Origin of the sequence: Martinezella rhizogenes, assembly GCF_000799715.1 — a bacterium.
Taxonomy (GTDB): domain Bacteria; phylum Pseudomonadota; class Alphaproteobacteria; order Rhizobiales; family Rhizobiaceae; genus Rhizobium; species Rhizobium rhizogenes_C.
Genome location: NZ_JUHG01000011.1, coordinates 110507 through 569185 on the forward strand (window position 1 = coordinate 110507; position 458679 = coordinate 569185).

434 protein-coding genes, 9 tRNA genes, 2 pseudogenes and 2 riboswitches (2 of these 447 only partly in view) are annotated in these 458679 nt (G+C 59.8%); of the genes and pseudogenes, 224 read left to right on the forward strand and 221 right to left on the reverse strand.

All coding sequences use genetic code 11. The features are described 5' to 3' along the window. The 4 genes from secDF to EX00_RS04520 all read left to right on the forward strand — a co-directional run. A protein-coding gene (gene secDF / locus EX00_RS04505; RefSeq protein WP_047454586.1) for a protein translocase subunit SecDF crosses the window boundary here: on the forward strand, positions 1 to 684 show its 3' end. 1863 nt of this gene lie to the left of the window's left edge; the window shows 684 of its 2547 coding nt (coding positions 1864-2547); its start codon lies beyond the left edge, outside the window; it ends in the stop codon at positions 682 to 684. A 4-nt stretch (positions 685 to 688) separates the two neighbouring features. Then, positions 689 to 1075: an Mth938-like domain-containing protein gene (locus tag EX00_RS04510; RefSeq protein WP_047454588.1), complete on the forward strand. Its 387-nt coding sequence runs from the start codon at positions 689 to 691 to the stop codon at positions 1073 to 1075. 17 nt (positions 1076 to 1092) lie between these two features. After that, positions 1093 to 1953: a phytoene/squalene synthase family protein gene (locus tag EX00_RS04515; protein ID WP_047454590.1), complete on the forward strand. Its 861-nt coding sequence runs from the start codon at positions 1093 to 1095 to the stop codon at positions 1951 to 1953. 76 nt (positions 1954 to 2029) lie between these two features. After that, a complete protein-coding gene (locus tag EX00_RS04520; RefSeq protein ID WP_047454592.1) occupies positions 2030 to 2491 on the forward strand; it encodes a hypothetical protein in 462 nt (153 codons plus the stop codon). A gap of 7 nt (positions 2492 to 2498) precedes the next feature. Here the strand turns inward: EX00_RS04520 and trmFO are convergent, their stop codons facing one another. The 3 genes from trmFO to EX00_RS30965 all read right to left on the reverse strand — a co-directional run bounded on the left by trmFO (position 2499) and on the right by EX00_RS30965 (position 4653). Continuing rightward, on the reverse strand, positions 2499 to 3950 hold the full coding sequence (gene trmFO / locus EX00_RS04525; protein WP_047454594.1) for a methylenetetrahydrofolate--tRNA-(uracil(54)-C(5))-methyltransferase (FADH(2)-oxidizing) TrmFO: 1452 nt from the start codon (positions 3948 to 3950) through the stop codon (positions 2499 to 2501). 113 nt (positions 3951 to 4063) lie between these two features. Then, positions 4064 to 4207 (reverse strand): DUF1127 domain-containing protein, encoded by a 144-nt coding sequence (locus EX00_RS30960; protein ID WP_007690982.1) that lies wholly within the window; start codon positions 4205 to 4207, stop codon positions 4064 to 4066. Between the two features lie 299 nt (positions 4208 to 4506). Continuing rightward, the gene (locus EX00_RS30965; protein WP_007690983.1) at positions 4507 to 4653 is read right to left on the reverse strand and encodes a DUF1127 domain-containing protein; all 147 of its coding nucleotides are present in this window, start codon (positions 4651 to 4653) and stop codon (positions 4507 to 4509) included. A gap of 908 nt (positions 4654 to 5561) precedes the next feature. Between EX00_RS30965 and EX00_RS04530 the strand changes: the two genes are divergently transcribed. The 4 genes from EX00_RS04530 to tig all read left to right on the forward strand — a co-directional run bounded on the left by EX00_RS04530 (position 5562) and on the right by tig (position 9294). After that, positions 5562 to 6701, forward strand: a complete 1140-nt coding sequence (locus EX00_RS04530; RefSeq protein WP_047454596.1) for a DUF2157 domain-containing protein — start codon at positions 5562 to 5564, stop codon at positions 6699 to 6701. Beyond that, complete coding sequence (locus tag EX00_RS04535; RefSeq protein WP_047454598.1) at positions 6698 to 7306, forward strand: GDYXXLXY domain-containing protein; 609 nt, start codon at positions 6698 to 6700, stop codon at positions 7304 to 7306. Before EX00_RS04530 ends, EX00_RS04535 begins: the two co-directional genes overlap by 4 nt. A gap of 144 nt (positions 7307 to 7450) precedes the next feature. Next, positions 7451 to 7535 (forward strand) — tRNA-Leu (locus EX00_RS04540). Between the two features lie 274 nt (positions 7536 to 7809). After that, positions 7810 to 9294: a trigger factor gene (tig, locus tag EX00_RS04545; protein WP_047454600.1), complete on the forward strand. Its 1485-nt coding sequence runs from the start codon at positions 7810 to 7812 to the stop codon at positions 9292 to 9294. A 152-nt stretch (positions 9295 to 9446) separates the two neighbouring features. Here tig and EX00_RS04550 read toward each other — a convergent pair. The 7 genes and pseudogenes from EX00_RS04550 to phaC all read right to left on the reverse strand — a co-directional run bounded on the left by EX00_RS04550 (position 9447) and on the right by phaC (position 16610). Further along, positions 9447 to 9850: pseudogene (locus tag EX00_RS04550) on the reverse strand (endonuclease domain-containing protein). 86 nt (positions 9851 to 9936) lie between these two features. Then, positions 9937 to 11340 (reverse strand): Si-specific NAD(P)(+) transhydrogenase, encoded by a 1404-nt coding sequence (gene sthA / locus EX00_RS04555; protein ID WP_047454602.1) that lies wholly within the window; start codon positions 11338 to 11340, stop codon positions 9937 to 9939. Positions 11341 to 11450: 110 nt separating this feature from the next. After that, positions 11451 to 12047: a dual specificity protein phosphatase family protein gene (locus tag EX00_RS04560; RefSeq protein WP_047454604.1), complete on the reverse strand. Its 597-nt coding sequence runs from the start codon at positions 12045 to 12047 to the stop codon at positions 11451 to 11453. A 258-nt stretch (positions 12048 to 12305) separates the two neighbouring features. Then, positions 12306 to 13157, reverse strand: coding sequence for a RadC family protein (radC, locus tag EX00_RS04565; protein WP_047454606.1), 852 nt, complete (start codon positions 13155 to 13157; stop codon positions 12306 to 12308). Between the two features lie 3 nt (positions 13158 to 13160). After that, on the reverse strand, positions 13161 to 13997 hold the full coding sequence (map, locus tag EX00_RS04570) for a type I methionyl aminopeptidase (RefSeq protein ID WP_047454607.1): 837 nt from the start codon (positions 13995 to 13997) through the stop codon (positions 13161 to 13163). Positions 13998 to 13999: 2 nt separating this feature from the next. Beyond that, the gene (sfsA, locus tag EX00_RS04575; RefSeq protein WP_047454608.1) at positions 14000 to 14749 is read right to left on the reverse strand and encodes a DNA/RNA nuclease SfsA; all 750 of its coding nucleotides are present in this window, start codon (positions 14747 to 14749) and stop codon (positions 14000 to 14002) included. Between the two features lie 13 nt (positions 14750 to 14762). Beyond that, entirely contained in the window at positions 14763 to 16610 is a 1848-nt protein-coding gene (gene phaC / locus EX00_RS04580) for a class I poly(R)-hydroxyalkanoic acid synthase (RefSeq protein WP_047454610.1), read from the reverse strand. 159 nt (positions 16611 to 16769) lie between these two features. Between phaC and EX00_RS04585 the strand changes: the two genes are divergently transcribed. From EX00_RS04585 to recJ, 4 genes are all read left to right on the forward strand, one after another. Beyond that, positions 16770 to 17219, forward strand: a complete 450-nt coding sequence (locus EX00_RS04585; RefSeq protein ID WP_047454612.1) for a hypothetical protein — start codon at positions 16770 to 16772, stop codon at positions 17217 to 17219. A 222-nt stretch (positions 17220 to 17441) separates the two neighbouring features. Next, positions 17442 to 18662, forward strand: coding sequence for an LL-diaminopimelate aminotransferase (locus EX00_RS04590; RefSeq protein WP_047454614.1), 1221 nt, complete (start codon positions 17442 to 17444; stop codon positions 18660 to 18662). 58 nt (positions 18663 to 18720) lie between these two features. After that, positions 18721 to 20040 (forward strand): homoserine dehydrogenase, encoded by a 1320-nt coding sequence (locus EX00_RS04595; protein ID WP_047454616.1) that lies wholly within the window; start codon positions 18721 to 18723, stop codon positions 20038 to 20040. Positions 20041 to 20096: 56 nt separating this feature from the next. After that, complete coding sequence (gene recJ / locus EX00_RS04600) at positions 20097 to 21902, forward strand: single-stranded-DNA-specific exonuclease RecJ (protein ID WP_155294020.1); 1806 nt, start codon at positions 20097 to 20099, stop codon at positions 21900 to 21902. 59 nt (positions 21903 to 21961) lie between these two features. Here the strand turns inward: recJ and EX00_RS04605 are convergent. Together EX00_RS04605 and EX00_RS04610 are read right to left on the reverse strand one after the other, a co-directional pair. Then, positions 21962 to 22036 (reverse strand) — tRNA-Glu (locus EX00_RS04605). Positions 22037 to 22314: 278 nt separating this feature from the next. Continuing rightward, on the reverse strand, positions 22315 to 22620 hold the full coding sequence (locus EX00_RS04610; protein WP_047454619.1) for a helix-turn-helix domain-containing protein: 306 nt from the start codon (positions 22618 to 22620) through the stop codon (positions 22315 to 22317). A 519-nt stretch (positions 22621 to 23139) separates the two neighbouring features. Between EX00_RS04610 and EX00_RS04620 the strand changes: the two genes are divergently transcribed. Then, entirely contained in the window at positions 23140 to 23526 is a 387-nt protein-coding gene (locus EX00_RS04620; protein ID WP_047454622.1) for a hypothetical protein, read from the forward strand. Beyond that, entirely contained in the window at positions 23516 to 25510 is a 1995-nt protein-coding gene (locus EX00_RS04625; protein WP_052210676.1) for an AAA family ATPase, read from the forward strand. The genes EX00_RS04620 and EX00_RS04625 overlap by 11 nt, the downstream gene beginning before the upstream one ends. Positions 25511 to 25881: 371 nt before the next feature. Here EX00_RS04625 and EX00_RS04630 read toward each other — a convergent pair whose 3' ends face one another. Genes EX00_RS04630 through EX00_RS04655 form a run of 6 tightly spaced genes read right to left on the reverse strand, consistent with a single transcriptional unit; the run spans position 25882 to position 35997 of the window. Further along, a complete protein-coding gene (locus EX00_RS04630; RefSeq protein ID WP_047454624.1) occupies positions 25882 to 27939 on the reverse strand; it encodes a 3'-5' exonuclease in 2058 nt (685 codons plus the stop codon). A gap of 9 nt (positions 27940 to 27948) precedes the next feature. Beyond that, on the reverse strand, positions 27949 to 28281 hold the full coding sequence (locus EX00_RS04635; RefSeq protein WP_047454626.1) for a hypothetical protein: 333 nt from the start codon (positions 28279 to 28281) through the stop codon (positions 27949 to 27951). Positions 28282 to 28322: 41 nt separating this feature from the next. Then, positions 28323 to 29144 carry a hypothetical protein gene (locus EX00_RS04640; RefSeq protein WP_047454628.1) on the reverse strand — a complete coding sequence of 274 codons (822 nt, stop codon included), beginning with the start codon at positions 29142 to 29144 and terminating at the stop codon, positions 28323 to 28325. A gap of 2 nt (positions 29145 to 29146) precedes the next feature. After that, positions 29147 to 32077, reverse strand: a complete 2931-nt coding sequence (locus EX00_RS04645) for a site-specific DNA-methyltransferase (RefSeq protein ID WP_047454631.1) — start codon at positions 32075 to 32077, stop codon at positions 29147 to 29149. 4 nt (positions 32078 to 32081) lie between these two features. After that, positions 32082 to 33005, reverse strand: a complete 924-nt coding sequence (locus EX00_RS04650) for a hypothetical protein (RefSeq protein ID WP_047454632.1) — start codon at positions 33003 to 33005, stop codon at positions 32082 to 32084. Next, on the reverse strand, positions 32998 to 35997 hold the full coding sequence (locus tag EX00_RS04655) for a BPTD_3080 family restriction endonuclease (protein ID WP_047454634.1): 3000 nt from the start codon (positions 35995 to 35997) through the stop codon (positions 32998 to 33000). Before EX00_RS04655 ends, EX00_RS04650 begins: the two co-directional genes overlap by 8 nt. 227 nt (positions 35998 to 36224) lie before the next feature. Between EX00_RS04655 and EX00_RS04660 the strand changes: the two genes are divergently transcribed. Beyond that, complete coding sequence (locus EX00_RS04660) at positions 36225 to 36725, forward strand: hypothetical protein (RefSeq protein ID WP_234708974.1); 501 nt, start codon at positions 36225 to 36227, stop codon at positions 36723 to 36725. 246 nt (positions 36726 to 36971) lie between these two features. On the opposite strand, the gene EX00_RS04665 is transcribed toward EX00_RS04660, so the two are convergent. The 3 genes from EX00_RS04665 to EX00_RS04675 all read right to left on the reverse strand — a co-directional run bounded on the left by EX00_RS04665 (position 36972) and on the right by EX00_RS04675 (position 41833). Next, positions 36972 to 37448 (reverse strand): hypothetical protein, encoded by a 477-nt coding sequence (locus EX00_RS04665; RefSeq protein WP_047454636.1) that lies wholly within the window; start codon positions 37446 to 37448, stop codon positions 36972 to 36974. A gap of 64 nt (positions 37449 to 37512) precedes the next feature. Further along, on the reverse strand, positions 37513 to 38697 hold the full coding sequence (locus EX00_RS04670) for a DUF3644 domain-containing protein (RefSeq protein WP_047454638.1): 1185 nt from the start codon (positions 38695 to 38697) through the stop codon (positions 37513 to 37515). Positions 38698 to 38857: 160 nt separating this feature from the next. Then, complete coding sequence (locus EX00_RS04675; protein ID WP_047457441.1) at positions 38858 to 41833, reverse strand: TrlF family AAA-like ATPase; 2976 nt, start codon at positions 41831 to 41833, stop codon at positions 38858 to 38860. Between the two features lie 1221 nt (positions 41834 to 43054). Between EX00_RS04675 and EX00_RS32245 the strand changes: the two genes are divergently transcribed. Continuing rightward, the gene (locus tag EX00_RS32245) at positions 43055 to 43489 is read left to right on the forward strand and encodes a recombinase family protein (protein ID WP_052210677.1); all 435 of its coding nucleotides are present in this window, start codon (positions 43055 to 43057) and stop codon (positions 43487 to 43489) included. Positions 43490 to 43774: 285 nt separating this feature from the next. Further along, positions 43775 to 45325 (forward strand): recombinase family protein, encoded by a 1551-nt coding sequence (locus EX00_RS32250; protein WP_080761232.1) that lies wholly within the window; start codon positions 43775 to 43777, stop codon positions 45323 to 45325. Here the strand turns inward: EX00_RS32250 and EX00_RS04690 are convergent. From EX00_RS04690 to EX00_RS04705, 4 genes are all read right to left on the reverse strand, one after another. Further along, positions 45285 to 45359 (reverse strand) — tRNA-Glu (locus EX00_RS04690). The two genes, EX00_RS32250 and EX00_RS04690, sit on opposite strands and share 41 nt — an antisense overlap. 80 nt (positions 45360 to 45439) lie before the next feature. Further along, positions 45440 to 45514, reverse strand: a tRNA-Glu gene (locus tag EX00_RS04695). Positions 45515 to 45670: 156 nt separating this feature from the next. Further along, the gene (locus EX00_RS04700) at positions 45671 to 46480 is read right to left on the reverse strand and encodes a hypothetical protein (RefSeq protein ID WP_047454642.1); all 810 of its coding nucleotides are present in this window, start codon (positions 46478 to 46480) and stop codon (positions 45671 to 45673) included. A 209-nt stretch (positions 46481 to 46689) separates the two neighbouring features. Then, positions 46690 to 47130 (reverse strand): VOC family protein, encoded by a 441-nt coding sequence (locus tag EX00_RS04705; protein ID WP_047454644.1) that lies wholly within the window; start codon positions 47128 to 47130, stop codon positions 46690 to 46692. 195 nt (positions 47131 to 47325) lie between these two features. Between EX00_RS04705 and EX00_RS04710 the strand changes: the two genes are divergently transcribed. From EX00_RS04710 to EX00_RS04730, 5 genes are all read left to right on the forward strand, one after another. Further along, entirely contained in the window at positions 47326 to 47904 is a 579-nt protein-coding gene (locus EX00_RS04710; protein WP_047454646.1) for a cold-shock protein, read from the forward strand. Position 47905: 1 nt separating this feature from the next. Further along, positions 47906 to 48418, forward strand: a complete 513-nt coding sequence (locus EX00_RS04715; protein WP_047457445.1) for a DUF192 domain-containing protein — start codon at positions 47906 to 47908, stop codon at positions 48416 to 48418. Between the two features lie 125 nt (positions 48419 to 48543). Beyond that, positions 48544 to 48620 (forward strand) — tRNA-Pro (locus EX00_RS04720). 176 nt (positions 48621 to 48796) lie between these two features. Continuing rightward, entirely contained in the window at positions 48797 to 49102 is a 306-nt protein-coding gene (locus tag EX00_RS04725; RefSeq protein ID WP_047454648.1) for an ETC complex I subunit, read from the forward strand. 94 nt (positions 49103 to 49196) lie between these two features. Continuing rightward, a tRNA-Arg gene (locus EX00_RS04730) sits at positions 49197 to 49273 on the forward strand. 39 nt (positions 49274 to 49312) lie between these two features. On the opposite strand, the gene EX00_RS31410 is transcribed toward EX00_RS04730, so the two are convergent. Then, positions 49313 to 49474, reverse strand: coding sequence for a hypothetical protein (locus EX00_RS31410; RefSeq protein ID WP_155294021.1), 162 nt, complete (start codon positions 49472 to 49474; stop codon positions 49313 to 49315). A gap of 87 nt (positions 49475 to 49561) precedes the next feature. Then, positions 49562 to 50170 carry a LysE family translocator gene (locus EX00_RS04735; RefSeq protein WP_047454649.1) on the reverse strand — a complete coding sequence of 203 codons (609 nt, stop codon included), beginning with the start codon at positions 50168 to 50170 and terminating at the stop codon, positions 49562 to 49564. Positions 50171 to 50274: 104 nt separating this feature from the next. Between EX00_RS04735 and EX00_RS04740 the strand changes: the two genes are divergently transcribed. Beyond that, a complete protein-coding gene (locus EX00_RS04740; protein ID WP_202903693.1) occupies positions 50275 to 50742 on the forward strand; it encodes an Lrp/AsnC family transcriptional regulator in 468 nt (155 codons plus the stop codon). Between the two features lie 31 nt (positions 50743 to 50773). On the opposite strand, the gene EX00_RS04745 is transcribed toward EX00_RS04740, so the two are convergent. The 5 genes from EX00_RS04745 to EX00_RS04765 all read right to left on the reverse strand — a co-directional run bounded on the left by EX00_RS04745 (position 50774) and on the right by EX00_RS04765 (position 55425). Next, on the reverse strand, positions 50774 to 51013 hold the full coding sequence (locus EX00_RS04745) for a hypothetical protein (protein ID WP_007693372.1): 240 nt from the start codon (positions 51011 to 51013) through the stop codon (positions 50774 to 50776). Between the two features lie 151 nt (positions 51014 to 51164). Then, positions 51165 to 51938 carry an amino acid ABC transporter ATP-binding protein gene (locus tag EX00_RS04750; protein ID WP_007693375.1) on the reverse strand — a complete coding sequence of 258 codons (774 nt, stop codon included), beginning with the start codon at positions 51936 to 51938 and terminating at the stop codon, positions 51165 to 51167. Positions 51939 to 51956: 18 nt separating this feature from the next. Further along, a complete protein-coding gene (locus EX00_RS04755; RefSeq protein WP_047454657.1) occupies positions 51957 to 53111 on the reverse strand; it encodes an amino acid ABC transporter permease in 1155 nt (384 codons plus the stop codon). Position 53112: 1 nt separating this feature from the next. Further along, on the reverse strand, positions 53113 to 54303 hold the full coding sequence (locus EX00_RS04760; RefSeq protein WP_047454658.1) for an amino acid ABC transporter permease: 1191 nt from the start codon (positions 54301 to 54303) through the stop codon (positions 53113 to 53115). 96 nt (positions 54304 to 54399) lie between these two features. Next, entirely contained in the window at positions 54400 to 55425 is a 1026-nt protein-coding gene (locus tag EX00_RS04765) for an amino acid ABC transporter substrate-binding protein (protein WP_047454660.1), read from the reverse strand. A gap of 371 nt (positions 55426 to 55796) precedes the next feature. Between EX00_RS04765 and EX00_RS04770 the strand changes: the two genes are divergently transcribed. After that, the gene (locus tag EX00_RS04770; RefSeq protein ID WP_047454662.1) at positions 55797 to 56987 is read left to right on the forward strand and encodes a cystathionine beta-lyase; all 1191 of its coding nucleotides are present in this window, start codon (positions 55797 to 55799) and stop codon (positions 56985 to 56987) included. On the opposite strand, the gene EX00_RS04775 is transcribed toward EX00_RS04770, so the two are convergent. Both EX00_RS04775 and EX00_RS04780 read right to left on the reverse strand, forming a co-directional pair. Continuing rightward, a complete protein-coding gene (locus EX00_RS04775) occupies positions 56988 to 58151 on the reverse strand; it encodes an FAD-dependent monooxygenase (RefSeq protein ID WP_047454663.1) in 1164 nt (387 codons plus the stop codon). It lies immediately after the preceding gene. A 30-nt stretch (positions 58152 to 58181) separates the two neighbouring features. Continuing rightward, a complete protein-coding gene (locus tag EX00_RS04780; protein WP_047454665.1) occupies positions 58182 to 58427 on the reverse strand; it encodes a zinc-finger domain-containing protein in 246 nt (81 codons plus the stop codon). A 202-nt stretch (positions 58428 to 58629) separates the two neighbouring features. Between EX00_RS04780 and EX00_RS04785 the strand changes: the two genes are divergently transcribed. After that, entirely contained in the window at positions 58630 to 59415 is a 786-nt protein-coding gene (locus EX00_RS04785; RefSeq protein ID WP_047454667.1) for an alpha/beta fold hydrolase, read from the forward strand. Between the two features lie 6 nt (positions 59416 to 59421). On the opposite strand, the gene EX00_RS04790 is transcribed toward EX00_RS04785, so the two are convergent. Further along, positions 59422 to 60222, reverse strand: coding sequence for an enoyl-CoA hydratase-related protein (locus tag EX00_RS04790; protein WP_047454669.1), 801 nt, complete (start codon positions 60220 to 60222; stop codon positions 59422 to 59424). Positions 60223 to 60298: 76 nt separating this feature from the next. On the opposite strand from EX00_RS04790, the gene cysE reads away from it, so the two are divergent. From cysE to clpA, 5 genes are all read left to right on the forward strand, one after another. Beyond that, positions 60299 to 61162 (forward strand): serine O-acetyltransferase, encoded by an 864-nt coding sequence (gene cysE / locus EX00_RS04795; protein ID WP_047454672.1) that lies wholly within the window; start codon positions 60299 to 60301, stop codon positions 61160 to 61162. Positions 61163 to 61290: 128 nt separating this feature from the next. Beyond that, a complete protein-coding gene (locus tag EX00_RS04800; RefSeq protein WP_047454674.1) occupies positions 61291 to 61497 on the forward strand; it encodes a DUF3126 family protein in 207 nt (68 codons plus the stop codon). 382 nt (positions 61498 to 61879) lie between these two features. Continuing rightward, entirely contained in the window at positions 61880 to 62248 is a 369-nt protein-coding gene (locus EX00_RS04805; protein ID WP_047454676.1) for a phasin family protein, read from the forward strand. Positions 62249 to 62537: 289 nt separating this feature from the next. Continuing rightward, positions 62538 to 62891, forward strand: a complete 354-nt coding sequence (clpS, locus tag EX00_RS04810; RefSeq protein WP_047454677.1) for an ATP-dependent Clp protease adapter ClpS — start codon at positions 62538 to 62540, stop codon at positions 62889 to 62891. Positions 62892 to 62901: 10 nt separating this feature from the next. Continuing rightward, a complete protein-coding gene (clpA, locus tag EX00_RS04815; RefSeq protein WP_047454679.1) occupies positions 62902 to 65424 on the forward strand; it encodes an ATP-dependent Clp protease ATP-binding subunit ClpA in 2523 nt (840 codons plus the stop codon). A gap of 94 nt (positions 65425 to 65518) precedes the next feature. Here the strand turns inward: clpA and EX00_RS04820 are convergent, their stop codons facing one another. From EX00_RS04820 to EX00_RS04840, 5 genes are all read right to left on the reverse strand, one after another. Next, complete coding sequence (locus EX00_RS04820; RefSeq protein WP_047454681.1) at positions 65519 to 65809, reverse strand: Dabb family protein; 291 nt, start codon at positions 65807 to 65809, stop codon at positions 65519 to 65521. A 13-nt stretch (positions 65810 to 65822) separates the two neighbouring features. Next, on the reverse strand, positions 65823 to 66251 hold the full coding sequence (locus EX00_RS04825) for an HIT family protein (protein ID WP_047454683.1): 429 nt from the start codon (positions 66249 to 66251) through the stop codon (positions 65823 to 65825). Between the two features lie 93 nt (positions 66252 to 66344). Continuing rightward, the gene (locus EX00_RS04830) at positions 66345 to 67532 is read right to left on the reverse strand and encodes a GNAT family N-acetyltransferase (protein ID WP_047454685.1); all 1188 of its coding nucleotides are present in this window, start codon (positions 67530 to 67532) and stop codon (positions 66345 to 66347) included. Next, the gene (locus EX00_RS04835; RefSeq protein WP_047454687.1) at positions 67529 to 68260 is read right to left on the reverse strand and encodes a glycerophosphodiester phosphodiesterase; all 732 of its coding nucleotides are present in this window, start codon (positions 68258 to 68260) and stop codon (positions 67529 to 67531) included. Before EX00_RS04835 ends, EX00_RS04830 begins: the two co-directional genes overlap by 4 nt. Beyond that, positions 68260 to 68727, reverse strand: coding sequence for a RidA family protein (locus EX00_RS04840; RefSeq protein WP_047454689.1), 468 nt, complete (start codon positions 68725 to 68727; stop codon positions 68260 to 68262). The genes EX00_RS04835 and EX00_RS04840 overlap by 1 nt, the downstream gene beginning before the upstream one ends. A gap of 135 nt (positions 68728 to 68862) precedes the next feature. Between EX00_RS04840 and EX00_RS04845 the strand changes: the two genes are divergently transcribed. The 14 genes from EX00_RS04845 to lpxB all read left to right on the forward strand — a co-directional run bounded on the left by EX00_RS04845 (position 68863) and on the right by lpxB (position 83722). Next, the gene (locus EX00_RS04845; RefSeq protein ID WP_047454691.1) at positions 68863 to 69690 is read left to right on the forward strand and encodes a cell envelope integrity EipB family protein; all 828 of its coding nucleotides are present in this window, start codon (positions 68863 to 68865) and stop codon (positions 69688 to 69690) included. A gap of 201 nt (positions 69691 to 69891) precedes the next feature. After that, positions 69892 to 70662, forward strand: a complete 771-nt coding sequence (gene rpsB, locus EX00_RS04850) for a 30S ribosomal protein S2 (protein WP_047454692.1) — start codon at positions 69892 to 69894, stop codon at positions 70660 to 70662. Between the two features lie 273 nt (positions 70663 to 70935). Continuing rightward, positions 70936 to 71862, forward strand: coding sequence for a translation elongation factor Ts (gene tsf / locus EX00_RS04855; protein ID WP_047454694.1), 927 nt, complete (start codon positions 70936 to 70938; stop codon positions 71860 to 71862). Positions 71863 to 72013: 151 nt separating this feature from the next. Continuing rightward, positions 72014 to 72736 carry a UMP kinase gene (pyrH, locus tag EX00_RS04860; protein WP_047454696.1) on the forward strand — a complete coding sequence of 241 codons (723 nt, stop codon included), beginning with the start codon at positions 72014 to 72016 and terminating at the stop codon, positions 72734 to 72736. A gap of 53 nt (positions 72737 to 72789) precedes the next feature. Beyond that, complete coding sequence (gene frr, locus EX00_RS04865; protein WP_047454698.1) at positions 72790 to 73350, forward strand: ribosome recycling factor; 561 nt, start codon at positions 72790 to 72792, stop codon at positions 73348 to 73350. Positions 73351 to 73455: 105 nt separating this feature from the next. Then, positions 73456 to 74202 carry an isoprenyl transferase gene (locus tag EX00_RS04870; RefSeq protein ID WP_047454700.1) on the forward strand — a complete coding sequence of 249 codons (747 nt, stop codon included), beginning with the start codon at positions 73456 to 73458 and terminating at the stop codon, positions 74200 to 74202. Continuing rightward, positions 74202 to 75035 (forward strand): phosphatidate cytidylyltransferase, encoded by an 834-nt coding sequence (locus EX00_RS04875; RefSeq protein ID WP_047454702.1) that lies wholly within the window; start codon positions 74202 to 74204, stop codon positions 75033 to 75035. Before EX00_RS04870 ends, EX00_RS04875 begins: the two co-directional genes overlap by 1 nt. 24 nt (positions 75036 to 75059) lie before the next feature. Further along, the gene (gene rseP, locus EX00_RS32255; RefSeq protein WP_047454704.1) at positions 75060 to 76733 is read left to right on the forward strand and encodes an RIP metalloprotease RseP; all 1674 of its coding nucleotides are present in this window, start codon (positions 75060 to 75062) and stop codon (positions 76731 to 76733) included. 198 nt (positions 76734 to 76931) lie between these two features. After that, positions 76932 to 79265: an outer membrane protein assembly factor BamA gene (gene bamA / locus EX00_RS04885; RefSeq protein WP_047454707.1), complete on the forward strand. Its 2334-nt coding sequence runs from the start codon at positions 76932 to 76934 to the stop codon at positions 79263 to 79265. Positions 79266 to 79315: 50 nt separating this feature from the next. Beyond that, positions 79316 to 80383 carry a UDP-3-O-(3-hydroxymyristoyl)glucosamine N-acyltransferase gene (lpxD, locus tag EX00_RS04890; protein ID WP_047454709.1) on the forward strand — a complete coding sequence of 356 codons (1068 nt, stop codon included), beginning with the start codon at positions 79316 to 79318 and terminating at the stop codon, positions 80381 to 80383. Then, on the forward strand, positions 80376 to 80849 hold the full coding sequence (gene fabZ / locus EX00_RS04895) for a 3-hydroxyacyl-ACP dehydratase FabZ (protein WP_047454711.1): 474 nt from the start codon (positions 80376 to 80378) through the stop codon (positions 80847 to 80849). Before lpxD ends, fabZ begins: the two co-directional genes overlap by 8 nt. Beyond that, positions 80846 to 81661, forward strand: a complete 816-nt coding sequence (gene lpxA, locus EX00_RS04900) for an acyl-ACP--UDP-N-acetylglucosamine O-acyltransferase (protein WP_047454713.1) — start codon at positions 80846 to 80848, stop codon at positions 81659 to 81661. Before fabZ ends, lpxA begins: the two co-directional genes overlap by 4 nt. Position 81662: 1 nt before the next feature. After that, positions 81663 to 82544 carry an LpxI family protein gene (locus EX00_RS04905; protein WP_047454715.1) on the forward strand — a complete coding sequence of 294 codons (882 nt, stop codon included), beginning with the start codon at positions 81663 to 81665 and terminating at the stop codon, positions 82542 to 82544. Further along, positions 82541 to 83722, forward strand: a complete 1182-nt coding sequence (lpxB, locus tag EX00_RS04910) for a lipid-A-disaccharide synthase (RefSeq protein WP_047454717.1) — start codon at positions 82541 to 82543, stop codon at positions 83720 to 83722. Before EX00_RS04905 ends, lpxB begins: the two co-directional genes overlap by 4 nt. A 30-nt stretch (positions 83723 to 83752) precedes the next feature. Here lpxB and gltA read toward each other — a convergent pair whose 3' ends face one another. Then, the gene (gene gltA, locus EX00_RS04915) at positions 83753 to 85042 is read right to left on the reverse strand and encodes a citrate synthase (protein ID WP_047454719.1); all 1290 of its coding nucleotides are present in this window, start codon (positions 85040 to 85042) and stop codon (positions 83753 to 83755) included. 310 nt (positions 85043 to 85352) lie between these two features. Between gltA and EX00_RS04920 the strand changes: the two genes are divergently transcribed. Then, positions 85353 to 87788 carry a ComEC/Rec2 family competence protein gene (locus tag EX00_RS04920; RefSeq protein ID WP_202903694.1) on the forward strand — a complete coding sequence of 812 codons (2436 nt, stop codon included), beginning with the start codon at positions 85353 to 85355 and terminating at the stop codon, positions 87786 to 87788. On the opposite strand, the gene lexA is transcribed toward EX00_RS04920, so the two are convergent. Next, positions 87769 to 88491, reverse strand: a complete 723-nt coding sequence (gene lexA, locus EX00_RS04925; RefSeq protein ID WP_047454722.1) for a transcriptional repressor LexA — start codon at positions 88489 to 88491, stop codon at positions 87769 to 87771. The two genes, EX00_RS04920 and lexA, sit on opposite strands and share 20 nt — an antisense overlap. A gap of 394 nt (positions 88492 to 88885) precedes the next feature. Between lexA and EX00_RS04930 the strand changes: the two genes are divergently transcribed. The 14 genes from EX00_RS04930 to EX00_RS04995 all read left to right on the forward strand — a co-directional run bounded on the left by EX00_RS04930 (position 88886) and on the right by EX00_RS04995 (position 101534). After that, positions 88886 to 89773 (forward strand): VOC family protein, encoded by an 888-nt coding sequence (locus tag EX00_RS04930; RefSeq protein ID WP_047457447.1) that lies wholly within the window; start codon positions 88886 to 88888, stop codon positions 89771 to 89773. Further along, positions 89770 to 90609: a 3-deoxy-8-phosphooctulonate synthase gene (gene kdsA, locus EX00_RS04935; protein WP_047454724.1), complete on the forward strand. Its 840-nt coding sequence runs from the start codon at positions 89770 to 89772 to the stop codon at positions 90607 to 90609. Before EX00_RS04930 ends, kdsA begins: the two co-directional genes overlap by 4 nt. Before the next feature lie 149 nt (positions 90610 to 90758). Continuing rightward, a complete protein-coding gene (gene eno, locus EX00_RS04940) occupies positions 90759 to 92033 on the forward strand; it encodes a phosphopyruvate hydratase (RefSeq protein WP_047454727.1) in 1275 nt (424 codons plus the stop codon). A gap of 242 nt (positions 92034 to 92275) precedes the next feature. After that, entirely contained in the window at positions 92276 to 92587 is a 312-nt protein-coding gene (locus tag EX00_RS04945) for an FtsB family cell division protein (protein WP_047454728.1), read from the forward strand. A gap of 157 nt (positions 92588 to 92744) precedes the next feature. Next, entirely contained in the window at positions 92745 to 93788 is a 1044-nt protein-coding gene (pdhA, locus tag EX00_RS04950) for a pyruvate dehydrogenase (acetyl-transferring) E1 component subunit alpha (RefSeq protein ID WP_047454731.1), read from the forward strand. Between the two features lie 18 nt (positions 93789 to 93806). Next, positions 93807 to 95180 carry a pyruvate dehydrogenase complex E1 component subunit beta gene (locus tag EX00_RS04955; protein ID WP_047454733.1) on the forward strand — a complete coding sequence of 458 codons (1374 nt, stop codon included), beginning with the start codon at positions 93807 to 93809 and terminating at the stop codon, positions 95178 to 95180. 15 nt (positions 95181 to 95195) lie between these two features. After that, positions 95196 to 96521, forward strand: coding sequence for a pyruvate dehydrogenase complex dihydrolipoamide acetyltransferase (locus tag EX00_RS04960; protein WP_047454734.1), 1326 nt, complete (start codon positions 95196 to 95198; stop codon positions 96519 to 96521). A 25-nt stretch (positions 96522 to 96546) separates the two neighbouring features. Then, the gene (locus EX00_RS04965; protein ID WP_047454736.1) at positions 96547 to 97188 is read left to right on the forward strand and encodes an SGNH/GDSL hydrolase family protein; all 642 of its coding nucleotides are present in this window, start codon (positions 96547 to 96549) and stop codon (positions 97186 to 97188) included. 54 nt (positions 97189 to 97242) lie between these two features. Continuing rightward, positions 97243 to 98688 (forward strand): dihydrolipoyl dehydrogenase, encoded by a 1446-nt coding sequence (gene lpdA / locus EX00_RS04970; RefSeq protein WP_047454738.1) that lies wholly within the window; start codon positions 97243 to 97245, stop codon positions 98686 to 98688. Between the two features lie 55 nt (positions 98689 to 98743). Beyond that, positions 98744 to 99001, forward strand: a complete 258-nt coding sequence (locus EX00_RS04975; RefSeq protein ID WP_047454739.1) for a GlsB/YeaQ/YmgE family stress response membrane protein — start codon at positions 98744 to 98746, stop codon at positions 98999 to 99001. 74 nt (positions 99002 to 99075) lie between these two features. After that, positions 99076 to 99324, forward strand: coding sequence for a GlsB/YeaQ/YmgE family stress response membrane protein (locus EX00_RS04980; RefSeq protein ID WP_047454741.1), 249 nt, complete (start codon positions 99076 to 99078; stop codon positions 99322 to 99324). A gap of 36 nt (positions 99325 to 99360) precedes the next feature. After that, a complete protein-coding gene (lipA, locus tag EX00_RS04985) occupies positions 99361 to 100332 on the forward strand; it encodes a lipoyl synthase (RefSeq protein WP_047454742.1) in 972 nt (323 codons plus the stop codon). A 200-nt stretch (positions 100333 to 100532) separates the two neighbouring features. Continuing rightward, entirely contained in the window at positions 100533 to 101081 is a 549-nt protein-coding gene (locus tag EX00_RS04990) for a P-loop NTPase family protein (protein WP_080761233.1), read from the forward strand. Between the two features lie 9 nt (positions 101082 to 101090). Further along, a complete protein-coding gene (locus EX00_RS04995) occupies positions 101091 to 101534 on the forward strand; it encodes a type II toxin-antitoxin system RatA family toxin (protein WP_047457450.1) in 444 nt (147 codons plus the stop codon). Here EX00_RS04995 and EX00_RS05000 read toward each other — a convergent pair. Both EX00_RS05000 and EX00_RS05005 read right to left on the reverse strand, forming a co-directional pair. Next, positions 101525 to 102025: a CinA family protein gene (locus EX00_RS05000; protein ID WP_047454744.1), complete on the reverse strand. Its 501-nt coding sequence runs from the start codon at positions 102023 to 102025 to the stop codon at positions 101525 to 101527. The genes EX00_RS04995 and EX00_RS05000 overlap by 10 nt on opposite strands. After that, positions 102022 to 103242, reverse strand: coding sequence for a bifunctional 2-C-methyl-D-erythritol 4-phosphate cytidylyltransferase/2-C-methyl-D-erythritol 2,4-cyclodiphosphate synthase (locus EX00_RS05005; RefSeq protein ID WP_047454746.1), 1221 nt, complete (start codon positions 103240 to 103242; stop codon positions 102022 to 102024). The genes EX00_RS05000 and EX00_RS05005 overlap by 4 nt, the downstream gene beginning before the upstream one ends. Before the next feature lie 224 nt (positions 103243 to 103466). Between EX00_RS05005 and dusB the strand changes: the two genes are divergently transcribed. From dusB to hflX, 8 genes are all read left to right on the forward strand, one after another. Next, on the forward strand, positions 103467 to 104492 hold the full coding sequence (dusB, locus tag EX00_RS05010) for a tRNA dihydrouridine synthase DusB (protein ID WP_047454747.1): 1026 nt from the start codon (positions 103467 to 103469) through the stop codon (positions 104490 to 104492). Continuing rightward, entirely contained in the window at positions 104489 to 105646 is a 1158-nt protein-coding gene (locus EX00_RS05015) for a two-component system sensor histidine kinase NtrB (RefSeq protein ID WP_047454749.1), read from the forward strand. Before dusB ends, EX00_RS05015 begins: the two co-directional genes overlap by 4 nt. After that, positions 105643 to 107094, forward strand: coding sequence for a nitrogen regulation protein NR(I) (gene ntrC / locus EX00_RS05020; protein WP_047454751.1), 1452 nt, complete (start codon positions 105643 to 105645; stop codon positions 107092 to 107094). Before EX00_RS05015 ends, ntrC begins: the two co-directional genes overlap by 4 nt. Before the next feature lie 283 nt (positions 107095 to 107377). Next, a complete protein-coding gene (locus tag EX00_RS05025) occupies positions 107378 to 109651 on the forward strand; it encodes a sensor histidine kinase NtrY-like (protein ID WP_047454753.1) in 2274 nt (757 codons plus the stop codon). After that, positions 109641 to 111005: a nitrogen assimilation response regulator NtrX gene (gene ntrX / locus EX00_RS05030; protein ID WP_007693479.1), complete on the forward strand. Its 1365-nt coding sequence runs from the start codon at positions 109641 to 109643 to the stop codon at positions 111003 to 111005. Before EX00_RS05025 ends, ntrX begins: the two co-directional genes overlap by 11 nt. A gap of 73 nt (positions 111006 to 111078) precedes the next feature. Further along, positions 111079 to 111942 carry a D-amino-acid transaminase gene (locus EX00_RS05035; protein ID WP_047454756.1) on the forward strand — a complete coding sequence of 288 codons (864 nt, stop codon included), beginning with the start codon at positions 111079 to 111081 and terminating at the stop codon, positions 111940 to 111942. Positions 111943 to 112049: 107 nt separating this feature from the next. Further along, on the forward strand, positions 112050 to 112292 hold the full coding sequence (gene hfq / locus EX00_RS05040) for an RNA chaperone Hfq (protein WP_007693481.1): 243 nt from the start codon (positions 112050 to 112052) through the stop codon (positions 112290 to 112292). 78 nt (positions 112293 to 112370) lie between these two features. Next, the gene (gene hflX / locus EX00_RS05045; RefSeq protein WP_047454758.1) at positions 112371 to 113702 is read left to right on the forward strand and encodes a GTPase HflX; all 1332 of its coding nucleotides are present in this window, start codon (positions 112371 to 112373) and stop codon (positions 113700 to 113702) included. Between the two features lie 18 nt (positions 113703 to 113720). Here hflX and mazG read toward each other — a convergent pair whose 3' ends face one another. Both mazG and EX00_RS05055 read right to left on the reverse strand, forming a co-directional pair. Beyond that, positions 113721 to 114557 (reverse strand): nucleoside triphosphate pyrophosphohydrolase, encoded by an 837-nt coding sequence (gene mazG, locus EX00_RS05050; protein WP_047454760.1) that lies wholly within the window; start codon positions 114555 to 114557, stop codon positions 113721 to 113723. Between the two features lie 25 nt (positions 114558 to 114582). Continuing rightward, complete coding sequence (locus tag EX00_RS05055) at positions 114583 to 115170, reverse strand: deaminase (RefSeq protein WP_047454761.1); 588 nt, start codon at positions 115168 to 115170, stop codon at positions 114583 to 114585. 289 nt (positions 115171 to 115459) lie between these two features. On the opposite strand from EX00_RS05055, the gene cysG reads away from it, so the two are divergent. The 5 genes from cysG to EX00_RS05080 all read left to right on the forward strand — a co-directional run bounded on the left by cysG (position 115460) and on the right by EX00_RS05080 (position 120482). Continuing rightward, positions 115460 to 116902: a siroheme synthase CysG gene (gene cysG, locus EX00_RS05060; RefSeq protein WP_202903695.1), complete on the forward strand. Its 1443-nt coding sequence runs from the start codon at positions 115460 to 115462 to the stop codon at positions 116900 to 116902. Positions 116903 to 116906: 4 nt separating this feature from the next. Further along, complete coding sequence (locus EX00_RS05065; protein WP_007693487.1) at positions 116907 to 117221, forward strand: DUF2849 domain-containing protein; 315 nt, start codon at positions 116907 to 116909, stop codon at positions 117219 to 117221. Positions 117222 to 117228: 7 nt separating this feature from the next. After that, a complete protein-coding gene (locus EX00_RS05070; RefSeq protein WP_047454765.1) occupies positions 117229 to 118908 on the forward strand; it encodes a nitrite/sulfite reductase in 1680 nt (559 codons plus the stop codon). A gap of 10 nt (positions 118909 to 118918) precedes the next feature. Beyond that, a complete protein-coding gene (locus tag EX00_RS05075) occupies positions 118919 to 119431 on the forward strand; it encodes a DUF934 domain-containing protein (RefSeq protein WP_047454766.1) in 513 nt (170 codons plus the stop codon). Between the two features lie 238 nt (positions 119432 to 119669). Next, entirely contained in the window at positions 119670 to 120482 is an 813-nt protein-coding gene (locus tag EX00_RS05080) for a ferredoxin--NADP reductase (RefSeq protein WP_047454768.1), read from the forward strand. A gap of 55 nt (positions 120483 to 120537) precedes the next feature. On the opposite strand, the gene EX00_RS05085 is transcribed toward EX00_RS05080, so the two are convergent. From EX00_RS05085 to EX00_RS05095, 3 genes are all read right to left on the reverse strand, one after another. Then, a complete protein-coding gene (locus EX00_RS05085) occupies positions 120538 to 121152 on the reverse strand; it encodes a GntR family transcriptional regulator (protein ID WP_047454770.1) in 615 nt (204 codons plus the stop codon). A gap of 145 nt (positions 121153 to 121297) precedes the next feature. Beyond that, positions 121298 to 121504 carry a hypothetical protein gene (locus EX00_RS05090; protein WP_047454772.1) on the reverse strand — a complete coding sequence of 69 codons (207 nt, stop codon included), beginning with the start codon at positions 121502 to 121504 and terminating at the stop codon, positions 121298 to 121300. 165 nt (positions 121505 to 121669) lie between these two features. Beyond that, positions 121670 to 121918, reverse strand: coding sequence for a GlsB/YeaQ/YmgE family stress response membrane protein (locus tag EX00_RS05095; RefSeq protein ID WP_047454774.1), 249 nt, complete (start codon positions 121916 to 121918; stop codon positions 121670 to 121672). A gap of 372 nt (positions 121919 to 122290) precedes the next feature. Here EX00_RS05095 and EX00_RS05100 point away from each other — a divergent pair. Both EX00_RS05100 and EX00_RS05105 read left to right on the forward strand, forming a co-directional pair. Beyond that, positions 122291 to 122366, forward strand: a tRNA-Lys gene (locus EX00_RS05100). Between the two features lie 257 nt (positions 122367 to 122623). Continuing rightward, a complete protein-coding gene (locus tag EX00_RS05105) occupies positions 122624 to 122881 on the forward strand; it encodes a DUF982 domain-containing protein (protein ID WP_047454775.1) in 258 nt (85 codons plus the stop codon). 393 nt (positions 122882 to 123274) lie between these two features. Here EX00_RS05105 and EX00_RS05110 read toward each other — a convergent pair whose 3' ends face one another. After that, positions 123275 to 123691, reverse strand: coding sequence for a hypothetical protein (locus EX00_RS05110; protein WP_234708975.1), 417 nt, complete (start codon positions 123689 to 123691; stop codon positions 123275 to 123277). Between the two features lie 259 nt (positions 123692 to 123950). On the opposite strand from EX00_RS05110, the gene EX00_RS05115 reads away from it, so the two are divergent. Both EX00_RS05115 and EX00_RS05120 read left to right on the forward strand, forming a co-directional pair. Then, a complete protein-coding gene (locus tag EX00_RS05115; RefSeq protein WP_047454778.1) occupies positions 123951 to 124703 on the forward strand; it encodes a cytochrome c biogenesis CcdA family protein in 753 nt (250 codons plus the stop codon). A gap of 55 nt (positions 124704 to 124758) precedes the next feature. Next, positions 124759 to 125721, forward strand: coding sequence for an AEC family transporter (locus tag EX00_RS05120; RefSeq protein WP_047454780.1), 963 nt, complete (start codon positions 124759 to 124761; stop codon positions 125719 to 125721). Here the strand turns inward: EX00_RS05120 and EX00_RS05125 are convergent. Continuing rightward, complete coding sequence (locus EX00_RS05125; RefSeq protein ID WP_047454783.1) at positions 125698 to 126900, reverse strand: UbiH/UbiF family hydroxylase; 1203 nt, start codon at positions 126898 to 126900, stop codon at positions 125698 to 125700. The genes EX00_RS05120 and EX00_RS05125 overlap by 24 nt on opposite strands. 214 nt (positions 126901 to 127114) lie before the next feature. Here EX00_RS05125 and pcsA point away from each other — a divergent pair, with 214 nt between their 5' ends. From pcsA to EX00_RS05195, 14 genes are all read left to right on the forward strand, one after another. Continuing rightward, positions 127115 to 127840, forward strand: a complete 726-nt coding sequence (pcsA, locus tag EX00_RS05130; protein WP_047454785.1) for a phosphatidylcholine synthase — start codon at positions 127115 to 127117, stop codon at positions 127838 to 127840. Between the two features lie 12 nt (positions 127841 to 127852). After that, a complete protein-coding gene (locus EX00_RS05135) occupies positions 127853 to 128833 on the forward strand; it encodes a quinone oxidoreductase family protein (protein ID WP_047454787.1) in 981 nt (326 codons plus the stop codon). A gap of 40 nt (positions 128834 to 128873) precedes the next feature. Next, on the forward strand, positions 128874 to 130448 hold the full coding sequence (locus EX00_RS05140; protein WP_047454789.1) for an ABC transporter ATP-binding protein: 1575 nt from the start codon (positions 128874 to 128876) through the stop codon (positions 130446 to 130448). Continuing rightward, positions 130438 to 131532, forward strand: a complete 1095-nt coding sequence (locus EX00_RS05145) for an ABC transporter permease (RefSeq protein WP_047454793.1) — start codon at positions 130438 to 130440, stop codon at positions 131530 to 131532. The genes EX00_RS05140 and EX00_RS05145 overlap by 11 nt, the downstream gene beginning before the upstream one ends. Beyond that, the gene (locus EX00_RS05150) at positions 131529 to 132449 is read left to right on the forward strand and encodes an ABC transporter permease (protein WP_047454795.1); all 921 of its coding nucleotides are present in this window, start codon (positions 131529 to 131531) and stop codon (positions 132447 to 132449) included. Before EX00_RS05145 ends, EX00_RS05150 begins: the two co-directional genes overlap by 4 nt. Before the next feature lie 49 nt (positions 132450 to 132498). Next, complete coding sequence (locus EX00_RS05155; RefSeq protein WP_047454797.1) at positions 132499 to 133584, forward strand: BMP family ABC transporter substrate-binding protein; 1086 nt, start codon at positions 132499 to 132501, stop codon at positions 133582 to 133584. 147 nt (positions 133585 to 133731) lie between these two features. Continuing rightward, complete coding sequence (gene ytfQ, locus EX00_RS05160) at positions 133732 to 134694, forward strand: galactofuranose ABC transporter, galactofuranose-binding protein YtfQ (protein WP_047454799.1); 963 nt, start codon at positions 133732 to 133734, stop codon at positions 134692 to 134694. A gap of 128 nt (positions 134695 to 134822) precedes the next feature. Continuing rightward, positions 134823 to 136346, forward strand: a complete 1524-nt coding sequence (ytfR, locus tag EX00_RS05165) for a galactofuranose ABC transporter, ATP-binding protein YtfR (protein WP_047454801.1) — start codon at positions 134823 to 134825, stop codon at positions 136344 to 136346. Then, positions 136343 to 137371 (forward strand): ABC transporter permease, encoded by a 1029-nt coding sequence (locus EX00_RS05170; protein ID WP_047454803.1) that lies wholly within the window; start codon positions 136343 to 136345, stop codon positions 137369 to 137371. The genes ytfR and EX00_RS05170 overlap by 4 nt, the downstream gene beginning before the upstream one ends. After that, positions 137368 to 138336, forward strand: a complete 969-nt coding sequence (gene yjfF / locus EX00_RS05175; RefSeq protein WP_047454805.1) for a galactofuranose ABC transporter, permease protein YjfF — start codon at positions 137368 to 137370, stop codon at positions 138334 to 138336. The genes EX00_RS05170 and yjfF overlap by 4 nt, the downstream gene beginning before the upstream one ends. A 16-nt stretch (positions 138337 to 138352) precedes the next feature. Further along, positions 138353 to 139099, forward strand: coding sequence for a FadR/GntR family transcriptional regulator (locus EX00_RS05180; protein ID WP_047454807.1), 747 nt, complete (start codon positions 138353 to 138355; stop codon positions 139097 to 139099). Between the two features lie 100 nt (positions 139100 to 139199). Beyond that, a complete protein-coding gene (gene glmU, locus EX00_RS05185; protein WP_047457455.1) occupies positions 139200 to 140561 on the forward strand; it encodes a bifunctional UDP-N-acetylglucosamine diphosphorylase/glucosamine-1-phosphate N-acetyltransferase GlmU in 1362 nt (453 codons plus the stop codon). 117 nt (positions 140562 to 140678) lie between these two features. Then, entirely contained in the window at positions 140679 to 142505 is a 1827-nt protein-coding gene (gene glmS, locus EX00_RS05190; protein WP_047454808.1) for a glutamine--fructose-6-phosphate transaminase (isomerizing), read from the forward strand. Positions 142506 to 142682: 177 nt separating this feature from the next. Continuing rightward, a complete protein-coding gene (locus EX00_RS05195) occupies positions 142683 to 143384 on the forward strand; it encodes a DUF502 domain-containing protein (protein ID WP_047454811.1) in 702 nt (233 codons plus the stop codon). 23 nt (positions 143385 to 143407) lie between these two features. On the opposite strand, the gene EX00_RS31930 is transcribed toward EX00_RS05195, so the two are convergent. Together EX00_RS31930 and EX00_RS05200 are read right to left on the reverse strand one after the other, a co-directional pair. Next, positions 143408 to 143593 (reverse strand): YiiG family protein, encoded by a 186-nt coding sequence (locus tag EX00_RS31930; protein WP_234708976.1) that lies wholly within the window; start codon positions 143591 to 143593, stop codon positions 143408 to 143410. Further along, positions 143541 to 144374, reverse strand: coding sequence for a DUF3829 domain-containing protein (locus EX00_RS05200; protein WP_234708977.1), 834 nt, complete (start codon positions 144372 to 144374; stop codon positions 143541 to 143543). Before EX00_RS05200 ends, EX00_RS31930 begins: the two co-directional genes overlap by 53 nt. A 491-nt stretch (positions 144375 to 144865) precedes the next feature. Here EX00_RS05200 and EX00_RS05205 point away from each other — a divergent pair, with 491 nt between their 5' ends. Continuing rightward, a complete protein-coding gene (locus tag EX00_RS05205) occupies positions 144866 to 146344 on the forward strand; it encodes an esterase-like activity of phytase family protein (protein ID WP_155294043.1) in 1479 nt (492 codons plus the stop codon). Positions 146345 to 146388: 44 nt separating this feature from the next. Here the strand turns inward: EX00_RS05205 and recG are convergent, their stop codons facing one another. After that, on the reverse strand, positions 146389 to 148494 hold the full coding sequence (recG, locus tag EX00_RS05210) for an ATP-dependent DNA helicase RecG (RefSeq protein WP_047454815.1): 2106 nt from the start codon (positions 148492 to 148494) through the stop codon (positions 146389 to 146391). A 173-nt stretch (positions 148495 to 148667) separates the two neighbouring features. Here recG and EX00_RS05215 point away from each other — a divergent pair, with 173 nt between their 5' ends. Together EX00_RS05215 and mfd are read left to right on the forward strand one after the other, a co-directional pair. Further along, complete coding sequence (locus EX00_RS05215) at positions 148668 to 148982, forward strand: FAD assembly factor SdhE (RefSeq protein WP_047454817.1); 315 nt, start codon at positions 148668 to 148670, stop codon at positions 148980 to 148982. After that, complete coding sequence (mfd, locus tag EX00_RS05220; protein WP_047454819.1) at positions 148979 to 152479, forward strand: transcription-repair coupling factor; 3501 nt, start codon at positions 148979 to 148981, stop codon at positions 152477 to 152479. The genes EX00_RS05215 and mfd overlap by 4 nt, the downstream gene beginning before the upstream one ends. On the opposite strand, the gene EX00_RS05225 is transcribed toward mfd, so the two are convergent. The 4 genes from EX00_RS05225 to EX00_RS05240 all read right to left on the reverse strand — a co-directional run bounded on the left by EX00_RS05225 (position 152448) and on the right by EX00_RS05240 (position 157475). Further along, a complete protein-coding gene (locus tag EX00_RS05225) occupies positions 152448 to 153080 on the reverse strand; it encodes a GNAT family N-acetyltransferase (RefSeq protein ID WP_234708978.1) in 633 nt (210 codons plus the stop codon). The genes mfd and EX00_RS05225 overlap by 32 nt on opposite strands. Then, positions 153062 to 154603 carry an FAD-dependent monooxygenase gene (locus EX00_RS05230; RefSeq protein ID WP_047454822.1) on the reverse strand — a complete coding sequence of 514 codons (1542 nt, stop codon included), beginning with the start codon at positions 154601 to 154603 and terminating at the stop codon, positions 153062 to 153064. Before EX00_RS05230 ends, EX00_RS05225 begins: the two co-directional genes overlap by 19 nt. 281 nt (positions 154604 to 154884) lie before the next feature. Beyond that, positions 154885 to 155556, reverse strand: coding sequence for a DsbA family oxidoreductase (locus tag EX00_RS05235; protein WP_047454823.1), 672 nt, complete (start codon positions 155554 to 155556; stop codon positions 154885 to 154887). 110 nt (positions 155557 to 155666) lie between these two features. Continuing rightward, the gene (locus tag EX00_RS05240) at positions 155667 to 157475 is read right to left on the reverse strand and encodes an extracellular solute-binding protein (protein WP_052210678.1); all 1809 of its coding nucleotides are present in this window, start codon (positions 157473 to 157475) and stop codon (positions 155667 to 155669) included. A gap of 265 nt (positions 157476 to 157740) precedes the next feature. On the opposite strand from EX00_RS05240, the gene EX00_RS05245 reads away from it, so the two are divergent. Continuing rightward, entirely contained in the window at positions 157741 to 158397 is a 657-nt protein-coding gene (locus EX00_RS05245; protein ID WP_047454825.1) for an invasion associated locus B family protein, read from the forward strand. Between the two features lie 150 nt (positions 158398 to 158547). Here EX00_RS05245 and hspQ read toward each other — a convergent pair whose 3' ends face one another. The 3 genes from hspQ to EX00_RS05260 form a co-directional block, all read right to left on the reverse strand. Then, positions 158548 to 158877 (reverse strand): heat shock protein HspQ, encoded by a 330-nt coding sequence (gene hspQ / locus EX00_RS05250; protein WP_047454827.1) that lies wholly within the window; start codon positions 158875 to 158877, stop codon positions 158548 to 158550. A 234-nt stretch (positions 158878 to 159111) separates the two neighbouring features. Next, positions 159112 to 160521, reverse strand: coding sequence for a type I glutamate--ammonia ligase (gene glnA / locus EX00_RS05255; protein ID WP_047454830.1), 1410 nt, complete (start codon positions 160519 to 160521; stop codon positions 159112 to 159114). A gap of 61 nt (positions 160522 to 160582) precedes the next feature. Next, the gene (locus tag EX00_RS05260) at positions 160583 to 160921 is read right to left on the reverse strand and encodes a P-II family nitrogen regulator (RefSeq protein ID WP_003579240.1); all 339 of its coding nucleotides are present in this window, start codon (positions 160919 to 160921) and stop codon (positions 160583 to 160585) included. 153 nt (positions 160922 to 161074) lie between these two features. On the opposite strand from EX00_RS05260, the gene EX00_RS31415 reads away from it, so the two are divergent. Together EX00_RS31415 and EX00_RS05265 are read left to right on the forward strand one after the other, a co-directional pair. Continuing rightward, a complete protein-coding gene (locus EX00_RS31415; protein ID WP_155294022.1) occupies positions 161075 to 161311 on the forward strand; it encodes a hypothetical protein in 237 nt (78 codons plus the stop codon). Next, a complete protein-coding gene (locus EX00_RS05265; RefSeq protein WP_047457462.1) occupies positions 161271 to 162746 on the forward strand; it encodes a bifunctional ADP-dependent NAD(P)H-hydrate dehydratase/NAD(P)H-hydrate epimerase in 1476 nt (491 codons plus the stop codon). The genes EX00_RS31415 and EX00_RS05265 overlap by 41 nt, the downstream gene beginning before the upstream one ends. 6 nt (positions 162747 to 162752) lie before the next feature. Here the strand turns inward: EX00_RS05265 and EX00_RS05270 are convergent, their stop codons facing one another. Together EX00_RS05270 and uvrA are read right to left on the reverse strand one after the other, a co-directional pair. Continuing rightward, positions 162753 to 163559: a DUF72 domain-containing protein gene (locus EX00_RS05270; protein ID WP_047454836.1), complete on the reverse strand. Its 807-nt coding sequence runs from the start codon at positions 163557 to 163559 to the stop codon at positions 162753 to 162755. Positions 163560 to 163590: 31 nt separating this feature from the next. Then, the gene (gene uvrA, locus EX00_RS05275) at positions 163591 to 166512 is read right to left on the reverse strand and encodes an excinuclease ABC subunit UvrA (protein ID WP_047454838.1); all 2922 of its coding nucleotides are present in this window, start codon (positions 166510 to 166512) and stop codon (positions 163591 to 163593) included. A gap of 258 nt (positions 166513 to 166770) precedes the next feature. Between uvrA and EX00_RS05280 the strand changes: the two genes are divergently transcribed. Beyond that, positions 166771 to 167328, forward strand: coding sequence for a single-stranded DNA-binding protein (locus tag EX00_RS05280; protein ID WP_047454839.1), 558 nt, complete (start codon positions 166771 to 166773; stop codon positions 167326 to 167328). 67 nt (positions 167329 to 167395) lie between these two features. Here EX00_RS05280 and EX00_RS05285 read toward each other — a convergent pair whose 3' ends face one another. Next, a complete protein-coding gene (locus EX00_RS05285) occupies positions 167396 to 168028 on the reverse strand; it encodes a MarC family protein (RefSeq protein ID WP_047454841.1) in 633 nt (210 codons plus the stop codon). 227 nt (positions 168029 to 168255) lie between these two features. On the opposite strand from EX00_RS05285, the gene gyrA reads away from it, so the two are divergent. Beyond that, on the forward strand, positions 168256 to 171060 hold the full coding sequence (gene gyrA, locus EX00_RS05290; protein WP_047454843.1) for a DNA gyrase subunit A: 2805 nt from the start codon (positions 168256 to 168258) through the stop codon (positions 171058 to 171060). A 98-nt stretch (positions 171061 to 171158) separates the two neighbouring features. Here gyrA and EX00_RS05295 read toward each other — a convergent pair whose 3' ends face one another. The 5 genes from EX00_RS05295 to EX00_RS05305 all read right to left on the reverse strand — a co-directional run bounded on the left by EX00_RS05295 (position 171159) and on the right by EX00_RS05305 (position 173032). Beyond that, entirely contained in the window at positions 171159 to 171518 is a 360-nt protein-coding gene (locus tag EX00_RS05295) for a DoxX family protein (RefSeq protein WP_047454845.1), read from the reverse strand. Next, positions 171511 to 172155: a TetR/AcrR family transcriptional regulator gene (locus EX00_RS05300; RefSeq protein WP_047454847.1), complete on the reverse strand. Its 645-nt coding sequence runs from the start codon at positions 172153 to 172155 to the stop codon at positions 171511 to 171513. Before EX00_RS05300 ends, EX00_RS05295 begins: the two co-directional genes overlap by 8 nt. Before the next feature lie 228 nt (positions 172156 to 172383). Beyond that, positions 172384 to 172518 carry a hypothetical protein gene (locus tag EX00_RS32130; RefSeq protein WP_267884715.1) on the reverse strand — a complete coding sequence of 45 codons (135 nt, stop codon included), beginning with the start codon at positions 172516 to 172518 and terminating at the stop codon, positions 172384 to 172386. A gap of 41 nt (positions 172519 to 172559) precedes the next feature. Then, a complete protein-coding gene (locus EX00_RS31695) occupies positions 172560 to 172718 on the reverse strand; it encodes a hypothetical protein (RefSeq protein WP_007696021.1) in 159 nt (52 codons plus the stop codon). Positions 172719 to 172813: 95 nt separating this feature from the next. After that, entirely contained in the window at positions 172814 to 173032 is a 219-nt protein-coding gene (locus tag EX00_RS05305; protein ID WP_047454848.1) for a hypothetical protein, read from the reverse strand. A 201-nt stretch (positions 173033 to 173233) separates the two neighbouring features. On the opposite strand from EX00_RS05305, the gene coaD reads away from it, so the two are divergent. The 5 genes from coaD to tgt all read left to right on the forward strand — a co-directional run bounded on the left by coaD (position 173234) and on the right by tgt (position 177280). Continuing rightward, entirely contained in the window at positions 173234 to 173737 is a 504-nt protein-coding gene (gene coaD, locus EX00_RS05310) for a pantetheine-phosphate adenylyltransferase (RefSeq protein ID WP_047457465.1), read from the forward strand. Positions 173738 to 173774: 37 nt separating this feature from the next. After that, on the forward strand, positions 173775 to 174347 hold the full coding sequence (locus EX00_RS05315) for a peptidylprolyl isomerase (protein ID WP_047454850.1): 573 nt from the start codon (positions 173775 to 173777) through the stop codon (positions 174345 to 174347). 138 nt (positions 174348 to 174485) lie between these two features. Then, positions 174486 to 174986: a peptidylprolyl isomerase gene (locus EX00_RS05320; protein ID WP_047454852.1), complete on the forward strand. Its 501-nt coding sequence runs from the start codon at positions 174486 to 174488 to the stop codon at positions 174984 to 174986. 74 nt (positions 174987 to 175060) lie between these two features. Beyond that, a complete protein-coding gene (gene queA, locus EX00_RS05325; protein WP_047454854.1) occupies positions 175061 to 176143 on the forward strand; it encodes a tRNA preQ1(34) S-adenosylmethionine ribosyltransferase-isomerase QueA in 1083 nt (360 codons plus the stop codon). 6 nt (positions 176144 to 176149) lie between these two features. Next, a complete protein-coding gene (gene tgt, locus EX00_RS05330; protein ID WP_047454856.1) occupies positions 176150 to 177280 on the forward strand; it encodes a tRNA guanosine(34) transglycosylase Tgt in 1131 nt (376 codons plus the stop codon). Between the two features lie 35 nt (positions 177281 to 177315). Here tgt and EX00_RS05335 read toward each other — a convergent pair whose 3' ends face one another. Then, positions 177316 to 178011, reverse strand: coding sequence for a class I SAM-dependent methyltransferase (locus tag EX00_RS05335; RefSeq protein WP_047454858.1), 696 nt, complete (start codon positions 178009 to 178011; stop codon positions 177316 to 177318). A 366-nt stretch (positions 178012 to 178377) separates the two neighbouring features. On the opposite strand from EX00_RS05335, the gene EX00_RS05340 reads away from it, so the two are divergent. Continuing rightward, the gene (locus EX00_RS05340; protein WP_047457467.1) at positions 178378 to 178767 is read left to right on the forward strand and encodes a VOC family protein; all 390 of its coding nucleotides are present in this window, start codon (positions 178378 to 178380) and stop codon (positions 178765 to 178767) included. A gap of 293 nt (positions 178768 to 179060) precedes the next feature. Beyond that, the gene (locus tag EX00_RS05345) at positions 179061 to 179930 is read left to right on the forward strand and encodes a cell wall hydrolase (RefSeq protein ID WP_047454859.1); all 870 of its coding nucleotides are present in this window, start codon (positions 179061 to 179063) and stop codon (positions 179928 to 179930) included. Positions 179931 to 180015: 85 nt separating this feature from the next. Here the strand turns inward: EX00_RS05345 and EX00_RS05350 are convergent, their stop codons facing one another. From EX00_RS05350 to EX00_RS05365, 4 genes are all read right to left on the reverse strand, one after another. Then, on the reverse strand, positions 180016 to 180435 hold the full coding sequence (locus EX00_RS05350; RefSeq protein ID WP_047454861.1) for a DUF4864 domain-containing protein: 420 nt from the start codon (positions 180433 to 180435) through the stop codon (positions 180016 to 180018). 89 nt (positions 180436 to 180524) lie between these two features. Then, positions 180525 to 182426: an ABC transporter ATP-binding protein gene (locus EX00_RS05355; protein WP_047454863.1), complete on the reverse strand. Its 1902-nt coding sequence runs from the start codon at positions 182424 to 182426 to the stop codon at positions 180525 to 180527. Between the two features lie 2 nt (positions 182427 to 182428). Beyond that, positions 182429 to 184207, reverse strand: a complete 1779-nt coding sequence (locus EX00_RS05360; RefSeq protein WP_404944006.1) for an ABC transporter ATP-binding protein — start codon at positions 184205 to 184207, stop codon at positions 182429 to 182431. 266 nt (positions 184208 to 184473) lie between these two features. Next, positions 184474 to 185349, reverse strand: coding sequence for a LysR family transcriptional regulator (locus EX00_RS05365; RefSeq protein ID WP_080761206.1), 876 nt, complete (start codon positions 185347 to 185349; stop codon positions 184474 to 184476). Positions 185350 to 185479: 130 nt separating this feature from the next. Here EX00_RS05365 and EX00_RS05370 point away from each other — a divergent pair, with 130 nt between their 5' ends. Then, entirely contained in the window at positions 185480 to 185701 is a 222-nt protein-coding gene (locus tag EX00_RS05370) for a DUF1127 domain-containing protein (protein ID WP_047454871.1), read from the forward strand. Positions 185702 to 185716: 15 nt separating this feature from the next. On the opposite strand, the gene EX00_RS05375 is transcribed toward EX00_RS05370, so the two are convergent. Beyond that, the gene (locus EX00_RS05375; RefSeq protein ID WP_234708979.1) at positions 185717 to 186424 is read right to left on the reverse strand and encodes a polysaccharide deacetylase family protein; all 708 of its coding nucleotides are present in this window, start codon (positions 186422 to 186424) and stop codon (positions 185717 to 185719) included. 339 nt (positions 186425 to 186763) lie between these two features. Between EX00_RS05375 and EX00_RS05380 the strand changes: the two genes are divergently transcribed. Then, the gene (locus EX00_RS05380; RefSeq protein WP_047454872.1) at positions 186764 to 187189 is read left to right on the forward strand and encodes a hypothetical protein; all 426 of its coding nucleotides are present in this window, start codon (positions 186764 to 186766) and stop codon (positions 187187 to 187189) included. A gap of 100 nt (positions 187190 to 187289) precedes the next feature. Here EX00_RS05380 and EX00_RS05385 read toward each other — a convergent pair whose 3' ends face one another. Genes EX00_RS05385 through metG form a run of 4 tightly spaced genes read right to left on the reverse strand, consistent with a single transcriptional unit; the run spans position 187290 to position 190954 of the window. Continuing rightward, positions 187290 to 187781 (reverse strand): YbaK/EbsC family protein, encoded by a 492-nt coding sequence (locus tag EX00_RS05385; RefSeq protein ID WP_047454875.1) that lies wholly within the window; start codon positions 187779 to 187781, stop codon positions 187290 to 187292. Continuing rightward, the gene (locus EX00_RS05390; RefSeq protein WP_047454877.1) at positions 187778 to 188605 is read right to left on the reverse strand and encodes an MBL fold metallo-hydrolase; all 828 of its coding nucleotides are present in this window, start codon (positions 188603 to 188605) and stop codon (positions 187778 to 187780) included. The genes EX00_RS05385 and EX00_RS05390 overlap by 4 nt, the downstream gene beginning before the upstream one ends. A 4-nt stretch (positions 188606 to 188609) precedes the next feature. Further along, positions 188610 to 189392 carry a TatD family hydrolase gene (locus tag EX00_RS05395; protein WP_047454879.1) on the reverse strand — a complete coding sequence of 261 codons (783 nt, stop codon included), beginning with the start codon at positions 189390 to 189392 and terminating at the stop codon, positions 188610 to 188612. An 8-nt stretch (positions 189393 to 189400) separates the two neighbouring features. After that, positions 189401 to 190954: a methionine--tRNA ligase gene (gene metG, locus EX00_RS05400; RefSeq protein ID WP_047454880.1), complete on the reverse strand. Its 1554-nt coding sequence runs from the start codon at positions 190952 to 190954 to the stop codon at positions 189401 to 189403. Positions 190955 to 191202: 248 nt separating this feature from the next. On the opposite strand from metG, the gene EX00_RS05405 reads away from it, so the two are divergent. Next, positions 191203 to 192003, forward strand: a complete 801-nt coding sequence (locus tag EX00_RS05405; protein WP_047457472.1) for a sulfite exporter TauE/SafE family protein — start codon at positions 191203 to 191205, stop codon at positions 192001 to 192003. On the opposite strand, the gene EX00_RS05410 is transcribed toward EX00_RS05405, so the two are convergent. From EX00_RS05410 to EX00_RS05425, 4 genes are all read right to left on the reverse strand, one after another. Continuing rightward, on the reverse strand, positions 192000 to 193034 hold the full coding sequence (locus EX00_RS05410) for a DNA polymerase III subunit delta' (protein WP_047454882.1): 1035 nt from the start codon (positions 193032 to 193034) through the stop codon (positions 192000 to 192002). The genes EX00_RS05405 and EX00_RS05410 overlap by 4 nt on opposite strands. Beyond that, entirely contained in the window at positions 193031 to 193714 is a 684-nt protein-coding gene (gene tmk, locus EX00_RS05415) for a dTMP kinase (RefSeq protein ID WP_047454884.1), read from the reverse strand. Before tmk ends, EX00_RS05410 begins: the two co-directional genes overlap by 4 nt. A 151-nt stretch (positions 193715 to 193865) precedes the next feature. Next, positions 193866 to 195077 (reverse strand): D-alanyl-D-alanine carboxypeptidase family protein, encoded by a 1212-nt coding sequence (locus EX00_RS05420; RefSeq protein ID WP_047454887.1) that lies wholly within the window; start codon positions 195075 to 195077, stop codon positions 193866 to 193868. Positions 195078 to 195145: 68 nt separating this feature from the next. Continuing rightward, positions 195146 to 196312 (reverse strand): septal ring lytic transglycosylase RlpA family protein, encoded by a 1167-nt coding sequence (locus EX00_RS05425; protein ID WP_047454889.1) that lies wholly within the window; start codon positions 196310 to 196312, stop codon positions 195146 to 195148. A 413-nt stretch (positions 196313 to 196725) separates the two neighbouring features. On the opposite strand from EX00_RS05425, the gene EX00_RS05430 reads away from it, so the two are divergent. After that, on the forward strand, positions 196726 to 197019 hold the full coding sequence (locus EX00_RS05430; RefSeq protein WP_047454890.1) for a PsiF family protein: 294 nt from the start codon (positions 196726 to 196728) through the stop codon (positions 197017 to 197019). A 284-nt stretch (positions 197020 to 197303) separates the two neighbouring features. Then, positions 197304 to 198482 carry a CmlA/FloR family chloramphenicol efflux MFS transporter gene (cml, locus tag EX00_RS05435; RefSeq protein WP_047454891.1) on the forward strand — a complete coding sequence of 393 codons (1179 nt, stop codon included), beginning with the start codon at positions 197304 to 197306 and terminating at the stop codon, positions 198480 to 198482. Between the two features lie 542 nt (positions 198483 to 199024). Here the strand turns inward: cml and EX00_RS05445 are convergent. Beyond that, a tRNA-Ser gene (locus EX00_RS05445) sits at positions 199025 to 199114 on the reverse strand. A gap of 198 nt (positions 199115 to 199312) precedes the next feature. Here EX00_RS05445 and EX00_RS05450 point away from each other — a divergent pair. Continuing rightward, the gene (locus EX00_RS05450) at positions 199313 to 199915 is read left to right on the forward strand and encodes a DNA-3-methyladenine glycosylase (RefSeq protein WP_047454896.1); all 603 of its coding nucleotides are present in this window, start codon (positions 199313 to 199315) and stop codon (positions 199913 to 199915) included. A gap of 66 nt (positions 199916 to 199981) precedes the next feature. On the opposite strand, the gene EX00_RS05455 is transcribed toward EX00_RS05450, so the two are convergent. The 4 genes from EX00_RS05455 to EX00_RS05470 all read right to left on the reverse strand — a co-directional run bounded on the left by EX00_RS05455 (position 199982) and on the right by EX00_RS05470 (position 203728). Beyond that, entirely contained in the window at positions 199982 to 201523 is a 1542-nt protein-coding gene (locus EX00_RS05455) for a DHA2 family efflux MFS transporter permease subunit (protein WP_047454898.1), read from the reverse strand. Beyond that, complete coding sequence (locus tag EX00_RS05460; protein ID WP_047454901.1) at positions 201516 to 202739, reverse strand: HlyD family secretion protein; 1224 nt, start codon at positions 202737 to 202739, stop codon at positions 201516 to 201518. Before EX00_RS05460 ends, EX00_RS05455 begins: the two co-directional genes overlap by 8 nt. Continuing rightward, positions 202732 to 203196, reverse strand: coding sequence for a MarR family winged helix-turn-helix transcriptional regulator (locus tag EX00_RS05465; RefSeq protein WP_047454903.1), 465 nt, complete (start codon positions 203194 to 203196; stop codon positions 202732 to 202734). The genes EX00_RS05460 and EX00_RS05465 overlap by 8 nt, the downstream gene beginning before the upstream one ends. A 250-nt stretch (positions 203197 to 203446) precedes the next feature. Beyond that, positions 203447 to 203728 (reverse strand): DUF883 family protein, encoded by a 282-nt coding sequence (locus EX00_RS05470; protein ID WP_047454905.1) that lies wholly within the window; start codon positions 203726 to 203728, stop codon positions 203447 to 203449. 182 nt (positions 203729 to 203910) lie between these two features. Between EX00_RS05470 and EX00_RS05475 the strand changes: the two genes are divergently transcribed. From EX00_RS05475 to EX00_RS05495, 5 genes are read left to right on the forward strand one after another with little or no spacing between them, the layout of a single operon-like run. Then, the gene (locus tag EX00_RS05475) at positions 203911 to 205803 is read left to right on the forward strand and encodes a peptidylprolyl isomerase (RefSeq protein WP_047457473.1); all 1893 of its coding nucleotides are present in this window, start codon (positions 203911 to 203913) and stop codon (positions 205801 to 205803) included. Positions 205804 to 205828: 25 nt separating this feature from the next. Continuing rightward, positions 205829 to 206845, forward strand: a complete 1017-nt coding sequence (trpD, locus tag EX00_RS05480; protein ID WP_047454907.1) for an anthranilate phosphoribosyltransferase — start codon at positions 205829 to 205831, stop codon at positions 206843 to 206845. Positions 206846 to 206857: 12 nt separating this feature from the next. Beyond that, positions 206858 to 207673 carry an indole-3-glycerol phosphate synthase TrpC gene (trpC, locus tag EX00_RS05485; RefSeq protein ID WP_047454909.1) on the forward strand — a complete coding sequence of 272 codons (816 nt, stop codon included), beginning with the start codon at positions 206858 to 206860 and terminating at the stop codon, positions 207671 to 207673. 1 nt (position 207674) lies between these two features. Further along, positions 207675 to 208169: a cyclic pyranopterin monophosphate synthase MoaC gene (moaC, locus tag EX00_RS05490; RefSeq protein ID WP_047454911.1), complete on the forward strand. Its 495-nt coding sequence runs from the start codon at positions 207675 to 207677 to the stop codon at positions 208167 to 208169. 3 nt (positions 208170 to 208172) lie between these two features. Continuing rightward, positions 208173 to 209399 carry a molybdopterin molybdotransferase MoeA gene (locus tag EX00_RS05495; protein ID WP_047454913.1) on the forward strand — a complete coding sequence of 409 codons (1227 nt, stop codon included), beginning with the start codon at positions 208173 to 208175 and terminating at the stop codon, positions 209397 to 209399. A 66-nt stretch (positions 209400 to 209465) separates the two neighbouring features. Here the strand turns inward: EX00_RS05495 and gnd are convergent, their stop codons facing one another. Beyond that, entirely contained in the window at positions 209466 to 210491 is a 1026-nt protein-coding gene (gnd, locus tag EX00_RS05500; protein ID WP_047454915.1) for a phosphogluconate dehydrogenase (NAD(+)-dependent, decarboxylating), read from the reverse strand. A gap of 200 nt (positions 210492 to 210691) precedes the next feature. On the opposite strand from gnd, the gene EX00_RS05505 reads away from it, so the two are divergent. Beyond that, positions 210692 to 211069, forward strand: a complete 378-nt coding sequence (locus EX00_RS05505) for a VOC family protein (protein WP_047454917.1) — start codon at positions 210692 to 210694, stop codon at positions 211067 to 211069. Here EX00_RS05505 and EX00_RS05510 read toward each other — a convergent pair. Then, positions 211045 to 212178 (reverse strand): citrate synthase, encoded by a 1134-nt coding sequence (locus EX00_RS05510; protein ID WP_047454919.1) that lies wholly within the window; start codon positions 212176 to 212178, stop codon positions 211045 to 211047. The genes EX00_RS05505 and EX00_RS05510 overlap by 25 nt on opposite strands. An 84-nt stretch (positions 212179 to 212262) precedes the next feature. Here EX00_RS05510 and EX00_RS05515 point away from each other — a divergent pair, with 84 nt between their 5' ends. Beyond that, complete coding sequence (locus EX00_RS05515; protein WP_047454921.1) at positions 212263 to 213351, forward strand: citrate synthase/methylcitrate synthase; 1089 nt, start codon at positions 212263 to 212265, stop codon at positions 213349 to 213351. Between the two features lie 57 nt (positions 213352 to 213408). Here the strand turns inward: EX00_RS05515 and EX00_RS05520 are convergent, their stop codons facing one another. From EX00_RS05520 to EX00_RS05550, 7 genes are all read right to left on the reverse strand, one after another. Then, entirely contained in the window at positions 213409 to 215268 is a 1860-nt protein-coding gene (locus EX00_RS05520; RefSeq protein WP_047454922.1) for a CHASE2 domain-containing protein, read from the reverse strand. Positions 215269 to 215281: 13 nt separating this feature from the next. Next, positions 215282 to 215815, reverse strand: a complete 534-nt coding sequence (locus EX00_RS05525; protein WP_047454924.1) for a FecR domain-containing protein — start codon at positions 215813 to 215815, stop codon at positions 215282 to 215284. Positions 215816 to 215900: 85 nt separating this feature from the next. Then, positions 215901 to 216950, reverse strand: coding sequence for a HoxN/HupN/NixA family nickel/cobalt transporter (locus EX00_RS05530; protein ID WP_047454926.1), 1050 nt, complete (start codon positions 216948 to 216950; stop codon positions 215901 to 215903). A 151-nt stretch (positions 216951 to 217101) separates the two neighbouring features. Further along, positions 217102 to 218730, reverse strand: a complete 1629-nt coding sequence (locus tag EX00_RS05535) for a CTP synthase (protein ID WP_047454927.1) — start codon at positions 218728 to 218730, stop codon at positions 217102 to 217104. A gap of 141 nt (positions 218731 to 218871) precedes the next feature. Next, a complete protein-coding gene (secG, locus tag EX00_RS05540; RefSeq protein ID WP_047454929.1) occupies positions 218872 to 219369 on the reverse strand; it encodes a preprotein translocase subunit SecG in 498 nt (165 codons plus the stop codon). 119 nt (positions 219370 to 219488) lie between these two features. Then, entirely contained in the window at positions 219489 to 220259 is a 771-nt protein-coding gene (tpiA, locus tag EX00_RS05545; protein WP_047454931.1) for a triose-phosphate isomerase, read from the reverse strand. Between the two features lie 140 nt (positions 220260 to 220399). Continuing rightward, entirely contained in the window at positions 220400 to 221296 is an 897-nt protein-coding gene (locus EX00_RS05550; RefSeq protein WP_047454933.1) for a dienelactone hydrolase family protein, read from the reverse strand. 199 nt (positions 221297 to 221495) lie between these two features. Between EX00_RS05550 and parE the strand changes: the two genes are divergently transcribed. The 3 genes from parE (at position 221496) to EX00_RS05565 (ending at position 226162) form a co-directional block, all read left to right on the forward strand. Further along, positions 221496 to 223565 carry a DNA topoisomerase IV subunit B gene (gene parE / locus EX00_RS05555; RefSeq protein ID WP_047454935.1) on the forward strand — a complete coding sequence of 690 codons (2070 nt, stop codon included), beginning with the start codon at positions 221496 to 221498 and terminating at the stop codon, positions 223563 to 223565. Between the two features lie 144 nt (positions 223566 to 223709). After that, positions 223710 to 224843, forward strand: coding sequence for an esterase-like activity of phytase family protein (locus EX00_RS05560; protein WP_047454937.1), 1134 nt, complete (start codon positions 223710 to 223712; stop codon positions 224841 to 224843). A 140-nt stretch (positions 224844 to 224983) separates the two neighbouring features. After that, on the forward strand, positions 224984 to 226162 hold the full coding sequence (locus EX00_RS05565) for an AI-2E family transporter (RefSeq protein ID WP_047454939.1): 1179 nt from the start codon (positions 224984 to 224986) through the stop codon (positions 226160 to 226162). Positions 226163 to 226176: 14 nt separating this feature from the next. Here EX00_RS05565 and EX00_RS05570 read toward each other — a convergent pair whose 3' ends face one another. The 4 genes from EX00_RS05570 to EX00_RS05585 form a co-directional block, all read right to left on the reverse strand. Then, the gene (locus EX00_RS05570; RefSeq protein WP_202903703.1) at positions 226177 to 226575 is read right to left on the reverse strand and encodes a GNAT family N-acetyltransferase; all 399 of its coding nucleotides are present in this window, start codon (positions 226573 to 226575) and stop codon (positions 226177 to 226179) included. A gap of 93 nt (positions 226576 to 226668) precedes the next feature. Beyond that, positions 226669 to 227823, reverse strand: coding sequence for a DUF2336 domain-containing protein (locus EX00_RS05575; RefSeq protein ID WP_047457475.1), 1155 nt, complete (start codon positions 227821 to 227823; stop codon positions 226669 to 226671). A 103-nt stretch (positions 227824 to 227926) separates the two neighbouring features. Further along, positions 227927 to 228532: a flavin reductase family protein gene (locus EX00_RS05580; protein ID WP_047454943.1), complete on the reverse strand. Its 606-nt coding sequence runs from the start codon at positions 228530 to 228532 to the stop codon at positions 227927 to 227929. Next, the gene (locus tag EX00_RS05585) at positions 228532 to 229119 is read right to left on the reverse strand and encodes a nitroreductase family protein (protein ID WP_047454945.1); all 588 of its coding nucleotides are present in this window, start codon (positions 229117 to 229119) and stop codon (positions 228532 to 228534) included. The genes EX00_RS05580 and EX00_RS05585 overlap by 1 nt, the downstream gene beginning before the upstream one ends. 110 nt (positions 229120 to 229229) lie before the next feature. On the opposite strand from EX00_RS05585, the gene EX00_RS05590 reads away from it, so the two are divergent. Then, positions 229230 to 230354 (forward strand): hypothetical protein, encoded by a 1125-nt coding sequence (locus EX00_RS05590; protein WP_047454946.1) that lies wholly within the window; start codon positions 229230 to 229232, stop codon positions 230352 to 230354. A 20-nt stretch (positions 230355 to 230374) separates the two neighbouring features. On the opposite strand, the gene EX00_RS05595 is transcribed toward EX00_RS05590, so the two are convergent. The 5 genes from EX00_RS05595 to EX00_RS05615 all read right to left on the reverse strand — a co-directional run bounded on the left by EX00_RS05595 (position 230375) and on the right by EX00_RS05615 (position 235004). Continuing rightward, on the reverse strand, positions 230375 to 231214 hold the full coding sequence (locus tag EX00_RS05595) for a lysophospholipid acyltransferase family protein (protein WP_047457476.1): 840 nt from the start codon (positions 231212 to 231214) through the stop codon (positions 230375 to 230377). Between the two features lie 108 nt (positions 231215 to 231322). Then, positions 231323 to 233320 (reverse strand): threonine--tRNA ligase, encoded by a 1998-nt coding sequence (thrS, locus tag EX00_RS05600; protein ID WP_047454948.1) that lies wholly within the window; start codon positions 233318 to 233320, stop codon positions 231323 to 231325. A gap of 123 nt (positions 233321 to 233443) precedes the next feature. Next, the gene (locus EX00_RS05605; RefSeq protein WP_047454950.1) at positions 233444 to 233974 is read right to left on the reverse strand and encodes a DUF1697 domain-containing protein; all 531 of its coding nucleotides are present in this window, start codon (positions 233972 to 233974) and stop codon (positions 233444 to 233446) included. Positions 233975 to 233979: 5 nt separating this feature from the next. Beyond that, positions 233980 to 234423, reverse strand: coding sequence for a membrane protein insertion efficiency factor YidD (yidD, locus tag EX00_RS05610; RefSeq protein ID WP_047454953.1), 444 nt, complete (start codon positions 234421 to 234423; stop codon positions 233980 to 233982). Between the two features lie 128 nt (positions 234424 to 234551). After that, positions 234552 to 235004, reverse strand: a complete 453-nt coding sequence (locus EX00_RS05615) for an iron-sulfur cluster assembly scaffold protein (protein ID WP_047454955.1) — start codon at positions 235002 to 235004, stop codon at positions 234552 to 234554. A 293-nt stretch (positions 235005 to 235297) separates the two neighbouring features. Between EX00_RS05615 and folE the strand changes: the two genes are divergently transcribed. From folE to EX00_RS05630, 3 genes are all read left to right on the forward strand, one after another. Then, entirely contained in the window at positions 235298 to 235921 is a 624-nt protein-coding gene (folE, locus tag EX00_RS05620; protein WP_047454957.1) for a GTP cyclohydrolase I FolE, read from the forward strand. Positions 235922 to 235946: 25 nt separating this feature from the next. Next, the gene (gene hisI / locus EX00_RS05625; RefSeq protein WP_047454960.1) at positions 235947 to 236396 is read left to right on the forward strand and encodes a phosphoribosyl-AMP cyclohydrolase; all 450 of its coding nucleotides are present in this window, start codon (positions 235947 to 235949) and stop codon (positions 236394 to 236396) included. A 116-nt stretch (positions 236397 to 236512) separates the two neighbouring features. Continuing rightward, on the forward strand, positions 236513 to 237478 hold the full coding sequence (locus EX00_RS05630; RefSeq protein ID WP_047454961.1) for a patatin-like phospholipase family protein: 966 nt from the start codon (positions 236513 to 236515) through the stop codon (positions 237476 to 237478). 170 nt (positions 237479 to 237648) lie between these two features. Here the strand turns inward: EX00_RS05630 and EX00_RS05635 are convergent, their stop codons facing one another. Next, positions 237649 to 238083: a CBS domain-containing protein gene (locus tag EX00_RS05635; RefSeq protein WP_047454964.1), complete on the reverse strand. Its 435-nt coding sequence runs from the start codon at positions 238081 to 238083 to the stop codon at positions 237649 to 237651. A gap of 167 nt (positions 238084 to 238250) precedes the next feature. After that, entirely contained in the window at positions 238251 to 239021 is a 771-nt protein-coding gene (locus tag EX00_RS05640) for a rhomboid family intramembrane serine protease (protein WP_047454965.1), read from the reverse strand. Positions 239022 to 239234: 213 nt separating this feature from the next. Between EX00_RS05640 and EX00_RS05645 the strand changes: the two genes are divergently transcribed. From EX00_RS05645 to EX00_RS05675, 7 genes are all read left to right on the forward strand, one after another. Continuing rightward, positions 239235 to 239864: a PAS domain-containing protein gene (locus tag EX00_RS05645; RefSeq protein ID WP_047454967.1), complete on the forward strand. Its 630-nt coding sequence runs from the start codon at positions 239235 to 239237 to the stop codon at positions 239862 to 239864. Between the two features lie 118 nt (positions 239865 to 239982). Further along, positions 239983 to 240612: a PilZ domain-containing protein gene (locus EX00_RS05650; protein WP_047454969.1), complete on the forward strand. Its 630-nt coding sequence runs from the start codon at positions 239983 to 239985 to the stop codon at positions 240610 to 240612. A 72-nt stretch (positions 240613 to 240684) separates the two neighbouring features. Beyond that, positions 240685 to 241647 carry a prolyl aminopeptidase gene (pip, locus tag EX00_RS05655; RefSeq protein ID WP_047454971.1) on the forward strand — a complete coding sequence of 321 codons (963 nt, stop codon included), beginning with the start codon at positions 240685 to 240687 and terminating at the stop codon, positions 241645 to 241647. A 400-nt stretch (positions 241648 to 242047) separates the two neighbouring features. After that, positions 242048 to 242653: a transglutaminase-like cysteine peptidase gene (locus EX00_RS05660; RefSeq protein ID WP_047454973.1), complete on the forward strand. Its 606-nt coding sequence runs from the start codon at positions 242048 to 242050 to the stop codon at positions 242651 to 242653. 335 nt (positions 242654 to 242988) lie between these two features. Continuing rightward, positions 242989 to 243759 (forward strand): hypothetical protein, encoded by a 771-nt coding sequence (locus EX00_RS05665; RefSeq protein WP_234708980.1) that lies wholly within the window; start codon positions 242989 to 242991, stop codon positions 243757 to 243759. A gap of 117 nt (positions 243760 to 243876) precedes the next feature. Then, on the forward strand, positions 243877 to 245400 hold the full coding sequence (locus EX00_RS05670; protein ID WP_080761207.1) for a D-alanyl-D-alanine carboxypeptidase: 1524 nt from the start codon (positions 243877 to 243879) through the stop codon (positions 245398 to 245400). Between the two features lie 129 nt (positions 245401 to 245529). After that, positions 245530 to 245805, forward strand: coding sequence for a hypothetical protein (locus EX00_RS05675; RefSeq protein WP_047454978.1), 276 nt, complete (start codon positions 245530 to 245532; stop codon positions 245803 to 245805). Between the two features lie 9 nt (positions 245806 to 245814). On the opposite strand, the gene EX00_RS05680 is transcribed toward EX00_RS05675, so the two are convergent. After that, positions 245815 to 246249: a DUF1489 family protein gene (locus EX00_RS05680; protein WP_047454980.1), complete on the reverse strand. Its 435-nt coding sequence runs from the start codon at positions 246247 to 246249 to the stop codon at positions 245815 to 245817. Positions 246250 to 246308: 59 nt separating this feature from the next. Further along, complete coding sequence (locus EX00_RS05685) at positions 246309 to 247715, reverse strand: L-serine ammonia-lyase (RefSeq protein ID WP_047454982.1); 1407 nt, start codon at positions 247713 to 247715, stop codon at positions 246309 to 246311. Between the two features lie 199 nt (positions 247716 to 247914). Between EX00_RS05685 and EX00_RS05690 the strand changes: the two genes are divergently transcribed. From EX00_RS05690 to EX00_RS05700, 3 genes are all read left to right on the forward strand, one after another. Then, positions 247915 to 248607, forward strand: a complete 693-nt coding sequence (locus tag EX00_RS05690; RefSeq protein WP_007696172.1) for a DUF599 domain-containing protein — start codon at positions 247915 to 247917, stop codon at positions 248605 to 248607. Positions 248608 to 248675: 68 nt separating this feature from the next. Next, on the forward strand, positions 248676 to 249665 hold the full coding sequence (locus EX00_RS05695) for a heparan-alpha-glucosaminide N-acetyltransferase (RefSeq protein WP_047454987.1): 990 nt from the start codon (positions 248676 to 248678) through the stop codon (positions 249663 to 249665). A 12-nt stretch (positions 249666 to 249677) separates the two neighbouring features. After that, positions 249678 to 250151 carry a methyltransferase family protein gene (locus EX00_RS05700; protein ID WP_047454989.1) on the forward strand — a complete coding sequence of 158 codons (474 nt, stop codon included), beginning with the start codon at positions 249678 to 249680 and terminating at the stop codon, positions 250149 to 250151. Positions 250152 to 250156: 5 nt separating this feature from the next. On the opposite strand, the gene EX00_RS05705 is transcribed toward EX00_RS05700, so the two are convergent. Then, on the reverse strand, positions 250157 to 250543 hold the full coding sequence (locus tag EX00_RS05705; protein WP_047454991.1) for a MerR family transcriptional regulator: 387 nt from the start codon (positions 250541 to 250543) through the stop codon (positions 250157 to 250159). A gap of 92 nt (positions 250544 to 250635) precedes the next feature. Further along, entirely contained in the window at positions 250636 to 252054 is a 1419-nt protein-coding gene (gene mgtE / locus EX00_RS05710; protein ID WP_047454993.1) for a magnesium transporter, read from the reverse strand. Positions 252055 to 252251: 197 nt separating this feature from the next. Between mgtE and EX00_RS05715 the strand changes: the two genes are divergently transcribed. Further along, a complete protein-coding gene (locus EX00_RS05715; protein WP_047454995.1) occupies positions 252252 to 252746 on the forward strand; it encodes a peptide deformylase in 495 nt (164 codons plus the stop codon). Between the two features lie 65 nt (positions 252747 to 252811). On the opposite strand, the gene EX00_RS05720 is transcribed toward EX00_RS05715, so the two are convergent. Next, entirely contained in the window at positions 252812 to 253324 is a 513-nt protein-coding gene (locus EX00_RS05720) for a hypothetical protein (protein ID WP_047454997.1), read from the reverse strand. Positions 253325 to 253564: 240 nt separating this feature from the next. Then, a tRNA-Leu gene (locus EX00_RS05725) sits at positions 253565 to 253649 on the reverse strand. Positions 253650 to 253850: 201 nt separating this feature from the next. Here EX00_RS05725 and lipB point away from each other — a divergent pair. Then, positions 253851 to 254567 (forward strand): lipoyl(octanoyl) transferase LipB, encoded by a 717-nt coding sequence (gene lipB, locus EX00_RS05730; RefSeq protein WP_047454999.1) that lies wholly within the window; start codon positions 253851 to 253853, stop codon positions 254565 to 254567. On the opposite strand, the gene EX00_RS05735 is transcribed toward lipB, so the two are convergent. Then, on the reverse strand, positions 254564 to 254986 hold the full coding sequence (locus EX00_RS05735) for a helix-turn-helix domain-containing protein (protein ID WP_047455001.1): 423 nt from the start codon (positions 254984 to 254986) through the stop codon (positions 254564 to 254566). The two genes, lipB and EX00_RS05735, sit on opposite strands and share 4 nt — an antisense overlap. 225 nt (positions 254987 to 255211) lie before the next feature. Here EX00_RS05735 and EX00_RS05740 point away from each other — a divergent pair, with 225 nt between their 5' ends. The 6 genes from EX00_RS05740 to sugE all read left to right on the forward strand — a co-directional run bounded on the left by EX00_RS05740 (position 255212) and on the right by sugE (position 261286). After that, positions 255212 to 256147 carry a DMT family transporter gene (locus EX00_RS05740; RefSeq protein WP_047455003.1) on the forward strand — a complete coding sequence of 312 codons (936 nt, stop codon included), beginning with the start codon at positions 255212 to 255214 and terminating at the stop codon, positions 256145 to 256147. 81 nt (positions 256148 to 256228) lie between these two features. Beyond that, positions 256229 to 258238, forward strand: coding sequence for an acetyl-CoA carboxylase biotin carboxylase subunit (locus EX00_RS05745; protein ID WP_047455004.1), 2010 nt, complete (start codon positions 256229 to 256231; stop codon positions 258236 to 258238). A 101-nt stretch (positions 258239 to 258339) separates the two neighbouring features. Further along, positions 258340 to 259467 (forward strand): S-(hydroxymethyl)glutathione dehydrogenase/class III alcohol dehydrogenase, encoded by a 1128-nt coding sequence (locus EX00_RS05750; RefSeq protein WP_047455006.1) that lies wholly within the window; start codon positions 258340 to 258342, stop codon positions 259465 to 259467. Between the two features lie 71 nt (positions 259468 to 259538). Continuing rightward, positions 259539 to 260003 (forward strand): YaiI/YqxD family protein, encoded by a 465-nt coding sequence (locus EX00_RS05755; protein WP_047455008.1) that lies wholly within the window; start codon positions 259539 to 259541, stop codon positions 260001 to 260003. Then, positions 260000 to 260833 carry an S-formylglutathione hydrolase gene (fghA, locus tag EX00_RS05760; protein WP_047455010.1) on the forward strand — a complete coding sequence of 278 codons (834 nt, stop codon included), beginning with the start codon at positions 260000 to 260002 and terminating at the stop codon, positions 260831 to 260833. Before EX00_RS05755 ends, fghA begins: the two co-directional genes overlap by 4 nt. Before the next feature lie 138 nt (positions 260834 to 260971). Beyond that, positions 260972 to 261286 carry a quaternary ammonium compound efflux SMR transporter SugE gene (gene sugE / locus EX00_RS05765; protein WP_047455011.1) on the forward strand — a complete coding sequence of 105 codons (315 nt, stop codon included), beginning with the start codon at positions 260972 to 260974 and terminating at the stop codon, positions 261284 to 261286. A 160-nt stretch (positions 261287 to 261446) separates the two neighbouring features. On the opposite strand, the gene EX00_RS05770 is transcribed toward sugE, so the two are convergent. From EX00_RS05770 to EX00_RS05800, 7 genes are all read right to left on the reverse strand, one after another. Continuing rightward, complete coding sequence (locus EX00_RS05770) at positions 261447 to 261839, reverse strand: DoxX family protein (RefSeq protein ID WP_047455013.1); 393 nt, start codon at positions 261837 to 261839, stop codon at positions 261447 to 261449. 123 nt (positions 261840 to 261962) lie between these two features. Continuing rightward, positions 261963 to 263495 carry an acyl-CoA carboxylase subunit beta gene (locus tag EX00_RS05775; RefSeq protein ID WP_047455015.1) on the reverse strand — a complete coding sequence of 511 codons (1533 nt, stop codon included), beginning with the start codon at positions 263493 to 263495 and terminating at the stop codon, positions 261963 to 261965. A 62-nt stretch (positions 263496 to 263557) separates the two neighbouring features. After that, complete coding sequence (locus EX00_RS05780; protein ID WP_047455017.1) at positions 263558 to 264034, reverse strand: hypothetical protein; 477 nt, start codon at positions 264032 to 264034, stop codon at positions 263558 to 263560. Between the two features lie 70 nt (positions 264035 to 264104). Continuing rightward, complete coding sequence (locus EX00_RS05785; RefSeq protein ID WP_047455019.1) at positions 264105 to 264890, reverse strand: ATP12 family chaperone protein; 786 nt, start codon at positions 264888 to 264890, stop codon at positions 264105 to 264107. A 9-nt stretch (positions 264891 to 264899) separates the two neighbouring features. Next, the gene (locus tag EX00_RS05790; RefSeq protein ID WP_047455021.1) at positions 264900 to 265553 is read right to left on the reverse strand and encodes an HAD-IA family hydrolase; all 654 of its coding nucleotides are present in this window, start codon (positions 265551 to 265553) and stop codon (positions 264900 to 264902) included. Beyond that, positions 265550 to 266548, reverse strand: a complete 999-nt coding sequence (locus EX00_RS05795) for an RluA family pseudouridine synthase (RefSeq protein ID WP_047455023.1) — start codon at positions 266546 to 266548, stop codon at positions 265550 to 265552. Before EX00_RS05795 ends, EX00_RS05790 begins: the two co-directional genes overlap by 4 nt. A gap of 219 nt (positions 266549 to 266767) precedes the next feature. Next, positions 266768 to 267301 (reverse strand): copper chaperone PCu(A)C, encoded by a 534-nt coding sequence (locus tag EX00_RS05800; RefSeq protein WP_047455024.1) that lies wholly within the window; start codon positions 267299 to 267301, stop codon positions 266768 to 266770. A 182-nt stretch (positions 267302 to 267483) separates the two neighbouring features. Beyond that, positions 267484 to 267571: riboswitch (glycine riboswitch) on the forward strand. A 148-nt stretch (positions 267572 to 267719) separates the two neighbouring features. Here EX00_RS05800 and gcvT point away from each other — a divergent pair. From gcvT to EX00_RS05820, 4 genes are all read left to right on the forward strand, one after another. Next, positions 267720 to 268856 carry a glycine cleavage system aminomethyltransferase GcvT gene (gcvT, locus tag EX00_RS05805; RefSeq protein WP_047455026.1) on the forward strand — a complete coding sequence of 379 codons (1137 nt, stop codon included), beginning with the start codon at positions 267720 to 267722 and terminating at the stop codon, positions 268854 to 268856. 27 nt (positions 268857 to 268883) lie between these two features. Further along, entirely contained in the window at positions 268884 to 269246 is a 363-nt protein-coding gene (gcvH, locus tag EX00_RS05810) for a glycine cleavage system protein GcvH (RefSeq protein WP_047455028.1), read from the forward strand. After that, on the forward strand, positions 269246 to 272110 hold the full coding sequence (gcvP, locus tag EX00_RS05815) for an aminomethyl-transferring glycine dehydrogenase (RefSeq protein WP_047455029.1): 2865 nt from the start codon (positions 269246 to 269248) through the stop codon (positions 272108 to 272110). Before gcvH ends, gcvP begins: the two co-directional genes overlap by 1 nt. A 231-nt stretch (positions 272111 to 272341) precedes the next feature. Then, positions 272342 to 272608 carry an addiction module antidote protein gene (locus EX00_RS05820; RefSeq protein ID WP_047455032.1) on the forward strand — a complete coding sequence of 89 codons (267 nt, stop codon included), beginning with the start codon at positions 272342 to 272344 and terminating at the stop codon, positions 272606 to 272608. A gap of 28 nt (positions 272609 to 272636) precedes the next feature. On the opposite strand, the gene EX00_RS05825 is transcribed toward EX00_RS05820, so the two are convergent. From EX00_RS05825 to EX00_RS05865, 9 genes are all read right to left on the reverse strand, one after another. Further along, complete coding sequence (locus EX00_RS05825) at positions 272637 to 273329, reverse strand: ZIP family metal transporter (protein ID WP_047455034.1); 693 nt, start codon at positions 273327 to 273329, stop codon at positions 272637 to 272639. A 120-nt stretch (positions 273330 to 273449) separates the two neighbouring features. Further along, a complete protein-coding gene (gene sufA / locus EX00_RS05830) occupies positions 273450 to 273839 on the reverse strand; it encodes a Fe-S cluster assembly scaffold SufA (protein ID WP_047455036.1) in 390 nt (129 codons plus the stop codon). A 76-nt stretch (positions 273840 to 273915) separates the two neighbouring features. Beyond that, positions 273916 to 274296, reverse strand: coding sequence for an SUF system Fe-S cluster assembly protein (locus EX00_RS05835; protein WP_047455038.1), 381 nt, complete (start codon positions 274294 to 274296; stop codon positions 273916 to 273918). Between the two features lie 11 nt (positions 274297 to 274307). Beyond that, positions 274308 to 275549, reverse strand: a complete 1242-nt coding sequence (locus EX00_RS05840) for a cysteine desulfurase (RefSeq protein ID WP_047457481.1) — start codon at positions 275547 to 275549, stop codon at positions 274308 to 274310. 18 nt (positions 275550 to 275567) lie between these two features. Beyond that, complete coding sequence (gene sufD / locus EX00_RS05845; RefSeq protein ID WP_047455040.1) at positions 275568 to 276842, reverse strand: Fe-S cluster assembly protein SufD; 1275 nt, start codon at positions 276840 to 276842, stop codon at positions 275568 to 275570. A gap of 22 nt (positions 276843 to 276864) precedes the next feature. Next, positions 276865 to 277620 carry a Fe-S cluster assembly ATPase SufC gene (gene sufC / locus EX00_RS05850; RefSeq protein ID WP_047455042.1) on the reverse strand — a complete coding sequence of 252 codons (756 nt, stop codon included), beginning with the start codon at positions 277618 to 277620 and terminating at the stop codon, positions 276865 to 276867. A 65-nt stretch (positions 277621 to 277685) separates the two neighbouring features. Then, the gene (locus tag EX00_RS05855) at positions 277686 to 278054 is read right to left on the reverse strand and encodes a hypothetical protein (RefSeq protein ID WP_047455044.1); all 369 of its coding nucleotides are present in this window, start codon (positions 278052 to 278054) and stop codon (positions 277686 to 277688) included. Then, the gene (sufB, locus tag EX00_RS05860; protein WP_047455046.1) at positions 278054 to 279523 is read right to left on the reverse strand and encodes a Fe-S cluster assembly protein SufB; all 1470 of its coding nucleotides are present in this window, start codon (positions 279521 to 279523) and stop codon (positions 278054 to 278056) included. The genes EX00_RS05855 and sufB overlap by 1 nt, the downstream gene beginning before the upstream one ends. 147 nt (positions 279524 to 279670) lie before the next feature. Further along, positions 279671 to 280837, reverse strand: a complete 1167-nt coding sequence (locus tag EX00_RS05865) for a cysteine desulfurase family protein (RefSeq protein ID WP_047455047.1) — start codon at positions 280835 to 280837, stop codon at positions 279671 to 279673. 236 nt (positions 280838 to 281073) lie between these two features. On the opposite strand from EX00_RS05865, the gene EX00_RS05870 reads away from it, so the two are divergent. After that, positions 281074 to 281751, forward strand: a complete 678-nt coding sequence (locus EX00_RS05870) for an alpha/beta hydrolase (protein ID WP_047455049.1) — start codon at positions 281074 to 281076, stop codon at positions 281749 to 281751. Between the two features lie 12 nt (positions 281752 to 281763). On the opposite strand, the gene EX00_RS05875 is transcribed toward EX00_RS05870, so the two are convergent. Next, a complete protein-coding gene (locus EX00_RS05875) occupies positions 281764 to 282282 on the reverse strand; it encodes a GNAT family N-acetyltransferase (protein WP_047457483.1) in 519 nt (172 codons plus the stop codon). Between the two features lie 156 nt (positions 282283 to 282438). Between EX00_RS05875 and tyrS the strand changes: the two genes are divergently transcribed. Further along, positions 282439 to 283695 (forward strand): tyrosine--tRNA ligase, encoded by a 1257-nt coding sequence (gene tyrS / locus EX00_RS05880; protein WP_047455051.1) that lies wholly within the window; start codon positions 282439 to 282441, stop codon positions 283693 to 283695. Positions 283696 to 283774: 79 nt separating this feature from the next. On the opposite strand, the gene EX00_RS05885 is transcribed toward tyrS, so the two are convergent. Then, a complete protein-coding gene (locus tag EX00_RS05885; protein ID WP_047455054.1) occupies positions 283775 to 284179 on the reverse strand; it encodes a VOC family protein in 405 nt (134 codons plus the stop codon). A gap of 43 nt (positions 284180 to 284222) precedes the next feature. Continuing rightward, positions 284223 to 287642 (reverse strand): YhdP family protein, encoded by a 3420-nt coding sequence (locus EX00_RS05890; RefSeq protein ID WP_047455056.1) that lies wholly within the window; start codon positions 287640 to 287642, stop codon positions 284223 to 284225. A gap of 130 nt (positions 287643 to 287772) precedes the next feature. On the opposite strand from EX00_RS05890, the gene EX00_RS05895 reads away from it, so the two are divergent. The 6 genes and pseudogenes from EX00_RS05895 (at position 287773) to EX00_RS05915 (ending at position 292699) form a co-directional block, all read left to right on the forward strand. Continuing rightward, positions 287773 to 288255, forward strand: coding sequence for a peroxiredoxin (locus EX00_RS05895; RefSeq protein WP_047455058.1), 483 nt, complete (start codon positions 287773 to 287775; stop codon positions 288253 to 288255). Then, entirely contained in the window at positions 288255 to 289097 is an 843-nt protein-coding gene (locus tag EX00_RS05900) for a ferritin-like domain-containing protein (protein ID WP_047455060.1), read from the forward strand. The genes EX00_RS05895 and EX00_RS05900 overlap by 1 nt, the downstream gene beginning before the upstream one ends. Positions 289098 to 289214: 117 nt before the next feature. Further along, a pseudogene (locus EX00_RS32260) lies at positions 289215 to 289635 on the forward strand (M23 family peptidase); the annotation flags it as partial. 416 nt (positions 289636 to 290051) lie between these two features. Continuing rightward, positions 290052 to 290558, forward strand: coding sequence for a M23 family metallopeptidase (locus EX00_RS32265; protein ID WP_404944011.1), 507 nt, complete (start codon positions 290052 to 290054; stop codon positions 290556 to 290558). 183 nt (positions 290559 to 290741) lie between these two features. Further along, a complete protein-coding gene (locus EX00_RS05910; RefSeq protein WP_047455064.1) occupies positions 290742 to 292265 on the forward strand; it encodes a DEAD/DEAH box helicase in 1524 nt (507 codons plus the stop codon). A 14-nt stretch (positions 292266 to 292279) separates the two neighbouring features. After that, positions 292280 to 292699 (forward strand): NUDIX domain-containing protein, encoded by a 420-nt coding sequence (locus tag EX00_RS05915; protein WP_047455066.1) that lies wholly within the window; start codon positions 292280 to 292282, stop codon positions 292697 to 292699. Between the two features lie 6 nt (positions 292700 to 292705). Here the strand turns inward: EX00_RS05915 and EX00_RS05920 are convergent, their stop codons facing one another. The 7 genes from EX00_RS05920 to EX00_RS05950 all read right to left on the reverse strand — a co-directional run bounded on the left by EX00_RS05920 (position 292706) and on the right by EX00_RS05950 (position 298528). Next, entirely contained in the window at positions 292706 to 293026 is a 321-nt protein-coding gene (locus EX00_RS05920; RefSeq protein WP_047455068.1) for a TfoX/Sxy family protein, read from the reverse strand. Between the two features lie 3 nt (positions 293027 to 293029). Next, positions 293030 to 294664 (reverse strand): NTP transferase domain-containing protein, encoded by a 1635-nt coding sequence (locus EX00_RS05925; protein WP_047455070.1) that lies wholly within the window; start codon positions 294662 to 294664, stop codon positions 293030 to 293032. Further along, a complete protein-coding gene (locus tag EX00_RS05930) occupies positions 294661 to 295368 on the reverse strand; it encodes an XdhC family protein (protein ID WP_047455071.1) in 708 nt (235 codons plus the stop codon). Before EX00_RS05930 ends, EX00_RS05925 begins: the two co-directional genes overlap by 4 nt. After that, entirely contained in the window at positions 295368 to 295697 is a 330-nt protein-coding gene (locus EX00_RS05935) for an XdhC family protein (RefSeq protein ID WP_047455073.1), read from the reverse strand. Before EX00_RS05935 ends, EX00_RS05930 begins: the two co-directional genes overlap by 1 nt. A gap of 7 nt (positions 295698 to 295704) precedes the next feature. Beyond that, positions 295705 to 296952 carry a vWA domain-containing protein gene (locus tag EX00_RS05940; RefSeq protein ID WP_047455075.1) on the reverse strand — a complete coding sequence of 416 codons (1248 nt, stop codon included), beginning with the start codon at positions 296950 to 296952 and terminating at the stop codon, positions 295705 to 295707. A gap of 4 nt (positions 296953 to 296956) precedes the next feature. Continuing rightward, positions 296957 to 297886, reverse strand: a complete 930-nt coding sequence (locus EX00_RS05945) for an AAA family ATPase (protein WP_047455077.1) — start codon at positions 297884 to 297886, stop codon at positions 296957 to 296959. A 123-nt stretch (positions 297887 to 298009) separates the two neighbouring features. Beyond that, on the reverse strand, positions 298010 to 298528 hold the full coding sequence (locus EX00_RS05950; RefSeq protein WP_202903696.1) for a flavin reductase: 519 nt from the start codon (positions 298526 to 298528) through the stop codon (positions 298010 to 298012). A gap of 145 nt (positions 298529 to 298673) precedes the next feature. Here EX00_RS05950 and EX00_RS05955 point away from each other — a divergent pair, with 145 nt between their 5' ends. From EX00_RS05955 to purB, 4 genes are all read left to right on the forward strand, one after another. Further along, positions 298674 to 299756, forward strand: a complete 1083-nt coding sequence (locus EX00_RS05955; RefSeq protein ID WP_047455079.1) for a branched-chain amino acid ABC transporter substrate-binding protein — start codon at positions 298674 to 298676, stop codon at positions 299754 to 299756. Between the two features lie 93 nt (positions 299757 to 299849). Further along, positions 299850 to 300536, forward strand: coding sequence for a ribulose-phosphate 3-epimerase (gene rpe / locus EX00_RS05960; protein WP_047455081.1), 687 nt, complete (start codon positions 299850 to 299852; stop codon positions 300534 to 300536). Further along, positions 300523 to 301044 carry a hypothetical protein gene (locus EX00_RS05965; RefSeq protein ID WP_080761208.1) on the forward strand — a complete coding sequence of 174 codons (522 nt, stop codon included), beginning with the start codon at positions 300523 to 300525 and terminating at the stop codon, positions 301042 to 301044. The genes rpe and EX00_RS05965 overlap by 14 nt, the downstream gene beginning before the upstream one ends. Positions 301045 to 301146: 102 nt before the next feature. Continuing rightward, the gene (gene purB, locus EX00_RS05970; RefSeq protein ID WP_047455084.1) at positions 301147 to 302448 is read left to right on the forward strand and encodes an adenylosuccinate lyase; all 1302 of its coding nucleotides are present in this window, start codon (positions 301147 to 301149) and stop codon (positions 302446 to 302448) included. 12 nt (positions 302449 to 302460) lie between these two features. On the opposite strand, the gene EX00_RS05975 is transcribed toward purB, so the two are convergent. Continuing rightward, positions 302461 to 302931 (reverse strand): low affinity iron permease family protein, encoded by a 471-nt coding sequence (locus tag EX00_RS05975; protein WP_047455086.1) that lies wholly within the window; start codon positions 302929 to 302931, stop codon positions 302461 to 302463. Between the two features lie 118 nt (positions 302932 to 303049). Next, a complete protein-coding gene (locus tag EX00_RS05980; protein WP_047455088.1) occupies positions 303050 to 303856 on the reverse strand; it encodes a DUF2189 domain-containing protein in 807 nt (268 codons plus the stop codon). 172 nt (positions 303857 to 304028) lie between these two features. Here EX00_RS05980 and EX00_RS05985 point away from each other — a divergent pair, with 172 nt between their 5' ends. From EX00_RS05985 to EX00_RS06005, 5 genes are all read left to right on the forward strand, one after another. Further along, complete coding sequence (locus EX00_RS05985) at positions 304029 to 304583, forward strand: RBBP9/YdeN family alpha/beta hydrolase (RefSeq protein ID WP_047455090.1); 555 nt, start codon at positions 304029 to 304031, stop codon at positions 304581 to 304583. A 267-nt stretch (positions 304584 to 304850) separates the two neighbouring features. Further along, positions 304851 to 305615: a phosphoribosylaminoimidazolesuccinocarboxamide synthase gene (gene purC, locus EX00_RS05990; protein ID WP_007696300.1), complete on the forward strand. Its 765-nt coding sequence runs from the start codon at positions 304851 to 304853 to the stop codon at positions 305613 to 305615. An 18-nt stretch (positions 305616 to 305633) separates the two neighbouring features. Beyond that, a complete protein-coding gene (purS, locus tag EX00_RS05995; protein ID WP_007696302.1) occupies positions 305634 to 305876 on the forward strand; it encodes a phosphoribosylformylglycinamidine synthase subunit PurS in 243 nt (80 codons plus the stop codon). 103 nt (positions 305877 to 305979) lie between these two features. Continuing rightward, on the forward strand, positions 305980 to 306651 hold the full coding sequence (gene purQ / locus EX00_RS06000; RefSeq protein WP_047455092.1) for a phosphoribosylformylglycinamidine synthase subunit PurQ: 672 nt from the start codon (positions 305980 to 305982) through the stop codon (positions 306649 to 306651). A gap of 78 nt (positions 306652 to 306729) precedes the next feature. Next, positions 306730 to 307137: a hypothetical protein gene (locus tag EX00_RS06005; RefSeq protein WP_047455094.1), complete on the forward strand. Its 408-nt coding sequence runs from the start codon at positions 306730 to 306732 to the stop codon at positions 307135 to 307137. A gap of 71 nt (positions 307138 to 307208) precedes the next feature. Here the strand turns inward: EX00_RS06005 and EX00_RS06010 are convergent, their stop codons facing one another. Next, a complete protein-coding gene (locus EX00_RS06010; RefSeq protein WP_047457491.1) occupies positions 307209 to 308162 on the reverse strand; it encodes a threonine ammonia-lyase in 954 nt (317 codons plus the stop codon). Between the two features lie 22 nt (positions 308163 to 308184). After that, positions 308185 to 308265: riboswitch (ZMP/ZTP riboswitch) on the reverse strand. Positions 308266 to 308353: 88 nt separating this feature from the next. Further along, a complete protein-coding gene (locus EX00_RS06015) occupies positions 308354 to 308602 on the reverse strand; it encodes a DUF1127 domain-containing protein (RefSeq protein WP_047455096.1) in 249 nt (82 codons plus the stop codon). A gap of 103 nt (positions 308603 to 308705) precedes the next feature. Between EX00_RS06015 and EX00_RS06020 the strand changes: the two genes are divergently transcribed. The 4 genes from EX00_RS06020 (at position 308706) to EX00_RS06035 (ending at position 313488) form a co-directional block, all read left to right on the forward strand. After that, entirely contained in the window at positions 308706 to 310124 is a 1419-nt protein-coding gene (locus tag EX00_RS06020) for an aminotransferase-like domain-containing protein (protein WP_047455099.1), read from the forward strand. Between the two features lie 132 nt (positions 310125 to 310256). Continuing rightward, positions 310257 to 310850: an acyloxyacyl hydrolase gene (locus EX00_RS06025; protein WP_080761209.1), complete on the forward strand. Its 594-nt coding sequence runs from the start codon at positions 310257 to 310259 to the stop codon at positions 310848 to 310850. Positions 310851 to 311005: 155 nt separating this feature from the next. Beyond that, complete coding sequence (gene purL / locus EX00_RS06030) at positions 311006 to 313237, forward strand: phosphoribosylformylglycinamidine synthase subunit PurL (protein ID WP_047455102.1); 2232 nt, start codon at positions 311006 to 311008, stop codon at positions 313235 to 313237. A gap of 17 nt (positions 313238 to 313254) precedes the next feature. Then, positions 313255 to 313488 carry a BolA family protein gene (locus tag EX00_RS06035; protein ID WP_004108912.1) on the forward strand — a complete coding sequence of 78 codons (234 nt, stop codon included), beginning with the start codon at positions 313255 to 313257 and terminating at the stop codon, positions 313486 to 313488. On the opposite strand, the gene EX00_RS06040 is transcribed toward EX00_RS06035, so the two are convergent. Together EX00_RS06040 and EX00_RS06045 are read right to left on the reverse strand one after the other, a co-directional pair. Continuing rightward, positions 313474 to 314673 (reverse strand): hypothetical protein, encoded by a 1200-nt coding sequence (locus EX00_RS06040; RefSeq protein ID WP_047455107.1) that lies wholly within the window; start codon positions 314671 to 314673, stop codon positions 313474 to 313476. The genes EX00_RS06035 and EX00_RS06040 overlap by 15 nt on opposite strands. Positions 314674 to 314817: 144 nt before the next feature. After that, positions 314818 to 315126 carry a hypothetical protein gene (locus tag EX00_RS06045; RefSeq protein ID WP_047455109.1) on the reverse strand — a complete coding sequence of 103 codons (309 nt, stop codon included), beginning with the start codon at positions 315124 to 315126 and terminating at the stop codon, positions 314818 to 314820. A 374-nt stretch (positions 315127 to 315500) separates the two neighbouring features. Between EX00_RS06045 and grxD the strand changes: the two genes are divergently transcribed. From grxD to EX00_RS06060, 3 genes are all read left to right on the forward strand, one after another. Beyond that, positions 315501 to 315833, forward strand: a complete 333-nt coding sequence (gene grxD / locus EX00_RS06050) for a Grx4 family monothiol glutaredoxin (protein ID WP_047455111.1) — start codon at positions 315501 to 315503, stop codon at positions 315831 to 315833. A gap of 140 nt (positions 315834 to 315973) precedes the next feature. Further along, positions 315974 to 317206: a multidrug effflux MFS transporter gene (locus EX00_RS06055; protein ID WP_047455113.1), complete on the forward strand. Its 1233-nt coding sequence runs from the start codon at positions 315974 to 315976 to the stop codon at positions 317204 to 317206. A gap of 13 nt (positions 317207 to 317219) precedes the next feature. Then, positions 317220 to 318500, forward strand: coding sequence for a multidrug effflux MFS transporter (locus EX00_RS06060; protein WP_047455115.1), 1281 nt, complete (start codon positions 317220 to 317222; stop codon positions 318498 to 318500). Positions 318501 to 318526: 26 nt separating this feature from the next. Here the strand turns inward: EX00_RS06060 and EX00_RS06065 are convergent, their stop codons facing one another. The 6 genes from EX00_RS06065 to rpsD form a co-directional block, all read right to left on the reverse strand. Further along, entirely contained in the window at positions 318527 to 319447 is a 921-nt protein-coding gene (locus tag EX00_RS06065; RefSeq protein WP_047455118.1) for an adenylate/guanylate cyclase domain-containing protein, read from the reverse strand. Positions 319448 to 319540: 93 nt separating this feature from the next. Further along, positions 319541 to 320365 carry an inositol monophosphatase family protein gene (locus tag EX00_RS06070; RefSeq protein ID WP_047455120.1) on the reverse strand — a complete coding sequence of 275 codons (825 nt, stop codon included), beginning with the start codon at positions 320363 to 320365 and terminating at the stop codon, positions 319541 to 319543. Positions 320366 to 320382: 17 nt separating this feature from the next. Next, the gene (locus tag EX00_RS06075; protein WP_047455122.1) at positions 320383 to 321210 is read right to left on the reverse strand and encodes an inositol monophosphatase family protein; all 828 of its coding nucleotides are present in this window, start codon (positions 321208 to 321210) and stop codon (positions 320383 to 320385) included. Between the two features lie 90 nt (positions 321211 to 321300). Then, positions 321301 to 322170, reverse strand: coding sequence for a tRNA 2-thiocytidine(32) synthetase TtcA (ttcA, locus tag EX00_RS06080; protein ID WP_047455123.1), 870 nt, complete (start codon positions 322168 to 322170; stop codon positions 321301 to 321303). Positions 322171 to 322229: 59 nt separating this feature from the next. Continuing rightward, positions 322230 to 323159 carry a glutaminase gene (locus EX00_RS06085; RefSeq protein ID WP_047455125.1) on the reverse strand — a complete coding sequence of 310 codons (930 nt, stop codon included), beginning with the start codon at positions 323157 to 323159 and terminating at the stop codon, positions 322230 to 322232. Between the two features lie 71 nt (positions 323160 to 323230). After that, the gene (rpsD, locus tag EX00_RS06090; protein ID WP_047455127.1) at positions 323231 to 323848 is read right to left on the reverse strand and encodes a 30S ribosomal protein S4; all 618 of its coding nucleotides are present in this window, start codon (positions 323846 to 323848) and stop codon (positions 323231 to 323233) included. A gap of 282 nt (positions 323849 to 324130) precedes the next feature. Between rpsD and EX00_RS06095 the strand changes: the two genes are divergently transcribed. Together EX00_RS06095 and EX00_RS06100 are read left to right on the forward strand one after the other, a co-directional pair. Then, positions 324131 to 324358 (forward strand): hypothetical protein, encoded by a 228-nt coding sequence (locus tag EX00_RS06095; RefSeq protein WP_047455129.1) that lies wholly within the window; start codon positions 324131 to 324133, stop codon positions 324356 to 324358. Then, positions 324355 to 324795 carry a TA system VapC family ribonuclease toxin gene (locus tag EX00_RS06100; protein WP_047455131.1) on the forward strand — a complete coding sequence of 147 codons (441 nt, stop codon included), beginning with the start codon at positions 324355 to 324357 and terminating at the stop codon, positions 324793 to 324795. The genes EX00_RS06095 and EX00_RS06100 overlap by 4 nt, the downstream gene beginning before the upstream one ends. 6 nt (positions 324796 to 324801) lie before the next feature. Here the strand turns inward: EX00_RS06100 and EX00_RS06105 are convergent, their stop codons facing one another. From EX00_RS06105 to EX00_RS06130, 6 genes are all read right to left on the reverse strand, one after another. Continuing rightward, positions 324802 to 326319 (reverse strand): helicase HerA domain-containing protein, encoded by a 1518-nt coding sequence (locus EX00_RS06105; RefSeq protein WP_047455133.1) that lies wholly within the window; start codon positions 326317 to 326319, stop codon positions 324802 to 324804. A gap of 138 nt (positions 326320 to 326457) precedes the next feature. After that, a complete protein-coding gene (locus EX00_RS06110; RefSeq protein ID WP_047455135.1) occupies positions 326458 to 327603 on the reverse strand; it encodes an alpha-hydroxy acid oxidase in 1146 nt (381 codons plus the stop codon). Positions 327604 to 327683: 80 nt separating this feature from the next. After that, positions 327684 to 328148: a GNAT family N-acetyltransferase gene (locus EX00_RS06115; protein WP_047455137.1), complete on the reverse strand. Its 465-nt coding sequence runs from the start codon at positions 328146 to 328148 to the stop codon at positions 327684 to 327686. 4 nt (positions 328149 to 328152) lie between these two features. Beyond that, positions 328153 to 328953, reverse strand: coding sequence for a glutamate racemase (gene murI / locus EX00_RS06120; protein ID WP_047455139.1), 801 nt, complete (start codon positions 328951 to 328953; stop codon positions 328153 to 328155). Then, entirely contained in the window at positions 328934 to 329776 is an 843-nt protein-coding gene (locus EX00_RS06125) for an RNA methyltransferase (protein ID WP_047455141.1), read from the reverse strand. Before EX00_RS06125 ends, murI begins: the two co-directional genes overlap by 20 nt. A gap of 111 nt (positions 329777 to 329887) precedes the next feature. Beyond that, on the reverse strand, positions 329888 to 330469 hold the full coding sequence (locus tag EX00_RS06130) for a hypothetical protein (RefSeq protein WP_047455143.1): 582 nt from the start codon (positions 330467 to 330469) through the stop codon (positions 329888 to 329890). 232 nt (positions 330470 to 330701) lie between these two features. On the opposite strand from EX00_RS06130, the gene EX00_RS06135 reads away from it, so the two are divergent. Both EX00_RS06135 and EX00_RS06140 read left to right on the forward strand, forming a co-directional pair. Then, complete coding sequence (locus EX00_RS06135; protein ID WP_047455145.1) at positions 330702 to 331916, forward strand: NADP-dependent isocitrate dehydrogenase; 1215 nt, start codon at positions 330702 to 330704, stop codon at positions 331914 to 331916. A 119-nt stretch (positions 331917 to 332035) separates the two neighbouring features. Beyond that, complete coding sequence (locus EX00_RS06140) at positions 332036 to 332662, forward strand: glutathione S-transferase family protein (RefSeq protein WP_047455148.1); 627 nt, start codon at positions 332036 to 332038, stop codon at positions 332660 to 332662. Between the two features lie 132 nt (positions 332663 to 332794). On the opposite strand, the gene alaS is transcribed toward EX00_RS06140, so the two are convergent. Further along, a complete protein-coding gene (gene alaS, locus EX00_RS06145; RefSeq protein ID WP_047455150.1) occupies positions 332795 to 335455 on the reverse strand; it encodes an alanine--tRNA ligase in 2661 nt (886 codons plus the stop codon). A gap of 171 nt (positions 335456 to 335626) precedes the next feature. After that, a complete protein-coding gene (gene recA / locus EX00_RS06150) occupies positions 335627 to 336715 on the reverse strand; it encodes a recombinase RecA (RefSeq protein WP_047455151.1) in 1089 nt (362 codons plus the stop codon). Positions 336716 to 336954: 239 nt separating this feature from the next. On the opposite strand from recA, the gene EX00_RS06155 reads away from it, so the two are divergent. Genes EX00_RS06155 through EX00_RS31860 form a run of 3 tightly spaced genes read left to right on the forward strand, consistent with a single transcriptional unit; the run spans position 336955 to position 339030 of the window. Continuing rightward, on the forward strand, positions 336955 to 337899 hold the full coding sequence (locus tag EX00_RS06155) for a carbohydrate kinase family protein (protein WP_047455153.1): 945 nt from the start codon (positions 336955 to 336957) through the stop codon (positions 337897 to 337899). Between the two features lie 46 nt (positions 337900 to 337945). After that, complete coding sequence (locus EX00_RS06160) at positions 337946 to 338872, forward strand: pseudouridine-5'-phosphate glycosidase (RefSeq protein ID WP_047455155.1); 927 nt, start codon at positions 337946 to 337948, stop codon at positions 338870 to 338872. Positions 338873 to 338883: 11 nt separating this feature from the next. Beyond that, the gene (locus EX00_RS31860; RefSeq protein ID WP_155294024.1) at positions 338884 to 339030 is read left to right on the forward strand and encodes a hypothetical protein; all 147 of its coding nucleotides are present in this window, start codon (positions 338884 to 338886) and stop codon (positions 339028 to 339030) included. A gap of 27 nt (positions 339031 to 339057) precedes the next feature. Here the strand turns inward: EX00_RS31860 and cckA are convergent, their stop codons facing one another. Beyond that, on the reverse strand, positions 339058 to 341673 hold the full coding sequence (cckA, locus tag EX00_RS06165) for a cell cycle histidine kinase CckA (protein WP_047455157.1): 2616 nt from the start codon (positions 341671 to 341673) through the stop codon (positions 339058 to 339060). A gap of 290 nt (positions 341674 to 341963) precedes the next feature. Between cckA and EX00_RS06170 the strand changes: the two genes are divergently transcribed. Further along, entirely contained in the window at positions 341964 to 342824 is an 861-nt protein-coding gene (locus tag EX00_RS06170; protein ID WP_047455159.1) for a flagellar biosynthetic protein FliO, read from the forward strand. A 104-nt stretch (positions 342825 to 342928) separates the two neighbouring features. Here the strand turns inward: EX00_RS06170 and dksA are convergent, their stop codons facing one another. After that, the gene (gene dksA, locus EX00_RS06175) at positions 342929 to 343348 is read right to left on the reverse strand and encodes an RNA polymerase-binding protein DksA (RefSeq protein ID WP_047455160.1); all 420 of its coding nucleotides are present in this window, start codon (positions 343346 to 343348) and stop codon (positions 342929 to 342931) included. A gap of 280 nt (positions 343349 to 343628) precedes the next feature. Between dksA and EX00_RS06180 the strand changes: the two genes are divergently transcribed. The 4 genes from EX00_RS06180 (at position 343629) to EX00_RS06195 (ending at position 347471) form a co-directional block, all read left to right on the forward strand. Next, positions 343629 to 344120, forward strand: coding sequence for a SixA phosphatase family protein (locus EX00_RS06180; protein WP_047455162.1), 492 nt, complete (start codon positions 343629 to 343631; stop codon positions 344118 to 344120). Between the two features lie 126 nt (positions 344121 to 344246). Beyond that, positions 344247 to 345722: a YcjX family GTP-binding protein gene (locus EX00_RS06185; protein ID WP_047455164.1), complete on the forward strand. Its 1476-nt coding sequence runs from the start codon at positions 344247 to 344249 to the stop codon at positions 345720 to 345722. Then, positions 345719 to 346807, forward strand: a complete 1089-nt coding sequence (locus tag EX00_RS06190) for a YcjF family protein (protein WP_047455165.1) — start codon at positions 345719 to 345721, stop codon at positions 346805 to 346807. The genes EX00_RS06185 and EX00_RS06190 overlap by 4 nt, the downstream gene beginning before the upstream one ends. 112 nt (positions 346808 to 346919) lie before the next feature. Further along, entirely contained in the window at positions 346920 to 347471 is a 552-nt protein-coding gene (locus EX00_RS06195) for a hypothetical protein (protein WP_047455167.1), read from the forward strand. Positions 347472 to 347534: 63 nt separating this feature from the next. Here EX00_RS06195 and folK read toward each other — a convergent pair whose 3' ends face one another. The 3 genes from folK to folP are packed head-to-tail and all read right to left on the reverse strand — an operon-like array spanning position 347535 to position 349277. After that, a complete protein-coding gene (gene folK / locus EX00_RS06200) occupies positions 347535 to 348053 on the reverse strand; it encodes a 2-amino-4-hydroxy-6-hydroxymethyldihydropteridine diphosphokinase (protein ID WP_047455169.1) in 519 nt (172 codons plus the stop codon). Next, positions 348046 to 348408: a dihydroneopterin aldolase gene (folB, locus tag EX00_RS06205; protein WP_047455170.1), complete on the reverse strand. Its 363-nt coding sequence runs from the start codon at positions 348406 to 348408 to the stop codon at positions 348046 to 348048. Before folB ends, folK begins: the two co-directional genes overlap by 8 nt. A gap of 5 nt (positions 348409 to 348413) precedes the next feature. Then, complete coding sequence (folP, locus tag EX00_RS06210; RefSeq protein ID WP_047455172.1) at positions 348414 to 349277, reverse strand: dihydropteroate synthase; 864 nt, start codon at positions 349275 to 349277, stop codon at positions 348414 to 348416. Between the two features lie 102 nt (positions 349278 to 349379). Here folP and EX00_RS06215 point away from each other — a divergent pair, with 102 nt between their 5' ends. Then, complete coding sequence (locus EX00_RS06215) at positions 349380 to 350000, forward strand: DUF922 domain-containing Zn-dependent protease (protein WP_047455174.1); 621 nt, start codon at positions 349380 to 349382, stop codon at positions 349998 to 350000. A 374-nt stretch (positions 350001 to 350374) separates the two neighbouring features. Here the strand turns inward: EX00_RS06215 and EX00_RS06220 are convergent, their stop codons facing one another. Both EX00_RS06220 and EX00_RS06225 read right to left on the reverse strand, forming a co-directional pair. Next, complete coding sequence (locus tag EX00_RS06220; RefSeq protein WP_047455176.1) at positions 350375 to 350695, reverse strand: 2Fe-2S iron-sulfur cluster-binding protein; 321 nt, start codon at positions 350693 to 350695, stop codon at positions 350375 to 350377. Positions 350696 to 350844: 149 nt separating this feature from the next. Continuing rightward, positions 350845 to 351213, reverse strand: coding sequence for an Hpt domain-containing protein (locus tag EX00_RS06225; RefSeq protein WP_047455177.1), 369 nt, complete (start codon positions 351211 to 351213; stop codon positions 350845 to 350847). 497 nt (positions 351214 to 351710) lie between these two features. Here EX00_RS06225 and EX00_RS06230 point away from each other — a divergent pair, with 497 nt between their 5' ends. Further along, positions 351711 to 358400: an apolipoprotein A-IV repeat region-like domain-containing protein gene (locus EX00_RS06230; RefSeq protein ID WP_047455179.1), complete on the forward strand. Its 6690-nt coding sequence runs from the start codon at positions 351711 to 351713 to the stop codon at positions 358398 to 358400. A gap of 132 nt (positions 358401 to 358532) precedes the next feature. Here EX00_RS06230 and EX00_RS06235 read toward each other — a convergent pair whose 3' ends face one another. The 11 genes from EX00_RS06235 to EX00_RS06285 all read right to left on the reverse strand — a co-directional run bounded on the left by EX00_RS06235 (position 358533) and on the right by EX00_RS06285 (position 371909). Beyond that, the gene (locus tag EX00_RS06235; protein ID WP_047455181.1) at positions 358533 to 359414 is read right to left on the reverse strand and encodes an alpha/beta fold hydrolase; all 882 of its coding nucleotides are present in this window, start codon (positions 359412 to 359414) and stop codon (positions 358533 to 358535) included. Between the two features lie 233 nt (positions 359415 to 359647). Beyond that, positions 359648 to 359977 (reverse strand): RcnB family protein, encoded by a 330-nt coding sequence (locus EX00_RS06240; RefSeq protein ID WP_047455183.1) that lies wholly within the window; start codon positions 359975 to 359977, stop codon positions 359648 to 359650. Between the two features lie 222 nt (positions 359978 to 360199). Beyond that, positions 360200 to 361810 carry a glycoside hydrolase family 43 protein gene (locus EX00_RS06245; protein WP_047455185.1) on the reverse strand — a complete coding sequence of 537 codons (1611 nt, stop codon included), beginning with the start codon at positions 361808 to 361810 and terminating at the stop codon, positions 360200 to 360202. 105 nt (positions 361811 to 361915) lie between these two features. Next, on the reverse strand, positions 361916 to 362947 hold the full coding sequence (gene mgrA, locus EX00_RS06250; RefSeq protein ID WP_047455186.1) for an L-glyceraldehyde 3-phosphate reductase: 1032 nt from the start codon (positions 362945 to 362947) through the stop codon (positions 361916 to 361918). A 70-nt stretch (positions 362948 to 363017) separates the two neighbouring features. Beyond that, positions 363018 to 364151, reverse strand: a complete 1134-nt coding sequence (locus tag EX00_RS06255) for a Gfo/Idh/MocA family protein (RefSeq protein WP_047455188.1) — start codon at positions 364149 to 364151, stop codon at positions 363018 to 363020. An 11-nt stretch (positions 364152 to 364162) separates the two neighbouring features. Then, positions 364163 to 364924 carry a sugar phosphate isomerase/epimerase family protein gene (locus tag EX00_RS06260; RefSeq protein ID WP_047457496.1) on the reverse strand — a complete coding sequence of 254 codons (762 nt, stop codon included), beginning with the start codon at positions 364922 to 364924 and terminating at the stop codon, positions 364163 to 364165. 81 nt (positions 364925 to 365005) lie between these two features. After that, a complete protein-coding gene (locus EX00_RS06265) occupies positions 365006 to 367468 on the reverse strand; it encodes a beta-mannosidase (protein WP_047455190.1) in 2463 nt (820 codons plus the stop codon). A gap of 56 nt (positions 367469 to 367524) precedes the next feature. After that, positions 367525 to 368616, reverse strand: coding sequence for an ABC transporter ATP-binding protein (locus EX00_RS06270; RefSeq protein ID WP_047455192.1), 1092 nt, complete (start codon positions 368614 to 368616; stop codon positions 367525 to 367527). 3 nt (positions 368617 to 368619) lie between these two features. Continuing rightward, positions 368620 to 369504 (reverse strand): carbohydrate ABC transporter permease, encoded by an 885-nt coding sequence (locus EX00_RS06275; RefSeq protein ID WP_052210709.1) that lies wholly within the window; start codon positions 369502 to 369504, stop codon positions 368620 to 368622. A 49-nt stretch (positions 369505 to 369553) separates the two neighbouring features. After that, positions 369554 to 370459, reverse strand: a complete 906-nt coding sequence (locus EX00_RS06280; protein ID WP_047455196.1) for a carbohydrate ABC transporter permease — start codon at positions 370457 to 370459, stop codon at positions 369554 to 369556. 214 nt (positions 370460 to 370673) lie between these two features. Then, positions 370674 to 371909, reverse strand: coding sequence for an ABC transporter substrate-binding protein (locus EX00_RS06285; RefSeq protein ID WP_047455198.1), 1236 nt, complete (start codon positions 371907 to 371909; stop codon positions 370674 to 370676). A gap of 463 nt (positions 371910 to 372372) precedes the next feature. Here EX00_RS06285 and EX00_RS06290 point away from each other — a divergent pair, with 463 nt between their 5' ends. After that, positions 372373 to 373404, forward strand: a complete 1032-nt coding sequence (locus EX00_RS06290; protein WP_047455200.1) for a LacI family transcriptional regulator — start codon at positions 372373 to 372375, stop codon at positions 373402 to 373404. A 68-nt stretch (positions 373405 to 373472) separates the two neighbouring features. Here EX00_RS06290 and gndA read toward each other — a convergent pair whose 3' ends face one another. After that, on the reverse strand, positions 373473 to 374900 hold the full coding sequence (gndA, locus tag EX00_RS06295) for an NADP-dependent phosphogluconate dehydrogenase (RefSeq protein ID WP_047455202.1): 1428 nt from the start codon (positions 374898 to 374900) through the stop codon (positions 373473 to 373475). A gap of 301 nt (positions 374901 to 375201) precedes the next feature. Between gndA and EX00_RS06300 the strand changes: the two genes are divergently transcribed. Continuing rightward, positions 375202 to 375600, forward strand: coding sequence for a polyketide cyclase (locus EX00_RS06300; RefSeq protein ID WP_047455204.1), 399 nt, complete (start codon positions 375202 to 375204; stop codon positions 375598 to 375600). A gap of 7 nt (positions 375601 to 375607) precedes the next feature. On the opposite strand, the gene EX00_RS06305 is transcribed toward EX00_RS06300, so the two are convergent. The 7 genes from EX00_RS06305 to EX00_RS30740 all read right to left on the reverse strand — a co-directional run bounded on the left by EX00_RS06305 (position 375608) and on the right by EX00_RS30740 (position 382891). Continuing rightward, a complete protein-coding gene (locus EX00_RS06305) occupies positions 375608 to 376225 on the reverse strand; it encodes an ABC-type transport auxiliary lipoprotein family protein (protein WP_047455206.1) in 618 nt (205 codons plus the stop codon). Positions 376226 to 376263: 38 nt separating this feature from the next. Next, complete coding sequence (locus tag EX00_RS06310) at positions 376264 to 377634, reverse strand: MlaD family protein (RefSeq protein ID WP_047455208.1); 1371 nt, start codon at positions 377632 to 377634, stop codon at positions 376264 to 376266. Between the two features lie 8 nt (positions 377635 to 377642). Further along, on the reverse strand, positions 377643 to 378503 hold the full coding sequence (locus tag EX00_RS06315) for an ABC transporter ATP-binding protein (RefSeq protein ID WP_047455210.1): 861 nt from the start codon (positions 378501 to 378503) through the stop codon (positions 377643 to 377645). Positions 378504 to 378515: 12 nt separating this feature from the next. Continuing rightward, positions 378516 to 379676, reverse strand: a complete 1161-nt coding sequence (locus EX00_RS06320; protein WP_047455212.1) for an ABC transporter permease — start codon at positions 379674 to 379676, stop codon at positions 378516 to 378518. 157 nt (positions 379677 to 379833) lie between these two features. Next, on the reverse strand, positions 379834 to 381051 hold the full coding sequence (locus tag EX00_RS06325) for an MFS transporter (protein ID WP_047455214.1): 1218 nt from the start codon (positions 381049 to 381051) through the stop codon (positions 379834 to 379836). A 166-nt stretch (positions 381052 to 381217) separates the two neighbouring features. Further along, the gene (locus EX00_RS06330) at positions 381218 to 382042 is read right to left on the reverse strand and encodes a UDP-2,3-diacylglucosamine diphosphatase (RefSeq protein ID WP_047455216.1); all 825 of its coding nucleotides are present in this window, start codon (positions 382040 to 382042) and stop codon (positions 381218 to 381220) included. Between the two features lie 93 nt (positions 382043 to 382135). Beyond that, positions 382136 to 382891, reverse strand: a complete 756-nt coding sequence (locus tag EX00_RS30740) for a glycerophosphodiester phosphodiesterase (protein ID WP_052210679.1) — start codon at positions 382889 to 382891, stop codon at positions 382136 to 382138. Positions 382892 to 383119: 228 nt separating this feature from the next. On the opposite strand from EX00_RS30740, the gene EX00_RS06340 reads away from it, so the two are divergent. Together EX00_RS06340 and EX00_RS06345 are read left to right on the forward strand one after the other, a co-directional pair. Next, the gene (locus EX00_RS06340) at positions 383120 to 385432 is read left to right on the forward strand and encodes an NADP-dependent malic enzyme (RefSeq protein ID WP_047455218.1); all 2313 of its coding nucleotides are present in this window, start codon (positions 383120 to 383122) and stop codon (positions 385430 to 385432) included. A 167-nt stretch (positions 385433 to 385599) separates the two neighbouring features. Continuing rightward, a complete protein-coding gene (locus EX00_RS06345) occupies positions 385600 to 386358 on the forward strand; it encodes a hypothetical protein (RefSeq protein WP_047455220.1) in 759 nt (252 codons plus the stop codon). Here EX00_RS06345 and EX00_RS06350 read toward each other — a convergent pair. The 3 genes from EX00_RS06350 to EX00_RS06360 all read right to left on the reverse strand — a co-directional run bounded on the left by EX00_RS06350 (position 386318) and on the right by EX00_RS06360 (position 390806). Beyond that, entirely contained in the window at positions 386318 to 388102 is a 1785-nt protein-coding gene (locus EX00_RS06350; protein ID WP_047455222.1) for an ankyrin repeat domain-containing protein, read from the reverse strand. The genes EX00_RS06345 and EX00_RS06350 overlap by 41 nt on opposite strands. A gap of 166 nt (positions 388103 to 388268) precedes the next feature. Next, positions 388269 to 389096, reverse strand: coding sequence for a TolB family protein (locus tag EX00_RS06355; protein WP_047455224.1), 828 nt, complete (start codon positions 389094 to 389096; stop codon positions 388269 to 388271). Positions 389097 to 389126: 30 nt separating this feature from the next. Next, positions 389127 to 390806 (reverse strand): NAD+ synthase, encoded by a 1680-nt coding sequence (locus EX00_RS06360; protein ID WP_047455226.1) that lies wholly within the window; start codon positions 390804 to 390806, stop codon positions 389127 to 389129. Positions 390807 to 390995: 189 nt separating this feature from the next. On the opposite strand from EX00_RS06360, the gene EX00_RS06365 reads away from it, so the two are divergent. The 4 genes from EX00_RS06365 to EX00_RS30975 all read left to right on the forward strand — a co-directional run bounded on the left by EX00_RS06365 (position 390996) and on the right by EX00_RS30975 (position 394215). Next, entirely contained in the window at positions 390996 to 392924 is a 1929-nt protein-coding gene (locus EX00_RS06365) for an LTA synthase family protein (RefSeq protein ID WP_047455228.1), read from the forward strand. Between the two features lie 83 nt (positions 392925 to 393007). Continuing rightward, a complete protein-coding gene (locus EX00_RS06370) occupies positions 393008 to 393544 on the forward strand; it encodes a DUF1003 domain-containing protein (RefSeq protein WP_047455230.1) in 537 nt (178 codons plus the stop codon). Between the two features lie 81 nt (positions 393545 to 393625). Further along, on the forward strand, positions 393626 to 393889 hold the full coding sequence (locus EX00_RS06375) for a CopG family ribbon-helix-helix protein (protein ID WP_047455232.1): 264 nt from the start codon (positions 393626 to 393628) through the stop codon (positions 393887 to 393889). Between the two features lie 5 nt (positions 393890 to 393894). After that, on the forward strand, positions 393895 to 394215 hold the full coding sequence (locus EX00_RS30975; RefSeq protein ID WP_404944012.1) for a type II toxin-antitoxin system RelE/ParE family toxin: 321 nt from the start codon (positions 393895 to 393897) through the stop codon (positions 394213 to 394215). Between the two features lie 27 nt (positions 394216 to 394242). On the opposite strand, the gene EX00_RS06385 is transcribed toward EX00_RS30975, so the two are convergent. The 5 genes from EX00_RS06385 to rpiA all read right to left on the reverse strand — a co-directional run bounded on the left by EX00_RS06385 (position 394243) and on the right by rpiA (position 399210). Beyond that, entirely contained in the window at positions 394243 to 394668 is a 426-nt protein-coding gene (locus tag EX00_RS06385) for a GFA family protein (protein WP_047455237.1), read from the reverse strand. 161 nt (positions 394669 to 394829) lie between these two features. Continuing rightward, positions 394830 to 396203, reverse strand: coding sequence for a class II 3-deoxy-7-phosphoheptulonate synthase (locus EX00_RS06390; RefSeq protein WP_047455239.1), 1374 nt, complete (start codon positions 396201 to 396203; stop codon positions 394830 to 394832). 149 nt (positions 396204 to 396352) lie between these two features. Then, entirely contained in the window at positions 396353 to 397738 is a 1386-nt protein-coding gene (gor, locus tag EX00_RS06395) for a glutathione-disulfide reductase (RefSeq protein WP_047455241.1), read from the reverse strand. A gap of 184 nt (positions 397739 to 397922) precedes the next feature. After that, on the reverse strand, positions 397923 to 398495 hold the full coding sequence (locus EX00_RS06400) for a DUF2059 domain-containing protein (RefSeq protein WP_047455243.1): 573 nt from the start codon (positions 398493 to 398495) through the stop codon (positions 397923 to 397925). Between the two features lie 13 nt (positions 398496 to 398508). Further along, complete coding sequence (gene rpiA, locus EX00_RS06405; RefSeq protein WP_047455245.1) at positions 398509 to 399210, reverse strand: ribose-5-phosphate isomerase RpiA; 702 nt, start codon at positions 399208 to 399210, stop codon at positions 398509 to 398511. Between the two features lie 197 nt (positions 399211 to 399407). On the opposite strand from rpiA, the gene EX00_RS06410 reads away from it, so the two are divergent. Both EX00_RS06410 and EX00_RS30745 read left to right on the forward strand, forming a co-directional pair. After that, the gene (locus tag EX00_RS06410; protein ID WP_047455249.1) at positions 399408 to 400082 is read left to right on the forward strand and encodes an HAD family hydrolase; all 675 of its coding nucleotides are present in this window, start codon (positions 399408 to 399410) and stop codon (positions 400080 to 400082) included. A 209-nt stretch (positions 400083 to 400291) separates the two neighbouring features. Continuing rightward, the gene (locus EX00_RS30745; RefSeq protein WP_052210680.1) at positions 400292 to 401461 is read left to right on the forward strand and encodes a retroviral-like aspartic protease family protein; all 1170 of its coding nucleotides are present in this window, start codon (positions 400292 to 400294) and stop codon (positions 401459 to 401461) included. 104 nt (positions 401462 to 401565) lie between these two features. On the opposite strand, the gene EX00_RS06420 is transcribed toward EX00_RS30745, so the two are convergent. Further along, on the reverse strand, positions 401566 to 403467 hold the full coding sequence (locus EX00_RS06420) for a L,D-transpeptidase family protein (RefSeq protein WP_047455251.1): 1902 nt from the start codon (positions 403465 to 403467) through the stop codon (positions 401566 to 401568). 412 nt (positions 403468 to 403879) lie between these two features. Between EX00_RS06420 and fumC the strand changes: the two genes are divergently transcribed. From fumC to EX00_RS06435, 3 genes are all read left to right on the forward strand, one after another. Then, complete coding sequence (gene fumC, locus EX00_RS06425; protein ID WP_047455253.1) at positions 403880 to 405271, forward strand: class II fumarate hydratase; 1392 nt, start codon at positions 403880 to 403882, stop codon at positions 405269 to 405271. Positions 405272 to 405467: 196 nt separating this feature from the next. Next, the gene (locus EX00_RS06430) at positions 405468 to 407075 is read left to right on the forward strand and encodes a fumarate hydratase (protein ID WP_047455255.1); all 1608 of its coding nucleotides are present in this window, start codon (positions 405468 to 405470) and stop codon (positions 407073 to 407075) included. Positions 407076 to 407268: 193 nt separating this feature from the next. Then, a complete protein-coding gene (locus tag EX00_RS06435) occupies positions 407269 to 408336 on the forward strand; it encodes a GGDEF domain-containing protein (protein WP_047455257.1) in 1068 nt (355 codons plus the stop codon). A 54-nt stretch (positions 408337 to 408390) separates the two neighbouring features. Here the strand turns inward: EX00_RS06435 and EX00_RS06440 are convergent, their stop codons facing one another. Beyond that, positions 408391 to 408999 carry a pyridoxamine 5'-phosphate oxidase family protein gene (locus EX00_RS06440; protein WP_047455258.1) on the reverse strand — a complete coding sequence of 203 codons (609 nt, stop codon included), beginning with the start codon at positions 408997 to 408999 and terminating at the stop codon, positions 408391 to 408393. A 58-nt stretch (positions 409000 to 409057) separates the two neighbouring features. Then, positions 409058 to 410032, reverse strand: a complete 975-nt coding sequence (locus EX00_RS06445) for an alpha/beta hydrolase (RefSeq protein WP_047455260.1) — start codon at positions 410030 to 410032, stop codon at positions 409058 to 409060. Between the two features lie 46 nt (positions 410033 to 410078). On the opposite strand from EX00_RS06445, the gene EX00_RS06450 reads away from it, so the two are divergent. Next, complete coding sequence (locus EX00_RS06450; protein WP_047457504.1) at positions 410079 to 410564, forward strand: MarR family winged helix-turn-helix transcriptional regulator; 486 nt, start codon at positions 410079 to 410081, stop codon at positions 410562 to 410564. On the opposite strand, the gene EX00_RS06455 is transcribed toward EX00_RS06450, so the two are convergent. After that, positions 410558 to 411757 (reverse strand): low temperature requirement protein A, encoded by a 1200-nt coding sequence (locus EX00_RS06455; protein ID WP_047455262.1) that lies wholly within the window; start codon positions 411755 to 411757, stop codon positions 410558 to 410560. The two genes, EX00_RS06450 and EX00_RS06455, sit on opposite strands and share 7 nt — an antisense overlap. Positions 411758 to 411786: 29 nt before the next feature. After that, a complete protein-coding gene (locus EX00_RS06460; protein WP_047457507.1) occupies positions 411787 to 412161 on the reverse strand; it encodes a gamma-butyrobetaine hydroxylase family protein in 375 nt (124 codons plus the stop codon). A 134-nt stretch (positions 412162 to 412295) separates the two neighbouring features. Between EX00_RS06460 and moaA the strand changes: the two genes are divergently transcribed. Further along, on the forward strand, positions 412296 to 413345 hold the full coding sequence (gene moaA, locus EX00_RS06465; RefSeq protein ID WP_047457510.1) for a GTP 3',8-cyclase MoaA: 1050 nt from the start codon (positions 412296 to 412298) through the stop codon (positions 413343 to 413345). Between the two features lie 81 nt (positions 413346 to 413426). On the opposite strand, the gene EX00_RS06470 is transcribed toward moaA, so the two are convergent. Beyond that, entirely contained in the window at positions 413427 to 415976 is a 2550-nt protein-coding gene (locus EX00_RS06470) for a methyl-accepting chemotaxis protein (RefSeq protein WP_047455264.1), read from the reverse strand. 330 nt (positions 415977 to 416306) lie between these two features. Here EX00_RS06470 and EX00_RS06475 point away from each other — a divergent pair, with 330 nt between their 5' ends. The 3 genes from EX00_RS06475 to mobB are packed head-to-tail and all read left to right on the forward strand — an operon-like array spanning position 416307 to position 418406. Next, positions 416307 to 417218 carry a DMT family transporter gene (locus EX00_RS06475; RefSeq protein WP_047455266.1) on the forward strand — a complete coding sequence of 304 codons (912 nt, stop codon included), beginning with the start codon at positions 416307 to 416309 and terminating at the stop codon, positions 417216 to 417218. A gap of 10 nt (positions 417219 to 417228) precedes the next feature. Continuing rightward, complete coding sequence (gene mobA / locus EX00_RS06480) at positions 417229 to 417879, forward strand: molybdenum cofactor guanylyltransferase MobA (RefSeq protein WP_047457513.1); 651 nt, start codon at positions 417229 to 417231, stop codon at positions 417877 to 417879. After that, positions 417876 to 418406 carry a molybdopterin-guanine dinucleotide biosynthesis protein B gene (gene mobB / locus EX00_RS06485; RefSeq protein WP_047455268.1) on the forward strand — a complete coding sequence of 177 codons (531 nt, stop codon included), beginning with the start codon at positions 417876 to 417878 and terminating at the stop codon, positions 418404 to 418406. Before mobA ends, mobB begins: the two co-directional genes overlap by 4 nt. A gap of 51 nt (positions 418407 to 418457) precedes the next feature. On the opposite strand, the gene EX00_RS06490 is transcribed toward mobB, so the two are convergent. Next, the gene (locus EX00_RS06490; RefSeq protein WP_047455270.1) at positions 418458 to 420980 is read right to left on the reverse strand and encodes an OmpA family protein; all 2523 of its coding nucleotides are present in this window, start codon (positions 420978 to 420980) and stop codon (positions 418458 to 418460) included. Between the two features lie 375 nt (positions 420981 to 421355). Here EX00_RS06490 and EX00_RS06500 point away from each other — a divergent pair, with 375 nt between their 5' ends. From EX00_RS06500 to EX00_RS06525, 6 genes are all read left to right on the forward strand, one after another. After that, positions 421356 to 422138, forward strand: a complete 783-nt coding sequence (locus EX00_RS06500; protein WP_047455273.1) for an ABC transporter substrate-binding protein — start codon at positions 421356 to 421358, stop codon at positions 422136 to 422138. Positions 422139 to 422256: 118 nt separating this feature from the next. Then, positions 422257 to 423060, forward strand: a complete 804-nt coding sequence (locus EX00_RS06505; protein ID WP_047455275.1) for an ABC transporter permease — start codon at positions 422257 to 422259, stop codon at positions 423058 to 423060. Then, on the forward strand, positions 423057 to 423887 hold the full coding sequence (locus EX00_RS06510) for an ABC transporter permease (protein ID WP_047455277.1): 831 nt from the start codon (positions 423057 to 423059) through the stop codon (positions 423885 to 423887). Before EX00_RS06505 ends, EX00_RS06510 begins: the two co-directional genes overlap by 4 nt. 195 nt (positions 423888 to 424082) lie before the next feature. Continuing rightward, positions 424083 to 424349: an usg protein gene (locus EX00_RS06515; RefSeq protein ID WP_047455279.1), complete on the forward strand. Its 267-nt coding sequence runs from the start codon at positions 424083 to 424085 to the stop codon at positions 424347 to 424349. 97 nt (positions 424350 to 424446) lie between these two features. Further along, entirely contained in the window at positions 424447 to 425271 is an 825-nt protein-coding gene (locus EX00_RS06520) for a class I SAM-dependent methyltransferase (protein ID WP_047455281.1), read from the forward strand. Positions 425272 to 425395: 124 nt separating this feature from the next. Beyond that, a complete protein-coding gene (locus EX00_RS06525; protein WP_047455283.1) occupies positions 425396 to 426088 on the forward strand; it encodes a glutathione S-transferase family protein in 693 nt (230 codons plus the stop codon). Positions 426089 to 426150: 62 nt separating this feature from the next. Here EX00_RS06525 and EX00_RS06530 read toward each other — a convergent pair whose 3' ends face one another. From EX00_RS06530 to EX00_RS06545, 4 genes are all read right to left on the reverse strand, one after another. Then, positions 426151 to 426954 (reverse strand): ABC transporter ATP-binding protein, encoded by an 804-nt coding sequence (locus EX00_RS06530; RefSeq protein ID WP_047455285.1) that lies wholly within the window; start codon positions 426952 to 426954, stop codon positions 426151 to 426153. Positions 426955 to 426964: 10 nt separating this feature from the next. Then, on the reverse strand, positions 426965 to 427801 hold the full coding sequence (gene ssuC, locus EX00_RS06535) for an aliphatic sulfonate ABC transporter permease SsuC (protein WP_047455287.1): 837 nt from the start codon (positions 427799 to 427801) through the stop codon (positions 426965 to 426967). A gap of 24 nt (positions 427802 to 427825) precedes the next feature. Then, on the reverse strand, positions 427826 to 429001 hold the full coding sequence (gene ssuD, locus EX00_RS06540) for an FMNH2-dependent alkanesulfonate monooxygenase (RefSeq protein ID WP_047455289.1): 1176 nt from the start codon (positions 428999 to 429001) through the stop codon (positions 427826 to 427828). Between the two features lie 196 nt (positions 429002 to 429197). After that, entirely contained in the window at positions 429198 to 430166 is a 969-nt protein-coding gene (locus EX00_RS06545) for an aliphatic sulfonate ABC transporter substrate-binding protein (protein ID WP_047455291.1), read from the reverse strand. A 271-nt stretch (positions 430167 to 430437) separates the two neighbouring features. Here EX00_RS06545 and EX00_RS06550 point away from each other — a divergent pair, with 271 nt between their 5' ends. After that, entirely contained in the window at positions 430438 to 431310 is an 873-nt protein-coding gene (locus tag EX00_RS06550; protein ID WP_047455294.1) for an NAD(P)-dependent oxidoreductase, read from the forward strand. A 52-nt stretch (positions 431311 to 431362) separates the two neighbouring features. On the opposite strand, the gene EX00_RS06555 is transcribed toward EX00_RS06550, so the two are convergent. The 3 genes from EX00_RS06555 to EX00_RS06565 all read right to left on the reverse strand — a co-directional run bounded on the left by EX00_RS06555 (position 431363) and on the right by EX00_RS06565 (position 433122). Continuing rightward, entirely contained in the window at positions 431363 to 431851 is a 489-nt protein-coding gene (locus tag EX00_RS06555; RefSeq protein WP_007696539.1) for an Lrp/AsnC family transcriptional regulator, read from the reverse strand. 66 nt (positions 431852 to 431917) lie between these two features. Beyond that, positions 431918 to 432547 (reverse strand): uracil-DNA glycosylase family protein, encoded by a 630-nt coding sequence (locus EX00_RS06560; protein WP_404944013.1) that lies wholly within the window; start codon positions 432545 to 432547, stop codon positions 431918 to 431920. A gap of 2 nt (positions 432548 to 432549) precedes the next feature. Continuing rightward, positions 432550 to 433122 carry a thermonuclease family protein gene (locus EX00_RS06565; protein ID WP_047455300.1) on the reverse strand — a complete coding sequence of 191 codons (573 nt, stop codon included), beginning with the start codon at positions 433120 to 433122 and terminating at the stop codon, positions 432550 to 432552. A 122-nt stretch (positions 433123 to 433244) separates the two neighbouring features. Between EX00_RS06565 and EX00_RS06570 the strand changes: the two genes are divergently transcribed. Then, complete coding sequence (locus EX00_RS06570; protein ID WP_047455302.1) at positions 433245 to 434774, forward strand: sensor histidine kinase; 1530 nt, start codon at positions 433245 to 433247, stop codon at positions 434772 to 434774. 18 nt (positions 434775 to 434792) lie between these two features. Here EX00_RS06570 and EX00_RS06575 read toward each other — a convergent pair whose 3' ends face one another. Next, positions 434793 to 435185 (reverse strand): diacylglycerol kinase, encoded by a 393-nt coding sequence (locus EX00_RS06575; RefSeq protein WP_047455304.1) that lies wholly within the window; start codon positions 435183 to 435185, stop codon positions 434793 to 434795. 185 nt (positions 435186 to 435370) lie between these two features. Continuing rightward, entirely contained in the window at positions 435371 to 436387 is a 1017-nt protein-coding gene (gene cobT / locus EX00_RS06580; RefSeq protein ID WP_047455306.1) for a nicotinate-nucleotide--dimethylbenzimidazole phosphoribosyltransferase, read from the reverse strand. A 124-nt stretch (positions 436388 to 436511) separates the two neighbouring features. Between cobT and EX00_RS06585 the strand changes: the two genes are divergently transcribed. The 4 genes from EX00_RS06585 (at position 436512) to EX00_RS06600 (ending at position 439235) form a co-directional block, all read left to right on the forward strand. Further along, entirely contained in the window at positions 436512 to 437294 is a 783-nt protein-coding gene (locus tag EX00_RS06585) for an adenosylcobinamide-GDP ribazoletransferase (protein WP_047455309.1), read from the forward strand. 19 nt (positions 437295 to 437313) lie between these two features. Further along, entirely contained in the window at positions 437314 to 437535 is a 222-nt protein-coding gene (locus tag EX00_RS06590) for a DUF1289 domain-containing protein (RefSeq protein WP_047455310.1), read from the forward strand. Then, positions 437532 to 438233, forward strand: coding sequence for a TIGR02281 family clan AA aspartic protease (locus tag EX00_RS06595; RefSeq protein ID WP_047455312.1), 702 nt, complete (start codon positions 437532 to 437534; stop codon positions 438231 to 438233). Before EX00_RS06590 ends, EX00_RS06595 begins: the two co-directional genes overlap by 4 nt. A 96-nt stretch (positions 438234 to 438329) precedes the next feature. Beyond that, positions 438330 to 439235 (forward strand): DMT family transporter, encoded by a 906-nt coding sequence (locus EX00_RS06600; protein ID WP_047455314.1) that lies wholly within the window; start codon positions 438330 to 438332, stop codon positions 439233 to 439235. A 14-nt stretch (positions 439236 to 439249) separates the two neighbouring features. Here EX00_RS06600 and EX00_RS06605 read toward each other — a convergent pair whose 3' ends face one another. From EX00_RS06605 to EX00_RS06630, 6 genes are all read right to left on the reverse strand, one after another. Next, positions 439250 to 439774, reverse strand: a complete 525-nt coding sequence (locus tag EX00_RS06605) for a GNAT family N-acetyltransferase (RefSeq protein ID WP_047455316.1) — start codon at positions 439772 to 439774, stop codon at positions 439250 to 439252. 2 nt (positions 439775 to 439776) lie between these two features. Next, on the reverse strand, positions 439777 to 441108 hold the full coding sequence (locus EX00_RS06610) for a bifunctional folylpolyglutamate synthase/dihydrofolate synthase (protein WP_047455318.1): 1332 nt from the start codon (positions 441106 to 441108) through the stop codon (positions 439777 to 439779). Between the two features lie 174 nt (positions 441109 to 441282). Further along, positions 441283 to 442044, reverse strand: coding sequence for an ABC transporter permease (locus tag EX00_RS06615; protein WP_047455320.1), 762 nt, complete (start codon positions 442042 to 442044; stop codon positions 441283 to 441285). Further along, positions 442041 to 442967 (reverse strand): ABC transporter ATP-binding protein, encoded by a 927-nt coding sequence (locus EX00_RS06620; RefSeq protein WP_047455322.1) that lies wholly within the window; start codon positions 442965 to 442967, stop codon positions 442041 to 442043. The genes EX00_RS06615 and EX00_RS06620 overlap by 4 nt, the downstream gene beginning before the upstream one ends. Positions 442968 to 443359: 392 nt before the next feature. Further along, the gene (locus EX00_RS06625) at positions 443360 to 443614 is read right to left on the reverse strand and encodes a hypothetical protein (protein WP_047455325.1); all 255 of its coding nucleotides are present in this window, start codon (positions 443612 to 443614) and stop codon (positions 443360 to 443362) included. An 83-nt stretch (positions 443615 to 443697) separates the two neighbouring features. Next, positions 443698 to 444951: an extensin family protein gene (locus EX00_RS06630; protein WP_047455327.1), complete on the reverse strand. Its 1254-nt coding sequence runs from the start codon at positions 444949 to 444951 to the stop codon at positions 443698 to 443700. Between the two features lie 252 nt (positions 444952 to 445203). On the opposite strand from EX00_RS06630, the gene EX00_RS06635 reads away from it, so the two are divergent. The 5 genes from EX00_RS06635 to EX00_RS06655 all read left to right on the forward strand — a co-directional run bounded on the left by EX00_RS06635 (position 445204) and on the right by EX00_RS06655 (position 449682). Beyond that, entirely contained in the window at positions 445204 to 445593 is a 390-nt protein-coding gene (locus EX00_RS06635; protein WP_007696590.1) for an acyl-CoA thioesterase, read from the forward strand. 7 nt (positions 445594 to 445600) lie between these two features. Beyond that, positions 445601 to 446191, forward strand: a complete 591-nt coding sequence (locus EX00_RS06640) for a hypothetical protein (RefSeq protein WP_047457516.1) — start codon at positions 445601 to 445603, stop codon at positions 446189 to 446191. A 133-nt stretch (positions 446192 to 446324) separates the two neighbouring features. Further along, positions 446325 to 447917, forward strand: a complete 1593-nt coding sequence (locus tag EX00_RS06645; RefSeq protein ID WP_047455330.1) for an SEL1-like repeat protein — start codon at positions 446325 to 446327, stop codon at positions 447915 to 447917. A 93-nt stretch (positions 447918 to 448010) separates the two neighbouring features. Further along, a complete protein-coding gene (locus EX00_RS06650; RefSeq protein WP_047455332.1) occupies positions 448011 to 449192 on the forward strand; it encodes an SEL1-like repeat protein in 1182 nt (393 codons plus the stop codon). A gap of 91 nt (positions 449193 to 449283) precedes the next feature. Further along, positions 449284 to 449682, forward strand: a complete 399-nt coding sequence (locus EX00_RS06655) for a tetratricopeptide repeat protein (RefSeq protein WP_047455334.1) — start codon at positions 449284 to 449286, stop codon at positions 449680 to 449682. Positions 449683 to 449696: 14 nt separating this feature from the next. Here the strand turns inward: EX00_RS06655 and EX00_RS06660 are convergent, their stop codons facing one another. Then, the gene (locus EX00_RS06660; RefSeq protein WP_047455336.1) at positions 449697 to 450632 is read right to left on the reverse strand and encodes a phytanoyl-CoA dioxygenase family protein; all 936 of its coding nucleotides are present in this window, start codon (positions 450630 to 450632) and stop codon (positions 449697 to 449699) included. A 108-nt stretch (positions 450633 to 450740) separates the two neighbouring features. Continuing rightward, positions 450741 to 451094 carry a DMT family protein gene (locus tag EX00_RS06665; protein WP_047455338.1) on the reverse strand — a complete coding sequence of 118 codons (354 nt, stop codon included), beginning with the start codon at positions 451092 to 451094 and terminating at the stop codon, positions 450741 to 450743. Between the two features lie 254 nt (positions 451095 to 451348). Between EX00_RS06665 and EX00_RS06670 the strand changes: the two genes are divergently transcribed. Continuing rightward, entirely contained in the window at positions 451349 to 451861 is a 513-nt protein-coding gene (locus EX00_RS06670) for a hypothetical protein (protein WP_234708982.1), read from the forward strand. A gap of 157 nt (positions 451862 to 452018) precedes the next feature. Here the strand turns inward: EX00_RS06670 and EX00_RS06675 are convergent, their stop codons facing one another. Next, the gene (locus tag EX00_RS06675; protein WP_047455342.1) at positions 452019 to 453269 is read right to left on the reverse strand and encodes an MFS transporter; all 1251 of its coding nucleotides are present in this window, start codon (positions 453267 to 453269) and stop codon (positions 452019 to 452021) included. A gap of 284 nt (positions 453270 to 453553) precedes the next feature. On the opposite strand from EX00_RS06675, the gene uvrB reads away from it, so the two are divergent. The 3 genes from uvrB to EX00_RS06690 all read left to right on the forward strand — a co-directional run bounded on the left by uvrB (position 453554) and on the right by EX00_RS06690 (position 458200). Then, positions 453554 to 456439 carry an excinuclease ABC subunit UvrB gene (gene uvrB / locus EX00_RS06680; protein WP_047455344.1) on the forward strand — a complete coding sequence of 962 codons (2886 nt, stop codon included), beginning with the start codon at positions 453554 to 453556 and terminating at the stop codon, positions 456437 to 456439. A 103-nt stretch (positions 456440 to 456542) separates the two neighbouring features. Continuing rightward, a complete protein-coding gene (locus EX00_RS06685; protein ID WP_047455346.1) occupies positions 456543 to 456989 on the forward strand; it encodes an SRPBCC family protein in 447 nt (148 codons plus the stop codon). Between the two features lie 152 nt (positions 456990 to 457141). After that, the gene (locus EX00_RS06690) at positions 457142 to 458200 is read left to right on the forward strand and encodes an adenylate/guanylate cyclase domain-containing protein (protein WP_047455349.1); all 1059 of its coding nucleotides are present in this window, start codon (positions 457142 to 457144) and stop codon (positions 458198 to 458200) included. 98 nt (positions 458201 to 458298) lie between these two features. Here EX00_RS06690 and EX00_RS06695 read toward each other — a convergent pair whose 3' ends face one another. Continuing rightward, positions 458299 to 458679, reverse strand: partial view of a Swt1 family HEPN domain-containing protein gene (locus tag EX00_RS06695; RefSeq protein ID WP_202903697.1) — the 3' portion only. It continues 165 nt past the right edge of the window; 381 of the gene's 546 nt are visible here — the last part of the coding sequence; its start codon lies beyond the right edge, outside the window; its stop codon occupies positions 458299 to 458301.

Genomic DNA, 458679 nt, shown 5'->3' on the forward strand with positions numbered 1-458679 from the left:
GTCCATGCGCAGGAGGGCGGCGAGAATGCCGAGCAATCCGCCGTGACCCTCGTTCGTGATGAGCTGAGCAAGGATTACGACTTCTCCCGCGTTGAAGTGGTCGGCCCCTCGGTTTCCGGCGAGATCACCAGGACGGCTTCGCTTGCCGTTCTGGCGGCGCTGGCGGCGATTCTCATCTATATCTGGCTACGATTCGAATGGCAGTTTGCAGTCGGCGCGATTATCGCGACGCTGCATGATGTGATCCTGACGCTCGGCCTCTTTGTGCTGACAGGCATGGAATTCAACATGACCGGCATTGCGGCGCTCCTGACCATCGTCGGTTATTCGTTGAACGATACGGTTGTAGTCTATGATCGTATGCGCGAGAATCTGAGGCGTTACTCGCAGATGCCATTGCCGATCCTGATCGACGCCTCGATCAATCAGACATTGTCGCGCACGGTTCTGACATCCGCGACGACGTTGTTGGCGCTGCTTGCACTCTATATATTCGGCGGCGAGGTGATACGCTCCTTCACCTTCGTTTTGCTCTTCGGCGTCGCGGTCGGCACTTTTTCGTCGATCTATATTGCGGCGCCGGTCCTGATCGTTTTCAAGCTGCGCCCGGACAAGTTCCAGGCCGGCGGCGAAAGCAAGGGAGAGGCAGGGAGCGACATGCAATCAGGCAAACCAGCGGTGTGACAGAGTGGCAAAAGGTATAGAAATCCGAAGCGCGCATTTTCCCGGTCGCGCGCCGATCGACGCTTACGGCAATGGCGGTTTCCGTTTTGCGGACATGTCGCATCGCGGTTCGCTGCTTTGCTTGCCCTCCGGCATCTATGGTTGGGACATGACGATGGAGGATGCGCTGACGCCGGCGCATTTTCAGAGGGTGCTCGAAGAGGCCGCCCAGATCGAAGTGCTTCTGGTCGGCACCGGCACGGAGCTGCGTCCGCTGCCGGCGGAATTGAAAACGGCGCTGCGCGCCAGGCAGATTTCCTCCGATCCGATGAGCACGGGGGCGGCGGTGCGCACGTTCAATATCATGTTGGCCGAGTCGCGTGCCGTGGCCGCGGCGCTGATCGCCGTTTGACAAGAGATCGGCCAAGCATGACGACAGACGCTGCGCCCCGTAGCAACCAGGATATTTGCCTGGCGACGCTTCGCGACACCGATCGCGATCGCTATCTCGCCTGCCTTCTGGCGCCGGAGGACAAGCGCGGTGCTCTTGCAGCACTCTATGCCTTCAACGCCGAACTGGCGCGCATTCGCGATCTCGTTCACGAGCCGCTGCCGGGCGAGGTGCGCATGCAATATTGGCGCGATCTGCTCGAAGGGCAGGCGCATGGATCGAGTGCTGCCAATCCGGTTGCCGCTGAACTGCTCGCGACGATCGAACAATATCGCCTGCCAACACAGACGCTGATCGACATGATCGATGCGCGCATCTTCGATCTCTACGACGACCCGATGGAGACGCGCGGTACGTTGGAAGGCTATGCCGGTGAGACCGCTTCGGCGCTGATCCAGCTTGCAAGCCTGGTGTTGTCGCCGGAAGACGCTCGTCGTTCCGCCGATGCCGCCGGCCATGCCGGGGTGGCGCAGGCGATTGCCGGGTTGCTGTTGCTGATGCCGCTGCATCGTCGGCGCGGCCAGCTCTATCTGCCGCTGGAAATCCTGACCGCGACTGGTCTCGATCGCGACACGTTCCTCGCCGGCGAGGATAAGGCGCGGATATCGGCGGCTGTTGAGGCTTTCGCTGGCCTTGGGCGCGAGCATCTGGCGAAGGCAAGGGCCGCTGGCAGCATTTCGCCCGCGGTATTTCCAGCCTTTCTGCCGGCGGTTCTGGCCGAACCGGTGCTGAAGCGTGCGCAGAAGCTGGGTGCCAAAGTATTCGATCAATCCTTCCAGCCGCCGCAATGGCGCCGGCAGACGCGCATGGCGCTCGCCTCCATGACAAAGAAAATCTGAAATCGACCAAGTTCGCGCAAGTCTCGGGGTTTATGGAGATTGCCGAACTGCCGCCCGTATTCTTGGAGGAGCCGCCATGGGCATTATCGTCTGGTGCACACTCTTTGCGATCGTCATCTTCTTTGCCTTCTTTATAGCGCGCATGTCGTCGCGGAATAAGGAAGATGGTTTACATGATACCGGTCTTGCCATTCTTGAGTTCGGGCGCGCCTTTCCAACGGAAGCGATCCGGCAATTGCAGACGACGGCTAACGGTCAGGCAGTGTTCGTGCGCCTTCATGACGACAAGGCCGGCTTCATGCGCAGCCTGCGCAATCACTATAGCGTTCATCTGATCGAGCCGGGCAGGGCGCGCGCCAAGGACTCAGGGACCGGCCACGGCTTGACGATCGATTTCCTCGATGCCCCGCATCACAACGGCACCTTCGAATTCGCGACGTCGGCGGAGGCCGCCGAAGTTTCGCTCTGGCTGCTTGGCAATTATGTTGCTGGCGAAGATCTCAAGCCGCCGGCACTGATGCCGACGGCAAAGGCTTGAGAAGACTTTAGTCGCTCTCGACGACCGCAGGCGGTTGGAAGATTGGCGCCTGAACGCCGAGCCATGCAGCGCAATCCGCGAGCGCCCGCTTGGCGATCAGCTGCCGCTTCATGATCGTCTTGTCCTTGCCGCGGAAGCGTTTGACGCCCTCCGGCTTGACGATCGAACCCGGTTCCAACTCCGGGAACAGCCCGAAATTGATGTTCATCGGCTGGAAGGAGCGCTTGCCCGGCTCTTCGTCGGATACGATATGGCCGCCGGTGATATGGCTGAGCAGCGACCCCAGCGCCGTGGTGGCAGGCGGCACGGACGGTGCCTCGCCCTTGCGCTCGGCGGCGGCGAAGCGGCCGGCAAGCAGACCGATGCTGGCGCTCTCGACATAGCCCTCGCAGCCGGTGATCTGGCCAGCGAACCGCAGTCCTGGCCGTGATTTCAGCGTCAGGGAGCGATCGAGCAGCGTTGGCGAATTGATATAGGTGTTGCGGTGCAGACCGCCGAGGCGGGCAAATTCGGCATTCTCGAGACCCGGGATCAGCCGGAAGATCTCGGCCTGCGCGCCATATTTCAGCTTCGTCTGGAAACCGACCATGTTGTAGAGTGTGCCGAGTGCATTGTCCTGGCGCAACTGCACGACTGCATAGGCCTTGACGGTCGGATTATGGGCATTGGTCAGTCCCATCGGCTTCATCGGCCCGTGGCGCAGCGTCTCGCGCCCGCGCTCGGCCATGACCTCGATCGGCAGGCAGCCGTCGAAATAGGGCGTGCCTTCCCATTCCTTGAAACCGACGGCATCGCCGGCGATCAGTGCGTCGAGGAAGGCGCTGTATTGGGCTTGGTCCATCGGGCAGTTGATATAGTCCTTGCCCGTGCCGCCTGGCCCGACCTTGTCGTAACGAGACTGATACCAGCAAACGTCCATGTTGATGCTGTCGCGATAGACGATAGGCGCGATGGCGTCGAAAAAGGCAAGTGCATCCGCGCCGGTCTCGGCCTGAATGGCGCCGGCAAGGCCAGGTGCCGTCAACGGACCGGTGGCGATGATCGCCTGGTCCCATTCATTAGGCGGCAAGCCCTGGATTTCCTCGCGCACAATGGTGATCAGCGGATGGCTTTCGACTGTCTGCGTGACCGCCGCCGAAAACCCGTCGCGGTCCACCGCCAGCGCGCCGCCGGCCGGAACCTGGTGCTTGTCGGCGCAGGCCATGATCAGCGAGCCGGCCAGGCGCATTTCCGCATGGATGACGCCGACCGCGTTACTGGTCGCATCGTCGGAGCGGAAGGAGTTGGAGCACACGAGTTCCGCCAGATCGTCGGTCTTGTGCGCCTCGGTGCCGCGCACGCCGCGCATTTCATGCAGGATAACCGGTACGCCGGCGCTGGCGATCTGCCAGGCGGCTTCGGAGCCGGCAAGGCCGCCGCCGATGACATGGATGGGGGAAAAGGAGTTGGTCTTTGTCATGGGCGCGTCATTATCACGGGCTGGCCGATGATCCAATTGCTTTACGCAAGCCCCGGAATCAAAAACGGCGCCGAAAGGCGCCGTCTTGAGGCAGTCCGTTCAGTCCGTTGCGATTAACGGAAAGAACGGGAAGCGATGTTGCGGATTTCGTAGCGGCTAACGCCGATATCCGACAGGGTCTGGCTGGAAAGGTTGCCGAGTTCGTTCAGAGTGCGGCGGTAGCTGATCCAGTTCTTAGCAATGCGAATCGGGTTCATGGTCTTGTCCTCAAGTAGTCAGTTGCGAGCGGCGCGATTGCCGCCTCAGCGCTTGAGATACATATATACATAAGGACGCCGATTTTGCAGTGCGAATAAAAAGCATCTGCTATGCGTTTGTGCAATGTGACGCCTAAAAAGCCATCAGCGCCTAAATTTTATCCGACATGCGTGTGGCGAATGGCTTGGAAGCAGCCCGACAATTGTGCAGGTGCTAATAGTACGCAAAAAGAACGCCCGTCGCGGTGTCCGCAACGGGCGTTGTGAGGCTGTCGCGATCGGCGAAGCCAGTCCGGCGATTAGCGGCCGGTGGCTTCGCGAGCTACGCGATGGATGTCAGAGCGATCAATGCCGAGGTCGTGCAGTTCGCGGGTGCTCATGCGGCCGAGTTCGGTAACGGTCTGACGATACTTGCGCCAGTTATTGAAGGAGCGGGTCAGGTTCATCGTAAATCCCTTTCGAGGGTTTGGAGATCGGCGGTTCCGTGAATGGTTCCGGCTTCGATCTAATGGATTTAAATATATGCTGCGGCGCGAAAACTAAAAGAGCAAATGCTTCATGCCACCTATGCATAAAGCGCAATACTCGCAAGCATTCTGCCTAAGATGACGGCTTCTTTGTGTGCGCATCGCGGCTGCGTGATGGTAACGGGCGGCGCATATATTCAGCCAAATATAAGTACTTACGCCCGAGCTTCGGGCAATTGCCCAGATATCGTCCGCATCTTGCCACGGTTATTGGGCTCTTTCGAACTGCATTATGTCGAAAAGATCGCTGATGGCGGGCCGAAGAAAAATTTGGCCTCGCGCGGCCCTCGCGCCAACTTGTCTTGCGTCGCCGCGCTCAAAAATGGCGCGAAGACGAGAACTGATGATCTTCAGGGGACTAAACGATTTAATCGGGGTGAAACAATAACGCCCACCGCGGGAGGAGGATGCGGTGGGCGTCATTTGTGGTGATTGACGACTGGGAGGAGGAGTGTCGCCAATCTATCGGGGCGCACTGGGAGGAGGAGTGTGCGGCCCCGAATTCCATATGAGGAAATCATTCATCAGGCTCTTTCCAGCTTGCGCCGAAGCGGCGCGCCACTGCCGTCCTTTGATGCGATATCAATAGTATGACTTTTGAATTTTGTGCAACGCAATAATTTCATGGGAGGCATGTTAGTTGTGCATGTCTTATCGAGCTTTGCGACACCACCAAACATAATGGCGAATGGAGTCTTAATACTGCATGAATATGAGACGGCCTGCTGACAATTTTCGGGGGGCATGATGCGGGTGTGTGGTCTCGATTGCATTCCATTATGGGATGGGACACGTTGAGGTAAGGGAATCGCAGTCGGGAGCGCGCGATGTATCGGGGTAGGCTTGAGCGTGATCTGAAGATCTGGGTCGACAAGGGGCTGGTTGATGCGCCGGCGGCCTCGGCAATCCTCGGCGAATATGACAGCCGGCCCGCAAGCTTCAGCGCTGGTCGCGTGCTGACCGTGATGGCGGCGCTCTTGGTCGGTGCGGCGATCCTGCTTTTCGTCGCCTCGAATTGGGAAGAGATTCCAAGGATCGCTCGCCTGCTTGGCCTCGTCGCGTTGATCTGGGCCTTTTATCTTGGCGGCGCGTTTTTGTTGACGCGCGGACGCTCGATTGTCGCGACCGCATTGCTGATTCTCGGAACGATGACGTTCGGCGGCGCCATGTCGCTGGTCGGGCAGATGTACAATATATCCGGCGATGTGCTGACGATGATGATCGTCTGGTTCGCCGCCGCCGGTATTGCCGCGGCGCTGTTTCGTTCGTCTACACAGGTGGCTCTTGCTGGTTTTCTCGCCTGGGGCTTCTGCGGCTTCTATCTCTCGGATCACTCCGGTGAGTGGTACGGTGTCATGCCCTGGGTGCCGCCGATCATGGCGGCGATCATCATAGCTCTTGTGCGATACGTCGATGCGCCCCGGGCACGGCATCTCGCCTATCTCATGCTTGTCGGCTGGCTGACATGGCTTTTTGCGCAATATGAGAGCCTGCACGCTGCCATCCTGCTGGCCGCCGTCGGCCTGATTGTCTTCCTGGCGGTCAGCCTTCCGGTTTCGCCCCTGGCGCGGATCGCCCGGACGGCTGGCGCGGCACCTGCCTTCTATGCCTTCCTCGTGGGCGCCATCGGGCTGCTGGCGATCCATGGAGAGATTGCTGGCGGTTTTTTTGAGAATGACATCTGGGTTGAAAACAAGGCGCCGCTCGTCGTGCTCGCCGTCGTAACCTTGGCAAGCGCGGTCATCGCGATCATTCTGGGTGGTCGCGACAATGGTGCCCTGCGTTATCTCGCCTATTTCGTCTTTGCCTGCGAGATCCTCTATCTCGCCAATGAAACGGTCGGCTCGATCATCGGGACATCGGGCTTTTTCCTGATCAGCGGCGTGCTGGTCGCGATCGCCGCCTGGCTGGTCATCCGGCTGGAGCGGCGATTTTCCCATGATGACGGGCAGGGGGGCAAGGCATGACGTTGATCGCTGATAGAAACCCGGTCGGCGGCAGCTTCGCGCGCCGCATGTGGATCGCCGCGATCATCGTCGCTGCCCTGCAGACCGCCGTGCTCGGCTATATGGTTGGCGAGCGGGCCTGGGGCCTGAGGAGCGGCGTTGAGGTCCTGCTGAAAACAGCGCCTGTCGATCCGCGCGACCTGCTGCGCGGCGACTATGTGACGCTCAATTACGATATTTCCCGCGTGCCGGTATCGACCCTGGTCGGCGGCGCGCCGACGGAGAGTTTATCGGGGCAGGTGCTATCCGTGCGTCTGAAGAAACAGGACGACGGCTATTGGGGCATTGCCGAATCGTCTTTTGGCGCCCTGGAGTCGAAGCCGGATACGGTGGTGCTGAAAAGCATGCCCTTCGACTACTATTTCTCCTCTACACCTCAGGACATGATCTGGGCCAAATACGGCATCGAGCGCTATTATGTGCCCGAAGGCGATGGGCATGATATCGAGGATGCGCGCAACGAACACCGTGTCGCGATCGCCGCCCGCGTCGCAGCCAACGGCCAGGCCCACATCAGAAGCCTGCTTCTCGACGGCAAACCGCTGTATGAAGAGCCGCTTTATTGACCGGCTGGCACTATAAAACCGAACAACCTTCCCCGACGGTCGTGGAACCGTCATTTTTCCTTTGCGTGGTTTAAAACGGGTGTTATAGAGACGCCGCGCTCCGGAAGGCCCCATGAGCAGGCATTGCCATGCGGTTTTGGGAACGCGGGTATGGTGAAATTGGTAGACACGCCAGATTTAGGTTCTGGTGCCGCAAGGCGTGGGAGTTCAAGTCTCTCTACCCGCACCAAGGCTGCCTTGTGGACGGGAGAGGCTTATCGCCTGTCTCCTGGCCCGCTGTTGGTAGCGCCATTCTGCCTGGAACATCCCGTTTTCAAATTGAAAGCGGATAAGATGGTCTGGATTCAAAGAGGTAGAGCGGCCTTTGCGCGTTCGTTCGAACGCGCGCCGCTCTAGCAGAATGACAAGGAATTGCATCCAAGCCACGCTCGGGATTTTCCGGCGTCGTGCTCATCGTAACGAACGGCTGTCTGGGCACGGCCGCCATGAATGAAGGTAGGACAATGCAGGTTATCGAAACGCTCGCTGAAGGGCTGAAGCGCGAAATCAAGGTGGTCATCTCCGCCAAGGACATGGAAGGCCGCATGAACGAGCGCCTGGCCGAGGTCAAGGACAAGGTCCGTATCAACGGCTTCCGTCCGGGCAAGGTGCCTTTTACGCACCTGAAGAAGGTCTACGGCAAGTCGATCATGGCCGACCTCGTCAACGAGATCGTTCGCGACCAGCCGCCGGCAATTCTGACCGAGCGCGGCGAAAAGTCGGCAACGCAGCCGGAAGTCGCCATGACCGAAGACAAGGACGAGGCTGAAAAGATCCTCGCTGCTGAGGCCGATTTCGAATTCACGCTCTCCTACGAAGTCATCCCGGCGATCGAACTGAAGTCGGTCAAGGGCGTCAAGATCACGCGCGAAGTCGCCGAGATCGGCGAAGACGAAGTGACCGAGCAGATCCTGAAGATCGCTGAAAGCGCTCGCAGCTACGAGGAAAAGAAGGGCAAGGCCGCCGACGGCGACCGCGTCACCATCGACTACCTCGGCAAGGTTGACGGCGTAGCCTTCGACGGCGGCAAGGACGAAGATTCCCAGCTGGTCATCGGCTCCAACCGCTTCATCCCAGGCTTCGAAGAGCAGCTCGTCGGCGTCAAGGCTGGCGACGAGAAGACCATCACCGTGACGTTCCCGGCTGAATATCCGGCCAAGAACCTCGCGGGCAAGGAAGCCACCTTCGACATCACCGTCAAGGAAGTCGCAGCTCCGGGCGAAGTCGAAATCAACGACGAACTCGCTTCCAAGCTCGGCCTCGAATCGGCTGATCGCCTGAAGGAAATCGTCCGCGGCCAGATTGAAAGCCAGTACGGCTCGGTTACCCGCCAGAAGGTCAAGCGTCAGATCCTCGACCAGCTCGACGAAATGTACCAGTTCGACACGCCGCAGAAGCTGGTCGATGCTGAATTCGCCAGCATCTGGCGCCAGATCCAGACCGATCTCGCAGAATCGGGCAAGACCTTCGAAGACGAAGACACGACGGAAGAAAAGGCTCGCGAAGAATACCGCAAGCTGGCTGAACGCCGCGTCCGCCTCGGCCTCGTTCTCTCCGAAATCGGCGAAAAGGCCGGCGTCGAAGTCAGCGAAGACGAACTGCAGCGCGCGCTCTATGCTCAGCTCCAGCAGTTCCCGGGCCAGGAAAAGGAAATCCTGGACTTCTTCCGCAACACACCCGGCGCTTCCGCCAACCTGCGCGCGCCAATCTTCGAAGAAAAGGTCATCGACCACCTGCTGACCGAAGTCGACGTCACCGACAAGACCGTTTCCAAGGAAGCGCTGCTGGCTGACGACGAATCCGAAGACAAGCCGGCTGCAAAGAAGGCTGCTCCGAAGAAGAAGGCTGCCAAGGCCGACGCAACGGAAGCCGCTGAAGGCGAAGAAGCTGCCGCGCCGAAGAAGAAGGCTGCTCCGAAGAAGAAGGCCGCTGAAGACAGCGCCGAGTAATAACGCTTTTTTCAAGATTTTTAGAGGCCCTGCCGTTCGCGGCGGGGCCTTTTCTATTGGTGGAGGTTGGGTGAGGGCGGCACAGACTCCCTCTCCCCGCTTGCGGGGAGAGGGCTGGGGTGAGGGGCACGCGCTATCGGCTGGACAGAGAGTTATCGTTTGTTTCGTGCGGGAAAGAATCGCAGGTCAGGCGCTTCCACCGTGTCTGTGAGCCGGCCGTCGCAAATGGCAACGATGGTTTCAAGAACGGACGACATTGCTGTCAGGGCATCAACATTCCAGAAACGGACGACGGACCAGCCCTCGCCATTCATAAAAGCATCACGTCGAAGATCACGAGCATTTTTGAGGTGCTGGCTGCCATCGAGTTCTACAACGAGATATTTTTCACGGCAGGCAAAATCGGCAAAGTAAGGCCCTACGGGGTATTGGCGGACGAACTTAAAGCCATTCGTCGTCGGTCGCGCAATTCGGACCATAGCTTTGCTTCCGCGTCATTATCTGATTGGCGCAGAATACGGGCTCGTTGTGTTGTTTCTGATTTAGGACCACGCAATTGACTGTCCCCGTGAACGGCCTCTCACCCTAACCCTCTCCCCGTTTTACGGGGAGAGGGGACTACCCTGCAATTTCCACAACCCCTCAAAGCTCCGACTTGATATCACCCATCCGGTTCCACGCATCCAGGCCGGCGATCTTGTAGGCTTCGGCGAGTGTCGGGTAGTTGAAGGTGTTTTCGACGAAATATTCGACCGTGCCTTTGAGGTTCAACACGGCCTGGCCGATATGAACGAGTTCGGTCGCCCCTTCGCCGACGATATGGACGCCAAGCAGGCGGCGGGTTTTCAAGGAGAAAATCAGCTTCAGGAGGCCGGTGTCGAGGCCCATGATATGACCGCGTGATGTCTCGCGGAAACGGGCGATGCCGCATTCATAGGGGATATGCCGCTCCTTGACCTCTTCCTCGGAGAGCCCGCAGGTGGAGATTTCCGGGACGGCGTAGATTCCATAGGGGAAGTACTTCGGCGGTTCCTTGGCGATGGCGCCGACGGCGACGCGGGCGGCGATACGGCCCTGTTCCATCGAAGTGGAAGCAAGGCTCGGGAAGCCGACGACGTCGCCTGCCGCGAAAATATGCGGAACGTTGGTGGCAAAGGTTTCCGGATTGACGCTCAGGCGCCCGCGACTGTCGGCCTCGAGACCGGCGGCGGTAAGGTTCAGCGTGTCGGTGGCGCCCATGCGGCCGGCGGCAAACAGGACCATGTCGGTGACGATGCGGCGGCCATTGTCGAGCGTCAATTCCACCTTGCCGTCCTGGTGGACGACCTTTTCGGCCTTCTGCCCCAGCAGCAGCTTCATGTTGCGGTCGCGAAGCTGGTAGATGAAATCCTCGACGATCTCCTTGTCGATGAAGTCGAGCATGGTCGACTTCGGATCGATCAGCGTTACCTGCGTGTCGAGGGCGCTGAAGATCGTCGCATATTCTATGCCGATGACGCCGGCGCCGATGACGACCATCGAGCGGGGCAGCATCTCGATCTCCAGCAACTCGTCGCTGTCGAGAACAGTCTTGCCGTCGAAGGGCATATAGTCTGGGCGGAACGGCTTGGTGCCGACCGCGAGCAGGATGCTGGTGCCGGAGACATGAATGATTTCTCCATCGTCCTTGACGACCTGCATGGTCTGGGGATCGATGAAGCTCGCCTTGCCGCGAATGTGCTGGACGCGATTGCGGGCGAACTGATGCTCCAGCACCTCGACTTCATGATCGAGGGTGATCAGCAGGCGACGGCGGAGGTCCTCGGCGCTGATCTCCTGCTTGACCCTATAGGCGCGGCCATAAAAGCCGCGCTCGCGCCAGCCGGAGAGGTTGAGCGCGGTCTCGCGCAACGTTTTTGAAGGAATGGTGCCGGTGTGGACGGAAACGCCGCCCACACGCTTGCCCTGTTCGATCACAAGCACCTTCTTGCCGAGCTTGGCGGCCTGAATGGCGCCTCTGCGGCCGGCAGGGCCACTGCCCACGACGAGGAGATCGAATTGGTCCATCGGGAAGCCTCGGATGTTTGATTACGGAATCAATGTCGCAATGCAACATGCTGTCCGTCAACCGGTAGCTGCTCAATGTTACAGATTATCTAACGGGAAAGGTCCGATACTCAGGAGTTTGAAAGGCCGAGCCACGGCTCCAGCTTTTCAAACGTCCGGTCCATCGCATAGGCGCGGGTGAAGGAAAACGGCAGGTGCCCGTAAATGATCGACATCTGGCTCTCTGCGATCGCTTCGCCGGTCTTGGCAATCGCGGCGAGATAGAGGGCCGAAGCCAGTCCGGTGCGGTCTGAACCCGCCTGGCAGTGGATCAACAGCGGCTTCGGCGCATCGCGCATGATCTCGACCAGCTGGGCGGCCTGGGCCTGGGTCAGTTCGTGGGCGGAGGACATGCGGAAATCGATGTGATCGATATTCAGTTCCTTGGCCTGGGCGACTTCGCTGTCATACCAGGCGTGGCCGGTATTGTTGCCGCGCAGGTTGATGATGGTCTTGATGCCATATTGCTTCTGCAATTCCGCAATTGTCGACGCCGATGGCTGCGATGAGCGGTAGACCTCGCCTGCGATGACGGGATGGAAGTTCGTCGTCCAGAGCATATGCGCGTAGAAGCCGGTGGCGATCAGCGCAAAGGGGGAGAGTGCGAGAAGCACACCGCGGCCGATGCGGCGCAAGCGACGAGAGAGCGGCGATGAGGTCTTCGGCATGTAATCTCCAGGAGCGTTCAGCCAGGAACGACAAGGCGCAATCAAAACAACGGCTTCCTCCGGCAGGCACGCCGATAAGGAGCATCGTCCTTTTGTCAGATCATCCTGACGCCTACCTGAAAAATGCAGACGGAGATCGCGGAATGAAGATGGAGCGCGCCGCCGGCGTCCGCGCCATTATGCGCGCGGAGAAGTCTCATTAAAAACAATAATATATGAATATATTCTAATGTAATTTCTTATGCTGATGAAAGCGATCTAGAACAATCGCAGCGCCTTGAAACTGACATGGCCGTTCTTGCCGATGATAATATGATCGTGAACGGCGATGCCCAGGGGGCGAGCGGTCTCGACGATCGTCTTCGTCATGTCGATGTCGGCGCGCGAGGGCGTCGGGTCGCCCGAAGGGTGGTTGTGGACGAGAATCACGGCCGTGGCCGAGAGTTCGAGCGCCCGCCTGACCACTTCGCGCGGGTAGACCGACGTATGGTCCACAGTGCCCAGGCCCTGCACCTCGTCGGCAATCAGGGCATTGCGTTTGTCGAGAAACAGGATGCGGAATTGTTCGCGCGTCTCGTGCGCCATCGCGGTGTGGCAATAATCGATCAGCGCCTTCCAGGACGAGAGCACCGGTTTGCCCGTCAGCTCGCTTTTCAGCATGCGCTGCGCAACGCTTGCCACCAGCTTCAGATCCAGCGCGACGGCTTCGCCGACGCCATTCACCTCTTGGAGCAGATTGGTGGATGCGCCGAAGACGCCGCCGAGCGTGCCGAAGCGTGCAAGCAGTGCCTTGGCGATCGGCTTGGTATCGCGGCGCGGAATGAGCCTGAAGAGCAGGAGCTCGAGGATTTCGTAGTCGGCGAGTGCGGTATCGCCGCTGTCGCGATAGCGATTGCGCAGGCGCTCGCGGTGTCCGTGATAATGGGCCTCAGGTGTAGTTGACGCGCTCGGCGGCTTCGCCGGTTTGTCGCCTCGGGTGGGCTTGGCGGCTCGAGGAGCAAAGAACAGCCGCTCGTCGAAAAGCGATGCGTCCTCCAGCCCATCCGCCACCCCGCCGCCATCGAAGGGCATGTCACCATGTCCGGAGGAAGGAGCGGGGCGTTTCGCCATGAACTATGCCTGCAGCGGCGGCAGGCCGGGGCGATCGAGACCGCCGGGCGACAGGGTGAAGATCTCGCAGCCGGTGGCCGTGATGCCGATGGTGTGCTCGTATTGCGCCGAGAGCGAGCGGTCACGCGTGACGGCGGTCCAGCCGTCGCCGAGCACCTTCACATGTGGCCGGCCGAGATTGATCATCGGCTCGATGGTGAAGATCATACCTTCGCGCATTTCCGGGCCTTCGCTGGCGCGGCCATAATGCAGAATGTTCGGAGAATCATGGAAGAGGCTGCCGACGCCGTGGCCGCAGAAATCGCGAACGACGGAGCAGCGCTCCGCTTCGGCATAGGTCTGGATCGCTTCGCCGATGGCGCCGGTCCGGATGCCGGGACGTACGACGGCGATGCCGCGCATCAGCGATTCGTAAGTCACTTCCAGCAGCCGCTCCGCCGAGCGTTTGATTTCGCCGACCGGATACATGCGGCTGGAATCACCGTGCCAGCCATCGAGCACATAGGTCACGTCGATATTGACGATATCACCGTCGCGCAGCGGCTTGTCGTTGGGAATGCCGTGACAAACGACGTGGTTGATCGAGGTGCAGGAGGATTTCGTATAGCCGCGATAGTTCAGCGTTGCCGGATAGGCGCCGTGATCCATGCCGAACTCGAAGACGAAGCGGTCGATGACATCGGTCGCCACGCCGGGTGCGACGATCGCGGCCAGCTCGTCGAGGCAGCGGGCGGTAAGCTGGCAGGCCTTGCGCATCCCCGCGAAGGCATCCGGTCCGTAGAGGCGAATTGCGCCTGTATTTTTCGCCGGCGCGGTCGCCGCCTCGATGTAGTTCACCATGATCAGCCTTCAGCAGAAATTTTATACTTGGTATTTAATGCAGCTATGCCGGGTTCGTCTATCGGGATCAACCCTGCGGGCGTGATTTCCGTGGGCGAAACCCTGCATTTCAGCGCGTAGACTTCGACACCGCGCTTCAAGGCCCGCTGGAACGCGGTGGCGTAGACGACATCGAGATCGCCACAGACGCGAAAGCTTTGGCAATCGTGCCGTTGGATCACGAACAGCATGACAGCGCGGTATCCCGCCTCAACCATATCGCCCAGCTCTTCCAGATGCTTGGCGCCGCGCGCCGTGACCGTATCGGGAAACTCGGCAAGGCCCGGCTGGCGCATGAAATGCACGTTCTTGACTTCGACATAGGTGGTTGTCCTGAGCGGGTCGGTCAAGAGCAGGTCGATGCGCGAATTGCGGCCGTAATTCTGCTCGCGCCGCACCGTCGTATAGTCACCGAGATCGGAGACTTGGCCAAGGGCGATCGCTTCCGCCGCCGTTCGGTTCGGCATCGCGGTATTGACCCCGACCGTGGTGCCGTCGGCTTCGATCAGTTCGAAGACATGGCGATATTTCCGCTTCGCGCCATCGTGCTCCGATAGCCAGATGCGGGACCCCGGCGTCGTCAGGCCTTGCATCGAGCCGGTGTTCGGGCAGGAGCCGGTGATGATCTCGCCACTCTCCAACTCTGCGTCGAAGAGAAAGCGCTTGTAGCGGGCGATCAGCCGCGCGGGAATAAGGGGTGGATTGAAAAGCATGGGATGTTGCCGCTCAGGCGCGCTCCATCACGAAGCTGCCGGGCGCCTCCTCGAGAGCGTTGAGGGCCGCGCCGCCGGGCTTGCGGGCCTCGGTCATGCGGCTGTCCTGCTTGAGGATCCAGGCATGCCAGTGCGGCCACCAGGAACCGGGCGTTTCGCTCGCTTCCGTCAGCCATTGATCGTAGTCGCCCTTGATCGGTCCGCCGGTCCAGAACTGGTATTTGTGCTTGTCCGGAGGGTTGACGACGCCGGCGATGTGGCCGGAGCCCGTCACGACGAATTCCACCGGCCCGCCGAAGAATCCGCTGCCAACGAAGACGGATTTGGCCGGTGCGATATGATCCTCGCGCGTCGCCAGATTGTAGACGGGGATCTTGACGTCCTTCAGCGACAGCTTCTTGCCGTCGAGCACCATCTTGCCCTGGCTGAGTGCATTGTCGAGATAGCAATTGCGTAGATAAAACGAATGGTTGGCGGCGGCCATTCGCGTGGAATCCGCGTTCCAGAACAGGAGATCGAAGGGCAGGGGATCCTGACCTTTCAAATAGCTGTTGACGAAGTAGGGCCAGATCAGCTCCGAGGCGCGCAGCATGTTGAAGGCTGCCGCCATCTTCGAGCCTTCGAGATAGCCGATCGCGTTCATTTGCTGTTCCAGAGCCTCGATCTGCTCCTCGTCGACAAAGATTTTAAGGTCGCCCGCGAAGGTGAAATCGACCTGTGTTGTCAGGAATGTTACCGTGCGGATACGCTTGTTCTTTTCCTTGGCGTGTAAGGCGAGCGTGGCCGCCAGCAGCGTGCCGCCGACGCAATATCCCACGGCGTTGACTTCCGTCTCGCCGGTCGCCTTCTCGATTGTCTCCAGCGCGAAATCGATGCCCTCGCGCGCATAGGACGTCCAGTCCTTGGCCGCGTGACGGCGATCCGGGTTCACCCAGGAGATGACGAAGACGGTGTGCCCCTGTTCGACGCACCATTTGATGAAGGATTTCTGCGGGTTGAGATCGAGAATGTAGAACTTGTTGATCCAGGGCGGGCAGATCAGCAGGGGCCGTTTCAGCACCTTCTCCGTTGCCGCATCGTATTGGATCACCTGGCAGACATCGCTTTGCGCGATCACCTTGCCGGGCGTCAGCGCCATGTCCCGTCCGACGGCGAATTTCGTCATGTCGGTCTGGCGCACGCGCAGCTCGCCTTGCCCGGCGCTGATGTCCTCGGCAAACATCTTCATGCCGCGCACCAGGTTTTCCGCATTGGAGGCAACGGTTTCCCGGTAGAGCTGCGGATTGGTGGCGATGAAATTGGCCGGCGACAGCGCCGCAGTGATCTGCCTGGTGTAGAAGGCGGCCTTGTGGCGCGTGTGCTCGTCCAGCCCTTCGGCGTCGGTGACCAGTTTCTCCGCCCAGCCGGCGGTCAGCAGATAGGTCTGGCGCAGGAAATCGAAGAAGGGGTTCTTCTGCCAGTCCTCGTCGGCAAAACGCTTGTCCTTGATCGGCTCGGCTTCAGCCACAGCAGGCGAATCGCTGCTGAGGCGCTGCATGGTCTTCGTCCACAGGCCGAAATAGCCAGACAGCAGATAGGTTTGTGCCTCCAGCGTCCGGCGCGGATCGGAAAGCCAGTATTCGCCGATCTTGGAAAGCGTCTTGACCATGTCGGTTATCGGGTCGGCGACGGTATCCACTTTCTCGCCGCGTTCACGTGGCGCGAGCCAAGCGGAAGCGGCCTTGCCGAGGCTTTCCAGCGCGCGGGCGAAGTTCACGGCCATCGCTTCGGGATCCCTGACGATATAGGGTTCGACCGATTTCGGATCGAAACCGGGAAAGGCGCCGTTGCCTTCAGTTTTATCCCGCTTGCTGTCGGTCACGCATCATCCTCCCGGCGGCAAATCTCTTTTGTTTTCCATTTGTACATCTTGCGGGAAAAGGAATACAAGTCGAATGAAACGCAACCCTGCTCTTGCTTTGCCGCTGCGACAAATTTAACAGTCGCATCCCATAGCAAGGGAATAGGGCAGGACGACAATATGGGCGGCGGCATGGTGGCAAGACTAAACCGGTATTCCGTACTTAGCGGTGCTTTGTTCGGCATTCTCGCGCTGGCGCTTGCCGGTTGCTCTACCCCTGAAGAGAAAGCGGCCTTCGCCAAGCGCAAGCAAGCGCCGCAGGCCGTGGTTGTCAGATCCGTCGATGGCAAGCCCGTCGATGAGGGCAGTACGCAGCAGCACTACAAGGACGGCTACCCCTCCTTCAACGCTCCGCCGACGGCGGCGAATGTCCAGATCAACGATCAGCAGGCATCCGACATCGGCAAGCAGCTGTCGTCGCTCGGCGCGCAGCGCAAGGCCGGCACGATTTCGGAAGCCGAATACCAGAAGCGCGTTGCCGACATGCGCAAGCTTGCCGCCGAACACGGCCAGGATACGTTGTCGGAAATTCAGCAAGGCGGCGTGCAGCCCGGTCAGACGCAGAATTAGCCTTGCGTTTCAGGCGATTTGGACGCAAAGCGTTCGGATAGGCCGAATTTCGATGTTTCTTCCTGGTTGAGAGCGCTTTGCGTTTCTCGCCGCCCAAGATTCACCGTATCCTTCGTGTCAGCTTGAGTGCGGTGCCGCGATTCCGGAGTTCGTATCGCGGGTCACCGGGAGATCGACGAACTTCATTGCGGTTGCAAGGGCCGCTGTCCCATGGGGAAATAAATGGAAGAGTTTCATAAAGTCCGGCGTTTGCCGCCCTACGTCTTCGAACAGGTCAACCGTTTGAAGGCCAGCGCGCGAGCGGGCGGGGCCGACATCATCGACCTCGGCATGGGCAATCCGGACCTTCCGACCCCCAAGGCTATCGTCGACAAGCTGTGCGAAGTGGTCCAGGACCCGCGCACGCATCGCTATTCCTCCTCCAAGGGCATTCCGGGTCTCCGCCGCGCGCAGGCCGCCTATTATGCCCGCCGTTTCGGCGTGAAGCTCAATCCGGATACGCAGGTGGTCGCCACCCTCGGCTCGAAGGAAGGCTTCGCCAACATGGCGCAGGCGATCACGGCGCCCGGCGACGTCATCCTCTGCCCGAACCCGACATATCCGATCCATGCCTTCGGCTTCCTTATGGCGGGCGGCGTCATCCGCTCGATGCAGGTCGAGCCGGACGACAGCTTCTTCCCGCCGCTCGAGCGCGCCGTGCGTCACTCGATCCCGAAGCCGCTGGCGCTGATCCTCAACTATCCGTCCAACCCGACGGCCTATGTCGCGACGCTTGATTTCTACAAGGAAGTCGTCGCCTTCGCCAAGAAGCACGACATCATCGTGCTGTCGGATCTCGCCTATTCGGAAATCTACTTCAACGACACCCCGCCGCCATCGGTTCTCGAAGTGCCGGGCGCGATGGACGTCACCGTCGAATTCACCTCAATGTCGAAGACTTTTTCCATGCCCGGCTGGCGCATGGGCTTCGCCGTCGGCAATGAGCGCCTGATCGCCGCCTTGACGCGCGTCAAATCCTACCTCGACTACGGCGCCTTCACGCCGATCCAGGTTGCGGCAACCCATGCCTTGAACGGCGACGGTTCCGACATCATCGAAGTACGCAACATCTACAAGCGCCGCCGCGACGTGCTGGTCGACAGCTTCGGCAAGGCCGGCTTTGAGATTCCGCCGCCGGCCGCGACCATGTTCGCCTGGGCCAAGATCCCGGAGAAGTTCCGTCATCTCGGTTCGCTGGAATTCTCCAAGCTGCTGGTCGAAAAGGCTGACATCGCAGTGGCTCCGGGCATCGGCTTCGGCGAAATGGGCGACGATTATGTTCGTATCGCGCTGGTCGAGAACGAGCATCGCATCCGTCAGGCGGCGCGCAATCTGAAGCGCTTCCTCTCGACTGCGGATGAGACCATGCATAATGTGGTTTCGCTGAACGCTCATCGCTCCTAATTTTTCGCGGCAGCCGTTCCCACGGCTGCCGTCCCAAGACATTGATCAGGAACTATCCATGGCAGATGCCCTCAAAATCGGCGTTGCGGGCTTGGGTACCGTTGGTGCCTCGCTCGTCCGCATCATTCAGAGCCGCGCCAACGAGCTTGCCGTCACCTGCGGCCGCCCGGTCAAGATCGTCGCCGTCACGGCGCGTGATCGCAGCAAGGATCGCGGCATCGACCTCACCGGCATCGAATGGTTCGGCGGTCCGGTCGATCTGGCGCAGAAGGCCGATATCGATGTGTTCGTCGAGTTGATCGGCGGCTCCGAAGGGGCTGCCAACGCTGCCGTGCGCGCGGCGCTTGCCCGCGGCCTGCACGTCGTCACCGCCAACAAGGCGCTGCTGGCCTATCACGGCGTCGAGCTTGCCGAGATTGCCGAGGAGAAGGGCGCTTTGCTCAACTTCGAAGCGGCGGTCGCCGGTGGCATTCCCGTCATCAAGGCACTACGGGAATCCTTGACCGGCAACACGGTTTCGCGCGTCTACGGCATCATGAACGGCACCTGCAACTACATCCTGACCCGGATGGAGAAGGAGGGCCTGTCCTTTGCCGATTGCCTGAAGGAAGCCCAGCGTCTCGGTTATGCCGAAGCCGATCCGGCCTTCGACATCGAGGGCAACGACACGGCGCACAAGCTCGCCATTCTGACGACGCTTGCCTTCGGCAACCGCATCGCGGCCGACGACATCTATCTCGAGGGGATCACCAATATCTCCATCGAGGATATTCGCGCCGCTGCCGACCTCGGTTACCGTATCAAGCTGCTGGGCGTCGCCCAGCGCACCGAGACCGGCATCGAACAGCGCGTCCATCCGACGATGGTGCCGCTCGATTCGGTCATCGCTCAGGTCGATGGCGTCACCAATGCCGTGGCGATCGAATCCGACATTCTCGGCGAATTGCTGATGGTCGGCCCCGGTGCCGGCGGCAACGCGACAGCCTCTTCCGTGCTCGGCGATATCGCCGATATCGCCAAGAGCCAGCCGGGCGCGCAGCGCGTACCGGTGCTCGGCCATCCAGCCAAGGCGCTGGAGCCCTATCGCAAGGCGCAGATGCAGAGCCATGAGGGCGGTTATTTCATCCGCCTGACCGTTCTCGATCGCACCGGCGTTTTCGCCAGCGTTGCGACCCGCATGGCGGAAAACAACATTTCGCTGGAATCGATCGTGCAGCGCTCGACGCAGCACCTGTCGCCGTCCCACCATCAGACGATCATCCTCGTCACCCATGCGACGATGGAGGATTCTGTGCGCAAGGCGGTTGCCGCGATCAAGACCGAGGGTTATCTCGTCGGTGAGCCGCAGGTCATCCGCATCGAGCGGCCGAAGGAATAATCTGACGCGCAGCCCGTTCCGGTAAAGCGGAGCGGGGTCGTCCAATTCTGGGAGACATGGTGGAACAACCGGCAGATCCTGTACAGCGGGCATTTCTGGGCGTCGAACGCTCCGTCTCCGGCAATCGCTGGGTCTCCCGGCTCGACCAGGCCGGCCAGAACCGGGCGCTGGCCATGGCCCAGACTTACGGCTTGCCGGATCTGATCGCCCGCGTTCTCGCTGGTCGCGGCGTCGGTGTCGACGAGGCCATGGCGTTTCTCGATCCAACCATCCGCAGCCTGATGCCGGATCCCTATTTGCTGACCGATTGCGAAAAGGCCGCCGGGCGCCTGCTGCGCGCCGTCAAGACTGGAGAGACTGTCGCGATTTTCGGCGACTACGACGTCGACGGCGCCGCGTCTTCCGCGCTGCTCTACCGCTTCCTCACCCATTTCGGCGTGCCGGCCAGCATCTATATTCCCGACCGAATCTTCGAGGGCTACGGCCCCAACCCCGCCGCCATCAACCAGCTCATTGACAATGGCGCGACGCTGATCGTTACCGTCGACTGCGGCTCCACCAGCTTCGAATCACTGGAGGCGGCGAAGGCCCGCAACATCGACGTCGTCGTCATCGATCATCACCAGGTCGCGCACGAGCTGCCGCACTGCCATGCGCTGGTCAATCCGAATCGTGAGGACGATCTGTCGGGGCAGGGGCATCTCTGCGCCGCCGGCGTCGTCTTTCTGGTTCTCGTTGCCGCCTTGCGGCAGCTGCGCGAGGCGGGCGACGCTCGCGTCCGCTCCATCGATCTGCTGGCCTGGCTCGATATCGTCGCTCTGGCGACCGTCTGCGATGTCGTGCCGCTGAAGGGGTTGAACCGCGCCTATGTCGTCAAGGGCCTGATCGCCGCCCGCCATCAGGGCAATCCCGGTCTTGCGGCACTGTTCCGCAAGGCCGGCCTCGGCGGCCCGGTATCGCCCTATCATTTCGGCTTCCTGATCGGCCCGCGTATCAATGCTGGCGGGCGAATCGGTGATGCCGCCCTTGGCGCGCGCCTGCTGACCCTCGACGATACGAGCGAAGCCGAGACCATCGCCGAGAAGCTGGACGAGCTGAACCGTGAGCGCCAGGCCATGGAAGCCGCCATGTTGCAGGAGGCGGAGGCCGAGGCGCTGGCGGAGTACGGCAATGGCGATGGCGCCTCCGTCATCGTCACGGCGCGGGAAAACTGGCATCCGGGTATTGTCGGCCTGATCGCATCGCGGCTGAAGGACAAATTCCGCCGCCCGGCCTTCGCGATCGCCTTCGATCCCATGGGCAAGGGCACCGGTTCCGGCCGCTCGATCAACGGCTTCGACATGGGCCGCATGGTGCGCGCCGCTGTCGATGCCGGTCTGCTGGTCAAGGGCGGCGGCCACGCCATGGCGGCGGGCCTGACGGTGGAGCGCGGCAATCTCGGGAAACTGCGCGCCTTCTTCACCGAGAAGGCGGAGAGGCAGGTGCCCGGCCTCGTTGCCAACGAAACGCTGAAGATCGACGGCGCTCTCGGCGCCAGCGGTGCGACCGTGGATCTGATCGACCAGCTCGAAACCGCCGGCCCTTACGGCTCCGGCCATTCGCAGCCGATCTTCGCCCTGCCGAGCCATCGCCTGCGCGATTCGCGGCTCGTCGGCCAGTCCCACATCAAGGTCACGCTGGAAGCACAGGACGGCGGCCGCCTTGACGGCATCGCCTTCCGCGCCGCCGAGACGCCGCTCGGCGAACTTCTGATGTCGTGCCGCGGATCGCAGATCCACGTCGCCGGCACGCTCGGCGCCGACCACTGGCAGGGCAACCGCCGCGTCCAGTTGCGTGTGACGGATGCAGCCAAGGCGCCTTGAGGGCAAAGTGGTATCGCTGTGATAGCGACGTAAATTCAAAGATTTCAGGGGGGAAACAGTGGCACGCCCTAGGGGAGTCGAACCCCTCTTTACAGAATGAAAATCTGTCGTCCTAACCGATAGACGAAGGGCGCGTGCTGTGGCGCCCTTATAGTCAGCACCTTTTGATCCCGCAAGCGGAAAATCGAGAAAAATCCACGACTAGAGGCAGATTTTTCGAGGCGATTGTGGAAAAGTTCATGGCAGGCTTTTGTTGGTACAGCGAACGGGAGAAAGTTCGAACCAGTTATGGTTGGCGGTTCTTGAAATGTCGACGTGGGCGGACGTTCTGAGAAAGACAAGCTTAGCTAAGCTCGCTACCGGTTCTGCCCTCGAATAGTCGCCGCAGGGTACCGGGTAGCATCAATTCCGATCAAATTTCCGCTCTCCTTCGTTTCGAGGGCGGAATATTTTCTAGGGCATTCAACTTCGCTGGATCAGCCTTGGTATTGGCATTGAATACCCCCCACCCTCTATCGCCAGCGGGTGGTACAAACTCTATTCCTTGATCTTCATAAAAGCGCTGAAGTGAAGCGACGTAGTGCACGATCACGTCGTCGCCTCGCTCAATTCGCTGAATGGTTTTGCGCGAAACTCCGACCACAGCTTCGACGTCGTCCTGGCTGAGGCCGAGGAACTCTCTAGCGATCTTCAAGATTGGGCGTGGCACCGTTTGCATAAGGATTCATAACCACAGTTTTTCGGGTAGGGCAAAACGCGCGAGCAATAAATGTTGACGCCGGCATTCGTTTGCGCATATTCAGACGCCAATGGCGCCGTAAAGTCTTATATGGTTCGATTCCCTAGCAGGGAATCCTTCTGTCTCGTTCCGAATCCATTCAGGGATACGAATCATGCAAATTCACATCACATCGTCGATACCTGGCTTGAAGAGGCTCACTTCCGACCTCGAGCGTCTGGAAGCAGGCGGCATCTTCGCTCCAGCACTCATGGCTTCACCGGTCCTCGCGAATTGGCGTCACGGCTTCAGAAAGGTCCGTTGCCTAGAGGGTATTGTCGAAGGGCACCCGTCTCTCCCGGATGGTCACGTCATCTCCACGAGCGAGGTGTGGGCGCACTTCCATGTCGAAGATGAGCACTTCGTTCGAACCCTTAACCGCTGGTACCGCCTCGGCACGCGGAGCAGTGCTGGCCATTCACCCGCGGATGGGCTGCTTTCTTTTGGGGGTCGACGCTGATGAGACTTCTGAGGTTTGGTGAGCCGGATGGCAACTCTTCGCTTCGGGAACTCAGTTCGAGGCTACGCATTCACAAGGAACTGGCGGACGATCTCCAGCGGCTTCTAACGGAGCGATCCATTCCGCACCTCAATCCGGAAGTCGTGACGTTGGTTGAGGATTGGACAGTCGAGAAATATATATGCCCGATGCTCGTCGGTCGCTTTCAAGATCCCCGAAAGCCCGGCGACCTTCCCGCCGACTGGTTAAGCTTCAGTGCACCGCTGGAACTGATTTCAATAGAAGCAAAAGCGGCCCGTTCGCTTACGCAATGGTATCGGCTCGGTGAACCGTCGGCTCTTGCTGAGGACGCGGTCCACATCTGGAGTTTTCCTGATGGCCGATAGCGATAACTATCTGGTCGAATTCCGTCCGAGGAACGCTTCTCGCCGGCTTCGTGATGCCGTCAGGAAGGCTCCAGGGGTCTTTCTTCTACATGCTGCATTCCGTCGAGCTCTACGATCCCAGCATCGGCTCCGGAACAGCCTTCCATCTATCGTGGTCGTTATTGTTGACACCGAGGAAATTACCGACGTCTATCGAAAGGCAGCGGAGCTTGCGCTGACCGGCCGGATCGAGCCATGGCCACACCTGCAGCGGCAATCGAAGGCCTTTGTCCATGTGTTACCTCCGCCATCGAAAAAGAAATCGAAGACAAAAACGCTCTCATTCCTTGAGGAGTATGGACGGTTCGATTTTGTCCTGGTCCTTGCGCTCAATCGGTCCGACCTGCCGGAAGAGTTGACAATCTTGGCGGACGGCGTCGTCGATCTCGGACCTCCGACGGCAGATCACATCAACGCGGCCCGCCGGCTTCTGGGGCGCCGGCCGCTGGAGGACGTCACTGCTGCGGCGATCGCCCGTTTGGATCTCTCGATGATGGTGACACTCGCGGGCAAGCCCCGCGTCTCTCTGGACGTCGTCCGCAAACTAAATGCCGCCGGCAGTGTCCCAGCTACTGAGGCGGCACCATCCCTAGAGGAATTGCCAGGCTATGGAGGCGCAAGAGAATGGGGCTTGGCTTTCGTCGAAGACGTTCGTCGCTTCAATCGTGGAGAGATGGATTGGGGTCATATGGATCGAGGCGTCCTTCTCCACGGCCCACCCGGAACCGGCAAGACCCTGTTTGCGCAGGCGCTTGCCAAATCGGCAGGCCTGCCGCTGATAACGGCATCGGTTTCGCAATGGCAATCGTATGGCCATTTAGGAGATCTGCTCGGCGCGATGCGTCGGACCTTCGAAATGGCTCAGGCGCAACAACCTGCTATCGTCTTCCTTGATGAGCTCGATGCGATCGGCGATCGAACACAGTTCGCAAACAATCATGCAAATTATTCACGTCAGGTGGTCAACTACCTTCTCGAATCCATAGACGGCGCAGGAGGACGGCATCAGATCGTCGTTATCGGGGCAACGAACTTCCCGGAAGCTATCGATGCCGCACTGCTGCGAAGTGGACGCCTGGAGAGACATATCCCGATAGGCCTGCCCGACGAGGAGGAGCGCTTCGACATCCTGCAATTTCATCTGAAGCTGGCGGACGACATAACGGAGCTAAGGGATATCGCAGCGGATCTTGAGGGCTGGAATGGTGCCGACCTTGAGATGATTGCGCGGGAAGCCAGAAGGATTGGACGCAGGCAGAGCCGGCCGGTCCAGATCGCCGACGTCGCCAACTCACTGCCGCCGGTCCAAGAACTTTCCGAGGAGAGCCTACGACGCATTGCAATTCATGAAGCGGGTCATGTCATCGTTGCCCATGTGCTGTCACCATGCGCCAAAATCAGCGTCGCGATCCGGCGGCAAGTGAGATGGCTCGGGTCACAGGTGCGCCAGCGTGTCGGCGCCGTAAGGTATGAGTTGCCGGAGGACGAGCGTTCATTTGATACTCGTGACCGGCTCGAATCCTTGATCTGCCGGATACTTGCTGGCGCTGCAGCCGAAGAAACCCTTCTTGGCTGCAGATCGAGCGGCTTCTCAGGCTCGAAGGGAAGCGACCTCGAAGAAGCCACTATTTTGGCGACTCAGATGGTAGCTTCGTACGGGATGGGTAGAAGTCTGCCATTCCTCATAGAAGCCCATCAGGTCTCTGCCGAGAGCGCAGGAAGGCTGCCGTACGCGCTCCGTGAAGATGTCAGCCGAATCCTTGACGAGCAATATTCCCGCGCCACTGCCATATTGATCGAACACTCTGCCCTGCTTGATAGGATTGCTACTGAACTGTTCGAGAGGGGGGCACTTACAGTAGACGACGTCGCCGACCTGATCGCGAACAATGTGGCGGAGAAAGGTCAAGCCAATATGTCCGCAGTAGTCGCGCGCGGAGCATAATCGCCAACTTTTACTTCAAAATCATCAGGAATGTTGACCGTCAGGTCGTGCGCTTTTTTAGGGCTTCACGCGGTCGGCCCTGTGTCACGAGCTTTCGTGGCTTAGGCCGTTCCGCATGAGTTGAGCCCTCGCGCGATGCCATATCCGCACGATTGCCGTCACGCTTCGCAGCGGACCCAAGTGCCGGTCTGTCGGCGGGGATGTGTGGGACATCGTCCCCTTCGTTGGCAGCCATTTCACAAGCCTCAAGAATAGAGCCAAGATGTCGGCATAGTAGCTCTATCCAAATATTTGCGCCATCACTCCTTAGGTAGCAGCCGCGCGCCGTCACGGCGCGCCGACGATTTCACTTCCCAATGCAAGACTTGCGGCTACTCACTGAAGTCCACGAGATACTCGGACCCCGGCCGCAAGCCGGTAAGAACCAGATGTTCCCGCGCGCGGGTGCATGCCACGTAGAGCAGCCGTCGCTCTGTCTCGTACACGTCGTCAAGCTCTGCCTCGTCGGCTGCATCCGCTACGCGTTCGTCGAGAGGTAGGATTCCTTCATCGCAAGCCATTACGACTACGGCGCGAAATTCCAGACCTTTCGCCAGGCTCATTGGCGACGTGACAATGCCGGCAGCCTCATCAATTCCAGGCACGCTTGCTCGGGCACGCGGGATCAATTGCGGTGTCCGTACGAAGACGCCGATCTCATGAGCGGCGATACCTTCATCCAGCCAGGTGCGGATGGTGGCGCGCACACTGTCGGCTTCCTCGAGCTCATTCTCAAAGGTTCTGATTTCCGGCGGCGGCCCTGAAAAGACGGAAACGATTCCGCGGCGCTCGTCCTCAAGTCCATCGGTGTCGCGTAGAATGTTGGGCAAGAGCTTGTCAGCAGCCTGCCGAATCTGCTGTGACGTACGATAGCAGACCTTGAGCGTGTGCGACCTGCCGCGAACGTCAATGCCCAGTCCAGCCCAAGAGAAGGGGTGTTGAAAGATGCGCTGGCCGACATCGCCAGACAGAAAAACGGCGTCCGCACCGACCGGAGCCAATGCAGCAAAAAATTGGAGCTCTGCTGGCGCAAGATCCTGTGCTTCGTCAATGATGATGTGGTCGAATGGCTTCGATCTGCGGTCGATGATTGAACTGGCGAGACTCGTGAAGACCTCAGACCAAGTCGTGTATCGCTCAGACGACAATGATGCGCGCACCGACGCAAACACAGGCCAGAGCCGCTCCCGCTGGTTCGGACCGAGGCGGCTCTTGCGGCCCATTCTTTGAACGGTCGCATAGGCCTCCGGGGACGTGATCCCCCAGGCGTCGATCACATTGGTCCACTCGGACAGCAGGAATCGATCCGAAAATCCCTTCAGATCGGCTTTGGTCGCGGCATCGTGGAGCCGCTCCCTAAGTATCGGTTCTGACGCAATCCGGGGGCGCACGCCATACTCTAGCTGATGCATCTGTTCCGCTATTCCGCGAAAGGAGGCGGTGGTGATGCGAGGTACGATGCCGCCAGTCTCCGGTGCGAGCACGAGAAGCTTCTTTGCCATGGCCTCGGCAAGGGGCTGGGAGAAACTTGCCAACAGGATCCGAGCATTAGGGTTTTGCCGGGCCAGCCGGACCGCGCGATGAATCGCTACGATCGTCTTGCCTGTCCCGGCCGAACCCGCCACGCGGGCAGGTCCAGCGAACGTTTGCTCAACCAGGGACCGTTGCGAGGGATGGAGGAAGACCCCCCATTTCTCCCACGGGAAGGCGAGTGCCTGTTCTAGTTCATCCTGGTCAGCAATCGGACGGATCCTGCGCAGTGCATCAGGGTGGGAAAATGGATCGGCGAGGCGAGCAACAGACGCGGGTAGTGTTCCCGTGGCGGCATATTCCAGTAGCGCCTCGGAGGCCTCTGCTGGCAGATGCGCCGCAAGTAAGAAAAAACCTTCCTCGTTGGCGTCGCGGACATCGGCAAACCAGTCTTCGGGAACACCCGCTGACAGCAGCGCCTCATCGTCGAGAGATGCGAAAAGCGGCTTAGACGGTGAACCATCGTTCACGCCTTTCGCAGGCTCGGGAAAAACGAAGTTGAACGTTCCCGGCGGCGCTACGTCTTCGACGCGCTCGCGCACTTCGACGATCTGTATTGCGCCCGTCCGTGGATGGGCCTCGATCCGCCGGCGCTCAGCCCACGCATAAGCCGCGTCGTGATGGTCGACATAGGCGACCATCACGCTGTCTCTCGTCCTGTGGACGATAAGCCTTATGTCCCGATTGACACGAGCCGACCAGAAGTTCGGATCCTTGCTGTTTTCAATTCGATGGAGCTGCAGCCCGTTGCCGGAGGGATCCATCTGCAAATCAAAGACACTCGCCTTGACTGCCTTCTGATCCACGCCTGATAGTCGGTTGAACGAGGCGGTAAATGTCTCTGCTATCAGGAAGTTCACGTCACCACCTCACTTCCATTGTGCGCGCAGCCGCTCGAGCTGTTCACTCCAGAATTCTATCTCATCAATGAAGGAATATCCGAGCGATCGCGAAAGGTCGAAGAAGCCCTTGCCCGGTTGCAGATCGTGTTTGTGAACCACCAGTGCGGTGATGAGTGGTCGCCCGCCTTCGTGCTCGTCAGTGGAAATTTCACCAAGAAAGTGAGCGAGCCGCGGGTCATGCGGCTCCATCTGAACCGCCGAAATCTTGCTTGTCAGTTCCGAATAGGTGATCGGGTCGCAGCACTTCGCTCGTTGCCTGAGAATGACTAGGGCCTCGTTCTTGGCCTTCTTCCAGGCCATGGCACTAAATCCGTGATCGAAGTTTTCCCGCCGCATATCCGTTAAGCCCATTGATCAGAAAGGTTGTGACGAGTTCCGAGCATGTAGAGGCCGCTATGCACGTCGAGTATACTCCAATCCGATTTACCCTTGAGGAGTTCGTGCATTAGGGCGTTATTTTCGTAGATGGCGCCCGGCTCGAATGCCTCGTCATCCAGTGCGTTTCCCGCAGGTTTTTGAGACAACAACTTCGCCTGGTGTAGCAGCGCCAGACCCATATAAATCGGCCCTCCTGGCGGAAGCATGACTTCCCGGTTCTTGAGCGTGGAAGACAAGGCAGGCTTCGAGAACAATGCCACCATAAACATTGCTGTCGCATTCCAACTGCCTATGTAGCGCGGCCGCTCTTCTGTTTTCGACAGTATCGGCTGCAGCCATCGCTCCTGCGCGCGGCCATAGCTCGCAAGATCATCCGGCAAATCTCTGGGCAACCTGACTTTTTGAAACATTGCATAGCCGCCAGTGAGAGACTGTTCGATCGGGGTCGGGCCGCGCTCAAGGTGAAATGTCTTCGCCTTGCCAAGTGACGTAGAATCAAGACTTGAAAGGACCTTCGTCGCGTGGTCTGTAAAGTCGTCGTGTATCTGGGCTAGATGCCCCCATCCAAGGCCGACGGCGAAGCAGACGTGCCACGGGTCGCGATCAGGAAACTTGGCCAATTGGTCTGTGATTTCATTGAACGCGAACTTGTTCAGCTTCTTACTGCCTTCGTGCAGGAGTTGCTGAACTTTTGATCGTGCTGGGCCTCCGCCGATGCCGCCGCCCTTCACGCAAAGTTCGTTGAAGGTTGTTTGGACCATATTGAGGGGCTTTGCGATCTTCATCCTTAAACCCCAAAGACCTTCATCACTTCATCCCCGAAATGGTTGATGACCTTCACCGCAATCTTGCCCGTTGCCGGGCGTTCGAACGGGCGTGACGTATCTGAATAGAGCGTCGCCCAGGCGTCCTCGTCGATATCGGCCTGCAGCGCGGTACGCAGGCTCTTGTAGGGATCGTTGGCACCGAGGAAGTAGGCGTGGCGGACGAAGAAGCTTTCCTCGTTGTAGTCTGTGTCGACGAACCAAGCGGCAATGCCGGCGGTGTCGTTCGAGCGGATGTCGCCGGTATTCGGGTCGAACACGTCGACGCCGTTCACCTTCACGCGGATCTGCGGGCCGCCATCGTCGAGAATGTCGACGTCCGGTTCGCCGAAGACAACGAACATGTTGCCGCGGCCGGTGTTCTTCAATTCCTCCGACATGTGCATGTCGGGGTTGATGCGCGCCTTGAGGATTTTCAGGCTGCCCAGGCTACCCAGTTCCGAGGAATGGGCGTCGAAGTTAAAGGCGCAGGCGATCAGCACGTCGAAGCGGGCGTCGACCGCCTCGCGCGCCGCAGCGACGATGTCCTGCCGGCCGACCGTGCCGTATTCCGGCCCGATCAGGATCGCAGCGCGGCGCTCCGGCCCGCTCTCACCTTCGATGAAAGTGCCGCTCGCGCCGATGAACTTGCCACCCGGCCAGGGGGTCAGGCTGTCGAAGGTGATGCGGTCGCCCTTGTCCTGCTGCTTGACGCCCTCGGTCCGGAGGTAGTCGATGACGATCGCCGCAAAATCCTGGCCGGCTAGATCGGCTTGCGCTGCTGATCGCCGGCCTTCGGCGGCCTCGATGTCGTCGACCAGTTCCTCGTCACTCGCCGGCAGCACCCGATGCGGCGACAGGCTCTCCACAGTGAACGGCCCGGCGACGCGGACGCGACCGGGATCGGTGTAAGGCTTGTCGTAGAGATATTCAACGTCGGCCCGCGCGGCGATCGAGGCGTCGATCTCGGTCTGGCGGGCGATGCGGGCTTCCCACCATTTGGCGTGCGGCTCCCTAGCGGCGGCCGGCGCGCCGGCAGGTAGCTCGCGCAAGATCTGCCACTCCTCATGCGACGTGCTGAGCGCTGTATTGAGCGCGGCGCGCAGCGGCTCCATGACGGCTTGCCACTTCTCCCAGATGTCATCAATCAGCGGGTTGTTAGCGATCGAGCTGAGCATGATGTGAGGAACTCGCCCATAGACGAAGCCCTGGCGAATATCGTTATGGACGGGGATGTCTGACTGCGGGCGCATGGTCAACCCGGCTTCCTTAGCGCGTCCATCTCGACTGTCAGACAAAAGATACCAAGGATATCGTGCCGCCATCAGACGTGTGCGTGCCAGCGCTAGGGCGACGCGGCTAGTGTCCATCGTAATCCAACGTCGACCCCACTGCTCGGCGACATAGGATGTGGTTCCAGAACCACATGTAGGATCAAGAACAAGGTCCCCAGGATCTGTCGTCATCAAAATGCAACGTTGAATCGCCTTTTCGACGGTCTGAACGACATAAACTCTGTTCTGCTCTGATCGAACATCAAGCCAGAAGTTGTTTATGGGAAGCTGATCGAAATCACTCCAGAACTGCTTGTATATCCGAACTGACTTGGGCTGACTAACAATACGATTAGCTTTGCATAGTCGTATCATTCCCGGAATGGTCGTCTTCCAATTTCTATTACTACCAGAATTGAATACCATGCCCTGAAATTCAAAGGAGCCCGTTGTATTGGCACGAACCCCCGGAGAAACAGCAGAATTCGTTCTAAATACCTCTCGAATGTCGACGGTGGACGGATCCGCGGCTTCCTCGGGCGCAACCTTGCGCGTCGAAACCCTAGCCTCATCTATCCAGCGAAACTCTCCTCGAATCTCCTGATCCAGAGGTTTCGACAGATAAAGTTGACGATATTTTGTGTTTTTTCGATCTTTAGCGAACCATATAATAATATCATATGTACTTGAAATAAGCTCAGAAGTAAGTCCGGTCGATTTGGATAGAGCGATCTCTGCGACGAAATTCTTATCTCCAAACACCTCGTCCATCACCGCTCGGACCCGATGGACATTCTCGTCGCTAATTTGTACGAAAATCGAGCCACTCTCCGTCAATAGGTCGCGCATCGCGGTCAGCCGGTCGCGTAGATAGGTCAGGTAGGAATGGATGCCATCCTTCCACGTGTCGCGGAACGCCTTTACCTGTTCGGGTTCGCGAGAGATGTCGGCTTGCTTGCCGTCCTTGACCTCATAAGATTGCGTCGAAACCTGCCAGTTCGAGTTAAATTTAATGCCGTAGGGCGGATCAAAATAGATGCACTGGACCTTGCCGCGCAGGCTCTCTCGCTCGGACAGGCTCGCCATAACCTGCAGGCTGTCGCCAAGGATCATGCGATTCGACCAGTGCTGGTCGTGCTGATAGAACTCCGCCCGCTGGTCTGGCTCGATGCCGTTAAAGTCGGCGAACAGATCTGGCGTATCCGTCTGTGCCTCGCGGCTGGCAGCGGTCCGCCGCTTCAGCTCATCGATGATCGCTTTGGGGTGGATCTTCTCCTGGATGTAAAGTGGCGGCACGTTGACCACGAGGTCGGACCAGTCTTGGCGGTCTTTACCCCGCCAGACGAGTTGGGCGTCCGACAGCGTAAGTCGCCCGGTCTCGGCCAATTCCTGCATCTGTTCGTCGGAGATGGTGATCGTCGCACCGCTCCAGATCAACTCGGGCTTACCCGGCTCCTCTGCCGTCCGTGTCGAGCCGTGAACCAGCGATCGAGTCCGCGGATAGTGCTTCGGCGGCATCGGCGAGGTGTCCTCGTCACGCCGAAAGAAGCTCTCCATCTCGGCCGTTGGAATGTTGATGCGGCTGGCGCCTGCGTGCTTCAGCGCATCAATGATACGGGGGGATTTGGGCGTACGGGCCATGCGATCAACCTCGCTCCAGAGGAGCTACAAAATGTCTGATTCCGTGAAGCTTCATCAATGCGGCGATCTCACCGGGCAGTTCGTTCTCGGTGACGAGTAGCGCCTCGATGGGCGTGGCCTCTCGGACATCCATGGCCTGCCGTACCGCGCGATACTTGATGCATTGATATACGCCGCGTCGCAAATCCAAGTTGTTCGAGATGCGGGATTTGACCTCGACGACGATGGTGCGATCAATTAATTTATAAACGACATCGATCCTGTCACCCGAATCCAGATCAACTTCAGTGTCAGTCGTCGCCTCGCCGAAAGCGTTCTCGACCAATCCGGGATTATCCTTGACCCATAGCCGAAGGGCTTTGTGAAATGGCCCTTCGCCAGCGCTGCCATAGTTTCGACCGGTCTGGATACCGTCTTTTTCGGTACCTCGCTTGCGGTCTTCGCGGTCATTCTCGATCGCAGCCTCCTCAAGAGGTGCATCGAAGACCTTCCAGTAAAGATCAGACCACTCGGTTGCGGAAACTTTGTAGACTTCGCCCGCTGCTCGCTCGAAACTGTGCTGCCAGAGGCTCGGGAAGCGCGTCTTGGCGTCGTCCTCATCAAGACGCCTTTCTTTGAAGCGGCTCGCCATAAACGAGCCGGCGCCCTTGCTGGGCTGTCGATCCTTTTGGTTGACCGCCAGGACATTGATCAGGGGAGCCGTCGGCTCGACCATCTGAATCTTGCCCATGAGGGAGCCGACGACAAACCCGAGGCGCGTCCTGAAGATAGTGGAAAAGCCTCGCTCGTTTTCGAGCTTCGCGCCAAGTTCTCCGTAGGTCATCGTTGAACCATCCAAGGCAACGGCGATCAGAAATCGCATAGTCGGCGCAAGCCCGTGGGTGAGCAAGTTATCGTTTGTCGCCGCATGAGGCTTTCGTTCAACCATTATTCGCCTCCAGCAACTTTACGACGAGCGCGGAGAAGTCCTCTTCCATCACCGTCCAGTCCCTAAACTCAGCAAACTCCCAACGGCCGAAGCCGCCGAGGGCATTGACACCCTTCACCCAAAGGTCGCTCGTCGTTTGAGCCTTCGCCTTGTCGGTTTCATCGCGAATGCCCTTCACCTCCAGGATGAGGCTGAGCGGTTCCGCGCCGCCGTCGTCAAGCCGAACGAGGAAGTCCGGGACGTAACGGCGCAGGACGCCGGCATCGAGATATGGAATTTCGAATCCCAGAGCTTGGTTCTTGGCATAAGCGATGACGCGCGGGTGCCCTTCCAGCGTCAGCGCGAGCTGTTCCTCCCAGGTTGAATCGAGGACGACATGGCTGATGTGGCTTTTTGCTGGCCGCGCCCCAGTCGCCCAACACGTCTTGGATGTGATGAAATTGACGTGTCGCGTCGACCCCTTCGGGTTGTATGGATCCAGGACCGCAAGGATTCGCCCTTCGCCGCCGCGCGTCAGTGCAATGTCGATCTTCTCGGCCGCTCGGGCGAGCTGGTCCTGATACAGGATCGCCCCCACGGGCACTCCCTTTGTGACGAGGTAGCCTTCGTCCAACCACCGGCGCGCCAACCGTTGAATCTGCGGGAAGAGATGTTGTTTGGGAAAGCCTTCGTCGTCGCGGAAATGGGCGTAGAGAAGGTGCTTCGCAAGGTTGAAGCTGATCTCGGATGGCCGCAGGCGTTCAAGAACGGCGGGCGTAATCGTAACGCCTGCGCCGACAATGCCTTCCATCACGACCGAGGTCGGGCCAATGTCTTCGGGCGTGATCACAAGGCGACTGTCGTCGTTGAAGACGGCCTCCAGCTTCTCCGATGGCAGTTCGCGCCGGTAGCCGCTGACGCGCGGAAAGACGATCTCTAGGCTTGCCCGCTCCTTGATGGCGTGCACTCGGGTGACCGGCTTCGGCTTCGTAGGTTTCGCGACCTGTGGAGCAGACGCGAAGTCGAAGGGGATGCCCATGATATCGGCATACTCGACGTCAAACAGGCCAGTGCGCGGATTCAACTCGTAGGACTGGCGGCGCAGCCCCCGGCCGACCACTTGCTCGCAGAGGAGCTGCGTGCCAAAGGCGCGGACACCCAGGATATGGGTGACCGTGTTCGTGTCCCACCCTTCTGTCAACATCGATACGGAAACGACGCAGCGGATCTGCTCGCCGAGGCGGCCAGGGCGGCCGACGGTGTTCATCACCTCACGCAGCAGCGCGCTCTCGTCTGTCGCGGCGCCAATGCTGCCGGCGCCTTCCCGGTCCGCCATCTCGCGCCTGAACTGCTCGATCTCCGCTTTGGCGGCCTCGTGGAATCCTTTGTCCAGCGCATCTCCGGATTCGATCTGCCGCGAGTCAATGAGGAGAGTGCGCGGGCGTGACAACCTGGCGCCGTTGTCGTCATAGTTCCGGAACAGTTCAAGATGTCCCGCATGGAAGGCAGCGCGTTCGCCCTCTTCGGCGTCGCCTCGCTCGAATCCTGCGATCCATTCGAACACGAGCTTGGATATTGCAGTGTTCTGGCAAACCACGATGAAAACCGGCGGAACCTCGATTCCCTCGCGTTTCCACCGATCGAACTCGCCCTCGTAGTGGCTGTAGAGAGCAGTTAGCGCAGTTCTGAGCTGATTTGGAAGGTCGAATGGACTAAGCTTGTTTGCGCCGGCTGCGGTTCTGGGAAGATCCTTTCCTATGTGCTTCCAGAGATCGCGGTAGATCACCGAGTCGGTCTGCACGAGATTGTCCGTCACCGGAACGCGCGGAAGTTTCACGATGCCACATTCGATCGCGTCGATCAGGCTAAAGTCGGAGACGACCCACGGAAACAAAAAACCTTCCGGATATCCTGATCCCTTCAGGAAGAATGGCGTCGCGGAAAGATCGTAGACAGCGCGAACACCCTTCGACAGCTTTCGGTCGAGCGCCTCGATCCCATTGATCCAAAGACGCGCCGCTTCCTCGTTCTCGGCTGCCTCTCTCTTGTCGTCGCCGCTCAAGGGTCCTTCATCATCTCCATCCACCTTGTGGCGATAGCAGTGATGCGCTTCGTCGTTGATCACATTGACGCGGTCGAAGTTCAGCAGTTTTTCGCACGCCCGCTTGAGCATGTCCGCGTCTGTTTCAGTAGTCTTCACCGGCTCCGGCGAATTGCCTTGCAGAAAGCTGCGAGCGACCTTGGGCAGAGAAAGCGTTTCGCGGTGCTGAAACGAGTGGTAGTTTGTGACTACGATTTCGGCGCGGCGAATGTCGGGCAACATCTCCGGCGGCACGATTTCGCGGGTCTCGTAGTAATTGTCTGCTTCGCTTGGTAGAAGAACCCGTAGACGATCACGGATCGTGATGCCTGGTGCGATGATCAGAAAGGCGCGCGAGAAATCTTTTGAAGTACGTCGAACAGCATTAACTGTCTGCCACGCGATCAGCATGGCCATCACCGTGGTCTTGCCGCTGCCCGTCGCCATTTTCATCGCTAGGCGGAACAGGGCTGGGTTGGCTTCAGCATTGGCGGCAGCTACGTCATTTATGAAGGCTTTTGTAGCGGCACGCTTCGGCGCCACCTCTGTCAACCAGATGATCGTCTCGACTGCCTCCACTTGGCAGAAGAAGGGCGTAGGCCCGTTGAACTCGTGGCTCCGCCAATGCTCCAGTAATCTCTGCGTCGCCGCCGTCACCCCCCAATCTGCCGGGTTGCGTAGCTTGCGCCAAGTGTCGAGATGTCCCCGGATGGCGTTGATCAAAGCGTTTTCGTTGTAGGATTCGAGATCCAGGGACGCTTGGGATACCGCCGCGCCCTTGCGGGATGCTGGTACTGGGACGATGAAGCGGGACGGGCGACGACCTTGCCTAGGCTCGCCGTCCAAAGGCTGCCCGTTCTTGTCCAGCGGATGATGGAGTTCAGGGGCGCTATAAGGCGAATTAAGAATAGGACGTTCGTAAAAGCTGCTCACTACTAACGCCCCCCGAGAACGTCGATTCGATTGTGGTGTCTCGGTTGCAACTCGTAACGTCCATACGGGGCGACGACCAGTGGGAAATTGACGATACGAGAAGTCCGCGTGGAAAGAGTTAAAGGAAATCCCTTACAATTACCGACTTCCCAAGGCTGTCCCCGTATGAAAGAGAACGCCCTGACGATTGAACAGCGTCATGAACAACCAGTAACAGGCGTAAAATGATGAGTATGCAATGGCTATTAGCAAAAGCGCCAGGTTTCCACGCATTGCCCGAAGCGGATCGCGCCGCGATCTTTACCTTCACATTCCTGTGGAGCCTGTTCGAGTCCCAAGTCATGGGCAACTTTGCGCGCGTCGACCTGATCTGCACGAAGGTCGATGAGTGGCGTGACGCGGGAACGCTTGATGCTGACCAATACGCACCAGAACTGAATTATTTCCGCCAGCGCTATTTTGCCAACGGCGCCTTCACCCGCCATTTTCCGCACCTGAACCTGCGACCCGCAGACAAGCCCGCAATCGTCCAGTCAGTGCTAGACGGCAGCAACAACGATCCGCGCGATCGGCTTCTCACTGTAATGATTATCGTTTGGCGGTTCCGCAATAACTTTTTCCACGGCGAGAAGTGGGCGTATCAGCTCAGCGACCAACTCTCGAATTTCACTCACGCCAATGCGGTATTGATGCGGCTCCTAGAGCGGCACGGGCAATTGGCCGCGTAATCGTCATGACATTTCAAGATCACAACGATCAAATGCAGCTACCGGTGCCTGGCACCGAGAGCTGTCAGTTCGCTGCCGGCCCCTGTACTGTCTGACGGCAACGCGGCCTAATTTCGGTTGTTGGATAAAGCGTCATTACTTCCACAAGCTGACGGTCCGCAGCCCACGTCCAGCGCATTACCCCTCAGCGCCAATCGCGTCAGGCGAGGAAGGCTAGGCCGACCGATCAACTACGGAATAGGTTAGCTACGGCTTCACGGGTGACAGAAAGTTGTCGATCTCAACGACTTTGGCCTGCGACGTCACATGCTCGAAATTTGGCTCCGGAGATACGGCGCCTTCCCAGTACCGTTGCGCGAGCTCATCGTTGGTAAACCCATGTCGACTCATTCGCTGCTCCTCACTGACCTTCTGTATCGTCGCGTTGCAGTTCAGCAGGAGTTGCAGGTATCCAATCCAGGTGACATCGCGTTGCTCGACTGGCCCCGTTGGCTCGACCTGATGCACGTAACCTTCGCTATAGCTCAAACCCATCCGGCTAAAGTCACGATCCTCGCGCATGTACACGCAGCTATCGCGCCGCAGACAGCGCGTCGGTCGATTGCGTTCGAGACACTTCTCGACCTCTGGAGAATCAGCTTTCAAGGGGAAGACACCGGTTGCACCAAAGATGAAGCCTTTCGGCTCCGGCTGTTTCGCCATCCGATTGTATGTCTTCGCCATTTGCATGCTCCTCGTATGACTTGGCGTGGCGCAGATGTATTGACAGGCTCGTTAACCCCCGACCTTATACTTTTGCCGGCCTAGTCCAGCCTTCGTTGAGTTTTTCAAGCACCTTTTCCAGCCAGCTTTCGTACCAATACCAAGTGTTCGCGACCATCACGCCGTAACCCTTGCCGGGATTGCGAGCGTCGAGCTGTTGAGAGAGCTTCGTGTGGTCGTACATATTGAATGCGGCGTGTCCTGCGCCCTTCACCTTTGCGACAATTTCTCCAGGCAGGAGTTTCGGACGCTCCACCTCCTTCAAGAGAACCCGCTCGACTGCCTCGGCTTCGGGCGAGCCGGGCTTGATGAATTCGACTGCGAGGTCGGACTTGCTGACTTTCCCGGAGAGCTTCGGCACAAAAGCAACGCGGAATCGGAATTTCGGGTCCTTCTGCTCGTCGTCTGAGAGGGCAGCGTGGAAGTTGTCCATCGCCGTCGCGATATGGGCAGGCAGGTCGGTGGCGATCAGGCTCTGTCGTTGCAAACCGTCGAACGTCACGAATTGCAACGCGATCGGCAGCCGCTTCTCTAAGGCAAACTCACGTCCGAAGAGTTCCTTGATGGCGTCGTTGAAGTTGATACAGCAGGCCTGTAGCTTCGCGCTGAGCGCATCGTCGATCCTGTTGGTGGATCGATGCTCGATCTCGTTCCTGATCTCTATCAAGAACTTGAGATTGTTGACAATGCCGCTCTGAAGTGGACAGGCGCCAGTGGTGATGCACTGGCTCAGTTCCCAATGTTTCTCGGCTCCGGATGGCGTGCGCTCAACCACGCCGCCTTTCTTGTGGCGATAATCGATACCTTCGCGCTTGTAATAGGCGTGCATCAGATAGGTCCACGCTATGATCGCAGTGACGATGAAGAGCTCGGCCCTGAAGTAGAGGCCAGCGCTGTTGAATGTGTGGACTGCCGCAATCATGGCCTCGCGAGCTTTCACCAGCAGTTCGTCACCTTGAAGGTGGAGGCCGGTAGCGGGATCAATGTTCGGCCAACTGTCGAGGAAAGTGTCCAGCTCGTCGTCCGACGCGAGCTTGATGGCCTTGTGCTTTGTACCGTCCTTTATCTCTGAGATTCGCGCATTGTTTATCGACCGGGTGGGCCGAGAGAAATACGCCTGAATATCCTGTGGCACGTAGTTGCGGGATAACATCGCTTTGACGATCGCGACCTCCCATTTTTCGAGCGTATTCCCTGGTCGCCTTGCCAATTTCGTGCCCCCCGTTCCTTAGCTGCGCAGTTTGCAATGTCCCGGTTCTAGTCGTTGCCGTAGTCGTGCTCGTATTCCATTTCGCGCTCTGTTGGTCCTCATGGATGTAGCTGAGGCCGGAGGCATCGATTTCGTCGCTTCACATGACCATCTAGCAATCCTATCGATCGAGACGCACGCGAAGTCGCCGGGCGCGCTCGCGAAACGCGGCTTCGCCACCTTCGAGGATGTCGCAGACCGCTTTGCGGATCGCAGCGTTCTCGAGCCCGCCCGCCACATAGCTAATGGGCGGCAGACCGCCTGAAGGATGCGGTCCTGCTTCAGCCACGATGATCTGATCCGCGTCGGTGTTGATGACGAGGTTGGCGTTGTGCGTGACCATGATCACCTGGCGCTTCGCCTTCGCGGCGATGAAGAGCGCGACAAGCTCGTCGAAGACGGATTTCGGATCGAGATTCTCTTCGGGCTGATCGATGATCAGCGGCCGGTCATCGGAATCGTCGAGCGCGAGATAGAGCAGCAGAAGCACGATGCCTCGGGTGCCGGGCGAGAGCTTGCGGATATCGACGCCGTCATAGGAGATCTCATAGCGGACGGTGATGTGGTCGGTGCTGAACAGCCAGTGTGCGAACTGCTTCAACCACGTACGGAAATCAGCCTGCTGCGTCGGTGCGTACGGCGCATGCGACAGCAGGTCCCGCATGTATTTCGCCATGAAGGTCGTCATGGCGGCCTGCACCTCAGCCGCCGTTCCGGTCTCCCATGCGGACTTAAGGGCGTCGGTCGCCGCAGCGATCAGCGAGCCTCGTCCATAGAAGGGGCCGGTCTTCCGCCGATCGAGAAGCTCTTCCTCCGCAACCGTGCCCCAGGCCTGGACGTCTGCGATCCTTCGAACAGAGAAGCTGAGCTTCTTCAGCGTGCCCGAAGATGCGTCGAGGCGCGCCATCAAGGGCGCGTAGAGGCCGGCTAGTGCATTCTGCTCATTGATGATCGCTTCGAAGACCCGGCCATAGGTGTCGTCGCGCTCGGTCTGCAGCTCCTTCCGTCGCGCGGCAGCGGCCTGCGCGTCGGCAAGTCGGGTTTCGAGCGTTTGAAGGGCGGAATTTTCTTGTGCAATGCGTCCGGTCAGGGCTGCATATTGCTCGCGCACTAGCTTGTCGGCGCTAAACAGCGCCTCCAGCCGCGTCATTTCGGCGGCGATCGGCGCGAGCGGCAAAGTTGATATGTCAGCAGTGTCTGCTATGAGGGCGATGTTCGGAGCGCCGGGGGGCGGCGCCACGCCGTTGAGCTTGCGTACCTCGCCGTCGACCCAGGCGACGTAGGCCGTGAGGCTCTTGTCCACGTCGCCCTGGTAAATCAGCAGGAAGTCGTCCCACTGTTTGGCGTCAAGGCCGCTATTGGCGTGTCGAACCTGAGCCTGGCGCAGCATCTCCGGTGCGCCGGTCGCTCGCATACTCTGGACTTCATCCTGCAAGGCGACGTAGGTGCGGCGCTTATTACCGAAATTCTGGATCCAGTTCCTGAGCTTCTGTGCCGCCTCGCTGAGCTGGGTGTGGCGGGCCACCTGGGCCTCGGTGCCCTTAACGACAAGCTTCGCACGATCGGCGGTATAGTCGGCGATAAGCTTCTTCTTCTGGCCGACCTGATTCGTCAGCGAGGCGACGAGGCTCTCTTTCTCGAACTCGGTCGCGATGCGATCTGAGATGTCGGAGATCGCATCGGCCTCGCGCTCACGCGCCTGCTGGTACCGTGAAGTTTGCTGGTTGCGCAGTTCGGCGAAGTCGAGCGCCCATTCTCGATCATCTTGTGAGTGCGCCTCAAAGATCACGCGCTCAATCTCGTCGACCAGCCCGTCGGAGACGCCTTTCGCCGAGCACAGCTCCTCGACAAACTGCTGGGACAGATAACGGGCGCGTGGAAACGACATGTGGCCGTTGGCGTCGGTGCCATCGAGCGCGCGGGTGACCGTGCCGCCGCCGCCCCAGGTTAGCGTGGTCGTCGCATCGCCGATCAGCCGGCGCGCACGCGCCAGGAACGAGGGGCTTATGTTTTCGTCCGCGTCCCACCCGGAGGGTGTGATCGCATCGCAGCCGGCCGCGATGACATCTGCGAGCGCAGTTTTTCCCGAACCGCGTGCGCCGATTATGGCGACAAGGCCAGGGTTGAGCGGGATGTCCGGTGTGGTTGCCCAGTCCGCATCGTCGATCCGAACATGCGAGATGACCTGAGATGGCATCGCCGAACGCGGCGGCTGCTCGCCGACATAGGCGCGACCTTCGGGGTCGATGCAGGCTTGCCTGAGGGCATCAAATTCCAGCGCACCCTTGATCCACGAAAGGCGGTTGTTGACGGGCTGCCCTACAGATTTCTGATCATGGGAGTCGCTGCCATGCAGACAGGGTTTGCACCCGTCATAACGGCCACGCAGTTCTTCGATAGTCACGCTGCGCTGGCCGATCCAAAACTCGCGCTGCGCCGGGCTACTCGAGAAGATGATGTGAGCGAACTTCTCGATCTCTTGGCGGACCGTGGAGTCGGCCGCCTGCCGGACGCCTGAGGTGCCGTCCCCTGCGGCGCCAGCGACGGCGATAAGGATGTTCTTCGTTGCCCATTCGCTTTCGTCGATTACCTTGCGCAATTGATCGAAGTTGACCTTGAACTGCGTTGCACCGTGTCGAAGCGCCGCCCCGTCGTCATTGATGGACTGGTCGGATCGCTTTCCAAGCTTGATTAGCTCCTCACGGGTGCAATCGAAGCGGTCATTGAATGCGTGGAATTGCAGGCGCTTGAGAATGCGTTTCACCTCGTTGAGGTGGTCGCTATCTTCAGGGCTGACCAAAAGGTGGATGTTCACGAAGCCCGATTTGGCCGCCACATCCAGGCGCAACTCAATATTGGGGAAAACCAGCTTCACGCCGGGCAAGCGGCCGGCCACCTTGTGCTTGAGGAACTCCTCATAGGTGTCGGTGACGTAATAGTCGGTGACCGCAATCGCCTCGACCTTGGGCGCCAGCCCTTCGAGCGATGTGAGGTAGGCCTCCCAGGGATCGGCTGCACCGAACTGGTTGTTAAGGATTGTGCCAGGGGCATGAATATGCGGCTCCCAACGGTGCCATTCCGAACCACGACTGATCATACGCCCCGTCATGCCCTTCTTTCCGTTGTCCTACTGCCGTTGCCGCGATGCAACTTCACGGTAGCCCGCGCCGTACATTCTATCCTAGGATTACGTCCTGAAACTAGCGCCGCGCAATATACTGTCGCTCCATTCACTGTATTGACGGCGGAAAGTAAATTGGCGGCACGCCGAACCACAAGCGAGAGCGCGCGAAGCACGCCTGCCAATGAACATTTCTCGCCTTCAACCTGATTGTTTCGATGCAGCGTACCGGTCACCGCGGCGGTCTCATCCGGAAACAAAGGTGCCGATTGGGTCACCTCAGGTGCCTCAGCACAACCCATGGATGGCGCAAAACAGGGTAAAGCTGAACGTTGGGCGCTTCTCGGCAGCCGACGCGAAGCCGCTCAAAGAGCGTTGAGCGGCTAATCTCGGAAAGTTTCTGGTCGTTCACAGATCATTTTTGCACTGGGACAATGCCGTCCCGCACAGGGGGCTGAACCATTTGCCAGCACTCAGGCGCGGCGCCCTGCTGCAAGCCCAGTTGTGAAGAACGACGAATCCCTGAGGTTCGCGTTTTAGTCCTGTGGCGTTTCCTGAATGGACCACTTTTTTGGGAATCGCGATCTTTTTGGTTGCAATCAATGAGTCTTGACGGACCGTCGTCGTCCGAGACTCTACTTTAATCCGAGACGCATCGAATATTCGATATTTTGTCAACAATTACAATCTGTTATCGCCTGCACATAGTATGAATTTGGTTGCAATATGACTGAAGTGATGCCAAGTTGACATCAGTTTTCCAGATCAGGAGTTCAACAAAAAACAACCTGAGGTAAATGTGAAGAGTACAAACGGCCTCTGCACGCTTACGGTTCCGGGAAGTTAGAACGAATGCAGGGGAACCAATGAGCACCTAGTTGGAAAGGGTGGACAATGCGTGGGTCTCAGTCAGTTCAAGTACGATCGCGACGCCCCCCAGGCACGCGCCGCAGAGGTTTTGACCACAGGCGACGATCGGATACGAATCCGGTAACGCGCCGCCGCGATGCGCTTCTGACCCAGAGGCAGAGTGGTCCCCGAGCTTCGCCCAACATTATCGTGAATATAACCCAACAACTTCCTACTACCGAGCTCGAATTACCGCCTCCCGAAACTGTGCTGGCTGATGAGCAGTCGCAGCGAACGTGACAACGCGCGAGCTCGTGCCTGTTTGTTCTGTATGTATGGAGGAAGTGTATGCGTCCGATTGGTCCAATTCGTGCATTTCTGTATGCGAGGTCTACCAGCGAAAAGCAGATTGCCCTTGCTGCAAATGTAAATGAGCAACTTCAGCGCTTACGAGCGTATGCGCAGAAGCGTTCCTATGTCGTCATCAGTGAGGCGTGCGACGCTGCGCAATCTGCAAATAGGTTCTCGCGGCCCGGTCTAACAATGGTCATGAGCGGGGCGACTTGTACGCCGCCAACTTTTGACCTTCTTCTTGCCACCAATCCATCGCGCCTCGCTCGAGATCTCGGGCTGTCAGCGACTATAGTGTCTCGCCTGACTAGAGCAGGCATCAAGATTGAATTTACTGAGCTGTCGGCGGAGCTCGACGGGCTGGACTGCTTGCAAGAGGGACTCCTTGCCCATCTTTCTTGGAAACTGGGAGGATATGGTGAGGAACACTGACCTACCTCCTGAGGCAGCCCATCCGCTTCTTGAGCGGACAGGCGGGACGCCCCGCGCCAAGAAAGATCTCATCGCAGTTCTAAGTGCGATCATGGAGAGCTTTGTCGATCGTGCATTCGGCGTTGATGCTGTCCATCAGGCGATTGCTTCACAACAAATGAATGCTCCCCCGGCGGTTGCCGTCCCGCATCGTCGGAACCGACGGGAACGATCCAGACAACGGCGGCGAGGTCACAAGAGGCAAACCCGAGCAACGAAAGTGTCAGGCAAGAGGAGAACAATGCCATGTCGGACAAAAGCATCATAACGATCGGATACGCACGCGTCTCAGGGAAAAAGCAAACCAAAGAAGGAGATGGCCTGGGATCACAGGAAGCACGCATCCGGGAATATGCGCGAAACCGGGGATACCCCGCACTGACTGTAGTATTCAAGGATGATAGATCAGGTGGAACGGCTGTTCGGCCGGGTTTCGCGGCGATGGTGACATTCTTGATGAAGAACCGCGGTTCTGCATGCATCGTCATTATCGACGACCTTAGCCGACTTGCGCGTGACATCGATGTGCACCACAAACTGCGCACCGCTATTGCGACTGCTGGAGCACGGCTCGAATGCCCGTCTTTCGAGTTTGGTGATAGTTCAGACGATATTCTCATTGAGAACCTTCTTGCCAGCGTCAGTCAACATCAACGACAGAAAAACGGTGAGCAGGTTTACAACCGCATGCGAGGACGGTTGTTAAACGGCTACTGGTGCTTCGGGTCGCCGCCTGCATTCCAATTTGCGAGAGTCGCGGGGCAAAAGATCTTGGTTCCCCGAGAACCAATCGCATCGATAGTGACCGAAGCACTTGAAGGATTTGCAAACGGTCGGTTTCAAACTCAGGCGGAAGTGCAGCGCTTTCTGCAAGACAGTCCGGGATTTCCGAAACTGAAAAACGGTAAAGTCAAATTTGATCGAGTTACCGAGATGCTGACCTCTGTCCTTCATGCGGGAATGGTCGAATATCTGCCTTGGAAGGTTGGAATCCGGCAAGGGCATCAGGTGGGCCTGATTACATACGACACGTATCTGCGAATCCAGAGACGTCTGAATGAAAACTCTAACGCGCCAGCTCGCGCTAATCTGAATGAACATTTCCCCCTCCGCCAGGCGGTTCAGTGTGCCTATTGCGGGCGTCTGCTAGGAGGAGCGTATTCACGCGGGCGAAACGCGGAGTACCCTTACTATTTCTGCCTGAACAGAGAGTGCTTTCGTTATAGAAAGTCATTTAGTTGTGACGAAATGCACGGCCGGTTCTATGCGCTGCTGAAGGCGATGACCCCCGCCGAGGAGGTTGTAGATGTCGCAACCGACATATTTCGCGAAAAATGGGAAAAGCAGTCAGTCGGCTCCAGAGAGCGGATTGCTCTTCTTCAGCAGGAGATGAGCTCTACCGGCACGTCTATCGAATTACTCATTGATCGTATCGCGAATTCACCCAGTCGCGAATTAATCCAAGCCTATGAGGCTCGCCTAGTTGATCTTCAAAGGAAGAAGGCGGCGCTTTCCGAAAAAATCATAAATACGGGACAGAAACAGCCGGATTTCGATGCAACCTTACGAACCGCCTTGGGCTTTCTCGCAAGCCCTTGGAAACTATGGGAAACAGGGAATGATGAAGATCGTCGAGCGGTGCGAAAACTGGTTTTCACCGAGCATCTTCAATATGCCCCGGAATCAGGCTTTCGAACCGCCGAAACCACATTACCATTCAAGGTGTTAGCAGATATCGCGGCTAAGAATGTTGAGATGGTACGCTCTAGGGGAGTCGAACCCCTCTTTACAGAATGAGAATCTGTTGTCCTAACCGATAGACGAAGGGCGCTTGTTACGCTGGCCATCATATAAGAATAGCGCAGGGTAGCCGCAAGCGGAAGACGAATGATTGTCGGGGAGGTGAAGCAGTGGCACGCCCTAGGGGAGTCGAACCCCTCTTTACAGAATGAAAATCTGTCGTCCTAACCGATAGACGAAGGGCGCGTGCTGTTGTGTGGCGCGCTTATAGCGGGGTGATTTCATTCCCGCAAGCGCCTATTTCGCTTTTTCTTTGAAAAAATGACAGATGCGTGAAGCGACTGCGAAATTTGAATAAGCTTGCCTTAACAGGGCCTTGTGAAGATCTGCGGAGGGGGCGGCTCAAAGCCCCGATGCGCCCTGTGTCGGCGCGATCAGCGACTTGGCGCCCGGGCTTTGGCCCTTCGACGCGGCGATATGCGCCAGCATCAGCGCTTCCTTGCTGTCGATCGTGTGGGCCGAGGAGCCGTGTGCCGGCATGATTTTCGAGGGTGTGGCGTCCGCGGTCGGCTTCATTGGGCTTGTCGATGTGGGGGCGGCGTTGCGGATGACGGGCGGGGGAAGCACCGCTTCGGAGGTCCGGCCGACCGGCATGCCGCCATCATTGCCCTGCTGCGGCGCGACGTTCTGTGCGGCACCGGGCGGCAAGGTATAGACGCTGCGCATAAACGGCGTGATTCCCTGCTGTCCGGCGTCTGGCTGCGTCTTGGCGAGCGTTCCGTCCGGATTGACGGCGATCGGAGCGGGTGCCGCGTAGATGCTACTCCTGCTGGCATTCACCGCCGTCGGCTGAGTCACCAGCCCGGCGATGCCGGCTGGCGCGTTGGTGAAGACGCCTTGAGCGGTGGCTGGCGCCGGCGGGAAGATGGATTGAGTGTTCGCCTGCTCGCTGACGATCTGCCGTTGGACACCATGCACGCTGCGGACCAGCGGATCGCGATAGGCGGCGTCGCCTTTCAGCCGCTTCGCTTCGGCCTGGCTGTTTAGCGATTCGGCAAGCTGCTCGCCGCCGCTGGACGGTGGCGTGATCTCGGCTGCTTGCTTCGGCTCGTCGCCTGTTGTCGCGCAGCCGGAGAGCATCAGAAGAGAGAGGGCGATTGCAATAGCGCTTGCGCGCGTCTCATTGCCGGATAGAATCTGCCGATCGCACAAAGGACGTTCCCCGCTTTAAAGAGTGTACACCGGAACGGCCTCCTGCGAGGGACGATGATATCGCGCGACACTGACTGGGAACGATGGGACCCCGCGAAATCCGATGCATGATGCTTCGAGTCGCCCAAGCATGCAGGAAAGCGGGCATGGCCGGCAAGCGCGAAACCGATGGTTCCGCGCGCGCCGTAAGCCTCGCGAAAGCTTGCCTTTTACCAGGCGCCTGTGTTTTGCATCGAAGCCCAGGGCTCGGCGGCAGCAAGGTTGGCGCCCTTTTGCAGGATTTCGATGGAGATGCCGTCTGGAGAGCGCACGAAAGCCATGTGACCGTCGCGGGGCGGCCGGTTGATCGTGATGCCGTTGTCCATGAGCTTCTGGCAGGTCGCATAGATGTCGTCGACCTCATAGGCGAGGTGACCGAAGTTGCGTCCTCCGGTATACTCTTCCGGATCCCAGTTGTATGTCAGCTCGAGGCTGGGTGCGCCGCTGCTCCGCGACGCTTCGGCATCGTCGCTGGCGGCCAGGAAGACGAGCGTGAATCGGCCTTTCTCGTTTTCATAGCGGCGGGTTTCGGTGAGGCCGAATAGAGTGCTATAAAAATGCAGCGATGCGTCGAGATCCGTCACGCGGACCATGGTGTGGAGATAACGCATTCTATTTCCTCTCTAATGTTGTGCTGGAACGATCATGAAACGAGACACCAGCTTCAGGCAAGACTTCTGCTTGATAATCAAGGGTGGGAATAAACAAAACTAGGACTTGCGCTCTTCCGTTACCAAGATGTTAAACTTGATTTCAAGGAATCAGTTAACCGTAACAGTGTGACGCGTAATCGAGGGCTGGCCAGGATGAGTGACAGAATTTCATCGAAGGGAATAGCAGACTTCGGAGAGATGTCGGGCGAAGCTGTCGAGCTCATCGAGATCTCCGGCGTCGTAAAGTGGTTCGACGTCGCCAAGGGCTTTGGCTTCATCATTCCGGATAATGGCATGCAGGACGTTTTGTTGCATGTGACGTGTCTGCGTCGTGATGGTTATCAGACCATTCTTGAGGGAACGCGCATCGTCGCGCTGATCCAGCGCCGCGAGCGCGGCTATCAGGCTTTCAAGATCCTCTCCATGGACCAGTCGACAGCCGTGCACCCGTCGCAGATGCCGCCGGTGCGCACGCATGTCCAGGTGACCGCGACGAGCGGCCTTGAGCGCGCCTTGGTCAAGTGGTTCAACCGCACCAAGGGTTTCGGTTTCCTGACGCGCGGCGAGGGCACCGAGGACATCTTCGTGCATATGGAAACGCTGCGCCGCTTCGGTCTGGCCGAGTTGCGGCCGGGGCAGGTGGTTCTCGTTCGCTTCGGACCGGGCGAAAAGGGGCTGATGGCGGCGGAAATCCATCCGGATGCGCCGAGCCCGGCAACGCGGCCGCACTGACATGGTCAGAGGAACGCCTTTTGCTTTTTTAAAAAGCGCCGCTTTGGCGCTTTTTCTTGTTTGCGGTGCCGTTCCAGCGAGCTTTGCCGCGCAGACAGCGACTGAGCAAACAGTCAAGTTTGAATCCGAACCCTTGTCGATCAGGACTGCCAAGGGCGAGACGCACAAGTTCACCGTGGAATTGGCGCTGACGGAGCCGCAGCTGGAATTCGGGTTGATGTATCGCGACACGATGCCGGCTGATCACGGCATGCTGTTCGATTTCGGCACATCGCGTCCCGTGATGATGTGGATGAAGAATACCAAGCTGTCGCTGGATATGCTCTTCCTGGACAGGAACGGCGTCATCACTCATATCCAGGAAAATGCCGTGCCGTATTCGGAAGCGATCATCAGCTCCGGCGGGCCGGTCGCCTATGTCATCGAGCTGAACGGCGGCGTTGTGAAGAAACTCGGCCTTGCCGTCGACGACAAGGTAACGAACGGCACCATTGCCGCCAAGCTCGGCAAATAACTTTATCCCCGGCGATCGTTGCTTCAACGCCATTTTAGCTGTTGCAGCATTGAGGCGAACCGTGTATCTCCCCACTCGTTCTGCCAAGCAGGGCGCGCGATCTTCTGAAGATAGCGTCAAGGGTACGGAGTGTAGCGCAGTCTGGTAGCGCATCTGGTTTGGGACCAGAGGGTCGGGAGTTCGAATCTCTCCACTCCGACCATTTTAAATCCCCCAAAACTATCGATGGATTGAGACGAGGCTGAGCCGCCTTTTCGCTTGATAACAAAGGGATTCGCGGCTAAGCAGAATCCTATATGCGCTCTGCCCGAAAGGGTCGGGCGAAGACAAGAGAAGCAAGAAAGCGGGTTGTCCCGCTTATTCGGAGGCGCTGCTGCGATGCCTGCCAAGATTTACCGTCCCGCAAAGACCGCCATGCAGTCCGGCAAGGCCAAGACCCATCTCTGGGTTCTGGAATTCGACCAGGAGACCCCGCGCAAGATCGATCCGATCATGGGCTATACCTCCTCGGGCGACACCCGCCAGCAGCTCAAGCTGACCTTCGAAACGCAGGAGCAGGCTGAAGCCTATGCCCAGCGCGAAGGCATCGAATACCGCGTCATCGCTCCAAAGGACGCTACTCGCCAGGTGGTCTCCTATACCGATAATTTCCGCTTCAGCCGCATCCAGCCCTGGACTCATTGAGCCGGGTGTTCATTGCAAAGCCGCCCATTGAGTTCGGCGGCGATTTCAGGCATGTAGTGCCCGCCGCGACCAGCTTGCGGCGCCTTGGCTTCAAGGCCCCTTAGCTCAGCTGGATAGAGCACCTGCCTTCTAAGCAGGTGGTCGCAGGTTCGAATCCTGCAGGGGTCGCCATTTCCAGCTTTGTCCATCCCGACGCATAGGTAATACGCCTCAGCGCGTTGCCGTCGGCCAGCCACCAGCGTCCGCTGGCCTAGTTGCATTGACCGCCATCTCGATCAGATCGTATCCGGACATCGCCCCGATCATTTTTATGACGATGATCGCCGCGCCCAGAAGCGCGAGTGTCATGACTATCCTGTCGCTCTTCTTCACGCCCCGTTCCCCAACGCCTCGTGAAAACTGCGTCCTGCGCAGCCGACGATAGTATATCGCGTTCGCGACGGCACGCTATATGCCTTTTCAGGCGGCCAGCTTGCCGGCGGCAGCAAGCAGAAGGCCGCCCGCTATTGCTTCGATCCATCGGCGGCGGTGGTCATTGAAGCGGCCGCGTGCGCCGAACGCGGCGATTGCGAAACTGAGGATGGTGTAGACGGCGGCGCATAGTCCGATGAAGATTGCTGAAAGGATAGATGCCTGCAGCGCGATGTTGTCCTGGTGTTGCATGAATTGCGGCAGGATGGCGAAGTAGATCATCATGCCTTTGGGGTTGAGGACTGCCGTTGCGAAACCTCGTTGAAGCTGGTTGGCGCTGGCCACCATCGATAGCGTGACCTTGCCGGATGTCATTGATGAGGCGATCAGCCGGGCTGCGAGATAAAGCAGATAGAGGACACCCAGCCAGCGAAGAGCGGCAAAGAGCACCGGCGAGGCGGCGATGATGGCAGCGACGCCGAGTGCCACAAGAGCGGAGTGTACCACGTAGCCGAGGCAGACACCGGCCGTTGCGCGCAATCCTGCCGCCGTGCCGCCCGACAAGGTTTGCGATGCCACGAACAGCATATCCGGGCCGGGAGTGCAGATGAGCGGCAGCACTGTCGCTGCGAAGAAAAGCAGGTTTGTGTTCTCCATGATTGGCATCGTAGGAGTAAATGCGCGCAATCGGGTTGCGAAGACGCCAATTCTAGCTGATTAATTGGCATTGGAATTCCGATTGATCAGATTATTGGTAGGGAATGCCAATGCGGCTGGATGATATCGACAAGCGTATCCTACGTGCGCTGCAACGCGACGGGCGTCTTCAGAATATCGAACTGGCAAAGGAAGTGGGCTTGTCGCCGTCACCCTGTCTGCGACGGGTGAAGCTGCTTGAGGAGGCTGGCATCATCGATCGCTACGTGGCGGTGGTTGATCCGGTCAAGGCGGGCCTGCCGCTCTCGATGTTCGCCCGCGTCTGGCTGACGGCCCAGGATGCCGAAACCATCGATCATTTCATGGCAGCGATGAAGACGCTGCCGCAGGTGATGGAGTGCTACATCATGTTGGGCGAAAGCGATGCGCTGCTGCGGGTCGTCGTTTCCGATCTCGATGACTATCGACAATTCCAGCCAACCCACCTGACGAAGGTCAACGGCATCCAGAACGTCAAGACGGACGTGCCGAGCCAGATCGTCAAACAGACCTATGCCTTGCCTTTGCGCTAGCGGCCATATTCGCTTTGGCTAGTGGGCAATATCAAGCGGCGTTCAGATCCGCGATTTCGCCATGCCGGGCAAGCAGGCGAGGGGCGGTCATGTCGCCGGTCTCTTCATCCACCATGACGGAATAGGCTGCGACGCCGATGAAGCGGGCGGACATGGAGGAGGCGATCTTCTCGGCGCCGGCGGCGCTCGATGCCTGACGCATTTCGCCTGGAACCAGGTTTCCACGGTTCTTCTTGTAGGGAAGGATGATAAATTTTTCGCCGGATGCCATTGTGCCTATCCTTATTTGTTCGCACAATGTTCTGGTTCGTTCCTGGTGTCAAGATGGTTAATCGCGACGATGGCCGGATAAGGTGCATCAAATAGAAAACCCGCCGGCTGCATCACAGCCGGCGGGTTTTGATTGTCCGATAATCGCTGGATCAGTGCAGGATCTGGCTCAGGAACAGTTTGGTGCGCTCGTGCTGCGGATTGTCGAAGAACTCCTTCGGTGAGTTCTGTTCGACGATCTGGCCCTGGTCCATGAAGATCACGCGGTTGGCGACCTGGCGGGCAAAGCCCATTTCATGGGTGACGCAGAGCATGGTCATGCCTTCCTCGGCGAGACCTACCATGGTGTCGAGCACTTCCTTGATCATTTCCGGGTCGAGTGCCGAGGTCGGCTCATCGAACAGCATGATCTTCGGGTTCATGCAGAGCGAGCGGGCAATCGCCACGCGCTGCTGCTGACCACCGGAAAGCTGGCCCGGATATTTCTTCGCCTGTTCCGGGATCTTGACGCGGGTGAGGAAGTGCATGGCAATTTCTTCCGCCTGCTTCTTCGGCATCTTGCGCACCCAGATCGGCGCCAGCGTGCAATTTTCCAGGATCGTCAGATGCGGGAAGAGGTTGAAGTGCTGGAACACCATGCCGACTTCGCGGCGCACTTCGTCGATCTTCTTCAGATCGTTGGTGAGCTCGGTGCCGTCGACGAAGATATTGCCCTTCTGGTGCTCTTCCAGCCGGTTGATGCAGCGGATCATCGTCGATTTGCCCGAGCCCGACGGGCCGGCGATGACGATGCGCTCGCCGCGCATGACCTTGAGGTTGATATCACGCAGCACGTGGAAATCGCCGTACCACTTGTTCATGTTGATCATTTCAACCGCGACTTCCGTATCGGAAATGGTCAGTTTTTTCGGTTGGGCGTCAGCCATATTATTTTCCCTCAGTTTTTATCGTTTGTGGCCAGTGTCGAGATGGCGTTCCATAAAGCCTGAATAGCGCGACATGCCGAAGCAGAACAGCCAGAATACGAAGCCGGCGAAAACCAAGCCCGTGATCGGGGTCACGGGGCTCGCCCAGTTGGCGTCGGAGAAGTTCTGGCGGACGATGCCGAGCAGATCGAACATGCCAATGATCGCTACCAATGACGTGTCCTTGAACATGCCGATGTAGGTGTTGACGACGCCTGGGAGGACCAGCTTGATGGCCTGCGGCAGAACGATCAGCCGCATTTTCTGCCAGTAGCCGAGGCCCAGCGAGTCGGCGCCTTCAAACTGGCCTTTCGGCACGGCCTGCAGGCCGCCGCGAATGACTTCGGCCATATAGGCCGAGGTGAAGATCGCGACGCCGACTATGGCGCGCAGCAGCTTATCCACCGTCCAGCCCTGTGGCATGAACAATGGCAGCATGTAGCTGGCCATGAACAGCACCGTGATCAATGGCACGCCACGGATGACCTCGATAAAGATCACGCACAGCATGCGGACGACAGGCATTTTCGAGCGGCGTCCGAGTGCAAGCACGATGCCGAATGGAAACGACACCGCGATCCCGACGAAGGAGATCACCAACGTCACCAACAGTCCGCCCCATCTCTCCGTTTCCACGGCCTCGAGGCCGAAGCCGCCATGGAGCAGAAAGAATGAAACGATCGGCAGCACGAAGAATGCCAGAATCGCGTTCAATCCCTTCCTGGGAAGCGATGGCATCATGAGTGGCACGAAGGCGATAATCGTCAGAATCGCAACGAGCACAGGCCGCCAGCGTTCGTCCGGCGGATAGAGGCCGAACATGAAGATGACGAATTTCGAGCGGACGAAAGCCCAGCAAGCGCCGCTCCAACCGTCCGGCTGCGTTCCGCCCTGCACAGTCGTCGCGCAAAAGCTACGATCCGCACCGGTCCAGGCAGCCTGGACGAACAGCCAGCTGATGATATGCGGAATGGCCCAGGCAAGAAAGGCGATGGCGAGGATGGTCAGGACCGTATCCTTTGGCGTCGCCAGCAGATTTTTCCTGATCCAGTGAGTGGCGCCTTTTTCGCCTGCCGGAGCCGGCTGCGGCGGAAGAATAGTCTTGCTGACAAAGCTTTGGCTTGTGTTGGACATCTTATCTCTCCACCAGAGCCATCTTGGCATTGAACCAGTTCATGAACAGCGACGTTGCGATGCTCAAGGCGAGATAGATGATCATCCATATGATGACGACTTCGACCGCGCGGCCGGACTGATTGAGGATCACGCCGCCGACGGCGACGAGGTCCGCATAGCCGATGGCGATGGCGAGCGAAGAGTTCTTGATCAGGTTAAGATATTGGCTCGTCAATGGCGGAATGATGATGCGCATTGCCTGCGGAATGACCACGAGCCTGGTGATGGCTGACGCGCGAAGGCCGAGCGCACCTGCTGCTTCCGACTGGCCTTTTGCTACACCGCGAATACCGGCGCGTACGATTTCTGCAATATAGGTCGCGGTGTAAAGAGATAATGCCAGGAGAAGTGCAATGAACTCCGGTCCCACGACAGACCCGCCCGTCAGGTTGAATTTGCCGGCAACTGGATAATCGAAGGAGAGCGGCAAGCCCGCCGCAAGGAAGATCAATAGCGGCAGGCCGATCAGCACGCCGATCGATACCCAGATCGTATGGAATTGCTGGCCGGTTGCCACCTGGCGCTTATGCGCCCAGCGCGCCAAGAAAAATACCGTCACGATGGCGACGACGAAAGCAAGACCGACGGCCCACATGCCCGCGCCGAAAATCGGGCTGGGGAAGGCGAGGCCGCGATTGCTGAGATAGGTGGAGAATGGCAGATGCACGGCGTCTCGCGCTTGTGGCAGCAGCACCAGAACGCCGCTATACCAGAAGAAGATAACGAGCAACGGCGGGATGTTACGGAAGATTTCGACATAGGTCTGGGAAAGCTTCGCGATCAGCCAATTCTTCGAAAGCCTGCCAATGCCGATGATGAAGCCGACAATCGTTGCGCCGACGATGCCAACCGCTGAAATAAGAAGTGTATTGAGCAGGCCGACGATGAGCGCATCGGTATTGGTGGAGTCGCTGGAATAGGGAATCAGCGCCTGTCCCAAGTTGAAGCCGGAGCGGCCTTCGAGGAAGTCGAAGCCGAAGGAGCGGTTCAATGCACGCAGATTATCGATCGTATTCTCGATGAGGAACCAGCCAACGGCCACGAGAATGACAAGGGTGAGAACCTGATAAAACACACCCCTGACTTTGGGGTTATATATCGCGGATACGAATGATCGCTCGCTCTCAGGCGAATTTACAGTAATTGCCATGCAGAATTTTTCCCCAGTGCGCCTGTTTCAGGCTTGTTTTCTTGAGGCGAGAAAGGCGGCTTGCCGCCTTTCTCCAAAAGTCGAGCGGTTCGCGGCTTAGCGGACCGGCGGTGCGTACTGGATGCCGCCCTTGTTCCACAGCGCGTTCAGGCCGCGAGCGATCTTCAGCGGGCTTCCGGCGCCAATGTTGCGATCGAAGACTTCGCCGTAGTTGCCAACGCCCTTGATGACGTTGTAGGCCCAGTCGTTGGTCAGGCCGAGGTCGGTGCCGATCGTCGAACCCTGCTCAGCACCGAGGAAGCGCTTGATATCCGGGTTCGGCGAAGACTTCATCTCGTCGAGGTTCTTCTGCGTGATGCCGAATTCTTCGGCGTTGACCATCGCGTAAGCGGTCCAGGTGACAATGTCGAACCACTGCTCGTCGCCCTGGCGCACGGCCGGTCCGAGCGGCTCCTTGGAGATGATCTCCGGCAGGACGACGTTGTCGTCGGGGTTTTTCAGCGTCAGGCGCAGCGAATAGAGGCCGGACTGGTCGGTGGTGTAGACGTCGCAGCGACCGGAATCGTAGGCGGCGTTGACTTCCTCGAGCTTGTCGAAGACCACTGGATTGTACTGAAGGTTATTAGCCTTGAAGTAGTCGGCGAGGTTGAGCTCCGTCGTCGTGCCGGACTGGACGCAGACGGCGGCGCCGGAGAGTTCCAGAGCCGACTTGACGTTCAGTTCCTTGCGAACCATGAAGCCCTGGCCGTCATAATAGGTGACCGGGCGGAAGTTGAGGCCGAGCGCCGTATCGCGGTTGATGGTCCAGGTCGTGTTGCGCGACAGCAGATCGACTTCGCCGGACTGCAGCGCGGTGAAGCGGTCCTTGGAGCTGAGCGGGGTATACTTTACCTTGGTCGCGTCTCCGAATACAGCCGAAGCGACGGCCTTGCAGAAGTCCACGTCGAAACCGGCCCAGTTCCCGGATGCGTCTGGCTGCGCGAAGCCAAGAAGGCCCGTATTCACGCCGCATTGAACAAAGCCCTTGGCCTTCACATCGCTCAGCGTCGATGCCGACGCGCCAGAAACGCTGTATGCCAATGCCGCCGCTCCGAGGAATGCGGACAGAGCAATCTTTTTCATCTTTCCCAACCTTTGTCTCTTGTTTTATAGTTAAACTGTATCGCTCCCGAAGCAGGTTCCCGGAGAACCGTGTTCCTCACCCTCCCGGTGCGAGTGGTCCTATCTCAGTCGTAAATGCATTTCGGGTCAAGACATTGCCCGAATTATTGAGGCATATTCCGGCATTTTCGGTCGCCGCGGCTTTAAAATGGGCAATTGGCTTCCGTTTAGGCAGTGTTTTGTCAAAAAATGCACGAAAACAGAGGATTGTTCTGCGGTTTTGGTATTTCCGCATGTGGTGATAATAGGCGTTTGAGAACCATTCGGGATTGACCCCGCCGGCCTTGGCCGCCACTAATCGAAATCCCACAGCGCCAAAGGCACATCCAGGCATGAAAGACAAAGACACACCGCTGCAAAACGCCGGCATCAATACACGTCTGGCCCATATCGGCTATTCACCCTCAGACTATCATGGTTTCGTCAATCCGCCGGTCGTCCATGCGTCCACGGTGCTATTCCCTAATGCGCGGACCATGGAGACGCACGACCAGAAATATACCTACGGCACGCGCGGCACGCCGACGACGGATGCGCTTTGCGAGGCGATCGATGCGCTGGAGGGATCGGCTGGAACGGTCCTCGTGCCGTCAGGACTTGCTGCGGTTACCGTGCCGTTTCTGGCCTTTTTGTCTGCTGGCGATCATGCGTTGATCGTTGATTCGGTCTACGGGCCCACGCGTTTCTTCTGCGACACCATGCTGAAGCGTCTCGGCGTCGAGATCGAGTATTACGATCCTCTGATCGGCGCCGGCATCGAGCAACTGATCAGGTCGAATACAAAATTGGTGCATACAGAGGCGCCGGGATCCAACACCTTCGAAATGCAGGATATTTCCGCGATTTCGGCTGCGGCTCACAGGCACGGCTGTGTCGTCACCATGGACAATACCTGGGCGACGCCGCTCTATTTCAAGCCGCTCGATCACGGCGTCGATATCTCGATCCACGCCGCAACGAAATATCCGGCTGGCCACTCCGACATTCTGATGGGAACCGTCTCTGCCAATGCGGCGCATTGGCAGCAATTGCTGGATGCCCACGGCCAGCTCGGCATCTGCGGTGCGCCGGACGATGCCTATCAGGTGCTGAGAGGTTTGCGCACCATGGGCGTGCGGCTGGAGCGGCATCAGGAAAGTGCGCTTGCCATAGCGCAATGGCTCGAGGGCCGGGAGGAGGTCGCGCGCGTCTTGCATCCAGCCTTGCCGAGCTTCCCGAGCCACGCGATCTGGAAGCGCGACTTCAAGGGATCGAGCGGCATCTTCTCCTTTGTGCTCGCCGTCGACAATCCGGAGAAATTCAAGGCCAAGGCGCATGCCTTTCTCGATGCGCTCCGGATTTTCGGTCTCGGCTATTCCTGGGGCGGTTTTGAAAGCCTTGCATTGCACGTCAATCTCAAGGACCGACGCGTCACCAAGGCGCCGACGGAAGGGCCGGTGCTGCGTCTTCAGATCGGGCTCGAAGATGTCGCCGATATCAAGAACGATATCGAGAAGGGTTTTGCCGCCGCGAAAGAGGCCTGATCAGCCGATGGCGCGATAGCCATAGATCCAGTCCATGTCCGCCGCGAGGCTTTGCGGCGGACGCATGGATAGAACCAGGTCGCGCGCCAGCCGCACGGGGCCGCGAGCATGATAGGCAAATTGGTTGAAGGCGGCACGCTGGCGCAGGCGCGAGATGCGTGGCGCGCGGTGTCTTTCAAAAAGATCGAGTGCTTCACCAAGAGGGCGTGAAGCGACCATGCCGGCGAGTTCGAAGGCATCTTCGATCGCCATGGCCGCACCCTGGGCCGCAAACGGCATCATCGCATGCGCCGCATCGCCAATCAGGACGACATCCTTGCTATTGTGCCAGCGCCCGACGCTTGCTTCGTAGAGCGGCCAGAAGCTTGCCTGCTCCTGCTGTTCCAGCATCCTTGTGATTGCGCTGTTCCATCCCGAAAAGCGGCGCAGGAGGTGATCGCGCTGTGCCTTGGTGCCGGTGGCATTCCAGTCATGGCTGGCGCTGCTTCCAGCAGTGTTTGCGACGACATTGAAGGCTGCCTTTTCCCGGATCGGATAGCAAACAAGGTGCGCCGAGGCGCCGAGAAACGCCGTAACGCTTGTTCTGTCGAGGATGGAGGGAGCCAGCGCCTCGGGGATAGTGAAACGCCAGGCGATATTGCCGGAGAAAAGCGGTGATGGGCCGCCAGGCACGAGCGCACGCGCCTTCGACCAGACGCCATCGGCGCCGATGATCAGGTCTGCTTTATCACCGATAACCGCATCGAGCGCTTCTTTGTTTGCTGCGTCGATTTTCCGGCCGAGATGCAACGTGCAGAGCGGACTGGCAATCACGGCATCAAGAAGCGCCTTTTGCAGTGTGGCGCGATGCACAGCACCATAGGGCGAGCCCCAGCGTGCTTTCGCGAAGCTGCCGCAGGGAACGGTTGCGATCAGTCGTAGGGACGAGCTAGAGACCAGCCGTACTTCCTTCGGCTCCAGCCAGACAGGTAAGAGGGTATCGAGCACGCCAAGCGCGTCGAGAATGCGGGAGGCATTGGGGGAAATCTGCAGGCCGGCGCCGACCTCGGTCAGCGCTTCGGCCTGTTCGAAAATCTCCGAGCGAATGCCATGCCTCGCCAGCGCCAGTGCCGCCGTGAGGCCGGCTATCCCGGCACCGATGATCGCGGCGCTCTTGATCGGCATTCAGCTAGGTCCGATCCGGTCTTCGGGGAATCAAGCGGCCTTGAAGTGGAAAACGCAACCAGCCGGATTGGTCTGGTCTGCCTTCAGCGACGGATTGTAGCGATAGAGCGTCGAGCAGTAGGAGCAGACCTTCTCGCTTTCGTCACCCAGATCGATGAAGATATGCGGATGGTCGTAGGGGACCGAGGCACCGGTGCACATGAATTCCTTTACGCCGATCTCGATAACGCGGTGACCGCCGTCGTTCTGGAAATGGGGAATATTGTGGCCGGCCATGATGATCTCCGAATACGTCTTGCCCTGGATGGCATGAATGTTGCGCCAGACTTGGTTGCCCTTCTTTATAATCCTTCTTGGCGATTGTGTAGTGCGAAAGTCCGGCTCGGCGCACAGATTTTCTCGGGGTACGGGGTTCACCTGATATCGCCGATAAAATAAGGTCTTGGGCCAAAGAGACCATGTTTGCAAAGACCTTGCCATGAATTTGAATGTCCCCGCCTTTTCTCACTTCACCCATGACGGCCTCAAGCTCGCCTATTTCGACGAGGGCGATCCGAACGGCCAGCCGGTGCTGCTGATTCACGGATTTGCCTCGACCGCGATTGCCAACTGGGTCAATCCGGGATGGCTCAAGACGCTGGGCGATGCGGGCTACCGTGTCATTGCCATCGACAATCGCGGCCACGGCGCAAGCGATAAATCATATGATGCCGATGCCTATCATCCCTGGATCATGGCCGAGGATGCCGTCGCCCTGCTCGATCATCTCGGCATTTCCGAGGCTCATGTCATGGGCTATTCGATGGGCGCGCGCGTCTCGACGTTCCTGGCGATGGCGCATCCCGATCGCGTTCGTTCGCTGGTGCTCGGTGGTCTCGGCATCGGCATGGTCGATGGTGTCGGCGATTGGGATCCGATCGCCGATGCGCTGCTGGCGCCGTCGCTGGACGACGTTACGCATCAGCGCGGCCGCATGTTCCGCGCCTTCGCCGACCAGACCAGGAGTGACCGGCAGGCGCTGGCTGCCTGCATCAAGGGCTCGCGTGATCTGGCGGCCCGGGAAGACGTCGCGAAGGTCGAACAACCGACGCTGATCGCCGTCGGTACCAATGATGACATCGCCGGTTCGGCGCGGGAACTTGCCGCGCTGATGCCGCATGCCGAAGTCCTGGATATTCCAAACCGCGATCATATGCTTGCCGTCGGCGACAAGCTGTTCAAGAAAGCCGTGCTCGAGTTTTACGAACGGCTGGCCAATCGATAGATCAAGTCACTTCCCGGTGAAATGCGGTTTTCGCCGCGCGGCGAAGGCGGCACGGCCTTCGGCATAGTCGGCGCTATCGAAAGTCTCGGCGCCGATAACCTCTGCTTCCCGTAGAAGGTCGCTATCCTGTTCGACGACGGCGCGCACCGCGAGCTTGGAGGCATGCAGCGCGATCGGAGCGTTGGCGGCGATCGCATGGGCAAGGGCCGAGATCTCGCCGTCGAAGGCATCGGCTGCGATCTCTTCCAGCAGGAAGCCAGCGGCAACCATCTTGTCGGCCGGCATTGGCGCGCCGGTGAACAGCGCGACCTTGGCCATCTGCGGCCCGAGCGCGTTGACGATATCCTGCACCGCGTCGGCGGGGTAGGCGATGCCGAGGCGAACGGCGGGCACGGAGAAGCGCGCGCCGTCCTCGGCGATGCGCAGGTCGCAGGCGGCCGCGATACCGAAGCCACCGCCGTAACAGATACCGCGGATCGCCGCGATCGTCGGCACGCGGCAGTGGCGGATGGCGGTAAAGGCGTCGCTGTTCAGCGCCTCGTAGGCGATAGCGGTTTCCGCATTCTTGCGCAGGCTGTCGAATTCGCCGATGTCCGCGCCGGCGGAAAAGTCGCCTGCTGCGCCACGAACGACGACGACATGCGCATGGGCCTCATCGGTCAGAGCGCGGATGGCCTGGGGTATGGCGCGCCACATCGCCGCGGTGACGGCATTCTTGCGGTCGGGATTGTCGATGGTGAGGGTCCCGACCGTATCGCTGCAGCTCGCACGCAGGAGACCACCGGCAAAATCATGCTCGAAACTCATGCGTGCCTAACCCATTTATGTTGTCGGACTTTTACTCTATATAATGTCGTGCCAATAGGAAATCAGGAGACCGCCAATGGTCGCAGCAACGGACATTCGCCCGGTCGAAGGCTTGAGTTCGGTCAAGATCGTCGATCCCATCTGGAACAGCATGCGCGAGGAAGCCCGCGCAGCTGCCGATCGGGATCCGCTTCTGGCCGCCTTCCTCTATTCAACGATCATCAATCACCGGTCGCTGGAAGAATGCGTCATCTATCGGATCTGCGAGCGTCTCGACCATCCGGACATGCAGGGCATTCTGCTGCGCCAGACCTTCGAGGAAATGCTGTCCGACTGGCCGGAGTGGGGCTCGATCCTGCGTGTCGATATCCAGGCGGTCTATGATCGCGATCCCGCCTGCCTGCGCTTCATGGAGCCGGTTCTCTATTTCAAGGGTTTCCATGCGCTCCAGACCCATCGTCTTGCGCATTGGCTGCTCAATCGCGGGCGCCGCGATTTCGCGCTTTATCTGCAGAGCCGCTCCTCGAGCGTTTTCCAGACCGACATCAATCCGGGCGCCCGCATCGGCAAGGGCATTTTCCTCGACCATGCGACTGGCCTGGTCGTCGGCGAAACCGCCGTCATCGGTGATAATGTCTCGATCCTGCATGGCGTCACCCTTGGTGGTACCGGCAAGGAGGGCAGTGATCGCCACCCGAAGATTGCGCACGGCGTGCTGATCGGCGCGGGCGCGAAAATTCTTGGCAATATCCAGATCGGTCATTGCTCACGCATCGCCGCCGGCTCGGTGGTGTTGAAGGAAGTGCCCCCGAAGACGACGGTGGCCGGCGTGCCGGCCAAAGTGGTTGGGGAGGCCGGCTGTTCGGAGCCTTCCCGTTCCATGGATCAGCTTCTTGCCGAGAAGATTATCGTCGACCAGATCATGGGCGCCGGAATCTAAGGAAGGTCCTGTCTGATGTTCGGAATTTTGCGCTGCCGGCCAGGATGGAAGGCGCGCTTCCGGTCTTTACACTGCCGCTTTTCCTATGCAAGAAGCGGCCAACCTGAGATTCCTCGCGGAGATAAATTGTGAAGCCTGACGAAATCAAGAAGCTCGACGCCTATTTCAAACGCACGCTCAACCCGCAGATGGTGGTCAAGGCCCGCCCGCGCAAGGATGATTCCGCGGAAGTCTATCTCGGTGAAGAGTTCCTGGGCGTTGTCTATGTCGACGACGAAGACGGCGACCGTTCCTACAACTTCTCCATGGCAATCCTGGACATGGATCTCCAATAGAGACTTCGATTTCCGATAGTGTCTGATCTCGCAGAGAGTCGCATTTTCATCGAAATGCGGCTCTTTTTATGAGTAATCGCTCGAAAATAATCCAAATGCTCGTCATTGCGAGCCGGATTTGGCCCGGTTTTGGCTAGAATCCAGATTTTTGCGGCAGGAACGAATTTTTCTCTCAAAGCCTGCAGTTGCAGCTTGCTTGATATATTTTATAAAAATCAGAAGGATGCTCCGCCGCTTTTCCAGCCATCGCACCGACACCATCGGAAACGCAACCTTAAATGGATATTGCGGCGCACAAGACTACTTGACTATTTGTGCGTCGCATTTAAGTTTTCCCTCGCTAGACCGAGCATCGGCTAATCAGCAAAGGGACGGAGAAAACATGTTCAATTTCGATGAAGCCAATAAAAAGGGCAAGGAAGCGATCGACACGGCGCTGAAGAACTATTCCGACGTCAACAAGGGCTTTCAGGCGATTGCTAGTGAAGCCGCCGAATATTCCAAGAAGTCGTTCCAGGACGGCGTTTCGCATTTTGAGACGCTCGCCGGCGTCAAGAACTTTGAAGCCGCTTTCGAATTGCAGAGCAGCTTCGTGAAGTCCTCCTACGAAAACTTCGTCGCCGAGGCGACCAAGCTCGGCGAAATGTACGCCGATCTCGCCAAGACCGCCTACAAGCCGTTCGAAGCGCCGATTGCCGCTGCCACGAAGGCCGCAGGCAAGGCTGCCTCTTCGGTTGCGCCTTCCGCATAAGCGTTTCGCTTATCGCTGGTAGTTTCAGGAAAGACCGGTTGCGCGACGCGCGGCCGGTCTTTTACGTTTTCGATTATCCGTTTCTGTTGGGTTATGGCTGTGACTTTTTTGATCATTGCCCGTTTTGGCAACGAATAGTGATTGCAGTGTCCGGCAGGGGGCTTAAAATCGCGCCAATATGAACTACGTTAGAGGTTCGGATATCCGGCCCGACCGAGTCAGTTAGCCAGTCCAGTTTACCAAGTCGGAATGCGATAGCTTCTGCCGGATGATTTGAGGAATGAATGAAATGATCGCTGAGCCGATCTGGATGCAAAAAGACAGCGAAAGGAACGGGGATAACGGCAATCGCGGAACCTCGGTGATCACGCGCACCAAGGCGAAAACCAAGAAACCCAATCTCTACCGCGTGCTGCTTTTAAACGACGACTACACGCCCATGGAATTTGTGATCCACATCCTGGAGCGTTTCTTCCAAAAGGATCTCGAAAGTGCCACCCGCATTATGCTTCATGTCCACAATCACGGCGTCGGCGAATGCGGGATATTCACATATGAAGTAGCTGAAACGAAGGTGAGCCAGGTCATGGATTTTGCCCGGGAACACCAGCATCCGCTGCAATGTGTTATGGAAAAGAAGTGAGGATCTGAACGTGCCAACATTTTCGCCTAGTCTTGAGAAGGCGCTGCATCAGGCACTGACCTACGCGAATGAGCGGCATCACGAATATGCCACGCTGGAACATCTGCTATTGGCCTTGGTTGACGATGCCGATGCCGCAGCTGTCATGGGCGCGTGCAATGTTGATCTCGACGCGCTCCGTAAGACGCTGACTGAATACGTCGATAATGAACTTTCAAACCTGATTACTGGTTATGACGAGGACTCGAAGCCGACATCCGGCTTTCAGCGCGTCATCCAGCGCGCTGTCATCCATGTCCAATCCTCGGGCCGCGAGGAAGTGACGGGCGCCAACGTTCTCGTCGCGATCTTCGCGGAACGGGAAAGCCATGCGGCCTTTTTCCTGCAGGAACAGGAAATGACCCGCTATGACGCGGTCAATTACATTTCCCACGGCATCGGCAAGCGTCCGGGGGCCTCCCAGACCCGCACGCCGCGCGGCGCCGAAGATAGCGAATCCGAGAGCAAGCCGACCTCCCGCGGCGAGCAGGAGGAGGGCAGCAACAAGAAACAGCAGGACGCGCTGAAGGCCTATTGCGTCAATCTCAACGAGAAGGCCAAGAACGGCAAGATCGACCCGCTGATCGGCCGTCATTCGGAGGTCAGCCGCACCATCCAGGTGCTGTGCCGCCGTTCGAAGAACAATCCGCTCTATGTCGGCGATCCAGGCGTCGGCAAGACGGCGATCGCCGAAGGTCTTGCCAAGCGCATCGTCGAGGGCAAGGTTCCGGAAGCTCTGGCCGATGCCACGATCTTTTCGCTCGACATGGGCACGCTGCTTGCCGGCACGCGTTATCGCGGCGATTTCGAAGAGCGCCTGAAGCAGGTCGTCAAGGAGCTGGAAGAATATCCCGGCGCGGTGCTGTTCATCGATGAGATCCATACGGTCATCGGTGCCGGTGCTACCTCCGGCGGCGCGATGGATGCGTCGAACCTCTTAAAGCCGGCCCTGTCTTCGGGTGCGATCCGCTGCATCGGTTCGACCACCTACAAGGAATATCGTCAGTTCTTCGAGAAGGACCGGGCGCTCGTCCGCCGCTTCCAGAAGATCGACGTCAACGAGCCGAGCATCGAGGATGCCATCGAAATCATGAAGGGCCTGAAGCCCTATTTCGAAGAGTATCATCACCTGCGTTACACGAACGACGCCATCAAGTCGGCGGTCGAGCTGTCGGCCCGCTACATCTCGGACCGCAAGCTGCCGGACAAGGCGATCGACGTCATCGATGAAACCGGTGCCGCGCAAATGCTGTTGCCGCCGTCGAAGCGTCGCAAGCTGATCACCGAAAAAGAGATCGAGATCACGATCGCGACGATGGCGCGTATTCCGGCGAAGACCGTGTCCAAGGACGACGAGATGGTTCTTGCCAATCTCGAACAGGAACTGCGCTCCGTCGTCTACGGTCAGGATACGGCAATCGAAGCTCTGTCGACGGCGATCAAGCTTGCTCGTGCGGGCCTGCGCGAACCGAACAAGCCGATCGGCTGCTACATCTTCTCCGGCCCCACTGGCGTCGGCAAGACGGAAGTCGCCAAGCAGCTTGCTTCGTCGCTCGGCGTCGAACTGCTGCGCTTTGACATGTCGGAATATATGGAGCGTCACACGGTTTCCCGTCTGCTCGGCGCACCTCCCGGCTATGTCGGCTTCGACCAGGGCGGCCTGCTGACCGACGGCGTCGACCAGCATCCGCACAGCGTGGTCCTGCTCGACGAAATCGAGAAGGCGCATCCGGATATCTTCAATATCCTGCTGCAGGTCATGGATCATGGCTCGCTGACCGACCATAACGGCAAGAAGATCGACTTCCGCAACGTCATCCTGATCATGACGACCAATGCGGGCGCGTCGGAAATGGCCAAGGCCGCTATCGGCTTCGGCTCGGCCAAGCGTACGGGCGAGGATGAAGAGGCTCTCAACAGGCTCTTCACCCCGGAATTCCGCAACCGTCTGGATGCGACCATTCCGTTTGCGCCGCTGCCGACCGTTGTCATCCACAAGGTCGTGCAGAAGTTCATCATGCAGCTCGAGGCGCAGCTTTCCGAACGGAACGTCACCTTCGACCTGCACGAAGATGCAATCGCATGGCTGTCCGAAAAGGGCTACGACGAAAAGATGGGCGCTCGTCCGCTGGCGCGCGTCATCCAGGAAAACATCAAGAAGCCGCTGGCGAACGAAATCCTCTTCGGCAAGCTGAAGAAGGGTGGCGTCGTCACCGTCACCGTCGGCAAGAAGGAAGACGGCACGACAGGTATCGTGCTCGAATCCGTCTCCGAGACCGCGCGGATCCGGCCAAAGCCGGAAGCCGAGGTGGTCGATGCGGTGGTCGACGTGGAAGAAGATGACGGCGATACCGTCAAGACCCGCAGCCGCGTTGGCAAGGCCGGCACCGCTTCGGACGCCCGCCGCTCGCCGAAGACGGCGTCCTCCAGCGATGTGCAGGACGGCAAGTCGCCGCGCAAGGGCGGCACGGTGCCAAAAGTGCCGCGCAAGTAGGCCGTAATTAATCGACTGCTTGAGAAAACAGAACGGCTGCATTGGTGACAATGCAGCCGTTTTCATATGTTTATATTGATAAGCTAATGAAGCGCTAAAGATTCGTATAGTCGATTTCGAGGAAGGACTCGACTTCAGGTATCCAGCGAGCACGCACGAAAGCGACATGGTCGGGATGGACGTTATAGGCGTCATAGCCCGCTTGGTCTTCGAATTCCATGGAGAAGCCAAGGGTAAAATTATTCTTCGGGCTGGTCTGCCGAAGCTGCTCGAAGTTCCGGACGCTCGGTATCGCTTCAAGAACAAGGGCGTCTTTGAGGAAGCTAGTCTCCTCAGGTGAGCCGGCCTCATGTTTCAGGCGAAAGGCGACGGTATGGCGAATCACGTGCTTCTCCAGTTCAGCCCAGAGCCTCGATGATCTTTTTGGCATTCTCCGCCAGAACCGCACCATCTTCCATCTTGCCCGAATGTGGCTTCAGCGCGATGCCCTCATGGCGCGGAATGACGTGGAAGTGCAGATGGAACACCGTCTGGCCTGCAGCCGGCTCGTTGAACTGCGCGATATAGACGCCGTCCGCATCGAAAGCCTCCTGTACCGCGACGGCAATCTTCTGGACGGCCGTGATCAGGTGCGGCAGGGCGGCCGGATCGGCGTCGAGCATGTTGCGCGAAGGGGATTTCGGTAGCACCAGCGTGTGGCCGGGCGACTGCGGCATGACATCCATGAGGGCGACCGTGTGCTCGTCCTCGTAGACGCGGACAGAGGGGATTTCGCCCTTCAGGATCCTTGCGAAGATGTTGCTGGTGTCATAGGCCGGGCTGGTCATGAAGGGTCTCCTCGTCTTCCGATTATGGTTGGCTAGCTCTTTGTTTTTACGCAATTCCGGACAGAAACCGCGGCAACTTTTCCTGGAATTGCTCTAATTATCCTGCCGCTCGCCTTTGCGGAAAGGGCTGTGTTCCGTCAGGATTTCGCTCATCTCTTCTACCTGCTCGCGCTCTTGCTCGAGATAGTCGGCAACGGCGCGGCGCAGGCCCTGATGGCCGATATAATGCGCCGAATGCGTGATAACAGGCAGATAGCCGCGCGCGAGCTTGTGTTCCCCCTGCGCGCCGGCCTCGACCCGCTTCAGCCCCTTGGCCAGTGCGAAATCGATCGCCTGATGATAGCAGACTTCGAAATGCAGGAAGGGATGATCCTCGATGCAGCCCCAATGCCGGCCGTAGAGTGCATCGCCGCCGATAAAATTGATGGCGCCGGCGACATAGCGGCCCTCGCGCTTCGCCATGACCAGCAGAATGTCGTCGGCCATGCGTTCGCCGATCAGCGAATAGAATTTACGGGTGAGGTAGGGCCGGCCCCATTTGCGGCTGCCCGTATCCATATAGAAGGTGAAGAACTGGTCCCAGATGCCTTCGGTGAGATCGCTGCCAGTCAACCAGTCGATGCTGATGCCACCCTCAAGCGCGGCGCGGCGCTCCTTTTTCAGCGCCTTGCGCTTGCGCGACGCCAGCGTATCCAGAAAGGCGTCGTGATTGGCGTAGCCGTCATTGATGAAGTGGAATTGTTGGTCTTTACGGTGCAGATAACCATCGGTTTCGAAGACCGAAACCTCGTCTTCCGGCAGGAAGGTGATGTGGGCGGAGGAGACGCCGATCTGCCGGGTCACTTCCTTCAGGCTTTCGGCCAGCGCCGGCTGGATCACTTTGCGATCCTGACCTTCGGCCACCAGCAGTCGCGGACCGGTGGCTGGCGTGAAGGGGATTGAGCATTGCAGCTTCGGATAATAGCGGCCACCGGCCCTCTCGAAGGCGTCGGCCCAGCCATGATCGAAGACATATTCGCCCTGGCTATGATTCTTGAGATAGCCGGTGACGGCGCCGATCAGCTCGCCGCTATCTGTTTCAAGCAGCAGATGGTTGCCAAGCCAGCCCGTCCTGTCGGTGGCGGAACCGGACTCCTCCAGCGATGACAGGAAGGCATGCGAGACGAACGGGTTGTACGGCAGCAGCGTACCCGTTCTCGATGCCCCGGCGAGCCTGGACCAGCTCTCCGGAGCGATATTCTTGAAGGACCGTTCTACGCGAATGGATAATTCGTCTGTCATGAAATGAGGGCAGGGCTTTCCCTTGGATCAAAACCTTCGAAGGTCATCTGGTCTGCGTTGGCAAATGTATGCTTGCGGGCTGCTTCGTCGCGCACGGTCCAGGTGATGACCGGGATCCCGCGCTGGCGCTGCGCCGTGATGAATGGGTTCGGCAGATGGCCATAGAAATACGAGATGAAGTCTAGCCCAAGCTGCATGGCTTCGTCATGCTTAAAAAACGTCTCGGGCTTATTTCCGTCCGCCGTCAGGCCGACCGGGTAGGGGGCGTCAAGAACCTTCAGGTCCTTGAGCAGCCAATGGTCGAAGCTCATCAGCGCCACATGGCCCTTGTAGCCTTCCAGCACCTCGAGCACGGTTTCCGCAAAGCCTTCATCATCGCCTTCACGGCCCTTGAGCTCGAGCACCAGCGGCACCTTGCCGTCGCAGAGCCGCAGGAGCTGCTTCAGCGTCGGGATCTTGTCCTTGGTGCCGCCGATCGACAGCAGGCCGAGTTCGCCTGAGGTGCGGTCGCGCACTTCGACGGGAAGATTGCAGACGCGCTGCAGGTCGTCATCGTGAAAGACGACCGGGACGCCGTCCGAGGCATAATGCAGATCGCACTCGATCGCGAAACCCGCCTCGATAGCACGACCGAAAGCCGAGAGCGTGTTCTCCCAGACTTCCTTATTCATGTCGTGGTAACCGCGATGGGCGACGGGACGTTCGGTCAGCCAGGCAAGCTTGCTCATTATGCGATTTCCAGGATGGCATCGATCTCGACGGCGGCGTTCATGGGTAGCGCCGCCATGCCGACGGCGGCGCGCGCATGCTTGCCGGCTTCGCCGAGTACATTTGCCAGAAGATTGGAGGCGCCGTTGATCACAAGATGTTGTTCCACGAACTCCGGCACCGAGGCGACGAAGCCGTTCAGCTTGATCAGGCGCTTGATGCGACTGAGGTCGCCATCCAGGGCGGCTTTCGCCTGAGCGAGGATATTGATGGCACAAAGCTCGGCGGCGCGTTGGCCGCCGGCAACGTCGACATCCTTACCGAGATGGCCGGTGACGCCGACTTTGCCGTTTTCCATCGGCAGCTGTCCCGAGAGATAAAGAAGATTGCCGCTGATGACATAAGGCACATAATTCGCGGCCGGCGCCGCGGCTTGCGGCAGAACAATGCCAAGCTCCTTCAGACGGTCCTCGATAGCGTTGGACATTTTCATCTCCCGTTTTGTTGTAAAACTGTCAAAAATCCGGCATCAAGATTAAATTCCCATAATTGGGACCGGCGGCCTCGTTTTAGCCGAAAGCGTTCTTATAACATCGCGTGCGAGTCCAACAGGAGATAATGAATGTTCCGCTCGAGTCTTGCCGCCGTCATTGTTTCGAGTTTGGGCATCGCATCTCTGGGCACGCCAGTTGCCTACGCGGCTGGTCCGAGCGGGCTGATCGCGCATCGTGCCGTCTATGATCTCGAACTCAAGGACGCCACCGACCGCTCCGGCATTGCCGGCATGTTCGGCCGCATGGTCTATGAGTTCGACGGCTCCGACTGCACCGGCTTCACCACCAACTTCCGCTTCGTCACGCAGATCGACACGGGTGATGCGACCCGCCTCAGCGACCAGCAAACGACTACATTCGAGGATCTCGCCAAGCGCACATTCCGCTTCGAGACCAAATCCTATACCGACGATCAGCTCGACAAGGATGTGCGTGGTGCGGCGGCGGATGATCAGAAGGGCATCAAGGTCGACCTGACCCAGCCGCAGGCAAAACAGATCGAAGTCATTCAGAGCCGTTTCCCGACGGAACACATGCTCGACATCATCCACAACGCCAAGCTCGGTAAGAATTTCTTCGAGGCCCAGGTTTTCGATGGTTCCGATGATGGCGACAAGCCGCTGCTCGCGACCACCGTCGTCGGCAAATCGGAGACGCCGGCCACCGATGATCCCGATGCCGACAAGGCAGGCGCCTTTGCCAAGACGCCGTTTTGGCCGGTGACTGTTGCCTATTTCAACGAAAAGTCCAAGGGCGACGCCTTGCCGGTCTACCGCATGTCGTTCAAACTCTATGAAAACGGCATCACCCGCGATCTCACCATGGACTACGGCGACTTCGTGCTGACCGGCAAACTTTCCAAGCTGGAAGTGCTCGACGCCAAAGCCTGCCAGTGAAGCGTCGGGCCAAGGCTGCCCAAATCGCTCTTTTTTCTGCCGCGGCCTTGCATTCCCGATGAATCGAATGTATGGCCAGCCGCATTCCACACGTAAGGCATGGGATTGTCCGGGAGAAATCCGGATCGTTCCGCCCGGTGGTGTCCTCTTAGAGGATGCTGTTCGCCTTGCGGAGGTTCAACCGGAAAAGGATACAAAGGCATGGCATTGCCCGATTTTTCTATGCGCCAGCTTCTCGAAGCCGGCGTTCACTTCGGCCACCAGACACATCGCTGGAACCCGAAGATGAAGCCGTACATCTTCGGCGATCGTAACAACATTCACATCATCGATCTGGCACAGACGGTTCCGTTGCTGAGCCGCGCCCTGCAGGTTGTCAGCGACACCGTTGCCCGTGGCGGCCGCGTTCTGTTCGTCGGCACCAAGCGTCAGGCGTCTGAACTGATCGCCGACAGCGCAAAGCGCTCGGCTCAGTACTACGTCAACGCTCGCTGGCTCGGCGGCATGATGACCAACTGGAAGACGATTTCGAACTCGATCCAGCGTCTGCGCAAGCTCGACGAAATCCTCAATGGCGACGCCCAGGGCTTCACCAAGAAGGAACGCCTGAATCTTGAGCGCGAGCGCGAAAAGCTTGACAAGGCTCTCGGCGGTATCCGCGATATGGGCGGCACCCCGGACCTGATGTTCATCATCGACACCAACAAGGAAAAGATCGCGATCGACGAAGCCAAGCGCCTCGGCATCCCGGTCGTCGCCATCATCGACTCGAACTGCGATCCGGACCTGATCGACTATCCGATCCCGGGCAACGACGACGCTTCGCGCGCCATCGCTCTCTATTGCGACCTGATCGCACGCGCTGCCATCGACGGCATCGCTCGCCAGCAGAGCGCATCCGGCCGTGACCTCGGCGCTTCCATCGAAGCTATGGTCGAGCCGACCCTGGTCGAAGGCGGCACCGAAGCCTGATCACGCCTCGCGGCGGACAGACACTTGTCCGCCCGAGCGTATTGACATCCGGGATAAGGCCGTTTGCGACTTCAAGGAGTTCGAGCGGCCTTGTTCTGTTTAGGATGGCGCGTTGCCTGGGCGATGAATCCAGGCGTGTTCCAATCAAGAATTCCACAGTATGATGCAGCTTCATAACGCTGTCATACTTACGAGTACATTTCGTCCCTCAAATCGGTGCCGCCTTGGCTCAAAGCCGCATGCCGCACCGTATGAACCGACAAGAGGAAGCTTATGACCGAGATTACGGCTGCACTGGTGAAGGAACTGCGCGAAAAGTCTGGCGCGGGCATGATGGATTGCAAGAAGGCGCTGATCGAAACTAACGGCGATATCGAAGCCGCGATCGACTGGCTGCGCGCCAAGGGCATCTCCAAGGCCGACAAGAAGTCCGGTCGTACCGCCGCTGAAGGATTGGTTGCCATTGCCGGCGCCGGTCACAAGGCCGTTGTCATCGAGCTCAATTCCGAAACCGACTTCGTTGCCCGTAACGATGCCTTCCAGGAACTCGCTCGCGGCATCGCCGAAGTTGCGCTGTCCACCGACGGCACGGTCGAAGCCATTTCCGCTGCGACCTATCCCGCATCCGGCAAGCCGGTTGCTGACACCATCAAGGACGCGATCGCAACCATCGGCGAGAACATGACGCTTCGTCGTGCGGCCAAGCTGGAAGTCGAGCACGGCGTCGTGGCAACTTACATCCACAACGCTGCCGGCGACGGTATCGGCAAGCTCGGTGTTCTGGTCGCCCTGAAGTCGATCGGTGACAAGGCCGTTCTGACGTCGATCGGCCGCCAGATTGCCATGCACATTGCTGCTACCAACCCGCTGGCTATCCGCTCCGAAGACGTCGATGCTACAGTCGCCGAGCGCGAACGCAACGTCTTCATCGAGCAGTCCCGCGAATCCGGCAAGCCGGAAGCAATCATCGAAAAGATGGTGGAAGGCCGCATGCGCAAGTTCTTCGAGGAAGTCGCTCTTCTCTCGCAGGCTTTCGTCATCAACCCGGACCTGACGGTCGCTGCTGCCATCAAGGAAGCTGAAAAGACCGCCGGCGCTGCGATCGAAGTCGTCGGCATGGCCCGTCTGCTGCTCGGCGAAGGCGTCGAGAAGGAAGAGACTGACTTCGCCGCTGAAGTCGCTGCCGTGGCCAAGGGCTGACCATCGAATTCGTTTCGTCTGTTGACGAAACGAAACCATACCCCAGATAGGTGAAACCATATCCGGGAAAACCCGTGGGCATCGCGTGACAACGCGATGCCCTTCGTGTATCCGGCTTTCACAATCTTCCCCGCGATCACTTCAAGGAGCCATGATGTCCCAGCCGATCTACAAGCGTGTATTGCTCAAGGCCTCCGGCGAAGCTTTGATGGGCAGCCAGGGGTTCGGTATTGACGTTACCGTCTCTGACCGGATTGCCTCCGATATCGCAGAGGCGCGCGCAATGGGCGTCGAAGTCGGCGTCGTCGTCGGCGGCGGCAACATTTTCCGCGGCGTTGCCGTGGCCTCCAAGGGGGGCGACCGCGTGACCGGCGATCATATGGGCATGCTCGGAACCATCATCAACGCGCTGGCGCTGGCGACCTCGCTGCGCAAGCTTGATATCGACACCGTGGTCCTCTCGGCCATCTCCATGCCGGAAATCTGCGAGAGCTTCTCGCAGCGCGCCACGCTCTATCATCTCTCGCTTGGCCGTGTGGTGATCTTTGCCGGCGGCACCGGCAACCCCTTCTTCACCACCGATTCCGCCGCTGCCTTGCGCGCCGCCGAAATGGGCGCTCAGGCGATCTTCAAGGGCACACAGGTCGATGGCATCTATTCCGCCGATCCGAAGAAATTTCCGGATGCGACCCGCTTTGAACAATTGACCCATAGCCAGGTGTTGGAAAAGGGGCTCGCCGTCATGGATGTGGCCGCCGTGGCGCTGGCGCGGGAAAACTCCATTCCGATTATCGTCTTTTCCATTCATGAAAAGGGCGGTTTCGCGGAAATCTTGACCGGCGGCGGCCGCAAGACCATCGTATCAGACAATTGACGTTCCTGTGGCGCCGGACCTTCCCGGCGTCGCCTATTCACGGGAGTATAAACATGAGTGAAGGCACTGACCTTAAGGAATTGAAGCGCCGCATGGACGGCGCCATTGCGGCATTCAAGAGCGACATCGCCTCGCTGCGCACCGGGCGTGCGTCGGCCAACATTCTCGACCCGGTGACGATTGAAGCCTACGGCTCGCGCATGCCGCTGAACCAGGTGGCCAACATCACGGTTCCCGAGCCGCGCATGCTGTCGGTCTCGGTTTGGGACAAGTCGATGGTCGGCGCTGTCGAGCGTGGGATCCGCGAATCCAACCTGGGTCTCAATCCAATTATCGACGGGCAGAGCCTGCGCATCCCGCTGCCGGAACTCAACGAGGAGCGTCGTCGCTCGCTGGTCAAGGTCGCCCACGAATATGCAGAGAAGGCAAAGGTGGCGATTCGCCATGTTCGCCGTGACGGCATGGACGGTCTCAAAAAGGCCGAAAAGGACGGTGACATCGGTCAGGATGAGGGCCGTTCCTTGTCAGAGCGTGTGCAGAAGATGACGGATGAGACGATTTCGGACATCGACCGCTTGCTAGTCGACAAGGAAAAGGAAATCATGCAGGTCTGATTTCACGCTAGGGCATCACGCTTTCGATCACGAGATATTGAAAGCGGCTAGGGTGCGCTAGATTAAGAGGCCAGAACCTTTCCCGCCGAACAAAACTGGACCCATATGTCACTTCCGACCTTCTCTGCTGTACCCGAACATGTTGCCATCATCATGGATGGAAACGGGCGTTGGGCCAATGCACGCGGCCTGCCGCGAACCATGGGCCATCGCAAGGGCGTGGAGGCGGTGCGCGAAACCGTGCGTGCGGCCGGCGACATTGGTGTAAAATATCTGACCCTCTTTGCCTTTTCGTCGGAAAATTGGCGTCGTCCGGAGACGGAGGTGAGCGATCTCCTCGGTCTGCTCAAGGCTTTCATTCGGCGAGACCTTGCCGAATTGCACCGCCAGAACGTCCGGATCCGGGTGATCGGCGATCGCAGCAATCTGCGCGGCGACATTCTGCCCTTGCTGATAGAGGCGGAGGAGACCACCAGGGATAATACCGCCCTGACGCTGGTCATCGCCTTCAACTACGGGTCGCGCGATGAAATCGCACGCGCCCTCGTCAGCCTGGCAAAGGACGTCGAGGCCGGGCGGCTGCGTCCGCAGGATATCAGCCCCGAACTGGTTGGCGCCCGGTTGGACACGGCCGGAATTCCCGATCCGGACCTTATCATTCGCACCAGCGGCGAAGAGCGGTTGTCGAACTTTCTGCTCTGGCAGGCAGCCTATTCGGAATTCATGTTCATGCCGGAATACTGGCCGGATTTCAGCCGGGACCTCTTTTTCTCCGCACTGGAAAAATATGCCGCGCGCGACCGGCGTTTTGGTGGTCTTTCCGCCAAGCAGGCGGCGGCCGTGGGGTCCTGATGAGTCGCGAACTCAGGCTGCGCATTATCTCCGGCATCATTCTCGCCGCAATCGTTCTCGTCGCTACCTGGTACGGTGGGCTGAGCTTCCGCCTTCTGGCGGCGCTGATTGGCCTGCTTGTCTATTATGAATGGTCGACGATAGCGGATCTTCATGGCCGCGATCCGCAAGGCAACGCGCTCGGCTGGCTGGCCCTGGTGCTGATTGCCGGCGCAACGCTGATGGAAGAATCGGTCTATTCGGTCGAGGTGCTGCTTGCCTTTGTTGCGGTGACGGCGGTCATGGTTGCCATGCGCGGCAAAAGCTGGTGGTTACCCGGTGGAATATTCTATGCCGGATTGACGGCCATTGCCCTAGCTGAGATCCGCGATGACGACCTGCGCGGTTTCGTGCTGATGTTGTTCATCTTCGCCACCGTATGGGCGACCGATATTTTCGCCTATTTCGTCGGTCGGGCCATCGGTGGGCCAAAGCTTGCGCCGCGCATATCGCCGGGCAAGACCTGGTCGGGTGCCATTGGCGGCGCAATCGCCGCCGTGATGGCGGGAACGGCGGTCGTCTGGAGCTATTTCTCCGCGGATGGTTTATGGATTCCTGTGCTCGCTCTGATCTTGTCGATTTGCAGCCAGATCGGCGATTTATTCGAGTCTTTCATGAAGCGCCGTTTCGGCGTCAAGGACTCCAGCCATCTGATTCCCGGCCATGGCGGGGTCATGGATCGGGTCGACGGACTAATTTTTGCTTGTTTTGCGGCGTTCTTGTTGGCTATCGTGATATCGCTGACAATGAGCGGCGAGACCATGTCATTGGGCAGTGTCCTGCTCGGTGTATGAAATCAACGCGAACAGGATCAATGTATGAGTAGCGTGGCAGGCATCATCGGCTTCTTGACGAACAACGTCATCACGTTTGTTTTCGTCCTGTCATTGCTCGTTTTCGTGCATGAGATGGGTCATTATCTGGTCGGGCGTTGGTCCGGTATCCGCATCATGGCCTTCTCGATCGGTTTCGGTCCCGAGATCGCCGGCTTTACCGACCGTCACGGCACACGCTGGAAGCTGTCGCTCATTCCGCTCGGCGGCTATGTCCGTTTCTTCGGCGACGAAGATGCCTCAAGCAAGACCGATGTCGATCAGCTCTCGACCATGACCGAGGAGGAGCGCGCCCAATCCTTTGCCGGCGCGAAGCTCTGGAAGCGCGCCGCGACCGTTGCCGCTGGCCCGATTGCCAATTTCATTCTCGCCATCGCAATCTTTGCCGTGCTGTTCAGCGTCTATGGCCGCACGGTCGCGGACCCGGTCGTCGCCATGGTCACGCGCGACGGTGCCGCCGCCGAAGCGGGCATCGAGCCTGGCGACCGTCTTGTTGCCATCGACGGCAACAAGATCGCGACCTTCGATGAAGTGCAGCGCTATGTCGGCATGCGGCCCGGCCGCAATATCGTTCTGGGCGTCGAGCGCGATGGCCAGAAGCGCGATTTCAACATCATGCCGAAGCTGGCGGAAGACACGGATCAGTTCGGCAACAAGATGGAGATGGGCCGCATCGGCATTGCGCTCGTCGATCCGCAGGTGACGGCGGTAGAGCCGGGCGGACCGGCGGCACGGGCGGGCGTACTGGCCGGCGACCGTCTCCTCGCAGTCGACGGCAACAATGTCGCGACCTATTACGATATCGCTCGCTATATCGGTGATCGCCCCGGCAAGAGCGTGGTCCTGACGGTTGAGCGCAACGGCCAGACGCGCGATTTTCCGATGGTGACGGAAGTCCTGTCGGAAACCGATTCTTCCGGCAACAAGAAGGATGTGGGTAGCATCGGCATTTCGCCGATCGATCCGCTCGTGGCCACCATTGTTGAGGATAGCCCGGCCGCAGGGGCGGGTATCTCGCTGGGCGACCGTATAATTTCTGTGGATGGGCGTGCCATCGGTTCTGTCGGTGAGGTGCAGCGTTACGTTGCCACTCGTGCGGACAAGGCGGTGGTGTTGTCCGTTGAGCATAACGGTGTGACGCGCGACGTCCCGGTGATGCCGAAGACGGCGGCGGAGCCCGATGCCTTCGGGAAAGGGACGGAGATCGGCAGCATCGGAATCACCGACGGCCAGAAGCCGATCAAGTTGCGATATGAAACATACGGGCCGCTGCAGGCGCTAAGCGAAGGCGTCAAGCAGACCGGTAGCATCATTTCCGGCACCTTCGAATATCTTGGCAATGTCATTGGCGGCTACATGAAGGCGGATCAGCTTGGCGGTCCGATTCGTGTGGCGCAACTCTCCGGTCAAATGGCCACTCTGGGCTTCTCCGCGGTGCTCCAATTCGCGGCCATACTTTCTGTTTCAATTGGTTTATTAAATTTGATGCCGGTCCCGGTACTTGATGGCGGCCATCTGATGTTCTATGCGATTGAAGCTGTAAGGGGAAAACCGCTGGGTGCCCGAGCACAGGACATCGCTTTCCGGATTGGGTTCGCAATGGTTCTGTCACTCATGGTATTTGCGACATGGAACGACATCAGCTCCAGGATAGGCTGATGGGGGAGCAAGGGAAGAATTACGATTTATTTACGATGTTTCAAAGCTGTAGTGGCCAATGAGCCACTCTTTGAAATGAAGTAAACAGAAATTAACTTGCTCCCTTGCTTGTATGTCAAAAGCGGGTAAAACGACACACGTGGCCGGAATCGGGTTCTTCCCGGGGCTGGGGACGACTGAAAAAAGGTAAGAAGTGAAATGAAGGCTGGTTCAAGATTTTTGAACGCAGTGTCGGCGGTAGCGCTGTCTGCAGGTGTTGTTGCGTCGGGCGCTGGTGTTGTCACCCTTGCTTCTGCTTCGGTCGCAGAAGCCGCTGTCATACAGCGGATCGATGTCAGGGGGGCAGAACGCGTTGGTGTTGATGCTGTTCGTGACAATATCACGATTAAGCCCGGCAAGAGCTTCTCGCCCGGTGACATCGATAATTCGGTGAAGCAACTCTATGCCACCGGATATTTCTCCGATGTGCACGTAACCGTTTCCGGCGGTACGCTGGTTATTTCCGTCAAGGAAAACCAGCTGATCAACGCCGTGGTTTTCAACGGCAACCGCAAGATCAAGGACGACAAGCTGCAGGGCATCGTCCAGACCCATGCCGCTGGTCCCTATAGCGAAACCCAAGTTCAGGCTGATATCAAAACGATCAAGGACGCCTATGCGGCGATCGGTCGTAATGAAGTTCAGGTGACGACGCAGACCGTACCGGTCGCGCAGGGCCGCATCAACGTTGCCTTCGTCATCAACGAAGGTGATCGTACCAAGATCGACAAGATCAATTTCTCCGGCAACCAGGCTTACAACAGCGGTCGTCTCGCTTCGGTGATCAGCACCAAGAAGACGAACTTCATGTCGTTCCTGACCCGCAAGGACGTCTATAGCGCCGATCGCCAGCAGGCGGACCAGGATGCGCTGCGTCAGTTCTACTACAATCACGGTTATGCCGACTTCCGCATCGTCAGTGCCGATGCGACGATGAACGAGCAGAGCAACGAGTACACGCTGAACTTCAATGTCGATGAAGGTCCGCGCTATACCTATGGCGACATCAATGTCGTTTCGACGGTCGATGGCGTCAACGCCGAGGACCTGAAGAGCCTGGTTATTACCCAGAAGGGTAATGTCTATAGCGCCAAGGATATCCAGACCTCGATCGAGAACATTTCCAAGCGCGTTGCTTCGGCTGGCTATCCGTTCGCCCGCATCACGCCCCGCGGCAATCGCGACCTGAGCGGCCACACGATCGGCATCGAATATCTGGTCGACCAGGGCGAGCGCGCCTATGTCGAGCGCATCGAGATCCGTGGTAACACCCGCACGCGCGACTACGTTATCCGCCGCGAATTCGATATCAACGAAGGCGATGCGTTCAACCAGGAAATGATCAGCCGCGCCAAGCGTCGCCTTGATGCGCTGGGTTACTTCACCAAGGTTGATATCAGCACTGCGCCAGGCAGCGCTCCGGACCGCGTCGTCGTTGTCGTCAACGTCGAAGATCAGCCGACCGGCTCGTTCGGTATCGGTGCTGGTTACGCCGTCGGCAACAATGGCGGTCTGCTGCTCGAAGCTTCGGTTGAAGAAAAGAACTTCCTCGGTCGCGGTCAGTACATTCGTATTGCTGCGGGCGCCGGCACGGAAGGCAATCGTACCTATAACATCTCGTTCACCGAGCCCTATTTCCTCGGTTATCGCCTGGCCGCCGGCTTCGACATCTTCAAGAACCAGACGTCGAGCGACGACTACTACGATTATTCGGAAGAGGGCTTCTCGCTGCGCGTGACTGCGCCGATCACCGAGAATCTCGCCACGACGCTGCGGTACAACTACAAGCGCCTCACCTACGACGGTACGAATGACTGGGAAGATCATCTGTCCGCTCCGTACCAGAATCTTGTAGAGAACGGCCCTTGGGTTCAGTCAACGATTTCGCAGACCTTCACTTACAACACGCTGGATGACCAGAATCTGCCGCGTGAAGGTATCATTGCCAAGTTCACGCACGAATATGCAGGCTTGGGTGGTGACTCCGATTTCTACAAGCTGAGTGGCAAGGCGCGTTATTATAAGATGATCAGCGACGAGGCCGATATCATCGGCTCGCTGACGGTCGGCGCCGGCTACGTCATGCCGACGAATGGCAAGCTAAATGTCTTCGATCAGTTCACGATCGGTGGCCGCGAAATCCGTGGCTTCGAGAATGCCGGTATCGGTCCGCGCTCGTCTAACGGCGATCCGCTGGGTGGCACGACCTACTTCACGGCTTCGGCCGAGGCGAGCATGCCAATGCCGGGTGTTCCTCAGGATATTGGTCTGCGTCTCGCAGCCTTTGCCGATGCGGGTACGCTCTCGGGCAACAAGGCTAATCTCTTCGGTGACATCCTGCACAATGACAGCTCGATCCGCGCCTCGCTTGGTGCGGGCCTGATCTGGTCATCGCCCTTCGGTGTCATCCGTGTTGACTATGCCGTGCCGGTTCTCAAGGAAGACTACGACAAGGTTGAGAATTTCCGGTTTGGCATCGCCAACCAGTTCTGATATCGGCAGCCCAGAACTGCGGGCTTAACACCGTTCTGGAGCTGGTGCTTATGGAACATACTGGTTTTTTCCCGCCCCATGATGGTGTCAGCCTCCGTGCGCTGGCCGAGCATCTTGGGGCGGAACTTGCTGATGAGGCCTTTGCCGGCGTCATCATCAAGTCCATCGCGCCGGTCTATCGGGCTGGCGAAGGCGATGTTTGCTACATTCTTTCCCGGAAGAACCAAGCGGAATTGGAGACTTGCAAGGCGTCGGCGATCATTTGCTCGCCAAGCCTGAGGTCTGTGGTCCCGAAACATATTCCGGTTCTTCTTTCCCAAAAGCCGCATGCGGATTTCGCGCTTGCCGGTGCTTTGCTGCATCCGCAAGCTATGCGGCCGGTCGCATTTACGTCGACGCCGACGCTGGTTTCGCCGACAGCTTTTGTCGATCCGACAGCCAAGCTCGAAGCTGATGTCGGTGTAGAGCCGGGTGCGGTCGTAGGGCCGGGTGCGGAAATCGGCGAAGGAACGCGTATCGGAGCCGGCGCCATCATCGGCCCCGGCGTCAAGATCGGGCGTAATTGCACCATTGCCGGCGGCGCCAGCGTACTATGCTCCTATCTCGGCAACGGCGTCATCATCCACAATGGTGCGCGCATCGGTCAGGATGGTTTTGGCTATGCGCCAAGCTCGCGCGGGATGATCAAGATCGTACAGATTGGCCGCGTTATCATTCAGGACAATGTTGAAATCGGTGCCAACACGACGATCGACCGTGGCACAATGGATGATACGGTGATCGGCGAAGGCACCAAGATCGACAATCAGGTGCAGATCGGACATAACGTCCGGATCGGCCGTCATTGCGCCATCGTCAGCCAGGTCGGCATAGCCGGCAGCGCGGTGATTGGCGACGGCGTGCAGATCGGCGGCCATACGGGTATCAACGGCCATATCCAGATCGGTGATGGTGTTCAGATCGGTGCTATGAGCGGCGTCATGAATAGTGTCCCGGCGGGAGCGCGCTTGGCGGGTATTCCGGCACGACCTTTGTGGGATTTTCTGAGAGAGGTGGCCGAGGTTGCGAAGCGATCCGGAGCCAGAGAGAAGAAGGATGGGAGTGCGGAGCATGACTGAAGACGCCAAGACGTCGCTGTCGTCGGCTGATATCATCGAGATTATGAAGCTGTTGCCGCATCGCTATCCATTCCTGATGGTCGACAGGATCATCGAGATCGATAATGATAACTCCGCCATCGGCATCAAGAATGTTACGGCCAACGAACCGCAATTCACCGGGCACTTTCCGGGCTCGCCGATCATGCCGGGTGTTCTGTTGATCGAAGGCATGGCACAGACGGCGGGCGCGATCTGCGCGCGCAAGGACGGCATTGGTGGTAATCTCGTCTACTTCATGACGATCGACAATGCCCGCTTCCGCAAGCCGGTTGTACCGGGTGACCGCGTGGAATTCCATGTCGTCAAGCAGAAGCAGCGCGGCACCATCTGGAAGTTCCATTGCGACGCCAAGGTCGATGGCTCGGTGGTTGCCGAAGCCGATATCGGTGCGATGATTGTACGGAAGGACCCGGATCAGGCATGAGCAGCATTGCAAAAAGCGCGCGCATTCATAAGCTCGCGGTCGTTGAGGACGGTGCGGTCATCGGCGAAAATGTTGTCGTCGGTCCGTTTTGCCATGTCGGTCCGAAGGTCGTGCTGCATGATTCTGTCCAGTTGTTGACGCATGCGGTCGTGACCGGCCGGACGACGATCGGCAGGGCTACGAAGATATTCGCCATGGCTGTCGTCGGCGGTGATCCGCAGAGCGTGCATCATGGCGGCGAAGAGACGACGCTGGATGTCGGCGAGAATTGCACGATCCGTGAAGGCGTGACGATCAATACCGGCACCGCCGATTACGGCGGCAAGACGGTGGTCGGCAATAACAACCTGTTCCTCGCTAATTCGCATGTTGCCCATGATTGCCGTGTCGGCAATCATGTCATCATGTCGAACAACGTCATGCTGGCGGGGCATGTTACCGTTGAAGACCGCGCCATTCTCGGCGGCGGCTGCGCGGTGCATCAGTTTACCCGAATCGGCCGTCAGGCCTTCGTTGGTGGTCTCTCGGCGGCGAGCTACGATGTCATCCCCTATGGCATGCTGAACGGCAATCCGGGTGTCCTGTCGGGTCTGAATATTGTTGGCATGACCCGCGCTGGCGTCGAGCGTTCGGTCATTCATCGGGTTCGCCGCGCCTACAAGAGTATTTTTGAAGGCGGGGGCTCGATCCGTGACAATGCGGCGGCGATCCGTGACGAATATGCCGATTGCAAGGAAGCGATGGAAATTCTTGATTTCATCGCCGCCGATAGCGATCGCGCACTGTCATCGCCCAATCGCGGTAAGGGCTGAGGTGCCTGCGAGCGGTCAGGACAACAAGGGCAGGCTGGCGATTATCGCAGGCAGTGGGTTTTTGCCCGCCTATGTCGCTGAAGCCGCCCGCCAGGCTGGCGAAAATCCTGTTATTCTTGCATTGACCAATGAGGCGGACCGCGACTGGTCCGCTTTCGATCACGCTACTCTTGGCGTCGGCAATTTTGCCGGTCTTGAAGCCGCGTTCCGCCGCTATGGCATCGACCGGGTCGTCATGTCCGGCGGCGTCGCGCGCCGTCCGCCGTGGCGAGAGATACATCCGACCTGGCGGGTGATCAAAGAGTTACCCTCGACCATTCGCACGCTTCTGTCCGGCGGCGATAATGCCGTGCTGCAGATGGTTATTCGTTTGATCGAGGCGTGCGGTGTCCGCGTTATCGGCGCGCATGAGATTGCGCCTGATCTGCTGGCAACCACCGGGCCACTCGGCAAGCATTCGCCATCCAAAGAGGATTTGAGGGATATCGCACAGGGCGCGAAAGCTGCCGATGCATTGGGGCTGCTGGATATCGGTCAGGGCGCTGTCAGCGTCGGCGGCCGCGTCGTGGCGCTGGAGGGTGCCGAAGGCACGGACAAGATGATCGAGCGTGTCGCCGGCCTGCGCGCCGAAGGGCGCATATCGACGCGCCGGCGCGGCGTGCTGGTCAAGCTCTGCAAACCGCAGCAGGATGTGCGCGCCGATCTGCCGTCGATTGGTGTCTCGACCGTGCTGAACGCCAAGAAGGCCGGCCTTGCCGGTGTTGCGGTCGAGGCGGGCAGGGCGCTGGTGCTGGAGCGCGAGGCGGTGATTGCCGCCGCCGACGAAGCCGGGCTTTTCGTCTGCGGCATCGATCGTGGCCTGAGCGCGGAGGGGTTCATGTGAGCAACACGCCGCTGAAACTCGCTGTGATCGCCGGTGAAGTCTCGGGCGATCTGCTCGGTGGCGATCTCGTCGCCGCATTGAAGCGCCGTTATGACGGCCCGGTGGAATTGATCGGTGTCGGCGGTGAGGCGCTGGAGGCGCAGGGCCTGCTATCGCTGTTCGATTATTCCGAACTGTCGATCATGGGGTTCGCGCAGGTAATCAAGCAGCTGCCGAAATTACTCGCTCGCATAAGGCAGACGGCGAATGCCATCATCGCTGCCAAGCCGGATGCGCTGCTGATCATCGACAGTCCGGATTTCACCCATCGTGTCGCGAAAAAGGTGCGGGCGGCGTTGCCTGACCTGCCGGTCGTCAATTACGTCTGCCCCAGCGTCTGGGCATGGAAGGAGTATCGCGCGCAGAAGATGCTCGCCTATGTCGATCACGTCCTGGCCATTCTGCCGTTCGAACCGGAGGCAATGCGGCGGCTGGCGGGACCGGCAACGACCTATGTCGGGCATCGCCTGACGGTCGATCCGAGCCTCATCGAGACCCGCCGCCAGCGTGCGCTCCGTGCCGTGAGCTCTTCCGATAGCGAAAAGACGATCCTGCTGCTTCCTGGCTCGCGCTCCTCGGAAATCCGCCAGCTCTTGCCGATTTTCGAGCAGGCAGTGATGGAGCTTAGCCGGCGAAACGATCGCATTCGCTATCTCCTGCCAACCGTCCCACGGCAGGAAGCATTGGTGCGCTCTCTTGTTGAAAACTGGAGCGTAAAGCCGGACGTCTTCGTCGGCCAGGAGGCCAAATGGAAGGTTTTTGCGGAAGCAGACGCGGCGGTTGCCGCCTCCGGCACCGTGATCCTGGAGCTGGGTCTTGCCGGCGTTCCCGTCCTCTCGACGTATAAAACGGAGTGGCTTGCCCGGTTTGTGATGTCTCGCATCAAGGTCTGGACGGCCGCTTTGCCGAACCTGATTGCGGATTATGTCGTCGTGCCCGAGCTCCTCAACGACGTGCTGCGGCCCGGCAAAGTGGTGCGCTATATGGAGCGCCTGTCGAACGATACGCTGGAGCGGGCGGCCATGCTGGAGGGCTACGATCTGGTCTGGCAACGCATGCAGATGGAAGAGCCGCCCGGCGAAAAGGCGGCGGCGATTGTTCTTGAAGTCCTATCCAATAAAAAAACCGGCCATTTCTGACCGGTTTTTTTTGTTGTCCTTCGTCACGGCTTAACGCTTGGAAACCGGAACATATTCGCGGGACGGTTCGCCGGTGTAGAGCTGGCGCGGACGACCGATTCGTTGCTGCGGATCTTCGATCATCTCGTTCCACTGGGCAATCCAGCCGACGGTACGCGCAAGTGCGAACAGTACCGTGAACATGGTCGTGGGGAATCCCAGGGCCTTCAGCGTGATGCCGGAATAGAAGTCGACATTCGGATAGAGCTTCTTTTCGATGAAATATTCATCGGTCAGCGCGATGCGCTCCAGTTCGATCGCGATGTCGAGCAACGGATCGTCCTTGATGCCGAGTTCGCCCAGAACCTCGTGCGCCGTCTTCTGCATGATCTTGGCGCGCGGATCGTAGTTCTTGTAAACGCGGTGGCCGAAGCCCATCAGGCGGAACGGATCGTTCTTGTCCTTGGCGCGGGCGATGAATTCCGGAATACGGTCGACCGAGCCGATTTCCGTCAGCATGTTCAATGCAGCCTCATTGGCGCCGCCATGGGCGGGGCCCCAGAGGCAGGCAATGCCAGCGGCGATACAGGCAAACGGATTGGCGCCGGAGGAACCGGCCAGGCGAACCGTCGAGGTCGAGGCATTCTGCTCGTGATCGGCATGCAGGATGAAGATGCGGTCCATGGCGCGTGCGAGCACCGGATTGACCTCATATTCCTCGCAAGGAACAGCAAAGCACATGCGCAGGAAGTTCGACGCATAATCGAGATCGTTCTTCGGATAAACGAAGGGCTGGCCGATATGGTACTTGTAGGCCATGGCAGCAAGCGTCGGCATCTTGGCGATCATGCGCAGGCTTGCGACCATGCGCTGATGTGGATCGGTGATATCGGTCGAGTCATGATAGAAGGCCGACAGAGCGCCGACGCAGCCGCACATGACGGCCATCGGATGCGCGTCGCGGCGGAACCCGGTGAAGAAGCGGGACATCTGCTCATGCACCATGGTGTGGTGCACGACGCGATAATCGAAGTCCTTCTTCTGAGCTGCGGTCGGCAATTCGCCATAGAGCAGCAGGTAGCAGACTTCGAGGAAATCGCCGTGTTCGGCAAGCTGTTCGATCGGATAACCACGATGCAGCAGAATGCCTTCGTCGCCATCAATATAGGTGATGGCGGACTCGCAAGACGCGGTCGAGGTGAAGCCAGGATCGTATGTGAAAGTGGAGGTGTTCTTATAAAGTGCACCAATATCAATGACACTTGGGCCGATGGTTCCGGATTTCACCGGCAGATCCACCGTCTTTTCGCCCCAAGTTAGTTTCGCGCTTTGTTCCGTCATGCTGATCCTCCAAGATTTGGCGGGGTTGACGCCATAAAAAGCGCCAAAAGGTTAAGCGACTACGGATTAGCTATATGATCCAGAGCCTAATGCCAAGTTATCCTTACAGCTATTTGTGCATTGCGGTATCAACTTTTGGGCACTGCGGTAGATGAAATTGCCCCGCTTCCATGCGCCATGAGGCGATTTATTCCCTGCGTGTGTGATTTTGGTTGAAATCACCGGGCGGTGACGGCAAATATCTCGCTATAGCTGTAGTTTTGCGTAAGCGCGGGGGCGTATGCCTAATTTAGAGGCACCGGATCGGCAGATGGATGGCCTGGATCTGGCCGTGGTTGCCGAGCGCGACCGCGGTTCTGCGACTGCTATCGCTACTGTTCCGGCCAAAATCGCGCAGTTGCAGCGAACACAGGATCAGGCTTCGCGTTTGACGCGGCTGCGTCTCGCCGCGAGCCGGATCAGGCTTGGCATTTATCTCTTGGTCGAAGAGGAGGCCGTGCATGGGCGGGCGCTTCTCTTCGTGCCGGTCTATATCGGCCTTGGCGCAATTTTCTGGTTCAAGGCTGGTGCTGATCCGCCGCCGCAGGCCGTCTTCGCGGCCCTCCTGATCTTCGCGGGTGCTTTCTTTCTGAAGCAGCATGTGGAGCCTGGGCTCCGGCACCTTCTATTGGCCGGAATGCTGACGTGTTTTGGCATGGTACTGGCTCAATGCGAGGTCTGGCGTGCGTCAACCGTGATGCTCGACTCGGCGGTGACGACCACGATTACCGGGCGGATCGAGCGGCGTGAGTCGGACGATAACGGACGCTGGCGCTATGTCGTCGCACTCGAAGCAACGGAGAAACCGACCATCCGCAGGACACCAGAGCGGGTCACCATTTTCGTGCGCAAACAACCGCAGCCCTTCCAGCTCGGCGATCGTATCCAGGGCAGGGTGCGGCTGACTCCGCCGGCGGGACCCGCCTTGCCCGGCCTCAACGACTTTGCCTTCAGCGCATATTTCAACGGCATCGGCGCGAACGGCTTTGCCTACGGCACGCCCGCGCTCATATCCCCGGCCGGCGACATTGACGGCGGAACAGTTCTCGACAAGGCGGATATCTGGCTCGCGGGCTTGCGCAATAGCATCGGCGACAGGATCAGGGCGACACTGCCCGGTGATACCGGTGCTTTTGCGGCCGCACTTGTCACCGATGAGAGACGGGCGATTTCGGACGACACGACCGAAGCGCTGCGGGCGGCGGGCCTTACGCATATCATCGCCATTTCCGGCCTGAACATGGCGCTCTCGGCGGGTATTTTCTATGTCGGCCTGCGCTATGCCCTCAGCCTGTTCTTTGGGGTGGCACAGGCATGGCCGACCAAGAAGATCGCGGCCATCGGCGCGCTGATAACGGTGACCGCCTACTACCTGATTTCCGGCTTCGGTGTATCGGCGGAGCGGGCTTTTATCATGATGGCGATCATGTTGGTTGCCGTACTCTTCGATCGACCATCCATCAGCCTGCGCAACGTCGCGCTATCGGCGATCGTCATCCTTGTCCTGTCGCCATCACAAGCGTTGGGACCGAGTTTCCAAATGTCCTATGCCGCGACACTGGCATTGGTGTCTGGCTATTCGCTCTGGACGCGGCGGCCGCATCGGGAGAGTGTTCTCTCCCGGTTTTGGGTCATGCGCCCGCTGCTCTTTGTCTCCCGCTTCTTCGGTGGTGTATTGTCGACTTCCTTTCTCGGCGGCGCATCGACGGCGATCTTTTCGATCGAGCATTTTCACCGGCTGTCGACCTATGGTCTTGCCGCGAACCTGGCGGCCATGCCGATCGTTTCCTTCATCGTCATGCCGTTCGGCATGATCGCGATGCTGTTGATGCCATTCGGTCTCGATGCGTGGTTCTGGCGAATTACCGGCGAAGGGCTGGATGTCGTCATCGTCATTGCCAAGACTGTCGCCGCTTGGGGCGGCAATATCCCTTTCGGCCGAATGCCGGTCTGGCTGTTTCCGACATTCATTGCCGGATTCGTGTTGATGACCTTGCTCAAGACCTGGCTGCGGCATGCGGGCGTGCTGCTGATGATGGGCTCGGTCGCTGTCGCGGCGCTTATGCCGGATGTTCGAAAGCCGGATCTGATGATTTCCGAAGATGGCACGCTGGTAGGCTTGCGGCGTGACGATGCTTTGACGACCAATCGCGAAAAGCCGCCTGATTTCATCTTCGAGCAGTGGCAAAGGGCGTTGGCGATGACCGAACATCGACCGCCGATAATACTTCCAGCCGACAGCCTGCTCCCCAAGATCAGCAAGTCGGACAGGAATCGCCGCCTGACCACCGACGAACAAAATACCGTCCGCAAGGCGATGGATGCGGCACTGGATAAGGCAAGGGAGGGTGGTTTCGCCTGCCAGAAACGGGCGTGGTGCGTGGCAATGCTGGACAATGGCGATATGCTCATCACCATCGAGGATGCGGCCTATCTTGCGCCCGCCTGTGATACTGCCAATATCGTCGTCACCCCTGTCCGGCTGCGGCTCGATCGCTGCCGCTCGGGTGCCATGCTGTTCACAGGGGCCACGTTACGGCGGACCGGGTCCATCGAAATGGATCTCAGTACCAGCAAGCCGATCGCCACGACCGCATTCGATGCTCTAACGCGGCCATGGAACTTGCATCGCGCCTATGATTGGCGAACGGGCACATTCGGCGCACCGATCGTGCCCGTGTCACCGGTTAGTGATAGCGACGGATAAGGCCGACGAGCTTACCCTGCACCTTGACTCGATCCGGCCCAAAAATACGGGTCTCATAGGCGGGGTTGGCAGCTTCGAGTGCGATCGAGGCGCCCTTACGACGGAAGCGCTTCAATGTTGCCTCTTCATCGTCGACCAGGGCGACGACGATGTCGCCAGGATTGGCGGTCGTGCTGTTGCGGATAATGACGGTGTCGCCATCGAAGATGCCGGCGTCGATCATCGAGTCGCCCTTGACCTCGAGTGCATAATGCTCGCCGGAGCCAAGCATGTCGGCGGGGACGGTGATGTCGTGGGTATTGTTCTGGATGGCCGAGATCGGAACACCCGCCGCGATCCGGCCCATGACCGGCACGGAAACGGCGCTGCTATTCTCGTCATTAGCCGGCTTGGCGGGGGCAGGCGGCTGTACCGGCTGGGGTCTGCCCAGACTGCCCTCGATGACGCTCGGCGAAAAGCCGCGACGCGGCTGCAGGCTCGGACTATAGGCTTCCGGCAGCTTGATGACCTCCAACGCCCGGGCCCGATTCGGCAGGCGGCGGATGAAACCGCGCTCTTCCAGAGCGGTGATCAAACGATGAATGCCCGACTTGGACGCAAGGTCCAGCGCATCCTTCATTTCATCGAAAGAAGGTGGAACGCCGGACTCCTTCATCCGTTCGTGAATGAAGAGAAGCAGTTCCTGCTGCTTGCGTGTCAACATCGTATTTGAACCCCAGAATCGTGAAAGCGTCGTGAAACAAATCCAGAACGGACACTATATGTTCCATATGTGTTCCGCAAGTCCCTAATTTTTGGTGAATGTTTTGTGGGCGCGTTAAATAAAGGGGAACATAGCAGGTCCCGACTAGGCGCCATCGCGGAGTATTCCAGCGCTAATCAATGGGAATACGTGCTGGAAACGATCACGGTCGGTTCTGCGGGAGCCGGAGGGGCTATTTCCGGATTGCGGCGGCTACCGGTGTCATCCCAGCTACTGCGAAGCAGTCGAGGGTGAATCTCGTATTCGCAATCCCGCTGGTTTTGACCGCTGCGCTTTCGTCTTGAAATGAATAGCGGAAGGGCGCAAACCTGCGGCATATATGAAGGGGGAAGTCATGGTTTCATCGCCGCATCCGCTGGATCATCTCGTTCTGCCGACGATCAATATCGCCATGGCGCGGGAACGGCTCGGCAAGCTCGGCTTTACCGTCGCCGCCGATGCGCGCCATCCCTTCGGCACCGAGAATGCCTGCGTGTTCTTGTCCGACAAGACCTATCTGGAGCCTTTGGGTGTTGCGTCGCAGGAACAATACGAAACGAGTATCGAGGAAGGCAATGTTTTCGTCGCTCGCGATCAGGCCTATCGTTTTCGCGTCAGCGAGGAAGGTTTTTCAGCCATCGTTTTCGGCACGGAGGATGCGGCCGGCGATGATAAGCGTTTCCTGGCGAACACCATTTCGGCCGGGCGTATGCTAAATTTCGAGCGGCCGATGCACATGCCGGACGGCTCGGAAACGATCGCCGGCTTCCGTCTCTCTTTTGCGGCCGATCTGCGGTCGCCGGATTTCTACGCTTTCTGCGCCCAGCGCATCAATCCCCTGCCTGCCGATCGCAGCGCCTTGGAAAGGCATGCCAATGGCGTCATCGGTATCGCGCGTATTGCCCTGTCGACACCTCATCCGATCGCATTCCGGGGCTTCTTCGAACAGCTTGCCGATGGGCCGAAGATATCGGAGCATTCCTTTGGGCTGACGATCGAGACGGCGAATGCCCGGATAGAGGTCCTGACCCCGCAAGGCATGGAGGCCTTCTATGATTTTCCAGTGCCGGCGGGCGATCCTGGCCTTCGGGCGCGCGCAATCCTTTTCAAGACACGCGATCTTTCCGTGACATCGTCGCATTTGGCTGCTAACGGCGTCACTTACACGCGTAAGAACAATCGTATTCTGGCAAAGCCCGCCCCCGGACAGGGCGCGTTGTTCGCCTTCGAGGAGATAGTATGAGCACCAATTCCGAAGTGATCGTCGGCGAGGGCGCATCCAAGGTTCTGTTTTCCAACACCGCCAAGCTGTCGCTGATTGCCGGTCCCTGCCAGATGGAAAGCCGCGATCATGCCTTCATGGTCGCCGGTGTTCTGAAGGAACTCTGCGGCAAGCTCGGCATCGGCCTTGTCTACAAGTCCTCCTATGACAAGGCGAACCGCACTTCACTCTCCGGCAAGCGCGGCATCGGCCTGGAAAAGGCCATGGAAGTCTTTGCCGATCTGAAAAAGGAATATGGCTTCCCGGTCCTGTCCGACATCCACACTGAAGAGCAGTGCGCCGTCGTCGCCAAGACGGTGGACATCCTACAGATCCCGGCTTTCCTGTCGCGCCAGACAGATCTTCTCGTTGCCGCTGCCAAGACTGGCCGCGTTATCAATGTCAAGAAGGGCCAGTTCCTGGCGCCCTGGGACATGAAGAATGTGCTGGCCAAGCTCAATGACAGCGGCAATCCGAATATCATGCTCTGCGAGCGTGGCGCCTCGTTCGGCTACAACACGTTGGTCTCCGACATGCGCTCGTTGCCGATCATGGCGGCCATGGGCGCTCCTGTGATTTTCGATGCGACCCACTCCGTGCAGCAGCCGGGCGGGCAGGGCGGTTCGACGGGCGGTGATCGCCGGTTCGTCGAGACGCTGGCGCGCGCCGCCGTCGCCGTCGGTGTTGCCGGCGTTTTCGTAGAAACGCATGAGGACCCGGACAACGCACCGTCGGATGGTCCGAACATGGTCTATCTGAAGGATATGCCGCAGCTTCTGGAAAAGCTGCTGGCCTTCGACGCCATCGCCAAGGCTTGAGACTTTAGCGGCATTCAACAGGCTGACATGAACTTGCTATACGCGGCCTGTTGGAGCGCCTGATCGAGGTGTGGAGCAGCATTGTAATTTTCGCGCCTTCGATTAAGACGATTTCAATCGATTTATAACCCAGCGAGCAGGAAGCTATCATGACCGCAATCACCGACATTATCGCCCGCGAGATTCTCGACAGCCGTGGCAATCCCACTGTCGAAGTCGATGTCCACCTTGAAGATGGCAGCATGGGCCGCGCGGCGGTTCCGTCGGGCGCCTCGACCGGCGCGCATGAAGCCGTTGAACTTCGCGATGGTGGCAAGCGCTACCAAGGCAAGGGTGTCGAAAAGGCCGTTGAAGCCGCAAACACCGAGATCTTCGACGCGATCGGCGGCATGGACGCTGAAAATCAGATCCAGATCGACAATATCATGATCGAGCTCGACGGCACGCCGAACAAGTCGCGCCTCGGCGCCAATGCCATTCTCGGCGTGTCGCTCGCCGTTGCCAAGGCCGCCGCGCAGAGCTCCAACTTGCCGCTTTACCGCTATGTCGGCGGCGCCCACGCCCGCCTGCTGCCGGTTCCGATGATGAACATCATCAACGGTGGCGCTCATGCCGATAATCCGATCGATTTCCAGGAGTTCATGATCCTGCCGGTCGGCGCTGACTCGATCCGCGACGCCGTGCGCATGGGTGCGGAAGTCTTCCACGTCCTCAAGAAGGAGCTGGCGTCCCAGGGTCACAACACCAATGTCGGTGATGAAGGCGGCTTTGCGCCAGGCCTCTCCAGCGCGCCTGCTGCCCTCGACTTCATCATGAAGTCGATCGAAAAGGCCGGCTACAAGCCGGGCGAAGACATCTATCTCGGCCTTGATTGCGCCTCGACGGAATTCTTCAAGGACGGCAAGTATGTTCTCGAGGGCGAGGGCCGCACGCTGGAGCCCGGCGCCATGGCTGAATACCTTGCCGAACTCGCAGCCAAATATCCGATTGCTTCGATCGAAGACGGCATGGCTGAAGACGACTGGGAAGGCTGGAAGGCCCTGACGGATCTGATCGGCAAGAAGACGCAGCTTGTCGGCGACGATCTGTTTGTCACCAACTCCGCTCGTTTGCGTGACGGCATCCGCATGGGTGTCGCCAACTCCATCCTCGTCAAGGTCAACCAGATCGGCACGCTGACGGAAACGCTCGACGCCGTCGAAACCGCGCACAAGGCCAACTACACGGCCGTCATGTCGCACCGTTCCGGCGAAACCGAAGACTCGACCATCGCCGATCTCGCCGTCGCCACCAACTGCGGCCAGATCAAGACCGGCTCGCTGTCGCGCTCCGATCGTCTGGCCAAGTACAACCAGCTCATCCGTATCGAGGAAGCGCTTGGACCGCAGGCACAGTATGCGGGCCGTTCCATTCTGCGCGGCTGATTGAGGCTTGGTCCGGACAATGATCCGGGCTGCCTTTAAAGCTCACGATGTGTTGAACCGCGCCTTCGGGCGCGGTTTTTTGTTGGGGGAACGTTAGAGTCAACGGATGGTTAATCTCTACCGGCTAGAGTCGCCATAGATGTTTGATTTGGCATGATCTTATCCGGAAACCGCTTCGCATTTTCGCTACGCGGGCCAAAGGTTCGGGATCATACTCCGTAGGGCGTTTCGAGCGGGCGAGTATGTGGACAAAATATCATAAGAAGAGAAGATTCGGTCGTTTCGTTCTTCCCGCCATCACGATCGCCTTCGTCAGCTATTTCGGCTATCACTGTATTCACGGCGATTACGGACTGAAGGCGACCGAGGTTTTCGAGCAGCGGCGCATCGATCGCGGCAAGGAGCTTGCCGATCTCGTCGTCAGGCGCGAGCACCTCGAAAAAGCCGTGGCTTTGCTGAGCGATGGCTCGCTGGACAAGGATATGCTCGATCAATATGCGCGCTATCAGTTGACCTATTCCAAGGCTGACGAAATCGTTATTTTCAATAAATAGCCGCAATTAACCTAATTCAAGTTAATTGAATTTTTCGAAGCTATAACAATAGCTTGCGATGAATATGAGCCATGCAATTATAGCATTGCTGTGGCGAACAATCTTCCCTATGTTACGCGGCACTATAAAACGAGGCTACTCACACAGGGAGGGTTGAATGGCGCCACGTAAATCCGTGTCCGTTTCCAGCCGTAAGACAGCATCGAGGCCCGCCAAGGAAACCAATGGCGGCGCAATCGCGGAATTTGACCGCGATGCGGAACTGAATGCCTATCGTGAGATGCTGCTGATCCGTCGCTTCGAAGAGAAGGCTGGCCAGCTCTATGGTATGGGCTTCATCGGCGGCTTCTGTCACCTTTATATCGGCCAGGAAGCTGTCGTTGTCGGCATGCAGATGGCCCTGAAGGATGGCGACCAGGTCATCACCGGCTATCGTGACCATGGTCACATGCTGGCAGCCGGCATGAGCGCCCGCGGCGTCATGGCCGAGCTTACCGGACGCCAGGGCGGCTATTCCCGAGGGAAGGGCGGCTCCATGCACATGTTCTCCAAGGAAAAGAATTTTTACGGCGGCCACGGCATCGTCGGCGCGCAGGTCTCGCTCGGCACGGGTCTCGGCTTTGCCAACTGGTATCGCGGCAATGACAATGTCAGTGTCGCCTATTTCGGCGACGGCGCTGCCAACCAGGGCCAGGTCTACGAAAGCTTCAACATGGCGCAGCTCTGGAAGCTGCCGGTGGTCTACGTGATCGAGAACAACCGTTACGCCATGGGCACGTCGACGGCACGCGCCACCGCGCAGCCCGACTTCTCCAAGCGCGGTGCCTCTTTCGGTATTCCTGGTATCCAGGTCGATGCGATGGATGTTCGCGCCGTCAAGGCCGCCGCCGACGAGGCGGTCGAATATTGCCGTTCCGGCAAGGGTCCGATCATTCTGGAAATGCTGACCTATCGTTACCGTGGCCATTCCATGTCGGACCCGGCCAAGTACCGCTCCAAGGACGAAGTGCAGAAGATGCGCTCCGAGCATGATCCGATCGAGCAGGTTCGCGTCCGTCTTCTGGACAAGGGCTGGGCGTCGGAAGACGACCTGAAGGTGATCGACAAGGACGTTCGCGACATCGTCGCCGACAGTGCCGATTTCGCCCAGGCCAATCCGGAGCCGGATGCATCCGAGCTCTACACCGACATTCTGCTCTAGATCGGGGAGGGAAGAACCATGCCCATCGATATTCTCATGCCCGCCCTTTCTCCGACGATGGAAGAGGGAACCCTTTCCAAATGGCTCAAGCAGGAAGGTGACAAGGTCACCTCCGGCGACGTCATCGCGGAGATCGAAACCGACAAGGCCACCATGGAAGTGGAAGCGGTCGACGAAGGCACGATCGGCAAGCTGCTGATCGAAGCCGGCACCGAAGGCGTCAAGGTCAACACCAAGATCGCGGTCCTGCTGCAGGACGGCGAATCCGCTTCGGATATCTCGACGGCCAAGGCCGCTCCGGCTGCCGAACCGATCAAGACTGAAGCACCGGCTGCTGCTGCTCCGGCGCCCGTTCCGGCACAGCCGAAGGCCGCTGCTCCTGCCGATCCGGAAATCCCGACCGGCACGGAAATGGTGTCGATGACGGTGCGCGAAGCACTGCGCGACGCCATGGCCGAGGAAATGCGCGCTAACCCTGATGTCTTCGTCATGGGCGAAGAAGTCGCCGAATACCAAGGTGCCTACAAGATCACCCAAGGCCTGCTGCAGGAGTTCGGTCCTCGCCGCGTCATCGATACCCCGATCACCGAACACGGCTTTGCCGGCGTCGGCGTCGGCGCTGCCATGGCCGGTCTTCGTCCGATCATCGAGTTCATGACCTTCAACTTCGCCATGCAGGCGATCGACCAGATCATCAACTCCGCTGCCAAGACGCTCTACATGTCCGGCGGTCAGATGGGCGCTCCGATCGTGTTCCGCGGCCCGAATGGTGCTGCAGCCCGCGTCGGCGCTCAGCACAGCCAGGATTATTCTGCATGGTATAGCCAGATTCCCGGTCTCAAGGTCGTCATGCCCTACTCGGCAGCCGACGCAAAGGGCCTGCTGAAGGCGGCGATCCGCGATCCGAACCCGGTTGTCTTTCTTGAAAACGAAATTCTCTACGGCCAACACTTCGACGTGCCGAAGCTCGACAATTTCGTTCTGCCGATCGGCAAGGCTCGCATTCATCGTACTGGCAAGGACGTGACGATCGTTTCCTTCGGTATCGGCATGTCCTATTCCATCAAGGCGGTTGCCGAACTGGAGACCTTGGGCATCGATGTCGAGCTGATCGATCTGCGCACCATCCGTCCGATGGATCTGCCGACAGTTATCGAATCCGTGAAGAAGACCGGCCGCCTGGTGGTCGTCGAGGAAGGCTATCCGCAGTCCTCCGTCGGCACGGAAGTCGCAACGCGCGTCATGCAGCAGGCCTTCGATTATCTCGATGCGCCGATCCTGACGATTGCCGGCAAGGATGTGCCCATGCCCTACGCCGCCAACCTCGAGAAGCTAGCGCTTCCGAATGTCGGCGAAGTGGTCGATGCGGTGAAAGCCGTTTGCTACAAATAAGGGGAGGGCTTTTCGATGCCTATCAACATCACCATGCCTGCCCTCTCGCCAACCATGGAAGAGGGCAACCTTGCCAAGTGGCTGGTCAAGGAAGGCGACAAAATCAAGTCCGGTGACGTCATCGCCGAGATCGAGACCGACAAGGCGACGATGGAAGTCGAAGCCGTCGATGAAGGTACGGTTGCCAAGATCCTCGTTCCCGCCGGGACCGAGGGTGTCAAGGTCAACGCGCTGATCGCGGTTCTGGCTGGCGAAGGCGAGGATGTTGCAGCGGCTGCTTCTGGCGCTGGTGCGGCTCCGGCCGCTGCGCCGAAGGCTGAAGCTGCTCCGGTTGCTGCTGCTCCTGCGGCAACGCCTGCTCCGGTGGCTCCTGCCGTGGCTTCGGCTCCGGCAGCAGCAGATGGTCAGCGCACCTTCGCATCGCCGCTCGCCCGCCGTCTCGCCAAGGACGCCGGCATCGATCTGACTGCGCTTGTCGGCTCCGGCCCGCATGGCCGGGTGATCAAGAAGGACATCGAAGCCGCTGCCGCCGGCGGTGTTACAAAGGCCGCTCCGGCTTCAGCACCCGCTGCCCAGGCACAGGCCGCGGCCGCGCCGAAGGGCATGTCGGAAGACGCCGTTCTCAAGCTATTCGAGCCCGGCTCCTTCGAGCTCGTGCCGCATGACGGCATGCGCAAGACCATTGCCAAGCGCCTGCAGGAATCCAAGCAGACCGTTCCGCATTTCTACGTTACCGTCGATTGCGAACTGGATGCATTGCTGGCGCTGCGCACGCAGCTCAACGATGCGGCTCCGAAGAAGGGCGACGCTCCGGCCTACAAGCTCTCGGTCAACGACATGGTCATCAAGGCCCTGGCGCTGGCGTTGCGCGACGTGCCGGATGCCAACGTCTCCTGGACCGACAGCAACATGGTCAAGCACAAGCATGCCGATGTCGGCGTTGCCGTTTCCATTCCGGGCGGTCTGATCACGCCGATCATCCGCAGCGCCGAGTTGAAGACGCTGTCCGCCATCTCCAACGAGATGAAGGACTACGGCAAGCGCGCCAAGGAACGCAAGCTGAAGCCAGAGGAATATCAGGGCGGCACCACCGCCGTGTCCAACATGGGTATGATGGGCGTCAAGAACTTCTCTGCCGTCATCAACCCGCCGCACGCGACCATTCTGGCCGTTGGCGCGGGCGAGCAGCGGGTCATCGTCAAGAAGGGCGAAATGGTCATCGCAACCGTGATGAGCGTTACGCTTTCGACCGACCATCGCTGCGTCGATGGCGCTCTCGGCGCGGAACTCCTGGGCGTCTTCAAGGGCTACATCGAAAACCCGATGGGGATGCTCGTCTGAGCCTTGTCGTCAAACGGAGGCATGAATGACCAAGACCGTTCTGTGTTATGGCGACTCGCTTACATGGGGCTATAACGCCGAAACGATCGGTCGTCATGCCTTCGAAGATCGGTGGCCGAGCGTGCTGCAAAAGGCGCTCGGCGATCAGGCCCGCGTCATCCCGGAAGGGCTGAACGGCCGCACGACGGCTTTCGATGATCATCTTGCCGATTGCGACCGCAATGGCGCAAGGGTGCTGCCGACGATCTTGCAGACGCATGCGCCGCTCGATCTTGTCATCATCATGCTCGGCACCAACGATATGAAGCCGGTTGTCGCAGGCCCCGCTTTCGCGGCGATGCAGGGTGTCCGGCGGTTGATCCAGCTCGTGCGCAATCATACATGGGGGTTCGATCATGAGGTCCCCGATATTCTGATCGTCGCGCCGCCTGTCATCTCCGAAACGGCCAATGCGGCTTTCGCCTCGAGTTTCCTTGGCGGGGTCGAGGAGTCAGGTAAGCTTGCGACGCTCTACCGCGATCTTGCCGACGAGGAAGGCTGCGGCTTTTTCGATGGCGCTTCGGTTGCCGCCACAACGCCGCTCGACGGCGTGCATCTCGATGCGGAAAACACCCGGGCGCTCGGTCGCGGCCTGGAGTCGATCGTACGGATGATGCTGGGTATCTAACAATTCAAGGCAGGCTGACGCTTTACCGGCCGCCACCAAAAAGGCAGGAAACACATGGCTGAGAATTACGACGTCATCATCATCGGCTCCGGTCCGGGCGGCTATGTCGCCGCCGTGCGTGCCGGTCAGCTCGGCCTGAAGACGGCGATCGTCGAGCGCGAGCACCTGGGCGGCATCTGCCTCAACTGGGGCTGCATCCCGACCAAGGCGCTGCTGCGCTCGGCCGAAATTCTCGACCATTCCAACCACCTGAAGGATTACGGCCTCGTTCTCGAGGGCAAGGTAAGTGCCGATGTGAAGGCGGTCGTCGCCCGCTCGCGCGGCGTTTCCGCCCGCCTCAACGCGGGCGTTGGCTTCCTGATGAAGAAGAACAAGATCGATGTGATCTGGGGCGAAGCCAAGATCACCAAGCCAGGCGAAATCGTCGTCGGCAAGTCGACCAAGCCCGTTGTCGAGCCGCAGCATCCGCTGCCGAAGAACGTCAAGGGCGAGGGCACCTACACCGCCAAGCACATCATCGTCGCCACCGGCGCCCGTCCGCGCGCTCTGCCGGGCATCGAGCCGGACGGCAAGCTGATCTGGACCTATTTCGAAGCGCTGAAGCCTGATTTCCTGCCGAAGTCGCTGCTGGTCATGGGCTCCGGTGCCATCGGCATCGAGTTCGCGAGCTTCTATCGCTCCATGGGCGTCGATGTCACCGTTGTCGAGGTCATGCCGACCATCATGCCGGTCGAAGACACCGAAATCTCCGGCATCGCCCGCAAGCAGCTCGAAAAGCGCGGCCTGAAGATCATCACCAAGGCGAAAGTCACCAAGGTCGAGAAGGCTGCCAACAGCATCACTGCTCACGTCGAGACCGAAGATGGCAAAGTGCAGCAGATTGTTGCCGATCGCATGATCTCCGCCGTCGGCGTTCAGGGCAATATCGAGAACCTCGGCCTTGAAGCGCTCGGTGTGAAGACCGATCGCGGCTGCGTCGTCGCCGACGGCTACGGCAAGACCAACGTGCCGGGCATTTATGCGATCGGCGACGTCGCCGGCCCACCGATGCTGGCCCACAAGGCCGAGCATGAAGGCGTGGTCTGCATAGAGAAGATCGCCGGCCTGCCAAACGTGCATCCGACCGACAAGAGCAAGGTTCCGGGCTGCACCTATTGCAATCCGCAGGTCGCCTCCGTCGGTCTGACGGAAGCCAAGGCCAAGGAACAGGGCCGCGATATCCGCGTCGGCCGCTTCTCCTTCGCCGCCAACGGCAAGGCGATCGCGCTCGGCGAAGATCAGGGCTTGGTCAAGGTCATCTTCGACAAGAAGACCGGCGAATTGCTCGGTGCTCACATGGTCGGCGCCGAAGTCACCGAACTGATCCAGGGCTTTGTCGTCGCCATGAACCTGGAGACGACGGAAGAGGAGCTGATGCACACGATCTTCCCGCATCCGACCGTTTCGGAATCGATGAAGGAAGCCGTGCTGGACGCCTATGGCCGCGTGCTGAACGCTTGATAATTTCCTTGCACGCCCTCTATGTTGAGGGTGGAAAATAGCAAAGGAAATCATCATGTCTATCGGCACGGAAGCTTGGGTCGTCTTTCTTCTGATCGGTCTGGTGGCGGGGTTTCTCGCCAGCCTGATCGTTGGCGGCGGCGGCGGTTTGATCGGTTGTTTGGTCAGCGGCGTGATTGGTGCTTTCGTTGGCGGGTTCCTGTTCAACTGGTTCGGGATCTCGCTGGGAATTGAAAGCCCGCTGGTGGTCGAGATCATTCACGCGACCGTTGGCGCGATCGTCGTGGTGCTGTTGGCGAGATTGATAGCCTAGAGCATGATCCGGAAAAGTGTGAAGCGATTTTCCGACAGGATCATGCTTCAAGAAGCGGTTGGTGCGAGGGTGTGATGGAAGGTATCGGCTGGTTGGGTCTGGTCATCATCGGCGGTCTTGCGGGTTGGCTCGCGGGCAAGCTGATGGAGGTGCGCTATGGTGTCATTCTTAACATCGTCCTCGGCATTGCCGGCTCGGTGGTTGCGGCTGCCATTCTCGCGGGGCTGCACGTCGGTGTGCCCGGCGGAAGGTTTGGTTTTTTCGTCACCGGTTTCATTGGTGCATGCATTCTGATATTTCTCGCCAAATTCGCCCGGCGATGAATGGGCCGCGGACAAGCGGCGGAAAGTAGACGTTTCATGGTTACGATTCTCGACAGGATCAATCCAGACGCAAAGCGCGTGAGGCATCCGGAAAAGGCAAATCGGCCGGACACGGAAGTTCTGCGCAAGCCCGACTGGATCCGCGTCAAGGCGCCGACATCGAAGGGCTATGCCGAGACGCGCTCGATCGTGAAGGAGCACAAGCTCGTCACGGTCTGCGAGGAGGCCGGTTGCCCGAATATCGGCGAGTGCTGGGAGAAGAAGCACGCCACCTTCATGATCATGGGCGAGATCTGTACCCGCGCCTGCGCCTTCTGCAATGTCGCCACCGGCAAGCCGAATGCGCTCGACATGGCCGAACCTGAAAATGTCGCCAAGGCCGTCAAGGAAATGGGTCTCAGCCACGTCGTCATCACCTCGGTCGACCGCGACGATCTGGCGGACGGCGGTGCCGAGCACTTCGAAAAGGTGATCTGGGCGATCCGTGCCGCTTCGCCGATGACGACGATCGAAATCCTGACGCCGGACTTCCTGAAGAAGCCCGGCGCGCTGGAACGTGTCGTCGCCGCCAAGCCCGATGTCTTCAATCACAATATGGAAACGGTGCCCGGCAACTACCTGACGGTGCGGCCAGGTGCTCGCTATTTCCACTCGGTCCGGCTTCTGCAGCGGGTCAAGGAACTCGATCCGACCATGTTCACCAAGTCCGGCATCATGGTCGGCCTCGGCGAAGAGCGCAACGAAGTGCTACAGCTGATGGACGACCTGCGGACCGCCGACGTCGACTTCCTGACCATCGGCCAGTATTTGCAGCCGACCCGCAAGCACCATCAGGTCATGAGCTTCGTCACCCCCGACGAGTTCAAGTCCTATGAGACGGTTGCCTATACCAAGGGCTTCCTGATGGTCGCCTCCAGCCCGCTGACGCGCTCGTCCCATCACGCCGGCGATGATTTTGCCCGACTACGGGCGGCACGCGAGAAGAAGCTGCTGATCGCTGCCGAATAAGCCACCATAAACTCTTGCCTTTTCAACGAACCGCGGCGATCTTGCCGCGGTTTTTGTTTGTGCCGTCATCAAACCATCATCTGCGCAGCCTAAAGGACACGCCCCGCCGCCTGTTGCCGGTATTGGCGCCTTTCGAGATCGTATGGAGCTGGATCGTGGAGCAGACCGTCGCGCCGCAAGCGCCGCCCTATGTCGTCGACATCGAGTCAGCGGCTTCTATTCTCAAGAGCGCCGAGCGCATCCTCGTCATCGGCTGCTCCGGCGGAGGCAAGTCGACGTTGTCGCAGAAGATTTGCGGGCGGCTTGATCTGCCCTATGTCTCGATGGATCGAAACTTCTTTTGGCTGCCGGGCTGGGTAAAAAGAGACAAAGCGGAGGAGCGTGCTCTGATCGCGGCAAAGGTTGCCGAGGAGCGGTGGCTGATCGATGGAACAGCGCCATCAAGTTTTGATCTGAGATTACCGCGCACAGAACTTGTTCTTTGGGTACATATGCCGCGCTGGTTGTGCATGCGGGGGGCTCTGTCGAGAGCGGTGCGATGGTTGGGACGGTCCCGCCCGGACATGGCGCCGGGTTGCCGCGAGCGCATCGATGGGGAGTTCCTGCGCTACATCTGGGATTGGGAACGCAAATTTGCGCCTAAAGTGCTGGCGGGGCTCGCGCAGCATGGCCCCCACGTCCCTGTTTTCCAGCTAAAATCCCGCGGCGAAATGCGTCAGCTTCTTGATCTTCTCGGCCGTCCTGCTTAATTGCGGCTCATGCCAAAGTTTGAAACGCACCGCCCCGTCCCGCACACGCCTGACCAGATGTTCGACCTCGTCGCCGATGTAGAGCGCTATCCGGAATTCCTGCCGCTCTGCGATGGGCTGGTGATCCGCAATCGCAAGGAGCGAGACGGCAAGGTGTTGCTGGTTGCCGATATGACCGTCGGCTACAAGGCGATCCGCGAAACCTTCACGACGCAGGTGTTGCTCAACAAGGCGGAGCGGGCGATCGATGTGAAATATATCGACGGGCCGTTCAAATATCTCGACAATCGCTGGCGTTTCCAGCCGACTGATAACGGCTGCGTCATCGATTTCTTCATTGATTATGAGTTCAAGAGCCGCATTCTCGGCGCGCTGATGGGCTCGATGTTCGACCGCGCCTTCCGCATGTTCACGGATGCCTTCGAGACGCGGGCCGGCAAAATCTACGCCTGATCGAGCGCGATGAGCATTTCGAGCGCCGTCTGTACCGTAGCGAGACGAACCTTGTCGCGGCCGATATCCCCGTAGCGCATCTCACGGTGGATGAGCGATCCTGTTCGCGCCTTGGCGGCGAGGTGGACCAGGCCGACCGGCTTGTCCGCTGATCCGCCACCAGGCCCGGCGATGCCGGTCACTGCAACGGCAAAGTCGGCATGCGAACGGAAGAGGGCGCCATGCACCATCTGCAGGGCCGTCTCTTTCGAAACGGCACCGAACCGCGCAAGCGTCTGCTCCTGAACGCCGAGCATCTCCATCTTCGCCATGTTCGTATAGGTGACGAAGCCACGGTCGACGACTGCGGAGGAACCCGGAATGTCCGTCAGCGCGCCGGCAATCAGCCCGCCGGTGCAGGATTCAGCCGTGGCGATCATCCGGCCCTTCGCTGCGAAATCGCTGATGATGCCGCGCGCAAGCGTCAGAATGTCATCCGGAAAATGGCTCATGGCTTGCCGCCGCGATAGACGACCGTTGCCGTGGCGATGGCGGCGATGCCCTCGCGGCGGCCGACGAAGCCGATCTGTTCGTTGGTGGTCGCCTTCACCGAACAGCGCTCGAGGCTGATCCCCAAAAATTCCGAGAGCTTAGCGCGCATAGCCTCGCGATGCGGGCCGATCTTCGGCGCTTCGGCGATCAGCGATACATCGGCATTCATGATCGTGCCGCCGTGATCGCGGACGATCTTTGCCGCATGCTCGATGAAGATGCGCGACGGCGCGCCCTTCCATTGGGGGTCCGAGGGCGGGAAATGGTCGCCGATATCGCCGGCCCCGCAGGTGGCGAGCAGGGCGTCGGTCAACGCATGCAGGGCGACATCGGCATCGGAATGGCCCTTGAGCGTCTGGTCGTGCGGAATGAAAACGCCGCAGAGCGTTACGCCATCGCCCGGTTCAAGCTGGTGGACATCATAGCCGTTGCCAGTACGCACGTCCGGCAACAGGCCGGCGGAAAGCTTTTCATCGGCCATGGCAATATCCCTCTTGATCGTCAGTTTGACATTGTCCGCGCTGCCGACAACCAGCGTCACCGGCAGGCCGGTCCATTCAGCAATCGCCGCGTCGTCGGTGAAATCCGTTAGGTTTCCGGCAGCCGCCTTTTCATGTGCGGCCAGAATATCGGCCAGCCGGAAGGACTGCGGCGTCTGTGCGGCGTGGAGCCCGCTACGGGGCACGGTTTCCGTCACCAGTGCATCATTGCTCGCACGCTTCAGCGTATCCGTCACCGGCATCGCCGGCAACACCGCGGGCGCGCCAGTGGAAAGTGCGGCGGCGACGCGGTCGAGCAGATCGTGATCGAAGAAGGGGCGCACGGCATCATGGATCATGACATGCGTGACGCCGGTCTTTTCCAGCTGCCGCAATCCGGCAAGCACCGATTGCTGGCGAGAGGCGCCGCCGAAGGCGATCTCGACCCCGGACGAATCGGCAATCGTCTCCAGCGCCGAGCGCAGCAATTGCTCGTCGTCGCGGTGAATGACGATCACGATTTTCGCCGTTTGCGGCCATGTCACGAATTTTTCAAGCGTATGCGCAATAACCGGCCTGCCGCCGATTGCGCGATACTGCTTCGGACCGTCCTCGGGCGATCCCGCCCGCTCACCGCGTCCGGCAGCAACGATCACGATTCCGATCGACATCGGTTGCGTTGAATGCATTTGCGTCATAAACCCCCGGGGATGAAAGGCTCCGTTTCAGCATGATCCCCAAAAAGCGCAAAGCGGTTTTTTAGACAAGATCATGCTAAGAAGATCGCCAAAGCAGGATCTTGCTCCTGCTGGGTCTATCGCCTCGAATGGGTATTTTCCAGCATTTGCCCAAAAAATATCAACATTCTCCGAAACCTCTTGGCAAATCTCTTGAGAATGTCTAAAAATCGTGCAGATGTACCGTGTGCCTGAAAGATAATCATTTGCTTCTACCCGAGCTTGCAGCCTCATTTTCCATCGGTCCAGTGCCCATCCGCAATCGCGTGATTCTCGCGCCGATGTCGGGGGTCACCGATTTGCCGTTCCGGCAATTGGCTCTGCGCTATGGGGCCGGCCTTGTCGTGACCGAAATGGTCGCAAGCCGCGAATTGGTGCAGGACACCCCCGAATCCTGGGCGCGTCTGAAGAGTGCCGGGCTCAAGCCGCATATGGTGCAACTGGCCGGACGCGAGGCGCATTGGATGGCGGAAGCGGCTAAGATCGCTGCCGACAATGGTGCCGACATCATCGATATCAATATGGGGTGTCCCGCCAAGAAGGTGATCGGCGGCTATTCCGGCTCGGCCCTGATGCGCGATCCGGATCACGCGCTGGGCCTGATCGAGGCGACCGTCAAGGCGGTCGATGTCCCGGTGACGCTGAAGATGCGGCTCGGCTGGGACGAAAACTCCATCAATGCGTCGCATATCGCTCGCCGCGCTGAAGAGGCGGGCATCCAGCTCGTGACGATCCACGGCCGCACGCGCATGCAGTTTTATGAGGGCAACGCCGATTGGGATGCGATCCGCGCCGTGCGCGATGTCATTGCCATTCCGCTTGTCGCCAACGGCGATGTCGACACGCCGGAAGATGCAAGCGAGATACTTCGTCGTTCTGGCGCCGATGCCGTCATGGTTGGGCGCGGCTGTCAGGGGAGGCCCTGGCATACGGGCGTGCTTGCCGGTCACCGCGCGCCGGATCGCGGCGAGATCGCCGATATCGCTCTCGAACATTACCGGATGATGCTGGATTTCTATGGTGAGGCCGTCGGCATTCGTCATGCGCGCAAACATCTAAGCTGGTATCTGGACCGTTACGCTCCCACCACCATTGGCGCTGAAAAGGCGAGAATCATGACTTCGAAAGACAGCCAAGAGGCGGCCGCCTTGTTGCATGCGGCGCTACAGGCCGGGTCCGATCTCGCCCAAAGCCTCCAGGAGGCCGCATGAACTCGAAATCCAATTCCGGCGGTGCGGAGCATACGGGTGGCACTGTCGCCATGGCGGTTCTCAACGCGATCCAGAATCCGGTCGTCATGGTCAACGAAGCCGGCCTGATCGCTTTTGCCAATTGGGAGGCCGAGGCCTTCTTCGGCGCTAGCGCCTCGCATCTGGCGCGCTACGAGATTTCCGCCTTCATTCCCTTCGGAAGCCCGCTGCTGGCGCTGATCGACCAGGTGCGCGAGCGCCGCGCGCCGGTCAATGAATATCGTGTCGATCTGAGTTCACCGCGCCTCGGCCAGGACAAGCTGGTGGATATCTACGTCGCGCCCGTGTCGAGCGAGCCCGGCTCGGTGGTGGTCGTTTTCCAGGAACGCTCCATGGCTGACAAGATCGACCGGCAGCTGACGCATCGCGCCGCCGCCCGTTCGGTGACAGGCCTTGCCTCGATGCTGGCGCATGAGATCAAGAACCCGCTCTCCGGCATTCGCGGCGCCGCCCAGTTGCTGGAGCAGTCGGTGGAGGACGACGATCGCGCGCTGACGCGACTGATCTGCGACGAGACCGACCGAATCGTTTCGCTGGTCGACCGCATGGAGGTCTTTTCCGACGAGCGTCCCATCGACCGAGTTCCCGTCAACATCCATTCCGTTCTCGATCATGTGAAGGCGGTTGCCAAGGCTGGCTTTGCACGCAATATCAAGTTCAGCGAAAACTACGACCCATCCTTGCCGGCCGTGTATGCCAACAGGGACCAGCTCGTGCAAATCTTCCTCAATCTGGTGAAGAATGCCGCCGAAGCTATCGGCGACAAGCCGGATGGCGAGATCATGCTGACGACGGCCTATCGCCCGGGTATTCGCCTTTCCGTCGCCGGCACGCGCGAGAAAATCTCGCTGCCGCTGGAATTCTGCGTGATCGACAATGGCCCAGGTGTGCCGACCGATCTCGTGCCGCATCTCTTTGACCCGTTCATCACCACCAAGACGAACGGGACCGGTCTTGGCCTGGCGCTTGTCGCCAAGATCATCGGTGACCATGGTGGCATCGTCGAATGCGACAGCCAGAACCATCGCACCACTTTCCGGGTTTTGATGCCGGCCTCCAAAGGCATCACATTTGAAGACGCACCCCTTCCGAACTCTACAGGGACTACTCGATGACAGCCACGATCCTTGTCGCCGACGACGATGCAGCCATCCGTACCGTGCTTAATCAGGCTTTGAGCCGCGCGGGTTACGACGTGCGCATCACATCCAACGCCGCGACGCTCTGGCGTTGGGTTTCCGCCGGCGAAGGCGACCTCGTTGTAACCGACGTCGTCATGCCGGACGAAAACGCCTTCGACCTTCTGCCGCGCATCAAGAAGGCGCGGCCGGAACTGCCCGTCCTAGTCATGAGTGCGCAAAACACCTTCATGACGGCGATCAAGGCCTCGGAAAAGGGCGCCTACGATTATCTGCCGAAGCCGTTCGACCTGACGGAGCTGATCGCCATCATCGGCCGCGCTTTGTCCGAGCCGAAGCGCAAGCCCGCCAAGCTTGATGACGACATGCAGGATGGCATGCCGCTTGTCGGACGCTCGGCTGCCATGCAGGAAATCTACCGCGTACTGGCGCGTCTGATGCAGACCGACCTGACACTGATGATCACCGGCGAATCCGGCACCGGCAAGGAGCTCGTCGCCCGTGCGCTGCACGATTATGGCAAGCGCCGCAACGGTCCTTTCGTTGCCATCAACATGGCTGCCATCCCGCGTGACCTGATCGAATCGGAATTGTTCGGCCATGAGAAGGGCGCCTTCACTGGCGCGCAGACGCGCTCCACCGGCCGCTTCGAGCAGGCCGAGGGCGGTACGCTGTTTCTCGACGAAATCGGCGACATGCCGATGGATGCCCAGACACGCCTGCTGCGCGTGCTGCAACAGGGCGAATATACGACGGTCGGCGGTCGCACGCCGATCCGCACCGACGTCCGCATCGTTGCCGCCACCAACAAGGATCTGAAGCAGGCGATCAACCAGGGCCTGTTCCGCGAGGACCTCTATTACCGCCTCAACGTCGTGCCGTTGCGCCTGCCGCCGCTGCGCGACCGCGCCGAGGATATTCCCGATCTCGTCCGTCATTTCATCACGCAGGCGGAAAAGGAAGGGCTCGGCTCCAAGCGGTTCGACCAGGAAGCGCTGGAGTTGATGAAGGCCTATCCCTGGCCGGGCAATGTGCGCGAGCTGGAAAACCTCATTCGCCGCTTGATGGCGCTCTATCCGCAGGACGTCATCACCCGCGAGATCATCGATTCGGAATTGCGTGCCGATGTGCCGGATAGCCCGATCGAGAAGGGGCCGGTGCGGACCGGCACCATGACCATCGCCCAGGCCGTCGAGGAGAATATGCGCAGCTATTTCTCCAGCTTCGGCGAAAACCTGCCGCCGCCCGGTCTCTACGATCGAGTGCTGACCGAGATGGAGTACCCTCTGATCCTCGCGGCGCTGACGGCCACTCGCGGCAATCAGATCAAGGCCGCCGACCTGCTTGGCCTCAATCGCAATACGCTGCGCAAAAAGATCAGAGAACTGGGTGTTTCCGTCTATCGGAGCTCCCGCACCGCTTGACAATGTGATCGGATGCGTTGCATTTTCGCCACAATGCGTTGCTTAAAGGTCACGCAGCCGGTTCGCGGTTTTTGCGGTAGCGATTCATCGGAAAAACTCCTGCACAAGCGAAAATTGTTCAGAAGTTTCAGGCCGTTGTATCAATAATTTTAAGCAGGGGTTTCGCGTTGATGCGAAACCGGGTGGCAATGCCGCCCTTGCCTGCTGCGCACTGCCGCCAAAACAGTGCTGATTGCAATTAGGCCAAGGCGCCGACCGTCGCCTGCGCCTGGAGATATTGGGAATGAAGCAGGACGCGGTGTCGTCGGCGGCGAGCGACGAGGCGGTTGTCAAGGTGACGGACCGTCGTGCGTCCTTCGCTCTTCCTGGCCTAATCCTGGCCGGTGGTGCTCTGTCGTGCGCGATCGCGACGCTTTTGGTGCTTCTGGGGCTAACACCCATTGCCCCCACATCCTCCGTCGTCTTTACCTCCGTCGTGATCAACGGCCTGTTCGTCCTGGGGCTGATCGCCCTGATCGGGCGCGAGGTGGCTCGTCTGGTGAAGGCGCGCAGCCGTGGCCGCGCCGCGGCGCGCCTGCATATCCGCATTGTCGTTCTCTTTTCCATCGTGGCGATCACACCCGCGATCCTCGTGGCCATCGTCGCCAGCCTGACGCTGAACGTCGGCCTCGACCGCTGGTTCGCATTGCGCACGCAGCAGATCATCAGTTCCTCGCAGAACGTCGCGCAGGCCTATCTGATGGAGAATGCCAGCTATCTTCAGGGCCAGACCGTGTCCATGGCGAACGACCTGGAGCGTAACCGCTCGCTTTATAGCCTCGACCGCACCGGTTTCGCCGATCTCATGACCAGGCAGGCCAAGGGCCGCGGCTTGCTGGGTGCCTTCCTGGTGCGCCGCGACGGCACGGCGATTATTCAGGCCGATATCAAGACTGAGCGTCCGCTGCCGGCAATCCCCAAGGACGCGCTCGACGCATCGGCCGATGGCCAGCCGACGCTCATTCCGCCGGGCGTCACAAACCTCGTCGGCGCGATCATCAAACTCGACGATCTTCCCGGTGCCTTCCTCTATACCGTTCGGGCCGTCGATCCGCGCGTCATGAACGCCATGCGCATGGTCGAGGACAACACGGCCGAATACAAGGCGATGGAAGAGGGACGCATGTCTCTGCAAATCGCCTTTGCCGTGCTTTACATCGGTTTTGCCCTGATCGTGCTTCTGGCGGCGATCTGGACCGCGATCGCGGTGGCTGACCGCATCGTGCGGCCGATCCGGCTTTTGATCAGCGCCGCCGACAATGTGGCCTCCGGCAATATGAACGTGCTGGTGCCGGTGCGCGCCGCCGATGGCGACGTCGGCAGCCTGTCGCGCACCTTCAACAAGATGATTTCCGAGATCCGCACCCAGCGCGACGAGATCCTCGAAGCCAAGGACGAAGTGGATGACCGCCGCCGCTTCATCGAAGCAGTGCTTTCCGGTGTGACCGCGGCCGTCATCGGCGTCGAACACGACCGGCGGATCACCATTGCCAACACGTCGGCCGAAGAGCTTCTGTCCCTGAAGAGCGAAGAACTTGTCGGCAAGAACCTGGCCGAGATCGCTCCCGAAGTCGAACAGGTCATAACCGAAGCCACGACGCGGCATCGCAATGATTTCCGCAAGCAGATCAGCCTTGTGCGCGGCGGCACGGTGCGCACGCTCAGCGTCCAGGTGACGCGCGAGGAAACCCGCGACTCGAACGAATCCTATGTCATCACGCTCGACGACATTACCGATCTCGTCATTGCCCAGCGCTCGACCGCCTGGGCCGACGTCGCCCGCCGTATTGCACACGAAATCAAAAACCCGCTGACGCCGATCCAGCTTTCCGCGGAGCGCATTCGCCGCCGTTTCGGCAAAAATATCGCCGAGGCCGACCGCCCGATTTTCGATCAATGTACCGACACAATCATCCGACAGGTCGGTGACATCGGCCGCATGGTCGATGAATTCTCCTCGTTTGCCCGCATGCCGAAACCGACGATGGAGCCGAGCGATCTGCGCGATATCCTGCGTGACGCCGTGTTCCTGCGCGAAATGGGCAACAGCCATGTCAAGTTCGAGCGCGAGCTCGGCGATGAGCGGCTGGACGGCATGTTCGATACGCGTATGCTCGGCCAGGCCTTCGGCAATCTCATCAAGAATGCCGTTGAGGCGATCGATGGCGTGCCGAGCGGCGAGGCCCGCGAGGAGCCGAAAATTCTCGTGCGCGCGTCGCTGGATACGGAGCGCGACCGCTTTACGGTCGATGTCGTCGACAACGGTCGCGGCCTGCCGGTCGAGAACCGGCACAGCATTCTCGAACCCTATATGACGATGCGCGAGAAGGGCACGGGCCTTGGGCTCGCGATCGTCAAGAAGATCATTGAAGACCATGGCGGGCAACTCGAACTGCACGATGCTCCCGCTGATTTCGACCAGGGCAGGGGGGCCATGATCCGCGTGCATCTGCCGCGCCGTGAGCAAGCCGTCGTCGCCCCGACAGCAAGTGACAAGGAAAGCGTTTATGGCATCTGATATTCTCGTGGTGGACGACGAGGAAGACATTCGCGAAATCGTTTCGGGAATTCTTTCGGATGAGGGGCATGAGACCCGCACCGCCCATGACAGCGACAGCGCGCTCGCGGCGATTTCCGATCGGGCGCCGAGGCTGATTTTCCTCGATATCTGGATGCAGGGCAGCAAGCTCGACGGGCTTGCACTGCTGGACGAGATCAAGGCGCGTCATCCGGACCTGCCGGTCGTGATGATCTCCGGTCATGGCAACGTCGAAACCGCCGTTTCCGCCATCAAGCGCGGTGCCTTCGACTTCATCGAGAAGCCGTTCAAGGCCGACCGGCTGATCCTGATCGCCGAGCGAGCCTTGGAGAATTCCAAGCTGAAGCGCGAGGTTTCGGAACTGAAGCGCCGCACCGGCGATGCCATCGAGCTGATCGGCACCTCGGTTGCCGTTTCCCAGCTTCGCCAGACCATCGACAAGGTCTCCCCAACCAATAGCCGCGTGATGATCTTCGGCCCCTCCGGCTCCGGCAAGGAGCTTGTGGCCCGCATGATCCACAAGAAGTCGGCGCGCGCCAACGGGCCTTTCGTTGCCCTGAATGCCGCAACGATCACGCCTGAGCGAATGGAAGTCGCCTTGTTCGGCACCGAGGGCTCACCCGGCCAGCCGCGCAAGATCGGCGCGCTGGAAGAGTCTCATCGAGGCATCCTCTATCTCGACGAAGTCGGCGAAATGCCGCGCGAGACGCAGAACAAGATCCTGCGCGTGCTGGTCGATCAGCAGTTCGAGCGCGTCGGCGGCTCCAAGCGGGTCAAGGTCGATGTGCGCATCATCTCGTCCACCGCCTACAATCTCGAAAGCCGGATTGCCGAAAGCCTGTTCCGCGAGGATCTCTATCACCGGCTTGCCGTGGTGCCCGTTCGCGTGCCGGCGCTCGCCGAGCGGCGCGAGGACATTCCGTTTCTTGTCGACCAGTTGATGCGGCAGATTTCCGAGCAGGCCGGCATTCGTTCGCGCCGGATCGGCGACGATGCCATGGCGGTGCTGCAGGCGCATGATTGGCCCGGCAATATTCGCCAGCTGCGCAACAATATCGAACGGCTGATGATTCTCGCGCGCACCGACGGCCCGGACACGCCGATCACGGCGGAAATGCTGCCGACCGATCTCGGCGACATGCTGCCGAAGGTCTCCGCCAAGAATGACTACCACATCATGACGCTGCCACTGCGCGAAGCCCGCGAAATGTTCGAGCGCGACTATCTGATCGCGCAGATCAACCGTTTCGGCGGCAATATCTCGCGCACCGCGGAGTTCGTCGGCATGGAGCGCTCGGCGCTGCATCGCAAGCTGAAGTCGCTCGGTGTCTGATATCGTTCGTGTGGCTGCCGCAATCTGTCGCACAGCTGCACGTAGTCTCGTGAAGTTCTGATCAAGGTCCGTCATGCCGAGAATAGCCTATGTGAATGGTCGTTACGTCAGACACAGCGACGCCATGGTTCACGTCGAAGATCGCGGCTTTCAATTTGCCGATGGCGTCTACGAGGTTTGCGAGGTTCGTCATGGGTTGATCGTCGATCTGACCCGGCATCTCGATCGTCTTAACCGTTCGCTCGGTGAGCTGCGGATCGCCTGGCCGATGAACCGCGGGGCGCTGATCCATGTCATTCGCGAGACGCTCCGCCGCAATCATGTCCGCAATGGCCTGTTCTACCTGCAGGTGACGCGCGGCGTCGCACGGCGCGATCATGTCTTCCCACCGGAAGGCACGCCGTCCTCGATCGTTGTTACTGCCAAGAGCACCGACCCCTCCGTTATTGCCAGGAAAAATGCCAATGGCATCAAGGCGATCACCGTGCGCGACAATCGCTGGGACCGGGTCGACATCAAGTCGGTCGGGCTTTTGCCGAATGCGCTGGCGCGTCAGCAGGCCAAGGAGGCCGGTGCACAGGAAGCGATCTACATCGATCACAACAGCATGGTGAAGGAAGGGGCCGCGACCAATGTCTGGATCGTCGATCCCGATGGCAATCTGGTCACGCGCCCGGCTGAGCATGGCATTCTGCGAGGCATCACGCGCACGACGTTGATGGAGGTCGCAGCCAAGCTCGGGCTTACCATCGTCGAGCGTTTCTTCTCCGTCGAGGAAATGATGGCGGCCCGCGAAGTGTTCATCACGGCGGCCACAAGTATTTGTTTTCCCGTGATTGCCATCGATGGCGAGGCGATTGCCAATGGCCATCCGGGCAGCGTTTCCGAGAAAATTCGTGAAGCCTTTTTCGACGTTGCGGAAAAGACTGCGATTTGATACCAACAATCGATGGCGGGAGAGATTGAGGGTATCTCCTGTCCGAGACCTCAATATATCTTGATATTGCACCGGCTTAGGTCGGCAAAAAAGAAAGAATCGGCGCGATGGCGGAACGTTCTCAGAATTTGCAGGACCTGTTTCTCAATACTGTTCGCAAGCAAAAGATTTCACTCACAATCTTCTTGATCAATGGCGTGAAGCTCACGGGCGTTGTTACGTCCTTCGACAATTTCTGCGTCCTGTTGCGCCGAGACGGTCATTCGCAGCTCGTTTACAAGCACGCGATTTCGACCATCATGCCGGGCCAGCCGATGCAGATGTTTGAGAGCGAAGAAGTCGCATCCTAACTAGGATTTGCCGTTATCACGACACGCGATACCAAAAATGATTCCATCATCCCGGAAGCCATAAAGCATCGGGATGATATGCGGGCTGTCGTCATCGTGCCTGTGCTGAAGCAGGCGCGTTCGCGCGCGGCGAAGGCCGATGGTGCGGCGACAACGTCACGCACTCCGGAGAGCCGGCTCGAAGAAGGCAAGGGGCTGGCGCAAGCGATCGACCTGGATGTCGTCAACGGTTCTATCGTGGCAATCAACGATCCGCGTCCGGCGACCTTGCTCGGCACAGGCAAGATCGAGGAAATCCTCGCACTGCTCGATGAGTTCAATGCCGGTCTGGTGATCGTCGATCATCCGCTGACGCCGGTGCAGCAGCGCAATCTCGAGAAGGCATGGAACGCCAAGGTCATCGACCGCACGGGTCTCATCCTTGAAATCTTCGGTCGCCGCGCCTCCACCAAGGAAGGCACGCTGCAGGTCGAACTCGCGCATCTCAACTACCAGAAGGGCCGATTGGTCCGAAGCTGGACCCACCTTGAACGCCAGCGCGGCGGCGCGGGCTTCATGGGTGGCCCCGGTGAAACCCAGATCGAGGCCGACCGGCGGCAGTTGCAGGACCGGATTATCCGGCTGGAGCGCGAACTTGAACAGGTGGTGCGTACCCGCCAGCTTCATCGCGCCAAGCGCCGGAAGGTGCCGCATCCGATCGTGGCGCTGGTGGGCTACACCAACGCCGGCAAGTCGACGCTGTTCAATCGCATTACCGGCGCCGGCGTCCTGGCTGAGGACATGCTGTTTGCAACGCTCGATCCGACGCTACGGCGCATGAAGCTGCCGCATGGCCGCACCGTCATCCTTTCCGACACCGTCGGTTTCATTTCCGATCTGCCGACCCATCTTGTCGCCGCCTTCCGTGCCACACTGGAAGAGGTGCTGGAAGCTGACCTGATCCTGCATGTCCGCGATCTCTCGGACGAAGACAATCAGGCGCAGAGCGCCGACGTCATGCGCATTCTCGGCGATCTCGGCATCGGCGAGGCCGAAGGGGCGGAACGCATCCTCGAAGTCTGGAACAAGATCGACCGCCTGGAGCCGGAGGCGCATGACGCCATCGTCCAGAAGGCATCGACCGCCGAAAACGTTATCGCCGTATCCGCAATGAGCGGCGAGGGCGTCGATCGCCTGATGGACGAAATCAGCCATCGGCTTTCCGGTGTCCTGACCGAGACGACAATCACAATCCCGGTCGACAAGCTGGCACTGCTGTCCTGGGTCTATAATCACGCTATCGTCGACAGCCGTGAGGATAACGAGGATGGCACGGTGAAGCTGGAAGTTCGCTTGACCGAGACGGAAGCGACTGAACTGGAGCGGCGCTTGGGCCGCGGCCCAAAGCCACCACGCGAGGACTGGGAATAGGGTAGGCGCCGCCGCGCTCTATTCGGCGAGCTGCCGCTCGATTGCTTTTGCCGCCTGCCAGATGTCTTCCATCCGTTCCAGCGAGGCTTCCTCCAGCGTTTCGCCTGCTGCCTCAAGCGTCGTCTCGATGTGGTTGAAGCGGCGACGGAATTTCGTGTTGGTGCCGCGTAGCGCTTGCTCAGGGTCAGCTTCCACATGCCGGCCGATATTGACGACCGCGAAGATCAAGTCGCCGAGTTCATCGCTGACCTTGGCCTTTTCACCGCTGGCAAGCGCCACCCGCAGTTCCCCGATCTCTTCCTCGATCTTGTTGAGGATCGGTTCCGGCGCGGACCAGTCGAACCCGACCTTGGCGGCGCGTTCCTGCAGTTTCAGCGCCTCGGTCAGTGCCGGGAATGAGCGCTGCACCGAGCCGAGGAAACCGGCTTTGAAATCCTCCGAGATGCCGCGCCGTGTCCGGCGTTCGCTGCGCTCGCGCTTTTCCTCGGCCTTGATCTGATCCCATTGCAGCTTCACCGCGTCGTGCGTATCGGCGTCGGAAACGGCGAAGACATGCGGATGACGGCGGATCATCTTGCGGGTGATGGCCTCGACGACGTCGCCAAACGAGAAGTCGCCCGCTTCCTCGGCCATGCGGGCGTGAAACACCACCTGCAACAGAAGATCGCCGAGCTCGTCGCAAAGATCGTCCATGTCCTTGCGTTCGATCGCGTCGGAAACCTCGTAGGCCTCCTCGATCGTATAGGGCTTGATCGTCTCGAAGGTCTGGACGATATCCCAGGGGCAACCGGTCTGAGGATTGCGCAGCGCCGCCATGATCTCGATCAGGCGGGATATGTCTTGTGATGCTTCCATGGGGATCTCTGTGGTGCGGCCTTGATCAGTTCAGCGGAATGTCGTTGTCGCCCTTGGACGACTGGTAGCTGTCGGAGAGTGCGGCATAGGCGGCCTTGATGCGCGCCGTCTGTTCCTTGAGTGCCGTCTTCAATGGATACTCTTCCGTCTCGACCAGATCGGCAACTGCAAAGCTGTTCCAGAAGGCATTCTGCCGGCGATAGCCGCCGGGCTCCAGCCCGAAGACCTCTTTCAGGATCAGCAAGTCATGCGGAATTGCGAAGGCGTCGCGGGAATCCTCATGGCTGAAGAAATAATAGTAGTTGTCGAAGCCGGCCCAGGTGATCGCCGACATGCACATGGTACAGGGCTCATGGGTCGACAGGAAGATCAGGTCCTTGGTCGCGGGCTTGTCAACAAGCTCGTAAAACCGCTTCAGCGCGTGCACTTCACCGTGCCAGAGCGGATTTTCCAGCTCATTGTTGGTTTCGGCGACCACCAGTGACAGGTCGGACTTGCGAAGGATCGCCGCGCCGAATACCTTGTTTCCGGCGGCCACGCCTTTTTGTGTCAGCGGCAGGATATCATTCTCCATGACATCAAGCAGGCGGGTGGCAATGGTGTTTGCGGACAAGCGTCGTACTCCGTAGATTTTTTCTTAGCTTAGCGGCATTGCCGGCGCGGCGGAATGCGCAAATGACGTATAGACACCGTTGGCCACAGGCAATAAATCTATCTTTAGTGCCGAAAAGTCTTAAAAGTCTATAGATTTCCTGTGTTTATCTTGTGTCGAGGCTTCTGGTGAGTTTTGCTCAAATCCTGGAGATGTCGAGCAAAAGAATACGGACTTGCCGGAGCATTAGAATTTCTGTTTCTTCAATCTGATGGCCACAAAGGCGATATTCGGGCAATCTCGAAGTGGAATGATAATGCCTCCCAGGACTGACCAGCTCTCGGTGTTCCCAGCTTTCTTTCGCGTGGAAGGAAGGATCACGGCTGTCTTCGGGAATGGTGATGAGGCTTTTGCCAAGACGCGGCTTCTGATGAACACGCAGGCGAAGATCGTCGCCTATACCACGGCGCCGGAAGCTGACTATCATTCCTTCCTGATCGCCAACCGCATCGAAACCGTACGCAACGCTTTCTCTCCGGATCAGGTCAGGGGCGCTGCCCTGGTTTTCGCCGCCACCGGCGACGCCGAGGCTGACCGCGCGATCGTTGACGCGGCTCGCGCCGAGAGAATTCCGGCAAATGCCGTCGATCAGCCCGATTATTGCGATTTCTACACGCCGGCGCTCGTCAACCGCGCTCCGGTCGCCGTTGCCATTGGCACCGAAGGTGCTGGTCCCGTGCTGGCGCAGATGATCCGCGCCCAGATCGACCAGATGCTGTCGCCCTCGCTCGGCAAGCTCGCGGAACTGGCAACACGCTACCGTAAGCCCGTCGATCGCCTGGTGCCGCGTGGCGTCGCCCGCCGTGTCTTCTGGCGCCGCTTCTTTTCCGGTCCCGTCGCCGATGCCGTCAGTGCCGGCCACTTGCCGCAGGCCGAGTATGCCGCCGACAGCCTGTTGCACTCGGCGCATAAGGTCGAGGGCCATGTCTGGTTGGTCGGTGCCGGCCCTGGTGCGGAAGACCTACTGACGCTGCGCGCCCAGCGCGTGATGATGGAAGCCGACGTCATCGTCTATGACGCGCTCGTGCCGCAGGCGATCGTCGACATGGGACGCCGCGATGCCGAGCGTCTTTCAGTCGGCAAGCGCAAGGGCTGCCACAGCAAATCTCAGGAAGAGATCAACGAGCTGCTGGTGCAGCTTGGCCGTGACGGCAAGCGTGTCGTGCGGCTGAAATCCGGCGATCCACTGGTTTATGGCCGGGCGGGCGAGGAAATGGCCGCGATGCGTGCCGCCGGCGTGACCTATGAGATCGTTCCGGGCATCACCTCGGCCTTCGCCGCCGCCGCCGATTTCGAACTGCCGCTGACGCTGCGCGGTGTTGCATCGTCGCTGGTTTTCACCACGGGCCATGACCTGACTGGCGATGTGCTGCCGGATTGGGCAAGCCTTGCTATTTCCGGCGCGACCATCGCTGTCTATATGGGCCGCACGGTTGCCGCCTCCGTCGCCGGTCGTCTGATGGAAGCCGGGCTTCCGCCCGAGACCACGGTTGCCGTCATCGAGAACGCCAGCCGGCGCGACCGTCGCCTGATGCACGGCACATTGAAGGATCTGCCGGATCTGGAGCATCGCGACGAGCTGAGCGGTCCGGTCATGGTCATCATCGGCGAAGCCGTCGCCGGTGCCAATTTCGAACAGTCCGAGCCGCTGGTCCGTCAGGAGACCGTCGCTCAAGAATTTGCAAGGAGCTGATCCCATGGTCGACAAGGTTTTGACCGCCAACCGGCTGACCGATGGTGTTGCCGTCTGGTTGAATGCCAATGGCGAGTGGGTGACGTCCCTGCAGGAGTCGCTCGTTGCCCGTCATGCTGAAGCCGAGGCCGCGCTCGAGGCGATCGGCAAGCAGGCATATGCCGATAACAAGGTTGTCGACGTCAATCTGATCGAAGTTCAGGAAACCGGCGGCAAGCTTTGGCCGCTGCGCCTGCGCGAGCGTATCCGCGCCGAAGGTCCCACCATGGAATACGCGCCGGGCTATGCCGCCGCCGATCCGGAATTTATTGCAGTCTGAGGAAGCCATGTATCGCTACGACGAATTTGACCACGCCTTTGTCGCGGAACGCGTTGCCCAGTTCCGCGATCAGGTGGAGCGGCGCCTTTCGGGGGAACTCGCGGAAGACGCGTTCAAGCCGCTGCGCCTGATGAACGGCGTCTATCTGCAGCTGCATGCCTACATGCTGCGCATCGCCATTCCCTATGGCACGCTGAGCTCGCGCCAGATGCGCATGCTCGCCCATATCGCGCGCACCTATGACCGTGGCTATGGTCATTTCACTACCCGTCAGAACCTACAGTTCAACTGGCCGAAGCTCTCGGATATGCCGGACGTGCTGGCTGAACTGGCCTCTGTGGAAATGCATGCCATCCAGACCTCGGGCAATTGCATTCGCAATGTCACCGCCGACCATTTCGCCGGTGCCGCCGCCGATGAAGTTGCCGATCCGCGTCCCTATGCTGAGATCCTGCGCCAGTGGTCGTCGGTTCATCCGGAATTCTCCTTCCTGCCGCGCAAGTTCAAGATCGCCGTTACCGGCGCTGAGCGCGACCGCGCCGCAATCCAGGTGCACGATATTGGCCTGCATCTGAAGAAGAACGACAAGGGTGAGATCGGCTTTGCCGTCTATGTCGGCGGCGGGCAGGGCCGTACGCCGATGGTTGCCAAGTTGATCCGCGACTTCCTGCCGGAAGAGGATCTGCTGTCTTACACGACCGCCGTTATGCGCGTGTACAATCTCCATGGCCGCCGCGACAACAAGTACAAGGCGCGCATCAAGATCCTCGTGCATGAAACCGGTGCCGAAGAGCTGGCCCGTCAGGTCGAGGTCGAGTTTGCCAAGCTGAAGGACACCGAGCTGAAGCTCCCCGAGGCCGATGTTCAGGCGATCTCCGCCTATTTCGCGCCGCCGGCTCTGCCACAGCGCGCCGAAGGTTGGGAAAGCCTTGCCCGCTGGAAAAAGGCCGATCCGGACTTCGCCCGCTGGGTGCAGCAGAATGTGCAGCCGCACAAGAACCCCGACTACGGCATGGTGACGATCTCGCTGAAGCCGATCGGCGGTATTCCGGGCGATGCCTCGGATGTCCAGATGGATGTCGTCGCCGATATCGCCGAGGAATATGCCTTCGACGAAATCCGCGTCAGCCATGAACAGAACCTGATCCTGCCGCATGTGGCTCTCGCCGATCTCGAAGCCGTCTATCGTGGTCTGGTCGCCGTCGGGCTTGAAACCGCCAATGCCGGGCTGATCACGGATATCATTGCCTGTCCCGGGCTCGACTATTGCGCCCTTGCCAATGCCCGCTCGATCCCGCTCGCGCAGGAAATCTCCACGCGTTTCGGCTCGGCCGAGCGTCAGGCGGAGATTGGTGAGCTGAAGATCAAGATCTCGGGCTGCATCAACGCCTGCGGCCATCACCATGTCGGCCATATCGGCCTGCTCGGCGTCGAGAAGAAGGGTGCGGAACTCTATCAGATCACGCTCGGCGGCTCCGGCGACGAACACACCTCGATCGGTGAAATCATCGGCCGCGGCTTTGAGCCGAACAAGGTGACCGACGCCATCGAGACGATCGTCGACACTTATCTCGGCCTGCGCCTCGATCCGTCCGAAATCTTCCTCGATGCCTATCGGCGTGTCGGTCCGCAACCCTTCAAGGAAGCGCTCTACGGCTCGTCCTCGGCTTCGGCCGAGGCGGCGTAAGGAGATGACCATGACGAAGATTTGGCGCGAAACCGGTTTTGTCGAAAACGATCCCTGGGTTACCGAGACCGAGGAAGTCAAGGCGACCGAAGAGCAGAAGCCGCTGCTGAGCCTTGATGACCTGATTACCAAGGCTGAAGAGAGCAATGATATCGGCCTTGGCGTGGTGATCAAGCCGGCCGACGATGTGACGAAGCTGGAGCCCTATCTGGATCGGTTGGCTATCGTCGCTGTGGCTTTTCCGGCTTTCAGCGACGGTCGCGCCTTCAGCCACGCCTCGTTGCTGCGCGAGCGCCTCGGCTTTGCCAACGAGCTGCGCGCGGTCGGCGATGTGCTGATCGACCAGATTCCGTTGATGCTACGCGTCGGCATCGACAGTTTCGCGGTCACCAACGAGACGGCACTGAAGCGACTTTCGGAAAATCGCCTGCCGGGTATTCCGCATTACTATCAGCCGACGGCCCGGCCTGCCGCTGGCGGTGAGACCTATAGCTGGCGCCGTCAGGCGGCCAAGACGGCCTGATTCGGCCGTCATTCCAGGAGCGTGGCACTGGGATATACACCGGATGCCACATCCCTGGGGATGGCTGTATCTAGCCTGAGGGACCGCAGAAAACTTGACTATGGTACGCATATTTTATGCTGGCGCTGCCGGATGGAATGGAATGCCTTTAAATCCGCACTATAGTGTAATATCAGCCTCGCCTGACACAGACTGCCAAGAACGACGCCCACACGACGAATACGGGATCTGAGACCGAATGAACGCCCCCGCCAAGACCGAAGAATTTGTTTCCGCAGTACCATCAGGCGTTTTCGCCGAGAAGGTGCTGAGCGTGACGCATTATACCGACCGGCTCTTTCGTTTCACGATGACCCGGCCGCAGGGCTTCCGTTTCCGCTCGGGCGAATTCGCGATGATCGGTCTGATGGTCGACGGCAAGCCGCTTTACCGCGCTTATTCGATCGCAAGCCCGGCCTGGGCCGAAGAACTTGAGTTCTTCTCGATCAAGGTGCCGGACGGTCCGCTGACCTCGCATCTGCAGAACATCAAGCCGGGCGACGAAGTGCTGATGCGCAAGAAGCCGACAGGTACGTTGGTGCTTGACGCGCTGACGCCGGGCAAGCGGCTCTATATGTTCTCGACCGGCACCGGCATCGCGCCCTTCGCGAGCCTGATCCGCGATCCGGAAACCTATGAGAAGTTCGAGGAAGTGATCCTCACCCACACCACCCGCGATGTTGCCGAGCTGAAATATGGCTTCGATCTCGTGGAGGAAATCCGCAATGACGAGCTTTTGAGCGAGGTTGTCGGCGACAAGCTGCGCCACTATGCGACCGTCACCCGCGAAGATTATCCCTTCACGGGCCGCATCACCGATCTCATGGAAAACGGCAAGCTCTTTACTGATCTCGGTATTCCGGCGCTCGATCCCGAGATCGATCGCGGCATGATCTGCGGCTCCTCGGCGATGCTGAAGGATACCAAGGAATTGCTAGAAAAGGCGGGTCTCAATGAAGGCGCCAACAGCAAGCCGGCCGAATTTGTCATCGAGCGCGCTTTCGTCGGTTAAGAGCTTTTCCGATATTGGAACAGGAAAGGGCGGTCTTGGTAGCGAGGCCGCCTTTTCATATGCCGCTGAGATAGTCGATCAGCGTCGCCATCGCCTTGCCGGCGTCTTCGGCATTGCCCTGACGAATGGCGCGGATGACGCTGACGTGCAGCGCAATCGCCCGGTCCATACCATCAGGCGGCGCGGTGGAGTACCAGAGCCGCCGAGAGTGGGTCTGCACCGGACCGAGCGCCGCCGTGATGAAGCCATTCGGGCAGGCTTCCTCCAGGATTTCATCGAATGTCTTGTCGGCGGCGAAAAAGCCGGGCAGGTCGCCGGTGACGGCGCAATCCGTCATCAGGCGGGCGCATTCGAGCAATTGTTCGCGCTGCTGTTGGTTGGCGTTGACGGCAACCAGCGAAGCCGCGATCGGCTCCAGCTCGCGCCGGACCTGCATGACATGCATGTGGTCTTCCGCTCGGATCTCCGCGATCTGTAGTCCGACGCGCGGCCGCACATGGATCAGCCCTTGCCATGCCAGCTTCTGGATCGCCTCGCGTACCGGTGTGCGCCCATGGCCCGCCAGCTCGATCAACTGCTTTTCCGTCACCAGTGCACCGGGCTTCAGCGCCAGCGTGACGATCAGGTGCTCCAGGGCGAGATAAGCGAGGTGGCTTTGCGAATTCTGCATTCTCAGCCGATTCCATGTCCAGTCTGATATATTACATTCTGGCATGTCGCATTTGCGATGGCAAACCGCCATCATATGCCTCATTCCGGCCGCAGCGGCAAAGGGGGCCGGGTGAAAGCCTGGCTTCCCGCCGCTATTATATCGATCAATGACCGATGGCAGAAGCAAGGCTCGGCGGTTTCCGCTTGGCCGCCATCAGCAGATCCAGTTCGGTGGCCGATGGGCCGAACTTGTCGAAAAGGCGCTTAGCCTCTTTGTCGTCGAGGCGATATTTTCGCGCGAATTCAGCAATGCTATAGGGGCGACCGCGCAGCACCTTTCGGCTCGGCGTCTGATGGGCGCTTTCCGTCATGCTTTCAACCTCCTCTTTGGTTCCGCTTTCGTACCTAGTGCTTTTAGTGAGGTTGAAAAGGGTTTTGCCTGGCGAAGCGGCCTGTAAGAGCAATAAAAAAGGGAAGGCGGTTGTCCCGTCTTCCCTTCTGTCCCCACTCTCGATGAGCTTGCGCCCATACGGTGTCTATCGCCTGATCAGTCTGCCGACGAAGATCAGGATGCATGCACCGATAAAGCCGGTGATGAGATAGTTGACCAGGGCGTTGAAGGGCAGCGTAAGGCCCAAAATCCCGAAAAGCCAACTGGCAACGAGCGCACCTACAATGCCGAGGACGATGTTCATGATAATGCCGGTATCGCTTTTCATGATCATTTCAGCGAACCAGCCGGCAAGGCCACCAATAACAATAGCTGCAATCCAACCGACTTCCATAAGGTCCTCCTGAGACTCGGTGGGTTGTTCACAAATGCTGATATACACCAAAAGCGATTCGTGCGGCAAACAATTGCGCGCGCTCGTGGTCGAGACCGTTCACTACAATCCGGATTATTAACGGTTATTGCTCCGATTAGCCCGCTATGCCGGGATGAATTCCAATATGGACAAGATATTTTCTCGACCCGCGAGGGCGCGACTTTCGGCCGATCCCGGCGATTCCGCCGATAGCGCGGACAGGTTTTGCGACTTCAATCCGCGGAAAAGCATTTTGCGACGCCGCAACGGCGATTTTATGGGTTGACCGCAATAGGGCGTCTGCATATGTTCCGCGCACTTCCAGCCGGGGTGTTACCACCCGCGGACGGGGAGAGCGTAGCTCAGCTGGTAGAGCAACTGACTTTTAATCAGTAGGTCTCGGGTTCGAACCCCGACGCTCTCACCAAGGCCTTTTCAAAGGCTTGTTTGGTGAAGTTAATCCAAGAGATAATGATCTTTTTCCGCTTGGGGTAACGCCGCCGCCAACGAAAAGACTTGCGTATTTGATCAAACGCAACGGCCGCGTTTGCGACGTCGATGCATTGCCTGATCAACTTTTAGGCTTCCCAGCGCGCCTTGAACCATCCTGAGCATGTTGGCCGCATTTCCTGGAATGCCTTTTGCAAGGTTACCAGCATCTTTAGGTTTTTGAGGTAACGAGTCTTGGAACGAAACACTTTACGACCATTTCCGGCCGCCGTAACGCTGGTGATGAGCGACACCGGTGGATATAGACGTGTCAATACGGCACAGGATGCGACTGAGACGCTGCTGGACCATTGGCCGATTAGGGATGGCGAAGCGTATCTGACGGCGATCCAGGCATGTCTCGACGCGATAATGGAACGCACTCACCCGCAAACTGCCCGAAATGCCTTTATCAAGGCGGCAGAAGAAGCTGGGGTATCCCTGTTGCAGTGAGGTCGGGCTGAGGCGTGGCGGCTGTTTATATTCGAGCTCTTATTTTGCTTACGGAAACACGGTTGATCGTTCCTGCTAGCTTTTCACCCTGAAGCCATTCCAGACAAACAGGAAGGTTTCATAGGGAAAGAGAAATCGCCCAGATACAAAGAATATTCTATTTCCGGAGGCGTCGGGCTTATTGAGAAGCTCGTTCAAAATCCCGGGAAGGCAAAATCCAAAAAATATCGAAACGCCATAGAATATTCTCACGTCGAAGAAGGATGGTATGCAAACAATGGCAACCAGAAAACATCTATAGCCATCGATGCCAACACAGTTGAAAAGCTTATTCATGATCTGCCCCGGGCTTTGATGTAGCAAGACGCGCTCGCATAGCGCTACGGATTTGGCCTAGTTCCGCATTCGATCGATGATATCGACTCTCTCGCAAGTCCCGGTAGCCGGGACGAGATCGAGCTTGTCGCCGACGGCGAAATGGTCTCTTGGCTCGCCGATCCTCTTCGTAATCTCACAGTCGAATGATTTTCCGTTGTGGGTGCGTGTGAAGGCAACCTTGCCAACAGCGTAGACGTGAACCGTGCCATCATCACGTACCGTCTCCTCCCACAGCGCCGTTATCGTCCCCACGGCATGAGGAAAATGGGATACCCGCCATGACCAGAGACCACCAATAAGAAATCCGCAACCGATCATGAAGATGAGTACGACAAATAAACCGACATACATTGCCGGGCCGTCTTTATCGTCCGAGGCGCCGCGGGGCGTATAGTTGGTGAATGCAAACAGGATTTGTGATAGCCAATCCATATTTTAGCGTGCGTCCTTCAGTCGCTCGGATCGTCTTGCGGCCGACGCGAGTTTTTTTACAGTAGGTCTTGGGTTCGAACCCAACGCTCTCACCATTTTCGATATCGTCCCAGCCAAAGCCCTTGTAGGAAATCTGTGTTTCCCGCGTTCGATGCGTTTCAGCGTCCACTTTGCTCCGCCTCGCCCCTCAAAAAGGTGATTGGCCTTCCGCCTCCCGCGCAGCTAGTAAGGCGGCAGAATGACATAGCCGGAGTCCATCGTGTCGCTTGCCGATATCTCGCTTCTCAGTGCCTTGCTCGCCGGAGCGCTTTCGTTTCTGTCGCCCTGCGTCCTGCCGCTGGTGCCGCCTTATCTCTGTTATATGGCCGGCATTTCCGTCGAGCAGTTTCGGGGCGGTGGAGCGGCGGTAGCGAGCGGGCCGAGTGTCCGTGGCAATGTGCTGTTTTCCGCTTTGTTTTTCACCCTCGGCTTTGCGACCGTCTTCATCGCGCTGGGCGCCGGCGCCTCGTCGATCGGTATGTTGCTGCGCCAGCATCTTGATATTCTTGCCAAGATCGGCGGCCTGATCATCGTCATCATGGGCCTGAATTTCCTCGGTGTTTTCCGGCTTGGCATTCTGGCGCGCGAGGCGCGGTTTCAAGGTAGCGGCAAGCCGGCGACGCTGACCGGCGCCTATATCATGGGCCTCGCCTTCGCTTTTGGCTGGACGCCCTGCATCGGCCCGGTGCTAGGGGCCATCCTCGGAGTAGCGGCATCGCGCGAGACGATCGGCGCCGGCGCCGGGCTGCTTGCTATCTATTCGCTGGGTCTTGCCATTCCCTTCTGGATCGCCGCCGGCTTTTCCGGTGCCTTCATGAGCTTCCTGGTTCGCTTTCGCCGTCATCTCGGCACCGTCGAGAAGGTCATGGGCGGGTTTTTGGTGCTGACTGGCTTGGCTTTCATATTCGGCTATGTCAGCGATATGGCGATCTGGTTTCAGCAGACCTTTCCAATCTTGATGAAAATCGGTTAAGCCGGACGTCCTCGTTTTCATCATCAGAGTGGAAAATGCCCGATGGCTGACCCCGATGGCTGACATAGTCGGTCTGTTGTTGCCCTTCTTCGGCCTGATCCTGATCGGTTACATAGCCGCACGTATCACGAAACAGCCGGCCGAAGCGCTTGGCTGGCTCAATACCTTCATCATCTATGCTGCTCTGCCGGCCCTGTTCTTCAAGCTCGTTTCGCAAACTCCGATCGAGCAGCTGACGCGTGTCGATTTCATCGTCGCCGACATTGCCGCGACCTATTCGATCTTCCTGCTGGTGTTTTTGGTCGGTCGCGTCCTGCGCCGCAACTCACTGGCGGACAGCACGATCCAGGCCTTTGCCGGCGCCTATGGCAATATCGGCTACATGGGGCCGGGTCTGGCATTGCTGGCGCTCGGCGAGAAGGCGGCCGTTCCCGTGGCTCTGATCGTCTGCTTCGAGAACGCGCTGCATTTTATCGTCGCTCCGGCGCTGATGGCCATCGAGGGCGGCGACAAGCGTTCACCGGGCCGCGTTGCCGCCGATATCGCCAGGAAGGTGCTGCTTCACCCCTTCATTCTGTCGACCGCTTTCGGTTTTGCGGCTGCTGCCTTTTCGGTCCACCAGCCGGTCGCCTTCCAGCGCTTTGTCGATTATCTCGCTCAGGCCGCCGCCCCTTGCGCGCTGTTCGCCATGGGCGTGACGCTCGCCCTTCGGCCGCTGAAGCGCATTCCGGCCGAGATTGGCTATATCGTGCCGGCCAAGCTCATCCTGCATCCGCTGATGGTCTATCTCGTGTTGCAAATGGTCGGTGGCTTCGATCCGATCTGGATCGAATCGGCGGTACTGCTCGCAGCCCTCCCGACGGCGACGAATGTTTTCGTCATCGGCCAGCAATATGGCGTCTGGCAGGAGCGGGCGTCCGCCACCATCCTGATCACCACGGCTTGCTCCGTGGTGACGGTGTCGCTGCTGCTCTACCTGATCAAGTCCGGCACCTTACCGGCGCAGCTTTTCCCGTAGCATCGAGGAGAAGCCGCGCAGGCCGCCGCCGGGCTCGATACCCTCGCGCATGACGACGTTGCGCAGCGGCGGGATGGCCGAGAGGACATGCAGGCCCGCGGCCCGGAGCATCTGCACCGGCAGGAAATCCGACAGGAGCGAGCGGTTCAGCAGATCGACGCTTGCCGTCCGGCTGAGGATATCGGTGCGCCGCTTGCGGTCGAAACTGTCCCCGGCGGAGGCCGCAATCGGCTGATCGGCGCGGTCGCAGAGAACATCGGTCAGCGCCAGGATGTCGCGCAGGCTGAGGTTCAGGCCCTGTGCACCAATCGGCGGGAAAACATGGGCTGACTCGCCGATCAGCGCGGCGCGACCCTTGCCGAAGCGATGGGCCGTCATGCCGGAGAGTGGCCAGACCTGCACATTATCCTCGACCGTCACCTTGCCGAGCATCGACTGCATGCGCTCCTCGATCAACAGCCCGAGTTCCTCGAGTGATTTCTCCGCATTGGCGGCAGCTTCCGCCGGTTTTTGCACCCAGACGAGACTGGAGCGGTTGCCGGGCAGGGGAACCTGCGTGAACGGCCCGCTCTCGGTGTGAAACTCCGTCGAGATGTTCTGATGTGGCAGGGAATGCGCGAAGTTCAGCACCATGGCCGATTGCGGATAGGACCAGCTCTTGACCTTGATCCCGAGCGTTTCCCGTATCGTCGAATTGCGCCCGTCCGCGCCGACCACGAAGCTAGCTTCGACGGTATCGCCATCTTCGAGCGTGATGGTAACGCCATCGTCGCGGATGGTAACCTCGGACGCGGTCGTCTCGATGAGCATGATATTGCCCTCGGCCCTGACGGCTTCGCTGAGGCTGCCGAGCAGCACGGCGTTCGGGATATTGTAGCCAAAGGCGTCGAGGCCGATTTCCGAGGCGCGGAAGGAAACGGTCGGTGCGCGCAACAGCCGCGCCGTGCCGTCGATGATCTGCATCGTCGTCAATGCCGCAGTGGACGGCGCGATCTTCTCCCACAGCGCCAGCCGCTCCAGGAAACGAATCGATTGGTCCATCAGCGCCGTGGTCCGCTGATCCGCCTTGCTGTAGGGCGCGGCCACGAGGGCGACGGATCTTCCGCCGCGCGCGAGCGCGATCGCGGCCACCATGCCTGCCAGACCGCCGCCGATGACGGCCACTTCAACCTGCTTCATATCGATGCCTCAATTGTCTTCCGTTCTGAAAATAAGCACTTAGCCTGTTGAAATCCATGGGATGAAACATCGCAGTGGGTGAAAATGACAGGAACACGCTATAGCGTGCCCAGGAAATAGAGCTTTTGCGCTGGCGGTACCGGGCAAAGGATGCATATTAGCAAGAAAAATCATCTGCCGGGGCAGGTGAATAAACAGTCGAGCAGTGGGGCGGATGAAAGTCTTCAATTATAAGCGGGTGCCTTATGCGGAGATTCGTGCCTTCTCCGTACATATATTGACGGCATCCGGCTCTTTTCTCGCCTTTCTCGGCGTTGTCGCCGCAGCGGAGCATCGCTTTGTCGACATGTTCTGGTGGCTCGGCCTGGCGCTGCTCGTCGATGGTATCGATGGGCCGATCGCCCGCAAGGTCCGCGTCAAGGAAGTGCTGCCCAATTGGTCCGGCGACACGCTCGACAATATCATCGACTATGTGACTTATGTGCTGCTGCCGGCCTTCGCGCTTTATGAAAGCGGCATGATCGGCGAGCCCTGGTCCTTCGTGGCCGCCGGCATGATCGTCGTCTCCAGCGCCATCTATTATGCCGATACTGGCATGAAGACGGATGAATATTTCTTCTCCGGTTTCCCCGTTGTCTGGAACATGGTGGTCTTCACTCTGTTCGTCATAGGCGCCAATGCGACCACCGCCATGATTGTCGTCGGCGTCTCTGTCGTCCTGACCTTCCTGCCGATCAATTTTCTGCATCCAGTGCGCGTCAAGCGGCTGCGGCCGCTCAATCTCGGCATCTTCCTGTTCTGGTCCGCGCTCGGGGTCTATTCGCTGCTGATGCATTTCGTCATGCCGCACTGGGCCGTTGTCCTGTTTGTCCTCAGCGGTATCTATCTCTATTGTATCGGTGGCGTATTGCAGTTTTTTCCATCCCTCGGGCGTCAGTAGGATTTGCGCGTCATGAAGAAGACCCAGGCCATTCGCATCCATCAAAACGGCGGTCCTGAAGTCATGAAGCTGGAGGAGGTGGACCTGCCGCCTCCGGGCACCGGCGAGGTGCAGATCCGCCATGCCGCGATCGGGCTGAATTTCATCGACGTCTACTTCCGTTCCGGCCTTTACAAGGCGCCGTACTCTCCGTTGCCGCTCGGCAAGGAAGCGGCCGGCACGATCACCGCCATTGGTTCCGGCGTGACCGACTTTGCTGTCGGCGATCGGGTTGCCTATGTCGGCAGTGACGGCGCCTACAGTGTCGAGCGCAATATCGAGACACGCCATCTCGTCAAGGTTCCCGACGATATTCCGCTCGAGACCGCCGGCGTGATGATGCTGAAGGGGATGACGGTCGAATATCTGCTCAACCGCACCTTCAAGGTCGGTCCCGGAACAGTGTTGCTATTTCATGCGGCGGCAGGCGGCGTCGGACTGATCGCCGGACAATGGGCGAAAGCCCTCGGCGCCACCGTGATCGGAACGGCTGGCTCGCCGGAGAAGGTCAAGCTGGCGCTTGAACATGGCTATGACCATGTCATCGACTACAGCCGCGAAAACTTCGCCGAGCGTGTCAAGGAGATCACTGGCGGCAAGGGCGTCGATGTCGTCTATGACTCGGTCGGCCGGGATACGTTTCCACAGTCTCTTGATTGCCTGAAGCCGCGCGGCCTGTGGGTAACCTTCGGTCAGTCCTCCGGTCCGATAGAGAATTTTAACCTTGCTATCCTCAATCAGAAGGGCTCGCTTTTCGCCACAAGGCCAAGTCTTTTCGCCTATATCGGCACGCCTGAAGAGTTGAGAGCCAGTGCGGACGCATTATTTGCTGTTGTGCAAAGCAGCAAAGTGCGTATCAATATCAGCCAGACCTATCCGTTGAGCGATGCAGGGCGCGCGCACTCGGATCTGGAATCAAGAAAAACGAGTGGAACTACGCTGCTGATCCCATAGATCCAAAAGGGCGGATTGTTGGGAAAGAAATGAGGGGAATGTGTCGTCATCCGATATGCCGGCAGCCGGTGCGTTATTGTCGGTTCGAAAACTGACGAAGCTGTTCGGTAGCTTTGCTGCCTGTAATGAAATTGATCTGGAAATCCAGCCGGGCGAGATTCACGCTCTGCTCGGCGAAAACGGCGCAGGCAAATCCACTCTCGTGAAGATGCTGTTCGGCGTTCTGGAGCCGACCGAGGGCGAGATCGTCTGGCAGGGGAAACCTGTGTCCATCGTTTCGCCGGGCGCCGCGCGCAAGCTCGGCATCGGCATGGTATTCCAGCATTTCTCACTGTTCGAGGCGCTGACCGTCGCTGAGAATATTGCTCTTTCCCTGGATGACAGCGTTCCGATCGGGAAGATCGTCGAGGAGGCCGCCAGCCTGTCACGCGCCTATGGCCTGCCGCTCGATCCGCACGCCCATGTCGCCGATCTCTCCGTTGGTGAGCGCCAGCGCATCGAGATCGTACGCGCGCTGTTGCAGAACCCGAAGCTGATCATTCTCGACGAGCCGACCTCGGTGCTGACGCCGCAGGAAGCCGATCGCCTGTTCGAGACATTGTTCCAGCTCAGGGATGAAGGCCGCTCGGTCCTCTATATCAGCCATCGCCTGGAGGAAGTGCAGCGCATCTGTTCACGCGCCACCGTGCTGCGTCATGGCAAGGTGACCGGCGCCTGCGACCCCCGGCAGGAAACGACCGGCTCGCTCGCGCGCATGATGGTCGGCAGCGATGTTGCCAGCGTTCAGCATGAAGGCCTTGGCAAGAAGGGCGATATCCAACTGGAAGTGGCGGGTCTCAACGTGCCGGCACGCACGCCGTTTGCGATATCGCTGAAGGATATTTCGTTCCGCGTCCGCGCCGGTGAAATTCTGGCGATCGCCGGTGTTGCCGGCAACGGGCAGGGGGAGCTGTTCGACGTCATCTCCGGCGAGCATACCGTACCCTCGGACGATCTCATCCAGGTGCGCGGCCAGTCTGTCGGCACCAAGGGTATCAATGCGCGTCGCCTGCTCGGTGCTGGCTTCGTGCCGGAAGAGCGTCAGGGTCATGCCGCGGTGACGGGCCTGAAGCTGTCGGACAATCTGGTGCTTGCGCGCGCGCAATCGGATCGCAAGGCCTTTCTCGGCGGTGGTTTCCTGAAGGTGATCCGCCACGGTGCGGTCAAGCAGGCAACCAAGCGGATTTGCGAGGCCATGGATGTGCGCAAGAGCGGCGAGGACCCGGCCGCCGGCGCGCTTTCGGGCGGCAACCTGCAGAAGTTCATCGTCGGCCGCGAGCTGGATCGCCAACCGACCGTGCTGGTCGTCAATCAGCCGACTTGGGGCGTCGACGCAGGCGCTGCGAGCCGCATCCGTCAGGCGCTGGTCGATCTTGCCCGCGGCGGCTCGGCCGTGCTTGTCATCAGCCAGGATCTCGACGAGATCTTCGAGGTGGCGACTGATATTGCCGTGATTTCCGAAGGGCGCCTGTCGCCGGCCTATCCGGCGAATGAACTGACACGGGAAAAGATCGGTCTGCTGATGGGCGGCCAGCATGAATCCAAGACCCATTCGGAGCCCGCGCATGCGCATTGAACTCGAAAAGCGCCCGCAGGCGTCGAAGCTTTACGGGGTCGTATCGCCGCTGCTCGCGCTGGTTTTGATGCTGATCGCCGGCGGTATCATGTTCTGGATGCTCGGCAAGGACCCGCTGGATTCGCTCGAGGCCCTGCTCATCGAGCCGCTGTTCGATCCCTGGTCGCTGAACGAGCTTGCGAAGAAAGCTGGGCCGCTGATCCTGATCGCTGTGGGCCTGTCGGTCTGCTATCGCTCCAACAACTGGAATATCGGCGCGGAAGGCCAATATAGCGTCGGCGCCATATTCGGCTCCGTCATTCCTGTCTATTTCTACGATTGGCATTCGCCGCTGCTGCTGCCACTGATCATGATCTGTGGAGCTATCGGCGGCGCGCTTTATGCCTCCATTCCGGCGCTTCTGAAGACACATTTCAACACCAACGAAATCCTGACCAGCCTGATGCTGACCTACGTCGCCCAGCTTTTCCTGGATTGGCTGACGCGTGGCCCCTGGCGCAACCCGGATGGCCACGGTTTCTACGGAACGCGCGACTTCGTTCCGGAAGGCATGCTGCCGCCGATCTGGGATGACACCATCACCGCGCATTGGGGCTTCGTCTTTGCGATCGTCGCGGCCATCCTCCTCTGGTTCATGATGCGCTATACGCTGAAGGGCTTCGAGGTGGTCGTGCTCGGACAGTCCGAGCGGGCAGGGCGTTTCGCCGGCTTCTCGCCGAAGAAGATGGTCTGGTTCGCCTTCCTGCTGTCCGGCGCGCTTGCCGGTCTCGCCGGCATCTCCGAGGTTTCCGGCACCATCGGTCATCTGCAACCGTCGATCTCGCCCGGCTATGGCTTCACTGCGATCATCGTCGCCTATCTCGGCCGCCTCAATCCGCTCGGCCTCATCGCATCCGGTCTGGTGCTGGCGCTGACCTATATCGGCGGTGAAGGCGCGCAATTGACCATCGGCGTTTCCGACAAGGTGACCAGCGTCTTTCAGGGCTTCCTGTTGTTCTTCGTACTGTCCTGCGACGCGCTGATCTATTACAAGATTCGCTTCGTCCGCTCGCGGGCGCACATCAAGGCAGGAGGCGCGGCATGACTTTTTTTGAAGCCGTTCTCCTGACGATCATCACGGCGGCAACGCCACTGGTCATCGCCGCTATCGGTGAGTTGGTGACCGAGCGTGCCGGCGTGCTCAATCTCGGCGTCGAGGGCATGATGATCATGGGATCGGTCGGCGCTTTCGCCGCCGCCCAGATCAGCGGGTCTCCCTACCTCGGTCTTGTTGCTGGTGTCGCCTCCGGCGCACTGTTCTCGCTGCTTTTCGCCTTCCTGACACTGACGCTGGTAAGCAATCAGGTGGCGACTGGTCTAGCGCTGACGATTCTCGGGCTTGGTGTGTCCGGTATGATCGGCGAAGGCTATGTCGGCGTGCCGGGCATCCGTCTGCTGCCGATCGAAATCCCGGTCCTGTCGCAGATACCCTATATCGGCACCGTGCTGTTCAAGCAGGATATTGTCTTCTATCTGTCGATCATCCTGGTGATCGCGGTCAACTGGTTCCTGTTCCGCAGCCGCGCCGGGCTCAAGCTTCGCTCCATCGGCGACAATCACGCCTCGGCCCACGCGCTCGGCATCAATGTCATCCGCACGCGCTATCTAGCCGTCATGTTCGGTGGAGCCTGCGCGGGGCTCGCCGGGGCGCAGCTATCGCTGATCTATACGCCGCAATGGACGGAAAGCATGTCCGGTGGCCGTGGCTGGATCGCGCTTGCCTTGGTCGTCTTCGCCTCCTGGCGCCCGTGGCGCATCCTCATCGGTGGCTATCTCTTCGGCGCCGTCACCATCCTGCAACTGCACGCACAGGCATTCGGCATTGGCGTGCCGTCACAATTTCTCTCGATGCTGCCGTATCTTTCCACGGTTGTCGTCCTGGTCATTATCTCTCAAAATCGGCGTGCGACGTTGATCAATACGCCGGCATCGCTCGGCAAGCCTTTCGTGCCGGATCGATGAACAATCAAAAGACGGGCTATCGGAAACCTTCCAACCAACAGGGGCTACTATGAAGAAACTAGCACTCTCACTCGCCGCCACCGCGGCCCTGATCGTCGGTATCGGCGCCGCCACCTCGGCGGAAGCAGCCGCCAAGACGAAGATCTGCTTCATCTATGTCGGCTCGAAGACCGACGGCGGCTGGACGCAGGCGCACGACAAGGGCCGCCAGGCGCTGCAGAAGGAATTCGGCGACAAGATCGAGACGCCGTTCCTCGAAAACGTTCCGGAGGGCCCGGATGCCGAACGCGCCATCGAGCGCCTGGCCCGCTCCGGCTGCGCCATGGTCTTCACCACCTCCTTCGGCTTCATGGATCCGACGATCGCCGTCGCCAAGAAGTATCCGAAGGTGAAGTTCGAGCATGCCACCGGTTTCAAGACGGCGGACAATGTCGCGACCTACAATTCGCGCTTCTATGAAGGCCGCTACATCAGCGGCGTTATCGCCGCCAAACTGTCGAAGACCGGCACGGCCGGCTACATCGCCACTTTCCCGATCCCGGAAGTGGTGATGGGCATCAACGGCTTCGAAGCGGGCGCCAAGTCGGTCAACCCGAACTTCAAGATGAAGGTCATCTGGGTGAACACCTGGTTCGATCCGGGCAAGGAAGCCGACGCCGCCAAGGCATTGATCGACCAGGGTGTCGATATCCTGACGCAGCACACCGATACGACCGCGCCGATGCAGGTTGCCGAACAGCGTGGCGTCAAGGCGTTCGGCCAGGCTTCCGACATGATTGCCGCCGGCCCGAAGTCGCAGTTGACCGCGATCGAGGACACCTGGGGCGCGTACTATATCAAGCGCGTTCATGCCTTCCTCGATGGCACCTGGAAATCCGAGCAGAGCTTCGACGGCCTGAAGGACGGCATCCTGACGATGGCGCCCTATACCAATATGCCTGACGACGTGAAGAAGCTGGCTGAGGAGACCGAAGCCAAGATCAAGTCCGGCGAACTCGCGCCCTTTACCGGCCCGATCAACAAGCAGGACGGCACGGTTTGGCTGAAGGCCGGCGAGCGCGCCGATGACGGCACGCTACTCGGCATGAACTTCTACATCGAAGGTGTCGACGATAAGTTGCCGGCCTCGAAGTAAAAAGCGAGCCAAAATCGCAAAAGTTGAAAAAGGGCGTTGATGACGCCCTTTTTTGTTGCGCTGCATCATCGAATGTCGATTTACAAAAGTATTACTATATGATTTTTTCTGCGTGGCCTCAGGAGATGGCCCCATTGGGAGGATATCATGAAATTGAAGACTGCACTGGTGAGTGCTACCATTCTTGCCGCCTGCATGTTTACGTCTGCATCGGCAAAAGATCTGGTCGTCGGCTTCTCGCAAATCGGCTCGGAATCCGGCTGGCGGGCCGCGGAAACCACCCTGACTAAACAGGAAGCCAAAAAGCGCGGCATCGATCTCAAGTTTGCCGACGCGCAACAGAAGCAGGAAAATCAGATCAAGGCGATTCGCTCCTTCATCGCCCAGGGTGTTGATGCGATTCTGCTGGCACCGGTTGTGGAAACCGGATGGGATTCCGTTCTGAAGGAAGCAAAGGAAGCCAAGATCCCGGTCATCCTGCTTGACCGTACGATCAACGCGCCGAAGGACCTTTATCTGACCGCCGTTACTTCTGACCAGATCCACGAAGGCAAGGTTGCCGGCGACTGGCTGGTGAAGAATGTCGGCGACAAGAAGTGCAATATCGTCGAGCTTCAGGGCACCACCGGTTCCTCGCCGGCGATTGCGCGTAAGAAGGGCTTCGAAGAAGCCATCAAGGGTCATGACAACCTGAAGATCGTCCGCAGCCAGACCGGCGACTTCACCCGCGCCAAGGGCAAGGAAGTCATGGAAAGCTTCCTGAAGGCCGAGAACGGCGGCAAGGATATCTGTGCGCTCTATGCTCACAATGACGACATGGCCGTCGGCGCTATCCAGGCGATCAAGGAAGCCGGCCTGAAGCCGGGCAAGGACATTCTGACCGTGTCCATCGATTCGGTTCCGGATCTCTTCAAGGCCATGGCAGCGGGCGAAGCGAATGCAACGGTGGAACTGACGCCGAACATGGCCGGTCCCGCCTTTGATGCTCTCGACGCCTATCTGAAGACCAAGAAGGAGCCGCCGAAGTGGATCCAGACCGAGTCCAAGCTGTACACGCAGGCTGACGACCCGGAAAAGGTTTACGAGGCGAAGAAGGGCCTGGGCTACTGAGTTAAAAAACGGGTCGCATCGGCCGGGAACCCGGCCGATGCGGTTTTTCGGCGCGGAATTGCCGATGCGCGATGCGAACGGCGATTCCGCGTTTTTTATACCGCTCAATCCAAGGAAATTCTTGCTCCATGGCTCACGATGTCGAGCGCCTTCTGACCGCGACTGGTTTCTGCAAATATTTTCCCGGTTCCACCGCCCTTGATCATGTCGATTTCACACTGCGGCGGGGCGAGGTGCATGCGCTTCTCGGCGAAAATGGCGCGGGAAAGTCAACATTGATCAAATGCATGACCGGCGCATACCGTCGCGATGCGGGCAGCCTTACTCTCGACGGCGCCGAGATCGATCCACACGACACGCTGGCGGCGCAGAAGCTCGGCATCGGCACGGTCTATCAGGAGGTGAACCTCCTTGCCAATCTGAGCGTCGCGGAGAACCTGTTTCTTGGCCGTCAGCCGAAGCGTTTCGGCATGATCAGCACCCGCGCCATGAACGCCATGGCAAAAGATCTGTTGTCACAATACGGCGTAGATATCGATGTCAGTCGCCAGCTCGACCGCTTTTCCGTTGCAATCCAACAGGTGATTGCGATCGCTCGCGCGGTTGATCTCTCGGGCAAGGTCCTAATCCTCGATGAGCCGACCGCGAGCCTGGATACCCAGGAAGTCGCCATGCTTTTCGGTATCATCCGGAATTTGAAGAAGCGCGGGCTTGGAATTGTTTTTATTACGCATTTTCTGGAGCAGGTTTATGAAATCTGCGACCGCATAACCGTTCTCCGCAACGGTCGCCTTGTCGGCACGCGCGATGCGGAGGGGCTTTCCCGCCAGACCTTGATCGCGATGATGTTGGGCCGCGAACTCGCCGAGGTCGAGGCAAGCGTCAAGGAGACAGTGAGCGAAAGCGGGTCGGCAAAGTATCATTTCACCAATTTCGGCAAGCGCGGCAAGATCAAGCCGTTCGACCTTGAGGTTCGCGTCGGCGAAGTGGTGGGCATTGCAGGTCTGCTCGGCTCCGGACGCACGGAAACCGCAGAGGTCATGTTCGGCGTCGAGCGTGCCGACAGCGGCGAGGCAAGGATCGATTCTCGGACGGTGACCCTTTCGTCACCACGCGCCGCCATCAAGAATGGCTTCGGCTTCTGCCCCGAAGATCGCAAGACGGATGGCATCATCGGCGATCTCTCCATTCGCGAAAACATCGTCATGGCGCTCCAGGCCCGTCGTGGCTGGGCGCGCCCATTGTCGCGCGGCGAGCAGAACGCGATCGCGGACCGCTATATCAAGGCGTTGGATATTCGTACCACCGACCGCGAAAAACCGATCAGGTTGCTGTCCGGCGGCAACCAGCAGAAGGCCATCCTGGCGCGCTGGCTGGCGACCAATCCGAGCTTCCTCATTCTCGATGAACCGACGCGCGGTATCGATGTCGGCGCGCATGCCGAAATCATCCGCCTGATTGAGGATCTCTGCCAGCAGGGAATGTCGCTAGTGGTGATTTCCTCCGAACTGGAGGAGCTCGTGGCCTATAGTTCCCGCGTCATCGTGCTGCGCGACCGGGAGCATATTGCCGAGCTGACCGGCAGCGAAATAACCGCCAGCCATATCGTCGACGCCATTGCCACGGCGCAGAGCAAGCGGGAGGACGCATGAGTTCCCAGATCAAGGCATCCCTGTTTCGATTGATGCCGCAGCTCATTGCCTTGGCTGCCATTCTTCTTTTGAATTTCATTATGTTCCCGCATTTCTTTAATCTGGAAATGCAGAACGGCAGATTGTACGGCAGCGTCATTGACGTTCTCAATCGCGGTGCGCCGGTAGCGCTTCTGGCGATCGGCATGACGCTGGTCATTGCCACCAAGGGCATCGATCTCTCCGTCGGTGCGGTGATCGCAATTTGCGGTGCCGTGGCGGCTTCGACGATCGTTGGCGGAAGTTCGCTTGGCTATACGCTGATGCTGACCATCGGCGTCGGGATCGCATGCGGATTGTGGAACGGATTTCTGGTTGCTGTTCTCGGCATTCAACCGATCATCGCCACTCTGGTGCTGATGGTCGCGGGTCGTGGCATCGCCCAATTGATCACCGAAGGCGTTATCCTGACCTTCAACAATGACGGGCTCATCTTCTTCGGCAGCGGGTCCTTCGCCTGGCTGCCGATGCCCGTCGTCGTCTGGCTGGCAGTCGGGCTCGCGGTCATCCTGCTCGTCAGGCGCACCGCGCTCGGTATGCTGGTCGAGGCCATCGGGATCAATCGCCGCGCCAGCACGCTGTCCGGCATCCAGACGCCGATATTGCTGATCGCCGTCTATGCGTTGAGCGGCCTTTGCGCCTCCATCGCCGGCGTCATCGTTTCCGCCGACATCAAGGGCGCGGATGCCAACAATGCCGGGCTCTGGCTCGAACTGGACGCTATCCTTGCCGTGGTTGTCGGCGGCAATTCCCTTCTTGGCGGCCGCTTCAGCATCGTCGGCTCGCTGATCGGCGCCATGATCATCCAGTCGGTCAATACGGGCATCCTGCTGTCCGGTTTTCCGCCGGAATTCAACCTGGTGATCAAGGCCGTTATCGTCATCATCATCCTGGTCATCCAGTCTCCCGCCCTTCAATCCGTCACGACGTTCTTGTGGCGGCGGCGCGGCGAAGCGCAGATGATCCATGAGGAGCAGGCAAAGTGAATTCGAAATATCTCCCGCTGCTCGCAACGATCGTCATTTTCATCCTCGCCTATACGGGTTGCGCGCTGCAGTATCCGACTATGCTGTCGACGAGAGTTGCCGGTAACCTGCTGACGGACAATGCCTTTCTTGGGATTGCCGCCGTTGGCATGACCTTCGTGATCATTTCCGGTGGTATCGACCTGTCGATCGGCTCGGTCATCGCCTTCACCGGCGTTTTCCTGGCGATCATCCTGCGTGATACCTCGATCCATCCGTTGTTCGCTTTCGCAATCGTTCTTTTGATCACGACGGCCTTCGGCGCGGGCATGGGCGCGATCATTCATTATCTCGCCATGCCGCCCTTCATCGTCACGCTGGCGGGCATGTTTCTGGCGCGCGGCATCGCTTTTGTCTTGTCGATCGACAGCATCCCGATCGAGCATGAGTTCTATTCGCAGCTCAGCGATATGTATCTGTTGCTGCCCGGCGGCGGCCGCCTGACAGTGATTGGCGGCGTGATGCTCATCGTTTTTGCCGCTGGTATTCTGCTGGCGCATCGCACCCGTTTCGGCGCCAACGTCTATGCGCTGGGCGGCGGCGTACAAACCGCGCAGTTGATGGGTGTTCCGGTGGCGCGCACGACGATGCAGATCTACGCTTTGTCGGGCTTTCTGGCCGGTCTATCCGGAATCGTTTTTTCGCTCTATACATCCGCCGGATATTCGCTTGCCACGGTCGGCGTCGAGCTCGACGCCATCGCCGCGGTGGTTATCGGCGGAACATTGTTGACGGGGGGAGCAGGGTTCGTTGGGGGGACTCTGATCGGAATTCTCATACAGGGCCTGATCCAGACCTACATCACCTTTGACGGAACACTTTCCAGTTGGTGGACGAAGATCTTGATCGGGCTGCTGCTCTTTGCATTTATTCTGATGCAAAAAGGACTTCTGTTGCTTTCCCGTTTCAATCGACGTTACGCCTAAGGGAAGGGAAGAGCGGTTGCGCAGCAGATTGCTTGAGACACGGAAAGGCCAGGGAAAATCACGAACGAGCCATGCTCAGGTTGTCGATGATCTCGGCAAGGCGATTGTGTCGGGCGTCTTTCCCATCGGCACCATCCTTCCGGGCGACAGCGATCTCCTGCAACGGTTCAAGGTATCGCGCACGGTTCTGCGCGAGAGCATGAAGACGCTGGCGGCGAAAGGGCTGGTCGTGCCACGCGCCAGGGTCGGCACCCGTGTCACCGAGCGGATCCACTGGAACATGTTCGACAACGAGGTGTTGACCTGGCACTTCGAAAGCGGCGTCAACGAAGAGTTCCTGCTTCATCTCTATGATATTCGCCTGGCCTTCGAGCCCTTTGCCGCGAGCCTCGTGGCGGAGCGCGCCGCCTCTGAAGAGGTCGAGATGCTGCAGCGGCTGGCGCTGGCCATGGCCGCGCCGGAACACACCTCCGACAGCCTCGCGGTTGCCGACCTTCATTTTCACCTGGCGATCACCGAAGTATCCCACAATCCCTTCATGCGATCGCTCGGTGGTCTGATCGAGGCCGCGTTGGTCGGCATGTTCCGCATGAGCGCGCCTCCCTCCAGCAACGGTTTCGCCAATATTGCCGATACGCACATGGCCATTGTCGACGCCATCGCGGCTCGCGACGGACCGACGGCGTATAAGGCAATGGAGTTCGTCATTTTCGACGGCCGCCAGCATGTGCTGGAAGCCTTCGCGGCGCTTGCTGATGCCTGAGCGCTATATCTAAATTCGCCGTAGTTCGCCATTCAACTAGTTGCTATGAGGAAGCAAGGCCTGCATGGGCCACGCCGAGTCGTATCTTTCGGAGCTTGAAATGGAACGCACCTGCCTCGCCATCATCCTCGCCGCCGGTGACAGCACCCGCATGAAGTCGTCGGTTTCGAAGGTGCTGCATCCGATCGCCAGCCGTCCGATGATCGCGCATGTGATGGAAGCGATCGCCAAGACCGATATTTCCGCCGCGGCCCTCGTCGTCGGACGTAATGCGGAAGAGGTGACCGAGGCTGCCGATATTGGCGGCATCGAGGTTGAGGCCTATGTTCAGAAGGAACGCCTGGGTACCGGCCACGCCGTATTGGCAGCGCGTGATGCAATCGCCAGGGGCTATGACGATATCATCGTTGCTTACGGCGACGTGCCGCTGCTCACCGACGCACCGTTGCGTGCCGCCCGAAAGGGACTTGCCGAGGGCAGCGATATCGTCGTCATCGGCTTTCACACGGAAAACCCGAATGCCTATGGCCGGCTGCTGGTGAAGGACGGCGAGCTGATCGCCATTCGCGAGGCGAAGGACGCGACGGATGCCGAGCTCGCGGTGACCTGGTGTAACAGCGGCCTCATGGCGATCAACGGCCGCAAGGCGCTCGATCTGCTCGATCGCATCGGCAACAGCAATGCCAAGGGCGAATACTATCTGACCGATCTCGTTGAGATCGCGCGCGCGCTTGGCGGCCGTGCGGTTGCTGTCGATGCGCCGGAAGTGGAAATGACCGGCTGCAACAACCGCGCCGAACTCGCATTTATCGAACGCCTCTGGCAGGAGCGCCGCCGTCATGAGCTGATGCTTTCTGGCGTCACCATGATCGCACCGGAAACGGTGTTTCTCGCCTATGATACGGTGATTGGCCAGGACGCGCTGATCGAGCCGAACGTCGTCTTCGGTCCCGGCGCGGTCGTTGACGGCGGCGCAGTCATCCACGCCTTCTCGCATATCGAAGGCGCTCATGTCAGCGGCGGCGCCACCGCCGGCCCGTTCGCGCGGCTGCGTCCCGGCGCGGATCTCGCCGACGGCTCGAAGGTCGGCAATTTCTGCGAGGTGAAGAATGGCAAGATCGGCGAGGGTGCCAAGGTCAACCATTTGACCTATATCGGCGACGCCACGATCGGCGCTGGCAGCAATATCGGTGCCGGCACGATCACCTGCAACTATGATGGGGTCAACAAGCACGAGACCCATATCGGCGCCAACAGCTTCATCGGCTCCAACTCCTCATTGGTGGCGCCGGTGCGCATCGGCGACAATGCCTATGTAGCGTCCGGCAGCGTGATTACCGAGGACGTCCCCGCCGATGCGCTTGCCTTCGGCCGTGCGCGCCAGGAAGTGAAACCAGGCCGCGCCAAGGTCATCCGCGAAAGAGCCCTTGCCATCAAGGCAGCAAAAAAGGGTAGCCATTAAGTATTTTGCTTGTGGTCGCGTAACGGTTGGAAACCGAAAGTGACCATCGCGGTAATTGTGAAAACTGTTAGAATCATTAGGACTTGCCTTCTTATTTGAGGCCAGACGGAGAGTTGTATGTGCGGCATTGTTGGGATTGTCGGAACGAAGCCTGTAGCGGGGCGATTGGTGGATGCCTTGCGGCGTCTCGAATATCGCGGCTACGATTCGGCGGGTGTCGCGACCGTTCATGACGGTGTCATCGATCGCCGCCGCGCCGAGGGGAAACTCTTCAATCTGGAGAAGCGGCTTGATGCCGAGCCGCTACCGGGCGTGACCGGTATCGCCCACACCCGTTGGGCGACACACGGCGTTCCGAACGAGACCAACGCCCATCCTCATTTCGTCGAGGGTGTCGCGGTCGTCCATAACGGCATTATCGAGAATTTTTCCGAGTTGCGCGAGGAGCTGAAGACCGAGGGCAGGGTGTTCACCACGCAGACGGATACGGAAGTCGTCGCGCATCTGCTCGCGAAATACGTCGGCGAGGGCCTCGATCCGCGCGCGGCGATGCTGAAGATGCTGAACCGCGTCACCGGTGCCTATGCGCTCGCGATTATGTTCCAGAGCGATCCCGATACGCTGATGGCGGCCCGCTCCGGCCCGCCGCTCGCCGTCGGCTTCGGCAATGGCGAGATGTTCCTCGGCTCCGACGCCATTGCGCTGTCTCCCTTTACCAACGAGATCACCTATCTTGTTGACGGTGACTGCGCGATCATCACCCGTGACAGCGCCACGATCCTCGACTTTAACGGCCAGGAAGTTAGCCGTCCCCGGCAGATATCGCAGGCGACCGCCTATGTCGTCGACAAGGGCAATCACCGCCACTTCATGGAAAAGGAAATCTACGAGCAGCCGGAGGTGATCTCCCATGCGCTCAGCCAATATGTCGATTTCGTCAGCCATCGGCTGCGCCCGAATGCATCGGCGATCGATTTCAAGAGCGTATCCGGCCTCGCCATCTCGGCCTGCGGCACGGCCTATCTCGCCGGCCTGATCGGTAAATACTGGTTCGAGCGCTACGCGCGTCTGCCGGTCGAAATCGATGTCGCCTCGGAGTTTCGTTATCGCGAAATGCCGCTGTCTCCCTCGCAGGCAGCACTGTTCATTTCGCAGTCCGGCGAAACCGCCGACACGCTGGCGTCGCTGCGTTATTGCAAGGACAACGGCCTGAAGATCGGCGCCATCGTCAACGTCAAGGAATCGACCATCGCGCGTGAATCCGATGCGGTGTTCCCGATCATGGCGGGACCGGAGATCGGTGTTGCCTCGACCAAGGCTTTCACCTGCCAGCTTGCCGTTCTGGCGTCGCTGGCGATCGGCGCGGGTGTTGCGCGCGGCACGGTGAGCGCCGAGGACGAAAACGCGATGGTGCGCCACCTCGTCGAGATGCCGCGCATCATGGCAAGGGTGCTGAACATCATCCAGCCGCAGATGGAAAGCCTTGCCCGCGAAATCTCCAAGTTCAAGGACGTGCTCTATCTCGGTCGCGGCACCAGCTTCCCGCTCGCCATGGAAGGCGCGCTGAAGCTCAAGGAAATCTCCTATATCCACGCCGAAGGCTATGCAGCTGGCGAGCTGAAGCATGGTCCGATCGCGCTGATCGACGAGAACATGCCAGTTATCGTCATTGCGCCTTATGATCGCTTCTTCGACAAGACCGTCTCCAACATGCAGGAAGTGGCGGCCCGCGGCGGTCGCATCATCTTCATCACCGACGAGGCTGGGGCGGCCGCGTCCACACTGCCGACGATGGCGACGATTGTCTTGCCGGTTGTCGATGAAATCATCGCGCCGATGATCTTCTCGCTGCCGATCCAGTTGCTCGCCTATCACACGGCCGTCTTCATGGGCACGGATGTCGACCAGCCGCGCAATCTCGCCAAATCGGTGACTGTGGAGTAAGTCGCAGCCCCATTTATTCCGTGTGATAACGTCGTCGTGAACTAGGCCCATAACAGGCCCGGCAGGTTTACTGCCGGGTTGTGCGCACGGCCGATTTCTGGCACGATTCATCAAAGGAGATGGTGGGGGAATTTGCCGGTTAGCGGTTGACGACGGAACGGAGTTTTCGAACGGCGAATGACGGACAAGCCCATCAAAGTGTCTGTGGCAGCACGGATCAGAAACAATTTCCTGGCCGGCCTCATTATTTGCGCGCCGATTGCCATTACGCTCTGGCTCACCTGGTCGGTCATCCATTGGGCCGACAGCTGGGTGAGGCCCTATATTCCCGCGCGCTACGATCCCGAGAGCTATCTGAACTTCGCTGTTCCCGGTACGGGCGTGGTGATCGCGATGATCTTCATCACTATCATCGGCTTCCTCGCCAAGAACCTGATCGGCCAAAGCATCGTTCGCTTCGGCGAATCGATCGTACAGCGCGTGCCGCTGGTGCGAACCATCTACAAGAGCCTGAAGCAGATCTTCGAAACTGTGCTGAAGGAGCAGGGTAGTTCGTTCAAGAAAGTCGGGTTGATCGAATATCCAAGCCCCGGCCTCTGGTCGATGGTGTTCATCTCCACCGATGCCAAGGGCGAAATCGCCTCGAAATTCAACGCCATGGGGCATGATATGGTGGCGGTTTTCCTGCCGCCGACTCCCGTGCCAACAGCCGGATTCCTGATTTTCGTGCCGCGCGAGAAAATCACGATTCTCGACATGAGCCCGGAAGACGGCGCCAAGCTTCTGATTTCCGGCGGCCTGGTCTCGCCCGAATTTCGGGGCAAGCTGATCGCGGCCAAGGAAGCGCCACCGCCGGTTCCGATGAAATCCTTGTCTTAGCGCTACATCGCGATGTAGCGTTTCTATCTGACGGTATTGAACATTTCGACCGCACTGTTGAAGCGGGTGACGACGAGCTGGTATTTGTCCGGCGTGGGGTCCTGTCTGATCTGGCGGAAATCGCCGACTATTCCGGTCAGGCTGTCGTTGATGCCATCAAGAAGCGGAGTATTGATGCCGCTGCCGCCCTCCTGCTTGGCCTTTGCCATGGCAGCGCGCTGATCCTCCAATGTCTTTTCCAGCGCGCTGATCCTCCAATGTCTTTTCCAGCTCGACGATCTTTGTGTCTATCTGGCGCTGTAGAGCAGGTTCGCCAGGGTCTTCCGAACTATTGAGAAGATCGACCAGTTGCCTCGCCTGGCTGAGGGCAAGCCGTGTCTGATAGACCGGCATGTCTCCCCGTTCCTTGATCTTGGCGAGCTCGGCCTGTTCCCGGCGGTCGAGCTCCTCTTGCATTCGCTGATGGAACTCCTCCAACGCGGCGGCGGCAGCCTGGAAATCGGCAAGCATCAGGGGATCCTCGCGCTTTCCGCGCGCGAGCCCGTCTTCCATGTAAGCCTTGCTGGTATAATAAACATCCAGGCCGGAAAGGCGGGGAACGACCTGACCAAGCGCGGAGATCAGCTTGTCGGCGGCGGTATCGAGTTCCGTGGGCGCATCGCCCTTTGCGCCGCGCACGGCCTTCAATTTATCCGCGGATTGTTCGAGCGAACCTTTGCTGACTTCGGTAATATTGTCGGAGGTCGTGCTTTTCGAAATATTGGCGTTCTCATAGGCCTGATATTGCGCCAGCAGACCGGAATCCCCGATGAGATCATTATAGGCGAGCACGTAGTCGTTTAATTTCGCGCTATTCGCCAGCTTCGCTGCGGTATCGGCCGAGGACTGATTGCCGGCGGCAGTGGAATTCGACTGATCGTCGCAGGCCGAAAGGCCCAGGATTGCGGTGAATGCCATCGCGAGAATAGCGACAGAAGCAGACGTCTTCATGGAGTGAAACCCTTCGCTATATTATGGCGTTAACGGCAATTGTTGCGACGACATCGCAAATTCGGTTCGCAGCAGGCTTGTAGAACGAGCTACGACAAATGCGGCAGGATTTCAATCTATAGATGTCGTGACGTAGAAGGAAAGCCTTATGCCGGCGACTATCCAGCCTGGTACTGACTGTTGGGATATTCCAAGCACATTCCAAATGGAACGCTCCGTTGCGGTTCGCAGAGAGCCCTTATCCTGTAGGTCAATTGACCGATCGGAGCCCGGTTCGCATCGGTGAGATCAAACTGTCATGTCTCTATCATATTGCCGTTCTAGACCGGTTGCCGGAAGGGCAGGCGGGCACATCTCATGGTCGAATGTTTGCGGCTCAATGGAGCTGACCACGATCGTTGGACGTGGTTTTCGACCGATAGGGAGATGAACGCCATTCCAGCACAAAGAGTTTTCATCAGGAGGATATTGCCGTGAGAAATTTGCGTTCAATGAGTTTACCGCTGCTGTCGGCAGCGCTCGCCACTTTCGTTTTCGCCATGCCGGTCGCAGCCTTCGCCGACAATTCCGTTGCCGTCGGCGGCATCACGCTGGTCAATAAGGGTCTCGTGGCTGTCGGCCGCATCCCTGCTAATCAGCGTGACAAGTTCGGCGAAACCTTCGGCTCCGGCTCGGGCATGTCGATGGATGCCAAAAGCTGGGTTCGCAATGCCGATGGCAGCTATAAGGGATCGCTGTGGCTGCTGCCGGATCGTGGCTATAATGTTGCGGGCACGACTGATTATCGTGCGCGCCTCAACACCATCGACGTTCAACTGACGCCGGTTGCTCCCGGCGCGCCGCCGCCGGCCGGCAAGGAGCAATCGGGCGTCGATGCCAAACTTGCCGGTACCATGCTGTTGACCGACAACAAGGGCGCCGACACGACCGGCCTCGATCCGGTCGACGGTATCCGCCATCCGGAAGGCGGCATGCCGTTGCTGCCGCAGGCACCGAACGGCAAGATCTCGCTCGACAACGAAGCCGTCGTTCGTCTGGCCGACGGTAGCATGTTTATCAGCGACGAATATGGCCCCTATATCTACCACTTCTCGGCCGATGGTCGCATGCTCTCTGCCACGCCGCCGCCGGCGGCGCTGTTGCCGATGCGTCACGGCGCCGTCAATTTCGCCTCGAACAATCCCGGCCCCGGCGAAAGCGCTCCAGATCCGAAGGATCCGACAAGCGGCCGCCAGAATAACCAGGGCCTTGAAGGCATGGCGATGACCCCGGACGGCAAATTCCTGATCGCCGTGCTACAATCAGCGACCCGCCAGGACGGCGGTGATTCCGGCGCGACCCGCCAGAACACCCGCGCGCTGGTCTATGATGCTTCCGATCCGGCGCATCTGAAGCTGGCGCATGAATATGTCGTGTCGCTGCCAGTCTTCACCAACGACAAGGGCAAGACGGCCGTCGCCGCGCAGAGCGAAATCGTGGCACTTTCGCCGACAAGTTTCCTGATGCTGGCGCGCGATAGCAACAATGGCTATGGGATGAAGGGCGACAAGTCGCTCTATCGCAGCATCAACGTCGTGGATGTCTCCGGCGCCACCGACATTGCCGGTAGCAAATTCGATGCCGACACGCCGGTTGCCCCGAAAGGTGTCCTCGATGCGCCGGTGAAGCCCGCAACGCTCAGCCAGTTGATCGACATCAACGATGGCGACAACCTTGCCCGCTTCGGCCTTCATAATGGCGCGCCGAATGACCGCAACAACCTTTCGGAAAAGTGGGAGGCAATGTCGATCGTCAGTGTTCTCGATCCGAAGCTGCCGGATGACTACTTCCTGTTCGTTGCCAACGACAACGACTTTATCACCCAGGACGGGTTCCAGGTCGGTGCTGCCTACAAGGACGAAAGCGGGGCCGACGTCGACACCATGTTCCAGGTGTTCCAGGTCACGATCCCCGGCCTGACCGCCAAGTAACAGCTTTTGATAGGGATGGACGCGCGCTCGCCGCGTCCATCCGGCTATCCGGCTCTCAGGAACCGGATCGCTTCGTCGCGGCGGAAGAGATAGAGCAGGGTGCGTACCGCCATGCCGCGCTCGCCGGTCAGGTCCGGATCGCGGTCGATCAGATAGGCGGCGTCCTTGCGGGCGATTTCCAGAAGATCGGCATGGGCTTCGAGGCTGGCGATGCGGAAACCGGGCGTGCCGGACTGGCGCGTGCCGAGCAATTCACCCTCACCACGCAGTTTCAGATCCTCTTCGGCGATACGGAAGCCGTCCTCGGTATCACGCATGATCGACAGCCGCGCATGACCGGTCTCGCCGAGCGGCCCTTTGTAGAGCAGGATGCAGGTGGACGCCTCGTCGCCGCGTCCAACGCGACCACGCAGCTGATGCAACTGCGCCAGGCCAAAACGCTCGGCATGCTCGATCACCATGATCGTCGCATCCGGCACGTCGACACCAACTTCGACCACGGTGGTGGCGACCAGCAGCCGGATCTCGCCGTTCTTGAAGGCCAGCATCACTGCATCTTTCTCTGGCCCGCTCATGCGACCATGAATGAGCCCGATTCCAGATCCAAGCGCCTGGACCAGCGTCGCATGCCGCTCTTCGACCGACATTAAATCGGATTCTTCGGATTCCTCCACAAGTGGGCAAATCCAATAGGCTTTTTTACCTTCGGATAGTGCGCTCTTCAGCCTGGATACAATGTCTCCGGTTCGTTCGGTCGGGATGGTGATCGTCTGGATAGGCTTGCGGCCGGCCGGCTTCTCGGTAAGCTTGGAAACGTCCATATCGCCGAAGGCGGCAAGCACCAGCGTGCGCGGGATCGGCGTGGCGGTCATCACCAGCATATGCGGCGAGATACCCTTTGCCGTCAGCCGCAGGCGCTGGTGGACGCCGAAGCGGTGCTGCTCATCGACGACGGCCAGCATCAGGTTCGCATAGCTGACGCTGTCCTGGAACAGCGCATGCGTGCCGATGACGATCTGCGCCTCGCCGGAAGCGATACGCTCGAGAATGGCGTCACGCTCGCGGCCTTTGGTGCGGCCAGTCAGCACTTCGACGGAAAGATTGGCGCTGGCGGCAAATTTCGCGATGGTCGCATAATGCTGTCGCGCCAGGATTTCAGTTGGTGCCATCAGCACCGCCTGACCGCCACTCTCGATGACGGCCGCAATCGCCATCAGCGCGACCAGCGTTTTTCCCGCGCCGACATCACCCTGCAGCAGCCGCAGCATGCGGTCGGTACCCGCCATATCCTTGAGGATATCAGCAATGGCCTCCGTCTGGCTGTTCGTCAGGGAGAAGGGAAGGGATTCCAATATCTTCCGGCTGATGTCTCCAGTCGGGTGCACGGGCTGTCCCGCAACTTTGTGCAGCCGTTGACGGACGAGCGCCAGCGACAACTGTCCGGCCAGGAATTCATCATAGGCAAGCCTGCGTCGGGCGGGCGCTTGCGGGTCGATATCGGCGGCGTCGCGGGGCGCATGCAGCATATGGAAGCTGTCGGATATCGAGGGAAAGCCCTGTTTCTGTGCCAGTGCTTCATCGTCCCATTCCGGCAGTTCCGGTAGGCGTGCCAGCGCCGCCTCGATGGTTTTGCGCAGGAATTTCAACGCGAGCCCCGCCGTCAGCGGATAGACGGGCTCGACCAGCGGCAGGTTCTGCGCCTCGCTTTCCCGCATTATATAGTCGGGATGCACCATCGACGGACGGCCATTGAACCAGTCGACCTTGCCGCTGACGGTGACCGTCTCGTCGATCGGCAACTGCTTTTCCAGCCATTGCGCCTTGCCACGGAAGAATACCAGGCCGAGTTCGCCGGTCTCGTCATGCAGGAAGACGCGATAGGGCACGTTGCTGCGCGGGTTCGGCGGCGGCTGGTGGCGGTCGACGCGGCCGGTAATGGTGACGATCGCGCCCTGCGGTGCCCGCGCAATGCCCGGCTGCTCCCGCCGGTCGATAATGGAATGCGGCGCGTGGAATAGCAGGTCGATGACGCGGCAATCGTCGATGGTTTCCCGGTCGAGCAGCTTCACCAGCAGCTCGGCAACCTTCGGCCCGACGCCGGGCAGCGAGGAAATGGAAGCAAATAGCGGGTCGAGGATGGCGGGACGCATGGCCGGCAAAATGCGACGGGGAGGGTAGTCTTGGCAAGAGCTGACGGCCACGGATGCCCTATCGAGGGTCACACTCCCCGGAAAATTGCACGTCAGGCGCTTTTTTCCGAAAAACCGGTTCCCACCTTCCAAGGCTGGTTTTATAGAGACGCAGCAACATAAAGGTTTTTGTGATGACTGGGCTGACACTCAGCAGTGCCGATCTCGATCCCCGCCGCCGCCGCATTCTGTTTCGCTGCTGGCATCGTGGCCTCCGCGAGATGGATCTCGTTTTCGGCCAGTTCGCCGACAACGAATTGCCGGGACTTAGCGAGGCCGACCTCGATGAATTCGAGCGGATCATGGACGAGGAAGACAATGATCTCGTTCGTTGGATTCTCGGGACATTGCCCGTGCCGGAACATTTGCAGACGCCGCTGTTTAAGCGCCTTGCGGCTTACCGGCCAGATTTCGAAGAGGTCGCGGAAAGGCTTGGGATAACCAGATGATCCCAGGGTTCGACGCGAAGAAACTGCTCGCGGCGAGCGAGCCGCTGACGGTTGGTCATGTTCCGGCGGGTATGGAGCCCTTCCTGCTGGCTGAACTGGCGCGAACCGGCGAGCCCGTCGCCTATGTGATGTCGGACGGCCAGCATATGGCCGATGTCGAGCAGATGCTCGGCTTCCTCGCGCCCGAAGTTCCTGTTTTGACGTTGCCCGCCTGGGACTGCCTTCCCTATGACCGTGTGTCGCCCAGTTCCGATACGTCGGCTCGCCGTCTCGCGGCCTTGAGCGGCCTGATCGCCTACCATCGCAAGCCGCATGCGGCGATCGTATTGGTGACGGTCAATGCCATGCTGCAGAAGGTGGCGCCGCAGGACGTGATCGAGAGCCTGGCCTTCTCGGCCCGGCCGGGCAATCAGGTCCGGATGGACGATATCGCCGGCCGCCTTGAGCGCAACGGCTTCGACCGCGTCGCGACCGTGCGCGAAGTCGGCGAATATGCCGTGCGCGGCGGTATCCTTGATGTCTTTGTGCCGGGAACGGAAGAGCCGGTGCGCCTCGATTTCTTCGGTGACACGCTGGAAAGCATCCGCAGCTTCGATCCCGCCAGCCAGCGCACGACGGGCCAGGTCCGCTCCCTCGATCTCAATCCGATGAGCGAAGTGACGCTGACGCCGGATACGATCAGCCGTTTCCGCAAGAATTATCTCTCCTCCTTCGGCGCCGCCACGCGCGACGACGCACTCTATGTCGCCGTCTCAGAGGGGCGCCGTTATGCCGGCATGGAACATTGGCTGCCGCTGTTCTACGAGAAGCTGGAGACGGTCTTTGACTATCTCCGGGGATTCCGGTTGGTCACCGACCATACAGTGCGTGAGGCGGCCGAGGAGCGCTCCAAGCTCGTTTTCGACTATTATGACGCCCGCCTGAATTCCGGACAGCCGGCGAAGAGCCAGATGTCGCAGGGCACGCCCTATAAGCCGGTAACACCCGGCCAGCTCTATCTCGACGGCGGCAGCCTCTCCAAGGCGCTCGATGCCTTCAACGCCATCCGCATCTCGCCTTTTAACGAGCATGAGGGCGAGGCTCGTCGCGTCATCAACATCGAGGCTCGTCAGGGTCCGCGCTGGGCGCGCTCCGCAACCGAAAACGCTGACGCCGAGCGCGTCAACGTCTTCGATTCCGTGGTCAAGCATATCGCCGAACGCCGCGCCGCCGGCGGCAGGGTAATGATTACGGCCTGGACGGAAGGCTCACTCGACCGCCTCTTGCAGGTGCTTGCTGAACACGGGCTTGCCCGTGTGAAGACGATCGAGGCTTTCAAGGATATTCGGGCGCTGGAAAAGGGCGAAGCGGGCGCTGCGGTGCTGAGCCTGGAAGCGGGTTTCGAGGCTGGTGATCTCGTCATCATCGGCGAGCAGGACATTCTCGGTGACCGCATGGTGCGCCGCTCAAAGCGCCGCAAGCGCGCCGCCGATTTCATCTCGGAAGTGGCCGGTCTCGACGAAGGCTCTGTTGTCGTCCATGCCGAACACGGTATTGGCCGTTTCGTTGGTTTGAGGACCATAGAGGCGGCCGGCGCGCCGCATGCCTGTCTCGAGCTGCGTTACGCTGACGAGGCCAAGCTGTTCCTGCCGGTCGAAAATATCGATCTTCTTTCGCGTTACGGCGGCGAGGGCACCGAGGCGCAGCTCGACAAGTTGGGTGGCGGCGCATGGCAGATGCGCAAGGCCAAGCTCAAGAAGCGCCTGCTGGATATGGCCGGCGCGCTGATCCGCATCGCGGCAGAGCGCTTGACGCGGCACGCGCCGGTGCTCAGCACCCCTGATGGACTCTATGACGAGTTCGCTGCGCGCTTCCCCTATGACGAGACCGAAGACCAGATGACCGCCATCGAAGCCGTGCGCGACGATCTCGGCGCCGGTCGTCCGATGGACCGCCTCGTCTGCGGCGACGTCGGTTTCGGCAAGACGGAAGTGGCGCTGCGCGCCGCCTTTGTCGCCGCCATGAACGGCGCGCAGGTCGCCGTCGTCGTGCCGACGACGCTGCTGGCCCGTCAGCATTTCAAGACCTTCACTGATCGCTTCCGTGGTCTGCCGATCCGTATACAGCAGGCGTCCCGCCTCGTCGGCGCGAAGGAACTGGCCCTGACCAAGAAGGAAGTGTCCGAAGGCAAGACCGATATCGTCGTCGGCACGCATGCGCTGCTCGGCGCTGGCATCCAGTTCGCCAATCTCGGCCTGCTGGTCATCGACGAGGAGCAGCACTTCGGCGTCAAGCACAAGGAGCGCCTGAAGGAGCTGAAGAGCGACGTGCATGTGCTGACGCTATCGGCAACACCGATCCCGCGCACGCTGCAGCTTGCCATGACCGGCGTGCGCGAGTTGTCGCTGATCACCACGCCGCCGGTCGATCGCATGGCGGTGCGTACCTTCATCTCGCCCTTCGATTCGCTGGTCATCCGCGAAACGCTGATGCGCGAGCATTATCGCGGCGGCCAGAGTTTCTATGTCTGCCCGCGCCTCGCCGATCTCGCCGATATCCACGCTTTCCTGCAATCGGATGTGCCGGAGCTGAAGGTGGCGGTCGCGCATGGTCAGATGCCCGCCGGCGAGCTGGAGGACATCATGAACGCCTTCTACGAAGGCCGCTACGATGTGCTGCTGTCGACCACCATCGTCGAATCCGGCCTCGATGTGCCCACGGCCAATACGTTGATCGTCCATCGTGCCGACATGTTCGGCCTGGCGCAGCTCTATCAGCTGCGCGGCCGCGTCGGTCGTTCCAAGGTGCGAGCCTTCGCGCTCTTCACCCTGCCGGTCAACAAGGTGCTAACGACGACGGCCGAACGCCGCCTCAAGGTGCTGCAATCGCTCGACACACTCGGCGCCGGCTTCCAGCTTGCCAGCCATGATCTGGACATTCGTGGCGCCGGCAACCTGCTCGGCGAGGAACAGTCCGGCCATATCAAGGAAGTCGGCTTCGAACTCTATCAGCAGATGCTCGAAGAGGCGGTTGCCGAGGTCAAGGGCGTCGACGAGATCCAAGACACCGGCTGGTCACCGCAGATCTCCGTCGGCACGCCTGTCATGATCCCCGACGCCTACGTGCCGGACCTGCATCTGCGCATGGCGCTCTACCGCCGCCTCGGCGAGATCACCGAAATCAAGGAAATCGACGGCTTCGGCGCGGAAATGATCGACCGCTTTGGACCGATGCCGATCGAGGTGCAGCATCTCCTGAAGATCGTCTACATCAAATCGCTCTGCCGCATCGCCAATGTCGAAAAACTGGATGCAGGCCCGAAGGGCGTCGTCGTGCAATTCCGCAACAAGGAATTCCCGAACCCGGCCAATCTCGTCGGCTATATCGCCAAGCAGGGCAGTATGGCGAAGATCCGCCCGGATCACAGCGTGTTCCTGACGCGCGACCTGCCGACGCCGGAGAAGAGGTTGCAGGGTGCGGCGGTGGTTATGACGCAGTTGGCGGAGTTGGCGAAGTAAGGGCAGTAGAGCGCTGGCGTTCGAAGACGAAGCGTTCGATCTCGGGAACGAAACGAATGAGCTTGAAGCCCGCCTTTTCCAGTAGCCGTTGCGAAGCCTTGTTTGCCGGTCGTGCGAACGCGCCTACCTTCGCGAGCCGTAATGTGTGATCAGCCTCTGCCAATGTGGCAGAGACGAATTCGCTTCCATATCCGCGACCCCAGGCATCCGGGTGGAAATAATAGCCGAGCTCTACACCCCAGCCGGGATCAAAAGGATCATCGTATAGACCGCCCCAACCTATGGCCCGGCCGGTATTTTTCAGAATGACGGTCCAGGGCGCATAGCCGTCTTTCCTGCGCTGCCGCTCATGTACGGCTATGCGCTGACGGCAATTTTTCAACGACGCATCCGTGTGTGTGAATTGCATCGCCTTGGGGTCGCCCAGAAATTCAAACAGGCCGGAGGCGTCCGAAAGCAGAGGCTTTCGCAAAATGAGTCGTGCTGTCTCGATTATTGGTAATCTTTCGTGCAAGCGCTCGTTCTTTCCCACCCACGCCTCGGCCTTTTTCCGGGCGATGTTTTGTTCTTTACATAAATTTCCTAAGCTTTGCCGAACCATCGCGACGCAGCCTGCGCAACTTCCTCCTGGTTGGGAGCAACCTCACTGGCCCATGCAACGATGCCATCGGGGCGGACGAGCAGGGCGCTCAAGCCAAGCCTGTCCTTGGCATCACTCGCAACATACTCGATCCGACCATTCCAGCGGTTTGCCAGAGCCTGAAGCGGTGTATCAAAGTTAAAGTCCAGCAGGAGGCCGTTCCCGTTTCTAAGGTGATCACCGAGCTTCCTCCCGTCGGCCAGCTCGAAGTCGGGAGCGCTGCGACCGACGAGCGGGTGACTGCCTCCAAGATCGTAGTGGAGGGATACTCCCCAGACACGCTCTGCGAAGTATGTGGCGCCGTCGCGTGTCTCTATGAGGTCGCGGATGACGGCTTCAAGCGCGCGCGAACTCCGGCTCGGCCGCATGAGCGCGACCTGGGCGCGCGACCAGTCGAGAATCTGCGCTCCGATCGGATGCCGTTCGCTCACATAGCTGTCGAGCAGACCGGCTGGCGCGTCGCCACGGATGGTGGCAACCAGCTTCCATCCGAGGTTCATGGCATCGCCCAGCCCGAGGTTAAGCCCCTGACCGCCGAGGGGGGAGTGGATATGGGCGGCGTCGCCGGCGAGCAGCACCCGCCCGTTGCGATAAGTCGTCGCCTGGTAGGCGCGATCCGTCCAGGTGGTGGCAAGCTGGATGGCCGTCAGCGTGACGTCGGTCCCGCAGATACGGCGCAACACCGCCTGCACATGTTCGAGCGTAACGGGCTGGGTCCGGTGGAAAGCACCGGCGTCGAAATCGACCATCGCGATGGTCCCGGGTTTTTGGTAGGTATACATGCCCGTCGGCGTGTAGTGGCGGCCCGGGACAAGCGTATCCGGGTCAGCCATTTCGACTTGAACGGAATAGCCGGTGAACTCGGGATCGGTGCCGACGAATTCAAATCCGGCCGCCTTGCGCACGGTGCTGCGGCCGCCATCGCATCCAACGAGCCAGCGTCCGCGAAAGCTCTCGCTACCGGCGCGAATGGTCACTCCTTCGTCCGACTGGTCGAGGTCCTCGACGCCGAGGCCGCGCCTGATCTCAACCCCCATCGCGTTTGCACGAACGGTCAGAACAGATTCGATGTGCTGCATGCTGGTTACAATGCTAGTGCCAGCCGGACTTGGTAGGCGATACGGCCACTTCGTGGTGTCGATGTTGTCGTGAAAGAACTGGATGCCGGCGAAATGGCCGCCTGGGCGGCGCGGCTGTTGCATCCAATGCGCGGCGGTCGAAGCGCTGCCGTCGCCCGATTGATCTTTAGCGCGCGGCGGCTCCGCGATGTCGTCCAGCAAACCGCGACGATAGAAGGCTTCGATGGAGGGCGCGGAAAGGCCGCGCATGCCAAACGGGAGCCGCTTCAAGGGTGAGTGCGGGTCTTCGGCTTGCTCCAGCACCAACACCGAGAGGTCTGCCAGGCGCAGCTCACAGGCTAGAAACAGGCCGACAGGGCCTGCACCGGCAATCACAACATCATAAATTTTAAACAGATCGGGCATGAACTACTCCTTTGTGGTCGTTCGACCGGAGCGGTTCGTCGTTTTGAGAACCACACGGACGAACAATGGGACGCTTGAGAGCGTCCGTTGTTCGTCGTGGGACTCATGCACTGGGCATGGACAGAGCTTTCGTTTCCGAAAGGACTTGGGCTAGACCACACCAAGTCGTGCCTTTTTCGACGGGAGTAGCATAGCGCCTGACCGGTTGATCGGCAAGAGAAGGCATCTTTTCGTCGAAAATCTGCAACATCAGCCGCCTGAGACCAAAGACTGATCTTCGATCAGTTCATCCCAGCCCGCGCCTCAGCCTTCATCTTGGCGATATCGCGCAGTGCCTCGATCAGCACGTCCGGCGTCTGCGCGCCGCTGACGGCATATTGCTGGTCGAAGATGAAGAAGGGGACGCCGGTGACGCCGATCTTCTGGGCTGCCTCAATCTCGGCGACCAGCAGATCTCGGTCTGCGTCGGAGGCGAGCAGGGCTGCGATGACGGAGCGGTCGAGGCCGGCATTTTCGGCGATATCCAGCAACACGACATGATCGCCGACATTGCGACCTTCCTCGAAATTAGCCTTGAACAGGGCGTTGACCACCTTCTCCTGCTTTTCGCGGTTTTCGGTCCCCGCCCAATGGATGAGGCGGTGTGCGTCCAGCGTATTCGGGCCGATCTTGATGGCGTCGAAATCGAATTTGATGCCGACCTCGCGGCCGAGATCGCTCAGCATCTTGTGCGCCTGGGCCACTCGCTCCTCGCCGCCGAGTTTCTGCGCCAGCGCCTTCTTCTGGTCGACGCCCTCGGGCGGATATTCCGGATTCAGGCGATAGGGCCGCCAGTTAAGGTCGACGCCCACTTCGTCCTGCACCTCTGCGATCGCTAGTTCGAGGCGAGCCTTGCCGAGATAGCACCACGGACATACGACGTCCGAGACGATATCGATCGTGATGCGTTCCATGATGGTGTCCTTCCGCTTTGTCTGGCTTAAAGACCCCATTTAGGCCCTTGGGCCAGAGGCTTCAACCGGTTACCGAAAAGGAACCAGCGACATTTCGCGTCCGCAATGCCCTATTGCGCCGAAGCGTCCCACCATGTCGGTAGTTGATAGCCGTAGAGCGGCAGCATATCGGGGTGGGCGATGCGGCTGCGCCGCGCCACCCATTGCTGGCCGAGATGATAGAGCGGCACGACGTAATAGCCGGAGATCAAGATACGGTCGAAGGAGCGCACCGCATCGCGGAAGTCCTCGGCCGAATGGGCCGTCAGGAAATGATCCATCAGCGTATCGACATCTGGATCAGCAACACCAGCGAAATTGAGGCTGCCTTCAGCCTTTGCGGCGGCGGAGCTCCAGCGTCCCACCTGCTCGATGCCTGGCGACAGCGATGAGGGGTAGGCCTTGAGGATCATGTCGTAGTCGTAGCTGATCGTCCGGAGCTGATATTGCGAATCATCGACAGTGCGGATCGTCACCGCGATGCCCAGCAGTGCCAGCGACCGGCGATAGGCGATCGCAATGCGCTCCTGATCGGCATTCTGCGTCATGATCTCGAAGCTGAGCTGACGACCGGCGCTATCGACCATCTTTTCACCTTTGATCGTGTAGCCGCCCTGCTTGAGCAGATCGACTGCCTTGCGCAGGATGGCGCGGTCGCGGCCGGACCCATCGCTGACGGGTAGCCTGTAGGTGCCGTCGAGCACGTCGGGATCGATGCGATCCTTGATCGGGCCGAGCATGGCCAGTTCACGCGCGTCTGCGGGCACGCCGAGCGAGGAGAGGTCGGAGTTCTGCCAGTAGCTCTGCGTGCGTGTATAGGCGTTCGACGAGAGGCTGCGGTTGACCCATTCGAAATCGAAGGCGAGCGTCAGGCCCTGCCGCACCTTCTTGTCGGAGAAAATCTGCCGGCGCGTGTTGAAGACGAAACCGAACATGCCGCTCGGCAGTTTCGGCTTGAAAACGTCCTTGATGACTGCGCCGGAGGTGGCCGCCGGGAAATCATAGGCTTGCTGCCAGTGGCCAGGGCTACCGTCGGGATAAATGTCGACATCGCCTTTCTTGAAGGCTTCGAACAGCGTGGCCTCCTGCAGAAAATAGGTGACCGATATCTCGTCGTAATTGTCGACGCCGACTTTCGCGGGAATGTCCTTACCCCAATAACCGGGATCGCGCTGGTAGATGATGCGCTGCCCCGGATCGATGCTCTTGACCTTATACGGGCCGGAGCCGACGGGAATGGCCAGCGTGGTCCGGTCGAAGCTTTCCGGATCGATGGCATGTTTCGGCAGGATCGGCAGCGTGGCGATAATCAGCGGCGTTTCGCGATTCGTCTTGTCGTTGAAATGGATCAGAACGCCATGCTGGCCAACCTGCTCCATCTTGCCGACCGCCTCCAGCGGAGAGGAGAAGACCACACGACCCTTGTCGCGCAGGAGCTTGAAGGTGAAAATCACATCCTCGGGCGTCACCGGCTGCCCGTCCGACCATTTGGCCCTGGGGTTAAGATTGAACTGGATGAAGCTGCGGCTCTCGTCCCATTCGACCGTTTGCGCCAGCAGTCCGTACAGCGTGAACGGCTCGTCGCGCGAGCGCTGCATCAGCGATTCGTAGATGAGATTGCCGTAATCCGGATCCCACATGCCTCGCGCCGTCGTGCGCATGCTCTTCAGAATGAAGGGATTGAGATTGTCGAAGGTGCCGACGACGCCATAGCTGATACGGCCACCCTTTTTGACGTTCGGATTGACGTAGGGAAAATGCGTATAGTCCGCCGACAGGGCGGGATCTCCATGCATTGCGATGCCATGGAGCGGCTGTGCGACAGCCACATTGCAGAATGCTGCGAAGAACAGGAGAGTAGCGATCCGGAGCGCTTGCATGGCATCCTTTCCGGTAAGGGGTATGATTCTGCCGGACCTTATCATGACAGTGCCGAATTCAACACGCGTCCGGGGAATTCTTGGGTCTCAACAGAAAAGACCAAAGAAAAGCTGGATATCCGCGCCAGTGCGATGTAACAGGAGTCCCGGGTTTCCCGGGTCATGCATTCGCCTTATTCATTCGACAGGTGGACAGTAGTTTGACCCGGTTGGCATGGGGCGACAGGCTGTCGTCCCGCATCGGATTTCAGGAGGCGGTTTCGCTATGACGTTCAAGACTGACAACAAAATGCGGGCAGGTCTGTCTGCTCTGGCTCTCATGATCGGTGCAGCGCTTCCGGCGGTTGCCCTTGCTCAGGATGCCTCCAGCGCAGCACCCGCCGATGGTGGTGGCGACGCCAGCCAACCGCGCCTTGGCTGGTACAAGACCTGCACCAAGCAGGATGACGCCGATATCTGCATCGTTCAGAACCTGATGATGGCCAACAACGGCCAGCTCGTGACGGCGGTCGGCCTCATCTCGGTCGACGGCAAGGTCAACCGCAAGATCCTGCAGATTTCTGTCCCGACCGCACGTTTGATTCCTCCGGGCATCACCATGCAGATCGATGGCGGCAAGGGCCAGAAGCTCGACTACGCTGTCTGCCTGCCAGACAAGTGCACGGCCGAAGTACCGGTGACCGATGCCATGATCGCAGCCTTGAAGAAGGGTACCGACGTGACCTTCACCTCGATCAACTTCCGTCGCGCTCCTAACCCGATCAAGATCTCGCTGACCGGTTTTGGCGCAGCTTTTGACGGTGCTGCCATCTCCGACTCGAAACTGGCCGAAAGCCAGAAGAGCCTGCAGGACAGCATGCAGAAGAAGGCCGAGGAAGCCCGCAAGAAGCTCGAAGACGCTCAGAAGGCCGCCAAGCAGTAAGCTGCGGCGCCCGCCAGATTTCACGAAAAGCCCGGCGCAAACCGGGCTTTTTCTTTTGCGACACTGACCTGGTGAAAAGCAGTCCGCTCAAAACGAAAGGGAAGACGTTGGGAGCGTCTTCCCTTCGATAAACCTAAGTATAATCGGCGCTTAGTGTGCAAAGCTCATCTTGGGCTTGAGCTCGCCCGTGGGCGCCTTGTCGAAGATCTGAGCGATCTGTGGGTTGCGGAGTGGGACGCCACTCTCGTCATTGACCAGGTTCTGCTCTGATACGTATGAGACATACTCCGTCTCGTCGTTTTCGGCGAGAAGGTGATAGAAGGGCTGGTCCTTGCTGGGCCGCACTTCCATCGGAATGGAATTCCACCATTCTTCGGTATTGGCGAATTCCGGATCGACGTCGAAGATGACACCGCGGAAGGGGAACATCCGGTGTCGAACCACGTCGCCTATATTGAATTTTGCGTTGCGTTGTTTCATGGCGCGACTTCCTTTCAAGCAATCATGTGGTGGGTTTCACCGCCGATATCAAGGATTTTGCCCCGATTCCTTCATGTAACCGTCACATTCAATTAACGCCGATCTGCCCTGATTGTTCGATCATGCGACGCACGAAATGTGACACCCAGTGAGGCAGCCGTGACTGAAAGATGCCTGCCGCACGCTTGCCAGCTATGAAAAAGCCCCGGCGAACCGGGGCTTTTACCTCGGTTCTTATGCCGAGTAATACATGTCGTATTCGACCGGATGCGGGGTCATTTCGAAGCGCATGACTTCCTGCATCTTCAGTTCGATGAACGAGTCGATCTGGTCGTCGTCGAAGACGCCGCCGGCGGTCAGGAACTTGCGGTCCTTGTCGAGGCTCTCGAGCGCTTCGCGCAACGAGCCGCAAACCGTCGGGATCTTCTTCAGCTCCTTCGGCGGCAGGTCGTACAGATCCTTGTCCATGGCCTTGCCCGGATGGATCTTGTTCTTGATGCCGTCGAGGCCGGCCATCAGCATGGCGGCGAAGCTGAGATACGGGTTTGCTGTCGGGTCAGGGAAACGGACTTCGACGCGCTTTGCCTTCGGGTTGGTGCCGAAGGGAATGCGGCAGGAAGCCGAACGGTTGCGTGCCGAGTAGGCGAGCAGAACCGGAGCTTCGTAACCCGGGACGAGACGCTTATAGGAGTTCGTCGACGGGTTAGTGAAAGCGTTGAGAGCCTTGGCGTGCTTGATGATGCCGCCGATGTAGTAGAGGCAGCTCTCGGAGAGACCCGCATATTCATCGCCCGCGAAGGCCGGCTTGCCGGCTTTCCAGATTGACTGGTGAACGTGCATGCCCGAGCCGTTGTCGCCGAAGATCGGTTTCGGCATGAAGGTCGCCGTCTTGCCGTAGGCGTTGGCGACCTGATGGACGACATATTTGTAGATCTGCATCTTGTCGGCGTTGCGCAGCAGCGTGTCGAACTTGATACCGAGTTCGTGCTGAGCGGCGGCGACTTCGTGGTGATGCTTTTCGACGACGACGCCCATTTCGCCGAGAACCGTCAGCATTTCCGAACGCATATCCTGAGCGCTGTCGACCGGCGGGACCGGAAAGTAGCCGCCCTTGACACGCGGACGATGGCCGAGGTTGCCGGTTTCATAGTCGGTGTCGTCGTTCGACGGCAGTTCGCTGGAGTCGAGCTTGAAGCCGGTGTTGTATGGATCGGCCTTATACTTGACGTCGTCGAAGACGAAGAATTCGGCTTCCGGACCGAAGAAGGCGGTGTCGCCGATGCCGGATGCCTTGAGATAGGCTTCGGCCTTCTTGGCGGTGCCGCGCGGGTCGCGATTGTAGGCTTCGCCCGAAACCGGGTCGAGAATGTCACAGAGGATGACCATGGTGGACTGCGCGAAGAACGGATCCATATGAACCGTTTCGGTATCGGGCATCAGTACCATGTCGGATTCATTGATGGCCTTCCAGCCAGCAATCGAGGAGCCGTCGAACATGACGCCATCGGCGAACATGTCTTCATCGACGCAGACGATGTCCATCGTGACATGCTGCAGCTTGCCCTTGGGGTCGGTAAAGCGCAAGTCAACGAACTTGACGTCGTTATCCTTGATCTGCTTGAGAATTTCGCTTGCCGTCGTCATTAAATTTCTCTTCCCTTGACTTAGATGACGATTTTTAGCCGCGGCCAAAAGGCCGGGCGGGTTAGATGGCGTCTATGCCAGTTTCACCGGTGCGGATTCGAATGACCTCTTCGATGTTGGAGACGAAAATTTTTCCGTCGCCGATACGGCCAGTCTGCGCTGCCTTGCGGATAGCGTCGATCACCGCCTCCGCGTTTTCGTCTGCCAATACGACTTCGACCTTCACCTTCGGCAGGAAGTCAACGACGTATTCAGCACCACGGTAAAGTTCCGTGTGGCCTTTCTGACGACCGAAGCCCTTCGCTTCCGTGACGGTGATGCCCTGCAGTCCGACTTCCTGAAGGGCTTCCTTCACTTCGTCGAGCTTGAAAGGCTTAATGATCGCTTCGATCTTTTTCATGAGAAAATGTCTCTCCGCTTTTCCTGTTACAGCAGGACTACTCCCCGCTCGGCCAACGTGATGCACGTATCATGCCAGTTCGGAATGGTCCGCTGCAAAAAATCCCGGCGAATTGACGCCGAGATCACGGATTGATGAGGATTTTTCGGGAAAATGAAAGCGATTTCGCACGAAAATGAGCGGGATAAGCAAAATTTTGCGAAAAAGTGCCTCAATCCTCACAATCGTACCTCGGTGGGGTGTTTGTGGTTGGTGGATTTATTTTATGCAAATGCACAAGTATTAATCATATTAAGCTACGGAATGACGGTTGTTTTTCAGGCAGGTTTCGGATTCAATATTGTCCATCATGATGTTACCGATCGCCGACCTGCTTCTTTCGCCCAATGATATGGCTGCCGTCGATCGCGCCGCGGCCGCTTCGGGTATCGATCCCTATGGCCTTATGGAAAAGGCGGGTCTGGCGGTGGCCGCGAGCGCCCTTCGGAATTTCCCTGGAGCCCCACGATATGTCGTACTCTGCGGCCCCGGCAACAATGGTGGCGATGGCTATGTAGCGGCGCGTGCGCTGTGGCAAAGCGGTGGGGAGATCCTGCTCTTTCATCTAGGTGACCCCAAAACGCTGAAGGGCGATGCCGCTCGCGCCTTTGCCAATTGCCCTGTTAGAGGGGAGGCGTTGGAGCATTATCTGCCGCGCGCCGGCGATGTGGTCATCGATGCCATCTTCGGCGCCGGGCTCTCCCGTCCGGTTCCCGATCAGGTCGCTGAGACTATCGCGCGCGTCGCCGAAGCCGGTATCCCCGTAATTGCCGTCGACTTGCCCTCCGGCCTCGACGGTGGCAGCGGTCAGGTGCTTGGTTCTGCCTTCCGCGCGGAACGCACGATCTCCTTCATGACCCGCAAGCCTGGCCATTTGCTAATACCGGGGCGGGATCTTTGCGGCATATTGGAGATTTTCGACATCGGCATTCCCGCGCGTATTGTCCTTGCCCATGCGAATGGCATGCTTGCGGAGAATACGCCGGCGCAATGGCTGGTGAACCTGCCAACGGCTGCCACCGACACCCACAAATACAAACGCGGCCACCTCGTCGTCTTTTCCGGCGGCGCGACAGCTACGGGCGCGGCGCGCATGTCAGCCATGGCTGGACTGAAGGCGGGGGCGGGGCTCGTTACCATCGCTTCGCCGGAACAGGCGCTGGCGGTCAATGCCGGCACGCTGACGGCAATCATGCTGCACGCGGTCGAGGATGAGGCGGCATTGCGCGAGTGGCTCTCCGACAAGCGCCTTTCGACCTTTGTCCTTGGTCCCGGCTTCGGCGCCGGCGAGAAGGCTCGACAATGTGCGCTGGCCCTGAGCGACCGCCATCTGGTGCTCGATGCCGACGGCATCACCGCGTTCCGCGACGATCCGCAACGGCTGTTCGACGCCTTTGCGGATGGGCCGACACGTCTGGTGCTGACGCCGCATGAGGGTGAATTCGCCCGTCTCTTTCCCGATATTGCCGCCGACTGTGCGCTGAGCAAGGTGGAGAAGGCGAGGGCGGCGGCGGCACGGGCTCATGCCGCCATCATCTACAAGGGTGCCGACAGCGTCATCGCCGCACCCGACGGCCGGGCGCTGATCAATGCCAATGCACCGCCATGGCTTGCCACTGCGGGCTCCGGCGATGTGCTCGCCGGCATCATTGGCGGGCTGATGGCACAGGGCGCGCCCGCCTTCGAAGCGGCCGCCGCCGGTGTCTGGCTGCATGGCGTCGCCGGGCAACGCGCGGGAAAGGGACTGACGGCGGAAGATCTTGTCGCTAACGTCACGCCCGTTTGAGAGACGCTATTTTGCGACTTCTTCCTGTAGCGCGATCGCGCCATGCGGCGCGTTGACCTTGCCCTCATGGATCATGAAGGCGAAGACGTCGCGCGGCTCGACCTTGACCTTTCGACTTCCGTCGATCAACGGCAGATCGTCGGGGATTTTACCCTCGGCCCAGGTCTCCAGCCGTTTCGCCCAAGCCTTCAAATCCTTCGGCGGATAGCAGGTCTTGATCTCGTCAGAGCCCTTCTGCAGGCGGGCATAGACGAAATCGGCGGTCACATCGGCGATCATCGGATATTCGAAATGCTCGGCGCAAACCGGCGCGACATTGTATTTGGCGAGCAGCGCGATGAATTCGGGTACCTTGAACGAGTCGTGCCGGACCTCGACGACATGCTGGAGCGCAAGGCCATCCTGTTTGCCTGGCAGCAGCTTCAGGAACGCCTCGAAATCATCCGGGTCGAACTTCTTGGTTGGAGCGAACTGCCAGAGCAGCGGTCCAAGATGATCGCCCAACTCGCTGATGCCGGAGTCTAGAAAGCGCTGCATCGACTCGCCGGCCTCGGCAAGCACGCGCCGATTGGTGACGAAACGCGTCGCCTTGAGCGAGAAGATGAAACCATCCGGCACGTCGGCTGCCCACTTGGCAAAAACCTCAGGCTTCTGCGTGCTGTAATAGGTGCCATTGACCTCGATCACCTTTAGCTGGCGACTGGCGAAATTGAGTTCGTCCTTCTGCTTGAGCGTGTCGGGATAGAATGTCCCGCGCCATGGCTCAAACGTCCAGCCGCCAATGCCGGTTCGGATCGTTCCGGTTTTGCTCATTCTCTCCTCCATTTGATTGAGCGAGGCTAATTCACTCCGCCGCTACCACTTTTTTCATCGGCCGCCGCTCCAGCAATTCCTTGAGGAACTGTCCTGTATAGGACCGCTTCTCCTTGACGATCATCTCCGGCGTGCCCGTGGCAACGATCTCGCCGCCGCCGTCACCGCCTTCGGGACCAAAGTCGAGAACCCAGTCAGCCGTTTTGATGACTTCGAGGTTATGCTCGATGACAACGACCGAATTGCCCTGGTTGACCAGCTCGTGCAGCATTTCCAGAAGCTTGGCGACGTCGTGGAAATGCAGGCCGGTGGTTGGTTCGTCGAGGATATAGAGCGTGCGGCCGGTCGATCGCTTCGACAGTTCCTTGGCTAGCTTGACGCGCTGCGCCTCGCCACCCGAAAGCGTATTGGCCTGCTGGCCGACCTTGATATAGCCGAGACCTACATCCTTCAGGCTCTGGAGCTTGTCGCGCACGGCGGGAACGGCTGCGAAGAAATCGACGCCTTCCTCGACCGTCATGTCGAGCACGTCGGCGATCGACTTGGTCTTGAAGGTGACGTCTAGCGTCTCCCTGTTATAGCGCTTGCCATGGCAGACGTCGCAGGTGACGTAGACGTCGGGCAGGAAGTGCATCTCGATCTTGATGACGCCGTCGCCCTGGCAGGCTTCGCAACGGCCGCCCTTGACGTTGAAGGAGAAGCGACCCGGCTGGTAGCCACGCGCCTTGGCTTCAGGCAGGCCGGCGAACCAGTCGCGGATCGGCGTGAAGGCACCGGTATAGGTCGCCGGGTTCGAGCGAGGCGTGCGGCCGATCGGCGACTGGTCGATGTCGATCACCTTGTCGATATGCTCGAAGCCGTCGATCCGGTCGTGATCGGCCGGGATTTCGCGCGCGCCCATGACGCGGCGTGCGGCGGACTTATAGAGCGTCTCGATCAGGAAGGTGGACTTACCACCGCCGGAAACGCCGGTGACGGCAGTGAAGACGCCAAGTGGGATCGCGGCGGTGACATCCTTGAGGTTGTTACCCCTGGCGCCGATGACCTTGATCTCCTTGCCCTTCTTGATCTTGCGGCGCTCGTCGGGAACCGGCACGCCGAGTTCGCCGGAGAGATATTTCCCGGTCAGCGACTTCGGGTTCGCCATGACCTCCTGCGGCGTACCATGCGCCACCACCTGGCCGCCATGTATGCCGGCGGCGGGGCCGATATCGACCACATCGTCCGCCGTCATGATCGCATCCTCGTCATGTTCGACGACGATCACCGTGTTGCCGATGTCGCGCAGATGCTTCAGCGTTTCCAATAGGCGCGCATTGTCGCGCTGATGCAGGCCGATCGAGGGTTCGTCGAGCACGTAGAGTACGCCAGTCAGGCCCGAGCCGATCTGCGAGGCCAGCCGGATACGCTGGCTTTCGCCGCCGGACAGCGTGCCGGAATTGCGCGACAGGCTCAGATATTCGAGACCGACATCGTTGAGGAAGCGCAGGCGATCGCGGATCTCCTTGAGGATGCGGACCGCGATCTCGTTCTGCTTGTCGGTAAAGGTCTCCGGCAGCAGCTCGAACCAATCGCGGGCAATCCGGATCGACATTTCCGCGACCTGGCTGATGTGGAGCTTGTTGATCTTGACCGCCAGCGCCTCCGGCTTCAGGCGATAACCATTGCAAGCCGGGCAGGGGGCGGCCGACATGAAGCGTTCGATCTCTTCGCGCGCCCAGGCGGAATCCGTTTCCTTCCAGCGTCGCTCCAGGTTCGGCACGATGCCTTCGAAATTCTTGTGCGTCGTATAGGAGCGGGCGCCATCGGCGTAGTGGAACTCGATTTTGTCCTCGGTACCATTGAGGATGACGTCCTTCGCCGTATCGGGCAGGTCGCTCCAGCGGCTGCCGAGCTTAAAGCCGTAATGCTTGCCGAGCGCTTCCAGCGTCTGATTGTAATAGGGCGAGGTCGACTTGGCCCAAGGGGAGATCGCGCCGTCGCGCAGCGTCCGCTCCGGCTCCGGCACGATCAGCGCGGGATCGATCTTCTTCAGCGAGCCGAGGCCGTCGCAGGACGGGCAGGCGCCGAAGGGATTGTTGAACGAGAACAGGCGTGGCTCGATTTCCGAAATGGTGAAGCCGGAGACCGGGCAGGCGAATTTTTCCGAAAACAGCACGCGCTCATGCGTCTCGTTCAGCGACTTGTTGGCCGAACCACCGGCCGAAGTTTCCTCCGGCGGCAGAGGCTTGTCGGCGAATTCCGCAACGGCAAGACCATCGGCGAGACGCAGTGAGGTTTCGAAACTGTCGGCCAGACGGGCAGCCATATCGGGCCGGACGACGATACGGTCGACCACGACGTCAATGTCATGCTTGTATTTCTTGTCGAGCGTCGGCGCATCGGCGATTTCGTAGAACTGCCCGTCGACCTTGACGCGCTGGAAGCCCTTTTTCATGAGCTCGGCCAGTTCTTTCTTGTATTCGCCCTTCCGTCCGCGCACCAGCGGCGCCAGAATGTAGAGCCTCGTGCCCTCTTCGTAGGCGAGAACGCGGTCGACCATCTGGCTGACTGTCTGGCTTTCGATCGGCAGGCCTGTCGCCGGCGAATAGGGCACGCCGACGCGGGCAAACAGCAGGCGCATATAATCGTAGATTTCGGTGACTGTGCCGACCGTCGAGCGCGGATTGCGCGAGGTGGTCTTCTGCTCGATCGAAATCGCCGGCGACAGGCCGTCGATCTGGTCGACATCCGGTTTCTGCATCATCTCCAGAAACTGTCGCGCATAGGCCGAAAGGCTCTCGACGTAGCGGCGCTGTCCCTCGGCATAGATCGTGTCGAAGGCAAGCGAGGATTTTCCGGAGCCCGAAAGTCCGGTCATGACGATCAACTTGTTGCGCGGAAGATCAAGGTCAATGCCCTTGAGATTGTGCTCGCGTGCGCCACGTATGGAAATAGTCTTCAGTTCGCTCATCGTCGTACAATTGTCCCTTGGAGTCTGCCTTTATTTAGTGATGCCAGCCCGTGAGTCGAGGCTGAAATGAAGGACAGGACCAGGTTTTCGATTCGGTTGACAGGATCATAGGGACAAACTAGAACAAAGAAAGAACAAAATTCCTTGTGGATGAAGCTCCCTCGGATGATTGCTTAAATAGCACCTGATGGCGGCAATGGTCTAAGGTGTATGGATAAAATTTCAGAGCCGTCGATGGGCGGCAAGTAGGGTGGTGTCATGGCCGGTAGTGTGAACAAGGTAATTCTGGTTGGAAATCTCGGGGCGGACCCGGAAATTCGCCGTACGCAGGATGGCCGTCCGATCGCCAATCTCAACATCGCGACATCGGAAACCTGGCGCGATCGCAATTCCGGCGAGCGCAAGGAAAAGACCGAGTGGCATCGTGTGGTCATCTTCAATGAAGGTCTCTGCAAGGTCGCCGAGCAATATCTAAAGAAGGGCGCCAAGGTTTATATCGAAGGCGCGCTTCAGACCCGTAAGTGGCAGGATCAGAATGGCCAGGATAAGTACTCAACCGAAATCGTGCTGCAGGGCTTCAATTCGACGCTGACCATGCTGGACGGTCGCGGTGAAGGCGGCGGTGGCGGCGGCGGTAATCGTGGCGGCGGCGGTGATTTTGGTGGCGGTGATTACGGCGGCGACGACTATGGCCAGTCTTCGCCACAATCCTCTGGTGGCCGTAGCGCTGGCGCAAGCCGTGGCGCTCCCGCAAGCGGCGGCGGCGGTGCTGGCAGCAACTTTTCGCGCGATCTGGACGACGATATCCCGTTTTGATCGAGCGGCGCTGATCGAGAGATTATACCGAATTGCGTTGAATGGCCCGCCCTCTCGGCGGGCTTTTCTATGCGGCCCCCAGGGCAGACCTTACGCCGTCTACGACGAACTGGGCGGCAAGTGCGGCGAGGATGACGCCGAGCAGGCGGGTCAGGATGGCGCGGCCGGTTGCCCCCAGCATGCGGTCGAGCCTGTCCGAGATTGCGAGCGCCGCGAAGACAAGCCCGAGATTGACGGCGATGACGCCGATCAGCTGCGCCCGGTCGAGCGTGGTTTGCAGCGAGCCGGCGAGCAGGATGGTTGCCGAAATGGCGCCGGGGCCGGCGATCAGCGGCAAGGCGAGGGGGAAGACCGCGATATTGTGGATGTGATCCTTTGTGATCGCGACCTCGGTCGTCTTCTCCTTCCGGTCCTGCCGCTTCTCGAACACCATCTCGAAGGCGATCCAGAAGAGCAGCAGGCCGCCGGCGATGCGGAAGGCGCCGATGGAGATGCCGAGAATGCCGAGCACGCTGGCGCCGAACAGCGCGAAGGCGGCCAGGATGAAGAAGGCGATCAACGATCCGCGCAGGGCCACCTGCTTGCGCTCTGCCCGGTTCATGCCGGCTGTGAGGCCGATGAAAAGCGGAGCGAGACCTGGCGGATCGACGGTGACAAGAAGCGTCGTGAAGGCATTGATTAGCGTGTCCGCGCTCGCCATATGTTCCCCAGCCATTTGTTTTCTATGGTTCTTGACCTCATTGATATGCGAGGAATGAGCTTTCGCAAAGCGCAATGCGGACAATCCGGGACGCGCCGCCACGGAAATGTTCGAATTAGCGGGTTAAGAGGGCAAAAGCCTGTTCAAAAGCACCCACCAAAATTGGCGCTTCCAGGGCCTTTCGGCTATAAATTTCGCAGTGATTCTAAAAGAGATCGTGATCTGTTTTGACTGAGCAAACACCACCCGGCGGCGGGAAGCTCCCGCCAGGCATCGAGCCAATTTCCATCATGGAGGAAATGCAGCGGTCGTACCTCGATTACGCCATGAGCGTGATCGTCAGCCGCGCACTTCCCGATGTTCGCGATGGTCTGAAGCCCGTTCATCGACGCATCCTTTATGGCATGTCGGAACTCGGGATCGACTGGAATAAGAAATATGTAAAATGCGCCCGCGTAACCGGTGACGTGATGGGTAAATACCATCCGCACGGCAACTCGGCCATTTACGACGCGCTCGCCCGTATGGCGCAGCCTTGGTCGCTTCGCCTGCCGTTGATTGACGGCCAGGGCAATTTCGGCTCCGTCGACGGCGATCCGCCTGCGGCTGAACGTTACACCGAATGCCGCCTGCAGAAGGTGGCGCATGCGCTGCTCGACGATCTCGACAAGGAAACCGTCGATTTCCGCGACAACTATGACGGCACGCTGAGCGAGCCCGTCGTCGTGCCGGCAAAGTTCCCGAACCTGCTCGTCAACGGTTCCGGCGGCATTGCAGTCGGCATGGCGACCAATATTCCGCCGCATAACCTGTCGGAAGTGATCGACGGCTGCATCGCGCTGATCGACAATCCGGCGATCGAGCTGCCGGAAATCATGCAGATCATTCCGGGGCCGGATTTCCCGACAGGCGCCAAGATCCTCGGTCGTGCCGGTATCCGCTCCGCCTATGAGACGGGGCGCGGCTCCATCGTCATGCGTGGCGTTGCGGCGATTGAGCCGATGCGTGGCGACCGCGAGCAGATCATCATCACCGAAATTCCCTATCAGGTGAACAAGGCGACGATGATCGAGAAGATGGCCGAACTCGTGCGCGAAAAGCGCATTGAGGGCATCTCCGACCTGCGTGACGAGTCCGACCGCCAGGGCTATCGCGTTGTCGTCGAGCTGAAGCGCGACGCCAATGCTGATGTCATTCTGAACCAGCTGTATCGTTATACGCCGTTGCAGACCTCTTTCGGCGCCAACGTAGTCGCGTTGAATGGCGGCAAGCCAGAGCAGTTGACCTTGCTCGACATGCTGCGCGCCTTCGTGTCCTTCCGCGAGGAAGTCGTCAGCCGTCGTACCAAGTACCTGCTGCGCAAGGCGCGCGAACGCGCCCACGTCCTGGTCGGTCTTGCCATCGCCGTCGCCAATATCGATGAAGTCATCCGCGTCATCCGTAGCGCTCCCGATCCGCAGTCGGCGCGCGAAGAGTTGATGACCCGCCGCTGGCCCGCGGAAGATGTCGAATCCCTTATCCGGCTAATTGACGATCCGCGCCACCGTATCAACGAAGACCGCACCTATAATCTCTCGGAAGAGCAGGCGCGTGCCATTCTCGAGCTGCGTCTTGCCCGCCTGACGGCACTCGGCCGCGACGAAATCGGCGACGAACTCAACAAGATCGGCGCCGAGATCAAGGATTATCTCGATATCCTGTCGTCGCGTGTCCGCATTCAAGCCATTGTAAAAGAAGAGCTTATCGCGGTTCGTGACGAGTTCGGCACGCCGCGTCGTACCGAGATCGTCGATGGCGGCCTCGAAATGGACGATGAGGATCTGATTGCCCGCGAGGACATGGTCGTCACCGTTTCGCATCTCGGCTATATCAAGCGCGTGCCGCTGACCACCTATCGCGCCCAGCGCCGTGGTGGCAAGGGTCGCTCCGGAATGACAACGCGTGACGAAGATTTCGTTACCCGGCTATTTGTTCTCAATACGCATACGCCGGTGCTGTTCTTCTCCTCGCGCGGCATCGTCTATAAGGAGAAGGTCTGGCGCCTGCCGATCGGAACGCCGACGTCGCGCGGCAAGGCGTTGATCAACATGTTGCCGCTGGAGCCCGGCGAGCGCATCACCACGATCATGCCGCTGCCCGAGGACGAGGACACCTGGGACAACCTCGACGTGATGTTCACGACGACGCGCGGCACCGTGCGCCGTAATAAATTGTCGGATTTCGTTCAGGTCAACCGCAATGGCAAGATCGCCATGAAGCTGGAGGAGGAGGGTGACGAAATCCTCTCCGTCGAGACCTGCACCGAGCATGACGACGTGCTTTTGACGACGGCGCTTGGACAGTGCATCCGCTTCCAGGTCTCGGACGTGCGCGTCTTTGCCGGCCGTAATTCCATCGGTGTTCGCGGCATCTCGCTGGCCTCGGGTGACAGCATCATTTCGATGACCATCGTCAACCATGTGGACGCCGAGCCTTGGGAGCGCGCCGCCTATCTCAAGCGCTCCACCAACGAGCGTCGCTCGACCACGGGGGACGATGAGGAAATTGCGCTGGTTGGCGAGGAAGTCACCGAAGAGGGACAGCTGAGCGACGAGCGCTATGAAGAGCTGAAGGCGCGCGAGCAATTCGTGCTGACGGTCTCGGAAAAGGGCTACGGCAAGCGTTCGTCCTCCTACGACTTCCGCATCTCCGGCCGTGGCGGCAAGGGCATTCGTGCCACCGACACGTCGAAGACTGCCGAGATCGGCGAGCTGGTCGCTGCCTTCCCGGTCGAGGAAAGCAATCAGATCATGCTGGTCTCGGATGGCGGTCAGCTGATCCGTGTTCCGGTCGGCGGCATTCGCATCGCCAGCCGCGCCACCAAGGGCGTCACCATCTTCTCGACCGCCAAGGACGAAAAGGTCGTTTCGGTCGAGCGCATCAGCGAACCGGAAGGCGATGATGACGCCGTCGAGGCGGATGCTGAAGGTGGCGTGCCGAATGGAGACGTCGAGGCGCCTGCCGGCGATGCCGAAGGGACTAGCGAGGAATAGCTCGCGGTTTTCATGAACTGACTGGAAAACGGCCGCCCTTGGGCGGCCGTTTTTGTTTGCTCGAGAACATCGGTATAGATCTTGGAATGCAGCGTGCCTCATGGAGAGGCGGTAAGACCTGCCCGCCAGGTGGTCCAGCCTGTCAGCAGTACCAGGCCCAATGCGATCGCGGGAGCAATGGCATGTGAATATTCGCCATGTCTAAGCACAGTCGCAGTTGCCGCGAGCATTACGGCTGCGGCAAGTGCTAGGCCAAGAAGGCGAGTAGGGCGCAAAAGGATGAGGGCGGCGGCAGCCAGCTCGACTATACCGGTCACGTAATGAAACCATCCGGGATAGCCCCAGCGCTGGTAATCATCGAGAATGGTGTTGGATGCAAAAATATTGCCCAATCCTCCAGCCACGAAGAAAACTCCCACGATCCATGGAAGTATCAGGCTCCATTTGAATTTACCCACGGTCTTTTGCCTCCCTTGTTATGGCGCCCAGCAGAAATGTCTTAACTGCCGCTTCGCTCAGGCGTTCGATTGTAGTTTTATCCGGCGGTTTGCGATCAATCCCCACGAGCCCGCGTAATTGCGGCGCCATCACCAGCATGCTCAGGAACTGCTCGGCTAAATCAAACGCGGAGATGTCTTCCCGAAACTGACCGTCCGCCTGCTTTGGTTCGATCCAGCTTGCCAGAATGCGCGCGGCATTCTCCGGGCCTCCGAACCAGATTGCCTGGGCGAGCCTCGGGAATTGATGGCCCTTGGATGCCATCAGGCGATGTAGTGCGAGCGTTTGTGGTTGAAGCACGATGCCGAGAATACTGCGTGCGAAGGATGAGAGAGCCCTGTCGAACTCTCCATTTTTGGGAATTTCCAGCTGTTCGAGCGGGCCGGAAAGATCGGCGCAAAGCCGCGTAACGGCCTCTATAAAAAGCCCTTCCTTGCCGCCGAAATGATCGTAGACATTGCGCCGTGAACCACCGGAGCGGGATATGACCATATCAATGGAAACAGCATCATATCCCTGCTCGAGGAACAATTCCGCTGCACTTTCCACAAGCTGGTTGATCCGGTCCGCCCCACGTTCCGTCCTATGGGTTTCCATATAAACCTCTTCCGATGAATTATGGTATGGTACTATACCATACCATTTGGCGACGCAAGAATCCTGAAGAGGATTTACTGGAGCAGTGCTGCCTTTGATCGGTGTGATGATTTCCGATGTGCAGCTACTGCATGGAAAAAACCGGACGCTTCACAGCGTCCGGTTTGAATCAATTCGAGCAATTTGGGTGCCTACGCGAGGTGGGGGGATCGTCGGGAACCCGAGGGTTCAGAGCGTTCCGTGACGCTTGTTCAGCTTCTTGCTCTCTTCACTTTCGCGATGGAGCGCCGATATGGTGGATGCGACAGACACAATGAACATGATGCTGATGAAAAGCGTAAGCACCGTTAATATCGTGAACATGATCGCTCCCTTCCTCTCGTGGAACTAGCGTTCAGATCCCTTTAGTACTGGCTGGAGGCGGTAAAGGAACGAGCCGAAGCAAAGGGACCATAGATCTTCGACTGATCGGGTTTCTGATCGTAAAGAGCGATCGTTGCTGCAAGCATTCCGGAAATCATAGTCATCCAAACAACGTTAATAAGCGTGATCTTGTCAGGCATACTCTGTTTCCTTCTTACAGCAACGTGCAAATTTAAGGTTCGTACTTTAACGCAGCGGCTCGTGAATGGTTCCGCTATATGTTGGGCTCTATCTATCAGCGTCCATCTGAAGCAACCTTGAATGCCTTGTTCATCTGGCGTTCAGATTCGCGATGCGTTTTGCGCATGGCACTGATGATTTCTTGGGCAGAAATGGCGCCATCCCTGTCGACACGGCTCGCCCATTCGATTTCGTAACTGTTCGCGAACAGGTGAACGACGTGCTCGATGACGATAGAGCCGATAATGGCGACTGCGACGATGAGGACCAACATGACCTGATATTCCTGGGCCGGGGGCGGATGAGCCGATTGAACCGGCCCGTTTCGATGTTGGGGTGAGTAAAGCATTGTCGATCTGAAACGGGCTTGAACGTCGCATTCATCCGCCGTTCAGAGGCAGCCGCCCGGTTGCAAATGACTTGCGAGAAGGGGCTATCCGTGACAAAAGGCGTCGAAACAACGAGCCGGCTTGGTATGACGACAGCCTTTTATCCCGGATCTTTCGATCCCATGACCAATGGACATCTGGACGTCCTCGTGCAGGCGCTGAATGTTGCCTCCAAGGTTATTGTTGCGATCGGCATTCATCCTGGCAAGAAGCCGCTTTTTTCCTTCGAGGAACGGGCCGAGCTGATCAACCGGTCGCTCGCCGATGCGCTGCCGCGGAAGGCGGGCGATATTTCCGTCGTCTCTTTCGACAATCTGGTGGTCGACGCGGCGCGCAAGCACGGCGCAAGCCTCCTGGTGCGCGGCCTGCGCGACGGCACCGATCTCGATTATGAAATGCAGATGGCCGGTATGAACCGGCAGATGGCGCCGGATATTCAGACCCTGTTTCTGCCCGCCGGCACGGCATCGCGGCCCATAACCGCCACATTGGTGCGGCAGATCGCTTCCATGGGCGGCAATGTCAGCGCCTTCGTCCCGCCAGCGGTTCTTGAAGCCCTGACTGGCAAGTTAAAAGATCCGGCCAAATAAAAGCCAGGCCGAAATCCATTTCCCGAACGGAGCACCCATGAAACTTTTTCATATCGCCTTGGCAGGCTTTCTCGGCCTCGCCGCCTTCGCGGGCAGCGCCTTGTCGGCAGCAGCCACCGATCTTCTGACGATCCAGCTGAAGGATGGTCCTGTGGTCATCCAGCTGATGCCCGAAGTTGCTCCGAAGCATGTTGCGCAGATCGAAGCGCTGGCGAAGAAGGGTGCGTATGACAATGTCGTCTTCCACCGCGTCATCGACGGCTTCATGGCCCAGACCGGCGATGTCCAGTACGGCAACACGACGAAGGGCTATAATGCCGCCAAGGCCGGCACCGGCGGTTCCGATCTTCCCAACCTTCCGGCCGAGTTCTCCAAGGTTCCGTTCACGCGCGGCGTTATCGGAATGGCGCGCGCCCAGGATCCAAATTCCGCCAATTCGCAGTTCTTCATCATGTTCGCGGATGGCGATTTTCTGAATGGCCAGTACACGGTCGTCGGCAAGGTCGTCTCGGGCATGGAGTTGGTCGACAAGATCAAGCGCGGCGAGGGCCAGAACGGCGAAGTGAGCGACCCGGACAAGATGCTGAAGGTCACCGTCAGCAAGAAGTAATTCTACAGGCGTGATCCCCAAAAGTGCCTTGCGGTTTTTGGATAAGATCATGCCGAGGCAAGTGGCATGATCCCCAAAAGTGTGAAGCGGTTTTGGGACAAGATCATGCGTAATCAAACATAGAAAGAGGAAACGAAAATGGCTGAGATCAAGGATCCCGAAAACACCCTCATCCTGGAAACCACCAAGGGCGAAGTTGTCATTCAGCTGCTGCCGCAGGTCGCTCCCGAGCATGTCGCCCGCATCAAGGAACTCGCTCGCGAGAAAGCCTATGACGGTGTCGTATTCCATCGCGTCATCGACGGCTTCATGGCTCAGACCGGCGACGTGGAGCACGGTAAGGTCGGCGGCAATACGGCCCGCGCTGGTACGGGCGGTTCGTCCAAGCCGGACCTGAAGGCTGAGTTTTCCGCCACCTCGCACATTCGCGGCACCTGCTCGATGGCGCGTTCGCAGAACCCGAATTCGGCCAACTCGCAGTTCTTCATCTGCTTTGCCGACTCGGCATGGCTGAACAAGCAGTATTCGGTCTGGGGCCAGGTGATCTCGGGCATGGACAATGTCGACAAGATCAAGCGCGGCGAGCCGGTGAAGGATCCGGATTCGATCGTCTCGGCACGGATTGCCGCCGACGTCTGATTGTGATTATTCCTGAAACCCGCCTCTTGCGCCTTTGGCGTGGGGGCGGGTTTCGCTTTGCCTGGATTGCCTGAATGCGTGTTGACCTTTTCGATTTCGACCTGCCGGACGAGCGTATCGCGCTCAGGCCCGCCGAGCCGCGCGACAGCGCGCGCCTGCTCGTGGTCGATCCGAATACTCAGATGGTTCTGAGCGACCACCAAGTCCGTGATTTGCCGTCCTTCCTTCGTCCCGGCGATGCTATCGTCTTCAACGACACGAAGGTCATCCCGGCACAACTCGAGGGCATTCGTCATCGCGAGGGTGCGCCCGGCCAACAGGTATCGGCGACGTTGCACATGCGCGTAGCGCCCGACCGCTGGAAGGCATTTGCCAAGCCGGGCAAGCGCATCAAGATCGGCGACCGCATCCAGTTCGGCCATGGCGAAAATGTCTGCGCTCTCGGCGCGCTTGATGCCGAAGTCGAGGAGAAAGGCGAGGGTGGCGAGATCACATTGCGTTTCGATCTCTCCGGCCCGGCGCTCGACGAGGCGATTGCCGCCGTCGGCCATATCCCGCTGCCGCCCTATATCGCCGCCAAACGCCCGGAAGACGAGCGCGATCGCGCCGATTACCAGACCATCTATGCCCGCGAAGAGGGCGCCGTCGCAGCGCCCACCGCCGGGCTGCATTTCACACCGTCGCTGTTTGCAACGCTGGACGCCATGGGTGTCGAGCGGCATTTCGTGACGCTGCATGTCGGCGCCGGCACGTTTCTGCCGGTCAAGGCGGACGATACCGAAGACCACAAGATGCATTTCGAGATTGGCCATGTCGATGCGGCGACGGCGGAAAAACTGAATGCCGTGAAGGCGAGGGGCGGACGCATCGTCTGCGTCGGCACGACGTCGTTGCGGCTAATCGAAAGTGCCGCCGCCGAGGATGGAACGATCAAGCCTTGGTCAGGCGCCACCGGCATCTTCATTACGCCCGGCTACCGCTTCAAGGCGGTCGATCTGCTGATGACCAATTTTCACCTGCCGCGCTCGACGCTGTTCATGCTGGTGTCGGCCTTTGCCGGCCTCGATACCATGCGCGCGGCCTACACTCATGCTATTGAGACGGGCTATCGCTTCTATTCCTATGGCGATGGCAGCCTGCTCCACCGGAAAGACTAAGACGAGATGAGCGAGAGCTTTCAGTTCCAATTGAAGAAGACCGATGGCGGCGCCCGTCTCGGCGAAGTCTCCATGCCGCGCGGCACGATCCGCACGCCGGCCTTCATGCCGGTCGGTACTGTCGGCACCGTCAAGGCGATGTATCTCGACCAGGTGCGCGAGAGCGGAGCCGACATCATCCTCGGCAATACTTATCACCTGATGCTGCGCCCGACTGCCGAGCGCGTCGCGCGTCTTGGCGGCCTGCACGAGCTGATCCGCTGGCCGCATCCGATCCTGACCGATTCCGGCGGCTTCCAGGTGATGTCGCTGTCCGGACTGCGCAAGCTCGATGAGAAGGGCGTGACCTTCAAGTCGCATGTCGACGGCAGCCTGCACCATATGTCGCCGGAACGCTCGATCGAGATCCAGGGCCTGCTCGGCTCGGATATCCAGATGCAGCTCGATGAATGCGTGGCGCTACCTTCGACCCCGAAGGAGATCGAGCGCGCCATGGAAATGTCCTTGCGCTGGGCCGAGCGCTGCAAGGTCGCCTTCGGCGATCAGCCCGGCAAGGCGATGTTCGGCATCGTGCAGGGCGGCGATATCCCCGATCTGCGTATTCGCTCGGCGCAGGCGCTGAGCCAGATGGATCTGAAGGGCTACGCCGTCGGCGGCCTTGCCGTCGGAGAGCCGCAGGATGTCATGCTGCGGATGCTGGAAACGACCCTGCCGGAACTGCCGACCGAGAAGCCACGCTACCTGATGGGCGTGGGCACGCCGGACGATATCTTGAAATCCGTCGCCCGCGGGATCGATATGTTCGACTGCGTGATGCCGACCCGCTCCGGCCGTCATGGCCTGGCGTTTACCCGCCGCGGCAAGGTCAATATCCGCAACGCCCGCCACGCCGAGGACATGCGGCCGCTCGACGATCAATCGAATTGCCCGGCTTCACGCGATTATTCCCGCGCCTATCTGCATCACCTCGTCCGCGCCAACGAGGCGCTCGGCGGCATGCTGCTCTCCTGGAACAATCTCGCCTATTACCAGGAACTGATGCAGGGCATCCGCAAGGCGATTGCCGAGGGTCGTTTTGCCGACTTCATGGCGGAGACGCAGGAGAACTGGGCGAAGGGTGATCTCGAGCCGGTTTGAGATTCACGGTCTCCGCTAAAGGAAGCTACTCGGACTTATGCTTTCCTCGCTGAAAAGAAGAGGAAGCGCGGTTTGGTCGTGAGGCTGCGAAATGCCTCTGGAAAAAGTTCGCGGGCTCGAGGGTCGGGTTGTGGCTCACTCAGGATATCAATTTGAAAACCCGCTGACTTGAGTGCATCAAACATGGCGTGGAGCGGACGATGCCAGAAGCGCATTGCGATGTCCTGTCCGCCGCGCTGCCAGGTCTCGTCGAAGCTATAGGTCTCGAAATAATTATCGTGGCCGGCTGACGGATGATCCATGAAGGGATGATGTGTGGAAAAAACGAGCCGGCCGCTTTGGGTCAGCAGACGGTTGAATTCCGAGAGGGGCTGCGACCACTCAGGCAGATAATGCATGACAAGCGAGGCGAGGATCAGATCGAAGCTACCGTCCTCGAAGGGCAGTGGCTCATTCAGATCAGCCAAGAGTAATTGCGCGCGTCCTTCAAGACGACGTTGCGCAATTTCCAACAAGCCCGCACTCGAATCGATGCCGGTTAGTATCGCTCCCCGATCAAGAAGTGTTGCGGCATGAGCCCCACCACCGCATCCGGCATCAAGGACCCGGAACCCGGCGACATTGGCAACCATCGAAAGAATTACCGGCCGTTCATAATAGGCATTCCAGGCGTTATTCTCGTTGTCAGCCTGATAGGCCGCCGCAAACGCATCATAATCATTCTCAGACAACGTCGTTCCTCTCCAGAGGCTCACCTAAAAGACGATCGGTATGTAATCCGGGTAGAGATACTCACTCTATCGAAGCACCAATGTCTCCGGCAAGGTTGCGCCCTTAATTTCGATCGACTGGTCTCGAAACCAGTCCCTCGGCCGTAATCCTTGCGCCTGTCCGAATTCAGCGCTAATCGGAACTGTCGAAAAAGGCAGGGTTGGTTTCGGTAAGCCCGACCCCTTCCATCTGGAAGCTCTGTTCCGCGCCTTGGCGCGAGTACCCACGGCGCGGAAGCTTGGTCATATCGGCCGAGCGCCCCGCGTTGGTGTGGGCAGTTTTCGGCCAGCATGCCTCCGCGGGATAGATCTATGGAGCTGTCTGCTATGCGACTAAATCACCTTGATCTTCATGTTCCCGATGTCGCCGCGACGAGGGATGTTCTGGTATCTGCCTTCGGCCTGATCGAGGTCGAGACCCGGGGCGTAAATGGCCTTGCCATCTTGCGCGACGATGCCGGTCTCGAACTGGTCATCAGCCGTCCGATCGAGAAGTTCGGTGGAGGTGATTCGGTCTCGGTTGGACGCAATACCTATCACATCGGCTTCATGCTGCCGTCGCGCGAGGCTGTGGACGAACAATTTGAGCGGGCCAAATTGGCCGGCTGCGACATCTGGCAACCGCCTTCGGTGGTGCGAGGCGGGTGGTTATTTTACTGCTTTGCGCCGGGGCGAATTCTCATTGAAGTCGGTTGGCGTCCAGACCCAATCGCTTAGTCAAAAATATTAATGCCTGTAATGGTTTGTGATGTGATCTTCGTGTCACAAACCGGGCGTTTTCAGGCGGTGCATTCGAGTTTTTTCGGTAGGCCGCGAGGCCATCTGAAATACCGGCGCGATGAGAAAGCGTTTGGAAAAATGGCGAATCGGAATAAACGGTCCGTCCGCCAATGATAAGCTTCATTGGCTAATTTGATCGCGATGGGTTTGGAATTCCTGTGGATTTCGGCTACAACGCTTTTTCTTGATCGATAAGGGCTGTTCTAAATCATAGTAGGAGGCACCTGCCGTTGAGGGCGCAAGGTAAATTGGGGACATGTCTGTCCGGCTTGTTATTTGTCGGATTGGCGGCCACGGGCTGCACGACTGAAACGAAAACATCTTCGGCTACTCATAGCTCGACCAAATCGATCCAGCCGGCGAAGGTAACCTATAATTACACCGCCAAGGATCGCGACTGTCTGAAACGCGTCATGTATTTCGAGTCCGAGCATTCGGACCATGATGGATACATGGCGGTGGGGACGGTCGTGATGAACAGGCTGACGTCGGGGGCCTATGCCAATTCGATTTGCGGCGTCGTCGCACAGGAGCGGCAATTCGCGCCGGGCGTAATGACAAGGCTGGTGCGCCCCGAGGCGGCGCCGGAGCTTGATACGGCTGCCACGGCCATTCTGCGCGGAGAGCGGCATGCGGGTGTGAAGGATGCGATGTTCTTCCACACCAATGGCCTGAAGTTCCCCTATAATAACATGCACTATGTCGCGATAGCCGGCGGGAATGCTTTCTACGAGAAGCGCGGCCGGGATGGCGAGTTGCAGACCCCGGCGCCGCTTCCGGCCTATGAGGTCGCGATGAATTATGTGTCACCGCAAGGCATGTCCGCAGCGCGATCGCCGTTCGTATTGCCGGAAACACAACAAGCGCCTTCCGTCGTCAACTTTACGCCGGTCTCGAACCCGGCTTACACCATGCCGGCAACGACGGTTGTTATCCCGGCGGAAGTTCCCATCCCAACGCCGGCTCCAGCCCTGATTTCGGCGCCAGTAACGCATGGGACGGCAGTCGTCGAACCGATCTCGACGATAGCGATTCCCCAGCCGCGCCCTGATTTCGAGGGTGAGGGCTATTCTGGCAACTCGGCTAGAATTCGCGGCTAATAACGCCAGCAACTGCCTTTTCAGCGGCGCGCACTATCCTGAGTGATAGACGCGCCGCTCCATGGCACAAATCCCGCAATATTGCTCAAATGCCTTTGCTCGCCGTGTTGGGCAGGATCTGCACGCCGTTGATCTTGTAAGTGCCGTCCGGCTGGCGGGCTATCTGATAGATTGCCGTCCAGTCCTTGTCGTCGACACCGGTAATCAGCACTTCCTGATAGACGACGGCGCCGTTGTCGATGGCGCGGCTCTTGCCGAAGGCATAGTTGCCGGGGTGATAGACCGGCTGGTAGCTCTTCTTCACCATTGCGAAAAAGACGTCCTTGTCCGGAAAGAGCGCCTTTATGCCCGGCGCCGCGAAAGAATAGGCAGCTGTCGCATCATTCTGCAGGAAGGCTTCTATCTGTCCCTGGATTAGCGTTTGCGCCGTTAGCACCGGATCTTCCGCACGCGCTTGGGGCGCAAGGATGAGGAAGAGCGTGATGGCGAGGGATAAAGCGCGCATGGACATCTCCGGCGAATATCCCGCAGAGCATAGCGCGCTTCATGTCTTTCCAGAAGCTGCTATTGCTAACAGATCGTGTGATGTCGAGCTTACGTGCGCGACTCCGTCGGCCCTGACGTGGTCGCTTCCTCCTCGGGAATATCGTCGAAGGAGGAATAGTTGAGGTTATAGAGCTTCGAATAGAGCTTGCCGTTGGCCATCAGCTGGTGGTGATTGCCGCTTTCAATCAGTTGGCCGTTCTGCAAGACGATGATGCGATCGGCCTCGCGGATGGTGGCGAGGCGGTGGGCAATGACGAGACCGGTGCGGCCCTCGAGCAATTTCACCAGCGCCTTCTGGATCAGCATCTCGGTGTAGCTGTCGATATTGGCGGTTGCCTCGTCGAGCACGAGGATCTTCGCGTCGGCGACAAGGGCGCGGGCGAAGCTGACGAGTTGGCGTTGGCCGAGTGACAGGCCACCTCCGCGCTCGCCAAGTACGGTTTCATAGCCGTCGGGCAGCCGCATGATGAACTCATGCGCGCCGACCGTCTTGGCCGCCTCGACGATTTCCTCGGGCGTCGCCTCGGCCTTGTTGTAGCGAATGTTCTCCAAAACTGTGCCCGTGAAGAGGAAAGGTTCCTGCAAAACCATGGCAATTTGCCGGCCGAGCGAATCCTGGGTGAGGGAGCGCACGTCATGGCCGCCGACCAGCACCTGGCCCTGCTGCACGTCGTAGAACCGATGGATCAGCGCCATGGAGCTCGACTTGCCGGAGCCGGTCGGTCCGATCAGTGCGACGGTCTCACCGGGATTGACCTTGAAATTGACATTCTTCAGCACCGGATGTTTCGGATCATAGCCGAAGACGACGTCGCGGAACTCCACCGAGCCGTCCATATCCGCCGACAGTACCTTGGCGTCGGGCGCATCCTTGATATCGATCGGCACGTCGAGCACTTCCGTTAGTCGCTGGCCGGAGGCCATGGCGCGCTGCATGACGGAATACTGCATCGTCAGAGAACGGATCGGGTCGAAGAATCGCTGGATGTAGAACAGGAAGGCGACCATGACGCCGACATCGAGCCGCTGGCTCAGCACCATCGAGCCGCCGACGATGATGACGATGGCCATGGCCATGCCCGTCAGCGTGTCGACGATCGGCACCATCACCTGCGCATATCGCGCCGCGGTCAGGTGTGCTTCCAGATTGTTATGCGCCTTCTCGTCGAAGAGGCTGAAATTGACGCGTTGCCGATGCATGCCCTGGACGGCACGAACGCCGTGGATTGCCTCGGCCAGCGCGCCGCTGGTGATCGAATTGACTTCATGCGCGTTCATGAAGGCGACGCGCGCCTTTGGCAGCCAGAACAGCCGAACGATAAACAGGATCGGCATGACCGAAAGCGTCAGCAGGCCAAGCCGGAAATCGAGCGACAGCATGACGATGACGATGCCGAAGAGCAGGGCGATGTCGCCGACGGAAAGCACCGATGTTTCAAGGAATTCCTGCATGGAATTGACGTCGCCCTGTAAGCGCGACATCAGCCGGCCGACCTCGGTCTTGTCCATGAAGGAGAGCGACACCCGCTGTATATGCGCAAACATCGCCCGGCGGATATCGAACAGCACCTCTTCCGCGACTTCACCGACGTAGGTTTCCTGCACGTAGCTTGCGGCGTAATTGACGAGGATCGCCACGCTGAAGATCGCCAGAGCCAGCCAGAGTGCCGAGTAATTGACGGCGCCGGGAGCCATCGCATGGTCGATCGCATAGCGGATGACGAGTGGTATGACGATCTGCGATGCGGTGAAGAGAAGCACGGCCACGACCGCGATATAGACCTGCCGGCGATAGGGGCTGACGAAGGCCCAGATGCGGCCGATGATCTTGCTGTCGAAGACCTTGCCGAAGATTTCCTCCTCGACGCGGTGCGAGCCGACAACGGCACGGGGAGGGCGCCGTCCGTCGTCGCGCACATCGTTGCGCTCGGTTTCGATGGTTTCCGACATTGTCAGGCCTCCTTCTTCGCCGCGACGACCCTGTCGGCGGACACCGTCACGTCGTCATCCGGGCGAACCTGCAGATCGTATAGCGCCCTGTACCGCCCCCCCGCGGCCAGGAGCTGTTCGTGGGTTCCACGTTCGACGATCTGGCCATCTTCGATGAAGAGGATCTGGTCGGCATGCATCAGCGAACTCAGTCGATGGGCGACCACGAGAGTTACGCGGTCGCGGGCAAAGCGCTTCATGGCGCTGCGAATGCGCTGCTCGGTCGCCGCGTCAATCGCGGCGGTGGAATCGTCGAATACCATCACCGCGGGTTTCAGCATCAGCGTCCGCGCGATCGTCAGACGCTGACGCTGGCCGCCGGACAGCGATACGCCGCGTTCGCCGACGACGGTGGTGTAGCCGGCCGGCAGGCCGAGAATGTAGTTGTGCAGTTGCGCGGATTCGGCGGCGCGCTCGATCCGGCCCTCCTTCGCCCAGGGATCACCATAAGCGATGTTGTTTTCGATGCTGGTGGTGAACAGGAAGGAATCCTGCTGCACGACGGCGACGTTCTGGCGCAGCGATTGCAGCGTCGCCTTGTTGATGTCCTGACCGTCTATGGTGATGCGGCCGGAGGTCACGTCGTAGAAGCGCGGAATGAGATGGGCGATGGTGGATTTGCCGCTGCCGGGTGGTCCGACGAGGCCGATCGTCTCGCCGCGCCGTGCCTCGAAACTGATATTGCTGAGCACCGGGCGCGTTTCCTGGCCAGGATAGACAAAGCCGACATTTTCGAAGCGCAGCACGCCGTCGGTAACGGTCAGCGGTTTGGCGTCCGGGGCATCCTTGATGGCAATGTCGAGGTCGAGCAGGGCGAAGAGCCGGGAGCCGCAGGTCGAGGCACGGGCAAAGGCATTGACCATCAGCCCGAGCTGGCGCACTGGCATCTGCAGGATGGTCATGAAAGTCAGGAAGGAGGCGAGGGTGCCGACGCTGATCTCGCCTGCAATGACCTTATTGCCGCCAACCCAGAGCACCAGGCCCATCGCAGCGAAGAACGAGAAGTTCATGGCGCTGGTGTTGATGACGCGAATGCCGACGCGCTTGTGGGCGAGGGTGAGCGCATTGTGCGACGCCTTGTCGAACTTCATCAGCTCATGGGCATGTGCCGCGAAGGCGCGCACGACGCGGATGCCGGCGAGATTTTCTTCCATCACGCGGGTCAGAACCGATAGCCGCTCCTGCAGGTCGAGCCAGGTCGCACGCAGCCGCAACTGCGTTACGGAAGAGCGCCAGGCGACGAAGGGCACGAAGCTGAGTGCCAGAAGCCCGAGCACGACATCGGTCGACAGCAGCATATAGGCGCCGACGCCGATCAATACGGTAAGCAGCACCGTGCGGACGAGCGCGGTGGAGAAGTACATGCGCACGCCTTCGAGATCGAGCAATCCAATCGTGATGAGATCGCCGGAATGCACCTTGTCGTGGAAGCCGAAGGGGAGCTGCTGGATCTTCTCGTAGCAGGCGAGGCGTAGCTCGTAGCCCATGTGGTGGCCAACGGATTCGCTGTAATAGTTCTGCACCATGGTGAAGAGGCCACGCAGAACGCTGACGACGAGCAGGAGCAGGGCGGTCGTCATCAGCGCGTTTTCGGCAACATGCCCGGCGGCACCGCCGGCGAATGCCGATTGCGTCTGATCAACCGCATGCCCGAGCAGGCGCGGGATCATCAACTGTAACGTTGCAGCTACGAAAGTGGAACCTATGGCAAAACCTGTCTGCCAAGGGTGGCGCAGCGTCATATGCGTGATCCGCACGATGGTAGAAAGACCTCGACCCCAACCGGCCGCACTAACATGCGCCAACGAAGTCAACGACTTCGCGGCGCTTCTTGATGAATCGCTGCTCACGCTCTTATCCAGGCATTTTTAGAACGAGGCGGGCCCGGAATCGGGTTCGGATCGCAAAGGGGATTGATGGGACGAATGTCGCCGATTCCACCCGGTCATTCAAGGGTTCAATCGGTCACAAGTGCTCCCTGAACGTTAGATTGCGTGTTCGCGGACGTTCAGTTTCGGAACGCGCGCAAGCAGTTGACGACTTCGCGCAGGCCTTTGGTCAGGTGTTTGTCGCGACGCATGACCATGCCGAGCTGGCGCACAAGCCGCGGCTTCAAGGGCGATGTCGCCAGGTAATCACTTCGATCGCGCTGCAGGGCCAGTCCCGGAAGCAACGACCAGCCGAGCCCGGCCGCCACCAATTCCTTGACGGCCTCGACACTGCCGAACTCCATGGCGGGTTTCAGCCGGAGTCCGGCGGAAGCGAACCAGTCGTCGATCGTTCGCCGCGTGTTGCCGCCCTCGTAGAGCATGAGGGTTTTGTCGCTGAAGAAGTCGGCCTCCAGACCATCTTTCGACATCACGCTCCCCTTGGGAGCCACGGCGAGAAGCTCATCCTCGTAGAACGCTTCCACCTCGAGCGAGCGTCCGGCAGCGGGAAGGACCACAACAGCGAGATCCAATGCATTCGCCTCGAGATCACGAAGAATCTCGTCGGTATTGCCGATGCGGACAATAATCTCCAGCCCAGGCATGCGCTTCTTCACGGCCGCGATGGCGCGGGGCAGGAGGTGGATGGAGGCCGTGCCTCCGCTGCCGATCCGGACGCGTCCGACCGATCCTTCGCGATAGGGAATCACTGCCTCCTGCGCCGCCGAACAGTCCTCCAGTATCCGTCGCGCATGAAGCAGCAGCTCAACGCCAGCCGGAGAGGGCTGCGCCCGCCGGCCCACGCGTTCGATTAGCCGTACGCCCAGCCGTTGTTCGAGTAGCTTCACCTGCAAACTAACGGCGGGCTGCGTCAACCCCACCTTATCGGCGGCGGCCGTGAAACTGCCGAGATCGACGACGCTGACGAATGCGGCGAGCTGATCGAGATTGAGCATCAGAAGAATTCCTTATGGATTGCATTAATTCCATAAGCTTCCTTCGTGGGGAGCACCAGTGCATTTTATGGGCATGCCCAAAAGCAGCATGGCGTTTCATCGGCTGCATGGCAGATCAGGAGCTTATGCGATGACAACCGACGTTGAAAACCCGATTGCGATAGGGCCGGGAAGGGACTGGAGTGTGGCGATGGACATCGCGCGGCGTGTGCTGGCCGGGTTCGTCTATCGCCTGGAGAAACGCAAGACACGGATAGATCTGGCGGAACTGTCCGATACTCAGCTTCTGGACATCGGTGTGACGCGTTCAGAGGCGAGGGCAGAGGTCGGTAAGTCATGGTTCTGGGGGTAACGCGGCTCAGCGAACCTATTGATCATAGGTGCTGATATCGCCGAAGGCATAACCACGTTGTCTGAGCGCGTCGATCAATGCCTTCAGATTCTGGGTGCCATCGAACTTATCCTGAAACATCTCATCGTGCATGAGCAGGATCATTTTGCCCGGCCGCACGAACCTGCCATAGGCGAAAAGATGGTCTATTTCACTGATGAGATGATCGACGGACTGGACCGGTCTGCCGTCATTGCTGTGAACCCATTCGAAGTCCCAGCCATAGAGATTGAAGCCGGCTTCGGCGACGAGTTCATAGTCCAGCCATTCGCGTTGCCACTCGGCAACATTGAGGGAAAGGTCCTCGCTGGAGACATTGTGAAGCCGAAAGACATTGCGCCCCGGCAGCCGGGCGTCGACCTTCGGTGTCAAATCAAGGACGCCATTGGCGCGAAGCATGTCGGCGACCACGGCGTCGGTGTTTGAGTAGTAGTGTCGATAGTGATTGTTGGCATGGCTATAGCTATGGTTTCCCACAGTGACAAGCGGCTGGGTTTTGGCCTCGGCCAACAATGCGCGACCTTGGGGATGGCTTTCGACATGCAGCCCGACCATGAACAGAACGGCCGGAACATTCTCTTTTTTCAGTATGGAAAGAATATTCTCAGTGCCGAGCAACGGACCATCATCGAACGTCAGATATATCGTCCGCTCCGCCGCCGTTGCAGCGGGGATGCAAGCCACGAGAAAAAACCCAACCCGAAGCGACCGTTGAAATATGTTCCAAAGCCAAAGCAAATCGTGTCCGCCCAAAAGTCTCTATCGCAAACCTGCGGCAGGTTGGCATATCGGTGTTGATAAGGAAAGCTGCTGGTTTTTGAGACTAGGACCGAGCGTCAGCGGGCGATCTTGCACCGTTCATGCAGGGCATGATTGCAGCACTGTGGGGAAGGGCAAAGCACAACCATCTGGTCCTTGAGATGTATCGGCTTGTTGCCAAATTCGATCATATGCGTCAGTCTTGTCGCAAAGGTTGAATTAGTTGGGTCTATTTCACTCTGCCAACGCTGCGAGGAAATAAGCATGAGACATATACTGATTGCGGCATTGTCCGGTTTCTTTGCCTTGTCAACGCCAGCGTTCGCGCAAACCGATGCCGACATGAATAAACGGCTCGATGAGACGGAGGGAGAACATAAGCCCTTTGCCGAGTTCTTTGCGAAACTCCAGAAAGCTGTTGCAGCTGACGACAAGGCTGCTGTCGCCGCGATGGTTAATTATCCGCTCCTCTCTCACTCCAATGCCGGTTCTGTTCAAATCAAGGACGCCAAGCATTTCCTTGCCGATTACGACAAGCTTATCACCGCGAAGGTGAAGGCGGCCGTCGCCAAACAGACTTACGCAACACTCTTCACTAACTGGCAAGGTGTGATGATCGGTGACGGCGAAATTTGGTTTGACCAAGTCGGAGACAGCTTGAAAGTGAAGGTCTACGCCATCAACAATTGATATGTCGCACTTGGAAATAGAATGTACCCAGCTAAATATAAAAGTCACATAAGATAGATTATGGAACTAAAACCAATATCCGAGGTGCGCTAAAACCGCTTCAGCCTGCTTTGACCCGTATCACCTTAGCTCCGATCTTCTCCGCCAGGACGTTCGGATCACAAGCAAAAATGCTGTCCGGCCGCCCCGCTGCGCACCAGACTTGATCGTAACCCAGCAGACTCTGATCGACAAACACCGGCAGGTTTACGCGATGGCCGATCGGGCCGACGCCGCCGATGGCGAAGCCGGTTTCGTCGCGGACGCGGTCGATGTCGGCGCGCTTCAAGCGCAGGCCGTAAGTGGCTGCAACATATGCCGTATCGGCATTGTGAGCGCCGGAAACAAGAAGCAGCGTCAGGCCATTGGTGTCCGCGTTGACGAAGACCAGCGACTTGACGATCTGGCCGACGGCGCAGCCGGCCGCATTGGCGGCTTCCTCGGCCGTGCGGGTCGATTGCTCCATGCGCTTGATGGCGATGTCGAGGCCGAGATCGCGAGCGGCCTGCTCGACGCGCTCCAGGCTTGAAAGCTTCCTGCTATCCTCGCTCATAGATCATCATCCTCTACATCGAGTTCAATGCGCATCTGGTCGTAGGCCGGCTCGACATTGTCTGGCGTTTCCGCAAGCACGGTCTCGTAATCGAGTGGTGTGTGCATATGTGTCAGGATTGCATGCTTCGGCTGCAAGCGTTCGATCCAGGCGAGCGATTGCTCCAGCGAAAGATGGCTTGGATGTGGTCGATATTGCAAGGCGTCGATGATCAAGATGTCGAGATTTTGTACCTTCTCGACAGATTCCGCCGGGAAGTCACTGATATCGCTGCAATAAGCAAGTTTTCCGATACGAAAGCCAAGCGAGTGGATATCGCCATGCTGCTGCTTGTGCGGCCAGAAAGTGATTGGACCACCCGGCCCTTCGATCGTGAAACTCTTGTCCAGGCTCTCTATGATGACCGGCCTGACGATCGGCGGATAGCTGCTGCCTGGCGGCGTTTCCAGGCAATAACCGAAGCCTTCGCGGATACGGTCCATTGTCGGCTGATCCGCATGGATCGGAATGCGCTCATGGGCATTGTGGAAGAAGCCGCGCAGATCGTCGAGGCCGTGAATATGGTCGGCATGCGCATGTGTATAGAGCACGGCCTCTATCGAGCCGACGCCGGCGCGTATCATCTGTTCACGAAAATCCGGACCGGTGTCGATGACGACGGTGGTAACGCCGCCATCGGGTGCGATCTGCTCGATCAGGAACGCCGAGCGCGTGCGCCGGTTTTTCGGGTTTTTCGGGTCGCAGGCGCCCCAATCCCCGGTAATGCGCGGCACGCCCGGCGACGACGAACAGCCCAATATGGTGAAGCGCCGCCGGTGTGTCACGCCGTCAGACCCTCGTCATCCGGGAGAAGCAGCGGTATGCGTTCTCGGTGGTGATCGTCGAGATGTCGTCCATGCTGACGCCGATCGTGTCGGCCAGCACCTCGGCGGTGTTGACGACATAGGACGGTTCGTTGCGCTTGCCGCGCCAGCGCTTCGGCGCAAGATACGGCGCATCGGTTTCCACCAGCAGCCGGTCGTGCGGGATCGTCTTGGCGATGTCGCGCAGCTCCTCGGATTTCGGAAAAGTCAGGATACCCGAGAACGAGATATAGCCGCCGAGTTCGACGCCGGTGCGGGCGAGGGCCGGGCCAGCGGAGAAGCAGTGCAGGATGAAGGGGAAGGCCCCCTTCCCTGTTTCCTCGGTCAGGATAGCGGCCATGTCTTCGTCCGCGCTGCGGCTATGAATGACCAGCGGTAGCTGCGTTTCGCGCGCAGCCGCGATATGGCGCAGGAAGCCGGTCTTCTGATCCTCGGGCTTTTGCGTGTCGTAGAAATAGTCGAGCCCCGCCTCGCCGATGGCGACGATCTTCTCGTGCTGCTTGGTCAGCCGCACCAGATCCTCTGTCTGGATATCCAGCTCCTCGTCGGCATTGTTCGGGTGCGTGCCGACAGAACAGAAAACGGATGGATATTGTTCGGTGATAGCCAGCAGTCCGTCGAGTTTGCGGACGCGGGTCGAGATGGTGACCATCTGCTTGACGCCGACTTCGTGGGCGCGCGCGACGATCAAGTCACGCTCTTCCGCGAAATCGGCAAAGTCCAGATGGCAATGCGTATCGATCAGCATGGCAAACCTTATTCGGCTGTCGGCGCCACATAGCGTGGGAAGACCGGCTTTGGCGCTTCCAGCGGCGTGCCGGGGACAAGACGACCAGCCTCGCCGAGGGCGGCGAAATCGCGCTTGTCTGAGGGAATGGCGATCAGATCCAGCAGCTTGGCGGAGGAATCCGGCATGAATGGTTGCAGCAGAATGCCGATCTGGCGGACGACATCGGCGGTGACATAGAGCACGGTCGCCATGCGAGCCGGATCGGTCTTCTTCAGCGCCCAGGGCTCCTGCCCGGCGAAATAACGGTCGCTTTCGGAGACGACGGCGATAATCGAGGCGAGCGCGCGATGGAGCGCCTGCTTGCTCATGTCCTCGCGCGTCGAGGCCAGCAGCGCGTCGGCCTGTGCCAGCAACGCCTTATCCTCGTCGGTCAACTCGCCACATTCCGGGATCTTGCCGTCGCAATTTTTGACGATCATCGACAGCGAACGGCTGGCAAGGTTGCCGATGCCGTTGGCGAGATCGGAATTGATGCGCGTGCCGATCGCCTCTTCGCTGTAGCTGCCGTCCTGACCGAAGGAGACTTCGCGCAGGAAGAAATAGCGCACCTGGTCGAGACCGAAATGGTTCACCAGGTTGACCGGGTCGACGACGTTGCCGAGCGACTTCGACATCTTCTCGCCCTTGTTGAGCAGGAAGCCATGGGCAAAGACACGCTTCGGCAGAGGCAGCTTTGCCGACATCAGGAAAGCCGGCCAGTAGACGGCGTGGAAGCGGATGATGTCCTTGCCGATGATGTGCACATCGGCAGGCCAGTATTTCGCCCGCGGATTGTTCCGGTTCTCGATATAGCCCGTCGCCGTGATGTAGTTGGTCAGCGCGTCGACCCAGACATACATGACATGCGCAGGATCGTTCGGCACCTTGATGCCCCAGTCGAACGTCGTGCGCGAGATCGACAGATCCTTGAGGCCGGACTTGACGAAGGAAATCACCTCGTTGCGACGCTCGGCTGGACCGACGAAATCGGGGTTTTCCTCGTAGAGCTTCAGCAGGCGATCCTGATATTCGGAGAGCTTGAAGAAATAGCTTTCCTCCTGCACCCATTCGACCGGCGTGCCCTGCGGCCCGTAGCGCACGCCGTCGGCGCGCAGCTCGGTTTCGTTCTCCTGGTAATAGGCCTCGTCGCGCACCGAGTACCAGCCGGCATAGGAATCCTTGTAGATGTCGCCAGCATCGGCCATCAGGTTCCAGATGTTCCGCGAGGTCTCGTGGTGGCGTTCTTCCGTCGTGCGGATATAGTCGTCGTTCGACGAATTGAGCAGCTTGCCCATTGCCTGGAACTCGGCCGAATTGCGGTCGGCAAGCTCCTGCGGCGTCAGACCCTCTGCGCGCGCCGTCTGCTGCATCTTCTGGCCGTGTTCGTCCGTACCCGTCAGGAAGAAAACGTCGCGCCCGTCCAACCGCTGGAAACGTGCCATGGCGTCGGTGGCAATCAGCTCATAGGCATGGCCGATATGCGGCTTGCCATTGGGATAGGCGATTGCGGTGGTGATGTAGAACGGGGTCTTATCGGTCATATCAGGCAATGGTCCGCTTTACGGTTTCATCATTGTTATTCTTGCTCATGCTCGCTTTAGCGCATGTTTGCTAGGAGCGAAACACCAAGTTTCGCGCCTGCAGCATTCCTTGGCTCCGAACGTGCTTTGCTTGACAGGGTCCCGACCCAGCTTTACCCCTGCGGAAAACCGAAGGGCAGGACAGAAATCACCGTGAATTCCATTTTCATTTTTGGCAGCCTGTTCAACGGCTCGAAAGGGCCGTGGTTTTGAGTTTTCCAGCTACATTTCAACCCCTCTATTCCTTCTCCGGTTTCTTCGTCGGCATGCTGGTGGGCATTACCGGCGTTGGCGGCGGCTCTTTGATGACGCCCTTGCTCGTCCTGCTGTTCGGCGTGCATCCGGCCACGGCCGTCGGCACCGATCTCCTCTATGCCGCGATCACCAAGACGGCGGGAACGGCCGTGCATGGCATGCATGGACGGGTGAACTGGAGAGTGGTTGGCCTGCTTGCCTCGGGCAGCGTGCCGGCTGCCCTTGCGATGTTGTGGTTCATGGCCGGCGTCAATCGCGAGAGCCCGGAGGTTGCGCACGCGATCACCTTGTCGCTCGGCTGTCTTCTGCTCCTGACGGCGCTGATGCTGCTCTGTCGCGGACAGGTATTGAACGCGATGCGCAAATGGCGGGGCGAGCGCGGAGGGCTGACGCCGCGCACCATCGCGCTGCTGACGCTCGTCTTGGGTCTCGTGCTGGGCACGCTCGTCACGATGACATCGGTCGGCGCCGGCGCACTCGGCGTCACCGTGCTTCTGGTGCTCTATCCGCAGCTCGATGTCCGAGAGATCGTCGGCTCGGATATCGTTCATGCCGTGCCGCTGACCCTGATCGGCGGCATGGGCTACTGGTTCATCGGCGAGATCAATTGGACGATGCTGTTTGCGCTACTGCTCGGCTCGATCCCCGGCATCGTCGCCGGTAGCCTGCTTGCGCCGCGCCTGGACGAACGGCTGATCCGCATCGTTCTGGCCGTCACCCTGCTCGTCGTCGCCTGGAAGCTGATCTTCCCTTAAGCAAGCCGCTGCTTGAGTTCGCCGAGGACGGTGATGATCGTCTGCTTGCGGTCGAGATTGTAGGCCTGCGACACGGTGAGCCGCTCAGTAACATCGGAATAGAGGCGGGCGAGCTTTTCCGCGACGGTAAGATGCCCTTCCAGCGCGGCGGCCCTCGCCCGAGCCATGATATCGTCGCCGATATGGGACACGAAGAAGCCGAAGATCGTTTCGCTCTCCTTGGCCGACAGCGCATCGGCGAGGCGATGCATCGCCCGGCGCGCGGCGGGGCCTTCCGTCGAGATGACTTGCTCATAGGCCGCAACGATCTCGCCGCCACCGTAATTCAGCAGCTTCAGCGCTTCATTGACGCTGCCCTTGGCCGCAGCCAGCAGTTCGGTTCCCTGCCCCGCTGACAGTCCAATGCCGAGATGTCCAAGCGCGTTGCTCAAGGCATCATCGCTCAGCGGCGCCAGTTTCAGCGGCAGGCAGCGCGAACGGATGGTTGGCAAAAGCTTGCCCGGCGCGTGGGATAACACCAGGAACAGCGCCCGCTTCGGCGGTTCCTCGAGGATCTTCAAGATGGCGTTGGCGGCGTTCCGGTTGAGGTCATCGGCGGGGTCGATGATGACGACGCGCCAGTTGCCGGTGCCAGAGGTCTGTGAAAAGAATTTGCCGGCGCGCCGTACCTCGTCGACGGTAATCGCCGATTTCACTTTGCCAGTCTTTTCGTCGACCGGACGTGCAAGATGCAGCAGGTTGTGCGAGGCGCCGCCGGAAATCTGCCGGCTGACGGCGGAGGCCGGATCCGGATCGCTGATCGTCTCGGGCGCCGTGGCGGGATCGGGATGCGAGAGCACATGGTTGGCGAAGCGGAAGGCGAGCGTCGCCTTGCCGATGCCTTCCGGCCCTTCGATCAGGACGGCATGGTGGCCCTTGCCGGACCGATAGGACTGCGCCAGAAAAGCCTCGGCATCCTCATGGCCGAAAAGACGGGTATTATCCTGCGGAGGGATTGCTCCGTCCAAAACGCCGGGCCGGTCTTCGCTCATTGCGCTACTTCCGGTCTGGTGGCTTTCACGTCATCTGCCAGGCTCAACCGCTTTTCGATAATTGCGGCGATCTCGTCGGCAATGGCGTCTTCCCCGCGCTGTGCATTGACGACATGGCAGCGGCCCGGATCGCGCGCGGCGATATCGAGAAAGGCTTCGCGGCGTTTCTCATGGGTCTGCAATTCTTCCTTTTCGAAACGGTCCGGCGCGGCATCGGCCGACGCGCGCTTGCGGGCGCGCTCAAGGCCCAGTTCGGCGGGAATATCGAGGATCAGCGTGCAATCCGGCACGACACCGTTGACGGCCACCCGCTGCAGGGCTTCGATGAAATCGGGCTCGAGATTGCCGGTGATGCCCTGATAGACGCGGGAGGAATCCATGAAGCGGTCGCAGAGCACGATCGTGCCACGCGCGAGCGCCGGGCGGATGATCTCTTCGACATGATCGTTGCGCGCCGCGGCAAACAGGATAGCCTCCATGCGCGTGCCGAACATCTCCGCCGCGCCCGAGAGTAGCACATGCCGCACCGCTTCGGCTCCTGGAGAACCGCCCGGCTCGCGTGTCACCAGCACATCATGGCCGAGCCCGCGCAACCACGTTGCCAGACGGCGAATCTGGGTCGATTTTCCGGCCCCTTCCCCGCCCTCGAAGCTCACGAACAGTCCGTTTGCATCAGCCAATGATCATGTCCTGCACTTGTTTTACGCTTCTCTGCCGCTGCTCGACGTGTGTTCTGTTTAACCCAAGACGTAGGCGGGTGAAACCACGTAAGCATCCAGGTCGGACATTCTATATAGGCTGTGAACAGGGATTTCGCGAGGCGGGAAGCGATCAGGTCGGTGTCGGCGTATCCCAGAGCCAGGAGAACAGCAGTGTCTCCGTCAACTCTTTGAAGGCATCGAACGCGCGGCGGCCAAGCGTTCCCTGCGCGACTGATTCCTTCGTGTAGAGCGGTAGTTCGCGTAGCAGCCGCGCGCCGGAAAAGACGCGGAGCGTTCCCGCTTCATAGCCGGCCGCAACGGGTGCCGTCAGAGGCCAGCGATAGACGATGCGGGCCGAGAGGCGATCGGGATTGTCGTTCGGCACATAGACATCGACCGGCATCTTGGCGAGCAGGCCGACGGTCGATTGTGCCCCGCCATAGACGCTGGCATTGCCGACCACCTCGCCGTCGGCGAAGATGCGCTGGCTCTTGAAGTTGCTGAGGCCCCATTCCAGCACGCGGCGGCTTTCCTCGGTGCGTTCCTTGTCGGTTTTCAAGCCACCAAGCGCCAGGAACAGTCGTCTGCCGTCGCGCTGGATGGACGCGACGATCGAATAGCCTTCGCCGTCCGCAAAGCCGAGCCCAAGGCCATCGACGCCGATGTTCAGCGGCAGCAGAGGATTGCGGTTGCGCTGGAAGATCTTGTTCCAGGTGAAGTCCGGTTGGGCAAGATACTTGTAGAAATCGGGATAATTCTGTTGCAGATCCTGTGCCAGCGTCACCAACTCGCGCGCGGAGATCTTGCCGCCGCCATTCAGATCATCCGGGCTCGGCAGGCCGGTGGAATTGGTGAATACCGCCCGCGGCATGCCGATCTCTCTCGCGCGCGCCGTCATGCGTCGGGCGAATTCCTTTTCGCTGATCGAAATCCCCTCGGCAAGGACGATACAGCTGTCATTGGCCTGCTGCACCGCGATGCCCTGGATCAGGTCTCCGACGCGCACGCGTGATTTCAGCGCGGCGAACATGGTCGAGGTGCGCGACGGCGCCCCGCCGGTGCGCCAGGCGTTTTCGGAGACTGGATATTCGGTATCGAGCGAGATCTCTCCCCGCTTGATTGCATCGAAGATGACATCAAGCGTCATCAGCTTGGCGAGTGATGCTGGAGAAATCGGCTGATCCGCGTTCTTGGCAAGCAGGATCGTGCCGGTGGAGGCTTCCACCATGAAGGCCTGGGTTGCCTTGGTATCGAAAGCGGGAGCTCCCGCCTGCTGCGCGACTGCTGGCAGGCATCCAACTCCGACAAGGAAGAAAAACGCGAAACTAAGGCGTCTTAGCATGCCGGCTCCCCAATGCGATCACCCCCGAACATATTAGCCAGGGGTGAAGATTCAGGCAATCACGCCGATCAATCGACTTGCGTCGGACCTTGATGCTGGCGGCGATAGGCGGAGAGGATCGACTCCTGCGTCAACCCGTCATTGCGGACCATGACCGCATCAAAAGCGAGGTTGACATAGACGGTCTTGACCGGCGCATCCTGGTAGGCGGCAACCGTGGAGGCGAGCGACGGGGCATCGAGGCTGGCCATGCCCGGCGAGAAGTCCGGACGCTCATAGGGAACGGGTCCGATCATAGGCAAGACGACGAGTGTCGGCTCGATGGAGTCGACGGACGGCGCGGCGCCGCCATTCCAGGTCATCGGTGGTGGATTGTTGTGTTTGCCGGCATTGGAAGTGTTCGGCGTGGAGCCGGCGAAAGCGACGGCAGAATTCGGCGAGGACCGCGGTATCGGAGCCAGCGCCGGCGTGGTGTCGAAGCTGCGCTGCTCACGGCTCTTGCGGGCGTAGCTATCCGACGGGGGGAGCTGATCGGCGGTCATTGCGCCATTCGAGGCAACCATCACGCCCGTTGCGATCTGGCCGCCAGGATTGATGCTCGGCAGGCGCGATCCCTTGGGAATATAGGAGGCCATCAGATAGGGATCGTCATGACCGTCCATGCGGGCGCGGCCGACATATTGCACGCGCACATCGCCCGTGCCGCTGTGCTGCAAATCGAGCAGTTGCGCCGTCTTGTTGGAGAGATCAATGATGCGTCCGGGATGGTAAGGCCCGCGATCGTTGACGCGCACAATGATGGAGGAACCGGTTTCGACATTTGTCACGCGCGCATAGCTCGGCAGCGGAAACGTCGGATGCGCGGCGGTCAATGCCTGCTGATCATAGACTTCGCCATTGGCGGTCAGGCGGCCGTGGAAAGCCGAGCCGTACCAGGAGGCAATGCCCATCTTGTTATAGCTATAGTCTTCCTTGGGGTAATACCACTTGCCCTTGACCTGGTAGGGATTGCCGACAAGGAACCGGCCGCCACCCTTCGGAACCGGTCCATTGGCGACAACCCGCGGGCTCGCCTTGACGCCATATTCCTTCTCGGAGAAATATTCCTTGCCGTGCTGACGCTTCGTTGCAACCTGCTGCGAGGTTCCGCAAGCGGTAACGGTGGCGCACATCAAGGAGAGAGCAAACCAACGCAGACCTGTCGCGTATGTCGTCGCACGATTATCGAATTTCATCTGTCCCACGCCGCTTAACAAATTACCAGGACCGAGGCATGCACTGGCATATCCCTCATGTTGATACCTGCTACGCCCCAACCACCTAACGGTACTTTAATCATGATTGCATGTTGTCGAATTTGCGTTCCGATTTGAGCGGATACGGACAATTCCGAATGTTATGGTTAATCAATAGTTAAATTAGATGTCCGTCAAGGGCGTGCCGGCTTGAGGAGGAAAGCCCAGGCGTTGGGGCGCCGATGATCTCGTGAACGAGATAACCGCGCGGCGTCAGGCTTTTACTCAATGCGGTGAATATTCGTCGTATTCGACCAGGAGCGGGTTGCCTTGCTTTTGCCAGGGTGATGATCCAAATTCCGCCTGCCGGGGGGCCATGCATTTCATCAGATGCATCAACGGAGGAAATGACCATGCGATTTGTCAGGACGTTCACCGCTGCGGCTATTGTGGCCCTCATCGGCACCGGTGCAATGGCACAGACGGCTACGACGCCGTCAACTACCACGACCACGCCATCCACTACGACCACGGCGCCTGCAACCACCACGAATTCAGCAGGAACGGTCGCCAAGCCAAAGGCGACAAAACCGGTGCAATCGGAAGTTTCCAAAGCCTGTTCCACACAGGCCGATGCAAAGGGGCTGCATGGAAAGGAACGCGCCAAGTTCCGCAGCCAGTGCAAGAAAAACGGCGGCAAGGTATAAGCCGGCCTGATACCGAGGCTGCGGCGTAAATACCGCCGCAGCCCTTCCCGCCTTTTGCTCTCGGCTCCGGGCGATGGACATTGTCAAGCCGAGGTCCGCCGGATAAACAATTCCCGCATCAACCATTTCATCGTGTGGAGCATCGGCATGGGAGCCGCCAAGTCGTCAGATAAGTATGCCGCAACAACGCATTTCGTTGTTGCGGCGTTCTGTCGAACCTGACCCAGCCAGTTGCTGACAAGCGAACGCCGCCGAATATTTCTCATTCGAGCGGATATAATCTCATGACAACCACACGTCCCATCTGGGGCCATACGCTGCCGGCAGCCCTGCTGCTGATGGCGCCCTTCGATATTCTCGCCTCCCTGGCGATGGATATCTATCTCCCCGTCGTTCCGGCAATGCCCGGAATCCTCAGCACAAGTCCATTCGCGATCCAGCTCACACTCAGCCTCTATATGGTGATGCTCGGCGTTGGGCAGGTCGTGTTCGGGCCGATCTCGGATCGCATCGGGCGTCGCCCAGTATTGCTTGCCGGCGCGCTCCTCTTCGCTATGGCGTCATTGGGCGCGGTTTCGTCGTCGACCGCCGCTCCCTTCGTCATATTCCGGCTGCTACAGGCGATCGGAGCTTCGGCGGCGCTCGTTGCAACTTTCGCCACGGTCCGGGACGTCTATGCGGACCGCCCCGAAGGCGTCGTCATTTATGGCCTGTTCAGCTCGATGCTGGCCTTTGTGCCGGCGCTGGGGCCTATTGCGGGAGCGCTGATTGCGGATCATTTCGGTTGGCAAACCATCTTCATCGTCCTAGCGGCGTTGTCGGTGCCGGCCATGCTGAATGCCGCGTTCCGATGGCACGAGACGAGGCCCGGGAGCCCGATAATGCAGCGCCGATCGGTAATGCCGATCTTTTCCAGCCCGCCGTTCTGGACCTATACATTGGCCTTCAGCGCCGCCATGGGCACCTTCTTCGTCTTCTTCTCGACGGCGCCACGTATCCTCATCGACCGGGCCGGCTATTCCGAAATCCGGTTTAGCCTCATCTTCGCAACCGTCGCGGTCGTCATGATCGCTGTGACCCGGTTCGCCAAGACGTTTGTCGCACGATGGGGCATTGCCGGAAGCGTGGCGCGCGGCATGGGTTTGCTGCTGTGCGGTGCTATTCTTCTCGGCCTGGGCGAAGTCTTCGGCTCGCCATCCTTTGCGAGTTTCGTCGTGCCGATGTGGGTCATGGCGGCCGGCATCGTCCTGACCGCATCGGTGTCGGCGAACGGCGCTCTCGCCGGTTTCAACGACATCGCCGGATCGGCCGTCGCCTTCTATTTCTGCATTCAGAGCCTGATCGTCGGGACAGTTGGAACCCTGGCAACGACCATGCTCGGCGGAGATACCGCCTGGCCGCTGATCGGCTATGCGGTCACGATGGCAGTGCTCCGGTTACGGGATCAATCCTCAGAGCAGTGAGGTTTGTCTAGCGGCTGCGAGGCTGCCTAATGAGAGGCCGGAGCCTTCGCGCCGGCCTCGTCACACATGCCACTTCATTCGTGGTGAACATTACCTATGATATTGATAGAATTAAATAAAAACCAGATAATAGCCAAGCCACTGGACACCAAGGTCAGTGAAGCAACTGCGCCACCATAAGTGCCACCGTGATGGCGCCTGCACATACCGTCAAAGCAGTCAAAATCGAAGTCGACATCAATCCGCACCTCAAACTCGAACATTGGAGGCTAACTACAGGAGCGAGTGAGGAATGTCGCGTGACAGCTGGCGTGACATCGCCCAGGGCGTGCAGCCATGGGCATATCATCTCTCGTGTCATCAAGAAAAAGAACGGCCACGTAATCTCGTGGCAGCAGCGTGACGTCAATCGGCCGCCCGACCCCGCCCTAAAGTTGACGGCAGTCGCGTTCTTCGGTGGTGTCTACAGGATCGACGGTGACAATCAAGTGGCATTTCGCGGGTGAACGCAAGCGCTGTTATGACGTGGACAAGGGCAGAGATGGCGGAAGAGGTGGGATTCGAACCCACGGTACGGTCTCCCGCACGCCGGTTTTCAAGACCGGTTCCTTAAACCACTCGGACACTCTTCCTGTCGCCGAAGCATTACGCTTCAGAAAATGTGGTGGGCTGGCTTTACAGCTATTCGGGCCGGAGCGTCAACTGGTTGCGCGGCGGTGGGCGGTCCAATTCGTGCCCCAATCGAGGACGTTGGGATTGGGCTAGGCGTTTCAGCGATCGGGCGATAGTAGTTTTGGTCTCGACCGTCCAGAAGGATACCGCCCTCGCCCATGACGCCCAGCGACCAGCCTTTGCCTCTCGGCCCTGCGCCGCTTGCCGGCCCTGCCCTTGCCGCCTTCTTTTCCCGTGACGCCGTTGTCGTTGCGTCCGATCTGATCGGCGCGCGTTTTACCGTTGCGGGCGTCGGCGGGCGTATTGTGGAGACGGAAGCCTATCGGCCGGATGATGAGGCATCTCACGCCTTTCGCGGGCCGACCGCGCGCAATGCGGCGATGTTCGGCCCGGCGGGGCATGTCTACATCTATAGGTCTTATGGCATTCACTGGTGCGTGAATTTCGTCTGCACGACCGGGAGCGCCGTGCTGATCCGGGCGATGGAACCGGAAAGCGGGATCGGAGAGATGATCCACAGGCGCGGCACCGCCGACATAGCAGCACTTTGCAGCGGGCCGGGAAAGCTGGCGCAGGCGATGGGCATCGATATCAGCCTGAACGGCAGGGCATTGGATGCTGCGCCTTTTGAATTCTCTCTGGCTGAACCATTGTCCGTCGTCGCGGGCAAGCGGATCGGAATCAGCAAGAATGTCGATCCGCTCTGGCGCTTCGGAGCGGCCGGGTCGCGCTTCATCAGCCGCCGTTTCTCGCGGGAATAAAAAAGGCCGCCGGAGTGGTGTCCGGCGGCCACGTAACCGCGCAGTGAAACTGGAAAGACTGCGCGGCTATTCCATCGCAACGCTATGATCGACGACCGGCGGCGCAGCCGGCTTGCGCAGAAGCATCAGCAGCGGCATGGCGAAGATCGACATCAGCATCAGCAGCTTGAAATCGTCCATGTAGGCGATGACCGTTGCCTGCGTGGTGATGACGCTGTCGAGTGCCGCACGGCCGACGGCCGTCACCGGGCTGAGGCCTTGCGCCGCCGTTGCATCGAAATAACGGTTGAACGGCGTCACATAGGCCGCGATCGTCGAATGGTTGACCTGGGTGTTCTCGGTGATCAGCATCGAGACGACGGATATGCCGACGCTGGAGCCGATGTTACGTGAGAGATTGTAGAGGCCGGTTCCCTCGCCGCGCATCTGCGCCGGCAGCGTCGCAAAGGCGATCGTCGTCAGCGGCACGAAGAGGAAGCCGAGACCCGCGCCCTGCACGAAGCCGACCGAAATCAGCGTCCACTGCGAGACGTCGGGCGTCCAGCCGGTCATGTCGTACATCGCCCAGGCGGTCAGAGCGAGGCCGATGAACAGCAGCCAGCGCGTATCCACCTTGCCGATCAGCCGTCCGACGAGGAACATGCACACCATCGTGCCGACGCCGCGCGGCCCCATGACGATGCCGGCGGTGACGACCGGATAACCCATCAGCGTTTGCAAATAGGGCGTCATCAGTGCCAGCGACGCCAGATAGGTCACGCCGACAATGAAGATGAATAGCATGCTCACCGCGAAATTCTGGTCCAGGAACAATCGCGGATTCACGAAGGATTTCTTCGCCGTGAACGTATGGACCAGGAAAAGATAGAATGCGCAGGTGCAAACCAGGGCCTCGATGATAATCTCCCCGGAGTAGAACCAGTCCAGCTGCTCGCCGCGGTCGAGGAAAAGCTGCAAGGCGGCGATACCGATCGACAACATGCTGAAGCCGAATATGTCGAGTTTGGCGAGCGCGTCCAGCTTGGTTTCCGTCACATAGACGACGATGCCGAAGAAGGCGAGCGCGCCGATCGGCACGTTGATGTAGAACACCCAGCGCCAGCTCATATTGTCCGTCAGCCAGCCGCCGATAACAGGCCCAAGCACCGGGCCGACCATGACCGAGACGCCGAACAGCGCCATGGCCTTACCGCGTTCCTCGACATTGTAGATGTCAAGCAGGATGCCCTGCGACAACGGCACCAGTGCTGCGCCGAACAGGCCTTGCAACAGGCGAAAGCCGACGATCTGGTTCAGCGATTGCGCCAGGCCGCAGAGCACGGAGGCGACGACGAAGCCGGCGATTGCCACCAGCAGCACGCGCTTGCGGCCGAACTTGGCCGACAGGAAGCCCGACGGCGGCGTCATGATCGCCGCAGCGACGATATAGGAGGTCAGCACCCAGTTGATCTGGTCGGCGCTGGCCGAAACGTCACCCTGGATGTGCGGCAGGGCAACGTTGGCGATGGTGGTGTCCAGCGCCTGCATGATAACCGCCAGGATGACGCAGGCCGTAATGGCGCCGCGATTGGCGATCGGCCCGGCGGGTGAAGCGGCAGCGTTACTCATGATCCTGACCGTGGGATTGGCCCAACAGGCTGGCGATGGAGTCCGGCAGGCCGCGAGCATGGCCGGTATCGACACCGGCGACGACGCTCATGCCAACACGCAACGGCGGCTTGCCCTGCGTATCGTCGATGCTGATGATCATCGGGATGCGCTGCACGACCTTCACCCAATTGCCCGTGGTGTTCTGCGCCGGCAGTAGCGAAAAGCTCGAGCCCGAGGCCGGCGAAATGCTGGAGACGGTGCCCTTCCAGGTGACGCCCGGATAGGCATCGACCGAGATGGTCACCTTCTGGCCGGTCTTGACGTAGGTCAGCTCAGTTTCCTTCGGGCTGGCGTTGATCCACATATTGGTGGTGGACACCAGCGAGAATCCCTGTTGCGCGGCCGTCAGATAAGCACCGACCTGCAGCGAGGGAACATTGGTGGTGATGCCATCGAAGGGTGCGCGCACGACGGTATCGTCGAGTTCGCGCTGCGCGTTGTCGACAGCGGCCTTGGCCTGCAGGTAGAGCGGATTCTGCTCGGCCGGCAGGTCGGCATTGCCGCCAAGTTGAGCGAGGGTGGTTGTCGCCTGCGCCTGGGCGACGGAGACTTTCTGCTGGGCGGCCTCGAGATTGTGCTTGGCCTGATCGTAAGCAGCCTTGGAAGCAACCGAGCTATTGATCAGGTTCTGCTGACGTTCAAGCTCCGTCTGGTAGTAAGGAATGTCGGCCTGCGCCTGGGCGATCTCGGCGAGCGACTGCTTGTAACTTGCCTGCAGGTTCAGGATCTGGTTGCGGGCGTTGCCAAGCTGAGCCTGCGCGCCTTCCAGCGTAATGCGGAACGAATCGGGCTTCAGGCGGAAAAGCACCTGCCCCTTCTTCACCACTTCGTTTTCATGCACGTCGACCGAGATCACCGTGCCGGAAACGTCTGTCGAGACGCCAACCATATCGGCCTGGACATAAGCGTTGTCCGTGGACATGACCTGTCCGCCAGTGACGTAATAATAGCCGCCCATGACGAGCGCGACTGGCAGCAGCGCGAAGAGGATCGGCCGCGTCGGGCTGCGGCGCTTGCGCGGCTTTTCGGGAGCGGCAGCGGGGCTCGCAGTACCTGCCGCGGTCGGCGCGGGCGCCGGGTTGGAGGACGGTGCCTCCGCGACGGCGGCTTGGTTCTGCTCGATTGCGGAATTTGCGTTTGCGGGTACGCGAAGCGGAGAGGATGCGTCAGCCATGATGTGTCTCTTTGTCGCCCACCGGTGCGCGGCAGGCCTGGACCAGGTTCGATTTCATAAGGGTAAGCAATTGATAGAGGCGCTCATGTTCCTCGATGGGAACACCCTGGAGTGCCTCCTTGCGTGTTTGGTCGCCTAAGCTGCGCATGGTGTCGAGCAATGGCCGAGCCTCATCACGCATATAGAGCAGCCAGCTTCGGCGATCGTTCGGGTGCTGGCGACGTTCGACCAACCCGCGATCAGCCAGCTTGTCGAGAATACGCACCAGCGTAATCGGCTCGATTTCCAGTATCTCGGCAAGACCCGCCTGATGGATGCCCTCGTTGTTCGAGAGATAGGCGAGCGTCTGCCATTGTGAGCGCGTCAGTCCCAAATCTTTCGCACGCTGCTCAAACCGCTTCCGAAGAAGCCGGGCAACGTCATGGAGGAGAAAGCCGAGGGTCGGTGCCGTATGCATGATATGAGGAGCCTGCTATTCATAAGCAACCTTATAATGCCGTGAGGTATAGTAAGTACCCGCTCGATTCAAGAGATCGAACGGCGATCATCGGCGGATTGTCAAAAATGTCGCAGGGGGTGTCGCAAAGATGTCGCAGTCACAAGAAGATGTGGGGCTGCGCGACACTCATGATTCAAGATTCAAATAGGGATTTGGTCCCCGCGGGCCTCAAGCCTGCGAATCCATAGGCGCGACATGCAAACGCGGGCTAGCGGTGACTGAGCAGTCCGATCAGGTAACCAATGCCGGCCGCGGCCGCGACCATGAAGATCGGCTCCTGACGAACCCTGTCGCGAAGCTGCTCGGTTATTTCCTGAGCCTCTTCGGTGACGACAGACTTTGCGCCCTGCCCGACCGCCGCCATGCTATGGGAAAGCTTCGTCAAATCCTCTCGAAGCGCTGCGATCTGCGCGGCAAGGTCGTCGACGGCGGTTTCGGCCTGTGCTCGTGCTGAGGCGGATTGGGCGGAAGCGGATTTCGTCTCGGCCATCGTCGGCTCCTTTTGTTTACCTTGTCATTCAACGTCAATCCTGGGTAAAGGTTCCGGAGCCTCCGTGCTTGGTCCGGTTGATTTCCTCGGTAGCTCTTCAATTCCGTTTCGGATTGCTCTAAGGAACTCCGATTGCTTCGCCCGTGGGCGAAGAGGGTATTGATGACGAGGTTTGCCTTCCGATGTTCGATGTGTTGAGAAAACTGGCCAAGACCTGGGTTGCCAAGGGCTTGTTGCTTCTCCTGGCCGCTGCCTTCAGCGTATGGGGGATCGAGCGTTCGCTCATTGGCGGCGGGAGTAGCAATGCCGTCGTGACCGTCGGCGATCAGAAGATTGATACCAACGAATTCCGCCTCGCCTATCGCCGCCAGATCCAGGCGATCAGCCAGCAGCTGCGCATGCAGATCACGCCGGAACAGGCGCGCGCCTTCGGCATTGCGCAGCAGACCGTCGCGCAGCTTGTGGCTGGCGCCTCCCTCGACCAGCTCGCCAGCGATATGAACCTCGGCCTGTCGCAGGATCGCCTCGCCCAGCTCATCGGTGAGGATCCGGCGTTCAAGGCAACGAACGGCACCTTCGACCGCCAGAAATTCGAGAGCCTGCTGCGCAACAGCAGCATCAATCCCGACGACTACATCAAGGAGCGCAGCAAGGTTGCTGTCCGCAGCCAGATCGTCGAAGCCGTCTCCAACGGCTTTACCGCGCCGAAGACGCTGGTCGATGCCGTCAAGCAGTATCATGACGAAAGCCGCAGTATCGACTACTTGCTGTTGACCAACGCCAATATCGATCCGATCAAGGCTCCGGCCGAGGACGTGCTCTCGAAATGGTTCGACGGCGTCAAGTCGAAGTACCGCGCGCCCGAATATCGCAAGATCGCCTATGTGAAGCTTCAGGCCGAGGATGTCGCCGACCCGGCAAGCGTGACCGACGATGCCGTTCGCGCCGAGTTCGAGAAGCGCAAGGACAGCTTCACGACGCCGGCAACGCGCACGATCGAACAGCTGACCTTCGCCAACAAGGACCTCGCAAATGCGGCCTCGGATGCGCTGAAGACTGGCACGACATTCGATCAGCTCGTTACCGACCAGGGCAAGAAGCCGGCCGACGTGCTGCTCGGCACCTTCACCAAGGATCAGGTTCCGGATCAGACGCTCTCCCAGGCAGCCTTTGCCGTCACCAAGGAAGGCGGCACGACGCCTGTCGTTAACGGCTCCTTCGGCCCGGTGATCCTGCGCGTGACCAACGTCAAGGACGAGACCGCGAAGAACTTCGACGACGTCAAGGAAGATGTCCGCAAGCAGATCGCGCTCAACAATGCCGCCAGCGAAATTACCAGCATCCATGACAAGTTCGAAGACCTGCGCGGCTCTGGCGTGTCGTTGCAGGAAGCGGCTCAGCAACTGAGCTTGAAGGCGGTGACGGTCGATTCGATCGATGCGGCCGGGCTCGACCAGGCCGGTAACGAGAGCAAGGACCTGCCCGCCAGGCAGCAGTTGCTCACCGAAGTTTTCAAGGCGGACCAGGGCAGCAATGCGGCGCCCTTGGCTGTCGGTAACGATGGTTATGTCTGGTACGATGTTCTTGGTATCACGCCGGACCGCGATCGCCCGCTTTCCGAGGTGCATGAGAAGGCCGTTGTCGACTGGACTGCCCAGCAGCAGAAAATCGCGCTCGCCGCCAAGGCCACAGAGCTGAAACAGGAAGCGCAGAAGGGCAAGTCCCTCGCCGATATTGCCGCTCCGCTCGGCATTGCCGTCGAGAGCAAGGCTGATGTCACGCGCACGACGGATGATCCGGTTCTTGGCCGTGCTGGCGTTGCCGGCGCCTTCTCCGGCCCGATCGACACGGCCGCCAATGCCATCGGCGCCGACGACACGACGCAGATCCTGCTGAAGGTCACCGACGTCAACAACAATCCGACGACTGATGCGTTGAGCAATGAAGACCAGCAGGCAGCCCAGATCGCCAACGCTGCCGGCGACGACATTCTCGACCAGATCGTCAGTGATCTGCAATCCAAATACACCGTCACGGTCAACCAGAACCTCGCCGACCAGGCGATGTCTCGCTAGGCCCCGTCGGGAGGATCGATAGCCGATGGCTGAATTGAAACCTTTTCTCGCCAAGGTCGCCAATCGCGAGGTGCTGACGCGGGAGGAAGCTCGTCAGGCGTTTGAGATCCTGATGTCGGGTGAAGCCACGCCCTCACAGATCGGCGCTTTCCTGATGGCGTTGCGCGTGCGTGGCGAGACGGTCGACGAAATCGTCGGCGCGGTCACCGCCATGCGTGCCAAGATGTTGCCGGTTGAAGCGCCGGTGGATGCGATCGATATCGTCGGTACCGGTGGCGATGGTTTTGGCACCTATAACATATCGACGCTTGCGGCGTTCATCGTTGCCGGTGCGGGCGTGCCGGTAGCAAAACACGGCAACCGTGCTCAGAGCTCCAAGGCCGGTACGGCCGACACGCAGTCCGTGCTGGGTATCAAGCTCGATATCGGCCCCGAGACGATAGCTCGCTGCATTCGTGAGGCCGGTATCGGCTTCATGTTCGCGCAACTGCATCATTCCTCGATGCGCCATGTCGGCCCTTCCCGCGTTGAACTTGGCACCCGTACCATCTTCAACCTGTTGGGACCTTTGGCGAACCCGGCCGGCGCCCGTCGGCAGTTACTCGGCGTCTTCGCGCCGCAATGGGTCGTGCCACTCGCCGAGGTGCTGAAGGACCTGAATGCCGAAAGCGTCTGGGTCGTGCACGGCAATGGCCTAGATGAGATCACAACGACCGGAACGACCTCGGTCGCAGCCCTTGAAGACGGAAAAATCCGTACCTTCGAACTGACGCCGGCTGATTTCGGCCTCGCGCATGCCGATCTCGCCGACCTCAAGGGCGGCGACGGCATTGCCAACGCGGCGGCGCTCCGTGGCGTGCTGAGCGGCGAAAAAAATGCCTATCGCGATATTTCGCTTGCGAACGCGGCAGCATCCTTGGTGATTGCCGGAAAGGCGGAAACGCTTCATGATGGTATGAAGCTCGCGACCCAGTCGCTCGACAGCGGCGCGACCGCCGCTGCGCTGGAAAAGCTGATCGCCGTCTCCAACGAAGAAGAATAGGACCAGGACGTCATGGCCGATATTCTCCAGAAGATCGAAGCCTATAAGCGTGACGAGATCGTCGCCGCCAAGGCCAGGGTCTCGCTTGCCGATCTCAAGGCGATGCAGGCCGATCAGTCCGCGCCGCGCGGCTTCCACAGAGCGCTGCTTGCCAAGAAGACCGCAGACACCTTCGGTCTGATCGCCGAGATCAAGAAGGCCAGCCCCTCGAAAGGCCTGATTCGCCCCGATTTCGATCCACCGGCGCTGGCCAAAGCCTATGAAGCCGGCGGCGCTGCCTGTCTTTCCGTCTTGACGGATAGCCCGAGCTTCCAGGGTGCGCCGGAATTTCTGACCGCCGCCCGCGCCGCCTGCTCATTGCCGGCATTGCGCAAGGATTTCATGTTCGAAACCTATCAGGTGCATGAAGCACGCGCCTGGGGCGGCGACTGTATTCTCCTGATCATGGCTTCTCTCTCCGACAGCGAGGCCGAGCGTCTCCAGGACGAGGCCTTCGGTCTTGGCATGGATGTGCTGATCGAAGTGCACGACGCCGAGGAAATGGAGCGGGCACTGAAGCTGTCCTCGCCTCTGATCGGCATCAATAACCGCAATCTGCGCACCTTCGAGGTCAGCCTGACGGTCAGCGAAGCTCTGGCCCCCATGGTTCCCGAAGACCGTCTGTTGGTTGGCGAAAGTGGCGTCTTCACCCATGCCGATTGCAAACGGCTCGAAGCTGTTGATATTACCACATTTCTCGTCGGCGAAAGCCTGATGCGCAAGGACGACGTGGCGGCGGCGACGCGCCTGCTGCTGACCGGCGAACCCGGCGCTGTCGCGGCTGAGTAAGATGAGCACGGAGAAAATCGGCCTCACCCATATCGGCGCTTCCGGCGAGGCGCATATGGTCGATGTCGGCGACAAGGCCGAGACGGTCCGCATCGCCACCGCCGAAGGTTATGTGGCGATGAAGCCGGAAACACTGGCGCTGATCCGCGAAGGCAATGCCAAGAAGGGCGACGTCATCGGCACGGCGCGGCTCGCTGGCATCATGGCCGCCAAGCAGACCGCCAATCTCATCCCGCTCTGCCATCCGCTGATGCTGACTAAGGTTACGGTCGATATCACCGAGGACGCCGCCCTGCCCGGCCTACGCGTTATCGCCACCGCAAAGCTTACCGGCCGCACCGGCGTCGAGATGGAAGCGCTGACGGCGGTCTCCGTCGCCTGCTTGACTATTTACGACATGGCCAAGGCCGCCGACCGGACGATGGAGATCGGCGGCATCAGATTATTGGAGAAATCCGGCGGCAAATCCGGCGATTTCCGTCACCCGGAGGCCTGACACATGAGCCTTTTACCCGTAGCGGAGGCGCAGGCGCGTCTGCTGAACAGCGCAACGTCCCTCCACCGCATCGAGAGCGTTACGCTTGACCTGGCCGACGGCCGGGTTCTGGCCAAGGATCTATCCGCGCGCCTGACCCAACCGCCCTTCGATGCCTCGGCGATGGATGGCTATGCGCTTCGTTTCGAGGATGCCGCTGAGCCGGGAGCGGAATTGACCGTCATTGGCGCCTCCGCCGCAGGCCACGCCTTCGAAGGTACGGTCGGCAAGGGCGAAACGGTGCGCATCTTCACCGGTGCGCCGGTTCCGGCTGGAGCCGATACCGTGCTGCTGCAGGAAGATGCCGAACGTTTGGACGGCAACCGCATCCGCACCACTTACCCTCTGCGCAAGGGGCAGCATATCCGCCCGCGCGGCCAGGATTTTGCCGAAGGCGAAGTCGTGCTTTCGGCCGGCACGGTGATGGATTTCTCGCGGCTCACGGTTGCCGCCGCCATGAACCATCCGGCGCTGGATGTTTATCGCCGCCCGCTGGTCGCGATCCTTGCTACAGGCGATGAACTGGTAACGCCCGGCACCGAGCCCGGTCCTTCGCAGATCATCGCGTCGAACACCTTCGGAATTGCGGCGCTTGCTCGCAGCGCCGGCGCGCATGTGCTTGATCTCGGCATCGTCCCCGACGACAAGGCGGAAATCACCGCCGCGATCGGCCGGGCGCAGGTGGCGAAAGCGGATGTCATCGTCACGCTCGGCGGCGCATCCGTCGGCGATCACGATCTGGTGCAGGCGACGCTTATCGAAGCGGGAATGCAGCTCGATTTCTGGCGGATCGCCATGCGCCCCGGCAAGCCGCTGATGGTCGGTAGCCTCGGCGAAACCCACATCCTCGGGCTACCCGGCAACCCGGTCTCTAGCCTGGTCTGCGGCCTGTTGTTCCTGGAGCCGCTGATCCGCAAGCTAGCGTCTCTGCTGCCAGTGAGGCGGGAGGCCACGGCCCTAGCCGCGATACCTCTCAAAGCCAATGATCAGCGTCAGGACTATGTCCGCGCGACGCTGACGAAAGCCGCCGACGGCTCTTGGCTGGCAGAGCCTTTTTCCAAACAGGATTCCTCGATGATGAAGGTCTTTTCCCGCTCGGATTGCCTCATCATCCGTCCACCGCATGTGCCGGAACTTGCCGCTGGTTCCACATGTCCAGTCCTGCTGTTGCACCCGGACCTGCTGGACTAAACCGGATACAAAAATGCCGGGCAGTTTGACCCGCCCGGCACGAATGTCATCAAGACCGTAAAGCGATTACTTGACCGGCTTCTCGTGGTGGCCGCCGAAGCCTGCGCGCATAGCCGACAGAACCTTGTTGGCGTAATCGTCATTGCCGCGCGAGGCGAAGCGGCCGTAGAGGGCGGCGCTGAGCACCGGCGTCGGGACACCTTCGTCGATCGCGGCCGAGATGGTCCAGCGGCCCTCGCCCGAATCCGAGACGCGGCCGGCATATTGCGACAGGGCGGCATCGCCATGCAGCGCGTCGGCGGTGAGATCGAGCAGCCAGGAGGTGATGACGCTGCCGCGGCGCCAGACTTCGCTGATTTCGGCGATGTCGAGGTTGTACTGATAATATTCAGGATGGGACAACGGCGCGGTTTCCGCGTCTGCTTCGGTGGTCTGCGTACCAACATTGGCGTGACGCAGTACGTTGAAGCCTTCGGCATAGGCAGCCATCAGGCCGTATTCGATACCGTTATGGACCATCTTGACGAAGTGGCCGGCGCCGGACGGGCCGCAATGCAGGTAGCCTTGTTCGGCCGTGCTCGCCTTTGCAGCCTCCTTGGAGCGCATTGGCGACGGAAGTACATCGCCGATGCCTGGTGCAAGCGTTGCGAAGATCGGCGACAGATGCTGGACGGTATCTTTCTCGCCGCCGATCATCAGGCAATAGCCGCGCTCCAGGCCGAAGACGCCGCCGCTGGTGCCGACGTCGACATAGTGGATGCCCTTGGATTTCAGTTCGCCGGCGCGGCGAATGTCATCATGATAATAGGAGTTGCCGCCGTCGATGACGATATCGCCCTCGTCGAGCAGCGGAAGGATTGCCGCGAGCTCCTTATCGACGATCGCAGCCGGCAGCATGAGCCAGACGGCGCGGGGACGGGCGAGCTTCGATACGAAATCTTCAAGCGACGTGCTACCGGTGGCGCCGAGCTTTTCAAGCGTCGCGATGCTTTCCGGACGCGCGTCGAAAACCACGGCGCTATGGCCGCCCTTCATCAGACGCTGCACCATGTTGCTGCCCATGCGGCCAAGGCCAATCATTCCGATTTGCATATGTCAGTCTCCCAAGAAAGGATTTGTATCGGTTGAAAACTCAATAAAGATATTTAGCTGTCTTTGCCAATGAACAAATGACGGGCGAGCTATGCAGCCGCGCGGGATCAGGGCCAAAAACGCATCGCTCACGCATCTGTGATATTGTACGGCGCTGGCAAGCTGCCAAGCTATCCGCATCGTCCGTCACTGGAGCCAATATGCTGGATCATGTCACAATCGGAGTGAGTGATGTCGAACGGTCGAAGACCTTCTACGACAAGGCTTTGCTACCCCTCGGCATCGAGCGCCTCTACGCTGAAGGTGCGACGTTTGCAGGATATGGAATCAGACCCAAGGCCTTCTTCTGGATAGGGCAGCGAGACCTGCCGCAAACCAGTGCTCACGTCGCATTCACGGCCGAGGACAGATCGGCCGTCGACCGATTCTATGAGGCCGCTCTTGCCGCCGGCGGGCTGGACAATGGGCCTCCCGGCATTCGATCCCATTATCACCCCAACTATTACGGCGCTTTCATCCTCGATCCCGATGGCCACAATATCGAGGCCGTCTGTCACTCGACCGGCGGGCCGACATAACGCGCGCGTGGCCGGATGAGATGACCGCTTGTCGACTGTTCCATGGCATGCGCCAGCCAGCCGACCGTGCGGGCAAGCGCGAAGATGATCATTGGAGCATCCTGGGGCAGATGATGGGCTGACGTTAGCGCCGTCAGCGCGAAGTCAACATTGACGCGTTCTCCGACAAGGTCTTCGGCTACGTTCCGAACCTCTTCAAACAAAGGCGGCAGGGTGAAGCATGGGAGCAGCGCCTTGGCACGGGCATCGCCGTCCGGATAGAATGGATGTCCGACCGCCGGCACGGGCCGGCCTTCCGCCAGGTAGCTGCGCACCGCCTCCTCTGCCCCGATCGCGGCGGCACGGGTGACCAGCGAGTGCACACCTTGCCAGGCGCCGCCATGCAGCGGCCCGGTTAGTGTCGCAAGACCGGAGAGCGCGGCGGCTGACAGCGTCGCTCCAGCGGAGGCGGTGATCCGCGCGGTGAAGGTCGACGCGTTGAGTTCGTGATCGGCGAAGAGAACGAGGCAGCGGCGGATAAGGTCGCTTGCATCCGGCCTGTTCCAAGCCGTCGCAAGACGTTCATGCAACGGCAGCTTGGACATCCCCGGCGCCAGTGCTATCGCAACGGTGCCGAACACGCTTTCGGCTTCGTTCTGGAGTGCCGGCAGCGAACGCCCAAGCGAGGGTAAGTCCGTCGTGGCTCGCCCAGCCAGAGCAGAAAAGGCAGCGCTCAGGGCGGGCAATCGCTTATCGCCACCCTGCCCTTCCAGCCGCATTGGCCGCTTCATATCCCAGAGCAGGACCGCGATTTCCTCCAGCGTTGAATGTTCAGCAAGCTTGGCCGCATCCTGCCCGCGATAAAACAGCCGACCGTCGTAAACCGTCGACAGCGCCGAAGGCAGCACCGGATCGCCCCATTGGATCGCCTCGGCCGCCACCGTCTCTGTCTTGCGCCGTCCCGCGTGGCGCGCCGCCAGCCGTTTGACGTCGTCGGTGAAATAGAGGCTGCGCCGCGTATCAGCCGGATCGGGCTTTGCACGGATGCGGCCACGGCTGACATTGGCATAAAGAGTCTGCGTTTTTGTGCCCAGCAGGGTCAGCGCCTGCTCCGTCGTCAGCCAGCTCATGATCCCTCACATTGATCAATTCCGTCAAGATTGACGTCAATGCAAATAGGATTGATCTAAGTGAATAGTCAAAGGAGAATGCTGATGAAAAGTGGTCTTGAAGATGTCATTGCAGCCGAAACCAAGCTGTCGGATGTCGACGGCGCTGCCGGCCGGCTGATCATTCGCGGCGTTTCGCTGGACGATCTGGTGGCGACGAGCCGTTTCGAGGATGTTGCCGCTCTGCTGCTCGACGGCCTGTTCGAGGAACACACTGATGCCGAAAGCATTAAGACGCAGCTGGGTGCTGCTCGCGCAGAGTTGTTCGCGCATGTCGGTGCCGCCGATCCGACATTGCTGGCCCTGCCGCCCGTCGAGGCCGTTCGGGCATTGCTGGCCCGCATCGACGACGGCGAGGATTTCGCCACCGCCATCCGTCTGATGGCGGCGCCGGCTGTTTTCCTGCCCGCCGTGCTGCGTCTTCAGAACGGCGAAACGCCGATCAAGCCCGACGCCTCGCTGTCGCAGTCCGCCGACATCCTGCGCATGCTAAGTGACAAGCGTCCGACAGCGGAGCAGACAGCCGGCCTCGACGCCTATCTGGTGACGATCTCCGACCATGGCCTGAACGCTTCCACCTTCGCCTCCCGCGTCATCGCCTCCACCCACGCCGGTCTCACCTCGTCGGTGCTGGCCGCGATCAGCGCTCTCAAGGGACCGCTGCATGGCGGCGCTCCAGGCCCGGTGCTCGACATGCTCGACGCCGTCGGCGAGCCGGCCAATGCGCGGGCATGGTTGTCGCAGGCGCTCGACCATGGTGAAAGGCTGATGGGTTTCGGCCACCGCATCTACCGTGTCCGCGATCCGCGCGCCGATGCCCTGAAGACGGCGCTCAAACCGATTTTCGCAAGTGGTCAGGCCGATGCCGGTCGCATCGCGCTTGCCGAAGCGATCGAGGCGGCCGCGCTGGCACTTCTGAAGGAGCGCAAGCCGGATCGTCCCCTTGATGTCAATGTCGAGTACTACACGGCGCTGCTGCTCGACGCTCTCGGCTTCCCGCGCAACTCCTTCACCGGCGTCTTTGCGATCGGCCGCACGGTCGGCTGGATTGCCCATGCACGCGAACAGATGTTGGATGGTCGCCTGATCCGTCCGCAGTCGCGCTATGTCGGCCCATTGCCGAAGGCGGCGTAATCAAACAGCTACCTCATGTGGCCGCGATCTGTCGCGGCCACATGAGGCATTTGACGATCACGCCTGGCTGCGCCAGAGCCATATCGCCAACGATCCGGCGCGACCGCGCAAGCTTGTTTCGACCGGACCCTCGAGCTTGCCTTCGATATAGGGCAGGCTGTCGCGTCCGGCCGAATGCAGCAGCTCATTGCTGATGGCGATTTCGGCATGGTTGCGGGCGGCCACTTCCATCAGGCGGCTGGCAACGTTGACCGTGTCGCCGGTTGCCGTGATCTGCTGGCGGCCTTCACCACCGAGTCGCGATGCAACGATGGTGCCGAAATGCGCGCCAATCTTGAAGCCGATTCGGGAGGCGATCGCCTCGGGCAACGCTCCAAGCCAGCCTCTCATCCGCTCGGCAAGGCGAATACAACAGCGCGCCGCATTGGCGGGATCGGTTCGCTTCGGCTGCGGCAGGCCGAAAAGGATCATCGCGCCATCGCCCATGAAACTGGTGATGGCGCCGCCGCTGGCTGTCACTTCTTCGTCAACAAGATTGTAGAAGCCGTTCAACAGTTCCCTCACCGCCGTCGGGCCGATCGCCTCGCTGAGACCCGTAAAGCCGTTGATGTCGATGAAGACCACGGCCGCCTCCTGATGTACCGGCTCCGCGAGAAAGCCGGGATCTCTAGCAAGATGTTCGGCAAGACCTGGTGCCTGGATGCGCTGCAGGCGTTCGCTCTGCTCGGCAAAGCGCCCGGCCTGCCTGCGGCCGAGCCAAAGTTGGGCCGCGCCGAAGAGGACCGCCGGCGGCACCGTCGCGGCGATGGGCAAGGCGGCGCTCAACCAGATCCCGTGCTTGAAAGCGCTGACGTTGATCGCCAACCAGGCAAGGACAACGCAGAATGCCATGATCAGGCCGATGGTGTTGCGTCGCCAGGCAAGCAGGCCGACCAGGAGCAGTGGCACGCCGACGGCGAAATAAAGGTCGATGAGACGCACGTCGCGGTCGCGCACCAGGCCATCGCCGGCGATCAGATGTGTGATTGAGGTGGAGATGACCTCGACGCCCGGCAGAACCGGATCGAAGGGTGTGGGAAAGACATCGCCGCCGCCGGTGACGGTCGCGCCGATGACGACGATATGATCCGTGATCGCTTCCTCCGGCAATTGCCCGTTCAACGCCGCACTGGCGCTGATGGTGCGGATCGTGCCGCGCGGACCATAGAACGAGAGCGGCATCAGGTAGCCGGTATCCGTATGCACGGAACGGTCACCGATCTTGATGTGGTCGGAGATGACCGTCGGGTGTTCCCCGGTCGCTGCGGAAACGGCACGCAGGGAAAAGGATGGTTCGATCCGCTCGCCGCTGCGAAACAGCATGGGCACGAAACGCGGCGTTCCCGTCTTGTCGGTCTGTACATTGACGACGCCATAGCTTGCAGCTTCCGCGAACCGCTGTTGCGGCTCCAGGAACTGCAGCGCGCTGGGGACACGGGCAAGAGGTTCCTTGCTGTTATCCGTGACGCGCTGGCGGCTTTCGGGAAAGATGCCGGCGGCAGCCAGTACGGCATTGGTTCGTTTGAGTGATTGCTCCAGCGCTGCATCGCCGGTTTCATCGCCCGGATCGATCAGAAGCATGTCGAGCGCGATGGCTTTCGGTCCCAAAGCTGCGATCGCATCGATGACTTTGGCGAGCGTGGCGCGGGGCAGCGGATAGCGTCCCGCCGCCCGCGACGTGTCGTCGTCAATGGCGACGATCGTAACGATATCGGGCGGTTTACGGCTGCCGCCGAGCACATTCCTGAGATTCGTCAGCGTCGCCTCAGCGCCGTCGATAAAGGGAATGTCACCACGCAGATGCATGATGCCTAGGCCCAGACCCCAGAGGGCAGTCAAGATAAGCGCGATCAGCGTCTGGAGCGGCGGTCTGCGCATGGGCCTCAGGATCTCACTGGCCCAGGCGAGCCATCAATGCATTTATGCGCGGTTGCCCCCATGGCGTGACATGCAGCGGGGAACGACCACGGTCGACGTCGACGCCTTGCCCTCGCCCGAGTGTAACGCCTTGCCCGGTCGAAACCTTGTTCACGGCGACGCGGCCGCGCAGCACCAGCACGGATGTCTTGCCGCGTTGCGCGTCGACAGCCCATCGTGTGCCCCGGACGGCAGCGATCGCCTGCGGTGTTACCACTTCGAAACCGCCCTGAATGCGGCGACTGTCGACATCGATCAGCGCCGCCTTGCTGTTGAGCACGATAGCATCCACCTGACCGTCGCGATTCCGATCCGCAAGCCGGTAGCGCGCGCCACGTTCGATGGTGATGCTAAGCCCTGGTTCGCAATTCAGGATCTGGCGCTCAGCACTAACCGCCGGCCGCAGCGAACAGTTCGCGGCGGCTTGTGCGGAGGTTGACCCGGCGCTGATGACGCACAGAACGCCAGCCGCCAGCGCAACGCCGAAAATATCGCTTGTTTGGATCATGATTGTGCCCCCTCATCGCATGTAACTGGGGCTGTGGACGACGTTCCCAGTCACGGCATTCTCGATCCTTGGAACCGATGATGCGTCAGGAGCGGTTGATCTGCAAGTTGTCATAACCCCCGGTCTTGTAGAGGACGGTTGAAACCAGCCAGCTCAACAGGAAAATACCGACGACCGCGAAGCCGAAATTGGCGAGATTATCGTTCATTTCGCCGATGAAACTCCAGAATCCGCCTTCGAGGCCGAGCTTGTCAGAGATCAACCCCAGCGCCTCGATGCCGCCGATGAAGATGGCGACGACGACAGATGCCGCGGTGATCGTCAGATTGTACCAGAGCTTGCGCACCGGCTTGACGAAGGCCCAGCCATAGGCGCCGGTCATAAGCGTGCTGTCGAGGGTATCCATCAGCGACATGCCGGCGGTGAAGAGCGCCGGGAACACCAGGATCGTCCAGAAGGACATGCCCTGCGCCGCCTGCGCCGCTGAAATGCCGAGGAGCCCGATTTCGGTTGCCGTATCGAAGCCGAGGCCGAAGAGGAAGCCGATCGGATACATATGCCACGACCGCGTCACCACCTTGAACATCGGCCGGAAGATGCGCGCGAGAAAGCCGCCGCCGGCCAAAAGCGTATCGAGATCCCCTTCAGTGATCTTATCACCCCGTCTTGCCCGGTTGAACGCCGACCAGACGCCCTTGAGCACGAACAGATTGGCAATGCCGATGAGGAGCAGGAAGACAGCCGAAACCGTTGTGCCGATGACGCCGCCGACATCGTGAAAAGATTCGAACTGGCCCTGCATCGCAGCCGCCGTCGCGGCAATGAAGATCGAGGCGAGCACGACGATGCTGGAATGGCCGAGCGAAAAGAAGAAGCCGACGGCATAGGGCTGCTTCTTCTCCTGCATCAGCTTGCGCACAACATTGTCGATCGCCGCGATATGGTCGGCGTCAAACGCATGCCTGAGGCCGAACATATAAGCAAGAAACGCGGTACCCAGCAGCGATGGCCTGTCGGAGAAAGCGACCCATGCCCAAACCCAGGCAGCTATGTTAGACGCAATCAAGATAATGTAGGTGACGGCTATCTTAATCCTCGACCGCTCGATCCGGTCGTCAAATGGATTGAGTATCATACTTTTGTTCCCATTATGCTTACCGGCAAATTGCCATGGAAACGGGAACGGCGCGACAGTCAAATGACGTAGGGGCGGAATTTTTTGCGATGCCGCAGCTATAAAAAACCCGGCGAGAGCCGGGTTTGAAGTTCCATTGATGCGCCGATGCTCAAACCAGCCGGCTCTGTTCCGTCGCCGCTTCGATAAAGCTCGAGAACAGCGGATGCGGTTCCAGCGGGCGGGACTTCAGTTCCGGGTGGTACTGAACGCCGATGAACCAGGGATGGTCGGGATATTCGACCGTTTCCGGCAGGATACCGTCCGGTGACATGCCGGAGAAGATGAGACCGCAATCCTCCAGCCTGTCCTTGTAGTCGACATTGACTTCGTAGCGATGACGATGGCGCTCCGAAATGTCGGTCGAACCGTAGATTTCGGAAATCTTCGTACCCTTCTTCAACGAGGCCTTGTAAGCGCCGAGGCGCATCGTGCCGCCGAGATCGCCGGATTTCGTGCGCTTTTGCAGCTCATTGCCCTTCAGCCATTCCGTCATCAGGCCGACGACCGGCTCCTCGGTCGGGCCGAACTCGGTCGACGAGGCATGTTCGACGCCTGCCAGGTTGCGGGCGGCTTCGATGACGGCCATCTGCATGCCGAAACAAATGCCGAAATACGGCACCTTGCGCTCGCGTGCGAAACGCGCCGCATGGATCTTGCCTTCCGAACCGCGCTCGCCAAAACCGCCGGGCACCAGAATGCCGTGAACTTTTTCAAGATACGGCGACGGGTCTTCCTTTTCGAAGACCTCGGACTCGATCCATTCGAGGTTGACCTTGACACGGTTAGCGATACCACCGTGGTGCAGCGCTTCGATCAGCGACTTATAGGCATCCTTCAGGCCGGTATATTTACCGACGATCGCGATGGTCACCTCGCCTTCCGGCGTACGGATGCGATTGCAGACCTCTTCCCACTGGTCGAGACGCGGCTTCGGCGCCGGCTCGATGCCGAAGGCGGCCAGCACTTCATTGTCGAGGCCTTCCTTGTGATAGGCCATCGGCACATCGTAGATATTCGCGACGTCGAGCGCCTGGATGACGGCGGACTGGCGAACATTGCAAAACAGCGAAAGCTTGCGGCGCTCTGCTTCCGGGATTTCCCGGTCGGCGCGCACCAGCAGGATGTCGGGATGAATGCCGAGCGCCTGCAGTTCCTTGACGGAATGCTGGGTCGGCTTGGTCTTCAGCTCGCCGGCGGCCGGAATATAAGGCATTAGCGTCAGATGGACATAGACCGCGGTTCCGCGTGGCAAATCGTTGCCGAGCTGGCGGATCGCTTCCATGAAGGGCATCGCCTCGATGTCACCGACGGTGCCGCCGATCTCGCAGATGACGAAATCATACTCGTCATTGCCTTCGATAACGAAATCCTTGATCTCGTTGGTCACATGCGGAATGACCTGAACGGTGGCGCCGAGATAGTCGCCGCGACGTTCCTTGTCGATGATGTTCTTGTAGATGCGACCGGTGGTGATGTTGTCGGTCTTGGTGGCCGAGCGACCAGTAAAGCGCTCATAGTGGCCGAGATCGAGGTCGGTTTCCGCGCCGTCGTCGGTCACGAAGACCTCGCCGTGCTGGGTCGGGCTCATCGTGCCCGGATCCACGTTCAGATAGGGGTCGAGTTTGCGCAGGCGGACCCGATAACCACGAGCCTGCAACAACGCTCCGAGAGCCGCGGCCGCAATTCCTTTTCCGAGGGAAGAAACCACGCCGCCAGTGATGAATACATATCGCGCCATGGGAGTCACCGGATACCTTTTAACAAACGATTCTGCCAGCCCTAAAATTCGTTTCCGGAATTTTGGACGCAGAATACGGAATTTCGACAAAACAAAACCGGCAGATCCGAAGACCTGCCGGAGGATGATATGCGACCTGGCTTAGTTGCCGGTCGGAACGCCGTTACCGCTCTGGGCTGGCGTCGTGGTCGTGGCCGGCGCGGTCTGCTGACCGGTGGCCGGAGCCTGCTGGGCCGGCGTGGGCTGCGTCGTCTGAGACTGCGGAGCGACCGCGCCGCTGTTCGGAACGCCACTATTGTTGGCCGGCTGCGACTGGCCGCCTGCAGGCGGTGCGCCATTCTGACCGCCAAGCGAATCGAGAATACCGTTACCCTGGCCCGACGTGCTCGGAATGCGGTTGAGAATATCGGTCGGACGTCCCTCGAAGCGCGACAGCACGTTCATGCCGAGCGCCAGCGCGAAAAACAAAGTCGCCAGGATCGCAGTGGTGCGCGTCAGCGCATTGGCTGCGCCCCGCGCCGACATGAAGCCCGATCCGCCGCCAATGCCCAGGCCACCGCCCTCCGAGCGCTGAATCAGCACCACGCCGATAAGGGCGACAACAATCATGAGATAGATGACAAGCAATACGGTTTGCATAGGTCCAGTCCTGCCCACGGGCGCGGGCATCAATCAAAAAGAAAAGCTCGCGGCTCTTTACATGAGGCTATCGCCTATTCCAAGCCCTTTTAAGATTGGAATTCAGGCAAGTGAGGCCTTCAGGCGAACTGCCGTTCGAATGCGCCATAGATGGCGAGGAAGTCTGTGGCTTTCAAGCTTTGCCCGCCGACGAGCAAACCGTTGACATTTGCGACCGAAAGCAGGTCGGCCGCATTCGCGCCGCTGACCGAGCCGCCGTAGAGAAGACGGAACTTTTTGCCATCCTCGCCGAAGCGCTCAACGAGTTCGCCGCGGATGAAGGCGTGGGCCTCCTCGACGTCAGCGCGCGTAGGCACTTTACCCGTACCGATCGCCCAGACGGGCTCATAGGCGATGACGGTTGTTTCCGAGACGGAACCGTCTGGAACCGAGCCGGCGAGTTGGCGCTTGAGCACGTCAAGGGTCTGAGCATTGTCGCGCTCTTCCGCCGTCTCGCCGATGCAGACGATCGCGATCAGATCGGCATTGAGCGCCGCTTCGGCCTTGGCGCGCACCAATGCGTCGCTTTCCGCATGGTTCCTGCGGCGTTCGGAATGGCCGACGATGACGTGGGTGCCGAAGCAATCGGCAATCATCTCTGCGGAAATATCGCCGGTATGCGCGCCGCTGACCAGTTGATGGCAATCCTGTGCACCGATCGCCAGCGGGCTGTCATCGCAGAGGGCTGTTGCGACATAAAGGAGCGTTGCCGGCGGGCAGAGCAGCGTGTCGATCTTTTCCGACAGCGGCGCCTTCACGCCTTCCGCGATCGCCTTGATCTGGTCGAGGCTGGCACGCGTGCCGTTCATCTTCCAGTTTCCTGCCAGCAGCGGCCGTATTTGCTTCGTCATTCCTCATCTCCCCGTCATTCGTGTGCTGCCGCACTAACAAAAGTGAGAGGGAAAGAAAAGTTAACGGCTGTCCTCGGGGTGGCTTAAAATCGTTTAAAAATCGCTTTTGCGAAAATAAACCGAAATTTTTTCGAAAAGACCTAGGACGGCTGTGGATCGATGATCCAGTTCAGCACTTTCCGCCAGTCGGTCATGCGAACCGGCGTGCCGTGATTGCCGGTGGCAAACAGCGTGAACCGTGTTGGGTAATGCGCCTTATAGAGCTTTTCAAACAACGCCTCTTGGTCGGCGGCTGCATAGACCGAATCCTTGCTGCCATGGGTAAACCAGACCGGCAGCTTCGCCTTGTAGAAGGCGCTCTTGACGAAATCGGGATCGGTCACGCCACTCAAAATCGCCATGCCCTTCAGGCGCTTGACGCTTTCCGCATCGCGGGTAATGCCCCAGCAGACGAAACTGCCCATCGAGGCGCAGGTGAGGATCACCGGCTTGCCGCCGGACTTCTCATAGGAATAGCGGATCAGGGCCGCGATATCGGCGACGCCGTCGCTGTTGAAGCTCTTGACGCTCGGCGCGTAGTAGGTGCCGCCATTGTTGTAGGCGAGGTTCTTCAGCCGGTTGAAGTTGCCGCCGAAGGTGTAGTCGTTCGACCCCAGCCGGCGGTCGCCGCCACGGCCATGGATGAAGATTACCGTGAAAGCCTGTCCCGATGCCGGGCCGATGCGGGTTACGTCGAGCTTGCGATCGCCAAGCGGCAAGGTCTCGTCTTCTTGCGACTTCCAGCGCACACCGGTGGCGATATAGGCCGGCTTGACCCGCTTTTCCGGGATCTGGTCGCGATCGTTAATATCGCGCATTTCCTGATAGTCGATCGTCTGGAACGCGCCATTGTCATGGTTCTCGATGACTGTCTGGTTGGAAAACAGATCGTCCTTGAAGGGTTTCAGCGCCTCGGCTGCGGCACCCGATGCGACGGCCAGCGGCAAAAAGGCCGCAATTGCGGCTATCATCGACAAATGAGCTGTGGACATTCGCATGCGGACACTTTCCTCGATAGGCTCTCGGGCTTGCCATTCGCCGCCCGGCAACGCAAATCTTTTTTCGAATTTGTCCCGTCACTGGGGCGCCATCGCGTTAGAACGTCATTTCTGGCAGAATCAAGGTGATTCGCGGCAATGACGGCAAATGTGATGATTCTGGGGTGTGACCCCTTCAAGGATAAATCTGAACAGCTCCATGGATAACAGCAACGATCTCTTCTCCGGACTGCCCGTTTCGCCGAAGCCGGAAACGGCGGAAAAGCCGGCCGCAAAGGTTGAAAGCCCTGTGGCCGCTCCTGCCCCTGCCCCGCGCGCAGTTCCGACAACCTCGTCCGTCGAGGAATACGGTGCGAGTTCGATCCGCGTTCTCGAAGGCCTCGAGCCGGTGCGCATGCGTCCCGGCATGTATATCGGCGGCACGGACGAGAAGGCGTTGCATCACCTCTTCGCCGAGGTCATCGACAACTCCATGGACGAGGCCGTCGCCGGCCATGCCGATTTCATCGAAGTGCATCTTGACCAGCGTGGCTACTTGACCGTCACCGATAACGGCCGCGGCATTCCAGTCGAAAATCATCCGCAGGTGCCGGGCAAGTCGACGCTTGAGGTCATCATGACCAAGCTGCATGCCGGCGGTAAATTCGACGGCAAGGCCTACGAGACCTCTGGCGGTCTGCATGGCGTTGGCGTCTCCGTTGTCAACGCGCTCTCCGACGATCTCGAAGTCGAGGTGGCGCGTAACCGCAAGCTCTATCGCCAGCGCTTTTCGCGCGGCGTGCCGCAGGGTGGACTTGAGGAACTCGGCGACGTCCATAACCGCCGCGGCACCCGCGTCCGTTTCCATCCCGATCCGCAGATTTTCGGCGATCATGCCAAGTTCGAACCGGCCCGCGTCTTCCGCATGGCCCGCTCCAAGGCCTATCTCTTCGGCGGTGTAGAGATCCGCTGGAGCTGCGATCCGGAATTGGCGCCGGCAGGCTCGGATGTTCCCGAAAAGGCCGTCTTCCATTTCCCCGGCGGCCTGAAGGATTATCTCAAGGCGACGATGGGCAATGAGTTCACCGTCACCCGCGAAATATTCTCCGGCAAGTCGGAGAAGGGAACCGGCCACGGTTCGCTGGAATGGGCGATCACCTGGTATGGCGGCGACCCGCAGGTCCATTCCTATTGCAACACCATTCCCACTCCCGAAGGCGGCACGCATGAGGCCGGCCTGCGTATCGCGCTGACCAAGGGGTTGAAAAACTACGCCGAGTTGACACAGAACAAGCGTGCCGCCGGCATTAGCACCGACGACGTGATGATTTCCGGCGTCGGCATGCTCTCCATCTTCATCCGTGAGCCGGAATTCGTCGGTCAAACCAAGGACAGGCTTGCGACCGTCGAGGCACAGCGTATCGTTGAAAACGCGTTGCGCGATCCTTTCGATCACTATCTCACCGACAATCCGACCGAAGCCGAAAAGCTGCTGGAATGGGTGATCGAACGCTCCGAGGAGCGTCTGCGTCGCCGCAAGGAAAAGGAAGTCAATCGCAAGTCGGCTGTGCGCAAGCTGCGCCTACCGGGCAAGCTCGCCGATTGTTCTCAGAACACCGCCGAAGGCGCCGAACTCTTTCTCGTCGAAGGTGATTCGGCTGGTGGCTCCGCCAAACAGGCACGCAACCGCATGAACCAGGCGATCCTGCCGCTGCGCGGCAAGATCCTCAACGTCGCCAGCGCCGGCCGCGAAAAACTGTCCGCCAACCAGCAGATTTCCGATCTGGTCCAGGCGCTCGGTTGCGGCACGCGCTCGAAATATCGCGAGGAAGACCTCCGCTATCAGCGCATCGTCGTCATGACCGATGCCGACGTCGACGGCGCTCATATCGCCTCGCTGCTGATCACCTTCTTCTATCAGGAAATGACCGAGTTGATCCGTGGCGGGCACCTCTTCCTGGCCGTGCCGCCGCTCTACAAGATCACGCAGGGATCGAAATCTATCTATGCCCGCGACGACGCCCATAGGCTGGAGCTGATGGAGAGCGATTTCAAGGGTAAGGGCAAGGTCGAAATCAGCCGATTCAAAGGCTTGGGCGAAATGCTTCCTGCCCAGCTTAAAGAAACGACGATGGATCCGTCCAAGCGCACGCTGTTGCGTGTCGTGATCGACGAAGTGGACTTCGAAGGCACGCGTGACGCCGTCGACAACCTCATGGGCACCAAGCCCGAGGCCCGCTTCCGCTTCATTCAGGAGCGTGCGGCATTTGCGGAAAATCTGGATATCTGACAGCCGCACTTCGGCGGCTGTGGCAAAATCGATTTCCTGATATTTTTAGGGGATGGAGCGCGATCCGTAACGAAAGCGTCATGGGCGGATGCATAGATGCGGCGCGAACCCGCCAGCTCATGATCCGGATGTAACGATATCGCCATGATGAAGCCCTTCCTGACGACCGCCGCTCTTGCCCTTTTCCTCAGCACGGCAGCTCGGGCCACCGATATCGGTACGACGATCGATGTGCCCTGCCCCTTCGGCGACTGCAAGGCTGGCATCAGCCTCTCCTATCTCGGCGAATACGACATTCCGACGGGCTTCAGGGAAAACGGCGTCGAGGTCGGTGGTCTCTCGGGCATCGAATTCGACCCTTCGACCGGTCATTATATTTCGATCAGCGATGACCGCTCCGAAAGGGCACCGGCTCGCTTCTACGATCTCGACATCGATGTCAGCGCTGACGGCCTCAAGGGCGTGACGGTGCTCGATCATGTGACGCTGAAGGACAAGAACGGCCAGCCTTTCGCGTTCCGCACGGTTGATTCCGAGTCGATCCGCATCGGCAAGGACGGCATCTATTGGAGCAGCGAAGGCGACGGCAAGGCGCTGTTGCCGCCATTCGTGCGCGTCGCCAATCGCGATGGCAGCTTCGTGCGCGAATTGGCCTTGCCGGAAGGCTTTGCGCCGACATCGGACAAAACCACTGGCATTCGCGACAACCTCGCCTTCGAGGGCCTGACGTTTCTCGCCGGTGGCGACCTCCTCGTCGGCGCGGAATCCGCGCTTTATCAGGACGGGCCGATGACAACACTGACCAATGGTGCGCTTGCTCGCATCATCCGTTACGATGCGGCCACTGGCGTACAGAAAGCGGAATATGTCTATCCGATCTCACCGATCCCTCAGGCGCCTGCCAAGCCCGGCGGCTGGAACGATTTCGGCATGTCGGAAATCCTGGCGCTGGACGACCGTCATGGGCTTTCCGTCGAGCGCGGTTACGCGCAGGATATCGGCAATTCGGTGGTCATCAACATCTTCGATCTCGCCGGTGCGACCGATGTTTCCGCTATCCCGTCGCTCGCAAAGACCGATCAGCGTGTCGTGCCGGTGCGCAAGACCCAGGTGATGGATTTGCGTGCGCTTGGCCTTGCACCTGATAATATCGAGGGTGTCACCTTCGGCAAGGCGAAGGATGGCACGGATGTGCTGATCTTCGTTGCCGACAACAATTTCAATCCGACGCAGAAGACCCAGTTCTTTGCCTTCAGGGTCATCCGCCGGCCCTCCTGAGCGGTGGCCTCTTGCCCGCATTGGTAGTCGTCGTGCCGTCACGACAACGGATTATATAGGCTTTCGGATGGTGGCCCTTGAATCGGCCTAGATCATAGCTCATAACCGGTTGATCGAATAAAAAAGGTAAAACAAGTCCGGTGGGTGTATTCGAACGTCAAAAGCAGAAGGAACCACGGTGGCTGGGGCCTACCGCACCTTCACGCATGGCCCTTATTCCGTCCATTTCGGCGGCACGCTGGCTATTAATCCTGATTGCCGCGGCTGGCATCTATTTCTTCTACGGTTTTCTGATCCCGGTGCTGGCTGCCGCCGTGATCGGTTTTGCCACCTGGCCGCTCTATAGCGACCTCCTGCGCCGGACCGGCGGCAACACGACGCTCGCCGCCGCCATCGCCATTGCCTTTATCGTCACATTCCTGGTGCTGCCGATCGTGCTTTCCGCCGTCTATATGGCTGGCGAGGTGCGCGAATGGTTTGGCTGGGCCGTGCATGTCAATCGCGACGGCGCTCCGCCGCCGCAGTGGATTCTGGCGCTACCAATGGTTGGGGCCTGGCTTGGCGATCAGTGGACGCAGTATATTGGAAGCCCCGGTTCCATCGGCGAATTGGCGCAACTCATCAGCGGCGCGCATATTGGCAATATCTACCGCGCGGTGCTTGCCGCCGGCGGCGGCGCCTTTCATGTCATTCTGACCTTGCTGTTCATGTTGATCGCCCTGTTTTTCATATACCGCGACGGCTCGATGTTCGTGCGCCAGGTCGATCTTTTGGGTGAACGCATCCTGCCGAACCGCTGGGAGCGCATCTCCCGCGTGGTGCCGGCAACGATCAGTTCCACGGTTATGGGCATGACGCTGATCGCCCTCGGTGAGGGCATCGTGCTCGGTGTTGCCTATTGGATCGCGGGAGCGCCCTCGGCCGTCACGCTCGGCGTTCTCACGGGTGTCATGGCGCTGGTGCCTGGCGGCGCGCCGCTCTCCATGTCGCTTGTCTCCATTTATCTGGTTGCCAGCGGTTCGCTATGGGCAGGTGTGGGGCTGTTTGTCTGGGGCACGGTCGAACTTTTCATCGTCGACAAAACATTGCGGCCGAAGCTCGTCGGCGGGCCGATCAAACTGCCTTTTCTGCCGACCTTTTTCGGGCTCGTCGGCGGCGTCAAGACCATGGGCTTTCTCGGCCTGTTCATCGGCCCGGTGCTGATGGCCATCATCGTCGCCATCTGGCGCGAATGGATTCGCGAGGCCGAACTGACCGAGGAGCAGCATGCCCAGGAGCCGGAACTGCAGTTGCGCATCCGGGATGGCTCCGACGGCTGATCAGATCCCTGCTATCAGGACAGCGTCTTTTCCATGAACAGGCTGAGCGGATCGGGCTTGTAGTCGCCGAACGGCTCGATCTCGACATAGCCCAGCTTGCGATAGAGCGCGATGGCTTCCGGCTGGTATATGCCGGTTTCCAGCCTCACCGCCGTCAGCCTCTTTTCCGCCGCCGCCTCTTCGAGCACGTCCATCAACATCAGGGCGACCTTGCGTCCCCGGGCAATCGGATCAACGAACATGCGCTTGATCTCGGCCGTGCCATCGCCGGCCTCGACTAGCGAGCAGCAGCCGACGATATCGCCATCCAACCGCGCAACCCAGAAGGTTACTTCGGGTTTTTCCAATGAGCTCAGATCGAGCAGGTGGTTGCTCTCAGCGGGATAGAGCGATTCGGCATAGGCACTCGACATGTCGAGAAGACGGATGACACCGTCCTGGCGCGGTGATTCAACGGCAATGGTCAGCAAGAAATATATCCTGAAAGCTTTGGTAGTCGATCAATATCACGCCGCAGCGAGTGCCGCCAGCGCCGCGAAGCTCCGCGCCGTCTGCCGCCGTTCGGTATTGGCGAGCTTCTCCACCATGTCCAGCAACTGTATCGCGGCACCGGGTGACCGCTCGGCGACGCGGAATTTGCGCATAAGCCGGGTCGAGACGTTGTCCAGCATGGTGCCACCTGATGTACGTGATGCCTCGCGCCAGATCAGGGTCGCCTCGACGAAGACGACGCTGATATCACGCGGCAGGCCGGCAGATTCATAAAGCGCGCGAACAGCATAGACACGACCGGTCGACAGGATCGAACGAACCCGCCGCTCGCCGCAGCCGGAGAGGTTTGTGATCGCGCCCGCGAAGAAATCGACTTTGCCGGAGCAAAGCGCGTGCATCAGGAACGCTGGTGTCAGCCAGCCGGACTGTCGCAGATGTTCTGCCAGATCCGGAATATCGTCATGTTGAACCGATCCGGCGATGGAGACCGTCGCCGTCTCGCTCGCCTCGCGGATAATATGCTGCATCCGGCCCGCGCCGATCGTGGCCTGGATAAGGCTCGAGCCGGCCAACGCGTCGCAAACATGCCGCATCAGCAGGTGGCGGACATCGGAAGGCAAACCGTCACGGGCGAGAAGCAGGCTACGAATTTCGGCGTGATCACCAAGCCGCTCGGCAATGCGTTTCAAGGAGGCACGCGACAATGAAGCAGCGTCGTTTTCCAGGAGGCAAAGGATTTCATTCTCCCCGCCGATCTCGACCAGTGCCGCGGAAACCGGCCGTGGCACCTGCCCGCGCGAGGCGATCAGAACACGGGTCACGTCACTGCCGCGCAGCGCAAGGTCGACGAGGTCGCCATCGGTGAACACCGGCGACAAGAGAATAACCTGCCCCGCAATTTCCGGCTGATCCTCCGCCAGTGAAAGGATGATGCTGCGCGGTGCATTCGGCGCACGCGCCAGGGCTTCAGCGAGCGACAGGCGCACGCGGGGCGATGGATCATCAAGCAGATAGGTCATCGCCATTTCGGCGGCCTCACGCTCTCCTGGCGGCATCGCCGATTGCAGATAGGCACGGCCGAGGGCGTTGGCCGCCCTTGCCCTGCCCTCTGCCTTGGCGGTCTCGGCCCAGCGAAGAAATGCTTCTATGATCACGTAACGCCCCGATATCGGCGGAACGATTCTCGCCCCGCAAACCCATGGGGACACGTTAGTGGCGAAAGGTTTACGGCTCGTTTACCTTATTTATTAACCACTAATGCGCGAACCGGCATCATGGCGTCTTCGGTCGCACCAATTCGAAGACATCGCTGCCTTCGCTGTAGTCCATATAGCCCATGCGCGCGACGGGCCGGGCGAGCGCCATATCGAGCCGGCCGTCGCGAATGATCGCTTCATCGATATGGATGCCGACGACCTGGCCAAAAACCATGACGTTGTCCGTCGGCTTTCCATCGAGGTCCCTGGGCTGCATGATCTCCGTCACCCGGCACTCGAGGACGGCGAAGGCTTCGCCGACATAGGGCGCATCCACCAATCGGCCGGGCTCAGCCGTCAGGCCCGCAAGCGCGAACTCATTCGTGCCGTAGGGCACGGAAATGGATGAATGGTTCATCTTTTCGACCAGGTTGCGACTGACGAGATTGGCGGTGAAGACACCGGTTTCCTCGACATTGCGCGCGCTATCCTTGCGCCCGGTCGAGGAAAACATCACCAGTTTCGGCCGATCGCTGACGGCGTTGAAGAAGGAATAGGGTGACAGGTTGATAGAGCCATCCCTGCCCTTGCTGCCGATCCAGCCGATCGGCCGTGGTGTAACGATTGCCTTGAAAGGATCATGGGACAGGCCATGCTGATTGGTGTCGGTCGTATAGAACATTACGCGTCCTCGCCGCCGACCCAGGTCACGGTTTCCGTCAGCTCCGGACGCGGGCGTTCGACGGGCGGGAAGTTGGAGGAACCGATATGGATGAAGCCGGCGACCTTTTCACCCGGCTGGACACCAAGGAGCGGATAGGCACGCTCGTCATAGGCGAACCATTCGGTCAGCCAGTTAGACACCCAGCCATGTGCATTGGCCGAGATCAGCAGATTGAGGCAAAGCGCGCCCGCTGACATCAACTGTTCCCATTCCGGGATCTTGAAATGCGGGCCTGCCTTGCTGACGACCGCGATAACGACCGGCGCGCGGGTGAAACGCGTGCGCTCGACCTGAATCATCTCCCCGGACAGATCCGGCTTGGCTTCCAGCGCGAGCTTCAACAATTCTTCGCCGATCCGCACCCGTTTCTCGCCGCGATAGACGATGAAGCGCCACGGAGCGAGCTTGCCGTGATCCGGCACACGGGAGGCAAGCCGCAGGATCTCTTCGATTTCGGCCTTGTCCGGGCCTGGTTCCGCCATCTGAAATGCGGGAATGGATCGGCGAACCGCCAGATAATCGACCAGCTTGATATCGGTTTTCATGGAATGATTGCTTTCATTTTCATGCGCGGGAGGAAGTGGGTCTTGAATTTGCCACCGCATTGGTCTTGAAGTGGCCTGTGTTTTACAGGAAGTCAATCGGTTGGGAACTCATGTCAGGCATTTCATCCGCTCGCCGATTGAGCGTGGCTTTCGTCATGCTCGCAAGCCCGAGCACGGCTGCCTCGGCGCAGAATGCCTTTCAGGAGTTCAAGCAACTCGACGGCAGCATGAAGATGCCGAAGCTCAACGCCTTCGTGGCGCCGGACGGTGAGAATTCGCCCGCCCGGACTTTGCGCGACGTTTCGCTGGAAGCCAAGCTTGCACCCGACAGCGGCCCGCAGCAGCAGGGCTTGTCCTGGTATGTCTTCAGCCCGATAGCCGGCATTGACGGCAAGCTGCCGTTGGTGGCGAGCTCCAAGGGTGGTTCGGCCTCTTTCCATCTGCTGCCTGGCGATTATTTCGTCAATGTCTCCTTCGGTCGGGCCGGCGTCACCAAGAAACTTACCGTGCCCGATAGCGGAGTATCGCAGAAGCAGACCATGGTGCTGGACGCAGGCGGCATGGTGCTGAACGCCGTTTCCGGTTCTGACGTGCGCATCCCGCCGGATGAGTTGAGCTTTTCGATCTATGCCGGCGATGCCAAGGAAGACGGGGAGCGCGGCCTTGTCATGTCCGACGTCAAGCCCAAGACACTGGTGGGCCTCAGCGCCGGCACCTACCACATCGTCTCCGAATATGGCGCCGTCAACGCAGTCATCCGTGCTGATATTCAGGTCGAGGCCGGCAAAGTGACCGAAGCGACGATCCAGCACAGAGCGGCGAAAATCACCTTCAAGCTGGTTTCGGACGCCGGTGGCGAGGCTATCGCCGATACGGCCTGGTCGATCCTGACCTCCGCTGGCGATATCGTCGGCGAAAGCCTCAGCGCTTTCCCAATGATGGTGCTTGCCGAAGGCCAGTATACCGCAGTCGCTCGCAACAAGGACAAGATCTATCAGCGCGACTTCACTGTCGTCGCCGGCAGGAATACGGATGTCGAAGTGCTGATGAAGGAACAGCAGCCGCAGGACGCCGACGATCAGCAGCCCGCGCAGCAGCTTCCGGTGCAATTGCCACAGGCACAGCAGAACCAGGCGCCGGGCCTACCAGGCGTTTCAAGCCAACAGCGTCCCTTGCCGACCTACGAGCAATTGGCACCGTCCGCCGGCGATGATGGCGGCGATAGCATGGATTGACGAGGAAGCAGCCTTTTGTCTCAGCCGGCTTTTTTTCGCAGCGCCCGCTTCGGCGGCGCCATGGAAAACACCGCGCCATAGAGTTTCGACAACAGATCCTTGCGGTCGCTGCCCTCGCTCATCGCTTCCCATGTCATCAACTTGCCGACATGGGCGGTGATCGTGCTGCCGGAAAGGCGGCGGAACTCGCGGATCAATAGCGAGATGCGCAGCGTCATCGATACGCGGCTGGCGAGATGAAACAGCCGGCCGTTCTGTCCCTCGAAATAAATGGGAATGACGCTGGCGCGGGCCGCCTGAATGAGCTTTGCCGGAAAGATCTTCCACGGCAGGTCCTCGGCGCGGCCAAAGCCCTTCTTGGCGGTCGCGACGCCGCCGGCCGGAAAGACGATGATCGTCGTGCCTTCCTTGAGCAGGCGAACGGCCTCGTGGCGCGTCTTCATGTTGATCGCCATCGCCTCCTTGGTTTCCTCGAAGGAAACCGGCAGCGAATAGTCGTTCATCTCAGGCACTTTCAGCAGCTCGTTGTTGATCAGCACCTTGAAGGGACGGCCGAGCTCTTCGGCAAGCGCCAGGACGGCGATGCCGTCGCCGATACCGAAGGGATGGTTGGCGACGATGACGATCGGCGCATCGGGAATATCACGCGGCGGCCATTCGCCCTTGGTCACGAGGCGCACATCGATGAGATCGAGCATCTTGCCGAAGACGCGCTCACTTTTGCCGACGATATCGCTGCGCCAGATATCGTAGAGCCGGGCAAAGCGATCGCGGCCGGAAAGGCCTTCGATGGAGCGGATGAACCAGCGCTTGATGCGCGTATCCCGTTCATTGGCGTAGGATAATTCTTTGAAATCCAAATCCACGACGGGCTGCCCCGCTCCTTGTGCATCCAGGCGCATATATTACAAATCTATGTCAGTTATCTGACGGCGCGCTGAAGGCGCCGTCAGACGATATTTATTGTATCAAGCGAGTTTCGCAACCTTGGCCCGCTTGGCTTCGCGCTTGCGCAGAATATCCGGCGGAGTGGCCTCGAGCGAGAGCGACGCGATCGCCTCGTCCAGTGACATCGCCGTCTGCGCCTGGCTACCGAGGCGGCGGATATTGACCGAGCGCTCCTCGGCCTCTTTCTTGCCGCAGACGATGATCACCGGAACCTTCGTCACCGAATGCTCGCGGATCTTGTAGTTGATCTTCTCATTGCGGAAATCGGTCTCGACGGTGAGCCCGGCATCACGCAGCGCTTCGGCAACCTCTTCGCCGTAAGCATCGGCTTCAGAGGTAATGGTCGCGACCACGACCTGCAGCGGCGATACCCAGAGCGGCATATGGCCGGCGAAGTTCTCGATCAGGATACCGAGGAAGCGCTCCATCGAGCCGCAGATGGCGCGATGGATCATCACCGGCTGCGTCTTTTCGGAATGCTGGTCGATATAGAAGGCGCCGAAGCGTTCCGGCAGGTTGAAATCGACCTGCGTCGTGCCGCACTGCCATTCACGGCCGATGGCGTCCTTCAGCGTATATTCGAACTTCGGCCCATAGAACGCACCTTCGCCCGGCAGGATGCCGGTCTTAATGCGGCCACCGGACTGTTCCTCGATGGTTTTCAGGACCTCCATCATCACGCTTTCGGCACGATCCCAGAGTGCATCGTCACCGACGCGCTTTTCGGGACGGGTCGAAAGCTTGACGACGATCTCCTGGAAGCCGAAGTCCTCGTAGACCGACAGGATTAGGTCGTTGATCTTCAGGCATTCGGCCGCCATCTGCTCGTCGGTGCAAAAGATATGCGCGTCGTCCTGCGTGAAGCCGCGCACGCGCATGAGCCCGTGCAGCGCGCCCGAAGGTTCATAGCGATGCACGTTGCCAAATTCCGCAAGACGAATCGGCAGTTCGCGGTAGGACTTCAAGCCATGCTTGAAGATCTGGATGTGGCCAGGGCAGTTCATTGGCTTCAGAGCGAAGACGCGATCGTCGTCGGTGTCGTCGCCGGCGACTGTCACCTTGAACATGTTGTCGCGATACCAGCCCCAGTGACCGGAGGTTTCCCAGAGCGACTTGTCGAGCACCTGCGGCGCGTTGACTTCCTGGTAGTCGCCTTCCAGCCGACGGCGCATGTAGGAGACCAGCGTCTGGAAAATACGCCAGCCCTTGCCATGCCAGAAGACTACGCCCGGACCTTCTTCCTGGAAATGGAACAGGTCCATTTCGCGGCCGAGACGACGATGGTCGCGCTTCTCGGCCTCGGCGAGAATGTGCAGGTAGTTGTCGAGATCGGCCTGCTCGGCAAAGGCCGTGCCGTAGATGCGGGTCAGCATCGGATTGTTGCTGTCGCCACGCCAATAGGCGCCGGCCACCTTCATCAGCTTAAAGGCCGTGCCGATCTGGCCCGTGGAGGCCATATGCGGCCCACGGCAGAGATCGAACCAATCGCCCTGATAATAGATCTTCAGGTCCTGGCCTTCAGGAATGGCGTCTACGAGTTCCACCTTGTAGCGCTCACCCTTGTCGGCAAAGACCTGCTTGGCCTTTTCGCGCGACCAGATCTGTCTGGTGAAAGGCGCATTGCGCAGGATGATCTCGCGCATCTTCTTCTCGATGACCGGCAGGTCGTCGGGCGTGAAGGGCTCGTTCTTGGCGAAGTCGTAATAGAAGCCGTTTTCGATCACAGGGCCGATGGTCACCTGCGTACCTGGCCAGATCTCCTGTACGGCTTCCGCCATGACATGCGCCGCGTCATGCCGGATCAGCTCCAGCGCGCGACCGTCATTGCGGGTGATGATCTCGATCTTGCCGTCGGTCACCGGCTCGGAAAGGTCGCGCACGGTGCCGTCGATCGCAATAGCGACAGCCTTCTTGGCAAGCGACTTGGAAATGGATTCAGCGACATCCCGGCCAGTTGCGCCAGCATCGTAGCTGCGCACGGAACCATCGGGAAATGTCAGGGAAACGGATTGGGACATCGAAATTCTCCTTGTCCAGTCCCGCCAACGAATGCGGGTGGTTTCAACAGATGCGGTCAATCAATGTTGTTGAACGCGGTCGCCTGATAGCGATATTTCGCCGTTTAGTAAAGGAAAAGAGGCTTACGAGCTGATCATCCGGGCCACTCCGCGCACCGTATTCCAGTTACGCAATGTGCCGACGCCGAGGCGCTTGGTGGTGAGGGACGACAGCAGGCGCGTTTCACTCGCCTTGCCGCCAAAATCGATCCAGAGATCGCCATCGACAACGGCCAGTCGCTCCGGGTCGCTTCTGCGCTTTTCGAGTATTTCGATCACCGACGGATCGAGCGGTTTGCGCATGACACGGACGGCCACCTCGCTGCCCTCGCCGTCTGCGAACGGATTGCCGGCGACAAGCTTCATCCATGTCGCAGCGTCGCGCGCAATGATGTCGACGTGCTTGCTGAAAGTCCTGACGAAACCAGCTTCTAGCCGGCTCTCAATCTCCGCGATCGGCTGCTCATTGCCGTCGAAGAGTAGATTGCCGGTGGCGACCAGCGTTTTGACGTTGGTAAAGCCGAGGGCCTCCGCCATCGCCCGCAGATCGCTCATGACCACGCGGCGGCCGGCGGTGAGAATGATGCTATGAAGCAGTGCGACATACGTCGTCATGCCGTTTAAGCTGCTTTTCGGCCGATGATGAAATACCGCCAGGGTGTCCACCAATGATAGCGGTTTTCCAGAGCCTCCGGCACGGGGTCCAGCCCACTGGTGCCGCCAGGTCCGCATCGTGCCACCCGGAACAACGTCATCCAGCCGCCGGGCCACAGGCCGTGCCGGGCGATCGATTCGTAGCCATACTCCGAGCAGGTGGGAATATGGCGGCAAGAATTGCCGATGAAGCCGGAGAGGGTCAGTTGATAGAGGCGGATAAGGCCCATGCCGAGCAGCCGGTCGGGCGTCTTGCGGAAGGGGCCATGCCAATTACGACCTATCCGTCGTGTAGCATACCCCCCTCTGTCACTTTGTGACATCTCCCCCACAAGGGGGGAGATCGGTTTGGAGCTTACCGCTACTCCACCCTCATCCTCGTCCTCTTGTACAGAGCAGAGATAGCACATGCACTGCTACCTCGCGATATTTGATGGTATGTTCGGGGATGAACCGCATACTCCCAACAATCTCCCCCCTTGTGGGGGAGATGTCACGGAGTGACAGAGGGGGGTATGTGCTCTCCGCACAGAGATACTCACGATACAGCCTCAACAGCCTCGGCCCGCGCCGCCTCGATCTGCCCGATCGCATCCACCACGGCATCGAATGTCAGCATCGTCGATGCATGGCGCGCCTTATAATCCTTGACCGGCTTCAGATAGCGCATGTCCTCGAAACGGCCCGATGGCCCCTCGCCGTCCGCCTTCAGCATTGCAAGCATATCTTCGCGCGCTTTGCGCAGTTCTGTGGCGGTCGCGCCCACGACATGGCGGGCCATGATCGAAGATGATGCCTGTCCGAGCGCGCAGGCCTTGACGTCGTGCGCAAAATCGGTAACGACATCGTCGTCCATTTTCAGCCAGATCTTGACGCGGGAGCCGCACAGTCTGGAATGGGCCTGAGCGCTTGCATCGGCGTCTGAAAGGCTGCCAATGCGTTCGATATTGCCGGCGAATTCAAGGATCTTGCCGTTATAAATCTCGTCCATCATCGATTTCGCTCCGATGCACCCGTTTTGCGTTTCAAAACAAAAAACACACTGTGTCCCATCCGGACACTTTCACAGGGACAATGCCATACTATATGTATGTCGTTCGAAGACCACAAAATTGCAATGGTCTTCTGTAAGTTTGATGGGAAACCGTGCAGGACGGCAGGCTTGTCCGCCAGCCAGAACGCCCCGGAGCCCGCCAAAGGTGCACATTTTCCCATGTCATGGGGAATACCAGTGGCGAGTCCGACAAAACAAGATCCGCGGTGCGGATCAGGAGACCACAGGTAATGGACGCCATTGTAAAGAACTTTCCGCAAGCCATTGAATCCGATCGCGTATTGGATCGTCCGTCGCAGAAGGAAGCAGAAGACGCCGTTCGCGTTCTGCTTCGCTGGGCAGGTGATGATCCGCAGCGCGAAGGCCTGCTCGATACGCCGGCGCGCGTCGCCAAGTCCTATCGTGAGCTTTTCGCCGGCTACGACATGAACCCCGAGGACGTGCTTGGCCGCACCTTCGAAGAGGTTTCCGGCTACGATGACATTGTCCTCGTGCGCGATATTCCGTTCTACTCGCATTGCGAACACCATATGGTGCCGATCATCGGTAAGGCGCATGTGGGTTATCTGCCGAATGGTCGCGTGCTTGGCCTGTCGAAGATCGGCCGCGTCGTCGAAATCTTCGGCCGCCGCCTGCAGACGCAGGAAGCCATGACCGCCCAGATCGCCAATGCCATCGATGACTCCCTGCGTCCGCGCGGTGTCGCCGTGATGATCGAGGCCGAACATATGTGCATGGCGATGCGCGGTGTGCAGCAGCAAGGGTCTTCGACGCTGACGACGACTTTCACCGGTGCTTTCAAGGCCGATCCGGCCGAGCAAGTCCGCTTTATGACGATGGTCCGGAGCCGCTGACAGGGCTCCAGGGAAAGAGCCTGAGATGAATTTGGTATTCAACGCCCCTTCCGCGGACAAGTCCGAGCTAGAGGATGCGGGTGATTTCACGCCTCGTTTCGACGATCGCGGCCTGATCACCGCAATCGTGACCGATGCCCATGACGGCGAATTGCTGATGGTCGCGCATATGAATGCCGAGGCTCTGGCGCTGACCATCAAGACCGGGACGGCGCACTACTACAGCCGTTCGCGCGGCAAGCTCTGGAAGAAGGGCGAAACCTCCGGAAACCTGCAAACGGTGAAGGAGATACGCACCGATTGCGACCAGGATGCCATCTGGCTGAAAGTTGTAGTCGCAGGGCACGATGCAACATGCCATACTGGCCGCCGTTCCTGCTTCTACCGCACGGTCGAGCTGGAGGATGGAAAGCCGGTACTGAACGTGGTCGACGATCACCGGCATTTCGACCCCAGCGAAATCTACCAGAAATAGATCGGGCAACGAGTCTCCGCGTATCGATCGGGCGATAACCAAATACACGATTTGGAAACCAAAAAGGGACAGTATTTTAGCAAGGGGCACATAAAGGCCTCGGAGGAAGATGTGTCATGCTGAATTGGGGGTTGAATCGTCAGGGCGCCGGACAGACTTCGGCTGGTTCAGATCCGACGACCTCGCGCGACATCCTCGCCCCTCCCATTGCTCCTGCTCCTCCGAAGAAAGTGAAGATTGCGCTGGCGCTCGGTGGCGGCGCTGCTCGCGGCTGGGCTCATATCGGCGTGCTGCGTGCCCTGGATGAGGCGGGTATCGAGGTCGGCATGGTCGCCGGCACCTCCATCGGGGCTCTGGTCGGCGGCTGCTATCTCGCTGGCAAGCTTGATGAGCTGGAGGCTTTTTCCCGGTCTTTGACCATGCGACGGATCGCCAGCCTGCTCGATCTCACCATCGGCGGCAGTGGCCTGTTCGGCGGCATGCGGCTCACCAAGCGCATGCAGGAACACCTTGAAGGCCTGTCGATCGAAGATCTCGACCGCACATTCGTCGCCGTCGCCTCGGAATTGAACACTGGCCACGAGGTCTGGATCGCTAACGGCTCGTTGATCACCGCGCTTAGGGCATCCTATGCCCTGCCCGGCATTTTCGAACCGGTTCGCACCAATAGCCGAACGCTGGTCGACGGCGCTCTGGTCAATCCCGTGCCCGTTTCCGTCTGCCGCGCCTACGAACAGCCGCTCGTGGTCGCCGTCAACCTGAACTACGATCTTTATGGTCGCTCAGCCGTCGTCAAGCACAATGCCGGCCCGCCGACCAGCGACCAGCAACGCCGCGACGAGGCACCCTACACCAAGCTTGGCATGACCGGCGTGATGGTGCAGGCTTTCAACATCATCCAGGATCGGATCTCGCGCGCACGCCTTGCCGGCGATCCGCCGGATCTGTCTCTGCACCCGCGCCTCAGCGATATCGGTCTCTCGGAATTCCATCGCGCAGGCGAAGCAATCGAACGCGGCTATGAGGAGACATTGGCGAGACTTACCGAAATCCGGCGCATGCAGGAAGCCTATGCGCGGTAGGGCGTCAATAAAGGTCAAACTCTGAAGAGACCGAATTCGGAGCCGTTCTCGTTCGCAAAGGGCGGAATGAGATTTGCATATGCAGGCCCACCCGACCCTTCGCTTAGGCTCAGGGCGTTCGTCGCTGATTGACTCATGGATCGATTGGCTCGGCTTCGCTGAACCGCTCCTCACCCGGCAATATAAGCCTTGATCTGCTCGGCTTCGAGCTCGATTTCGCGGATGCGCCATTTGACAACGTCGCCGATCGAGATGATGCCGGAGAGCTTGCCTTTGTCTTCGACCGGGACATGGCGGAAACGGCGCAGGGTCATCACTTCCATCAATTCATCGGTGGTGGTCTCTTCCTTGCAGCGATGCACCTTCGCCGTCATCAGCGAGGCAATCGGCTGATCGAGACAGTCGCGACCGTGCTTCGCCACTGCGTTGACCACATCGCGCTCGGTGAATATGCCGGAAATCTTGCCTGCCATGCCGACAACGACGACGGCGCCGATGCGATTCTCATTGAGCATTTTGGCAGCTTCGGCAACGGTCGTATTACCCCCGGTGGTAACGACATCGCGGCCCTTGGTATCAAGTATGGCTTTTACGGAAACTGACATTCGATTCTCCCATTTCGAAAGCACAGTGAACATGCGAGCCTCGGATTTGTTCCGAAACCACCCCAAGGTTTCGGACCGCTGCTCCCGTCATCGGCCGCGTTGGTATCCTCCCACGTGCGCCGAATAGCCATGAATGTTGCGCCTGTGGGGTCAAGAAAGCAACAGCTTCATTCCGTTGATGCGGCAGGATTTTCGACTTCGACGCGAGGCTGCCGGTCGAATAGTGAAAACAGCAGGAATCCGAAGAGGAAGCCGCCGATATGCGCGTCCCAGGCAACCGGTTGCGAACTGTCGCCGACGAGCGTGATGCCGAAGGCGACCAGTGCATTGCCGGCGATCCACATCACGATATAGACGACGACTGTCCGGCTGCGCAGCGAGGCGAGGATCGACAGCCGCGGGTTGAGATGGGCTTGCCGTATGCCGATACGGCGGCCGTCCATGGCGGGAAAGGCAAAACGGCAGGCCGCTCCCATCAACCCTGAAACGACACCGGATGCGCCGATCAACAGGGTCTGGTCTCCCCAATAGATCGCGGCGTGCAGGAATGCAGAGGCGGCGGCCGAAAAAATCCAGAACATCACATAGCGCACGACGCCAATCCGGCGCGCGACGGGTGCTGCGAAGACCATCAGCCACAGCCCGTTGAAAACGATATGCTCGATACCGCCATGCAGGAGCGAATAGGTGACTGGCGTCCATAGCCACTCCAGCCCCTGCTGCGATAGCGGAAAGGCATAGCGGGCGGGAATGAAGCTGAAGGTGAAATAGAGCCAGTTCAGCGTATCGTCCGACCACCAGGGCAGGTTCTGAACAGCGAAGACGACAGCCAATAGCGCCAGGCTTGCGAGGATGACGGGGGGCAGATTGAAAACCGGAACGCGCTCCGGCGGCCGCGGATCTTCTGGCTGTGGGCGCGGCTGCTCTGCATTATCCATGTCTTGCTCTGAGGTCCTCAAAAGGGACTCGAGACATACAGCAGCGATTGTCAAAAAAAAAGCCATCCAACTGACGTGGACGGCTTGGTCGCGGCAGGCAAACGAGATCCTCTCTTAACCTTAATGGCCCGGCGTTGGCATGAAATAAGCATGGCAAGGTGCAAGGGCGATGAGCGCCCCGGTATTTGAACTGAAATGGGACACCGACGCGTCATGCGCCAGAAGACGAGCATCGAGATATTTACCTATTGGGAACAGCTGCGCGGTAGCGCGGATGCCCCCTTGCGCAATTTGATACAGCCTTCGGCGGTCCGCCACATCTTGCCGGAGCTGTTCATTCTGGAGCTCATGCCGCATGAGGCTCCGCGGTTCCGGCTGGCCGGGACAGCGATTTGCAGTCTCATGGGGCGCGAAATTCGTGGTGAGAGTTTTGCGGCACTTTGGGCGGGTAGCCAGATCGACGACCCGGTGCGCATTGCCACGGGCGTGATGACGCATGTGGTTCCCGCCTTGATCAATGCCACCGGCTACAGCATCAGCGGCCGGCATATGGCCTTCGAAATGGTGCTGATGCCAATGCGTTCGTCGAGTAATGTCTGCGACCGCTTGCTCGGCTGTCTGACGCCAGTTGCACATACGGCATGGCTCGGCAGCGAGCGTCTGGAGTTCCTGGCGCTCGACCGCAGCCGCCTGCTTCACGATCGCCCTGCCCGACCGGTCGAGCTGCCGTCGCATCCGCAACCCGCCGACTTGGCCGTCCCGCGAGATGCCGCTCGATTTGGTGAATTGATGCGCCGGATGCTGCAACTGAAAACCGGCATACGCGATTCTCGTATCGGTTGACCCGTCACGGCACAAATTCATGCGGTTTTTCTCAGTCATCACTCGGCAAAGACAACCTTACCTTAAGAAGTTTCGGCTAATGATTGTAATAAATATAGTCGGTTGAAGAAGCCCGTTCATGCATTCATTCCAGCCAGCTCAGACGATGCGGCCAAACCAAATGGCAGGGAATGCGCCTCGCAATGATCAGCGAACCTTTCAGCGGGTTCCGATCAACATGCAGGGCCGCCTGATGCTGGCCAGTTACGAAGAGTATGAGTGCCTGGTCACCGATATGTCGCCGGGTGACATGTATGTCACCTGCCTGGGCCGTCCGCGCGCCAATGAGCGCGTCGTGGCCTATATCGACCATCTTGGCCGGGTCGAGGGCCATGTAGTCGCCGTCGACGGTCGCGGCTTCAGCATGTCGATCAACGCGACCGATCGGAAGCGTGAGAAGCTCGCCGCCCAGCTTACCTGGCTTGCCAACAAGCATGAGCTTGGTCTTCCGGAAGATCGCCGTCACGACCGCTTGACCCCGCGCTCCATAAACAGCGAATTGACCCTGGAAGACGGCACTCTCTATGTCTGCCGCATCATGGACCTGTCGCTCTCGGGTGCCGCCGTCGATGTCGAGGCCCGTCCGCCGATCGGAATGCCCGTGCGTCTCGGCAATATGCGCGGCCGCGTCGTCCGCCACTTCATGGAAGGCGTCGCGATCGAGTTTCTCTCGCTGCAATCCCGCGAGACCTTGCGCGAATTCCTCTGATTCCGTCATCCTGACGTCACGTTGGTTCTAGAGACAGAGGCGCTTTACCCTCCTCTACCCGCGTGGTCGCCGATGAAGACGCTCTATCCGGAAATTACCCCTTATGATCAGGGCATGCTCGACGTTGGCGACGCCAACAGCATTCATTGGATGCAATCGGGCAATCCGAACGGTATTCCGGTCGTCATTTTACACGGTGGTCCCGGATCGGGCAGCTCTGCAAGCGCCCGCCGCTTCTTCGATCCGCAACATTATCGCATCATCCAGTTCGACCAGCGTGGCTGCGGCAACAGCCTGCCGCATGCATCGGAGCCGGAGATTGATCTTTCCGCCAATACCACTTGGCACCTGGTTGCCGATATCGAGCGGCTAAGGCTCTTTCTCGGCATCGAGCGTTGGCTGGTCTACGGCAACTCCTGGGGATGTACCCTGGCTTTGGTTTATACTCAGGCACACCCGGAGCGCGTCGCAGCCCTTGTCGTCGCGGGTGTGACCATGACGCGGCAATCCGAGATCGATTGGCTTTACAAAGGATTAGCTCGCTTCTTTCCCGAGGAATGGGAGCGATTTCGCGCAGGTGTTCCGGAGAGCCAGCGCGATGGCGATCTCGTCGCAGCCTATTATCAATTGCTCCGAAATCCGGATCCGACCATCCATCTCAAGGCCGCCATGGACTGGCACCAGTGGGAATCGGCTAATATCCTGGTCGATCCGCGTGCAACGCTGTCCGACCGTTGGGCCGATCCACGGTTCCTCATCGCAAGAGCCCGCATCATCACCCACTACTTCCATCATCGCGGTTGGCTGGAAGACGGACAGATATTGCGGGATATCGATCGGCTTGCCGGCATCCCTTGTACGATGATCCAGGGCCGGCTTGATCTCGAGGCTCCTCTTGGCACAGCATGGGAACTGTCGCGAGCTTGGCCCGCGGCGCGTTTGGTAATCGTTCCCAACGCGGCCCATTCACCGGGTGCGTCGGAGATGGCGGCAGCCATTGTCGAGGCAACGGACACATTTCGCGCACTCGCCTGAAGGCAGTAAAAAAATCAAAAATATTTTCTGATGTGCCGTCTCAAAATGGCACAACAAACGGAAATCCCCGGCATTCGGACGGCCTCTACTGTGTGCCGAGACAGGGAGTCGGCCTGCTTCATTAACGCCATTGGCAAAACAAGCCGCGTGGCTAATTTTAGCAAGCAGACAGAAAGTCATTCAAAAACAAGCGGATATGAGAAATCCAGCCACAGCGGCAAACGCGGGAAGATTTTCGAATTCCGATGGAAGTTACTTCAAAATTGATTCAAATTTTATTCTCATTTTATGACAATTCGACGCGTGTTTGAATAAACTAAGTGCTTAATTTAACTGCATAATTTTGCGTGAGGTAAAAGCCTGCATGTCATTCTGGTCCCAATAAAAAAGGGACATGGACATGAGCTTTCAATTTCTTCTTCGCGGATATGCCGCAGTAGCTCTCTTCACCTTCGGCTGTCTTGGCCTCGCCCACGCGACGCCTGCCAATATGACGATTACCGGCGATGCTGCGCCGCCAATCGGCCATTATCAGTTCTGCCGGGAAAATCCGACGGAATGCGCCTATGCTGGCGGCGATGCCGGTCCCGCCATCCTCACCGAAGATCGCTGGAAGACGATCCTGAACATCAACTACACGGTCAACACGACCATCAAGCCGATGACCGACATGGATCTCTATGGCGTCGAAGAAAAATGGGCGATCCCGACCACCGCGGGCGACTGCGAGGATTTCGCGCTGCTGAAGCGCAAGGACCTGATCGAAGCTGGCTTCTCCCCCTCTGATCTACTGATGACCGTCGTGCTGCAGCCGAACGGCGAAGGCCATGCCGTGCTGACGGTACGCACCGACCGGGGCGACTTCGTTCTCGACAACATGCGCAACAAGGTGAAACTCTGGTCGGAGACCGAATACACCTTCCTGAAGCGCCAGTCCGCCGACGATCCGGCTCGTTGGGTCAAGATTCAGGATGGCCGCGCCGTCGCTGTCGGCAGCTTGAAGTAATCGCCCCAACCTTGCGACCGCCGGCGGCCTAGCGCTGGCGGCGTGAGTAAAAGGCCCGGTCTGTCCCCAGATTTCTGTCCCGACCGGCGCCTCGGAGCCGTTCCCGCTGTCCCGGGAGCGGCTCTTTTCGTTTCGGACTGCATCCAACCGGAAATCCGCCCGAAGCTTCGAGAGACCATGGCCGCCATTAAATATGCGGGCCGACGTATTCTTAACTGCTCATTAACCATGAAGGCGGCAATCATTCCATATCGGGACTCATCAGGGGTCTCTTGCCGCAGCGGATACGTCGCCGACGATGATGTCCGATGCGGGTTGGAACCGAAGGCAAGAGCATGGCCCCTCCTCTTTCGTCCACCTCCATGATCGACGAGCAGCCGCTGATATCGAGCGGTCTGGTTTACCGTTTGACGGCCGGCATTGCCGTGCTCGCCGCCTTGACCGTCGCGATCACCATTGGAGGCCGCTGGCTCGGCGAGAAGATTTCGCTTGCCGGCCACACCGACAGCGTCAAGCCAATCACCGTAACGATCGGTGAGGATACGCTGCGCCTTGGTGCCAATATGATCCGCTTTCCGAGCGAACGGGCAAACGGCATCGCCGAACGCGTCGATCTCTATCTGACCTGGCCGCAGATGCAGGGCTACAGCGATACCGACCGGCTGCGTTTTGACGATATCTCGCAGTCCTCCTCGCTGATTTTCCTCCAGCTTAGCCAAAGCACCATGTCGCGTGACATGTCGGGCCGGCTGGAGCCGATCTATTCGCATCTGATGGAGGGGCAGGCCTTTGCCGGCCCGCACGGCCTGACCGCGCATCCGCTCCGCGCCGATGCCGGCTATAGCGGCGAAGTGCTTCTGACCGCGCCCCGCGCCGGCGAGCCTGATTATGTTGTTCGCTGCATCCTGCCCGCCTCGCCTGACCTTGCGACCAGCGGTGATTGCCAGAGGGACGTCAGGGTCGGCAAGGATCTGAGCGTCCTCTATCGTTTTTCGGCCAATCAGCTTGGCGATTGGCAGGCGATGGATGCGGCCGTTCAGGGCTTCGTCAAATCCCACCTCATCGACGCACCAAACGCCAGCGGCACTTCCGCAAGCGACGGCTAAAACGGTGCCTAAATTTGAAACCAACTGTTCATCATAAACCGATTGGTAACGCTAAGCCCCTACGTTGGAACCCAACGGACGTTCATGGAGGCGGCGGCCGGATAATTGAGACCGTAAATGCAAGCAGAGAGTGAAGTAGTGTCCCGATCAATTTTTTCCGCATCCTCATCGCAGTCCGGCAAGTTTTTGGCGAAGATGCTGTTTGGTCTCGCGATTTCGACGGCGACGGTAACCATGACCGTTGACGCGTCGTATGCAGCCGGCGGTACGAAATATGCGGGCATCGTCATCGATGCGAATACGGGCAATGTCCTCTACAGTGAGAATGCCGACACGCTTCACTATCCCGCGTCGCTGACCAAGATGATGACGGTGTATCTGACCTTCGAAGCGCTCGAATCTGGTCGGATCACACTCGATACGCCGGTAGTCTTTTCGAAGAATGCAGCCATGCAGGCGCCGACGAAGCTTGGTATCGGCACTGGCCGTTCGGTCACCGTGCGCGACGCGATCCTCGGCATCGTTACCAAGTCGGCCAACGACGCGGCCATGGCGCTTGGGGAAATGCTCGGCGGCTCGGAAGACAATTTCGCCCGCATGATGAACGACAAGGCCCGCATGCTCGGCATGACGCGCACGACTTATCGCAACCCGAACGGCCTGCCGAACACCGCGCAGATGACCACGGCGCGCGATCAGGCCCGTCTTGGCGTCGCTCTGCGCGAGCACTTTCCGCAATATTACGGGCTCTTCTCCACGACAAGTTTTCGTCTCGGCAACAGGGTGATCCCGGGACATAACCATCTGCTCGGCTCGGTCCGTGGCGTCGATGGCATCAAGACCGGTTATACGCGCGCCGCCGGCTACAATCTCGCGACTTCCGTAAAGGTTGATGGCCGCTCGATTGTCGGCGTCGTGCTCGGTGGCGCTTCAACGCCCGCCCGCGACAACCAGATGCGCAAGCTGATCGCTACCTATCTGCCGGTAGCGTCGACCAAGCATATTTCCTCTAACGTGGTCGCCCAGACCGTGGCGGAAACGCCGAATCTCCAGGCCGCGAGCGCCCGCATGGCGGCGGCCGGCAGTGTGAAGGCGAGCAAGGCAGAGAGCGCGGAGATCGAAGACGATCAGCAGCCCTCTAGCGCCGCAGCTTTTGCCGCGGTAGCGCCGAAATCGAGCAATCCGCTGCTTGCGACCAAGCAGAAGCAGCGCGCCGCATCCGACGAAGTCGCCTCCATTGCCCCGACGGCGACAGACGAGAGCGGCGAGGATGATGTCGATACGCTGACGACCGCCTCGACCTCAAAGTCCGAGACGAAGGTCATCAAGCCCCAGAAGGTTGAAAAAGCCGAGAAGGCGGAAAAGCCTGAAAAGATTACCAAGGCGAGCAAGGCTGAGAAGGGCCCAACCGGCTGGGTCGTGCAGATTGGCGTTTCCTCCAGCAAGGACGGCGCCGACGATCTGCTCGACAGAGCCAAGAGCAAGGGTGGCAAGTCATTGCGCTCGGCCAAGCCCTATGCAGTTGCCTACGACGGCGGATATCGCGCTCGCTTCGGCGGCTTTGGGGATCAGAATGCGGCGGTCAACGCCTGCAAGACGCTCAAGAAAGCCGGCGTGAAGTGCTGGGCGAGCTTGGAATAGCAGTGTGGCCACGGTTTTCGTGCCGCATTGTCAAGAGACTGTCGGGTTTCGCGTGGCGACACCCGGCTTTCCGGACCCGGATGTGTATCGGGCCGGCCCTGAGTTTGTAATGTGTTGCGGGGATATGAGATGGCGATGAACGAGAACTTTCCAGGTTTCTCGCTCGATGGCGCGGGAAAGATGAAACCGAAGGGCTTCGCCCTTCATCCGCTGCATGAAGCAGCATTGCGGCTGGCCGATCTCGGCCTTAACCGTTCGCGTTCGCGCAGCAAGACGAAAGACCTGATTGGTATCTTGCTCTGCCATGGCGCGCGCGCCTGGCGTTATTCACAGCCGGAAGCCAGTATTCGGCTACGCATCACTGCGCCAAGTGGCCAGGCACCGGTGCAACTGCGGCTGCGCTGAGCGCCAGCTTTACAGCAATCCCAATTCGGAAAGCTCGCGTCTCAAATCCGCGGGCAATTCGGCAACGCCTCCGAGACTGTCGAGGTCACGCGGCACATCTTCCTGCGGTAGATAACGCCATCCCTGAAACGCGCGGCGCGGCTGGCCGGCTGTCTCAACGACGCTCGGATCGAGGATCAGCCGGCAGCGATGGATGCCATCGACATCGGTGAAGGTTTCGATGCCCAGCAGCCTCTGCCGCGCCTGCACCTGCCCCTTGATCACCCAATAGAGCGAGCCGCCATCCAGAAGTTCCTCCATCCGCTTCGGCACCATCCGCGTCGTATGGGTGGTATGCGGCTCCAGGCCGGCGGCAATTGCGCTCATCGCCCGTTCGGAAACCCATTCGCGCAGATCCTCGAGCGAGTCTGCGCCCACACATAATTTGATCAGATGCAAAGCCATGACGCCGTTGAAATCCTTTTGACCGGCAGCGTCAAGCTTTTAGAGGTAAGCGTCCACACTCAACATTCCACCACATTCACCGCAAGGCCGCCGGTCGATGTCTCCTTGTACTTCTCGCTCATGTCGTAACCGGTCTGGCGCATGGTTTCGATACAGGCGTCGAGCGGCACGAAATGCTGGCCGTCGCCCTTGAGGGCCAGTGAGGCAGCGGTCACTGCCTTGACGGCGCCAAGCGCGTTGCGCTCGATGCAGGGCACCTGCACGAGGCCGGCGACCGGGTCGCAGGTCATGCCGAGATGGTGTTCGAGCGCGATTTCGGCGGCGTTCTCGATCTGCTCCGGCGAAGCGCCCATGACGGCGGCAAGTCCCGCAGCTGCCATTGCGGCCGCCGAACCCACCTCACCCTGACAGCCGACTTCAGCACCAGAGATCGAGGCGTTGTGCTTGATGATGCCGCCAACGGCTGCGGCCGTCAGCAGGTAGTTGCGGATGCCGTCCTGGTCCCAGTCCTCATGGAAGTGCTGGTAGTAGCGGATCGTTGCCGGGATGACACCAGCCGCCCCATTGGTCGGCGCGGTGACGACGCGGCCGCCGGCGGCGTTTTCTTCATTGACGGCCATGGCGTAGACGCTCAGCCAGTCGTTGGCGAGCAGCGGATTGATGCGGTTGCTGCGCCATTCCTCCTGCAGCTTGTCATGGATGGCGCGGGCGCGACGGCGCACCTTCAGGCCGCCAGGCATGATGCCATCGACCTTCAGGCCGCGATCGATACAGCTGCTCATTGCCGTCCAGATGCGATCGAGCCCGGCGTCGAGATCCTCGCTGCTCATGCGCGTCTCTTCATTGGCGCGCTTCATCTGTGCGATCGAAAGGCTCGAACGCTCGGCCATCTCCAGCATCTGCTTGGCGGTGGCGAAGGGGAATGGAATGCGTTCACCGGAAGAGGCCTTCTTCTTGTCGGCGCGCATCTGTTCGAGCTCGGTGTCGGTGACGACGAAGCCGCCGCCGACGGAATAATAGATGCGCTTGACGAGCAGGCGCTCATCCTTGTCGAAGGCGGAGAAGCTCATGCCGTTTGCATGGCCCGGCAACGGCACCTTCTTGTCGAAGATCAGATCGGTCTTCGGCTGGAACTGATAGGCCGGATGACCCGGCGGCGTGATGCGGCCGCTGCGCTCGACCTCGTCGATAACGGCATCCATCCGGTCGGGGTCGACCCGATCCGGGCGCTCGCCCATCAGACCGAGAATCACCGCCCTGCCCGTGCCATGGCCGATGCCTGTATGGGCGAGCGAGCCATGCAGGCTCACCTTGATCGAGGCGACATGCACATTCGAGGACGGCCGCGGCCACTCGCTCGACAGCACGAGGTCAAGAAACCGATTGGCGGCCGACATAGGTCCCATCGTGTGCGAACTGGACGGTCCGACGCCGATCTTGAAAACATCGAAAACTGAAAGAAACATGGACCTTTGGTGCCTCCTCGGCAAATCAAGCAATGACAAGGCTACGCTATCAGGGCAGCCCTGCACGGCGATCGACCGACATCGGATTTCATGCCTGCGACATAACATATAGGCTTGCAACGGCGCAAACATAAGGCCATTGCGCCCCAACAGGTGTGCGTTACAGTCTGGAACAGAAAGACTTGGAGAATCTGCCTTCATGACGACCGTCGACTATGTCGCCCTCGCCCTATTCATTTTTCTCTGGATTGCCCTGAACTGGATCACCAGCAGCGCCAGTTTCTTCAATCGCACCAGCCTGACGCTGGCGATGAACGAGCGCCGGCGCGAATGGATCCACAATTCGTTGCGCCGCGACCTGAAGATGATCGATACGCAAATCCTGGCCGGCCTGCAGAACGGCACCGGTTTCTTTGCCTCGACATCGATCTTCGCCATCGGCAGCTGCTTCGCCCTGCTCGGAGCCACCGACAAGGTCAATGCCTTTTTCGCCGACCTGCCTTTCATCCTCAATGGCGGCCGCGCCGCCTTCGAGCTCAAGGTGGCGGGGCTAGCCTGCCTGTTCGGCTACGCTTTCTTCAAATTCGGCTGGGCCTATCGCCTGTTCAACTATTGCACCATCCTCTTCGGGGCCCTGCCGATGCGGCAGGATGCCGAGCTCGATCCCGCGCGGGCGGAGCGGGCGGCCGAGCGCGTCATCCGTATGAACATCATCGCCGCGCGCAATTTCAATGCGGGTCTGCGAACCATCTTCCTGTCGATCGGCTATCTCGGCTGGTTCCTGAGCCCTTATGTCTTCATGGTCACGACGATGTTCATCATCATCGTTCTGGTCCGCCGGCAGTTTTTTTCCGATGCCCGTCTGGCCATCATGGATATCGATGTGCCATGACATCGCCGCGTTGGCGATGATGAAGCTGGCGCCGACGATCTGAATTCATGCCTGGAAGGACCTGCCAAATGGCCGTTATCGCCGAGAGTATCGATGCGCCGCAAAAGACGCCCCGCATCGGCATTCTGGACACGGCCCGTGGGATCGCGCTTCTGGCGATGGCGAGTTATCATTGCACCTGGGATTTCGAGTTCTTCGGCTATCTCGATGCGGGTACGGCAGAGACCGGCTGGCTGAAATTCTACGCTCGCGCCATCGCCAGCACCTTCCTGTTTCTCGCTGGTGTCAGCCTGGTGCTTGCCAACACGCCCGAAATCCGCTGGCAGTCCTATTTCAAGCGTCTCGGTATGATCGTTGCCTCCTCCGTGGCGATCTCCGCCGTCACCTTCATCGGCATGCGCGACGAGTGGATCTTCTTCGGCATCCTGCACAGCATCGCCGCCGCCAGCATCATCGGCCTGCTGTTCCTGCGCCTGCCGGCCTTCGCAACACTGCTGATAGCCGTGCTGCTCTTGGCCGGCATCATCGTCGACAATGTCATTGCGCCTTTTTCGCTGCACTCTGCTGTCTTTGACACGCCCTGGCTCTATTGGGTCGGCTTGTCCGAAAACCTGCCGCGATCGAACGACTATGTGCCGGTTTTCCCATGGCTGACGCCGTTTCTTTTCGGCCTTGGCATCGCGCAGTTGGCAATCTCGCTCGGCTGGCTCCGGCCTCTGGCGAAGCTGGGTCCCGGCCGCAACCTGATCGCCCGCGCTGGTCGCCACAGTCTGATCGTCTACCTCATCCACCAGCCGCTACTCTTTGGCCTGGTCTACCTTCTGTCGCTGGTTGCGCCCGCTCCGGCGCCAGACCCAACGGTCGGCTATATCAGGCAGTGTGAGGTGTCCTGTACACAATCGGGCAATGAAGCCATGTGCCGCAGCTTCTGCAAGTGCACGCTGGATCAGTTACAGACGCAGAACCTTTTCTCGCAGTTGGAATCCGGAGCAATTAAGGCAGATAGCGATGAACGGATCAGCCGAATCGCGCTACAGTGCACGGAACAAGCGCAATGACAGGGTTATTCGATGAATGCCTATCGTTCGAAGTCGCTGAGTTTTCCATGGCCGCCTTTATTATATAGTCTCGCAGTCATAACAGCGCTGTACCTGAACCAGGATTATCCAGTGCATCTGCCCTACCGATGGTTCGCCGTCTGCTGGGGTATCGGCGCTCTCTTGACCATCGCCGCGGTGACGCTGAATGTCTGGGCGGTAAAGACGCTAGTCGAGAGCCGCACGACCGTGCTGACGCAGCGCTGCACCGCGCATCTGGTGACCAAGGGGCCATTCCGCTTTACCCGTAACCCGACCTATCTCGGCTACACACTCTTGACGGCAAGCCTCGGCCTGATGATCGGCAACGTCTGGTTCGTCGCCATGGCGGCCGTGGCAGCCGCATTGACCACGCTACTGGTCATCCGCTGCGAGGAAATGCATCTGCTCTCCCGCTTCGGCTGCGAATTTGAATTTTACTGTAGGCATACGCGTCGCTGGATTTGAGGAGCTTACGTCCCCACACCGATGTCGGCCAGACGGCCGAGACAGGCTTCCTCGACATTGTCGAGTTCGGTCAGCGTGTCTTCGATATCCTTGCGCTTCTGGCGCAACTCGTTGCGTTTCTCATCGACGCGCTTCATCAGCAATTTCAGCTGACCCATCTCGCCCGGTGGTTCCTTGTAGACCTGAATGATCTCGCGGATTTCGGCGATGGTGAAGCCGATGCGGCGGCCGCGCAGGATTTCCATGATCAGCCGACGGTCGGCCGTGCGGAACAAGCGCGTGCGGCCCCTGCGCTCGGGGTGGATAAGACCTTCGTCTTCGTAGAAACGCAGTGTCCGGGTGGAAACCCCGAATTCCCGCGTCAGCTCCGTTATGCTATAGTATCTGTCCACCAGTCGTGCGCCCCTGTCTTGCAGAGGTCATAATATTGACTTTTACGTAATAGTCAATTTGTGCAGGACGGCACTCCCCCGCGCATTTCAGCCTAGCGAATGGCAAACCACCATGTCGCAAGACCAAGGAATGCAAAATACCCCGTACAATCCGTGACCGTGGTGACGAAGGCCGACGATGCGATGGCCGGATCGGCGCCGAAGCGATGCAGAATCAGCGGCAAAAGGATGCCGCCCAGAGCCGCGGCGACCAGGTTGATGATCATCGCCGCGCCGACGACCATGCCGAGCTGAACATCATGGAACCAGAAGGTGGCGACGGCACCCATGATAACGGCAAAAAGGATGCCGTTGACCAGACCGACGCTCGCCTCCCTGCGAATGACGCGGAAGGCGTTGTAGATGTCGATGTCGCCGGTGGCGAGAGCCCGCACGGTGACGGTCATCGTCTGGGTGCCGGCATTGCCGCCCATCGAGGCGACGATCGGCATCAAGACGGCAAGCGCCACCATCTTCTCGATCGCGCCATCGAAGACATCGATGATGCTGGAGGCGAGAATCGCGGTGATCAGGTTGACCGCTAGCCAGACGAAGCGTGAGCGCACGGTCGAAGCGACATTGTCCGACAGCTCTTCGTCACCGACGCCACCAAGGCGCTTGATATCTTCGTCGGCTTCTTCGTTGATGACGTCGACCACGTCGTCGATGGTCAGCACGCCGACAAGCCGCTGGTTCTCGTCAACCACGGCCGCCGATAGCAAGTCATATTGTTCGAAGAGCTGCGCCGCCTCCTCCTGATCCATCTCGGCCGGGATCGGGTGCGAGGTTTCGCGCATGATACCCTCGACCTTTGTCTGTCGTTTGGCCCTCAGGATACGGTCGAGATCGATGCTGCCGAGCAACTTGAAGGTCGGGTCGATAACGAAGATCTGGGTGAAGGCTTCCGGCAGCCCCTCTTCGTCGCGCATGTAGTCGATCGTCTGGCCAACCGTCCAGAATGGCGGCACGGCGACGAATTCCGTTTGCATGCGGCGACCAGCCGACCGCTCCGGGTAATCGAGCGCCCGTCGCAGGCGGACCCGCTCGGTGAACGGCAGTTGCGACAGGATCTCGTCGCGGTCTTCCTCATCTAGATCCTCGAGAATATAGACGGCGTCGTCCGAATCGAGCTCGCCGATGCCGGCGGCGATCTGGTCGTTCGGCATCTGGTCGACGATCTCCATGCGGATCGCCTCGTCCACCTGCGTCAACGCCGTCATGTCGAAGTCGTCGCCAAGCAATCGCACAAGCGCCAGACGTTCGTGCGGCGGCAGCGATTCGAGAAGATCGCCAAGCTCGGAATCATGCAGCCGCACGACATTCTGCCGCAGGAACGGAAGATCGTGCCGCTCGATCGCGTCGTTGACCTCGGTCAGGAAGTCCGAGCGGACGACGCCGTCCTCGTCATAGATGTCCGGGTTGGTTTCCGCGGAGGTCTTGCGAACGAGCGCGTCTTCGTCGGTCGTCGTCATTTGCCGCCTCGCATTCCGCATTTGCTTATGGGATTTCGAGATTCCGACATTGAGAATGACGGCTGAAAACCGATTGTCAACAATTGGATAGACGGAAATGCTGACATTTCGTATCGTGTTCGCAAGACGGTGGCGTCAGCCTCGCCTTGCCCCTATCCCTAGGCGGTGACCATGTCGTCCCGACAACAGAGAGCGCCGTGCCAGTTCGTCCCATCATCCGCTTCCCAGATCCCTTGCTGAAAACAGCCTGCGCGCCGGTGACCGTCTTCGACGACGGTTTGCGCAATCTCACCATTGATCTCCTGGACACCATGCGTGCCGCGCCCGGCGTCGGCATTACCGCCGCCCATGTCGGCGTGCTCCAGCGCGTCACGGTGATTGAACTCAGTCTGGAAGACGGCGTCCGCACCTATATCAATCCGGAGATTACATGGTTTTCCGAGGAAACCATGCGGCATGTGGAGGGCAGCGTGTCCATGCCCGGCATCACTGACGAGGTTGTCAGGCCGAGGGCCATCCGTTTCCGCTATCAGGATATAACGGGCGAAACCCATGACGCTGCTGCCGAAGATTTCCTGGCGGTTTGCATTCAGCATGAGGTCGATCAGCTCAATGGCCAATTCTGGCTACAGCGCCTTTCAAAATTGAAGCGCGATCGACTGGTAAAAAAATGGGAAAAAGCGCGCGATTGAGCGGCCCGCGCAAAAGATGCGGGCGCCTCTAGGGCGCCCGCTCGATTATCCGGTAATAAACCGGATTAGCTCTTGAGCTTGGTGTTGCAGAGGCTGTAGTAGCCGCCGCCCTTCTGGATCCACTTCAGGCCGCCGAGGCTGTTGCTGGCCTTGTTGGCATTGTAGGCGTCGACGCAAGTATGGAAGCGGGCCTTACCGGGCGTCTCGCTCGAATATTTGGTGTCGACGGCGCCCGGGAACTTCACGCCCGACGGAGCGACGGTCGTCGGCTTTGCTGGCTCCTTGGCCGGCGGCTTGGTGACATCAGGCTCGCTGGTGTCGACCTTGGCGGTCGTGGTCGGCTTGGCAGGCGTCGTTGTGGCCGGTGCGGTGGTGGTGGCTGCAGAAGAATCGGCACCGCACTGAGCGGCGCGGAAATCATTCCACTTCTGGCCGTTCAGAGTACCCGCATCCTTGGCAGCCTGGTATTTGGTGCTGCACTCTTTCATCGTTAGCGCAGAAGCCGGCGATGAGAGGGCCATCGAGCCCAAAACTGCAAAAGACGCAAAAGACATCAACAGGATGGCACGACTAGTCATTGGCAAATCCTCCGCTCTATGACGAATGTCGAAAGTATTAATCATCTCGCCTCTTCGATTTGTCAATTGACACACCGTCAGGGTTCGATGAGCGACACCATAGGGCGGCGAACATGAACGGTAACTGTACGAAAACATATATTTTTGCGTGCAAATTGGCTATCTGCGCAACTTAAAAGGATATTAAAAACTCCGATGGAGAGAAAAACAAAAAAACCCGCCGAAGCGGGTTTCTTGTTTTGGTGCGGTCGAGAAGACTCGAACTTCCACGGGTTGCCCCACAGCGACCTCAACGCTGCGCGTCTACCAATTCCGCCACGACCGCATCGTGGTAGTTGCTGGATTGCTCCGGCGGGGCTGCATGTAGCAAAAGCATTCGGGGGGCACAAGAGATATGTGTCAGTTTTTTTGAAGAGTTTCACAACTGTTTGAATTACCCTGTGAAAGCCTCCATATAGGCGGTGCTTGCCGGCCGCTCAGCTTTTGTCAGAGAAGCGTGGCCGCAGGCGTTTAAAGGACTGGCAGGATGCTACGCACCGATCTCGAACACCAAATGTTTCCGCTTATTGATTCACCACCAGTGCGCTGGCGCATAGCCGACTGTCCCGTGCCCTATGACGAGGCGGTGGCGACCATGGAGGCGGAAGTCGCCGCCATTGCGGATGGCCACGCGCCGGAGCTTGTCTGGCTGGTGGAGCATCCTCCTTTATATACGGCAGGGACCAGCGCTGACGCGGCTGATCTCATCGAGCCCGATCGTTTTCCGGTTTTCGCCACCGGTCGCGGCGGCGAATACACCTATCACGGTCCCGGCCAGCGCGTGGCCTATGTCATGCTGGACCTGAAACGCCGGCGTCAGGATATCCGCGCCTTCGTCGCGGCGCTGGAAGAAGTCATTATCCGCACGCTTGATTCGATGAATGTCCGCGGTGAACGCCGCGAGGATCGTGTCGGCGTCTGGGTGCGCCGTCCGGAAAAGCCATTGCTGCCGGATGGGACCATGACAGAGGACAAGATCGCGGCTCTCGGCATCCGCGTGCGCAAGTGGGTGACGTTTCACGGCCTGTCGCTGAACGTCGACCCCGACCTCAGCCATTTCTCCGGTATCGTCCCCTGTGGAATATCCGCCTATGGCGTCACCAGCCTTGTCGATCTCGGCCTGCCGGTGATGATGACGGATGTGGATATCCGCCTGCGCGAGGCTTTCGAGCAGGTCTTCGGTGAAACGGCCAATGACATCTAATGCGCAACGTCCTTGCTGACGTTGCGCAGCCTGATCTGATGGTCGAGCCGTTCGATCTGGCGCGTCGTCGTCTCGATCAGCCGGCCCATATCCTGATGGGCGGAGCGCAGTCGGGACAGTTCGCTCCTGACGGCTTCCAGCGCTCGTTCTTCACTATCCTCGCGCGGCCCGTCCCCCGTGCCGGTCATCAGCCAGGCTGGCGAAACACCGAACAGGCCGGCCATTGCGGCCAGAACGGCCGATTTTGGTTCCGAACGGTCGGATTCCCAGGCAAGCATCGTTTCCTGGTTCACGCCAAGCTGGCCCGCCAGTGATTCGAGGCTGATGCCGGCGGCATCGCGGGCCATGGAAATGCGTCCACCCAGGGTATCGTCGCTTTCATCCGAAAAAACGGTCGTCTCATGTTCCGTCTTCAACATCGGTGCGATCCTCCGTTTTGGTCGCGCCGGTGAAATTCTGAGCGGCGCGCTTAATTTTTAGCGGATTAACTCGGTAGAAATAGGTCTAAGGGCGTCATCAGGCCACCTCCATGTGTCCGATTTGAGAAAGTCCGGCACTTTACGTCAAATGGTGCAACCAATTGAAAAGCACAGGTTGCAGGTGATGCCTTGATCGAAGGGCATTCCTGTGATTGATGGCCTGCCATGTCCGTTCTCGCCACCGCTCCCGCCCAACAAAACCCTCTGCAAGGCATGGCCATCATGGCCGGTGCCATGATCGTGCTGCCGGTGATGGATGCGATCGCTAAATATATGGCGACCTTCGAGGGGATGTCGCCGGGACAGGTGACCTTCTATCGCTTCTTCTTTCAGCTGGTCTGCACCCTGCCACTGCTGTTTGCCGCGTTCGGCTGGGGAGCGCTTTCGGCCAAGCGGCCATGGGTGAACCTGTTGCGCGGCGCATTGCACGGCGCGGCGAGCCTGCTGTTCTTTGCAGCGGTCAAATACATGCCGCTTGCCGACGTCTTCGCGATCTATTTTGTCGAGCCTTTCATATTGACGGCGCTTTCAGCACTCTTTCTCGGCGACAAGGTCGGCTGGCGGCGCTGGCTGGCGATCATCGTCGGCTTTGGCGGTGCGATGATCGTCATTCAACCGAGCTTCGAGATTTTTGGGTTGAAGGCGCTATTGCCGGTCGCCTGCGCCTTTCTCTTTGCGCTCTACCTCTTCATGAATCGCGCCGTCGGTGAGGCGGATACACCGCTGACCATGCAGACCATGGCTGGTATCGGCGGCACGATCTTCATGATGGGCGCGCTGTGGATAGGAGCTTCGGCCGGCGCTACCGATTTCGCACTGTCCCTGCCCGCATCCCGGCTTGGTCTCGTACTGCTGCTGATTCTCGGTGCGGTGTCGGGCTATGCGCATATGCTGGTTGTCCGGGCCTTCCGGCTTGCGCCGCTGTCGCTGCTGGCGCCCTTCCAATATTTCGAGATCATCTCCGCCACCATTCTGGGCTACGCGCTGTTCGGTGATTTTCCCAATTTTTCCAAATGGATAGGCATCCTGATCATCGTCGGATCGGGCCTGTTCATCATCTGGCGCGAGCGGGTACAGGCGCGCTCAGCGAAATCGATCTGAGCGCTCTTATCTTCCGCATGGACCGCCGGGGCGATTTATGGCTAAAACATTGACAGGGCATATGTATTGGGCGGAGTCTGCATGTTCAAGAAAATCCTGATCGCCAACCGCGGCGAGATCGCTTGCCGTGTGATCAAGACCGCGCGCCGGATGGGGATCCTGACCGTCGCTGTTTATTCCGACGCCGATCGTGATGCCCTGCATGTCGAGATGGCCGACGAGGCCGTGCATATCGGCGCGGCCCCCGCCGCCGAGAGCTATCTCGTTGCCGAAAAGATCATCGCCGCCTGCAAGGAAACCGGGGCCGAAGCGGTGCACCCCGGCTATGGCTTCCTCTCCGAGCGTGCTTCCTTTTGCGAAGCCCTGGAGAAGGAAGGCATCGTCTTCATTGGGCCTAAGCCGAAGGCCATCAAGGCCATGGGCGACAAGATCGAATCGAAGAAATTCGCCAATGCCGCCAAGGTCTCCACCGTGCCCGGCTATCTCGGCGTCATCGATGATGGCGACCACGCAGAAAAGATCGCGGGCGAGATCGGCTACCCCGTGATGATCAAGGCATCAGCGGGCGGCGGCGGCAAGGGCATGCGTATCGCCTGGAGCACGGAAGACGTGCGCGACGGTTTCGAGCGGGCCCGTTCCGAGGCGAGAAGCTCCTTCGGCGACGACCGCGTCTTCATCGAGAAATTCGTGGTCGATCCCCGGCACATCGAAATCCAGGTGCTGGCCGACGGCCACGGCAACGTCGTCTATCTCGGCGAGCGTGAATGCTCGATCCAGCGCCGGAACCAGAAAGTCGCCGAAGAAGCACCATCGCCGTTCCTTGACGAGGCGACACGCAAGGCGATGGGCGAGCAATCCGTAGCGCTCGCCAAGGCGGTCGACTACCAGAGCGCCGGCACCGTCGAGTTCATCGTCGATCGCGACCGCAAGTTCTATTTCCTCGAAATGAACACCCGCCTGCAGGTCGAGCATCCCGTAACCGAGCTGATCACCGGCATCGATCTTGTCGAGCAGATGATTCGCGTTGCCGCTGGCGAAACGCTGCCTTTCAAGCAGGATGACATCAAGCTGAACGGATGGGCGATCGAAAGCCGCCTCTATGCCGAGGACCCCTATCGCAATTTCCTGCCATCGATCGGCCGTTTGACGCGCTATCGGCCGCCGCGCGAAGGCAAGAGCGGCAAGACGATCGTCCGCAACGATACCGGTGTCTTCGAGGGCGCTGAAATCTCGATGTATTACGACCCGATGATCGCCAAGCTCTGCACCTGGGCACCGACGCGGCTTGAAGCGATCGACGCGATGGGCGAGGCGCTGGATGGTTTCGTGGTCGATGGTATCGAACACAACATGCCGTTCCTGTCGGCCCTGATGAAGCATCCGCGCTGGCGTGAGGGCCGCTTGTCAACCGGCTTCATCGCGGAGGAATATCCGGACGGCTTTTCGCCGATGACGCCGGATGGCGGTGAAGGCGCCCTGCTGGCGGCCATAGCCCTCTCCTGCGGCCTGGTTGATGCTAATCGTCGCGAGCGCTATGCCGACAGGTTGCGGCCGGCGGCGGGGCCGTTGCGTGAGGAATGGGTGGTCAAGCTTGGCACGGACTATATTCCGCTCACGCTGCTCGATGGCCTCGTCACCATTCCGTTTGAAATGGATATGCAGATCGCTGGCGACAGCCTGACGGTCAAGACCGACTGGCGTCCGGGCGATGCCGTTTGGGCCGGATCGGTCGGCGGGCGCAAGGTGACGGCGCAGATCCGTCCTTTCCTCAACGGCTTGCGCATCGACTGGCAGGGGCTCTCCGTCCGGACCAGGGTCTTTACCCCGCGCCAGGCCGAACTCGACAGGCTCATGCCGGTGAAATTGCCTCCGGATACGTCAAAACTGCTGCTCTGCCCCATGCCGGGCCTCGTCGTCGCCATTGCGGTTGCGGAGGGCCAGGAGGTCAAGGCTGGGGAGACACTGGCGATCGTCGAGGCGATGAAGATGGAGAATGTCCTGCGCGCCGAACGCGACCTCACCGTCGGCAAGATCAACGCCAAGCCCGGCGAAAGCCTCGCCGTCGATGCGGTGATCATGGAGTTCGACTGATCAAAATACGGCATTAAGTGTCTGTTTTTTAGCTTGAGCCGTACTGCGCGCCCATGCGAATGTCGCGCCGACCAAAATCATTATTAGAAGGGAATGAAACGATGGACGTACGCGCCGCCGTAGCCGTTCAGGCAGGTAAACCGCTCGAAGTCATGACTGTCCAGCTCGAAGGCCCGAAGGCCGGAGAAGTGCTGATCGAGGTCAAGGCAACCGGCATTTGCCACACCGACGACTTCACGCTGTCGGGCGCCGATCCGGAGGGCCTGTTCCCGGCCATTCTCGGCCACGAAGGCGCGGGCATCGTCGTCGATGTCGGACCTGGCGTAACTTCGGTCAAGAAAGGCGATCACGTCATTCCGCTTTACACACCGGAGTGCCGTGAGTGCTATTCCTGCCTGTCGCGCAAGACCAACCTCTGCACCTCGATCCGCGCCACCCAGGGCCAGGGCCTGATGCCCGATGGCACCTCGCGCTTCTCGATCGGTAAGGACAAGATCCACCACTATATGGGCTGCTCGACCTTCGCTAATTACACGGTCCTGCCTGAGATCGCGCTTGCCAAGGTCAATCCCGACGCGCCCTTCGACAAGATCTGCTACATCGGCTGCGGCGTCACCACGGGCATCGGCGCAGTCATCAACACCGCCAAGGTCGAAATTGGCTCGACCGCGATCGTCTTCGGTCTCGGCGGCATCGGTCTCAACGTGCTTCAGGGCCTGCGCCTTGCCGGCGCCGACATGATCATCGGCGTCGATATCAACAATGATCGCAAGGAATGGGGCGAGAAATTCGGCATGACGCATTTCGTCAATCCGAAGGATGTCGGTGACGACATCGTGCCTTACCTCGTCAACCTGACGAAGCGCAACGGTGACCTGATCGGCGGCGCCGACTACACGTTCGACTGCACGGGCAACACCAAGGTCATGCGTCAGGCGCTGGAAGCCTCGCATCGCGGCTGGGGCAAGTCCGTTATCATCGGCGTTGCCGGTGCTGGCCAGGAAATCTCCACCCGCCCGTTCCAGCTGGTCACCGGCCGCAACTGGATGGGCACCGCCTTCGGCGGCGCGCGTGGTCGCACCGACGTGCCGAAGATTGTCGACTGGTACATGGAAGGCAAGATCCAAATCGATCCGATGATTACCCACACCATGCCGCTCGAAGACATCAACAAAGGCTTCGAGCTGATGCATTCCGGCGAGAGCATCCGGGGCGTGGTGGTTTACTGATAGCTGCCAATAGAGTTGCATGCGGTGCATGAGTTAAGCGCCGCATGCTATTAGAATTGTTGAAATATCCCATGATCTACGTTGATGCCGATGCCTGTCCGGTCAAGCCGGAGATTTTGAAAGTTGCCGAGCGCCACGGCATCGAGGTGACGCTTGTCGCCAATTCCGGCCTGAGACCCTCGCGCGATCCGATGGTGAAGAACGTCATCGTCTCCAGTGCTTTCGATGCCGCCGACAACTGGATTGCCGAGCACGCAGGCCCTGGCGATATCGTCGTCACCGCCGATGTGCCGCTTGCCGGGCGCTGCGTCGCCACCGGCGCGCTGGTGACCGGGCCGACCGGCCGCATCTTTGATATAGCCAATATCGGCATGGCCACCGCGATGCGCGATCTCGGCGCCCATCTGCGCGAGACCGGCGAGAGCAAGGGCTACAACGCCGCTTTTTCGCCGCGCGACCGCTCGGCCTTTCTTGAAACATTCGACCGGCTCTGCCGGCGGGCAAAAGCCCACAATCCGTCTGGAGACCAGTCTTGAATATCATTTCCCAGAACACCGCCTTTGGCGGCATGCAGGGCGTCTACATGCATGAATCCGAGGCCTGCCAGTGCGAGATGACCTTTGCGGTCTTCGTGCCCCCACAGGCGATCACGCAGCCCTGCCCGGTCGTCTGGTATCTCTCCGGTCTGACCTGCACCCATGCCAACGTCATGGAGAAGGGCGAATATCGCCGCATGGCGGCAGAGCTCGGTCTGATCATCGTTTGCCCGGACACCAGCCCGCGCGGCAACGATGTGCCGGACGAGTTGACCAACTGGCAGATGGGCAAAGGCGCCGGCTTCTATCTCGACGCCACCGAGGAGCCGTGGTCCGAAAACTACAAGATGTACACCTACATCACCGAGGAACTCCCCGCCTTGATCAGCGAGCAGTTCCGAGCCGACATGAGCAGGCAGGGCATTTTCGGCCATTCCATGGGTGGCCACGGCGCCATGACCATTGCGCTGAAGACCCCGGATCGTTTCAAGAGCTGCTCCGCCTTCGCACCGATCGTCCAGCCCTCGACCGCCGACTGGTCGGCTCCGGCCCTGGAGAAGTATCTTGGGCCCGACAAGGCCGCCTGGCGTCGTTATGATGCCTGCGCGCTCGTCGAAGACGGCGCTCGCTTCCCTGAGTTTCTGGTCGACCAGGGCAAGGCTGATAGTTTCCTGGAAACTGGTCTGCGCCCCTGGCTGTTCGAAGAAACGATCAAGAACACCGGCATTGGCCTCACACTGCGGATGCACGAGCGTTACGACCACTCCTACTATTTCATTTCCAGCTTCATGGATGATCATCTGAAGTGGCACGCCGAACGGCTGGCATAGCAGCTATGCAATCGCCACCTTGAAAAGCCAAACCCGCGACGGCATATGTCTTACCGCGCAGACGACTGCGGCGGCCGACATGAAATGGCGACCGTAAGGCAACGCGGGGACGGCCTCGCTCTTACAAAGGAGCGTAAAATGGCTTGGTTTCTGCTTTTCCTTGCAGGTCTGTTTGAAATCGGTTGGGCCGTCGGCCTGAAATACACGGATGGCTTCACCCGACCGATGCCGACAATCCTCACCGTCATCTCGATGGTCATCAGCATTATCTTACTGGGTCTGGCGGTGAAGACTTTGCCGATGGGCACGGCTTACGCGGTCTGGACCGGCATCGGTACGGTCGGGACTGTCCTGCTTGGCATCTGGTTGCTGGGCGATCCCGCAACCCTCGTTCGCTTGTTCTGCATCGGCCTGATCGTTGCAGGCATTGCCGGGCTCAAGTTCGCTGCCTGAGGCGTGCGAGCTCCAATCACCCTGACACGAAGAGCAATATCTCAATTGCAAAGGGCGCGGGCGAAAAGCTGAAGAGCTTTTGCGCGCCGCGCCCGATGCAGATGGGGGTTATGATGATGTGTCGGACCCGGAGATTGGCCGAGCCAGACGTTGAGATCGATTACTTCTTGCGATTGTCGATGGCCAGGAGGCCGGGACCCGCGAAGATCAGGAACAGGAAGACGAAGCAGTAAAGGATGGCTCCGTCGCCGCCATTGTTGACCGGGAAAAAGTCCTTCGGATAATGCGCCATGAAATAGGCGACAGCCATGTTGCCGCAGAGAATAAATGCGACAGGACGGGTAAGGAAACCAACGACGATTGCCAAACCACCGACGAGTTCGAGAATGCCTTGAATCAAGATCAAGGTCGGTAGTGGGCTTGAGAATTGACCGCCGGCCGGAAAGCCGAGAAGCTTCTGCGTGCCATGTGCCGTAAACAAAAGCCCGGTCATGATGCGTAGTGCCGTGAGTGCATAGGGCTGATACTGATTCAGCCGATCGGAAAGCGCCATTTTAAACTCCAATTCTAACTCCCCCAATTGAAAGCATTAGAGAGGTCGGTTGCGAACGTGAAAACACGGCTTCTAACGTCCAATCAATTTATCGTGTAAAATCCGTGGCTTGTTGTCACATGCCTAAAGCGGAATATTGTCGTGCTTCTTCCACGGATTGGTCAGATCCTTGTTGCGCAGCATTCGGAGCCCTTGCGCCAGCCGGCGCCGCGTCGAATGTGGCTTGATCACCTCATCGATATAGCCGCGCTCGGCGGCGACGAAGGGTGACAGGAAACGATCTTCGTACATCTTCGTATGCGCCGCGATCTTCTCCGGATCGGCAATATCCTTGCGGAAGATGATCTCGACCGCGCCCTTGGCACCCATGACGGCGATTTGCGCCGTCGGCCAGGCGTAGTTGAGATCGCCGCGCAGATGTTTCGACGCCATGACGTCATAGGCGCCGCCGAAGGCCTTGCGGGTGATGACGGTGAGCTTCGGTACGGTAGCCTCGGCATAGGCGAAGAGCAGTTTGGCGCCATGCTTGATCAGCCCGCCATATTCCTGTGCGGTCCCCGGCAGGAAACCAGGTACGTCGACGAAGGTGACGATCGGGATATTGAAGCAATCGCAGAAGCGCACGAAACGCGCCGCCTTTCGCGAGGCGTCGCTATCAAGCACCCCGGCAAGCACCATCGGCTGATTGGCGACGAAACCGACCGTCGCCCCCTCGATCCGGCCAAACCCACAGACGATGTTCTTGGCAAAGCTCGCCTGGATCTCGAAGAAATCCCCCTCGTCCGTCACCTTCTGGATCAACTCCTTGATGTCATAGGGCTTGTTGGCGTTGGCGGGGATGATCGTGTCGAGCGACATGTCGGGGTCGGCGACCGATTGATAGCACTCGATTTCCGGGAGGGCGGCAGTATTCGACTGCGGCAGGAAATCGATGAGCCGGCGCACCTGCATCAGAGTGTCGATATCGTTGTCGTAGGCGGCATCGGCAATCGAGGATTTCGTCGTATGCACTGAGGCACCGCCGAGCTGCTCGGAGGTCACGGTCTCGTTTGTCACCGTCTTCACCACGTCCGGGCCAGTCACGAACATATAGGACGTGTCGCGCACCATGAAGATGAAGTCGGTCATGGCCGGCGAGTAGACATCGCCGCCGGCGCAAGGCCCCATGACGATGGAAATCTGCGGAATGACGCCGGAGGCGAGCACATTACGCTGAAACACCTCCGCATAGCCGCCAAGCGCCGCCACGCCCTCCTGGATGCGCGCGCCGCCCGCATCATAGATCCCGATGATCGGCGCCCGGTTCTTCAGCGCCATGTCCTGGACCTTCATGATCTTCTCGGCATGCGCCTGCGAAAGCGAGCCACCGAAGACGGTAAAATCCTTGGCGAAGAGGAAAACGGTGCGGCCATTGACCGTGCCCCAGCCGGTAACGACGCCATCGCCGGCGATCTTGGACTTGTCCATGCCAAAATCGGTCGAGCGGTGCTCGACAAACATGTCGAACTCCTCGAAGGAGCCTTCATCGAGAAAAATGTCGATCCGCTCGCGCGCCGTCAGCTTGCCGCGCGCATGTTGCGCATCGATACGCACCTGCCCGCCTCCGAGCCTCGCGACCTCCCGGCGACGTTCCAGTTCTTGCAGGATCTCTTTCATGATGGCCCTCTTCTGCGCTTGTCCGGCTTAGCATGACGCAGGAATAGTTTGAAGCCGTAGGCTCAGTTCACCAGTGGCGGTGCGTTCAGCACGAAGATCGAGCGGATTCGGGCGGCAACATCCTCCGCCATCAGATCATTGGCCGCCGTCGGGTCCGGCGTGTAGTTCACGATATCGAAGGAGGCGATTGCGAGGACCGCGCCATTGTCAACCGAAGCGGCGTCGACATTGATCTTCACCGAGTTGCGATCATGATTGAAGCTGCGCCCCCTGCGGAGATCCGTCACGCGGATCGTCAGCGCCACCTTCGGCAATGATGTGTCGCGGGTCGTCACGGCGATGGCGGCGTTGACATGGTCGTTGATGGCTGACAGCAACGTCGGTGGAACGGGTGGAACGGCCTGATCGGCAACGACCGTGACGCTACGCACATCATAGGCCGGTGGTGCCGGCGGCTCCGTCAGCGACCAGCTCGAGCAAGCGGCCAGTGCCAAACATCCCACCAGCGCCGATACCGCACCTGACCTCAACTGCAGCATGATTCGCGTCCCGATTTCCCGACCCCGTAGGATGCAGAGTTCGATATAACGGACTGGAAATCAACAACATTCAATCGCGAAGCGCAGAAAAAACATCCGTTGCCGCCTGAAACTCTTCGAAGCGCTGGGCGCGGCGCTTGTCGGCCTCTTCGTCATGCCCCCATTGTTCGATCGTCCAGTCTTCGTCGAGATGGGCAAGCGACCAGACCTCGGCGAGCGACAGCTGTCCCTCGGCGAAGGCAAGCGCCAGGATCGCCGAGCCCGTCAACGTGGTGATGGTGTGCAGGCTGGCAAGTTCCAGAGGCGTGTCATATTTGCGCAGCGTCACGGCGAAAGCGGCGATTGCCTCGCGCGGCTGTTCCTGATGCATGACGCCTTCCGCCAGGATGAAGCGGGCGCCAAGTTCGTTCGCTGCCCAATCGATCAGCGGATCCCACCGCTCCGATTGCCGCTCCACCAACAATTCCGGCTGATCGGCGCGATAGCAGAGCAGGTCGCTGGAGGAAAAGCGCAGGATGTCTTCGAAGACCGCTTGCGGATCGGTCGCCACGCCATCAAGCGCGGTATTGACCAGGCGCGTCACCGGCATAACGGTAGGGTTGATAACGTCTACCTGCCGTTCCCATTCGGCTGCGACCAGCTTCGCCAGTGCCTCGGTCGGCACCGCGAGCAATCGCCGCGCGGGCGTCTTCACCACCCTGCCGTCGAGCTCGATTGCATAGCCATCCTCGCCCTTGCGGATACCTACATCCTTGTAGAAGCGCTTCGGCAAAGGCTTCTTCATCTGGATCTGCGCCCGGCGGATCGGGTCTGGATGGCTCAGGCCTTCGGAAAGGTCGTTCAACAGGTCGCGCATGGCGTCACCTCAGAGAATATGGCTCAACAGGTCGTTCGGATGATGGGCAATCGCGTCGGCGCCAGCCGCAAGCAACTCTTCCACCGAGGCGTAGCCCCAGGCGACGCCGATTGCGGTCGCACCCGCCGCCTTCGCCATCTGCATGTCATAGATCGCATCGCCGATAACGATCGTATCATGCGGATCCATTCCCGTCTCGCTGCAGCATTCGGTCACCATTGCTGGATGCGGCTTCGAGGGGCAATCGTCCGCCGTGCGCGAGACGACGAAAAAAGGCGTAAAGCCATTCACCTCGAGAATATGCGTCAGGCCACGACGCGATTTTCCGGTGACGGCGCCGAGCAACAATTCGTCGCGACCGGCCAGCGTCTCGATCAGCGGCCTGATGCCATCGAACAATGGCGTCTGCATATCCGCCTCATCGCGCACGCCGGGGTAAATCTCCTTGTAGCGCGCCGTCATGGCGATTGCCTCGTCATCGACATGCGGCTTGCCCTGCATACGGGCAATCGCGATGTCGAGCGTCAGGCCGATGATCGACTTGGTGGAGGCGACATCCGGGCGCTTGTGACCAAAGTCGACGAAGGTGCGTGCCATGACCTCGTGGATCAGCCGCGCGCTGTCGACCAGCGTCCCGTCGCAATCGAAAAGAACGAGCTTCATTCGTCGTCCGGCTCCCCAGCCGATGCCATGTCAAGACCGAGAAGATTCCAGGTCTGCACCATATGCGGCGGCATCGGCGCGGTGACGCGCAGACGGCCGCCATCCGGATGCGGAATATCGATATGGCGTGCGTGCAGATGCAGCCGCTTCTGGACGCCGCCCGGAAAATCCCAGTTCGTATCGTCGTCGAAATATTTTGGATCGCCGATGATCGGGTGGCCCATGTGAAGCGCGTGGACGCGTAGCTGGTGCGTGCGGCCGGTATAGGGCTCCATCTCCAGCCAGGCGAGGCTCTGCGCCGCCGTTTCGAGCACGCGATAATAGGTGATGGCGTGGTCGGCGCCCTCCTCGCCATGCTTGGCGATGCGCATGCGGTCGCCATCGGCGGTGGCTTCCTTCACCAGCCAAGTCGAGATCTTGTCTTCGTGCTTGCGCGGTACGCCCTTTACCAGCGACCAATAGGTCTTCTTGGTGTCGCGTTCGCGGAAGGCGGTCGCCAGCTTCTGAGCAGCACCTCGCGTGCGGGCGACGACGAGGACACCGGACGTGTCCCGGTCGAGACGATGCACCAGGCGCGGCTTCTCGCCCTTCTTGCTCGTCCATGCCTCAAGCATCTTGTCGAGATGACGATTGAGACCGGAGCCGCCCTGAACGGCAAGGCCGGCCGGCTTGTTCAGAACGAAGACCTTCTCGTCTTCATGCAGCAGCATGCGCGACAGAAGATCGGCATCGCTTGAATGCTTCAGATCCTTGCTGGCGATCGGCCCGCTCTTCGGTCCCTTTGCATCGACGTCCAACGGTGGCACCCGTACGATCTGTCCCGGCTGCACACGCGCATCGGTCTTCACGCGGCCGCCATCAACGCGCACCTGACCGGAACGCATCAGCTTCTGCAACTGCCCGAAGCCCAGCCCAGGGAAGTGCACCTTGAACCAGCGGTCGAGGCGCATGCCGGCCTCGTCGGGCTCGACCTCTATATGCTCAATCCCGGCCATTCTTCTTCTTTCAAAAGTCGCGGCGTGGTCCCGAAAGGTATGAAACGGTTTTCGGGCAACATCATGCCAAATCAGGGAACTGGGGACGATCCCGCCCCAGGGCCGGTCCATCCCGGCCTTTTGACGTGGCTTTAGAGCATTTCGAGAGAAAGTGGAAACCGGAATTGTCTATGGGCGGGAATTTTATGACGACGTTGCACTCCAGTGGTCGCGCGAAACTCAGTTTGCGTTCGGCGCGACGACAGGCAAGTTGATGTCAACCATGCCCGCCTTCTCGAACATCAGCATGACCGGCACCGTGCCGCCCTGCTTGAACGGTGTCTTCACCTGCTTGAACATCATGTGCATGCCACCGGGCGAAAGCGTTACGGTGACACCGGCGGGGATGGTAATGCCTTCCTTGACTTCGCGCATCTTCATGATCTCGCCCTCCATCTTCATCTGATGCAGTTCGACCTTGCCTGCTTGCGAAGACGTGACGGAGGTGAGCTTGTCGTCGCTCTTGCCGCCATTATGAATGGTGATGTAGCCGCCGCCGACCGGTTGACCCGGCAGCATGGCGCGGGCGTAACCGCCGGTAATGTCGAGATCGCCGAGCTTGGCTGTCGCCGACCCCGCTGGCGCCTTGCCCGCGTCCATGTGCATCCCGTGCATGCTGTTGGCGTCGTTGCTCTGCTGCGCCATGACAACCGTAGCCGAAAACGAAAGCGCACTCATCGACATCAGCAATGCGGCGGCATAATTGCGATTCATCATTGTCTCCTGCCCTGCTCCTCTATTGGCTTCATGGGATAGCCTCTCGAAGCGTCGTTGCAAAGTCCCCGCATCCGTCGGTCGCGCACTTCCGCGTGTGCTCGAACAAGCCGCGCGACAAAAATTTGTTCGAGGGCGACATTTGCCCCTTGCCATCTCTGACGACTACCAGATAATGGCACTCAACCTTGTTGGGAGAATCCGGTGCGAGCCGGTGCCGAAGGAGCAACCGCCCCGGAAACTCTCAGGCCAAAGGACCAGCAAGGGGCAGACGGAACTCTGGAGAGAAACGCGCAAGCGTTCGCCGAAGGGATAACAATCTCAGGCAAACGGACAGAGGGGGCTCATCGTAAGGCGCAGCCGCGCCGAAATTTTGAGCCCTGCGCTTTTAATCGAGCGCAAACCCCGGAGGCGTCATTTGGACGAGACCGCTGCCACCAAGAAGACCCCGCTTCACGCCCTGCATCTGTCGCTCGGAGCCCGCATGGTGCCGTTTGCCGGCTACGACATGCCGGTGCAATATCCCGCCGGCGTGATGAAGGAACATCTCTGGACCCGCGCCTCCGCCGGCCTGTTCGACGTTTCGCATATGGGCCAGGTCACCATCCGCGCCCGCTCCGGCCTCTATGAGGATGCGGCGCTGGCGCTGGAAAGCCTCGTTCCGGTCGATATCCTCGGCCTCACCGAGGGACGTCAACGCTACGGTTTCTTCACCGACGACAATGGCGGCATCCTCGACGATCTGATGATTACCCATATGGACGACTACCTCTTCGTCGTCGTCAATGCCTCTTGTAAAGAAGCAGATCTCAAGCATCTTCAAGATCATATCGGTGATATCTGTGAAATCACTTTATTGGACCGCGCCCTGATCGCCTTGCAGGGGCCGCGTGCTGTCTCTGTCCTTGCCGAACTCTGGGCCGATCTTGCCTATATGAAATTCATGGATGTGCGCCATTGCCGCCTGCATGACGTTTCCTGCCTGGTTTCACGATCGGGCTATAGCGGCGAAGACGGTTTTGAGATTTCCGTGCCGGCCGACAAGGCCGAAGATATCGCCAAGCGACTGCTCGAGCATCCCGATGTGCAGCCGATCGGCCTCGGCGCCCGCGACTCCCTGCGTCTCGAAGCCGGACTTTGCCTTTACGGCAACGACATCGACCAGACGACAACGCCGGTCGAAGCCGCACTTGAATGGGGGATGCAGAAGGCCCGCAAGACCGGTGGCGTCCGCGCCGGCGGCTTCCCAGGGAGCGCCCGCATCCTTGCCGAACTCGACAGTGGCGCTTCTCGGCGCCGTGTCGGCCTGAAGCCGGAAGGCAAGGCGCCGGTTCGCGGCCACGCGAAGCTCTATGCCGATGCCGAGGGCAAGACCGAGATCGGCGAAGTCTCCTCGGGCGGCTTCGGTCCGAGTGTCGAAGGTCCAGTCGCCATGGGCTACGTTCCCGTCAGCTTCGCCGCACCGGGCACGCCGATCTTTGCAGAAGTGCGCGGCAAATACCTGCCCGTCGCCGTTTCTGCCCTGCCTTTCATCACCCCGACCTACAAACGCTAAGACGTCATAGCCCAGAGAGGATTATCCATGCTGAAATTTACCGAAGAACATGAGTGGCTGAACATCGAAGGCGACGTCGCGACCGTCGGGATCACAGCGCATGCCGCCGGGCAACTCGGCGATCTCGTCTTCGTGGAACTGCCCGATGTCGGCGCCGTCTTCTCAAAGGGCGACGATGCGGCGACGGTCGAATCCGTCAAGGCGGCTTCCGAAGTCTATTGTCCACTTGACGGCGAGATCACCGAGGTCAACGAAGCCATCACCGCCGATCCGGAACTCGTCAATTCCGACCCGATGGGTGCTGGCTGGTTCTTCAAATTGAAACTGAAGAATGTCGCCGATGCCGATGGTTTGCTTGATGAATCCGGTTACAAGGAGCTGATCGGATAATGAGTACACCGACCGAATTCACCTTCACCGACTACCAGCCCTACGATTTCGCCAATCGGCGCCATATCGGCCCGTCTCCCTCAGAGATGGCCGACATGCTGAAGGTGATCGGTTACGGTAGTCTCGACAAGCTGATCGATGCGACACTGCCGCCCTCCATCCGTCAGAAGGCGCCGCTCGTTTGGGGCGCGCCGATGACGGAGCGCGAGGCGCTCGACAAGCTGCGCGAGACCGCCAACAAGAACAAGGTGCTCGTCTCGCTGATCGGCCAGGGCTATTACGGCACGATCACACCGCCGGTCATCCAGCGCACCATTCTGGAAAATCCCGCCTGGTACACCGCCTATACGCCCTATCAGCCGGAAATCAGCCAGGGCCGTCTTGAGGCGCTGCTGAACTACCAGACGATGATCTGCGACCTCACCGGCCTCGATGTCGCCAACGCCTCGCTGCTCGATGAAGCAACCGCCGCCGCCGAAGGCATGGCGATGGCTGAGCGAGTGGCGAAATCCAAGGCCAAGGCTTTCTTCGTCGATGCCGATTGCCACCCGCAGACCATCGCGCTGATCAGGACCCGCGCAGAGCCGCTCGGCTGGACGGTCATCGTCGGTAATCCTTTCACCGATCTCGATCCGGTCGACGTCTTCGGCGCGATCTTCCAGTATCCGGGCACGCACGGTCACATCCATGATTTCACCGGGCTGATCTCAAGGTTGCATCAGACCGGCGCCATCGCCGTCGTTGCCGCCGATCCATTGGCGTTGACGCTGCTGAAGTCGCCCGGCGAGATGGGTGCGGATATTGCCATCGGCTGCTCGCAGCGCTTCGGCGTGCCGGTCGGCTATGGCGGTCCGCACGCGGCCTATATGGCCGTCAAGGACATCTACAAGCGCTCCATGCCGGGCCGACTGGTCGGTGTTTCGGTCGATGCTCGCGGCAACCGCGCCTATCGCCTGTCATTGCAGACCCGCGAACAGCATATCCGCCGCGAAAAGGCGACATCGAACATCTGCACCGCGCAGGTACTTCTCGCTGTCATGGCCTCGATGTATGCCGTCTTCCACGGCCCGCAGGGCATCAAGGCAATCGCCCAGCAGGTGCACCAGAAGGCCGTGTTGATGGCCAAGGGGCTGGAAAAGCTCGGCTACACCATCGAGCAGGAGACCTTCTTCGACACCATTACCGTCGAGGTCGGCCATATGCAGGGCCTGATCATGCGCGCCGCCGTTGCCGAAGGCGTCAACCTGCGCAAGGTCGGCGAAACGAAAATCGGCATGAGTCTTGACGAGCGTACCCGTCCGGCAACGCTGGAAGCTGTCTGGCGCGCTTTCGGCGGCAATTTCCGCCTCGCCGATTTCGAGCCCGGCTATCGCCTGCCGAAGACCCTGCTGCGCACCAGCGAATATCTGACGCATCCAATTTTCCACATGAACCGTGCCGAAAGCGAGATGACCCGCTATATCCGCCGGCTCTCGGACCGCGATCTGGCGCTCGATCGTTCGATGATCCCGCTCGGCTCCTGCACGATGAAACTTAATGCAACAGCTGAGATGTTGCCGATAAGTTGGCCTGAATTCTCGGATATTCATCCTTTCGTACCGGCCGACCAGGCGCTCGGTTATCGCGAGATGATCGATGATCTGACGGAAAAGCTCTGCGCAGTCACCGGCTACGACGCCTTCTCCATGCAGCCCAATTCCGGTGCGCAAGGGGAATATGCCGGCCTGCTGACCATCCGCAACTACCATATCGCCAATGGCGAAGGTCACCGCGATATCTGCCTGATCCCGACCTCGGCGCATGGCACCAACCCGGCCTCCGCGCAGATGGCTGGCATGAAGGTGGTGATCGTCAAGGTCAGCGATGACGGCGACATCGACATGGCCGATTTCCGCGCCAAGGCCGAGCAATATGCGGCTAACCTCTCCTGCTGCATGATCACCTATCCGTCGACGCATGGCGTCTTCGAGGAAACGGTGAAGGAGATCTGCGATCTCGTGCACAAGCATGGCGGCCAAGTCTATCTCGACGGCGCTAACATGAATGCCATGGTCGGTCTCTCGCGGCCCGGCGACATCGGTTCCGACGTCAGCCATCTGAATTTGCACAAGACCTTCTGCATCCCGCATGGCGGCGGCGGTCCCGGCATGGGGCCGATCGGCGTCAAGGCGCATCTGGCGGAACATCTGCCCGGCCACCCGCAAACGGACGGCCGCCCCGGCGCGGTATCGGCAGCAGCCTTCGGCTCGGCGTCGATCCTGCCGATCTCCTGGAGCTATTGCCTGATGATGGGCGGCGAAGGGCTGACGCAGGCGACCAAAGTCGCAATCCTCAACGCCAACTACATCGCGGCGCGGCTAAAGGGCGCCTACGACGTGCTCTACAAGTCCAAGACCGGGCGCGTGGCGCATGAATGCATCATCGATACGCGCCCGCTGGTCGACAGCGCCGGCGTCACCGTCGATGACGTCGCCAAGCGCCTGATCGATTGCGGCTTCCATGCCCCGACCATGAGCTGGCCGGTCGCCGGCACGCTGATGATCGAGCCGACCGAATCGGAAACCAAGGCTGAGCTCGACCGCTTCTGCGAGGCAATGTTGGCGATCCGAGAGGAAGCCCGCGCCATCGAAGAGGGCCGGATGGACAAGACCGACAACCCACTGAAAAACGCGCCGCACACGGTCGAGGACCTCGTCGGCGAGTGGAACCGGCCCTATTCCCGTGAACAGGCCTGCTTCCCGCCAGGCGCCTTTAGGGTCGACAAATACTGGTCGCCGGTCAACCGCGTCGACAATGTCTACGGCGACCGCAACCTGATCTGTACCTGCCCGCCGGTCGAGGATTACGCTGAAGCCGCGGAGTAAGGTATTTCCGAAAAAGTGAAGCGGTTCAGCCGCTTCGCTCCTGCCCGACATAAATCTATCGTGAAAAATGTCTATGACTGCGCCGCGTGTCCGATCGGACACGCGGCGTTTTTTTGATAGCTCAAAATGATAGCCTGGGAGGTCAGCTATCACACCGCTTTTTAGCCGTGCGACAGCGCAAGAGCCAAGCCGCGCTCATTCGTGACCGGCTTATACGGAAAGGCATATAAAATGGATCAGCAAACACCAGCCGGCATGGACGCCATCGACGGCCATATTGCAGCCGCCTTCGAGACAGCCGATCCCTCTTCCATCGCCAAGGCGCTTGGCGAACTGGCGCGCACGCGAAACATGAGCAAGCTTGCCAAAGATGTCGGCATGAACCGCTCGGCGCTCTACCGCGCCCTCAGCGGCGAAGGAAATCCGGAATTCGCGACGATCCTGAAAGTCGTCAAGGCGCTCGGCCTCAAGCTGACGCCGGTGCCGGCTGCCCATTGAGAATCTGCAATACCAATGCCGCGCATCGCTAGCCGATTAACTCTTCAAGTACGAGGAGCACCAGAAAGCCCGCGAAGAACATCGCCGTCACCCAGGGGCGATCGGGTGTTTCATGGGCTTCGATCAGCAGTTCCTCGGTGACGAGATAGAGCAGCGCAATCAGGCCGAACGAGAAGAATCCGGTCAAGATGGGGCCGGGCAGCAACGCCACTGGCGTCCCAAGCAAAGCGCCGATCGGCAGCAAAAGCGTAAGCGCCGCTGTGACTGCGACAATCCTTGCGCGGGAGCGGACGCTCTCGCCAAGCTCGTTCGCCACGGTCAAGCCAAGGAACAGCACCTCGATCGTCAGGGCGATCGTCAGCAGCAAACCGACCTTCGGGCCAGCCGCAAAGCCAATTCCGAGCACCAGGCCGTCGATCAGGATATCGATGCCGATCGCCGCCAGGAGACCGGCCGGCCCTTTGGCCCAATTCTCCAATTGTTTGACCAGCAGCATGGTGGCTACGCCGATCGCACCGCCAATCACTGTCGCCCAGGGCGAGCCTCGATCCATGACGTCGGGAAGGATTTCTCCGGCTGCCGCCGCGAACACGACCCCGGCGGCAAAATGCTGGATCGCGCTGACAAGAGTAGGCCCTGGCCGCGTGTTCACCGCAACCACGGAGCCAACGATAGCGGCCGTTGCCGGGATTAACGTGTAAACCCAAGCTGAAGCCGCCATAAAGTCCCTCTATTGCTCGCCTTTATCCAGTTGTGTCGGCTAGCCGACGAGACGGCGGAGAAAAACCAGAATATCGGTCAAAGCACGAAACGCCCAAAGTGAATTGTAGCGAAATTGGCGTCAAGCGGCCGGAGCAGCCTGCCGCTGTGCTGCCAGGACAGCCAGATCAGCCGGCTTCAGCTCGACGGATTCGCCACAGCCGCAGGCCGATGTCTGGTTCGGATTGGTGAAGGTGAAGCCGGAGCGCAGCGTCGTGGTCTCAAAGCCCATCTGGGTGCCAAGCAGATATAGCACGGCCGACGGCTCGACCCAGACCTTGGCGCCGTCATGCTCGATCAGGTCGTCCTTGGCATTCGGCTCGGTCACCATATCGATGGTATATTCCATCCCGGCGCAGCCGCCCTTCTTGATGCCGACGCGAACGCCCTTGGCATCGGGACCGGAATTCTCGACGATCGCCTTGACGCGCGCTGCGGCGGTCTCGGTCATGGTCATTACAGCAAAGCCCATGGGCCTATTCTCCTTCCACAACCGGGGTCAAGATCCGGTGCTTCGAGTCTTAATGTAAAGCGAGCGGCTTAAAGCTTCAATACCAGCCGATCGCCACCTGCGCTTCTTCCGACATGCGGTCCGCCGACCACGGCGGGTCGAAGGTCATGCTGACCTCGACGCCCGATACACCTTCGACGGCGCCGACGGCGTTTTCGACCCAGCCCGGCATCTCGCCGGCAACGGGGCATCCCGGTGCAGTCAACGTCATGACGATCTTCACCATGCGGTCGTCTTCGATGTCGATCTTGTAGATCAGGCCGAGTTCGAAGATGTCGGCGGGAATTTCAGGGTCATAGACCGTTTTCAGCGCGCTGATGACGTCATCGCTGAGACGAGCCAGCTCTTCCTCTGGAATGCTCGAATGCACAATGCCTTCGCGCACGTCGATCTTCTGTTCGCTTTCGTCAAGTGACATCGCGTGCCTCCTTAGGCAAAGAATTTGCGCGCATATTCCAGCGCATCAGCCAGGGCGTCTACCTCGGCTCGGGTATTGTACATGCCGAACGATGCTCGGCATGTGGAGGTGACGCCGAAGCGTTTCAAGAGCGGCTGGGCGCAATGCGTGCCCGCCCGCACCGCAACACCCTGACGATCGATCACCATCGACACGTCGTGAGCGTGGATGCCGGCGAGTTCAAAGGAGAATATACCACCTTTACCGGGCGCCGTGCCGAAAACCCGCAGCGAATTGATGTCTCTGAGCCGTTCCGCCGCATAAGCCGAAAGATCGGCTTCGTGCCGGGCAATCGCCTCACGGCCGACGCTCTCCATATAATCGAGCGCATAGCCGAGCCCGATCGCCTGGACGATCGGCGGCGTGCCGGCCTCGAAACGATGCGGCGGGTCGTTGTAGGTGACATTCTCCTCGGTGACGTCGAAGATCATCTCGCCACCGCCCTGGAACGGCCGCATCTCGGCAAGCCTGTCCTTCTTGCCGTAGAGCACGCCGATCCCCGAGGGACCATAGAGCTTGTGGCCGGTCATGACGTACCAGTCGCAATCGATATCCTGCACGTCGACGGGCATATGCACCGCCCCCTGCGAACCGTCGATCAACACCGGGATGCCACGCTCATGCGCGATGCGGCAGATTTCCTTGACCGGAACGACGGTGCCGAGCGCATTCGACATATGGGTAATGGCGACGAGCTTGGTGCGTTCCGTCAGGCTCTTTTCGAAATCCTCGATATGGAACGCCCCCTCGTCATCGACCGGCACCCAGACCAGCTTGGCGCCCTGCCGTTCTCGAATGAAATGCCAGGGCACGATGTTGGAGTGATGCTCCAGGATCGAGATGACGATCTCGTCGCCCTCGCCGATCTTCGGCATGCCCCAGCCATAGGAGACCGTATTGATCGCCTCGGTCGAGTTCTTGGTAAAGACGATATTGTCCACCGAGGGCGCATTCAGGAAGCGGCGCACCTTTTCGCGCGCAGCTTCATAGGCCTCGGTGGCGGCATTGGAGAGGAAGTGCAGGCCGCGATGCACGTTGGCATATTCGCTCGAATAGGCATGCGATATGGCATCGATCACGACCTGCGGCTTCTGCGCCGATGCGCCGTTGTCGAGATAGACCAGCGGCTTGCCGTGAACGGTCGTCGACAGGATCGGAAAATCCCGGCGGATCGCTTCGACGTCATAGGCGGTGGCTGGTACGATCTTGTCCACGAGCATTGCTCCAATCAATCAGGCGTGCTTTTCGAGCCAGGCAGAGATAACGCCTTCCAGCGCCTCGACCAGGGCTTCGTCTTCCAGCTCTTCGACAATTTCGGCAACGAAGGCATTGACTAGCATGGCGCGGGCCTTGTTCCTCGGGATGCCGCGCGCCATCAGGTAGTAGAGATGGTTGCTGTCGATATCGGCAACAGTGGCACCATGGCCGCACTGAACGTCGTCGGCGAAGATTTCGAGCTCCGGCTTGACGGAGAACTCGGCATCGTCGGACATCAGCAGCGTGTTGCAGGCCATTTTGGCGTCGGTCTTCTGTGCATCCGGTGCGACGCGGATCATGCCCTGGAAGACGCCGCGAGCGCGGTCGAACACCACGTTGCGGACGATCTCCGTCGAGCTGGTGTGCGGCACGTCATGGCCGAGCACCATCGTCACATCGGTATGCGTGTCGCCGCCGAGCAGGTTGACGCCGCGCAGCGAGAGATCAGCGCCCTCGCCTGAGACCTTGATATACAGCTCCTGACGCACCAGCTTGCCGCCGGCGTTGATCACGAACAGCTTCAGCTTGGCGTCCTGACCGAGGTCCACGCGGATCTGGCCGAGATGCGTGTCTTCGGAACCCTGTTCCTGCAGGATGATCCATGTCACCTCGGCGCCCTTGCCGACCTTGATGTCACTGATCGAGGACACCAGCGCCACAGCGCCCGGAACAGCCTCGTGACGTTCGATCACGGTTGCCTTGGTGTCAGCACCGAACGTAACAGGCAGACGGCTATGAATCTGTCCACCGGCATGGATGAACTGGATTTCCAGCGGTGCATCGAGTTCGGTGCCGTCGGGAAATTCGATGACATAGCCATCACGCACGAAGCTGGCATTGATGCGGCTGATAGCGTCATCCTTGCCGAGCGCTTCCAGGCCGGCAGCGGCCGTGCCGTTGGTCAGGCTGTCGACATAACGGCTGACAATCAGTCCATCGACCGAGGTCTTGCCGACCGCATGACCCTGCAGAACCGAAAGAACGGCCGAACCGGCTGCGGTTGGAGACAGTGGTTCAACACTGCCAGTCCCGAGATCGGTCGGAACCGTGCGCAGCAGGTTCTTGAAATCGGTATAGTGCCAAGCTTCGACGCGCCGCGTCGGCAGGCCGGCGGTCTTGAGATCATCGAGCAGGCGGTCGCGGACGGCGAAGACTTCGCCGTCACCCGGCAAATCGCCCAGCTGGTTGTTGTAAGCCTCGATCAACGCGGTCTCCGCGGCAGTCAGGCGGTTCGTCGTCTGAACGTTCATCGACGTATCCTTTCCGCCCCGATCAGGCCGCAGCCCCGATGATGTCGGCATAGCCGTTGGCTTCGAGTTCGTGCGCAAGCGTCTTGTCGCCGGACTTGATTACCTGGCCCTTGTAGAGGACGTGAACGGTGTCCGGAACGATGTAGTCGAGCAGGCGCTGATAGTGAGTGATGACAATCACGGCGCGGTCTGGCGAACGCAGGGCGTTGACGCCGTCGGCGACGATCTTCAACGCGTCGATGTCGAGACCGGAGTCGGTTTCATCAAGCACGCAAAGCTGCGGCTCCAGCAATGCCATCTGCAAGATCTCGGCGCGCTTCTTCTCGCCGCCGGAGAAACCAACGTTCAGCGGCCGCTTCAGCATCTCGGTGTTGATCTGCAGCTTGCCAGCGGCTTCCTTGACGCGACGCATGAAGTCCGGCGTCGTCAGTTCAACCTCGCCGCGCGCCTTGCGCTGCTCGTTCATTGCCACCTTCAGGAACTGCATGGTGGCAACGCCCGGAATTTCGACCGGGTACTGGAAGGCGAGGAAGATACCCTTGGCGGCGCGCTCGGCAGCATCAAGCTCGAGAATGCTCTCGCCATTGTAAAGGATCTCGCCCTCCGTCACTTCATAGTCGTCGCGACCGGCAAGGATATAGGAGAGCGTCGACTTGCCGGAGCCGTTCGGGCCCATGATGGCGGCAACTTCGCCGGCCTTCACCGTCAGGTTCAGACCACGGATGATCTCGGTGCCATCTTCGGCGATGCGGGCATGCAGGTTCTTGATTTCAAGCATATTCGTTTCCTTCATCCCACCCTTGGCGATTGGTTATCGAACCAACGGTGCTTGTCTCTATAGGTTTAGCGGTCGTCTGCCGGCATGAAGCTCTGCGTTACAACAATCGCGCCAATGATATTGCGATTGAATTCGTCGAGTTCTTCCGCTGGCACCCAAAGCTCTTCATGTTCCCGTCCGCCAACGATCTTGCGTTCAAAACGCGATGCATAAGCGGCATTTACATCAAAACGTGTCACGTAACCGCGCTGTGATCCGACCTTGGTATTCCAGTCTCTTGCAATCTGAGCTGCGTAACCTTCGTTCGTCACAGGGTAGAAAATCGGCTGATCCGGAAGTCGCGGTGGAAAGGCTTTCCAGCCGCTCTCTTCGATCAGCTTCAACTCTTCAAGTCCAACTGGACGGAAAAGTGTGACTGTTTCTACTGCCACCATTACCCCACACTGCCTTCCAGCGAGATGCCGATCAGCTTCTGCGCTTCGACGGCAAACTCCATCGGCAGCTCCTGCAGGACTTCCTTGACGAAGCCGTTGACGATCAGCGCGATCGCCGCTTCGGTCGGGATGCCGCGCTGCAGGCAGTAGAACAGCTGATCTTCGGAGATCTTCGACGTCGTGGCTTCGTGCTCGAACTGCGCCGTCGAGTTCTTCGCCTCGATGTAAGGCACCGTATGCGCGCCGCACTTGTCGCCGATGAGCAGCGAATCGCACTGCGTGAAGTTACGCGCGTTCGACGCCTTGCGGTGAGCCGAGACCTGGCCGCGATAGGTGTTCTGCGAGACACCGGCAGCGATGCCCTTCGACACGATGCGGCTCGACGTGTTCTTGCCGAGATGGATCATCTTGGTGCCGCTATCGACCTGCTGATGACCGTTGGAAACGGCAATCGAGTAGAATTCGCCACGGCTGTCGTCGCCGCGCAGGATGCAGGACGGATACTTCCAGGTGATCGCCGAACCGGTCTCGACCTGCGTCCAGGAGATCTTCGAGCGATGGCCGCGGCAATCGCCACGCTTGGTGACGAAGTTGTAGATGCCGCCCTTGCCGTTCTTGTCGCCCGGATACCAGTTCTGAACCGTCGAATACTTGATCTCGGCATCGTCCAGAGCCACGAGTTCGACCACGGCCGCATGCAGCTGGTTTTCGTCGCGCTGCGGCGCCGTGCAGCCTTCGAGATAGGAGACATAGGCTCCCTCTTCGGCGATGATCAGCGTGCGTTCGAACTGGCCGGTGTTCTTCTCGTTGATACGGAAATAGGTCGACAGCTCCATCGGGCAACGAACGCCCTTCGGCACGAAGACGAAGGAACCGTCGGTGAACACGGCCGAATTCAGCGTCGCATAGTAATTGTCTGATGTCGGAACGACGGTTCCGAGATATTTGCGCACGAGATCGGGATGCTCGCGGACCGCTTCCGAGATCGACATGAAGATCACGCCAGCCTTCTTCAGCTCTTCCTTGAAGGTGGTGACCACCGAGACCGAATCGAACACCGCATCGACGGCGATCTTCGGCCGCTCGACACCGGCGAGAATTTCCTGCTCGCGCAAGGGAATGCCGAGTTTCTCATAGACCTTCAGCAGTTCCGGGTCTACCTCGTCAAGCGACGTTGGACCAGCAGTGCTCTTCGGCGCGGCGTAGTAATAGATGTCGTTGAAGTCGATCTTCGGATAGTTGACTCGTGCCCAGGTGGGCTCGTCCAGCGTCAGCCAGCGGCGGTAAGCCTCCAGGCGCCATTCCAGCATCCACTCCGGTTCCTGCTTCTTGGCGGAAATAAAGCGAACAATATCCTCGGACAGGCCCTTCGGCGCCTTGTCCATTTCGATGATGGTCTCAAAACCATACTTGTACTGGTCCACGTCGATCAGACGAACCTGATCGATTGTTTCTTGGACGGCAGCCATGTCGTTCTCCAATCTCGCCGGATCCAAGGTCCGGCAGCTTGTCAACGTTGCAGTAGACTTTTCGTCTACCCTCTATGTAGTCGGCCAAAAGGGACTTTTCAGCCCAGTTGGCAAGCGGAAATTTATGTTTCCGCAAAATTGTAGTCGTCAGGCAGCGGCACCCGCGGGCTTGCGCCGTCCAGCAATTCTGGCGAACGCCGCAATCGCGCGCTCGACATCCTCTTCAGTCGTCGTAAATCCGAGTGAAATGCGCAGCGCCCCGAGCTTCGGATCGCAGCCCATCGCCGACAAGACATGGCTTTCGCCAACCTTGCCGGAGGAGCAGGCCGAGCCCGCCGAAATCGCAACTCCTTCGAGATCGAAAGCGATCTGCCCGGTTTCGGACTTCAGACCGGCTAAGGTGAAGAAGCTGGTATTCGGCACGCGCGCACCATCTTCGCCATGGATGATGACGTCGGGCGCGGCAAGCTTCATACCCTGCTCTAGTCGGTCACGCAGCGCAGCAATATCCGCATTGCGGCTATCGAGTTCGGCGACCGCCGCAGTGGCGGCAGCGCCAAAGCCGATGACTGCCAGCGCGTTTTCGGTGCCCGAGCGATGGCCCTTTTCTTGCCCACCACCATGGATCAATGGCTTTGGCATCAACACTTCGCCGCGCGAGATCAAGGCGCCCGCCCCTTTCGGCCCGCCGATCTTATGCGAGGAAACGATGAGGAAATCCGCGCCGATCGCATTGATATCCAGCGGAACCCGGCCCGCCGCCTGAACGGCATCGACGACAAACACGCCGCCGAACGCCTGCACGATCTTTGCCGCTTCGGACACAGGCTGAAGAATGCCGGTCTCGTTGTTGGCAAACATGATCGCCACCATCGGCAGGCCATCGGCCTTGTCATGCGCGGCCAGCATCGTCTCCAGCGCGGCAAGATCGACGGTTCCTTCCGGCGTCACCGGAATCTCGCTGATCCTGTCCTTCGCAAACCGTCCGCCTTCGCGCACGGCCGGATGCTCGATCGCCGATATGTAGAGCCGGCCGATCGCAAGCGGCGTGCGGCCCATACGAAATTCCGGCGTCAGCACCATGTTGGCGGCTTCGGTCGCGCCGCTGGTGAAAACGACATGCGCGGGCTCGGCACCCGTCAGACTTGCAACCTGCCGACGCGCAGCCTCGATCGCCGCCCGCGTTGCCCTGCCCTCGCCATGCACGGAATTAGGGTTTCCATAAAGATCCAAGGCATGCAACATTGCATCGCGCGCCGCCGGATGGAGCGGAGCGGTGGCATTCCAGTCGAGATAAAGGCGCGTTGCGGCCATAATCTTCTTCCTGCCTGACGAAGCCTTGTTGCGCCGCCCGGTTCATTTTCCTTGAAATTTCGACCGGGCATGCCTTATGACACGTTCCACAAACCGTTGAACAAGCAACGCGTGGAAGACCGTACCAAGTTTCGAATTGTTCTAAACTGCGTTCTAGAAAAGATGAGCGCATTCGTCAAGTCAACTTGCTGCGTCCCACCTGGTTTGAACGCAGAAAAAGAAGAGCCGGAGTATCGATGCCCGAAGTTATTTTCAACGGCCCCGCAGGCCGCCTTGAAGGCCGCTATCAGCCCTCCAAGGAAAAGAGCGCCCCGATCGCGATTATCCTGCACCCCCATCCGCAGTTCGGCGGCACGATGAACAATCAGGTCGTCTACCAGCTTTTCTACATGTTCCAGAAGCGCGGCTTCACCACGCTTCGCTTCAACTTCCGCAGCATCGGCCGCAGCCAGGGCGAATTCGACCATGGCGCCGGCGAGCTTTCCGACGCAGCTTCGGCGCTCGATTGGGTGCAGAGCCTGCATCCCGATTCGAAGAGCTGTTGGGTTGCCGGCTATTCCTTCGGCGCCTGGATCGGCATGCAGCTTCTGATGCGCCGCCCTGAGATCGAAGGTTTCATGTCGATCGCGCCGCAGCCGAACATCTACGACTTCTCGTTCCTGGCACCCTGCCCGTCCTCCGGCCTGATCATCAACGGCGATGCCGACAAGGTTGCCCCCGAAAAGGACGTCAACGGCCTCGTCGAGAAGCTGAAGACGCAGAAGGGCATTCTCATCACCCACAAGATCGTCCCCGGCGCCAACCATTTCTTCAATGGCCAGGTCGACACGCTCATGGGCGAATGCGAGGACTACCTCGATCGTCGCCTGAACGGCGAACTGGTGCCTGAACCGGCGGCCAAGCGGATCAGGTAAGAGGTTCGCGTCTTACCGCGACATCCTAAAACTTGGGCATGAGAGCCCGTCGATCACCATCGACGGGCGTTCCCGCATGCCGATTTTGCGCAGAACCCGCTGCGAGGCGGTGTTTTCCGGGTGAGTAAAGGCGATAAATTCTTTGGCAACGCCGCGTTTGAAGAACCAGTCCGCCAAGGCCCCGGCAATTTCCGTCGCATAACCATTGCCCCAGGCTTCCCGGCGAAGAGAATAGCCGAGCTCGAATTCTCCGCGCCCGCGCTCTTCCTGAAACCGGGAGAAGCCTGCCCGGCCGATAAAACGGCCGTCGTCGCGTCTGAGGATCTTGTACTTGGTCACACCATCACGCACCTGCTCGCCGAACCAGGTTTTCAACCGCTCTTCGGCCTTTTCAAGGGTCCAAGGAGTAGCCCCTGAAAGGTAGCGGGTCGTGTCGATAGTCGAACGCAGCTGCCGAATCAGTTCGGCGTCGCCTCTGTCCCACATCGTCAAAATAAGACGCGAGGTCTCCAATATGATCGTGTCGCTCATCAGCCCGATTGCCTTTCGGATATTGCGCAAACTTCCCGTACGGCATCCAACCAAATGGTGACGAGCCGCCAAATCAGTGCTAAACGCGCCGCGACACTTCAACAACAGCGATTTCGCCGCAGAGCATAGAGATGCGGCGCTCGAGAGACCAAGATCATGGCTGAGTTCAAATCCGATTTCCTGCGCACCCTGAAAGAGCGCGGCTTCATCCACCAGATTTCCGATGAAGCCGGCCTGGATGACCTTTTCGCCAAGGAAACCGTGACCGCCTATATCGGCTTCGACCCGACAGCGCCGAGCCTGCATGTGGGCTCGCTGATGCAGATCATGATGCTGCACTGGCTACAAGCGACCGGTCATCGCGCCGTCTCGCTGATGGGCGGCGGCACCGGCATGGTCGGTGACCCCTCCTTCAAGGACGACGCGCGCCAGCTGATGACGGTGGACACGATCGAAAGCAACATTGCCTCGATCAAGCGCGTCTTCTCCAGCTACCTCACCTACGGCGACGGCCCGAAGGACGCGTTGATGGTCAACAACGCCGAGTGGCTGCGCTCGCTCAATTACCTCGAATTCCTGCGCGATGTCGGCCGGCATTTCTCGGTCAACCGCATGCTGTCCTTCGACAGCGTCAAGACGCGTCTCGACCGCGAGCAGTCGCTATCCTTCCTCGAATTCAACTACATGATCTTGCAGGCCTACGACTTCGTCGAGCTGGCCAAGCGCTACGATTGCCGCCTGCAGATCGGCGGTTCGGACCAGTGGGGCAACATCGTCAACGGTATCGACCTCGGTCACCGCATGGGGACAAAGCAGCTCTATGCCCTCACCTCGCCGCTGCTGACGACATCGTCTGGCGCCAAGATGGGCAAATCGGCCACCGGCGCGGTCTGGCTGAATGCCGACCTGCTTTCGGCCTATGACTTCTGGCAATATTGGCGCAACACCGAGGATGCCGATGTCTCCCGGTTCCTGAAGCTCTACACCACGTTGCCGATGGACGAGATTGCTCGCCTCTCCGCGCTTGCCGGCTCGGAACTCAACGAGGTGAAGAAGATCCTGGCGACGGAAGTGACCGCCATCCTGCACGGCCGCGCGGCCGCCGAACTTGCCGCCGAGACCGCGCGCAAAACCTTCGAGGAAGGCGGCCTTTCCGAAAACCTGCCGTCGGTCGACGTCCCCGCTTCCGAACTCGACGCCGGCATCGGCCTGCTATCGCTGATCGTCCGGGCCGGCCTGGCCGCATCGAACGGCGAAGCGCGCCGTCATGTACAGGGTGGCGCCGTGCGTATCAACGACCAGCCAGTCAGCGACGAACGCAAGCTGATCGGCAGCGGTGAGATCACCGCCGATGGCGTCATCAAGCTGTCGCTCGGCAAGAAGAAGCACATTTTGGTTCGCCCGGCGGCTTGAGCGGGCAGACATCAAACACATGAAAAAGGCCGGTGCGATGCATCGGCCTTTTTCATTCTACCTCCATGGAAATTCGATCTCACGATCGTCCATCGGTGAACTGCACGAGATCCCATAGATTTCCGTAAAGATCCTTGAAAACAGCAACAGTGCCGTAGTCCGCCTGCTTCGGCTCCCGCGTGAATTCGATCCCTTTTTCGAGGTAGACGGCATAGTCACGCCAGAAATCATCGGTCTGGAGAAACAGGAACACCCGTCCTCCGGCCTGATCACCAATATACTTCTCCTGATGAGACGAGGAGGCGCGCGCAAGCAGCAACGAGGCCGCGCCGTCTCCCTTTGGCTTGACGATAACCCAACGCTTGTCCTGCTCCGGCTGGTAGCTATCCTCCACCAGGATAAACCCAAGCTTGTTCACATAGAAGTCGATCGCGTCGTCATAGTCTCGAACGACGATGGCAATATGGGCGATGTTCTGGTTCATGCCATTCCTGCTCTCGGCCCGCGCGACATTGACGCTTACGTCCTCAAAACTCGAAAATCTGCCTGAAAACACCCGGCGCGATGATCGATAGCGGGTTGATCTGCATGCTTGACTTTTCGATCGTGCCGGTCACCCGGAAGGTAATGCCGATCAGGCCGCGGTCGCTGCCGTTGCCGAGGATGAAGCCAACGATCGGAACTTCCGCGAACAGCCGGTTGAGGCCATAGGCCGGCATGAAGGTGCCCGTCAGGTCCATGTTGCCCTTGGCGTCCTTGACCGTCCCCTGGAAGGTCGCGCCCACCTGCGAGCCGCGCACGACGCCGTTTTCCACCGAAAGCGCGCCATTGCGGAACACCAGCCGCGCAAAACCGCGCTCGAAACTCTGCGATCGCGTGTCGATATTCTGTTTGACGGCCGAATTCAGGCTCTGCCCGTTCTTACCGCTTGGGGTCGAAACGATCGTCGAGAGTTTCTTTTCGTCGATGATAGCGAAGCTGCGGATATCCAGAGAACCATCCCAGGCATCGGGGCCGGTCGAGCGCAGCGACAGATTGAGCAGCCCGCCCTTCAGGTGTTTATAGAGGTCGCTAAAGCGCGCCACGGCTCCGGCGTCGCCGCTGGTGATACGAATAGTGCCGCTGCCGCCGCCCTTGCTCATCTGGCTGACGACGGCTTCGCCGCTATCGGTGAGCCCGGAAAAGTCCGCCGCCACGATGTGTCCGCCGGAGACCGAATAGACGCCCTTGAGATTCCGGATCGATTCGTCGTTGAAACCGATAACCTTGTCGATATTGGCACGGACCGTCGCGCTGGATGAATCGTCTGTGCTGCCGCCATTTCCTCCGCTCGACGATGCTTTCAGCCGCGCGAGAACCGGCCTGAGGTCCGCCGAGTTGCCGGAAACAGATATGTCATAGGCGCCGCTTTTGCCGTGCTTGACCGACAGCGCGAAGTCGTCGAGCGCCGAGAGCTTGACGCTGCTGAAATTGGCCGTCGTCAGGCCGCCCTTGCTGACAACGAGATCGCCGCTGACACCGAAGCCGTCACCCTTCAGGACGAAATTCTTCAACGCCGTCTGGCTGTCCGGTCCAGAGGCTTCGAACTGGGCGACGGCCGGAATGCCGCTCCCCTTCGACCAGCCGATCCAGGGAACCGTCAAGGCTGCCTTGCTGAGATCGACCTTGACGCCCTGACGATCGTCGTCGATGCGCGTGAGTTCCAGCTTGACCGGGCCGTCTACAATGTCGTTAAGGCCCGGTATGACGGAATTACGCTGCGCATCCGTGAGCGTGGCTGTGATCACGCGGCTGCGTTTGGCCGGAGATTTATTATCCGTGGGCTCGACCATATCGATCTGTGCGGGAATACCATCGATCTGCGCCTGCGCATTTAGATGAACCGCTCGAGGATCGGCATCTATATCACCGGTAACATTGGTGATCTTGCGATTGTTCATCGGCTTTAGAACATCGACATTGCTGAGCTCCAGGTTCGCTTTCCAGACCGGCGGTGGCGGCTTCTGGTCGCTGAGCAGGCCGATCGTCGCGTCAACCTTGGCAAGGATCTTGCCGTTGAAGTTCTCAGGTTTGAATTCAGTTCGCTGCAGCACTTCCAGCGGCTTGTAGGTCAGCAGCTCACCGACGGAATCGCCCGTGCCGGATATTGCAAGATCGAGCTGCGCCATCAGCGGCTTGTCATAGGCGGACGGAATCGAGAAATTGCTGTTGTTCAGCGTCACGGAGCGTCCGCTTGAGAAATAGGACGTCGCTCTCGCGATATCGACGCGCATCGTCGGACCGGTCAGGTCGAAATGCGCCTTGGTATCGCGCAGCGGCGGAATTTCGCCTGGAACATTGAGACGGGTGTTGTCGATATCGAAGGCGATATGCAGCTCATCCTTTCCGAGCTGCAACTTGCCCGTTTGCGCAGCCTCCCTCAGCCGTCCGGCGGGGATGAAAACCGAGATGACCGCGTTGGTCACCGTGCCGCCGAAGAGATTGCTCTCCACCCAGACGCGCGGTTTCGAGGCCATCCAGAACGGCCAGAGCTGCTTGATTGCGGTGGTATCAAGCTTGTCGGCGCGGCCGCCGAAGCTGATTTCCGGCGAGCTGTCACCGAGTTTCATATGCAACGAGCCAAACAATGCGCCGAGCGGTGTCGAAATGCCGATATTCTCGAACTGAAGTTCCTTGGTTGCTGCCAGGAAGCGTCCCGTCGCCTGCCCGTCGAAACTAACTGGCTGCTCGCCAGAAATCGAAGAGGCGGCCGTGCCGCCACGGATCAGGAAGTCGATACCGAAGCCCTTGCCGGCATTGGCATCGATGCGATCAAGATCGATGAGAGCGCCGGAAAAGGGTACGATGGTGCCAACGAACTGGGCCTTCGACTGTTCGATCTCAAGCGTCTGGCGCGTGAAGTCATAGGCAAGATTGATATTGGCCTGCGTCAAGTCCTGCTTGTCGCGGTCCATATAAAGCGTGCCGGGCTGGATATCGACGGAAGCACTGAGCTTCGGATCGACGCCCGCGCCGCCGCGCACGGCGGTGACCGTCATGCCGGCAAGGCTCATGAGGCCCTGGCGCGGCGTGCCGTTCTGGTCGTAGGCCATCGTCAGCGGCTTCAGGTCGAGATTGGCGAGCTTGGCGGTCAGCGAAGAACTATGACCGCCCGTTTGCTGATCGGCGACCACATCCAGCGTCGCGACGGAGCCGTTGACGGCAACCTCTCCGTAGAGATGCAGCGCCGTCGGCCCGCTACGCTCGAAGGTGAGATTATCCACGACAAGCGAGATCGGAGCGCCTTCTTGCCGGGCCAGCTTCACGGCAAAGCCGGAAATGCGCACCGAGTTCGTGCCGCCGCGCTGAACGAAGCGTTCCAGGAAGTCGAGATTATCGAAGGCTGTATTCAGCGCCTGCGGCAGAGCATCGACGCGCAGCGCCGTCAGGTCCACAGGATCGCCTTGCGGCAGCAGCGACGTATCGAGCCCGATTCCCTCGGCCGAGACATTGGCCACTTCGACGCGGCCCTCGACGAGCGCCAGCGGATCGAGTTCCATGCTGACCGACGACATGGTCGACAGGTGCTTGCCGCTTTCCTGGTCAACCACATTGACGTCGTGCGCCTCAAGCGCCAGCCGCAGGCTCGGCGTGAAACGGACGACGGTCGAGCCGACCTCCGCCTTGTAGCGCGGCCCGATCGCCTGATCGAGTGCCGACTGCGCCTTCTGCGATAGAGGCTCGTCGATGACGCCGCTCTCGATGGTGGCGATGACCGCGCCGACCGCGAGGATCAGGAAGGCGATGAAAACGAGGGTGATTCGGCAGACATGCCAGACATGCGAGCGGTTGCGGCGGGCAGGCTCCGGCACATGCACGATCATGGGATCGTCGACCTGAGCGGAAGGCAAGTGGTCGAGCGAGACGAGATCCTTCTTGCGGAATATAATCTTTTCGCCTCGGATCACTCCCGTGCGTCCCTTTCGTTTTTAGCAATTTTGTTGGTGACGCTGCGTCCGATGTGGACGGCATACCGATGCAGTATATATGGCTGAAGCCCAGTGTCATCTAAAATACCGGCAAAAGAAAGGTTTTCCCGTGACCATAATCCCAGTGGTTGAATTAGCAATCGGCGACAAAGCCCCGGATTTCGATCTTCCGCGCGACGGCGGCGGCCGCATAAGGCTCGCCGACTATGCCGGCAAACCGCTGGTGATCTTCTTCTATCCCAAGGACAATACGTCCGCCTGCACCACCGAATCCATCGCCTTCACCGCGCTTGCGGCGGATTTCGAAAAGGCCGGCACATCGATCGTCGGCATGTCGCCGGATTCGGTCAAGAGCCATGACAAGTTCGTAAAAAAATACGACCTGTCCGTTCCCCTTGCCGCAGATGAAGAGAAGACGGCGGCCGAGGCCTACGGTGTCTGGCGGGAGAAGAGCATGTATGGCCGAACCTATATGGGCGTCGTTCGCTCGACCTTCCTGATCGCCGCCGACGGCCGAATCGCGCGTATCTGGGACAAGGTCAAGGTGGCAGGCCACGCCGAAGAAGTCCTCGCTGCCGTCAAGGAGCTTTGATGACGATGCCTGAATCGGCGGATATCGAGACGATCACGTCACTGCGCGGCGGCGCGATCGCCGCCATTCGTTCCGCCGATCTCGACCGCAAGACGACGCTAGCCCAGGAGACGGCCACCCGTTGGTTCGCACGCACCCTGTCGTTACGCTCGCCCCTCGATCCCCCGCTGGCCGATCGCCCCGGCCGGCCGGATAAACCGGAACTGGTGCCGCCGAAGCACATGAAAAAGCGCTCGCTGCATACACTGCAAGGCCGCATAGCTTTGCTGCATGCCATCGCTCATATCGAGCTCAATGCGGTCGACCTGGCGCTCGATATCGTCGCGCGGTTTGCCACTGGGCCGGTCCCGAATTCGTTTTTCGATGGCTGGATGCAGGTCGCATTCGAGGAGGCCAAGCATTTCAAGATGGTCCGCGCCCGCCTGCGCGACCTCGGCGCCGATTATGGTGACCTGCCCGCCCATGACGGCCTGTGGCAAGCGGCACATGCGACCCGTACCGATCTGACCGCCCGCCTCGCCGTTGTACCGCTCATTCTGGAGGCCCGCGGCCTTGACGTGACGCCGGCGCTACAGGCGAAGATGCGCGAGACCGGTGACATGGAAAGCGCCGCCGTGCTGGATGTCATCTATAACGACGAGAAGGGCCATGTGGCCGTTGGCGCCAAATGGTTCCGCTTCCTCTGCGCTCGGGAAAAGCGCGATCCCGCCCGCACATTTCAGGAGCTGGTGCGCTCCAATTTCCGTGGTTCGCTAAAAGCGCCGTTCAATGACATCGCCCGCGCCGAGGCTGGCTTAACGCCCTCATTCTATCGCTCGCTTACATCCACAAGCAATGCATAACATACTAAAATACAAGAGTTTTTCAATTTTCTAGTAGCGCAGCATAAAGCAATCATTAACCATAAATCCGTCTACTTCCACAATGGATGCGAGAATGCATCGATTGGGAGATTCTCGGTGACAACCAAGCCTCAGAACCGGGTTTTCGGCAAACAGAAGCGCTGTCACACCATCATCGTGGCGAGCGGCGACACAGTGCGCCACATGACCATCCGCCCTTGGATGGCAGCACTTGCCGTCTGTATCATCGGTATCTTCTCGATCGGCTATCTCCTGGCGACCTCCTACCTCGTGCTGCGCGACGACCTGATCGGCGCCACGATGGCCCGGCAGGCGCGGATGCAATATGATTATGAGGACCGTATTGCCGCATTGCGCGCCCAGGTCGACCGCGTCACGTCTCGTCAGCTCCTCGATCAGCAGGTGGTCGAGAAAAAAGTCGACAAGCTGATGGAGCAGCAGCAGGCACTGTCGTCGCGCCACGGCAAGCTCGATGCGCTGCTCGACCGGGCCGAAAACTCCGGGCTGATGGATAAGAATGTCAATGCCGCGACCACAGGCAATCGCACCGATAAAGGCGACCACGCGGAATTGAACGGCGGCCTGAAGGCAATCGAGACGGTTCTGTCGAGCGGCAAGCCCGCCGATGCTACGCCCGAGAATTCCACCCTCGCCTACGTTCCCGCCCCCGAAACCGTGGCCGACCGCGCCGACCGCGTCTTCTCCAGGGTGACTCTGTCGCTGAAGCATATCGAGCAGGACCAACTCACTCGCGTGCAGCGACTGACCACCGGCGCCGCCGATACCGCCGACAACATCCAGTCGATCATGCAGAATATCGGCATCAAGGTTCCCACCGTGACGGCAAGCATTGCCAGCAAGGACGGCGATGACGACGAAGGCGTTGGCGGTCCCTATGTTGCGCCCGAAAACGTCGATCAGTTCGAACAATCCATGGCAGATCTCGATACGGCCCTGACGCGTCTGGAGGCGGTGCGCGGCGCAGCCGAGAGCCTGCCATTCCGAAATCCCGCGCCGGGCAAGCTGATCACCAGTCCCTTCGGCAATCGCAAGGATCCCTTCTTCGGCAAGCTAGCGCTGCACACCGGTACCGATTTCCATTTCAGCCCGGGCGAGAGGGTGAGGACGACGGCGCCAGGCAAGGTCGTTTCCGCCGGCTGGACGGGCGGTTATGGCAATATGGTGGAGATCGACCACGGCGATGGCATCTCGACTCGCTACGGCCATATGGAAGAGCTTCTGGTCAAGGCCGGCGATACAGTAAAGACCGGCGACGCCATTGGTCTCGCCGGCAGCACGGGACGCTCGACCGGTACTCATCTGCACTACGAAGTCCGCGAGAACGGCCGCCCGATCGACCCAATGTATTTCATCAATGCCGGCATGAAGCTGGCAAGTTATATCAATGGGATCGGGACAATTTCAGCGCGGGAATTGTGACAAACGAGCAACAAAGATGGCGCTAATCTAAAAATTACGTTATCAATGGCTTTCGAGCTTACCGAAGCGCCCGCTTTCCTTGACTTCGCGGGTATTTGGTTCTATGTCGCGCTGCATTGCGGCATGCTGGAGCGTGTCGACTCATGAGTGTTCGACCGAACCGGAACGGAAATAGTTTTCCCTTTGACAACATTTGCTGACCTTGGCTTGAGCCAAAAAGTCCTATCCGCTGTAACAGACGCGGGCTACACCACGCCGACTCCGATCCAGGCCGGCGCCATTCCCCTTGCGCTGCAGCGCCGCGACATTTGCGGCATCGCCCAGACGGGCACCGGCAAGACCGCCTCCTTCGTTCTGCCGATGCTGACCATCCTTGAGAAGGGCCGCGCCCGCGCTCGCATGCCGCGCACGCTGATCCTCGAACCGACGCGCGAACTCGCTGCGCAGGTCGCCGAGAATTTCGAAAAATATGGCAAGAATCACCGCCTGAACATCGCGCTGCTGATCGGCGGCGTGTCGTTCGAAGAGCAGGACCGCAAGCTGGAGCGCGGCGCCGATGTGCTGATCTGCACACCCGGCCGCCTGCTTGATCATTTCGAGCGTGGCAAGCTTCTGATGAGCGCCGTCGAAATCTTCGTCATCGACGAAGCCGACCGTATGCTCGATATGGGTTTCATCCCAGACATCGAGCGCATTGCCAAGCTTATCCCCTTTACCCGCCAGACGCTGTTCTTCTCGGCTACCATGCCTGCGGAAATCCAGAAGCTGGCCGACCGCTTCCTGCAGAACCCGGAACGCGTCGAAGTATCGGCGCCGGCCTCGACGGCGAAGACTGTTACCCAGCGTTTCGTCGCCTCGCATGGCAAGGATTACGAGAAGCGCGCCACTTTGCGCGATCTCATCCGCGCCCAGACCGACCTGAAGAACGCCATCATCTTCTGCAATCGCAAGGTAGATGTGGCCGACCTCTTCCGTTCGCTCGAACGCCATGGTTTCTCGGTTGGCGCATTGCATGGAGACATGGACCAGCGCTCGCGTACGACGATGTTGCAGAACTTCCGTGACGGCCAGATCCAGCTTCTGGTCGCTTCCGACGTCGCGGCACGCGGTCTCGACCTTCCCGATGTTGGCCACGTCTTCAATTTCGATGTTCCGATCCATTCGGAAGATTACGTCCACCGTATCGGCCGTACCGGCCGTGCCGGCCGCTCGGGTGCGGCATTCACCCTGGTGACCAAGCGTGATACCAAGCATATCGACGCGATCGAGAAGCTGATCGGTCAAGATGTCCAGTGGCTGAACGGCGACCTGTCAGCGCTGCCGCCGGCCGAAGAAGGTGGGGACGACACCCGTTCTCCTCGCCGCCGCGAGCCGAAAGGCAGAGGCCGCGAGCGTGATCGCAGCCCCAGAGGCCGGAATGCCTCGAGTCATAAATCTGATATCGACGTCACAGATAATGTCGTCGTTGAAGTGATCGAAGCAGCACCAGCAAAGGCCGAGAGCGTGAGAAACGAGCGCAAGTCTGAGAACAACAACAACAAGTCCCACAACGGTTCTCGTAACACCAATCGGCCCCTCCCCGCTGCCAACGACGACAGTCGCGAACGTCGCAATCGTTACCGTGACCACGATGACGGCCCGACCCCGGTCGGCTTCGGCGACGACATCCCCGCTTTCATGCTGATCGTTGCCAGCGCCAAGGGCTAGTAGGGTCTCTCGGCATGGGGAAACCCGGCATCGATTTCCCAGGATTAGGAACCGGTCTCGCAATTTTGCGGGATCGGAAATTGCTGCTCTATAAGCGCCTCAAGGCGCCGGAAGCTGGCTTCTGGAGCATCGTCGGCGGCAAGGTCGACCATATGGAGCCTGCGGCAAACGCCGCTATCCGCGAGGCTGAAGAGGAAAGCGGCCTTTCCATCGGCAAAATCGATTATCTCTGCGCAACGGAAGTCATCAATGACGCGGACGAGCAGCACTGGATCTCGCTGATCTATGTCACCAAGGATTTTTCCGGCGAAGCAAGTCTGGTTGAGCCGGACAAGCTCTCCGATTTCGGCTGGTTCGGCCGCAACGAGCTGCCGCAGCCGTTATCGGCTTTTGCAGAAGCGACGATCGCTCATCTGAGCAAAGACGATTTCTAGCTAGAACTATTTATCCGCCCGCACCGCCGCCTGGTAGGCAAGCCTTACCCAGTGCGCCATGATATCCGGATCGTCGAAAGCATCGTCTGGGATCGACCAATAGGGCATATTGACCGGTTTGCCCTTCTTGCCTTCATAGGCCCAACGCCTGGCGCCCGCCGCCTCGAAATCCGGGGCGCTGATTTCGTCGGCCTTCAGCAGCATCTCGCTATCCAGTTCGATGGCGAGGATGCGACCCATGTGGTAGATGCCCTTGCCGCCGAACATGCGCTTGATCGTCACCGGGCCAAGTGCCTGGAACATCTCTTCAATCTCGATATTATCCATTCCCTACCCCTTTAAAACACCGCCGGCGGCAAGCACGGCTTCGGGCGTATCGACATCGAGATGGGCGACATCGCCGATATCCACATCGACGACGGCAAGCCCTGATGTTTCGATGATGTGCCGGGCGCCGACGTCGCCTTCGAGCCGCATCACTTCGTCAAAGACAGAGTGCGGCAGGATGACGGGATTACCGCGCTTGCCGCGCGACACGGCCCTGACGATCGCTTGAGCGTTTGTCTTGCGGAAGGCCGTGATCAACACCTTCAGGTCGTCGCTCGTAATGCCTGGCATATCGGCCAGCATAACCAGCACACCATCGGCACGTTGCGCGGCCGGCGTGCCGATGCCCGCGATCAGCGAGCTTGCCATGCCGGAGGCGTAGTCCGGATTGTGCACCAGTTCTAGCGCCAAGCCAGCAAGCGCCTCTTCGATCTCCCCACGACGATGGCCGCTGACCGCAACGACGGAGGCGGCTCCGCTCGACAAAGCCGTCACGGCGGAACGACGCACCAGCGGTATACCATCGAACTCGGCCAGGAGCTTGTGCGCCCCACCCTCACCCATGCGGCTCGCCTTCCCGGCGGCAAGCAGAACGACGGCGACGGAAACCTGTACTTCTGGTTTTACGGCGATATCGCGCGGCCGTGGCCGCGATTGTATTTCCATCAGAAGACCTCCGACGCCCATGCCGCTGATCTCCCGCGGCGTCGGCTGTTCGCCGGCGAGGATGCGGTCCAGCACCCAGTCGAAACCATTCTCCTTCGGGCTGCGAGCGCAGCCGGGAGCGCCGACAACATAGACGTCACCGACCTTGCCGAGCACCAGCAGATTGCCGGGATCGACCGGCATGCCGACCTGAATGACGTCGCCGCCGGCAAGCCTGATCGCTTCCGGAATGACATCGCCGGCGTCGATGACGGCGGATGCGCCGAAAACGATAATTAGCTTCGGCGGTCCGTCCGTCGCCCGAAGCGCCGCACCAATCGCTTCCGCGACCGCAGGCGCACGATGCGCCACACGCTTTTCCCGCGCCAGTGTACTGCCGGCGAGCTGCAGCCGTTGCGACAGAATGCGAGCCGTCTTGTCCATGACGGAGGTCTTCAGCGACGGCAGTTCGGTGGCGACCAGCGATATCGCATGCGGCAGGAACGGCTTGACCTCGAACGCCGTCATCCGCCGCAGGATATCGACACCGGCCGCAATCTTCGTGCCGGAGACCGCGAGCGGTATGATCTTGAAGGTCGCAACCATGTCGCCACGGCGCACCGGGACATGATCGGCAAGACAGGCAAGCGTAATCGCCGGATCGACGCTGTTCAGCTGGTCGACGACAGCGCGGTTCGCGATGAACAGGCCGTCGACCGCGCTATGAATGTTGACGCGCCCCGTGGCCGCTTCGGAAAACGTCAGATGATCCGGCGCGATTGCCCGTGCCAACCGCTCCGCAGCCTCGTCCTCCATCAAATCGCCCGGTTCAATCCGCGCGGCAATGACGCGATCGATCCCGGCAGCGGCAAGGCGATGAATATCTGCCGGCTCAAGGACATGCCCCTTGGCAAAGCTGCCATCGGGCAAACGAACGGAATGTGCCAGGACCGCACCCTCCGCCTCCCTCGTCGAAAAATCGCCGAAGATCATGTCTTGTCACCCTTTGGCGACAAGACATCGCGGCCGCGGAGCGCTGCGATTATCTCGGCCAGAATGGCGACAGCGATTTCTGCCGGGCTTGATGCACCGATAGATAAACCGATGGGGGCATGAACCCGCGCAAGGTCTGTTTCCGTCAGTCCTTCCCGCGTCAATCGCTCCAGCCGGCTTGCGTGCGTCTTGCGGCTGCCGAGCGCCCCGACGTAGAAACAGCCCGCTCTCAATGCTTCGGCGATCGGAAAATCGTCGATCTTCGGATCATGGGTGACCGCGACCAGCGCCGTATAGGCATCGAGAGGTCGCTCCTTCAGCGCATCCACGGGCCAGTCGGCGACGAGGTCGACGCCCTCGAAGCGCTCGGGGGTCGCAAAGGCGGTGCGCGGATCGATGACGCGAATATCGAAACCGGCAAGTACGGCCATCTGCGCCAAGACCTGGCTGATATGCACGGCGCCGATGACGACGATATGCGGTGGAGGCAGGTGAACATTGAGAAAGAGGTTGCGTCCGTCGATGTCTACCGCCGAGGATTTGCCTGAGCGGAAGGCGGAAGCTGCCGCGTCGGCAAGAAGCCCATCAACAGCATCCCCCTCGACAATCAGTCGGTCCGGACCACCGGACAGATCGGTGACCAGGATCACCGCCTGCCGCGCGCGTCGCAGCGCATTCAGTTTCGTCAGTATCTGACGGTCCATCAATGAAGCCTTTCGACATAGACACGAATGCGGCCGCCGCAAGAGAGGCCAACGCGCCAGGCGGTTTCATCCGCCACGCCGAAATCCAGCATGCGGGCCTTGCCACTTTCGATCACGTCCAGCGCCTCGGTAATCACGGCGCCCTCGACGCAGCCGCCGGAGACCGAGCCATGAAAATTGCCCTCGCCGTCGATGACGAGATGGCTACCGGTGGGGCGAGGTGCTGAACCCCAGGTGTCGACGACGGTCGCCAGCGCCACGCTGCGGCCGACGGACGCCCATTCCTCCGCGATCACAAGCGGATCCAGGCTTTCGGATATGTTTGTCATGAGTACCTCACAGCTTGGCGAGAAAACGGCGTGGATCGTAAGCCCCGGCGCGGCCGGCGCTGAGGGCCGACACGAGATCGGCCAGAGATAATAGATTGTGAACCGGACGGAATTCGTCAACATGCGGCAGCATGGTTCGCACGCCTCTGGCACGAGGTTCGAAACCCTCGAAGCGAAGCAACGGATTGAGCCAGATCAGCCGCCGACAGGAACGGTGCAGCCGATCCATCTCGGTTTCCAGAAGCTCGACGCCGTCGCGCTCCAATCCATCGGTGATGAGGAGCACGATCGCGCCCTGCCCGAGCACGCGACGCGCCCAGAGCCGATTGAACTCCTTCAGCGTCTCGCCAATGCGCGTGCCGCCCGACCAGTCACGCACGGCGGCGGCGCATTCGTCGAGCGCCTCGTCCGGATCCTTATGGCGCATCGCCCGCGTGACATTGGTCAGCCGCGTGCCAAACAGGAACGTATGCACGCGCCGCCGTCTTTCGGTCAGCACATGCAGGAAATGCAGGAAGATGCGGGTATATTGGCTCATCGAGCCGGAGATGTCCGCTAGAACCACCAGCGGCGGCTGCATCTCCCTGTGTCGACGATAGCGCGGCAGGATCAGGGAGCCTCCGGTGCGCAACGCCGCGCGCATCGTTGCGCGCGGGTCGATCCGGACCGGCGCATGTGCCGACACGAAACGGCGGGTCCGCACGCTGTCGAGCGGCAGTTTCAGCCTCGCCAATTCCTTCTTCGCAACGGCGATCTCCGCGGCCGACATCTGCGCGAAATCCATGCGGCGCAGCACTTCGCTGCCGGATGTGGTGAAACGAGCGTCGATCTCGATATCCGGCGTCTCGCGTTGCGGTCGGCGGTCGTTGCGGTCCCCGAGCAAGGCATCGCCGGCACGGGTTTCGCCGGGCTTCGGCTTTTCCTTCTCGCGATTGTCGAGCGCGATCGGTGACATCATTGCGATCATCTTCTGCACGAGATCGCGCGAGCGCCAAAACAGCCGGAAAGCCTCGTCGAAAACCGCGAGATCCTCATGCCGCTTGACGAAGGTGGAACAGAGCGCCGCATGAAACTCGTCGCGCGAGCCGATACCGATCGCCTCTACGGCTTCGATGGTATCGGCAATGGCAGCAGGCCCGATCTTCAGTCCTGCCTTGCGGAGTGCCCGGGCGAAGAAGACGATATTGTCGGCAAGGCGCCCGTCACCAAGCGGTGACGGCGGAGCGGCAATGCCATCCTGTGCTTGCGGCTCCATCGCTCTATCCCGTCGCAAGCAATTCGGATTTCACCTCGTCCAGCACCCGCTTGCCCTCGCCGCCCTGAATGCGGGCGATGTCGTCCTGATATTTCAGCAGGGTGCCGAGCGTGTCGGAAATCGTCTCCGGATCGAGCGCCAGCCTGTCGAGTTCGGTGAGAGCCGTCGCCCAATCGATGGTCTCGGCGACGCCGGGATTTTTGAAAAGGTCGAGCGCGCGCAGTTTCTGCACATAGGCGACGATCTGGCCGGACAGCGCCTCGTTGCAGCCCGGCACCTTGCGGCGGATGATCTCCAGTTCCTGCGTGGCCTCCGGATAATCGACCCAGTGATAGAGACAGCGCCGCTTCAGTGCGTCATGCACCTCGCGCGTGCGGTTGGTGGTGATGATGACGATCGGCGGCTCGGCGGCCTTGATGGTGCCAAGCTCGGGCACGGTCACCTGGAAATCGGAGAGCACTTCCAGCAGGAAGGCTTCGAACGCCTCATCCGTGCGATCCAGCTCGTCGATCAGGAAGACCGGCGCGCGGCCGTCGACACTCGACAAGGCCTGCAGCACGGGCCGGCGGATCAGATAGCGCTCGGAGAAGATGTCAGACTCGATGCGGTCGCGATCGGTGAGGCCCGATGCTTCCGCCAGGCGGATTTCCAGCATCTGCGCCGGATAGTTCCACTCATAGACGGCGGAGGAAACGTCGAGACCTTCATAGCATTGGAGCCGGATCAGCGGCCGGTCGAGCGCCTTCGACAGCACCTTGGCGATCTCGGTCTTGCCGACACCGGCCTCGCCTTCAAGAAACAGCGGCCGTTTCATTTTCAGCGCCAGAAACAGCACCGTACCGAGCGCCCGTCCGGCGAGATAGTCGTGGGCGCCGAGCAAGGCGATCGTCTCGTCTATTGAGCCAGGCAATGAAGGTGCAGTTTTATCGGACATGGTTTCTCCCATTACTGCGCCGCGCGTCCTATCGGACGCGCAAAGGACGCAGTAAAATCGTAAACTGGCGCATAATCCTTTCCTTAAATCGATTCCTATTCAAGGGGTTATGCGCTAGGGAGGTTATAACGTGTGATAGTCGCGGTTCATATAGAGCAGCGCCGGCTTGATTTCACTGAAACGCACCGCCATGACCTCGCCGAAAATGATGTGATGCGTCGACGCTTCCTTGATCTCGGTCACGCGGCAATCGAAGGCCGCTAGCGCGTCGGCAAGCACCGGTGCACCGGTCACCAGCGTATCGAAGGTGCCAGCGGCAAAGCGCTCGTCGTTGGTGAGGTTCGTCTTGCCGGAAAAGGCGTCCGCAAGCGCCTGATGATGGGCGCCGAGAGCATTCAGCGCGAAGACACCACTCTTGAAGAAGATCTCGTTCTTCACATTGGTGTTGTTGAGGCAGATCAAAACCGTGGCCGGATTATCGGAGACCGAGCAGGCAGCAGTGATCGTCACTCCGCGCCGCTCACTGCCAAGTGCCGTGGTCACAAGTTGCACATGCCCCGCATAGCGGCTCATGGCATCACGATAGAGCGCTGGCCCCATACTCTGCCTATCAAGCACGATCGTTTCCCTCATTTCTGTCATTTCGCATGTTCCGTTCAATATGGCGGGCGGATGCTAGCTTTTCTACAATAGGATTATTGAAAACCGAGTGACTTTGTTGCTTTTTCTTTGACGACCACTGTCATGTGGATAAAAGGGCAGAAGATTTGCCCGGGATAACCATTCGATGAATGTTCTGCGTCGCACACCGCTGATGATGATGCTGCTCCTGGCAGCGGGCAGCAGCCATGCCGCGGGCATCAATATCGGTATTGTCGCACCGCAGGGCGGAAACTTCGCAACGCTCGGCGCCGAGATCACCGCCGGCGCCAATTTCGAAGTGCAAGCGCAGCAGAATTCCGCCACCGTCGTCGATGAACCCTGTACGGAAGATGGCGGCCAGGCCGTCGCAGAGGCGCTGATCACCGCCAAGGTTCAAGTTGCGATCGGCTTCCTCTGCAGCGAGACCCTGGAAAGCGCCCTGCCCCGGCTGAAGGATGCCGGTATTCCCGTCATCACCGTCTCGGCGCGCTCGCACATCCTGATGGACGATGCGCTGAAGAACGGCTGGCCCTTGTTCCGTCTCGCTCCGGTCGACACCGCTGAAGCGGCCATGGCGGTCGATGCCATCCTGAAGGGCTGGGCGGCGGAGCCGATGGCGCTCATCGATGATGGCACGATCCACGGTCGCGAACTGGTGGGCGCGGTCCGTAGCGCGCTGGAGGATAAGGGCCTGAAACCGGTCTTCACCGACACCTTTCGCCCGGGCCAAGACCAGCAGATCGCCCTTGTCCGCCGACTGAAGAAGGCTGGCGCCGCGCGCGTCTTCATCGGCGGCGACCGCAGCGACGTGGCAATCATCGCCCGCGATGCCCAGAGTGAAAACGTCCCATTGAAATTGATGGGCGGCGACGCGATGCGCGCCGCCAACCAGCCAGTGCCTTTGGCCGACGGCGTGCAGGCCATCGCCTTGCCCGATTACGTTAGCCTGCCCGATGCCCAGGAGGTAGCGCAGGCGATGCGCGCCAGTGGCATAGAGCCGGACGGCTATATCCTGCCGGCCGCAGCAGCCGCGCTGATCGCAAATCAGGCGGCCGAAAGCGCCAAGGCGGAAAACAAGCCGATTGCCGAAAAGCTCATCGGCGCGACCTTCCAGACCCCGATCGGCCCGATCACCTTCAGCAGCAACCACGAACTGACCGACAATCCCTACCGCTTGCTGGAATGGCGCGGCAATGCCTTCGTACCTCTGACGGCGCCGTCGAACTGATAGGGTCCGTGCAAGTCTGGCGGACCAGGTTGTCCGCCAGCCGAACCGGTGATAAGCCAAGCGCGAAAAAATCAGACGGAGTTCAGCCATCTCATGACCCTGCCGATCCGCATTGCCCCTTCCATTCTCGCAGCCGATTTCGCCAAGCTTGGGCAGGAAGTCAGAGATGTGACCGAAGCCGGGGCGGACTGGATCCATCTCGATGTCATGGACGGGCATTTCGTGCCGAACATTTCCTTCGGCCCCGATGTCATCAAGTCGTTGCGTTCCTACACGACCGCCACATTCGACTGCCACCTGATGATCTCGCCCGCTGATCCCTATCTCGAAGCCTTCGCCAAGGCCGGCTGCGACCGGATTACGGTTCACGCCGAAGCGGGCGTGCATCTGCATCGTTCGCTTCAGACGATCCGCAATCTCGGCAAGAAGGTCGGCGTCACGCTCAATCCGGCAACGCCGCTGTCTATCCTGGAAAACGTGCTTGATGATATCGACCTGATCCTGATCATGTCGGTCAATCCGGGCTTCGGCGGCCAGAAATTCATTCCGGCCATGGCCGACAAGATCCGCAATGCCAAATCACTCATCGGCGACCGCCCGATCGAGCTGGAAGTCGACGGCGGCGTCACCGTCGAGACCGCGCCGATGATCACCGCCGCCGGCGCCAATGTACTCGTCGCCGGTTCGGCGATATTCAAGGGCGGTTCGGTCGAGGCCTACAAGCAGACGGTGTCCGATCTCAGGGCTGCGGCAGAACGAGGCCGCGTTGGATCAAATTAATCCGGCCAGTGCTGTCGTTGCGAACGGGCGGCTGAGGGCAGCCACCGCTTCCTATCGACAGCTGCTGATCGGAGCGCCCTGCTGGGGCGCTGCAATGACAGGCTCCATGCTGGTGGCGCTTTATCTGCGCAACGGCCTGCTGACGAGCCATCTGCCCGCGCTAATCACCGTCTATTTCCTCGGCGGCACGCTTGCCTGGTGCTTCATGCTGCCGCTGACGCGGTTGCTCGCTCGTGGCCGAGCGCTGGAAGCCCGTTTCGCGGCATTCTTCCTGACGCTATCGCTCGGCACCGTCGCCATGACCGCCTTCCTCTTTGCCATGGACTACCGTTGGTTCTATGCGCGCTGGCATGCGCCTTTCGGCACGCTCGTCTGGACATTTCAGTTCGCCTTCACCAGCGCCAGCGCCGTCTATCAGTTCGCAGTCCTCGGCCTTGGCCTATTTTTGCCCTTCGGTCTCCTCTGCTTGGCCGCCGCGAGCCTCTATCTCGCCAGGCATATGCGTTGAACCGAACGAAAGATTGCGCCAAGAAACATTGAGATTGCCGCCCGTCTTTGTTATGGGGGCGCCAAGCATTCGTTTCCCGCACCCCAAGAAAGTTGTGAGCCCATGATCCCGCGCTACTCCCGACCGGAAATGGTCGCCATCTGGTCGCCCGAAACCAAGTTCCGTATCTGGTTCGAGATCGAGGCCCATGCCTGCGACGCGCTGGCCGCGCTCGGCGTTATTCCAAAGTCCGCGGCTGAGACCATTTGGGAAAAGGGCGGCAAGGCAACCTTTGACGTCGACCGTATCGATGAGATCGAAGCCGTCACCAAGCATGACGTCATCGCCTTCCTGACACATCTCGCCGAAATCGTCGGTCCGGACGCCCGCTTCGTGCATCAGGGCATGACCTCTTCCGACGTGCTCGACACCTGCTTCAACATCCAGCTCGTGCGCGCCACCGACATCATGCTTGCCGATATCGACAAGCTTCTGGAAGCGCTAAAGCGCCGTGCTTTCGAGCATAAGGACACCGTCACCATCGGCCGCTCGCACGGCATCCATGCCGAACCGATCACCTTCGGCGTCAAGATGGCGCTTGCCTATGCCGAGTTCGAACGCTGCAAGCAGCGCCTGATCGCCGCGCGCGAGGAAGTCGCCACCTGCGCCATTTCCGGCGCCGTCGGCACCTTCGCCAATATCGACCCGCGCGTCGAAGAACATGTCGCCGCAGCCCTCGGCCTGAAGCCGGAGCCGGTATCGACGCAGGTTATCCCGCGCGATCGCCACGCGATGTATTTTGCAACGCTCGGCGTCGTCGCCTCCTCGATCGAACGCCTGTCCGTCGAAATCCGCCATCTGCAGCGCACCGAAGTGCTGGAAGCCGAGGAATATTTCTCCCCCGGCCAGAAGGGTTCGTCGGCCATGCCGCACAAGCGCAACCCGGTACTCACCGAAAACCTGACCGGCCTTGCCCGCATGGTCCGCTCCTATGCCCTTCCGGCGATGGAAAACGTGGCTTTGTGGCACGAGCGTGATATTTCGCACTCCTCCGTCGAGCGCATGATTGGCCCGGATGCGACCGTGACCCTCGATTTCGCGCTGTCACGCCTCACCACCGTCATCGACAAGCTTCTGGTCTATCCGGAAAATATGATGAACAATCTGAACAAGTTCCGCGGACTTGTTCATTCGCAGCGCGTGCTGTTGGCGCTGACGCAGGCCGGTGTTTCCCGCGAGGATTCCTACCGTCTCGTCCAGCGCAATGCCATGAAGGTCTGGGAACAGGGCAAGGACTTCCTCGAAGAATTGCTCGCCGACCAGGAGGTCCGCGCGGCGCTCTCGGAAGAGGATCTTCGCGAAAAGTTCGACCTCGGCTACCACACCAAGCATGTCGATACGATCTTCAAGCGCGTCTTCGGCTAAGCTCGGACAAGCCTATTGATCCGATTTTGAAGAGGCGGCGCTGACGATGCGCCGCCTTTTCTGTTTCAGGCGCGATTTCGCAGAGAGCTTATTTTCTCGCTGGCCATTTTCCGCCTCATCGCCGCGACTCTTCGCAGCTTTTTCCACCAGCCGGTCCAGATGTTTCAGATCCTCCTCATCGAGGTTCTCTATCCCGACGAAGCGGTTTTCCGCGGCACTGGTCAGGATGAGTTCGTTAAGCTTGGCCTGGATGGCGCGCGTATCGCGCGTCTGCGCGTTCTGCAGCAGGAAGACCATCAGGAAGGTGATGATGGTCGTGCCTGTGTTGATGACGAGCTGCCAGGTCTCGGAGAAGTCGAAGATCGGTCCCGTCAGACCCCAGACGATGACCGATAGCAGCGCCAATATGAAGACGACGGGTTTTCCCGTCCATTCCGAAACAATGGCGGCGAAACGCGCGAAAATATGCTTGAGCCTTGCCATGAACCACATCCTCGGCAGAACCGTATGCCATCCCCCGAGTTCGAGAGATGGACGCGGGTCAACGCCGCAAGATCACGGTGGTTCCAACCGATCCGGCCGGAACCACGTCAGCGTAGGCTTAGTGCGTATCGGCCGGCACCACGAGCTTGCGATAAAGATGCCAGGTGGCATGGCCGAGGATCGGCATGACCACGGCAAGGCCCGCAAAGATCGGGATCGTGCCGATCACCAGGAGTGCTGCCACGATCAGGCCCCAGATGGCCACGGGCACCGGATTGAGCAGCGTTGCGCGCAGGCTGGCGTCGACTGCCGCCACGACGCCGATATCGCGGTCGAGCAGCAGCGGGAAGGTGACGATAGTCGTTGCCAGGACCACGAGAGCGAAGATGAATCCTGTGAGATTGCCCCAGAACATCATCGCCATGCCCTGCGGCGTCGACAGCACGTTGGACAGGAACGACGATAGCGTCACCGGCACCGTGTCACCGAAAAAGGCCATGTAGATATTTTGCGCCACCACCAGCCAGACGACGAAGAAGGCAAACAGCATAAGGCCGGCGACGATGATCGACGGCAATGCCGGCGAAAAGCGCACATCGAAAGCATGCCGCCAGGAAGTATCCATTCCTCTTTCCCGCCGCATGCTGATCTCGTAAAGGCCGATTGCCGCCAACGGTCCGACCAGCGCGAAGCCGGACATCAACGGAAAGAGCAGCGGCAGCAGGTTGGCACCGGAGCTCCATAGCGTCAGGGCAACGCCCGCGATCGGATACATCAGACACAGGAAGACATAATGCGATGGTTTTTCTCTGAAGTCGTCCAGCCCCAGCTTCAGGGCATCGACGAGATCGGCAACACCGATCTTGCGAATGGCCGGACGCGTAAAGGTATGATCCGCGCCAGCCATGACGTGAAATGCCGCCATAGTATTGCTCCTCCTCATCAGCCTATGTGTTCAGCTGGCGGCGCGAAAATATCGGGCAAAAGAGGCGCCGACATCATCAATCGCTACCGGCAGCCGTCATCCTAGCAAATTTTGTCGCAATTGTCGCCTTTTCCCTTGACAGCCGGGGCTTCCTTTTCCACATCGGCACATCATGAAAGTCTCCGACGCAGATATTCTCATCGTTCCCGGTTACACCAATTCCGGCCCCGACCACTGGCAGACACGGTGGGAGCAGAAGCTCTCGACCGCGCGGCGCGTGGAACAGGCGGAATGGTCGAAGCCCGTGCGCGACGACTGGGTTGCCCGTATCGTCGAAGAAGTGAACGCTTGCACCAAACCGGTGGTGCTGGTGGCGCATTCGCTTGGCGTTCCCTCGGTGATCCACGCGATCCCGTATTTCCGCAACAAGGTGGCTGGCGCCTTCTTCGTCACGCCGCCCGATGTCGCCAATCCGAAGATCAAGCCGAAGCATCTGATGACCTTCGGCCCTTACCCGCTCGATCCCCTGCCTTTTCCATCGATGATCATTGCCAGCCGCAACGATCCGTTCAGCAGCTATGAGCATATCGAAGAACTGGCCCGCAGCTGGGGTTCGCTGCTGATCGACGCCGGCGAGGCGGGTCACATCAATGCCGATTCCGGCCATGGTCCCTGGCCGGAAGGCACGATGGTCTTTGCCAAGTTTCTGAGCGGCCTCAAGCCGTGACGGCGGCCAAGTATGATACAATGGCTCCATGCAAGTTGGAGTACTTGCCTGTGCAGTATCGGTGGGCTTCATTCCATCGTTAAATAAAAGCCTGTAGAACATAAGGTGACAGGATCCCGATTCTCGCATTGGTACCCCACCAAAGCCGGAATTCCGAGGAAGGAGGCGCTGGCGGATTGTGAATTTGCTTCTTATCCGTTATGGGGACGCCCACAGCTCGATCCACTTGCGCTACTCAGAGAGCGCCAACGACAGAGAACAATACCAATGAACCGTCGCCGCCGTATTTACGAGGGCAAGGCCAAGATCCTTTACGAGGGACCAGAGCCGGGCACACTGATCCAGTTTTTCAAGGACGATGCCACCGCCTTCAACAAGAAGAAACACGAAGTCATCGATGGCAAGGGTGTTCTGAACAATCGCATCTGCGAATATATTTTCAGCCATCTGAACAAGATCGGCATCCCCACGCACTTCATCCGCCGCCTCAACATGCGCGAGCAGCTGATCAAGGAAGTGGAAATGATCCCGCTCGAGATCGTCGTGCGCAACGTTGCCGCCGGCTCGCTCGCCAAGCGCCTCGGCATCGAGGAAGGCGTCGTGCTGCCGCGCTCGATCATCGAGTTCTACTACAAGTCGGACGCGCTCGAAGACCCGATGGTCTCCGAAGAACACATCACCGCTTTCGGCTGGGCGAACCCTGCCGAACTCGATGACATCATGGCGCTTGCCATCCGCGTCAACGACTTCATGACCGGCCTCTTCCTCGGCGTCGGCATCCAGCTCGTCGATTTCAAGATCGAATGCGGCCGCCTGTTCGAAGGCGACATGATGCGCATCATCCTCGCCGACGAAATCTCGCCGGACTCCTGCCGTCTCTGGGACATCGAAACCCATGAGAAAATGGACAAGGACCGTTTCCGTCGCGACATGGGCGGCCTGGTGGAGGCCTATTCCGAAGTTGCCCGCCGTCTCGGCATCATCAATGAAAACGAACCCGTGCGCGGCACGGGGCCGGTTCTCGTCAAGTAAAGCGCAGGAAGGACAATCGTGATCAAGGCTCGTGTAACCGTCACGCTGAAGAACGGCGTTCTCGACCCACAGGGCAAGGCCATTGAAGGCGCACTCGGCGCACTCGGCTTCGAAGGTGTAGGCCAGGTCCGCCAGGGTAAGGTCTTCGACCTGGAGCTCAACGGTGCCGACAAGGCCAAGGCCGAAGCCGAGCTGAAAGCCATGTGCGAAAAGCTCCTCGCCAACACCGTGATCGAGAACTTCAGCATTTCGATCGACTGATTGCCGTTTTCCGGGAGCCATTCTTTCTTTGTCTTGGACAATAGAGTATGGCTCGCGAACACCTCTAAGCCAGCACCTTTCGCGTAATCTCGGGAGCAGAATCATGAAATCAGCAGTCGTTCAACTTCCCGGTCTCAATCGCGACCGTGACATGATCGCGGCGCTGACCAAGATTTCCGGCCAGGCGCCCGTCACAATCTGGCAGACGGAAACCGAGATTCCGGATGTCGACCTGATCGTCATTCCCGGCGGCTTTTCCTATGGCGATTATCTGCGTTGCGGCGCGATTGCCGCCCGCATGCCGGTCATGCAGGCGATCAAGGACAAGGCCGATAAGGGCGTCAAGGTTCTCGGCGTCTGTAACGGCTTCCAGATCCTCGTCGAAGCCGGCATGCTGCCCGGCGCGCTGATGCGCAATGCCTCGCTGAAGTTCGTCTGCCGCGAGGTCAAGCTCGAGGTCACTAACGCCGAAACGGACTTTACCCGCGCCTATGCCAAGGGCCAGGTGATCCGCAGCCCAGTCGCCCATCATGACGGCAACTATTTTGCCGACGCGGAAACGCTGGCGGCGATCGAAGGTAATGGCCAGGTGGTGTTCCGCTATGCCGAAGGCACCAACCCGAACGGCTCGGTCAACGACATCGCTGGCATCATCAACGCCAAGGGCAATGTGCTTGGCATGATGCCGCATCCGGAAAACCTGATCGAGGCAGCCCATGGCGGCTCCGACGGTCGCGGCCTCTTCGCCTCCGCCCTCGACGTGATCGCCGCCTGAGGCGATCATCGGGCAATATCGCCCGGAACCGGCAAGTCGGCTGAGAGCAGCCCAACCTATTCATCGGAAATGAGATTAATGCGCCCTCGCCTCGCCACCGGACTGTATTCCGCCGCCGCTCTTACGGCTATCGGCTTCCTCGTCACCTCCTGCGGCACGCGCGCGCCAACCGCCATTACGGTTGATCGCACCGCCCTGACGACGATGGAACGCGTCATGATGAGCGCCAATGCATGCTGGTTCAAATCGGCCGATCCGGCCTTTGCCGGCTATCAGCTCGCGCCCGAACTCAATTCCTTCACCGGCCGCCCGCGTATTCTCGTGGTCGACAAGAAGCACCCGACCGGCCGCCCGTCTCTCGTCGTCCAAGCGGAAGGCAATCCGGCGCAGCTGCAGGCTTTCGGCCCAATGATGGGTGGCGCTTCCGGCGGCCGCATCACCGGCGACGTCAATCGCTGGGCCGCAGGCTCGAAGGGCTGCCAGTAACGGTTTCGCCGTCGCGATCCGTTGTCGGTGAGTAAGCCATCACTCGGATTTAAGCGGACGCACTTTTAGGGCTACCCAATCCACGCTTCGAACGCCTTGGGTTCGACATTGCCACCACAAAGAACGGTTGCCACGGTCTTGCCGGCAAAACGCTGTGGATTCTCAAGAATGGCGGCGACGCCAAGTGCGGCAGCGGGCTCGACGACAAGTCCCGAATGCAGGTATAGAAGTCGCATTCCCTCCTTGATGCTCCCCTCGCTGACCAAAAGGGCGTCATCGGCGACGACCAGTAAATCATCGAGAACTTCCGGGATTACATAGCGCCCGGCCACCCCATCGGCGATGGTGTTCGGGGCGCCAGCGTCCACAATCTGCCTGGCCTTAAGGGAAAGCGTCATAGCCGGTGCATTCCGGGGCTGAACCGTGATTATCTCCACACTTGGGCGCCGGCACTTCAGGGCATAGCCGATGCCTGTCGCCATTGCCCCGGCGCCGAGAGAAACCAGAACAGCATCCAGCGCTTGAGGAAGTTCCGAAAGCTCGAGCCCGATTGTCGCGGCACCTTCACAAGTGTCGAGATTCTTGCTGTCCTCCACGAGGAAGGCACCCGTTTCTTCGGCATGATCAGAGGCCGCTTGGAGTGCGGCTTCGATCTCCCCTTCGACCAACACCACATTTGCTCCGAGTAACCGCATCTTTTCCACCTTGAAGGCATTCGCGGTGGTGGACGCCGTCACCGTGACATCAAAGCTTCTCAGCCGGCCGCCATAGGCGAGTGCCTGGCCCAGATTGCCTGCGCTGGCGCAGACGACCGATTTCGTATCCCCTTGCGATTGTAGCCGTGCCAGAACCATCTCGGTGCCACGGCCCTTGAAGCAGCGCACGGGATTCATCGTTTCCACTTTGAGAACGACCCGGCAGCCCAGAGCCCGGCTCAGACTTTCACAGACATATTGCGGTGTATGCCGAAAGACCTTGTTTATGGTCGTGGCAGCGGTTTCGATTCGATCGATATCCAAGCGCATATGAGCCCCCATTTACGTTTCTCAGTAGGGCCCAGGCGGTCGGCATATATCGCTGCGTTCCACGATGGTTTTCCATCACAATCCGCCAGTCGCGCAGCTACTACAAGTTCGTTCACAGGCCAGGCAATGTCAAGCATGTGAATGGCCCCGGATAAGGCGGGCGCGCTAGCCTGATACGCGGCTCAGCTCGTTCAACCCCAGAAAAACGACTTGCTGACCTCGGTCTTCGCTTCGCTGTGGGTCAGCCCGATATCGCGCAATTGGTCATCCGTCAGATCCCGCAACGTCCAACGGCTTTCACGCTTCTCCATCCAAAGCGCAAGAGACGCCCAAAGATGGTGCGCCAGGAGCGACAGAGGCTGCGCCGGCTTGAAAGCACCCCACGATATCTTGACGGGCGTAGCGCCCTTGGAAAGGCAGATTGTATCTATTGTATCCATTTTGTGCTCGCAGAATTATGACAATAGGGATGTATCGAGCCAAACGATACAATTGACTCATAGTATTGACTCTATTTCCGAGGCAATCTAAGAAATTGTCATCATGACAAATTGGCTACCTGACATTTCCAGCGGGAACGGACCTGTCTACATCCGCGTCGCCGACAGCATTGAAAACGCGATCACCCATGGCATATTGCCGCCGGGGACGAAGCTGCCGCCGCAACGCAATCTCGCCTATGATATCGGCGTGACGATCGGCACCGTCAGCCGGGCCTACGCGCTCGTGCACGAACGCGGCCTCGTCGCCGGTGAAGTCGGCCGCGGCACCTACGTGCTCGACCGCATCAACAGCAAGCAGATCGAGCCGGTAGATCCGATCACGCAGGCCCTCGCCGGCACCCGTGGCCTGGAAACCCCGGATGGCAAGATCCGCTTCGATACGACGGCAGCACCCGATATAGGCCAAGGCGAGGTTATCGGCCAGCTTTTCGCCGACATCAGCCGCGATCATCAGGCGGAGATTTCTTCCTATTCACGGAGTTTCCCGGTAAATTGGTTCCGCGCCGGCCAGGTCTGGCTTGCCCGCAACGGCTGGAGCCCGGCGATCGAGACCGTCGTGCCGACGCTCGGCGCCCATGCCGCTGCCATCGCCGTCATTTCAGCCGTCACCTCCCCTGGCGACAAGATCGTCTTCGAGAACCTGACCTACACACAGGTCAGCCGCGCCACCCGTCTCCTTGGCCGCCGCTCCATATTGGTGGATTCCGACGAGCACGGCATAATTCCCGATGATTTCGAACGGCTTTGCCAGCAGCAACATCCGCGCCTGGCCTTCCTGATGCCCACGGCCCACAATCCGACGTTGACGACCATGCCGGAAGCACGCCGCCGCGCGATTGCCGCCATCGCCCGGCGACACAGCGTCTGGCTGATCGAAGACGATCTCTATGGCGGCATGACCGAGGATCCGAACCCGCTGATGGCGAGCATCGCGCCGGAGCGCACCTTCCTCGTCAGTGGCCTGTCGAAATCAGTCACTGCGGGCGTGCGCGGCGGCTGGGTCGCCTGCCCGCCGCATTTCGCCCAGCGCATCAAGGTCACCCACAAGATGACGACCGGCGGCCTGCCCTTCATCCTGGCGGAAACCTGCGCCCGACTGGTGCTCGAAGGCCACGCGCTGGCGCTGCGCCGCAAGGCAGTCGATGAAATCCGCGCCCGTGAACAATTGGCGCGCGAGGCGCTATCCGGCTTCGAATTCACCTCGCATCCGCATGTGCCGTTCCTGTGGCTGAAACTGCCGGAGCCCTGGCTTTCCGGCACATTCAAGAATGCAGCCCTCGCCGAAGGCGTGCTTGTCGACGACGAAGACGAATTCAAGGCGGGCCGCTCTGATAAGGTCTATCACCGCGTTCGTGTTGCCTTTTCTTCTCCGCAACGCCGCGATGATGTCGCCGCCGGCTTCATGACGCTACGCCGCCTTCTGGAAAACGGCTCGGCGGGCTACGACAGCCACATATGACGGCATTGTTGCGGTTTTGCTTCGGCTCCGAGAAAACAAGCCTTACTTAGTAACGCGCGCTTTACCTCGAATTCGAGGGTGCTACGATCCGGCCAATACGATGCGATTCGCTCGCCATATTGGGGGGAGTGCATGCTTGCTGTTTCCATTTTGAAACGTCTCTTTGGGAAGAACAGCCTTACAGCCATTTTTGTTGCGACTGGCTTTATCTTCGTTGCCAATGAATCTGCCGCTGCCGCGGACAATAAAATATTCGATGAACTGCGCTTCGGGGCGAGCGGGTCTATCCAAAGCGGATATGATCATGAAAAGGGCGTTTTCCCGGATGTCCAGGTGCTGTTCAATCCGTTCGGATACAATCCGACTGCGAACTGGAAGGACCAACTGGCCCATCCGCGCATCCATCTCGGAACCTCTGTCGGCACGGCCGGTTCCGCGACGCAATTCTACGGCGGCCTGTCCTGGACGCTCACGCATAGCAACGGCATCTTCACCGAAGTGGGCTTCGGCGGCACCATCCATACCGGCAACCTCGATGACTGGACCGAGCACGGCCCGATGCTCGGCTGTCGCCTGCTCTTTCATGAATATGCGGGCCTTGGATATAATTTCGACAGCCATTGGAACATGATGGCGCAGATTGCCCATTCATCGCATGCCAATCTCTGCGATGGTCCGAATGGCGGCATGACGCGGGTCGGGCTTATGGTCGGCTACAAGTTCTGATCGCCGGCAAGCGGCCGCAGATGATCAAGCCCGCGATTTACCTATTGTGAATCGCGGTCATTTTCCTGTCGCGCGACAGGTTCACATGCGCTAAAGAGACCCCAATCCCCTGACCGGCCTTCAAACCCTTTACAGGCAAGGACCTTCGAGCGCCCATGACCCTTTCGAACACGATCCAGATTACCCCGGAACTGATTGCCGCCCACGGCCTGAAGCCGGACGAATATCAGCGCATTCTGGATCTGATCGGCCGCGAGCCCTCCTTTACCGAACTCGGCATCTTCTCGGCCATGTGGAACGAGCACTGCTCGTATAAGTCCTCAAAGAAGTGGCTGCGTACCCTCCCGACCAAGGGACCGCGCGTCATCCAGGGTCCTGGCGAGAATGCCGGTGTGGTCGACATCGATGACGGCGACTGCGTCGTCTTCAAGATGGAGAGCCACAACCATCCGTCCTATATCGAGCCCTATCAGGGTGCGGCGACCGGTGTCGGCGGCATCCTGCGCGACGTGTTTACCATGGGTGCGCGCCCGATTGCAGCGATGAACGCGCTGCGCTTCGGCGAGCCGGACCATCCGAAGACCCGTCACCTCGTTTCCGGCGTCGTCGCCGGCGTCGGCGGCTATGGCAACTCCTTCGGCGTTCCGACAGTCGGCGGCGAAGTCGAGTTCGACGCGCGCTATAACGGCAATATCCTCGTCAACGCCTTTGCGGCGGGCCTTGCAAAATCCAACGCCATCTTCCTGTCGGAAGCCAAGGGCGTCGGCCTTCCCGTCGTCTATCTCGGCGCCAAGACCGGCCGTGATGGTGTCGGCGGCGCGACCATGGCATCGGCCGAATTCGACGAATCGATCGAGGAGAAGCGCCCGACCGTCCAGGTCGGCGACCCCTTCACCGAAAAATGCCTGCTGGAAGCCTGCCTCGAGCTGATGCAGACCGGCGCTGTCATCGCCATTCAGGACATGGGCGCCGCCGGGCTCACCTGCTCCGCCGTCGAAATGGGCGCCAAGGGCGACCTCGGCATCGAGCTTGATCTCGACAAGGTGCCGGTGCGCGAAGAGCAGATGACGGCCTATGAAATGATGCTGTCGGAAAGCCAGGAGCGCATGCTCATGGTGTTGCAGCCGGAAAAGGAAGCCGTCGCCAAGGCGATCTTCGTCAAGTGGGGCCTGGATTTCGCCATCGTCGGCAAGACGACGGACGACCTGCGCTTCCGCGTCATCCATCAGGGCGAGGAAGTCGCCAATCTGCCGATCAAGGATCTCGGCGACCAGGCACCGGAATATGACCGTCCCTGGAGGGAGGCCGACAAGCGCGCCGCCCTGCCCGCCAATCTCGTCGCAGCGCCCGAGGATTACGGCCAGACGCTTCTGTCGCTGGTTGGCTCGGCTAATCAGTCCAGCCGTCGCTGGGTCTATGAACAGTACGACACGCTAATCCAGGGCAACTCCCTGCAGCTTCCGGGCGGCGACGCCGGCGTCGTCCGCGTCGAAGGTCATCCGACCAAGGCGCTCGCCTTCTCCTCCGACGTGACGCCGCGCTATGTCGAGGCCGATCCGTTCGAAGGCGGCAAGCAGGCCGTTGCCGAATGCTGGCGCAATATCACTGCGACGGGCGCCGAGCCACTGGCCGCGACCGACAATCTGAATTTCGGCAATCCGGAAAAGCCCGAGATCATGGGCCAGCTCGTCGGCGCCATCAAGGGCATCGGCGAAGCCTGCCGTGCACTCGACTTCCCGATCGTCTCGGGCAATGTCTCGCTCTACAACGAGACCAACGGCGTCGGAATCCTGCCGACCCCGACGATCGCCGGTGTCGGCCTCTTGCCGGACTGGCAGGCGATGGCGCGCATCGGCTCGGCCTCCGAAGGCGATCGCATCATCATGATCGGCGTCGACGGCAGCCATCTCGGCTCTTCCATCTATCTGCGCGATATCCTCGGCTCGACAGACGGTCCGGCTCCGGAAGTCGATCTTTTCGCCGAACGCCGCAACGGCGATTTCATCCGCTCCGCCATTCGCAACGGCCAGGTCACCGCCTGCCACGACATTTCGTCGGGCGGCCTCGTGCTCGCGCTTGCCGAAATGGTCATGGCATCGGGCAAGGGTCTGCACGTCGAGCTTGCCGAATGCAAGGGACTACCGCATGCTCTGCTCTTCGGTGAGGATCAGGCGCGCTATGTCATTGCCGTTCCTGCCGATGTTGCCGATTTCGTCTGCATCAATGCCGAAAGCGCCGGCGTGCCTTTCCGTCGTCTCGGTACCGTCGAGGGTGACGCGCTCGCCATCGACGGCCTGCTGTCCGTTTCCGTTCAACAGTTGCGTCAGGCGCATGAATCGTGGTTTCCTGCCTTCATGGATGGCGGTGCGCTCGCTGCTGCCGAATAGAATGAGGTAAATCACTGATGCCAATGAATCCCGGCGATATCGAAGACATGATCAAGGCCGGCATTCCCGGCGCCAAGGTGACGATTCGCGACCTGGCCGGGGATGGCGATCACTATGCCGCCGAAGTCGTGGCCGAAGCCTTCCGCGGCAAGAGCCGCGTGCAGCAACACCAGATGGTCTATGATGCACTGAAGGGCAATATGGGCGGCGTACTGCACGCCCTGGCGCTACAAACCTCAGCGCCCGATTGAGGAAATCCGGACGCTGTCATTGCCGGGGCCGAAAGCGAGCTCCGGCATTTCTGTCTGTGTGAATGCAGCAAAACTGGATGCCGGCAGCGGGCCGGCCGTCAGAAGCGTGAAATCGAAGGGAGCTCGGACATCCGGTCCGAGCACATATTGCCGGTGTACGCGCAGGAAATCGCGCTTGATCTTGGCATAGTGCTTCGACGTCAGCATTTTCTTGAAGCGAATGAACAGGATCGTGGCTTGCGGCGCGTCCGCATGGCCACAGACCGCGGCGACTTTGGCTTTGTAGAAATGGATCGCGTCCGTCAAACAGTGAACGTCGAGCCAAAAAATCTCCTGGCAGCGCGCAAGCAGGCCGACGCGCGAACGCAGCGTCGAGGCGGTCCGCATCAATGCGCATTGCAGGATAGCGCTGCCAAGCGTCGTGAACACGACGCGCTTGCCCTGGAATAGCTCCGGCTCCCGCTCGAGCAGCAGGCCGATCACATGGGCGGCAACGCTCGATCCCATGCTGTGCGAGGAGATGACATATTCATCAGCCGGCTCATCAAGCGCCTGGCGCGCGCTGATCGCGCAAGCTTCGATCCATTGCTCCGCGCCAAGCCCGTTCAACCCCGCCATGGCGACCGCCATCTCCCAGTCGGCAAAGAGATGCAGCGTGTGCAGCCGTTCTGCCTGGGGCAGGAAGACGTAGATGAAGAAAGCCACCGCCAGCGCGATGCTGCCGATATGACTCCAGGACGGAAGCCCGAGGAGAGAGGGCAAAAGGGCCACGGACAGGCTGAGGAGCAGCCCGACCAGCATCAACAGGAACGGAAAGATAAAAAACAGACCGAAGCGCCAGGCGTGCCGGAAATAGCCCGTCATGTCACCGGTGGCCACAACCCTTCCGGCTGCGAGATAACCTTGTCTGAGTCGCGTGAAAAACGGCCTGCCATTCAGCTTTGCGACCAGATCATTGTGATCGAGGATATGGACGCGGCTATGGGTCTGCCAATCCACGCCCTTGGCATTCACATCGAAATACGGCGCCCTGCCGAAATTTTGCAACGAATCGACGGTGACCGAGAAATCCCATGCGGCGGCACTTTGCTTCGCCGAACGCTCATAACGCGCCCGGTGCATGGACGCATCCAATGGCTCGAAGCCAGGGAAGTGAAGGACCACCCTCTTTTCAATGTTACGCATAATGTACTTGGTTCCCCGGCGCACTGACGTGCATCGCATAGACATCAGAGACCGGCAACACCATGGCCAGCTGGCTTTTTCATGGCAGACCGCGATGAAAACTGACGAAGAGGTTCCCACGACATGGTTAAGGAAGCCTCTACGTCAGCACTCCCGGCCTGAATAGGGCGAGTAGTCGGCGCAGGGATCGGCCGGTGGCGCGGTCATTATCCTATGGATTGCCTGGGGCTGCGGCTGAACCTGCGGCGCTGCTGTCGTGGTCGTCGCGCGGTAACCGAAGGCGATGCTGAGCATCAGAACGATGGCGCAGACCGTGACGGCGCTGTTCAGTATCGATGCTTTGGGGGTTCGGACATGCTCATAATATTCCCGCTCGCCTTCGCTCGTCTCGCTGGAACCGTAAAAATCGCGTTCCTCTCCGACCTGGCCGTCAGAATAGTGATGATGGCTCATGATACCCACTCCCTCAAAATGCAATGCTCGCAAAAGGACAGGTACCCGTCATGCCGCCCACAGGCGCGCCTCAAAAACTTTCTTGCCACCGACTCCGAACACCCAGCAGCGTAATATTAAGCGTCCCTTGCTTCTTTTTATATGTGTTGTTCGGTTTCCGAGTTGAAGAAGCGATTTCAAAACGCACTGTTCAAAAAAAGGTGATAATTCCAACATGGCGCCGTCATTTGCAACGCATGTTGCGCGAAATCCCATTCATGCGATGAAAAACATTCGGGCACGTTATTGCGGCTGGAAATCGAACCTTCTCCTTGCTATTTAAGGAAAAGATTTGGATCTGCGGACCTTGACCCCGCAAGTGAAAGGACTGGAATATGAGCGGCATTAACGAATTCATCGAAAATGAAGTGAAGACCAACGACGTCGTTCTCTTCATGAAGGGCACCCCACAGTTCCCGCAATGTGGTTTCTCGGGCCAGCTGGTCCAGATCCTCGACTACATTGGCGTAGACTATAAGGGCATCAATGTTCTGGCCGACGCGGAAATTCGCCAGGGCATCAAGGACTATTCCAATTGGCCCACCATTCCCCAGCTCTACGTGAAGGGCGAGTTCATCGGCGGCTGTGATATCGTGCGCGAAATGTTCCAGGCGGGCGAGCTTCAGCAGCATTTTCAGGAACACGGCGTCAACGTTCGCGCCGCCTGACCGGTCACCGGGCTCAATCGTCCGGTTTCCATAGTCCAATTCGATTGATAAGGCGCTGTCGTTCGACAGCGCCTTGAAATGTTTATGGGAATAAAACCGTGACGACTCCATCCCAAGCCATGCCCCATTGGCAATTGCCCATGGGCAAACGCGAGTTTATAGCACTCGCGGCTTTCCTGATGGCGATCAACTCGCTGGCGATCGACATCATGCTCCCCGCTCTGCAGCAGATCGGCTCCAGCCTTGGCGTCGAAAACGAGAACCACCGTCAATATGTGGTAACGACCTATCTGATCGGTTTCGGTTTGGCGCAGCTGTTCTACGGACCCTTGTCGGATCGCTTCGGCCGCCGCCTACCACTGTTGATCGGCCTTGTCGTCTTCATCATCTCCGCTTTCGGCATAGCGCTCATCCCGTCTTTTGCCGGCCTGCTTGCCCTGCGCTTCATCCAGGGCCTGGGCTCGGCGGCAACGCGCGTCATCACCATTTCCATCGTCCGTGACATCTTCGGCGGCCGCCAGATGGCCGAGGTCATGTCGCTGATCATGATGGTCTTCATGATCGTTCCGGTCATTGCGCCGGGAAGCGGCCAGATCATCATGCTGGTGAGCACCTGGCACATGATCTTCGTCTTCATCGCCACCATGGCGACCCTGGTCGGCATCTGGATGTATTTCCGCCTGCCGGAAACGCTGAAGCCCGAAAATGTCCGTCCCCTCACCGTGAAATCCGTCGCAGCTGGTTTCCGCATGGTCCTCACGAACCGCGTTGCACTCTGCTACACGCTCGCCAGCACCTTCCTGTTCGGCGCGCTGTTCGGTTTCATCAATTCGGCACAGCAGATCTATAGCGGCATTTATGGACTAGGCGTCTACACACCCGTCGCCTTTGGCGGCGTCGCGGTGTTCATGGCCCTGTCATCCTTCATCAATTCGCAGCTTGTCGGCCGCTTCGGCATGCGGCGGTTGTCGCATGGGGCACTCTTCGGCTTCGCCTTCGTCACCTTCATCTGGCTATTGGTTCAGCTTTACGGTCCCGCGCCGATGCCCTTCGCGCTGTTTATGGTCTTCTTCGCGCTGGCGATGTTCCAGTTCGGCTTGATCGGTTCGAACTTCAATTCGCTCGCGATGGAACCGCTCGGCCATGTCGCAGGCACCGCCTCTTCCGTACTCGGCTTCATGAGCACGGTCGGCGGCGCATCGATCGGTGCCGGCATCGGCCAGTATTTCAACGGCACGGCAACGCCGATGGTCGTCGGCTACTTCACCGTCTCGCTAATCGGCATCGTCTTCGTCCTGATTGCCGAAAAGGGACGTCTCTTTCAGCCACACAATGCGCCCCCGCCGGCCGACCAGTCCCTCGCCCTTCATTGACAGGCATTTTTACATGACCTCGCCCCAAGTAAAATCAGCGGAGCCCACCGGCTCCGCGCGTATCGGCCTCGGCATCGTCGAATTCGTCATCATCATCGCGCTGATGACGGCGAGCATTTCGCTGGGCATCGACAGCATGCTGCCGGCCCTGCCGAATATCGGCCATTCGCTGGCGGTCGCCAATCCCAACGACACACAGATGGTCATCGGCGTCTATTTTCTGGGCTTCGGCATCTGCCAGTTGTTTTTCGGCAGCCTGGCCGACGCCTATGGCCGGCGGAACATCCTGCTCGGCGGCCTCGCCTTCTATACGGTGGCGCTGTTTGCCGCCGCCTGGAGTGGCAGCCTGACCATGCTTCTGGTGCTGCGTTTCACCCAGGGCGTCGGCGCGGCGGCTGTGCGCATCACCACCTTGGCGATCGTGCGCGATTGCTTCGGCGGCCGAGAAATGGCGCAGGTCATGTCCTACGTCACCATCGTTTTCATGATCATGCCGATGGTCGCCCCTGCTGTCGGTCAGCTGATCGTCGCCTATTCGAACTGGCAATGGATTTTCATCGCGCTCGGCATTACGAGCGCCGTTCTCCTTCTCATCGCATTCTTTCGGATGAAGGAGACGCTGCCGGATAACGAGCGCCTGCCGCTCTCCGTCAGTTCTGTCATTTCCGGCTTCAAGACGGTGCTGACCAATCGCATCACCTGCGGCTACATGATTGGCCTAACGCTCTATACCGCCGTTATCTGCGCCTACATCGTGTCGGTCCAGCAGGTGTTCGGCGAAGTCTATGGCCTCGGCGAGTGGTTCCCGATCGCCTTCGCAGCGACAGCAGCGGGCACGGCTGTTGCACAGTTCGCCAATGGCTATTTCGTTCGCAGCTTCGGCATGCGGCGCATCTCCCATGCCGCCATGATCGTCTTCACTCTTCTTGGCGCCTTCGGCTATGTCGTCGGAACGGCCGGCATGCCGAGCTTCGTGTTCACCTATGTGCTGATCTCGGTAATGCTGATGATGTTTGCGGTCATCACCACCAACATCATGGCCATCAGCCTGGAGCCGATGGGACATCTGGCGGGAACCGCCGCCTCCATTACCAGCTCGGTCTCCACCACCGGCGGCGTCCTTCTTGGCGGCCTTGTCGGCCAGATGTTCAACGGCACGCCTCAGCCGCTGATCGCCGGGTTTACCATTTTCGGTGCGCTGTCGATCCTTGCGACGCTATGGGCGGAAAATGGAAAACTCTTCACCCATCCCGGCGACAACCCGAAGCTGGAATCCGGCATGGGTCACGTCTGATCGAGGATCTCCGGCACGTCAAACAATCAGATGTCGCCGCGTGGGCGCCTGACCCAGCGCAGCGCGGCGGCGATGGCGAGGCCCAGCAGGGGCCAGACTACCCAAGGCGTTCCGTGCCAGGATAGAAGGTTGATGCCAATCAAGCCGACACCGATCACGGCGAAAGTCGCAAGCTGAGGATCGATCTGCTTATTCGTCCTTGCCCATCGAAGGCCTGCGGCGAAGGCAAGACCAAGCAAGGGCCATCTCGCCCAAAAATCACCGTGCCAGGTGAATGCGTTGACCAAAAGCACGGCGATGGCAGCCACCGCCAGAGTGCCGTAAATCTGGGTGAAACCCGCCGGAGGTCTGGCATTCGCGGCCACCGGAGCGCGAACTTCTTCGCGAATACTGCGAGGCTCCGGCGAGGCACTGGCAGCCTGCGGCGCGCCAATCCGCACAGCATAGCTCGCCACGCCGCCGTCGATGTTCTTGACCTCCAATTGGCCAAGAAAATCGAAACCGACAGCCACCTTGTTGCGAACCTGATCGTAGACCGTATTGGAAATCACGATGCCGCCAGCCGCCGCGCAGGCCTGAAGGCGCGCGGCGATGTTGACGCCATCACCATAAAGATCATTGCCTTCGGCAATCACGTCGCCGAGATTGAGCCCGATGCGAAACAGCATCTGCGTATCGGGATCGCTTTTCGCATTATAACCGGCGAGTTCATTCTGGATATCAACTGCTGCGCGCAACGCCTCGACGACACTGGGGAATTCGGCGAATACCCCATCGCCCCAAGTGTTGACGACACGGCCACCATGCGCCGCGATCAACCGCGCCATCGCATCGCGATACCGCTTGAGCGTAGCAAGCGTTCCTTCTTCATCCTTCTGCATCAAACGCGAATAGTCTTGCACGTCAGCACAGAAGATGGTGGTCAGCTTGCGGCTCGTCTCAGACATCGGCCTCATCCCAGTGGCAAATTCCGCCAAAGGACGGATGCCTATCGCGGACGAAGATAACGCTGCGCCCACGACTTTCCAAGTAGCACCATCTCAGACGGTAAAGACCTCGCGCCGCAACAGCTCCCACGATGCCTTGTCCACGGCAGCCAGCAGACCGCCGTCAAGATGATGTGGGAGATAGGGCGAACCGTCGAAACGCTTGACATAGGCGCCCGCTTCCTCGGAAATCAGCGCGCCGGCCAGATGATCCCAAGGCATCAGCTTGTTGTACATGAGATAATGGACATGACCGCCGGCGAAGGTGCGGTATTCATGGGCGGCACAGCGGTAGTTGGTGATAAAGCGCACCTTGGCCAGATTGCCCAGGATCTCGGCACGTTTGCCCTTCGGCAGGTAGCCAGTCGATGCCATGCCGACCATCTCTTCCAGGGCAACCGGCGTTGCCACGGAGAGACGCTGCGCCTCGCCATCCGGCCGGCGCAGCCATGCCCCGCTGCCCTTTTCGGCCAGGACCCAATCATCGCCCATTGGATCGAAAATAATGCCCGCCACGGTCTCGCCCTTGGAGACCACGGAGGCCATGACGCCGAATGCGGGAATGCCGGCGGCGAAATTGAACGTGCCGTCGACCGGATCGACGATGATGGCCAGATCAGCGCCCTGCAGCTTGTGCAGGAGCGCCGGATCGGCGGCAACCGATTCCTCACCGATGAACAGCGCCTCGGGCCACAACCGCGCCACCTCAGCCTTGATCATCCGCTCCGCCTGTTCGTCCGCTTCCGTCACCAGATCGGTCGCCTCGCTCTTGGCGCGGACATCATTACTGCCCAGCCGACGGAAGCGCGGCAGGATCTCCGCCTTTGCCGCCTGGCGCAGCAGATCGGCAAGGGTCGTCACGTCAACGGATGATGTCATGATGCAGTCCTCTCCTGTCAGGCGCCGACGATCCCGCGACGGATAATCCGCCAGCTTTCCTCATCCGGAGCCGAAATAATGCCGCCCGTCGTCTCGCCGGGGCGATAGGGCGTGCCGTCAAACTTCGCGGTGAAGCCCCCGGCTTCCTGATGGGCGAGCACGCCGGCCAGATGATCCCAGGGCATCAGTTTCGAGTGGCCGATGAAATGGATCCTGCCGGAGGCAACCATCCAATATTCGTAGGCCGAGCAGTTCAACGCAAATCCCATGCGTATCTTCGCCAGATTGGCGCTGATGCGGGAGCGGTCCGGTTCGTCCATATGGCCCCAGGAGATCAGGCCGGTCATCTCGCTTAACGGAACAGCGGGGGCGACCGCGAGCCGGCTCGACTGCCCGTTGCGTCGCCGCAAATAGGTGCCGGCACCGCGCACCGTGGTCACGGTATCGCCGAGCACGGAATCATGGATGATCCCGGCGATGGTCTCGCCCTTGGCGACGACGGCAAGGATCGTTCCGAAGACCGGCAGACCGGAGGCAAAATTGAAGGTGCCATCGACGGGATCGATGACAAAGGCAAGATCCGCATGGGCCAATGCCGGCACGACGGATTTATCCGCCTCATAGGCTTCCTCGCCGACCACCAGCGCACCGGGAAAGCGCGCTTTCAACGCCGCCGTGATGTGCTTCTCCGTCAGCAGATCGGCTTCTGTCACCAGATCGATGGCCGAAGTCTTCTCCGAAATATCGCCTGCGCCGAGATTGCGGAAGCGAGGCATGATTTCAAGCACCGCAGCCTCGGCCACGGTCGCCATCAAATAGTTGAAGTCTGGATCGGAGAGGGTCATCGATGATCTTTACAGAAAGAGGATGGTTCCCCTTATGCCCGATTCGATTACAGCCTTGTGGCAAAACCAATTAAATCCGACAGACGCGGCTCAAGGCTTGTGCGCCATCAGTCCGGCAAAATCGAAAAGCTTGGGATCGAGCAGATGCGACGGGTTCACATGCGCCAGAGCCCGCAGCATCGTATCCTTGCGGCCCGGCATGCGGCGTTCGATATCACTCAGCATCTCCTTCATCGCATTGCGCTGCAGGCCGTCCTGCGAGCCGCAGAGATCGCAGGGAATGATCGGAAACTGCATGGCGGCGGCGAACTTGGCGAGATCGTCCTCGGCGGCATAGGCAAGCGGCCGCAGCACCATCAGATCGCCCTCGTCATTGAGCAGCTTTGCCGGCATCGAGGCCAACCGGCCGCCATGGAAGAAATTCATGAAGAAGGTCTCGAGGATGTCCTCGCGGTGATGGCCGAGCACCAGCGCGTCGCAGCCCTCCTCGCGAGCAATGCGATAGAGATTGCCGCGGCGCAAGCGCGAACAGAGCGAACAATAGGTCGCCCCCGCCGGCACCTTTTCCTTCACAATGGAATAGGTATCGCGATATTCGATGCGGTGTTCGACGCCAATCTTCGTCAAGTATTCGGGCAGGACATGCTTCGGGAAATTCGGCTGCCCCTGATCGAGATTGCAGGCGATCAGCTCCACCGGCAGCAAGCCGCGCCATTTGAGATCGAGCAGGATCGACAGCAGCCCATAGGAATCCTTGCCACCGGACACGCCGACCAGCCAACGCTGTTGGCCCTTCAGCATCTGGAAATCGTCCATTGCCTGGCGCACCTGACGCAGCAGGCGCTTGCGCAGCTTATTGAAGGAGACCGATCGCGGCGCATCGGCGAACAGCGGATGAGCGCCGCCGCCATCCTCAACTTCGATATCGAGCTCGTCCGCCACTGTCGTTGCGATATTCATCTTGTCATCCCTCAGGCCTTGCCACGCTGATAGCAGAAAGCGCGGTCAAAGACACGGTATCAATCGCCGAAGACCGACCAGCCGGTCCGCGCGGCAAGCATTTCCAGCGCCACCGCGCCGAGCTGCGAATTGCCGACCTTGTTCAGCCCAGGCGACCAGACCGCGATGGAGCCGATACCCGGCGCCACCGCCAAGATACCACCGCCAACGCCGCTCTTGCCGGGCAGGCCGACGTGATAAGCAAAATCGCCGGAACCGTCATAGTGACCGCAGGTCAGCATCAGCGCATTGATACGCCGCGCCCGCTTCGGCGAAACGACGGAATGGCCGGTGATCGGATTGGTACCGCGAGCCGCGAGATAAAGCCCAGCTTTGGCAAGCTGCTGGCAGCTCATCGACACGGCGCATTGATGGAAATAGACGCCGAGCACATGTTCGACGGGATGGTCGATATTACCATAGGCGCGCATGAAATTGGCGAGCGCGAAATTGCGGAATCCAGTCTGCGTCTCCGAGCGCGCCACCTTGTCGTCGATGGTGATCGACTCGTCATCGGCAACATAGCGCACGAAGCGCAGCAGCTCGCCGATCGCCTCGCGCGGCGCGTGGCCCGACAATACGACGTCGCTGACAGCGATCGCGCCGGCGTTGACGAAGGGATTACGCGGAATTCCCTCCTCCCGCTCAAGCTGGACGATGGAATTGAACGCCGTTCCGGAGGGCTCGCGGCCGACCCTGTTCCACAGGCTCTCACCCACCTTGCCGAGCGCCAGCGTCAGCATGAAGACCTTGGAAATGCTCTGGATGGAAAAGGGAATATCGGCATGGCCGACACTGTGGATATTGCCGTCCACCGTCGCGATCGCCATGCCGAACTGGTTCGGATCGACCTTGGCTAACTCGGGAATATAGTCCGCGACCTTGCCTTCGCCGAGACGCGGCGAAAGCTCAGCATGGATGCTGTCGAGAACTGCCTGCAAATCCGCCATGATGATCTCCGCAAAGAAAAAAGCCGCCCAGAAGGAGCGGCTTTTCCATTCGTAAGAAAGATATCCGCTGATTAACGCGAATAAAATTCGACGACCAGCTGCGGTTCCATGACGACTGCGTACGGTACGTCAGCGAGGGTCGGAACGCGAGCGAAGGTAGCAACCATCTTGTTGTGGTCAGCTTCGATGTAGTCCGGAACGTCGCGCTCAGCCAGCGAAACCGCTTCCAGAACGATCACGAGCTGCTTCGACTTTTCGCGAACTTCGATAACGTCGCCAGCCTTGCAGCGGTAGGAGCCGATGTTGACGCGAACGCCGTTAACCGAGACGTGGCCATGGTTTACGAACTGACGGGCAGCGAAAACGGTCGGAACGAACTTGGCGCGGTAGACGATCGCGTCGAGACGCGATTCGAGCAGGCCGATCAGGTTTTCCGAGGTGTCGCCCTTGCGGCGGTTAGCTTCGTCGAAGGTGGCGCGGAACTGCTTCTCGCGCAGGTCGCCGTAGTAGCCCTTCAGCTTCTGCTTGGCGCGCAGCTGCACACCGAAGTCCGAAAGCTTGCCCTTGCGGCGCTGGCCGTGCTGGCCTGGGCCGTATTCGCGACGATTAACCGGGGACTTCGGACGACCCCAGATATTTTCGCCCATGCGGCGGTCAATTTTGTACTTGGACGATTCGCGCTTGCTCATCGCATTTCCTTTCAAAGTGTTCGAGCGGCTTGTTGCCAAACCGCGAAGGAAACACGCCCTCCTCTGAACTCCGTTTTCGAGCTCTGACAGGCTCCTCACGTTAGCGAACGGAGGGACCACGGGACATGTCAGTGAAACACCGGACATTTCTGCCCGGCGTTGGGGCGGTCTTTAGGCGGTCGTCATGAAATTGTCAACACACGGTCTCTCGCCGCCGTTGAGATTATGAGAAAAATCGCTATATCTGATGCGTGATGTCTGATGCGGATATGAGGTGCTGCGATGAGAACGACTTTGGCAATCGATGACGATGTGCTTGCCGTGGCAAAAGCTATGGCGGAACAGCAGCATCGCAGTGTTGGCGACGTCATCTCAGATTTGGCGCGTCGCTCGCTCAACCGCCCACAGGCGGCAAAAGAACGGAATGGCGTTCCTTTGTTGATGCCGAAACCAGGCAATGCGCCAATCACGCTTGAAGTCGTCAACAAACTTCGAGACGAACTCCCGTGACGTTCCTCCTTGATGTCAATGTCCTGATTGCCTTGTTTGATCCATCGCATGTCGCCCACGATACGGTGCACGGCTGGTTCAGCTCGATCGGCAATCGGAGTTGGGCGACATGCCCGCTAACAGAAAACGGTGTCATTCGAATTCTCGGCCAAGCCGCTTATCCGAACTCTCCCGGCCCTCCATCGATGGTCGCGCCGTTGATTGCACAACTTCGTACTTTGCCAGGCCATGAATTCTGGTTCGATGACATCAGTCTGACAGACACGAGTTTGATCGACCCAACCCGCCTCCTCACGCCTGGGCAAATCATCGACAGTTATCTGTTGGCTCTTGCGAAATTCCATCATGGCAAGCTGGCTACTCTCGATCGGCGACTGTCCACTGCGGCGGTCAAGGACGGGAAAACCGCACTTCATGTCATTGGCAGCGACACCTGATCCCGATTATTCAGCCGCCGCCTGATCGCCACCATCGATATCAGGCGCATTGGCATCCCCCGGCGCGGTCTGGCTGCCGATATCCGGGAAGGCGACGATGCGCTTGCCGGAGAAATCGGTGTGGACTACGACGCTGCCCTGCTCTTCAAAATAGCTGAGCAAGCGCCGGGCGCGCCGGGCGGAATGCGTGCCGTAGGCTCGTGCGATGCGGGCGTCGGAGGGGCATGGCTCTCCGCAGATGGCCGCCTTGGCGAGCATCAGGAAAACGCCCTGCAGATCGTCGGTAACGCCAGAAGAGAGCGACATGGCCGTGGCCCAGGCCTCCGTCGCCATGGTCGCCTCGTCGGCACCAGAGCGCACGATCGCCACGCGGCGGCGGAATTCCGAAAGTGCCATCGGCACGCCAGGCACGCGGCGCATGCGCAGCCGCACGAGGAATTCCTGATAGAGTACTGAATCCGTTCGGAAACCGGAGGCGGGATCATCGAGGATCTCGGAAAGTACAACGCCTACCCGCGCCTCGCGATCTTCCGGCGACAGTTCCGGCTGGCTCGCTCTCGGTTCGGCCGGCGCCGAGCTGGCGGCGGGTGTCGAGCGGGAGAGTTCCGCCAGAATATCCGTCGTCGGGCGCGGCGCGGGCGTAGTGCGGCGAACGACCGGCCTTGAGAATTCCTCCGGATCCGGCGTGAAAATCAGATCCTCGACATCCTGCGGCGCATCCGGCAACGGCATCAGCTTCGGGCTGGAAGAGCGCGCTGAGGTTTCGACGTTGCCGATGGTGATCGGCAGCGGCCGGCGCGACAAAGCTGGGCCGAGTGCGACGAAATTGCCGCGCTTCAGGTCGCGGAACATTTCCGCCTGTCGACGATCCATGCCGAGAAGGTCAGCGGCGCGCGCCATGTCGATATCAAGAAAGGTGCGGCCCATCAGGAAATTCGAGGCTTCGGCGGCAACGTTCTTGGCGAGCTTCGCCAGGCGCTGCGTCGCGATGACGCCAGCAAGGCCGCGCTTGCGGCCGCGGCACATCAGGTTGGTCATGGCGCCGAGCGACATCTTGCGGGCATCTTCCGAGACATCGCCGCCAACCGAAGGCGCGAACATCTGCGCCTCGTCGACAACGACAAGCACCGGATACCAATATTCGCGCTCGGCATCGAACATGCCGTTGAGAAAGGCGGCGGCGGCGCGCATCTGCTGCTCGATATCGAGCCCTTCGAGCGTCAGGACGCAGGAGACACGATGTTGACGGATACGGTTGGCGATGCCGGCAAGCTCGGCCTCGGTGCGCTCGCCATCGACCACCACATGGCCGAACTTGTCGGCCAGCGTCACGAAATCGCCCTCGGGATCGATAATGACTTGCTGCACCCACTGCGCGGACTGCTCCAGCAGGCGCCGCAATAGATGCGATTTTCCGGAACCGGAATTGCCCTGTACGAGCAGACGGGTTGCCAGCAGCTCCTCGATATCGAGTTGGGCGCTGGTCCCGCCGGACGCCGTTCCCATGTCGATGCCGACCTGCAATGCAATACCCCTTTGACAAGACTCAGATGCGGAAGCGCCCATCTTTCAGAAACGGGGCGCTTCCGTCTATCAAAGATTTCCGCGGCTTTCGCGAACGGATTTCAGAAACCCACAGGGGAATGCAGTCCGGCCGCCCGTCTATCGGAAACGCAGATTAGCGCGCGACAGCTGATCGACCGTCGTGCAGCCCATGAGCTTCATGCCGCGTTCGATCTCCGTGCGCAACATGCCAAGCGCCCGCTCGACGCCCGGCTGGCCCGCAGCCGCCAACGGATAGAGATAGAAACGTCCCACACCAACCGCCTTGGCGCCGAGCGACAGTGCCTTCAGCACATGCGTCCCGCGCTGAATGCCGCCGTCCATCATCACGTCGATCCGATCGCCGACCGCATCGACGATCTCGGCCAGCTGATCGAAGGCCGAGCGCGAGCCGTCCAGTTGCCGCCCGCCGTGATTGGAGAGCACGATGCCCGTACATCCGATCTCGACGGCGCGCTTGGCATCCTCCACGGACATCACGCCCTTGAGGCAGAATTGCCCGCCCCAATGCCGTACCATCTCGGCGACATCGTCCCAGTTCATCGACGGATCGAGCATTTCGGTGAAGTACTTGCCGATCGACATCGCCCCGCCGCTCATGTCCACATGCTCCTCAAGCTGCGGCAGGCGGAATTTTTCGTGCGTGACATAGTTCAGGCCCCATGCCGGCTTCATGGCGAATTGCGCCAAGCCAGCCAGATTGAGCTTGAAGGGGATGGAAAAACCAGTGCGTAGGTCGCGCTCGCGGTTTCCGCCGGTGATGCTGTCGACGGTCAACATCATCACATTGACACCGGCATCCTTGGCACGCTGCATCATGGCGCGGTTTAGGCCGCGATCCTTGTGAAAGTAGAATTGATAGACCTGCGGCCCCTGATGCTTCTTGCGCACCTCTTCGAGGCTGACCGTGCCAAGCGAGGAGACGCCGAACATGGTGCCAATGGAAGACGCGGCAGCAGCAACCGCGTTTTCGCCCTGATGATGGAAGAGCCGTTGCAGGGCCGTTGGCGAGCAGTAAAATGGCGTTGCCAGCTTCTGTCCCATCACCGTGACGGACATGTCGACGCTGCTGACGCCGCGCAGCACATTGGGTACGAGATCGCAATTCTCAAAGCTTTGCGTATTCCGGCGAAGCGTCACTTCGTCGTCGGCGGCACCATCGATATAGTTGAAGATCGGACCCGGAAGACGGCTCTTCGCCAAGGCGCGGAAATCATGGAAATTATAGCAGTCAGTGAGGCGCATGATATGCCTCGACGGTGAAACTGCAACGCTTCTCAAAAGTCATAAAATATCGTCCTCCCCAATACGACCCTCACACTGCTCTATAAGCGATGCAACCGAGCTTCCCACTTATAGAGCACATCAGGCTCCTTCTCCTCATTGCCCGCCCCGTCCGACTCGTCAACAACCAAGAAGCCGTGTTTCTCGTAAAAACGGCGTGCCGCGACGTTTCGTTGAAAAGTCCAGAGCGAAAGCGACGGATAGGCCGATTTGGCGACCTCCAGCAATCTGGTCCCGATACCGCGACCCTGCGCCTCGGGCAGGACATAGAGCTGATCGATCCAATCCTCGAGAAAGGCGATGACGCCGACAAGGCGACCACCCTCCTCCGCGCCCCATATCTGGCAATCCTTGAAGACGACCGCGCTCCAGAAGCCGACATCCTCTTCCGACGTATGAAGCCCCGACAGCGTTGGAAGCCGGTCATCGAAGGCGGCCCGATGGACCCCAGCCGCAGCCGGCATGTCAACGAGATCGAGTTTCCGCAATGAAATTGTTCCAGCCATAGCGTTATGCCCTCAACCCAAAGCCCTGCATCAGCCGTCGCGTCGGAAAATCCGGTGTGCCGGACGTGAAGACGGCGAAATCATAAGTGTCGGGATGCACGGCATCGGCCACCTGCGGCACCAGGCTGCGGGCGCGTCGCGCGATCGCCTCGGCGGGGTCGAGCCAATCGACGGGCCAAGGCGCGAGCCTGCGGAAGATATTGGCCATGAAGGGATAATGCGTGCAGGCAAGCACGACGATATCGGTCTTGCGGCCATCCATCTCGACAAAGCACTGGCCGACTTCGGAGAGCACAGCATCATCGGAAACTGTGCCGCCGCGAATGTAGGCTTCCGCTATGCGTGCCAAATTTTCCGAGCCGACAAGCCGGACATGGCATTGCGTCGCAAAGGACTGGATGAGATCGCGGGTATAGGCGCGCTTGACAGTGCCCGGCGTCGCCAGGACCGAGACGAGACCAGACCGTGTCCGCTCCGCCGCTGGCTTGATGGCCGGCACGGTGCCGACGAAAGTCATTTGCGGGAAAGCGGCGCGCAGATCGGCACCGGCGAGCGTGAAGGCCGTATTGCAGGCGATAATGCAGATTTCCGGATCGTAGTCCGCCAGAAGCTTGGCGAAGAGGCTGATTATGCGCTCGCGCAGCGCCTGCTCTTCCCAGTCGCCATAGGGAAAACCGACATCGTCGGCGACATAGATGAAGCCGCGCTCCGGCATCAACACCCTCACCTCGCGCAACACGGTCAGGCCGCCAATGCCCGAATCGAAGACGAGGATCGGTTTCAGCTCATTCGCCGCTGCTGTCATCGCTTGTGGTTTCCTTGGGTGCGACAGAGGATCTGGGACGCGGGCCGCTGCCGCGCGGAGATTTTCGCGTGAAGCGGTCGAGGGACGAGATCACGCCGCGCAAGACGCTGATTTCCTGTTCGCTAAACGCCCGGCGTGAGAGGACCGCACGCAGATTGTCGATCATTTTCGGCTTTTTCCCGGCGGGATGGAAATAGTTGCGCGCATCCAGTGCGTCTTCAAGCTGATCGAACAGGCCGAAAAGCTGCTCCTTGGTCGAAGGCCGCTGCTCCATCGCCTGGAAGGGAACGGAGGCAATATCCTCCATGCCGGTTTTCATCCACTCATAGGACATCAGCAACACGGCCTGTGCGATGTTCAACGAGGCGAAGGCCGGATTGACCGGAAAACTTACGATCTCGTCGGCGAGCGCCACCTCTTCGTTGGTCAGGCCCCAGCGTTCGCGGCCGAAAAGGATGCCGGTGCCCTCGCCTGCCTTGAACCTGGCGCGAAGCGTCTCGGCGGCAACCACAGGCGACCGCACCGGCTTGAAGCCGTCACGTTCGCGCGCCGTCGTCGCATAGACAAAATTGAGGTCGGCGACAGCCTGCTCAAGCGTATCGTAGACCTTGGTTGCCTCGATGATGTGATCGGCCTTGGAGGCGGTCGCCTGCGCCCTCTCGTTCGGCCAGCCGTCGCGCGGGTTAACAAGGCGAAGCTCGGCCAGGCCGAAATTCGCCATGGCGCGCGCCACCATGCCGATATTCTCGCCCATCTGCGGCTCGACCAGAATGACGGCCGGCCCTTCGGCCAAAAGTTGACGCTCGCTATTCGTGCCTGCCATGACGCCTTTCCCCATGCGCGAACCATACCGCGCAAATCACGGTCGGAATAACGAGACAGGCGGCAATCGGCAAGACTTTTGAGCCTCGGGCCGTTCCGTCCGGAACGAAGACTATTTCTGATCCGGCTGTTTCTGCTGCTGGTCCGCCGACTGTTGCTGCTTGACGATATCCTGCATGACGGATTTCAGCGAATTGGACTGACCGCCTTCGTCAACCGTGATGATGTCGTCGATGACGGGCTTGCCCGCCTCCTGAATGACCTCGAAACGCACCGTGGTCACCGCTTGACTATTGGCGTCCGACCCCTGACAAGCCAACGTCTTGAAGGTAGCGACCACCTCCGTCGTCTCACTCTTGGGGGCTTGCGCGGCAATATTCAGATCCTGCAGCGGACATGCATCCTGACCGCCGACGATGACATCGTAATCGAAGGGCGAAATGCCATCCTCGTCAGCGGCGGGAAACTGTGCCGCCGCCTTATATTTTGCAATGAGATCCTTGCTGTAGCGCTCATCCAGCTTGCTCTCGTCGAAAATATCCTGCCAGTCGCTGTCGCCGCCCGCCCAGTTGGAAACGGTGGCATCCATCACTTCTTTCACCGGCGTCGTCACATCCGCCGCCGCGGCCGGGACTGCACTGAGCGAGAGGGGAAGGAAAACAGCGAGAAGCGCGGCAGCGGCAATTTTCTGCATGATAAGAATCCGTAATGGTCAGCGAAGCATGCGCGCGACATTAGCCGCATCGGTCGCTTTGGCAATGGTCCATCCCGCAAAAGCAAACCTCGTAATGAGGACGATGTGATGCGCAAAAACGCCGCTTTGGCGCCTCTTTGGCTTTGCGTTCGGAACTTGCGATGCTATAGCGCTCGAGACTTCATATCATTCACGGGGACATCGCTCCCATCAGCTTAAACGAGGCAGAAGCATGAAGAAGATCAAGGTCGCTAACCCCGTTGCCGATCTCGATGGCGACGAGATGACTCGCATCATCTGGCAGTTTATCAAAGACAAACTGATCCATCCCTACCTCGATATCGATATCGACTATTACGATCTCTCGGTCGAAAACCGCGATGCGACCAACGACCAGGTCACCGTCGATGCCGCCAACGCCATCAAGAAGCACGGCGTCGGTATCAAGTGCGCGACGATCACGCCGGACGAAGATCGCGTCAAGGAATTCAACCTCAAGCAGATGTGGAAGAGCCCGAACGGCACGATCCGCAACATTCTCGGCGGCGTCATCTTCCGCGAGCCGATCATCTGCAAGAACGTGCCGCGCCTGGTTCCCGGCTGGACCAAGCCGATCGTCGTCGGCCGTCATGCCTTCGGCGACCAGTATCGCGCTACCGATTTCAAATTCCCCGGCAAGGGCAAGCTGACCATCAAGTTCGTCGGCGAAGACGGCGCAGTCATCGAGAAGGAAGTCTTCGACGCTCCGGGCGCCGGCGTGGCCATGGCCATGTACAACCTCGACGAATCGATCCGCGATTTCGCCCGCGCCTCGATGATGTACGGCCTGATGCGCAAGTGGCCGGTCTACCTCTCAACCAAGAACACTATCCTCAAGGCCTATGACGGCCGCTTCAAGGATATCTTCGAAGAGATTTACCAGAGCGAATTCAAGGCGAAGTTCGACGAAGTCGGCATCATCTACGAACATCGCCTGATCGACGACATGGTCGCTTCCGCGCTGAAGTGGTCTGGTGGCTACGTCTGGGCCTGCAAGAACTATGACGGCGATGTCCAATCCGACACGGTTGCCCAGGGCTTCGGCTCACTTGGCCTGATGACGTCGGTTCTGCTGACACCAGACGGCAAGACCGTCGAAGCCGAAGCCGCTCACGGCACGGTTACCCGCCACTACCGTCAGCACCAGAAGGGTCAGGAAACCTCGACGAACTCGATCGCCTCGATCTTCGCCTGGACCCGCGGCCTCGCACATCGCGCCAAGCTCGACGACAATGCCGAACTCGCTAAGTTCGCGACAACGCTCGAAACCGTTTGCGTCGATACCGTCGAAGCCGGCTTCATGACCAAGGATCTGGCGCTGCTGATCGGCCCGGATCAGCCGTGGCTCTCCACCACCGCCTTCCTCGACAAGATCGACGAGAACCTGCAGAAGGCCATGGCTGCCTGAGCCTCGGCAACATCAAAGCTTGTGAGAACCCGGCCTCAGCGCCGGGTTTTCTTTTGCCGGAAAATCTTGCCGTCGCGTCTCCCGGATGGCAAGAATGGCAGAACAAAAGGGAGGAACGCATGACTGAGGAACTCGTTTTCTACACCAACCCGATGTCGCGCGGGCGCATTGCTCGCTGGATGCTGGAGGAGATCGGTGTGCCCTATCGCACCGAATATCTGGATTTCGGCACGACGATGAAAGCGGCCGACTATCTCACGGTCAATCCCATGGGCAAGGTGCCCGCAATCCGCTACGGCGATACCATCGTCACCGAAGGTGCTGCCATCTGCGCCTATCTGGCTGAAACCTTTCCGCAGGCTGGCCTCGCGCCGACCGCAGCCGAGCGCGGTCGCTACTTCCGCTGGATGTTTTTCGCCGCCGGACCGATGGAAATGGCCGTCACCAATCGTGCCCTCGGCTTCGAAATTCCGTCCGAGCGCCTGCGCATGGCCGGCTGCGGTAGTCTGGATAATATCTTCGACACCCTGGAACAGGCGGTGACCGCTTCGCCCTATATTGCCGGCGACCGTTTCACGGCTGCTGACGTCTATGTCGGCTCTCATGTCGGCTGGGGTCTTAACTTCGGCACCATCGAAAAGCGGCCGGCCTACATCGAGTATTGGAACCGCGTCAGCAACCGCGATGCCTATCGTCGCGGCAACGAAATCGACAATGCGGCGATGCCGAAACAGGCAAATGGCTGAAAAGGCAAAGCCCTACAACCATTCTCTCAATCAAGACTTAAGGTCGTTATTCCTGATGAGTTTCGAGCACTAACAAAACGGCGGGAGCTATTCGCCCCCACCGCTTTTCAATGGTGAAATGAAATCCCGGCCTTAGCCGGCAAGAGCCGCAGCAACCGCCTCGATCGCCTCGTCAGCCTTGACGCCATCCGGTCCACCGGCCTGGGCCATGTCGGGACGCCCGCCGCCGCCCTTGCCGCCGAGGGCGACAGAGGCGATGCGGACGAGATCGACGGCGCTGAAGCGGCCGATGAGATCATCCGTGACGGCGACAACGGCGCTAGCCTTGCCGTCTTCGGAAACGCCGATCAGCGCCACGACGCCGGAGCCGAGGCTGGTCTTGCCGTCATCGGCGAGACCCTTGAGGTCCTTCGGATCGACACCGGAAATGGCCTTGCCGAGGAACTTGACGCCGCCGATGTCGCGGACTGCATCAGCAGAGCCAGCCTGACCGCCGCCCATGGCGAGCTTGCGCTTGGCATCCGCCAGTTCGCGCTCCAGCTTGCGACGCTCATCCATCAGCGCTTCGACGCGCGAAACGACATCGGTCGGCTGCACCTTCAGCGCGGTGGCAAGCGCCTTCACGCGGTCGTCCTGTTCGGCCAGGTAATCGCGAGCAGATTCGCCGGTGACTGCCTCGATGCGGCGCACGCCGGCGCCGACGGCGCTATCGCCGAGGATGCGGATAAGGCCGATCTGGCCCGTCGCGGAGGCATGCGTGCCGCCGCAAAGCTCGACGGAGTAAGGCTTGCCGGTCTTGCCGCCGCGCACGCCCTGCCCCATGGACACGACGCGCACTTCATCGCCATATTTTTCGCCAAACAGCGCCATCGCGCCCTCGGCAATGGCATCGTCGACGCTCATCAGGCGGGTCGTGACCGGCGAATTCTGCAGCACGATCTCATTGGCCATATCCTCGACGATCTTCAGCTCTTCAGCCGACATCGGCTTTGGATGCGAGACGTCGAAGCGCAGGCGCTCCGGTGCGACCAGCGAGCCCTTCTGCGCCACATGGGTGCCCAGCACTTCGCGCAGCGCTTCATGCAGCAGATGGGTTGCCGAATGGTTGGCACGCAGGCGCGAGCGCCTGTTGTGATCGACCGTCAGGACAACGGCGTCGCCGGCCTTGAGCGTGCCCTCGGAGACCGTCGCGATATGCACGAACAGGCCCTCGCCCTTCTTCTGCGTATCGCTGACAGCAAGCTTGCCGTTGTCGCTGGAAACCACACCGGTATCGCCCATCTGACCACCGGATTCGCCGTAAAATGGCGTCTGATTGACGATGATCTGCACCTTGTCGCCGGCAGAGGCGCTGTCGACGGTAACACCGTCCTTGACGATCGCCTGGATCACGCCCTCAGCCACTTCCGTGTCGTAGCCGAGGAATTCGGTGGCCCCGTGCTTTTCCTTGAGCTCGAACCAGATGGTTTCGGTCGCCTTATCGCCGGAACCGGTCCAGTGTGAACGTGCCTCGGCCTTCTGCCGTTCCATCGCATCGGTGAAGCTCGAAATATCGACGCCGATACCGCGGGCGCGCAACGCATCCTGCGTCAGGTCCAGCGGGAAGCCGTAGGTGTCGTAGAGTTTGAAAGCGGTTTCGCCGTCGAGGCTGTCGCCCTTGTGCAGCGTCGAAGTGGCATCGTTTAGCAGCGACAGACCACGATCCAACGTCTTGCCGAAACGAGTTTCTTCAAGCTTCAGTGTCTCGGAGGTCAGCGCTTCGGCGCGCACCAGTTCGGGATAGGCGCGGCCCATCTGCTGTATCAGCGTCGGCAGCAGCTTCCACATCAACGGTTCCTTGGCGCCCAGCAACTGCGCATGGCGCATGGCGCGGCGCATGATGCGGCGAAGCACATAGCCGCGACCTTCGTTCGACGGCAGCACGCCGTCGGCAATCAGGAATGCGGAGGAACGCAGATGATCGGCGATGACGCGATGGCTGGCACGATGCTCACCCTCGGCCTTGACGCCAGTTGCTTCTTCCGAAGCCTCGATCAGCGCGCGGAAGAGGTCGATGTCGTAATTGTCATGCTTGCCCTGCAACACGGCGGCAACGCGCTCGAGACCCATGCCGGTGTCGATCGACGGACGCGGCAGATCGACCCGCTCCTGCTTGGTGATCTGTTCGAACTGCATGAAAACGAGATTCCAGATCTCGATGAAACGGTCGCCATCCTCTTCCGGCGAGCCGGGAGGTCCGCCCCAGATATGGTCGCCATGGTCGTAGAAGATTTCCGAGCACGGGCCGCACGGGCCGGTATCGCCCATCGCCCAGAAATTGTCGCTGGTGGGGATACGGATGATCTTGTCATCCGAGAGGCCGGCGATCTTCTTCCAGAGGTTAAAGGCATCGTCGTCGGTGTGATAGACCGTCACCAGCAGGCGCTTGGCGTCGAGGCCGAACTCCTTGGTGATCAGGTTCCAGGCGAGCTCGATGGCGCGCTCCTTGAAATAGTCGCCAAAGGAGAAATTGCCGAGCATTTCGAAGAAGGTGTGGTGACGGGCGGTATAGCCGACATTATCGAGGTCGTTATGCTTGCCGCCGGCGCGCACGCATTTCTGTGCGGTCGACGCCGTCGTGTAAGGACGCTGCTCCAGGCCGGTGAAAACATTCTTGAACTGCACCATGCCGGCATTGGTGAACATCAATGTCGGATCGTTGCGCGGCACGAGCGGGCTCGACGGCACGATTTCGTGGCCGTTCTTCTTAAAATAGTCGAGGAAGGTCGACCGGATTTCATTCACACCGCTCATGTTTGGCCCTTCAGTATGCCTTCGGCAAGTCCTATCAAAGTCAGTGGCTTTTATCGTTCGCTCCCGGCCCTGTCCAGCCGCACAAACAAAACCGGCCGCACATCCCTTGGACAATACGGCCGGTTTTGAATTTTAGTCCTATATCAAAGCCTGGATCGGCTCAGGAAACCGCTATTCCGCGGCAGCTTCGCTGTCATCGGCGGCATCAGGGCCGCCATTCTGAAGGAAGCGGTCGGCGATCAGGCCGGCGTTCTGGCGCAGCGACAATTCGATCTCGCGAGCGAGTTCCGGGTTGTCCCGCAGGAAGAGTTTCGCATTTTCACGGCCCTGGCCGAGACGCTGGCTGTTATAGGAGAACCAGGCACCGGACTTTTCGACGATGCCGGCCTTGACGCCGAGATCGACCAGTTCGCCGGTCTTGGAAACGCCTTCGCCATACATGATGTCGAATTCAACCTGCTTGAAGGGAGGTGCCATCTTGTTCTTGACGACCTTGACGCGGGTCTGGTTACCGACCACCTCTTCGCGTTCCTTGACGGCGCCGATACGGCGGATGTCGAGGCGGACGGAGGCGTAAAACTTCAGCGCATTACCGCCGGTCGTCGTTTCCGGCGAACCGAACATGACGCCGATCTTCATGCGGATCTGGTTGATGAAGATCACCATGGTGTTGGACTTCGAGATCGAAGCCGTGAGCTTGCGCAGCGCCTGGCTCATCAGGCGGGCTTGCAGACCCGGCAGGCTGTCGCCCATCTCGCCTTCGATTTCGGCGCGCGGCGTCAGCGCTGCAACGGAGTCGATGACGAGAACGTCGATGGCGCCGGAACGCACCAGCGTGTCGGTGATTTCAAGCGCCTGTTCGCCGGTGTCGGGCTGCGAAATCAAAAGGTTTTGCAGGTCGACGCCGAGCTTGCGGGCATAGACCGGATCGAGCGCATGTTCGGCGTCGACGAAGGCGCAGATGCCGCCCTTCTTTTGAGCTTCGGCAATCGTCTGCAGCGCCAGTGTCGTCTTACCGGAGCTTTCCGGCCCGTAGATCTCGACGATACGCCCCTTCGGCAAGCCGCCAATGCCGAGCGCGATATCGAGGCTCAGCGAGCCAGTGGAAACTGTTTCGATTTCGACCACATTCTCGCTAGAGCCGAGCTTCATGATCGAGCCCTTGCCGAACGACCGCTCAATTTGAGAGAGTGCCGCTTCAAGTGCCTTGCTTTTATCCACCGATTTGTCCTCTACAAGCCGCAAAGAATTCTGAGACATTCGATCCACCTTTAGGTTATTGAAGCCGCTCAAGCAATGTCGCCGCTGATGAGAATTGTGTACTCTATTTGTTCTCATTTCGCAAGGCCACAACAAGCGATTGAAAGAAAAAGGTAAAATGAGTTCCGTTCTACATTTGTTTTCTTCTTTCATCCCAAGCACTTACGTGCACTCGCAAGCCTTTTCCGGCATGTTATCAACCGCTTCGATTCGCCTTTTGGGCCGCTGAGGAGATCGATATGGCGAAGAAGATTCTCGTTCTGGGCGGCGCTCATATCGATCGGCGCGGCCGTATCTTCGGCGACACGGCGCCAGGTGCGAGCAACCCCGGCGCCTGGTTCGAGGAACCGGGCGGCGGCGGCTTCAACGCGGCACGCAATCTCGCCCGCCTCGGCTTTGATGTGCGGCTGATCTCGCCGCGTGGCGGCGATCCCTCAGGCGAGATGGTGGCGGAAGCCGCAAACCACGCCGGCATCGACGACAAGCCTTTCGTCTTCCTCGATCGCAAGACGCCGAGCTACACGGCGATCCTCGAGCGCGACGGCAATCTGGTGATCGCGCTCGCCGACATGGAGCTCTACAAGCTGTTCGTGCCGCGCCGGCTGGCGATCCGCTCCATTCGCGACGCATTCGAGGCCACCGATCTGATCCTCTGCGACGCCAACCTGCCGGCCGACACGCTGAGTTCGATTGCGATGCGGGCAGCCACCCACGACAAACCGTTGGCCGCAATTGCGATCTCACCGGCCAAGGTCGTGCGCCTCAAACCCTGCCTTGCCGGCATCGATCATCTTTTTCTCAACGAGGCGGAAGCCGCGGCACTGACAGAAAGCCGGCCGGACGATCCGCGCGATTGGGTTGTCGAACTGCGCGCACTCGGCCTCAAGAGCGGGGTAATCACCCGGGGCAAACGCGAGTTGATCGCCTTTTCCGGCGATGCCACCATCAGCCTGCAGCCGCCCATAGTCGACAACGTCGCCGATGTCACCGGCGCCGGAGATTCGCTGGCCGCCGGCGTTCTCTCCGCCTTGCTTGCCGGCCATGATCTCGGCGAGGCCGTGCGTCACGGCACCGCTGCGGCCGCAATCACCGTGCAATCCCCTTTTGCGACGGCGGAAAATTTATCACCCGCGCTTCTGAAGGCGATGTTGGCTCTTGTTCCGCAAGCCGTAATTCTGTCATGAAGCGCATTGATTTCGCATTTCCTGTTTCAGCCGATTGGACTAGACTATGACCAAACCCATTTCCCCCCTCTTGCCGATCTCCTATTCGAAGGAAGTTGCCGCCGCCAAGCTGCGTGGCGCACCGCTGGTGGCGTTGGAATCGACCATCATCACCCACGGCATGCCCTATCCCGGCAATATCGAGATGGCGCAGAGCGTCGAGGCAATCATCCGCCAGGAAGGCGCCGTGCCTGCCACCATCGCCGTCATTCATGGCGTCCTGCATATCGGCCTGGAGCCGGAAGAGCTGGAAGCGCTCGCCAAGACCGAGGGCGCGATGAAGGTGTCGCGCGCCGACCTCGCCTTCGCCATTGCAGAGCGCCGCACGGGCGCGACAACGGTCGCCGCGACCATGATTGCCGCCGCCCGCGCCGGCATCAAGGTTTTCGCGACCGGCGGCATCGGTGGCGTGCATCGCGGCGCTGAGGAAAGCTTCGATATTTCGGCCGATCTGGAAGAGCTTGCCCGCACCGGCGTCATCGTCGTCTGCGCCGGCGCCAAGGCAATCCTCGATATCCCGAAGACGCTGGAAGTGCTGGAAACTCGCGGCGTTCCGGTTGTCACCTACGACAGCGCCGAATTCCCGGCCTTCTGGTCGCGCTCTTCCGGCCTGCCGAGCCCGCTGACGCTGAACAGCCCGGCGGCGATTGCCAATTTTCAGGCAACCCGCGAACAGCTCGGCATCGACGGCGGCATGCTGATCGCCAATCCGGTGCCGGAAGCCGCCGAGATCCCGCGCGAGGAGATGGAGATCTACATCGAACGCGCGCTGGACAGCGCCGAACGCGACGAAATCACCGGCAAGGCGGTCACCCCCTACCTGCTCAGCACCATCTTCGACCTCACGGATGGCCGCAGCCTGAAGACCAATATCGCGCTGGTCGAAAACAATGCCCGCCTCGCCGCTGAAATCGCGGTCGCCCTGGCGGAATAACCAAAGTCGGCATGACGGACAGCGCCGCTCATCAGGTCAACCAGAATAGACCGAGAGCGGCGCGCATTTCGGCAGTCGTCGCCTCGGTCCTCTCCCTCGCCTTCGATTTTGCCCGGATCGGCCGCACGCACCTGAACGATAGAATGAAAACACCGTAAAAACAAAATATTACGGCAATCTCTTCATTAGTGATCCAAAGTTTCCCTAACGACCACGGCAAGCTGCTTCAGCGAGAACGGTTTCGGCAGGAAACCGAATTTGGCGTCGGCCGGCAGGTTGCGGGCAAAAGCGTCCTCGGCATAGCCGGAGACGAAGATGAACTTCATATCCGGATATTTCTTGCGCAGTTCGCCGAGCAGCGTCGGTCCATCCATTTCCGGCATGACGACGTCGGAAACGACGACATCCACCTGGCCGTCGAGTTCTTCCATGATCTCCAGCGCCTCGACGCCGGAGCCGGCCTCGTAAACGGTGTAGCCGCGCGTCTCGAGCATGCGCTTGCCGCCGCGACGGACCGCCTCTTCGTCTTCGACCAGGAGCACGACGGCCGACTTGCCGGTGAGATCCGCCGGTTCTTCCGGCGGAACGACAGCGGCGACGCTCTGGTCCATCGCTGAGATATCGCGGCCCTCGAGCGTCTGGCCTTCCGTCAAGGCTGGCATTTCGACAATATGGCGTGGCAAGAAGATACGGAAGGTCGTGCCCTTGCCGACTTCCGATTCCGGATGAATGTAGCCACCGGACTGCTTGATGATGCCATAGACCATGGCAAGACCGAGACCCGTGCCCTTGCCGACTTCCTTCGTCGTGAAGAAGGGCTCGAAGATCTTGTCCATGATCTCGGGCGCAATGCCCGTGCCGGTATCGTTGACCTCGACCAGCACCATCTCCTCATGCGGCAGATAGGCATAATTGAAGGCAGCGACATCCGAGGCCGGCAGATTGCGGGTGCGCAGTGTCAGCGTGCCGCCACCAGGCATGGCGTCGCGGGCGTTGACGCAAAGATTGATCAGCACCTGCTCGAACTGCGACAGATCTGTCTTCACAGGCCAGAGATCGCGGCCATAGTCGACGTCGAGCTTGACATGAGTCCCCGACAGCAGCCGCTCCACCAGCATGCGCAGGTCGCCGATCACATCGGTCAGGTTGAGGATCGTCGGCCGCATCGTCTGCTTGCGCGAGAAGGCGAGCAACTGCCGCACCAGGACGGCAGCACGGTTGGCGTTGCGCTTGATCTCCATCAGATCCGCGAAGCTGGCATCCGCCGGACGGGCCTGCAGCAGCAGATGGTCGGAAGACAGCAGGATCGCCGTCAACACGTTGTTGAAATCATGCGCGATGCCGCCCGCGAGCGTGCCGACCGCATTCATCTTCTGCGTTTGCGCCATCTGCGTTTCCAGAGCCTTCTGCTCGGTCACTTCGACGGCATAAACGATGGCGGCCTCTTCTGGCGCCTCATCGGTCTGGTCGATGACGGCATTGATATAGAAGCGGAAATGCCTGGTATCATCCTTCGGATTGCGCGAATCGATCGGCGGGATATCGCCTTGCCGGTCCTTGGCGGCAGCCAGCGCACCCTCGAGTCGCGGGCGATCGCTTTCGTTGACGATCGTTTCAAGCGCCGCCCCGCGCTCGATATCGTCGCGCGACACGAGATCGGAAAAGAGCTTCAGGAACGGCGCGTTCGTGCGCAGGATGCGCCCCGCTCCATCGACAGAGGCGATCGCCATCGGCGTATTGTTGAAAAAGCGGCTGAAACGCATCGCGGCGACGGAAGCGGACTGATCATTGTCGCCGCCATTCTGGCGCGTCAGAACGATGGTCCGGCTTTCGCCCGGCGCGCCGTCGCGCATCGAGGTGACGCTGTGGACGATCTGTACCGGCAGGCTCTGGCCGTTGGCGCGGCGCAGATCGAGATCGAGCGTCACCGTCTTTTTCAGCCCCGGTTCGGCCTGCACGGACTGGATCAGCGTCAAGCCCTCACCCGCGACGAGATCGCCGACGCTCATCGAGCCCGGCGTGAATTTGGTAAGGTCGAAGCCCAGCCATTCGGCCAGCGTCGCGTTCAGATAGAAAATCTCGCCCTTACGGCCGGCCGAGAAGAAACCCGCCGGCGCATGGTCGAGATAATCGATGGCGTTCTGCAATTCCTTGAAGAAGCGTTCCTGGTCGTCCCGTTCCGAGGTAATGTCGGTGATCTGCCAGATGTGCAGCGCCTTGCCCCGACCCGGCTCCGGCGGCAGCACGCGCGCTTTCAGGCGATACCAATGGCCTTCATTGCCGCTGCCTTCGGCTGCGCCGAGCGGCTTCAGCAGCCGGAACTCCTCGGACCCCTCCTTGCCGTCGCGCAAGCCGTTGGCCAGGCGATAAAGCGCCTCGTTGGATTCGCGATTGCGCGACAGCAGCGTTTCCAGCGATTGCACCTCGGTCGCCTTGGCAGCACCGGTCAGCCGGCCATAGGCGGTATTGGCGTAGACGATACGGCCTTTTTCGTCGGTGATCAGCGTCCCGTCCGGATGGCTGTTCAGGAAGGAGCGCGCCAGGCTGTCGGACTGCGTCTGCGGCATAACCTCGACGAAGCCGATAATGGACGACACGAGAAAGAAAATGCCGACCATGGCAAGAATACCGAGCCCGCCGAGCACGGCCTCGTTGTCGAGCTGGTCCTTGAAGACCACGAAAGCCGCGGCTGCGGCCACCAGCACCAGCGCTAGCAGGATGATACGCAACACGGTGCCCGAGCGAACCCCGCGATCCACCAGCGGTACGCTATACTCGTCGGACTGACGCTGCTTGGTCATAAACCCCTCGTCTCCGCCCTCTTCCTTGCCGCGTCGTGCACTTGACGGATCACCAGAATCGGACCTTTCGAATCTTCTTTAGCAATTTGCCGCATCGGCAAAAAGCTTTACGGCGGCAGAAAGGCTTGTATTCACAAGGAAGAGCGTTGCACAACAAACGATCGTATCTTGTCTCGAAGGTGGACCTGTCCATATGATTGCCTCATATCGAGACAAAGAGGAAGGCGCGCGGCCGGCCGTTTCATGACGGCGAGGTCGCGGCATCGGGGTTAATTACGGAGTATCTCGACATGTGGGACGAAATCGCCGGGGCCTATGGCAGCCGTTTCCTTCTAGCAGCCGGTGGGGTTGGCATCGCCCTTCTCCTATTGATCGGCATCCTTTGGATCCTGCGCAGCCGAGCGCCGTCGCCTTTCGTGCGGGGCGGAAAGAACCGCCAGCCGCGCCTGCAGGTGCTGGACGCGGCCGCCGTCGATGCCCGCCGCCGCCTCGTGCTGGTCCGGCGTGACGGTATCGAACACCTCATCATGATCGGCGGCCCGACCGATATCGTCATCGAATCCGGCATTTCCGACCCAAGCAAGGCCGCAGCGCAGACACCGATCCCGTTCGAACTGCCGGCAGTCCCCGAGCGACGGCTGGAGCCGGCGCAAGAACTCCCGCGCCTTGATCGCCAGACGCAGGAGTCTGCGGAAGCCAAAATTGAAGCCTATCTGAAAGCCGAACCGACCGTCGAACCGGCAATCGAGCGTCAGCAACCTGTTGCGGCGGCGCAGTTGCGCGCATCGCAGTCGTCCGCAGCCGTGCTGAGCGAGGCGGAAGCAGCAGAGATACTGGACGCGGCGCGCCATGTCGTCCTGCCGCAGGAACCGCCACGCGCCGCTCCGGCGGCCCCTGCGGTTACAGCGCCACAGGCGCGTGAACCCGGCAGCGATTTTCAGCGCGTGCTGGAGGCGGAAATGGCAAATAATCTTACCGCTGAGCGGATCATCCCGAATGTGCAGCCACAGCAGCAGATTCAACAGCAGCCCGCAGTCGCCCCAGCGCAACGCCGTGATCCAGAGCTTGCCCCGGTCACCGGCTCGGATGCAGCACTTCAGAAGGAAGTCGCGCGCATTTTCGGCGAAATGAGCGTCAACCGCGATAAGTAATGCGGTATGCGGCCGCAATAGGCTCTGCGAAGACACAAAAAAGGCACGACGGAGATTTCCGTCGTGCCTCTATTTTTTGCTGTCCGATTTTAGCCGGACGGTGCTTATTCGTCTTTATAAACTTTCTCGCGGCGCTCGTGGCGCTCCTGTGCTTCGATCGACAGGGTCGCGATCGGGCGGGCATCCAGGCGCTTCAGGCCGATCGGCTCGCCGGTTTCTTCACAGTAACCGTAGGTACCTTCATCGATCCGTTGCAGCGCGGCATCGATCTTCGAGATCAGTTTCCGCTGGCGGTCGCGAGCCCGGAGTTCGATGGCTCTGTCGGTTTCCGAGGACGCCCGGTCGGCGAGATCGGGATGGTTTGCGCTTTCTTCGGCTAGATGCTCGAGGGTCTCGCGCGCTTCTCTTAGGATATCATTCTTCCAGGCTACTAGCTTTGCTCGAAAGTAGGCCCGCTGACGCGAATTCATGAACTCCTCGTTTTCCGAGGGCACATACTCGCTAAGATCGATCTTCTCACTCAACGCGATTCTCCTGAAGAACATCTCATATGGCGGGGTGTATATCCCAACCGATAGTATCGGTTCAAGCCAAATAGACGCTGTAAACCGATTTTTAATTTTGTCATAAAATTCGGCTAAAGGTCTATTTTTTCATCATATTCTTGAAATACCGAATTTGTGCTGTCGCCGTAACCTTCTCGTGATGGCTCGCCAAGTAGCCGCATCACCAATAGTTACGCAGTTGACGGCGCATGGGATGAAACGATACGTCAAGGGATAAATCCAGCATGGGAATTTCGCCATGACCAGCATCTCACCGCCGCCTTCCAGGATTTACCTGTTGCGTCATGCCCAGGCTCAGCACGCCGCCCCCGGCCAGCGGGATTTCGACCGGCCGCTGAGCGACGATGGCTATGCGGCGGCCGAGATCGTTGCCGACAAGGCCGCGGACAAGGATTACAAGCCGGATCTCGTCATTTCCTCGACGGCGCTGCGCTGCCGCCAGACCGCCGATGCCGTCCGCCGCGCCATCACCCCGCCTCCCGAATTCCGTTTCGTCGATGCGCTCTACAATGCGACGCTGGGCACCTATCTGGAAATCATCTCCTCGCAAGTGACCGAGGACTCCGTGATGCTGGTCGGCCATAACCCGATCATCGAACAGACGCTGGAAGCCTTGATCGGTCATGATGCACTGGTCGCCGCCCTGCCCAGCGGCTTTCCGACCGCCGGCCTTGCCGTGATCGACACTACATCCTCGGGCTGGATCCTGACGGAATTCATCACCGAATAGAGCCCGTTGGAAATATCGGGCCGGACGATGATTTAGTGAGTTTGGATGTATAAAGCCTGCTCATCTTTTCGGCGCTTATATTGCTTCCTATATTGACGACCACGCTGTCCATTCAGGGATCCCGCCTTGCCGCCAAGCCTGACCTCCTTCACGGACGACGCCCGGATTGCCTTCGACAATCTCGTCGACCGCACAACGGGCCTCGTCAATCCGACGATTCGTCTTGGCGTCACCGGCCTTTCGCGCTCGGGCAAGACCGTCTTCATTTCCTCGCTGGTGCACAATCTGCTGAACGGCGGACGGCTGCCGCTGTTCGAGCCGGTGCAATCCGGCCGCGTCTCGGCCGTGCGTCTGGAACCGCAGCCGGATGACGCCGTGCCGCGATTCCAGTATGAGGACCACATTCGCGCGTTGGTGAAGGAGCGTATCTGGCCGGATTCGACACGGGCGATCTCCGAGCTGCGCATCACGCTGGACTACCAGAGCGCCAGCGGCTGGAACCGATTGTTCTCGCCCGGCCGCCTTTCCATCGACATCGTCGACTATCCCGGCGAATGGCTGCTCGATCTGCCATTGCTGGCCAAGGATTTCCGCACGTTCAGCGAAGAGACTCTGGCGCTGGCAAAGACCGGCGTCCGCGCAGAACTCTCCCAGAAGTGGCTGGCGATGACGCAAGCGATCGACATCGCCGCACCGGCGGACGAGATGACGGCGCGCGACCTCGCAACCGCCTTTGCCGACTATCTCAAGGCCTGCAAGTCCGACGAACGTTCGCTGTCGACCCTGCCGCCCGGCCGCTTCCTGTTGCCCGGCGATCTCGACGGCTCACCGGCGCTCACTTTCGCGCCGTTGATACCGGCGAGCGAAACCATTGCGCCAAAAGGCTCGCTCTGGGCAATGATGGAGCGGCGCTACGAGGCCTATAAATCCGTCGTGGTCAAACCCTTCTTCCGCGAGCATTTCGCTCGGCTGGACCGGCAGATCGTCCTTGTCGATGCATTGCAGGCGATCAATCGCGGTCCGGAAGCTGTGCAGGACTTGGAACGCGCACTGACCGATGTGCTCGCCTGCTTCCGTCCCGGCACCAATTCCCTGTTATCCTCCCTGCTCGGCCGCCGCATCGACCGCGTGCTGGTCGCCGCAACCAAAGCTGATCATCTTCATCACGAAAGCCATGACCGCCTGGAAGCCTTGACACGCCGCCTGGTGGAGCGCGCCATCGACCGCATCGGCATGGCCGGCGCCGGCATCGACGTCATGGCCATTGCTTCGGTGCGCGCCACGCGCGAGGCGACGGTGAAACGCGACGGCCAGACCCTCCCCGTCATCGTCGGCACACCGATGGATGGGGAAACGATCGCCGGCGAGCGCTTCGACGGCAATCGCAAGACGGCGGTCTTTCCCGGCGACCTGCCGGAAAATCCGCAATGGCTGTTCGATGCGCTTGACCCCGGCGCGACAAATGTCCATCTGCCCGAGGTGAATGTCGTCCGCTTCCGTCCGCCGGAGCTGGACGAGACCGGCGCCGGCATCAAACTCTCCGTGCCGCATATCCGCCTCGACCGCGCCATGCAGTTCCTGTTCGGAGACCGCCTCGCATGACGAAGCCGACAAAAGACGATCTCAAGGGCCTTTCCCGTCGCCCCGCCGCCTTTTCGCTGGAGCTGGAGACCGCAAGGGATGGTGCCCACACCAAAACGGCAACAGAGACGCCGCGCCGCAAGCCGCAGAGCTTCGACACCGAAATCGTTCTGACACCGGATGAGGAAGATCCGTTCCTCAATCCCGCCCTTACCGCATCGGATGCAGAAGCCGCCACTGCCGCGCCGCGCCGCCGCAGATTCTCCTTCGGCAAGGTCGCCTTCAGCGCCTTCGGCATTCTCGTATCGCTCGCCTTCGGCCTGTGGACCGATGAATTGATTCGCAATCTGTTCAGCCGCGCCGATTGGCTCGGCTATACGGCACTGACTGTTCTCGCCATCGGCATCCTCGCAGTGCTTGCCATCGTCGTTCGCGAGACAGCCGGCATGATGCGGCTCGCGGCAGTGCAGACGATCAAGGCGGAAGCGGACGCAGCTATTATCGAGACGCGACCGGCGCGCGCCAAAGCGCTGGTCCGGCGTCTATGCACCCTGCTGGAAGCTAACCCGGCGACAGCAAAGGGTCGCGCCACGCTGAAAGCCGCCGAAGACGATATCATCGACGCTCCGCACCTTATCGAGCTTGCCGAACGCGAGCTGCTCGGCCCGCTCGATCGCAGCGCCCGCGCACTCATTCTTGGGGCGTCGAAACGCGTGTCCGTCGTCACCGCCGTCAGTCCGCGCGCGCTCGTCGATATCCTCTACGTCCTCTACGAATCAGCTAAATTGGTCCGCGCCATGGCGGAACTCTATGGCGGCAGGCCCGGCGGGCTCGGGATGCTCAAGCTGATGCGAGATGTGCTCGCCCATCTCGCCGTCACCGGCTCCATCGCCGTCGGAGACAGCATCGTGCAGCAGTTGATCGGCCATGGTCTCGCCTCGAAACTCTCGGCCCGGCTGGGCGAAGGTGTCGTCAATGGCATGATGACGGCGCGCATCGGCATCGCCGCCATGGATCTCTGCCGCCCTCTGTCCTTCAAAGCATTGAAACGGCCGGGCATCGGCGATTTCGTCGGTGACCTCGCTCCGAACATCACCGGCAGCTGAATGCCGCAAGTGCCCGCGAAAGCGGCTTTCTCCTTCATGAGAAACCAAGCATTAACCATTCTAAGGCAAAAGTGGACATCAGTCTCAGGTTCCTCTTCGTTAGGGAATGTCCATGTTTTCGCGCCAGTTTCTTCTTGTTAGCGGCCTTGCCGCCGCAGCCCTTTCCCTAGGTGCCTGGGTGCATTCAGCCGACGCGGGATCCCGTGATAAGGCCTTCTTCCAGTCGGTCGCCGGCTCCTGGCGTGGCCCGGGCGAAATCGTTGCCGGCAAATACAAGGGCACAAAGTTCACCTGCAATCTCACAGGTCAGGCGCTCGACGGCGGTTCTACCGGTGTGAAGCTCGACGGCACCTGCCGCGTCGGCGTCTTCCAGCAGCCGATGTCAGCTGAAATCACCCAGAACGGCGGCAGCTATAGCGGCAAGTTCCTGGACGGAGCGGCGGGCAAGGGTCTCGACGTCACCTCGGGCACCGTCAGCGACGGTACGGTGGTTCTCGGCCTCAACCGCCAGAAGCTGAACGGCGCCATGATCGCTCGCGTCACCGACAAGAAGTCGATGAACGTCACGATCTCAGTCAAGGTCGGTGAACAGATGGTGCCGGTGATCGGCGTCACGCTGCAGCGCGCCGATGTCGACCAGATGGCCGTGGGATCGATTGAGTAGCCCCTGACTCATCGCTATGTCTGAAGAGGCCGGCATCGAAATGCCGGCTTTTTCGTTTGCGACTCAGGCGGTACGCCACCAGTCGCGGTTTTCATCCGCAATCTCGATCCCCTGCACGTCCACCGCGCCCAACCAATCCTTAACCTTCCGTCCCTTAACCACGAGATCGGCAGCGAAATCCGCAAGCGGCTTCAGCACGAATCCCCGCTCGGTCATGCGCGGATGCGGGATCGTCAGCAAGGGCTCCGCCTGCTCGATGTCGCCATAGGTCAGAACATCGATATCGATGGTCCTCGGCCCCCATCGCTCGAGCCGCACCCGCTTCATCTCGCGTTCGATATCGAGGCACACGTCGAGCAGTGCTTCCGGCGACAGCGTCGTATCGACGGCTGCGCAGGCGTTATAGAAGAAGGATTGGTCGGTCTTGCCCCATGGCGGCGTGCGATAGACACACGAAACCACGGCAACACGGCAATCGGCGCGCGCGTCCAGAGTCCGTAAGGCAAGCGCCATGGCCCGCACCGGATTGTCGAGATTGCCGCCGAGGCCGAGGGTGGCGCGCGAAAAACCAGCTTCAGGCAAAGTGTTCAACGCTCACCTGCACATAATCGAGAACGCCCGGAACCGGCGCGTTGGGTTTGCGCACGGTGATCTTCGCCCGGCGGATATTCGGAAAACGCCGACACAATTCCTTGGCGACGTCCAGCGCCAGCGCTTCGATCAGATAACGGCGGCGGCCGGTGACGATTTCCTCGATGACGCTGAAGGCGATGCCGTAGTTGACGGTATCGACGATCGAATCCTTATCCAGCGCATCGCCGCCATCGACGTCGAGTTCGGCATCGACAAAGAAGCGCTGGCCGAGGAATTCTTCTTCATCATGCACGCCATGGCGGGCAAAGAAGGCACAGTTCTGAAGGGTGATGGTGTAGATCATATCGCTTATGGCGTCCTGCCGCCTAATTTCGCCCGTGTCCTGAGGATAGCATCAGCGACCGCCAGCGCGTCCCTGTTAATTGCGACATTGTGTACCCGAAAAATCGCAGCTCCCTGCAAACGCAATATGGCGCTGGTCGCCGCCGTCCCCACGTCCCGTTCCGATGCGTCGCGCCCTGTAACCGCGCCGACGAAGCGCTTGCGCGATGTGCCGGCCAGCAGGGGCAATTCGAAACGCAGCAGCGCGTTGAAGCGCGCCATCAACTCGAGATTTTCCTCGGTATCCTTGGCAAAACCAAAGCCGGGATCGAGCACGATATTCTGTCTGTCCACGCCGGCGGCGGCGGCGATATCGAGCGATCGGCTCAAAAACAGCACCTGGTCGTCGATGACATCGGTGAGCTTCTGGCGATCGCGGCCGGTATGCATAATGCAGAGCCCCGCACCCGTCTGTGCCGCTAACGCAGCAATCTCAGGTTCTCGCTGTAACCCAAAGATATCGTTGACGATATGCGCGCCGGCGCCGATCGCCAGCCGCGCCGTATCGGCGCGATAGGTGTCGATGGAGATCAGCGCATCCGTCTTGCCGCGCAACGCCTCGATGACGGGCAGCACCCGCCCTTGCTCTTCGGTGGCACTGACGGCATCCGCGTTCGGCTTGGTCGACTCTCCGCCGATATCGATGATATCAGCGCCGTCTTCGACACAGGCAAGCGCATGGGCAACCGCCGCGTCGACAGCCTCATAGTGGCCGCCGTCGGAAAAGGAATCCGGCGTTACGTTGACGATCGCCATGATGACGCTCTGTTCGCCGACATCGAGCCTACGCCCATGCGCGACATGCCAGCTATGGCTGCGAAGCTCCGTCACGAACCGTCCATCCCATTGAAAATGAAAAAACCTCGCGCCTGATATTGCGCTCGCTGTGCCTATGCCGCAAGCTTGATCGAAGTTCAACTGGTAGCAGCATGAATGCCGTTTGCATCCCGCCACATCCGCGTTCCGCTCATCCTGTTGCTTCTGTGCAGCATTTGCGGTGTGGCGGAAGCGGAGGTGATCGCCCGCAAATCCGTGTCCTATTTCGACATCAAGGGCAACAGTGCCGATACGCTCGATGCGTCGTTGAATGCGCGCGGACCGCTCGCCATGGGCTCCAGCAGCCATCATCCCGGCGCCACGAAAATCCGCTTCGGCGGCAATGCCACCTATGAACAAAGAGACGGGCGCTGCCATATTGCCGGCGCCAAGATCACGGTCGATACCGAAATCATCCTGCCGCGCTGGCGCGACCGCCGGTATGCGAGCCGGCAACTATCAATGATCTGGGATACGCTTTCGGCCGACATCCGGCGCCATGAGGACCGGCATGTGGATATCGCACGCCAGCATGCGCGTCGGATGGAACAACGGATCCTCGCTCTGCCGCCGGCCAAGGATTGCGATATGCTTCAGGATAAGGCGAACGACGTCACAGCGCGGGAAACGGAACTTCATGACAAGGACCAAGCCCGGTTCGACCGAATCGAGGCGCTGAATTTCCAGAATCGCATGCAGCGACTGCTGACCTATCGCAGTCAGCGAAGCCGCGAATAATAGGCGTCGAGACGGTTTTCCACCGAAATCATACTTTGATCACAGCCACCTGTGTGAAAACTGTCACTATTACCTGTGAATCGTTCACCAGTTTCGCTCTTTGAACTTTACGAGAATCTAAAACAGGTTCTTCCTAGCAGTTACAGCGCTGATCCGATGCTGGCGGATCGAAAGGCGAAAAAGAGAAAAGCTTTTCGCAAAGACCTGTCAGAGTTCTGCTCGTGATGCATATATCCAGGTGTTCTCCTGGCGCATCCTGAAACCACAGGTGTTTCCTCCCTTGCCTGTTGGTGATGCGCCCGCCTTGCCTCGCTCGCTGCGACAAGCTGAGCGAGGCATCTTTTTGCCAACCTTATGGAAAGATTGCCTGTTTGTCAGGCCTGACGTTCAGGAACGTGCACGACGAGACCGTCGAGCGCCTGCGTCACCTTGATCTGACAGGAGAGCCGTGAACTCGGACGGACGTCGAAGGCGAAGTCCAGCATGTCCTCTTCCATCGGCTGCGGACCGCCAACCTTCTCCACCCAGTCTTCGTCGACATAGACATGACAGGTAGCGCAGGCACAAGCGCCGCCACATTCGGCGTCGATGCCAGGAACGGAGTTGCGAACGGCATTCTCCATCACTGTGGAGCCCTCGTCGGCATTGAGGTCGAAACGCGTGCCGTCGAAAGCAACGATGGTCAGTTTGGTCATATCAATGAATTCCGGTACTCGTGTGTGAAGGGTGATCCGGAATTTTTCTTCCACCAATTCCCGGGGGCAGTCAACATTTGCGCCGCCGAAACGGCGGAAACCGTTTGGCGGCGCAATGACAAGAATTCTTGGTTTCCGGCCGTCTCAGTTCAACGCGACAGCTTGAGAATGAAATTCTCGGCCTCGATGACGCTGGTCGTGACCGTCGCCATGCAGGAAGCGTCGCCGGCGTCGCTTTCAAGCGCACTGGCGGCATCCGCCACCTTGAATGCGCCAACCGCGCTGGCGGCACCCTTCAGCCGATGCGATGCGGCGCGGACGCGCTTGCTGTCGCCGCTGCTGATTTCCTGCAGACAGGACCGGGCCTGCCGAGCAAACATCTGAAGCACTTCCACTTCCAGGGCCTTGTCGCCCATCGTCTGCTTCGCCAGATGAACCAGGTCGATCGCCCGCTCGCGCGATGGCGCCACGCCCCGCGAATTATCCGGGGCCTCGAACGCGATATTCAATGCTGCCATGTGCCAATTCTCCCGTCTTATATATATATCCATGACTTCTTTGGGATCTGCCGCATACTTGCGGCCTGCAGATGGCCATCGAGTTAAATTTTGGCACATTCAGGGCGCAAATCTTGCGACATGGTTAATGCGCGTTAAACATGGCTAAATTCTTTGATTTTCACCGGGTTCCGCAGTTAAAAAATGTTAACAACGCATTAATGTCGTGATGAACCGAGGGCGGATTTAATTGTCACGCTTGGGGGAATGTGTCACTACGATACTGTTAAATTGGGTTTATGGCGCATGCCTTTGCCCAAGGAGTGGATAGTGGTAATGTTTTCATACCTTCCGTTTGATAAAGCGGGTATCCACCCTGAAATGTAATGGGAAATCCATCTCGACATCAGTCGAAGACGGGTGACCTCGCGGGAGGCAGGGGTCGTCTTTTCCGGACGTGGCGGATTTTCTGGAAAAGACACGGCAGGCCCGAGTGAGTTGTAACGAGGCGTAACCGTATGGCGAACAAAAAGTACATCGAGTCGATCGAGGACAAGGCCTTTCAGGCATTGGACGAAGCTTTACAGATCGATTTCAGTGAGGATAGCTTGGAGTCTCGCGGCGGTTCAACGCCTGATGCCCCGGAGGCAAATGTGTCTGAGCCATCGAATCCGCCTGCAGCACAGCCTGAGGACGATGCCGTCCGCAAGGCATCCGCAGCGCGCAGCACGACCGCTGCCGCAACAGCGGCTCGCCCCGCCGACGCGCCGAGGAGCCCAGTCCTTGCTCCGGCCAATGACACCAACCGCGCCAGCCCGGCGAGCATCCTGAAAGCGCTCGATGGCGGCTCCCAAAGCAACGCGGTCCGCAACGCGACGATCGTCTCGCTATTCTGGATCGTCGGCGGGGCCGGTCTTGCCTTCCTGCTTTACGGCGATCAGATCCGCAACATCCGCACGCTCGCCGATCTGGCCGCCCTTCCCGGCGTCATCGCCTGCAGCATCGGCATCATCGTTCCCGTCCTTCTCTTCTATGCCTTTGGCATGATGATTTCGCGCGCACAGGACATGCGCAACGCCGCCCGCTCCATGGCTGAGGTGGCATTGCGCCTCGTCGAGCCGGAAACCGTCGCCTCCGAACGCATCATGACGGTCGGACAGGCCGTGCGCCGCGAAGTCTCGGCCATGAATGAAGGCATCGAGCGGACGATCGCCCGCGCCACCGAGCTTGAGACGCTGGTTCATACCGAAGTGAACGCGCTCGAGCGCAGCTATGCCGATAACGAGCTGCGCGTACGCGGCCTCGTGCATGAACTCGGCTCGGAGCGCGACGCGATCGTCAACCATGCCGAACGCATTCGCTCCTCAATCGTAGGCGTGCATGAGCAGATCCGGGAAGATCTGTCGCTGGCGACCGAGGAAATCGCCGTCCGCCTGTCGACCTCCGGCGAGGCCTTCGCCTCGATGATCGACACGCGCGCCGCCACGCTGATGGAGACATCCGATGCCGCCGTGGACGCGCTCGGCACCCTGCTGTCCGCCAAGACCGACAGCTTGCTGCAGAATCTCAATGCCTCCGGCTTCGCGCTGAGCCAGGAATTCGATGCACGCCTGGAATCTCTGTCATCTACCCTTGCCGAACGCGGCAAGGAACTGGTGGGCCAATTCGAGACCCGCGCATCGACGCTCGATGCCAATACAGAGAAGCTGAACACCGCGCTCAACGAGCGTGCCCGTCAGCTCAACGAAACACTGGTCGCCCGCACCCGCGAAATCAGCGAGAGCCTGACCGGCAGCGAGCGCTCGATCACCGGTACGCTTGACGCAGTTCTCTCCAAGCTGAACAGCAGCCTCGACGAAAAGGGCGCGAGCTTCCGCCAGAGCCTGCAATCGACCGCCGACGATACCATCATGGATATCGACCTTCGCTCCGGCTTCTTCGAAGAGCGGTTCCAGTCGACCGTGGCGCATCTCTCGACCACCTTCGATGAGCGCGTCTCTGAATTCACCTCCGCCTTCGACAAGCGCGCCGGCTCGCTGGACAGCAAGCTGTCGGAAAGCCTGGCGCAGATTAACGAGACGCTGAGCGGCGGCTCGGATGCCATTGATGGCATTCTGACCTCCAGCATCGAACGCCTCGGCTCTTCGCTGACCGACCAGTCCTTCGCGCTGGCAACGACGTTTGCGACAGGACAGGAAGTGCTGGAAAGCGCAATCGGCGACAGAGCCGGCGCCTTCACCTCCGCGGTGCAGGGCGTAGCACGCGATGTCTCGACGGTCCTCAAGAGTGGCACGGACGAACTGACTTCGGCCTTTGCCGGTCGCTCGGCCGAGCTGACCGACACGCTCGCGGCCCATTCCGGCGAATTCACCAAAACCGTGCAGACGGCCACAACGGACATCTCCTCTGCCCTCAACAAGGGCACGAGCGAGCTGACCAGCACCTTCCTCGGCCGCGCCAACGAGATCAACAACACGCTATCTGCCCGCACCAGCGAAATCACCCAGGCGCTGGGCTCCGCGCATGAGCATGTCGACGCCGTCATGGCCGAGCGCAGCAGCGCGCTGTTCGGCGCTCTCTCCGACCACCAGACGCGCTTTGAGCAGTCGCTGGCAGACCGCTCCGCAGGTATCATCAACGCCGTCAGCGGCACCCATGAGACCCTGACCTCCGCACTCGACGAGCGCACGTCGAAGCTGACAAGTTCGCTTGCGGAAAGCCAGGTTCGTCTCGAAAACACGCTGGCAAGCCGCGCAGACACGTTCGCAAATACCGTCGCCGACACTCACAGCAAGATCGCCGACACGCTCGACGACAAGGCTATGTCTCTTGCTATCGCGCTTTCGGAGGGCCAGTCTCGTATCGAGGACACGCTGAACAACCGTGCCGAGATCCTGACCAGCACATTGGCCGATACGCACGCAAAGATCGCCGATACGTTCGACGATAAGGCCATGGCACTTGCCATTACGCTTTCCGATGGCCAGTCGCGTATCGAAGACACGTTGAATAGCCGCACCGAGAGCCTGACCAGCACGCTGGCGGAAACGCATAGCAAGATTGCCGACACGCTGGATGATAAAGCCATTGCCCTCGCCATTGCCCTCTCGGAAAGCCAGGCAAGGCTGGAAGACACCGTTGCCGGCCATGCCGAAGCGGTCGCCAATACGATGGACGGCAAGACCAAGGCTCTTGCTGCCGCATTGACCCACGGCCAGTCGCGCCTTGAGGAGACGCTGGCCCATCGTGCTGAGGCGATCACCAACGCCTTCTCAGGCAACCACAGCGCCGTTGCCGACACGCTGGATCAGAAGGCTGTCGCCTTGGCCGCCTCGCTGGCCGATACGCAAGCGCGCCTGGAAAATTCGCTTTCCAGCCGCATGGATGCGCTCGCCAACACGGTCGCCGGCACCCATGACAAGATCGTCAACAGCCTTGACGACAAGACGCTGGCCCTTGCCATCGCATTGTCCGACAACCAGGCCCGGATCGAAGAAACGCTGGCAAACAGCGCAGACGCGATCACCCAGTCGATCAACCATGGCCATGCCGCGCTGACAGATACGCTCGACGACAAGAGCATGGCATTCGCCATCTCACTCGCCGAGAACCAGAGCCGCTTCGAAGGGACCCTGGAAGCCCGGGCCAATGCCCTGCTCGACAGTGTTGCCGGAGCAGAGTCCCGCGTCGCCGGCGCCTTTGGCGACAAGGCCGATGCCATTCGCGCCGCCTATACCGAAAATCAGGAACGCCTCGACCGTTCGCTCAGCAGCCATACCGATACGCTCTCCGGCCTGCTCGGCAGCAGCAGCGACCGTATCGAAACCGTCGTCGGCGGTTCGGCTGAACGCGTCGAAAAGGCGCTCGGCGCCGGCCTGTCGCAGATGGACGAGAACCTTGCTTCCGCCTATGAGCGCATGCGTTCCACTTTGGACGATCGCAGCAACGCCATCAGCGTGACGCTCCGCGACGCCCATGCCCAGATCGACAATACCCTGATGGAACAGGCGACTGCGATCGGAACGTCTATCGCCACCAGCGCCAGCATGCTGGAAATGTCCCTTGAGGATCGCGAAGCTTCGCTGCGCCAGACCATCGACGCCAGCGCAAAGACACTCGAAGAGCGTCTCAACAGCGGCGCCGGCGATATTGCCGGCCGCATCCAGCAGGCAGCCGGTGATATCGAGCGTTCGGCCGCGAACTTCTCCACCAGCCTTAACCAGTCGGTCGACGGCATGACCAGCCGCTTCGCCGACACCGGTTCGCGCGTCGAAGCCAGCCTGTCCGCTCTTGAAAATCGTATCCATGAAGGCGTTGGCGGCGTTGCCGCTCAGGTCGATGCCGCCGGCAACCGGCTGTCCGACACGCTGGCAAGCGGCGCTGCCCGAATCGACAGCAGCGGCGACGATGCTGCGACCCGCCTCACCTCCGCGCTCGACACCCGTCTGGCAAGCATGGCCGAGGCACTCGACAGCCGCACGATCCATCTGAACCAGGCGCTCGAAAGCGGCAGCGCCCGCATCGAAGAGCGCCTGTCGACCATGGACCGCGCGCTGAACCTCGGCCTCGAAGCCGTCAATCGCACCATCGAAGGCAAGGCTACCAATCTCGCCACGACACTGCGCACCGCCGTCGCCGATGCCGCCCAGGGCATGGATAGCGAAGCCACGCGCACCGCCGACCTGCTCGCCCGTACCGGCCAGCAATTCGCCGACGACCTTGGCAACCACAGCGACGCCTTCACCCGCGTCATGAGCGAGCGTTCGGAAGAAATCGTCGGCCGCGTCTCCGAGACGCACAATCGCCTGGCGAGCCAGGCCGCCGCCGTCGCCCAGACCTTCTCGGAAGCCGGCAACGCAATCGTCAACAAGGTTGCCGAAGCCGAGACCCTGGTCGGCAACCAGGTCAACGCCATCTCGCAGGCCCTGTCTTCCGCAGAACAGTCGCTGGAAGTCCGTGGCGCCGCCATCCGCAACACGCTCACCGGCGGCAGCGAACAGATCGCCTCCACCATGGCGCAAGTCGAGCGCGCGCTGGACGAACGCAGCAATGCAATCCGCTCCAACCTGGAAGAACGCGCCAACGAGATCAATGCGACGCTGGCTGATGTCGACAAGGCTCTGGAAGCCCGCGGTACCTCGATCCGTACCTCGCTCGACGAGCGCACCCGCGAGCTCAACTCCATGCTCGCCGGCCGCTCCACCGAACTGTCGCGCCTGATCGATGAAAAGGCACGCCCAATCGTCGACCGCTACGCGGCAACCGGCCAGGAAGCAGCGGCCCTTATCTCGCAGGCCGCTCAGGAAAGCACCGACCGCCTGCGCGCGGAAAACGCAGCCCTGATCGACGCCATCGCGTCGCGCACCAATGATACGCTGGCGGCAATCTCCGCCCGCACCGAACATGCCGCCAATACCGTCAGCTCGCTGGAGAACAACCTGCTTGCCAGCGTCAACGGCATCATCGAACGGCTGGCGGACAACAACTCGACCATCGTCGGCATGCTGAACAACGCCGCCCAGGAGTTCGCCGCTGTCGACGGTCGCCTCAGCGCGACGTCCGCACAGTTTGCCGACTCCGCATCGAAGGCTGGCGAAATGGTCTCCGCTTCGACCCGGCTTCTCGAAGGCAAGGTCGACAAGCTCGCGGATATCTCTGGCAAGACGCTGTCGCAGGTCGGCGGTATCATCGGCCGCTTCGACGAGCATTCCAAGGTGCTGACGCAGGCATCCCAGCTTCTGGGTGCCGCGCAGTCAAACCTCGTCTCGACGCTGGAAGAGCGCGAAACCGCGCTGCAAAACCTGTCCATAGGCCTGGTGCAGCGCTCGGAAGAGATCGAAAACACCATGCGCGCCCTCGGCAGCATGGTGGAGACAGCCTTCGACCGTGCCGAACAGCGCTCCAACCAGGTCACCGGCAATCTGCGCCAGGGCGTGCAGTCCTCCTTCGCCGATATCGGCCGCGTTCTTTCCGAAGCGGAAAAGCGCGCCGAAGAAGCGGCGGAGACCATGCGCGGCACGTTGCAGAAGGCTGGCGAAGAAGCCAACCAGTCCATCGAGAGCACCTTCGCCAACGCCGAGCGTCGCTCGGGCGATCTGACGAACCGTCTTCGCGGTGGCCTCTCGGCTTCGATCGCGGATGTCGAACAGATGCTCTCCGAAGCCGGCAAGTCCTCGGACGGCGCGGCTCAGCAGCTCCGTGAAACGCTGCGTGTTGCCGTTGACGACGCTGTTGGTCGCTTCTCTGGCGCAACCGATGAGATCCGCCGCTCGGCGGGCGACATTCGCCGGGAGCTCGACCTCACCCGCAGCGAACTGAAGCGCGGTGCCTTCGACCTTCCGGAAGAAGCCAAGGAAAGTGCTGCCGCCATGCGCCGCGCGGTGGCCGAGCAGATCAAGGCCCTGCAGGATATTTCGCAGATCGTTGGTCGCTCGACACAGCACCTCGAAATCTCCGAGCCGACGGCCCGTACGATTGCCGACGTACAGCCGGCCCAGCGTCCGCGCCCGGCAGCACCCGCAGCCGCTGCTCCCGCTCCCCGGCCGCAGCAGCCCGCCCCGCAGGCACCGGTCGCTCAGCAGGCAGTACCGCAGCCTGCCCCGCAACAGCCGGCTCCGCAGCCGCAGCAGCCCTCGATCGAGGCTCTGGGCCTGCGCGGCACCATCGCCGCCGAACGCCCGGTCGCTCCGCAGCCGCGTCCGACGGAAGCTCCGGTTCCCGCGCGCCAGGAAACGGCTGGTGGCGGCTGGATCAGCGACCTTCTTCGCGGCGCATCGCGCGATGAACATGCCGACCTGCAGCCGGCACGTCAGGCCACTCCGCGCACGCAAACGGAATCGGCCCCCGCAGCCCGCAATCCCCGTCATGTGGTGGAATCGCTGAACTCGCTCTCGGTCGACATCGCCCGCGCCATCGACCACGATGCCTCAGTTGACCTGTGGCGCCGTTATCAGCGCGGCGAACGGGATGTCTTCACTCGCCGTCTCTACACGCTGAAGGGCCAGCAGACCTTTGACGAGATCAAGCGCAAGTACGACCGCGAACCGGAATTCCGCACCGCCGTAGACCGCTACATCGCCGATTTCGAAAAGCTGCTGGCAGACGTCGCCCGCACCGACCGCGACCGCACCGTCACCCAGTCCTACCTGACCTCCGACACCGGCAAGGTCTACACCATGCTGGCCCACGCGGCAGGCCGCCTGAGCTGATTGTTCAAAACGATAAGCGAAACTAGAAATCCCCGGTCATTGCGCCGGGGATTTTTGATTCTGGCAGAAAATCTTGTTTGAGATGTAAAGAATTAATCCCAGTGCGGCTCATCCGCAAATACCCTCAAAGATCTATAGGAGAGAAAGCACCGCCTCCGCAAAGGCGCCCGGAGCCTCCTGCGGTAGATTGTGCCCCACGCCAGCTATGATCCGACGCGCATAATGTACGGAGAAATGAGCCGCATCACGGTCAGCCGTTTGCGGCGGATCGACGCCGTCGTCGGCTCCCTGCAATACGATTGTCGGCACCGTGATATCGGGTTGTTTCGCCAGACGCGCCTCGATCTCTGCGAAAGCCGGGTCGCCGGCAATGCCGCCGAATCTATGCCGATAGGAGTGAATAACGACATCAACGAAATCGGGATTGTCGAAAGCGACGGCACTGCAGTCAAAGGTCTCGTCGTCAAACGCCCATGTCGGAGACCATAGCCGCCAGAGGAGGCGACAGAACTCGCGGCGATTTGCGGTAAGACCGGCTCTGCCGCGCTCCGAATGGAAGTAATATTGGTACCAGTAGCGAGCCTCCTCTTCGGGAGAAACAGGCAGTCCTGCCTGAGCGATATTCTGAATATTGTAGCCAGCACCGCAGCTCACCAGACCACGAACACGCGCCGGCCAGAGCGCTGCGACGATGCAAGCCGCCCTGCCGCCCCAATCATAACCGCCGAGAATGGCGCTCTCAATCGCGAGCGCATCCATCAAGGCCAGCAAATCCGCTCCAAGAGCCGCTTGTTCACCGGAATGAGGCGTCTCCGCCGAAAGGAAGCGCGTTGGGCCGCAGCCTCGAAGAAACGGGACTATGCAGCGCAACCCTTTGCCTGCCAATTGCCGTGCAACGTCATCATAGGCATGCACGTCATAGGGAAAGCCATGGAGCAATAAAACAGGAAAGCCATCCTCTAGGCCGGTCTCCTCATAGGCGACGTCGAGTACACCAGCAGCGATCGTCTTCATTGCCGTTCCTTTCCTCGGGATTGGCCCGATTAAGACGACATTCCCCGTTACCGCAAAATCGGATTCTTGCGGCCAAAAATCCAACAGACCCACCGTCGGACCATCGAAAACAAAGAAACCACCTGAAGCGATCTGCTGCAAGTGGCTTCGCGGCACGGCCAGACGCCGATGCTGTTAAACGAAAGGCGGCCCAATCGAACCGCCTCTCTGCACTTCCGATATCAGGTCCGCCCTCAACGGGCGTTGACCACCTTGGAGATCAAACCACTGGTCATGCCGACGAGCAGGAAGTTATTCTTGATGCGAACCCAGTGATAGCCGCGCGGCGGAGCCGACAGGCGGTGGCGACGATAATCGACGTTGGCGGCACGGTGACGATCGGATGCCGACAAGCGACGACCCGTGACCCAGCCACCCTTGCGAACAACGACCTTCTTCTTGACCACGTCTTTCTTGACGACAACGACCTGCTTGTTCGCCGGCGCTGCATTAGCCTCAGTGGCCACTGCCAGCGGCGTTGCCAGAACCGAGGCGGTGAGAAGGATGGAAAGGAATTTTCTCATTGGGACGTTTCCTCGATTCACGATCTGCAAAGGAGGCTTCTATCCCACGAAGGATGAAGCGAACCTGACGGTTCCATTACATTTTTGTAATAAAAATTAGATGCTTGCCGGGATTTACTGATAAAATGAGTGCAACAAACCATCAACAGTTCGCATTTCAAAGAAATACCGCCCGCCCTTGCGGATAAGGGCGTCCCGATAATCGGTCAATGATCAGGAAAATCAAAGCTCGTCGTAATTGAACCAATCGAAATCGGCGGTCTTTGCCCGCCCCGACGTATCGAAGGCGAACATGCCGACGAAGGCGCCGGTGAAGGAGCCATGTTCGCCACGACCGCCCTCATCGGAGATCACGCCGGCGTCGAGCACAGGGCCGATCGCCTGCCACGCCCCCATGCCTTCGGCTTGCCAGAAAAACTGCAGGTCGTTGTCGTAGACTTCCATGGCAAGCTGGATGCGCCCATCGGGAACGGCAACACCGCCATCGATCGGAAAGATCAGCCGGCCGTTCGGATAATCGCCGCCGCAGGTCATGATGGTGACACAGCGGCCGAGTTTCTCATGCAGGGTCACGGCGATCGCATGCAGCTTGAAGCGATTATAGTAATGCGTCAGCCCCGCGACCTGCTGATAGGTATCCGGCTGGAACTCTACGACGGTCTCGGCGCGGAAGCTGTGGTGCTCCTGCCGGCGGGCGACCAGCGCCTGTTCGAACCAGGAGCCGATGCTTTCGCGCGCGAAGAGCCGCAGATGACCTGATCGATCCGTCAGGCTGAAGATGCGCTCCGGCTGCGGCGTGCGCAGCCATTGGAAATCCGCCGGCAGGTTGCCGCCGTCGAAATTATAGCCACTGCGGCGCGGCTTCTCGATACGCTCAGCGCCGTTCAGGCCGGGCACCTCGACATCCGGGACCGTAGTGCCATTTTCCAGATAGAGCCAGCCGTCTTCCTTCCAGACGCATTTCTGCAGGCTGGTCTCGCGGCCAAGCGTGCAGCGACGATGCGGCGGCAGTGGACGGCCGGAAAGATGCGTATGGTAGAACTGCCCATCCGGCGTCTCGACATACTGGCCATGCCCAGCCCGCTGCAAGGCCGCGTCCGGGCGATCCTTCGAGGTGATCAAATGCCTGTTCGGATGCAGCTCGTACGGACCGTCGATATTGCGCGAGCGTGCCATGGTAACAGCGTGGTCATAGCCCGTGCCCCCCTCGGCGGTGGTCAGATAATACCAGCCGTTGCGCTTGAAGAGATGCGGGCCTTCGACCAGGCCTAGTTCGGTGCCGGCGAAAATGTTCTTGATCGGACCCTTCAGCGATTTCGTCGCAGCATCCCATTCCTGCAACAGGATACCATCGAAAGCCGGCGTCTTCGGCGAGCCGCCATAGCTTTCCGTGCGCTGGTTCCATTGCATGTTGACGAGCCATTTGCGGCCGTCCTCGTCATGGAAGAGTGATGGGTCAAAGCCCGAGGAGTTGACATAGGATGGCTCGGACCATTCGCCTTCGATCGTCGGAGAGGTCGCGATATAGTTATGGGCATCCTTGAAATTGCCGTCGTAGCGCTTGACGTCGGTGTAGACCAGCCAGAACAGGCCATCGGCATAGGAAAGGCATGGCGCCCAGATGCCGCAGCTATCGGGGTCGCCGCGCATATCAAGCTGCGAGGCCCGCTCCAGCGGTCGGCGCACCAGCGTCCAGTTCACCAGATCGCGCGAATGATGGATCTGCACGCCCGGATACCATTCGAAGGTCGACGTGGCGATGTAGTAATCCTCGCCGACGCGGCAGATGGATGGATCGGGGTTGAAGCCCGGCAGGATCGGGTTGCGGATCATGGGACATCTCCTCCAGAGAACACACCAATATGCGCCGTTCGGACGGCAATATGACATCAAGACAAAGAAAAACGCCCGGAACCAGGTCCGGGCGTTTTCGATTGATCAGTCGCGCTCGGCCGACTTGGCCCAGAGATTAATGTCGGCCTCGCGGGCGTAGACATCGATCTCCTTCAACTCTTCCGCGGTGAATTCGAGATTGTCGAGCGCCTTGACGCAATCGACGATCTGCGACGACCGGCTGGCGCCGATCAGCGCCGAGGTGATGCGGCCGCCGCGCAGAACCCAGGCGATTGCCATCTGCGCCAGCGTCTGGCCCCGCTTTTCGGCGATCTGGTTGAGCTTCTGGATATTCTCGAGGATCGACGGACGAATGAAGTCGCGCTTCAGGAAATGGTTCTGGGCGGCGCGGCTGTCGCTGGGGATGCCACCAAGATATTTTGTCGTCAGCATGCCCTGGGCAAGCGGCGAGAAGACGATGGAGCCGATGCCCAGATCTTCCAGCGTATCGACCAGACCATCATCCTCGACCCAGCGGTTGAGCATGGAGTAGCTCGGCTGGTGGATCAGGCAAGGCGTGCCGAGCTCCTTCAGAATTGCGGCAGCCTCGCGCGTGCGCTGCGAATTATAGGAGGAGATGCCGACATAGAGCGCCCTGCCCGAACGGACGATATGGTCGAGCGCCGCGCAGGTTTCTTCGAGTGGTGTATCCGGGTCGAAACGGTGGGAATAGAAGATATCGACATAGTCGAGACCCATGCGTTTCAGGCTCTGGTCGCAGGACGCGATCAGATACTTGCGGCTGCCCCATTCGCCATAGGGACCCGGCCACATGTCGTATCCGGCCTTCGACGAGATGATCAGCTCATCGCGCAGACCGGCGAAGTCAGTGCGCAGGATCTCGCCGAAAGCGGTTTCGGCGCTGCCGGGAGGCGGGCCGTAATTGTTGGCGAGGTCGAAATGGGTGATGCCGAGATCGAAGGCGGTGCGGCACATGTCGACCTTGCGGTCATGCGGCGTGTCGCCACCGAAATTGTGCCAAAGCCCCAGCGAAACCGCCGGCAGCTTCAGGCCGGAACGGCCCGTTCTGTTGTATTTCATTTTTGCATAACGGTCAGATGCCGGTTGCCAAGCCATGATACCAATTCCTTTGAGATAAAAAACGCGCGAGCTAACCCACCCGCGCGCAAACTAGCTTTTCCTGCGTCTACTTCAAGAGCGCCTGCGCCTCTTCGATGCCAAGTGCCGCCGGCTGCGTGCAGGTCGTGGCCAAGTCGATGAAGCGGTTTTCCGCACCCGATTTCAGGATCGAGGTCATAACGTCGACGCCATGCAGCGTGCGGTCGAGCGAGCAACGCGCATCGCGCCCGTCGATCAGCGATGCCGCCATGTCTGCAAGACCGGCCGTGCGATAGTTGGCGCGCGCGCCGCTCGGGCTTTCCTGGTTGGCGATGCCGAAGGGATGTGCCCAGTCGGCGAGCGGCTTGATGTCCTTGTCGCGGCCGCTGGCCTCGACCACACCGCCAAAGAAATTCGGGTCGGGCACGTAGAGCGAGCCCTCGGTGCCGTAGAGCTCCATATTGGCGTGACGATGCGACCAGACGTCCCAGCTCGCCGTTACCGTCACCGTGGCGCCGCTGACGAATTCCAGCAGCGCCTGGATCGTCGTCGGCGTCTTCACCGGGATAGTCTCGCCATTGCGCGGCTGGCTGGTGATGGTGCGGGTTTCCGACGCCATCGAGGTCATCGCGCCGACGCGCTTCACCGGACCGATGAGGTTGATCAGGTTGGCGATATAGTAAGGGCCGAGATCGAGGATCGGACCGCCGCCCGGTAGGAAGAAGAAGTCCGGGTTCGGATGCCACATTTCCATGCCCGGGCTCATGACGTGGCAAGTGCCCGACGTCACGCGGCCGATGCCGCCGTCGTCGATGAACTTGCGGGCGAGCTGGTGCGCGCCGCCGAGGAAGGTATCGGGAGCGCAGCCGACGGCAAGCCCCTTCTCCTTGGCGATGCGACGCAGCTCCTCGCCCTGCTCCAGGGTCAGCACCAGAGGCTTTTCCGAATAGACGTGCTTTCCGGCCTCCAGAATGCGCTTGGAGATCGGAAAATGTGCGTCCGGGATCGTCAGGTTGACGATGACGTCGAGCTCGTCATTGGCGAGCAGGTCGTCCACCGTCTGCGCCTTGACCTGATATTCCTCGGCGCGCAGGCGCGCCGCATCCATGTTGATATCAGCGCAGGCGAGCACCTTCAGGCCCTTGAAGAGCGGAGAGAGCTTGAAGTAGGTCGTTGAGATATTGCCGCATCCGAGGATGCCGACGCCAAGTTCCTTAGCCATGGGATAGTGCCTCAGTAGGTCTTGAAGGATGCGATGGAGCGCGTGATCAGACGATCGATATCGTTCGGATTGTCATGCTCGATAACGTAGTGCTTGGCCTTGGTGCCGGCGAGCACCTTCAGCAGCTTCTGCCACGGAACGGTGCCATGGCCGAGATCGGCCCAGCCGTCTTCGTCCTTGTTCTCGCCGGCGGCCGCAATGTCCTTGACGTGAACCGACGTGATGCGCGGGCCGAGCTTTTCGATCCAGGCGAAGGGATCGCCGCCGCCACGGATGACCCAGGCGATGTCGGCTTCCCACGAGATACCAGGAGCGCCTTCGAAGATCTGCTCGATCGGCAGCGAGCCGTCGGCCTGCTTGACGAATTCGAAGTCGTGATTATGCCAGCCGAATTCGAAGCCCGCGTCCTTGTAGGGCTTGCTCATCTCCTGCAGGCGCTTGCCAAAAGCAAGCCAGCCGGCGGCGTCCGTCGGGCGCTGATCGGCGGCCAGATGCGGTGCGTAGATCGAATCCATGCCGAGGGTCTTGGCGATCGTCAGTGACTTCTGCACCTGACCATCGAGGAAATCCGGGCTGAAATGGCCGCTCGCCATCACCAGGCCGTTCTGGTCAAGTTCGGCGCGAAGATTCTTGAGGCCAGCCTCGTCGAGATCGGCATAGATGCCGCCGAAGCCCTCGACTTCCGCATAGCCGGCCTTGCCGAGCTTTACGAACACATCGGAATAGGGCTGAAAGTTGCGGGCGCTATAAATCTGAAATCCAAGTTTCGTCATCGTCATGCTCTCCATTGGCCTCGCGGCCTTCTGTCATGGGCCAACGGCCCTGAAATACCGCCGGATGGCGGCCGGATATCCTCAGTCCACCGATTGGCTGGACTGCAGGTCGTAAATGCGGAAGTCCGGAACAGCGCCGGCAAGCGGCGTTGTCGGCGTAAAGACGATACGGCGGCTTTCGCCGGCGGCGAGGTCGAAGGCGTTGTCGGAATAACGCCCATCGGTCTCACTCTCGATCATCACGAACAGCGCCAGTCCCCGAGCGGTGACGGTCAGCTCCACCGTGCCGTTTTCCTCGATCTCTTTCCTCTGGACCGTCAGGCCCGCTGGTTGAAGCTCCAGCGCCTTGTAGGTGCCGTGAACATAGTGCCCCTCGCCGCCCATGCCATTCGAAGCTGTGAAGCGCCACGCCAGCAGGCAATCGGCCGGCACCTGCGAGGCATCGATGGACAATGCGGTGACGGCCGCATCCGGCGTGCAGACCGCATGCGCCGTCGTCAGCGGCACACGCTCGCCGTCGAGCTTGAGCAGCGATACAGCGACATCGACGGTGACATCGACAGTGGTGTCATTGACCAGTGACAAGCGGATGGTCTTGTTGTCCTCGGACGGGATCGCCGCAACCGAGACTGGCTGGAAGAAGCGGCGCACCAGATAGTGCATTACCTTCCAACGCCCACCGTAGTCGAGGCTCGACCATGAGGCCACCGGCCAGGTGTCGTTGAGCTGCCAATAGATCGTGCCCATGCAATGCGGCTTGAGCGAGCGCCAATATTCCACTGCCGTCTTGATGGCGAGGCCCTGCTGCACCTGGCTCAGATAGACGAAGTTCGGGAAATCCTTGGGAAAGCGGAAATAGCGGAACATCGTGCCGGCAATGCGCTCGTTGCCGCCGGCATTCTTCTGGTGCAGCTCCATGACTGGAGACGCGATGTTCATGTCCTTGACGTCGGCATAGGTCTTGATGACCGGCAGCGATGTGTAGGACTGGAAGCCGAATTCCGAGCAGAAGCGCGGGCGCACAGAGCGATAATTGTCGAAGGATTTGTTCTCGTGCCAGACCGACCAGTAATGCATGTCGCCGGAGCCGTCGGCATGCCAGGCATCGCCGAAGTTGAGATAGCCGGAAGCAGGGCTTGAGGGCCACCAGATTGCATCGGGTGCGGCCTTCTTCATCGCCTGCTCGATCGTCCGGTTCAGACGGTCGTAGGAGACGAGATAACGGTCGCGGTCGTTGCGTGATTCCTCGAACCAGGTGAGCGCTCCCACCAGCTCATTGTCGCCGCACCAGAGCGCGATCGACGGATGCGTCGCCAGGCGCCGGACCTGATAACCCACTTCGTCTGCGACATTTTCGAGGAAGTCTCCGGTCGAGGGATAGAGATTGCAGGCAAACATGAAGTCCTGCCAGACCATCAGCCCGAGCCCGTCGCAGATATCGTAGAACCAGTCATGCTCATAGAAACCGCCGCCCCAGACGCGGATGATGTTCATGTTGGCGGCCGCCGCCGACTGCAACAGGTCCTCGGTCAAGGCGGGGCTGGAGCGTGAAAACAGCGCATCCGCGGGGATCCAGTTGGCGCCGCGCGCAAAGATCTCGTGGCCATTGACCTTGAGGGCAAAGCGGCTGCCCACCTCGTCCTCGTCGGTGATCAGTTCGACGGTACGCAGACCGATCTGCCTCATCACGGTTTCGGAATTGGTCTCAACAGACAGCGCGTAGAGCGCCTGCTCGCCGCTGCCCGCCGGCCACCAGAGTTTCGGCTTGTCGATATGGAAGACATGGGTGATCGAGGTCTCGCCGACATTGACGCCGATATCGAGCCGCAACCGCTCGTCATCGAGAGCAAAATAGACCTGCGCGACACCGGTGCCCTTCGCAAACAGCGCCGCGGTCACTTTGAGATCGACCGAGCCGTCCGCATTGTGGAACTGCTGCGTGACAACGTTCTCGATGCGGGCAATCTCGAGCTTCTTCAGCGCGATGGTGCCGTAGAGCCCAAGAGGAGCGACGGCAATGTTCCAATCCCAGCCGAAATGGCATTGCGGCTTGCGCAGCATGTTACCGTTCGGGATCGGTGAGTTGGCCGTGCTGTAAGGGATATAGAATGGCTGCTTCGCCTGCAGCTCGGCACCCGCCTTGACGCTGGAATGCAGCACGATGCGGATGGTGTTCTCGCCGGCCTTCAGCGCTTTCGAAACGTCGGGGCGATAGCGCTGGAAGCTGTTGTTGCCCTCAAGTACGAGTACGTCGTTGACATAGACGCTCGCCACCGTATCGAGATAGTCGATATCCAGATACCAACTGCCGCTGGCATCATCGACATTGAAGTTGCGTGCGATTTGCCAGTCCTGATTGGCGACCCACTGCACCACCTCTTCATTCCGTCCGAAATAGGGATCGGGAATGAGGTCGGCGGCGTGAAGCGCGGTATGGACGTCGCCGGGAACCGGCATGGAAAGGGAGTGATCGCTGTCGGGAGACGTGAGCCGCCACGAACCAGCCAGATCGAGATTGAAACCATCATTGAATACAGACGACATCGGACTTCCTCGGACCGCTATGAGCGGAGGCGGCCAAGCCGCCTCCGTTTTGAGGACTAGATTCTGAGTTCTGTTTGTGCGTCGAAAAGCGAGGCGACGGTCATGTCGAAGCCGAGCTTGACGCGCGATCCCGGGCTGAAGCGCCGTGCGCCATTGATGCGCACCGACATGGTGTGTCCAGCATGATTGAGCCAGAGCAGGTTGTCGGCGCCCATCGGCTCTTCGATGTCGACGGTCGCATCATGCGTTTCCGCGCCGGGACCCAGATCCTCGTTGACCTTGATATGCTCTGGACGAACCCCAAGGACGACCTTGCGGCCCGCTTCCAGCGGCTCGGCGGCCCTGTAGCCGTCAAGCGAGAAGATCACATCGTTGGTGGCAAAGGCGACCTTACCCTCCCGATTGACCAGTTCACCTTTCAGGAAATTCATCGACGGCGAGCCGATGAAGCCGGCAACGAAGAGATTGCGCGGCTCATTGTAGATCGTTGTGGGATCGTCGAGCTGCATGATGATGCCGTTCTTCATGATGGCAATGCGGTCGGCGAGCGTCAGGGCTTCGATCTGGTCGTGGGTGACGTAGATCATCGTGTTCTTCAGCGACTGATGCAGCCGCTTGATCTCGACGCGCAGCTCCGAGCGCAGCTTGGCATCAAGGTTGGACAGCGGCTCGTCGAAGAGGAACACGTCGACATCGCGCACCAGGGCGCGGCCGATCGCCACGCGCTGGCGTTGACCGCCGGAAAGCTCGGCTGGCTTGCGCTTCAGCAATGGCTGGATCTGCAGGATTTCGGCGGCGCGAGCGATGCGCTTGTCGATATCCGCCTGAGGTACCTTGGCAACCTGCAATCCGAAGGACAGGTTCTTTTCGACCGTCATTTGCGGGTAGAGCGCATAAGACTGGAACACCATGCCGATTCCACGGTCCTTCGGCTCTTCCCAGGTGACATTCTTGCCCTTGATGAAGATCTGCCCTTCGGTGATGTCGAGCAGGCCGGCAATGCAGTTGAGAAGCGTGGACTTGCCGCAGCCAGACGAGCCGAGCAAGACAAGGAATTCACCGTCGTCGATCTCAAGATTGAGGTTCTTCAGAACGGTGACCGCGCCGAAATCGAGCGACAGGTCTTTGATGGAAACGCTGCTGTTCATGAATCAACCCTTCACTGCGCCGGCGGCGATGCCGCGGACGAAAAGCCGTCCGGAGACGAAATAGACGACCAGCGGAACAAGACCCGTCAGGATCGTTGCCGCCATGTTGACGTTATATTCCTTCACGCCCTGGACAGAATTGACGATATTGTTGAGCTGCACGGTCATCGGATAATATTCCGGCCGGGTGAAGACGACGCCGAACAGGAAGTCGTTCCAGATGCCCGTGATCTGCAGGATCATGGCGACGACGAAGATCGGCAGCGACATGGGCAGCATGATGCGCAGGAAAATCTGCCAGAAACCGGCGCCATCGATGCGGGCAGCCTTGAAAAGCTCCACCGGCAGCGATGCGAAATAATTGCGGAATAGAAGCGTCAGAATCGGCATGCCGAAGATGCTGTGCACCAGGATCAGCCCGCTGAGCGTGCCGTAGATACCGATCTCGCGCAGCACGATGACGATCGGATAGATCATCACCTGATAGGGAATGAACGCGCCGACGACGAGGATCGAGAAGAACAGATCCGCGCCCTTGAAGCGCCAGTTGGCCAGCGCGTAGCCGTTGACCGAGGCAATCGCGATCGAGAGGATCGTCGACGGCACGGTGATGCGAACCGAATTCCAGAAGCCACGGGAAAGACCGTCGCAATTCAGACCAGTACAGGCCGTCGCCCAGGCTTTCACCCAGGGTTCGAATGTGATTTCCAGCGGCGGCGAGAAGATGTTGCCCATACGGATTTCGGGCATCCCCTTCAGCGAGGTGACGATCATCACGTAAAGCGGCAGCAGGTAGTAGATGGCGGCAACAAAGAGCGTGCCGTAGAGCATGATGTTGCGGCCGGAAAGCACCGGACGCGGCTTGCGGCCATTCGGCCCCGAGAACATCTTGCCGGTCGAAGTCGCGACTTCATTCGCATTCTTGAGAGTCACTGAATCAGACACGCTTGCGCCCTCCGCCGAATTCCAGGTAGGCCCAGGGGATGATGATGATGGCGACAGTCACCAGCATCATGGTGGAAGCTGCGAACCCCTGCCCGAGGTTCTGCGCCTGGAACATGTAGTCGTAGACATATTTCGCCGGAACTTCCGAAGAGATTCCGGGGCCGCCGCTCGTCTGCGCGACGACGAGGTCGTAGACCTTGACGATACCGCTGGCGATGATGACGAGCGTGGTGATGAAGACCGGGCGCATCATCGGAATGATGATGAAAAGATAGGTCTTCCACATGGGTATCCCGTCCACACGCGAGGCTTTCCAGATGTCCTCGTCGATGCCGCGCAGGCCGGCGAGCATCAGGCACATCACAAGACCCGTTCCTTGCCAGAGCGCGGCGATCAGCACGCCGTAGATGACGATGCTTGGCGTATAGAGCGGATCGAACGTGAAATTTGTCCAACCAAGCGAACGCACCACCGACTGGATGCCGAATTCGGGATTGAGCAGCCACTGCCAGACAAGGCCGGTGACGATGAAAGAAAGGGCAAAAGGATAGAGGAAAATCGTGCGGAAGGTGTTTTCGAACCGGATCTTCTGGTCCATCAACGCAGCCAGCACAAAGCCGATGACGAGACTGAAGATCATGGAAAGGATGCCGTAAACCGCAAGATTTTCGATGGACATGATCCATCGCGGCGCCGCCCACAGGCGATGGTACTGGTCCAGTCCGACAAAGCTGAGGCGAGGCAGCAGCTTTGAACTGGTGAAGGAATAAACCACCGTCCAGATTGAGCCGCCAAGGAAGATGACGACAGCCGTCAGGATCATTGGAATGGATGCAATCTTCGAGTTTAGATTGCGCAGATATTGATTTGGCCGGCCGGCTTTCGCTTGACCCGTCATTGTAGCTCCTTCTGCATCGCAACTGCTTCGACGATCAGAAACCAGGTCCATGACCGCGGTTCCTGCGTTTCCCCTCATTCACGGTGACCATCATATAGATGCGGTCCGCCGCCCAAGACGGGCGCTGTGGCAAACCGGGGTCACATGATGTGTCCCGGCGGTGATACCGGCCCCCAAACGCGGGGCCGGTATCACGACAGCGAGAAGATGGAAATCAATCAGCCGCGGCGATGATATCGGCAAAGCGCTTCTGCGCCGCTTCCGGCGTCATCGCGGGATTTGCGAAGAACTCGGAGAACAGGTCTTCTTTCTGCTTTTGAGTGTCGGCGGAGAGAAGCTGGTCCGTCCCCTGGATCACGTTGCCCTTCTTCAGGATCTCGAGGCCCTTCTTCATGCAGTCATTGGCGTCCGCAAGATCCACGTCGCCGCGCACGGGCAGCGAGCCCTTCTTCAGATTGAAGGCGACCTGCGTCTTCGGATCGAGCAGCGTCTTGGCCAGCACTTCCTGAGCCTTCGACTTGGCTTCGTCCTTCAGCAACGGGAAGTAGAACGCGTCGCCACCCGTCGAGATAATCTCGTTGACGCCGAGACCCGGAAGGCAGGTATAATCCGTGCCGGCCTTCTGGCCTGCGAGAGCAAACTCACCCTGTGCCCAATCGCCCATGATCTGACCGCCAGCCTTGCCAGTGATGACCAGGTTCGTGGCCTGGTTCCAGTCCTGAACGTTAGAACCCTTGGACAGCTTGCGGGCATCGTCAGCAGCCTTGAAGACCTTGGCGATTTCCGGCCCCGCCGCCACTTTCGCATCCTTGTCGCCAAACACTTTCTGGAAATTGTCCTTGCCGGCGATAGCGACCATCAACACGTCGAAGGCACCCGTAGCCTGCCACGGCTGGCCACCGATGGCGAGCGGAACGATGCCAGCCTTCTCCAACGCGGGACCGGCGGCAACGAACTCATCCCAGTTCTTCGGAACCTCGACGCCGGCCTTCTTGAAGGCTGCATTCGAAAGCCAGAGCCACTGCCAGGAATGGATATTGACCGGAGCGCAATAGATCTTGCCGTCGATCGTGCAGGAGTCGAGCAGGCTGGATGGGCGAATGACGTCCTTCCAGTGTTCCTTCGTGGCGACATCGGTCAGGTCGCGCATGAGGCCTGCCTGCACAAGCTCCTCGGCCTGGCGGCCGTGATTGAACTGGGTGGCGCCCATCGGATCGCCGCCGGTGATGCGGCTGACCATGATCGGACGCGCGGTACCGCCGGAGCCGGCAATCGCCCCATCGACCCAGTGATTGCCGGTGGCGTCGAACGCCTTTGCAAACTCGGCCACCGCGGCAGCTTCGCCACCGGATGTCCACCAATGCGTTACCTCCAGATCGGTCGCGTTGGCCGCTCCGAATGGCAATACGACCGACGCTGCAAGCGTAGCCGCCATCAAACGAATATTCATGAGTTTTCCTCCCTCACTGAAACGTTGCCGGAAAAACGTAGTCTAATCATTTTCAACGCGCAACCGCCCACTCGTGAAATTTTCCGGAAGGCGCCGTCAAACTATGCCAGATTACATTTATGCTTGCAAAAAATGCGATACGCCCAAGGTTTCATCGGCGACACGAATCCATCGAACTTTCCCTTAGTTCGTTGAAATTTTTAAACTAAAAATGCTGCATCGCTTCATAAACTCCAGACAACCTTTCGCAACTGCAAAATTTTTCGGCCCGAACTGTGGATTCAACCTCTGGATATCTTATTTGAGTTCCAGACAGAAAAAGCGCTCGACTTTTCTACTGTATCGTTACAGATTTCTGCAATGAGGGAGGAGCGGCCGTATCACGCATGTGCTTGCGGCGCTGCCACAGGCGATATAAGCGCATGGTCGCGGGAGAGGCGGCCGGGAGGCAGGCTTGGACGAGATGGATAATAAGAGAACTTCAGGCGGCGGCATTCAGCCCTCGCCCGAGCGGCCGACGCTGAAGACGATCGCCTTCATGACTGGCCTTGGGATCACGACCGTATCGCGCGCCCTGAAGGACGCTCCCGATATCGGCGCTGAAACCAAGGAGCGCGTCCGTATGGTGGCCCGTCAACTGGGCTACCAGCCAAACCGCGCCGGCGTGCGCCTGAGAACCGGCAAGACCAATGTTATCGCGCTGGTGCTCAGCATCGACGAGGAAATCATGGGCTTCACCAGCCACATGGTCTTCGGCATCTCCGAGGTTCTGGCGGGCACGCAATATCATCTCGTCATCACGCCGCATTCGCATAGCAAGGACCCGCTAGTGCCCGTGCGCTATATCCTCGATACCGGATCGGCCGATGGCGTCATCATATCGCGCACGGAGCCGGATGATCCGCGCGTGGAGCTCATGCACCAGCGCGGCATGCCCTTTGCCACGCATGGACGCACGAATATGGGAATTTCCCATCCTTTTCATGATTTCGACAACGAGGCTTTCGCACGCGAAGCCGTGCGCGCGCTGGTCGCCAAGGGACGCCGCCGCATCGCGCTGCTACACCCGCCGGGCAAGCTTAACTACTACCTGCACACCCAGATCGGCTTTCAGACGGGCTTGCGCGAATACCATGCCCAGGAGGTTCCTCTGAGGGCCAGCACTGATACGGCGCTTGCCGACATCAAGGATACGGTCGAGGCGCTGATGCGCTCCCCGCACGCGCCCGACGGCATCGTCTGCTCCAGCAGCGCCGGCGCCATCGCCGTCAATGCTGGCATCGAGGCTGCGGGCTTTCGTCTCGGACACGAGATCGATATGGTCGCCAAGCAATCGACCGACGTGCTGAGCTGGATTCGCCCGGAGATCATTGCGATCCACGAGGACTTCCGCCATGCCGGCCGCGAGCTGGGCAAGGCCGTCATCGCCCGTATCGACGGTATCGAGCCGGAGCTGTTGCAAAGCATCAGCGCGCCGATCTGGCCGAAGGACTGACGGGCAAGAAAAAGCCCGCCGGACACTTATCCGGCGGGCTCTTCTATCTTCGAAATCAGCCGACAGTATCAGCCGTTCGCACCGCTGCCCCATGGGCCGTGGTGGATGTCCTTGCCGTCGACGCGATCGAAGCCATGGGCGCCGAAGAAGTCGCGCTGGGCCTGGATCAAGTTTGCGGTGCCGCGAGCCTGGCGGTAGGCGTCGAAATAGGTCAACGCCGAGGCCAGGGCCGGAACCGGAAGGCCGGAGGCCGTGGCCGCCGAAACGATGCGCCGCAGCGACGGGATCGATTCCTTGACCATTTCAGCAAAGGCCGGGGTGACGATCAGGTTGGCGGCATCCGGCGTCTTGGTGAAGGCGCTGGTGATCTCGTCGAGGAACTGCGAGCGGATGATGCAGCCAGCGCGCCAGATCTTCGCGATGACCGGCATCGGCAGCGACCAGTTGAACTCCTTCGACGCTTCGGCCATGACGGCAAAGCCCTGCGCATAGGCGCCGATCTTGGCGGCAAACAATGCCAGTTCCAGATCCTTCAGCAGGTCGGGGCCGAAGGCGATCGGGAATTTGTAGTCCGGCGTGCCGAAAATCTTCTCGGCGGCTTCGCGTTGATCCTTGATGGCCGAGAGGCTGCGGGCGGCAACGGCGGCTTCGATGGCGGTCGCCGGAATGCCCATGTTCTGCGCTTCAATCGCCGACCACTTGCCGGTGCCCTTCTGGCCGGCCTTGTCGAGAATGACGTCCGGCATGGCACTGCCGGTTGCCGGGTCCTTGGCCGCCAGAACCTTTTCGGTGATCTCGATCAGGTAGGAATTCAGCCGGCCCTTGTTCCAGTCGCCGAAGATCTTGCTGATCTCAGCCGCGCTCTTGCCGAGACCGTCGCGCAGGATGCCGTAGATTTCGGCGATCATCTGCATGTCGGCATATTCGATGCCGTTATGGATGGTCTTGACGAAATGACCGGCGCCATCATTGCCGAGCCAGGCGACGCACGGATCGTTGTTATATGTGGCAGCAATCGAGGTCAGCACCTTCTCGACACGCTTATAGGAGTCCTCGGTGCCGCCAACCATGATCGACGGACCATGGCGCGCGCCCTCTTCGCCACCCGAGACGCCCATGCCGATAAAGGTCAGGCCGGTATCCTTCAGACGGTCGAAACGGGCGATGGTGTCGCGGAAATTGGCATTGCCGGCATCGATCATGATGTCGCCCTTGTCCAGATAGGGCTGCAAAGCCGCCATCTGTTGGTCGACCGGCTCGCCGGCCTTGATCATGATGATGATCGGCCGCGGAGGACGGATCGATTCGACGAATTCTTCAATCGTCTTGCAGGGAATGATCTTGTCCTTCAGCGCGCCCGCATTCGCATAGAATTCATCCGTCACTTGCGGTGTACGGTTGAACACCGCGATCTTATTGCCCTTTTCGGCAATGTTGAGCGCCAGATTCGATCCCATCACAGCGAGACCAATCAGTCCGATTTCTGCCTTTTCCACGACAATCCTCCAATAATTCTCTTGCTGCGCCTCACATCCCATCGCATGCGCGGAGGACGCAGTGATATTTTGAAATGACGCCTAAGCCTTCCCCGAAACCGATAGTGCCCTTCGGGAGTTATGCGTTGGGCGTGTTGTTGCACTCCGGGCGCAAAACGGCAAGCCTTCGCCAGCCTCGAATTAGCCCCATTGCAGAACCGGGCAAGAATGCTGCAGGATTTTTCAAAATGCCGACCTGCCGCTGGCTTCAACAACCTGACCCGATAATCATTTGAAGACGGATATAGAGGAGGAAGCATCCATGTCGACCATGCCCGCCAAGATCGTTCATGTCTCCATCGACCGCCATTGGCAGGAGGTTTACGGCTTTGCAGGCCGCCCCGAAAACATGCCGCTCTGGGCCTCCGGCCTGACATCCGGCTTGGAGCAGGACGGCGAGGAGTGGATCACCAAGGGCGTCCTCGGCTCGGCCCGCATCCGCTTTACGCCCCGCAACGAATTCGGCGTCATCGACCATACGGTGACCCTCGAATCTGGTCTGCAGGTTCATAACGCATTGAGAGCCGTGCCGAATGGCGACGGCTGCGAGGTCATGTTCACGTTGCTGAGATTGCCTGGGATGACCGATGAGCAATTCGCGGCCGATGCAGCGCATGTGCTGAAGGATCTCAACACGTTGAAGGCGCTGATGGAGCGATAGGCCGCGCTTAAAGCGAGCGCAGCGTCCAGTCGACGATCTCGGCGGTGACGCCGGCAAAGGCCGTGTCGAGCCCTTTCACGAAATCCGGATTACTGCCGCCGCTGACCGGAACGGCCTTGCGGAAGACGCTCTGCGACTTGATCGTGCCCGTGCGGTCATTGAGGATCTTCACCGAGATCTCGACAGCGGCGGACTTCTGGCCGCCGGCAGCATCGATCTCGAAGGAACGGATGTCGGTGACGATCTGATAGTCGATCGCCAGCCCCTGCCCCGGCACACCAACGCCACCAAGCTTGCCGGTATTCTCGAAAGCTTCGACCAGCTTCGACTGCACCATCCGGCTCAGCTTGTCGCTCCACTGCGCCTTGCCGAGATACTGGATCTCGGAGGGCGAGACGCGGATGACGATCAGATTGCTGTCGAGCGCCTGTAGCGCCGTCGGCGGCGGGATCAGGATCTGCTTGCCCTTCATCAACGGACCGCTCGCCTTGACCGAGGCCGAGAGATCATAGGTATCGTTGGACGGCTTGGAACCGCAGCCGCTAAGCAGGGCCGCGAGCAACGGCAGAATTATTGCCGCCGTCCGATACGCTTTAGAACGCTCACTCGAAACGCAACCGACCATAGTCCGCATATCCCTCACAGCCCTGAAATCGCTATCCATCAACGCCGCGCCCGGCCGTCATATTGCTTGACCGTATCGCCGCCGAAGAGCAGGCGCTGCGGATTGCGGTCGAAATTAGTGATTGTGCTGTTGAGATTGTCAACCGTGCCCCGCATGTCGTTGATGAGGGTCTGGACGTTGCTCAAACCGCTGCTCGAAAACTTCTGGAGATTGTCGGCGATCGGCCCGATCCGGGCATTGAGATTGTCCGCCATCGTCTTGAAGGATTCGAGCGTATTCTTGGCCTCGGCAAACAGCGACTGCGTGTCGCCGGAACCGAGCAGCGAGTCGACCTTGGCGAGAACGCCGTCGACCTTGCCGGAGGCGGAATTCAACTTTTCGGAAATCGACCGGGCATTGGCTATCGTTTGATCGATATCCTGCTGACGGGCAGCAACCGAATTAGCGACATCACGGATGGATGTGACGGCCGTGCGGGCATCTTTGGTCACCTGGGCAATATCGTCCACGGAACCCTTGAGCTTGGCCGGATCGATCTGCGCCACGATGGCATCGACGCGGTCCAACGTCTTCTGCGCCTTCTGACCGAAAGCATTGTAGGTATCCGCAGTCTGCTTGAAGCTGGCGATGGTCGCCTTCAGATCGGTGGTCGCATCCGCCACGTTGGCGGTGATCCTGTCGGCGTTGTTCACGACATCATTGATCTTGTTGGCATCGACGGCACGCACCAGCTTTTCGACCGCCTCAAGTGTCGAATCGACACGGGTCGACACGGTCTTGAAGGTCTCCGAAAGCTGCCCGACGCTGGCGAGAAACTTGTCGATATTGTCGGAATTGTCCGACAATGCCTTGGAGAAAGTCTGCGCGTTGCGCACCGTTTCGGTTAATGGCGCGCGGGAATCCGAGACGAAGCCCTGGATATCACCGATCGTGTCGTTGGCACGGTTCAGAATCTTGTCGGCGGTGTTGAGCAGGTTCGTCACGCTTGACTGATCCGCAAGCAACACGGCGCGTTTGCCGGTGTCGGTCGAGCGCTTCAGAATGTTTTCGTCACCGTTGCGGCCGCCGGAAAGCTCGATATAGGCCGCGCCCGTCAGGCCCTGAATCTCCAGAATGGCCTTGGTGGACGTATAGACTGGTGCATCGGCGCGCACTTCGGTAAAGGCCAGCGAATAGTTCGGATCGTCGGCATCGATCGAAAGCCCCTGCACAGAACCGACCTGAATGCCGTTGAAGCGGACGGGCGAACCAACGCTCAGGCCGTTTGCCGAGCCCGGGATGCGCACGACCAGTTCAACCATCGGACCGCCCCGACCATATTCCGCCATCCAATAGACGAAGCCGAAGGCGGCCGCGATGACCAGCAATGTGAAGAACCCGACGATCGTATAGTTGGCTTTGGTTTCCATCGTTCCAATTACTTCTTACGGCTATGGGCGCCAGCGCCGTTGTCGTTGCGGTCTCCAACTCGTCCCGTCGGCACGATCGAACGCGCGCGTTTACCACGGAAATAGGATTGCACCCAAGGGTCGTCGCAGGCGAGCATGTCCTCAACCGTTCCTTCCACCAATACCCGTTTCTGCCCGAGAACGGCAATACGATCGCAAACGGAAAACAGGCTGTCGAGGTCGTGAGTCACCATATAGACGGTCAGGCCGAGCGTGTCTCGCAGCTTGGCGATCAGCTCGTCGAATTCCGCAGCCCCGATCGGGTCGAGGCCGGAGGTCGGCTCGTCCAGGAAAACGAGGTCGGGGTCGAGTGCGAGGGCTCGCGCAAGTGCCGCGCGCTTGATCATGCCGCCGGACAGCTCGGACGGGTATTTGTCGGCCGCATCGGCGGCAAGGCCCACCATGCGGATCTTCAGATGCGCCAGCTCGTCCATCAGGGCCTTCGGCAGGTCGAGATATTCCCGCATCGGCACCTGGATGTTCTCCTTCACCGTCAGCGAGGAAAACAGCGCGCCCTGCTGGAAGAGCACGCCCAGGCGCATGTCGAGCCTGTTGCGCTCCAGCTCGGAGAGCTTGTCATAGTCTTCGCCGAGGATTTCGATCTTGCCCGAACGGCGCGGCAGCAGCCGCAGCACCGTGCGCAGCAGCACTGACTTGCCAGCACCGGAAGCGCCGACGAAACCCAGGATTTCGCCGCGATAGATATTGAGGTTCAATTTGTCGAGCACGACTTTCGATCCGAAAGCGACGGTGACATCCCGTGCCGACAGCACGATGTCCCTGCCATGCTCATCTTTTTCCAAGGGGATTTCAGAGTGAAGCGCGCTCATCGTTGATATCCCTCAGAAATCGATCGCGGCGTAGAACATGGCAAATAGCCCGTCCATCAGGATCACCACGAAAATCGACTTCACCACCGATGCGGTCACATGCTGGCCGAGCGATTCGGCGCTGCCGCCGACCTTCAATCCTTCGACCGCCGCGACGATGCCGATGACCAGCGCCATGAACGGCGCCTTGATCATGCCCGAGATGACGGTGGAAAGGCTGATCGCCTCATGCAGGCGCGAAATGAAGGTGGCAAAGGTGATACCGGAATAGGCCCAGGTCACCGTCGCCGCACCGAAGAGCGAGGCAAAGTTGGCAAGGATCGTCAACAACGGCAGTGCCACGGTCAGCGCCACCAGCCGCGGGAAGATCAGGACACCAATCGGGTTCAGGCCCATCACCTTCAGCGCATCGACCTCTTCGCGCATCTTCATCGAGCCGATTTCGGCGGTGATCGCGCTGCCCGAGCGGCCGGCGATCATGATGGCGGTCAAAAGCACGCCGATTTCACGCAATTGCAGGATGCCGACGAGATCGACGACGAACACTTCGGCACCAAAATAGCGCAGCTGGAATGCGCCCTGCTGCGCGATAATCGCGCCGATCAGATAGGACATCAAAAGGATGATCGGGACGGCGCGCACGCCCATATGGTCGATCTGGTTGACGATGGACGCAGGAGAAACACCGCTGCCGCGCCCGAACTTGAGCTGCGCACCGCGCACCGCTGAACCAAGGATATACATGGCCGCGACAAGATTGCCCCAGATCTCGTAGACGGTTTCGCCGATCGGCGCGAAAATGCGCTCCGCCCAAGACTTCCTAGGCCTGGGCTCCGGCTTCTCGTCATCCGGATCCTCGGTAAAGGCCGTCAGCAGCTCGTCCACATGCGGATTGGACCCTTCGATGCTGACACTGGCGCCATGCGCCTCCTGGCTTTCCTTCAGGCGGCGGATCAGCAGCGCCCCGGCGGTATCGACGTCAGAGAGATCGGAAAGATCGATCACCACCCGGCCACCGCCGCTCCGCGTCGTCAGCTGATCGATGCGCCGCAGCACGCCATGGACATTGGCACTGCGCCAATTGCCTTCCAGCCGATAGCGATGCCCATTGCCATCGGGCTCGTCGTCGATCCTCGGTGCGTCGGGTTTCTGTTCGGCTGCTTTCAAACTCATACGTCTTTCAAGTCTTGCGGCGAGATCGCCGACTCGGAAATCCCCACGCGACGCTAATCGTTAATACACCGAGTGCATAGGCGATTTCTATGCCACGCAAACACCAAAAAATATGCCATAGGATTTTGATATCCAAATGAATTCGTTTTGGGGCAGCTTACGAAGTTTCGCTCGCTCTTCCGCCGATTGCAGAGCTATGAGGCTGAAGGTTGTGGGCGACGATCAGCATGACGAGACCGAAAGCAGCAACGCCAGACATAATGTAGTAGCTGGAAAGACCCAGCCAGGCATAGAGGTAGCCGGATACCAGCGTCATCAGTCCGAGAAACATGCCGTTATAAAAGAAATAGGCTCCTTGAGCCGAGGCCTCCTGCGTTTCCTGCACCGAGGCGACGATGCGGCGCTGGATACCGGTATGTACACAGGCGAAAGTGCAGGCGTGTAAACATTGCAGCAGGAAATAGCCTGCGAAACCGAGGTTGATCGGGAACAGTATCCAGCGGACGACGCACACGGCCGCGCCGAAAAAGATCAACGTCCAGGCGCTGAACCGCCGGCCCAGCATCCTCGACATGAAAAACACCATGACCTCCGCCGCGACCCCGACGCACCAGAGGATGGCGACCTGCGTGCCTGAAAAACCAAGCTGGCGCCAATAGATCGACGCGAACGTATACATCATGGCATGACTCGACTGCTGCACCGACACACCGATCATGGTGACCAGCAATTGCGGCGAGCGCAGCGAACTGGTCGGCGCCTGCAGACTGATCGGCTGGTTGCGGCGTCGCGTCGGCCCGATGCGCGGACAGAAGAAAGCCATCAGCGTTGTCAGGACGAAACCCGCGACCATGGCGGGAAGAACCGTCGTGCCGCCCCATTTGCCGATCATCTGACCGCCGATAAGGGTCGAGACGATGAAAGCGATCGATCCCCAGACACGCATCGAGCCGTAATCGAAACCCCAGCGCCGCACACCGGAAACAGCGATCGATTCCACGATGGGCACATAAGGCGCGTATGTCGCCCCCTGAATGCCGTAGACTAGCAGCACCGGCCAGAAATCGCTCGTCCAGTAAAGCGCGATCGCCGTCAACAGCGACAGGGCACCCGACCAAAACAGCACAGTGGCACGTTCCTGCACACGGTCGGCAAGCATGCCGACAATGGGCACAACGAGAACCCGCACCACCATCGGCACGGCGAGGATAAGACCAATCTCGCGATCACTGAAATTCAACCCGGCCAGCCAGACCGGGAAAAACGGCAGGGCGATCCCGTTGACGATCAACGGCGCACAATAGGACAAGGCCGTGCGCAACCGAAAATACGGCGGCGCACCCTCACCCTGCAGAGATTTTGTAGCGGGAATCATGACAGACCTGAAGGGAACTGATGTGTTCCTAGCACCCTATCGATATCACGACTATGGCGGGAAATGGCCTTGCCGCAACGTTTCAGCCTAAAATGACGAAAGCGGCCGGATCGCGGCGATCAATAATTGTGACGGATGGTTATCAGACCCGTGAGGCGGCGAAATATTACGCCGCCTGCGCTCCAAGCGCTTCGGGCAGTTTCTCATCGGCAACGCCAATCAGCTGGGTCTCGGTAATCGACCGCCAGGTGATCAGCTCGAATGTGCCGTCCTCATGCTCGGCGATCGCCGTGCAGCTTTCGACCCAATCGCCGGTATTGATATAGCGGATGCCATCGAAGTCCTCGATGACGGCATGATGGATGTGTCCACAGATAACGCCGTCCGCATCGCTGCGCTTGGCCTCTTCGACCACGACGCGCTGGAACTCGCCGATGAAGTTGACGGCATGCTTGACCTGAAGCTTCGCCCAGGCTGAGAAAGACCAGTAGGGCATGTTCAGGCGGCGGCGAACCGCGGCAAGTCCGATATTGATCAGGATCGCCATGTCATAGGCCCAGTCGCCGAGATAGGCGAGCAGGCGGGCGTTGCGGACGACGACGTCGAATTCGTCGCCATGCAGGACGAGGTACTTCTTGCCGTCGGCGGTCTCGTGGATGGCACGCTGGGCCACCTCGATGCCGCCAAAATGCGTGCCGGGGAAATCGCGCAGGAATTCGTCATGATTGCCAGGGATATAGACGATGCGCGTGCCCTTGCGCGCCTTGCGCAGCAGCTTCTGCACGACGTCGTTGCAATCCTGCGGCCAGTACCAATTGCGCTTCAACCGCCAGCCATCGATGATGTCGCCGACGAGGTAGATGGTGTCGGCGTCATGAAGACGCAGAAAATCGAGAAGAAAGTCCGCCTTGGCCGCTTTCGAGCCAAGGTGCACGTCAGAAATGAACAGCGTTCGATATCGCCGGGTGTCCATGTTTTCATTCACGAACATTTGTCCGTGCCCTATCCTACGTTGGCTAATCCAAAATCAGACTCGTGTTTCAGGAAGATGACAAATGCTGTGCGGAGCGCTCGCGGCAGGAAATCAGTCGCGTTTTGCAGCCATGGCGAGATCTGGCCGATCGGTTGTGAAACTGGCCACCCCGAGACGGAACATCGCCCGCGCCATCTCGCTCGTATGCGCCGCCCAGCCATGCACCGTCACACTGTTCCTTCCGAACAGGTCCATCACCTCGATGTCGATGGTCTCTGCGCGCAAGGCAATGTCCCGGACGCCAAACCGGCTGAGCGCGGCAAGGGTGCCCTCCCAACCGAGCTGCGAGACCGTTTGCGGCGAGCAGAGAAAGACGAAACCGAGGAGCTCGCCGACATTCAACCCGCGCTCGTTGAGCGCCGTGCCGAAAGCTTCCAGGCGTGAAAGCGAAAAGCTGGTCACCATCGTCCGCCGCAACATGTCGCTCGCCAACAGCTCCTCCGCGATGCGGCCCTCCATGCCGTCGTAGGCTTTGCCGTCCAGCTTCGTCTTGATCTCCAGCCGAAGATCGACCGCCGACGGTCTGAAAATGCCGATGGTTTCGGCAAGAGTCGGAATGGTCTCGCCGCCGCTGCCGATGACAATATGGCGCATCAGCGCGTCATGGCTGAAATCGGCGATCGCGCCCTTGCCATCCGTCATGCGGTCGATAAGCGCGTCATGATGAACGACGAGCCTGTTGTCGCTTGTCTGGTGCACATCGAACTCAACGAGATCGACACCGAGCCTGGCGGTATTCGAAAAGGCAAGCCGGGTATTTTCAGGCCACAAATGCGTGCCGCCGCGATGAGAGGCAATGAGGGTCATAAGGGATCTCTCTGTTTCCCCCTCCTAGCCTCCCGCCATGAACCTCGTATGACGCGGCCGGCGGCCGCCTGCCCCTCTGCAAAGTCACAGTTTCCACAAAGGAAAATTATGGGTTTGCCGCGACAAAAAACCCTTCAGCAGCGTCAAATCCATACTGTGCACCCGGAGCGATTGATGTATGGAGGGGAACTCAAGGCGCAAGCGCGCAGGTAGGAATGGAGAAGCGGGATGGATACGCACGACACATCGAAGGCAGCCAAGAACATGGCGAGTGGCAATCTCGACGAACAGGCTCTCTTCTTTCATCGCTATCCCCGCCCCGGCAAGCTGGAAATCCAGGCAACCAAGCCGCTCGGCAACCAGCGCGACCTGGCGCTTGCCTATTCTCCCGGCGTCGCCGCACCGTGTCTTGCCATCCGCGACAATCCGGAAACGGCCTTCGACTACACCTCGCGCGGCAATCTCGTAGCAGTCATTTCCAACGGCACGGCCGTGCTCGGCCTCGGCAATATCGGCCCGCTGGCTTCCAAGCCGGTGATGGAAGGCAAGGCCGTTCTTTTCAAGAAATTCGCCGGCATCGATGTCTTCGATATCGAAATCGAGGCACCAACCGTCGATGAGATGGTCAGCACCATTTCCGCGCTCGAACCCACCTTCGGCGGCATCAACCTTGAGGACATCAAGGCACCGGAATGCTTTGAGGTCGAGCGTCGCCTGCGCGAGAAGATGGATATCCCGGTCTTCCACGACGACCAGCACGGCACCGCCATCATCGTCGCCGCCGCCATTCTCAACGGGCTGGAACTGGCCGGCAAGAAGATCGAGGACGTCAAGATCGTCGCCTCCGGCGCCGGCGCCGCGGCGCTCGCATGCCTCAACCTTCTGGTCATTCTCGGCGCCAAGCGCGAAAACATCTGGGTCCACGATATCGAGGGCCTCGTCTATGAAGACCGCAACGTGCTGATGGACGAATGGAAGTCCGTCTATGCCCAGAAGAGCGACAAGCGCGAGCTTGCCGAGTCGATCGGCGGCGCCGATGTCTTCCTTGGCCTATCTGCCGCCGGCGTATTGAAGCCCGAACTGCTGGAACAGATGGCGGCGAACCCGCTGATCATGGCGCTGGCCAACCCGACGCCGGAAATCATGCCGGACCTCGCCCGCGCCGCCCGGCCGGACGCGATGATCTGCACCGGCCGCTCGGACTTTCCGAACCAGGTCAACAACGTTCTCTGCTTCCCCTATATCTTCCGCGGCGCGCTCGATTGCGGCGCCAAGACGATCAATGAGGAAATGAAGATGGCCGCCGTGCGCGCCATCGCATCGCTTGCCCGAGAGGAGCCCTCGGATGTGGCCGCCCGCGCCTACACAGGCGAGACGCCGGTCTTCGGACCGGAGTATCTGATCCCCTCGCCCTTCGATCCGCGCCTGATCCTGCGCATAGCGCCGGCCGTCGCGAGAGCCGCCGCCGAAAGCGGCGTGGCGCTGCGTCCGATCACCGATTTCGACGCCTATATGGACGAGCTCAACCGCTTCGTCTTCCGCTCTGGCTTCGTCATGAAGCCGATTTTCGCCGCCGCGAAGATCGCCGAGCGTAAGCGCGTGGTGTTCTCCGAAGGCGAGGACGAGCGCGTTCTGCGCGCTGCCCAGGTTCTGCTCGAAGAAGGCACCGCCGTGCCGATCCTGATCGGCCGTCCCAACGTCATCGAGACCCGCCTGAAGCGCTACGGCCTGAAGATCCGGCCGCATACCGATTTCGCCGTCATCAACCCGAATGACGATCCGCGCTTCCGCGATTATGTCGAGCTCTATTTCTCGCTTGTCGGCCGAAGCGGCGTCATTCCGGAAGCAGCACGGACGATCGTTCGTACCAACACCACCGTCATCGGCGCCCTGGCGCTGAAGCGCGGCGATGCCGACGCACTGATCTGCGGTCTCGAAGGCCGTTACGAGCGCCATCTGCGCATCGTCCGCCAGATCATCGGCAAGCGCCCGGATGTCGGCGATTTCTCGGCGCTCAGCCTGCTGATCTCGCAGCGCGGCGCGACCTTCTACACCGACACCTACGTCACCTTTAATCCGAATGCGGCGGAGATCGCCCAGTCAGCGGTGCTGGCCGCCGAGGAAATCAAGCGCTTCGGCATCGCGCCGCGCGTCGCCCTCGTCTCGCATTCGAACTTCGGTTCGCGGGAATCGGAAAGCGCCACCAAGATGCGCGATGCCCTGGCGCTCGTGCGTAAAGCGGCCCCGGAACTGGAAGTCGACGGCGAAATGCATGGCGACAGCGCCATCTCCGAAAGCCTGCGTCGCCATGTCATGCCGGACAGCACGCTTTCCGGCGAAGCGAACCTGCTTGTCTTCCCCAATCTGGATGCCGCCAACATCACCCTCGGCGTGGTCAAGACCATGACCGATGGCCTGCATGTCGGCCCGATCCTGCTTGGTACGGCGCTGCCCGCCCACATCCTGTCGCCCTCCGTCACCTCGCGCGGCGTCGTCAACATGGCGGCCCTTGCCGTAGTCGAAGCATCGCAGCCGAACTAAGAATATGCCGACAGAACGGCCGCTCCCGGCGGCCGTTCGAACAATCGGGCGATCCCGGCTGGTCATCTACTAAAAATCTTTCGTAATCAGCATGTTTTGATGGGTACGTTGTTAAGCTCCACGGTATATTCTCCCTGGAGATCGATCCGCTTTTCGAAGAGCACAACGTGAGCCGCGGCAAAAAACTCTATTCTTCTCTTTTGCTGTCCATGCTGGCGGCGACGCCGGCCCTTGCCCAGGCGAATACCATCTGCGACGAGTTGCGCGCAGAGTATGTCGACACCACCGAAATCATCGGCGCCAATGCCAAGGCGCGAGATCTTTCGCGCACGATCGTCCAACAAAACATGGCGATCCGGCGGCTGCGGAGCGACATGCGCAATCAGGGCTGCACGTCCGACAGCAGCTTGACCATCCTCGGCTCCGACAACGAAGCTACCTGCGATGACATGCATGATGCGATGGAGCGGATGCGGGATGATCTTGCATCGCTGATGGATGAGCGCGAGCTGAGCGTGACCCGCATCGACGACGCCGGTGTGGAACGGCGCGAATTGCTGGATGAAATGCAGCGGAACGGTTGCAATGCACCGCTGTCGGCCACGCCGGATACCGTGATCGAAACCAGGAAAAAACTGGAGATTCCGGCGCCGACACAACAATCGCTGGCACAACCGGAGAGCTCCATCACCACGATCGAGACGGAAAAGCCCAAAACGGACGACGCCGCGCTGCCGCAGCAGAAGACAGCGGTGATAGCCGCACCGGAAATCACTCCGGTTCAGCCGAAACAACTGCAACCTGATCGGCCCTACGATCCCGCGACCAACAAGGTGCGCCAGGTCGGCCCGCAATTTCTTGCGACCGACCAGGGCACGCTCGATCTTAAACATCCGAAAGAGGTTGGACCACAGCCGTCGCAATAGGCTGACGCATCAGCGCGATGACGGCCTCGTCGCCCGCCTCCCTCGCGAGATCGCGATAGGACCGGCCGGAGGCATCTCTCACGGAACGATCAGCCCCACGCTCCAGCAGGAAGCGCACCGCATCCGCCCGACGATTGAGAATTGCGAGGCCAAGCGGCGTCATCCAGTCTCGATCCGCACTAGCCTCCCCATGCGGGCGAAAATCGCCGAAGCGGGTGTTGATCAGCTCAGGGTGGGCATCCAGATTCGAGGCCAGTTGCTTGATCTGACCGTAAGCAGCGGCTGCAAACATATCGAGCGGCTGCGTCTTCAGAAATTCGACCATTTCCTCCCTGCCATTATACTCCGCCCAGCCGATCGGCGGCGTATAGTAATAGGGATCGCGGACAGTGGTGTCGGCACCATACTCGATCAGCAGCTTCGCCATCTCGATGTGACCATGCAAAGCAGCTTCGTGCAGCGGCGTACGGCTGGTCATGGCGTTAACGTCGAAGCCCAACGCCAGCATAAGGCGAACAGCCCGCAAATCATTATCGCCGGCGGCCTCATGCAACATGGCGGGGTGAGCCCGGCGCATCGCTTCGGGAATGTCGAGGTCACCCGCTACTCTTCTCTTGATGTGATCAACAAGTATCGCCGGATCGGCCGTTGCATCCCGGGGCTTCTGCCGAATGAGAATATAGACCCAATCCTCTTGCTTTAGACGAACAGCTATAGCTCCATGCTGCACGAGATAAAGCACCAAATCCTTGTCATTGCCCAGCCGCGCCCATTCGTAAGGCGTCCGGCCGTTCACTGGCTTATTAACATCGGCCCCATGCTCGACCAGCAACCTGACACGCTCGCCCATGCGCTTCTCGCAGGCCCAGGCCAGCTGATAGTTGAACACGGTCTGCGAATTCGCCACCAGCCGGCCATCCTCGCGTACCAGCCAGTTGTTCTTATCGCTCGCGGAAAGGCCGTATTCCAACAACAGTTCCAAACAAGAATTGTCGGGCTCGAACATCCGGTTATAAAGCGCCTGGCTGTCGTTCGCTTCAGCACCTGCATCGAGCAGCAAGCGCGCGAAAGCCTCGCATTTCGGATGCTGCGGCTGCCGAATCTTGCCGGCCTCGCCCTCGCCGAAAACGCCGGTCAGCGCCGTGAAGCGATATTGGCCGCTGTCGAGAAAGAAGGCATTGGGATCGGCGCCTCGCCTGACGAGCTCCCTAGCCGCCGGCAGGCTTGAGTGACCGGGCAAACGGGCATAAGCGGCGGACATCAGCGGAGACCAATCGAAAGCCCCGCCCTTGCGCTCAAGAAGCTGTGGTTCTCGATCGAGCCAGCGGCTCACGCCGGCGGCATCTCCAAGCACGGCAGCGACATGGATATTTTCCTCAGCAATCTCGGGATGCGCCTCCAGCAACCTCAGTGCCTCGGCGAACCGCGCCGGATCGGCCGCTATGTGAGAGAAGTAGGACACCGTCGCAAGCGACAGGAATTGGTTGGCAAGCTTATCTGCCGGGATTTTCTGGCGATCCGAACTTTCCAGATGTGCCTTCAGCTTTGTCCAGCTGGAGAAGCCGTATTCACGGGCAAGAACAAGCTGAATGTCCTGAAGCCCTACATCCGTGATATCGGCAAAATAGGGTGCAACACGGCTAAGTGCCGACTGATCGCCGGAATGAATGGCTTTCAGAAAAGCCTTGGCCTGTTTTTTCAGGGAATCGAGGGTGGCGTTGCTCGCCAGAGAGCGCGTGGTCACAAAGACCTCCTTTCATTCACGTCCGGTATCCGCGCCCACAGACTGAAAAGAGGTGTGGCAGTCTTTACGTTCTAAGCATCAGGTGGGCCTTGCCCTTCCCGCGGATCGGATGCGCCCTGAGAACGACCAAAGATTTATAACGGGGCACGCGGCCTGTCCAGAGAGGTCACGCCGGCTCATAGCGGACATAGGCGAATTCATCGCCATCGGGCGACCAGTTGGGCACATTGATGCTTCCCTGCCCGCCGAAGAGCTCGAACAGCGTCACGAGGTTGCCGCCATCCATATCCATCAACCGCATGCGAACGTTCAAATCGCGTGGGTGATCGAAGACATCGGGATCGTAGGAGATCAGCACGACCTTGTCTTTCCTGGGCGACGGATGGGCAAACCAGTTGCCGTAATTGTCGCTTGTCACCTGTTGGAGACCGGAGCCATCGGGATGGATACGCCAGATCTGCATCAGGCCGGTGCGGCTGGAGTTGAAGTAGATCCATTGCCCGTCGGCGGAATAGTCTGGCCCGTCATTGCGGCCCTCACCATGCGTCAGCCTTGTCTCCTCACCACCATCGACCGAGATCGTGTAGATGTCGAAGACATCGTTGCGGATACCACAATAGGAGAATCGCTTCCCGTCAGGCGACCAGCCATGCCAGTAGGACGGCAGGTTGATGGTGACCTGCCGTGGTGTCCCGCCTTCAGCCGGCAGGACGTAGATGCAGGACTTGCCATGCTGGGTTTTGTCGGAGATGGCGATCAGCGAGCCATCCGGCGAAATGCCGTGATCGTTGTTGCAGAGCGTCGCAAAGCCGGTGCCGACCTGAACAGGTCCGGCCTTACTATCAAGGGCAAGCCGATAGAGCAGTCCATCGGCGTTCAGCAGCAGATAACGCCCATCCGGCGCGAAATTCGGCGCCTCGATCAACGTGTCCGTCTGCCAGACGATCCGGTTTTTACCGGTGCGGATATTGTAGATCTCGACCGAACTGCGCATTGCTTCTCCACTCGCCGGATGGCGTTACGATCAACGATCGCGAAACCGGTTGGTGATCGGATAGCGCCGGTCACGGCCGAAATTCTTCGTGGTGATCTTCACGCCTGGCGCCGACTGCCGGCGCTTGTATTCGGCGAGATAGAGCAGATGTTCGATGCGATGGACGGTCGCAATATCGTGCCCGCGCGCCACGATCTCCTCGACCGCCATCTCCTTTTCCACCAGGCACTCCAGAATATCATCGAGCGCCGGATAGGGTGGCAGCGAATCCTGGTCCGTCTGGTTCGGCCTGAGTTCGGCCGACGGTGCCTTGTCGATGATGTTGTAGGGGATCACCTCGCCCGATGGGCCAAGCGCCCCCGGCGGCACATGCAGGTTGCGCCAGCGCGACAGCGCATAGACCTGCATCTTGTAGAGGTCCTTGATCGGGTTGAAGCCGCCGTTCATGTCACCATAGAGCGTGGCGTAGCCAACCGACATTTCCGACTTGTTGCCGGTGGTGACCACCATCGAGCCGAACTTGTTGGAGATCGCCATCAGGATGGTGCCGCGTGCGCGGCTCTGCAGGTTTTCCTCGGTGATGCCGCTTTCGGTGCCTTCGAACAGGTCGGCCAGCGCAGCGTTGAAACCCGTCACCGGCTCCTCGATCGGCACGATGTCGTAGCGGCAGCCGAGCGCCTTGGCGCAATCGGCCGCATCCTTCAGCGAGTCTTCCGACGTATAGCGATAAGGCAGCATCACGGTGCGAACCCGCTCCTCGCCGAGCGCATCGACGGCAATCGCCGCACAGATCGCCGAATCGATGCCGCCCGACAGGCCGAGCACGACCGACTTGAAACCGTTCTTGTTGACATAATCTCGGAAGCCCAGCAGGCAGGCACGATAATCGGCCTCCTCGCCTTCCGGAATATGCGCCATCGGCCCCTCGGAGCAGTGCCAGCCATCGCCGTTCTTTTTCCAGGTCGTTATCGCCAGGGCGGTCTCGAATTGGCTCATCTGGAAAGCCAGCGACTTGTCGGCGTTGAAAGCGAAGCTCGCGCCGTCGAAAACATACTCGTCCTGGCCGCCGACCTGGGCTGCAAAGATAAGCGGCAAGCCCGACTCGATCACCTGACGAAGCACAACCTGATAACGGACGTCGACCTTGCCGCGATAGTAAGGCGAGCCATTCGGAACCAGGAGAAGCTCCGCGCCGCTTTCGGCCAGCGTTTCGCAGATGCCGAGATCGTTCCAGATCTCCTCGCAAATAGGAATGCCGATCCGGACACCCCGGAAATTGACCGGTCCCGAGATGGTCCCCTCGTCAAAGACACGCTTCTCGTCGAATTCGCCATAGTTCGGCAGATCGACCTTGTCCCTGGTGAAGATGACTTTGCCGCCGTCAATCACGGCAACGGAATTGTAACGGCCTGTCTCGTCCTGCCTCGGAAAGCCGATGATGACGCCCGGTCCGCCATCGGCGGTATCGGCGGCAAGACTTTCCACGGCTTTCCAGCAGGCGCGGATGAAGGCCGGTTTCAGCACCAGATCCTCCGGCGGATAGCCGGAGATGAATAGCTCCGTGAACAGAACAAGATGCGCGCCTTCGCGCGCCGCCTCGGCCCGGGCTTCACGCGCCTTTGCAAGGTTGCCTGAGACATCGCCGACCGTCGGATTGAGCTGTGCGACAGCGATGCGGATCGTCTGGGTGATGGGGCTTTGTTCTATCATGCCATATATTTAACGACGGCGCCCCCGTTCCGCAACAGCCTTTGGCTGCCGTCGCGCGCGAAAGATAGCGGCGCTCGCGCAGGCGGTACTTTGTCACCGAAAAATACTAAGCAAGCCTTGCGGTTCATCCGGCATTCATGACAAAGGAGTGACACTTCTGTGAAACATTTATAACATACGGAGAGATCGGTGATCGCCCCGGTATCCAGTCCCGCATTGGCAGGCAAGCCCGCCATTCTACAAAAGCTTGGCACAGCGAGGCAGCAATCGGCGGCTCTGCGCCAGCTACTCAGCCTTCTCCTGACCTTCCTGTCCTCGCTGTTGATTGTCATCGCGGTTGAGTGGGTTGCACGCGGCGAGCTGACGAATATCCCGGCCTATTTGCTGTCCCTCAGTCAGCCTGCCTTTACCACCGTCGGCATCGTCATGCTGTTGATACTGCTGCTCGATGCCCTGTTCGGCCGCGCGCATCAGTCGCTCTTGGTGGTCGCACCTCTGGTCCTCATCCCGGCCTTCCTCTCCAACCAGAAGCAGCACTATCTCTCCGACCCGCTGTATCCCTCGGATTTCTTGTTTGCGCGCCAGATCATGGAACTCATGCCGGTGATGGTGCGCGAGCGGCCATGGACCGCCGTTGCGCTCGCATTCGGTATCATCGCCTCGATCGCCGCCCTCACCCTCCTCTGGCGCTATGCCTGGCGGCATGCCGCAACGCTTTCGCGCCAGGCGAGGGTCATGCGGCTCTCCGTTTGCCTGCCTCTCGCGGCTCTTTTCGTCTCGCAGATGGACGCGACGCAATATTCGTTCATCCGCGAGAAACTGCGCATCATCCCCATCGTCTGGGATCAAAAGGAAAATTACAGCTACAACGGCTTCATCATCGCCTTCTCGCTGAACCTGCCGATGGCCGATGTCAAAGTGCCCGCAGGGTACGGGCAGAATGCGATGGACGCGATACCCGCTCGCAACTACGGCTATCTGCCCGGTCCGCGCCAAAAGCCTGATGTCATCATGCTGATGAGCGAATCCTTCTGGGATCCGACCCGGCTTTCCAACCTGACCTTCACGCCGGACCCGATGCCGACGATCCGCGCGGCGCAATCCGGCCATGTCTTCTCGCCGGAATTCGGCGGCATGACCGCCAATGTCGAGTTCGAGGCCCTGACCGGCTTCTCCAACGCCTTCCTGCCCTATGGCAGCATTCCCTATCAGCAATATGTCCGCAAACCGATGCCGTCGCTCGCCACCTTCTTTCGCGGTCAAGGCTATGCGGCACGCGCGCTCCATCCGTTCAGCGGCTGGTTCTGGAACCGCAACGAGGTCTACAAGGCTTTCGGTTTCGAGGAATTCCACACGGAAGACACGATGCCGCCGATGGAAAAGCGCGGCATTTTCGCCTCGGACGACTCGCTGATGAAGGAGATCATGCACGAGGGAGACGAGATGGACCGGCCGTTCTTCTTCTTCGCCGTCACCCTGCAGGGCCACGGCCCCTATGAACCGAACCGCTATGCGGAGAACACAATCGACATCAAGGGAGACCTGACGGACGCTGATCGCGACACGCTCGCGACCTACGCGCAAGGCGTGCGCGAATCCGATCAAAGCCTGAAGATGCTGATGGACTGGGCCGCCAAGCGTGACCGCGAAACGATCATCGTTCTCTGGGGCGATCATCTGCCGCCGCTCGGCAGCGTCTATCCGAACACCGGCTACATGCCCGAGCAAGTGGCATCTAGAAAAGCGCCGCTCGACGTGATGAAGCGGGAGCACGAAACACCGCTGGTCATCTGGTCGAGCAAGAAGGGCGTACGCAAGGATGTCGGCACGATCAGCCCGTCGCAGCTCCCCTATCACATCCTGAAGACCGCGGGCTACGAGCACCCCTTCTACACCGGCTTTCTCGGCCGGGTGCAGAAGAAGTACAACATCGTCGATCGCTATCAGCTCGCGACGCGCGACAACCAGACCTTTCCGGACTGGTCCCGCAACGAACACGACCTCGATCCCATGATGCGCGACTACCGCTATCTGCAGCACGACGTGATGTTCGGACGGGAATACGGGCTCGACCGCTTCTTCCCGTCACATGCCTGGCTGGTCAACCAGGGCAGCTAGGCTGCGACCCTTTTCACGTTGCATTTCCATCGGGCAGTCGAATACTTGGCACTCAAAGGCGATCGAGTCCTTGGAGTGTTCCCATGTATAATCTGCCCAATTTCGTTCATCAGCATTTCGACAAGACGGCCGAGGAGCTTGGCGAGGTCGAAAAGCGCGTGCTGAAAAAGGCGCATGAGCGCAAGATCGTTTCCACCGACATCAATGCGGCCTTCTCCGCCAAAGCGTCTTACGGCGAACGCCTCGCGGACGGCATCGCCCGTGTCGGCGGCTCCTGGTCCTTCATCATCTGCTTCCTGCTGTTCCTGGTCTTCTGGTGTATCGTCAACACCATCGTTCTCCTCACCCGCGCCTTCGATCCCTACCCCTTCATCTTCCTCAATCTCGTCCTCTCCATGATCGCCGCCATCCAGGCGCCGATCATCATGATGTCGCAGAACCGCCAGACCGAACGTGACCGCTTCGAGGCCGCCAAGGATTACGAGGTCAATCTCAAGGCCGAACTCGAAGTTCTGTCGTTGCACCAAAAGATCGACCTGCAGGTACTGACAGAACTCGTGGCAGTGCGAGAAGAAGTCGCGAAACTGAGCAAGCTCGTGGCGGAGAAGAGTAGGAGCTGACGGGGAATCTGTTGCCCCGTCCTCGAAAATTGACTTTCAGCGCATCCTCTGTATTTTGTAATACAAAAGGAGATAAAGTTGATGAAAAATCAGAGTGGGCTTTCGGATCCTATTACGCTCCGGGTTCCCGTTGACATCCTCGCCGAGATCCAAGAGATCGCCGAGGTCTGCGAGCGGACGCGTAGCTGGGTCTTTGTGCGGGCGCTCAAATCCTATCTGGCGGCCGAAGGTCGCGAGGTGCTGGAAATTGCAAAGGCTCGCCGCGATATGGCAAACGGCGACGCATATGATGTTGACGATGTCATCAGCGAAGTGGCGAAGGTCGTCAAAGGGGCCGCCGCTTGAAAAGAATTCGCCTTTCGGCAGGCGCCAGAGCCTATATCAGGTCCGAAGCGCAATATCTGAAGGATAGAAGTCCGGCGGCAGCTCTGCGCTTTCTCGACGATCTGAGCAGGCTAAAAACAAACTTACTTCTTTTTCCTCAAATGGGTTTTCGAAGCGACGAACTGCCAGTCCCCGGGATTTTGCGATTTACGATGGGAGATTATCTCATCGACTACGAAATTGCCGATGACCTGATAGAGATCAGAGCCATTCGCCACGGTCACCAAAGACCTCCGGGTCTCCCAATCGATGATGATTTCGATTACGAAAATGGCGATCCAGAATAGCCCAAAACTTGACGGCACCGTGCTTGATCAGTCTGACGGCCCCGCCGTCAGCAGCCCCGGTCGTCCTCGCCGATATTGCGGCAGCCCATCGCCAATCTCGTAGAAATCGCCCTTGTCGGCGCAATAAATATGGTAGCCAAGTTTCAGCTCGCTCGGCTGATCGAACAGGCCGGCCATAATGGAGATATTGTCAGAACTGTCCGCCGACCAGAAAAGCGCCGAACCGCAGATGCGGCAGAAACCTCGGCGGGCAAAGGAGCTGGCGCGATACCAGGTGATCGCCTCTTCGCCTTCGATGGCAATGTTGCCGCGAGGCACGTCGGTTGCGGCATAATAAAGCCCCGTCTGCTTACGGCATTGCGAGCAATGACAGGCAACGACCTCCCGTAACGCGCCGTGTGTCTTGAAACGTACGGCTCCGCAAAGGCAAGCGCCGGTGTGTTCGTCGTTCATGCTGATCCCCTTCGTTTCCCCGCAATCTTGACGAGGACGCGATCAGCGTCAAACGCAAAGAAATGAAACAATCTTCAGCCGGATTGATTGCAGATGCACAAAAACAAACGGGCCGGTTTCTGGACCGGCCCGTTCACAAGGAATGATTTGGTAGCTCTCGATCAGCCGTGCGCGGCGAGGCGCTTCTCGTCGCGTCCTCCCTTCATGCGTTCGGCGAGCAGGAAGGCCAGTTCCAGGGCCTGATCGGCATTCAAGCGCGGGTCGCAATGCGTGTGGTAGCGATCCTGAAGATCGTCGGCGCCGACGGCACGGGCGCCGCCTGTGCATTCGGTCACGTCCTTGCCGGTCATCTCGATATGGATGCCACCTGGATGCGTGCCCTCGGCGCGGTGGATCTGGAAGAAGCTTTCGACTTCCGACAGGATGCGCTCGAACGGCCGGGTCTTGTAGTTGTTGAGCGTGATCGTGTTGCCGTGCATCGGATCGCAGGACCAGACGACCTTGCGGCCTTCCTTCTCGACGGCACGAATGAGGCGCGGCAGGTTGTCGGCGACCTTGTCGTGGCCGAAACGGCAGATCAGCGTCAGGCGACCGGCTTCGTTGGCGGGGTTCAGGATGTCGATCAGGTTGAGCAGATCGTCCGCCTGCAGCGAAGGACCGCACTTCAGGCCGATCGGGTTCTTGATGCCGCGGAAATATTCGATATGCGCGTGATCGGCCTGGCGCGTACGATCGCCGATCCAGAGCATATGGCCCGACGTCGCATACCAGTCACCCGAGGTGGAATCGACACGCGTAAATGCCTCTTCGTAGCCGAGCAGCAGGGCTTCATGGCTGGTGAAGAAATCGGTCTCGCGCAGGCTCGGATTGTTCTCCGAGGAGATACCGATCGCCTTCATGAAATCCATGGTCTCGCTGATGCGGTCGGCGAGCTTGCGGTAGCGTTCGCCCTGCGGGCTGTCCTTGACGAAACCGAGCATCCACTGGTGCACGTTTTCGAGGTTGGCATAGCCGCCCATCGCGAAGGCGCGCAGCAGATTGAGCGTCGCCGCCGACTGGCGGTAAGCCATCATCTGGCGCTCCGGATTGGGAATACGCGCTTCTTCATTGAATTCGATGCCGTTGACGATATCGCCGCGATAGCTCGGCAGCGACACGCCGCCCTGGGTCTCGATGCCCGAGGAGCGCGGCTTGGCGAACTGGCCGGCGATACGGCCAACCTTGACGACCGGCAACTGGGCGCCAAACGTCAGGACGACGGCCATCTGCAGGAAAGCGCGGAAGAAGTCGCGGATCGTGTCGGCACCGTGCTCGGCGAAGCTCTCGGCGCAGTCGCCGCCTTGCAGCAGGAAGCCGTTGCCCTCGGCAACATTGGCCAGATGCGCTTTCAGACGGCGCGCCTCACCGGCAAAAACCAGCGGCGGATAGCTGGCAAGCTGCGCTTCCGTTGCCGCCAGTGCTGCCTGGTCCGGATAATCCGGCATCTGCTGGATCGGTTTTTGCCGCCAAGTGCTCGGTGTCCAATTCTGTGCCATCTCACTCACCTGTTTCCGCGCCTGGTCTTTTCGCCAAGTGCCCGTCGCCGTAAATTGTGCGCGCTTATAAACCTTTGCCGACCACTTGCAAAGGCGAACCAACTATTCGGCAGGTCTTTTGTGCGCCTGGGAATTACTATCCCTATTGCTTACACGCGCTCGCCGTTGCGGATGCGATAGCTTGGAGAATACATCGTCACCAATTCTTCGGCCGCCGTCGGATGAACGGCCATGGTGCGATCGAAATCTTCCTTGGTGCAGCCGGCCTTCAACGGAATACCAAGCAATTGCGCCATCTCGCCCGCATCATGACCGAGAATATGCGCGCCGATCACCTTGCGGTCGGCGGCATTGACGATCAGCTTCATGATCATCTTCTCGTTGCGGCCGGACAGCGTCGCCTTCATCGGCCGGAACTGGGCGCGATAAACCTCGAGTTCCGGATAACGCTTGGCCGCATCCTCCTCGGTCAGGCCGACCGTGCCGATCTCCGGCTGCGAGAAGACGGCCGTCGCGATCAGCTCATGATCTGGACGGGTCGGATTATCCTTATAGACGGTCTCGATGAAGCACATGGCCTCATGGATCGCCACGGGCGTCAATTGTACCCTGTCGGTGACATCGCCAAGCGCGTAGATGTTCGGCACCGACGTCCGCGAGTATTCGTCAACGACGATGGCACCATGCTCGTTGATCGCCACGCCGGCGGCCTCAAGCCCGAGGTCCCTCGTATTCGGCGTGCGGCCCAGCGCCAGCATCACCGTATCCACGGTCAACGCTTTGTCGTTCTTCGTCCGGACGCTGAGGCCCTTCTCCGTCTTCGTCACGCTCTCGATGATGTCGTGGCAGAGAATACGGATGCCCTTGGCCTCCATTGCCTCATGCAAGCCCTTGCGCAGGTCCAGGTCGAAGCGCGACAGGATCTCGGCGCCGCGATAGATCAGCGTCGTTTCGACACCGAGCCCATGGAAAATATTGGCGAATTCCACCGCGATATAGCCGCCGCCGGCGATCAGGATCGACTTCGGCAGTTCATCCAGATGGAAAGCCTCATTGGACGAAATGCAGAATTCGTGTCCCGGCAAGGCCGTATGCAGGTTCGGCGTTCCGCCGGTGGCAACGACGATCGTCTCGGCGGTAACGGTCTTGCCGGTCTTAAGGAGGCGGATCGTATGGGCGTCGACCAACTCGGCGCGCGTATCGAAGATCTCGGCCTTGGCGTTGTCGAGCCCCTTGCGATAGAGCCCCTCCAGACGCTCGATTTCCTTGTCCTTCGCCGCGATCAGCTTCTTCCAGTCAAAAGTGCTTTCGCCGACCGTCCAGCCGAAGCCGGCGGCATCCTCGAAATGCTCGCTAAATTGCGAGGCATAGACGAAGAGCTTCTTCGGCACGCAGCCGCGGATCACGCAGGTGCCGCCATAACGATATTCCTCGGCAATGCCGACCTTCTTGCCGAGCGATGCGGCGACGCGCGCGCTGCGCACGCCTCCCGAACCGCCACCAATGACGAAAAGATCGAAATCAAAGGAAGACATCGGCTACTCCTGCGGAAATAAGGGCGGCGCGCAAAGCGCGCGTGGGGTCGCCCCTGATATAGGATCTTGGCATGCAAAAAGAAAAGCCCGGAACGATATCCGGGCTTTAAATTCCGAGAGCTGGAATGCGTAATCCCGAAAACTCCGAGACTATGTTCGGAGGGGATCACGACAAAGGTCAAGCTTACTTCTTGGTTGCCGGAGCCGGTGCCGGCTGGGCGCCAGTGGTAGCATCGGTCGGCACGGGTGCGATCGGCGCCTTCACCACCTTCTGCAGGGCGTCGCTGCTCTGGTTGGCGAGATCGCGCGAAATGCCCTGCCCCCAGATGTCGGCCGCCTTGTAAAGCTCGCGCAAAGCGACCGGATTGTCCTGCAGGAATTTCTTGCCGGTTGGCGAGGTGAAGAATGTGGCGATAGAGTTGAGCTCCTCAGTCGAAAACGCCTTGGAGTAGGTTACGGCAGCTTCACGCTCCAGGTCAGCGCGGCGCGGCGCAAGAGCAAGCGCGGTCGCATCGACGGACGAATTGATGGCGTCGCCGAAGTTCGGATTCGCCTGGATCATCGTGCTCTTCAACTGCTCGGCAAGATTCGGCAGAATGTTATCGAACTGGTTCGTGACACCGAGCGCGTTGATCGCGGCCCGGGCGGCCTTGATCTGTTCTTCCGACACTTCCTGCGCGCTGACGGAACCGAGCGCGATACCAGAAAGAACGATGGTTGCAGCGGCAAAACGGCCAAGACCCGCAATTTTGATCATGAGTTCAGTGCTCCTATGTATTGTTCGCCTGCAACGTGCGTGCGCCGGAGGGACCGGCAATGATCGCAAGTGTCGCCATGTTGATAAAGAGCCCGTGTTCGACAACACCGGGAATCGAATTTAGCGCAATAGACAGCGCCTCTGCATCAGGAATACGGCCAAAAGATGCGTCGATGATGAAATGTCCGCCGTCGGTCATGAAGTTGCCATCCTCGGACTGGCGCAGGTTCAGAGCGCCGGAAAGGCCCAGGCGGGCGGCCGTCTTTTCGATCAGGATATGCGTGGAAACGAGGCCGAATGGGTTGACCTCGATCGGCAGTGGAAAGGCGCCAAGTGTCTGAACAACCTTGCTTTCGTCGGCAATGACGATCATTCGCCGTGACGAGGCCGCGACGATCTTTTCGCGCAGCAGCGCGCCGCCGCCGCCCTTGATCAGCCGCAGGGCGCTATCCACCTCGTCGGCACCATCGATGGTAAGATCAAGCTCGGGACGTTCATCAAGCGACTTCAGCGGCACGCCGAGCTCAACGCAAAGCCGGGCCGTCCGTTCGGAAGTCGGAACACCCTCGATAACGAGGCCGCTTGCCACTTTCTCGGCGAGCAACCGAACGAATTCCTCGGCCGTGCTGCCCGTGCCTATCCCGAGCCGCATACCGCTCTCGACATAGGCCAGAGCCGCCCTTGCAGCCTCGATCTTCATTTGGCGGGCGTCCATGCGCTACCTGCTCCCGCGTGTTACGTTGGGTGCTGTTTACACGGCTCTCCGGGCAAACGAAAGCCAAAATAACGGTCCCGCATAGAAATCCCGGACCATATTTGAGCGGCTTGCCGCGCCTTTGGTTGCAATTGCTGGCTCGATCTTTTAACTCCGAAAGACTAGCTTTCCTCTTCTGTTCCAAAGGCTGATTCCTCGTGAAATCTTCCCTTGTCGTATTCGATCTCGACGGCACCCTGCTCGACACCCATGCCGATCTTGTCGCCAGCCTCAATCACACGACCGCCGCGCTCCATCTCGCGCCCGTCGGTTATGACGACCTGACGCATCTGGTGGGCAATGGCGCGCAGGTGATGATCGAACGCGCGTGCAAGCTGCGGGATTATACGCTGGCTCCGGAAGAGTTGCCGGCACTCCTTCAGCGCTTCATCACGCACTATAGCGAGACCATGCCGGGCCTGACCGAACCTTATCCTGGCCTGCTGGCCGCCATGGATGCGCTGAAGAGGCAGGGCTACAAGCTGGCGGTCTGCACCAACAAGATGGAATCCCTGGCGCTCACGCTGCTCGAGAGGCTCAATCTGACCCATTATTTCGAAGCCGTCACCGGAGGGGATACCTTCCCCGTTCGCAAGCCGAATGCCGAGCATCTGATCGGCACGGTAGACCGCGCCGGCGGCGATCTCCGCCGCACCGTCATGATCGGCGACAGCGTCAACGACATCCTCGTTGCCCGCAACGCCGGCGTTCCTTCGATCGCCGTCCCCTTCGGCTATTCCGACGTCAGCGTGGAAACCCTCGGCCCGAACCGCATTATCAGCCATTATGACGAGCTGACGCCGGCGCTGATCCAGGGACTGCTCGCAGCTTAGGGCAGCGTCCGGCCAGATGCCGGAGAGGCCCCGCTTTACTTTATGCTCGAAGTTGCAATTGGCCTTGCGCCGTTCGCGCTCCTGCGCCACAACAGGGTTACACAAGCCCCACTTAAACGGGATAGGGATCAGGTGGGTCGGCAACACCGCCGCTTGCCATCCGCGCCGAAGTAAGGGTGCGAATTGCGGTTTAATGGCGGAGCGCGCGCTTGCTGATAGCAGACCCTGAAGACCGCAATAGCGGAAGACTACCTCCACGAAAAGGGCGGTTTGCGCCGATAATCCGTACGCTGACAATTTGCATTGCCTTATGTTCGGCAATTGCATTCTACATCTACGGCGACCGCATTATTGGCCGTGTCGAGGAAGCTGTCGCGGCAAAGCCGGACGCGGCACTCCTTGCCGTCTACCAGAAATTCGAAATCGACCCGCTGCCAAATGTTGTCGCCGGCCGCACGCCCATGGCCTCCTATCTCGACATGCTGCGTCGGGAGCCGTGTGACTGGAATGCCCTTTATGGTTTCGCGGGAGAACTGCAGGTACGAGGCTATCGCCGCGAAGCAGCAAAGACTTTAGTCGCATTTTCCAACAAATGCGTACCTTCGAATGTTGCGCTCCAAAACGCAGCGGACATTCTCGGCGGCCTGGGCGATTTCGACGAGGCGCTCAAAGTCTCGGATGAGCTTGTGGCGATGACACCGGGCATGCGTGATTACTATTTTCTGCGCGGACAAATCCGCCAGAGAGCGAAGAAATATCACGATGCGATCGATGACTACTATTCCGTCATCGGCCTCTCCGACAGTCTGACGACACTCAACAGCCTGGTTTTTCAAAATATTTCCGACAGCTACTCCGCTCTCGGCAACTATTGCGAGGCAATCGCGCCGCTGCAGACCTGGATATCAATCAATCCGGAGCAGAACGATACCGCGGCCGTGCGTGGAATTATCAAGGATTACACCACCAAGGGAAAGTGCGCGGCGAGCTACGCCACGGGCAGCGACCGCTTCCCCACTCAGGGTAAAAGTGTGATCATCGCGAAGGTCAACATCAATGGAGTGGACGGAAGGTTCGTGGTCGACACCGGCGCCGGCTTTGTATCCGTCAGCAAGGAATTCGCTACGCGGGCGAAGTTGCTGCTCGACGAGCGCAATGCGATTTCCCTGCAAACCGCCAACGGCGTCTCGCAAGGACTTCGCACGACCGCCTCCACGGTCAAGGTCGGACGTGTGGAAGCCAACGATGTCACCACCGTCGTTCTAGCCGACGAAAAGGCGTTGGGCGGCGACATCGATGGCTTGTTGGGTCGTTCGTTTCTGTCGCGTTTCGATATCACATTTGGAAGCCGCGAATGGCGGATCGAAACCAAGGATTAATGCCGCGTTTCTCATCCGGTTTCTGATGTGCAATCTGCGCAATACACAAAGAAAAAGGCGGCCCAACGGGCCGCCTTTTTCTTTGTTTGAATATCAAGCTGCAGTCAGATCTGCGCCATGCGGGACTTGCTGGTCGCGTCGAGTGCCTTTTGCGTTGCCGCGTCGCGATCGTAGACATCGTTGAAATACTGCACGACGCCGTTCTTGTTCGGCCAGGCGGTGAAGTAAGCGATATAGATCGGGAATTTCTGCGGCACGGCCACGGCCTTGTTCTGGCCGCCGGCAATCTGCTTGGCAACATCCTCGACCGTGGTGTTCAGGACCGCGGCAGCCATGGCGCGCGGGTCGGCAAGGCGGACGCAGCCGTGGCTGAGCGCGCGCATATCCTTCTTGAAGAAGCTCTTCTGCGGCGTGTCATGCATGTAGATCGCATGCGAGTTCGGGAAGAGGATCTTCAGCTCGCCCAACGCATTGTCGCTGCTCGGCGGCTGGCGAACCGAAACGCTCTTGGTTGAGCCGTACCAGTCGACGCTGGACGAAGCGACCGCGCGACCGCCGACTTCAACCTGATAGCCCATGCGATCGAGATAGTTCGGATCGGAGCGCAGCTTGGGCAACATCTCATTGATGATGATCGACTGCGGAACGCCCCAGAATGGGTTGAACTCGACGGTCTGAACCTGGTTTTGGAAGAAGAAGGTCTGATGCGCCTTGTTGCCGACGACGACACGCATCGACAGCTGTTCCTGATTGTTGTTGTGGTAGTAGACCATGAAGGCCGGCTGATTGATGAAAACATAGCGCGAGCCAAGCTCGGCCGGCAGCCAACGCAGCTGCTCCATGGCGATAACCAGCTTCTGGATCTTCACATCGTTGTTTTCGCCGACCATGGCGCGGACCGAAGACTGACCGATGACGCCATCGGACGTCAGGCCCTTTTCCTTCTGGAAGTCCTCGACCAGTGACACGAGGTCCGGAGTATAATCCGGCGTCCCCAGATAGGAGGCAAGCGTATCCGCGTGAGCCGTCTTCAGCACATCGGAACCACGATGCTGGATCGCCTTGACGATATTGGCCATTTCCGGCGAGCTGCCGCCCGGCTTGAGAACGCCTGTCAGCGAGATGGAAACACTGGTGCCATCGGTGCCACTTGCGCCCTTGAGCTTGGCAAGCTCAGCCTTCAACTCCGTAAACTGCTGGTTCGAAGGACTGCGGCTGTTGAGATAAGCGGCAACATCCGGGCTTGCACGCAACAGGCCGAGCACCGGCATCAGGTTGACGTCCTTGCGCTTGAAGTCGTGATAGCCGGAAATCTTGTTCGGGTCGAGGCGGCCACGTACCGTGTCCTGAACGAACATCAGCACCTTGCTGGACAGCGCCAGCTCGAACTGCATTAGTGCACGGTCGCGCATCTCCGGATCGACGCTTGCCTGGTCGAAGCTCGGAGGTGTCACGGCATAATCGGCGGGATCGAGGCCAACGGAGGCGGCATCGGCCAGAACAGACATGGCAGCCTTTGCCTTGTCGCTGACAGCATTGTCGGCAACCCAGACCAGCGGCTTGCTCTGGTCGGCGTAATAGGACTCGACCGCCTTGGCGACATCGTTCGTGGTCATGACGCGAACTTCAGTCAGGTGATGGCGCTGCGACGCGCTGGGATCGACAGCGACCGGCGTGGCCGAAGCATCGGCGACAGCACCGGTTACCACCGGATCCGCGAAACGATTGGACGCAACCAGCCGCATGGCTTCGGGCTTGTAGGTGTAATATTGCGGAGCATCGACTTTGGGCAGTGGCCCTTTTGCCTGCGCCGGCTTGGGAGTACCAAGGCTCTCCTGAGCCGGATTGTCGGTGAGCGGGGCGGAGACTTGCGTACTCTGCTGACGCCCCTGGCCTCCACGAATGAAGTCCATGAGGGTCATCGCGTTCGCGGTTGTCGCGCCGACGGCGGAGATGCAGCAGGAAAGCGCCAGGACGGATGCTGCGGCTTTGGTGACAAGTTTCATTCTCTAATCAGTCCCCGTGTCATGCTGTAGCCTCGAGACAGGCGGTGCTGTTTTCAAATCGGCCGCGATGTTCCTAACATCGTTTAACCATCAAAATGAAAACGGCCAGCCCCGCCTTTCGTTCAATGCCTCAACTTCGTGTGAGAAAGCAAAGGCGTGCTTCGCGGTTTAATTCACACAAAATTATGATATTATTAGTTAATTTTTTATTGAATTTTCCTGCGGTTTTCACGCGCGCCTAAGTACGCTGCAAAGAATATCCACGGAGCGTGTTAAAAAGAACACGCCTTCCCCGCGCACTCAAAAACATGATGAGTTTAGTCATGAAATAGAAGCGCCAGCTGTTTTCTTGCGCGCCATTCGGACCTATATGGCAGCTATCTTTTTCAACGGAAAAGCAGGACCAGGGATCATGACCTCCACCCGCACCGAAACCGACACTTTTGGCCCGATCGAAGTGGCAAGCGACCGCTATTGGGGCGCACAGGCGCAGCGCTCGCTCGGCAACTTCAAGATCGGCTGGGAGAAGCAGCCGTTGTCGATCGTCCGCGCGCTGGGCATCGTCAAGCAGGCAGCGGCTCGCGCCAATGTGGCGCTCGGCCAACTGGACCCCGCTCTCGGTAAAGTGATCGCCGAGGCGGCGCAGGAAGTCATCGACGGCAAGCTCAACGAGCACTTTCCGCTGGTCGTCTGGCAGACGGGATCCGGCACGCAATCGAACATGAATGCCAATGAAGTAATCTCCAACCGCGCGATCGAAATGCTCGGTGGCGTCATGGGCTCCAAGAAGCCGGTGCATCCCAACGATCACGTCAACATGAGCCAGTCGTCCAACGACACCTATCCGACGGCCATGCACATCGCCTGCGCCGAGCAGATCGTTCACCACCTGTTGCCGAGCCTTCGCCACCTGCATGCGGCGCTCGAAAAGAAGGTCGCCGACTTCGCCCACATCATCAAGATCGGCCGCACCCACACGCAGGACGCGACGCCGCTGACGCTGGGCCAGGAGTTTTCCGGCTATGCGGCCCAGGTCGCCTCAGCCATCAAGCGTATCGAACTGACGCTGCCGGGTCTTAGTGAACTCGCCCAGGGCGGCACGGCTGTGGGAACCGGCCTCAATGCGCCGATCGGCTTTGCCGAAAAGGTGGCCGACGAGATCGCCACGATCACCGGCCTGCCCTTCGTCACCGCGCCGAACAAGTTCGAGGCGCTTGCCGCCCATGATTCGATGGTCTTCAGTCATGGCGCCATCAACGCCGCCGCGGCCGCTCTCTTCAAGATCGCCAACGACATCCGCCTGCTCGGCTCCGGTCCGCGCGCCGGCCTCGGCGAATTGTCACTGCCGGAAAACGAGCCGGGTTCGTCGATCATGCCGGGCAAGGTCAACCCTACCCAGTGCGAAGCCCTGACGCAGGTCTGCATCCACATCTTCGGCAACAACGCCGCGCTGACCTTCGCTGACAGCCAAGGTCATTTCGAACTCAACGTCTACAACCCGATGATGGCCTATAACTTCCTGCAGTCGGTGCAACTGCTCGGTGACGCCGCCGTTTCCTTCACCGACAATTGCATCGTCGGCATCGAGGCACGCGAGGACAATATCAAGGCGGGCCTTGAGCGCTCGCTGATGCTGGTGACGGCGCTCGCCCCGAAAATCGGCTACGACAACGCCGCCAAGATCGCCAAGACCGCGCACAAGAACGGCACGACGCTGAAGGAAGAAGCCTTGGCAAGCGGGCTGGTTTCAGCTGAGGATTACGATGCGATCGTCCGGCCGGAGACCATGATCGGGCCGAAGTAGGTTCAGCCTACAAAGAAAGAGCTTCCGGCGGCGGCCGGGAGTCCACCCCGTTTGCGATATGATTGTCCGTCGACACAGACAATCTCCTATTTTGAAATTCCATCGTAGCAGCCAAGCAATTGCATTTGGACCCTGCCGGATTTAGACCGTTTCCAAACGTCTCTTCCGCCACTTCTAGGCATTGAAAGGTCCACGCATGGCTGACGATCTCTTTCCCCTCGGTGCAGACGCCACTCCTTATCGCAAGATTTCGAGCGATTACGTCTCCGTCGACACGTTCAAGGGCCAGGACATCCTGACCGTCGATCCCGAGGGTATCCGGCTGCTTGCCGAGACCGCTTTCGCCGACATCAACCACCTGCTGCGTCCCGGCCACCTCAAGCAGTTGGCCTCCATTCTCGACGATCCGGAGGCGACCGACAACGATCGTTTCGTGGCCTATGACCTGTTGAAGAACGCCAATATCGCCGCCGGCGGCGTGCTTCCCATGTGCCAGGACACCGGCACGGCGATCATCATGGGCAAGAAAGGCCGGCGCGTCTGGACCGAAGGCGGCGACAACGCGGCGCTGGCCAAGGGCGTGCTCGACGCCTACGAGAAGAAGAACCTGCGCTATTCGCAGCTTGCTCCGATCAAGATGTTCGAGGAAAAGAACACCAAGAACAATCTGCCGGCGCAGATCGATATCTATGAGGAAGGCACCGACGCCTATGAATTCCTCTTCGTCGCCAAGGGCGGCGGCTCGGCCAACAAGACGTTCCTCTATCAGGGCACACCGTCGCTGCTCACCCATGACCGCATGTTGGATTTCCTGAAAGAGAAGATCCTGACGCTCGGCACGGCGGCCTGTCCCCCCTACCATCTCGCCATCGTCATCGGCGGCACATCGGCCGAGATGACCCTCAAGACAGTCAAGCTCGCCTCAACGAAATACCTGGACTGTCTTCCCACGGAGGGCTCCGAAAGCGGGCATGCCTTCCGGGATATCGAAATGGAAAAGGAAATCCACAAGCTGACGCAGAGCCTCGGCGTCGGCGCGCAGTTCGGCGGCAAGTATTTCTGTCACGACGTCCGCGTGATCCGCCTGCCCCGTCACGGCGCCTCGCTGCCGATCGGCCTTGGCGTTTCCTGCTCGGCCGACCGTCAGGCCAAGGGCAAGATCACCCGCGACGGCATCTTCATCGAGCAGCTCGAAACAGATCCGTCGAAATACATGCCCGAAATCGATGAGGCAAAGCTGTCCGAATCGATGGTCCGAATCGACCTCAACCGACCGATGGCTGATATCCTGGCCGAACTGTCGCGCCATCCGGTGAAGACCCGGCTGTCGCTGACCGGCACTATCATCGTCGCCCGCGACCTGGCGCATGCGAAAATCCGCGAGCGCCTGGAAAAGGGCGAAGGCATGCCTGATTACCTGAAGAACCATCCGGTCTACTATGCCGGCCCCGCCAAGACTCCGGCCGGCTACGCCTCCGGCTCCTTCGGCCCGACGACAGCTGGGCGCATGGATAGCTATGTCGATCAGTTCCAGTCCTTCGGCGGCTCGATGGTGATGCTCGCCAAGGGCAACCGTTCGCGTGCCGTGCGCGAGGCCTGCAAGACGCATAAGGGCTTCTATCTCGGCTCGATCGGCGGCCCCGCTGCCCGCCTTGCTCAGGACTGCATCAAAAAGGTCGAGGTACTGGAATATCCGGAACTCGGTATGGAAGCGGTCTGGAAAATCGAGGTGGAAGACTTCCCCGCTTTCATCGTTATCGACGACAAGGGCAACGACTTCTTCCAGGAGCTCAACCTGGGCTGACCATTTTACCGGAATAGAGAGAAAGAAGGCGCCGTCTGGCGCCTTCTTTCCAAGTATATCTCTATATGAAAGCAATTAATTCTGAATCTTAGATTGCAGATAAAATTTGATATTAATTGGCTTATTTCTTTTCAAAGATTCTTAGGCTAAGTAAAGCTAGTGCTTTCATGAATTGATATTATGGAGTTCGCCGATGAATACGGTGGTTGCGCCCAAGGCGCAAGTTCCCGACGTGGCAGGACAGATTACCTATGCCATGCGGTCCATGGGCGTCGCACCTATCCCGCGCAACTACGAATTGTTCTATGAAGCCTATATCGGCTCCAATCCTGTTCTGACCCGCGAGCTCGCCGCCCTCGGCAGCAACGCCACGCAAGAAGAGCTGGATACGATCGGTACGCGGCATTTCGCCAACCACACCGGCCGCGTTTTCGATGAGGCCCATGCCCGCATCATCACTGAATTAGACGGCGTGTTGCGCGCGCTTCAGCAAGAGCAGGCCTCCCTGGAAAGCTACAACCGGCTGCTCGGCGAAACCTGCCAGCGCATCATGTCCAAAAACAACAACAGCGCTGACCTGTTGCGCAGCGCCATCGATATCCTGACCGAGGCGACTGGAGACACCATGGCGCATGGTGAACGGACCGTCGAGAACGTCAATCAGCGCAGCCACGAAATGGACCAGGTCCGGAAGGAGCTGGACGAATACAAGCGAATCGCCAACACCGACGCGCTGACACGGCTCTCCAATCGCCGCGCCTTCGACGATCGCCTGGCTGCCGTCTTCGACAACCAGATGGTCAGGCCCGTGACGGCGCTAGTGCTGGCAGATATCGATCATTTCAAGAAGATCAACGACAGCTTCGGCCATCCGGTCGGCGACAAGATCCTGGCGACCGTCGCCTCTGTCATTCGCGCCAACGTCCGCCGCGAAGCCTTCGTCGCCCGTACCGGCGGCGAGGAGTTTGCGCTGATCCTCGAAGGCTATACGCCGGAAGACGCGCTGGCGACCTGCGAACGCATCCGCCGCGCGCTGGAGGCAACGCCCTTCAAGAATTCGCGTACCAGAGTGAATTACGGCCCGATCACCATCTCGCTCGGCGTCTGCATGGCTTCCGACGCCGCGGACCCCAGCCAACTCTATGGAAAGGCAGACATCGCGCTTTATTCCGCCAAGAATGCCGGCCGCAATTGCAGCTACGCCTATCAGAACGGCATGCAGAAAGACTTCGCGAAAAGTTGGCTTATCTATAAGACATAAAAGCAAGGCCAACGGCCGCCGGCGATATCCTCGTGGAAGCGCCGGCGGCTTTCATTACCACATGCTCTTGGCGGCGCGCACCGGCCATTCGCGGTCATAGGTTTCCTGGTCGAAATCGCCCTTCGCCGCCTTCAGCAACATGCCAGGCGTCGGCAGGCTGGCCGGATCGACGAACCTCTCCGAATTCCAGAGCTCCGCACGCATCACTGCCCGCGCGCATTGGAAATAGACTTCGTCGATGGTGATCACCACGACGCTGCGTGGATGCTTGCCATCCATTTCGAAGCTCGCCAGTAGGCTTTCCTCAATGGAGACGACGGCGCGGCCATTGAGCCGCATCGTCGTGTTCGAGCCGGGAATCAGAAACATCAGCGCGATACGCGGATCGCGGACGATATTGGCGAGCGAATCGACGCGATTGTTGCCGCGCCAGTCGGGAAGCAGCAGCGTCTTGTCATCCTCTACCCGCACGATGCCGCCGAGATCGCCGCGCGGCGAGCAATCCAACCCTTCCGGGCCGACCGTTGCCAGCGCCATGAATGGGGACGCCTCGATCATCAAACGGTAAAGCGGCGTCAGCGCATTCGTCACCTTGGCGGTCGCAGGCTCGCCGGCACCACCGTAAAGTTCATTCAATTCTTCAACGGAAGTGATGATCCGCATGTTGCCTCGCATCTTTTAAAACCGGATACCGGCGGGTTGGGCGCAAGGCATGACGTGGCTATGACACGCGCCGCGCTCGAGTCCGGGAAAAGGATATCACCGTTTCACCGTCGGTTTCGAGCGCATTTTCGTCCTCGCTTGCAAATTGCGCCTCCGCCAGGAACGCACCGATTGCCTCCAGCACCGGAGCGGCGCTGACGATGCGGCGGTGGCCGAATCCGTTCGCCCAGAGCATGCGAACATCGCCGCCTGCCCTCTCATAGGCGCGCGCGTGATCAGCGCTCACTTCCTTGTCATCCTCGGCGTGGACGACCAGTACCGGCCGGCCGAGATCGCTCGCTCCGCGCCCGGCATCATAATCCTTCAATAGCCTACCGGTGACCCGGCCGACTTCCGCCTCGAGCGCCGCCTGAGTCTTCGGATTAAGTTCCATCAGCCCGCCAAAATCGGTGAACAACCAGCCCATCGCGCTCGGTGCGCCGATCAGCACGAGCCGCTCCGGCAGAACCGGCTCGATATCAGGCAGGAAACCCGCCGCTGCAAGCGCAATGGAGGCGCCGCCGAAGGAGTGACCGATGGTCGCATCGAAGGCGCCGAATCGCGCCGCCGCCGCCGCGATGGCGGAAACAGCGAGGCGCAGATTGAGGAACCGCCCCGGGGAACGACCATGGCCCGGCAGGTCGAGTGCGATCACCTCGGCACCCGAATCGGCAAGGAAAGCAGCCAGTTCCGACATGTATTCGCTGCTGGAACCCCAGCCATGGACCACCAGGTAACGCGCGCGCCGGCCTTTGGCGCCGCCGTTGAAACGATGGGCCATTGCCCGTCCTCCGGGGAAAGACAATATGATCGCCTCGGTGGAAGCAAGCCGCGCCCTGCCCTCGGCGTGAGCGGCCTTGGCCTTGGCGCCCTGGGGCCGGCGCGACGGCGTCAGGCAAAAGAGCTTGAAGGCAGCCCGACCGGCAAGCCTTGGCGAAACACGACCGAGGCTGGACAATCCCAGCCGGGTGACCTTGAGCGCAAAGGATGGCATAGTGGGAATCCCAAATATGTTCAACTATGAACAATAAAGTACAATGATGAACAAAAATCAATCCCTCCCTTGGGATCATCCGCGTTTTCGCAGCTGGATCGCCGTTGGCCGCGCCTGTCAGTTGATGCAACAGTCGCTCGGCCGGGCGCTCGCCCATCTCGACATCAAGACGCCGCATCTCGACATCCTCATCAATCTCTTCCGCTTCGAGGGCATTTCGCAGCAGGAACTGGCCCATAAGCTGCTGGTCGGGCGCTCCAATATGAGCATGCTGCTACCGCAGATGGAAAAACGCGGCCTGATCGAGCGCCGTGGCGACAAATATGACAAGCGCGTCCTGCGGCTTTATCTGACCGCCGAGGGCCGCCGTGTCACCGAAGAGGCCATGACCATCCAGACCGGCCTCATCGACCGCATGCTCACGCATGCGCCGATCGAGGAATGTGAGCGGATCGCTACACATATGGAGCGCATCATCGGCCTGTTGCTACAGGATGAAAACGAACCGCTGGAAGCCGCCGGCGATCAGTGATTGCCGGGAGGTCGCGCAAGCGGTACGGCACGGGTCAGCGACGCATATTCCCAGATCGCCACCACCACCAGCACGGCCGTCGCGAGAATGCCGAGCTGATAGACGGCGACCATCGGCAGCGTCAAAAGCAGCAGCGCCAGTCCGACAAGCCCGGCCAGATGCGACAATGGCGGCCGGCCGGTCGTCGCGCCCTTGAACCAGAGATTGCCGATCAGGAACACCGCCGGACCGCCGAGGACCGCGGCTGCGATATGCAGATCGGCCTGATCGTGGGAATGGGAAAACAAGAACTCGTCGCTGACGACGCTCAGGATGATGCCGGCGAGAATGGGGATATGCGCATAGGTGAAAGCCTGGCGCGCCAGGCTGCCGGGCGTTTCATCGTGCTCGATGCGATGGGCGGCGCGTTCATGACCGAACTGGAAATAGATCCACCACATGGCAACGGTGCCAACGAAAGTAGTGACGAACACGACGATCATCAGCGGTGAAAGTGGCTCTTCCGCAAAGGTCTTGCCCGCCAGAAGCACTGCTTCCCCCAAGCAAATAATGATGAACAAGGCGCAGCGCTCGGCAAGATGCGCACCGGAAACATTCCAATCCGCGGTGGTCGACTTGCCGAGACCGGGCACGCGGAAGCCGAGAGCGGGGCCTGCATATTCGATCACCAGCGCCACAAGCCACAGCGCAACCTGCGTCTCGCCTCCCAAGAGCGCGCCGCCAATCCAGAAGATGCCCGACAGGATCAACCAGCTCGAGATGCGCAGAAAGTTACGGTGATTGCCTGCGTTGACACCCCTCAAGGCATGGGCCGTGAACAGCGAGCGCCCGACCTGCATGAAGACATAGGCGCCGGCAAAGAAAATCGCCTTCTCGCCGAAGGCATCCGGGATCGACGCCGAAAGCACCAGCCCGGCAAACATCAGCACGAACAACATGATACGGACCGGCATGCGGTCAGGATCGAGCCAGTTCGTCACCCAGGCGGTGAAGACCCACACCCACCAGACGGCAAAGACCAGCATAATGGCTTCGAGAGCGCCAAGCAGCGTAAAATGGTTGGCCAACGCATGGGAAAGCTGGGAGATCGAAAAGACGAAGACCAGATCGAAAAACAGTTCGACGAAAGAGACCTTGCTCTCGTTCTTGCTGCCCTTGGCGCGCAGCCAGCTTTCCTTACCCCGACCAACCATGCCTGCCCCCTTCGTGCCGAAAAGCTGTATTAATGCGGCTTGCCCGCAGCATCGCGGCTCAAGCCCTTTTCCTTCAATTCAGCCTCATAGGCCGCAAAAAGCTCCGGACCCTTCTCGCCGAGTTCGCGCAGATAGGTCCAGGTAAAAATGCCAGTATCATGCATGTCGTCGAAGCCGATGCGCACGGCGTAATTTCCGGTTGGGGTCATCGACATGATGCCGACATTGCGCTTGCCCGGCACGGTGATCTTCTGCCCCGGCCCATGCCCCTGTACCTCGGCCGATGGCGACAGCACGCGCAGCATCTCCGCCGACAGATCGAAGCTTGTGCCGTCGTTGAAGCTTACCACCAGATGATGGCGGTCCTTCGATACTCTCAATTCGGTTGGCCAGACGTCGCTCATCGATTGTTCCATGCGTTTCAATGCCTATCCGGAGAAGTAGGCCGGCGTTTCTTCACGCGCAAGTACAATCGAAATGCATTTCCCTTGACGCAACAATCGCCTATGCACACATTAACATGGTAACGGAGGTTTTCGTGAACAGCATTGTTGGTACGATAGGCAATGGATCGCCACTTGTGGCGGATGCGTCACCCATGATCGACCCTTTCGGCCGGGCCGTCACCTATCTGCGCGTCTCCGTGACCGACCGTTGTGACTTCCGCTGTACCTATTGCATGGCGGAAAACATGACCTTCCTGCCGAAGAAGGACCTGCTGACGCTGGAAGAGCTGAACCGGCTCTGTTCCGCCTTCATCGCCAAAGGCGTGCGAAAGATCAGGCTGACCGGCGGCGAACCGCTGGTGCGGAAGAACATCATGTTTCTGGTGCGCGAACTCGGCAAGCGCGTTCAGGATGGCGAGCTCGAGGAGTTGACGCTGACGACCAATGGGTCGCAGCTCTCTCGCCATGCCCAGGAGCTTTATGATTGCGGCGTGCGCCGCATCAACGTCTCGCTCGATACGCTCGACCCCGACAAATTCCGCGCCATCACCCGCTGGGGCGATTTCGCCAAGGTGATGGAGGGCATTGATGCCGCGCAGAAGGCCGGTCTGAAGATCAAGCTCAATGCCGTGGCGCTCAAGGACTTCAACGAGGCCGAGATCCCCGAGATGCTGCGCTTCGCCCATGGCCGCGGCATGGACCTGACCGTCATCGAGACGATGCCGATGGGCGAGATCGAGGAGGACCGCACCGACCGGTATCTGCCTCTCTCCAAGCTGCGCGCCGACCTCGAGCAACAATTCACACTCACTGAAATCCCCTATAAGACCGGCGGCCCAGCCCGCTATGTCGAGGTTGCCGAAACCGGCGGCCGGCTCGGCTTCATCACGCCGCTCACCCATAATTTCTGCGAGAGTTGCAACCGCGTGCGCCTGACCTGCACCGGCACGCTCTATATGTGCCTCGGTCAGAACGATGCCGCCGACCTGCGCACGGCGCTGCGGGCAACCGAAGACGACAGCCTCGTCTACGCCGCCATCGACGAAGCCATTACCCGCAAGCCGAAAGGCCACGACTTCATCATCGACCGCACCCACAACAGGCCCGCGGTCGCACGCCACATGAGCGTTACGGGCGGCTGATTTCAGCTATCTAGACAAGAAAATGCCGGGTCAAAAGCCCGGCATTTTCTTCTATTTATCTCTAATTTCTAAACTAAAATCTTAGGCAGCGCGATATCGGCTCTTGCCGGTATCATAGCTCTCATACATCTCGTCGCCATCGCCCGTCCGGAAACGGTCGATCTTCTCGGAGAGCGTGTCGACGCGCTGGCGCAGGCCGTGGATCTCGGCATTGTTCTCCTCGACCATCGCCGCATTCCTCTGCGTGATCAGTTCGACTTCGCCGACCGCCCGCGTCACCTCCTCGATGCCGGTCGATTGCTCGGCCGTCGCGGAGGAAATGTCGGATACGAGCTTCTGGACACCGGTGACGTGCTTGATGATCTCGTTCAGCGCAGAGCCGGTCTGCTCGACCAGATGCACGCCGCTGCGCACCTGTGCCGAGCTTGCGGAAATCAGCCCCTTGATCTCCTTCGCCGCATTGGCGCAGCGCTGCGCCAATTCCCGCACCTCCTGGGCGACCACGGCAAAGCCACGGCCGGCATCACCGGCGCGAGCCGCCTCGACGCCGGCGTTCAGCGCCAGCAGATTGGTCTGGAAGGCGATCTCGTCGATGACGCCGATGATGGTGGCGATCTTTTCCGACGAGCGATTGATCTCGCTCATCGCGCCGACAGCTTTGGCGACGACTTCGCCGGACTGGGTTGCATAGGCCTGGGTCTCGTTCACCGACATCGCCGTCTGCTTGGCACGATCGGCCGTGGAGCGCACGACATCGCTCAAGCGGTGCAGAGCCCGCGAGCTTTGCTCAAGAGCCGCCGCCTGCTGTTCCGTGCGGCGCGCCAGATCGTCGGCGGACATGGCGAGGTTGCCGGTGCCACCCTTGATCTCCTCGGCGGTATAGCGGACATCCGTCAGCGTCTCGCGCAAGGCCTCGATCGCATGATTGTAGGTAAAGGCCATTTCGACGAAATCAGCGGAGAGGTCTTCCCGCATGCTCTCCTCGAGATTGCCATCGGCAAGCTTGGCCAGAACATCGGCGAGCGCATTCAGCGCCTGCTTCTGCTCGGCTTCGATGCGGGCACGGTCTGCGGCCCGGCGTTCGGCCTCTTCCGCCGACAGAGCGCGAGCACTCTCCGCTTCCCGCTCCAGCCGGACGTTTTCGACAGCAGCATCGCGGAAGACGGTGACGGAGCGCACCATGTCGCCGATCTCGTCGCCGCGATTGCGGCCGTCGATCGCCACTTCCAGATCGCCGCTTGCAAGCCGCGTCATGATCTCGGTCACCCGCTTCAACGGTCCGCGCAGCGTCTCCACCAGCATCAGGCCGCCGACGATTGCCAACAGCGTGCCGAGGATCATGGCGATAACCGAGACATTGGCCGAACGCTCGCTATCTTCCTTGCCGATCTCCTGGGCCTGGGCGACGAAGCTGCGCAGCGATGTCATCGCATCCGCCAATATGCCGTTGGAGTCGACCCGCGTCGTCTTCCAATCCGCCGAAGTCTGCAGCAGATCGGCCGACCCTTTGGTTACGCCATCGATCAGCGGCTGAGCACGCGAGGCAAAGTCGCGCATGGTGGCATTGGTCGGGCCGAGTTCCGAAATCTTAGCGGCGACCTCCTGCAAATCCTTCAGATCGGTGATAACGGCATCTCGCGAGGTGGCGTCGCGGACATTCTCCATGCGTGACGCATGCAATGTCAGGCGATCGATGATGCCGAACGCCACGTCGACACGGTCCAGAAGCTCCTTCTGCCCGTCGATGATCTTGTCGAGACTGACGAAGCGATCGGCGGCGGTATCGCTGTTTTTGGCCGATTGCAGGGTCATGTCACCCTCGATCTTTACGAAGCCCTGCAGGATCGGCCCCATGGCCTCGACCTTCTGATCAGAGGTGCCGCTACCCTTCAGGACGGCATCAAGCTTGTTGGCTGCGTCGGCCGCGTTGTTCACGAGCCCGGCGCCGCGCTTGGAGACGAGGGCCTGCGAGATGGCCAGTTGCTTCAGAATGGCGTCGGCATAGGTGCGCGCGTCGGTGATTTCCTCATCGGCGTCGGCAGCCATCTGCACCTGGATGCGCAGGTTGCTCATCTTTTCCGACAGGCCCTTGTAGGCAGCTGCATCGTAGAGCAGTTCCTTGGCGAAGGTTTCCTTATCGCTGAATTCCTTGCGGATGATATCAATCTGCTTGGCGGCGACCTTGCCTCCGGCTTCGATGCCCTGCACCGCCTTGCGGATCGCATCGACGTCGCCGTCCTGCTTCAGCCTGATATTCCAGAGAGCAACCGTCTGAGCGCGCATCTTGTCCGCCAAAGCGCCGACCGTGGAAATCTTGGCGCGCTGGTCGTCGCTGAGCAGACCGCTCAGGCGCTGGACGCCGGCTTCCTGCGCATCGACCTTGCCAGTGAGCGCCTGGCGCGTCTCATCGGAGGGCGAGGTGGTGAACTCCTGGAGCGCCGCCTGCAAATTCTCGAAATCGCTGATGTTTTCGATCGTCGCCCGTGTCACGGTCATATGCCCGTTGAGGATATTGGCCGTGTGATAACCGACCATACCGACACCGGCGATCAGCACCACCAGCGGCACGACGAAAATCAGAACCTTGGTCACGATCCTGCGACTTTGCAGAAGACGATCAATGAAGAACATGCCACGCCCCAATCAAATTGGTTGGTATCCGGCGAAGGCGGGATCATCATTCCTGCTGCGCTGCGGTAGATACTTCTGCGTCATGCAAAACCGAGTGGGAGCCTCGGGAAATAAGATTGAATAAGAATTAAGCGCACACATAAAAGCTTGTGTAATCTACGAAAAATCCGAAATTCTGTCTCGTTTTGCGATTTTATCGGAGCCAGGCATGCGATCAACCGGAAGTTTCGCTGCAACGCACAATCGAATTCCGCCACCAATAGACTATGAGCGATTCCAATTTGACGAAAAGCACAGTAGGTCAAACTGATATATCCAGGGAATCGTTTCATGCCGCGGACCAAGAATACGCAAGGCGCCCTTTACATGGCCGCATCGATGGCGGGTTTCGCCTGTAGCGACGCCCTGTCCAAATCAGTCATCTCGGTGATGAATGCCGGCGAGATCATTTTTATCCGCGGGCTCTTCACCAGCATCGTTGTCTACCTGATCGCCCGACATATGGGTGCCCTGCGTTCGTGGAAAGTCATCCTGCAGCCGATGATCGCATTGCGCATCGCCTGCGAGGCAATCGCGGCGGGAACCTATATCACCGCGCTTGGAATGATGCCGATCGCCAATGCCTCGGCCATTCAGCAGGCGGTGCCGCTCGCCGTCACGCTTGGAGCCGCGCTGTTCCTCAAGGAACCCATCGGCTGGCGGCGCTGCGCGGCAATCATCGTCGGTTTCGCCGGCGTACTAATCATCGTACGCCCTGATCCCCAAGGGTTTACAACGGCCGCCCTGCTCTCCATTGCCTGCATGTTTGCCACCGTTGCACGCGATCTGGCCACGCGATGCATCAGCAAGGACGTACCGTCGCTGATGGTAACGGTGTGCACCGCAATTTCGATTTCGATCTTCGGTGCTCTGTTGACAGCGCCGCTCGGCGGTTGGCAGCCGGTCAGCCTCACCTCGTTCTCGCATATCCTGCTGGCATCGGTCCTGGTGCTGATCGGCTATCAGGCGACCATTCTGGCGATGCGCACCGGCGAAATCTCCTTTGTCGCGCCGTTTCGTTATATAAGCCTGATCTGGTCGGCGCTGCTCGGCCTGCTTTTCTTCGGCGAGGTGCCGGATGCCTGGACCTTCATCGGCGCCGCCATTGTCATCGCTTCCGGCATCTATACATTCTATCGGGAGAGAAAGCGGCAAGCGGCCCAGCCTATCGCCCAGGAATCAGAGCCGCGTGTGCCCGCCTGAGATCGCCAGCATGCCCGGCTTCATCGCAGATCCCACCGAAATCCCGCCCTTCCTGCTTGCTGGAGGGCGTTCCAGCCGCATGGGTGCGAACAAGGCATTCGCTTTGCTCAGCAACGAAAGACTCCTGACGCGGATCGCGACACGGATCGGGCAAGGGCAAACAATACCGGTTGCGCTCAACGCCGATGTCGACTGGCCGGATACGGAAGGACTGCCGTTGGTTCCCGATATTGTTCCGGGCAAGCTTGGCCCCCTCGCCGGCATACTGACCGGCATGCGCCACGCCGCGACACATTACCCCCAGGCCTCCCATATCGTCACGGTGCCGATCGACAGCCCGTTTTTCCCGATCGATCTGGTTGCCCGGCTGGCGGAGCCGATCGAAGGCCGGGATGAAATCGCAGTCGCCGCATCGCTCGGCCGCGATCACCCCGTCTTCGGCCTCTGGCCCGTCTCCGTCGCCGACGATCTCGAATCCTGGCTTCTCGCGGATGAGAAGCGCCGCGTCCGAGATTTCCTGGCGCGTCACACCGTCCGGACGGTGGATTTTCCGACAGTAAAAACGCCGATCGGCGGCCTCGATCCCTTCTTCAACATCAACACGCCGGACGACCTCATCGACGCGGAAAGATGGCTCGCGGCACTGGAGGAGAACCCATGACAAACCCGCGCCCAAAAATCTTCGGCATCGCCGGCTGGAAGAACTCCGGCAAGACCGGCCTCGCGGTGCGTCTGGTCACAGAATTCACCCGTCGCGGTTACAAGATCTCGACCATCAAGCATGCCCATCATGACTTTGACATCGACAAGGTCGGTGCCGACAGCTTTCGCCATCGCGAAGCCGGGGCGCATGAAGTCACCATCGTCTCCGGCACGCGCTACGCCATCATGCACGAATTGCGCGGCGCTCCGGAGCCAAGCTTCGAAGAAATCCTCGCCCGGATTGCGCCCTGCGACCTCGTACTGATCGAGGGTTACAAGCGCGAACCGATCCCGAAGATCGAAGCACGTCGGTTGGAGGCTGCCAAGAACGAGCCGCTAGCGCCGCAAGACCCGCATATCATCGCCATCGCCGCTGATCATCCGGTCGAGAATGCCGGCGCGCTGACCGTCTTCGATCTAAACGACACCATGACGATCGCTGATTTTATCGCGGCAACCGTCGGGCTTGGCGATCCTGCCAAATAACAAAGGCCGCCGGTTACCCGACGGCCTTCGAATGCATAAGGCAGAATAACCTTATCGGTTGGAAGCGACCGGACGCACCAGCGCCGTGATACGGCGGATGGTGACGCGGCGGTTTTCCTGCTCAGGTCCCTGCGTATTCACCTTCAGATATTGCTCGCCATAGCCCTGGGTCACCAGGTTTTCCGGCGGAACACCGTAGACATCGCTCAGCACCTTGGCGACCGATTCCGCCCGTTGGTCGGAAAGGATCAGGTTGCTCTCCGGAGATCCGACGGCATCCGTGTGACCTTCGATCATGAAGGTCTCTGTCGGATCCTTCTTGACGATCTGGCCAATGGCGTCGGCGACGCCGCGCAGCGTGCTCGCCTGCGACATCGGGATTTCCGCGCTACCCGTCGCGAAGGTGATCGTATCGAGATCGATACGGCGCACCTTGTCACGGATACGGGCGGAATAGCGCACTTCATTGACCGAATAGATGCGCTCGACGGGCTCGACCGGCGGCTCGCGCAGGAAGTCGTAATAGTCCGAGTCACGCTCGCTTCCGGTGTCGATGATGTACTGGCTCAGCGGGATGAGCAGGCGCATCGGCGGCAGGCTGTCGCCGGGATCGCGGAAATAGTCGTCGTGATCCGGCTGCTGTTCGAGCTCCGGTGAATAGAACAGCACATATTCGCGGCCGTCCGCATTGACGCGCGACCGCTGGATGATATCGCCATACCGGTTGCGCACGGTGATGATGCGGTCGCCGTCCGGCTGGTCGATGGTTTCGCGATAGCGGTCCCGCGGAAGCTGTTCGTAGGTCGGGCGCTCGCCGCCGCGGACAAAGCGTTCGGTATCGTCATGGCGAACAACATAATTGTTGTCGACATTCACGATGGTACGGTTGTCCTGATTGACGATAGTCTGGACGGTCGTTCCTCCCGGAGCCGTAAAATTCGGCCGGCCATCCATCCGGCGGCCCTGCTCGCTGGTCACGGCTTCCATCTTCACAGGCGGCTGTTGCTGGCCACCCGTTGCGCGCTGTGCCTCGGCATCGGAGGTCGGCGGCTTGGTGTAGGCGGCCGGCGGCGGTGTCTGGGCATTTTGCCCTTGCACGGCCTGGCCCTGACCCGCTTGGCCCTGGCCTGCCGGAGCTTGGCCTGCCTGGCCCTGCTGCCCTGCTTGACCACGACCGCCGGGGTTCTGGCCGCCCTGGCGATGTCCACGACGGGCCGCATCCTTGTCGCTATCCAGCACGGCAGCGCCGTTCTGCACCGGCAGGATGACCGGGCCTTTGCTCTCGGCAGGATTTTCCGCGATCTTCTTGCGGCGCTCCAGTTCTTGCGGCGACACCGGTGCGCTAGCGGGAACCTCCGTCTGGACACCCGGCTGCGCTACGCCGTTGGGCTGCGCTGTTCCGTTGGCGGGTGCAGGCGTGGCTGTGCCCTGTGCGGGAGCACCGGTTTCATTGGTGGGCTGCGGTTGCTTGCCGGTTTGCGGAGCTGCCTGATTTGGCTGTTGGCCCTGCTGACCTTGCGGCTCACCCTTCGGTGCGGGCTGCTGGGCATTGCCTGCGGGCTGCTGCTCACCTTGCTGGCCCTGCTGCGGCTTGCCGTGCGTCTTGTCACCGCCGGGCTTCTGTCCCTGCTGGCTACCGGGTGCCACCTGTGTTTCAGGCTGGGCCTTTTGGCTCTGAGGCTGTTGCACGGCCGGGGCCGGCTGTTGTTCGGCCGGCTGCTGCGCCGGTGCCTTCTGTTGTGGCGCTGACTCGGCAGGCTGGACCTGCGGTTTCTGATGCGGTTTTTGCGCGGGCTGAGTTTCAGTCTCCGGCTGAGCCTGAGGCTGCTGCGCGGCCGGTGCCAGCTGCTTGGCAGGTGCTGTCTGCTGCTGTGCCGGCTCGGCTGGCTGGCCTTGCGGCTTCTGGTGCTGCTTTTGCTCGGGCTGGCCTTGCTGCTGCGTCTCAGGTGCGGCCTTTGGCTGCGGCTTTGCTTCCGGCTCAGCCGCGGGCTGCTGCTCGGCTGGTTGCTTATGCGGCTTCTGTGCCGGCTGGCTCGGTTCTTGAGCCTGTGGTTCTACGGCCTTCGGCTGCGGCTTAGCTTCAGGCTGAGCCTGCGGCTGTTCAGCTTTCGGCTGAGCCTGCGGCTTCTGTGCAGGCGGCTTCTCTGCGGGCTGCTCATGTTGTTGTTTCGGAGCAGCCTGCGGCTCGGCGGCCTTCGGCTGCGGCGCTTCCTGCTGATGCTTCTGTGGTTGCGGTGCCGCTTCGGGCGCAGCCTCCTTCGCCTTGTGCTGTGGTTCAGCTCCGCCTTGCTGCGCGGGCGCTGCCTCATGCTTCTGGCCTTGCGGCTCGCCCTGTTCGGCTTCACCCGGCTTCTTGTGCTTGCGCAGCTCTTCCTCGGACTGGCCGCCCTGAGGCTGCTCCTGGGCAACTTCGAAACTTGCTCCACCATTGCCGGCAACCGACCCGCCGGCATCGTTGCTCAGCGGCATGATGGTCTGGTCTCGCAGCGCCGCGGCGGCCACCGGCTCAAATACAAGCGACAGCGAAAGCAGCGGGAATGCAGCACTGGCAAATAGTCTGGATCGCTTTCCCATGGATGGGGTCTCCTCTTATTTTATCGTCATTATCCGCCGGGTTGCGGATGCAAGCCGCAGAGGCGATGTCTCATAATCCCGGCCGATTTTCGTTCTTCGTAGGGTTGAATCGCGGCAAGGGGGCGTATTGTTCCGGCACTATTAGGAGGGCTGAATTAACCCTAGCTGAATACGCCAGACGGCTTTCATTCAGTTTATGAAGCCATGCCACGCACTTTGAAGACAGTGTGCAGTGCGGAAGCACTTCGTAATTCCAGTTGCAATTTGCGAAAAAAAAATATGATTATCTTACCAAGGCAGGCCCTTGGCCCGCTCCATTCTGGCCGGTCGCCAATCAAGAAAAAGAGCTGCCGGTCGCCAACAGAGAGGATCAAAATGCGCATCTCCACTCGTCTTTTCGCTGCAGCATCGCTGGCAGCGATGTCGCTTTTCGCCGGCGCCGCGCTCGCAGCCGGCGATTCGATCGTCATCGGCACGGACGCCACCTACCCGCCGTACGAATCGCTTGATGCCTCGGGCAAGATCGTCGGCTTCGACATCGATATAGCAAATGCGCTTTGCGATCAGATGAAGATCAAGTGCACCTTCGTGAACCAGGATTTCGACGGCATCATCCCGGCGCTCCAGGCCAAGAAGTTCGACGCCATCGTCTCGTCCATGTCGATCACGCCGGAACGTCAAAAGACCATCGACTTCACCAACAAATACTACAACACGCCTCCGGCCATCGCCGTGCCGAAGGATTCGACCATCGCCGACACCACCGATGAGGCCCTGAAGGGCAAGAGCATCGGCGCGCAATCCTCGACCACGCACGCCAACTACGCCACGGCGCACCTGAAGGACGCCGAACTCAAGCTCTATCCGTCGCCGGATGAATACAAGCTCGACCTTTCCAACGGCCGTATCGATGCCGTCATCGACGACGTCGTGGTTCTCTCAGAATGGGTCAAGTCCGACGCCGGCAGTTGCTGCAAATTGCTCGGCACGCTGAAGATCGATCCGGAGATCAACGGTATCGGCGCTGGCATCGGCCTTCGCAAGGGTGACACCGCGCTCAAGGACAAGTTCAACGCCGCCATTACCGCTATCCGCGCCGACGGCACCTACAAGAAGATCCAGGACAAGTATTTCGACTTCGACGTCTACGGCGACTAATTGCCTGTCGATTCCTTGGGAAAAGATGACGGCGGAAGCTTGCCCTTCCGCCGTTTTTGTTTGACAACTCCTACATAAATAAGAGAAACGCGGCAAAAGCCGTGAGGGGAAGTTGAGTATGGGCGGATTGTTTTCCGCGCTGGGTTCTCTATGGGCTTGGCTGAGTAATATCTTCGATCCGCTGTGCGGCCCGGTCGGACTTTTCACCCTGTTCGGCCAGAACACCGTCATCGCTTGCGGCGATACCGGTTGGGGCGACGAGATCGCCGGTGGCCTCAGGGTCACAATAACGGTGGCCGTCCTGACATTGCCTCTCGGCCTGATCGTCGGCTTCCTGGTCGCACTGGCGCAGCAATCCGAGGAAAGGTCGCTGCGGCTAGCCGCCGGCGTGTTCACCACCATCTTCCGCGGCCTGCCGGAGCTTCTGACCCTCTTCATCATCTACTACGGCATGCAGATCCTGCTGCAAACGGCGCTCGCATATGTCGGCTACGACGGACCGGTCGAGATCAATGCCTTTGTTGCCGGCATGATCGCCCTTTCGATCGTCTTTTCAGCCTATTGTTCGGAAGTGCTGCTATCGGCCTTCAGGGCTATTCCCAAAGGGCAGTATGAGGCAGGCGATGCCCTCGGTTTCCACCGCGTCCGCACAATGCGTCTCATCATCCTGCCGCAGCTGATCCGCATTTCGCTCCCCAACCTCGGGAACCTCTGGATGAACCTGCTGAAGGACACGTCCTATGTTTCCATCATCGGACTGACCGATGTCATCCGCCAAACACAGCTTGCCGTGCGCTCCGCGAAGGAACCATTCTTCTTTTATTCGGTCGCCTGCGCCCTCTACCTGGTGCTCGCCATCATCTCCTCGGCAGGTTTGTCCTATCTCGACCGCTGGGCAAAACGTGCGGAGTTTCGCCGATGAGTTACGCTGAAGCTCTGATCCCGGCACAGCCGGCGCCGCCGGAGACAATGAAGCGCGTCTCCAAATCCCGCATTGTCGGTTATATATTCCTGTTCATCTGGGCGCTGCTCGGCATCGCGTTGATCACCATGATGATCACCAATTGGGATAACGCAAAGTTCTTCAAGTTTGGCCCAGCCTATCTGGATGGCCTCTGGATTACTGTGAAACTGGTCGGGTTTTCCTTCATCTTCGGAGCGATACTTTCAATTCCGCTTGCGCTCGCCAGAATGTCAGAGAACAGAGTCCTGCAGGGATTAACCTATTGTTATGTATACCTCTTCCGCGGCACGCCGCTGCTGGCACAGATCTACATGGTCTACTACGGTTTCCCTGAGGGCCGAAGCTTCCTACAGAGTATTGGTCTCTGGTGGTTTTTCCGCGACCCCTATTATTGTGGCCTGTTTGCCATCACGCTGAACACGGCAGCCTATCAGACGGAGATCGTACGCGGCGCTATCCAGAGCGTTCATCGCGGCCAGAGCGAGGCCGCCGCTTCGCTCGGCCTCCACAAGCTTGTGACCTTCTACAAGGTCATCATGCCGCAAGCCTTGATCGTGGCGCTCCGTCCCTATGGCAACGAGATCATTCTGCTAATCAAAAGTTCGGCGGTCGTATCGATCATCACCGTCTACGATCTGATGGGGCAGACACGCCATGCCTTCTCCCAGACCTACGATTACCAAACCTATCTCTGGGCGGCGATTTTCTATCTTTCGATCGTCGAAGTCATGCGTAACGGCTGGGCTCGCATGGAAGCCTATCTGACGCGCCACTTGAAGCGATGATCCTGTCGCGGATGGCGCCGCGTTGCGCCGTCTGCGCCCTTGGCAGCACTCACCATGCAAGGCTGCTATCATATTGATTTATGTGTAGAAAACTCTTTTTATAACGCTTTTATAACATTTAAGCCTATCATGAGCTGTTTCCATTTTCGTACCCGCGAGTCTCAACAAGACAATGGGAACAGAAAGAGAGACCTCATGCACGACGACATGCAAAAGCAGTTGCAAGGCTACGGGTTGACGACGGCGCAGATCCTCTATCGCCTGCCCGATCATCCTCAATTTCTGCAGACCTATGTCTGGCAGGACTATGATCTCGCCCCGAACTTTCCCGAGATGCGCGGCTTCCTGAAGTTCTGGCAAGAGAAACTGGACGGACCGCTGCATTCGGTGCGCTATGTCCACCGCAAGCTGATTTCGGCGACGGAATGGCGCGCGCTGAAGGGAGAGCTCATCCTGCACTAGCGCTGGTTGCCAAACCATTTGCAAAAGCCCCAAACCATTTGCAAAAGCCAAGGAAGCGCCTTAATGCCTGCCTGACGAACGGAAAGGCTGGTGTCCCATGGCTAAGAAGAAGATCGACGAAGACGCGCTGGCGGAAGCCTATAACCGCGCGCTCGCGCTGGAAAAGGCCGGCGATATCGACGCCGCCGTCAAGGCCTACCAGCAAGTGCTGGCGATCGATCCCGAGGATCATGGCGGCGCGGCAGTGCGCATCGCCTCGATGGGTCACGGCGAAACGCCGGTGAAGGCGCCGGACGCCTATGTCGAAACCCTGTTCGATCAGCATGCCGAAGTCTTCGAAGACGTGCTCGTCGAGCAGCTCGGTTATCACGTTCCGGTTCTCGTGCGCCAGCGGCTTCAGGCGCTCGGTCTCGGCCCGTTCAAGCGCATGCTCGATCTCGGCTGCGGCACCGGACTGACCGGCGGCACGCTGCGCGACATTGTCGAGGACATTACCGGCATCGACATTTCCGAGAACATGGTCGAAGTCGCCCACGAGAAAGACCTCTACGAAACGCTGTTCGTTGCCGAAGTCGAGGATTTCCTCGACGACAATGACGAGGAGCCTTTCGACCTGATCACCGCCACCGACGTCCTGCCCTATCTCGGCGCGCTGGAACCGCTCTTTTTCGGCGCCGCTGAAAACATGACGCCCGGCGGCCTCTTCATCTTTTCCTCCGAGACCCTACCAGAGAGCGCGCTTGCCGGCCGCCCCTATATGGTCGGCCCGCATCAGCGGTTCGCCCATTCGGAAAGCTACGTGCGCGAACGGCTGACGGCCACCGGTTTCGAGCTGGTCGAAATCACCGATATCAATGTCCGCATGCAAGACGGCCAGCCGACACCGGGCCATCTGATCATCGCACGCCTCGTCGCTGAGTGAGGTGATCCGGCAAGGGGGTTGGAATAATTATCCAATCGGATAATTATTCCTTCGCGAGGACATTCGTTACTTGGCCATTCGGTCAGGTTTCGGTGCAAAACCTCGATGCAGGAAAGGTTGCCGCATGTCGCTCATCCTCTATCAGCATCCCCTCGCCTCTTTTTGTCATAAGGTGCTGATCGCGCTCTATGAGAATGGCACGCCCTTCGAAAGCCGGATCATCGATCTCGGCAACGAGGAGTCGCGTGCCTCATTGCTGCGGCTCTGGCCGATCGGCAAATTTCCCGTCCTGCGCGACGAGACACTCGACAGCACGGTTCCCGAGACCAGTGTCATCATCGAATATCTCGACCGGCATTATCCCGGTCCGGTGCCACTGTTGCCGCCCGATCCAACCGATGCACTCTGCGTCCGGCTCTGGGACCGCTTCTTCGATCACTATGTTCAGGAACCGATGCAGAAGATCGTCGCCGACAAGCGGCGACCGGAAGGTCAGTGTGATCCGCAGGCCGTGGCGGAGGCAGAGGCACTCCTGCGCACCGCATACGGGATGATCGAACAGCAATTGGACGGCAAACGCTGGATTGTCGGCGACGCCTTCACCATGGCAGATTGCGCCGCCGCTCCCGCGCTGTTCTACGCCGAAACGCTGGTGTCTTTCGGCGATCAGCATGTTCGGCTAAAGCAATATTACCAACGCCTGCTCAACCGCCCTTCCTTCGCGCGGGTGCTGCAAGAGGCAATGCCCTACTTCCATTATTATCCCTATTACGAAAATTTGCCGGCCCAGTTCCGCCGGGAGCAGCCGAACGCTTAAGCATACCGTGGGCGCTCACGTCGCCGACCGCTCCATGTCGCAGGCAATGAGGCCAGGCCGAATTAGCCTGCCTTGGCATCCCCGAGGATAGCGGCCAGCAACTGCCCTTCAAGTTCGGCCAGCGCCGGATTGCCATGGCGGCGGGGGTGCGGATGGGGAACGGCGAGATCGAGCACGATCCGCCCTTCATCCAGCACCACGACGCGATCGGCCAGATGCACGGCTTCGCTGACATCATGCGTCACGAGCACGGCGGTGAAGCCAAGTTCGCGCCAGACGCGGTTCAGCAACTCCTGCATGCTGATGCGGGTGAGCGCGTCCAGCGCGCCAAGCGGCTCGTCCAGCGCCAGGACGCCGGGCTTGCTTACCAGCGCGCGAGCAAGTGCCACGCGCTGCCGCTGGCCACCGGAAAGCCGCGACGGCCATTCTCCGGCCTTTTCCGCCAGCTGCACCTCGGAAAGCACGGCCGCAGTCTCGGACCGTATCACCTGCTGCGGCAATCCTTCGCCGAGACCAACGGCGACATTGTCGGCAACGGAGAGCCAGGGCAGCAATCGCGGTTCCTGAAAGACGATGCGGGCGTTCGGCGCTGCATCATTCGCTTCGGTCGTCTCGAAACGGAGATGTCCAGCGGTCGGCTCATCCAGCCCCATCAGGATGCGCAGCAGCGTGCTCTTGCCGCAACCACTCTTGCCGATGACGGCGACGAACTGGCCGGCGGGAATATCGAGATCGATGCCGCGCAGCACGCGATTATTGTCGAAGCTCTTTTCCAGGCCCTTGATGTGGATGGCGGCGGCACCCGTCTGCAACGGCACACTCCCGGAGGAGCCTTGATGAACGCGTTCCAATGCGGTGGCGGTCATGGATATCTCCTCAATTCTGATAGGCCGGGTTCCAGCGCAAGGCCCTGCGCTCCAGCGCCCGGGCAACGACATCGGCGAGTTTGCCAAGCACGGCGTAGATCACCAGCGTCAGCACCACGACATCGGTCATGCCGAATTCGCGGGCATTATTGGCCATATAGCCGATACCCGAGGATGCGGCGATCGATTCCGCCACGATCAGCGTCAGCCACATGATGCCGAGCGCGAAGCGCAGGCCGACGAGGATCGACGGCAGAGCGCCGGGGAAGATCACCTTCTTGAACAGCGTCCAGTTGCTCATGCCATAGACCCGGCCCATCTCGATCAGGCCGCGATCGACATTGCGAACGCCGTGATAGGTGTTGAGATAGATCGGGAAGAGCACGCCGAGCGCCGTCAGGAACAGCTTCGATTCCTCGCCGATCCCAAACCAGAGGATGACCAGCGGCACCATGGCCAGATGCGGAATGGTGCGCAGCATCTGCAGCGTCGTATCGGTCAGCTTCTCCGACAGCCGCGACACGCCATTGGCGATGCCGAGCAGGAAGCCTATCGAGCCGCCCACCAGCAGGCCGGCAAAGGCGCGACCGGCGCTGACGAGGATATTATGCGGCAATTGCCCGGAGATCGTCGTCTGCCAGAAGGCCAATACGACGGCCGCCGGCGACGGCATGATGCGGGTGGATATCCACCCAACCGAACAGCCGAACTGCCAGATCGCTATGATGACGATAGGTAATAGGAAAGGCAAAAACCGCTCCAGGGAGATTGCCGGCCGCGCCGGCTTGGCCGAGCGAGCCCGGCTTTGCACGGCAACGCGGACGAAGGACGTGTCGAATGCCGACATGAGGATCTCCCTGAATTGTTCGCGTTAAGAGCCGGAAACGACTTTCAGATTGCCGCCATGGCTGCCACCGGCGAAGATCTGCTTTGCGCCGAATTCGTTGCGGAAACCGGCTCGCTGTTCCTCGCGGGAGAGCCCGATTTCCGGGAACAGCAGTTCCGCGACACGATAGGCCTCTTCCAGATGCGGATAGCCGGAACCGATCACCGTTTCGATGCCGATGTCCTGATATTCGCGCAGCCTTGCGGCAACAGTCTGCGGCGAACCGACGAGCGCCGTACCGGCCCCGGCGCGGACGAGGCCAACGCCAGCCCAGAGGTTCGGCGAAACTTCGAGCTTGTCGCGACGACCGCCGTGAAGGGCTGCCATGCGCTTCTGGCCAACGGAGTCGGACTGGTTGACGAACTGCTCCTGTGCTTCACGGATCGTCTGGTCATCGAGCTTGGAGATCAGCCGGTCGGCTGCTGCCCATGCCTCTTCGTCCGTCTCGCGGACGATGAAATGCAGGCGGATGCCGAAGCTGACTTCACGGCCCTTCTTGGCGGCGGCGGCGCGGACCTTCTCGACCTTCTCGGCCACCTGAGCCGGCGGCTCGCCCCAGGTCAGATACTTGTCGACGCGGCCGACCGAGAAATCGATGCCGGCATCCGAGGAACCGCCGAAATAGAGCGGCGGGCGCGGCGACTGCACCGGCGGCAGTCCGAGCCTTGCGTTGGTCGCCTGGATATACTTGCCCTCGAATGTCGAGGAGCCCTTCTCCATAAGCTCTTCCCAGACGGTGAAGAACTCGTCGGCATGGGCATAACGCTCGTCATGCTCGAGATGAATACCGTCGCCCGCCAGTTCCGCCGGGCTGCCGCCAACCACGATGTTGAGCAGCACGCGTCCATTCGAAACGCGATCGAGCGTCGAGGCGAGTCGGGCATAATAGGCGGGTGATGCCGTGCCAGGACGGATCGCCACCAGGAACTTCAGCTTCTGTGTGTGTGCCGACAGGGCGGCGGCGGTGATGAAAGACTCCTCGCAGGAAACGCCCGTCGGCAGCAGCACGCCGGAGTAACCGAGCCGATCGACAGCCTGAGCGATCTGCGTGAGATAGCCGATTTCTGGCCCGCGGTTGAGATCGGTCGACCCAAGATAGGTGCCGTCGCCGGAGGTCGGAATGAACCACAGGAAGTCGATGGGTTTGGCGGTCTTGGTCATGGTGTTTCCCTGTCTTCTGGGCGCGTATCATCGGGAGCATGTCCCTTGGGTCTTCCGAGGGATAGTGGCATAGACTACCGATTATATCGACAATGCAGATTTTCTATTGTTGGCCATCTCGCGGAATATTTTTCCGCGATACCAGCCGCGCCCGTCATGTTTCGAGCGCGGCCACATCGATTACGACGATCGTTGCTCAGCTCGCTTTCGGCCGCCAGACGATATCGGTGATGGTAAGCTTCTTCGGAACGATCCCGAGGTCGTAAAACGCGTCCGCCAGTCCCTGCTGATAGGCAATGGCTGCGTCGTTGATGGTCGAGACGGCACCGAGATTGAAGTCGGGGCGCGTCAGTGTCACCCGCGTAATATTGGCCGGCACGCCGGTGATCTCCGAAAGGGCGGCGACGGTATCGTCAAGATTGGCCTGCGCCGCGGTACCGACCTTGGCGAGCTCATCGAGCACATCAACGACAACCTGTGCATTGTCCTTGGTGAAATCGGCATTACCCAGGAAATAGCTGTAGGAATCGAGCAGGCCACGCGCCGTTGCCAGGATGCGGGTATCCGGATCGGCCTCGGCGATGGCGAGATAGGGATCCCAGATTGACCAGGCATCGATCGCGCCGGTCTTGAAGGCTGCGGAAGCATCCGGCGGCGCGAGATCGAGCGCCTGGACATCGTTCACCGTCAGGCCACCCTTGGTAAGCGCCTTTACGGCAACGTTATGGGCGCTGGACCCGCGCTTGAAGGCCAATTTCTTGCCCTTGAGGTCCGCTAGCGTCTGGATTGGCGAATCCTTGCGCACCAGAATGGCCGAGCCATCAGGGCTTCCGGAATATTGTCCCACATAAAGCAGATTTCCGTTAGCGGCCTGCGCGAAAAGCGGAGGCACATCGCCAGTCGCTCCGAAATCGAGCGCACCGGCACCCAATGCTTCCAAAAGCGGAGGGCCGGAGGTGAACTCGGACCATTCGACAGAGATGCCGCGACCGGCGAGCAGCTTTTCCAGCGAGCCCTTGCGTTTGGCCAGCGCCAGTACACCGTTCTTCTGCCAGCCTATACGAAGGGTGGTTGCAGCGGCAGCGCGCGCCGGCCGTATGGAAGGCAGCGCCAGGGCGGCGGCGGTAGCGCCGAGAAGGCTGAGTGTCTGTCTGCGCGAGATCATGAAAAGTCCTTTCCCCACCGGATCGAGACGTATCCCGTTGCCACCGGCATTGCTATTGATGCCCTAAGAATTGCAAATCCATGGATTATATCGACATCTGATATTGTGAATTTCCGCGATTGCATCGAAATTCGATTTCGACAAACAAGGAATATGCGGAATTATCTTCCAAGACGAATGAAACCGAGACAAGTTCGCCGACAAATCGGTCTTCCGTCTCCATCGCCTTTCCGCTAAGCCTTCAGTCAAAATTCGTAAGGGAGTTTCGCGAATGGCAAAGGTCGCTTTCATCGGCATGGGCGTCATGGGGTATCCCATGGCAGGGTATTTGAAGACCAAGGGCGGTCACGACGTCACCGTCTACAACCGCACCGTCGCCAAGGCGGAAGCCTGGGCCAAGCAGTTTGACGGCAAGTTTGCTTCCACCCCCGCCGCGGCTGCCGAAGGCGCCGATTTCGTCTTTACCTGCGTCGGCAATGACGACGATCTGCGCTCAGTAACAATCGGCAAGGACGGCGTGCTCGCGGGCATGAAGGCGGGTGCGATCCTGATCGACAACACCACGGCAAGCGCTGAAGTCGCTCGCGAACTTCATGCTGCGGCCAAGGAAAAAGGTGTCGACTTCATCGACGCCCCCGTCTCCGGCGGCCAGGCTGGCGCGGAGAATGGCGTGCTGACTGTCATGTGCGGTGGCGATGAAGCCGTGTTCGAAAAGGCGAAGCCCGTCATCGACGCCTATGCCCGTATGGTCGGCCTGATGGGCACGGTCGGCGCGGGCCAGCTCACCAAGATGATCAACCAGATCTGCATCGCCGGCATCGTCCAGGGCCTCGCCGAAGGCATCCATTTCGGCAAGCAGGCCGGCCTCGACATCGAAAAGGTCGTGGATGTCATTTCCAAGGGTGCAGCCGGCTCGTGGCAGATGGAGAACCGCCACAAGACCATGAACGCTGAAAAATACGACTTCGGCTTCGCCGTCGACTGGATGCGCAAGGACCTCGGGATCGTGCTGGCCGAAGCCCGCCGCAATGAGGCCAAGCTTCCGCTGACGGCACTCGTCGACCAATTCTACGGCGACGTCCAGGCCATGGGCGGCAGCCGCTGGGACACCTCGTCACTGTTGGCGCGGCTCGATAGGAAGTGAAGTAGTCGCCAAAACGACCACTCCTTATTAAGCGCCATTGCAAATGTGGCGCTTAATCCTCTTGCGACTTCGCGGTATCCAGCAGCATGTAATCCAGCGGCAACTCCGTCGAATACTTGATCCGCTCCATCGCGAAGGCCGAGGAGACGTCGCGGATTTCGATCTTGGCGATCATGCGCTTGTAGAAAGCATCATAGGCGGCGATGTCGGGAACGACGACGCGCAGCAGATAATCGACATCGCCGCTCATGCGGTAGAACTCGACCACTTCCGGGAAGTCGGCGATCACCTCGGAAAAGCGCTTGAGCCATTCGATCGAGTGACTATTGGTGCGAATCGAGACGAAGACAGTAACCTTGGTGTTGACCTTTTCCGGGTCGAGCAACGCCACGCGGCGGCGAATGACACCGTCCTCTTCCATCTTCTGGATACGGCGCCAGCATGGTGTCGTCGACAGCCCGACCTTCTTGGCAAGATCGGCCACGGCCAGAGTGGAATCTTCCTGCAGCAAGCGCAGGATTTTGCGGTCGAGACGGTCCATTTCGGCTATCCTTTCGAATTATATTCTCTCTATAGCGCGTTTTTGACGAAAGAAAAGAAACTTGTTTCAAGAAACGAGGATTTTCACACGTTCTTGTAACACCGGCAGCAGCTCCGCCTCGAACCAGGGGTTGCGTTTCAGCCAGCCGCTATTGCGCCAGCTTGGATGCGGTAGCGGCAGAACGGCCGGCGACCGATTGGTCAGAAGATAGCGCCTCCATTCCGAAACCGTTTCGGTCATCGACGCCATACGCGTCGCGCCGAGGTGCCATGCCTGGGCATATTGCCCGATGGCCAGGACAAGCTCAATCTGCGGCATCGCATTGAGAGCCTTCTGCCGCCACAGCGGCGCGCATTCCTTGCGCGGCGGCAAGTCGCTGCCGGCGGCGTCATAGCCGGGAAAACAGAAGCCCATCGGCACGATGGCGAAGTGATCGGGATTGTAGAAACTGTCGCGATCGACACCCAGCCATTGCCGTAACCTATCGCCGGACGCGTCGTTGAACGGCAAGCCGCTTTCATGAACGCGCAGCCCCGGCGCCTGCCCGGCGATCAGGATACGTGCCGTCGCCGACAGCACGGCAACCGGTCTCGGCTGATGCGGCAGTCTATCCGCCTCGCCGCGCATCGGTGCGTCGCGACAGATACGACAGAGGGCGATTGCGTCGCTGAGTGCCTGCAACTCATCGCCCGGCATCGTCATTGACCCCATCCCACCAGCTTTCGCAGATAATCGGCCAGTCCGCCAAGCGGATCGCCACCGGAGGCATGCTCCACCTGCTCCTCGCGCCGATAGTCGCGCGGCCGTTCGAACTCGCCAGCCCAAAGCCCTGCCTTCACTTCCCGTGCCTGAGCCTCCTCGGCTGCATAATTGCCGTAAGACACCGCCATGCCGCTGCGGACCATAGCGGCGTTGATATCGACATCGCCAGTCTTGCAGATCACCAGCAGCCGGCCGTAGCGATCCTTCTCACTTCCCCGGCATTCGGGCGAACCAGCCTTTATAAGCCGATCAAGGGCTCTGCGTGCCTCCTCGCCGCAGGCCCAGCCTGCATTGTTGCGCTGACATTGCTGCCGATACTCCGGCGCATCGATACCGCGCAGCCGAAAACGCTCGCTGCCTTGAGCGAGCGTGTCGCCGTCGACCACATAAAACTGTCCAGTTTGAACCAGTTCCGGACGATTGTTCAACTTCAACGCCAGCAAGGCAAGCAGCGCCAGCAGGGCGCATGTGGTTAAGCCGTCACGAAACAGGCGGCCAGATCGCGTCACGTTTTTGCCTCCTTCACGAATAAACCCTTGGCAAAGATGGCAAACAAAACATTTCGGGCAGCATCTTCTTAAGATTTGGCCGTTAGTCTGTAGCCTCCAGCAAGCCAAGTTTCAACGCAACCATGAGTAACGGCGTCAGTACATCGACAGATAAAATCGTCGTCGACCGATCGCGCAGTCACCGTAACCGGGCTGTGTCGAAGGCCGTGCGGCAGACGCGCGAGCGCCTGCAATCCGGCCATAGCCGGAGTTTTGACCGCGAACTGATGATGATGCATGTCGACACCCTGTTGCAGGGCGCCTCGATCATGCCGATCTTCGTCATCATCGTTGCGGCACTCGGCGCCTATCTTACTCGCGACGCGCAGATCTTCATCTGGGCCATTCCGACCTTAACCGCGCATGCCATCAACATGCTGCTTGGCCGCCGTGCTAAAAAGTACGAGATGACTGTTGGGCGCGCCAAGAAATGGCGCCAGATTCTGCTATTGGGCCAGTTGCTTATCGGCTTCTGCTGGGCGTTCTTCGCCATGCAGGGCTGCTCCGCCTGTGGTGGTGACAGTTTCGTACTCTACAAGGGCGCGACACTGCTGGTGGCGATCTGCATTACCACCATGGCGAATTTCATGCTGCCGCGCGCGGTGCCCTTCGCCTTTGCCCCAGCAATCGTCGCACTTGCCGTCAAGGCAAGCGTGACCCGCGATCCACTCGACATCACGCTCGCCGCCGCCGTCACGGTTGCCGTCATCTTCTTCACCTTCATCACCAAGCGGATGTTTCAGTCCAATCTGAAAATCCTCTCCTTTCAGTCGGAAAAGGACGATCTGATCGCCGAGCTCGAGGTCGCCAAATCCATGTCGGACGAGGCGCGCCGGCGCGCCGAAGAGGCCAACCTCGCCAAATCGCGCTTCCTGGCCTCGATGTCGCATGAGCTGAGGACGCCTCTGAATGCTATCCTCGGCTTCTCCGAAGTCATGTCGGCGGAGGTCATGGGACCGCTCAACAACGCGACCTACCGCGAATACACCACCGATATCCATCGCTCCGGGCAGCATCTGCTCAATCTCATCAACGAGATCCTCGATCTCTCGCGCATCGAGGCCGGCAAATACGAGCTGAACGAAGAGGCGATCTCGCTACTGGATGTCGCGGAGGATTGCATCGGCATGGTGCAGTTGCGCGCGCGCGGCAAGAATATCTCCATCTCGCCGCAGCTCGAGCTTGAGCTTCCCTCCGTCTGGGCCGACGAAAAATCCATTCGACAGGTAATCCTCAATCTCCTGTCGAATGCGGTGAAGTTCACCCCACAAGGCGGCGAGATCACCGTGAAAGTTGGCTGGACCTCCGGTGGCGGGCAATATGTGGCGATCAGAGACAATGGCCCCGGCATTCCCGAAGAGGAAATACCGGTGGTTCTGTCCGCTTTCGGTCAGGGTTCGATCGCCATCAAAAGCGCGGAACAGGGAACGGGCCTCGGCCTGCCGATCGTCCAGGCGATCCTTGCCAAGCATGATGGTCAGTTCATGCTGAAATCCAGGCTGCGCGAAGGCACCGAGGTTATCGCCATCCTGCCGGCCAAACGCGTATTGCAAAGCCTGCCGGCCATTGAGGATGCACCGTCGGTCGAGCGCCGCAAGAAGAGCTTTGCCTGACGCTTAATCCGTAAAAGCTTAGCGGAAAAACAGGTGGCTGCCGATCGTGTAGAGCAGATAGAGGCCGGACGCGACCAGCATGCAAAGAACGGCGAAGGAGCCGAGATCCTTCGCGTGCTTGCCGACATTGGAAATCTCCGGCGAAATCCGGTCTATGACTTCCTCGACTGCGGTATTCATGGCTTCAACCGCGAAGACACCTAGAAACAGCACGATGGCAATCATGATTTCACCAAGCGTTGCACCGACGGCGATCAGCAGGATCAATCCAACAGCCGCGAACAAGAGCTCCTGCCGGAATGCCGATTCCTGCAGCAGGCGCTGGAAGCCGCCCCACGAATAGCTGGCGGCGGCAAAAAAATGTCGGATACCCGTTTCCTTGGTTACCGCTGATTTCGAAAACTCGGCCATTCCTGCCCCGCTTGCAATGTCCTGACTGCAATTTAGCTGCCTTGCGAATACAGTCTCGCCATTCCCAAGGCAAGCCGACGGCTGAGTCGGCCCCAAAATTTGTTACAGCTTTATGACGTAAATCGAAAGTCGGTCGGAATTTGGGAGGCGAGGCACGCAATCATCGCGCCTCGCGATTCTATCCGTCAGTGTTTGTTGGTGACGCCTGCACTCTCGAAGGTCGCCATGCCGGAATGGCAGGCGGCGGCGGCCTTGACGATGCCAGCGGCCAGTGCCGCGCCCGTGCCTTCGCCGAGCCGCATGCCGAGCGCCAGGAGCGGCGTCTTGCCGAGCTTCTCTATCGCCTTCAAATGCCCCGGCTCCGCCGAGACATGCCCGATCAGGCAGTGGTCAAGGGCGGTCGGATTGGCGGCCTTGAGGATCGAGGCGGCTGCGGTTGCGACATAGCCATCGATGATCACGGGGATATGCTCCATGCGGGCGGCAAGAATGGCACCGGCCATGGCGGCGATCTCGCGGCCGCCAAGGCGACGCAGCAGCTCCAGCGGATCGGAGAGATGCTCGCGATGCAGCGCCACGGCCTTTTCGACAGCGGCGATCTTGCGCTTCAGCATCTCGCCCTCCGAACCGGTTCCGGGGCCAACCCACTCCGCCGCCGTGCCGCCATAGAGCGCATAGTTGATGGCGGCTGCGATCGTGGTGTTACCGATGCCCATTTCGCCGATGCAGAGCAGGTCCGTGCCGCCGGCGATCGCTTCCATGCCGAAGGCCATGGTCGCGGCGCAATCGCGCTCGGAAAGCGCCGGCTCTTCGGTAATGTCTCCTGTCGGATAATCGAGCGCCAGGTCGAACACCTTCAGGCCGAGATCATAGGTGACGCAGATCTGGTTGATGGCGGCACCGCCGGCGGCGAAATTCTCCACCATCTGCTGCGTTACCGAAGGCGGAAACGGCGTGATGCCCTGTTTGGCAACACCATGATTGCCGGCAAAAATCGCGACAAGCGGACGAGTGACGGCAGGCGGACGGCCGGTCCAGGCCGCCAGCCAGAAGGCAATCTCCTCGAGGCGGCCAAGGGCGCCCGGCGGCTTGGTGAGCTGCGCGTCGCGCTCGCGCGCCGCCACCAGCGCCCGGGGATCCGGGCCTGGGAGGTCACGCAGCAGCGTGCGGAAATCGTCGAATGGCAGGCCGGTAACGCTCATGAATGCCGTTCCTTGTCTTTTGGTCTCAAATCAGGTTTTTTGCGTGCGACTCTATTAGTCTTCGGCACGGGCGCGAACAACTGCAAAAAGCGTCCGATGCTGTCGCGGGAATAACGGGGAGAGGATGAGTATTCGGGAATACATGGGCGACATTACGCGCGCCATAGCCTTCCTCAGCCGCATTCCCGTGCCGGCGTCCTTCTTCGAGGGCGATAGCGGCACGCTTGCCCGTGTCGCGCGTGCCTTCCCCTTCGCCGGCCTGCTGATCGCCCTGCCCGCCGCAATCGCTTTCGGCGTGCTGCTGGCCTTCGATGCCGATCCGCTGATGGCGGCACTCCTGGCGCTCGCCATCCAGACGATCACGACCGGCGCGCTGCATGAGGACGGCCTCAGCGATACCGCCGATGGCCTTGGCGGCGGCAAGGACCGCGACCGGGCGCTTGCCATCATGAAGGACAGCCGCATCGGCACCTATGGCGCGGTGGCGCTGATTCTGTCCTTCGGGCTGCGCGCCTCAGCGCTTGCCGCCATCGGCCGCGGCCTCGCCCCGCTTGACGCGGCGCTCACTCTCCCGGCCGCCGCCGTCCTCAGCCGCGGCGCCATGATCTGGCACTGGTATGCCCTGCCGGCGGCCAAGCCGGACGGGGTCGCCGCCTCGGCGGGTAAACCGGACTACGGCGCCACGCAAATCGCATTGATCACCGCGCTGGTGTTTTCGGCGTTTCTGCTCTGGCCGAGCCTCAGGCTTCCAGCCTTTGTCCTCTGCCTTCTCGTCACCGCCGCGGCGGCATTTCTCTTCACTCGACGCGTGCGTCAACGGCTTTCCGGTCACACCGGAGACACCATCGGCGCTGCGCAGCAGATTTGCGAGATCGCCGCTTTCTGTACCCTTGCCATGTGCGTATGAAGCATCGATATATGACCTTATGCTAACACCTTGCATCCTTGTCTGTTCCCTCGACCTGAACACCGGCTTTTGCTTCGGCTGCGGACGCACGCGCGAGGAAATCGGCGAATGGATGACCTATAGCGACGCCGAACGCCTTGATATCATGCAGGTCCTGCCGGAACGTCTCGCGACCGTAGAGCGCAAGCCGCGCCGGGAAACCCGCCGCCAGCGACTGGCGCGGGAGCGCAGCACCGTATGAACCGCCTGAACATCGCTCTCGCCATCATCGGCATAGGTCTCGCGTTCCTGCTCTTCAACAATAATAGCGGCACGACCTTCGGCCTGCCCAATGACGATTTTGCCCGTATCGTCTATCTGCTGCCTCTTTCCCTGATGATGGCCGCCGGAATCTGGGCAAGCCGCCAAACCGCCAGCCAGTCGCTGCGCAATCTGCTCATCTGGCTGGTGATCATCATGGCGCTGGCGACCGCCTATGTTTATCGGCGCGACGCCCAGGATGTCGGCGGCCGGCTGTTCGCTGGCCTCGTGCCCGGACATGCCGTCGTCGTCACCACCAGCGAGGGCGGCCAGGAAGTCATCCTCCACAAGCTCTCGAATGGCCATTTTCAAGCCCAGGTGATGATCAACGGGCAGCCGATCGACATGCTCGTCGATACCGGCGCCAGCTCCATTGCGTTGTCTCGCGAGGACGCCGAGCGCGTCGGTATCATCCCGGAAAACCTCACCTATTCCATGACCATGATCACCGCGAACGGTCGGGCAAAAGCCGCCCCCGTCGAGCTCGGCGCCGTTGCCATCGGCCCGATCGTGCGCCGCGATGTCGAGGCGACCGTCGCCGAAGAAGGCAAGCTCGACCAGAGCCTGCTCGGCATGAGCTTCCTCGAGACGCTGGGATCGATGCAGATGCAGACCGACGAACTGCGGCTGCGGGATTGAGCGCAATAGTTCGATGAGGCCCGAAGCATCGCGAGCCGAATATACGCTAGGGATGACGGCATATATCCCAGTATCGGTCCCGAAAGTTCAGCCGTCATGCCACAGACCAAAATCAACGCCACGACGGAGCTTCTGCTCCTTTTGATGCTCGCGACCCTGTGGGGCGCTTCCTACACCTTCATCAGGATCGGCGTGGCGACAATCCCGCCGATCACCCTCATCGCAGCACGCACGCTTATTGCCGGCGGCGTGCTGTTTGCGATTATCCGCTGGCGTGGACTGAGCCTCCCCAAGGAGCCGGCGATATGGCGTCGCTTCCTCGTTCAGGCCTGCCTCAACAGCGTTATTCCCTTTACACTGATCGCCTGGGCCGAACGTACGGTTGATGCCGGCCTGGCGACCATCCTGAACTCCACCACGCCGATCTTCACCTTCCTTTTGGCTGCCATCTTGCTGCGCAACGAGCGCGTCACCGCATACAAGCTGTTCGGTATCGCTGTGGGACTGGCGGGCATCTGCTTCATCATCGGCTTCGACGCCTTGAACGGCTTCGGTCGACAATTGCCCGCGCAGCTCGCCGTCGTGGCGGCTTCGGTCTGCTATGCGGGCGCTGCCCTGTTCGGCCGCAATTTCAAGGGCCTCGATCCGATGATGCCCGCCGTCGGTTCCCTGCTCTGCGGCGCCGTCATTCTCATCCCGGTCAGCCTCGTCGTGGATCGGCCATGGACGCTCGCGCCCTCCACCGCATCGATCCTGGCACTCCTGGCACTTGCCATCCTGTCGACTGCGCTTGCCTTTTCGATCTATTTCCGGCTGATCCAGACCCTCGGCTCGATCGGCACCACCGCCCAAGCCTATCTGCGTGTCCCGATCGGCGTCGCCATCGGCGTCATCTTCCTTGGGGAGCCTCTGACCCAGACGGCCGGCATCGGTCTTGTCTGCGTCATCATCGGCGTAATGGCTATGACGATGGCGCCACGGAGAAAGACCGTCAGTGGATGAAAACCGGTGCGCCGCTATATCAGTAACGACAGATCATCCCATACGAAGATGATGTTCTCGGATCGCCAGACCGGGCCGGGATCGGTGTAATGCCCGGTCATTCGCCCACCCAGCCACTGATAGAACGCAATCGCCGGATCGTTGCCGACGACAACGCCGAGTGCGGCGCCGGGATAATTCAAGGCAGCCAGATGCCGTGCCAACTCCCGCATGAGGCGGCGACCGATGCCCTGACGCTTGATGGCGGGATCGACATAGAGCGACCGTATCTCGCCACGCCCCTCGAAAAGAGCCAATGACGGCGCACCGGCCGCGCCAATACCGACCAAACGCCCGTTCTGCTCGGCGAGAAGCACCAGTTGATCGCGGCCAGGCTCGGATAAGGTGGCCGTCCATCTCGCTCGCCGGAAAGCCTCATCCATGATGCGAATGGCATCGGGCGTGGCCAGTTCCCGATAGGTTTCCCGCCAGACAGCAAGGTGCAGGCGGGCTATGGCCGCGGCATCCTCGAGAAGAGCCGGACGAATAGTGATGTCCATCGTCAACCGGCACCTTCCAGCACGGCGCCTCGCAACGCTCCCACCAGATAGAGCGACCCGGTTGCGAGTAGCCAGCCGCCATCTTCCGATACCTTCGTCGAGGCACGGTCCAGCGCGTTGCGGGGATCAGGCTCGGCTTCGCAGGCTATCCCCATGGATGTTGCGAGCGTTACCAATTCATGGGCCGGATGAGAGCGGCCGGACCCGGACGCTTCGGTAAAGACGATATAGGCGACGGATCGTGACAGGACCGTGAGGAAGCCTTCCGCATCCTTGTCAGACGCCAGCGCGACGATGGCCACGCACTTGCCGCTGACATCGGAAGAGCGGGTGATATCGCGCAGGACAGCCTCGATGTTGAACGGAACATGCGCACCGTCCATCACCATCGGCACCACGCGCCGCGCAGTAGTCGATGCAGGCGGAAGCCTGAAGTCAAACCGCTCCATCCGCCCCGGCAGACGCGCATTATCCCTGACCGCCTGATCAAGCAGCCATGCGCCGATTGGCGTGCGTGTTTCGGCCTCCCCGCGTACGCGTTCGCCCTGCTGTCCCAAATGATCGAGAACGAGGCCGACCAGTGCAGCATTCCTGTCCGCGATCGTCGCATCATCGGCAAAATCGGTGCGAAATACGCGGCAACCGAGTTCAGCGGCACGCTGCTGCAAGACCCGACCGGCACCGTCGGTGGCGGGGAGCGTGGTGACAAGCATCGCGCCGGGCTTCAAGATACCGACCTTCTCGCCCGCGATCGCCTCGCGTGTGTTCCCAAGAATTTCCGTATGCTCGAGTTCGATATTGGTGACGATGGCAACTTCGCCAAAGACCACATTGGTGGAGTCCAACCGACCTCCGAGCCCGACTTCGACGACAGCCCAATCCAGACCGGCATCTCTGAAGACGACGAAAGCGGCGGCCGTTATCACATCAAACCAGGTGGCGTCCTCGCCCGGCGTTGCCTCTCGCTTTGCGACCTCGTAGCTGTCCAGCACCTTCTCCAGAGCTTCCGCTAACCTGTTGTCCTCGACCTCCCGCCCCAATACGCTGATGCGCTCGTTCACATGGTCGACATGCGGCGAGGCATAACGGCCGACCCGCCAACCCGCCCTCAGCAAGGCGGCGGCGACAAGCGCGCAGACGGACCCCTTGCCTTTGGTGCCGGCGACATGGATGGCACGGAAGCTCTGGTGAGGATTGCCCAGCCGCTGCATGAGATCGAGCATGGGCTCAAGGCCAACCCGCATCTCCCCGCGCGGCTTGCGCTCCCAATTGGTCAACCGGTCGAGGCGCGAGAGAACATCGGGCAATGATTGGTGCTGCGGGACTATGGGCATGAAATACCTGCAAAAAGGATCGACTTGGATGCCCAGGCATGCTGCACGGCCGTCATCTCGCCCCGCTTCCCGATGACCCGCCGCCCTGCTCCGCCTGCGACATGGGCGCGGAGTTTATGAGCCGCGAAAACCGCATTTGCAACCGCGATGTTTGCGGGAACAACGCTCCACCAGTCAGTTGCGCAACCGATATCCCGTCTTGAAAATCCACCAAAGGGTCGCAAGGCAGATGACGAGAAATAGAGTGATCATGGCAAGGCTCAGCACCGGGTTGACGTCGGCAATGCCATAGAAGCTCCAGCGAAAGCCGCTGACGAGATAGAGCACCGGATTGAGGTGACTGACCGCCTGCCAGAAGGGCGGCAGCATGTTGATGGAATAGAAGCTGCCGCCAAGGAAGGTCAGTGGCGGCACGACCAGCATGGGAATCAGGTTGAGCTGCTCGAAATTCCCGGCCCAGATGCCGATCATGAAGCCGAACAGGCTGAAGGTAATCGCCGTCAGCACGAAGAACAGGATCATCATGAACGGGTGTTCGATGGTGATATCGACGAAGAAGTTGGCGGTCAGCAGGATGATCAGCCCGATCAGCATGCCCTTCGTCGCGGCCGCACCGACATAACCGAGCACGATCTCCGTCATGGCGACGGGCGCGGATAGAATCTCGTAGATCGTGCCTGAAAATTTCGGAAAGTAGATGCCGAATGAGCCGTTGCTGATGCATTGGCCGAGCAGCGTCAGCATGATCAGCCCGGGCGTGATGAAAGCGCCGTAGGAGACGCCCTCAACCTGCTGGATGCGCGAGCCGATGGCGGCACCGAAGACGATGAAATAAAGCGACGTCGAGATGACCGGAGAGACGACGCTCTGCAACAGCGTGCGGCGCGTGCGCGCCATCTCGAAACCATAGATAGCCTTGATCGCCTCGAAGTTCATTTGCTCTCTCCCACCAGCGATACGAAGATGTCCTCGAGCGAGCTCTGCCGCGTCGACAGATCCTTGAAGTGAACGCCCTCGGCCGACAGGCGCGACAGCAGTACCGCGATACTCGATTGCTCATGTTCCGCATCGAAATCGTAGATCAGCGTTGTGCCGTTCGGCCCCAGCGAGAGACCATTGCCGTCGAGGCAAGGTGGGACGGCATCCAGAGGCTCCGCCAGGTCGAGAATGAGCTGCTTGCGGCCAAGCTTGGCCATCAGCGTCTTCTTGTCTTCCACCAGCAGCAGCTTGCCGTCATTGATGACGCCGACGCGATCGGCAATCTCCTCGGCTTCCTCGATATAATGCGTCGTCAGGATGATGGTGACGCCGTTGGCGCGCAGCCGCTCGACGACGTGCCACATATCCTTGCGCAACGTCACGTCGACGCCCGCCGTCGGCTCGTCGAGAAAGAGGATCTCCGGCTCGTGCGACAGCGCCTTGGCGATCAGCACGCGCCGCTTCATGCCGCCGGAGAGCTGGCGCAGCATGTTGTCCTTCTTGTCCCAGAGCGACAGGTCGCGCAGTACCCGCTCAATATGGGCCGGATCAGGCTTCTTGCCGTGCAGGCCGCGTGAAAAGCTCACCGTGTTCCATACAGTTTCGAACAGGTCGGTGGTCAGCTCCTGCGGCACCAGCCCGATCATCGCGCGCGTGGCGCGAAACTCCTTCACCACGTCGTGACCGCCGACAGTCACCATGCCTCCGCTCGGATTGGCGATGCCGCAGACGATGGAAATCATCGTCGTTTTGCCGGCGCCGTTCGGCCCGAGCAGCGCCAGGATTTCGCCCCGTTCGATATCAAGGTCGATACCTTTCAGCGCCTGAAACCCATTGGAATAGGTTTTGGTGAGATTACGGATGGAAATGATCGGGGCCATGATGCAGGCAAAGTCCGGCTTTGTGATTATTCTCGCGGCGTTTGCCCGCTATATAGCCGGTCACGAGCTTTTTACCATCCCGCCGGGTGGAACAGTGCGTTCGCCTAAACGAACAAGTTGTCATCAAACCGTGACTTTCGTCGGGCATACCTTTGGCTAGGTGAGCAACGGTTGTCGCAACCCCGCCCAACGCCTCTTGGTGACAGCGTCAGCGCCGATGATACTCGAAGACTGATTGCCCTCGTATCCATATTTCATGCGTCATTGCGCGATAAACTTTTTTTCCGGAGCCAGCAAAGATCCCCTGTCGTTGCTGAGCACCACTCCAGCCGGCCCTCGTGCCGGCTTTTTTCTTTTTGCCGGCTAAGGGTCGCCTATCGAAAGGGTGAAGGTCACCAGTTGCCGTTGATACCGCACCCGGCCGGCGGCAGCGTCTTGTTCTCGAAGCGCGCCTTCAGCATCGCGCAGCCCTTTTCGCGGATCGGACCCGGCATCATCGTGTTGAGACCGATACCCACTTCATCGAACGGATCATCGGCATAAGCGACGTAGGCGTACCAGCGGCCGCCGATCACGAGAACGATCGCGACGAGAGCAGCGATTAGCGCCTTTCCGAAGCTTCCCTTCCTTCTCGGAACGTCTTCCATCGAATATTTCCCCTAATTTAGCGAGCCGCAGTTAACTGCGATTCCCTCCACAGGTAAACCGCGTTATCCCAGCAAACCGGCGGCTACATGCTGCAATAACGCCGTCCCCCCCTGCGATCCCTGAGGTCGAAGTGGAAATGGTTCCAGTGTTCGGCATTGCTGCCGGGGCCGAGCACGGTGTCGAAATAGCGGCAGCTATCGCTGCGCACCGCCTTCAGCAACCGCCCCTCGCGGAAGGCGAACAGACCCTTCTTGCGCACATCGATCACATGGCCGTTCTTCAGGACGAAGGTGCCGATGTCGATGGCGTTGCCATGCGCATGTTCCGACATCGGGTTGTAGCGTTGCCGGCTATTGTTCATCCGCCGGCAGGAATAGCCGCCCATCGGCACGATGGTGCCGATGCCCGACCAGTAGCGCGTGCGCGCCGCCGGCGCCAATTCGTTCTTGACCCATTTTGCGAAGGCGAGAGTCACCTGGCAATTCAGGGTCACTGCCGGCCTGACAGCGATATTACCCGAGAGGCCGCTCAGCGAAACCGGGTAAGGAACCTGGCAGGCCGGGCCGTTGGAGATCGCCGGCTTGTCGGTATAGGCGACACCCATACGCTGCAACTCTTGCCGACAGGCGATTTCCGAAGCCGGCATGGCGCCCGGCGATGACTGCGGCGCCTCCATCTGCCGGTCGATCCGTGGCATCGGATTATCGACGCGAGGCAGCATTGCCACCTGCGTATCCGGCTGCTGTCGGCGGATCGGCGACTGGTTGAGTTCGGCCTGCGCGGCCGGACGCTGAATGATTGAGCGGTTGGTCTGCACCGGCGCGTCGGAGCCGACGCCGTCGACGACCGGCTGCTCGGTCTGGCCTTCGGCAATGTTCTGCTCTTCTTCCTGCGCCAGCCCAACGACCGATCCGGACTGCGCCTCTTCGCTCGGACCGACACCGAGCTCGGCATCCATGTTGACGCCTTGGGACGACGCACTCGATTGCTGCGCGAGACCTTGCTCGACATCCGTGGTGGTCACGGCTTCATCGCTACTGCTCGCCGGCAGGCGACCCTGCCGGGCCGCGGCGGAAACCGGTGGCGACGCTGTAGCTTGTGGGTTGCCGGAGGAATCATAAGTGTTGGCGTAGTTGGCGGAAGCGGAATTTATAGGCGCTTGGCCACCCTGATAGGTGAACTGCCGCGACGGCACACTGCGATGCGGTTTGATCGAGCTTACGCGGCTGCTGTCGATGCCCGACGGCGGCACAAGACTGTCGGCCGTGCACGCGATAAGCGCCGACGACAACAGCAAAGGCAGCGCCGTTCGCCGCAGAAAAGTTAAATACGCCATACTCTGGATCCGCTCCCGCTGCCCCAGCCACGGTCGACAATGCTTAAGAAGATTAAATAAAAACGGTGAATGAATGCTTACCGCCCATGAGGGACATCCGGCGGGACGACTGCGAATGGCGAGAGAGGTATTGGAAAAGGTCACCCTCTGGCCCGATTGCCTGGTGATGACACATCGAGAAAGCTTCCCCATCCCGGCCCGATTGCGTAGGCTGACTGCCGGAATCAAGCCTTGATCGATAGGAGCGAGTGAATGAACGACAGCCCCAAGCCGAGAGGCGAGTTGACCTTGCGCACGCTGGCCATGCCCGCCGATGCCAACCCCGCCGGCGACATCTTCGGCGGCTGGGTCATGGCGCAGATGGACTTGGCGAGCGGCATCCGCGCCGCCGAGCGCGCACGCGGCCGCGTCGTCACCGCCGCCGTCAAGGAAATGGCCTTCGAACTGCCGGTGAAGATCGGCGATACGCTGAGCGTCTACACCGAGATTGAGCGCGTCGGCCGCACCTCGATCACGCTCGTCGTCGAAGCCTGGGCGCACCGTTCGCGCTATAACCAGATGGAGAAGGTCATCGCCGGGACATTCATCATGGTCGCGCTCGACGAGAACGGCGCCCCCAAGCCGGTTCCCGCGGAGAGCTAAGACGATGATGGAAGCCGCGCGGACGCCGGAAGTCTACGTCTATATCAGGACGGTCATGAGCATGGTCATCGGCCTTTCGCTTGCCCAGCTCCTGACGCGGCTCGCCGGCTTCGTGCAGGCGCCAGGCAAGCACCGCGTCTATTTCGTGCATCTCGGCTGGGTGCTGTCGATGTTCCTGTTCATCATCCATTTCTGGTGGTGGGAATATCGGCTGCAATCCGTGGCCGAGATCAGTTTCGGCGTCTACCTCTTCCTCATCTGCTTCTGCTGCCTGTTCTATTTCCTCTGCGTGCTGCTGAACCCTCCGTCGATCGAGGATTATGGCGGCTTCGAGGAATATTTCATCTCCCGCCGCCGCTGGTTCTTCGGCCTTCTCGCCGTCACCTATGCCGTTGATCTCATCGACACACTGCTCAAGGGAGAGACCTATTTCCGATCGCTCGGCTGGGAATATCCGACCCGCAACATCGTCTATATCGCCCTTTGCATCATCGCGGCCATCACAGCCAATCGCCGTTTCCAGGCCGCCTTCGTGACGATCGGCTTGATCTACCAGATCACCTGGATCTTCCGGCAATATGACCTGCTGCCGGGATAGGGACGACTGCCTGCCATAGAGGCATGACCCGGAGAAAATAACCGCCGTCCCCAGGCCTTGCAGCCAGCGGCCAAGACATCGCCATATTGTTCAGATCGATTGCGCTCCAGCGCGCCGGCGGGGAGAGTAAGCTTTGAAAATCGGAAGATTGGCATTTGGACTGGCGCTAGCCCTTTCGTTGGCTCCGCTTGCCCATGCCGAAGATCCGGCGCCGGCGCCCGGCGATACATCGATCTCGCTGAAATATTGGATGCAATTCGCAAAAGACGGCAATGCGGCCGCTCAATATGGCCTTGGCTATCGTTACGCAAAGGGCCAGGGCGTGGCGCATGACGACGCGCAGGCCGTGCAATGGTATCGAAAGGCAGCAGCACAGGGGAACGTGCAGGCTGAATACGCCCTCGCCTATATGTATTCCAACGGCCTCGGTGTCGATCAGGACCTGAAACAGGCGAATGCCTGGTATCGCAAGGCGGCCGAACAGGGCTATGCCGACGCCCAATATGCCATCGGTTATTCCTATGCCAACGGCCGCGGTACCGATGTCGATAGTGAACAGGCGGTCGCCTGGTATCAGAAATCCGCCGCCCAGGACCAGGCCCAAGCGCAATATGCGCTCGGTTACATGTATGAGCATGGCTTTGGTGCGCGCAAGGACGATGCGATCGCGCTCAGCTGGTATCGCAAGGCAGCCGATCAGGGTCGCAGCGACGCACAGTATGCGCTTGGCTACATCTACGACAAAGGTCTCGGCACGGCTGCGGACCAAAGCCTGGCGATCGAATGGTATCAAAAATCGGCAGATCAGGGTGATCCCCAGGGCGAGTATGCACTCGGCTATGCCTACACCAATGGCCGAGGTGTCGATCGGGACGATGCGCGGGCCTATTCCTGGTACAAGAAATCCGCCGAACAGGGTCGTGCCGACGCCCAGTATGGGCTCGGCTACAGCTTCGCCAACGGCCTCGGCGTTCCCCGGGACTACAAGCTGGCGCTGCAATGGTATCGCAAGGCTGCCGAACAGGGTCGCGCCGATGCGCAATATGCCGTCGGCTATCTCTATGCCAATGGTCATGGGGTGCCGGTCAACGACGACGTCGCGGTCGAATGGTACCGCAAGGCCGCGGCTCATGGCGACGCGCAGGGCGAATACGCCCTTGCCACCATGTATGCCGACGGCCGTGGCCTTTCCAAAGATGATGGCAAGGCACTGGGATGGTATCGCAAATCGGCCGAGCAGGGCCATCCGGACGCGCAATATGCGCTCGGCCATATCTATGACAAGGGTCAGGGCACGGCGCCGGATAAAGACCAGGCGGCCACCTGGTATCGCAAGTCCGCCGACCAGGGCAGCGCGGGAGGCCAATATGCCCTTGGCTATCTCTATTACAATGGCAGCGGCGTTCCCAAGGACTATGCGCAGGCCGCCGACTTCTTCCGCAAGGCTGCCGAGCAGGGCGACGCACGCGCCCAGTACGGCCTGGGTTCAATGTATTACAATGGCGACGGCGTGCCGAAGGATATCAGTCAGGCCTCCTACTGGTTCCACAAGGCGGCGGACCAGAAGCTGCCGGAGGCGCAGCGTAGCCTGAGCTACATGGCCGCCAATGGCGAAAACCCGCTCAAGGGCGCCAGCCCGGAAGGCAATGAACCGACCACCACGACCAGCCAGAGCAACTCACCCGGCTGGATCATTCTCCAGATATTGGCGACGCTGTTGCCATAAGCCGATCATGTATGCGCGCGGAGGCGCCTTGCGCCTCGCCCGTTACATTATTTAGCATTCACAGACAAAAGACGACTGATTGAGGGGTAGATTGTGCATTTCAAGCGAGCAGCCATCGCACTGTTCTTCGCGCTGGCATCCAACGGCATTGCCCACGCCAATACCGGGCAAAATGCCTACGACGGGAGCAACCATAAGGCGGCGCTGGATTATTGGCGCCCGCTCGCAAACAAGGGCGACGCAACGGCACAATTGAAACTTGGCGAGATCTACGAGTCGGGCGATGGCATTGCGAAGGATCTCAAGCAGGCTCTGAAGTGGTATCGCAAGGCAGCCGAGCAAGGCAATGCAAAGGCCGAATTCGATCTCGGCGCCATGTATGATAAGGGCGAAGGCATCGCCAAGGATCATGCAAAGGCCATCTTCTGGTACCGCAAGGCCGCCGATCAAGGCTATGCCGACGCGCAATACAATCTGGGCGCCATGTATGACGAGGGCGAAGGTGTGTCCAAGGACAGGACCCTGGCTTTCGTCTGGTACAGCAAGGCGGCCGAACAGGGAAATGCCGACGCGCAGTTCAATGTCGGGGTGATGTACGACAACGGCGATGGCGTCGATCAGGACAAGAGCCAGGCCATCGCCTGGTATCGGAAGGCCGCCGACCAGGGCAATGTCGATGCGCAATATAATCTCGCCATCATGTATGACAGCGGCGAAGGCATCACCAAGGACAGCGGTCAGGCTCTCGCCTGGTATCGCAAAGCGGCCGACAGAGGGAAGATCGAGGCGCAATACAACCTCGCGGTCATGTATCGCGACGGCGCCGGTGTGCCAAAGGACGGCGCTCAAGCCGTCGCCTGGTTCAGCAAGGCCGCCGACCAGGGCGATGCCGACGCGCAATATAATCTTGGGACCATGTATGCCGATGGCGACGGGATCACTCAAGACGGCGCCGAGGCCATCACCTGGTTCCGCAAGGCGGCGGATCAGGGAGACGTCGAGGCCGAATATAATCTCGGCGTGATGTATCGCGACGGCGAAGGTGTTGCGAAGAACGGTCCCGAAGCGGTCGGCTGGTTCGAAAAGGCAGCTGCCGAGAACTACGCCGACGCGGCTCTCAATCTCGGCGTCATGTATCGCGATGGCGACGGCGTGCCGGCTGATCGTGCGAAGTCCCTGGAATGGCTCAGCCGGGCCAAGGCCATGGGCGGCAACAATAACGGGCCTGATGACAATGAAGAGATGCCGCTGCAGCGGAAGAGCATCCCGATCTGAGCAAACGGATAAATAAGGCCACCCCAATCTTGTTGGGCAGCGGGGAGCCTGGCTCTTGAATGAACTTGGAACACGGATGGGAGATCGCCGGATGCGGTTGAAACAGATAGGCTTCGGACTGACGCTGGCACTCTCGATCGCCTTCCATGCCCATGCGGAGGATGGGCAAGCGGCCTACGACAAGGGCGATTACGGCAGTGCCCTCGCCTCGTGGCAGCCCTTGGCGGATCAGGGCGACGCAATCTCGCAGGACAATATCGGCAGCCTCTATGCCCTCGGTAAAGGCGTTCCGCAGAATTATGCCCAGGCGATCGGCTGGTTTGCCAAGGCGGCCGATCAAGGTCTGCCCAAGGCGCAATTCCATCTCGGCTACGCCTATCTTCGCGGCGACGGCGTCACGAGGGACCGCAACATGGCGATAGCCTGGTTCCGCAAAGCCGCCGCTCAAGGATATGCGCCGGCGCAGAGCATTCTCGATCAGATGAACTGAGCGGGAAGCTTCGCTCAGAGCATATCTCCGAGGGTCCAGTGGTTGCTCCATCGGGCATCGATCTCGTCCTCGACATTCTGGTAGCGAATGTCGGTCGACAGGCGCAGGCGGCCGAGCGGATCGCGATTGGTCGTCGAGGCGTGGATCATATAGGGGCTGTGCAGCATGATATCGCCGGCTTCGTAATCGGCGGCAAGCCAGCGCGTATCGAAACGCTCGGCCATGTCAGGCAGATCCTTTGAGACCCAGCCGCCTTCGGTCATGTTCTTGTTGAAGGCGCTGACCCGCTCCTCCGGCGTAAGCGCCGCGCCCTTGACCGCAAATTCCTTTTCCATCTCGGCACCGATCCGGTGCGATCCTTCGAGATAGACGAGACCTCCCATGTCGACCGGGACGTCACCGATCGGGATCCAGGCGGTGACGATACGGCTGGTACCGCCGCGCAGATAGACCAGATCGTAGTGCGCGGGTGTGACGACTCCGGTGTTCGGGCGGGTGAAGCGCATGATCTTGCGCTTGTGGAGATAGGAGATGCCCTGCACGAACTCGTCCATGAAGGAGGCGATCCTTGGTTGGGTGCAGAAACCTTCATAGACCACTGAACGCACCAGCGACATCAGCCGCCGATCAGCGAGCGACTTGTCGGCTTCACCATTTGCAGCAAGGCCGATCATAGGGTCGGAGCCGGGCTCGAGAAGCCCCGTATCCATCAGATGCCCAAACACCCAGGTGCGGAAGTCGAGCACGTCCTGGCGCTTCAGAAATCCCTTGAGCCAGAGATAGCCATGCTCCTGAAATTGCACACGTAGCGTTGCGATGTCCGAGGCGGCATCGGTAGGTTGGAGATAACCGAAACGATGCGGCGCCATCGACAAAATCTTGCCATTCGCCTCCAGCGGCACCAATTCCGAAGGCGTTTCACTCAACACCGAACGCAACGAACCCGACATGCTACCTCCCGTAACATTATTGGCCGGCGGCCTCTCCCCGAAGGTCCCGCCGACCAGTCCATTCGAATCATAGGACGAATGAACGGCGCTGCCTAGCGGCTCTTCCCCTCACCCCCGGAAAATGAAGGAGGCGCCGATGGCGATCAGCGCGAAACCGATGGCATGGTTCCAGGTCAGGTTCTCGCCCAGCCAGAAGACCGAGAAGCCGGAGAACACGATCAGCGTGATCACCTCCTGCATGGTCTTCAACTGCGCCGTCGAATAGACGGCCGACCCCAAGCGGTTGGCCGGCACGGCCAGACAATATTCGAAGAAGGCAATGCCCCAGCTGACGATAATGGCGATGAAGATCGCGGTGCTCTTGTGCTTCAGATGCCCATACCAGGCGAAGGTCATGAAAATATTGGAGGCAAACAGCATAATGATCGGCCAGATGGCGGCCGGACTTAGCAAGGAGGGCATGAGGAATCCTTTTAGTATAACGAATGGGCCGCACCATGACCCGCTAACCCCTGAAATTTCAAGAGTGGAATGCTGCGCCGAAATGCTGCGGTGACACGGCCAGACTGATTACAATTGCATCGCAGACGATAAAATGGAGATGGCATGAGATCATGCGCCTCACCTTTGCCGCAGATGCGGCATTGCTACATCGCCTCAAGAGATGAAGAATAGCGCAAACGCCCCCGATCTCAGCCGACAAGGGATTGACCGCCGTGACCAAGACATCCGTTGCATTGCCCTCCTCGCTCTTTCAACCGCTCCGCATGGGGCTGCTGGCCGCTGCCATCGTCCTGCCGCTATCGCCCTTGCCCATGGCAGCCACGCCGGCGCAAGCGGCACCCGGTTCCTGTTGGTCGCTGCTGCAGAGCAAGTTCGGTCCGCAAATCGAGAAATCGGTGAACGAAGCGGACCCTTGCAAGAAGTTGCCGGGGCTCGATCACAAGGAAAAATTCGAGGTCAAATCGCTGGATGTGTGCAGCGCGCCCGGGGGCGTGCAGATCAACGCCCACGCCGATCTCGCCTGCAAATCGCATGGCGTGCTGCAGGCAACGGTGAAAGGACAGCTGGAAGCTTCGGTAACGGTCGATGTCGGCGCCTGCAGGATCACCGATTCGCATGTTGGCATCAGCGGCCCGATCGGCGACCTCATATCCTCGGTCGGCGGCATGCAGGAACTTGCCCGCGGCTTCGCGCAGACGAAGATTTCGGAGATCTGCGGCAAATAGACTGGAGGCCGGCGGCACTACAGCGCCGCGCGTCACATGTGACGCGCAAAGGTCGCTGTAGCACTTTAAATCTGCTGCATAATTTTATCCTTAAATCGATTCCGATTTAAGGAATTATGCAGTAGCCACCGGCCATGCTTCGACGGGGCGCTGCGATCTAGATCGGCAGCGTGCCAGGAGTCTCCTCCACTCCCTTCCCGCCGAAGCGAATATCCTTCTTCTCGAAGCCGAAACCGGCAAGCACCGCCACCACGGCGGCGACGATCACAGCTACAATTAACAACGCAAAAGCATAGTCGCCGTTCCAATGTGCCGCGAGGCCCGCCTGGATCGACGCATTGCCCGAGGCCAGCAGATTGCCGAGCTGATAGGCGAAACCGGGGAAAGTGCCGCGTATCTCATCCGGCGACAACTCGTTGAGATGCACCGGCACGATGCCCCAGGCGCCCTGCACGAAGAACTGCATCAGGAAGGCGCCGATGGCGAGCATGACCGGCCCATGTGCATAAACCCAGAGCGGCGCGATCGGGATTGCCAGCAAGGCGGCGATGACGATGCCCCGCCGCCGGCCGATGCGTTGCGACAGCGCCCCGAAGGTCAAGCCGCCGATCATCGCACCGATATTGTAGACGATGGCGATAGCACCGACCGTGTGGCTATCATATTGCCGCTGGGTTTCGAGGAAGGTCGGATAGAGATCCTGTGTGCCGTGACTGAAGAAATTGAACGCGGTCATCAGCAGCACCGCCCACAGAAACAGCGGGACATTCTCGCGCAACACGGTGAAGAACGGCCGTTGCGGTTTCGCCTGCCGCTGCACAAAGGCCGGCGACTCCTGCACGTTGCGGCGGATATAAAGTACCAACAACGCCGGCAGAGCACCGACCATGAACATGCCGCGCCAGCCGATAACCGGGAACAGCAAAAAGAACACGATAGACGCCAGCAGATAGCCGGAGGGATAGCCGGCCTGCAGGATGCCGGAGACGATGCCGCGTGACTCCTCAGGCACGGTTTCCATCGTCAGCGACGCGCCGACGCCCCACTCGCCACCCATGGCGATGCCGAAGAGCGCTCGCAACACGAGGAACATGGTCAGGCCGGTCGAAAAGCCGGTGAGGAACTCGAACACCGAATAAAGCAGCACGTCCGCCATCAGCGTCACGCGCCGGCCGTATTTGTCGGCGGCATAGCCAAAGATCAGTGCCCCGAGAGGCCGCATCGCGAGCGTCAGGAAGATCGCCGCCGCAACGGCCGGAACATCGGTATGAAATTCCTCCGCTATATGCTTGAGAACAAAAACCAATATGAAAAAATCGAAAGCATCCAGCGTCCAGCCGAGATAGGCGGCGATGACGGTGTTGCGTTGTTGGGGAGACAAGGAACGTAAGCTATCCAAAGCGGTCATCATGATCCTCCGACCGGATGACGGCGGCGAGGCGGGCAAAGTCCGGATGCCGTCGAAGCTGGGGGGACCCGGCTTTCGCCGGGCATATCGACGTTGCGGCCGGCTCCTCCCTTGGCGCCTGTGAGGATCGCGCCATGCTGACTTTGGGATCAGCGATAACGCACCAGCCAGCTTTGGCTTGTAACATATTTGCCATAATCGGCGAACGGAAAAATCCGCTTCTTGTTTCCCTTTTGTACTCTTACCCCCTTCACATCGGCGCGGACTCTCGCCATATTCGCCCGATGGCCAGATCACCGAAAAAGTCTCCCGCCCCGACCGGTTTCGAAGAGGCGCCGCAAGCACCGTTTGAAGGCGCGCCGCTCAGCGGCAGCGTCTCCGACTGGGTGAAGCAACTGGAATCGGAAGCAGAGACATCCGGCATCGAGACGCAGCGGCAGATCGCCTCGAAAGCCGGCAAGCACCGCAAGAAGGTGGAAATCGCCGCCTCCAAATCGGCGCGCGGCACCTCGATGGGCGGCTCGACCGACCCGAAGACGCGCGCCGCCGCCGGCCTCAATCCGGTGTCCGGCATGGACACCTCGCTGGAAAATGCCGCCAATGCAGGTACGGCCGTTACCGCGACGGTCGAGGCGCTGTCGGCGCTGATCGAGAGCGGCAATCCGCTCTTCAAGGATGGCAAGCTCTGGACACCGCACCGCCCGGCCCGGCCGAACAAATCCGAGGGCGGTATCCCGATCCGCATGGTCTCGGACTATGAGCCTGCCGGCGACCAACCGACCGCCATCCGCGACCTCGTCGAGGGTCTCGACAACGGCGACCGCAGCCAGGTGCTGCTCGGCGTCACCGGCTCCGGCAAAACCTTCACCATGGCAAAAGTGATCGAGGCGACACAGCGCCCCGCCGTCATCCTCGCGCCCAACAAGACGCTGGCCGCGCAGCTCTATTCCGAATTCAAGAACTTCTTCCCCGACAATGCGGTGGAATATTTCGTCTCCTACTACGACTACTACCAGCCGGAAGCGTACGTGCCGCGCTCGGATACCTTCATCGAGAAGGAATCCTCGATCAACGAACAGATCGACCGCATGCGCCACTCCGCGACGCGCTCCCTCCTGGAACGCGACGACTGTATCATCGTCGCCTCGGTCTCCTGCATTTACGGTATCGGCTCGGTCGAGACCTATACGGCCATGACCTTCCAGATGAATGTCGGCGACCGGCTGGACCAGCGGCAATTGCTGGCCGACCTCGTGGCGCAGCAATACAAGCGCCGCGACATGGATTTTATTCGCGGTTCCTTCCGCGTTCGTGGCGATACGATCGAAATCTTCCCGGCTCACCTGGAGGATGCCGCCTGGCGCGTCTCCATGTTCGGCGACGAGATCGACGCCATCACCGAATTCGATCCGCTGACCGGCCAGAAAACCGGCGACCTGAAATCGGTGAAGATCTACGCCAATTCGCACTATGTCACCCCGCGCCCGACGCTGAACGGCGCCATCCGCCATATCAAGGAAGAGCTGAAAATCCGGCTCGCCGAACTGGAAAAGGCCGGCCGCCTGCTGGAGGCGCAGCGCCTGGAGCAGCGTACTCGCTACGACGTCGAAATGCTGGAGGCCACGGGCTCCTGCGCCGGCATCGAGAACTATTCGCGCTACCTCACTGGCCGCAACCCCGGCGAACCGCCGCCGACCCTGTTCGAATATATCCCCGACAACGCCCTGCTGTTCATCGACGAAAGCCATGTCTCCGTCAGCCAGATCGGCGGCATGTATCGCGGCGACTTCAGGCGCAAGGCGACGCTCGCCGAATACGGCTTCCGTCTGCCCTCCTGCATGGACAACCGGCCGCTGCGCTTCGAGGAATGGGACGCCATGCGCCCGGACACGATCGCCGTGTCGGCAACGCCGGGCGCGTGGGAAATGGACCAATCCGGCGGCGTCTTTGCCGAGCAGGTCATCCGCCCGACCGGCCTCATCGACCCGCCCGTCGAAGTCCGCTCCGCCCGCAGCCAGGTCGATGACGTGCTCGGCGAGATCCGCGAGACCGCCGCCAAGGGCTATCGCACGCTCTGCACCGTGCTGACCAAGCGCATGGCCGAGGACCTGACGGAATATCTGCATGAACAGGGCGTGCGCGTCCGCTACATGCACTCCGACATCGACACGCTGGAGCGCATCGAGATCATCCGCGACCTGCGCCTCGGTGCTTTCGACGTTCTCGTCGGCATCAACCTGTTGCGCGAAGGTCTCGACATTCCCGAATGTGCCCTTGTCGCCATCCTCGACGCCGACAAGGAAGGCTTCCTGCGCTCGGAGACCTCGCTGATCCAGACCATCGGCCGCGCCGCCCGTAATGTCGACGGCAAGGTCATCCTCTATGCCGACAACATCACCGGCTCGATGAAGCGGGCGATGGAGGAAACCAGCCGCCGCCGCGAAAAGCAGGTAATCTACAACACCGAGCATGGCATTACGCCAGAATCGGTGAAGGCGAGGATCTCCGACATTCTCGACAGCGTCTACGAGAGGGACCACGTCCGCGCGGACATCGGCGGCGTCTCCGGCAAGGGTTTTGCCGATGGTGGCCACCTCGTCGGCAACAATCTGCAGACCCATCTCAACGCGCTGGAAAAAGCCATGCGCGACGCCGCCGCCGATCTCGACTTCGAAAAGGCCGCGCGGCTGCGCGACGAGATCAAACGCCTCAAAGCGGCCGAATTGGCCGTCATGGACGATCCGATGGCGCGGGAAGAGGCGAAGAGCATCGAGGGTGGCAAAACTGGCCGCCCTGGCTCTTCGAAGCCCCGGTCTTCGACCGCTGCACCCCAGGGTGAGGACGGAGCCGGCGCCGTGGCGGCAGGCAGCCCTCATGGTGAGGCGGGAGCGCAGCGACCCTCGAACCAGGAGGGCGGAACCCAAGCCTCCTACTTCGCCAAACCCAGTCTCGATGAAATGAAACCCGGCAGCGAGGCTGGCACTCCGCTCTTCCGCCGGAACACTCTCGACGAAATGACCGTCGGCCGCACGGAAAAGCCGGTGACTGGCAAGGTGCCGGACAAGCCAGTCATCCGCGCCAAGCCGGGCGTTGGGTCCTATGAGGATGCAGTGGACGAGAAGCAGCGCAAGAGCCGCACCAAAGGCAAGACGGGGCGTCCTGGGCGATAGGATACACGCTCCCCTTGTTGAGATCGCGCTTTTGCCTACATGCTGCCGGGTGAGGAGAAGCCCCGCCGAGCGGGACAAGCGATAACAACAACGGGAGAGAGACATGCAAGAGGCCCTCGTCGTCCGCCGTGAAACCCATATCGCGGCGCCACCCGCCGCAGTCTTCGCCCTGCTGACCGATCCGGAAAAGATTCTGCGTTGGATGGGAACCGAGGCGCAGGTCGAGCCTCAACCCGGCGGGCTCTATCTCGTCAACGTCACCGGCGCCCGTTTTGCGCGGGGCTCCTTTCGCGAGGTGGTGCCCGTCCATCGCCTCGCCTACAGCTTCGGTTGGGACGGCAGTGAAATCGTGCCTCCGGGGTCGAGCCTGGTCGAGATAGACCTGATCGAACAGCCGGACGGAACGCTGCTGCGCCTGACCCATACCGGCCTCCCCAACGCCGACCAATGCGCCGGCCATGCGGAAGGCTGGACTCACTACCTCGGCCGGTTGGCCGAGGTTGCAGCCGGGCGTGCGGTGTCTCCGGATCCTTGGAATGGCAGAGTGTAGGGCTTTCCGCTTTCGTCTCGCTTGAACGGATAACCCTTCCGAGGTGAGCAACACCTCATGGGTGCAACTTGCATCATCTGGCTCCTGACAGGCTACAGAGCCATCGCCAAGGCGCGGATGACAACCCTTGGCTGCCATGGCATGATCGCGGCATGGATCTGCCCACCCCCCTTGCCTGGCTGGTTGACGAGGCCGGCACCTCGCCCGGCCCTGAATCCTTTCTGGCCGAACTCGGCAAACGGCTGCTGACTGACGGCCTACCGCTGGCCGGTGGCGCCCTGACGCTGGCGGTGCCGCATCCGATCATTGCCCGCCGCACCTGGTTATGGCGAGCGGAGACTGACGCGGTGATAGAGGCATTGGGTTTCGCCGGCAGTCCGCTCAGCGATGCCGGGCACGATTGGCTGGCCGGACTCGGCCCGGTACAGGAGGCCACGATCGGCGCTGCGCCGGACAGTCCGTTGCTGGGCTGGGCCGGGACCCGGTCCTTCAGCCCCGCCGAGACAGACCGGCTGCATGAGATCGCCCGCTTCGCCGCCGCACCCTTGGCCGCTCTCGCCGCGCGCGCGGCGACGGCAGCGCTGCTCGAGGCCTATCTCGGACGGCGCAGCGCCGCTCGGGTGCAGGCCGGCTCGCTTTCGCGCGGCACCGGCGAGACCATCCGCGCCGCCCTGCTCTGCGCCGATCTGCGCGACTTCACCGCCCTGTCCGAGGTGACGGAACCAACGGCGATGATCGCCATCCTCGACGCCTGGTTCGACCGCGTCACCGGCTCGGTGAACGCCTTCGGTGGCGAGGTGCTGAAATTCATCGGCGACGGCGCACTGGCAATCTTCCCGGTCACAGGCACGCCGGGCGAAGCCTGCGACGCGGCCCTGCGCGCGGCCGCCGCCGCCCGCGCCGGCATGACCCATCTCGACGGCGTGCGGCAAGCACAAGGACTGCCGCCGCTCCCCTTCGGCATGGCCCTGCATTTCGGCGAAATACTCTGGGGCAATATCGGCGCCGCCGACCGCCTCGACTTCACCGCCATCGGCCCAGCCGTCAACCTGGTCAGCCGCCTCGAAGGCCTCTGCAAGCCGCTTGGCTACAACGTGCTGATCTCAGGCGCGGTTGCGGTGGAGACGAAGATGGCTTTGATGCCGCTGGGAGAGCATGTGTTGCGGGGGATTGTTGAGCCGTGTGGGGTTTTTACGTTGGTGGAGGGGTGAACTGCGGCGACACACACCCTCAGCTAGAACAACCTTGGGGAAATAACCGTTGCTAGCGACGAGCATTATAGGCAGATTGTTGGTTTGAAAAAGTAGCTTCACTTCTCCATCAAACGAAACCAGTCACGCACGGTCAGTCTCAAACGTAGTTCTTCATCTTCAGCAAGCGGACAGCAATGTGCAATTGGGTTTCTCAGGGCATTCAAGCTTGCAAAGACCTTCTCAAGGGCTCTTTTGCTGTTGAATATGGATCCAAATAGCGCCCAGTTCGCCGTGATGATAACTGCGAGCTCGCCAAAAGTTGTGTAGTCCAACTCATTCTGTGAGCGTCGGCTCACGCCAGCGTCAACTTCCTTTTTAATACGCTGAGTGACCTCAGTTTTAATGCTCTCCGGAACTTTCCCGCTATCCCACCAATCAGAAGACTTTTCATCGCTGACGAAGGTCTCGTCAACCAGCGTCCGAATTGACCTTTCAAG

Excerpts from the sequence above, each read along its gene's own strand:
- EX00_RS04515 (WP_047454590.1), top strand. The coding sequence starts at position 1,093 with ATGACGACAGACGCTGCGCCCCGTAGCAACCAGGATATTTGCCTGGCG.
- EX00_RS04520 (WP_047454592.1), top strand. The coding sequence starts at position 2,030 with ATGGGCATTATCGTCTGGTGCACACTCTTTGCGATCGTCATCTTCTTT.
- trmFO (WP_047454594.1), bottom strand. The coding sequence starts at position 3,950 with ATGACAAAGACCAACTCCTTTTCCCCCATCCATGTCATCGGCGGCGGC.
- EX00_RS30960 (WP_007690982.1), bottom strand. The coding sequence starts at position 4,207 with ATGAACCCGATTCGCATTGCTAAGAACTGGATCAGCTACCGCCGCACT.
- EX00_RS30965 (WP_007690983.1), bottom strand. The coding sequence starts at position 4,653 with ATGAACCTGACCCGCTCCTTCAATAACTGGCGCAAGTATCGTCAGACC.
- EX00_RS04530 (WP_047454596.1), top strand. The coding sequence starts at position 5,562 with ATGTATCGGGGTAGGCTTGAGCGTGATCTGAAGATCTGGGTCGACAAG.
- EX00_RS04535 (WP_047454598.1), top strand. The coding sequence starts at position 6,698 with ATGACGTTGATCGCTGATAGAAACCCGGTCGGCGGCAGCTTCGCGCGC.
- tig (WP_047454600.1), top strand. The coding sequence starts at position 7,810 with ATGCAGGTTATCGAAACGCTCGCTGAAGGGCTGAAGCGCGAAATCAAG.
- sthA (WP_047454602.1), bottom strand. The coding sequence starts at position 11,340 with ATGGACCAATTCGATCTCCTCGTCGTGGGCAGTGGCCCTGCCGGCCGC.
- EX00_RS04560 (WP_047454604.1), bottom strand. The coding sequence starts at position 12,047 with ATGCCGAAGACCTCATCGCCGCTCTCTCGTCGCTTGCGCCGCATCGGC.
- radC (WP_047454606.1), bottom strand. The coding sequence starts at position 13,157 with ATGGCGAAACGCCCCGCTCCTTCCTCCGGACATGGTGACATGCCCTTC.
- map (WP_047454607.1), bottom strand. The coding sequence starts at position 13,997 with ATGGTGAACTACATCGAGGCGGCGACCGCGCCGGCGAAAAATACAGGC.
- sfsA (WP_047454608.1), bottom strand. The coding sequence starts at position 14,749 with ATGCTTTTCAATCCACCCCTTATTCCCGCGCGGCTGATCGCCCGCTAC.
- EX00_RS04585 (WP_047454612.1), top strand. The coding sequence starts at position 16,770 with ATGGGCGGCGGCATGGTGGCAAGACTAAACCGGTATTCCGTACTTAGC.
- EX00_RS04590 (WP_047454614.1), top strand. The coding sequence starts at position 17,442 with ATGGAAGAGTTTCATAAAGTCCGGCGTTTGCCGCCCTACGTCTTCGAA.
- EX00_RS04595 (WP_047454616.1), top strand. The coding sequence starts at position 18,721 with ATGGCAGATGCCCTCAAAATCGGCGTTGCGGGCTTGGGTACCGTTGGT.
- recJ (WP_155294020.1), top strand. The coding sequence starts at position 20,097 with ATGGTGGAACAACCGGCAGATCCTGTACAGCGGGCATTTCTGGGCGTC.
- EX00_RS04610 (WP_047454619.1), bottom strand. The coding sequence starts at position 22,620 with ATGCAAACGGTGCCACGCCCAATCTTGAAGATCGCTAGAGAGTTCCTC.
- EX00_RS04620 (WP_047454622.1), top strand. The coding sequence starts at position 23,140 with ATGAGACTTCTGAGGTTTGGTGAGCCGGATGGCAACTCTTCGCTTCGG.
- EX00_RS04625 (WP_052210676.1), top strand. The coding sequence starts at position 23,516 with ATGGCCGATAGCGATAACTATCTGGTCGAATTCCGTCCGAGGAACGCT.
- EX00_RS04635 (WP_047454626.1), bottom strand. The coding sequence starts at position 28,281 with ATGGCCTGGAAGAAGGCCAAGAACGAGGCCCTAGTCATTCTCAGGCAA.
- EX00_RS04640 (WP_047454628.1), bottom strand. The coding sequence starts at position 29,144 with ATGAAGATCGCAAAGCCCCTCAATATGGTCCAAACAACCTTCAACGAA.
- EX00_RS04645 (WP_047454631.1), bottom strand. The coding sequence starts at position 32,077 with ATGGCCCGTACGCCCAAATCCCCCCGTATCATTGATGCGCTGAAGCAC.
- EX00_RS04650 (WP_047454632.1), bottom strand. The coding sequence starts at position 33,005 with ATGGTTGAACGAAAGCCTCATGCGGCGACAAACGATAACTTGCTCACC.
- EX00_RS04660 (WP_234708974.1), top strand. The coding sequence starts at position 36,225 with ATGAGTATGCAATGGCTATTAGCAAAAGCGCCAGGTTTCCACGCATTG.
- EX00_RS04665 (WP_047454636.1), bottom strand. The coding sequence starts at position 37,448 with ATGGCGAAGACATACAATCGGATGGCGAAACAGCCGGAGCCGAAAGGC.
- EX00_RS04675 (WP_047457441.1), bottom strand. The coding sequence starts at position 41,833 with ATGATCAGTCGTGGTTCGGAATGGCACCGTTGGGAGCCGCATATTCAT.
- EX00_RS32245 (WP_052210677.1), top strand. The coding sequence starts at position 43,055 with ATGCGTCCGATTGGTCCAATTCGTGCATTTCTGTATGCGAGGTCTACC.
- EX00_RS32250 (WP_080761232.1), top strand. The coding sequence starts at position 43,775 with ATGTCGGACAAAAGCATCATAACGATCGGATACGCACGCGTCTCAGGG.
- EX00_RS04705 (WP_047454644.1), bottom strand. The coding sequence starts at position 47,130 with ATGCGTTATCTCCACACCATGGTCCGCGTGACGGATCTCGACGCATCG.
- EX00_RS04710 (WP_047454646.1), top strand. The coding sequence starts at position 47,326 with ATGAGTGACAGAATTTCATCGAAGGGAATAGCAGACTTCGGAGAGATG.
- EX00_RS04715 (WP_047457445.1), top strand. The coding sequence starts at position 47,906 with ATGGTCAGAGGAACGCCTTTTGCTTTTTTAAAAAGCGCCGCTTTGGCG.
- EX00_RS04725 (WP_047454648.1), top strand. The coding sequence starts at position 48,797 with ATGCCTGCCAAGATTTACCGTCCCGCAAAGACCGCCATGCAGTCCGGC.
- EX00_RS04735 (WP_047454649.1), bottom strand. The coding sequence starts at position 50,170 with ATGGAGAACACAAACCTGCTTTTCTTCGCAGCGACAGTGCTGCCGCTC.
- EX00_RS04740 (WP_202903693.1), top strand. The coding sequence starts at position 50,275 with ATGCCAATGCGGCTGGATGATATCGACAAGCGTATCCTACGTGCGCTG.
- EX00_RS04745 (WP_007693372.1), bottom strand. The coding sequence starts at position 51,013 with ATGGCATCCGGCGAAAAATTTATCATCCTTCCCTACAAGAAGAACCGT.
- EX00_RS04750 (WP_007693375.1), bottom strand. The coding sequence starts at position 51,938 with ATGGCTGACGCCCAACCGAAAAAACTGACCATTTCCGATACGGAAGTC.
- EX00_RS04755 (WP_047454657.1), bottom strand. The coding sequence starts at position 53,111 with ATGTCCAACACAAGCCAAAGCTTTGTCAGCAAGACTATTCTTCCGCCG.
- EX00_RS04760 (WP_047454658.1), bottom strand. The coding sequence starts at position 54,303 with ATGGCAATTACTGTAAATTCGCCTGAGAGCGAGCGATCATTCGTATCC.
- EX00_RS04765 (WP_047454660.1), bottom strand. The coding sequence starts at position 55,425 with ATGAAAAAGATTGCTCTGTCCGCATTCCTCGGAGCGGCGGCATTGGCA.
- EX00_RS04770 (WP_047454662.1), top strand. The coding sequence starts at position 55,797 with ATGAAAGACAAAGACACACCGCTGCAAAACGCCGGCATCAATACACGT.
- EX00_RS04775 (WP_047454663.1), bottom strand. The coding sequence starts at position 58,151 with ATGCCGATCAAGAGCGCCGCGATCATCGGTGCCGGGATAGCCGGCCTC.
- EX00_RS04780 (WP_047454665.1), bottom strand. The coding sequence starts at position 58,427 with ATGGCCGGCCACAATATTCCCCATTTCCAGAACGACGGCGGTCACCGC.
- EX00_RS04785 (WP_047454667.1), top strand. The coding sequence starts at position 58,630 with ATGAATTTGAATGTCCCCGCCTTTTCTCACTTCACCCATGACGGCCTC.
- EX00_RS04790 (WP_047454669.1), bottom strand. The coding sequence starts at position 60,222 with ATGAGTTTCGAGCATGATTTTGCCGGTGGTCTCCTGCGTGCGAGCTGC.
- cysE (WP_047454672.1), top strand. The coding sequence starts at position 60,299 with ATGGTCGCAGCAACGGACATTCGCCCGGTCGAAGGCTTGAGTTCGGTC.
- EX00_RS04805 (WP_047454676.1), top strand. The coding sequence starts at position 61,880 with ATGTTCAATTTCGATGAAGCCAATAAAAAGGGCAAGGAAGCGATCGAC.
- clpS (WP_047454677.1), top strand. The coding sequence starts at position 62,538 with ATGATCGCTGAGCCGATCTGGATGCAAAAAGACAGCGAAAGGAACGGG.
- EX00_RS04825 (WP_047454683.1), bottom strand. The coding sequence starts at position 66,251 with ATGACCAGCCCGGCCTATGACACCAGCAACATCTTCGCAAGGATCCTG.
- EX00_RS04830 (WP_047454685.1), bottom strand. The coding sequence starts at position 67,532 with ATGACAGACGAATTATCCATTCGCGTAGAACGGTCCTTCAAGAATATC.
- EX00_RS04835 (WP_047454687.1), bottom strand. The coding sequence starts at position 68,260 with ATGAGCAAGCTTGCCTGGCTGACCGAACGTCCCGTCGCCCATCGCGGT.
- EX00_RS04840 (WP_047454689.1), bottom strand. The coding sequence starts at position 68,727 with ATGTCCAACGCTATCGAGGACCGTCTGAAGGAGCTTGGCATTGTTCTG.
- EX00_RS04845 (WP_047454691.1), top strand. The coding sequence starts at position 68,863 with ATGTTCCGCTCGAGTCTTGCCGCCGTCATTGTTTCGAGTTTGGGCATC.
- rpsB (WP_047454692.1), top strand. The coding sequence starts at position 69,892 with ATGGCATTGCCCGATTTTTCTATGCGCCAGCTTCTCGAAGCCGGCGTT.
- tsf (WP_047454694.1), top strand. The coding sequence starts at position 70,936 with ATGACCGAGATTACGGCTGCACTGGTGAAGGAACTGCGCGAAAAGTCT.
- pyrH (WP_047454696.1), top strand. The coding sequence starts at position 72,014 with ATGATGTCCCAGCCGATCTACAAGCGTGTATTGCTCAAGGCCTCCGGC.
- frr (WP_047454698.1), top strand. The coding sequence starts at position 72,790 with ATGAGTGAAGGCACTGACCTTAAGGAATTGAAGCGCCGCATGGACGGC.
- EX00_RS04870 (WP_047454700.1), top strand. The coding sequence starts at position 73,456 with ATGTCACTTCCGACCTTCTCTGCTGTACCCGAACATGTTGCCATCATC.
- EX00_RS04875 (WP_047454702.1), top strand. The coding sequence starts at position 74,202 with ATGAGTCGCGAACTCAGGCTGCGCATTATCTCCGGCATCATTCTCGCC.
- rseP (WP_047454704.1), top strand. The coding sequence starts at position 75,060 with ATGAGTAGCGTGGCAGGCATCATCGGCTTCTTGACGAACAACGTCATC.
- bamA (WP_047454707.1), top strand. The coding sequence starts at position 76,932 with ATGAAGGCTGGTTCAAGATTTTTGAACGCAGTGTCGGCGGTAGCGCTG.
- lpxD (WP_047454709.1), top strand. The coding sequence starts at position 79,316 with ATGGAACATACTGGTTTTTTCCCGCCCCATGATGGTGTCAGCCTCCGT.
- fabZ (WP_047454711.1), top strand. The coding sequence starts at position 80,376 with ATGACTGAAGACGCCAAGACGTCGCTGTCGTCGGCTGATATCATCGAG.
- lpxA (WP_047454713.1), top strand. The coding sequence starts at position 80,846 with ATGAGCAGCATTGCAAAAAGCGCGCGCATTCATAAGCTCGCGGTCGTT.
- gltA (WP_047454719.1), bottom strand. The coding sequence starts at position 85,042 with ATGACGGAACAAAGCGCGAAACTAACTTGGGGCGAAAAGACGGTGGAT.
- EX00_RS04920 (WP_202903694.1), top strand. The coding sequence starts at position 85,353 with ATGGATGGCCTGGATCTGGCCGTGGTTGCCGAGCGCGACCGCGGTTCT.
- lexA (WP_047454722.1), bottom strand. The coding sequence starts at position 88,491 with ATGTTGACACGCAAGCAGCAGGAACTGCTTCTCTTCATTCACGAACGG.
- EX00_RS04930 (WP_047457447.1), top strand. The coding sequence starts at position 88,886 with ATGGTTTCATCGCCGCATCCGCTGGATCATCTCGTTCTGCCGACGATC.
- kdsA (WP_047454724.1), top strand. The coding sequence starts at position 89,770 with ATGAGCACCAATTCCGAAGTGATCGTCGGCGAGGGCGCATCCAAGGTT.
- eno (WP_047454727.1), top strand. The coding sequence starts at position 90,759 with ATGACCGCAATCACCGACATTATCGCCCGCGAGATTCTCGACAGCCGT.
- EX00_RS04945 (WP_047454728.1), top strand. The coding sequence starts at position 92,276 with ATGTGGACAAAATATCATAAGAAGAGAAGATTCGGTCGTTTCGTTCTT.
- pdhA (WP_047454731.1), top strand. The coding sequence starts at position 92,745 with ATGGCGCCACGTAAATCCGTGTCCGTTTCCAGCCGTAAGACAGCATCG.
- EX00_RS04955 (WP_047454733.1), top strand. The coding sequence starts at position 93,807 with ATGCCCATCGATATTCTCATGCCCGCCCTTTCTCCGACGATGGAAGAG.
- EX00_RS04960 (WP_047454734.1), top strand. The coding sequence starts at position 95,196 with ATGCCTATCAACATCACCATGCCTGCCCTCTCGCCAACCATGGAAGAG.
- EX00_RS04965 (WP_047454736.1), top strand. The coding sequence starts at position 96,547 with ATGACCAAGACCGTTCTGTGTTATGGCGACTCGCTTACATGGGGCTAT.
- lpdA (WP_047454738.1), top strand. The coding sequence starts at position 97,243 with ATGGCTGAGAATTACGACGTCATCATCATCGGCTCCGGTCCGGGCGGC.
- EX00_RS04975 (WP_047454739.1), top strand. The coding sequence starts at position 98,744 with ATGTCTATCGGCACGGAAGCTTGGGTCGTCTTTCTTCTGATCGGTCTG.
- EX00_RS04980 (WP_047454741.1), top strand. The coding sequence starts at position 99,076 with ATGGAAGGTATCGGCTGGTTGGGTCTGGTCATCATCGGCGGTCTTGCG.
- lipA (WP_047454742.1), top strand. The coding sequence starts at position 99,361 with ATGGTTACGATTCTCGACAGGATCAATCCAGACGCAAAGCGCGTGAGG.
- EX00_RS04995 (WP_047457450.1), top strand. The coding sequence starts at position 101,091 with ATGCCAAAGTTTGAAACGCACCGCCCCGTCCCGCACACGCCTGACCAG.
- EX00_RS05000 (WP_047454744.1), bottom strand. The coding sequence starts at position 102,025 with ATGAGCCATTTTCCGGATGACATTCTGACGCTTGCGCGCGGCATCATC.
- EX00_RS05005 (WP_047454746.1), bottom strand. The coding sequence starts at position 103,242 with ATGACGCAAATGCATTCAACGCAACCGATGTCGATCGGAATCGTGATC.
- EX00_RS05015 (WP_047454749.1), top strand. The coding sequence starts at position 104,489 with ATGAACTCGAAATCCAATTCCGGCGGTGCGGAGCATACGGGTGGCACT.
- ntrC (WP_047454751.1), top strand. The coding sequence starts at position 105,643 with ATGACAGCCACGATCCTTGTCGCCGACGACGATGCAGCCATCCGTACC.
- EX00_RS05025 (WP_047454753.1), top strand. The coding sequence starts at position 107,378 with ATGAAGCAGGACGCGGTGTCGTCGGCGGCGAGCGACGAGGCGGTTGTC.
- ntrX (WP_007693479.1), top strand. The coding sequence starts at position 109,641 with ATGGCATCTGATATTCTCGTGGTGGACGACGAGGAAGACATTCGCGAA.
- EX00_RS05035 (WP_047454756.1), top strand. The coding sequence starts at position 111,079 with ATGCCGAGAATAGCCTATGTGAATGGTCGTTACGTCAGACACAGCGAC.
- hfq (WP_007693481.1), top strand. The coding sequence starts at position 112,050 with ATGGCGGAACGTTCTCAGAATTTGCAGGACCTGTTTCTCAATACTGTT.
- hflX (WP_047454758.1), top strand. The coding sequence starts at position 112,371 with ATGCGGGCTGTCGTCATCGTGCCTGTGCTGAAGCAGGCGCGTTCGCGC.
- mazG (WP_047454760.1), bottom strand. The coding sequence starts at position 114,557 with ATGGAAGCATCACAAGACATATCCCGCCTGATCGAGATCATGGCGGCG.
- cysG (WP_202903695.1), top strand. The coding sequence starts at position 115,460 with ATGATAATGCCTCCCAGGACTGACCAGCTCTCGGTGTTCCCAGCTTTC.
- EX00_RS05065 (WP_007693487.1), top strand. The coding sequence starts at position 116,907 with ATGGTCGACAAGGTTTTGACCGCCAACCGGCTGACCGATGGTGTTGCC.
- EX00_RS05070 (WP_047454765.1), top strand. The coding sequence starts at position 117,229 with ATGTATCGCTACGACGAATTTGACCACGCCTTTGTCGCGGAACGCGTT.
- EX00_RS05075 (WP_047454766.1), top strand. The coding sequence starts at position 118,919 with ATGACGAAGATTTGGCGCGAAACCGGTTTTGTCGAAAACGATCCCTGG.
- EX00_RS05080 (WP_047454768.1), top strand. The coding sequence starts at position 119,670 with ATGAACGCCCCCGCCAAGACCGAAGAATTTGTTTCCGCAGTACCATCA.
- EX00_RS05085 (WP_047454770.1), bottom strand. The coding sequence starts at position 121,152 with ATGCAGAATTCGCAAAGCCACCTCGCTTATCTCGCCCTGGAGCACCTG.
- EX00_RS05090 (WP_047454772.1), bottom strand. The coding sequence starts at position 121,504 with ATGACGGAAAGCGCCCATCAGACGCCGAGCCGAAAGGTGCTGCGCGGT.
- EX00_RS05095 (WP_047454774.1), bottom strand. The coding sequence starts at position 121,918 with ATGGAAGTCGGTTGGATTGCAGCTATTGTTATTGGTGGCCTTGCCGGC.
- EX00_RS05110 (WP_234708975.1), bottom strand. The coding sequence starts at position 123,691 with ATGGATTGGCTATCACAAATCCTGTTTGCATTCACCAACTATACGCCC.
- EX00_RS05120 (WP_047454780.1), top strand. The coding sequence starts at position 124,759 with ATGGCTGACATAGTCGGTCTGTTGTTGCCCTTCTTCGGCCTGATCCTG.
- EX00_RS05125 (WP_047454783.1), bottom strand. The coding sequence starts at position 126,900 with ATGAAGCAGGTTGAAGTGGCCGTCATCGGCGGCGGTCTGGCAGGCATG.
- pcsA (WP_047454785.1), top strand. The coding sequence starts at position 127,115 with ATGAAAGTCTTCAATTATAAGCGGGTGCCTTATGCGGAGATTCGTGCC.
- EX00_RS05135 (WP_047454787.1), top strand. The coding sequence starts at position 127,853 with ATGAAGAAGACCCAGGCCATTCGCATCCATCAAAACGGCGGTCCTGAA.
- EX00_RS05145 (WP_047454793.1), top strand. The coding sequence starts at position 130,438 with ATGCGCATTGAACTCGAAAAGCGCCCGCAGGCGTCGAAGCTTTACGGG.
- EX00_RS05150 (WP_047454795.1), top strand. The coding sequence starts at position 131,529 with ATGACTTTTTTTGAAGCCGTTCTCCTGACGATCATCACGGCGGCAACG.
- EX00_RS05155 (WP_047454797.1), top strand. The coding sequence starts at position 132,499 with ATGAAGAAACTAGCACTCTCACTCGCCGCCACCGCGGCCCTGATCGTC.
- ytfQ (WP_047454799.1), top strand. The coding sequence starts at position 133,732 with ATGAAATTGAAGACTGCACTGGTGAGTGCTACCATTCTTGCCGCCTGC.
- ytfR (WP_047454801.1), top strand. The coding sequence starts at position 134,823 with ATGGCTCACGATGTCGAGCGCCTTCTGACCGCGACTGGTTTCTGCAAA.
- EX00_RS05170 (WP_047454803.1), top strand. The coding sequence starts at position 136,343 with ATGAGTTCCCAGATCAAGGCATCCCTGTTTCGATTGATGCCGCAGCTC.
- glmU (WP_047457455.1), top strand. The coding sequence starts at position 139,200 with ATGGAACGCACCTGCCTCGCCATCATCCTCGCCGCCGGTGACAGCACC.
- glmS (WP_047454808.1), top strand. The coding sequence starts at position 140,679 with ATGTGCGGCATTGTTGGGATTGTCGGAACGAAGCCTGTAGCGGGGCGA.
- EX00_RS05195 (WP_047454811.1), top strand. The coding sequence starts at position 142,683 with ATGACGGACAAGCCCATCAAAGTGTCTGTGGCAGCACGGATCAGAAAC.
- EX00_RS31930 (WP_234708976.1), bottom strand. The coding sequence starts at position 143,593 with ATGGCAAAGGCCAAGCAGGAGGGCGGCAGCGGCATCAATACTCCGCTT.
- EX00_RS05200 (WP_234708977.1), bottom strand. The coding sequence starts at position 144,374 with ATGAAGACGTCTGCTTCTGTCGCTATTCTCGCGATGGCATTCACCGCA.
- EX00_RS05205 (WP_155294043.1), top strand. The coding sequence starts at position 144,866 with ATGAGTTTACCGCTGCTGTCGGCAGCGCTCGCCACTTTCGTTTTCGCC.
- recG (WP_047454815.1), bottom strand. The coding sequence starts at position 148,494 with ATGCGTCCCGCCATCCTCGACCCGCTATTTGCTTCCATTTCCTCGCTG.
- EX00_RS05215 (WP_047454817.1), top strand. The coding sequence starts at position 148,668 with ATGACTGGGCTGACACTCAGCAGTGCCGATCTCGATCCCCGCCGCCGC.
- mfd (WP_047454819.1), top strand. The coding sequence starts at position 148,979 with ATGATCCCAGGGTTCGACGCGAAGAAACTGCTCGCGGCGAGCGAGCCG.
- EX00_RS05225 (WP_234708978.1), bottom strand. The coding sequence starts at position 153,080 with ATGGTTCGGCAAAGCTTAGGAAATTTATGTAAAGAACAAAACATCGCC.
- EX00_RS05230 (WP_047454822.1), bottom strand. The coding sequence starts at position 154,603 with ATGCCCGATCTGTTTAAAATTTATGATGTTGTGATTGCCGGTGCAGGC.
- EX00_RS05235 (WP_047454823.1), bottom strand. The coding sequence starts at position 155,556 with ATGGAACGCATCACGATCGATATCGTCTCGGACGTCGTATGTCCGTGG.
- EX00_RS05240 (WP_052210678.1), bottom strand. The coding sequence starts at position 157,475 with ATGCAAGCGCTCCGGATCGCTACTCTCCTGTTCTTCGCAGCATTCTGC.
- EX00_RS05245 (WP_047454825.1), top strand. The coding sequence starts at position 157,741 with ATGACGTTCAAGACTGACAACAAAATGCGGGCAGGTCTGTCTGCTCTG.
- hspQ (WP_047454827.1), bottom strand. The coding sequence starts at position 158,877 with ATGAAACAACGCAACGCAAAATTCAATATAGGCGACGTGGTTCGACAC.
- glnA (WP_047454830.1), bottom strand. The coding sequence starts at position 160,521 with ATGACGACGGCAAGCGAAATTCTCAAGCAGATCAAGGATAACGACGTC.
- EX00_RS05260 (WP_003579240.1), bottom strand. The coding sequence starts at position 160,921 with ATGAAAAAGATCGAAGCGATCATTAAGCCTTTCAAGCTCGACGAAGTG.
- EX00_RS31415 (WP_155294022.1), top strand. The coding sequence starts at position 161,075 with ATGAAAGCGATTTCGCACGAAAATGAGCGGGATAAGCAAAATTTTGCG.
- EX00_RS05265 (WP_047457462.1), top strand. The coding sequence starts at position 161,271 with ATGATGTTACCGATCGCCGACCTGCTTCTTTCGCCCAATGATATGGCT.
- EX00_RS05270 (WP_047454836.1), bottom strand. The coding sequence starts at position 163,559 with ATGAGCAAAACCGGAACGATCCGAACCGGCATTGGCGGCTGGACGTTT.
- uvrA (WP_047454838.1), bottom strand. The coding sequence starts at position 166,512 with ATGAGCGAACTGAAGACTATTTCCATACGTGGCGCACGCGAGCACAAT.
- EX00_RS05280 (WP_047454839.1), top strand. The coding sequence starts at position 166,771 with ATGGCCGGTAGTGTGAACAAGGTAATTCTGGTTGGAAATCTCGGGGCG.
- EX00_RS05285 (WP_047454841.1), bottom strand. The coding sequence starts at position 168,028 with ATGGCGAGCGCGGACACGCTAATCAATGCCTTCACGACGCTTCTTGTC.
- EX00_RS05300 (WP_047454847.1), bottom strand. The coding sequence starts at position 172,155 with ATGGAAACCCATAGGACGGAACGTGGGGCGGACCGGATCAACCAGCTT.
- EX00_RS32130 (WP_267884715.1), bottom strand. The coding sequence starts at position 172,518 with ATGTTCACGATATTAACGGTGCTTACGCTTTTCATCAGCATCATGTTC.
- EX00_RS31695 (WP_007696021.1), bottom strand. The coding sequence starts at position 172,718 with ATGCCTGACAAGATCACGCTTATTAACGTTGTTTGGATGACTATGATT.
- EX00_RS05305 (WP_047454848.1), bottom strand. The coding sequence starts at position 173,032 with ATGTTGGTCCTCATCGTCGCAGTCGCCATTATCGGCTCTATCGTCATC.
- coaD (WP_047457465.1), top strand. The coding sequence starts at position 173,234 with ATGACGACAGCCTTTTATCCCGGATCTTTCGATCCCATGACCAATGGA.
- EX00_RS05315 (WP_047454850.1), top strand. The coding sequence starts at position 173,775 with ATGAAACTTTTTCATATCGCCTTGGCAGGCTTTCTCGGCCTCGCCGCC.
- EX00_RS05320 (WP_047454852.1), top strand. The coding sequence starts at position 174,486 with ATGGCTGAGATCAAGGATCCCGAAAACACCCTCATCCTGGAAACCACC.
- queA (WP_047454854.1), top strand. The coding sequence starts at position 175,061 with ATGCGTGTTGACCTTTTCGATTTCGACCTGCCGGACGAGCGTATCGCG.
- tgt (WP_047454856.1), top strand. The coding sequence starts at position 176,150 with ATGAGCGAGAGCTTTCAGTTCCAATTGAAGAAGACCGATGGCGGCGCC.
- EX00_RS05340 (WP_047457467.1), top strand. The coding sequence starts at position 178,378 with ATGCGACTAAATCACCTTGATCTTCATGTTCCCGATGTCGCCGCGACG.
- EX00_RS05350 (WP_047454861.1), bottom strand. The coding sequence starts at position 180,435 with ATGCGCGCTTTATCCCTCGCCATCACGCTCTTCCTCATCCTTGCGCCC.
- EX00_RS05355 (WP_047454863.1), bottom strand. The coding sequence starts at position 182,426 with ATGTCGGAAACCATCGAAACCGAGCGCAACGATGTGCGCGACGACGGA.
- EX00_RS05360 (WP_404944006.1), bottom strand. The coding sequence starts at position 184,207 with ATGACGCTGCGCCACCCTTGGCAGACAGGTTTTGCCATAGGTTCCACT.
- EX00_RS05365 (WP_080761206.1), bottom strand. The coding sequence starts at position 185,349 with ATGCTCAATCTCGATCAGCTCGCCGCATTCGTCAGCGTCGTCGATCTC.
- EX00_RS05370 (WP_047454871.1), top strand. The coding sequence starts at position 185,480 with ATGACAACCGACGTTGAAAACCCGATTGCGATAGGGCCGGGAAGGGAC.
- EX00_RS05380 (WP_047454872.1), top strand. The coding sequence starts at position 186,764 with ATGAGACATATACTGATTGCGGCATTGTCCGGTTTCTTTGCCTTGTCA.
- EX00_RS05385 (WP_047454875.1), bottom strand. The coding sequence starts at position 187,781 with ATGAGCGAGGATAGCAGGAAGCTTTCAAGCCTGGAGCGCGTCGAGCAG.
- EX00_RS05395 (WP_047454879.1), bottom strand. The coding sequence starts at position 189,392 with ATGCTGATCGATACGCATTGCCATCTGGACTTTGCCGATTTCGCGGAA.
- metG (WP_047454880.1), bottom strand. The coding sequence starts at position 190,954 with ATGACCGATAAGACCCCGTTCTACATCACCACCGCAATCGCCTATCCC.
- EX00_RS05410 (WP_047454882.1), bottom strand. The coding sequence starts at position 193,034 with ATGAGCGAAGACCGGCCCGGCGTTTTGGACGGAGCAATCCCTCCGCAG.
- EX00_RS05420 (WP_047454887.1), bottom strand. The coding sequence starts at position 195,077 with ATGCTAAGACGCCTTAGTTTCGCGTTTTTCTTCCTTGTCGGAGTTGGA.
- EX00_RS05425 (WP_047454889.1), bottom strand. The coding sequence starts at position 196,312 with ATGAAATTCGATAATCGTGCGACGACATACGCGACAGGTCTGCGTTGG.
- EX00_RS05430 (WP_047454890.1), top strand. The coding sequence starts at position 196,726 with ATGCGATTTGTCAGGACGTTCACCGCTGCGGCTATTGTGGCCCTCATC.
- cml (WP_047454891.1), top strand. The coding sequence starts at position 197,304 with ATGACAACCACACGTCCCATCTGGGGCCATACGCTGCCGGCAGCCCTG.
- EX00_RS05450 (WP_047454896.1), top strand. The coding sequence starts at position 199,313 with ATGACGCCCAGCGACCAGCCTTTGCCTCTCGGCCCTGCGCCGCTTGCC.
- EX00_RS05455 (WP_047454898.1), bottom strand. The coding sequence starts at position 201,523 with ATGAGTAACGCTGCCGCTTCACCCGCCGGGCCGATCGCCAATCGCGGC.
- EX00_RS05460 (WP_047454901.1), bottom strand. The coding sequence starts at position 202,739 with ATGGCTGACGCATCCTCTCCGCTTCGCGTACCCGCAAACGCAAATTCC.
- EX00_RS05465 (WP_047454903.1), bottom strand. The coding sequence starts at position 203,196 with ATGCATACGGCACCGACCCTCGGCTTTCTCCTCCATGACGTTGCCCGG.
- EX00_RS05470 (WP_047454905.1), bottom strand. The coding sequence starts at position 203,728 with ATGGCCGAGACGAAATCCGCTTCCGCCCAATCCGCCTCAGCACGAGCA.
- EX00_RS05475 (WP_047457473.1), top strand. The coding sequence starts at position 203,911 with ATGTTCGATGTGTTGAGAAAACTGGCCAAGACCTGGGTTGCCAAGGGC.
- trpD (WP_047454907.1), top strand. The coding sequence starts at position 205,829 with ATGGCTGAATTGAAACCTTTTCTCGCCAAGGTCGCCAATCGCGAGGTG.
- trpC (WP_047454909.1), top strand. The coding sequence starts at position 206,858 with ATGGCCGATATTCTCCAGAAGATCGAAGCCTATAAGCGTGACGAGATC.
- moaC (WP_047454911.1), top strand. The coding sequence starts at position 207,675 with ATGAGCACGGAGAAAATCGGCCTCACCCATATCGGCGCTTCCGGCGAG.
- EX00_RS05495 (WP_047454913.1), top strand. The coding sequence starts at position 208,173 with ATGAGCCTTTTACCCGTAGCGGAGGCGCAGGCGCGTCTGCTGAACAGC.
- gnd (WP_047454915.1), bottom strand. The coding sequence starts at position 210,491 with ATGCAAATCGGAATGATTGGCCTTGGCCGCATGGGCAGCAACATGGTG.
- EX00_RS05505 (WP_047454917.1), top strand. The coding sequence starts at position 210,692 with ATGCTGGATCATGTCACAATCGGAGTGAGTGATGTCGAACGGTCGAAG.
- EX00_RS05510 (WP_047454919.1), bottom strand. The coding sequence starts at position 212,178 with ATGAGCTGGCTGACGACGGAGCAGGCGCTGACCCTGCTGGGCACAAAA.
- EX00_RS05515 (WP_047454921.1), top strand. The coding sequence starts at position 212,263 with ATGAAAAGTGGTCTTGAAGATGTCATTGCAGCCGAAACCAAGCTGTCG.
- EX00_RS05520 (WP_047454922.1), bottom strand. The coding sequence starts at position 215,268 with ATGCGCAGACCGCCGCTCCAGACGCTGATCGCGCTTATCTTGACTGCC.
- EX00_RS05525 (WP_047454924.1), bottom strand. The coding sequence starts at position 215,815 with ATGATCCAAACAAGCGATATTTTCGGCGTTGCGCTGGCGGCTGGCGTT.
- EX00_RS05530 (WP_047454926.1), bottom strand. The coding sequence starts at position 216,950 with ATGATACTCAATCCATTTGACGACCGGATCGAGCGGTCGAGGATTAAG.
- EX00_RS05535 (WP_047454927.1), bottom strand. The coding sequence starts at position 218,730 with ATGGCGCGATATGTATTCATCACTGGCGGCGTGGTTTCTTCCCTCGGA.
- secG (WP_047454929.1), bottom strand. The coding sequence starts at position 219,369 with ATGCAAACCGTATTGCTTGTCATCTATCTCATGATTGTTGTCGCCCTT.
- tpiA (WP_047454931.1), bottom strand. The coding sequence starts at position 220,259 with ATGACGAAGCAAATACGGCCGCTGCTGGCAGGAAACTGGAAGATGAAC.
- EX00_RS05550 (WP_047454933.1), bottom strand. The coding sequence starts at position 221,296 with ATGCGAATGTCCACAGCTCATTTGTCGATGATAGCCGCAATTGCGGCC.
- parE (WP_047454935.1), top strand. The coding sequence starts at position 221,496 with ATGGATAACAGCAACGATCTCTTCTCCGGACTGCCCGTTTCGCCGAAG.
- EX00_RS05560 (WP_047454937.1), top strand. The coding sequence starts at position 223,710 with ATGATGAAGCCCTTCCTGACGACCGCCGCTCTTGCCCTTTTCCTCAGC.
- EX00_RS05570 (WP_202903703.1), bottom strand. The coding sequence starts at position 226,575 with ATGTCGAGTGCCTATGCCGAATCGCTCTATCCCGCTGAGAGCAACCAC.
- EX00_RS05580 (WP_047454943.1), bottom strand. The coding sequence starts at position 228,532 with ATGTTCTATACGACCGACACCAATCAGCATGGCCTGTCCCATGATCCT.
- EX00_RS05585 (WP_047454945.1), bottom strand. The coding sequence starts at position 229,119 with ATGAAAACCGATATCAAGCTGGTCGATTATCTGGCGGTTCGCCGATCC.
- EX00_RS05590 (WP_047454946.1), top strand. The coding sequence starts at position 229,230 with ATGTCAGGCATTTCATCCGCTCGCCGATTGAGCGTGGCTTTCGTCATG.
- thrS (WP_047454948.1), bottom strand. The coding sequence starts at position 233,320 with ATGTCCCAATCCGTTTCCCTGACATTTCCCGATGGTTCCGTGCGCAGC.
- EX00_RS05605 (WP_047454950.1), bottom strand. The coding sequence starts at position 233,974 with ATGACGACGTATGTCGCACTGCTTCATAGCATCATTCTCACCGCCGGC.
- yidD (WP_047454953.1), bottom strand. The coding sequence starts at position 234,423 with ATGTGCTATCTCTGCTCTGTACAAGAGGACGAGGATGAGGGTGGAGTA.
- EX00_RS05615 (WP_047454955.1), bottom strand. The coding sequence starts at position 235,004 with ATGGACGAGATTTATAACGGCAAGATCCTTGAATTCGCCGGCAATATC.
- folE (WP_047454957.1), top strand. The coding sequence starts at position 235,298 with ATGGACGCCATTGTAAAGAACTTTCCGCAAGCCATTGAATCCGATCGC.
- hisI (WP_047454960.1), top strand. The coding sequence starts at position 235,947 with ATGAATTTGGTATTCAACGCCCCTTCCGCGGACAAGTCCGAGCTAGAG.
- EX00_RS05630 (WP_047454961.1), top strand. The coding sequence starts at position 236,513 with ATGCTGAATTGGGGGTTGAATCGTCAGGGCGCCGGACAGACTTCGGCT.
- EX00_RS05635 (WP_047454964.1), bottom strand. The coding sequence starts at position 238,083 with ATGTCAGTTTCCGTAAAAGCCATACTTGATACCAAGGGCCGCGATGTC.
- EX00_RS05640 (WP_047454965.1), bottom strand. The coding sequence starts at position 239,021 with ATGGATAATGCAGAGCAGCCGCGCCCACAGCCAGAAGATCCGCGGCCG.
- EX00_RS05645 (WP_047454967.1), top strand. The coding sequence starts at position 239,235 with ATGCGCCAGAAGACGAGCATCGAGATATTTACCTATTGGGAACAGCTG.
- EX00_RS05650 (WP_047454969.1), top strand. The coding sequence starts at position 239,983 with ATGCATTCATTCCAGCCAGCTCAGACGATGCGGCCAAACCAAATGGCA.
- pip (WP_047454971.1), top strand. The coding sequence starts at position 240,685 with ATGAAGACGCTCTATCCGGAAATTACCCCTTATGATCAGGGCATGCTC.
- EX00_RS05660 (WP_047454973.1), top strand. The coding sequence starts at position 242,048 with ATGAGCTTTCAATTTCTTCTTCGCGGATATGCCGCAGTAGCTCTCTTC.
- EX00_RS05665 (WP_234708980.1), top strand. The coding sequence starts at position 242,989 with ATGGCCCCTCCTCTTTCGTCCACCTCCATGATCGACGAGCAGCCGCTG.
- EX00_RS05670 (WP_080761207.1), top strand. The coding sequence starts at position 243,877 with ATGCAAGCAGAGAGTGAAGTAGTGTCCCGATCAATTTTTTCCGCATCC.
- EX00_RS05675 (WP_047454978.1), top strand. The coding sequence starts at position 245,530 with ATGGCGATGAACGAGAACTTTCCAGGTTTCTCGCTCGATGGCGCGGGA.
- EX00_RS05680 (WP_047454980.1), bottom strand. The coding sequence starts at position 246,249 with ATGGCTTTGCATCTGATCAAATTATGTGTGGGCGCAGACTCGCTCGAG.
- EX00_RS05685 (WP_047454982.1), bottom strand. The coding sequence starts at position 247,715 with ATGTTTCTTTCAGTTTTCGATGTTTTCAAGATCGGCGTCGGACCGTCC.
- EX00_RS05690 (WP_007696172.1), top strand. The coding sequence starts at position 247,915 with ATGACGACCGTCGACTATGTCGCCCTCGCCCTATTCATTTTTCTCTGG.
- EX00_RS05695 (WP_047454987.1), top strand. The coding sequence starts at position 248,676 with ATGGCCGTTATCGCCGAGAGTATCGATGCGCCGCAAAAGACGCCCCGC.
- EX00_RS05700 (WP_047454989.1), top strand. The coding sequence starts at position 249,678 with ATGAATGCCTATCGTTCGAAGTCGCTGAGTTTTCCATGGCCGCCTTTA.
- mgtE (WP_047454993.1), bottom strand. The coding sequence starts at position 252,054 with ATGACGACGACCGACGAAGACGCGCTCGTTCGCAAGACCTCCGCGGAA.
- EX00_RS05720 (WP_047454997.1), bottom strand. The coding sequence starts at position 253,324 with ATGACTAGTCGTGCCATCCTGTTGATGTCTTTTGCGTCTTTTGCAGTT.
- lipB (WP_047454999.1), top strand. The coding sequence starts at position 253,851 with ATGCTACGCACCGATCTCGAACACCAAATGTTTCCGCTTATTGATTCA.
- EX00_RS05735 (WP_047455001.1), bottom strand. The coding sequence starts at position 254,986 with ATGTTGAAGACGGAACATGAGACGACCGTTTTTTCGGATGAAAGCGAC.
- EX00_RS05740 (WP_047455003.1), top strand. The coding sequence starts at position 255,212 with ATGTCCGTTCTCGCCACCGCTCCCGCCCAACAAAACCCTCTGCAAGGC.
- EX00_RS05745 (WP_047455004.1), top strand. The coding sequence starts at position 256,229 with ATGTTCAAGAAAATCCTGATCGCCAACCGCGGCGAGATCGCTTGCCGT.
- EX00_RS05750 (WP_047455006.1), top strand. The coding sequence starts at position 258,340 with ATGGACGTACGCGCCGCCGTAGCCGTTCAGGCAGGTAAACCGCTCGAA.
- EX00_RS05755 (WP_047455008.1), top strand. The coding sequence starts at position 259,539 with ATGATCTACGTTGATGCCGATGCCTGTCCGGTCAAGCCGGAGATTTTG.
- sugE (WP_047455011.1), top strand. The coding sequence starts at position 260,972 with ATGGCTTGGTTTCTGCTTTTCCTTGCAGGTCTGTTTGAAATCGGTTGG.
- EX00_RS05770 (WP_047455013.1), bottom strand. The coding sequence starts at position 261,839 with ATGGCGCTTTCCGATCGGCTGAATCAGTATCAGCCCTATGCACTCACG.
- EX00_RS05775 (WP_047455015.1), bottom strand. The coding sequence starts at position 263,495 with ATGAAAGAGATCCTGCAAGAACTGGAACGTCGCCGGGAGGTCGCGAGG.
- EX00_RS05780 (WP_047455017.1), bottom strand. The coding sequence starts at position 264,034 with ATGCTGCAGTTGAGGTCAGGTGCGGTATCGGCGCTGGTGGGATGTTTG.
- EX00_RS05785 (WP_047455019.1), bottom strand. The coding sequence starts at position 264,890 with ATGCGCGACCTGTTGAACGACCTTTCCGAAGGCCTGAGCCATCCAGAC.
- EX00_RS05790 (WP_047455021.1), bottom strand. The coding sequence starts at position 265,553 with ATGAAGCTCGTTCTTTTCGATTGCGACGGGACGCTGGTCGACAGCGCG.
- EX00_RS05795 (WP_047455023.1), bottom strand. The coding sequence starts at position 266,548 with ATGGCCGGGATTGAGCATATAGAGGTCGAGCCCGACGAGGCCGGCATG.
- EX00_RS05800 (WP_047455024.1), bottom strand. The coding sequence starts at position 267,301 with ATGAATCGCAATTATGCCGCCGCATTGCTGATGTCGATGAGTGCGCTT.
- gcvH (WP_047455028.1), top strand. The coding sequence starts at position 268,884 with ATGCTGAAATTTACCGAAGAACATGAGTGGCTGAACATCGAAGGCGAC.
- gcvP (WP_047455029.1), top strand. The coding sequence starts at position 269,246 with ATGAGTACACCGACCGAATTCACCTTCACCGACTACCAGCCCTACGAT.
- EX00_RS05820 (WP_047455032.1), top strand. The coding sequence starts at position 272,342 with ATGGATCAGCAAACACCAGCCGGCATGGACGCCATCGACGGCCATATT.
- EX00_RS05825 (WP_047455034.1), bottom strand. The coding sequence starts at position 273,329 with ATGGCGGCTTCAGCTTGGGTTTACACGTTAATCCCGGCAACGGCCGCT.
- sufA (WP_047455036.1), bottom strand. The coding sequence starts at position 273,839 with ATGGGCTTTGCTGTAATGACCATGACCGAGACCGCCGCAGCGCGCGTC.
- EX00_RS05835 (WP_047455038.1), bottom strand. The coding sequence starts at position 274,296 with ATGTCACTTGACGAAAGCGAACAGAAGATCGACGTGCGCGAAGGCATT.
- sufD (WP_047455040.1), bottom strand. The coding sequence starts at position 276,842 with ATGAACGTTCAGACGACGAACCGCCTGACTGCCGCGGAGACCGCGTTG.
- sufC (WP_047455042.1), bottom strand. The coding sequence starts at position 277,620 with ATGCTTGAAATCAAGAACCTGCATGCCCGCATCGCCGAAGATGGCACC.
- EX00_RS05855 (WP_047455044.1), bottom strand. The coding sequence starts at position 278,054 with ATGGTGGCAGTAGAAACAGTCACACTTTTCCGTCCAGTTGGACTTGAA.
- sufB (WP_047455046.1), bottom strand. The coding sequence starts at position 279,523 with ATGGCTGCCGTCCAAGAAACAATCGATCAGGTTCGTCTGATCGACGTG.
- EX00_RS05865 (WP_047455047.1), bottom strand. The coding sequence starts at position 280,837 with ATGGCCGCAACGCGCCTTTATCTCGACTGGAATGCCACCGCTCCGCTC.
- EX00_RS05870 (WP_047455049.1), top strand. The coding sequence starts at position 281,074 with ATGCCCGAAGTTATTTTCAACGGCCCCGCAGGCCGCCTTGAAGGCCGC.
- EX00_RS05875 (WP_047457483.1), bottom strand. The coding sequence starts at position 282,282 with ATGAGCGACACGATCATATTGGAGACCTCGCGTCTTATTTTGACGATG.
- tyrS (WP_047455051.1), top strand. The coding sequence starts at position 282,439 with ATGGCTGAGTTCAAATCCGATTTCCTGCGCACCCTGAAAGAGCGCGGC.
- EX00_RS05885 (WP_047455054.1), bottom strand. The coding sequence starts at position 284,179 with ATGAACCAGAACATCGCCCATATTGCCATCGTCGTTCGAGACTATGAC.
- EX00_RS05900 (WP_047455060.1), top strand. The coding sequence starts at position 288,255 with ATGACGATGCCTGAATCGGCGGATATCGAGACGATCACGTCACTGCGC.
- EX00_RS32265 (WP_404944011.1), top strand. The coding sequence starts at position 290,052 with ATGGCAGATCTCGATACGGCCCTGACGCGTCTGGAGGCGGTGCGCGGC.
- EX00_RS05915 (WP_047455066.1), top strand. The coding sequence starts at position 292,280 with ATGGGGAAACCCGGCATCGATTTCCCAGGATTAGGAACCGGTCTCGCA.
- EX00_RS05920 (WP_047455068.1), bottom strand. The coding sequence starts at position 293,026 with ATGGATAATATCGAGATTGAAGAGATGTTCCAGGCACTTGGCCCGGTG.
- EX00_RS05925 (WP_047455070.1), bottom strand. The coding sequence starts at position 294,664 with ATGATCTTCGGCGATTTTTCGACGAGGGAGGCGGAGGGTGCGGTCCTG.
- EX00_RS05930 (WP_047455071.1), bottom strand. The coding sequence starts at position 295,368 with ATGGACCGTCAGATACTGACGAAACTGAATGCGCTGCGACGCGCGCGG.
- EX00_RS05935 (WP_047455073.1), bottom strand. The coding sequence starts at position 295,697 with ATGACAAACATATCCGAAAGCCTGGATCCGCTTGTGATCGCGGAGGAA.
- EX00_RS05940 (WP_047455075.1), bottom strand. The coding sequence starts at position 296,952 with ATGGAGCCGCAAGCACAGGATGGCATTGCCGCTCCGCCGTCACCGCTT.
- EX00_RS05945 (WP_047455077.1), bottom strand. The coding sequence starts at position 297,886 with ATGTCCGATAAAACTGCACCTTCATTGCCTGGCTCAATAGACGAGACG.
- EX00_RS05950 (WP_202903696.1), bottom strand. The coding sequence starts at position 298,528 with ATGACAGAAATGAGGGAAACGATCGTGCTTGATAGGCAGAGTATGGGG.
- EX00_RS05955 (WP_047455079.1), top strand. The coding sequence starts at position 298,674 with ATGAATGTTCTGCGTCGCACACCGCTGATGATGATGCTGCTCCTGGCA.
- rpe (WP_047455081.1), top strand. The coding sequence starts at position 299,850 with ATGACCCTGCCGATCCGCATTGCCCCTTCCATTCTCGCAGCCGATTTC.
- purB (WP_047455084.1), top strand. The coding sequence starts at position 301,147 with ATGATCCCGCGCTACTCCCGACCGGAAATGGTCGCCATCTGGTCGCCC.
- EX00_RS05975 (WP_047455086.1), bottom strand. The coding sequence starts at position 302,931 with ATGGCAAGGCTCAAGCATATTTTCGCGCGTTTCGCCGCCATTGTTTCG.
- EX00_RS05980 (WP_047455088.1), bottom strand. The coding sequence starts at position 303,856 with ATGGCGGCATTTCACGTCATGGCTGGCGCGGATCATACCTTTACGCGT.
- EX00_RS05985 (WP_047455090.1), top strand. The coding sequence starts at position 304,029 with ATGAAAGTCTCCGACGCAGATATTCTCATCGTTCCCGGTTACACCAAT.
- purC (WP_007696300.1), top strand. The coding sequence starts at position 304,851 with ATGAACCGTCGCCGCCGTATTTACGAGGGCAAGGCCAAGATCCTTTAC.
- purQ (WP_047455092.1), top strand. The coding sequence starts at position 305,980 with ATGAAATCAGCAGTCGTTCAACTTCCCGGTCTCAATCGCGACCGTGAC.
- EX00_RS06005 (WP_047455094.1), top strand. The coding sequence starts at position 306,730 with ATGCGCCCTCGCCTCGCCACCGGACTGTATTCCGCCGCCGCTCTTACG.
- EX00_RS06010 (WP_047457491.1), bottom strand. The coding sequence starts at position 308,162 with ATGCGCTTGGATATCGATCGAATCGAAACCGCTGCCACGACCATAAAC.
- EX00_RS06015 (WP_047455096.1), bottom strand. The coding sequence starts at position 308,602 with ATGGATACAATAGATACAATCTGCCTTTCCAAGGGCGCTACGCCCGTC.
- EX00_RS06020 (WP_047455099.1), top strand. The coding sequence starts at position 308,706 with ATGACAAATTGGCTACCTGACATTTCCAGCGGGAACGGACCTGTCTAC.
- EX00_RS06025 (WP_080761209.1), top strand. The coding sequence starts at position 310,257 with ATGCTTGCTGTTTCCATTTTGAAACGTCTCTTTGGGAAGAACAGCCTT.
- purL (WP_047455102.1), top strand. The coding sequence starts at position 311,006 with ATGACCCTTTCGAACACGATCCAGATTACCCCGGAACTGATTGCCGCC.
- EX00_RS06035 (WP_004108912.1), top strand. The coding sequence starts at position 313,255 with ATGCCAATGAATCCCGGCGATATCGAAGACATGATCAAGGCCGGCATT.
- EX00_RS06040 (WP_047455107.1), bottom strand. The coding sequence starts at position 314,673 with ATGCGTAACATTGAAAAGAGGGTGGTCCTTCACTTCCCTGGCTTCGAG.
- EX00_RS06045 (WP_047455109.1), bottom strand. The coding sequence starts at position 315,126 with ATGAGCCATCATCACTATTCTGACGGCCAGGTCGGAGAGGAACGCGAT.
- grxD (WP_047455111.1), top strand. The coding sequence starts at position 315,501 with ATGAGCGGCATTAACGAATTCATCGAAAATGAAGTGAAGACCAACGAC.
- EX00_RS06055 (WP_047455113.1), top strand. The coding sequence starts at position 315,974 with ATGGGCAAACGCGAGTTTATAGCACTCGCGGCTTTCCTGATGGCGATC.
- EX00_RS06060 (WP_047455115.1), top strand. The coding sequence starts at position 317,220 with ATGACCTCGCCCCAAGTAAAATCAGCGGAGCCCACCGGCTCCGCGCGT.
- EX00_RS06065 (WP_047455118.1), bottom strand. The coding sequence starts at position 319,447 with ATGTCTGAGACGAGCCGCAAGCTGACCACCATCTTCTGTGCTGACGTG.
- EX00_RS06070 (WP_047455120.1), bottom strand. The coding sequence starts at position 320,365 with ATGACATCATCCGTTGACGTGACGACCCTTGCCGATCTGCTGCGCCAG.
- EX00_RS06075 (WP_047455122.1), bottom strand. The coding sequence starts at position 321,210 with ATGACCCTCTCCGATCCAGACTTCAACTATTTGATGGCGACCGTGGCC.
- ttcA (WP_047455123.1), bottom strand. The coding sequence starts at position 322,170 with ATGAATATCGCAACGACAGTGGCGGACGAGCTCGATATCGAAGTTGAG.
- EX00_RS06085 (WP_047455125.1), bottom strand. The coding sequence starts at position 323,159 with ATGGCGGATTTGCAGGCAGTTCTCGACAGCATCCATGCTGAGCTTTCG.
- rpsD (WP_047455127.1), bottom strand. The coding sequence starts at position 323,848 with ATGAGCAAGCGCGAATCGTCCAAGTACAAAATTGACCGCCGCATGGGC.
- EX00_RS06095 (WP_047455129.1), top strand. The coding sequence starts at position 324,131 with ATGAGAACGACTTTGGCAATCGATGACGATGTGCTTGCCGTGGCAAAA.
- EX00_RS06110 (WP_047455135.1), bottom strand. The coding sequence starts at position 327,603 with ATGCGCCTCACTGACTGCTATAATTTCCATGATTTCCGCGCCTTGGCG.
- EX00_RS06115 (WP_047455137.1), bottom strand. The coding sequence starts at position 328,148 with ATGGCTGGAACAATTTCATTGCGGAAACTCGATCTCGTTGACATGCCG.
- murI (WP_047455139.1), bottom strand. The coding sequence starts at position 328,953 with ATGACAGCAGCGGCGAATGAGCTGAAACCGATCCTCGTCTTCGATTCG.
- EX00_RS06125 (WP_047455141.1), bottom strand. The coding sequence starts at position 329,776 with ATGGCAGGCACGAATAGCGAGCGTCAACTTTTGGCCGAAGGGCCGGCC.
- EX00_RS06130 (WP_047455143.1), bottom strand. The coding sequence starts at position 330,469 with ATGCAGAAAATTGCCGCTGCCGCGCTTCTCGCTGTTTTCCTTCCCCTC.
- EX00_RS06135 (WP_047455145.1), top strand. The coding sequence starts at position 330,702 with ATGAAGAAGATCAAGGTCGCTAACCCCGTTGCCGATCTCGATGGCGAC.
- EX00_RS06140 (WP_047455148.1), top strand. The coding sequence starts at position 332,036 with ATGACTGAGGAACTCGTTTTCTACACCAACCCGATGTCGCGCGGGCGC.
- alaS (WP_047455150.1), bottom strand. The coding sequence starts at position 335,455 with ATGAGCGGTGTGAATGAAATCCGGTCGACCTTCCTCGACTATTTTAAG.
- recA (WP_047455151.1), bottom strand. The coding sequence starts at position 336,715 with ATGTCTCAGAATTCTTTGCGGCTTGTAGAGGACAAATCGGTGGATAAA.
- EX00_RS06155 (WP_047455153.1), top strand. The coding sequence starts at position 336,955 with ATGGCGAAGAAGATTCTCGTTCTGGGCGGCGCTCATATCGATCGGCGC.
- EX00_RS06160 (WP_047455155.1), top strand. The coding sequence starts at position 337,946 with ATGACCAAACCCATTTCCCCCCTCTTGCCGATCTCCTATTCGAAGGAA.
- EX00_RS31860 (WP_155294024.1), top strand. The coding sequence starts at position 338,884 with ATGACGGACAGCGCCGCTCATCAGGTCAACCAGAATAGACCGAGAGCG.
- cckA (WP_047455157.1), bottom strand. The coding sequence starts at position 341,673 with ATGACCAAGCAGCGTCAGTCCGACGAGTATAGCGTACCGCTGGTGGAT.
- EX00_RS06170 (WP_047455159.1), top strand. The coding sequence starts at position 341,964 with ATGTGGGACGAAATCGCCGGGGCCTATGGCAGCCGTTTCCTTCTAGCA.
- EX00_RS06180 (WP_047455162.1), top strand. The coding sequence starts at position 343,629 with ATGACCAGCATCTCACCGCCGCCTTCCAGGATTTACCTGTTGCGTCAT.
- EX00_RS06190 (WP_047455165.1), top strand. The coding sequence starts at position 345,719 with ATGACGAAGCCGACAAAAGACGATCTCAAGGGCCTTTCCCGTCGCCCC.
- EX00_RS06195 (WP_047455167.1), top strand. The coding sequence starts at position 346,920 with ATGTTTTCGCGCCAGTTTCTTCTTGTTAGCGGCCTTGCCGCCGCAGCC.
- folB (WP_047455170.1), bottom strand. The coding sequence starts at position 348,408 with ATGATCTACACCATCACCCTTCAGAACTGTGCCTTCTTTGCCCGCCAT.
- EX00_RS06215 (WP_047455174.1), top strand. The coding sequence starts at position 349,380 with ATGCCGTTTGCATCCCGCCACATCCGCGTTCCGCTCATCCTGTTGCTT.
- EX00_RS06220 (WP_047455176.1), bottom strand. The coding sequence starts at position 350,695 with ATGACCAAACTGACCATCGTTGCTTTCGACGGCACGCGTTTCGACCTC.
- EX00_RS06225 (WP_047455177.1), bottom strand. The coding sequence starts at position 351,213 with ATGGCAGCATTGAATATCGCGTTCGAGGCCCCGGATAATTCGCGGGGC.
- EX00_RS06230 (WP_047455179.1), top strand. The coding sequence starts at position 351,711 with ATGGCGAACAAAAAGTACATCGAGTCGATCGAGGACAAGGCCTTTCAG.
- EX00_RS06235 (WP_047455181.1), bottom strand. The coding sequence starts at position 359,414 with ATGAAGACGATCGCTGCTGGTGTACTCGACGTCGCCTATGAGGAGACC.
- EX00_RS06240 (WP_047455183.1), bottom strand. The coding sequence starts at position 359,977 with ATGAGAAAATTCCTTTCCATCCTTCTCACCGCCTCGGTTCTGGCAACG.
- EX00_RS06245 (WP_047455185.1), bottom strand. The coding sequence starts at position 361,810 with ATGATCCGCAACCCGATCCTGCCGGGCTTCAACCCCGATCCATCCATC.
- mgrA (WP_047455186.1), bottom strand. The coding sequence starts at position 362,947 with ATGGCTTGGCAACCGGCATCTGACCGTTATGCAAAAATGAAATACAAC.
- EX00_RS06255 (WP_047455188.1), bottom strand. The coding sequence starts at position 364,151 with ATGGCTAAGGAACTTGGCGTCGGCATCCTCGGATGCGGCAATATCTCA.
- EX00_RS06260 (WP_047457496.1), bottom strand. The coding sequence starts at position 364,924 with ATGACGAAACTTGGATTTCAGATTTATAGCGCCCGCAACTTTCAGCCC.
- EX00_RS06265 (WP_047455190.1), bottom strand. The coding sequence starts at position 367,468 with ATGTCGTCTGTATTCAATGATGGTTTCAATCTCGATCTGGCTGGTTCG.
- EX00_RS06270 (WP_047455192.1), bottom strand. The coding sequence starts at position 368,616 with ATGAACAGCAGCGTTTCCATCAAAGACCTGTCGCTCGATTTCGGCGCG.
- EX00_RS06275 (WP_052210709.1), bottom strand. The coding sequence starts at position 369,504 with ATGTTCTCGGGGCCGAATGGCCGCAAGCCGCGTCCGGTGCTTTCCGGC.
- EX00_RS06280 (WP_047455196.1), bottom strand. The coding sequence starts at position 370,459 with ATGACGGGTCAAGCGAAAGCCGGCCGGCCAAATCAATATCTGCGCAAT.
- EX00_RS06285 (WP_047455198.1), bottom strand. The coding sequence starts at position 371,909 with ATGAATATTCGTTTGATGGCGGCTACGCTTGCAGCGTCGGTCGTATTG.
- EX00_RS06290 (WP_047455200.1), top strand. The coding sequence starts at position 372,373 with ATGGATAATAAGAGAACTTCAGGCGGCGGCATTCAGCCCTCGCCCGAG.
- EX00_RS06300 (WP_047455204.1), top strand. The coding sequence starts at position 375,202 with ATGTCGACCATGCCCGCCAAGATCGTTCATGTCTCCATCGACCGCCAT.
- EX00_RS06305 (WP_047455206.1), bottom strand. The coding sequence starts at position 376,225 with ATGGTCGGTTGCGTTTCGAGTGAGCGTTCTAAAGCGTATCGGACGGCG.
- EX00_RS06310 (WP_047455208.1), bottom strand. The coding sequence starts at position 377,634 with ATGGAAACCAAAGCCAACTATACGATCGTCGGGTTCTTCACATTGCTG.
- EX00_RS06315 (WP_047455210.1), bottom strand. The coding sequence starts at position 378,503 with ATGAGCGCGCTTCACTCTGAAATCCCCTTGGAAAAAGATGAGCATGGC.
- EX00_RS06320 (WP_047455212.1), bottom strand. The coding sequence starts at position 379,676 with ATGAGTTTGAAAGCAGCCGAACAGAAACCCGACGCACCGAGGATCGAC.
- EX00_RS06325 (WP_047455214.1), bottom strand. The coding sequence starts at position 381,051 with ATGATTCCCGCTACAAAATCTCTGCAGGGTGAGGGTGCGCCGCCGTAT.
- EX00_RS06330 (WP_047455216.1), bottom strand. The coding sequence starts at position 382,042 with ATGTTCGTGAATGAAAACATGGACACCCGGCGATATCGAACGCTGTTC.
- EX00_RS30740 (WP_052210679.1), bottom strand. The coding sequence starts at position 382,891 with ATGACCCTCATTGCCTCTCATCGCGGCGGCACGCATTTGTGGCCTGAA.
- EX00_RS06340 (WP_047455218.1), top strand. The coding sequence starts at position 383,120 with ATGGATACGCACGACACATCGAAGGCAGCCAAGAACATGGCGAGTGGC.
- EX00_RS06355 (WP_047455224.1), bottom strand. The coding sequence starts at position 389,096 with ATGCGCAGTTCGGTCGAGATCTACAATATCCGCACCGGTAAAAACCGG.
- EX00_RS06360 (WP_047455226.1), bottom strand. The coding sequence starts at position 390,806 with ATGATAGAACAAAGCCCCATCACCCAGACGATCCGCATCGCTGTCGCA.
- EX00_RS06370 (WP_047455230.1), top strand. The coding sequence starts at position 393,008 with ATGTATAATCTGCCCAATTTCGTTCATCAGCATTTCGACAAGACGGCC.
- EX00_RS06375 (WP_047455232.1), top strand. The coding sequence starts at position 393,626 with ATGAAAAATCAGAGTGGGCTTTCGGATCCTATTACGCTCCGGGTTCCC.
- EX00_RS06385 (WP_047455237.1), bottom strand. The coding sequence starts at position 394,668 with ATGAACGACGAACACACCGGCGCTTGCCTTTGCGGAGCCGTACGTTTC.
- EX00_RS06390 (WP_047455239.1), bottom strand. The coding sequence starts at position 396,203 with ATGGCACAGAATTGGACACCGAGCACTTGGCGGCAAAAACCGATCCAG.
- gor (WP_047455241.1), bottom strand. The coding sequence starts at position 397,738 with ATGTCTTCCTTTGATTTCGATCTTTTCGTCATTGGTGGCGGTTCGGGA.
- EX00_RS06400 (WP_047455243.1), bottom strand. The coding sequence starts at position 398,495 with ATGATCAAAATTGCGGGTCTTGGCCGTTTTGCCGCTGCAACCATCGTT.
- rpiA (WP_047455245.1), bottom strand. The coding sequence starts at position 399,210 with ATGGACGCCCGCCAAATGAAGATCGAGGCTGCAAGGGCGGCTCTGGCC.
- EX00_RS06420 (WP_047455251.1), bottom strand. The coding sequence starts at position 403,467 with ATGAAACTTGTCACCAAAGCCGCAGCATCCGTCCTGGCGCTTTCCTGC.
- fumC (WP_047455253.1), top strand. The coding sequence starts at position 403,880 with ATGACCTCCACCCGCACCGAAACCGACACTTTTGGCCCGATCGAAGTG.
- EX00_RS06430 (WP_047455255.1), top strand. The coding sequence starts at position 405,468 with ATGGCTGACGATCTCTTTCCCCTCGGTGCAGACGCCACTCCTTATCGC.
- EX00_RS06435 (WP_047455257.1), top strand. The coding sequence starts at position 407,269 with ATGAATACGGTGGTTGCGCCCAAGGCGCAAGTTCCCGACGTGGCAGGA.
- EX00_RS06440 (WP_047455258.1), bottom strand. The coding sequence starts at position 408,999 with ATGCGGATCATCACTTCCGTTGAAGAATTGAATGAACTTTACGGTGGT.
- EX00_RS06445 (WP_047455260.1), bottom strand. The coding sequence starts at position 410,032 with ATGCCATCCTTTGCGCTCAAGGTCACCCGGCTGGGATTGTCCAGCCTC.
- EX00_RS06450 (WP_047457504.1), top strand. The coding sequence starts at position 410,079 with ATGAACAAAAATCAATCCCTCCCTTGGGATCATCCGCGTTTTCGCAGC.
- EX00_RS06455 (WP_047455262.1), bottom strand. The coding sequence starts at position 411,757 with ATGGTTGGTCGGGGTAAGGAAAGCTGGCTGCGCGCCAAGGGCAGCAAG.
- EX00_RS06460 (WP_047457507.1), bottom strand. The coding sequence starts at position 412,161 with ATGAGCGACGTCTGGCCAACCGAATTGAGAGTATCGAAGGACCGCCAT.
- EX00_RS06470 (WP_047455264.1), bottom strand. The coding sequence starts at position 415,976 with ATGTTCTTCATTGATCGTCTTCTGCAAAGTCGCAGGATCGTGACCAAG.
- EX00_RS06475 (WP_047455266.1), top strand. The coding sequence starts at position 416,307 with ATGCCGCGGACCAAGAATACGCAAGGCGCCCTTTACATGGCCGCATCG.
- mobA (WP_047457513.1), top strand. The coding sequence starts at position 417,229 with ATGCCCGGCTTCATCGCAGATCCCACCGAAATCCCGCCCTTCCTGCTT.
- mobB (WP_047455268.1), top strand. The coding sequence starts at position 417,876 with ATGACAAACCCGCGCCCAAAAATCTTCGGCATCGCCGGCTGGAAGAAC.
- EX00_RS06490 (WP_047455270.1), bottom strand. The coding sequence starts at position 420,980 with ATGGGAAAGCGATCCAGACTATTTGCCAGTGCTGCATTCCCGCTGCTT.
- EX00_RS06500 (WP_047455273.1), top strand. The coding sequence starts at position 421,356 with ATGCGCATCTCCACTCGTCTTTTCGCTGCAGCATCGCTGGCAGCGATG.
- EX00_RS06505 (WP_047455275.1), top strand. The coding sequence starts at position 422,257 with ATGGGCGGATTGTTTTCCGCGCTGGGTTCTCTATGGGCTTGGCTGAGT.
- EX00_RS06510 (WP_047455277.1), top strand. The coding sequence starts at position 423,057 with ATGAGTTACGCTGAAGCTCTGATCCCGGCACAGCCGGCGCCGCCGGAG.
- EX00_RS06515 (WP_047455279.1), top strand. The coding sequence starts at position 424,083 with ATGCACGACGACATGCAAAAGCAGTTGCAAGGCTACGGGTTGACGACG.
- EX00_RS06520 (WP_047455281.1), top strand. The coding sequence starts at position 424,447 with ATGGCTAAGAAGAAGATCGACGAAGACGCGCTGGCGGAAGCCTATAAC.
- EX00_RS06525 (WP_047455283.1), top strand. The coding sequence starts at position 425,396 with ATGTCGCTCATCCTCTATCAGCATCCCCTCGCCTCTTTTTGTCATAAG.
- EX00_RS06530 (WP_047455285.1), bottom strand. The coding sequence starts at position 426,954 with ATGACCGCCACCGCATTGGAACGCGTTCATCAAGGCTCCTCCGGGAGT.
- ssuC (WP_047455287.1), bottom strand. The coding sequence starts at position 427,801 with ATGTCGGCATTCGACACGTCCTTCGTCCGCGTTGCCGTGCAAAGCCGG.
- ssuD (WP_047455289.1), bottom strand. The coding sequence starts at position 429,001 with ATGACCAAGACCGCCAAACCCATCGACTTCCTGTGGTTCATTCCGACC.
- EX00_RS06545 (WP_047455291.1), bottom strand. The coding sequence starts at position 430,166 with ATGATCTCGCGCAGACAGACACTCAGCCTTCTCGGCGCTACCGCCGCC.
- EX00_RS06550 (WP_047455294.1), top strand. The coding sequence starts at position 430,438 with ATGGCAAAGGTCGCTTTCATCGGCATGGGCGTCATGGGGTATCCCATG.
- EX00_RS06555 (WP_007696539.1), bottom strand. The coding sequence starts at position 431,851 with ATGGACCGTCTCGACCGCAAAATCCTGCGCTTGCTGCAGGAAGATTCC.
- EX00_RS06560 (WP_404944013.1), bottom strand. The coding sequence starts at position 432,547 with ATGCCGGGCGATGAGTTGCAGGCACTCAGCGACGCAATCGCCCTCTGT.
- EX00_RS06570 (WP_047455302.1), top strand. The coding sequence starts at position 433,245 with ATGAGTAACGGCGTCAGTACATCGACAGATAAAATCGTCGTCGACCGA.
- EX00_RS06575 (WP_047455304.1), bottom strand. The coding sequence starts at position 435,185 with ATGGCCGAGTTTTCGAAATCAGCGGTAACCAAGGAAACGGGTATCCGA.
- cobT (WP_047455306.1), bottom strand. The coding sequence starts at position 436,387 with ATGAGCGTTACCGGCCTGCCATTCGACGATTTCCGCACGCTGCTGCGT.
- EX00_RS06585 (WP_047455309.1), top strand. The coding sequence starts at position 436,512 with ATGAGTATTCGGGAATACATGGGCGACATTACGCGCGCCATAGCCTTC.
- EX00_RS06590 (WP_047455310.1), top strand. The coding sequence starts at position 437,314 with ATGCTAACACCTTGCATCCTTGTCTGTTCCCTCGACCTGAACACCGGC.
- EX00_RS06595 (WP_047455312.1), top strand. The coding sequence starts at position 437,532 with ATGAACCGCCTGAACATCGCTCTCGCCATCATCGGCATAGGTCTCGCG.
- EX00_RS06600 (WP_047455314.1), top strand. The coding sequence starts at position 438,330 with ATGCCACAGACCAAAATCAACGCCACGACGGAGCTTCTGCTCCTTTTG.
- EX00_RS06605 (WP_047455316.1), bottom strand. The coding sequence starts at position 439,774 with ATGGACATCACTATTCGTCCGGCTCTTCTCGAGGATGCCGCGGCCATA.
- EX00_RS06610 (WP_047455318.1), bottom strand. The coding sequence starts at position 441,108 with ATGCCCATAGTCCCGCAGCACCAATCATTGCCCGATGTTCTCTCGCGC.
- EX00_RS06615 (WP_047455320.1), bottom strand. The coding sequence starts at position 442,044 with ATGAACTTCGAGGCGATCAAGGCTATCTATGGTTTCGAGATGGCGCGC.
- EX00_RS06620 (WP_047455322.1), bottom strand. The coding sequence starts at position 442,967 with ATGGCCCCGATCATTTCCATCCGTAATCTCACCAAAACCTATTCCAAT.
- EX00_RS06625 (WP_047455325.1), bottom strand. The coding sequence starts at position 443,614 with ATGGAAGACGTTCCGAGAAGGAAGGGAAGCTTCGGAAAGGCGCTAATC.
- EX00_RS06630 (WP_047455327.1), bottom strand. The coding sequence starts at position 444,951 with ATGGCGTATTTAACTTTTCTGCGGCGAACGGCGCTGCCTTTGCTGTTG.
- EX00_RS06635 (WP_007696590.1), top strand. The coding sequence starts at position 445,204 with ATGAACGACAGCCCCAAGCCGAGAGGCGAGTTGACCTTGCGCACGCTG.
- EX00_RS06640 (WP_047457516.1), top strand. The coding sequence starts at position 445,601 with ATGGAAGCCGCGCGGACGCCGGAAGTCTACGTCTATATCAGGACGGTC.
- EX00_RS06655 (WP_047455334.1), top strand. The coding sequence starts at position 449,284 with ATGCGGTTGAAACAGATAGGCTTCGGACTGACGCTGGCACTCTCGATC.
- EX00_RS06660 (WP_047455336.1), bottom strand. The coding sequence starts at position 450,632 with ATGTCGGGTTCGTTGCGTTCGGTGTTGAGTGAAACGCCTTCGGAATTG.
- EX00_RS06665 (WP_047455338.1), bottom strand. The coding sequence starts at position 451,094 with ATGCCCTCCTTGCTAAGTCCGGCCGCCATCTGGCCGATCATTATGCTG.
- EX00_RS06675 (WP_047455342.1), bottom strand. The coding sequence starts at position 453,269 with ATGACCGCTTTGGATAGCTTACGTTCCTTGTCTCCCCAACAACGCAAC.
- uvrB (WP_047455344.1), top strand. The coding sequence starts at position 453,554 with ATGGCCAGATCACCGAAAAAGTCTCCCGCCCCGACCGGTTTCGAAGAG.
- EX00_RS06685 (WP_047455346.1), top strand. The coding sequence starts at position 456,543 with ATGCAAGAGGCCCTCGTCGTCCGCCGTGAAACCCATATCGCGGCGCCA.
- EX00_RS06690 (WP_047455349.1), top strand. The coding sequence starts at position 457,142 with ATGGATCTGCCCACCCCCCTTGCCTGGCTGGTTGACGAGGCCGGCACC.